Raw genomic sequence first — 436,320 nt, forward strand, 5'->3', positions numbered from 1 at the left:
CTTTCGCGCTCTCATCTAGCTCAGACACAATCCTTTGCTGCACTTTCCCTTGGGGCAGCGAAAGCGGAATCCGACCAAAGGTCTGCCAATTCCTGAAGTCAACAGCACGTTGGCGAACGCTTGGTGCTTGGGTAGCCAAGAATCCGCTATTACCCAGATATCGGAGCAAGTAAGCAATGAAATGAAGATTGTCATCATCATTACGGAGCCGACAGACGTGATAAACGGGTGTCGACTGGCCGTTGCTATCAGAGATACCGACGGCACCCGCGAAGCCGTCCAGGCCGTGGAACACCAGGTCGCCCGCAACTACTCCTTGATATCCAGCTTCCGACTCTGAGAAAGTGAACCCTTCTTCCCGACGGTTTGAGTGCAGTGTTACCTCGCCATCACGAAAAGCAGTGACGACGCCAGCCCCTTCAACCACCGGTCGGTATTGTTTGACAAGTAAACGCTTCAACGGAAGTGTTTTCAAGGGTGTGAACCCCGTGAACGCCTCGTGCAAGCGTGCCTCGTTGCGAAGATCGAGCAGTTTGAGAAGCTCGCGCTGTTTAGCGATGAGGTGGTCAATCTTCGCCGTCTCCACATCGAGGTAACGAACAATCTTGTCTCGAGTGCTTTCCGATGGCATCAAGACCTGAACATGCTTGATATCCGCATATTTTAAGGACTGACGTACGCCACCGCCTAGGGAATAGAGTTGCTTTGAAACGTCCAGCGCGTGAAAAAAGTAGTCAAAGTAGCGATTCCATCCTTCGCCCCATCTTCTGCTTTGGAGGGCGCAGTACGCAGAAGTAATAATGCCTCGTTCTTGAACAAGACCGGATCGCAGGCTTTTTTGATCATTCTGCATGTCGGTGAGCCTGAGCACGATTTGGCCCGGATTCACTATCTGATAGGTCTCAAACGAGGCAGGCAGTAGCCCGCCAACGGTATCAATACTCTTCGGCACGATTCTTCCGTAACTAAGAGACAGAAGATTCGTTTCCGCCATTCCATCGTTCTTGACGGCGGTTTCTTCAAATACGGCAAAGAGCGGAAGTGCACGCTGAGCCGCGCTATTGACTGTCATTCAGTCACCTCGTTAAGCAACTGCAGGATTTCCGTGGTCACTTGGTGGAGCTCGGCGTCGATCTCTTCGAGTGGTCGTGGTGGCTGGTAGCGGTAGAAGAACCGGGTGAAGGGAATCTCGTAGCCGATCTTCGTCTTCTTCTCGTCAACCCATGCGTCTGGCACGTAGGGCTTTACCTCAGCATCGAAGTATGCCTGGATGGTTTCCTGCCGCCCGCCGTCACCCTGGGTATTGCCACCGTAGGTGAAAGGTACCCGTTCGGTGTCACGCAGCGCTGTGTCCGGTTGCTTCTTGCCACGAGCGTTCGTGATCACCTCGCCGTGTTCGTCGCGCCGGGGGCGCTCCACCGTGACGAGCCAGTAGGCGAACTCATCGATGGGGACGATCTTGCCTTGCAGTGTTCAGTGTCAACGTAGTCGTCGTAGAGCTTGACGATCGTGGCGCGGTTGTCCTCGCTAATTTCACGCCCCTTGTCGCCCAGTTTCTTGCGCATCTTCTGGTAGAAGTCGGTACCGCCGATCAGTTGCACCTTGCCCTGACGTTCTTCGGGCTTGTTGTTGTCGACGATCCAGATGTAGGTGGCGATGCCGGTGTTATAGAACATGTCGGTCGGCAATGCCACAATGGCGTCCACCAGATCATGTTCGAGCAGCCATTTGCGGATGTTGGACGGCCCTGACTCCGCAGCGCCATTGAACAGCGGTGAGCCGTTCATGACGATGCCGCCCCGGCCACCGCCCTTGACTTTGGGGCGGAGTTTGCTCACCACGTGTTGGAGGAAAAGCATCTGCCCGTCGCTGACGGCGGGAACATTCTGTTTGGGTTTATCGCCACCAGCGTAGAAGCGAGAAGAGCTACCAAGCTCTTTCAGGTCCTCCATGACGGCCGATTGGCTGGCTTTCCAGTCATCGCCGTACGGTGGGTTCGACATGCAGTAGTCGAAGGTCTGTCCAGCGAACTTGTCGTCGGCGAGCGTGTCGCCGAGCTGGATGTTGCTGGAGTCATAACCTTTGATAAGCAGGTCGGACTTGCACACCGCATAGGAGTGATCGTTCCATTCCTGTCCGTAAAGGCGAAGCTGGGCTTGTGGGTTCAGGCCGGGCCTGTCACTGCTGCCGATCAGGTGTTCTTCTGCGATGGAGAGCATTCCTCCTGTGCCGACCGTGGGATCATAGATCGACCGGATGGCGCCTGGGGTGCTCAGCGCTTCGTCGTCGCCAGCAAAGACGAGATCCACGAGGAGTCGGATGGCGTCGCGCGGGGTGAAGTGCTCACCTGGCGCCTCGTTGGAGGACTCGTTGAACGTGCGGATGAGGTACTGTACTCGTAGAGGTCGCCCATCTCGGCGTTCGTGACTGTCTTGGGGTGTAGATCGATGTTGGAGAAGCGCTCTACCACGATGTAGAGGATGTTCTTCTCGGCCATAGTGGCGATCTCGTCGGCGAGCTTGAAGCGTTCGAAAACGTCCATGTTGTCGGAGAAGCCGTTCACGTAGTGCTTCAGGTTCGCTTCGATTCCCTTGGGATCTCCGAGTAGGGTTTTGAGCGTCCAGGGGCTGGTGTTGTAGAACGGCAGGCGGGTGGCGCGCTGCACCTGTGCGGACAGGAGTTCAGGATTGTTGCCGAAGCGCTCGACCATTGGCTCGATGGTGGCGGTGCTCTTCGAGGACGCAGTCAAGACGGCGCAGAATTGTCATGGGCAAGATGACATTGCCGTACTAGCTTGCCTTGTAGGGGCCTCGCAGAATGTCGGCGGTGCCCCAGATAAAAGATCTCAGTTGGCTCATTCGCTTTGTTCTTTCGATTCATTAGTAGGAATAACTTGGACGATGTCGCCGATCTGGCAGTCCAGGACCTGGCAGATGCGCAGGAGCACGTCGGTGGTGACGTTGTCTCCATTGTTGAGTCGTGCCATCGACGTGGATGAAAGCTTGGCTTCCTCACGCAAGTCTTGCTTGAGCTTGTCCTTGTCCACCAGCAGCTTCCACAAGGGCTTGTAGGAGGCTCTGACCTGGAGGTCGAACTCGATTCGTTTACTCACTGCCGTTAGTCTTCCTCTTCTTCTTTTTGCTCCACGACCGGCCAAAGAGTTCTCTTCCGTGTTCAAGATGGATGAATGCTGACTTAGTCAAGATCTGTTGGGTTTCAGCCGAATAGCGGCTGATCTTGTCGATCGCAAGGAAAACCTGTTTCTTCTGGCGCGCATAAACCTGCGCAATGCCGTCGAATGCTTGGTCTTCGATGGGTTGGACGAGCATCGAATCGTGTGCGACTGCAGGGAGAAGCGTTGTTTCCAGCATTGCTAGATCGAATGAGATGAGGCAACGTTGAGTAGAGCCCGTTCCTGAGTCGTTCTCGATCTCGTAGGAGTATTTGTCGATCGCTGGAATCTGGATGCTTGGTGGGGTTCGTTCCTCACGGGTGATTTCCCCATCTATGCGCTGCATCGCTTCGTTGAGTTTGTGTTCGGTGTCCTTCAGGATCGATGCGGATGCTTCGTCGAGTGCCTCGGAGGCTTGCTTCTTGGCTGCCGTGAGTCGCTGCTCGTTATAGAATGCCTTGTTTGCGTTGCGGAGTGAACGAACCTGGCGATCGAGTTCACTGTAGGCACGGATATCGGCCTGTGTCGCTGTGGGCGCGACGGAGAGTTCCTCGAGCCGGGAGTTGAGTTGTCCAAGACGCTGCTGAATTCGCCCACGTTCTTCTTCCAACTGCTTGGTTTCTGCTTTGAACTCGGCGTCCAGAACCTGGCGGATGCTGCGGTGGAAGTGTTCGATGCTCTCGATGTGTTCGATATTTGCTTCTGGGAAGAACTCGCGCAAGGAATCGAACTTCTTAGTCAGGCTGACGTCGGATGAGATGCCCTTGGCTCGTCGCATGGCGTTGATTTGTCGACCGAGCTGGTTGAAGCGACGCAGCAAGGGCTCGCGTTCTGCCTGCACCTCGTTGATGGCTGCCTGTTGGGCTGAAATGTAGTCCTTGGCCGTCAATCCTGCGCGGATTCCTGCTTGGTCGCGTTCGGTCTGGAGGTCTTCGATTCGTTGGGTGTTGTTCTTGACCTCGGTGATGCTCCTCGCTCGGGGGATGTCGTAGTACCGCCCGGCTGCATTGAACAAATCAAGCTCTCGAACAGCCTCATCCTTGGCAGCCATGAAGCCTTGAAGCTTGGTGTACTCATCAAACAGCATCAGTAGACGCTTGACGCCGTCAGCCTGGGTGTCTCGGGGTGTGCAAGGAGTGGATGGTCGACATCAGAGTTCTTTCGTTGCCAGATGCGGAAGAAGTTGCTAACTGCTTGACGGAGACTGATACCAGTATCTTAAAGTCCATACTGGGTACCGACAAAGCCCTTGAAGTCGTCAAGTGTCATGGTGCGCAGCGGACGGTAGTTCCTATCGCAGAGGGTGATCACTGTCGGCGTGTCGGTAGCTCGCCGGAAACGGTGAATCTCTCCGCCGAGGAGGAACGCGAAGCGAATCTCGTGATGGCCGATGTTCTTGATGACGTCTTTGGCTTTGTCGATGTAGTCAGAACCGCCGAAGCAGAAGTCGATGGCCAATAGCGTGGTGGATTTGCCGATGGAGTTCTCGGTGTTTTCAGTACCGAGCACCGTGTTCAGCCCTTCGCTCAGGCGCAGCGGGCCAGGACGTTGTTCGTCGTGAAAGAACGCGTCACTGTCAAACTCGACCAACATAGTGGAGCACCTCCTCCGGGTAGAGCAGCTCGATCTGGCCGAGTGCGAATAAGCAGTCCAAAGTGTCGGCGAACTCGTCCACGTCCGCGAACTTCGATTTGACCTTCCTGTATAAGGCGGCGGAGCTGAGATCTTGTTCGGACAGATTCTTCAGGATCGGCGGGAACTGGCTCAACGTGGACTGCGAGTAGGGGGGTGACCTTGCTAGGCAATCGCATCGAACACCTCGCAGTTTTGAACGAAAAAGCACGTCACAATGATCGATGCGCTGAGGTTCGTCGAGTCGGAGTTGGTGTGGATCCAATCAGCAACTTGATCGAATATCGCCTGCTGGTCATCAGTGTGCCGGGACGCCTCGGCGTAGAAGTCGGCGACTTGCCCGGCTATCGCGTCGAATCTGCTGCGCCCCCTGCTGCCTTCGAGGGCGCGGAACTCTTGCTCGATGATGCGGTACCACTGCAAGACGTGGATCTTGATCCGCTCGGCGAGCTCAAAGTACTCGGGCCTGACCTTTTCAGCGATTCGTACCGCGTCCATCGTCAGTTTCGGGATGGTTCCGGTGACGATGCGCTCCCCAAGCGTTTCGATGACAGAGGCGATCGCCGGGTGGAGTTGCGAATTGAGAGCGGCGTCTTGAATGGCTGTTGCGGCGATCCGGCGATTTCGAATGTCTCGGAGCTTGTTTACGACATCAGACAGTTCAAGCAACGTGTCATTGGTGGGGACGAGTTTGGCACACTTGACACACACTGCTTCCCGGTCAGTTTCAGAGCTGCCATCGTCAATGGTGAAAGGGACAATCTCGAAGAATGGTCGCCGTTCGCCTCTGACGGTCTTCACCAGTCGCTCTTTGCGGCAGACAGGACACAAGTCTCCATTGCGGGCGGCAAGCACGACATCCGCTTTGGTCACTGCGCCGTTGTTGTCTCACTTCTTGTTTGGTCTTGAAATGGCAGATAGGAACGTATCGGCATAAAAAGACACGTCATCCTGGTCTGCGGTGTACAGCAGTTCTTCGGCGGCGGCACTGACCTCAGGATCATCTTTGATCAGTTCGATCAGCTCGGCTTTGAAGTCAATCTCGCGCATGGGCGCAATGTCATGGGAGATCTTGCCGAACGCTTCACGTGCAGCCCCACGTAGTCCAGGTTGCTTCAGAACGGGCCCGAAGCCGGTGTGCAGCTCGACGTCCTGCTTGAGTAGCCCACTTACTTACTGTCTTAGGTGTGCGCCACACGTCCCATCCGTCTTTGTCCGTAACAGGGGCGAAGTCCTGAATCCAGCGCAAGAGGACCTCCACGAGGTAGGCGTCAGTTGAAGTCATCTTTGGTCGCGCCGTCGACGGATTCTTGCCTCCCTGCCTAGTCGGAGTGGTGTAACTCGCTGCTGGCTGGATGAGCACCTTTTGCAGGGCGCGCGCGAAAGTCGCGAAGCACAACTGGCTCATCAACAACCTCCCTCGGGAAAAGAGGACCAAAACAGCACCAAAACCGGGACAAGGACTTTTTCTCGCCCGATTTTTAGTCTCGAAGTACTTCCGGAGGCGTCCGCTGAGTACCTAGAGATCATGATCTTGAGTCTACCGCTGATGCCCTTCGAAGGGGTCTAGGACGCTCTGTGAGTGACCTAGACGGCTGCGGGACCTGAGTGGCCACGACGGTTCCGTGACCTACAGGTGCCGCGTGCTGATCACACAAGGCCGTCGACCACCAGGGAGACGCGTAAGAGAAGCAAGTGGCAGGTATCCGACCTACGGGTACCTGCCTTCTCGTTTCTCTGCCCATCCCTTCTGAACCGTCGACATCGAGCTTGCTTACTTAAGCGGGTCTCCCTCCTCAGGAGGGATTCTCTTGACAACACAACCAAATAGAAGGACCAGCGAGCCGTACTCCGTGCGGACCAAGATGATCGGCGGCAAGGTCTACACCCAGATCTACGTGCCTTCGACCACCTCGAAGGACGGCGTTCAGAACTATGCGTGGATCGAGCTCGTCGACCCACCCGTTGGCGACGAAAAACTTGGCCTGAGCGCCGATGAGGTTCTCGCCTTGCTCTACGCCCGACGTACGTGCCGGAGTGGAAAGTCGCGTATCTGTGTACGGCCTACCGCAGTTTTCGTGCCGCTGAGAACGCTCGAAATCGTGGCGACCTCTCCTATAGCGACTGGGAAGTCGAGGTCCATGACGGGCCCCAGTATCTGAACGTCTCGGTTCATGAGGACCAGGTCGACAGCGAGTTGGTTGTCGATTGGCTGCTGGCTCAGGTCAGCGCCAAGCAAGCCGAACACATCCGCCTGCACGTGTTTGAGGGGCTCTCCTTCGTCGAGATCGCGCGTGAGGAGCTGCCCGGTGCCGACGAAGCCGATGTGACCAAGCGAGCGAACAGCATCGGGCGCTCGGTCAAGCGAGCTCTGAAGAAGCTTCAGGAATTCATCGAGCAGGAATGTCTGGATCTGGCACCCGTCGGGGGCGTATGAGTGCCCGGCCCACATGAAGGCCAGCACAAACCGACGCGCACTCTGATTCAAAAGGAGGAAACGATGTCCAAGCATCGTCTCAAGGTCACGTTGACTGACCAGCCCGAACCTGACGCTGCGGTCTCTACCCGCAAGGTCAGCATCCGAAGCAGGATCGCCCGCAAGCTGCTCGGAAACCCCCAGCATCTCACCGTTCTCGTGCCGGGCAACCAGGTCCGCTCAGTGGAAATCATCCGTCCAGACGACGATCTCATGGCGCTGGCTCGCGCGGGTCGGTGTTACCCGGAGTGGTGGTGATGCCGCGTGAACGTCACCGAAGCTAACCGCTACATCCAAGCGCTGAATCGGATCGCGGAGGGGGTCACGATGCTGGCCTCTGCGATCGAAGAGGCCGCGTGGGAGTCGTTCGAGGATCACCCTGGTATGTCGGGTGCTCGCCCGATCGCCGCAGCTCAGCTCGCCCAGCCTGCGCTGGAAGCTGCAGCCGAAGACCACGAAGCCAACCGCCAGCCCCGGCACCGGCCCCGGAGGTTGTGCCGGTGACGTTGGAGCAGGTCCGCACGGTTCTGGCTCGTTTGTCACAGGCAGGCCATACCGCGCAGGTGCGTGAGCTGATCCAGGCCGCTGGAGCGAACAAGCTCTCCGAGGTTGACCCGGTCAAGTACGGGCGGCTCTTGGAGCAGGCGGAGGCGATCGCTGATGCCTGACCAGCACGCACTGCTCAGCGCCTCAGGTGCGCACCGCTGGTTGGCCTGCCCACCGTCAGCAATCCTGGAGGCCGGACTGCCGGAGTCTTCCTCGCAGGCGGCTGAGCAAGGCACCGCTGCCCATGAGCTCGCAGAGTGGAAGCTGCGCCGCGCCCTGCATGACGCCCCGACCACGAAGCCGGTCTCGGATTGGCATGACGCGGAGATGGACACCCTGACTGATGACTCCCTGGCCTTCGTTCAAGAGCGGCTGCGCGATGTGCGCCAGGCGTGTGCTGATCCGCAAGTGCTCATCGAGCAGTGCTTGGACTTCTCCCACGTGGTGCCGGGTGGGTTCGGCACCGGGGACTGCGTCATCATCGCCGAGCCGGTCCTGCACATCATCGACCTCAAGTACGGCCAGGGTGTCATGGTCGAAGCCGAGCAGAATCCGCAGCTGATGTTGTATGCGCTGGGAGCGGTGAACGCGTTCGGGTCGCTGTACGACATCACCGAAGTGGCGGTGACGATCTTCCAGCCAAGGCGCTCGAACGTCTCAACCTGGGCGATCCCGGTGGCCGAGTTGGAGGCGTGGGCAGAACAGGTGGTGAAACCTCGTGCCGCGTTGGCTGCCAGCGGGGATGGCGAGTTCGCTCCTGGTGAGTGGTGCCGGTTCTGCAAGCTCGTGCCGACTTGTCGGACGCGCGCTGAGGCGAACCTTGCGCTTGCCAAGCATGAGTTCGCACCACCTGCCGAGCTCACCGATGCCGAGATAGCACAGGTGTTGGCCCAGCTGCCGAACCTGAAGGCGTGGGCTGCCGATGTGGAAGCGCACGCGCTGTCGCTGGCGGTGAACCAGGGCAAGACCTGGCCCGGGTTCAAGCTCGTCGAAGGCCGCTCAATCCGAAAATACTCCGACGAGTCCGCTGTCGCCACGGCCGCTGAGGCAGCCGGTGTCGACGTGTGGGATCGCAAGCTCAAGACCATCACCGTGCTGGAGAAACAACTGGGCAAGAAGCGCTTCACCGAGCTCCTCGGGGACCTCGTGGTCAAACCAACCGGTAAGCCCACGCTGGTGCCCGAATCCGACAAGAGGCCCGCACTGGAGATCCAGTCAGCGGCCAACGAATTCACTGCAATCAAGTAACGAACGAGAAAGAAAGTAAGACAAGATGTCTACAATGAATCCGACCCGTGTGGTCACCGGCGAAGTCCGACTCAGCTACGCCAACATTTTTGAGGCAAAGTCCATCCAGGGCGGCAAGCCCAAGTACAGCGTGTCGCTGATCATCCCGAAGGGCGACACCGAGACCCTGGCCAAGATCGAACGCACCATCGACGCGGCGATCGATGCCGGGATTGGCAAGTTCGGTGGCAAGCGACCGAACAAGGCCGCTCTGAAGCTCCCGCTGCGCGACGGCGACATCGAGCGCGACGACGAAGCCTATGCGAACGCGATGTTCGTCAACGCCAACCCGCAGGTCGTGGGTACGGACCTGCAGCCGATCCTGGGCGCCAGCGAGGTCTACTCCGGCTGCTACGCACGCGTGAGCATTTCGTTCTACGCGTTCAACACGAACGGCAATCGGGGTATCGCCTGCGGACTGGGCAACATTCAGAAGCTGCGTGATGGCGAACCGCTCGGCGGCAACCGCATCAGTACCGAAGCCGACTTCGGTGGCTTCGGTACTGCGTCGGATGACTTCCTCAACTAGGAGATAAGGACACAGACATGACTGAGTGCTACGAAGCGGCCCTTGCCGCGAACAACACGACGCTGTTCTACGGCTTCATTGGCCTTCTCCTGAGTTTCGTGATCCTCGAACTCACTTCGTTCGTGGTCAGCAGGTGGGCGACCCGCAGGGATCGCAAGCACATCGGCAAGCTCATGGCTGACACCGAGGCCGAACTCGAGAAGTACCGCGCTGACCACGACCGCTAACCCTTCACCCGTGCTGGGAGGAACCACGCCCACTTCTGGGGTGTGGTTCCTCCCAGCGCCCTTGTTCTTAGGAGCTGTCGCGCATGCGTGAACTCTTCATTGACATCGAGACCTTCTCGCCAGTGAACCTGGCGAAATCCGGGATGTACCCCTACGCCGACCACGACGACTTCGAGCTCCTCCTGTTCGGCTACTCGATCGACGGTAGCCCAGTCGAGGTTGTGGATCTCGCCTCTGGAGAAGAACTACCGGAGGAGGTGCTCCATGGCCTGGCGGATCCGGGTGTGGTGAAGTGGGCGTTCAATGCCGCGTTCGAGCGTGTCTGTCTTTCAAGCTGGCTAGCCCGACTCTACCCAAACCTCATGGCTGGCCGCAGGTTTCTGGATCCTGCCCAGTGGCGCTGCACGATGGTGTGGTCTGCGTACCTGGGCTTGCCGAGGAGCCTGGACCAAGTCGCTACCGTCCTTCATCTGCCGATGCGTAAAGACAGTGCGGGTAAGAAGCTGATCACCCGTTTTTTGCACCCCGGCCACACCCAGTGTCTTCAATCAGGGCGGGATGCGTCACCTGCCTGCATCCGACCCAGACGGGTGGGAACAGTTCATCTCCTATAACCGCCGCGACGTCGAGGTCGAACTGGCGATCCATGACCGGCTGGCCGACTTCCCGCTCCCCGTGTCCGAATGGGACACCTACGCGCTTGACCAGCGCATCAACGACACCGGCATCCGCCTCGACGAGACGCTGGTCGATCGTGCGGTGGAGTGCGATCGGCAGCACCGCGTAGCCACGCTGGCTCGCGCGCAAGAGCTCACGGGGCTCGACAACCCGAACTCGCCGATCAAGCTCAAGGAATGGCTCACCGCTCATGGCACGCCCCTGCAGTCATTGACGAAAGACGAAGTTGCCGCCGCACTCGACTCGGCTACCGGCCAGGTGCGCGAGGTCCTGCAGCTGCGTGGCGAGCTCGCGAAGTCTTCGGTGAAGAAGTACGAGGCGATGCAGCACGTGGCAGGTCGTGATGGTCGTGGGCGGGGTTCCTCCAGTTCTACGGGGCAGGGCGCACTGGCAGGTTCGCAGGCCGCCTGGTTCAAGTCCAGAACCTGCCTCGCAACTACCTGCCCGACCTGGCCGAGGCCAGAGGACTCGTGCGGATCGGAGACTTTGGTGCGGTGGAGTTGCTCTATGACTCCGTGCCCGACACCCTCTCTCAGCTCATCCGCACCGCATTTATCCCCGCTGATGGGCACCGGTTCGTGGTGGCTGACTTCTCTGCGATCGAGGCGCGGGTGATTGTGTGGCTTGCAGGTGAAACCACCACTCTTCAGGCCTTCCGTGACGGAAAGGATCTGTACTGCGAGACCGCTTCGCGCATGTTTGGTGTCCCCGTTGACAAGGATGGCGTGAACAGTGAACTGCGGCTATCAAGGCGGCGTCGGTGCCTTGATAGCCATGGGGGACGCTGCGGATGGGGCTCGCTGAATCCGAGCTTCAGCCGCTGGTCGATGCGTGGCGGGCAGCTAACCCCAATGTTGTGCAGCTGTGGGCCGACATCAATGCCGCCGCCATCGAGACGATCAGCACCCGCCAGCCGACCAGCGTCGGGGAGCTGACCTTCACCGTGGAGTCCGGAATCATGTTCATCGCCCTCCCCTCCGGACGTCGCCTGGCCTATGTGAAACCCAAGCTAGGTGAGAACAGGTTCGGTGGCACCAGCATCACTCACGAGGGCATCACGACGGGTCGCAAGTGGGGCCAGTTGGAAACCTACGGTGGGAAACTCACTGAGAACATCGTCCAGGCCGTCGCCCGAGACCTGCTCATGTTCGGCATGCACCAAGTCGCTGACGCTGGGCATCGGATCGTCATGCACGTCCATGACGAGATCGTCGTGGAAACCACCACGGCCACCGTGGACGAGATCTGCGACCTCATGGCCAGTACGCCCGACTGGGCTGCAGGGTTGCCACTGGCGGCAGACGGGTACTCGTGCGATTTCTACCGGAAAGACTGATAAATCTGGGCGGAATCGAGGCGACGATGAACATAGGAGAACAAGCTGAAAGCATCGAGAAAGTCATGCTTATCTTCCTCACTACCTAGTCGGGTTTTGTGAGCACGGGGATTGCGATAGTGCCCGTGGATTCCTATCAGCAGGTTCTTAAATCCCTTGTGTTCTGATTTTTCCGACTCCGTGGAAAAGCTATTAATCACTAGCTCGGGGGCAGAATTATTTGTTCCCAAAACTGCGTCGAACAACTCCTGACCATCATCTGTAAAGCCAGTAAGGACGCGGATGCGGTCATGAATCGACTTGGCTGCCTCGGATATCGCGTGGAACAGAGACTCGGCGATCAGTTCTCGGCTGCAATACTCCAGCAGGCGTTCGTGGGTACCGCGCCGCTGAAGCTCCTCCACAGGAGAGCTGGTGAGACGCTCGATATCATATCATTGAATGTGCGTGCCGCCTCAGCGAGTTTGGTCAACCGGCCAGCATCGTCGATCTGCCATCCCTCGGTGACCAGCACCTTGTTGAGCAAACGACGCAAATCATCCCAACGCCGACGATCGGTGGTATACCGTGTCGGACTCATCGCCACCGCGATGAAGTCACGAGTGCGTTGACCTGCTTGCGCTGGGGTAACTCCCTCCGTAAGCGCGCCAAACAGTCCTTCTCGCTTATTCCCGGCAACACGCGGTGGTGCTCCAATGTCGTGGAGAAGTTCGTCGATTTGGCTTCCGGTTAGGCCCGGCAAATCAGTACTAGCCAGGACATCCGCAATATTGCGGATAGTCGAGCGTTGAGAAAAAGAATCGGACTGGATCACCACGCAAGCTTCTCATGTGAGTGGGGGCCTGAATTCTTCAGCAAGACCCGGTGTCCGGATTCTTGCACGCTCAGGGGCGTATGCGTGAGAGCCCGACGCGGCCGCACCCGTGGCTTGCTGGAATTCACGTCAATCCTGGCTCTTAGAAGGAGCCAGACATGGCTACTAGCGATCTTCAGGTATTCACCAACGATGCCTTTGGAACGATCCGAACTGTCGAGCATCAGGACAAGGTTTATTTCTGTGGCCGTGATGTGGTCACGGCGCTTGGATACACCAATACCAGCAAGGTGATTCAGGATCATTGCCGTGGGGTTCCGTTTCGTTACCCCATCGTCGACGCGCTCGGGCACACTCAAGAAGCCCGGTTCATCACCGAAGGTGACCGGTACCGGCTCATCTTCTCCTCCAAGCTCCCCGCAGCCCAGGACTTCGAAGCCTGGGTTGTCGACGAGGTCCTACCCACGATTCGCCGCCATGGCGTGTACGCCATCGACGAGCTCTTGGACGATGACGAGTTCCTCGAGCCCGCCATCATCCAGCTTCGCTCCGAGCGGGCCAAGCGGCTGGCAGCCGAGCAAGCCCTGCTTGAGGCCGCCCCGAAAGTCTCCTACTACGACGTGGTGCTCCAGTCGGATTCGCTGCTGACCATCACGGAGATCGCGAAAGACTATGGGTTGTCGGCAAAGAAGCTGAACTCGCTGCTGCACGACGCCGGGGTTCAGTTCAGGCAGTCCGGCCGCTGGTTCCTCTACGCCCGCTTCGCCGAGCAGGGCTACACGCAGTCCAAGACGCATGAGTACGACGAAGGCAAGACCCGCACGCACATGTACTGGACTCAGAAGGGTCGCTTGTTTATCTATGACTTGTTGAAGAACCAGTTCGGTCTGCTGCCGGTCATCGAGCAGGACGGCGGTGCAGCATGACCTCGACCGCTGTCAACATCGACCTGGGTTTCTCGCCCCACAACACGGAGGGCTACCCGGACCCCACCGCGTTCAAAGCGCTGAAGAATCTTCAACGCGCCGAGTACGGCTACCGGCCCTTGGTGTACATCTGCTCCCCGTACTCCGGAGACGTCGCGAGCAACGTGGAGTTGGCTCGAGCCTCGAGCATTGTGTGCTCACGCGGTGTTACGGCACAAGATTCCGCTCGCGCCACACCTGTTGTTCCCGCAGTTCATGGACGACGCCGACGCGAGCGAGCGTGAGCTGGCGATGTTCTTCAACCGGATTCTTTTGACCAAGTGCGAGGCGATCTGGGTCTACACCGGCCGCGTCTCGGCAGGGATGCGTGCCGAGATCGAATGGGCCCACCACCTCGAGATGCCGATCACCTATTTCGACGCTGACTTTGAGGAGGTCACCCTATGAAGGCGATGACGATGTTCACCGCGCAGGTGGCAGGCCAAGAAAACAACGCCCACTACCCAAATTCGCACACTGTGACCACGGCAGCCGACCTCGAAGCGGTCGCCAGGTTGGATCATGTGGTTGCCGAGTACGTGGGTGGCAGGCGCTCGGTTGGCAGTTTCGTGACCTCGAACTGCCTGGTCATGGACGTCGACAACTCCCACACCGACGAGCAGGCCGAATGGGTCACCCCAGCATCGCTGGCTAAGCGGCTGGCGAGTGTGGCGTTGATGACCGCCACCAGCAGGAACCACCAGAGAGCGAAAGGTGCCCAGTCGGCAAGACCCCGCTTCCACGTCTACTTTCCAATTGACCCCGTGGCTGATGCTGAGGCCTATGCAGGGCTCAAGAAGCAGCTTGCTTCCAGGTTTGAGTTCTTCGACCCCAACGCGATCGACGCTGGACGCTTCATCTACGGCCACAATGCTCCGCAGATCACCGTGGTCGAGGGCGAACGCACCATCGACGCCTGGCTTGCCGACGCGGTGGATGAGGACTTGTTCGCCCAGTGGGATGACGCCACCCAGGCCATCGAGGAAGGTTCGCGTAATGCGACCCTGTCGAGGTTTGCTGGCAGGCTGCTGATTCGCCTCGGCACGACCGATGAGGCACGCGCCTTGTTTGACCGCAAGGCCGCCCGCTGTAACCCGCCGCTGCCCGAAGCGGAGGTGGAGTCGATCTGGCGGTCGGCCACCCGGTTCGCCAAGACGGTCGAGAACCAGCCCGGGTATGTGCCACCAGAGGATTTTGAGGCGAGCCTGGATTCGGTACGCCCCGCCGATTACAGCGACGTCGGGCAAGCCCAAGCCTTAACCAAGGCTTACCCGGACTCGCTGCGCTACTCGGAGGCCACCGACTGGCTCGTCTACTTTCGTAGTGTCTGGTACGAATCGGCCCCTGCAGCCCAGGCTGTCGCCCAGGAGCTCACCGAGCGCCAACTGGCCGAAGCCCACGAGCTGCTCGAAGAAGCCAAAGACCAGCTCGCCGCCACGGGGGCTGCCATGTTGTTGGCGTCGATGTCGAAGGCGAAAGCCCAGGCCATGTTCAACGCCGCCCAACAGGAGGCGTTCGCCGCCTTCGAGGACGCGAAAACCTATGCGGCCTACGCGCTCAAGCGCCGGGAATCGCGCGGGATCACCAACTGCCTGAAAGAGGCCCGCCCCATGCTGCTGACCACCCCCGAGCAGTTGGATGCAGACCCGTATCTGCTCAACACCCCATCAGGTACCTACGATCTGCGCCACGGGGCTCGCTCGCGCCGTGACCATGACCCGGCGGATCTGGTGACCAAGCAGACCAGCCTCGACCCAGGCACCGACGGCGCGCACCTGTGGCAAGAAGCCCTCGAGGTGTTCTTCCAAGGCGACGCTGAGCTCATCGCCTACGTGCAACGCATCGTCGGCCTGGCTGCGATCGGGCAAGTCATGGTCGAAGCCCTCGTCATCGCCTACGGGGATGGCCGCAACGGCAAATCCACTTTCTGGAACACCATCGCCCGCGTGCTCGGTACCTACGCAGGCAACATGAGCGCCGATGTGCTCACCATCGGTGGGATGCGCAACGTCAAACCTGAGCTGGCAGAGGCCAAGGGCAAGCGCCTCATCATCTCCGCCGAATCCGAAGAAGGCGTGCGCATGTCCCCACCTCCGTGGTCAAACAACTCGCCTCCACCGACCAGATCTACGCAGAGAAGAAATACAAGGCCCCCTTCGCCTTCACCCCCTCCCACACCTTGATCCTTTACACCAACCACCTGCCCAGGGTGGGGGCGATGGATGCAGGGATTTGGCGCAGGCTCATCGTCATCCCCTTCGAAGCCAAGATCGAAGGCAACAGCGACATCAAGAACTACGCCGACCATCTCTACAAGCAGGCAGGTGGCGCAATCCTGACCTGGATCATAGAGGGCGCCCGCCTCATCCACGCCGAGGATTACCACCTCATCGCCCCGGCACGAGTTGTGGAGGCATCAGCGGCGTATCGGGAAGAGAACAACTGGTTCGCCCAGTTCCTCGACGCCCACTGCGACGTCGACCCTGGGCTGTCGGAACGGGCCGGGGACTTGTACCAGACCTATCGGGCGTGGGCGATGTCGACCTCCGGGTGGGGGCGCGCCCCATGGTCGATTTCAACGCCACCGTCGAACACCACGGCTTCACACGTAAAAAGACGATGCACGGCATGTTCGTCCGCGGTTTGGCCTTGAAGAACGAGTTCGACAACTAAGCCAGACGGGCCTTATGACGACCTATGACGACCCATATGTGAGTTTGCTATAGGGCATAAAACATAGCCCTTAGGAAAAGTTCATATCGCATCGTCATAGGTCGTCATGGGCCTCTCACAAGAGAGGACACAACCATGAACGAGCAAGCAATCGAACAACACTTGAAGCAAGCCGTTGAGGCGATTGGTGGCCTGTGCTGGAAATTCACCTCACCGAGCACCGCAGGGGTTCCAGACCGCATCTGCATCCATCGCGGACGCGTCATCTTCGTCGAGCTCAAAGCACCCGGACGCCTCCCTCGCCCCATCCAACGCCGCCGCATCCAGCAACTCAAGGATCACGGCGTTGATGCGGTCGTCGTCGACAGCATCGACGCAATCCAGGAGGTGGCTGATGCACTACAAGCCGCATGACTACCAACGACATGCCACCAGGTTTGTCGAAGACCACCCGCAGGCCGCGATCCTTCTCGGGATGGGTCTGGGCAAGACGGTGATCACCTTGACGGCCATCTGGAATCTGCTGCTGGACTCCTTCCATGCCCGCCGGGTCCTTATCGTGGCACCCCTGCGGGTCGCCCGCGACACCTGGCCTGCCGAGGTCACCAAGTGGGACCACCTGGCAGGGCTCACCGTCGCAGTCGCCGTCGGGTCCAAGGCCCAGCGGGTGGAAGCGCTTGCCGCCGAGGCCATGGTGACCGTCATCAACCGTGAGAACGTGCCCTGGCTGGTGCGCCACCTCGGCAAAGCCTGGCCGTTCGACATGGTCGTCATCGACGAGCTGAGCTCGTTTAAGAACCATCGGGCGCAGCGGTTCAAAGCTCTGGCGGCCGTGCGGCCACTGGTCACCCGGATCGTGGGGCTGACCGGCACGCCCGGATCCAACGGACTGATGGATCTGTGGGCGCAGTTCCGTCTGCTGGATGAAGGCCAGCGCCTCGGACGGTTCATCACCCACTACCGCAACCGCTGGTTCGTGCCTGACAAGCGAAACGGCCAGCAGATCTTCACCTACAAGCCCGCACCCGGTGGGTGCTGAGGACGAGATCTACGAGGCGATCAGTGACATCACGCTGTCGATGCGCACCACCGATTACCTGCGTCTGCCTGAGCTGACTGTCACCACGAAGCTCGTCGATCTCGAACCCAAGGAGCGCAAAGCCTACGAGCGGTTGCGAGATGAGATGGTGCTCGACCTCAACGGGCAGGTCATCGACGCCGCGAACGTCGCAGCCCTCTCAGGCAAGCTGCTGCAGCTGGCCTCCGGTGCGATCTACGACGAGGACGGCCAGCCGCTGGTGGTGCACGACCGCAAACTCGACGCGCTCGAAGACCTCGTGGAGGCGGCCAACGGCCAGCCGCTGCTCGTGGCGTACTGGTTCAAACACGACCGTGAGCGGATCACCGAACGGTTCCCGCAGGCCCGCGAGCTGAAAACCAGCGCCGACATCACTCAGTGGAACCAGGGAGGGATTCCGTTGGCGCTGATCCACCCAGCCTCAGCCGGGCACGGGCTCAACCTCCAGCAAAGCGGCAACCTCCTGGTCTGGTTCTCCCTGACCTGGAGCCTGGAGCTCTACCAGCAGACCAACGCGAGGCTCTACCGGCAGGGACAGCACCAGCCGGTGACGATCACCCACCTCGCCGCAGACCACACCCTCGATGAGGCGGTACTGGTCGCGCTGGACAACAAAGACACGACACAGGCTGCGTGGATTAATGCGGTCGCCGACACTCTGGGAAAGCAGGCACACTCATGAACGACCACCCCATCTGGGACTACTTCGACTACCGCAAAGCCGCCATCGGCGTCCTCCAGGACTACGCAACCCAAGCTGTCATTCTCCAGCAAGGCGACGGGTACGCCGACGAGCTCAAAGCCTCACTGACCTCAGTCGGAACACCCCGATTCGACGGGCTCCCACGGGGCAACAACCCGCAGGCCGGTGAAGCGAGAGTCTGTTCGATCCTCGACAACCTCGACGCGATCAAAGCCCGCAACCTCAAAGCGCAGGCCTACATGGATTGGTTCAACCCGGCCTGGGAAAGCCTCAGCGACGATGACCGGCTGGTCCTCGAGGTCTTCTTTCTCGACTACCTCTCCGCTGAGGACGCCGCCGTCAAAGTTGCCGAGCACTTCTACGTCGAACGCAAGACGGCCTTCGCCAAGAAGCAGCGCGCCCTTGCCCGCTTTGCGCGTCTCTTGTTCGGCAGAGACTGAGCATTGGCGCGCATGAGTGTCGCAAACAGGGGATGACTTTCAGGGTGTGACTGTCGCATGCTGTAAGTGGTTGAAAAGTAGGTCCCGACCCCCAGACGCATCCCCGCGGTCCGTCTGGGGGTCGTTGCCATTAGCGACGAGGGCGGTGAGACGGATACCGAGGAAACCCAAGCGCCCGTGCTCCCAGCCCGGCTGCCCGCAGTTGACCGACACGAGGTTCTGCCCCGAGCACGCTCGCGCCGAGGACACCCGCTACCGCAAGTACCAGCGCGAGCCGAAGATCAACCGTCGCTACGACCACCGGTGGCGAAAGATCCGCGCGGCCTACGTCGAAGCCCACCCGCTGTGCGAGGACTGCCTGGCCCGTGGCCGGTACACGCCGGTCGCTGAGGTCCACCACGTGATCCCACTCGAACATGGCGGCACCCACGACGAGTCGAACCTGCGCTCGTTGTGCAAGCCGTGCCACTCGCACCAGTCCGCGCTCGATGGTGACCGGTGGCGGCAAGCCCCTCGGGTCTACAGCTACTAAAAGGCGCTGTGTGCCCGCCTGTCGCGGCCTACCTGCCGACCCTCACCTGTGCCGACCTCGACCCCGTTCGCCCACCACGTGGCGACGTGGTGCGTTTGCCGAGGGGGGGCGAGCGGATCTCCACAGCTGGCGCGCTCCTCAGCGGGCGGGGCCAACCGTGCGCAAAGTTTCCGAATCAAACAGGGTATTGCCGATGCTGTTATTTTCTCCACGGGGCTGCCGGGTCAGTAAAGGTAGAAAGAACCAGGTCGCACCACAGTACCGCGGCGTGAATCGCCAGACGTGCATGACGTGGCCCGAGTCCGCGCCTCGCGGTTGGCTGCCCGTGCCCGGTTCCGTAGCCAGCATTGCGGAATTCTGCGAGTCCTAGGGCGACTGATTTGGCGCCTCCAAGTATCCGCTTGAGGGATGTCGCAGAGTCCACGTCGGCGTTGCTGCTGGGATCGAGACCGAGTTTGGTGTGCACGGTGTTGATGAGTGTCTTTGAATCGAAATTAACTCCCAGCTCCTGGAGTAGGACTTTGGCTGTTGATTCCATCAGCTCTTTGGCTGCCCCGATAGAGGCTGCAGGATCATCGGTGAGCGTCTGCAGCCTTGTGATTCCTTCTTCAATCCCGCTGATGTCGCTGATAGTTGTCATGGACTCGACTAGCGCCGCAGCTGAAGGCAGCAAGGCAGAGATGGAGCCTGTCTCATCGACAATCCACCCATCTTCTCGCATGTATTTCACGAAAGGGGCCCAGTCGCTCGGCTGGGTGCCGGGCGTATGACAGGGCGCGATGGGCTCTAGGACGACTTCCATCGCTCGAATCAATCTTGGATACACCAACGGATCATCAAAAACGATGGCAGATAGGTACTGTTCGGTCCGCACCCGCCGTTCACTTGAGTCCTCGTAGCCATTTAGTGGATCAGCGGTAAAACCTTCATCTTCGAAAGCCGTCTCTATCGAACGAATCGGTATCTGAGTAGTCAGCTGTCGAAACGCGCTGAGCGTGCGGCGAGAAAACTTTTGGCTACTCATGACCACTACTCTACGAAAACCTGAACGAAGAGGTTTGTATGGCCAAAGACGGCACCAACCGTGGCGGACGCAGGGTGCGCGCCGGGGCAAAACCCGAGGCGCTGAACGACAAGCTCGCAGCCGGTCGGCCAGCCACACGACTGACAACCCCAACAGAACTAACTGGATGTGTTCGACCTGGATGGCACCGATATTGGTGACGGTGCGCTGCTCGCTGGTGAGCCGATGCCCGAACCCGGCGAATACCTGTCCGCCGAGCAGCGTGATGGCAAACCGCTCGGCGCTGACCTGGTCTACCGAGAGACCTGGAACTGGCTGGATGCGCGGGGCTGTACCGAGTTCGTCTCCAAACGCCTCATCGAGCAGTACGCGCAGGCATTCGCCCGCTACATCCAGTGCGGGCAGGCGATTTCCAAGTTCGGTCTGCTCGGCAAACACCCCACCACGGGAGCTGCGATCACCAGCCCGTTCGTGGCCATGTCGCAGTCGTTCGGCAAGCAGGCCAACGTGTACTGGTACGAGATCTTCGACATCGTGCGCGCGACCTGCACCTCCGACTACTCCGGCACCACGCCGGGCGATGAGGTCATGGAGCAGCTGCTCAAAGCCTCCTCCTAACGCCTCTGGCCCTACGTACTTCGTTTCCTGCCTGCCCGATACCGGGCGTGCTTTGTTGTTGTTCGCTTTTGTGAAAGGAGCCCTCGCGTGTCTGTAGTGCGAAGTGCTGAATCTGTGTGTATCGGCCACCCCGACAAACTGTGCGATCTGATTGCAGACCACATCCTCGATGACATCCTTACCTGCGACCCGGCGGCACGCGTGGCCGTTGAGGTCATGGCGAGTGGCAGGCGCATCATCGTCACCGGCGAGATCACCACTTCCGTCCGGCCGCAGCTGCGTGCCTGCGCGCGGGAGGCGCTGCGTCGGGCGGGGTACAACCCGAACAGGTTCTTGATACTTTTGTGTGTCTCCCCGCTGTTCAATCCACTCTTCACGCAGAGCTGGAAGCCCCTTCACCGGGTCGCATTCTGGACCGCGTGTGCGGTAGACGGGGAAAGGTTCATTGGGGCCGCTGGGGGAATCGTCTAATGCGATTTCAGTTTCAGGAACAGCTAGGCCATTGCGGAGAATGGGGGAGTAAGAGTGCTTGAAATGGTTTTCTTCAGGGGTAACCGACATTGGCTATATCTCGCTTCCTACGCTGGTGCTAACCAGACAGGTTCGAACGGTGCGAACACGGTGACAGTGTTCTTCTCAGCCCGATTCCATCGGGCACCCGTGGGGATAGATGTATGAGTCAGCATAACTATGTTCGGCTTATGCGCGGAACAAATATGGAAAACTTCACTATTCAGGGGGTGCGTAATAGTACGCATCAGGTTAAGTACTGGTTGCTGTGGCGTAGATTTTGGCGTTATGTCATGAAGTTCGCTGGGGGGCTAAGCATAAAAATGGAAAGACCACAAGAGCGCGTGACTGTTGTGATGAACATGTGGATAGCGTGCGTAAGTAACTAGAACTTATCCACATACCAAGAGCTTTTATCCGGTAGCTACTGAAAAACACGGATTTTATCGCATGATCAACTGCACAACCGAGGCAGCTTAAAGCCTTGATCGACAGTGCAGCCTAAGAAAATAGGGAATAAAGATGAAAGCCACTTCTAGTCATGCGCCTACCCACGGACAGCATCCACAGCATCTTGTACTGGGGAAGGAAGGCGAAAAGATTGCCGCTCAGTGGTACCAAGCCAAGGGCTACGCGGTAGTGGAACGTAATGCACTATTTCCAATAGGAGAACTTGATTTGGTGCTTGAGGCTCCGGACGGATGCCTTGTGTTTGTTGAGGTAAAAACTCGTTCCACACCGCTTTATGGGGTAGGGGAGGCTATTACAGCTAAGAAACTCAGAAAAATGCGCAAGGCGGCGTATCTATGGCTACAGGATAAAAGATGGTTAGACATTCGATTCGATGCGATTGTTGTCTGTATAGCCAGAGACTCTTCTGTGCAGATTACCTGTTATGAAGGGATCGATCGTGGCGCTTGCTAGAACTCTTTCCGCAGCGATCGCGGGAGTAACAGGTTACGTTGTGACCGTAGAAGTAAACATAGGCCCAGGGCTTCCCGGCACATATGTGGTAGGGCTTGCGGATGCTGCGATTGCTGAAGCACGAGATCGTATGAAGACAGCCGTGCAGAATTCAGGGTTGGCATGGCCTAAAAAAAGTGATCGTTAGTTTGTCTCCGGCTTCGTTGCGAAAGTCTGGTTCACAGGTCGATTTAGCTATGTGCATGGGGATCCTGTGCGCTGCAGATACGCGGTTGCCAGCGTTGCGACGACTTGAGTCCACGATGCTCCTTGGAGAAGTAGCATTAGATGGCGGTATCAGGGCTGTCCCCGGTGTAGTCCCAGCGCTGATCGCTGCGCGTGACCAGGGGATTAAAACAGCTGTTATACCAGTTGGAAACGCTGAAGAAGCGAAAGTGATAACGAGCATCTCAGATATCAAAGTCTTGGTTGCTCCTACTATTTCCGCAGTTCTTGAATGGCTAAGAGGCGCGGATAATCTGCAGTGTCAGTAGGGGAGAATAGCGCTCATGGGGAAAAGAACGGGTACTCGATTGGAAACGGAAAAGATTTAGCAGATGTGGTTGGGCAACCTGAGGCTAAGCGTGCTGCGGAGATAGCTGCAGCGGGTGGACATAATTTGTTTATGATCGGCCCATCTGGGAGTGGAAAATCGATGATAGCGGAGCGAATTCCCACGATTCTCCCTCCACTCAATTCTGAAGAATTGTTAGAAGCGATGGCTGTGCATTCAGTCGTTGGAAAAACATTTCGGAGTCTTGCCACACATGCTCCTTTTGTTGCTCCGCACCACTCTGTGAGCCGGGCTGCTCTTTTAGGCGGTGGTGCAGGGAATGCGCGACCTGGGGCTGTGAGTCTTGCTCACACAGGCGTTCTTTTTCTTGATGAGGTAAGCGAAATTCCCGCCCGCATATTGGATTGTCTCCGTACCCCTATGGAGGAAGGATGTGTGCGACTTTGTGCGAGCGCAACAAGAAATACGCTTTCCAGCGAGATTTCAGCTTGTTGTGGCGGCGAATCCGTGCCGCTGTGCAGTTGAAGATCCTGTTCAATGCAGGTGCCCCTCTACAGTACGGAGAAACTACCTGAGCAACGTATCAGGTCCGTTGCGCGACCGGATCGATATTATTGTCCGAACTCAATCAAAGGGACCGTTGTTGTCTGCTGGATATGAGGAATCAAGTTCCACGATTGCACAGCGGGTGTCGGAGGCTAGAGAACGCGCGAGGTTTCGTTGGCAAAAAGCAGGGTACGGTGTTCAAACAAATGCGGCGATGAATCCGCACGTGTTGCGTCGAGAATTTCCGGCAGATTCTGCGGGAATGGCGCTCCTTACGGCTTACCTTGGCGACGGAAGTATAAGCCATCGAGGTGCGGATAGAGCTTTAAAAATGGCGTGGACGCTCAGTGATTTAGATGGTGCAGCTATTCCTGACCTGGGGCACGTAGCACAAGCACTGGAGCTACGCGATGATCAATCATTGGGGGGCATTGGTATGAACGACCGTTTGAAAGCATGGGCGTATTTATCGCGAGTATTTGAAGGGCAGAACCGAGAACTTCAGCGGTTGTTACGGAAAGGGATTGACCCAGAGCGAATAGCCCACGCAGTAAAAAACCGTGAAACTTGGCTTGGCGCGGCACTCTTGAGATCAACACAGGCTCGCTGCCACTGCGATAACGCGCAAGAGGATCTGAATCGGATTTCAGATCTTGGTGGTCGGCTTATCACTGCAGAGGATGATGAATGGCCCCGCCATCTTTTTGATAGTGCATTTAGCTTTGCCGAATCTGGAAAGAGTGACCACAACCGTTCATATCAAGAGGATGCGGTGATGCCGCATGCGTTGTGGGTTTTAGGAAGAAACGTATCGGAATGCACGCAGCAGTCAGTTTCGGTGGTGGGAACGCGCGCAGTGAGTACATACGGAAGGGAAGCAACGAAGCTCCTGGTGGCTGGTTTGGTAGATCATCAGTATTCGATTGTCTCCGGTGGTGCCTTGGGCATAGATACGCAAGCGCATACAGAAGCGCTTAATAGATCTGGAACTACAATCGTGGTAGCGGCTAGAGGGCTGGACAAAGCATACCCATCGAGCAACGCCGGCTTGTTCCGTGCCGTTATGCAAAAAGGATGCATGGTGAGCGAATATGCGCCAGGTCTGTCTCCGCACCGCCATCGCTTTCTTACTCGTAATAGATTGGTAGCTGCTTTATCTCTGGGGACAGTTGCAGTAGAAGCTGCGTGGCGATCAGGTGCATTAAATACGCTGAGCTGGGCAAGCGCTCTAGGGCGCGTGGCTATGGCTGTGCCGGGTCCAATTACTACCGTTGGCTCTCTTGGGTGCCATGAACGGATACGAAACCATGAGGCGGAACTAGTCTGCAGTGCAGATGAGATCCGGGCCTTGATTTCTAAAATTGGCGAGGTCGACGTTAATGAGCAATACGAGATATCGTTCGCCCCTAATGCTGTGCAGAAGTTGACCCGGAACGAACTCCGAATTTATGACTCTCTAGGTTTAGAAGCTGAGGTAACAGAGATTATTGCTAGGCGTGCCGGTGTTTCTATCGGCTTAGCCGTCCACTTATTACTTGAGCTATCAAGCAAAGGGATGGTGCAAAGAGAAGGCGCCGGTTGGCAACGCAACGCGCAGTTTTCTTAATGGTAGATAGACCATCGCCGTGAATAATTATCAATCTTTTTATTGCGAAGGGGTTGCATATTTTGTACCCACAGCTTAAAGTTAGTCAGGCAAGCCTAATTTAATCTCTGATCGGGTTCGGGCTGGTTCTTGATCGGAGATGCCGAGGCTGAAGGCTTTTTAGTGATCGTGATGCGGTCTTTTAACGCCAGACGTCTTCGCGCTATGGTTATGCACTATGGGTGAGTCAGATTCAAGAGCGGAGCTACCGGAAACGGTGGTCTCCGCTCTTGTCTATGTGGGGAGAGGCTAGGGCGCAATGGTCCAGATGGTAGCTCTGATAGACGACTTTATTGAGCACTTGGAACTTGTATCGGGTAGGTCTCCCGCCACTCTTAAAGGCTATCGCAGTGACCTTAATACTTTTGCTGGCCAGAAACCTGAGCTGAAAGATTTTACCCTGGACAACTTGCGGGGCTGGCTGGGGGAGGCGGTGGCAGAAGGAAAATCGCGTGCCACCCTTGCGCGCCGGGTGGCGGCTGCTAGATCGATGAGCTCGTGGTTGCTTAAGCAGGGATATATTGAGACTGATGTGGCTGCTCGGCTGGTCGCGCCAAAGGTGGGGCGGCATCTACCTAAAGTGTTAGCCGCGGGGCAAGCGGAGTCGGTGGTTGAACATCCGGCGTCGAAAAGCGAAGCGGAATTTGCGCGAGATCGAGCTGTCCTTGAGCTGTTGTATGCAACCGGGATTCGGGTATCGGAGTTATGCGGTATCAACCTTGAAGATATTGACTGGCATCGAAAAACGATAAAAGTCCTGGGTAAGGGAGATAAGCAACGAGTCGTTCCCTTTGGGCAGGCCGCGCACGACGCACTGGCTCATTGGCTGGAAATCGGGCGGCCGATAATGTGCAAGGATACGGTTGAAGCAGCGCTGTTCCTGGGGGTTCGAGGTGGGCGGTTGGATCCGCGCCAGGTTCGGAGGCTTGTCGACGCGGCGGGTAAGGAGGCCGGAATCGCAGGCCTGGGGCCTCACTCGGTGCGTCATACTGCCGCCACTCACATGCTTGACGGTGGTGCCGACCTGCGAATCGTTCAAGAACTGCTTGGTCATTCGTCGTTGAACACTACGCAAATTTATACCCATGTGAGCTCCCAGCGTCTCAAAGAAGCATTTAAACAATCACATCCGCGGGCATGAGATTGGGTTAGCCCGAGAGAGGTTTGAGCCCCGGATGGTGGGGGCGTCGAGAAGCGATAGGGGGTTCACGTAGTCGTAGTGGCCGGTGAAAGCGCCCCAGTGGAGTCCGGGATCGCCATTAGTGCTGGGGGCCAGTTGCCCAATCACGTCTCCTACCTGGACTGAGTCGCCTTTTCTTAGGACGGTGAATACCGGCTGATACGTGGTTCGTATTCCGTCGGGATGATCGATAGATAGTGTGGGGGTTCCGGCTACGGCTCCGGAGAATGCGACTATTCCGGTTTCGGCGGCAAGTACGTTTGCGCCTACAGCTAAGTCGAGGTCTACGCCGCGATGGCCGGGCAGCCAGTTATATTCGGGTTTTTTAAAGCCCTTGAGGACTTTTTGCGCAGATCTGTTTCCGGAAGCAGGGTCTATGTAGCCGTATGCGGCGGGAGAGGTGGAGAAGACTGCAGTAAAGATGAAGGCAAGAATGACTAGTTTTGGTGGAAAGAGTTTTATCTTTTCTGGCAAGGGGGTTCTCAAATGAAAAAGCGTCATGGATCTGATATTTTTCGGTGCTGCTTTGAAAAGGGAATAGGAAAAGTATGAGCTGTGGAATCTGGGACGAAAAGAACTTTTTGTTACTTATGGGGTCGTGGGGGTTATTGCATGTGTGGATAGGTGGAATATCTATTTTGTTTCCGGGAAAGAGTCGGTCTAGACTAGCTCGCTAGCAGTGTGTCCTGAGTTTGGCATGCTGACTACGCGCAGTTCTGGCGTCACTTTGCGGTGGCAGCGAAACAACGTGGTCCCGTACTTCTTGCCTTAAAGAAGCTATGGGTGTTGATTTTCGTTTCAGTTCTGCTAGGACACGGGGAGAACCCGTGAAAATATGACAACCACAATTTTTAGAGAAAGGAAGCGCTCATGGCAGTTGTAACCATGCGAGAGCTTCTCGATGCTGGTGTTCACTTCGGTCACCAGACCCGTCGTTGGAACCCGAAGATGCGTCGTTTCATCTTCACCGACCGTAACGGCATCTACATCATTGACTTGCAGCAGACCCTGACCTTCATCAACGAGGCTTACGAGTTTGTTAAAGAGACCGTTGCTCACGGTGGCACCATCCTTTACGTTGGCACCAAGAAGCAGGCTCAGGAGTCTGTGAAGAACGAAGCTGAGCGCGTTGGTATGCCTTACGTGAACCACCGTTGGCTCGGCGGTATGCTGACCAACTTCCAGACCGTCTCCAAGCGTCTGCACCGCATGAAGGAACTGCAGGCTATGGACGCTGCAGAGAACGGTTATGATGGCCGTACCAAGAAGGAAATTCTCATGCTTACCCGCGAGCGCACCAAGCTTGAGCGCGTTCTTGGTGGTATTGCAGACATGAACAAGACTCCTTCTGCAATGTGGGTTATTGACACCAACAAGGAGCACATCGCTGTTTCTGAGGCTCACAAGCTGAACATCCCTGTTGTCGCAATCCTTGACACCAACTGCGATCCAGATGTTGTTAACTTCCCGGTCCCAGGTAACGATGACGCTATCCGCTCCATCGACGTCCTTACCCGTGTTATCTCCAGCGCTGTTATTGAAGGCAAGAAGGCTCGTGAAGAGCGCGCTCTTGCTGCAGCAAAGGAAGCTGCCGGTGACGCAAACAAGACTGAGGTTGCCGCAAAAGTAGAAGCAACTGAAGAAGTTGCAGCAAAGGTTGAGGCACCTGCAGAGGTCGCAGCTGAGGCTGAGGCTAAGTAAAACTTCTTTTGCTCCCGCTGCTTTGGCAGTGGGTAGCATAAGCTAGGAGCCCCCAGCTCCAGAGCGAGGAAGCCAAAATAATTGAAGTTGGCTTTTGATGCTCGGGGTGGGGGCTCCTTGTGGTTTTATCTTTCCTTAATCTGCGAAGCATTTTTGGGAAAGAGCCACTGAGACTTGAGACCTTAGGGTCATTGTGATGAATAGTGTGACATCTTTCTGCACAAAGCGCGAGAGTCAGATACGCTAAACATCGAAAATCTTCAGAATTTTTCCTACATGAGGAGGATCGCCCCGATAATGGCGAACTACACTGCTGCAGACGTAAAGAAGCTCCGCGAGATCACCGGTTCCGGCATGCTTGACTGCAAGAAGGCTTTGGAAGAGACCAACGGCGATTTTGATAAGGCTGTTGAGGTTCTTCGTATTAAGGGAGCTAAGGACGTCGGAAAGCGTGCTGAGCGCAACGCTACCGAGGGCCTGATTGCTGTTTCCGGCAACACCATGGTCGAGATCAACTCTGAGACCGACTTTGTTGCTAAGAACGCTGAGTTCAAGGAGTTCGCTCAGAAGGTTGCAGATGCTGCTGCCGCTGTGAAGGCTAACTCTGCTGAAGATCTTGCTGCTGCTGACGTTGACGGAAAGCCTGCTGCTGACGCTATTCAGGAGCTCTCCGCAAAGATCGGTGAGAAGCTGGAACTTCGTCGCGCAGCGACCTTGGAAGCTGAGAACCTCTCTGTTTACTTGCACCAGCGTTCTGCTGACCTTCCCCCAGCTGTGGGCGTTATGGTTGCGTACACCGGTGAAGGAGATGCTGCTAAGCAGGCTGCACATGCTGCAGCTATGCAGGTTGCTGCTCTCAAGGCTGCATACCTGACCCGTGAGGACGTTCCTGCTGAGGTCGTGGAGAAGGAGCGCTCCATTGCTGAGCAGATCACTCGTGAAGAAGGAAAGCCTGAGCAGGCTATCCCGAAGATCGTCGAGGGTCGTCTCAACGGCTTCTACAAGGATGTCTGTCTCGTAGAGCAGGCTTCCGTTGCAGATAGCAAGAAGACTGTTAAGCAGGTCATGGATGAGGCTGGCGTTACCCTGACCGGTTTCGTTCGTTACGAGGTTGGCCAGCACTAATTGGCCACTAGGCTTTGCCTAGTTTGTGGGAAGGTTCCCCCTAGGCGAACTATTTTGGAGTCAGACTGAGCGATCAGATCTGGACTTAGGAATAGCTCGCAAGGGGAGCCTTTTTGCTTTTTAATGAGAACCTACGCAGCTGTGCTACAGATACAAGTCCTATTCGGAGTGGGATGCGCTGTCGAAAGATATATGCGAGTAGAATCCTTTTCGATTCGTATTCTGTTGCCTTGCGCCCTGGATAATGGGGTTGGAGCAGAGCGGGCTTTATATAGTGCTGGGCGGTTTATTGCGCCCTAATAACCTATGTAAACGTCTTGAAATGCGAACTATCGTGCCAAAAAGAGAGCAAAATATGGCTCGGGCTACGTCAAGTGCCTGAGAGTCGGAGAGGTTTACTGCAATGGCTGAAGGTGCCACCAACTCGCGGACCGGATACAAACGAGTGATGCTGAAGCTTGGCGGTGAAATGTTCGGCGGTGGTTCCGTTGGCATTGATCCCGACGTTGTACAAAATGTTGCTCGTCAGATCGCTAGTGTTGCTCGGAATGGTGCAGAAATAGCTGTTGTTATTGGTGGCGGAAACTTCTTCCGTGGTGCACAGCTTCAGCAGCGTGGGCTAGATCGTAACCGTTCCGACTACATGGGAATGCTCGGAACTGTCATGAACTGCCTGGCTTTGCAAGATTTCCTTGAGCAAGAGGGCATCGACTGCCGTGTGCAGACTGCCATCAACATGGCTCAGGTAGCTGAGCCGTACCTGCCTCTTCGCGCTAAGCGCCATCTGGAAAAAGGCCGTGTGGTTATTTTCGGGGCAGGAATGGGTATGCCGTACTTCTCTACAGACACGACGGCAGCGCAACGCGCCCTGGAGATCGATTGTGAAGTGCTTCTCATGGCAAAGGCTGTGGATGGCGTGTACAGCGATGATCCTCGCACTAATCCAGAAGCAGAGCTATTCAGCGACATCACTCCTCGTGAAGTAATTGAAAAAGGTCTGAAGGTCGCAGATGCGACAGCCTTCAGCCTGTGCATGGACAATGATATGCCGATTTTGGTGTTTAATCTTCTTACAGAAGGCAATATCGCGCGTGCGGTGGCGGGGGACCAAATCGGAACCTTGGTCAAGTCCTGATAGATTAAGTACCTATTGAACTACCGAGTTTTTCCGAAATAGAAATACTCGTGGAAATGGGCGTCTGCGTTGACGTTTTATAACGCATGTGACGCTCCATGACACGTGGTCTTTTAAAAAGAGGGATTTTTTATGATCGACGATATTTTGCTCGAATCTGAAGAGCACATGGGCACAACAGTCGAAAGGACGAGGGACGACCTCGTTAACATTCGTACTGGACGCGCAAATCCAGCAATGTTCAACGGAGTCATCGCCGATTACTACGGCGTTCCTACGCCCATCACGCAAATGGCAACAATTTCTGTGCCTGAAGCTCGTATGCTTTTGATCAAGCCTTATGAGATGTCGATGATGGGCGAAATCGAAAACGCTATTCGGAATTCAGATCTCGGTGTAAACCCTACAAATAACGGACAGGTTTTGCACGTCACCGTTCCTCAGCTCACCGAGGAACGTCGTAAAGAGATGGTGAAAGTTGCCAAGTCTAAGGGTGAAGACGGAAAGATTGCGATCCGTAACGTCCGCCGCAAAGGCATGGATCAGCTAAAAAAGATCCAGAAGGATGGCGACGCCGGTGAAGACGAAGTTCAGGCAGCAGAAAAAGAACTAGACAAGATCACCGCCAAGTACGTGGCTCAGGTTGATGAGGTTGTTTCTAAAAAAGAAGCAGAGTTAATGGAGGTCTAGGACTCCACTAGGACTCCTCAGCCCACGGCGTGATGCGGATATTAATGTTACGCCGAGGAAAATCCTTATGCAGAGGGCATTCGCTATATGCGTGTGCCCTCCGTGTCTTGTTGACTTTAAGGATTGAAACCTTACATTGAGCGATAAGCATATGATGCTTATGCTTTACCAATTCACTCCCTCGGAGGACCTGCCACATGAATGATGCCGTTAAAGGATTTGAGCATCTTCCAAAGCCTAAAAATTCTGCTGGGCGAGATCTCAAAGCTGCCATTAGCATTGGCGTGGGTCTGGGGGGATTGGTTTTATTAACCATCTTTGTCATCCCAGATGCGTGGTATCCATTAGTTGCAGTTGCTATAGCTCTTGCTACTGCTGAGGTACACGCAAGGCTGAGCGAAGCAGGTTACTTAGTACAGCGGTGGGTGCTCATTATCGGTGGCCAGGTCATGCTGTGGCTCAGCTGGCCCTTTGGCACGCGAGGTCTTGTAGCTGGTTTTGTGGCCGCTGTTTTGGTCACCATGTTTAGCAGACTTTTCCACCATGGTGCGCACATGCCGCCGAAAAACTATTTGCGAGATACCGCGATGGCGATTTTTGTGCTGACGTGGGTTCCGCTTTTTGGCAGTTTTGCGGCTATGCTATCGCAGTTTCAAAATGACGTAGCCCCTGGAGCATATTTCATCGTAACCTTCATGCTGTGTGTGGTTGCGTCTGATGTCGGTGGTTATGTGGCTGGAGTGATGTTCGGATCCCACCCGATGGCTCCCGCAGTGAGTCCAAAGAAATCATGGGAAGGTTTCGCAGGCTCAGTTATCTTTGGGATGACCGTTGGCGTGCTGAGCGTCCATTTCCTGCTGGATTACACCTGGTGGTGGGGCCTGATTCTGGGGTTTGGACTGGTTATTTGTGCAACCTTGGGCGATCTGGTGGAGTCGCAGTTCAAACGAGAACTTGGCATCAAGGACATGTCCTCTATGCTTCCAGGCCATGGCGGCCTTATGGACAGGCTTGACGGAATGTTACCTTCTGCGATGGGCACATGGCTGGTTTTGAGTTTTATTTCTTCCGTTTAGGTTGATGTGCTTTAAAAAGAAAGATGGGGCGCTGCTGAGCAGCGCCCCATCTTTTTGAGACTATTGATGCTTGGTGATCTGGCGTCGCAGCTGGAACATACGTACTCCGCCGACGAGAGCCATGATCAACGCTCCCGTAATGGAGGCTAGGAGAAAACCAACTCCTACTGGCACGGAAAACTCCCACACAAACATGTGAAGAACCACTTTTTCCTGATTCTGCAAAATAAAGATAAGCAGAAGGATCAGCAATAAAGCGCCGATGATGAGGGCAATCCAGGTGCCTCCAGCAAACGTCTTTTTTACTGTTTGTTTGTTGGCAGGCGCGGAAGAATTCCCGATGGGATCTTGCGTCGTGACGCTTAGTTCTGTGGAGGGGAGTGCTTCATTGGATTCGTTGTGAGAACCTGAGGGAACAGAGGGGAGTGGCAGATCAGAGCCGGGCTCAGGTGAAGAAGAATCACGGAAGGCATCTTTGTTACGCATGCTTCCTATTCAACGTGATGGGCGTCCTAATATCCAATGAGAGGCGGTAACAATGCGGATACAATTTTCTTGGTAGCAGGCTGCAGAGGTATCGCAGAAGTCTCAAGGAGGCACCATTAGCATTGTTTGTTGCGATGCCGTTCCATATTTTAAGGCGTGACGTGACATGATAGTACTGATGACTACGCCCACTGACCCCACTCAGCCTGTTGAAAGTCCTGTAGCTGTACCTGAAGCACCTGCACCAAACGCCTCGGGTAACCGACGTGCCTCGACGCCGGTAAAGTTGAATTTTTCCCAGCCGTGCCGGAGCATGCCGCCGAAGCATTTCGCGGACTATTCGGTGGAAGAACGAATCAGCGCGTTGAGCGAATTGGGGCTTCCTAAGTTCCGAGCAAACCAGATTGCTCGGCATTATTATGGTCGCCTTGAAGCAGATCCTCGCACGATGACTGATTTGCCTGCTGCTGTACGCGAAAAAGTACAAGAGAAGTTGTTCCCAGCCCTTATGACACCAATTCGTGCCATTGAAACGGATGCTGGTGAGACTCAGAAGACGTTGTGGAAACTGCACGACGGTACTTTGCTTGAATCGGTCTTGATGCGTTACCCGAACCGTGCGACGTTGTGTATTTCTTCTCAAGCAGGGTGCGGCATGGCATGTCCGTTCTGCGCTACCGGACAAGGTGGATTGGATCGTAACCTATCCACGGCAGAGATCGTGGACCAAGTGCGTGCGGCATCGGCGATGATGAACGCGGAAGGTGGCCGGTTATCCAATATCGTTTTTATGGGCATGGGCGAGCCGTTGGCTAACTATAAGCGCGTAGTATCTGCAGTCCGCCAGATTACCTCTCCTATTCCGGAGGGCTTTGGTATCTCGCAGCGTAACGTGACTGTTTCTACAGTGGGGTTGGCTCCAGCGATAAGAAAACTTACCGAGGAAGATCTATCAGTTACCCTCGCTGTTTCCCTGCACACCCCAGACGATGAACTACGGGATACTTTGGTTCCTACCAACAATCGTTGGGAAGTTGCAGAGGTACTGGATGCCGCACGGTATTATGCCGATCGCTCGGGTCGGCGCGTATCTATCGAATACGCTCTTATTCGTGATGTCAACGACCAACCATGGCGTGCAGACATGCTTGGAAAGAAGTTGCACAAAGCTCTAGGCTCGCTTGTCCACGTAAATCTCATCCCGTTGAACCCCACGCCTGGTTCTGAGTGGGATGCGTCGCCGAAGGATCGGCAAGATGAGTTTGTTCGACGCGTCATCGCTCAGGGAGTACCGTGCACTGTTCGAGACACCCGCGGACAAGAGATCGCTGCGGCATGTGGCCAATTAGCAGCAGAAGAACGTTGATGCGCTAAAAACCAGCGGCCAAGGGAGGGGCCGTCGATAAGCGTTCTTCCCTGGACATAAAACAAAGCGATCCTACCTTGTATATCTAAGGCAGGATCGCTTTGTTAGTGATCTTTTAAGCTTCTGGGATGGAGCGCAGGTGGCGAACACGCTCAGGCTCAATGTTGAGGGCGCGCAGCTGGGAGTCGCTGAGCTTTGCGTACTCGCCGGTGCAGGTTGCCTGCTCGTAGGTCCAGTCCTTTTCCTTATAGCCGAGGGGCTGGTTGTGCGCGGTAAGGGTGCGCACCTGTGTGCCTTGAGGCTTAACCAGCAAGTAGATCAGGCCGGCCGCAATCAAAACTGCGAATGTAAACAAGAAGATGGTTTCTACGTGGCTCTGGTGATTACCAAAGTTGTAGCCGAGGAGGAAGATTACTGAAATCCAACCCGAAATCTGGATTGCTCGCATTCCGATGCTGTGCCAACCCCAAGCAGCAGAAGGCTCGTCCAAAGTGGACACGCCATGATGAATCTCAGGGGCGATTTCGTGGGAACCAGCCACGTTGTTCTCCTTGTCTCAAAGCACTGCGTCATCTCGACAAGCTCTGTTGAGCTTAAGTGGGTGTTGCAGAGTGGGTACGCGTAAAGATTTACCGCTTATTTTTGCATATTCCACTGGCTAAAGCGATTTTTGCCGGAGGGTTGTGAAGACGAAGAAGCGGCAGAGAAACGGCGTACAAAGCCTGTAGTAAGACATGACCGGGGCACTAGGCATCGTGCGATGATTATTTTAGATAATTCTTCGTCCAAAAGTTGGCTCCCATTAGGGGGTGGTGTGATGAAAATATTGATGCTCACAATCCCGCGTTTTTTGGTGTCTGTACCACTGATTTTGGTGGCAAAGACCGGAATGGGGCGATGGTTTTGTGTCGTTTACAGCCCGCGGAGAAGATGAAACGGATTACAGGTCGGAACTTTAATGTCTCTGGGGGGGCTCGGCGACAGACTTAGAGACAAGCTCCCAACAAGTCCCTCGCGTAGGAGGGATGGGGCTGTGTAGGAGCGATGATGCAGAAAAGACTGTAAATGAACAGGGGATAAACGCGGATCGCAAAATGCTGCGATAATAGCGGAGTGAGCAAGCGAATTTTAATCCTAGGCAGCACTGGTTCTATCGGCACTCAAGCCCTCGAAGTTATTCAGGCGAATCCGGAGAGGTTTCACGTCGTTGGAATTGCGGCAGGGGGGCGTGATCCGCATGCAGTGATAGAGCAGGCATGGATGTTACACCTTCCGGCTCATGCTGTTGCTGTTGCTGATCCGCAGGCGGCGCACGCTATCTCCGTTGCGCTTGGCGGCCAGGTGCTGAGCGGGGACGATGCAGCCACCCGGCTTGTTCAAAGCATTGAAGCCGATACCGTTTTGAATGGCTTGGTGGGGTCGTTAGGACTTTCAGCCACGTTAGCTACCATCGAGAGCGGGGAAATCCTTGCGTTAGCTAATAAAGAGTCGTTGGTGGCTGGCGGAAGATTCGTTACTAATAAGGCGCGTGCAGGACAAATTATCCCTGTGGATTCCGAGCACTCAGCGATGGCGCAGTGTTTGCGTTCTGGTACGCGCTCCGAGGTTGCACGGTTTGTCCTGACGGCTTCAGGTGGACCGTTTCGGGGTTGGACTAGGCAGCAGATGTGGGACGTGACTCCGCAACAAGCTGCAGCACACCCCACATGGTCGATGGGGCAAATGAATACGCTGAACTCGGCGACCTTGATAAATAAAGGGTTGGAATTAATAGAGGCAACATTGCTTTTCGACGTCCCCGCGGATCGCATTGACGTCACGGTGCATCCACAGTCAATCGTGCATTCCATGATTACTTTTTCAGATGGTGCGACTATCGCCCAAGCATCCCCGCCCTCCATGAAGCTACCAATTTCTCATGCCCTGGATTGGCCTGCGCGCGTTCCCGGCGCGCAGCCGAGCCTTGATTTTTCTTCTGCAAGTTCTTGGGATTTCATGCCGGTGGACGATCACGCTTTTCCTGCTATTCGCCTCGCGCGTGAAGTCGCACTGGCTGGGGGAACCTATCCGGCGGTGTATAACGCTGCTAATGAAGAAGCCGCTGCGGCTTTCCTTGCAGGAAGGATTCGTTTCCCTCATATTGTGGATACCGTTGAAGAAATCGTTCAGCATGCATCCGATTTCGCAGGTGAACCACATTCTGTAGATGAGATTTTGGAGCATGAAAAAGAAGCCCGACGCCGCGCAAACCTATTTGTGGATAAACTAGCTCAGAAATAGTTGAGATTACTCGTTGCTATACTCAGCTTTTCTTCAAATAAGGAGTTTTAGTTAGTGCTGTCTTATTTTATTGGTGTTGCCGCGTTTGCTGTTGGTATTGCCGTCACCATCGCGTTGCATGAGTGGGGGCATTACACTGCGGCACGAGCGTGTGGGATGCGGGTTCGCCGTTACTTTATTGGCTTTGGTCCCACGGTTTTCTCCTTCAAGCGGGGTCACACGGAGTACGGTTTTAAAGCTGTGCCCTTGGGTGGATTCTGTGATATCGCAGGGATGACCAACCAAGATCAGGTAACACCAGAAGAAGCACCGCACTCAATGATGCATAAGCCATGGTGGCAACGCATAATAGTGTTGCTCGGCGGCATTTTGATGAATATTTTGGTGGCTTTGATTGTCCTCTACGGGGTGGCGATTACTGCGGGGTTGCCCAATAATCATGTGGACACCACTGCCACGGTGGGAGAGACCTCGTGTGTAGCCCCTAAGCAGATTGATGCTGCAACTTTGGCTCCTTGCAGCGGCGCAGGACCGGCGGCAGAAGCTGGTTTGAAACAAGGCGACAGGATCGTCGCCATTGATGGACAAGCTATGCGCTCATTTGTCACGGTCAGAGAGTATGTCCGCGATAAAGCGGGAAAGACCATAGCCGTTACCGTGGATCGCGATGGATCGCAGCTCACGCTTAACGTTCCGGTGGCAAGCGCTTTGCGGTTAAACGCCAAGGGCGAAGAAGTCTCAGTCGGCGCGATCGGCGTATCTAGTGCGCCATTGAAAGACGTTATTCTTCATTACAACGCAGTCTCGGCCGTGGGCGGAACATTGAGTTATGCCGGTGACATGCTCGGGGCCACGTTCAAGGGACTTGCGTCATTCCCCGCGAAGATACCCGGTGTGGCGGCTTCAATCCTTGGGGGACAGCGCGACCAAGAGAGCCCAGTCAGCGTTGTGGGTGCCTCGCGCATTGGCGGTGAATTAGCGCAAAAGTCCCTGTGGAGCATGTTCTTTTTGCTGCTGGCCAGCCTGAATCTTTTCCTCGCTCTGTTCAACCTGATCCCGCTTCCGCCGCTTGATGGTGGACACATTGCGGTTGTGATCTATGAGAAGCTTCGCGACGCCCTCCGCAAGGCACGCGGCCTAGAACCCGCAGGACCCGCCGATTACACCAAGCTCATGCCGCTGACTGTTGGTGTTGCGGCACTCCTTATGGGAGTGGGAGCGCTGGTTATCATCGCCGATGTGGTCAACCCGATCAAACTATTCGGGTAATAACAGCCAGGCCGGCTTCGGCTGAAAACGATCTGCGTGGAGCCGGTCTGGTAGCGCTTATACACCGCGATGAGCGCGTGCGGTGCTAGAATTTGGATTCGTCTGATTTATCCCATTGTGATGGGTGTAGCCCATTTCTGTACAAGGAGCATGCTTAGTGTCAACCACCACTGGACAACCGATTGGTCTTGGCCTTCCGGATGCGCCGCCACCGGTATTGGCTCCACGTCGTAAGACACGCCAGATCATGGTTGGAAACGTAGGGGTCGGTTCTGACTACCCGGTGTCTGTTCAATCGATGACAACGACTAAAACGCATGACATTAATGCGACGCTTCAACAAATCGCGCAGCTGACAGCCAGCGGCTGCGACATTATCCGCGTGGCGTGTCCTAAGACTGTCGATGCTGAGGCGCTGCCGATCATTGCTAAAAAGTCTCCCATTCCTGTGATCGCGGATATTCATTTCCAGCCGAAGTACATCTTTGCTGCTATCGACGCTGGATGCGCTGCAGTGCGTGTGAATCCAGGAAACATCAAAGAATTTGATGGACGGGTAAAAGAAGTAGCTAAGGCCGCCGGCGATGCGGGAATCCCCCTCCGCATCGGTGTTAACGCTGGTTCCTTGGACAAACGTCTCTTGGAAAAGTATGGCAAAGCTACCCCGGAAGCACTCGTAGAATCCGCGCTGTGGGAAGCCGGGTTGTTTGAGGACTGCGGATTCGGTGACATCGCCATTTCCGTAAAGCACAATGATCCTGTGGTGATGGTTGAGGCTTATCGTCAGCTGGCTGCTCAGAGCGATTACCCGCTGCATCTTGGTGTCACAGAGGCTGGCCCTGCTTTCCAAGGCACAATTAAGTCTTCTGTGGCTTTTGGTGCACTCCTCTCGGAGGGCATTGGCGACACTATCCGGGTTTCTTTGTCTGCAGATCCGGTGGAAGAAATTAAGGTGGGCGATCAGATTTTGCAGTCGCTCAACCTGCGCGAGCGTGGCCTGGAAATCGTTTCATGCCCCTCCTGCGGACGCGCACAAGTTGACGTGTACACCTTGGCAGAGGAAGTCACAGCAGCATTGGACGGAATGGACATTCCGCTACGCGTTGCCGTAATGGGATGCGTGGTAAACGGCCCAGGAGAGGCTCGCGATGCGGACTTGGGGGTTGCCTCCGGCAATGGCAAGGGCCAGATCTTTGTTCGCGGCGAGGTCATCAAGACTGTCCCCGAATCACAGATCGTGGAGACTTTGATTGAAGAAGCAATGCGTTTGGCAGAAGCTGAAGGGCTAGAAATCAAAGAAGGTGCTGGCCCGCAGGTGAAAGTAACCCGCTAAAAACGACAAAACTCCCCGTAGTTCTATGCCTGACACGTGAGGTATAAGACTGTGGGGAGTTTTCTTATGTGGTTTTAGGGGACACCGTAGTTTTCCCACCACAAACATAGTGGTGTCGCGGATAAAGTTTGTTCACTAAATGTTAGCCTTACGCCCATGAGCATGCCCACTAATTCAACTCTGAAAACTATGGTCTCGCTGGTGATCTCAGTGTGTTTGTTTTCTGGAACATTGGTGGCATGCACGCCCAAACCTGCGTTAGCAGACCCCACTGCCAAGGCATTCCTTGCAGACCTTACAGACTCCAACTTCAGTGCCGCGGGCGCTCACACTGATAGCGCTGACAAAGTAAGTTCAGTGCTGGAGTCCTCGTGGAAAGGCCTCCAAGCGGAAAGATTGCGTACAGAGATCACCTCGGTGGATACAAAAGACACAATTGCGACGGCTAAATACACCATGACATGGGATTTACCGCGTGATAGAACTTTTAGCTATGAAACATCCATGACGCTTAATCGAATAAACGGAGAATGGAAAATCCGTTGGCAGCCATCTGCTTTGCATCCTCGTCTGGGTGCGAATCAACATCTAGAATTGCGGGCGATTAATGCGGAGCGCGCGAGCGTAGTTTCTTCCGATGGTGCGGAGATTTTGGTGCCGGGGATTAAATACCGATTGCTTATCGACGCCGCCAGCGTGGCAGATAAAGATACGGTTGCACGCACGGTTGCGGCCCATTTACATTCGGCTCGAAGCCATGATGAAACCATCCCCGATATCAAAGCCAATGAACTCGCAGACAATCTTAAAGCAGCAAAAGGGCGCTACTCTGTTGCACTACTGAGTCAGCAAACGGGAGAGGCCTTGCAGGGACAGCTTATTGGTATCACCGGGGTGACACTGAACAAAGAAGCGGCGTTGGTCAATAAAGACCCGCGTTTTGCCCCAGACATCATCAAGCGAGTCTCAAATATCGTTGATAGCCAGCTGGAAGGCGACAATGGTTGGACGGTGTCCTCGGTTACGGCTGATGGCGCGGCCTTGGAAAATATTGAATATCACGCCCCAAAGGTAGCTCCTGCCGTCAAAATCAGCATTGATCAAAAAGTGCAGCAGGCCGCGGAATCTGCCGTGAATTTGCGAAAAGACATGAAGACGATGATCGTTGCGATTCGGCCTTCTAGCGGGGAGATCCTAGCCGTTGCACAGACACCCAAGGCAGATGAGGAGGGTGATCTTGCGCTGAACGGTCAATTCCCTCCGGGATCGACGTTTAAGGTGGTCACGGCTTCTGCTGGTATACAAGACCAAGGGCTAAATTCTGGAAGCATTGTTCCGTGCCCGGGCACGATGAATATCTACGGGCGAACGGTGACCAACTATAATGCTTTTTCGCTGGGAAACGTCCCCTTGCAAAAGGCCTTTGCACGATCGTGCAACACTACTTTTGCTAACATCTCTGAAAAATTAGCGCAGGGACACCTAAAACAAATCGGAAGCCAATTTGGAATTGGCGTGGATTATGACATCCCTGGTTTGAACACGCTCACTGGCTCGATTCCAGAAGGGGAGACCCCGCTTGATCGCACGGAGGCTGGGTATGGGCAGGGGAAGGTTTTGGTCTCCCCATTTGGCATGGCTTTGATGTCCGCTACTGCTGCGGCAGGAAAAACACCGACTCCGACGTTAATCTCCGGGCGCGAAACAAAAATGGATAAGCATCCTGAAGCATTGCGGCCAGAAACTATCGATCAACTTCGTTCCTTAATGGGCGCAGTGACCAAACCCGGTGGAACCGCCGCCGGTATGAGGGCTGGTGGGGAGATCTTTGGAAAGACGGGTGAAGCCGAAATTAATGGAGGCTCTCATGCCTGGTTTACGGGGTATCGAGGAGACCTAGCCTTTGCCACCCTCGTTGTCTTGGGCGGCGGCTCTGAGGACTCCGTGGCAATAACCGATAATTTTTTGAGGAATCTCGATGAGCTTAATGCCCATTGATCAGGCTGGAAGCCTCAAGGTTGTGGGGTAACGGGAGGCGTCGGCAAGCTTAATTGCTTAAAGGGATAGCATGGGAAACATGTCTTATAATCGTAAACCCCTTGTTCCCGGAAAACAGAGTCCTACGCGTGAGGTCCCAGCACATATCGATCGCCCTGAATATGTATGGAAAGATACTGTTCAAGAAGCTATCGGAGAACCTTTTGTTCAGACTCCTGAAACAATTGAAGCCATGCGCGAGGCCTCCAAGATTGCTGCCAATGCTTTGCACGTGGCGGGGGCTGCTGTAGCGCCAGGGGTGACTACCGATGAGCTCGATCGCATTGCGCATGAGTATATGTGCGATCATGGCGCCTACCCATCCTGCTTGGGGTATCGCCATTTTCCTAAATCGGTGTGTGTGAGCCTTAATGAGATCGTCTGCCATGGAATCCCGGATTCCACGGTCATTCAAGATGGCGACATCGTTAACATTGACGTCACCGCATACAAAAATGGGGTACATGGCGACACCAACGCAACGTTCCTTGCCGGCAACGTGTCAGAAGAGCATCGACTGCTTGTCGAACGCACCAAAGAAGCAACGCTTCGCGGGATTCGCGCTGCAAAGCCCGGCCGTGAGATCAACGTGATCGGTAGGGTAATCGAATCGTATGCTAAGCGGTTTGGTTATAACGTGGTCACTGATTTTACCGGGCATGGGATCGGAACCACTTTCCATAATGGACTTGTAGTTTTGCACTATGATTCTGATGTTTATCAGGACGTATTAGAACCAGGTATGACGTTAACGGTAGAACCCATGCTTAATCTGGGAGGCCTCGATTATCGTATTTGGGAGGACGACTGGACTGTGCAAAACACCGATTACAAGTTCAGCGCGCAGTTCGAGCACACTTTGGTTATTACCGAAGACGGTAATGAGATTCTTACTATCCCGGATGCTGATCTCGAAGTTAAATAGTTCCCCTATCAGTCACTATTCTGGGTAATCTGACTGTTGTCTGCACATCAGTGCGGTGTTTCGCTAGATATCGGTTGTCGCCTTTTGGGGTTTATATGAAGTCATTTCTCGTTGCCGGATGTACCTCGGATGCTGGAAAATCTGTAGTGGTGGCTGGCCTGTGCCGTGCTTTCGCCCGACGCGGCATAAGAGTCGCCCCGTTTAAAGCCCAAAACATGTCCAATAACTCGGCGGTGACACCCGACGGCGGCGAGATAGGACGGGCACAGGCACTACAAGCGTTTGCGTGTGGGCTCGTCCCTAGCACGGCTTTTAATCCCATTCTGCTAAAACCAGGTTCGGATCGGACCTCACAGCTCGTGGTGAATGGCAAAGTCACCGGTAATGTGAGCGCTCGCAGCTATATTGACCATCGCACCAATCTCAAAGCCGTAGCGGCAGAAGCCCTTAATGCGTTGCGGTCCGAGTATGAGGTAGTGATTTGTGAGGGAGCGGGATCACCTGCAGAGACGAATCTCAGGGATACTGACGTTGCAAATTTTGGGCTAGCTGAAGCCTGTGATCTTCCGGTGTATCTGGTGGGGGATATAGATCGTGGGGGCGTCTTAGCTCATTTTTTTGGCACTCATCAGATCGTGTCCGAGCAGGATCGTGCGAGGATCGCAGGGTTTGTTGTTAATAAATTCCGGGGAGATCAAACGATCCTCGAACCAGGGCTTGCCGACCTAGAGAAGCGACTCGGGGTGCCTACCGTTGCCGTTTTACCCTTCATCGAAGGACTGTGGATAGATGCGGAAGACTCACTCCAATCGCAGATAGGCGCTGCAGTTGGTCCGGCTGTTCCTGCTCTTGGCACGCAGCGTTTGCGAGTAGCAGCGGTGCGGCTTCCCCGGGTATCCAATGCCACCGACGTAGAAGCTTTGGCATGCGAACCTGGGGTGACTGTTACGTGGACTGTAGATCCTGACCAAGTGCATGAGGCAGACCTGGTAGTACTTCCTGGTTCCAAAGCGACGGTGAGCGATCTGGATTGGTTAAGGCGCACCGGTATCGCAGAAGCCATGAGAGAACGCGCCAATCGAGGGGCTCCAATTGTGGGAATCTGTGGTGGTTTCCAAATGATGTGCGCGAGCATCGATGACCCAGTGGAGTCGGGAGCCCAACAGCCAGTAGCAGGATTAGGGATCTTTGATATTGATATAGCTTTCCACCCGGAGAAGACCTTGATACGGCACGAGCATGGGGGCTATGAAGTCCATCATGGCCGAGTCGTACGCTCCACCGAGGATCCGTGGATAGGGGAGGAAGGGGCGGTTAAGGGCGCAAGCTTTGGTACGCATCGGCACGGATACCTCGAATCGGATACGGCGCGTAGAGAATTCCTGCAAAGAGTCATTGAGATGACCGGGCGAACGGGCTTTATCCTTGACCCTCGGACGTCTTTTCAGGGCGAGCGCGACAGACAACTTGATCTGCTAGCAGACAGCATCGAGGCGCATTGGAACCTTGATGCTTTCATCCGTGATCTTTCTAGCGACGTTGTCTCATGAGTCGCTAGTCATACATCAAAAGCTACCGTGACATTGTTATGCGGCCTGGATTTCTTGGCGGGAGTCCTCGATCTCGGATGGAGTAACTCCGCGTGATACTGAGGTCTCCAACCCTGGACGATATGCGGCAGCTTTGCTTTCTGCTCGAACATGATGGCCAGGTAACAACATGGCCGACATGATGCTAAGAACGCAGCAACCGGCATAACTTAGCGTGAGAACATTCGCGTTGAGTGCTATTCCCGTGATGATGTGCACGCAGAAAAAAAGTTGCACTACGCCTAAAACGGCTGCTGCAGTGACCAACAAGAGAACGGAAACATTATTACGTAAAGACGTACGCAAGAGCCACGCTATCGACGCAATAAGGGCTGCCAGGGTAAGCAGCACCAGTGTCAAAGACAAGACCGCTGGGTACCCGGAGGCAGTAGAAAATTTCCCAGAAATAGAAAGCCATGCGTTGATCAGTGGTAAAAGCACCACAACTGTTGAAACCCAGCGTAATCGGGGCGGAAAGAACAACAGGCTGCCGATAAAAATTGCTAGGCCAGCGGAAGGCATTGCGATAGTGACCAAAATGATGTTGAGGTGCGCATACAAGGCGCTAGGAAAAACGCGGGAAAATACGATCAACATGCCCGTCGCCAAAATGACAAAGCTAGGCACAGCGATGAGAAAAGAGGAGAGAAAGCACTGTGATTTTCTGGAAAACGAATTTCTTATTGTGCGAGGAGCGCCTGGACTATTGACGAGGGCGACAAGCGCAGCAGCTGCCCCCGCTGCCATACTCATAGCCAACACGATTGCTGTGACGCGACTGTCGCGCATCGTCGCAGAAGCGAGCGTAGCTAGAGCAATACAAATGGCAGTGGACATGCTTACGACGGCACACCGAAGCCTACGAACCTGAGCAGTAGACCAGTGCGATGGAGTCTGATTGTGCAGAATAGCGGTCTTACGGTCGTATAAGCTCATATACCCTCGTGATCCATTGGTCTTTCGGCATGACATTTCCTCATGAAAGATGGCGCTAAGACCATGCTTCCATCGAGCCACAGAATGATGAAAGACTGCATCGGAAGATGAAGACGTCGACAAGCTTTCTGTGGAGTGTGTCTCATAGATTACGCTTCTGGGCTGAAATGTGGGCGAGCGCACGCCGAGGTGGAGCGCAAAATATGGGAGAAAGCAATAAAAGTCGCACATGACCAAAGTGGTAACACCTGCGACTTTTAGGTTAAGCCTCTGCTAAAGGCCTAAGAGAAATCAAGACCTAGGAGAGCATTTTCCGTTAATTCCGGAAGCGCTGGATGGATCCAGTATTGCTTGGTGGCTACGTCACGGACGTCAAGCTTAAAGGCCATAACAGTAATGAGCTGCTGCGCTAGCGTAGAAGCCTGTGGGCCGATAAAGTGCGCACCCAGCAACATCCCGGTATCTTTGTCCGCGATGAGCTTTGCAAAGTGCTCGGTGTCTTCCATCGCCCAACCATAGGCAACATCGCCATAGTTCTGGATCTTGACCGTGATGTTGTATCCGGCGGCGCGAGCTTCATCTTCCGTCAAACCAACCGTGCCGATTTGTGGATGGGTAAAGACCGCAGCAGGAACATTCTCATGGGGCATGGGCTGGAGATCTTCTGGGTGCACAAGATTGTGTTTTACTGCCCGCATTTCAGCATTGGCCACGTGCTTAAGCAAGTATGGGGAAGACACATCGCCCAAAGCCCAAACATCGGGAGCCGTTGTGCGTCCGTACTGATCAACCTTGATTCGGCGACCGTCCATTTCTACGCCAGCTTTGTCCAGATCCATGAGGTCGCCATTGGGGATTCGGCCGGTGGCTACCAGGAAGACTTCGCCTTCTGCGGTGGATCCATCATCCAGAGTGAGAGTAACCACGCCATCGTTTTCCGTGATGGAGTCGATGGTGCGTCCCAGCCTGCAATCCAGTTTTTCCTTGGTGATCTCAGTGAATCGATCAGAAATATCGGAATCAAGCTGACGCAGGAGTTTCTCGGATCGGTTTACCACAGTAACTTTTACTCCGAGAGCATCAAAGACATGGGCAAACTCCATGGCGATGTAGCCGCCGCCCATAACCACCATGGACGCAGGCAAGGACTCCAAACGCATGATGTTCTCGTTGGTGTAATAGCGCACGCCTGAATCAATGACTTTTTGATCGATAAACGGGCGAGAACCGGTAGCGATGACAATACGGTCACCAGAAATGATTGCTTCCTCGGAGCCCTGACCGGTGCGTATGGTTTTCGGTGCTATGAAAGACGCATGCTGGTCGTAGACATCGATGTTGGGAGTCTTGGGGCCGCGTCGATACTCTTCACCCGAGGCGGATATAGGGTCGATGCGGTCACGGAAAACTCGGTTGACAATAGACGGCCAATCCACAGCGGACACCTCAGCTGAAATGCCGTAGCGTTCAGACTCGCGTACCGCTAAAGCGATCTCAGAAGCGTACACAAACATTTTGGTTGGTATGCAGCCAACATTGAGGCAGGTTCCGCCAAAGGCGCCTTTTTCTACTATCGCAATGGACTTATCATGAAACTCAGGTCCAGGAATGGAATTCCCGGATCCCGTTCCGATAATGATCAAGTCGTAGTGTTTGTGGGCCTGCTCGCTCAAGGATTACTCGCTTTCTTAAAAAGTGACGCATGAGGTGATGCGTTAAGGACTGGCTATCTCTATGAGAAATAGCGTAAAATTGGCAAACGCAAAAGGTAAAAGGGCTACTCTTTTTGCCTTGTCGGATGCGTGCGTCTTAAAGTTCAACGCACCATAGCGTCAGCACATTCCCTCAGACATAAGAAATATTAATGAAAAACCTTTAATATTCCATATACTGCATCCGGGGCGGCGGTGCGTGGAAGGGAGCATGTTTTGATGTATCGGTACTTTAGTGGCCTAAGAATTCTCGGGATTTAACCATCGGTCACATGCCTGGAATACATGGGTAAGCGCGGCATGGCTCGATAGGAAGACATCATGTTTTGCTCCTGGAATGGCTTGAACCGTGACCTGTTGAGAAAGGTGGGGTCCCCACTGGTTGATGTGCTCTACGTTGATCACTGCATCGGCGTGGGCGGCCAGTGGCAGTGCCGATGCCGAGGAATCCGAGCTCAAGCACAGCAATGGAATGCCACAATCTATACGGCCTTGGTGGATAAGCCGTTGCGCCTTGTCGACGGCCGAGACCCAACCGACAAATTTTTTGTGGCCTCCAAAAGGTTTCCACTGAAGGTTGTAATCCCATTCGCCTTCGCCATGAACATGCAAACTTTTTCCGTAAACAGAGAATGATTTTGTCTTCAGTGCGACGCGCGGGCGGATTTTAGCGGTCATGGTAATGATAGGGCGAGCGATCCTGACGATGGGAGCAGGGGCCATCATGCTCAGCCAGGGGCTATTTAAAATCGCGCTGGGAAATCGGGCATGAGCGAGAGGGTTGGAGACCCTCAGATAATTAAGCCAATGGCATGCGATCAATCCACCTGTGGAGTGTGCGATGGGGACGATCGTGGGATGCGTTTGCAACAGGGCTTGAGCTGCAATATCGAGTTCTTGAAAATAAATATTGAGGTGGGATGCGTAGTGCCATGTCTGGCCTTCGCGGTGTGACCTGCCACATTTCCTCAGGTCCAATGCGTAGACCGCAAAGCCTTGGGCGTAAAAGTGCTCTGCGACATGGCGGTGAAAAAAGTAGTCCGTCATGCCGTGTACAAAGAGCAAAGCGGGGCGTTGGTTGTACTGGTCTAGGGTGTTTTGGTCAGGGAGATGGCGCACGAGGCTGCCAAAAATCTCGCCCTCGTTGCCCTCTGAGGTTGGGTCGTCACCGAGACTGAACGTGGCGCATTGATAGTCGCGTCCGAGTATGTCGGTGTCCCAGTGAAGCTTCATGCTTATGACTTTAGATCGGATAATGCAGTGGGTGGGAGATGAAAGCGTGCAATATTACACAGTGGAGTGCAGTATGGAGAGTGTTACATCACTAGGAGCTTAACTTCTTTCGTTTTCTGGAATTGAGATATTGGCGCACGGTCACATTGAGGTCTGCGAGCGGATGTGAGGGACTGGGTAGGGTTTATTAAGGGGTGTTTGACGGGTTTTTCTAGTGAGAAAAAGCGCACAGGATTTGCATGAGGGGTATTCGCGATTTTGCTAAAGGAAAGCTGTTTGGGAGTGGGCCTGCCCATTTGCGTTTTGTGGATATGACAGCAATCCCGTTTATCGTGGACGGGTGTGCAAACTAGGGGTATTCGGGGGTGGGGAAATACTGTTTTGCGGGTGTATTTCATTGATGTATGCTCTCTTTTTCTTACCCCCAGTGGATCAGGCGTAAGCTGTTTTCTAGTGAACTGAAGAAATTCGGCCGGACTGATTTTTTGAGCTGGCTACTTAAGCTGTTGGACAGTGGATTTTATCGTTACCGTCTTCGGCTTTTGTTGACTGTCAGGGATAATGTTCTGATGGTTACGCGATGCGGATGTTGCTCTTCTGCGTCGCATCGAGAGCTCAGTTTCTCATGGTGTTAAGGCGCCGTGGTTATGAGTCATGCTGTTTTTCTAGTTCATGAACAATCCGGGAAATGCGGAAACGTAAAACTCAAGGAAGATTGAATATGGCAGATTCCACCAACGCGCAACGCGTCACGGACGAAGTAGACGTTGCCCTGATCGGTGGCGGCATCATGAGTGCCACCCTTGGTGCTATGCTCCGCACACTTGAACCTAGCTGGTCTCAGGTCCTCTTTGAGCGTCTCGACGCACCTGCTCAAGAGTCATCCTCGCCGTGGAACAACGCAGGAACAGGGCACTCGGCTCTGTGTGAGCTGAACTACACGCCGGAAGTGAACGGGCGTATTGAAATCAATAAAGCTCTGGGCGTAAATGAAAAGTTCCAAGTTTCTCGCCAGTTCTGGTCTTATCAAATTAACCAAGGGGTTCTTCCGAATCCTCGCGAGTGGATTAACCCTGTACCTCACGTTTCCTTTGCTCGCGGTGAATCGCAGGTTAACTATTTGAAGAAGCGTTACGACGCTCTAGCTAACCACCCGTTGTTCCCCAACATGCAGTACACGGACGACCGCAGCGTGTTCAATGACATGCTGCCGCTGATGGCTGATGGCCGCAGTGAATTTGAGAAGGTCGCAATTTCCTGGACTGATGCTGGCACAGATATTAACTACGGATCTCAAACTCGCCAGTTCCTCAAAGCAGCCGAGGCGAATGGCACCAATATCCGTTATGGTCACGAGGTCAAAGACATTACTCGTGATGGCGGTAAGTGGAAGATCAAAGTCAAAAACGTTCATACCGGTGATATTCAGGTCATTCGTGCGAACTTTGTCTTCGTCGGCGCTGGTGGGATGGCACTCCCTCTGCTCCAAAAGTCTGGTATCACGGAAATACGCGGTTGGGGCGGTTTCCCTGTGTCGGGTCAGTGGCTGCGCTGTACCAACCAAGAAATCATAGAGCAGCATTCGGCGAAAGTTTATGGCAAAGCATCCATCGGTGCGCCTCCGATGTCGGTACCGCACTTGGATACCCGAGTCATTGATGGGGAAAAAGGCTTGCTGTTTGGCCCTTATGCAGGCTGGACCCCAAAGTTCTTAAAGAAGGGCTCGTACTTCGACCTTGTTAAGTCGATCCGTCCGACAAACTTGATGTCTTATCTAGGCGTTGGTGCTCAAGAATTTGGCCTGACCAAGTACCTCATTACTGAGGTACTCAAGGATCAATCTGCTCGGATGGAGTCTCTGCGCGAGTACATGCCTAATGCTCGTGATGAAGACTGGGAGCTGATTACAGCAGGTCAGCGTGTGCAGGCTATCGAGCCTGTTGTGGGACCGCGATTCTCTTCTTTGGCTTTTGGTACTTCCCTCATTAACTCCGCTGATGGCTCTATCGCTGGCATCCTTGGCGCGTCGCCAGGCGCCTCTATCGCGCCAGCCGCAATGTTGGAGCTGCTTGAGCGCTGCTTTGGTCAGCGCATGGTCGAGTGGGGCGACAAGATTAAAGAAATGATTCCTTCCTACGGGATTAAGCTTGCTACAGATAAGCGACTATTTGAAGAGATTTGGGATTATACCCAGACAACGTTGCAGCTTGATCACGATTAAGCGGTCAGTTTTCAGCGTTGGGTAGGCCTTGATCTTGAAACGATTCCTAGTGGTGCTTTAATGAAAAGGCACTGCTAGGTTTTGTTATTTTCTAGGAGAAATTGAAGCACTATGGGCACTGGTGGACGTACGTTGTATCCGTTTTCGGCAGTTGTAGGGCAGGATCGATTAAGACTTGCACTCATTTTGTGTGCGATTTCTCCGCGTATTGGTGGTGTGATCATCCGTGGGGAAAAGGGAACAGCGAAGACGACCACGGTGCGAGCTTTTGCCAGTTTGTTGGGAGACGCTCCGTTAGTGGACCTTCCCATCGGGGCCACAGAGGATCGAGTTGTGGGCTCCCTTGATATGGAAACGATCTTGACCACGGGAAAAGCTCACTACAATCCCGGTTTGCTTAGCCAAGCAGACGGCGGAGTGCTGTATGTCGATGAGGTAAACCTGCTTGCAGATCACCTGGTTGATTCTCTCTTAGATGCGGCAGCGACAGGGCAGGTTACAGTCGAACGAGACGGTATTTCGCATTCTTCTCCTGCCAATTTTGTGCTTGTGGGGACCATGAATCCGGAGGAGGGGGAACTGCGTCCGCAGCTTCTTGATCGTTTTGGTTTGGCCGTCGATGTCGTGGCTTCCAAAGAGGTTGAGGTGCGCGCAGAGATCATGCGGCGTCGGCTTGCATTTGAATCGAGTCCACAATCTTTTGTTGAATCATGGGCACAGGAGGACGCATCAACGGCGCAGCTGATACACGAGGCGAAGCAACGAGTGCAGCAGCTGCAGCTTTCCGACGTTAACCTGAGCCGGATTGCGCATCTTTGTGCGGCATTTGATGTTGATGGGATGAGGGCCGATCTGGTTATTGCTCGAACTGCGCTAGCCCACGCTGCCTGGCGTGGGGCCTCGACGGTGGAAGATGAGGATATTCGCATAGCTGCAGAGTTGGCTTTGCCACATCGTCGTCGCAGAGACCCATTCGATGAACCTGGCTTAGCTCAGGACCAGCTGGATCAGGAAATGGACAATGCTCAGGAACAGCATCCAGATGTGGAAGACAATGCGGAAAGTAACTCGGAAGAGCCCCAGGGCGAGACAAACCAGAATGAGATAGAAGAAAAATCTTCGGAGGCGCAGTCGGAACAGCCCACCAGTGATGGTCAGGAGGAACGCGCTACTACTGGCGCTCCCTTTCGTCCCACGGGTGTTTAAGCGCAAAGGCATAGGTGAACAGGGAGTTCCAGGACGGCGCTCGAAAGCATATTCCTCGCATGGCGCAGATGTGCGCCCAGTGCGTTTTGGACATGGCTTGAATCTTGTGGGGACCGTTTTCGCGGCGGCTGATCGCGGGGCGCGATTGGAAGGAAAGATGATCGACTTCCGGCCAGAGGATTTGAGAGGGTCCTTAAGACGGGGGACGGAATCAAACCTGATTATTTTTGTCGTTGATGCTTCCGGCTCTATGGCCGCTCGGGATCGCTTGGCTTCAGTTACAGGTGCAGTCCTATCGATGCTTCGGGATGCGTATCAGCGTCGGGACAAAGTAGCCGTGGTGTCCGTGCGCGGCAGTGCCCCTGAGCTGGTGTTGCCTCCTACTGGCTCAATTGATGTTGCAGTGCGTCGTTTGCACAATGTAGTGACGGGTGGCCGGACTCCGTTGGGCGAGGGGCTTTTGATTGCCCATGATGTGATTCGTCGTGAGCATGTGAAAGAACCTGGTCGCCGCGCTCTTCTCGTCGTATTGTCAGATGGCCGTGCCACTGGAGCTTCTGGTTTGGCGGGATCGAGATCCGCAGCTCGCCTCATCGCCCGTCATGGTTTAGCTGGCTCAGTGGTGATCGATTGCGAGAAACCTGGGCGCGTGCGCCTGGGGTTGGCTCAGGAGTTGGCGTCTCACCTGGAAGGCATATGTATTCAGCTCAAGGAGGTGAATGCAGATTCCGTAGCTGGAGTCATCGACGCGGTGTGAGCGAGATACTTGGGAAAAGTGCGTGAGATGTCAGTCCGGACAAGTAGAATCGATGTGTCTTCCGATATCGATTCAAGCAAGGAAGGAGATCTTCTTATGCCTCAGGGGAAAGTAGATCCCGCGTCCATACCCGATGATGGTTTAACCACGCGTCAGCGCCGCATGCTGCCTGTTACTGCCGTTCATACTGGGCAAGGTAAAGGAAAATCGACGGCTGCCTTCGGGATGGCTATGCGCGCTTGGAACCAGGGGATGAATGTAGGCGTTTTTCAGTTCGTCAAGTCTGCTAAGTGGAAAGTTGGCGAAGAAGCCATCTTTAGGCAACTGGGTAAGCTGCATGAAGATTCTGGCATAGGCGGAGTCGTAGAATGGCACAAAATGGGGGAGGGCTGGTCGTGGACAAAGAAGCAGGGTTCTGATGATGACCATGCCCGCGATGCCCATGATGGTTGGGTTGATATCAAACGTCGGATAGCTGCGCAAGAGCATGATTTTTATGTTCTTGATGAGTTCACATATCCCATCAAATGGGGATGGATCGATGTAGATGACGTTGTAGAGACTCTGAAGAACCGTCCTGGCACTCAGCATATTGTGATAACCGGGCGTGATGCGGATCCGAAGCTTGTCGAGGTAGCCGATCTTGTTACTGAGATGACAAAAATAAAGCATCCGATGGATGTAGGACGTAAAGGTCAAAAAGGCATCGAATGGTAACTGCAGTACCAGGGGTTGTGATAGCTGCAACCTCGTCCGGGTCGGGTAAAACAACTATTGCGACGGGTTTGATGGCTGCGTTGGCTCAGCGCATGGTAGTTGCCCCGTTTAAAGTCGGACCCGATTATATTGATACGGGTTACCACGGGATGGCCGCAGGCCGGGTGGGTCGAAACCTAGATTCTGTCATGTGCGGCCGAGCTGCTTTGGGACCTCTCTACGCACATGGTGCGCAAGGAGCAGACATTGCGGTGGTGGAGGGGGTTATGGGGCTTTTCGACGGCCGCATAACCGAAGGCTCAAATACCGCGGATGCTCGCGCTCAGGGGTCTACCGCAGAAATTGCTGCTGAACTGGGTCTTCCCGTCATTTTGGTCGTTGATGTTCGTGGAATGAGCCAGTCTGTGGGGGCTGTGGTCCATGGATTTGCCACTGCCGATGATGCCGTGCGGGTAGCCGGTGTGATTTTGAATAAAGTTGGTACTGATCGGCACGCTGCGGTGTGTCGGGAATCGGTAGAAGCTGTGGGGATCCCAGTTTTGGGGGCGATCCCTCGGGTCGATGATGCAGAGGTTCCCTCGCGCCACCTGGGTCTGGTCACGTCTACGGAGCTTGTTCAGGCTCGTTCCGTTGTTGCCGAGATGGCTGCAATGGTAGAACAATATGTTGATCTTGATTCTTTGATTTCCCTTGCGCGCTGCACTTTTACGGGAGCTGCGTGGGATCCCGTGGTTGCAGTGGGGGATCGCGTCAGTGCTTCATATAGTCCACGAATCGCGTTGGCCGGTGGACCTGCATTTTCCTTTACGTATGCGGAGCACGTAGAGCTTTTGGAAGCCGCAGGGGCGGAGGTTCTTGCCTTTGATCCGCTGATTGATGATCTGCCGGATTGCGATGGTCTCATCATTCCGGGAGGTTTCCCGGAGGAATATTGTGAAGTACTGGCAAAGAGGGAAGACCTGCAGCACAGTATCGTAAGTCGCATTGAACAAGGCATGTCAGTTCATGCTGAGTGTGCGGGACTTTTGTGGCTGCTAGATACTCTCGACGGGCACCGGATGCTCGGAGTTATTTCTGCACAGGCGGCGATGAGGCGTCGCCTTACGCTGGGATATCGAGATGCCGTGGCACTGAGTGATTCGGTGATGTACCGTGCTGGCGAGCGCGTCACTGGACACGAATTCCATCATACGGCGCTGGTCAAAGCAGATGCTTCTGGTTGGGAGTCTGCATGGGGATGGCATACCTGGGACGGTGTGGCGGCACGTGAGGGGTTTGTCCACGGTAATGTCCATGCTAGTTATCTCCACGTTCACCCAGCGTCCGTACCGCGGGCAGTGAGAAGGTTTGTTGATGCCTGCCAGTGAAAAGCCACAGGCGTTGACCCTAACAACGCCTGATGGGCCCTTGAGCATCATAGGACATGATGGTTTTGTGCTGGCTAGTGGCTGGACTGAAGATATTGCGGCGCTGGCCTCTTTGGTGCACAAGGAGTTCGCACTGGGGCCCGTAGGGCAGGGAATTGATCATGTGGAGCTTGATGCTGCGCATGCCGTGTTGTGTGATGCGAGCGTGGCAGTCTCTGCTTATTACTCAGGGGAGGTAGACGCGGTGAAGCAAATTCCTGTCAAGCAACACTCGGGGCCGTTCCGCATGCGAGCATGGGATGTTTTACGGGAGGTCCGGCCTGGGGAAACTCTTACGTATACCGAGTATGCGATTCGATGCGGCAATGAAAAGGCTGCGCGAGCTGCTGCTAGTGCGTGTGCTATGAATGCTGCTGCGTTGTTTGTGCCTTGCCATCGTATTGTGCGTAGTGACGGAACCCTCGGCGGTTTCCGCTATGGCATCACGATAAAAGAGAGTCTCTTGAACCGGGAGTCCCCACATTTCATCGAATGAGGACCTGGCGGGGTAGTGGCTTGCGGAAGCTAGATGAAAAAGGTATTCATTAGTGAATGTCTTTCTCATCTACTCCAGTCACAGTGCTATCCGGATTTCTCGGCTCGGGGAAAACCACCCTTCTCAATGACCTGCTAGGAAATCGCGAGGGTCGCAAAATTGCGGTGATCGTTAACGATTTCTCTGAAATAAACATCGACGCAGCCCTCATTGCAGGAGAGGGACACCTGGAACGTGGCGAGGACCGATTTATTGAACTCACCAACGGTTGCATTTGTTGTACCCTGCGCGATGATCTTGTGGAATCAGTGGGGTCACTAGCTAGGTCGGGGCAGTACGACCACATCGTGATCGAATCAACGGGTATATCGGAACCCATGCCCGTTGCGGCTACGTTTGAATGGGAATGGGAAGACGGAACCCGCTTGGCGGATGTTGCTCCGATTGACACGATGGCAACGCTTGTCGACGCCACCCAGTTCCTGGACTACATGTCCAAAAAGACCTACCTGGTAGATCGCGACTTGGGAGCTACCCCGGAAGACGATCGTACAATCGCCGACCTACTGGTAGACCAGGTAGAATTCGCGGACCGGATCTATGTGACTAAAGCCGATCTGGTGCCCACAGAACGCTACGAGGCGACTGTGGCTTTGGTGCGCAGAATGAACCCGCGCGCGAGCGTCGAAAAGCTTATCGACGGCCGCGTCATTCCAGAAAAAGGCGAGCCGCGATCAGCAATTTCTGATGTGTTGGGAGCCATGGCCTATGACGAAGCCACAGCTCGGACGTATCAGGGGTACATGGATGAGCTGACTAATCCGCACACTCCTGAGACAGAAGAATATGGGATTAGCTCTGTGGTTTTCCGTGGCGATAGGCCTTTTGATCGCGAGCGATTGATCCAGGCGCTGCATTCAATTTCCGGACTCGTGCGCTCCAAGGGGCACTGTTGGGTCTCGGATCGGATTGATATGGTTCAAGTGTGGCACCAAGCAGGGCCGGACCTGCGCATCGTCCCCGCGGGCTATTGGCAGCAGGCAGGCCTCGAACCGAGCAATGAGATCGTCCTTATCGGAGTGCATTTTGACCGCGAGGATGCGGTGCGCAAACTCAGCCAGGCAATGCTTAATGATACGGAAACAATGCTGCTCCTAGCTCAGCGGACTTAGCTTGGAGAACCCGGTACCCTCGGCGCGCTACGTGCCACAGTAGGTGATATAAGGGGCAGCGTCTTGAGGAGCAGGCTGTTCAAGATCTTCACTACCGTCGAGGCGGTCAAAAGGTGCGGTCGTGGCTGCAAAGAGCCGATGGAAATGCGAGAGATCCCCGCGTTCAGCATGCAACAACGCTTCCTCTACGAGGTGATTTCTGGGAATGTACACCGGATTGTGCGGGGGTACGGCTCCGCACATGTCACGGGTAGTACACCAGTCGCGCGCCCAGGGGAATTTTTGCTGTGTCGTACCATCGCTCAAACTTCGTAGGAAAGTCGTGAGATCCGCTGTATGGCGAGTCAGCAACTCCGGCAAAGCATCGAGAAGCTTTTCTGCACCAGCGTTATCGGGATCTACTCCTACCGCCTGACCCATTTCCGCCAACCACGCAGCGCGGTAGTGGGAAGCGAAACTATCGATTTCTTCCCTCGCTGACTCCATTCCGATGAACGGAAGGAGTGTCTCGGCCATCCGAGCAAGATTCCATCCAGCTATGGCAGGCTGCTGACCATAGGCGTAGCGTCCGCCCTGATCAATGCTGGAAAATACCGTTTGGGGATCGAAAGTATCCATAAAGGCGCAAGGGCCAAAATCGATACTATACCCACTCAACGTGGTGTTATCTGTATTCATCACACCATGGACAAACCCGAATCGCATCCACTGCGCGACTAAGCGAGCCTGTGACAGGACCGCCTGATGCAAAAGCTCTCGCGCGTTTTCCAGCTCATTGTCGCTAGGTTGAGCTAGGATCCGATGGCTCGCATAGCGCACGGTATCGCGAAGAATCTCGGGACCGCTGATCGCCGCAAACTGTAGCGTTCCCACCCGCAAATGATGAGGAGTGACTCGAACGAGGACGGCTCCCGGCTGGGGACGTCCCCTCATCACGGTTTCACCGGTTGTGAACACAGCTAACGATCTACTACTAGGCACACCGAGCGCGTGGAGAGATTCAGAAATGAGATATTCGCGCAGCATAGGCCCGAGGACGGCCCGGCCATCGCCCCCTCTAGAAAAATCTGTTGGGCCCGAACCCTTAAGGTGAATGTCGTAAAGCAAAGGCGCACCAGATGCCTCCCCGCAGAGGTGGCGATCTGCGCGTAGCTCTCCGACTAGCAACGTCCGACCGTCACCGAGCAGTGGGACAAAATTACCAAACTGGTGCCCAGAGTACGCTTGCGCATGCCCATCGGCATGGAATAGATCACATATATTTTCTCGCGTGATACCCAGCGCTGCTCCCACCTCATCATTAAAAACAACCAGCTGAGGATCAGGCCACTCACCAGAACGGTGAGCGACCGCAAGGCCGGGGAGTTGTTCTGCAAAGGTATGAAGAAACGTGGGATACGACATAGCTACTACCGTAGCGCGGATTCCCACCTATGATCTTTCCCTTATAGGGAACCCAAATAGGACTAAGCGCACTCACTGTTTAAACTTGTTCTTCATGACTTCCCAGCAGAATCAATGGCAGGCCCCAGTCTCACTTATCGGCGGTGGCCCAGGAGCATGGGACCTGATTACTGTCAGAGGGATGCGTCGGCTGCAAACAGTGGACGTAATTTTGGCGGATCATTTAGGCCCGGCGTCGGAGCTGGATAAGCTTTGCGACGTTGCCACGAAAGAAATCATCGACGTATCCAAGCTCCCATACGGTAGGCAAGTAGCCCAGTCGAAAATCAACGAGCTACTCATCCATCACGCACAGTTAGGAAAAAGAGTCGCTCGACTTAAAGGCGGCGACCCATACATCTTTGGCCGAGGCTTTGAAGAACTACAGGTTTGTGCAGCACAGGGGATTGCCTGCGAAGTCATCCCCGGAGTAACAAGCGCCGTTTCCGTACCAGCGCTGGCCGGTGTTCCCATCACCCAACGAGGCCTTGTACACAGCTTTACCGTGGTCTCTGGGCACGTGCCACCGCATCACCCGGAGTCTCTCAACAACTGGGATGCGCTAGCACAAACACAAGGAACCCTGAGCGTGATCATGGGAGTGAAAAACGCACCAGCCATTGCCGACGCGCTTATCCACGGCGGCCGGCCAGCCTCCACTCCCGTGGCGATAATCCAAGAAGGCGCGACGGAACAACAGCGCTCCTATAAATGCACGCTGGGAACCCTGGCCAGTACCATGCGTACACAGGAGATTAAGCCACCCGCCGTATACGTCATCGGAGAAGTCGCTGGACTAGACGCACAACCAGCACATACGTAAAAACACGCAGATATGAAAAGACGAGAGGGCGCTTCAAATTGAGGTGCCCCCTCGTGTAAGTGCCAGATCAGTTCCGAACCTCAAAAGTCAATTCTGTTGCTCCGGTCTGCTCTATTGCTAAACCAGCTTTTTGGGCGACCTTTTCTACCTCCTCAGTAGAGGAAGGGTGCGCATCACTGAGCACCAACACTCGCGCTAACTCACCTTTGTAATGCTTATTAAAATGGCTGATGACTTTTCGCACCCCATTAGGTTGCACCGACTCCACGCGCACCGTAGTCGCGCCGGGAACTTTCCCCAACTGCTGATAGGTGCCAGAGCGCAGATCCACGATAAAGTCGTCAGTATCACTTAACGCTGTGGTAATTGCTGAACCCCAGCGTTTTTTCATTGTTGGGATTGTTCCATCTGCGCTGGGGACTTTACTAGATCCAGATAGCCGGTATCGCGGGATAGGGTCTGAAGCCCCTATGACGCCAAACAACGCTGACCCGATAGCAAGGCGTGACCATGCAGAAGGCGGAAGAGTAGGCGCGTCGAGGGCGTCGTAAAGCACACCGGTATAGCGCAGTAGCGCTGGCATCGTAGGCGCACGAAGCAGCTCTGTATTAGCTACAACTTCTTCCCGAAGCTTCTCGCTTAATTTCAATAGTGTTAGGGCTTGATCGGGGGATAGTGAGCTCAGATCCTTAGAGATGGATTCCCTTATCGGGTTCAACGAGGGGAAGGATAAAGCATCCATATTGAGTGGAGCATCATCACCGCCGATGGCTTTAGTCTCTGAAGGAGGTAACACAATGAGCATGTCCATAACCCTAGCGGGTATATTTCTTACTCATGATCACACGTCTTTCCACGCTCTTCCTGCGCACCCTGCGCGAAGATCCCGCAGATGCTGAAGTTCCTAGCCACAAGCTGCTAGTTCGTGCCGGATACATTCGCAGAGCTGCACCAGGTGTTTACACGTGGCTGCCCTTAGGGCTGCGCACACTCAAAAAGATCGAAAATATTGTGCGCGAGGAGATGGATGGAATTGGAGCTCAAGAGCTACTTTTCCCAGCGTTGTTGCCCCGCGAGCCCTACCAGACAACTAACCGGTGGACTGAATACGGCGACTCACTTTTCCGACTCAAAGATCGCAAGGGTGCAGACTACCTTTTGGGCCCCACCCATGAGGAGATGTTTGCCGGAGCAGTGAAAGACATGTACTCGTCGTACAAGGATTTCCCCGTCATCCTCTACCAAATCCAAACCAAGTACCGGGATGAAGAGCGCCCACGCGCTGGTATTCTTCGTGGCCGCGAATTTGTGATGAAGGATTCCTACTCCTTCGATATGACAGATGACGGACTTGAGTCCTCATATCAGCGCCACCGGGGCGCATATCAGCGCATCCTTGATCGCCTAGGTGTTGAGTATGCGATCTGCTCTGCGACGTCTGGTGCGATGGGTGGGTCTGCTTCCGAAGAATTCCTTGCAATCAGCGAAAACGGTGAGGACACCTTTGTGCGCGCTACGCAGGGTGACTACGCCGCTAACGTGGAAGCCGTGATCACGCAGCCTGGCGTCGAACGCTCCCTTGAAGGGCTGCCTGAAGCTATGGAGTACGACACCCCTGCCTCTGAAACCATTGAGTCCTTAGTGGCATGGGCACAGACCGCTGGTATCACGGTTGAAGGCCGTGAGGTTGCGGCCTCGGATACTCTGAAATGCATCGTCGTGAAAATTACAGAACCCGGTGCTGAGGACCATGAGCTTGCCGGCATTCTGCTTCCAGGAGACCGTGAAGTAGACATGAAGCGCCTGGAAGCTTCGCTAGAGCCTGCAGCGGTAGAACTTGCTACTGAGGCAGATTTCAAGGCGAACCCCTTCCTCGTGAAAGGCTACGTTGGCCCTCGCGCATTGATCGCACATGGTGTTAAGCTTTTTGCTGATCCTCGTGTGGTCACCGGAACCTCATGGATTACTGGTGCAGACGCTGATCAACGCCATGTAGTTAACCTCACCGTTGGTCGTGACTTTGAGGTGGAAAACTACATCGAGGCTGCCGAAGTTCGTGAGGGCGATCCAGCGCCAGAAGGTCAGGGCACGCTCACCCCGGCTCGCGGTATAGAGGTCGGGCATATTTTCCAGCTTGGACGTAAATATACCGAGGCCTTTGACATGCAGATCCTTGATGAAAACGGCAAGCGGGCGATCCCCACAATGGGATCCTATGGCATCGGTGTCTCGCGACTCATGGCGGTGCTTGCCGAGCAGCGTCATGATGAGAAGGGACTTAATTGGCCCATTGAGGTTGCGCCTTTTGCTGTTCACGTGGTCGTGGCAAACAAAGATGCGGCAGCCATCGAGGCCGGGGATACGTTGGTTTCTGAGCTCGACGCAGCGGGCATCGAAGTGCTTTTCGACGACCGCCCTAAGGTAAGCCCTGGCGTGAAATTCAAGGATGCGGAGCTGCTAGGAATGCCGTATGTGGTAGTCCTGGGTAGGTCTTTTAAAGAAGGAAAAGTTGAGCTGCGCGTCCGCGGTAAAGAAGCTGTGGAAATTCCAGCTGCTGAAGCTACTGCACAGATTATCGATATGATCGGTGCTTAAGAGCGCTCTTAGGGGCCGGAAACCTTTGTGGTCTAACCACCCCTAAAAACGACTGCGTGCCCCCGTCGTGAGTGTCACTGGCGGGGGCACGCAGTCGTTTTTAGCGTGCTGGTCGGGGCTGTGGGAGCGCCAACCGCGGTCTGGGCTGCAAAGGCTAAAGCTAGTTCTTTCCAAGAAGTGGTTTTAGCTGCAGCGGCCGTAGCAATCCAATAATCTGTGGTGTCTTTGCGCAGGGCCTCAATGTAGTCGGCAGTACTTTGGGCATCAAAAGGCTGTTGGTACTTTTTCAACTCATAAGCAGACTCAGGTTTGGGGAACTCCCCAGTGGGCGCGAGGCTGCTTTGTAGGATGCTGATGCGATTTTGATGGGTGTCAATGGAATCGTTGACGGCTTGCTTGAGTAGGCCACTAGCAGATGCGGTGGCAATGCCCAGGCCATAGACGATGGAATATTCCCAGGCGAGGGCGTCTCGTGCCGCATCTGCGTCGATTTTAATGTCGGAAGACTTAAGTTTTTTATTCACCGAGGGGTCGAACAGTGCGCCTCCCGTAGTCGGTGCTGCTGCCCCTACCGATACGAGATCAACAAGTTGGTTGGCAGCGAGCAGCATAGATCCCTCTGGCAGATCGCCAGCGCTAGACACGAGCTCTTGAGCTGCTGCTGTAGCTGCATCTACGGGACTGCTGTTGCTATCGAAATCAAGGTGCGCTTTTTCTATAGCGGAATCTAGAGCCGAGTCGTCACAAGAAGAGGGGAGCGTACCGTCATTTTTGTGTCCGCACACGCGTTGGATCTCTGTGCGTAGTTCGGCAAGGCCGGCGCGTCGAAGCGCGGCATAGGGAGCGTCACTGCTATCAAATACTTTTGCCTCCGTGGAGGCTCGCGCTGCTAGGCGCGTCAGTGTGGTGTCTGGCGCGGGATGCGGAGTAAGGCTGCATGCACTAAGCATGCCGCCGGAAACCACTACGGCCAATAGGAATCGAGATGCTGCAGAACGAGTCACAAAAGGAAAGTGTACTTCCATACTCGGATGCCTTTGTGCGTCGGCTACGATAACGGGCATGGCATTTCCCTCTACCGAAGTCTTAACCGAGCTCATAACGCCGATCGCAGTGGCGCATAACATGGATCTTGAACACATTCGAGTCAACCGCGCAGGCAAGAAAACGCTTGTCGCAGTGTCCTTGGATTCTGAAAACCGGCCGGATTTGGATCAGCTGGAAGTAGTATCCACAGCTATCTCTGAGCTTTTCGACGCCCAAGAAGCTTCTGGTGCCTTAAGCTTTGGCCCGGGATACACGCTGGAGGTCGGTACTCCTGGAGTGGACGTGCCCCTTACCAAAGCACGTCAGTGGCGGAGAAATCGTCACCGCTTGGTCGCCCTTGACATTGAAGGAAAGAAATCGATCGAGCGGATTGGGGCAGTAAGTGATGATGAAACTCGAGTGATCGTGGTTAAGCGACAGGGGAAAAAGATCTCGGTTCGTTCGATTGAATTGGGAGAAAATACTCAAGCAGTGGTAGAAATTGAGTTCGCGAAGCCCGCAGAAGCGGAGCTTGAGTTCACGCAACTAGATTTTGATGCCGCCTTGGCTTTGGAAGAGGAAAACAAGTGAATATTGATATCCACGCACTTAAGCTCATTGAGTCCGAGCGGAAAGTTCCTGTAGAGGAATTGATTGAGACGATCGCTCGTGCGCTTCTTTTCTCCTACCGCGAGTTTAAAGACACCAACGTTGAAGAAAACACTCGTGCTCGCGTGGACATTAGTGCCACCACAGGGCTTGTCTCTGTCATTGTTTCTGAGCTCGATGAAGAGGGCAACGTTGTTTCTGAATATGACGACACACCCGCTAACTTTGGTCGTGTCGGCGCGCAGGCGGTTCGCGATGCAATCAAAAAGCGTTTGCGTGAGGCAGAAACCTGGAAAGCCTATGATGCATATAGCGAGTACGAAGGACGCGTAGTTTCTGGCATTGTTCAGGCAGACGCATATGCAAACGAGCGAGGAATTATCGTTGTTCACCTGGGAACTGAGGCTGAGGGGCAGGACGGCATCCTCATACCTGCTGAGCAAATTCCTGGTGAAAAACTAGTTCACGGCAACCGCGTAAAGTGCTACGTCGTAAGAGTGAACCGTACTCCGTGTAACCTTCAGATTAATTTGTCTCGTACCCACCCTGAGCTGGTGCGCAGACTCTTTGAGCTGGAGATTCCTGAAGTTGCTGACGGATCGGTAGAGATTATCAGCATTGCGCGCGAGGCTGGGCACCGTTCCAAGGTGGCTGTCCGTGCGAATGTTAAAGGCCTGAATGCCAAAGGTGCGTGCATCGGGCCTCGTGGCCAGCGAGTGAACAACATCATGAACGAGCTGAGCGGAGAAAAGATTGACATCATTGATTTTGATGAAGATCCGGCAAAGTACGTGGGTAACGCCCTTGCGCCGTCCAAGGTTGTGCACGTAGAGATCACTGATCTTGAGGCTCAAGCTGCTAAGGTCACGGTGCCTGATTACCAGCTTTCCTTGGCCATTGGTAAAGAAGGGCAAAATGCTCGTTTGGCTGCACGCCTAACAGGTTGGAAGATCGATATCCGTTCTGACGCTAGCTAGTCCTTTATATCGCTCCTTGAACTGCGATAGATGATGAATCTATACGGCAGTAAGAGGGGCGTTTTTATTCCTGCAGCCTGAAAATATGCCGGGTTCACTTCCCGATAAAGACGGCAAAGCGGAATTATTTGGTGTTTGACGTTTCCAACTTCATCTTTGTGGAGAATATGGCGTACACTACTTAACGGCCCATCTGCAGCTTGTGTGATGGACACTAGAACGGTGTTGAGCACAAGCAAAAGACAATATGAGATGTGAAGCGAAAAGGAGACGAATGCCAGCGGCTTTGTATGGTGACTCCCCCGGAGGAGATCTTTCTAAGCCTACGCGGACGCGTATCCGTACCTGCATCGCTACCAAAGAATCGCAACCCGCTGAGCAACTTCTTCGCGTTGTTTTGCGCAAGCAAGATGATGTAGCAGGGGAATCGCATCATTCTGTTTATTCGGTGATTGCTGACCCACGTAAGCGTCTGACAGGACGCGGAGCATGGATCGCGCCTACCATCGATGCACTGGAGCTAGCTGAAAAGCGCCGAGCATTCGCTCGCGCGTTAAGGGTGTCTGCGGAAGTAGACACAGGTCATGTACGAGAGTACCTAGCAGCGCTTGGCGCTGGACCCGACATTACAAGGAAGACCGAACATTGATGAGCATACGATGAAGCATCAGCGATGAACGTCAAAGTAACTTAGGTAGGAAGTCGACGTAAGCCCTCCGGGGTTAAGGCTTCCTTCCGTAACTCAAGGAGAGAAGTGCCCGGAAAGCTACGTGTACATGAGCTAGCTAAACAGCTCGGTGTAACAAGCAAGGAACTACTTGCCACGCTGAAAGAACAAGGCGAGTTTGTAAAGACTGCATCTTCGACCATCGAACCTCCGGTGATCAAGAAGATGAAGCAGCATTATGCTGCGAACGATGTGAGCGCTGATCAGGGATCTGCGAAGGTTGCCCCTGAGGCTGCAAAAGCTCCGTCAACGTCGGCTAAGCCTGCAGCGCCTAAGCCGGCTTCTGCGAAGCCAGCCGCTCCAAAACCCGCTGCCGCAAAACCTGCAGCACCCAAGCCGGCTTCTGCGAAGCCAGCCGCTCCAAAACCCGCCGTTAAGCCCGTACCTAAGCCAGGTTTCAGCGCTTCCCAGGCTGATGCGCCTAAGACTCCGGGTTCTGCTCCTAAGCCAGGTGCAGGAGCATCTCCTTCTGCTATGCCTCGTCCGCAGGCGCGCCCAGGCGGAAATGCGCCAAAGCCGGGTGGACGTGCTCCTCGCGTAGCCAACAACCCGTTCTCCAGCGGTGAGCGGTTCTCCAGCGGTGAGCGCCCAGCGCCTCGTCCTGGTGGCGGCAACCGCCCTGGAAATGGCCCACGCCCAGGTGGCGCTCCGCGTCCGGGTGCAGGTCGTGGTGCTCAAGGCGGCAACAACGCTGAGCGTCAGCCTCGCCCAGGTGGTCGCGGCGGTCAGCAGCGTCAACAAGGCGGCAACCGTCCGCAGCAAGGTGCTGGTCAGGAGCGTCAGGGCGGCGGACGTCGTCCAAGTCCTGCAATGATGCCTTTACACCCGAATCCAGGGCAGATGCCTTCTCGGAGCGCCGGCGGCCGCAATGGTGGCCGCGGCGGTGCGGGTGCCCAAGGCGGAAACCGTGGACCCGGAGGCGCAGGCTTTGGCGGCGGTCGCCCAGGTGGCGGTGGAGCTGCCGGTGGTCGCGGCGGACGTCGTGGCGGTACCGCTGGTGCATTCGGACGCCCAGGTGGCGCTCCACGCAAGGGACGTAAGTCGAAACGTCAGAAGCGTAATGAATACGAGGCAATGCAGGCACCAAACGTCATTGGTGGCGTTCGCCTGCCCGACGGTGGAGGCGCGACGATTCGTCTTGCCCGGGGTGCTTCGCTTTCCGACTTCGCTGAGAAGATTAATGCAGATGCTGCGGCACTCGTCCAGGCACTCTTTAACCTTGGCGAGATGGTAACGGCAACTGCATCTGTGAGCGAGGAGACATTGCAGCTCCTCGGCGAAGAGATGAACTACAAAGTTGATGTTGTCTCGCCTGAAGATGAAGACCGCGAGCTTCTCGAGTCCTTCGACCTGCAGTTTGGTGAGGACGAGGGAACTGAAGAAGATCTGGAGAAGCGTCCTCCTGTGGTGACCGTTATGGGTCACGTTGACCACGGTAAGACCCGCCTGTTGGACTCCATCCGTAAGTCCAACGTTGGTTCCGGTGAAGCAGGCGGCATTACGCAGGGCATTGGTGCTTACCAGGTCGCTGTTAACGTCGACGGCACCGATCGTAAGATCACCTTCCTTGATACCCCGGGTCACGAGGCCTTCACCGCTATGCGTGCTCGTGGTGCTAAGTCCACGGATATTGCTGTGCTTGTTGTCGCTGCTGATGACGGAGTTATGCCTCAGACCGTTGAGGCCATCAACCACGCTAAGGCAGCAGATGTACCGATCGTGGTCGCAGTGAACAAGATCGATAAGCCAGGTGCATCCCCGGATAAGATCCGTGGACAGCTCACTGAGTACGGCCTCGTTCCTGAGGACTACGGCGGAGACACCATGTTCGTTGATATTTCTGCAAAGCAGAACATCAATATCGATGGACTACTGGAGGCTGTTCTTCTTACCGCAGATGCTTCACTGGATCTGCGTGCTAACCCTGACATGGACGCGCAAGGCGTGGCCATTGAGGCTCACCTGGATCGTGGCCGAGGCCCAGTGGCTACAGTCATCGTCCAGCGCGGTACGCTGCGTGTGGGAGACTCTGTTGTCGCAGGTGATGCTTATGGTCGCGTGCGTCGCATGGTCGATGAGTACGGACATGATGTTGAAGAAGCAGGACCTTCCCGTCCTGTTCAGATGCAGGGCCTTAACGGTGTCCCCGGCGCTGGCGATAACCTCCTTGTGGTTGAAGACGATCGTGTTGCTCGTCAGATTGCTAACCAGCGCAATGCGCGCAAGCGTAACGCTCTGGCTGCAAAGACCCGCAAGCGCGTCTCTCTTGAGGATCTGGATGCAGTTCTTAAGGAACACAGCACCCTCAACCTCATCCTCAAAGGCGACAATGCTGGTTCCGTGGAAGCCTTGGAAGAAGCATTGCTCAAGATTGAGGTCGACGACGAAGTTCAGCTGAACATCATCGACCGTGGCGTCGGTGCTGTTACACAGACAAACGTCTCCTTGGCTGCTGCTTCTGATGCCGTGATCATTGCCTTCAACGTTCGTGCTGAGGGTAAGGCAACGGAAGAAGCCAACGCTGAAGGCGTGGATGTTCGTTACTACACCGTCATCTACCGTGCGATCGAGGAAGTTGAGCAAGCGCTGAAGGGCATGCTCAAGCCAATCTACGAAGAGCGAGAAGTTGGACGTGCAGAGATTCGTGCAATCTTCAAGGCTTCTGCAGTTGGCCTGATCGCAGGTTGCATGGTGGAGAGCGGAAAGGTGCGTCGTAACGCTACGATTCGTTTGCTTCGCGACGGCGCCGTAGTGGCAGACAAGGCGACTATTGAATCGCTACGTCGTGAGAAAGACGACGCCACCGAGGTCTCCGCAGGTTACGAGTGCGGTATGGTCTTGTCCTACCCGGATATCCAGGTTGGCGATATCATCGAGGTATTTGAACAGGTAGAGGTTCCACGTTCTTAATAGTTGCTGCTTAACCCGATAACTACTCAAAGCGGCGCTGACTCTCATGACTAATGTTGAGAGTCAGCGCCGCTTTTATCCTGTGTTTATCATGCAGATAGGACAAAGAAGTCCGTTTTGGATAAGACAGAGTACGTTTCCGCTTTGATAAAGCAGATAAGATAATTGCGTTAGTCGACAAAAGGCTGCAATAAATAGATGAAAAAGAGGTTGAAAAATGGTTGATCACGCACGTGCCGCCAGGCTGGCTAAGCGTATCCAGACGATTGTGGCTACGGCTATTGAACGAGAAATTAAGGACTACCGGCTGGAGTACGTCACTGTTACAGACACCCGGGTTACAGGCGACTTGCATGATGCAACCGTGTATTACACAGTGCGGGGCCGTTCCATTGAAGACACTCCAGATGTAGAGGGTGCAGCTGAGGCTCTCCACCGTGCGCGAGGCCAGCTACGAAAGATCGTGGGAGACCAGCTGAGCGTGCGTTTTACCCCAACGTTATCTTTCGAGCTAGATACAGTTCCAGAGTCTTCGGCGCATATGGAAGATCTGCTGGCGCGCGCTAAAGCACGTGATGCAGAGCTTGCTGAGCTGAAAAAGAATGCAAAACCAGCAGGGGAAGAAAATCCCTATAAAATGGACGTCGATGAGTAAAACCTGCGTTCAAACATCGTCGGACAAACCGTTGGATTGGTCAGCTACTGAAAGAATCATCAGCAAAGCTGAAAGAGTGTGCGTTGTAGGCCATATCAATCCTGACCCGGATGCTATCGGAAGCGTTTGTGCGACGACGCTTGCCCTGGAGCAGCTGTCTAAGGAAGCCATAGGAGTCATCGGCCAACGCACGCCCTTAGAACGCTCTTTGCTGGATATCCCCAGAGCCACGGATATTCTCACTGTGGATAGGCTTCCTGAGTGCGATGCAATTATTGCCGTGGACTGCGGCGCCGTGGGGCGGCTGGGAGCACTTCAGCCACAGGTTATGCGCGACATTAGCCGGGTCATTCTGATAGATCATCACAGTACAAATCGCGGTTTTGCAGGAGTCAACCTGATTGACTATCAGGCGGAATCAACAACGAGTATTTTGCGGGATTGGTTCCAGCACCTGAAAATTACGCTGACTAAAGATATCGCGTATGGACTTTATGCTGGGCTGGTGTCGGATACGGGTGGTTTTAGGTGGGGCCGGCCGGAAATGCATGCCCTGGCTCAAGAACTTGTTGATACGGGCCTTAAAATCCGGAGCATCGGGCAGCAGCTTTTTAGCAGTGATTCCGTCCCAGATCTTGCGATGATCGGTACGATCCTTTCTCGTCTTCGGGTGATGCATGTCAACAACGTATCGGTCGTTGTGGCCATCGCACAGTACGACGATGTCCAGGGGCATTCGACTCATGCTGTAGAAAAAATCGCGGATCTGATCCGCGGTTCAGACGGCACGGATATAGCCGTGGTCTTCAAAGAATATAAAAGAGGAGAATGGGCGGTTTCGCTGCGTTCGGAAGATCTCGATATTTCCATTTTGGCCCGTACCTTGGGCGGCGGTGGGCATATCAGGTCATCAGGCTACGTCACGTTTGGAACGGTAGATCACGTAGTCGCAGAACTTAAAGCGGCGGTTCAGCGGGTCTACTAAACGAAACTGTGGGGAACAATATAAGGCATACTGCTGTTGCAGTAAAGGCCTGTACGAGGCATGTTCTTCTAGGAGAAGACGCGGAGAGAAAGAGTATGTCCGGTGGGAAGAGCACAAGAAGAAATAGCAGAGATTAGTCCAGCAACGATTCTTCGCTTGGCGCTTCCTGCACTGGGAGTGCTGGCGGCTACGCCGCTTTATCTGCTTTTTGACACCGCAGTAGTGGGCAAACTGGGGGCGGCCTCCTTAGCAGCACTTGGAGCAGGGACCACGATATATGCCCAGGTGACTACTCAATTAACGTTTTTATCCTATGGAACAACGGCGCGTTCAGCTCGCCTTTTTGGTGCGGGTAAAAAGAAGGAAGCCGTGGCTGAGGGCATGCAGGCTACATGGCTTGCGCTTTTCGTCGGGACCATCTTGGCGCTTGTTGTTTTTATGGGGGCTCCGACGTTCACATTCTGGCTTAGCGGTTCCTATGAGGTGTCCAACGCAGCAACGAGTTGGCTCAGAGTAACAGCTATAGGTATCCCGCTGGTCCTTGTCGTGATGGCAGGAAATGGGTGGCTAAGAGGGATACAAAACACCCGGTTACCGTTGATTTTTACCTTGTCGGGTGTTGTGCCGGGGCTGGTGTTAGTACCAATCTTGGTTAACCAGCATGGGCTGGTGGGCTCGGCATGGGCGAATATCGTTGGGATTACTATTACGTCTTTGCTGTTTATTCTGTGCCTCTTTCGGGAGCATGAAGGCACTATTCGTCCGAATTGGACCATCATGCGTTCGCAGTTGTCCCTTGGTAGGGATCTGATCGTGCGATCGCTATCATTTCAGATTTCTTTTATCTCAGCAGCAGCGGTAGCTGGCCGCTTTGGTGCAGAGTCTTTGGCAGCACACCAAGTGCTGCTCCAGCTGTGGAGTTTTCTCACGCTTATTCTCGATTCGCTGGCTATTGCGGGCCAGACGTTGACAGGGGCTGCACTTGGTGCAAAAAATGTTGCTCGAGCGCGTCGTGTAGGACAAATATCTGTGTTGTATTCCACCATATTTGGCGTGGTGCTTGCCGTAATATTCGCTGGTGGTTTTCACCTGATACCAGGAATTTTTACGTCAGATGCAGGGGTTCTTCAAGAAATAAGTGGGCCGTGGTGGCAGCTGGTTCTCATGATCGTTGTGGGTGGCGTCGTGTTTGCCTTTGACGGAGTATTCTTAGGTGCCGCTGACGCCGCGTATCTGCGAACCGTATCTTTGTTGTCAGTGCTCGGAGGATTTTTACCTGGCGTATGGTTGGCTTTGCTCTTCGACGCTGGCCTGATAGGCGTGTGGTGGGGGCTAGTTTCCTTTATCTCTCTTCGAATGATCGCGGGAATATGGCGCTTTTATTCGATGAAGTGGGCTTATAGCAAAGATGTGGGAGACGGGAATATTCCAGCCCCGGAGAGTCGATGAGCGAATCCCCGCTGACAATTGCAATAATTGGTCTTACGTTTGAAACAACCTAGGTACGCAAGGAGGTCACATGGCACAGACCCTATGGGCTGTTGCGGACCTTCATGCAGCAGTTCGAGCTAATGGAGAACACATTGATTCTCTTAAGCCCAAGGACCCCTCTGATTGGCTGATTGTCGCCGGAGACGTTGCAGAACGCACCAGCGTAGTCGTGGAGGTTCTTCATAAATTACGTAAGCGTTTTGCCTGCGTTATTTGGGTCCCGGGAAATCATGAGCTGTTCTGCAGAAGAACGGATACGCATCAAGGGCGAGCAAAATACGACGAGCTCGTGCGTGCGTGTCGGAAGATCGATGTTCTGACACCAGAAGATCCTTTCCCAGTTTTCGGCGGTGTGACCATCGTGCCGTTGTTTACGCTTTATGATTACTCTTTCCGCCCGCGCGGAATGAGCATAGAACAGGCTGTTGAGGCTGCCCATGAAAAGCAAATTGTGCTTACAGACCAGTTTGCTATCGCCCCATTCGTGGATATCCGTGCGTGGTGCTGGGACCGTTTGGCGTATTCGGTTAATCGGTTAAGCAGAGTAAACGGACCTACGATCCTGATCAATCATTGGCCGCTTTCCCAAGAACCTGTGGATAGGATGCAGATCCCAGAGATTGGGCTATGGTGCGGAACTCGGCACACTATGTCATGGGGAAGCCGATACAGTGCGAAAGCAGTGATCTATGGGCACCTGCATCTTCCTGGAATAATGCGCATTGATGGTGTGCCGCACGTGGAGGTATCCCTGGGATATCCCCGGCAATGGCAGCAAAACATAGAGTCACGTCCCTGGCCTTTTCCTATCATGCATATCGATGATGCCGGAAAAGCAACCATGGGCCCGGGACTTGAGCCGGATGAATCGATGACACAGAGTGCGAACAAGGGGGAGTCGTGAACAACGAGATCCAGCTTGATCAGTCGCTCTTTCCAGAAGCTGCACGCTATGTGTCTCTTACCACCGATCCCGGAATCATAGACTTGGGCAAGTTTAATGAGCTGCATCCGCTGGAACGGGCTCTTGTCGCACACGCGGTTCCGCTCCGTAAAGCGGAATTTGGAGATGCGCGGTGGTGCGCCCACCAAGCCCTCGCTAAGCTGCAACGAGACACAGGTGAACCAATTCTGCGTGGTGAGCGAGGCATGCCGTTATGGCCAGCTTCTGTTAGTGGATCTTTGACCCACACTGATGGTTTTAGGGCCGCAGTTGTTGCTCCTCGGCTGCTTATCAGATCGATGGGAATCGATGCAGAAGTCGCCGAGCCGCTTCCAGAGGGCGTTATCGGTTCGATCGCTCGAGAAGGTGAACTCGAACAGCTTGAACGTTTGCGCAGCAATGGTATCTCGTGCGCAGATCGAGTTTTGTTCTGCGCGAAAGAAGCTACCTACAAAGTGTGGTTTCCGTTGACGCACCGCTGGTTAGGCTTTGAACAAGCAGAAATAGACATTAGAGACGATGGATCTTTTGTGTCTTATCTGCTTGTTCGTCCCACTCCCGTTCCTTTTATAGAAGGGCGCTGGATGGTGAAAAACGGCTACGTAATAGCTGCAACTTCTGTTGTATAAAAGGCCGTCAATATTTCGACTCGGCTAGGAGAGCGTGTTGGGACGCGCCACGAAAATGGAAGAAAGCCGCTTGCCTTTTTCCTTGATAAGCGCGATGGCCTGGCCATTGGGTGCTACCGCCGCGTGAACCTCTGCTAAGCCTCGTGGTTGGAGCCATTTCCCCATGGAGAGGTCTGTGGCCTCAGACTCTGTTACCTCTAATGTGGGGTAGCACCGAGTTAAGGATTCATCCAAAGAAAGACTGAGCTTGGGGGCAGCGGCGAGATCGTCGAGAGTGATGGCATCGGAAAGAGCGAAGGGGCCCACGGATAGGCGTCGTAAAGCTGTGAGGTGGCCACCCACGTGGAGGGCTTCTCCTAGATCGCGAGCGAGGGAGCGGATGTACGTTCCCGATGAACACGTGACCTCTACATCGATGTCAATAAATTCCGGTGACAAGGTGCGCGAAATATCGAGGACATCGAAACGGTAAATAGTGACCGGACGTGCAGGGATCTCCACTTCTTGTCCCTCGCGCACCATCTGATGGGCTCGTTTCCCATTGATTTTGATTGCGCTGACTGATGCTGGGCGTTGCATGATATCTCCAGTGAGATTAGCTATCCCAGCAGCAATTTCATCGTCAGTGATCGCGGATACCGTGGACGCATCGGCAGAAAAAACTGACTCGCCTTCTTTATCGTCGGTGGTGGTGGCCAGTCCGAGCCTGATAGTTGCTCGGTAGGACTTGGTCGATGCAACCATATGGGCAAGAAACTTTGTCCCTCTTTCGATTCCCACAACAAGAACACCGGTAGCCATGGGGTCGAGGGTGCCCGCGTGGCCAACCCGTTTGGTGCCAAAGATGCGGCGCAGGCGCCCAACTACGTCGTGCGAGGTTATGCCAGCGGGTTTATCTACGACTACGAGTCCAGAAGTGGAGAGGGGATCAATCATAGTTAGCAGTCTATGGCTAAACTGTCCAGAGTGGATATCTGGCATCATATTGAAGACATTCCGGCGGATCTAGACGCCTCGGTCATCACCATTGGCGTTTTCGACGGTGTCCATCGTGGGCACCGGACCCTGATCAGCGCTGTAACGCAACGAGCGCGGGCACTCGGTGTTCCGAGCATCCTGGTTACGTTTAACCCTCATCCTTTGGCGGTGCTGCGGCCGGAAAAGATGCCTCCACTTTTGGGGACGGTTACCCAACGTGCGAATCTCGTAGAAAATCTTGGCGTTGACCATATGTTTGCCATGAATTTTACGGCCAACCTTTCGCACCTGTCTCCGGAAGAATTCTTTGTCTCTATTATTAAAGACAAGCTCAAGGCCAAGGTTGTAGTGGTGGGGGAGAACTTTACCTTTGGCTATAAAGCGTCCGGTAACACGGAAACTTTGAAGACTTTGGGGGAAAAATACGGCATCGACATTCGTGTGCTGGAATTGCTGGCAGAAGACCAGACCGTGGTTTCTTCTTCTGTAATACGTAAAGCTCTCGCAGAGGGAGACGTGCGCCGAGCTAATTGGGGATTAGGGCGGGACTTTTCAGTCAGCGGAGACGTGGTGCGAGGCGCTGGTCGGGGCGGAAAAGAACTTGGCTATCCGACCGCCAATCTGTACTTCCCGGATTCTATTGCGCTGCCAGAAGACGGCGTGTACGCAGGCTGGCTACAGATCACCTCTGCAGCACCCATCGAAGGTGACATGGTTGCAGGAGTGCGGTACCCGGCGGCGATTTCTGTAGGTCATAACCCTACGTTCGGAGACCAGCGTCGTAGCGTTGAATCTTTTGTTCTTAATCGTCATGCTGATTTGTACGGGCATTCCGTTACCGTTGAATTCGTGGACCGTATTCGCGGGATGGTGAAGTTTAGCGGTATAGAAGAACTGCTGGAAGCAATAGCACAAGACGTGGAGACTACTCGCGAAATTTTAAGAGTTGACGAACCTCGTAAACCCTAAATAAGGAAGACAGAGAATGGCAAAGAAGGTAATCCTCGACCTGGACACTGGCATCGATGATGCGTTGGCACTGGCCTATGCTCTAGGTTCTCCAGAGCTGGAACTCATTGGTGTCACTGCGACATATGGCAACGTACTTGTCGACGATGGTGCGCGCAACGATCTAGCACTCCTCGAACTATTTGGGCGCCCCGATATTCCAGTTTTTGTTGGTGAACCTCATGCGCGGGCCAAAGATGGGTTTTCCGTTTTAGAAATTTCTGAGTTTATCCACGGAAAAAACGGCATTGGTGAGGCAAAGATGCAGCAGCCTCAAACCAGTGTGAGTGATAAAACCGCAGTTGATTTCCTGATTGAATCGGTGGCTTCCTATGGCGATGACTTGGTCATTATCCCAACAGGCGCCATGACTAATATCGCCGCGGCAATGGATAAAGACCCAGATTTTGCAGCTAATGCTCATATCGTTTTCATGGGAGGCGCGCTTACGGTTCCCGGGAATGTGAACACGTGGGCTGAGGCAAACATCAACCAAGACCCAGAATCCGCAGACATGATGGTTCGAGACTGCGCCGATGTGACGATGATCGGCCTTGACGTAACACTCCAAACGCTGTTGACGTATGAGGAGACTGCCACGTGGAGGACGTTGAACACCGAGGCCGCAACAGTGCTTGCCGACGCCACCGATTACTACATTCGCGCCTACGACACGATAGCGCCCCACCTTGACGGCTGCGGGCTGCACGACCCTCTGGCCGTTGCAGTAGCCGTGGATCCAAGTCTGGTCACTACTCTTCCTCTGAATCTTAAAGTGGACACCGAGGGGCCGACGCGGGGACGAACAATCGGTAATGAGGTCAAACTGGGAGATCCGCACAAGAATGCCCAGGTGGCAGTGGCAGTTGACGTAGAGCGCTTCCTCAAAGAATTCATGGAACGCATTACGCGAGTGCTGGTAGGAAACGCGGTCGGTAGATAAAACAGACCGGGAGAATCTACGTCTAGGCGAGGAAACTCGAAAATCCCTTTGTTTCTGTCCTTTCTATGGTAGTGTTCCTTCCGTTCTCTTCACTGCGGTCCACAGCAGTGATAGGAATGGTTTGATAATGAGAAACCCCCGGTTTCCTTTTATCAAGTCATATTTATGTGGACTGAAATAACTAGGAGTTTTCTCATGGCTTTGAGCAATGAGCAGAAGAAGTCCATCTTGGCTGAGTACGGTCTGCACGAGACCGACACCGGTTCCCCTGAGGCACAGGTTGCGTTGCTTTCCGCACGCATCAACCAGCTGACCGAGCACCTGAAGTTCCACAAGCACGATCACCACTCTCGTCGTGGTCTGCTGCTTCTCGTTGGTCGTCGCAAGGGCCTCTTGAAGTACCTCGCAGACAACAATGTTGATCGTTACCGTGATCTGATTGCTCGTCTGGGCTTGCGTCGATAAGCTTTTCGACGTTAAAGCGGCGCCCCGTGGTTTTAGGTAAAACTAAAAGCCACGGGGCTTCGCTATGCTTAAGATGCGAAAACGTGTTAAAATCCTGCCGTTGCATTAGACGCAAAACCTTTTTTGGAAACACGCGGCACCGATGACCGTTGTGAGAAGGAATATCCACGAGGAGACCTGCACTTTGAGCAAGGCAAAAAACATCGAATTCAACGTAGATGAAGAATTCGGTATTACCGAAGCGATCGCCACCATTGACAACGGCGACTTCGGAACCCGTACCATTCGCTTTGAAACTGGCCAGCTGGCCAAGCAAGCCGACGGTTCTGTCACCACGTACCTGGATGATGAGACGATGCTGTTGGCCACCACGACGGCCTCTAACCAGCCGCGTGAAGGATTCGACTTCTTCCCACTAACGGTGGACGTCGAGGAGCGCATGTACGCAGCGGGCCGCATTCCAGGTTCGTTTTTCCGTCGCGAGGGACGTCCCTCCACTGAGGCAATCTTGGCTTGCCGCCTGATCGACCGCCCGCTACGTCCGACTTTTGTTAAGGGACTGCGCAATGAGGTCCAGGTTGTTATCACCGTCTTGTCCATCAACCCAGAAGACTACTATGACGTTGTTGCAATCAACGGCGCATCAGCTGCTACCCAGCTTTCCGGTCTTCCGGTGTCGGGTGCGGTAGGCGGAGTTCGCATGGCTCTTATCGCGGATGAAGCACATCCCAAGGGTCAGTGGATTGCATTCCCGACCCATGAGCAGCACGAAAAGGCTCTTTTTGAGCTCGTTGTTGCCGGACGTCTTGTCGCTAAGAAGCAGGGTCGTAAGACTGTCGAAGACGTTGCCATCATGATGGTGGAAGCAGGTGCTACTGAGAACGTTGTAGAAAAGATCAAGGGTGGCGCTCCTGCGCCGACAGAAGAGATCGTTGCACAAGGCCTAGAGGCAGCTAAGCCTTTCATCGAGGTTTTGTGCCGAGCACAGGCTGGCCTGGCAGAACGCACAGCTAAGGAAACTCAAGAATTCCCACTTTTCCCACCGTATTCGGACGTTATTTACGATGCTGTGGAAAAGAAGGTTTCTAAGAAACTGCGTCAGCTGTTGACCATTAAGTCAAAGCAAGAGCGTGACGACGCCACCAACGAGTACATGGAATCGATCGAGGGCGAGTTGCTCGCAAAATTCGGTTCTGAGGATGAAGCTGCTGCATCGAAGGCTATTCGCGCTGCTTATAACGCAGTGATGAAGAAGCTTGTGCGTCACATGATTCTCACCGAGCACTTCCGCATTGATGGCCGTGGTGTGACTGACATTCGCGATCTTGGAGTAGAGGTAGAGCTGGTTCCACGTGCGCACGGTTCCGCTCTATTCGAGCGCGGTGAGACACAGATCTTGGGTGTGACCACGCTAGACATGCTCAAGATGGAGCAGCAGATTGATTCGTTGTCGCCTACATCGTCTAAGCGCTACATCCATCACTACAACTTCCCGCCGTACTCCACCGGAGAAACTGGCCGTGTGGGTTCCCCGAAGCGTCGCGAGATCGGCCATGGAGCGCTTGCCGAGCGCGCCCTTATGCCGGTGATCCCTTCCCGCGAGGAGTTCCCTTACACCATCCGTCAGGTTTCGGAAGCCCTCGGATCTAACGGTTCTACCTCTATGGGTTCGGTGTGTGCCTCAACGCTCTCGCTATACAACGCGGGTGTTCCTCTGAAGGCCTCAGTGGCTGGTATCGCTATGGGCCTGGTGTCTGATGAAGTTGACGGAGAAACCCGTTATGTTGCTTTGACAGATATCCTTGGCGCTGAGGATGCCTTTGGTGACATGGACTTCAAGGTTGCTGGAACTCGTGACTTTGTGACGGCCCTACAGCTGGATACCAAGCTTGATGGCATTCCTTCCAAGGTTCTCGCGTCTGCGCTTGCACAGGCTTATGAAGCCCGCGAAGCAATTCTGGACACCATGGCTGAGGTCATTGAGAGCCCAGATGAGATGAGCGACTATGCTCCGCGCATCACGACTGTCACTGTTCCACTCAGCAAGATCGGTGAGGTTATCGGGCCTAAGGGCAAGATGATCAACTCGATCACCGAGGAGACCGGAGCAAACATCTCCATTGAGGAAGACGGAACTGTCTATGTTTCCGCGACCTCCGGAGCTGCCGCTGAAGCAGCGATCGAAAAGATCAATGCTATTGCTAATCCGCAGTTGCCCAAGGCTGGTGAGCGATTCCTCGGAACCATCGTTAAGACCACCGCTTTTGGTGCATTTGTTTCTCTCGTACCTGGTCGTGACGGCCTCATCCACATCTCTAAGCTCGGCAACGGTAAGCGCATAGAGAAGGTAGAAGACGTAATCAACGTTGGTGACAAAGTCGAGGTGGAGATCCTCGATATAGACAACCGCGGCAAGATTTCCTTGGCACCGGTGAAGGAAGACTAGTCTGCACACACAAGGCTAAGGTGGGATCGCTTTAGGCGCTTTCTGCCTTATCCTTACTTCTGCTCCCCAGTGATGGGCATCGCTACTGTTGTATATGAGTGACGGGATCTTTATGGCCGCGTCGAGAAGCTTGTACGCCGTAGGGATACCCGCAGTGGGGAGCATTGGTGTATCCTCCACGAGCCTATTTTGTAGTCTACAAAAGCGGAATTGCTTAATGTTTTGACCCAACCACAAACGAAAAGGAACAGTGACATGGCCATTAAAGTAGGAGTCCTCGGGGCTCGTGGGCGCGTTGGTCAAGCCGTAGTAGCGGGTGTAAACGAATCCAAAGATCTTGAACTTGTTGCCGAGATCGACCGCGATGATGACCTGAGTGTTCTCGTTGACAATGGGGCAGAGGTAATCGTTGATTTCACCACTCCTGATTCTGTCATGGGCAACTTGGATTTCTGCATCAACCACGGTATTTCTTGCGTCGTGGGGACTACAGGTTTTACAGCAGAGCGACTCGCTCAAGTGGAAGAATGGGCGGAGAAAAATCCTTCGGTGGGCGTGCTGATCGCCCCTAACTTTGCTATCTCGGCTGTATTAACTATGGTCTTTGCCCGCCAGGCAGCTAAGTTCTTCGATTCTGCTGAAGTTGTTGAATACCATCACCCCAATAAGTTGGACGCCCCCTCAGGAACCGCTATCCACACAGCACAAGGCATAGCCGAGGCTCGTAAGGAAGCAGGGCTCGGCGAGCAGCCCGATGCAACAAAAGATTCGCTTGCAGGTTCCCGCGGAGCCGATGTCGACGGAGTTCCGGTGCACGCTGTGCGCATGACCGGCATGGTTGCGCATGAGGAAGTTATTTTTGGGGCCCAGGGTCAATCCTTGACTATTCGCCAGGATTCCTACGACCGTACGTCTTTTGTCCCCGGAGTTTTGGTAGGGGTACGGAAGATCCATGAGCATCCTGGTCTTAGCGTTGGCCTAGATAAGTACCTCGATATCTCATAATGGCTGTAGAAACTCATCTCGACGTGCAATTGGTGGCCTGCACGACGTTTATTACTCCTCCTACTGGTATCACGTGGGCTTGCGATCCTGCCGCTAAAGATTCTGAAGCGTTAGTGGAGTTTGCCGGCCGCGCATGCTACGAGACTTTTGATAAACCAAATGTGAGGACTGCCCAGAACGATGCCTACCTCCGACACATTATGGAGGTAGGGCATATGGCGCTTTTAGAACATGCTACGGCTTCTTTATATATCCGAGGTTTGTCTCGATCAGCGGCGCATGAGTTGATGCGGCATCGACATTTTTCTTGTTCGCAGCTCTCACAGAGGTTTGTCCATCACGAGGATTCTCACGTAATCATCCCGCCGTTGATTGCGGAAGACCCTGAATTGCGACGTCTTTTTCTCCACGCAGTAGATGAATCGCGCTTTGCTTTTATCGAGGTTTTGTCTGCGCTAGAAGAAAAATTAGCTAAAGAACCGAATGCGCTTCTTCGAAAGAAGCAAGCTCGCCAAGCAGCACGCGCGATACTTCCCAATGCCACAGAATCGCGAATACTCGTCACCGGGAATTTCAGAACATGGCGTCACTTCATTGGGATGAGAGCTACAGAGCATGCTGATGTAGAAATTCGAGCGCTGGCAATCCGATGCTTGCATCTGCTGAAGGAACAATCGCCGGTATTGTTCGGTGATTTTGAGGAGTCCACGCTTGCCGACGGCTCCTGCATGGCGACTAGCCCGTACGTCACAGATTTTTAATGAAATTTTTGCTGTGGAGAATATGAAAGCCGGAAGAGAAAGTAACTCTCAACGAGGGTGACTTGACCCGACACGCGGGAGAATCCTTGCCCCGATGTCAACTTCCGGCTCATTTGCGGGTAACCTTAGGGCACATGAGCACAGGTTTGACAGCGAATACGGGTAGCGACTACTTCGGTACCGTCACCGTAGCGATGGTGACACCGTTTGATGCCACAGGGAAACTCGATGTTTCTGCAGGGCGGAAGCTTTCCGCACACTTGGCTGACAACGGAATCGACACGCTGGTGCTCGCCGGAACCACCGGTGAGTCTCCAACTACAACGCTGCAAGAAAAAATTGACCTGCTCAAGGCCGTTAAGTCGGAGGTCGGTGACCGCGTTAAAATTATCGCGGGCGCTGGAACAAACAATACTTCGGCTTCGGTTGATATGGCTCGTGCGTCTGCTGAAGCTGGCGCCGATGCCCTTCTGGTAGTAACCCCTTACTATTCAAAACCTAGTCAAGAGGGGATCTACCAGCATTTTCGGACAGTTGCGCAAGCCACTGACTTGCCAATCTGCGCTTATGATATTCCGCCACGTTCGGTTGTTCCTATTCAACCGGATACTCTGCGTCGTCTTGCTGAGATCCCTACGATCAAGGGAGTGAAAGACGCAAAAGGCGATATTGCCGCTGCTACACCACTCATCGAGGAAACAGGACTTGCCTGGTACTCAGGTGATGACCCACTTAACCTCCCATGGCTGTCCGTGGGCGCGGTGGGCTTTATTTCCGTGATTGGTCACTTGGCACCAAAAGAATTGCGCGAACTGCATACAAGTTTTAATAACGGCGATCTTGCGCGTGCGCGTGAGATTAACGCAAAACTTTCATCATTAGTCGCCGCTCAAGGACGTTTGGGTGGCGTAAGCCTCACAAAAGCCGGATTGCGGCTACAAGGTATTGAGGTCGGAGACCCGCGACTGCCTATTGTCGCACCAAGCGAAGAAGAGCTTGAGCGTCTCCGACACGACATGAATAAATCTGGAGTTCTATAAATATGACTGAACCACGTAACCGTTCTCGAAAGGTTACTCGTAAAGCTGGCCCGCCGGAGACTACTGAAACACCAGTATTCCAAGCCCCTGACGCATCTGTAGAGGCACCAGCGAAGGCTGAGACGGAGAAGAAAGCTTCAGACGAAGGCTCTTCCAACCAAGATGCCAGCTCTAAAGGCAACCGCGGCCGCTCCAACTCGGGACGAGCCGGAAACGGGACGCGCAATGCTCGCTCACGCCGTGGTGACAATCCTCAGAATAATAAGAGCAACCGAGGCCGTCGTAACGTGGTCAAATCCATGCAAGGTGAGGATCTGACCGAGCGTCTTCCGGAGCCCCCCAAGGCGCCTAAGAATGGCCTGCGCATCTACGCCCTTGGCGGTATCTCTGAAATTGGTTGCAATATGACCGTTTTTGAGTACAACAACAAAATGCTGTTGGTCGACTGCGGTGTCCTTTTCCCCTCGTCTGGTGAGCCAGGCGTGGATTTGATCTTGCCTGATTTTGGCCCGATCGAAGACAAACTGGACAAGGTCGAAGCGCTCGTTGTTACTCACGGACATGAGGATCACATTGGGGCTATTCCGTGGCTACTGAAACTGCGCCCAGACCTGCCCATCTACGCTTCCAAATTTACGTTGGCTCTTATCGCTGCAAAGTGTCGTGAGCACCGTCAGCGTCCTAAGCTGATCGAGGTAAATGAGAAGTCTGATATTAACCGTGGGCCTTTTAACATCCGTTTTTGGGCCGTTAACCACTCGATCCCGGATTGCTTAGGTCTTGCCATTAAGACTGGTGCAGGTTTGGTGATCCATACCGGTGACATCAAGCTCGATCAGACCCCAACAGACGGGCGTCCTACCGATCTTCCCGCACTGTCTCGCTTTGGTGATGAGGGCGTTGACCTCATGCTCTGTGACTCCACCAACGCAACTACGCCGGGCGTTTCGGGCTCCGAAGCCGATATTGCGCCGACTCTGAAGCGCCTTGTCGGTGACGCAAAACAGCGCGTTATCCTAGCGTCGTTTGCCTCCAATGTTTACCGCGTTCAGGCTGCGGTAGATGCCGCAGTGGCCTCGGGTCGTAAGGTTGCATTCAACGGGCGTTCCATGATTCGAAACATGGAAATCGCAGAAAAGATGGGTTACCTGAAGGCTCCTCGCGGAACTATCGTCAGCATGGATGATGCAGCAAAGATGGCGCCGCACAAGGTTATGCTCATCACCACGGGTACGCAGGGTGAGCCCATGGCTGCCTTGTCGCGCATGGCGCGTCGTGAGCATCGCCAGATCACGGTTCGCGATGGCGATCTGATTATCCTTTCTTCTTCCTTGGTGCCTGGTAACGAGGAAGCCGTGTTCGGCGTTATTAATATGCTGGCGCAGATTGGTGCGACCGTCGTGACGAGCCGCGATGCTAAGGTGCATACCTCCGGTCACGGTTACTCCGGTGAGCTTTTGTTCCTCTACAACGCAGCTCGTCCGGTGAACGCTATGCCGGTGCACGGAGAGTGGCGCCATCTGCGGGCCAACAAAGAACTGGCAATCTCCACTGGTGTGGAGCGCGATCGCGTGGTTCTTGCACAAAATGGCGTTGTCGTGGATCTCGTTGACGGACGAGCTCGGGTGGTCGGACAAATTCAGATCGGTAACCTCTACGTGGACGGTGTCACCATGGGTGATATTGACGCTGGGGTTCTGGAGGAGCGGACTTCCCTGGGTGAAGGCGGCCTGATCGCAATCACAGCAGTGATTGATAACCGAACCGGAAGGCTGCTAGAGCGTCCTACTGTGCAGGCTAAGGGCTTCTCCGAAGATGCCGTTGCCATGATGCCTGAAGTCACCGAACTGGTGGAAAACATCATGACTGACTTGGCTGGTGAAGGTGAGAATGATCCTTACCGCATGGTTCAGCAGCTGCGTCGTCGCGTCTCTCGTTTTGTGGAGCAGAAGTGGCGTCGTAAGCCAATGATTATGCCTACCGTTATCCCAACGACTCAGACTCAGGTGGAAGCGGACGAAGAGGAGATTCGCGCAACGCGCGAAAGCCTGTAAAAAGCAGCAGTAAAAGCGGGCGGCACCGGAAAGATGTGATGGTGCTGCCCGCTTTGTGCTTCCCAGGATATGCTGGGACTTATGTTATTTGTAGAGCAGGAACGCTTAGCATTAGCAGAGCTATTGCTAGAAAAAGGGGCAGAGGCGCCAACGCTGTGCGAAGGATGGAACACTGAGGACTTAGCGGTGCATCTCTACGTCAGGCAGCGCTATCCGCTGGCTACTGCCGGAATGTTTGTGCCAGCGTTATCCCCACTGCTCAAGCGCCGCACGCAAGAAACTGCGTCTATGCCTTTTACTGAAATTGTGGAGGCGTGGACGGAAGAAAAACGGGGATTCTCACGCAGTAAAACTCTGGACTTTTTCCTCAACACGGCGGAACATTTTGTTCATCACGAGGATCTGCGTCGGGGAGCGTCACTAGGAGAGGATTCTCTTGGGCATGGGGTACAACCGCGTAGCTTGAGTGACACAGCAGAGAAAGATTTGTTGCGGTTGCTACGTCTTTTTGCACCTAAATTGCTGCGGAAGTCATCGGTGCCTGTGGTGCTGGAACCTGATCGCTATCCACGGATCGTTGTGGCGGATTCGTGGGGAGTGGTCTCTTCTGGCAGCGCCGTAACCCATATCAGAGGCGGGGTTGGAGAACTAGTGTTGTGGGCTTTCGGCCGTGACGCCGTGGATATTGACGTGTGTCGAGATATTGGCAAAGTTGTTAGGTCAGGCCTGTAGGCTGGACTTAAATAAAAGGTAGTTTGCAGTGTTGCGAATGTGATGAATGTGACGTGAGCGTCTAAGCTTGGCTACATGACTGTCAGAAGCAATTCCCGATCTGCCGGATCCTCGGCGCACCAGAAACGCTCGCGAGGATCTTCTAATAGATCCGCACCACGAGCTACAGGTGGGTCAACTGGGCCGAACAGTCGTAATAAGAGGAGTGCTTCTTCTGTGAATCATCCTGCACAGTCTGCGCGTCGTGCCGCAGATACTTCTGAGGAGCGGACCGGCAGTGCTTTCCGCGCTGTCGGTGGTGGCCTGGCGTCTCTCTTCGGCGCTACGGCGCGAGGGGTCGGATCTCTTACTCGAGTCATCGGAGGACTCGGCAAAAACCGAGACGATGATGAGGTCGAGGAGTTCTTTGACGATGACACAGATAATAAGGCTCGTCGCAAGCGTTCTGCTGTCCGCAGCTCTGAGGATGATGCTGTTGAGGAGGACAATGATTACGGTGATGGCCGACTAGCTGAGCAACGCGCTGATTCTATTGGGCTTATCCTTATCGCTTTGGCCGTCGTTTTGGGTGCCTCTGTGTGGTTTAACATCGCTGGACCTATTGGTGAGGGAATTTCTGCAGGGGTGCATTTCCTCATCGGATCAGGGGCGCTGATTCTGCCAATTCTCCTGGTTGCTGGTGCTATTGCCCTGATGCTAGGGCATTTCCCGTCCACGGATTCGCGAGGACGCATTGTTGGCGGAACGATTCTGATTGCGGTGTCCGTGCTTGGCCTGGTGCATCTTTTCGGTGGTAATCCTTCCGACTGGCCGGGTCGCGCTGCCGCTGGTGGAGCCGTGGGGGCGTATACCGGTGGGATTTTGGCCAAAGGCTTTTCTTCCTATTTAGCTATCCCGCTTTTGGTCATCATCATTATTTATGGGGCCCAGAGGATCACAGACATCACAACACGGGAGCTTGTCGACGCCCTCCGCGAGTTTATAAACCAACATCGCGGGGCCGATGCAGATGAGGAATATTCGGATGTCGATGAAGAACTAGAGGCACGTGCGGAAGGGGAATCGTCTCGCAGGGGAGCGTTGGCAAGCAGAAAGGCTGCGCCTCGTACGAGCACCTGGGCTGAGAACACAGCGCCTTCTCGCGGTAGATCTGAAATTGATTCACGAATCAGCAAAAAGCCATCAACGCCTTTGGATGCTTATCCATTGGAAGAAAACGATGAAGAAACTGGGCTATTTGAGGTTCCGACAAACCCGGATCAGAGGCGTCGTCCCGCTGCGCCGAAGCGAAGCGATGATACGCGCTTGCCTAGAGATATTTCTGATACCGATGAGCTTCCGATCGTCACGGATAAGACTGAAGTGGTGGAAAGACGTCCTTCGGCCGCTAGAAACGCTGCCCAGCAAGTAGCGGGGATCGTCTCGGGGGACGTCGGCGGTGCAGTCTCAGGGGCGGTGGCCGGCAATGTTTCTGCTGCCGGCCAAGCTGTGACGGCTGCTGCGGCAGCTGCTGATGTGGTTGCGGCGGGGCGTAAGGCGGTACAGGAAGCGGTGTCGGCGCGTGCGCAGCAACCGGTGGCGTCGACAATCCACCAGGGAGTTGAAGATGCAAGGACTGTTGATCGCGTAGCAGATGATTACGAGGTTCCTAGTACTGAGCTTCTTATCCCTGGACAACAGCCCAAAACCCGTTCAGCTGCCAACGATCGGATGATTGAGGCGATCACCGATGTTTTCGCGGAGTTTAAAGTCGACGCGCACGTGACGGGATTCTCCCGTGGTCCAACGGTAACCCGTTATGAGGTTGAGTTGGGGCCGGGCGTGAAGGTATCCAAGATTACAAACCTCCAATCAAACTTGGCGTACGCGGTTGCGACGGACAACGTGCGCCTTCTGACACCGATTCCGGGTAAATCGGCCGTGGGCATTGAGGTCCCTAATACCGACCGCGAGATGGTTCGGCTAGGAGACGTGTTGAATGCTCCTGAGGTTCTGGCGGACACCGATCCGATGCTCATTGGCCTGGGTAAAGACATTGAGGGAGACTTTGTCGCGCACTCGGTGCAAAAGATGCCTCACTTGTTGGTGGCGGGTTCTACTGGATCCGGTAAATCGGCATTTGTAAATTCGCTTCTGGTATCCATGCTTACCCGAGCAACCCCTGAAGACATACGACTGATTCTGGTTGATCCAAAGATGGTGGAGCTTACGCCTTATGAGGGTATTCCGCACCTGATCACTCCTATTATTACTCAGCCTAAAAAGGCAGCGGCTGCGCTTCAATGGCTGGTGGAGGAGATGGAGCAGCGGTACATGGATATGAAGTCTGCGCGTGTGCGACACATTAAGGACTTCAACCGCAAGATTAATGCCGGCGAGATCCAATCTCCGATGGGGTCGCAGCGTGAATATCATGCGTATCCCTATATCGTGTGCGTTGTCGACGAGCTAGCAGACCTGATGATGACTGCGCCTAAGGAAATCGAGGATTCGATCGTTCGAATTACGCAAAAGGCGCGAGCAGCGGGAATCCACTTGGTCCTGGCTACGCAGCGCCCCTCCGTTGACGTTGTGACCGGTCTGATTAAGACAAACGTGCCGTCCCGGTTAGCCTTTGCTACTTCATCCTTGACCGACTCGCGAGTGATTTTGGATCAGGGTGGGGCAGAAAAACTTATCGGCATGGGCGATGGGTTGTTTATTCCGCAAGGAGGAAGGCCTCAGCGTATTCAAGGTGCCTTTGTTACTGATGAGGAAATCCAGTCCGTTGTAGACGCCGCGAAAGCACAGGGCCAGCCTAATTACACCGAGGGCGTGACCACTGATAAGGCAGCTGAGGCGAAGAAAGATATTGACTCCGATATCGGAAATGACTTGGAGGATCTGCTCCAAGCTGCTGAATTAGTTATTACTTCTCAGTTGGGTTCGACCTCAATGCTGCAGCGTAAACTGCGCATTGGCTTTGCCAAAGCTGGCCGCTTAATGGATTTGATGGAATCTCGAGAGATCGTGGGACCATCGGAAGGCTCGAAAGCGCGAGAAGTTTTGGTGAGGCCGGAAGAGCTAGAAACAACGCTGTGGATGCTTAAGGGCGCAAAGCCTGAAGACGCCCCTAAAGAGTTTGATACGGATGGCGGCGCCGATGCATCGTCTACAACAACGCAATCAACATATAACCCCACTGGCAATGCTTTTTAATTTTATCCATGGACAGCGCTTGGCTCTGCAAGGGGCTTAGCGTTGAAATGAGAAGCTTAGTCGGTCTGGGTGGGCAAAATGCTTGTGATCGACTACACTCGGGCACCGTGCATGGAGGGGAGTACCCCACCCACAGCATTGATCGTCAACACGGCAATCTTCATAGGTTCCCGGTCGTGCTGGCTCCTATAGGAGCTTCTGGCAAAAACAGCTAAAAGTTCTAGGAGTGGGGGAGACCTCCGGTTCATCCGCTGACCGAATGAGACCGGAGGTGTCTTTTTCCTTGGAAGTAAACATGATGGTATGGATCATCACTTTTGTGGTGATCTCAGGGTTTTTTGTTTTTGATTTTTATTCCCACGTAAAAACCCCACATGAGCCCACGCTCAAAGAATCTGCAGGATGGTCTTTGTTCTATGTGGTCCTGGCGTGCGCTTTTGGCGTCTTTCTTTGGTTTGTTTGGGGCGAGCCTGGTAACCCGCATCAACACGGGATTGAGTTCTTCACGGGATATGTGACGGAAAAAGCACTTAGCGTTGACAACCTGTTTGTCTTTGCGTTGATCATGGGGACTTTTAAGATTCCTCGTAAATATCAACAAAAAGTGCTGCTTATTGGCATAGCGCTGGCGCTGATCTTTAGGTTGATCTTTATTTTGCTTGGCGCCGCTGTGATTCACGCCTGGTCAGATGTGTTCTATATCTTCGGTATTTTCTTGTTGTACACCGCTATCAAACTCATCTATGACGAGGCAACCGATCAACCTGAGACCGACCCCAACGATATGCGGATAATCAAATGGTTGCGCAAAGTAGTTCACGTCACGCCCACCTATGAGAAGGATCATCTCTACATTCACCAAAAGGGTAAATTTGCGCTAACGCCGCTGTTTATCGCCCTGGTGGCAATCGGCATGATTGACCTCATGTTTGCGTTTGACTCGATTCCTGCAATCTATGGCATCACTAAAGAACCGTATATCGTCTTCACCACTAATGCGTTTGCGTTGCTGGGTCTGCGCCAGATGTACTTCTTGCTCGATGGCCTGCTTGAGCGTTTGGTCTACCTGCCTTATGGATTGGGCATCATCCTCGGCTTTATTGGAGTGAAGCTAGTCCTGCACGCCCTGCATGAAAATAATCTTCCGTTTATCAATGGCGGTAACAACGTTTCAGTGCCAGAAATTGGCACGGTGTGGTCACTTGTTGCCATCGTGGGGATACTGACGGTGACTGTGCTTGCCTCTGTAATTAAATCCAAACGCGATGACCCCCAAGGCGTAGTGCGCACTAAAGCGGTGTATGACACTGATGAATAAAGGCTAGCTACGCGCCAAGCAAGCATAGAAGGCAACGCAGAAAAGACTCTGCCGCATACATAAGGAAGCAATACCCTTAGTGCGGCAGAGTCTTTTGCATGCAACGGCAAATTTTCCAGCCGTTTTAATATTCAAAAATATTGATCACGGGGTTCCATGTGTGGGTGGTGCGTCCGGTGAGGGCACCCTCTGCGTAAAAGGGATCGCGGTCCATGATCGCTGTAGCGTCGGCAAGCGTGCTGGGCTCGGGCAGTCGTACAACGAGTAGTGCGCCCCCGTCGCCGTCGACAAAAGGACCAGTACCGATGACTGTTCCTTCTTCTTTGAGTTTGCTGCAAAATTCGCGATGACGTGGGCGAATCTCTGCGATTGCGGGGTTATTGGGGTCATAACTATAGAGGAAAGCAAAGGTGTTCATGTTTTAGATTGTATCGTTAGAAACCCAAGCACCACTGCGGGTTGATCGAGAATTCTCAGTTGACTAATCGTGTGGTGCAGCAAATGATTAGCGCGGAGGCGGGTATGGTGAGTGATTGTGAATGAGGAACGCACTGTCAACACACCGGAACATAAGCCTTCTAATTTTAATGTTCCTAACGTCCTGACTAGTCTGCGCATCATTGTCATCCCATTATTTGCGTGGCTCGTTATTTCAGGTGATGGTCAGCATGTCTCGTGGATGTGGTGGAGCCTAGGCGTCTTTGTTGCGCTCATGATTACGGACAAGTTGGATGGCGATATAGCACGAGCTAAGAACCTGGTTACTGACTTTGGCAAGATTGCGGATCCGATCGCAGATAAAGCGTTGATGATCACGGCGCTTGTGTGCCTGAATATTGTGGGACTCGTGGGGTGGTGGGTCACGGCTATTATTGTGGTTCGCGAACTCGGCATCACGTTCTGGCGCATGGGTGAACTGCGTAAAGGAAACGTGGTTCCAGCCAGCAAGGGCGGGAAGATTAAGACAACCCTCCAATCTTTGGCGGTAGCGCTGTATCTGATACCTCTGTCTGGAGTTTTTTCGGTTGTTCAGTTCCTCGTGATGCTAGCCGCCGTGGCGATCACTGTTATTACTGGTGTGCAATATCTTATCGACGCGCGTCGATTGAATCGTGAACGATAACGTGGAGGGCGCGCAGCGGGTTATCACCGCCTTGAAACGGCGAGGCGAGACCCTCGCGGCATGCGAATCGCTTACAGCTGGTTTGTACATGGCATCGCTTGGCGACGTTCCAGGCGCCAGCGCAGTGCTCACAGGTGGCTTTGTTACCTATGCTACGAGCTTAAAACACGATTTAGCCGGGGTGGATCAATCAATACTTGATGAGTTCGGCCCCGTTTCTTCCGAATGTGCTGTGGCTATGGCACAGGGGGCGCGCATCCGATGCGGTGCCTCTTGGGGGGTTTCTTTAACCGGTGTTGCCGGACCGGACCAGCAGGCAGGGCATCCGGTGGGTGAAGTGTGGATTGGGATTGCTTCCCCCGCGGGACAGGCCAATGCGTATCGTGCAGGAGACCTTAGTGACTTAGGTGCGAAGGACGGGCTTCTTGTGAGCACGCGACCTCATATCCGGTCTGCGGCTGTGCGATGTGCCCATGAACTCATGATGCGACTTTTAACAGTGTAAGGTTTGTGTAACGCTGTGATCTACTACTGCTCTATATTGAGTAGAGTTGACGCAAGTTTGGGAATTTCTATGGGAAGTGGGAACAAAAGGGCGGCTTAAGCCGTTTGAACTAACGATGATGAAATATACCGCTGTCTTAGATAATCCAGTTTCGGCTTCTGCCACTGGGCGGTCTGCTCGTGCACCAGAGCCGCTTTTGCGCCAAGCATTGGGAGCTGCGCTGCGTGCTTTCCGCGCAGACAAAGGTATTACGCTGCGCGAACTCGCGGAAGCGTCGAGAGTGTCTCCGGGATATTTATCGGAGTTAGAACGGGGCCGGAAAGAAGTATCCTCGGAGCTTCTGGCTTCTGTCTGTCATGCGCTGGGAGCTACTGTGGCTGACGTCCTTATTGAGGCCGCAGGCTCTATGGCCGTGCGGTCGGCTGAAGCCGATCTAGCTCGCGTATAAGCAAGACTAATTTTCTTGATTTTGTCCCCGACCTGTGGTGAACATGGTCTGATAGCTCGAACCTGAGCTAGGATTATTAAGCGCGTGCATAACGCGAACAAAACTATTGAAATGAAAGGCCTAACGCACGATGGCTAACCCATTTTCCAAGGGATGGAAATACCTGATGGCTCTCTTTGATTCTAAGATCGAAGAGAACGCTGACCCGAAGGTTCAGATTCAGCAGGCTATCGAGGATGCTCAACGCCAGCATCAGGAGCTATCGCAGCAGGCAGCAGCAGTTATTGGTAATCAGCGCCAGCTGGAGATGCAGCTCAACCGTCGTTTGGCTGAGATTGAGAAGCTTCAATCCAACACTCGCCAGGCTATTCAGCTTGCAGATAAAGCACGCGCTGAGGGCAACACGCAGAAGGCCACAGAGTATGAAAACGCTGCAGAGGCCTTCGCTGCGCAGTTGGTTACTGCGGAGCAGGGCGTAGAGGACACCAAGCAACTGCACGATCAGTCGCTTCAGCAAGCTGAGGCAGCTAAGAAAGCAGTTGAGCGTAACTCCATGGCGTTGCAGCAGAAGGTGGCAGAGCGCACCAAGCTTCTTAGCCAGCTCGAGCAGGCGAAGATGCAGGAGAAGGTCGCAGAGTCGATTCAGTCGATGAACTCTATCTCTAACCGCAATACTCCTAATCTTGACCAGGTTCGTGAGAAGATTGAGCGTCGATACGCTAATGCTTTGGGCACTGCGGAACTCGCTCAGAACTCCGTGCAGGGGCGTATGGCTGAGATCGAGCAGGCGGGCGTGCAGCTTGCAGGCCACTCACGCTTGGAGCAGATTCGTGCAGAAATGGCAGGCGGCCAGCTCGCGTCCGGCAATAGCGCCCAGCAGCGCTCGATTGAGGCGTCGCAGGCAGCACCGAGCGCTACCGATGATGCTGTGGCGCAAAAGATGCGAAAGCTTCGCGGAGAAGCATAAAGCTGCGAATCAATTGTTATACGAATAAGGCACAAGTCCCCGATTGGTGGTAGGACTTGTGCCTTTTTGTTGTGCTAATAAAGAGCGCCTAATCGCCGGCGCCACGTGCCATAAGCGCATCCGCTATGCCCCGCGCGCGACGGATGGAGCGGATCATCACAGGCGTTCCTAGGGCCATAAGAGAAAAAGTGGCACCGCGGGCTTTCCTAGCGTCTAGTACCTCATAGACGGTTGCGAGCATGAGGGGGATGAGTCGAAGTGTTAAAGAAAACGCCAACGTGATGGTTTCTACAGGAACTCCAAACCGTTCCGTGGGGGCTAATAGTCGTTGCACCGCCTCCATCATTGAATCCAGAGTGGTGGTCACCGTGAGAAGCATTGCGAGCATGAGCGAAGAAAAAATAGCTAAAACAAGGGTGGATGCGTACGGCAATCCTTTTTGCCACCACTGAAATGCGCCGAGGAATAGCAATATAAGTACTGGGGGCCACAGTTGCCCCCACGCAATACGCGGGGGAATTTTTGCCAAGATGTACAGAGATACAGAAAAGAGGACGCAGAATAGTGCGACAACCGGCTGTTTTACTAAAGCCGTTGTAGCTATGACAAAGACTATAAGGAAGCAAAACTTTGCACTTGGAGGGATTCTATGGATAACGGTTTCGCCTGGAACATAGACTCCTAAAGGGACATTGCGCATCATAATGGGTTGTTTTCCATAAGGGAGACATACTGTGGGATCACAGACTCGGGTGAACCATCGAGCAAGATTTTTCGCTCATGAACGCACAGAACTCGATCGAAATTGCTTAAAAGATCAAGGTCGTGACTGACCACAATAACCTGCTGCTCTAGCCCTTCGATGATGGTCTTGATATGAGCGCGGTTGCGCATATCTAAAAGTGTGGTTGGTTCATCCATGATCACGATTTCAGGCTCTATGACCAAGACAGATGCCAACGCAAGTAGTTGTTTTTGCCCTCCGGAGAGCAGATGAGGCGAGTGCTCCGCGTGTGATTCAAGGCCAAAACGGGCTAGCACGGTTGCGATGCGCTTGCGTCGTGTCTCTTTATCCAGTTTGAGGCGGCGCAAAGAGAAGGCAATGTCGTCTTTAACCGTTGGCATAATGATTTGGTTCTCTGCATCAGAGAACACAAAACCTACTTTACGGCGAACCATCTTGCCTTGCGTTGCGACGTCAAGGCCGTCCACGACTACGGTTCCTGAAGACGGATCGCTTAGCCCGTTAATAAGCCGCACCAAGGTAGACTTTCCGCCGCCGTTAGCACCGATAATACCCACGCGGTGTTCCTTGAGCGACAGACTTACGGAGTCGAGAACGGGCAGGTCTTCGTAAGCCACGGAGACGTTGTCAAAGATGATGCTTGGCATGGTCCTAGCCTGCGGACGGGGTGGTACGGCGAGTACCGCGGATATCCGGGAAGGCCGCGTGCACGCCTAATGCAATGACAACAGCGATGACGAGTTTTACAGCATCAGGGCCAACGAAGGGAATATTAACAGCTGCCGCCTTGGCAAAATCGAGGCCGGCTCGAATCATAAGTCCAAAGGTTCCGCATGCGTATTGGACTAAGAGTGCGGAAAAAGCTGCGAGGGCAAAGAAGACCGTGGCTAAAGGCTTGGATTTCTTTGGTGCGAGATACGCAATGGTTCCTGCTACCAAAGGCGATAGCAGGTAACCAACGAGGTAACCTACCGAAGGGCCTGATAATGCAGCCAGGGTAGTACGCCCACCTGCCAGTACAGGGAGACCGATTAGTCCGAGCGCGAGGAATAGAGCCGTCGCAAGGAAGCCTCTGCGTCCGCCTAGGATAAGGCCGGCCAAAATGATGACTGCGTTTTGCATAACGATAGGGACGCCGGCAGCGCCTACCGGAATGGAAACGAAAGCAAAAACAATGATAAGAGCCGCAAAGACTGCGATATAGGCGAGGTCAAGTAGTCGATTGCGCTGAGAAGAAGTGTTCACGTTCATAAACAGTAGTAGTTAACGCTGTTCAATTCACTATCGGGGCTGCGCTGTGCATGGGATTATCGCCTACGATGACCACTATGCGATTAACAGAGTTTCACCAGTTGGTAGTTGATGAATTCGGCAGCACTCGCGGACCGTGGTTGCTCCATTCTCATGTCCTGGCAGCATTGGGGGATACTCCGAATCGCTTAATTGAGAATGGGGTAGAGCCGCGAGCAGTGTGGTGGGCATTGTGCGAAGACTTTTCGATTCCCGAAAGCAGGCAGCTGGGGCTAGATAATCCGAATTAAAAGGTGCTCAGGACTATGCACAATTCTACGGAGACTGGTTTGCTTGTCGAACATCTGTTTGTGTATTCTCGTGGGAGATTAATGCGATGTTGGCAGTGGTCGTTAGGATTCATGCTTAGTTGAGTCGAGCTCACCAATCGGGGGTGGAATTCCCCGGCTATACACTGATGAGGGATCCGAAGTGCCCTGATCATTCGTTAAAAAGATGAGCCAGATTAATTTGAGTGTTCCTCAATGAGAAAAGAAGGATAAAAATGGCAGCTAAGAAAAGTTCGAAGTCTCAGCCGGCAACAGGGGATAATCGGCAAAAAGCGCTCGACGCGGCCTTGGCTATGATCGAGAAAGACTTTGGTAAAGGCGCAGTAATGCGCCTTGGTGACGAAAATAGGCCTCCGATTAGCGCCATTTCTTCTGGAAACACTGCAATCGACGTTGCCCTCGGCATCGGTGGTTTCCCTAAGGGGCGCATCGTCGAGGTGTATGGACCTGAGTCCTCGGGTAAAACGACTGTGGCGCTGCACGCCATAGCGCAAGCGCAGCGTGCTGGGGGGATCGCCGCGTTTATCGACGCCGAACACGCCTTGGACCCAGACTATGCACGCAAGCTCGGCGTAGATACAGACGCGCTGTTGGTATCTCAGCCAGATACCGGTGAACAAGCTCTGGAAATTGCAGACATGCTTGTTCGCTCAGGTGCCATAGACATCATTGTTATTGACTCCGTGGCTGCTCTTACCCCTAAAGCGGAAATCGAGGGGGAAATGGGAGATAGCCATGTTGGTTTGCAGGCGCGTTTGATGAGCCAGGCTTTGCGCAAGATCACAGGCGCTCTCTATAACTCGGGAACGACCGCTATCTTTATTAACCAGCTGCGTGAAAAAATTGGCGTGATGTTTGGTTCACCTGAGACAACTACGGGTGGTAAAGCACTGAAGTTCTATGCCTCAGTTCGGTGCGATGTTCGTCGCATCCAAACGCTTAAGGATGGGCAGGATGCCATTGGTAACCGGACCCGGCTAAAAGTGGTGAAGAATAAGGTCTCGCCCCCATTCAAAATTGCAGAATTTGACATCATGTATGGCGAAGGAATCTCGAGAGAATCCTCCATCATTGATTTGGGTGTAGACAACGGAATCATCAAAAAATCGGGCTCGTGGTTTACCTATGATGGCGACCAACTCGGGCAGGGTAAGGAAAAAGTCCGTCTGTACTTAAAGCAGACCCCTGAACTGGCAGACGAAATCGAAGAGAAGATCTTCCGGGCACTGCAGATTGGAAAGTACGCTAATCAAAACGATGCGCTTACTGATGATCCAGTAGATATGGTCCCTAATATCGACTTTGATGATGAGGACAATGGCTAAGATTGATCCAAGTCTAAGCAAAGAAGACAAGCTCAAGCGCCTTTCGCGGGCGCTTGAGCGCTATCACGAGGAAGGCAGCGAGCTTTTTGATAAAAAGTTCGAAGAAGCCAAAGCTCCGGTGAAACACCGCGCGCTTCTGTTGCTCAATCAACGTCAGCGCTCACGCCACGAGCTTAAGCAACGGTTGCTCTCTTTGGATTTTGAAGAAGACGTTGTTGATTCGGTACTGGAAGACTTTGAGCATGCAAAGCTACTCGACGACCAAACGTTTGCCAATGAATGGGTGCGGCAACGGCATGTAGCACGTGGAAAATCTCGCGCTGCGCTTAACCATGAGCTCAAAGAAAAAGGAGTGGCCAGGCAACAGTGTGAGGAAGCACTGCGCCAGGTTTCTGAAGATGATGAAGAAAGCGTGGCGAGCACCTTAGCCTGGAAAAAGGCTCGGTCGATTAAAAAAGTGCCCGAAACGCGAAACGACTATGACAAGGCACTCAGAAGAATCGTAGGTGTGCTTGTGCGTAGAGGCTTTGGGCAATTCCAGTCGCTGCAGATCGCACGTTCTGCACTAGAACAGCGGTTGGATGAACTTAAAGAATGAAAGCCAAGGAACAGCATCCTAAAAATGCAGGTGATCCGGTTATGGCTTTTATCCCTTGACCACTACAATGGCGTGACGTGTCATTGTCAACAAAAGATGTGCAGATGAAGAACGAGAAGTCCGAGAAAACAACTGTGGGCGTGGGTAAGACGTATGAGGTGCGAACCTTCGGTTGCCAAATGAACGTCCACGACTCTGAAAGACTTTCTGGGCTTCTTGAAGACGCCGGATACTCACCCGTAGCAGCTGGTGATGAACCAGATCTGGTGGTCTTTAATACCTGTGCTGTCCGAGAAAACGCTGATATGCGCCTTTACGGCACCCTGGGGCAATTACGCGCAACCAAAGTGGAACGCCCTGGGATGCAGATCGCCGTGGGCGGTTGTCTAGCGCAAAAAGACAAGGACACCGTTGTTAAGAAAGCGCCTTGGGTAGACGTGGTTTTTGGCACGCATAACATTGGTTCGTTGCCAGCGTTGCTTGATCGTGCGGAGCATAACAACCGTGCTCAGGTAGAGATCGTAGATTCCTTGGAGCAATTCCCCTCCGTCCTTCCCACAAAGCGAGAGTCTGCATATGCGGGATGGGTGTCGGTGTCCGTCGGATGCAACAATACGTGCACGTTCTGTATCGTGCCCTCACTGCGCGGTAAAGAAGCCGATCGCCGTCCCGGCGACATCCTGGCAGAGGTTCAAGCACTCGTGGAACAGGGTGTGTCTGAGGTAACGCTGCTTGGGCAAAACGTTAACGCCTATGGTGTTAACTTCGCGGATGCTTCGATTGAGCGTGATCGTTCCGCTTTTTCTAAGCTTCTGAGGGCTTGCGGTGATATCGAAGGGCTCGAACGACTGCGTTTTACCAGTCCACACCCGGCCGAATTTACTAGCGACGTCATTGACGCCATGGCGGAGACTCCTAATATTTGTCCGCAGCTGCACATGCCGCTTCAATCTGGTTCGGACAAGGTCTTGAAAGAGATGCGTCGCTCGTATCGATCAGAGAAATTCCTTGCGATTTTGGATGAGGTAAGGGCGAAGATACCTTATGCCTCGATAACCACAGACATCATTGTTGGTTTCCCAGGTGAGACTGAAGAAGATTTCCAGGCGACACTGGACGTGGTAGAAAAAGCCCGTTTTACGAGTGCTTATACCTTCCAATACAGCCCTCGTCCGGGAACACCTGCAGCAGAATATGAAAATCAGATACCAAAAAAAGTGGTGCAGGAACGCTACGAGCGTCTCCTAGAGCTGCAAGAGCGAGTGTCTCTCGAAGAAAACCAGAAGCTGATTGGCACAGAGGTTGAGCTTTTGGTGCAGGCTGAAGGCGGACGGAAGAACAATAAGACAAACCGGCTCACCGGACGTGCCCGTGACGGCAGACTGGTACATTTTTCCCCAGAAGGTGTCACGGATGGGGAGATCCGCTCAGGCGACATTGTTGTCACTACGGTCACTAGCGCGGCGCCGCACTTCTTAATTGCAGATTCTGGCGTTATCTCGCATCGTCGTACAAAAGCCGGTGATATGAGCGCCGCTGGAAAAGTACCTACGACTGCGCCTGTCGGCATTGGGCTAGGATTACCTTCAATAGGTGCACCAAGTGCACAGAAGTCCGCGTCGCAGGATGCTTGTGGCTGCTAAGTCAGGGAAGCACATTACATCTGTTTGCGCACTGTGCGCAGCATTATTGAGTCGTTAATAGGAGAAGGCAGTAGTGTCTGAAGCAAAACAAGAGCCAGTTTCTGCTAGCCAGTTAGCACGTGAAGAGAAGACCGTTTCTCGTCGTGTATCAACGGATGGCGCGCATGCCGGCATGCTTGTGGCTCTTATCCTTTTTCTTGTTGGCCTTGCGCTACCTCATACAGGTGGAATTCGCGGGGTACAGCTACTCATCCCCGGCGACTATGGCTCAGTCAAGGTGGCGGAGCACATCTTTGTGTATGTGGGGACATTGTCCGTCGTTGTCCTTAATGGCTTGACGTTATTATTCCGACGTACTTTAGCTGCCAATGTATGCTATCTACTTGGTGGAATCTCCCTGCTGGTTTCCTTGTTCTGCTTATGGATGAGGCTGCCAAGTAAAGAGTTTCAAGGACAGACCGGTATCGGAATCGGCTTGTTATTGGAAGTGGCAGCCACGATTATTCTGGTCTTCTTTTTAAGCTTGATTATCTTTGCTCGAAGCGATGAACAAGCAAAGGTTGCTCAGGCGCGGGCAGAACATGAAAACCTCGATGAGGTCGGCTATGCACAGCGCTCTCTGCGCATAGCCGACCAGGCGAATATGCCGAAAGACAACCCATTATTTGTTGATGATCGGCGTCGGTTAGCTGCAGCGAAGCACAAGAAGAACCAGGAACGTGGAACCGACAAAGACAACCGATAAAGCCAGTCCCCGGTTAAACTAGTTTTTTCTCCCATGCGCGTACTGCAGCTACGTGTGTAAACCCAAGTTGGTTATTAACCGTTTGCATGGCCACGTTGTACGTGGCCATCTCGGTATATATACGCTTGATATGAGGCCATCGACGAAGCGCTTCCGCTATACAGAGCGTTTTGATCAGCGTGCCCAGATGCTTTCCCCTATATTCGCGTAGAACAAGGGTAAAGCTTTGTTCGGCGACAGAAGGAGATGCGTCGGCGCGTCGAGAAGCCTCGCTGAAAGCGATGGCCCTTCCTTGGTGCACGAGCACGGTAGAAACTACTTGGTTTCCGCGATGGCGAGTTGTTTCAGCTGCTTGTTCTAGCCTTTCCCTAGTCCAGGGGCGTGGCTTCCTAGTTAATGTGCCTACCGGTATGTCGTGGGCTGCTTGATCGAATAGCGACAGGAGGCTGTCGACGATATCATGTGGCGGCGCATGATCGTAGTAGGTGAGGGATTCACAATCTTCAGGAATCTCTGTGGGATAATCCTGAGCGGGTACATATCCTTGAATCTCATCCAGACCTTGGACAAAGCCTTGTTCATGGATGACTGACTCGAGGAAACTGCTCTATAAGGAGTCGGCTCCGCGGGCATGAGCTTCCACAATTGGATGATGGGACGACCTAGCTTTTCCGCAAGCGAGGGGAGAGATTCCAACAAGAAGCGGACGCCTTCGCGTGCCTCGTCGCTTGGCTGTTCTGCGGGCAGGGGCTGAAGCTCCGCATCCAGGATGATGTCGCACGCGATTGAAGAAAGATTTGACTGCAGCGGCACGTCAATTTCTAGGTATCCGACTGGATAACCAACAGTGCTTTCCTCTGAATCCGGTAAAGAATGATCAGTGCAAGGAAGCATCTCTAAACCTAGCTCACCGATTGGATATGTCGGCGCCTGAGGCTCTGTCTGGACAGCAACAACAATAATTGTTCGTTGAGCAGGAGAACCATGAATTTGTTGGATAACAGAGGCAACGGTGGAAGACGTGGAGTTATCCCCGCTGATGTCTTGTGTCGCTAGATTAGAGGAAAAGTGAATGACCGAAGCAGATCACTCGGCTCGATGTGAGACGAGTTGGTGTGCTCCGGCCGTTCGATTTGGTAAAGCTTCAGCATCTAGCCAATTCTAGCGGTTTTCTACCGCATTGAGTGCCGCATTAGCCCATTCTTGCCATTGCTGCGCCTGCTCGCGCAATTGTGCAGCCTTCTTGGAGTTGCCTTTAGCCTCAGCCTCTGCGGCTTGCGCATTAAACTCTTCGACTTTGGCGGTGAACTGGGAGGCGCGGGCCTGTGCCTCTGGGTCGGTACGGCGCCACTGGGCATCAGCGGCATCTTCTACCCTGCGCTCAAGCTTGGAGATTTTATCCTCAAACTCGCGTACCCGGTCACGTGGCACATAACCGATTTCTTCCCATTTCTCTTGCAACTCGCGTAGCTTCTTACGGGCTGCGTCGAGATCCTTGGAAGGATCGATGAGCTGAGAGTATTCCGCAAGGAGAGCATCCTTTGCGTCGGCGTTAGCGCTGAACTCTCGATCTCGTTCCTCATTAACCGCATGACGCGCGTTAAAGAAGTAATCCTGAGCTTCTTTGAAAGCATTCCACAGTTTGTCGTCTACCTCACGGGGAGCCCGTCCGGCGGTCTTCCAAGAGGTCATAAGATCCCTGAACGTCTTAGCCGTGTCATTCCAGTCAGTGGAATTCTTAATCTCGTTGGCTTTGACTACGAGTTCTTCCTTCACCTTGCGTGCTGCTGCTCGGCCACGATCCAACTCAGCAAAGTGAGAACCACGACGACGATTAAAAGCGTCACGCGCACGTGAATAGCGCTTCCACAGTTCATCGTCTGTTTTGCGATCAATCCCCTTGATGCTCTTCCACTCATCGAGGATCTCGCGGATACGGTCGCCGGCAGTCTTCCAATCCGTCGAGTTCTCGGCTAGGTCTTCTGCTTCAGCTGCGAGTTCTTCCTTGCGAGCGATTGCTTTGATGCGGTGCTGCTGTTTTTCCTCGCGTGCTTTTTCTCCTGCGTCGTCTGCGCCATTGATGATGGTGCCCAAACGTCGCTCAAGCGATTCGATGTCGCCAATAAACGCTGCGGTAGGCAGGGTCTCCAGGATTTCTGCAGCCTTGCGCTTGATGTGATCCGCGTCGCCAGGATGCGTCTTAAGCCGTGCTTCTAACAAGGCAACTTCCGTAGCGGCATCGTCGAAGCGAGCCCCGTAGTGGGCGAGGCCTTCAGCCGGGGTGCCCGCTTGCCAGGACCCGATCTCTCGGTCGGTGCCTTTGTAGGTGACAAAGACAGTGCCGTCTTCTTCCACGCGACCCCATTTGCTGGGGTCGTTCTGCGGTGCAACAGGGACTGCAGGCGCTGAATGCGCTGCATGTGCACCAGGGAGTGGCCCCGGAACAGCTCCTGGTCGAGGACCGGGACGAGGACCTGGGGTGGGGCCTGGCTTGGGGGAAGTGTTAGAGCTCATAACGCTAGTCCGTCTTTCTATTCATCGTGCCGCGCGTCGCGGCTGCCGAAGCTTTAACAGAAGCACAAGGAGAGGAATCTCCTATTCCGAGTATGCCTTATGTTTCACTTCAATAAACTTACAGGTTTCGCAATGACACTGCCGCAAAATCAAGCGTGACATTCTCAGCAACTGAGCGCATGCAGGTTGGTTCTCTCAAGACCCACGTTTAGGCTTAGCTCTGAAAGCGTTGCGTACGTGCAATGTGGAAGGTAGTGGGAAGGCAGTTGTGGTGAGTATTGATACGGATACCGCGGTGGAAAGTCGTGGAAAATGTGAAACGAAACCGTGGGCCGTGTTGATTATTCCGAGCAGCCCAGCGCTTGTCTCAGAGTTATCTCCTGATGCGGCCTCAAGTGCGTTGCGCGAATGTGCGCGTCACATGATTGCAGACTTGTCTCCTGCGTCGATAGACATTGTTGGTGCATGTGATACCAACTTCCGTACAAACGTAAAAGGCAGTTTCAAAGCATGGGGCGCCCCCACGTGAATGTGGGGAAGGGGTTTTATCTTTCTGAACTTATCGCTCGTTATATTGCGGAGCCTTTTCTAGCGGATAACCCTACGGTGGACGTGGCAGAGATCAGACCGCGTCTGGGTCAACCGCGCGGTGGAGCACTCACGATTGTGGTGGTTGATGGTTCCGCTGGGTTAACTGAACGGGCACCACTTGCTTTGCTTGATGCGGGGGAAGAAACCCACCAGCTCATGGAGAAACTGTTGGCAGGGGGACCTCATGCTCTCCACGATGACGCGGAAAAGAGAAATTCAATGCGCTGGTTACCCAAGAAAACGGTGGGGTAGTGCATCCAGACTTGTGGCATGAACTCAGTGGGCTGGAAGTAGAAGAAGCGTTTTTAGCTTTGTCTGATTCGTCTTTGGGCGTAGGAAGATTTGTTGCAGTATGGAAAGGCACAGCAGCGGGTAGGAGAAGCAGGTGTCAATAGCGGTTACACAGCACAGAGAAAGTAGCATGCACAAGGAAAAACCGGGTCACCAGGATGCAGCCGGAATACGTCCCATCGCCGTCGTTGGTCCTACAGCGTCGGGGAAGTCAGCTCTTGGTATTGCTTTAGCGCACGAGCTAGACGGAGAGATAGTCAATGTTGACTCGATGCAGCTTTATCGAGGCATGGATATTGGCACAGCTAAACTTTCTATTCCTGAGCGCGAAGGGATCCCTCACCACCAGCTTGATGTTTGGGAGGTCACAGAGACTGCATCGGTAGCAAGGTTCCAACAAGACGCCGTGCGCGATGTGGAAGACATCATGGCGCGTGGGAAAACCCCCATTCTCGTGGGGGGATCGATGCTGTATGTGCAAGCGCTTGTCGACGCCTGGCAATTTCCCCCCACCGATAAGAAAGTACGGTCTCGATGGGAAGCAAAACTGGCTGAAATCGGTATTGACGCGTTGCATCGCGAGCTGGCGCTACTCGATCCCGCTGCGGCGGAGATCATCGAAGACAAAGATCCTCGCAGGACAGTCCGGGCGTTGGAAGTCATTGAGCTTACTGGTCAGCCATTTCAAGCCAGACAGCCGCCCAAAAATGGTGCTCCTCGTTGGGGGACGCGAATTCTAGGCCTATGTACGCACAGTGATTGGCTTAATCCTCGTATTGAGGTGCGCACTCGTCTCATGTTCGAGCATGGTTTTGTCGCAGAGGTTGAATCGTTGTTAGACAAAGGATTGGTAGCTGATTCGACGGCGGGACGGGCGATCGGATACGCGCAGGTTTTACAGGGAATGGCAGGTGATTTGACCTGGGATGAGGTAGTAGATCGGACGATCACGGGGACTCGCAGATATGTGCGCAGGCAAAGAAGCTGGTTTAATCGTGATCCTCGTATCTCCTGGATTGATGCTGCTGAAGACACGTCGTCGCAAGCGTTATCATTGCTAACGTGACTGTGACACATGAACTACCTCAGCAGATCTCGTTTGCTAAAGGCCATGGGACTGAAAATGACTTTGTAATTATCGAGGATCTTGACGCGAAGCTACCGTTGACGCCTCAGATCATAAGCGCCATGTGCGATCGTCGAGCGGGCGTGGGCGCAGACGGTGTTTTACGCGTTGCTCGTGTTGGGGCATTGCTGGATTCCGGTGTGCTTGCCCAAGCCCCGGAAGGGCTAGACCCATCTGACTATTTTATGGACTATTACAACGCGGATGGCTCCGCTGCAGAGATGTGCGGTAATGGAATACGCGTGTTTGCCCATTGGCTGAGGTCGCGAGCTTTAGTCGATGCAGATGACTTTAGTATTGGCACTCGTGAAGGAGTTCGTACCGTTTCGGTCCACTCCTTTAGTGCAACGGATGCTGACGTTAGCGTTGATATGGGACCAGCCGAGGTCACCGGTATCTCAACATGTCGTATCGGTACGGCCTCATACGCAGGTATGGGCGTGGATATGGGCAATCCACATCTTGCCTGTGTGGTTCCGGGTTTGACTCCGGAAGGCTTATCAGAGGTTGATCTGGTGCAGCCTGTTATTGACGGCGAGTTTTTCCCAGAGGGAGTCAACGTAGAGCTGCTTACGGAACTCGATCAACAATCGCAGATCCATATGCGTGTGTATGAACGTGGCGTGGGAGAGACCCGCAGTTGCGGCACCGGTACCGTCGCTGCGGCGCGCTCGGCGCTAGCTGATGCTGGGCTTGTCGACGGCCACGTGGTGGTATATATTCCTGGTGGCAGTGTCAGCGTGACAATCCAAGGAGACACCTCCGTTTTGCGGGGTCCCTCGAAAATCGTTGCGTGGGGCCAGCTGGATACCCGCGGTTTAAGCGCATAAACCCGTTAGATGAATAAACGCCCGGACCGAGACATATCGGTGCGGGCGTTTGCTGGTAAAAGGTGAGGCTAATTCTCACTCAGCCGTTTTGCGGCGCGTCGTGCGGCAATCCACGATTCCTCAAAATCAGAGGCACGACGGTCTGTAACCTCAAGGATTTTCTCTAGTTGCCCGATGGCCAACGCCTTAGTGAGGTGTCCATCGGCGCGGGTCAGGAATCGGCGCGAGGTCTTCCGAAGATAATGGAAAGCCTCAATATCCGGGTCGCTGCTTTCTGGGTCCAGAAGCGCAGGACGATAGAGGGTGCGATCTGCGATCGACTCCATGTCCGTACCCGTCTCAAACCTGTCATACTGCGTGAGGATATCTTGTATATCCTCAAGTGTGAGCCGGATGGAAGCACGGAGAGAATCTATCTCCCGTGTATTGGGACGGTGCTGAGTCATGAAGGTTGTTGCGCCGATAATGATGATAGAGAGCATCACTCCGGGAAACTTGAGCCATATAACGAGGCAGACACAAGCAAAAGAGATCGCGATGTAAGGCCAGAGCGGCCTACGTCCTGCGTCGCTAATTCCAGCGAATTCCGGCATTATTTATCGTTCCTTTGGCATCAAGTTGCTGCGCGATTATGAGATGATATGGCCTAAAACTAAGTAAGGGGTGGGCAAAGAAATAATCGGGAGATCAGTGTCCACCACAGCCGCAGCCACCAGAACCGCATCCGCCGCCGGAACCACATCCACCTGATTCTGGAACGGACACGGATCCCACCAACACGGCTTTGCCTGAGATGACGGAGTCACGTTCTGGCAGAGAAGCTGCGTCGGGCAAACAGACGTCAAAGGGGAAAGGCCCGTCGACGGTTGCATGGATAAACCGTGAACCTGTGAGGGTATTCGTTCTGTACTCGGCTGACAAGACACGGACGTTAAAAGTTGCAAAAGCATCAGGGGCGGCAGTGCCATTGCCAGACATCACTGTAAGAGCGCCCTCGCTGACTACCGTTCCCAGGATCTCGGGGGAGGCCTGTTCAAAGTCTGTGATAGTCGGATACGTGATCACGTCGAAAGCGAGAGCAGATAAGCCTAGTTGTTGCCAACGCTGCTCGGGCTCGTCGACAAGCAAAGGCCCTTGCGCAAGATTGCAGGCCACTGTTGTGACTTCTTGCCCGTTGTAATCAACAATTTCGCACAATGCGAGGACGTCATTCACCATGGAGATATGCGCGAATGATTGAGTAACGGAGTCGAAGCCAGCAAAAGTTGCAAACGGCTCGACCGCCAGGATATTAATTTGTGCGCCGGAGTCGTCTGCATACTGAATAAGCTGTCCACCACGGACTTCGCCGGTCACGGCAAGTTTATCGGTGGCGATGGCTGCTTCAACGGCATCCTGCCACTTGTCAAAGGTCATACCAATGCTCAAGAGATCAGTGCTCATAGCGTCTGATTGTATCCCTTTGTGACCCTATTGATGGCATTGGAACTATTTCTCAGGAGTTCTTCTTACTCACGGAGGCTGACACTGCGTTACGACGAGACATAGACGAGCACGGTTGTATGTCACAGAAAAACATGTGAGGTTGGCTCTTGTGCTACGTTTTTGCTGCGTTCGCTAACAAAGATCATCGGTGCAAAGTACTAGTGTCGGGCTATTCAACATGCGACAATAGTCGGTAACGATGACTAAAAATAATGAAACCCCAATTCACGACCAGATCCTCAACTCCGATCATTCATCAGAGCAGCTAGGAACCGCGCATGATGACCTCCTTGACCAAGCCTTCAGGGACCATCGGCCTGTAGCACCGTATGAAGATTCTGGAGTAGATCAATCTGGGCTTCTTAGTTCTCGGCATGCAGATGGAGCAGCGTCCTCGTCTGGTGTGTCGGAGACCAAGCGGCCTACTGTTGGTGAGCTTGATCTAGAAGCTCGATCCAGCCTGCGCAGCCTCACCCGAGGCTCAAGTATCCATGCGACAGACCAAGATGACGGCTATGACGTTGAGTACCGAAAATTACGCCTAGAACGTGTGATTCTTGTCGGTGTGTGGACGCAAGGAACTACTGCAGAAGTAGAAGCCACTATGCAGGAACTTGCAGCTCTGGCTGAGACAGCAGGGTCGGAAGTTGTGGACATGCTCTATCAAAAGCGTGATAAGCCTGACCCAGGAACCTATATCGGTTCCGGTAAAGTAGTAGAGCTTAAAGACATCGTGATGTCTACCGGTGTGGATACCGTGGTGTGCGATGGTGAACTCTCGCCGGGACAGATGATTGCGCTGGAAAAAGCCCTAGATGTTAAGGTCATCGACCGAACGATGCTGATCCTTGATATCTTTGCCCAGCACGCTAAGAGCAAAGAGGGTAAAGCTCAGGTGTCATTGGCACAGATGGAATACCTCATTACCCGAGTTCGCGGTTGGGGTGGGGCATTGTCTCGGCAAGCGGGTGGCCGAGCAGGCTCCAATGGTGGCGTAGGCCTGCGTGGACCCGGTGAAACAAAGATCGAGGCAGATCGTCGTCGCCTTCGTTCAGACATGGCTAAATTGCGTAAAGAAATCGCTGGTATGAAAACAGCGAGGGAAGTGAAACGCTCGCAACGTCGCGAGTCTACGATTCCTCAGATCGCGATCGCCGGCTATACCAACGCTGGAAAATCATCCCTTATCAATGCTCTTACTGGTGCGGGCGTGCTTGTGGAGGACGCACTGTTTGCGACCCTGGATCCGACCACCAGGCGCGCTGAGCTTGCCGACGGCCGATCCGTGGTCTTTACCGATACCGTGGGTTTTGTCTGTCACTTGCCCACCCAGCTAGTGGAAGCATTCCGGTCTACCCTTGAAGAGGTCGTGGGGGCAGACCTTGTCCTCCACGTTGTTGACGGTTCCGATCCTTTCCCGCTGGAACAGATCAAAGCTGTTAACGGAGTGATCTCTGACATTGTGCGGGAGCTGAAAGTAGAAGCGCCACCAGAGATCATCGTGGTCAATAAGATTGATCAGGCAGATCCATTGATCCTTGCAGAGCTGCGCCACGCGTTGGATGACGTGGTGTTTGTATCGGCGCAAGAAGGCGACGGCATTCCTGAGCTGGAAGCTCGTATCGAGCTTTTCCTGAATACGCTAGACGCACATGTTCATCTGCTGATCCCCTTTACCCGGGGAGATATCGTGTCGCGGCTCCACAAATTTGGAACGGTTTTGTCTGAGGAATATCACGCGGAAGGCACGCTTATCGACGTCCGCCTACCGCATTCTTTGGCATCAGAACTAGGGGAGTACCAGGTTACTTCTGCCTAATAATCCGAGGTGGGGGCGAAAACCGTACATGGTGCCCCCACTTTCTTGGAGAAAAGCCCCTTTGGGGGTGATAATAAAGGCTCGTGAGCAAAACTTCCTGGGGATGGACCCTTCACGGCGACGGTAAGACGATTGCCCCTGGTGCCGTAGTAGCACCAGAAGAACGATTGAGTTGGGGTCGGACCGTAGGTATCGGCATGCAGCACGTAATTGCAATGTTCGGCGCAACGTTGCTGGTGCCCACCCTGACCGGGTTCCCTGTGAATACCACCTTGCTCTTCTCCGGAATCAGCACCATGCTGTTCCTCCTGATCACTCGAAACCGGCTTCCCTCTTATTTGGGTAGCTCGTTTGGCTTTATTGCGCCGCTGATTGCCTCTCAAAGTGAAGGTATCGCTGTCCAGCTGGGTGGCGTAGTGGTCACGGGTCTTGTGCTCATCGCGGTGGGTTTTATAGTCAAAGCTGCCGGTAAACGAGTTATCGATCTTGTTATGCCACCTGCTGTCACGGGTGCCATTGTCGCGCTCATCGGGCTTAACCTTGCTCCGGCGGCTACCTCTAATTTCCAAGCGCAGCCACTGGTAGCAACGGTAACTTTGGCTGCGATCCTCTTTTTCACGGTTGCTGGGCGCGGAATGGTCGCCAGGCTGGGGATCCTCATTGGCGTCATCATAGGCTGGGTTTTTGCTGCTCTGACCGGAAATCTTTCCGAAGGTGCAACTACCGCTATTCACGATGCTGCATGGATCGGGTTACCGCAGTTCCACACACCGCAATTTACGGTGCACACCATCCTGGTGACTTTGCCGGTAGTGATCGTTCTTATCGCGGAGAACGTAGGACACGTCAAAGCCGTGAGCGAGATGACCGGGCGTGATCTAGACGATTTGGCTGGCGACGCACTCATCGCGGATGGTCTAGGAACTACTTTCGCCGGAGGCTTTGGCGGATCAGGTACCACCACATATGCAGAAAACATCGGTGTTATGGCAGCAACGCGAGTTTACTCAACAGCTGCTTATTGGATTGCGGCTTTGACTGCAGTCGTCTTGGCTTTTATCCCGAAGTTCGGGGCGCTCATTTTCACTATTCCTACGGGCGTTCTCGGTGGTGCGGCCATCGTCTTGTACGGCCTTATCGGAATGCTTGGCGTGCGGATTTGGCAAGACAACAAGGTCAACTTTAATAACCCGGTGAATCTTACCGCTGCAGCCGTGGCACTTATTGCGGGAATCGGAAATCTGACTCTCACAGTCTTCGGCGTTGAGCTTCAAGGTATCGCTTGGGGTTCCATGGGCATCATCGTCTTCTACCCAATCCTGCGATGGTTGTACACCCGCGTTGGCGAGGGACAAACAGCACGATTTTAACAACAGGCCAGTATCCTGATCGCTGATTCTTGATCAGGATACTGGCCTGCGCTATTTTCTATGAGAACATAGCCGGCGTACGTGTACCGTGTATCCATAGAGGTCATGAATAGGAGGGGACCCTCATGGAACATATACAACAGTCAGTGATTGAGAACCGGCTCCTTGTTGGAATCCACTATAAGGTCCCGCTCTTGGAGATTCCTACGGTGTTTGAGCCAGCATATACAGCTCTCGGGGATCTGTTTAAAAAGCACGGAATGGCGCCTGCTGCCCAAGTGGCTTATTACTATGAGATCTCAGATGGAGTAATACACATGGCTCCAGCATTTGTGGTGTCCCCGAAAGACTGGCCCTTGCTGGAGGCTGCGTGCGAGACTTCTGACGATGCTCATCACGAGTATCTTCCTGGCCAGGTAGGGGCGATGGCTACATGGAAAACACCAAGCACTGCCGCAGCATTTATGGAACATAGGGGGTCGTATTCTGATCTTCCCATGCTGTGGAGTGAACTGGAGAAACGAGTATCAGAATGCGGGGAACCAGGGCTGCTTCGCTGGGAAGAGTACACGGTGATGTCGGAGCAAGAGGAAGAACGTGTGACTCGCTTGTATTGGTCGTATTCCTAAGCTTGTTTGCCTCTTTGCCCCGGCTACTTGGATTTAAGAACCAGTGTGTCCCCGGAGTAGCTCACTAAACGGAGTCAAATTTTCCTGAGGGTCGATCCTACTGTGTCGTCTCGTTTCTTTGCTGAGAACAAAATCTCCGAGACCATCTACTTGCGAGGAGACATTGACCATATGCTCTGCTAACTCGTTGGCAGCTCGTTGAATTCTTATGTGAATCGCCTCTGACTCGACGCCACCAAAATCTTCTGTAGCAACGAAAATCCCTGTAGGCACAACTATTGCGCGCATATAGGTAAACAAGGGACGCAAAGCGAAGTCGAGAACCAAGGAATGCCGTGCAGCGCCTGCAGTAGCGCCGATAAGTACCGGCATATCGACGAGCGCTTCTGCATCAAGAACATCAAAAAAAGTTTTGAATAATCCGGAGTAGCTTGCCTTAAAGACGGGGGTCACCGCCACCAGGGCATCTGCAGACGATAATTTTTGCTTGACTTCTTCTAGTCGTGGTGTCCCGATGCCCGTCGACAATGCGGTGCTGAGATCCGGGATCAATTCAGATAGCTCGACTAGATGAATCTCTAAAGACTCACCACGCGCAGTGACAGCCGCAGATACAGCACGAGCGATGGTATCGCTGACATTTGAGGTGGATGAGGGCGTGGATAAACCTGCTGATATGACAACAAGAGAGCGCATAACTTAAGACTCCTTAGACGTTGGATCAACGAGGAAGTGTGGAGAATCCCGGTGCTCAGCGAGCCAGCGGTGGCTAGGAGGATTGCTGGGAACGTGGTCTGGACGGCGAGCTTCCATGCGCTTACGCAATTCAGGAACCACGTCTTTTCCTAAAATCTCAATCTGTTTCAAAACAACTTCTTGCGGAAGTCCCGCATGATCGATTAGGAACATTTGGCGCTGATAATCGCCGACCCAGTCTGCAAAGTGCATCGTTCTCTCAATGACTTGTTCAACTGTGCCTACGGTTAGGGGCGTTAATGAGGAGAATTCTTCTAGTGACGGGCCGTGACCATAGACAGGAGCATTATCAAAGTAAGGCCGGAAAATGCGTTTGGCTTCGGATTCTGTTTCAGCGATAAATACCTGTCCGCCAAGACCAACAATTGCTTGGTCGGCTTGGCCATGGCCATATGACTCATAGCGTTTGCGATAGAGCTTGACCATTTTGGCTGTGTGTTCTTTGTTCCAAAAAATATTGTTGTGAAAGAAGCCGTCACCGTAATAGGCCGCTTGTTCGGCGATTTGTGGGGAGCGGATGGAACCATGCCACACAAAAGGCGGTATATCTTCGAGCGGGGCCGGGGTAGAGGTATAACCCTGTAGCGGTGTACGGAATTTACCGTGCCAATTAACAACTGGCTCGCGCCATAGCCTGCGGAGAAGATGATAGTTTTCTACTGCTAGCGGTAAGCCGTCGCGGATGTCTTTGCCAAACCACGGATAAACAGGGCCGGTGTTTCCACGTCCTAGCATGAGATCGACCCGGCCTTGCGCAAGATGCTGGAGGAATGCGTAGTCTTCGGCGATCTTTACTGGGTCATTTGTTGTGATAAGCGTAGTTGAGGTCGAAAGCTGGATGTTGGAGGTTTTGGCGGCGATATATCCCAGATGCGTCGTGGGTGAGGAAGGCACAAAAGGTGGATTGTGGTGTTCACCGGTAGCAAAGACATCGAGTCCTACTTCTTCCGCTTTGAGGGCTATCTCGGTGATTCGGTTAATGCGTTCGTGCTCTGTGGGGGTCTTGCCAGTAATAGGGTTGGGGGTGAGATCGCCGATCGTGAAAATTCCGAATTGCATGGTGGTTCCTTCTTATTATCGAAAGTGTTTGGAAAACATTTTATATGACATGTCAACAAAAATATTTCGCAAGTATTCCACACTGATAATGCAGGGGGAGTGTTCATGTTAGGAATCGGAATATTCAACGCGACTTTAGTCGCTTAACCAGCGCATAAGTAAAGCGCTGAGGGGGTAGCGTACCTAGCCTCAGCGCTTTACTAGAAAAGGACTATTCAGCGTCAAGATCTTTTTCGATCAAGGCTGCAATCTTCTCAACTGCTTCTGCGTTCTCAGAAGTTACGGTGACTTTATCGCCTTTTTCTGCGCCGAGGGCCATGATCATCAAGGATGAAGCTGCATCGGTTTCATCATCGTCTTCTCCCTCAAGGGCAAGGAAGATTTCCTCATCGAACTCGCCGGCTGCCTCTGCGATGATGGAAGCTGGGCGTGCGTGGAGGCCAACTGCGGAGCCGACTGCAACAGTCTTAGAAGCCATGGAATATTCCTTTCATAGTGCTGGATCCAGCTCTAGGATGCTGAATCCTAACGCTTTTCTTTGTCCTTAGAGGGCCTTAAATCTTAGTTTTTCATGCGTATGAGAGCCTCGCATAAGAGCCGCACAGTGCACAAAAACCATGATTAGAGTTTTCCTCGGTAGGTTCTATGCCCGATTCTATTCCGATTCTGTCGGTTTTTCCATTAAACGGGCATAGAATTGTCATAATGCTTTGCGTTTGAGTGTTTGACGCTCCACGGGAGAGCATTACGAGATAGTTCTATGCTTGGGCTTTGGCAGCTGCCTGCTCTGCCACTTTGTTGGGCCACAAGCTTTTTAGCGCGATGACAGAAAACGCGGAAACAATCACACCAGCTACGATCCCGAGGACGAAGCCCCAGATGGGCTCGATGGCAAAGGAAACAAAAATTCCGCCGTGGGGAGCCCGAGAGATGGTGTGCGTTGCCATGGTTATCGCTCCGGTGACTGCGCCGCCAGCCATCATTGATGGGATGACTCGTAGTGGGTCGGCTGCAGCGAAAGGAATGGCTCCCTCAGAAACAAAGGAAAGACCGAGCAACCAAGCAGATTTGCCGTTCTCTTGCTCTGCTGGGGTGAAAAGGTTTTTCCTTATAAGCGTGGCAAGGGATAGAGCAATCGGGGGGACCATTCCGGCGGCCATGACTGCTGCCATGATCTGTAGAGAAGCCTGGTCGCCTGTGGACAAGCCTGCTGTGGCAAAGAGGTAGGCAGCCTTATTGACTGGTCCGCCTAGATCAAAGCACATCATTAAGCCAAGGATGATGCCTAAAAGAACAGCGGAAGAGCCGGACATCGTTCCTAACCAGTTTTGCAGCCCCATCATGGCTGCAGACAAGGGGCGTCCTAAGAGGAGGAACATGATGAGGCCTATGAGCAGCGAGGTGAGAAGCGGAATGATGACCACTGGCATAAGTGATTGGACAATCCTATGTACTTTCCAGGAGCTAATCCACAACGCAATGACGCCAGCCAATAAACCAGTAACGAGGCCACCAATAAAGCCCGCACCCAAGGTCACGGAGATGGCGCCACCGACAAAACCGGGGGCGATACCGGGGCGTCCTGCCAGAGCATAAGCAATATAGCCAGACAGCGCTGCCACAATAAAACTCATTGCTGCTTGACCGGTCGCAAAGAGGACAGCGCCAAGATAAAGCAGTAGCCCTGAGCGGTCAAAGGTTATGTCGGAGCCGTCGATAGCTACAGTATTGCCAGGCAGATTGGTAATCGAATACTCACTAACAATTGTCTTCCAACCATTGGCTATGTCATACCCACCAAAGAGAAATCCCAATGCAAGGAGGAGTCCGCCTGCGGCAACAAAAGGAACCATGTAGGAGACACCAGTCATGATCGACTGCTGCACCTTCTTGCCTAGGCTCAGGCCTCCACTTCCTGCTGAAGCATCGGCTGTTTGCCTGGAAGATGAAACGCCTGAGGCTTTGCGAGCTTGTGGATTCTGTGCAGCGAGAACGGCTTCCTCCAACATTGCTACTGGCTCGTTGATAGCCCGTTTAACCCCAGATGCGACTAGCGGTTTACCTGCAAAGCGCTCCCTGTCTTTTACACCAACATCGGTGGCAAAAATCACGGCGTCCGCAGCATCAATCGTTTCTTGGGGGACAGGCGTAACTGCTGAAGATCCTTGGGTTTCTACCACCAACTCAACATCGTCGCGTTTGGCGGCTTCTTGACTGAGGGAATCTGCGGCCATGTACGTATGGGCTATGCCGGTGGGGCATGCTGTTACCGCAACGATACGAGTGACATGCTTTGTATTAATCGTTGCAGCTTCTGAATCATGGGAAACTTCCGGGGTATTCGTGACTGGAGCTGGGTGAATGACCGCATTTACCAACTCAACCACGTGTTCTTCCGAAGTAGCGCTGTGTAATGCGTCGACAAAATCTTTTCGGACGAGGGCCCTGGCGAGTTTGGAAAGGATCTTTAAGTGCTCTTTTCCTCCTCCAGCAGGTGCTGTAATTAAGAAGATAAGGGAAGCTGCACCGTCAGGAGCGCCAAAATCCACGCCTTCTGTGAGTCGTGCAAAAGCAAGGGTTGGTGTGTGGATAGATTCGGAGCGGCAATGTGGGATAGCAATCCCACCAGGGACACCGGTGCTAGATTTTTCTTCTCGCGCGAGGGCATCAGCGAGGAGTGTTTCTGCGTGATCGGTACGGCCAGCGTCTGCGACGATGGTGGCGAGGGAAGAAATAACATCGGTTGGAGTTGGACCGAACTCAGCGTCCAACCGCACCAGCGAGGCAGTGATTACAGGTTGAGCCATGGTTTTCCTTGAGACTATGCTTCCGTTCGCGTCAAGGACGATGAGAAAGAGCTGTCCTTCAACGTGGTGGTGGAAGGTAAACTGTGTGATAGAGGGGAGGAGTGGCTAGAGCAGCGCCAGACCTTACTCGGAGGTGCTCTGAGTAAGGTTAATAAAAGCGAAGACTCGAGTCCCAGCTACGTCTATGAGATCAGGAGTTGGGATAGTAGTGCCAGGTAAGGCCGCGGCTGCGCTGCCATAGGCGACGCCTAGCGCCAGGGACTCGGCCTGGGATAAACCTGTGCTTTGTCCCATGATAAAGCCAGCGAGGGTGCAATCGCCAGCCCCGACAGTGGAGACGACGGTGGTTGCTGGCGGTTGAGCAATCCATGCTCCGGTAGCGGAGACAAGTACCGCTCCGGAAGCGCCCAGCGTTACTAGTACGGCTTCTAGCCCCTGTTTTATTAACTCTTCTGCTGCGGAGACTACTGGCTCGTAGTTTCCTTTTTCAGCTTCGGCTTCAAAATCTATGTTCTCAGCGCCAACTAGCTGACCTAGTTCCATGCCATTCGGTTTGATTATCGTGGGTGCGACCTTATTAAAGTCAGTGGCTAGCGCAACCAGCGGCTTATCAGAGGTATCAACTGCGATATTGATTCCCGGGATCTCTTGTTGCAGCTTTTCCACCAGTTGGGAGTACCAATTTATTGGTGCTCCGGGGGGCAATGAACCAGAGAGAACGACCCAAGATGCGCGTCGAGAAAAGGCAAGGAGCTCGGATTCTAAAGCTTCAATGTTCGTGGAATCTAGTTGTGCTCCTTGATCATTGAACTTTGTTGTCGTTCCGTCAGGCTCTGTCACAGCAGTGTTGACTCGAACATGCCCGCAGACCGGTACTGCATGCCCTGGAATGTCGGCTTGTTTGACCAACTCTATAAAAGGGTCGTTGGCTGCGGAGGGGAATAGCGCAATGGTTTCCTGTCCCGCTTTTGCTAGTGCTTGAGATACATTTACCCCCTTTCCGCCAGCTACGCTTTTGTTGGAGACCGGGCGCTGCACAGAGCCGCGCTGTAAAGCGGTATCAAGGGTAAGCGTTGTGTCAATGCTTGGATTGGGCGTGAATGTAAGTATCACGGGATCACCACCTGGGTGTTGAATGTGTTGAAGCTGTCTTGTAGCTGTCGCGGGGCATGCCGATCGGTTACTAGGAAGTCGATGTCGTCAATGCTGGCGAACGTGATGTCAGAAGTTCGATGAAGTTTCCCGGAGTCACATAGCGCGACTATGCAACGAGATTGCGCGATCATGGTCGCTTTGATGGAAGCTTCTCGCGGATCGGACGTGGTCAGCCCTGTTTTGATACTGAGACCGGTTGTCCCCATGAATGCGATGTCTGCTTTAAGAGTGCGTAAGGACGCTTCCGCTCTTTCACCAACAATCGCTTGAGTTCTACCTTTAAGCGTCCCACCGAGGATCATCACATCGGGAACGCCAGCTCCGCTAAGGGTTTTAGCCACGTTCGGCGAATTGGTAACAATTAACCAGTTCTGTCCCACGTAGTTGCGAGCTAAAACACCTGCGAAGCTCTCCGTGGTTGATCCTGCATCAATAAAGATAGCCGCGTTTGGGCTGGGGATCAGGGGTAGCGCTGCATGAGCGATAGCTTGTTTACGCCGTTGTGTTTGATGGATGGGAAGGTCGTCGTCATCATCTACCGCAAGTATTTCTACGTGAGGCATGGGGAAACCAGACACGGCACCGCCGTGGACTCGCGTTAGTAAACCTTGGTGCTCAAGGCTTTTTAAATCGCGTCTGATTGTCTCGGGCGTGACACAAAATTGTCGAGAAAGCTGTGTCACGCTACAACGACCTAAATCATTGGTAAGAGTGACAATTGCGGACTGTCTAAGCTGAACCTCTTCGACGGTGGCCATAGTCACCTCCTAACAAAATTGGCGTTTTGTGAAGAGTTGAAGCATGTTGATTTCCGCCGTTTTTACCGTTTCTGCTGGAAAAATGTTGAAATCAATGCCCAATTTATGCCCACTTGTGTCTGTTTGTCAATAGTTCCCTGTTTGTTTGGTTGCGGAAATGTTGAGTTTGTGGTGATGTGTAAAAAGAATGAACTTCAACTGTGAAGATGGGTGGAAACCTTGAATAACGTTGCAACTGACACAGTTTTTAAGGGCACTGGAGTGGTATCTGGTGTTCGCTACGCAAAAGCTGTGTGGATTAGCCCGCGTCCCGAGTTACCGCAGGCTGGTGAAGTGATCGAGGAGTCCCTGCGCGAGGCTGAGTTTGAACGTTTTACAACCGCTGCGGACGTCGTCGCTAAGCGTTTGCTTGATCGCTCACAACGCGCAGAGGGCGCTGCTTCGGAGGTCCTGAAAGCCACTGCAGGCATGGTCAATGATTGTGGCTGGAGAAAGGCTGTGAAAAAAGGCACACAAGGTGGCCATCCGGCTGAATATGCCGTTGTTGCGGCTACCACTAAATTTGTTTCGTTGTTTGAGGCTGCCGGCGGAATTATGGCCGAGCGCACCACAGACCTCCGTGATATCCGTGATCGTGTTATCGCGCAGCTTCGCGACGAGCCAGAACCAGGCCTCCCGGACGTTGAAGAGCAGGTTGTGCTTTTCGCAGATGATCTTTCTCCTGCGGATACCGCCGCGCTGGACACCGATTTTTTTGTGGGGCTAGTCACTGAGCTAGGCGGACCGACCAGCCATACCGCTATCATCGCTCGGCAGCTAAACGTACCTTGTATCGTTGCAGCTGGCGAGAAGATTCATAAGGTACAGCTCGGCGAGCCTGTGCTTGTCGACGGCGCCCTGGGGACCGTGACTCTTAAAGCGGACCCGGAAACCGCCCGTGCAGCGGAGCAAGAATCCAAGCTACTCGCAGAGCGTATTGCGCAATGGCGAGGGCCAGCAACCACCAAAGACGGGCACCGCGTGCAGCTACTGGCCAATGTGCAAGATGGCAAAGCCGCTCGCATTGCAGCCACTGATAGCCAGGCTGAAGGCATCGGTCTGTTCCGTACTGAGATGTGCTTCCTCACCGCAACGGAGGAGCCAAGCGTTGAGGAGCAAGCAGAGGTCTATAAGAAGGTCTTGGAGCAGTTCCCAGATTCTAAGGTTGTCGTCCGATCGCTAGATGCCGGTTCTGATAAACCTGTTGCTTTCGCTTCAATGGCAGATGAAATGAACCCAGCTCTTGGAGTGAGGGGGCTTCGGGTAGCGCGTGCCAATGAGGCTCTTCTGACGCGACAGCTTGATGCTATTGCCAAGGCAGCCGCGGATCTTGGTCGTGATGAGCATTCACCGACGTGGGTTATGGCGCCGATGGTGGCAACTGCTCGTGAATCGAAATGGTTTGCGGGGCTATGCGCAGACCGTGGTTTGGTCGCCGGTGCCATGATTGAAGTCCCAGCGGCTTCTTTGATGGCTGACAAGCTTATGCCACATCTTGATTTTGTCTCGATTGGTACAAATGACCTCACCCAGTACACCATGGCGGCGGATCGTATGTCTCCGCAGCTGGCATACCTGACCGACCCGTGGCAACCAGCGGTATTGCGCCTTATCGCGCACACGTGTAAAGAGGGCGCTCGCTTTGATACTGCTGTGGGTGTTTGTGGCGAGGCCGCTGCTGACCCGCTGTTGGCTTGTGTACTTACCGGATTGGGTGTTAACTCGCTATCCGCTGCTTCGACGGCTATCGCTGGCGTTGGTGCTCAGCTTGCTGCTGTTGATATGGAAACCTGCAAGAAAGCAGCAGAGGCGGCATTAGATGCCGAGGGCGCTAAAGAAGCGCGTGCTGCTGTGAGGGCTATCATCCAGCCTTAAGTCTGGGCCTAGGAGCTCAAAGGGCGGGAGTCACCTTGTTACAGGTGACTCCCGCCCTTTATTTCTACGTTTGTTTACCTACGCGGTTATAACCTCAACATCATGTTCGCGGAGTGCTTTGATGAATGATTCGGGAGCATTTGAATCTGTGATGACCACGTCTATGTCGTTAATCGAACCAAAACTGACTAGATAATCGGTTCCCATTTTTGTTGAGTCGCACAAGACGACCACTTTATGGGCGTTAGTGATCATGGCTGATTTAATCGCTGCTTCTTGGGAATCTGCAGTGGAAAGGCCATGATCAATCGTTAGCGCATTTGTGCCGATAAAAGCGACATCTGCACGCATGAGAGCTAATGTTCGTAGCGCAGTGTCACCCACAACTGCTTGGGTGATCGCGCGTACGCTTCCGCCAAGAAGCTGGATCTCGTCGAGGCCCGAGTTGGCCAGTGTTAGTGCGATAGAGAGGCTATTAGTAACGATTGACCAGTGCTTTGCGGCTGGTTGTACTGATAGGAGCTCTGCTAGCGCAGCTGTGGTGGTGCCTGCATCAAGGAACATCCCGCCATGGGATTCTGGTAGATACGACAAGGCAGCATGGGCAATGGAGTTTTTAGCTCCGGATGCCGAACGCGCACGAGTGTCCAAACTAAATTCGGTGGTTTGGAATGTTTGGTTTGCTACTGCGCCACCATGGACTCGATGAACGACTCCCTCGCGGTCGAGCACTGCCAAGTCTCGTCGAATGGTCTCAGCAGTGACATCAAACCGGGCGGCCAGCTCAGTGACATTGACGCGCCCCTCTACCGCCGTAAGAGAAGCTATTTGGCGCCGTCGTTCTTCTGAGTACATGTCCAATCCCTTCGAGTGAAATCAAATATCGGAAAAGTCCGATGCCCGAACCGTTGTTTTCTGCAAAACTTACCTTTTGTTATTTTGTCACGAGTAAATGGAGAAAACAGTCAAACGGACAAATGAATCACGAATGTTCGGACATGAATCAAAATCTTTTTTGGGAAAAGTAGACGTTAGCCAAGGTGGTAGTGTCCGTTTTCTTTGAATGTGATGTTTATCTTGCTTTGTACACCCGCCCCGAAGCGGGGGTAATGGCGCTGTGCGGTATCAAAGGGTAAGGGTGGGCCTAGAGCTTCCGAATGACGGAGACTACCTTGCCCATAATGTCCGCTTGATCACCGGGAATTGGCGAGAAAGCATCGTTGTGGGGGAGTAGCCATACACCTGAAGCATCTTTATGGAACTCCTTCACCGTAGCCTCGCCATCAATTAGTGCGGCAACAAATTCGCCCTGTTCTGCAACTGGCTGGGACCGCACTACCACCCAGTCCCCGTTGAGGATTCCGGCATCGCGCATGGACTCACCTACGACTTCGAGCATGTACAGCTCCCCATCTCCCACAATCTCTTGGGGGAGTGGATAGTAGGCATTGACGTTTTCTTCAGCCAGGATTGGGCTGCCTGCCGCAATGGATCCCACGATAGGAATGAAGCTGGTGGGCGATGTCTCGGAAGGGTCGGGTGACTTTGTGGTCTTGACGCTTTGTTTCCTGCCTGGTTTGGGTGTGCTGGATTCGGGCAGTGTCCTGACATCGACTGCGCGTGGCTTGTTAGGGTCCCGGCGTAAATAACCTTTCTTCTCCAGTTCCTTAAGCTGATAAGCCACGGAAGAGGTGGACTGTAGTCCTGCTGCATCTCCAATTTCGCGAATGCTTGGCGGGTAGCCGCGCAAAACGACGGCATCCCTGATTACTTCAAGGATGCGGCGTTGGCGTTCGGAAAGCTTCTTTTGATCGGGTTCGGTGCTGTTTTGCCTAGTGGATTGCTTTGGCATTGATGTCGTGTCCCTTCGGAGTTTGCTGGGGGAAGTTTGTTTGATGCTCCGCGAACGTGTTCGTTCTCTACTGCTGTTTACCTTAGCTTATCTTTGTGCTCTTAGGGTGATATGTTCGAAAAAATGGCGGAAAGACTTGACCATAAGTTCGAACAGGTGTAAAAATCGAACATGTGGTTGAATTCTCGAACATATGATCGTGTTTTTGCGTGATGTGTTTGAAGCGGTTTTTATAGTGGCTTTATTGCTTAATCAGTAGAGATGATTTCTTTGCTGCGAAAAGTTAGGAAATGTAATGACGCTGGCTTATCGCCCTCAAATGATGATTGATTCTCGCATGGATCGAGCTCAGATCGTTCCTCCGTCTGACGTATGGGACATTGGCGTGAATCGCAGTAATAATGTTGAAACGAATGTTCGTACGCTTTCTTTGGTAGAAGAGACTGGATACATCGAACGGAATCAAAAGGTGCATCGGAGTTCGTTGAGCATGGTGACTCCTTGTTGGAAGGAACACATCAGCAATGCCCTTGCCGGCGCTGTTTTTGGTCTCTTCCTTCTTCTCGGCATTATCGTTGCCGGTGAGATTGAGGGAAACACAAATGAAATCCCGGTACAGAATGTTCCCGGTTCTGCGATGCTTCAAGCCGGAGTTCCAGCACAGCGGTAGTAACAATGCATCACGCACAAGGATCGTGTGCTCTTGGTGGCTGTTATTTAGCAGTTATTGTTTAGGTCGGTGCGGTAGCCTTTAAACTACGCTAGTTAAACGACTATCGAGTGTAGGGATTATTTAAAGTGTACTGCCCGTTCTGCCATCATGAGCATTCCAAAGTTATCGATACCAGAATGATTGATGCTGGTTCGGCAATTAGGCGGCGGCGTGAATGTGCGAAGTGCAGAGGTCGCTTTACCACTGTAGAAAAAGCACAGTTATTAGTAGTAAAGCGTAACGGCCTAACAGAGCCTTTTAGTCGCGATAAAGTTATCGTCGGAGTGCGTAGAGCCTGCCAAGGCCGCGATGTGAGTGAAGACGCACTAAAACGATTAGCTCAACAAGTAGAAGAACGTATTAGGAAACACGGAAGTTCTCAGATTCATGCAAATGATATAGGCCTGGCAATTCTGGAACCTTTGAGGAAGTTGGACGAGGTTGCCTATTTGCGTTTCGCTTCTGTGTATAAATCATTTGAGAGTGCTGATGATTTTGAATCTGAGATCCGTTTGATGCGTCGTCGCGATCGTAGCTTTTAGAGTTGTTCGATTGCCTTGGCGATCTTTCTCTCAGAGACCGATTGCGTAGTTCCTAATCGTTGGGCAAAAAGGCTGACACGCAATTCTTGAATCATCCACTGAATCTCGCGTACATGACGAGCAGATTTTCCATGTCCGTATTTTTGGACTTTCTGAGCTAAGTCTCGTTCTAGTTGATTAACCAGCGCTTGCCTATCCGCATCTCGGTCAGGCATCCGTTCCATGTCTTCAAGCCGGAGCATGATTGCTTGTACATATCTCGAAAGATGCTTGAGATGCTGTACCCCGTGGTGGGATACAGCATGCGGCGGAAGTAGAAAATTGAGCTGATTATTGATGTCGTCGATAGCCGGGCCTGTCCAATTGCTGATCTCTGGTGTGATGCGGAGATACGAGTTAATGCCGGGGGCTAACTCGACAACTATTGAACGCACCTTGCTAGGAACTAACGGTTTAATAATCGCTTGCAGCTTGGAGAATTCTTCTGGTGATCTCACCGCGCCACCGTTAGCAATGATCAAATCTCGAACGACTGCAACTCGCGCGTCGTTGACAAAGCCCGTGGCGCCACCATGCGGATAATTTTCTATCGCAACTCGTTGCTGAAGCGGCAGTCCATTGAGTATTTTTTGAGTATTCACGGACACCGCTTTAAGAAGCAGGGTGAGGGTCGCGGTAAACATGGAGGCGTCAGCTTCACGTTTAGTGGCCATAGCCTTGACGGAAACACCTTCCGGCGTGACCACGAGCGCTGGGTACGTGGTGACCATCTGACCATCGACTTTTGTGGTGACTTCTTGCGAGATAGTTCCTAGAGACTGCGGAGTCCATTCTTTAGCAGAGGATTGCTCAACGGCATGGGATACACGAGAAACTGATGCCCGGATTTGTTCAGAACGCCGGGATTTGAGTGATTCGAGCGATTTATCCCGATCGATGATACGTCCGCGTTTATCCACAGCAGCGAATGTGATTTTGAGATGTTTGGGAAGCGCTTGCGGGTTAAAATCATCCGCAGATATTCCAGGGCGACCCAATTCCGATAAGCATTCGGCGATACGCTGATAAAGAGAACCGTCGCGATAGCTCAGCATGGTCGTGATTTTATGTGCAAAATCTGGTGCGGGAACAACGGTTTTACGCAGGTGTTTGGGTAAGGAACGGATCAGGTCGGTAACTAGATCTTCTAACAAACCTGGAACTAGCCACTCAAAGCCATCGGCATCGAGGCCTCCTAGCAACGGTACGGGTACGAGGACGGTGACGCCGTCGTCTTCGGCGCTGGGATCAAAGTGATAGGTTAAGCCGAATTCCAAAGATCCTCGGCGCCATACATCGGGGAAGTCTTGCTCATCAACGTTTGCTGCCCCCTCTCGGCAGAGTTCCTCTAGGTCAAAGTCCAGAAGGTGTGGCGTTTTCTGCGCAGCGGTTTTCCACCAGCGGTCAAAGGAACGCCCGGTGGCGATGTGCTCAGGGAGCCTGGAATCGTAGAAACTAAAGAGGGTATCTTCATCGACTACCACGTCGCGGCGTCGGATTTTTTCTTCAATTTGCGCAGCAGAGAGTAGCTTTTCTGCGTTACGACGATAAAACGCATGGTGCGTACTCCAATTGCCGTTGACCAGCGCCTCCCGAATGAACATATCGCGGGCAGCACGAAGATCAATAGAGGCATACCCGACTGATCTATCAGCAATAACTGGGACACCATATAACGTAGATCTCTGGTGCACCATGGCTGCCACACGTTTTGTGGACCAATATGGTTCAGAATAATGGTGTTTGAGCAGATTTTTACCTATATGTTCGACCCAAGCAGGGTCGATTTCCGCTACATTCCGTGCCCACAACCGGGAAGTTTCTACCAGTTCCGCTGCCATAAGAAACTGCGGTGGGCGTTTGGCCAGGGAGGAACCCGGGAACACCAAAAATCTGGAGTTTCTGCTGCCTATGAACTCTTTGGAGTCTCCATCTCTCAAACCGATGTGGGATAGCGATCCAGAGAGGAGAGCTTTGTGTAGGTTGTCTGGATCGAGGTGACCTCCAATGTCATCTGGGTTGGTCCATCCAATTTGTTCGCCGATGCTGCGCAACTGACGAATGAGATCTGACCATTCTCTGATGCGCATATAGTGTAAAAATTCGGATTGCATGGTACGTCGAAAAGCATTACCAGACAGTTCTGCGCGCTTTTCTGAGACATATTCCCAGAGCTTAAGGTAGCTAAGAAAATCGCTACGCGTGTCCTTAAAACGGGCGTGAAGTTGGTCAGCCTGGCTTTGTTTTTCTAACGGACGCTCACGGATATCTTGAATGCTTAGAGCGGCTACCACTATGTAGGCCTCTCTGAGGCAACCAAATTCTTCCGCTGCAATCAGCATTCGAGCTAAGCGAGGATCCAAAGGAATCTTGGCTAGGCTTCGTCCAACCGTGGTGAGTTTGGGGGAGTCTCCTTGGTCGGAATCGGTCAGTGCTCCTAGTTCTCTAAGCAATAAGAAGCCATCGCGGATGGCTCGGGTATCGGGAGCTTGAATAAAAGGAAAGTTTTCAATGTCCCCTAATGCTAGAGAAGCCATCCGGAGAATGACGCTAGCCAAATTTGTTCGCAAGATCTCTGGATCAGTAAATTCTGGTCGAGATTCAAAGTCTTGCTGGGAGTACAACCGGATTGCTATGCCGTCGGTGACGCGACCACAGCGACCCGTCCTCTGGTTAGCGCTCGCCTGCGAAATTGGTTCGATAGGAAGACGCTGGACTTTTGTCCGGGTGGAATACCTTGAAATGCGTGCGGTTCCAGTGTCCACTACAAAATGAATGCCGGGAACAGTAAGTGAGGTTTCCGCTATGTTTGTTGTCAAAACAATTCGGCGTCCTGAATGGGGAGAGAAAACCCGATGTTGTTCTTGGTTGGAGAGGCGCCCAAAGAGGGGAGTAACCTCAACGTTTTTCCATCGTTTGGCTTCGATAGCATCCATTGCTTCACGGATATCCGCCTCTCCGGCAAAGAAACAGAGAATGTCTCCGGGGCCGTACCCCATAAGCTCCTGAATAGCCTGGGTGAGCCCATCGATGGGGTCGACGTCTATAAGTTTTTCCCCGTCGGAGACTTCAAGAGGACGATAAAGAATCTCAACGGGGTATGTGCACCCGGAGACCTCAATGATTGGCGCAGGAACGCCATGGGCGTTAGCGAAGTGCTGGGCAAACCGCTCTGGATCAATCGTCGCAGAGGTAATGATGACTTTAAGATCAGGACGCCGCGGAAGAAGCTGTTTGAGATAGCCGAGAATAAAGTCGATATTGAGACTGCGCTCGTGGGCTTCGTCGATAATTATTGTGTCGTAAGCGTTGAGGAAACGATCTCGCTGCATCTCTGCAAGCAGAATGCCGTCGGTCATCAATTTGATGGACGTGGATGCGGAAACGCGATCATCAAAGCGGATGGCGTACCCCACCGAATCGCCGATTTTTTGGCCGAGTTCTTCTGCGATGCGTTCTGCAACCGTGCGCGCAGCAAGTCGCCGCGGTTGCGTATGCCCGATCAAACCGCGTACTCCGCGGCCTAGCTCTAAACAGATTTTAGGGATCTGTGTGGTTTTTCCAGACCCAGTTTCTCCCGCGATAATCACAACCTGATTGTTGGTAATAGCTTCTGCGATGGCATCGCGCTGGCTAGAAACCGGAAGGTTTTCGGGGAAGGTAACAGCAGGGACGCCTGCTGCCCGTTGCAATAATGTCGCCTGGGCTTGATCAATATCATCGGCGATAGCCTTGATTGCGCCCATGGAGGAAGCCTTGTGAATACGACGAAGAAAGCCTCGTTCTTCAGTAATGCTGACCTGGCTAAGTTGTGCGCGAAGCGCTTGCTTTGCTGAGCGTAATTCGGCATGTGGCCGAGGAGATGCTACTGAGCTCCGTTGCTTCCTGTGCGAAGTTGAGCTCGCGTTGGTATCAATGTTCTTGTTATTGCTGGTCTGATGTTTCGCAGTATTCATTTCCTGACCATGGTACTTGGCGCTGTTGAGTAAGCGAATCTCAACTGTTGAGTACATACCTTGTGCTTGTGAGGAGCATACTGCACCTACAGCCCCTAATGTGGGTATTATTTCCTATTTTGTATGTATAAGAGGCGGGTGGGGAGTCGGAGCTTACCCCCATTCTGTTTAAACAGATAATCTATACAATGAAAATCGTTTTTTACTATATAAGAAAATAAATGGAGGCATGATGTCTGACCCGCACGATAAAGATGGCAATGCGATAGGGGACCATAATAAGGGTGGGACAGATGATTTTCGTCCTTATCCAGAAGTCAATCACCCAGAAGACAAGCCGGATTTTCCTTATCTAGCTTCCGACGCTCGGCAGAATCAGACGGGAAGCTATGACGGCTATTCCGCACATGCGATGGGGCAATCAACCGCTGGGGTAGATAACGGCGCTTATGGAAACCCCACGGCGCAGGAGATGCACCCGGATGTGGATCGATTTATGGTTACTGGTGATCCACAGCTTCAGATTAAGACTGCAATTAAATATGGATTTGGAATCACTTTTGCTCGTCCAGCACTGTGGATTTTTGGCTCTTTTATCTTCTGTCTGATCCTGGTCGGCGGGAGCATTGGCCTGGCGGTATCCAAGGTGGTCTCTCAAGCCGGTTCCAATTCCATCCCAACCCCTGAAGACTCGGGCACCCCAGTCTTTGACATTGTTACGTCGTTGATTATTGTGTTTTTTACTGCGTTCCTGTACCAATTATTACTGCGGCAAATAGACGGGAAAAGTATTTCTTTTTCTGCTGTTTTCCAAAAAGTGAATTATTGGCCCACGACTCTTACCTTAATCGTTATTATGGCGATCGAGTTTCTTGTGGTGGCTGTGATCGGGGTTGTTTTAGGTGTCAATCTGGTGAATATCACTACTACCCTGAATGACCCACAATTTGTTGCTTTGGTGGTAGGAGGAGTAGTAGCTTATGTGCTTATCTCCTTATTAATCCAGCCGTTTGTAAGTTTTTCTGCGTACTATGCGGCAGATCGCCGGGGCGGAGTGAAAGATGCTCTGCTATGGGGATGTGCTGTGGGGAAGAAACATTACCTTCGGATCCTTGGCTTCTTGATCCTCACTGGACTTCTTTCTCTTGCTCTTATGATCTTTACTCTTGGACTAGGAATGATTATCGCCCTTCCGGTCGTTTATAACGCTACGGTTCATGCTTATAGGCAACTCGCAGGTGGCCCGTACCCGAAATATTAGGGATTGGCTCTAAAACAAAACTCTAAAAGCGCTGTTCGGTGAAACTAAACCTCGCCGAACAGCGCTTTTGCTTTATTTTTACGCCTGGGAGGCTAAGATATTGTGATAGGCCTGGCCGACAATTGAACCGAGCTTTTGATATTCCTCTGTACGGGTGGAGGAGGCGCGGAAGATCAATCCAACCTGGCGCGAGGCAGTTACTTCACGGGCGAAGCTTGCTGTCGCGATATTGGGTCGACTGCATTCAATAGGTATCGAACTCTCGGGAACCAGTGTACTTCCAAGACCCGCTCCTACGAGTTGCATAACGGTGGTAAGGCTAGCTGCACGCATGTCCGCGTTCTTGGAACGCGCGGGGTTAACATCTACTTGTTTGCAAAGGTCTACGATTTGGTCGTGCAAACAGTGGCCGTCGTCAAGCAAAATAAGGTCAAGGTCTCGCAGGCTGCTCAATGTGAGATTGTCGCAGCCTGCAAATGGGTGATCCTTATGGAGCACCATTCGGAAGTTTTCGGTGTAAAGAGGCATCTCGATAATTCCTGGCTGCTCTGTGGGAAGCGCCAGTACTGCACAATCGAGTTGGCCGTCGCGCAGCTGTTGAAGCAGATGCTTGGTTTGTTCTTCAATAATGCGTAACTCGAGATCAGGAAATTCCTCATGTACTAAATCAAGTAGTTGCGGAAGGATATAAGGCGCAATCGTCGGGATAATGCCTAAAGACAGGGGTCCTGAAAGCGTCCCGGATGCTCCCTGTGCATAAGATGTAAAGGCATCGGCGGCATCTAATGTGGCTTTTGCAAAGGGGAGGAGGGCCTCACCTGCGGGGGTTACGATAACCCGACGGGTGGAGCGCTCGATAAGTTGCACGCCTAGGCCATTTTCTAGGGCAACCAGGGCCTGCGATAGGGACGGTTGGGAAATGGATAGCTTGGCTGCAGCGCTTCCGAAGTGCTTATTTTCCGCGATTGTGACAAAAGTTCGTAGTTGCGCGAGAGTTGGTCGGTATTCTTTATTGCTCATACCTATTTATTATAGCTCGTTAAATCGTAAAGTCATATTGACACTGTGGTGGGGAATAGGTATAAACGATTGTAGGTGCATGACACTACGGTGAAACCTATTAAGCGTGCCTGCTATAAGAAGGATTATGTGGGGCTAGTGTGTGGTTTGAGAACCGCTTAAGCCCTAACAAAACCCGCGGTTGCAGGTATCTTTTGGCATGCATTTGAGCATGATCTGCCGTGGTTAACCGAGAAACCTGTGGATTTTCGGCTGGCTACGGAAATAAAAGTAACGTCATTTGTTTTATTGGAGGAAAACATGGCAATCCTGACAGTTGGAGAGAAGTTCCCTGAGTTCGAGCTCGTGGCCCTCAAAGGTGGTGACCTGCACGATGTTAACGCCTCCCAGCCTGAGGATTACTTTGAGACCGTCTCTTTGGACAAGTACGAAGGCAAATGGAAGGTAGTCTTCTTCTATCCGAAGGACTTTACCTTTGTGTGCCCCACCGAAATTGCCGCTTTTGGCAAGCTCGATGAGGAATTCCAAGATCGCGATACTCAGATCCTTGGTGGTTCCATTGACAACGAGTTCTCTCACTTTAACTGGCGTGCTACTCACCCTGAGCTCAAGACCGTCCCATTCCCAATGTTCTCCGACATCAAGCACGAACTTATCCGTGAGCTTGGCGTTGAGAATGCTGCAGGTGTTGCAGACCGTGCGACCTTTATCATCGACCCCGACGGAATCATTCAGTTTGTGTCCGTTACCCCAAATGCAGTTGGTCGCAACGTAGATGAGGTTCTTCGCGTACTGGATGCTCTCCAGTCTGAAGAGGTCTGTGCTTGTAACTGGCAGAAGAACGACCCAACCAAGAACATCGACAAATTTGAGGTCGTTCAGGAATCGCTGAAGTAACCAGTTGACATAATCAACTGTGATAACGCCCGCAGCTAAAAGAGTTAAAAGGGCGTGATTGGCCCGACTCATCCTTTGTATAGAGATTTTATATAGAGAGACTGATATCGGGCCACTTTTAGATAAGAACGTTTCAATGAAAGGGAAAACATGTCCATCGAGAATCTTAAGAATGCTCTTCCGGAGTACGCAAAGGACCAGAAGCTAAACATCGGTACCCTGGTTAGGTCTACTGAACTGAGTGAGCAGCAGCTGTGGGGAACTTTAGTAGCCACTGCGGCAGCCACCCGCAACGATACGGTTATCTCAGAAATCCTTGATGAGGCTCAGGATCATCTTTCTGCAGAGGCAATTGAAGCTGCTTTTGCCGCCGCGACTGTTATGGCTATGAATAACGTGGCGTACCGCGCAAAGAGCTGGTTTGGTGATGACTTTGCGCAGGTGAAATTTGGCCTGCGAATGAACATCATCAACAAGACCGGCGTAGATAAAGCTGACTTTGAACTATGGGCTGTCGCTGTTTCCGCTATTAATGGTTGCGAGCACTGCGCAGTAGCACACGTTAAAACAGTGCAAGAAGAGGGACTGACCAAGGAACAGGTCTGGGAGAGCATCAAGATCGCTGGCGTAATGCAAGCCATCGCACAGGCAGTACAAATTGAGGCTGCTCGTTAAACGCAACTCCTTACATACAACTGGTTAAACACGGCTCGCTGGAAACTATAGGTTCTGCATTCCTTTACAGTTCCTATGAGATGATTACGTACGCAGCGCCTAGGAGTTGAAAATCCTAGGCGCTGCGTACGTGCATAACCACGCGGGAGGCTAGTTCGCGTAATCGAGTGTTAATTGCGAGAACCGTACCTCGCCTGCGGCATCAGAAGCATCGAGATCAACGGTTCCAACAAAAGCAAAGGCATTATCGCCTGCGGGGTCTTTGATTATCTGACGGACTTGCCAGGCTCTACCAGAATCTTGAAGAAAGAAATACTCCCGACCGCGGGCCTCGGGTCCCGTGTCGAGGTCCGCGTACTCGTCAAAGTAATCATCCAAAGCAGCTCCAAAATCGGGAACTTCGCCGAGATAAGCGAGCATTTCTTTGAGCTGGTTTTCCTTCTCATCTGCAAAAAGCTGGACTAGTCGGAACATCGTATTGCGCACCATAATGGTAAAGGCACGCCTATTAGCTGTAAGTGCGGTGGGGTCTTCGACTCCGAAAGCTAGCTCGCGTTCAAGAGTCTCTTGAGAAATCGGTGCATCGGGGTCTGCCATCTGAGCCCATTCGTCGACAAGCGAGGAGTCAACTTGGCGTACGACCTCTCCGAGCCACATGATGACGTCGTCAAGCTCTTCGGTGCGATACTCGGCGGGGACGCTGTGCTGCAGTGTCCTCCACGCATCGGTGAGATAGCGCAGCACCACGCCCTCAGAGCGCGCAAGGCCATATGTGGCTATCAGATCGCTGAAAGTCATGCCATGCTCGATCATGTCCCGGACTACTGATTTGGGGCTTAACTCAAATTCTTTAGCCCATGGATGACCCTGTGCATATATCTCGAAAGCGTTCTCTAATTCATCCTCTAATGGCTTTGGCCATGTGATGTCCTCGATCAATTTCATGCGTTCGGTGTAGTCAACGCCCTCTACTTTGAGGGCGGCTCTCTCGGTTGCGCGCGCTTCTTTTTGCTGCGCGATCAAAACTTGCCGAGGATCATCCAAAATAGCCTCGAATGTACTAATCACGTCAAGGACAAAAGTGTCCGCTTGGCGATCAAGCAATTCAAGGGAAGCCAGCGCGAAAGGTGCCAAGGGCTGGTTGAGTGCAAAGTCGCGCTGTAGCTCCTGGGTAATCGCATAGTAGCGGCCGGTTTCATCCGGGGTTTCTAGCTTCTCGACGATCCCAGCGTTGAGAAGCCCCCTGAATAATTCAAGGCAGGTCAGGATATCTTTGTTTTGTTTTTCACGCGAATCATGGTTGTTACGAAGCAACTGTTTGAGATGCATGTAGCCATTACCGGGGCGGCTAATGATATTAAGGAGCATTGAATTAGATACCCGAAATTGGCTTTGCAAATGTTCCGGTTCAGCGGTGCTGAGGCGTTCGTAGGTGCGTTCTCCCCAGACAACATCGCCGTCACGTGCCGATTTTTTGCGTAGCTTTTTTAGCTTTTTGGGGTCGCTGCCTGCTCGTTGCCGGAGTCGCCAATTTTCAATTTCAAATTCAGGAGCCTCAATGACCACGGATCCGACTGTGTCAAAGCCAGCCCGTCCCGCACGGCCTGCAATCTGATGGAATTCTCGAGACGCAAGGATGCGCTGTTTCGTGCCATCAAATTTAGCTAGACCAGTAAACAACACGGTGCGAATAGGCACATTAATGCCCACACCTAAAGTATCTGTGCCGCAAATTACTCGCAGAAGACCCGTCTGAGAGAGCTTCTCCACTAGACGGCGGTATTTGGGGAGCATCCCGGCATGGTGTACCCCAATACCGCGACGCAGTAGCTTGGAAAGAACATGCCCAAAGGTTGTGGTGAACTTAAAGTCACCGATCTCTTGCACGATTTTTTCTTTGGCCGCATTGTCTATGATCGTCATGCTCGTTAGCGATTGGGCGCGTTCAATGACCTCCCGCTGGGTGAAATGCACAACGTAAATAGGGGCCTTACCCGTTGAAAGAAGGTCTTCAATAGTCTCGTGGATGGGGGTATAGACGTAAGAAAATTCCAGCGGGACTGGCCTTGTGGACCCGGAGACCAGTTGGGTATCGCGCCCGGTGCGCTGTTCCAAATCTTTTTCCAAGAAAGAAGTATCGCCTAGCGTTGCTGACATAAGCAGGAACTGCGCCCGGGGTAGCTCCAAGAGCGGAACTTGCCAAGCCCAGCCGCGACCAGGTTCGGAGTAATAATGAAACTCATCCATGATCACTTGGTCGATATCAGCGCGAGCGCCGTCCCGAAGCGCAATATTGGCAACGATCTCGGCGGTGGCGCAAATGATGGGGGCATTGCCGTTAACAGTGGCATCACCCGTCATCATTCCTACTGACTCAGGGCCGAAAATATCGCATAGTGCGAAGAACTTTTCGCTGACAAGAGCCTTGATGGGGGCCGTATAAAAAGAGTGTTGTCCCCGCGCCATCGCAATAAAATGAGCTGCGGTAGCAACCATGGATTTTCCGGATCCCGTAGGGGTTGCCAAGATCACATTGTCTCCGGCAAGGATTCCCAGAGCGGCTTCTTCTTGAGCCGGATAGAGAGAAATTCCCTTAGCCTTTGTCCACCCCAAGAAAGAATCAAAAATAGCATCGTCTAAAAGCGACGAGGGGACTTCTTCTAGGTCGGGGAGCATCTGAGTAAGGTTCACAGTGATTAACCCTAGCCGGGTTTGCTGCTGTGTGCTGAAACGAGTATCACATGCGCTAAGAACGGAAAAGGCATCATGGAAAAACAGCTATACGACGTTGCACCGCGAGGAGGGATTACGCTTACTAGTCCTCCTCGCGGCGGCTGGTTTTGTTGCTAGAGATCGGTTTCCTCATCCGATGTATCGGTGGTGTCTACAGGAGCAGACTGCTCTTGGTCGTTCTCGCTTTTCCCGCCGTTTAAAGAACGATTATCGATGTCTGCAAGGAATTTCTCGAATTCTTCTCCCAGTAGCTCGGCGTTAGGCACAACGCCTTCTCCTGGCATGACGGCCTCAGGATTCGCCTCGCGGTACCGTTCAAGTTCTTCATCGTATTGTTGTTCCAAAAGGCGAACAACATTTTCGATTTCTGCAGAACTCGCAACTTGTTCTTCAATCTGAAGAGCAACCTTGCGAGAATCCTCTTCCAACGTACGAAGCGGAAACTTTAACCCGGTGGAAGAAGAGACAGCCTCAAGCAAGCTCAACGTTGCTTGTGGATACGGTGATGCAGAAAGGTAATGCGGCACATGTGCGGTGTATCCGGCTACGTTTCGTCCTTGTTTGTTGAGCAGGCGTTCAAGCTGAAGCGAGGCAGACCCCGGGACTGTGATCCTGGTATCTAAGCTGAAATGATGATCGATTAAGTCCGCAGAGTTTCCGTGAGCGGAAACCACCATGGGCCTGGTATGAGGTGCAGCCATAGGAGCTGCATACAGACATATGGTGCGAGACACACCAAAGCGCTCCACGAGATCCGCGACGGCTTTAGTAAAAGCATCCCACCGAAGATCAGGCTCGGGTCCAGAGAGAAGTAGGAAAGGCGTTCCCGAATTATCTCGGAGAACCTCAATACCTAACGCGAGTTCCTCTGCGTTAACAATATTATTGTGTTCGATGGTTACCGAAGGTCGTCGGGATCGGTAGTCGATGAGCTCGTCATTATTAAATGAAGCCACTGGCCTGTGATCGAGAGCCGCAAGCAAATGCTCCGCACTAGCGTCGATTGCATGTCCAGCGTCCGCATAACCCTGGAGTGCAACGATGAGAGTCGGGCCTTCGCTGTCTTTTAAAGACACTTCAGGCGCAGGGAACTCTAATTCGTACATGCGAGCGTTTTTCTCTTGCATGTTACTGTTACTCCTCCTAAACATCTTCCCACATCTTAATAGCGTTCATAGTGCAGGACTAAAGACATAACGAGGCCACTATTTACGCTAAGCCCTCCATTTTCCATTTTAGTCTGTTTTACGATAATGCGGGCAAGCGGTAGCGCAGTCTTCTCCATAGAACACAATAGTGGCGTTGAACAGCCATTTCTCTGTGTACTTTCAACAACAGGGCGTGTGAGGGTTTTGTTCCACGCTGAGTATTTTTCGCGGTTACCAGCGCTTTTGTAGAAGCATCCGCTAAGGATAAGCGAAAAGTAGTTGTACACAGGCAGCAAAGGAAACCTAGAGTTATCCACCGATAAGAGCGGTTCAAGCATCAGACGCTATCTAAACCGAGACAGTCTCAGTAGAAATGTGAGGCATGAACATTGTCTTTACTCCGAGAGAAATACTTGCCAATATCCCCGGTTTGCTTGGCTATTACCCACATGAATCCTTGGTATTTGTTACCTGCGTCAAAAATTCTGAGAACCGTATAGCCCTGGGTCCTGTACTACGTATGGATATTAGCGATGCTAGGCATCTGCCGGATGTGGATCAGGCATTAAGCGTTGTGGAACCGGAATTTGTGATGGGTTTTGTGGTTGCGTCACGATTAAGCGCAGAACAGATCGAAGACTTGCGAGACTATCTTTCCCAATTATCTCAGTGCGGGATTCTTCACCTGGATGGATGCTGGATTACCACGGATATTGCTACGTCACAGCGATACCGGGCGTTGTTCCTAAGCGATGATGTACAAATATGGGCAGATAAGGATCGAGGCTGGCGGGAAGGTAAGATCTCGCAGGTCTCAGCATCCTTTACCAGCCAGGCTTTGCTCGAATGCGGAGAGCTGCCCGCGATCAGTCGTGGGGAGGCCTTTCATTATTTTGAGGCAACAGGGGAGCAGCTGGAGGATTTGGATGTTGCGTCTTTACATCAAAGTGCATTGATACGGGCGCAAGCAATAAAAAATGATAAGCAGCAGGGACATGACTTAATTAATCAACTTCGTGTGATCCTCATGTCGGCTTGTGAGTCTCCCGCGGACACGCATTATCTTAAGGACGCGCAACTGAACGTAGTCAGAGAGATATTCTCGGATTCCTTCCTCAGGGATTTATGCCTCTCCGAGTTTCTTGAACAGCCGGAGGCCGCACGGCGTGTAACTCGTGAAGTCGCACAGCTCTCATCAGGCAATATCCGTGCCAATGCGTTATGCGTTTATGCCATTAGCTGTTGTAGTACGCCTTTGTCTCCACGGATTCCCATTGCCTTGGCTAGCGCTTTAGACGACAGTCCTGACCACCGCCTTAGCCGCTTACTGCTAGCTGGGTATCAAACTGGGGAGCTATCCCGTGTGTACGAGGCCGTGCAGGAAGGCGTACAACAAACATGGAATTCTCTCGGCTTGTGCAATGACAAGAAAACGAATGCAGCAGCATAAACATAGAAATTTATGCTGCTGCAGGATGATGGAAATCGGTTATCTAGGTGCGCTATGGGCACGTTCATCCCAGATGAGAGGTAAAAGCCCACGCATCTTCAACAATGGTGGAGAGATCGGTGCGCGTAGGACGCCAACCCAGTTCCGACTGGGCTTTGGCCGAAGACGCAATCAAAACAGCAGGATCACCAGCTCTGCGTGGTGCAACCTCTGCTGGAATGGGATGTCCCGTCACGGTACGGCACGCTTCTATGACCTGTTTGACCGAGAAACCTTCCCCGGAGCCAAGATTGAAAATTCTATGGACACCCGGTTGATTGGATTCCATAGCTAGAACGTGAGCATCGGCGAGATCGCGGATATGGATGTAATCGCGGACCGCAGTGCCGTCCTCGGTCGGCCAATCGTCACCGAACATAAGAATCTTGTCGCGGTGTCCCAAAGCAACCTGGAGTATCAGAGGAATAAGGTGGGTTTCCACTTCGCGATTTTCACCGATGTTTCCGTAAGCTCCGGCAACGTTGAAATAACGCAGGCTTGTAGCGCTCATGCCATAAGCTTGTGCATAAGACGTGATGGCGTGGTCGATAGCAAGCTTAGTGGCACCGTAGGGGTTGGTTGGTTGGGTGGGGAAGTCCTCTGTGATGGGGACTGAAGCTGGTTCGCCGTAGGTTGCTGCAGTCGAAGAAAAAACCAGATTTGCTACGTTGTTGGCGCGCATCGCATCCAGGAGCGCCAATGTGGTAACAAAGTTGTGCTGCCAGTACTCGGAGGGTTTTTCCACCGATTCGCCGACCAAGGAGCGTGCTGCAAAGTGTAGGACGGCATCGTATGAATTAGATGCAAGTATCTCGTTGGCTTTGTCGCGGATATCTCCCTCGACGAGAATGGCTCCAGCAGGTACGGCCTCCCTGTTGCCAGTAGAAAAGTTATCCACGATTGTAACTTCGTGGCCCTGCTCTAGAAGGACTGCAGCGCAGACGCTTCCTACATATCCAGCTCCGCCAGTGACAAGGAGTTTCATGCCTGTACCCTTTAAATTAAATTTCTTCGATTCGTACTGCGTGAGCTAGGTCGTCGATAAGCTCTACTGTTTTTTCGCCATGCGTAATGGTGACTCGGCCATCTACTTCGCTGAGCGTGACAGTTGTTCCGATTCGGATGTCTGCGTCAATGAGAGCCTGGAACTGGTCAGAATCTACCTGAAGTATCTCGTTGATCTGAACGATCCGCACGTCTCTAGGGGTGGAACGGGCTACATCGACGGCACGCTTACCTGGTTCTTCCTTCTTCTTGAGGGAAACGCCAAGCTCATCTAGGCCTGGGATTGGGTTGCCAAAGGGGGAGCGCGTGACATCATCGAGGACCTCGACGAGGCGTCGTTCCACTTCGTCGCTCATGACGTGTTCCCAGCGGCATGCTTCATCGTGAACTTTGTGGATATCTAGGCCAATAATGTCTGTAAGGAGACGCTCTGCGAGGCGGTGCTTTCGCATCACGGCGGTGGCTAGAGCTCGTCCAGTAGGTGTCATTTGAAGGCTGCGGTCGGATGCGACTACGACAAGGCCGTCACGTTCCATACGTGCAACGGTTTGGCTGACAGTAGGACCTGACTGATCGAGGCGTTCGGCGATGCGTGCACGAAGGGGAGTGACTCCCTCTTCTTCCAGCTCATAGATGGTCCGCAGATACATTTCTGTGGTATCGACCAAATCTTTCATTATTTAACCTCTTTCCTTTATCCACCGTGGGGCAGGCTAATCAAAGTTCGTGGCGAGTTCTCCTACATAAATCTATATGGATTCTGTCGAACTTGCAGGTTTGGACTAAGTAGCATGCATGCGGGGTGTAAACCACGCACGCTAGCAATAGCGTATCAGAATGGGTTGTTGAAAATAAATTGAACAATCCAATTAATCGGTAGTGAAAAGTTAAACTCCCTTGAAGCGAAATCCTTCCTGCTTCAAGGGAGTCTCTAGAGTGTATGGGTGAGCTAGATTGCGTAGGCGCGAAGCTTGTCGGCGCGAGCACCGTCGCGAAGCTTAGTCATAACCTCGCGTTCGATTTGGCGGACGCGTTCACGGGATAAACCGAATTGACGGCCGATCTGATCAAGGGTGCGGGGGACACCATCGTCTAAGCCATAGCGCATGCGGATGACATCTTGTTCACGCTGCTCAAGAGTGTCAAGGACCGAACGAATATCGGAGTGACGCAATGAAGCAACGACCGCGGACTCGGCATCGGTTGCCTCAGAGTCTTCAATAAAGTCACCCAGAGGGGCTTCTTCATCAGCGCCGACGGGCATATCTAGACTGACTGGATCGCGAGACTGGCGTAGCAGAAGCTCAATCTTGGACTCATCGATTCCGGATTCTTCTGCAAGCTCCTCATTGGTGGCTTCCCGGCCAAGGTGTTGGTACATTTCACGCTTGATCCGTGAGAGCTTGTTCACCTGTTCCACTAGGTGAACAGGGAGACGAATGGTTCGGGATTGATCCGCCATGCCTCGCGTGATTGCCTGCCTGATCCACCACGTTGCGTATGTGGAGAATTTAAAGCCCTTGGAATAATCAAATTTTTCCATGGCTCGGATAAGCCCGAGGTTGCCTTCCTGGATGAGGTCGAGAAGCGGCATGCCACGGCCTGTATAACGCTTAGCTAGGGAAACAACAAGGCGAAGGTTTGCCTCTAGGAGGTGCGCGCGTGCTTTGCGTCCGTCTTTGACCAAAACCTTAAGGTCGCGCTTCATTGCGCGCGTTAGCGGTTCTTTAGAGTCCTCTAGAAGATGCGCGGCATAAAGCCCAACCTCAATAGTTTGGGCCAGCTCCACTTCATCTTCTGCGGATAATAGGGCAGTTTTACCGATGCCATTGAGATAAACGCGGACGAGGTCTGCAGAGGGATTATCGTTAGTTTGTCCACGGCGACTTCCGCGGTCAATCAACTCCTGAGCTAGTTCTTGGCTGGATGATTCTGTCATCATGACCTCCTCAAGTCGGCGCTTCTATGGGACTCAACGGAAAACCCCCTAAGAAAGTTCCCGATTGCCTTCGATGGATTAACTCGGGGTTATCTCTTAGCCCCGAAAGAGTGCAATTGGATAATCTTTTCGGCTTAATCAACACTCCACTATCACGGTGAAAGGTCCTTGATTAACGGAAGCGACCTCCATCATCGCACCAAAGTGGCCCTCTTCCACGTGAATCTCACGTTGCCTTAATGCTGTGGCAATCTTTTCCATGATGGGCTCTGCTTGTTCTCTCGGAGCAGCCTCTGACCATGAAGGTCGTCGGCCTTTGGCCGTGGCACCCATAAGCGTGAACTGGCTGACTAAAAGAACAGGGGCCTGTGCCTCGGAAACACTTTTTTCTCCTTCAAGAATGCGAAGCTCCGCGATTTTCCGAGCCATTGTCTTCCATGCATCGGAGTCGTCGTCTCTTCCTACTCCTACCAGTGCGAGAATCCCTCCCGTAACCGGGGCGTCAATGCTGCCGACGATATGACCATCGACGGATACAGATGCCGAACTTACTCGTGTGAGGACTGCGCGCATTGTCATCACCAACCCGTTGTGATGTCTGCGGGAAGAATAATCCCATGTTGAATGAGAGCGACGATGGGTTGAATGAGGGCTGCGTGGAGGGAGCTATCCTCAAGTCCGTTGCTAAAAGCATAAAGGTCTGCGACTTCGCGCAGGGGCAGCCCAGCTGGGTGTAAGCCAGCAATAATGGCGGCAATGTGGTGATCTACGTCGTGAATAAAGCGGAAACCATCGGTGCGCGTCAGCCTTAACGCAGCTGGTGCAAATCCCATGCCCGTCTCCAGATCTGTTGTAGAGACATCTTCTTTGGCCACACCAGGGCGCAGATAATACTGGGCATCCAAAATTGCCTCCGCGTCTTTATCCCGCAACCATTCCATTCGCACAAAGTGTTCTTGGATCTCATCGCCCACATAGGCGTCGATGGGGTGGGAGACGTTCTCAAAGACCACCTCGGAGGGGAGATGATCGTCGATACGCTTTATCGCGATGAATCCGAATCCCACTGCGGTGACGTTCGCGCGGTCAAAATGCTGCAACCAGTGTTGTGTGCGTTGTGCTCCCTCGCTGCTGCGGGGATCTATGGATTCGTCCCTCAACCAGGTGTTGACGTAGTCGATGCTATCGACGGTGTCTCGCTGGATGAACCATGCTGATACTCCCAGCTCTGGAATCCATGACGCAACTCGTGCCGGAACAGATTCTTCTTCCCGATACACCCAGGACCCCAATGCGTGAAGGCAGCCCTGTTCTTTGAGATGCTCGACTCCACCTCGGACAACACACTCGGTGGCTCCATCTAGATCGAGGCCGGAGTCGCGATAGACATGTCCAATTTCTGGGGGACCGACAACAAAGGGCGGGTTGGCTACGATCCGATCAAATTTTTCGCCGGCCACGGGCTCAAACCAAGAGCCAGAGCGTATGTCGAGCGATACGTTATTTGCTGCACCGTTGGCTTCAGCAAAGTCAAGAGCGCGATCGTGGACATCAGTAGCGACGATCGTGCGCGCGTGCGGAGCTTGGCCCAGTGCTTGGATGCCGGATCCTGCGCCGAGGTCGAGCAACGTGTGGACAGGCGTGCGTGGGGTCGTCGAGAGTAGCGATAAGCTGGCGGCGCCGATACCAAGCACATGGTCTTTCCCCGGGACGTGGTGTGCGACCATAGAGGCATCCATGTCAGAAAAAACCCAGACTAGTCGACCATCGATCAGGGTGCTGCGAATATCAATCCCGATAGTAACTAGGGAGTCCTTCTCCTGCGCCATCCCGAGCGTTAAAAGAGTGTCGATGATCTGCGCGCCGAGAACGCTGTCAAGGTGCTGTCGAGGTACCTCAGCATGGACCAGGAAAGCTCGTATCAGGATGGCTAGTGGTTCTTCTTCTCGCGTACGCAGTGCATAGAGGATCGATGCAGGTTCACCTCGGGCTATAGACGAGAAAGCTGCAGGTCCTAGATATTCTTGGAGCGCGGCAGGAGTGAAGCCTGCCTCTTCAAGCGTCTGGACGAGCTGGGGTGAGATCTCAGTGAGAGTACTGCGCATGTATGTAGCACGTCTTTCTGTGAAACGGCGTGGGGAGAACCGTGGGTGAAACACTGTAGAAACCGTAACAGGTTAAGCGACGGAAGCTAAAGGAAGGAGCATTGAGAAGGTTGTAGCGTGTCGACGCCTGCCGGTGCCGCTCACAGTTTCGTATTGCGCTACAGCGGTTACGTAGGATTTTGTGAGGCGTCATTGTCTGCGTCATCAGCGTCAATAACCACAGGCTGATTTGTTGTCGTGGAGGGACCAGAAATCCGCTTTTGATTGCTGTAGACGTCATTCAAATACCGTTCTTGTTCCCGTGCCGCAGCAGGTTTGTACACGGTTGGTGCGCGAGGATCTCTTTTCTCTCCTACGCCATTGGCAATGACGACGGCGATCCAGGGGAGAGGTACGCAGATGACAAACAGGATGACTGATAGAACCATGTTGTGCATCCAGATATATGCGGCCATGGCTGCGAGCAGGAAAGGGATCCTTAATCCTTGAATCCAGGAGTAGACAACTTCGCGGTGATGGCGATCTTCTGAGGGGCTCTTCTTGGCATCGGTGACTAATTCCACACGATGGCCCACGAGGCGGCGTAAAACACGAGCCTTTCGGGCTTAGCTTGAGCTCGGCTACCTCAGTATCCGCAAGATTATGCTCACTGTGATCTCCTTGATGCTGCTGCATAACCTCCTAGGGTAGACCCACGTAGTCGAGACCACACATCGTGGTGCAATATAGGTGGAGTGAGTACGAGCACGCAGACCATCGAACGTCCAGACATCAGAGAAGACAATCTCACTGGTGATGACACCCCGAAGTTCTTCCATTACGTGAAAAAGGATCAGATTGTTGATTCTGCGATTTCAGGGAAAATGGTTGTCGCTCTCTGTGGGGAGACCTTCCCTGTGACCAAACAAGCTAAGCCTGGGTCACCTGTGTGCCCGGATTGTGAACGTATCTATAGGGGCCTACGTAAAAAGTGAAAAGCGACCTACGCGCCTGGCAGCGCAAGGCGCTTACCAAGTATTTGATGAAGGGCCCGCGGGACTTTCTTGCAGTGGCCACGCCTGGAGCCGGTAAGACCACCTTTGCGCTCAGAGTGGCCACGGAGTTAAAAGAAAACCGTACGGTTGACAGGGTCATCGTGGTGGTTCCTACGGAGCACCTAAAAGTGCAGTGGGCGCAGTCAGCGGCACGAGTGGGGCTAGCTCTAGACCCTTACTTTAAAAACTCCGATGCAGTTAATCCCCAATACGATGGTATCGTGGTGACCTATGCGCAGGTTGCTATGCACCCGTTTAAGCATCATGCGGTGTCTACCGCAAAGCGTTCCTTAGTCATCATGGATGAGATTCACCACGGCGGCGATGCCAAAAGCTGGGGCGATGGAATCCGCGATGCGTACGGTGACGTGGAACGTCGATTAGCTTTGACCGGAACTCCTTTCCGCTCGGATGATTCCACGATTCCGTTTGTTCGCTATGAAGAAGATGGTGAAGGGCACCTCGTTTCCCAATCGGATCACACGTACGGTTACTCGGATGCGTTGGCGGATGGCGTAGTGCGTCCCGTGGTGTTCTTGGCCTATTCTGGCGAAGCCCGCTGGCGCACAAACGCGGGGGAGGAGTTCGCCGCGCGTTTAGGGGAACCTTTGAACCCGGAGCAAACGGCGCGCGCATGGAAGACTGCTCTCGATCCCAGAGGCGATTGGATACCTGCGGTGCTGCAAGCCGCACATACGCGGCTACTACAGCTACGCAAACACATCCCTGACGCAGGCGGTCTTGTGATCGCAACGGATAAAACGACGGCGCGCGCCTACGCCAAGATTTTGGAGCGTTTATCTTCCTCGCCTGTCACCGTGGTGTTGTCTGACGAGGCCGGGGCTTCGCAACGCATTGAAGACTTCAACGGCTCTACCGATGAATGGATGGTAGCAGTGCGTATGGTGTCTGAAGGTGTGGACGTTCCTCGCCTTGCCGTTGGCGTGTATGCAACATCCGCATCCACCCCGCTATTCTTTGCACAGGCAATCGGGCGATTCGTGCGATCCCGCCGAAAAGGCGAGACCGCATCGGTATTTCTTCCTTCTGTTCCCGTGCTGCTTGATCTGGCGGCGAAGCTGGAGAACTCTCGTGATCACGTTTTGGGTAAGCCAGATAGGCCCAGCGAAGGCTGGGATGACGAGCTATTAGCCCAAGCGAACAAGGAAGAGATTGAGAAGGATGACCTGCCTAGCTACGAGTCGCTGGGAGCGGACGCAGAGCTAGATTCGCTGATCTATGATGGTTCATCCTATGGGACGGGTACCTTCGCAGGATCGGATGAAGAGGCTGATTACTTGGGGCTTCCGGGGCTTCTCGACGCCGACCAGATGCGAGCGTTGCTCCGAAAGCACCAAACTGAGCAACTTGATGCGCGAGACGCGGAAGCGAAAGAGCGCGAAAAGAATGAGGAAAGCATTAGGACAGCGCAGCAGCAGGAACCTGCAGACAGGGTTGCAAGCGTTGAGATTCCTCGACTTCGCAAAGAACTCAATGCTTTGGTGTCGGTGACAGCTTCACGCACTGGTAGGCCCCACGGCGCTATTCACACTGAGGTGAGAAAAAAATGCGGTGGCCCTCCTACCGCCATGTGCTCGGCTGAACAGCTCCAAGCACGTATCGATTATTTACGACGTTGGTAAAAGATCGGGTGGGACTCGTGATCTGCTGAATACGTGATCTGCTGAATAGATTGCGCATGTCTGATTTAATTGAAAAAGAAACACTATTATTGCGAAACTAATTACCTTGATAGGCATAATGGAGCCTACAAGTATTGACACTTTTACTCGGAAGGACATTATGACCACCCCGAAGAACCCCTATGGCAATAATGAGAATGATTTTGGTGACGGCCTGTCACAATCGAATTCAATGCCTGCTTATCCTGGAACCGGGAACCCTGAAGGGGCTTATGGCCAAGATTCCTTCAACGGCATGAACTACGGCAATCAAGGGTATGGTGCAGTACCTCCGGCGAACAACACTATTGCTTATTGGGCGCTGGGCTTTGCTATCGTCTCTATTCTCGCCATCTTCAGTATCGTAGGCCTGGTTTTTGCCTTTATTCCAGCGCTCATTGCCATCATTCTGGCAATTATTGCGCTGATGAAAGCACGCAAGATGCCTTTAGGGTCTAAAACCCGTAAAGGTATGTCTATTGTCTCGCTGGTTCTTAGCGTGCTGGCTATCGTTGCTTCACTGGCAATCATTGCAATTGTGGGCCCCCTTGTCGTAGAAACGGTTAATAGCTGCGGTGACCTTCCTCAAGAAGCGCAGCAGCAGTGTATCGAGGATCAACTAACTAAATAAGGTGAACAACTAAAAGCATAAGCGTATGGCGGCCCTCCCGATCTGGGAGAGCCGCCATACGCTTAGCCGTAGCTATGACCAACTAATCAAGATAGTCACGGAGAACCTGAGAACGTGACGGGTGTCGTAGCTTAGACATAGTCTTAGACTCGATCTGGCGGATACGCTCACGAGTAACCCCGTAAACCTGTCCGATCTCATCGAGGGTTCTAGGCATGCCGTCAGTGAGACCAAAACGGAGTTTAACCACGCCAGCTTCACGCTCTGAGAGCGTGTGGAGGACATCCTGCAATTGATCCTGCAGCAGAGTAAAAGAAACTGCGTCGACAGCGATAACTGCTTCCGAGTCCTCGATAAAGTCGCCGAGCTGACTGTCACCTTCGTCGCCGATAGTCTGATCAAGGGAGATAGGCTCGCGCGCATATTGCTGGATTTCGAGGACCTTTTCCTCGGTAATATCCATTTCCTTAGCCAACTCCTGCGGGGTGGGCTCGCGTCCCAAATCCTGCAGCAGCTCACGCTGGATTCTACCCAGCTTGTTAATGACTTCCACCATGTGGACAGGGATACGGATGGTTCGCGCTTGATCCGCCATTGCACGGGTAATGGCCTGTCGGATCCACCACGTAGCATACGTAGAGAACTTGTAGCCCTTGGTGTAATCGAACTTCTCTACTGCGCGGATAAGACCAAGGTTGCCTTCTTGGATCAAGTCTAGGAAGGCCATACCGCGACCGGTGTAGCGCTTAGCCAGCGAAACCACGAGACGCAGGTTGGCTTCTAGCAAGTGATTCTTAGCCTTGCGGCCATCGCGAGCGATAGCACGAAGATCGCGTTTAACGGCGGGGGTTAATTTTGCTTCCCGATCTCCGTTGTTAAAAGCCTCTTCCATCTGCTCCATGCGGTAAGTGGCGTAGAGGCCAGCCTCAATGCGCTTAGCCAGAGAGACTTCTTGCTCAGCATTGAGCAGAGCGACTTTACCGATCTGCTTCAGATAAGCGCGTACCGAGTCTGCGGAGGCTGTGAGTTCCGCATCTTTACGCGCTTGACGTAGTGCAGCGGATTCGTCTTCGTCCCAGACTGAAGAACCCTCGTCCTCTTCCTCATCCTCAGACTCTTCAGAGGCTTCTTCCTCATCGTCATCACCGAGAACCGATACGAGATTGTCTTCTTCATCATGAAGATCATCGTCTGCGTCATCGAGAGGATCGTAGTCATCGCTATTGTCGGTCTCGAGCTCGTCTTCATCGGTAGCTTCCAGTTCGGGCGAAACCTCTACTGGCTCTTCGACTTTGGCTGCACGCTTAGGGGCTTTTTTAGCTGCTTTTTGGGCTGCTTTCTTAGCCGTCTTTTTAGCGGTTTTTTTAGCCGCCTTCTTCACAGGAGTGGAATCCTTCAACTCGACAGAATCCGATTCGATGGATGACGCGGTGGAGGATTCAGCTTCAATACCGCCGACGGGACCCACTGTTGCGGATACCGGCTCAGCTTTGCGCGGAGCAGCCTTTCGAGCGACCTTGCGTGCCGTCTTCTTCGCTGCGACTTTCTTTGCCGTCTTCTTTGCGGCAGGGGCGGCTGCTTCACCGGCAGGAGTGCCAGAAAGACCGGTGCCGCTAGCGCGTGCCGTTGCGGAAGATTCTGAATTATCAGTGGCTGCCACGTACGCCCTTTCGATTGGATGAGTGAGTTTCCTCGTAAAAAGTTTGATGCCGGATAAGACATGAAGAACAGAGCTGTTTCTTACCAGCCTAAGGGCGTTAACCCGATGGAAGCTTTAACGTCACAGGCCTCATTATTGTTCCCTGCTTAACATGTGCGCTTTAATAAAGCTCAACAAATGGGAGGACGCAGGGGGAACTAGAGGCTGGACGAGGAAGTTCCCAGGCATTTTACTCATTACGACTTGGACAAAGCGCCATTATAAAACATTTAAGGAGATCGCGGGGTTTGAGGGGTCGTTACTCGTAAAATACGACCGGTTTTAGTCGTAACGACCCCATGAGATGTGGGTGAGTTTTACGTTGTCCTAAGGCCGGATGTTTTGGTCTGCTGCCATTGCCGCTCCTACGATACCTGCGGTATTACGTAGTTTTGCAGGCACAACGGGTGTATCAATGGTGAGCTTGGGTATCCATTTATCGGCTTTGCGTGAGATTCCACCGCCTACGATAAAAACATCTGGCCAAAAGAGGCGTTCATATTCGCTGAGAACTTTAGAAACTCGCTTGGCCCATTTGGTGTAGCTTAGCTCTTCGCGCTCTTTTACTGCGGAGGAAGCTAGATGCTCAGCTTCTTTTCCTTCTACGATCATGTGCCCGAGCTCTGTATTGGGGAACAGGACTCCGTTGATAAAGAAAGCGGAACCGATGCCGGTGCCTAAGGTGAGTAAAATAGCGGAACCGCGGCGCGCTTGGTCTTCTCCAAAAGTTACTTCGGCGATGCCTGCCGCGTCGGCGTCGTTAAGCACTGCGACGCTGCGTCCACCTAGAGTCTTTGTAAATAATTTTTGAACATCAACATTGATCCATGATTTGTCGATGTTGGCGGCGGAAAGAGCTACCTGATTCCGGATTACAGAGGGGAGCGTTATCCCTACTGGTCCTTCCCACTCGGCCTCTGTAACAATGCGGGAAATCGTTTGAGCGACCGCTTCGGGGGTGGCGGGTTTGGGCGTTAAAATCTTGATCCGATCTCCGACAAATTCACCGGTATCGAGATCAACACGGGCGCCTTTAACCCCAGATCCACCAACATCAATGCCAAAGCCAATTCGTGTCATGAATTTGAGCTTACTGAATGGCAAGCGTCTGCGAGCGCAATTGCCGCACATTGGCGTCTCTACGCGACATAAATAACTCACAGAGCGTGATGATGGATCTGGAAGGAGCTGTATGAGGACCTTTTGTGTCCGTTGTGCTGCATAATCTAGGGAAAGAAGCGAGAATGGGTTGCGAGTACGCAGTTTTGTAAAAGATGTCACTTTCGTGATCGAAGGACGGTGGAGCAGCATGTCAGACAACAATATTCACAGTGCCGATTCATATGTGACGCAAGAGGGCTATACGTGCATTCGGGACGAACAAGCGATAGCCCTTTTGACTACAGAGCACGATACCGAGATAAGCAATGCGGTCCAGCTTGCAGGCGATGCCATTGCGATTGCTGACTGCGCTGCGGCAGCTATTAGAAGACAGGTTGCGCAGCTGGGGGACATATCCGATTTTGTGCAGACGAAGTCTTCTCCGGTGGATCCTGTGACTGTAGTGGATACGGAAGCGGAGAGAATTATCACTGAAGAGATTGCTCGCAGACGTCCGAGCGACGGCATTATTGGCGAGGAAGGCAGCGATCTGGTGTCCGTCAGCGGGGTGACCTGGATCGTTGATCCGATTGACGGTACCGTCAATTTTCTCTATGGGATTCCTCACTATGCGGTATCGATTGCAGCTGCGATAGATGGCAAGGTCGTTGCCGGGGCGGTGGTAAATGTGGTCACCGGGCGGATATATGCAGCCGCAATAGGCGCGGGCGCGATCGCTGCTGATGAAGGCGGAGACTGGTCAGTCATTGGGGTTCGGTACGTTCGTGACCTAGCCACAGCACTTGTGGCCACTGGGTTTTCTTATGCAGCTAAGCGGCGGAAAGAACAAGCGGAATTGCTTGTCCATGTGTTGCCTCACGTGCGTGATATTCGCAGAATGGGGAGCGCCGCTTTAGATCTATGCTCGGTGGCTGAAGGAAAAATTGACGCTTATTTTGAACACGGGCTTAACTCATGGGACTACGCTGCAGGTGCCTTGATCGCAGCCGAAGCTGGCGCTGTTGTCCGAATTCCTGCTCTTTCTACGCCGGGAACGTCGGGGGAGATCTTGTGGGTATCCTCACCTAGCATTTCGATAGAGCTGGAAAAGCTTATTACCTCCCATAACGTGCGTAATTAAAAAGCCTGAATTAGTGGTTTCGATCCTTTGAAGTTACCCCCGCTGGGGAGGTTGGTGGAACTGAAGTGACAATCTGAGATTTGTGCCTTAATATGCGCGTCGATAGATGCCACACAGTAGTTCGGGCAGGGGCAGGCACACAACGCCGCTGGCGCGATGACTGTTCTGCAATTTACTTCAGGAAGCGAGACACATGGCGACTGACTACGACGCACCCCGACGTCGAGAAGAAGACGAGATCGAGACTGACTCCCTAGAGGGACTCAAAGCCGCAGAGTCAACGAAGAGTGATATTGATGATGACGGTGAGATCGTCGAACCTTTTGAGCTTCCTACGGTAGATCTTTCGGGAGAAGAGCTGAGCGTTACGGTGATCCCTCGCCGTTCCGACGAGTTCACCTGCTCCATTTGCTATCTGGTTCAGCGCAATAATCGTATTGATCACGTCGAAGATGACGGCAGTATTATCTGCAAAGATTGCGCGTAACGAGGCCGTAATAAGGCATAGGTGCACTATGATGCACTCATCGCGGGTAACCCGCGCAGTGAAGAGGCGTTAGCGCACAAGATTATAAGGTCAGGGGCTTGCTAGAAAGTAGCAGCACCTGACCTTACTTATGGTTTCAGCGAGATAGTGTCACACGTTGGTGGCGTGATGAGGCACAAAACTCTGGAGTAATTGCTCGGGATTCTTGGAGGAAATCAGCCAATACGGAGTGGGATCGTCCTCGTCGTCTAGCACGAGCATCACCATCTCGGGTACCCAGCCATGAGAGACCATAAAAGCGGCAGGATCAAACTGGCGGCCCATCGCGTTGCGCTTGGCGGAAGAAAGCACGGCCAAGGATCGTGAAACTACTGTGGCCGGTAGGTTAGCTTCACCGACAACAAGCCAACGAGTTCCGTCCGAGTCTTCTTCGACAGTAATTTTTGTGCCAGACCAAGAGACTAGGACCCACGTCGATAGTGCTGCTAGAAGGATAGCGGTGCCATAGAACCAGATATCAGATCGGTTGATCCCAGCCTGTGTCGCAATGAGGGCGACGAAGGCTGCGGCAAAAAGCCACCAGTACCACGGAACCCATTGTCGTTCGCTGTACAAGACTTTTACTTGATTACGTTCCCCATCAGTCACGCAGCACAGTCTACTGCAGTGCAAGTCGACCACAACTGCTGAGCACTGGGATGTCTTCAAGGTGCCTTCAAGCTTTGCGACGCCTATTGTGGTGGGATCATAATCTTATTCCAGATAGACGCCTCATAAATGTGAGAGTTTGTGCTTTAGTGTGGCATTCTTATGCGGTATTTGTGCCGCACCGGCGCAGAAGACTTAGGTCAGATGAACAACAGAGCAAGGAGCTGCATCGTGGGTACTTACAGTGACCACCAAATAGGACCTGTGTCGGTTAAGCGACTCGACAAGGATCTTCCACTACCTCAGCGTGCGCATCGCGGAGATGCAGGGGTGGACCTATATGCCACTGAAAGTGTCCAGATTCAGCCAGGGCACCGAGCACTCGTGGGTACTGGTGTGGCGTTAGCTTTGCCGCTGGGAACTGTGGGGCTCATACACCCACGATCCGGACGCGCTCTGAAAGAAGGACTCAGTATTGTTAATGCCCCAGGTACAATCGACGCAGATTACCGTGGAGAAATCAAGGTGTGCCTGATTAATCTTGATCCTCAGACCCCCATCTCTATTGAACGCGGTCAACGTATCGCTCAGCTCGTGATTCAAAAAGTTGAGCTGGTTGATTTCGTGGAGGTTGAGGAGCTGCTAGATAACACAGTGCGAGGAGCTGGCGGCTACGGCTCTACAGGGGTTAACTAGCTATAAGCAACATAATCTGTGGTTGAAACTAGTTGCGTTGCCTTGTGCTAGCAGCGGTTGATTAACCACAATGAATTGCAAGCATTGCAAGCGTGAAGGAAAAATATGTCTATCTGGCCCTTTGGTAAAAATAAAAATGAGTCCGCTGATAACCAGGATACGGACCGACAAGAAGACCCCGGATACGTGGTAGAAAACGATCCATCCCTGGTACAGGCAGACCCAGAGGCCGATTCTTTAGACAACAGCTCGGTAGCGGGCGAATCTGAAGAGGCAGATCCTATCCATGATGCGATCAATGGGCACAGGGGGCCCTTTGATGCCGGACACGTAGACATTGAAGAGTTTGATTTCTCTGATTTCTCCGATGGAACGCTTAATCTAGGCTCCTTGCTTGTCCCGCTCCCACGCCCTTCTGAGGTGCAAGTGGAAATGGGGCCAGAAGGGCCAAAGATGCTTCATGTCCTCACGGAGCATGGTCGTATTACTCCGGTTGCTTTTGCGACTCCTTCTTCCGCAGGACAATGGCGTGAATCGACCAAAGAAATTGCGGCGGGAATGCGTGAAGACGGACTCCTCGTGCATATAGAACAGGGGCCTTGGGGTCGTGAAATCGTTGGATCCGCAGATGGAGGAAACGGCATAATCCGCATCATTGGCGTAGACGGACCTCGTTGGATGTTGCGGATGACTCTTGCTGCTCCGGCTGAATCTGCTGACCAGATGGCTGAGCTGGGGCGTGAAGTTATCGCCCGTACTTTTGTGAATCGCGGAGATGCTCCTATTTTGGCCGGAAGCTCATTACCGGTGGCTCTTCCGCAACCGCTTGCAGAGCAAGTGCAGGAAGAGATGGCGCTACGAGCCGCGATGGAGAACGATCCGAATAATTCTCAACCTCCAGCGGCACCTTCTGAATAACCCACTGATAGTAAAAGGAATTAAGTGGACTCTTCTGTTACAGAACCTGAAGGAAAAACCAAAGATACTGGTACGTTTTTAGACCAGATGGGTGGTCTTGGAGGCTTAGTCTCCTCGACTTTACCTATTCTGGTTTTCGTTCCAATCAACAATAAATGGGGCCTTAATAGAGGTCTCTCGGCTGCGATTGCGATTGCGATAGCAGTCACCGTGTGGCGCCTGATGCGGAAAGAAAATCTTCAGCCTGCGATCTCAGGGTTTATCGGAGTAGGCATTTGTGCGGCAATCGCATGGTGGACTGGAGACGCCAAAGGCTATTTCCTCTATGGCATCTGGATGTCAGGCTTGATGGCTCTTGTGTTTATAGTCTCGTTGATTGTGCGCTGGCCGATGGTCGGGATCATCTGGAAGGGGATCAACGGCGAAGGCATGGCGTGGAGAACAAACGTAACGGCACGTCGTGCTTATGCTGTAGCTACTTTCGGATGGGCCTTAGTATTTGCAACGCGCTTTGTAGTTCAGCGTAATCTTTATGACGCAGACGCAACTAATGCGCTGGCGCTTGCCCGGATTCTTATGGGATGGCCGCTGACCGGATTAGTCACGCTCCTTACCGTGTGGATGGTTAAGAAAGCCGCGCGTGCGATGACCACAGAGCACAACATGCCTGTGGAAGAAACTACGGATCGGGAAGCTAACCCTGACGATCCTCAAGAAGGACATAAATAAATGACTGAGACGGCGTCGGATATGCCCGAGGGATCGAATACAACCATGCATAAGGGAACAAAAGTCGAGTTGACCATCGAGCGGTCAGCGCATGGGGGCGAGGGTATAGCCTTGTCCGAGGGGCGGGTGGTTTTTGTTCCTAATACCTATCCCGGGGACGTAGTCGAGGCCACGATTACGCAGGTGAAGAAAAAATTTGCTCGTGCGGAACTGGAAGCGGTGACACGAGCATCCGATCTGAGAACAGTTAATAGATGTCTGGCAGCGTCGCATGGCGCTGGATGCTGTGATCTAGGCGACATTAAGCCTCAAGAAGAAGCTCAGTTCAAAGTACATATTTTGAAAGACCAGCTTCAGCGTTTAGGCAAAATCGCCACTATTCCTGCTATTGATGTGCAGACTATCGGGGAACCAGTGGGTTGGCGCACCCGGATGCGCCTTGGTGTCGATGCTCTGGGAAATGCCGGTTTTCGCCGTCGTAATTCCCACGACATAGTGGCGCATCATCCTTGTTCACAAGCTGTTCCAGGGTTGTTGGACGGGATTGTCGAATCTGAAGGAGAAGCAGTGAACTTTACGTTCACGCCAGGTTCTCAGATTGTGGTTGTCCTGGATGATGAGGGTAAACGCTCAGTTGTGGAGACACGAAAGCCATCGCGAGGGCAGCGTGCTGAGTCGATTCAAAAAGTACTGGAAGGCGACGGTAACGTCACTCAGGTTATCGGCAACGCGCAGTTTACTATTTCAGCAACAGCTTTTTGGCAAGCGCATAAGGCTTCGGCCCAGCATTATGCTTCCACTATTCAGCGCTGGATTAAAACCACGTTGCAGGAACTCAACCAAGAGGACCTTGCGCACCGCAGCCATATTGGATGGGACCTCTACGGTGGGGCAGGCGCTTTTGTTCCGGCGATGCTGGATGGGCTGGGAGATAGCGGCGTTGTCCACTCTGTGGAGCTATCGCCGGAAGCTGCAAAAGCCGGAAAACACGCGCTAAGAAGTGCTCACGACGCACAACGGGTGGTCTTCCATTCTTCGCTGGTGGAGCGCGCTGTTCCGAGGCTGCCCAAGCCTGTCGCAGTGGTGCTCGATCCGCCGCGGGTGGGGGCTGGGCGAGCAGTCATTGATGATATTGCGCTAGCCTCCCCCGAGGTCGTCGTTCATATTGGTTGTGATCCTGCCACCTTTGCTCGCGACATGTCGTATTGGCAGGAGAACGGATACGCGTTGATTCGTCTCCAGTTTGTGGATGCTTTTCCGGGTACTCATCATTTTGAGACCCTTGGTTTATTGGTGCGCGATAAGAGTCGCGAACTTTAATTATTGCGCTTGTGGCGACATGCGGAAGCAGTGGGCTTTGTTAGTCAGCGTGAATGACGGAGTAGAATGCGTTTAAGAATTTTGTCACTTCAGGCTTGTAGCTGCATGCGCCCCCAATCGCATGTTTCCTCAGATTGTCGTTTCCCCTCCAGTATCCTCAACTGAGAGCACTAACAGCTAGGCCCGTCGTCCGCGATCAATGAAAGGGTGCGCCTTTCCTCCATGGGTATTCTTCACACCGTCTCGTCTCCGGCCGACGTGAAAAGGCTCTCGTTTGATGAGCTTGATGCGCTTGCCGCAGAGATTAGAGAATTTCTTGTTGAAAAAGTATCTGCTACCGGAGGGCACCTGGGGCCAAATCTTGGAGTAGTTGAACTGACGATTGCTTTGCATCGTGTCTTTTCTTCTCCTTCGGACCCCATTATTTTTGATACGTCGCATCAGTCCTACGTTCATAAGATCCTGACGGGTCGTGTGGGGTTATTTGACTCGCTGAGGCAAAAGGGCGGCTTGTCCGGTTACACGGACCGCTCAGAGAGCCCTCACGACTGGACCGAATCTTCACACGCTTCAGCGGCATTGTCGTACGCAGATGGTCTATCAAAGGCGTTTGAGATTCAAGGGGAAACCCATCGCAACGTGGTTGCGATCGTTGGCGACGGCGCTTTGACCGGTGGAATGTGTTGGGAGGCCCTCAACAACATCGCAATGAGCAAAGACCGCAACGTTGTGATCGTGGTCAACGACAATGGTCGTAGCTATTCTCCTACGATCGGCGGTTTTGCCGATAACCTCGCGGGCCTCCGGATGCAGCCGTTCTACGACAAGATGATGGAGCAGGGGAAGAGCACACTGAAGGCCCTTGGTTGGGTAGGTGAGCGAACTTTTGAAGCGCTTCATGCCTTCAAAGAAGGCGTTAAATCTAGCGTTATTCCTACAGAAATGTTCCCTGAACTGGGAATGAAGTACATCGGCCCGGTTAATGGACATAACATCAAGGCTGTAGAAACTGCACTCCGTTATGGACGAGACCATAAAGGTCCGCTGATCGTTCATGTGGTCACCGAAAAGGGCAAGGGCTATGCCCCCGCAGAAAATGATGTTGCGGAACTCATGCATTCCACGGGTGTTATTAACCCCAAGACGGGTGAGCCCGTAGGGACGAAAAGCCCTGGCTGGACATCTGTGTTTAGTAAGGAACTCGTAGAGGTAGGCAAGGAACGTCAGGATATCGTGGCCATTACCGCTGCGATGGCAGGCCCGACTGGTTTGTCGGCCTTCGGCGACGCGTATCCGGAGAGATTTTTTGACGTAGGGATCGCTGAACAACATGCGATGACCTCTGCAGCGGGCCTAGCCTTGGGCGGCCTGCACCCTGTTGTCGCGGTGTATTCTACGTTCCTCAACCGGGCGTTTGACCAGATGGTCATGGATGTCAGTCTCCTTGAACTGCCGGTTACCATCGTGTTGGACAGGGCAGGCGTAACTGGTTCTGATGGTGCAAGCCACAATGGTGTATGGGATTTTGCTATAACCTCAGTGATTCCGGGGATGCGTGTTGCGGCTCCGCGAGATGGCTCGCAGCTTAAAGAACTCTTCCGTGAAGCCGTGTCTATTGACGGCCCCACAGTGGTCAGGTTCCCTAAAGGAAATCTTCCTGAGGAGATCCCGGCGTTAATGGGGCTTGACGACGGCGCGGAGGTGCTGGCTTATGCGGACACTGAAGGTGCTGATAGCGATTCGCCCAGTATCTTGATCGTTGCGGTAGGCATTATGGCGAAGACCGCGATGGAAGCATGTTCGACCTTGATCGAAGAAGGCTTAAACGTAACAGTGGTGGATCCGCGATGGGTTTCACCTGTTGCACCGTCGCTAATCGCTATGGCGGCAGATCATGATCTTGTGGTCACCATTGAAGACGGCATTATCCATGGCGGTATTGGCTCGATGATTAATGAGTCTCTTAACGCTGCAGAAATTGATGTGCCGGTTCGAAACCTAGCCTTCCCGGAGATGTTCCCCGAACATGCGTCGAGAAGCGAACTGCTTAAGATCGTTGGACTTGACTCTCACAGTGTGACCACCGCTATTTGTGGTTGGGCGGAAGATCTCTTTGGCCCTAGTGAGGCAGAGGCCGAATAGAGGAGAGGCTGCGTCGACAAGCTTTTATAGGAGCTTGCGACGCAGCGTGTCGAGGACAATCTGAATCTGCCACTCACGCGCCTGGTGATCTCTTAAGGCTTGCACGAGATCATCGTGAGAGGTAATTGAGTGCGTGGTGCAGCATAACCAGACGATTTCTCGGAGCGCTGAGGGCTGGAGAATATTCTCGACCGGAATCTCCAGGCGGAGAGACAGCGAACTCAAGGAGCTTTGTACGTCCTCCCACGCTGCGAAGACCTCCGGGTAGTCGCGTCCCCATAAAGATTTGGGTGGATAAGGACGCGGTGGGCGAGGAATTCTTTGTGGCCATTGATGTGACGGAATCTCACGAGCAGCTGTGACAACGCCTAACCACTTACGAGACGACTTTCGTAACCGAGAAGGGTAACCGGGGGAGCGATCTACTGCACGTATGCTCTGAGGCATAGAAAGCGCTAAACCGATTATTGCTTTATCTGGCAGTATGCGAGACACCGCCTTATCTACTTCACAAGCTTCTTTTTCTCGTGCAGTCCAGACTTCTCTGGCAATAACAAGTTGTTCTGGATTCTTAATAGAACCGAGCCCCTTGAGATCTATCCACTGCTTCGGTGGACGTGGATTCTCATATTCCGTGTAGACAAGGTGGGCAAACTCCTGCTCGGCCCATTCAAGTTTGCCTTGAGAATCGAGGAGTTCCGCCATCGCGTCAGCGAGATCCAAGAGGTTTTCCACATCGAGGGCAGCGTAATTGAGCCAGTCCGTAGGAAGAGGACGCGTGGACCAATCTTCTGCACCATGCCCTTTACGCAACGTGAAGCCGACGATTTCTTCAGTCATCGCAGCAAGATTGACGCGCGGCATGCCGATGAGCCGGCCGGCAAGCTCAGTATCAAAAATATTGGAAGGGCGTAGTCCCAACTCGCGTAGACACGGTAGGTCACTAGGAGCCGCATGGATTACCCAGGTGTGGAAGTTGAGCACTCTCCCGAGATGTTGGGTAACCGCCTCTGGGTGAATTGAGGGGTCAATAAGTACCGTGCCAGCTTGTCTCCTACGGATCTGCAGAAGAAATGCGCGATCATCATAACGGAAACCAGAAGCACGTTCTGTATCTACGGCAAAGGGGCCAACGCCAGATTCGAGAAGACGCGCTGCATCAGCTATTTCTTCTACCGTAGTGCACAGCGGAGGAAGGCCCTCCCGGGGTTCGTCGAGAAGCTCAGGCATAATCTACGTATTAGAGGCCTATTGCGGAGATGCCCTCAGGAGGCAGGCCTGCGACGTTAGCAAGGACCTTGGAAAAAGCGAGAACGTGTGGTGCAAGATCACAGGATTTTGCAGTCCACGATGCTCGCATCTCAACCTGATACGCCCGTGGCGGCCCCCCGATGTCTCCAAAGCGAACCGAGGACGTGGAGGTCACTGTTCCGCCTAAGTTGCTAAAACCTGCATCTGCTAGCCCCTCAGTAAGCCATTCCCAGGAGACCTCGGGAAGAAGGGGGTCGTTGGCTACAGAATCATCCATATCGGCCTGGATATAAGCAACGAGGCGCATGGTCCCTTCCCACGTATCCTCAGAGTGAGGATCATGAAGAAGGATGAGTCGACCAAAAGCATCGCCTTCGCTGCGGTCAGGGATGCGCGACCCCTGACTCGGCTCCGATACCTCTAGGCCGATTGCATGGCTAAATGGAGCGAGACGCTGCGGGGGACGAATTGTCCCCAAAGTGATCTCAGGACGCAGTATGGCCTGATGCATGGATTCGACAGCCTGGGAAAACTCAGGTGGGGTCGAGTCCGTGGCATCCGAGAGGGTGGGCGTCGAAGGTGCTTGAGAATCAGTCACAAGGGAGAACGTAACTTTTGCTGTGCAAGTTTGGTGGGAGGCGCGCCGGAAGTGCGTAATGCTTGAACTGCGTATAGGAAATAAGCCAACGTGAGACGGGGTAAGAAAGAGCCGTGGCTTGTACAAGAGGCGAGGGGAACAGCGCTCTTTGACCATCGGTCGGAATAAAACTTAAGATTGATAGCCAGGCGGGAGTTTGGTGGATGAATCGAATTCGGAGGAGTCGCCTTCTCCATGAAGCCCTGTCTCATTAATCCGAACATGCAAGACGACGAGCACCACGCTGTAGCGGTACGTTATAGACGGCAACTTCGCGCAGATAGAAAGGGCTATACAGTGGCAAAGAAGATTGACTTCGATGAGTTGAACAGCTTGCAAAGGTATTCGCAGTTTGCGACGTTCAAAGCAATACCAGGAGCTTTGGGCACAGAAAGAAGCGATATCATCGCTCAGGCACAGGACTTTTTCGCCGAGCTGGAACGCGAAGGAGTGGTTTCAGTCCGCGGAATTTATGACTTGTCGGGGTGCCGAGCTGAAGCTGACTTTATGATCTGGTGGATTGCAGAGGAATTTGAACAGATTCAGGATGCATACTGTAGGTTCCGCCGAGACACCGTGCTGGGGCAGACCACAGAGGTCTTCTGGCTAGGTAACTCACTCCACCGTCCTGCAGAGTTTAACCGTTCACACCTTCCCTCATTCATTATGGGAGAAGAGCCCGGTCAGTGGATTACTGTGTATCCTTTCGTGCGTTCTTATGACTGGTACCTTATGGATCCACAAGAGCGTCGTGCCATCTTGGTTGAGCATGGCCAAGCAGCCCGCGAATACCCAGATGTTCGCGCTAACACCGTCCCTGCTTTCGCCTTGGGTGACTATGAGTGGATGTTGGCCTTTGAAGCGCCGAGCTTGGACCGTATCGTTGATCTGATGCATCAAATGCGTTACACCAAGGCGCGGCTTCATGTACGCGAAGAGGTGCCGTTCTTTACCGGTAAGCGAGTAACGACTATCGGCGATGTGATTTCTGTACTGCCATAACTTTTCTGGTTTAAGAAAAACTCCCCTCGTTTTGGCCCTTGTGTGGGCTCATAGACGAGGGGAGTAGTGGTTTTATTTAGTCGATGGGCTTCTCTTCTAGCTCAAGGCAGATTGAGTTAATGCAATAACGTAGGTCTGTGGGGGTGGAATAGCCTTCCCCTGCGAAAACGTGACCTAGGTGCGAGTTGCAGGTGGCACACAGGACCTCGGTGCGCACCATTCCTAGCGAGGTATCGGAGCGCTCGATAATCTTGTCTCCTGCCAGCGGGGAGAAAAACGAGGGCCAGCCACAATGGGAATCAAATTTCTCTGTGGATCTGAATAGCTCCGTTCCGCATGCTCGGCAGGAATAAACGCCTTCGGTCTTTGTATTTGTGTATTTACCAACGTGGGGAGCTTCAGTTCCGGCCTGTCGCAGAACCCGGTATTCTTCAGCGCTGAGTCGTTGCCGCCACTGATCGTCGGAAATCAGCTTGAAGTTGGTCATGGTAAGCACTCCTTGTTAGTCGACGGGCTTGGAAACCAAGCGCTAATGGATCTTATGTATCTATCAACACATGAGGTTTCCTGATATTTCCCTTTATGAGCCGATTCAGGAATTTAACAGCAATACAGCAGGATTATGGTAGCTTCCGACGCGAAAACGCAGGATAAGCGCTGAATAAAAAAGAAAGATAGGGCAGAGTGCTTTTTAAGACTTCTTCCTGGGAGCTTTAAGCGGTCGATGGCTTCAGCGCAGCATCGTTGTTGAGGTCTGCCTGCCGCCACGCCATGGCGCTGACGCTGATAGCGATGATGAGTAGTCCCCAGCCAAAAGTGGCCTGGAACGTAGTGATCCAAGGTCCTACTACCGGCCAATACGAGGAAGTCCAATCAAAAGGTGCAAGGACAAGTAATGCACCAATCCATGCTGTCCATGTATGCATAGGGGAGCGAGAAAGAAGAACGGTAAACAGCAGGGGGAAAAGCGTCATGGAATAGTACATTTGCCCCAGCGCGGATAAGAAAAAGCCGGCGAGGAGGAGAAGCGATGCTGTGGAAATAATCCACAGCAAAGGTTCCTTTGACCGCCATTGAAGCAGGAAGAGAAGACCCGCAATAACGAGCCCAGCAAAGAGCACGAAAAAGAAAGCGCTCACCCATGTCGGCGCACCGAAGTACACTGCCATGCCACGCAAGGAGCTATTGGCGTAGTCTCGAACTTCTTTGAGATAAGGCGCCGTACGGCTAAGGTACTCGGAAGCGCCTGGGACTAGGATCCAACCGACAATATTGGCAACTATCGGAATACCCAATGCAGCGCACAGAGTCCGCCAGTGCAGCAAAACTAGAGGGATAAAAAGGACTGGCAGGAAAACAGGTTTGACCACAATAGCCAGACCAATAATAATTCCGGCCCACCACCGCCGATTATCAAGAGTCAATCGGAGAAAAGCGACAAAAGCTAAAAGCAAAATTCCGTTGATATTGGAAAAGATGAGGGTGTTTCTTACGGCTTCTGTGAGGAAAGCTAGCGCGACGACGAGCGGAAAGACTGCGCTTTTGATCGAGTACCCAAAAAGCCGAGTGAGAAGCGCCAGCGCCGCGATGATGGCAGCGGCATTTGCAATGATGAACACCAGGCGCTGAAACGCAAAATGAGTGCCTAGGGCTATCGGCGACAGGAGAACAGTGGCTCCGGGGTTATAGAGATAATGTGGGTCAACGAAATAGTACGTCTCGTTATAGACGGGAACTCCGTCGAGGAAACGTCGTAAAGCATTATAAACGGTAGAGAAATCATCGGTGATGCTGCCGTTAACACCTAAAACCGCAACACTGTATATGACCAAGCCAATGGCTAGCGGATATAACGCCTTTTTTCCCGCGCTATCCCATGGTGTTCGAGCTGGCGCCGGTTGGGAGTAGGAGAACGAGCGGGATATCTCCGCCTGCCGACGCAACCATTGAGGGAAAGAAAAACGGGTGCTACGGGTAATTTGATTCTCGGTCACTTTGATTACCGTAGTGGAAAAACCCGTGGGGTGGGGGATTGAAACTGGTTAGTACCTCGAAAAATCTGTTGTTAAAGTTTGTTGCCTGAAGTGGCTTTGAGCCTGAGAAAAACTGACCCATCGGTGGCAGTGAGAGTTTCTTCTACGGCAAAGTGATACAAAGCGGTGTCGGTCGATGAGTCGGTGCCAAAACTGGGCGTTTCTACGGGTAACGCAATAACAGGTGCAATGGTCAGGTGAATGATGTCAATGAGCTGGGTCTGAAGAAGCTTCCGATACAAGGACGGTCCGCCTTCGCAACTGATGCGGGAAAAACCGTTTTTGTGCAGAGTTGTCAGCGCTGAGTGGAGGCCTGCGGGAGTTGATAAATCGGAAACCATAAGAACGACGATCCCCGCGTCAGTGAGTCGACGGTACCGATGCGCCCGCTGAGCATCCTGCTTATCGACGTTCTCAGTAATCACAAGTAAAGAACCTCGCGCGCTTGGCTCAAAGACAACCGAATCGCTGGGAAAATCGAGAGAACGACTGACTATGCCAAGGGCGGGAAGGGGAGTCTGTCCTCGGGTTTTTCGCTCTATCTGGGCTTCTGATGAGAGTAAAACAGGGACATAAGATTCGGCCTTGATAGTCGCGGAGGTAACCAGCACGAGGTCTGACCCTGCTCGCACAGCCGTGATCATCTCTGCGTCCAGAGGTGCGGAGGAAAACCCGGATACACCGTTGATGGTAGCGGATCCATTAAGAGTGGCTAAGGTGATAGCTCTTAGCTCCGGGTGCTGGACTGGCTGAACCTCTCCTAGTAACTGTTGTGCCTGCTGCTGCGGAGTTTGCGTTAGGGGAGACTGCTGCTGAGTAGTGGACATAAAACGATTAGACCATAAAAGGCGGCACCTCTTAGGAGGTGCCGCCTTATGCTGAGCGGATGACGAGACTCGAACTCGTGACCCTCACCTTGGCAAGGTGATGCGCTACCAACTGCGCTACATCCGCATGTTTCTACTGTTTGAAAAGCCTGAAACAAGGCTTTGGTGCGCGATACTGGGATTGAACCAGTGACCTCTTCCGTGTCAGGGAAGCGCTCTCCCGCTGAGCTAAACGCGCTTAATGCGAGGTGGAAACGGGAATCGAACCCGTGTGCACGGTTTTGCAGACCGTTGCCTCACCACTCGGCCATTCCACCGTGGCGTTACCGCCGTAGATACTAATGTACCTGAGCGGATGACGAGACTCGAACTCGCGACCCTCACCTTGGCAAGGTGATGCGCTACCAACTGCGCTACATCCGCATTACAACTGTTGTTGCGAGATGAAACTTTAGCCTGAATTGTCGGTTTAGTACAAATCCCCAGTGAAACTAAGGGAACCACCGAATTTTATGCCTGCTGCGGTGATAGCGAGGGGATCTTTGTTGGGACATCTTCTTGACGGTGGCACTAGTTTGAGTGCGTCCTTGAGTGTGTTCAAAGAATCGATAGGGTTCGGTGATTATCCGGTTAGGGAATGTCTGGGAATGTCATAGGGGCATAGCATGAATCTCTGAACGGATATAAGACAGAAGGAGTCAAAATATGCTTCTGCATTGGGTTTTGAATAGAAATGTAGATGGTGCTAGATTCTAGATCTGTTGCACATTGTGTACGGCTTAATTTTAAGGTCCTATGGCTCAGTGGAAGAGCGTTCCGTTCACACCGGAAAGGTCGCTGGTTCGATCCCAGCTAGGACCACCACACGGAGATACCTCACGCCCTTGAGGGTGTGGGGTATCTCCGTTCATGTGTCTTGCCCTATTTGCTGGGGCAGGAGGTGCATAAACCTCACGATTCGGGGAAATCGAAAGCTAAGGCAGCCAAAGAGTCTTCATTGTCGCCTGGGGTATCCCTGTTGCTTGGCATTACTTTTTCTTATCGCAAGCAATACCGTCGTTATCCCCGTCAAGCCCTGATCTATAGCCAGGTTCTCCGCGGCGCATATGGGAATATCCTGCGGCTCGTGCTTCTCTGCAGCTGTTGAAATACACGTCTTGGTCTGGTGCCGGAGCTGGCGGAGGGGCTACGAACTGTTGCGGAGCTCGAGCGGGGGCCGGTGCTGGGTCAGGTGTCTGAGCTGGAGGGGGCGGAGGTGCCATGAACTGCTGTGGCGCTGGCTCTGCGGAAGGTGGCAGCTCGGGTGTCGCTGATGGCTTTTCAGACGTGCTTCTTACTGTGCTGGGCTGTTTGCTTGCAGACGTGGGGGAAGATTTTGATGCGGTACTCGATGTTAGGGAAGAGGTGGGAGGCACTCTGGAAGACGTGGAGATTGTACTGGTTGTTGGTGCAGTCTTTTTAGAAGAGGCTTCTGTTGTAGGCATAAGTGCAGATCCGAGTATAAAAGCAGCAAGGGAGGCAAGTGTTACCTTTCCCCAATGGCGTTTGAGTGGTTTCGCACCTTTCTTTTCTCGCCTTTGGTGAAGCAACATCCATACGCCCGGCAAGAGCGGCATTAAACCGATCAATAGGAATGCGAAAAAGAAGCGGAAGTTGCTTTCAATAAACGCGCCAAATATGCCCAAGACCATGATGAATACGCCCAGGGTGATGGCTATGAGTGAGGCTACGACTTTCATGATTATTACCCTTTGAGTGTTTTCCTGAGTGGTTTGAGGGAAGGAGTAGGAAAGAAGAAAGGGTGGCATTGAGCGTTTGGTAAGAAGATGAGGGGTCTTCTATCTCTAAGAACACGGTATTATGCTTTCCCTATTGTTCTGAGAGTCTGCTAAACGCAACCCTTGCTTATCTCTGTAAAAATCGAGGGTTACTCCTAGTTTCTAGGCTATTGTACAGGGGAAGTGGTTATGCAGTTTTTATGAATTTGATATTCAATGGGGGTAATAAACCACTGCGGTAGGCATTGTTAGCCTTGTGTCCTAACTGCGGGATCGTGGTTGAGCTGTCGCGCTATTGGGCGTGTCGTCGGGCAGTTCCGGGTTCACATTGGATGTTGTGGCTTTCGTGCGCTGGGGAGACGATGGCGGGATTGGTGGAGCTGATATGGGAGGTTTTCTAAGACTTTCAAAGGGTCGGAAATGTAATGTCATCAGGTGACTTGCTATAGAGAGTTCACTGTGTCGAACTTTTCCGGGGGTATGTTTAAAGAAAATTAACCCTCCAGAGGAACTTCTATATCCAAAGAACCGACTCTTAATTGTGCTCGCGTCCTTATGTATTGAATGTCACTATAGATAGCTATAGACAGCTCATATCTTGTTACATAAGGGCATAGGGCAATTCAATATGGAAGAGTGGGAGATGTAAACAGCTTCGACGAATGGGAGAATCTAAGTGAGTGGTGCTGGGGACAGCGTGTGTAGTCGCGATACTCCCATCCTGGGTAGGGTAGCCGCTTGTGTTGTCGCGTTGACTGCAACCTGTGCGCTTTCTATAAGTGCAGGGTCTACTGCGTATGCCCACGATGTGGTTATCGATTCCAACCCTGGCAACGGCGCGACTATTGATTCTTTTCCGAGATCGCTTTCACTGGTCTTTTCTGGTGAGCCGAAGCCTGGGTTCAATACGGTTGCAGTGAGTGACGCGTCTAACTCCAAGGTGCTTTTTACTGCGGACCCTCATATTGAGGGGCGAAACGTGAGCGTTGATGTTCCCTCGGACATAACGCCGGGACCGGGCGATTATATTTTGGGCTTTCAGATTACGTCGTCGGACGGGCACGCCACCCGCGGCAAGACCACCTTTACTGTGGCCGGCGAACGCACCGAGGGGGCGTCGACAAGCTCGGATTCGAGTGGCGTGATGCCATCTGCGGGGTCACAGGGTTTTCCCGGATGGCTATGGCCTGTTATTGGATTGCTCGCGGTTGCGGGCATAGGCAGTGGGACTATTGTGGCACTTAGGTCTCGTAAACAGAAAGGTATTTAATATATGTCTATCGTTAGTTCTCGTATCAAGGTCGGAATGTGTGCTCTCGCTGTTACATCACTTGCGCTGACTGCGTGCTCTAGCTCCGAAAAAGATTCCGCTAAGAAGGTAGATACCGCTACTTCTGCGGCGGCCTCTGCAGGCGCTAAAGCTTCCGACGCAATGTCCTCCAAGGACGTTGAGCTTGTCGACCTCTACGTGCGCGCCATGAGCGAAGGCAAGGACATGACCGCCATTTTCGGTCAGATTAAGAACCACACTGATAAAGAGATCACGGTTACCGGCTTCACCTCTTCTATGAACGCTAAGATGAACCAGCTTCATGAGGTTGTTGACGGCGTAATGAAAGAAAAAGACGGCGGCTTTGTGATTCCTGCAGGCCAGACCCTCACCATGGAGCCCGGTAAAGATCACATGATGCTCATGGGACTGGAGAAGCCTGTTGCAGCGGGAGATTCTGTAGACGTGACTCTGCAGCTTTCCGACGGATCAACCGTAGCCGTTAAGGAAGTTCCTGTTCGCACCGTTGCCGCTGGAGACGAGAACTATGCTGAAGATGGCTCTTTGCATAAGGAGACCGGTTCCACAGGAATGATGCATAAGCACTAAAGATAGCCGCCGCGTAATGTATTACGCGGCTTTTAAAAACTATGGTCTTACTTTAAGTCGAGTAAGGCCATCAGCCTTGTCGATACCCCATTAACTGACCCCGGAGCACACGATGACAGCCGCTCAATCCCATTTTGATTCCCAACTACAGTCAGAAAAATCGCCGCCGGTAAAAGGAATATCTCGTCGTAGCTTTCTTTTAGGGTCGGCTACCGGGGCGACGGTTGTCGGTGGGGCCGCATTGGCTGGATGCTCCAACGCAGAAAAACATGCGACAGCAAAGGATGCGTCGGTCAGTACCGCCTCCATAGCAGCAGCACGCGAGCCTTTTGATGGGACGCATCAGTCCGGAATTGCTACCTCTGCGCAAGCACACCTTACTGTCATCGCTTTGAACTTACGCGCAGGCGTGAACAAAGTTGGCGTACAGCGTTTGCTCAAGTTGTGGACGGAGGATGCTCGTCGTTTGACCCAAGGGGAGAACCCCCTGGGTAGCCTTGAACCGGAAATGGTGACCAAACCTGCGCGTTTGACCATCACATGCGGGGTAGGAAAGCGATTTTTTAGCATCATTGGGAAAGAAGATCAGCGTCCCGCGTGGCTTCAACCCCTCCCTGCGTTTTCCAAAGACAATTTGGATCCACGCTGGGGCGAGTCTGACATCGTGATCCAGATTGCGTGCGATGATCCGGTGACCATGGCTTTTGCCACTCGTCACATGATTCGCTCTGGCACGGACTACACGGAAACTCTGTGGGTACAAAAAGGATTCCTGAACGCCAACGGTGCTAATGAAAAAGGTGAGACGCCTCGTAACCTGTTTGGTCAGAAAGACGGAACTGTTAACCCACACAATGATCAAGAATTTGATGCTCAGGTGTGGATTGACAAATCAGATGATTCCCCAGCTTGGCTTCATGAGGGATCGTGCATGATTGTTCGTCGTATTGCCATGAACCTTGATACCTGGGAGATTCTTGATCGCGAATCCCGTGAGATAGTCATTGGTCGAGATCTAAAAGACGGGGCACCGTTAAGCGGTGGTTCTGAGTTTGATGCGCCGGATTTTCATGCTGTTGATGAGTACGGACTGCCTAAGATCGATGCTCGGTCGCATATGGCGTTAGCAACGCCGCCTTCTGACAGCCCGGATCAGAAGATTCAGCGCCGAGCTTATTCCTATGATGAGGCACCTATTCCAGGTTCGGGGCAGCTGTCGAACGTGGGATTGGTATTTTGTTGTTTCCAAAAAGACCCTAGGAAACAATTTATCCCTATTCAGCAGCGCCTCAATGATTCGGACCGACTGAACGAATGGATCACCCATATTGGATCAGCCGTGTACGCAATTTTGCCGGGAACCTCTGAGGATAGTGGAAGCAAAAAACACTACTGGGGAGCTGCGCTCTTTGAATCCTAACAACTAGTTGTAGGATGGGAGCTGAGCGTCGGTAAGCATTGGTGTGATACATCTACAGTCATGCTCGCATGAGTTTTGTGCTTGAGAAATAGTTCTTTTTAAGTACAACCTTGTGCGGGCATTTTCTTAACTAGCACAACTTTCATATCCAGCTTTGGCCTTCGCCGCTATCTACAGCCCACGCGTCCAGGTATGACGCTGAGCATGAGCGCAAGTAAGGAGCGCATTTTATAATGGCACATCTCATCGAGGCGACGCCTAATCTGCATCAGCCGTTCATCGTTCCCGCAGGAGTAGCAGCGGGTGCTGCTATGCGAGAGCTTGAGCTGCCCAATAAGGGGCCAGAAGCAATCGTCTGCGTCAAAGATTCCGAAGGTACTTTGAGAGACCTTTCCTTTGTCCCCGAGACAGATACGCAGGTAACCCCGGTACCAGCAAACACGGAGGAGGGCCGTGAGGTCATCCGCCACTCGTGCACCCACGTGCTGGCACAGGCTGTACAAGCTGAGTTTCCCGGGACCAAGCTAGGCATCGGCCCGGCAATCGAGAATGGCTTCTATTACGACTTTGATGTTGCAGAGCCTTTTACTCCTGAGGATCTGAAGTGCATTGAAAAGCGGATGAAGAAGATCATCAAGCAGGGGCAAAAATTTGAGCGCCGCACGTTTGCGTCCGTAGAGGAAGCAACAGAAGCACTGAAAAATGAGCCTTATAAGCTTGAGCTGATCCGGGATAAAGGCAGTGTCGATCCTGACTCTGATGAAGCCACTGAGGTTGGCGCTGGTGATCTGACGGGGTACTACAACCTCAATCCACGCACGGGAGAGGTCGATTGGTATGACCTTTGCCGTGGTCCGCATGTGCCTACCACCAAGTACATTCCTGCTTTTTCCCTTACTCGATCCTCCGCCGCATACTGGCGTGGAGATCAGTCTTTGGCTGATTTGCAGCGAATTTACGGTACCGCATGGGAATCTAAAGAGGCCCTTGAGGAATACCAGACGATGATGGCAGAGGCTGAGAAGCGGGATCACCGCCGTCTAGGAGCTGAGCTTGATTTGTTCAGCTTCCCTGATGAGATCGGCTCAGGCTTCCCGGTGTTCCACCCCAATGGTGGAGTTGTGCGCTTGGAGATGGAAGAGCACTCCCGCAAACGGCATATTGCAGCGGGGTACTCGTTTGTTAATACCCCGCACATTACCAAGGGAGATCTGTTTAAAAAGTCTGGTCACCTGGACTTTTATGCGGACGGAATGTTCCCTCCCATGCAGCTCGACGGTGAAGTCGATGAGGACGGCAACGTTACCAAGCAGGCGCAGGATTACTACGCTAAACCGATGAACTGCCCGATGCACAATCTCATTTTTGCGTCGCGGGGACGGTCGTATCGTGAATTGCCTCTCCGACTTTTTGAGTTTGGAACGGTTTATCGTTATGAGAAGTCGGGAGTTATTCATGGCTTAACCCGTGCCCGTGGGTTCACGCAGGATGACGCCCACATCTACTGCACGGAAGATCAACTGGAAGCAGAGCTCACTTCGGTTCTCGACTTCATTATCTCGTTGCTCAAGGACTATGGTCTTGATGATTTCTACCTTGAATTGTCTACCAAAGATCCAAACAAGTTTGTCGGATCGGATGAGATTTGGGAGCGTTCCACCTCGATCTTGGAGCGTGTAGCAACGAAGTCGGGTCTTGAGTTGGTTCCTGACCCCGCAGGTGCGGCGTTCTACGGTCCAAAGATCTCGGTCCAGGCTCGTGACGCGATTGGCCGTACGTGGCAGATGTCTACGGTGCAATTGGACTTCAACCTGCCGGATCGCTTCAACTTGGAGTACACGGCTCCTGATGGCAGCAAGCGTCAGCCGATTATGATTCACCGAGCCCTGTTTGGTTCCATTGAGCGCTTCTTTGGTGTGCTCTTAGAGCATTATGCGGGCGCCTTCCCCGCATGGTTGGCTCCGCACCAAGTTATTGGTATTCCTGTGGCTGATGCCTTTGTAGGACATTTGGAAGAAATGATGGCGCAGCTGCGTCAACGAGGCATTCGTGCAGACGTGGATACTTCTGATGACCGTATGCAGAAGAAGATCCGTAACCACACCACAGGCAAGGTTCCTTTTATGGTTCTTGCGGGTGCTCGTGATGTTGAGGCCGGTTCTGTGAGCTTCCGATTCCTTGACGGCACTCAGGTTAATGGGGTTCCAGTAGAAAAAGCTGTAGAGATTATCGACCAGTGGATTCGTTCGCGGAACAATGACCAGCCAACAGAGGAATCTGTAAGCGCCCTGATTCTTGATTAAAGAATCAAGCCACTGATATTGGATGGTTTTATCAGAAACACTGTAGCTGCCGAGCCCATTCTGTAGGGTAAGCGACTACGGTGTTTCTGTAGGTCGTAAAGCTGTTGTTATATGCAGCTGTTATATACAGCAGTGTATGGCAGCTGGTTTACGTAGTTTGTGAATGCTGAAGGAGTTCGCGGATATGCCCTCGTATGGGGAAAACGAGACGTACACAGATCAAGGTGTTGGTATATCCGACGGCTTAGAACGACTGTGGGCACCGTACCGGATGTCCTACATCCGTAACGATGGGTCTCGTGATCAACGCGATACCAACGAGCGGCCGGCTAATCCGTTTGTCCGAATCCCTGAACTTAGCGACGAAGACGGCTTAATCGTTGCGCGCGGTGAGCTTGTTTATTGCGTGCTTAATTTGTTCCCATACAACGCTGGCCACATGATGGTTGTGCCTTATAGGCAAGAGCGGAACCTGGAAGACCTTACCGCGGAAGAATCCGCAGAGCTTTTTTCTTTTGCTCAGGCTGCAATTAAAGTACTCAAGAATGTTTCCGCTCCGGATGCCATCAATCTCGGTTTCAACCTGGGGAAGGCGTCGGGAGGCTCAGTAGGAGAGCACCTGCACATGCACATTGTTCCGCGGTGGACAGGTGATGCAAACTTTATGACGATCATTGACGGAACAAAGGTACTGCCTCAGCTTTTGCGGGACACTCGCTCGCTTCTCGCACAAGCATGGGATGAGATGGACGGAATTCCAGGAGTCGCACATGCTTAGTGTTCATGGTAGAAAACCCGCAGCGGTTATCGTTGAGCCAGTTGCACAGTGTTTCAGCAAAATGGGTTTGTCTCCCAACAGCGTCACGGTGTTGGGAACAGTTATTACCGTAGCCATCGCAGTCTTTCTGATCCCCACTGGTCATTTAGTGGCCGCCACACTATTGACAGGCCTTTTCGCTGCCTTTGACATGGTCGACGGGACTATGGCACGCATGCGGGGTGGCGGAACAAAATTTGGCGCGACTCTTGATGCTTCGTGCGACCGCATCACCGATGGCGCGCTTTTTGGCGCCATTACGTGGTGGCTGGTGTATAGCTACGATGCGCATAAATCACTGGTGGCGGCGTCTCTTGTTGTACTCGTTTGCTCACAGGTGATTTCTTATGTCAAGGCTAGGGGAGAAGCCAGCGGATTCTCGATGGTTGGTGGGCTCGTGGAGCGCCCCGAACGCCTTATTATTGGCCTGATTGGAATCGGGCTGACAGGCTTTGGTGTTCCCTTTGCCATAGACGTTGCATTATGGATCCTTGCTGTAGGAAGCATTTTTACGGTGGGACAAAGGCTGTTTATTGCGTCCCGCTCAGAGTTCGCTCAAGATAAGATTGCCCCTCCCGCTGGGGTGAAAGAGCATCCTCATGGACAGGCTGTTGATGCCGGAGTCGCGCAGGAAGACAGACGTATGAGCAGTAACGCATCTTGGCGTGCGAGAGCATGGGAACAGGTGACATCATGGGGGTATCGCACTGGCTGGGCTGTCGTTCGGATGCTGCCCAGTCGGGTGGCTGACTCCATTTTTGCTTTTGGGGCCGACGTGGTTTCTCGGCGTGGCGCGGGAATGGAACAGCTGAGAAAAAACTTGGCTAGGGTCGTGGGCACTGAGAATGTGACTAAAGACTTAGTCCGGGCGTCGATGCGTTCTTACGCGCGATATTGGAAAGAAGCTTTTTGTCTTCCCAGTATGGCGGGAGACCCTCGTGTGATGCGTCGGTTGGACAATTGCATGCGCGGTAAAGAACATTTAGAAGCTTCTGTGCGTTCGGGTCGAGGGGCGATTGTGGTACTGCCTCATTCCGGTAACTGGGATATGGCCGGAATGTACGTTGCTCATGCTTTTGGCCCTTTTACTACTGTGGCCGAGCGCCTAAAACCTGAAAGTCTTTATCGAGCATTCGTGGCTTTTCGGGAGACCTTGGGTTTTGAGGTTTTGCCGCTAACTGGTGGTTCGGCTCCTTTCCCCGAGCTGAAAAGCCGATTGAATGATGGCGGTATCGTGTGTTTATTGGGTGAGCGCGATCTGCGAAAAACAGGGATTGACGTAGAGTTTTTTGGTGAGCCTACGCGGATGCCAGCAGGCCCCGTAAAGCTAGCTATGGAGACCACTGCTGCCCTTCACGTTGGGCATGTGTGGTTTGAAGGAGACGGCTGGGGGATAAGTATTTCTCCAGAAGTACAGGTCACTGATGCGAGTTCGACAGTGCAACGTGTTGCTGACATAATGCAGGAGAATATTGTGGCTCATCCCGAAGACTGGCATGTGCTGCAGCCGCTGTGGATTGCGGATCTGGACCAGGATCGTTTTCAGGCTGGGCTGTCCTAGTCGATCAGTGAGTAGGGGCCGTCGTTTGCCCCGAGGTTCTGTCTCAGATGACCACCTGAGCTGACCAATACCTAGTGGATGCCTAGTGAAACAAAGGAAGATACATGCGTATAGGAATCGTGTGCCCTTATTCCTTTGACGAACCCGGTGGAGTTCAAGCTCATATCCTTGATCTTGCTCGTAAGCTTATGGATATGGGGCACTATGTTGGTGTCATCGGGCCCTGCGCAGAATCAACGGATGTGCCTGATTTTGTTACCAAAGGCGGGCGTTCATGGCCGATTCCTTATAACGGATCAGTAGCGCGGCTGGCTTTTAGCCCAAAGACTTTTAGACAGGTCCGTGAGTTTATCCAGCAGGGGAACTTTGACGTACTCCACATCCATGAGCCGAACTCTCCGAGTTTTTCTTTAGCCGCCTTAAAAGTAGCGCGGGGGCCGATCGTGGCCACCTATCATGCATCGAGTAGCAAGTCGACTCTTTTGACGCTTGCGTTGCCGTTTTTGCGTGGTTCGCTGGAGAAGATTCGTGGTGGGATTGCGGTTTCTGAAATGGCGCGTCGGTGGCAAGTTCAGATGCTGGGAGGCGACCCTGTGTCTATCCCCAACGGCGTGGACACGTCGCTTTTTGCGCAGGCTCGTCAAAGTGCTTCTTTGAAGAACCCGAACGACCCAGTAGACATCGTGTTTTTAGGGCGTATCGACGAACCACGAAAAGGCTTGGACATCCTTTTGCAGGCTGTAGAGCAGCTTGATTGTGGTGTGCATGTCACAGTTATCGGTGGCGGAGCGGCGCGCCATAATACTGAGTCTGTGGAGTTCGTGGGAAGGGTCTCGGAGGAACGCAAAGCTGAGATTTTGGGTGCGGCTGACATTTATGTGGCGCCAAACACCGGAGGCGAGAGCTTTGGCATTGTGTTGGTCGAGGCAATGGCCGCTGGTTGCGCGGTGGTAGCAAGTGACCTGGAGGCTTTTCACGCGGTGTGCGATGCGGATTCCCCGACACCGGCTGGATTATTGTTCCGTAACGGGGATGCGTCTGCGTTGGCGGATGCGTTGCGCCTGCTTATCGACGCCCCAGCTCGCCGTGAACAGCTAGCTAAAGCCGGTGAAACGAGGGCGCGGCAGTATGACTGGGAGCGGGTTGCCTCTGAGGTAGTCCGAGTCTATGAGACTGTCGCTGATGGCACGAAAGTGGAGGCCTGGTCGTTATGACTACCGTGCTGATGACGGTTATTGCAGTCCTGCTCACATTTATCGTGGTCTGGGCATGGATGATGGCTCAGCGATTAAATCGCTTGCATATTCGCACAGATTCGGCGCTGCAGGCGCTGCAGGCGGCGCTTGATCGCCGGGCAGCGCTGGTGGCTGCATTGCACCCTGAGGCTATTGGGGATGCCCAGGCGGCACAGAAGATTCAGCTGGGCTATGAGACGTTTGCTGATCGAGCGGAGAAGGAGCGGGCAATCTCTGCGCGGATTGCTGCGATTGGCGAGTCCGCAGAACCGATGATTGTTGATGCGGAAGTGCGGCTTTCTTTAGCGCATCGCTTTTATAATGACGCTGTTGCAGACACTCGCGCGTTAAGAACACGAACACTCGTGCGCTGGCTGCGCTTGGGTGGTACAGCGAAGTTGCCCGAATTTTTCGAATTCGCCGATTATTTATAATGCGGGGTCCACTCATCGAGGGGCTTGAGGGAGCAGCCGCTGGATGGCCTCAGCAAGCCGTCTGAGCTGCTGAGTAGTGTGGGCTGCGGTGAGCGTGATTCTCAAGAGTGCTGATTGATGCGCCACGGTGGGATATCTAATAGCGGGGACAAAGAATCCTTCATCGGCAAGTGATTGAGAGACACGTACAGCGCGCGCGGAATCACCCACATGAATAGGGATAATCGGGGTATGCGGCATGGGTATACCAAGGAGCCGGCTGAAATATACGATGTTGTTCTGCAAAGCCTCTAAACGCTCAGGTTCATCTTCGATGACTGAAAGAGCAGCAGCTACGCTGACCACGGTTGCGGGTGTTGGAGACGTAGAAAAAACATAGCTTCGCGCCCTATTGCGTAGCAGCGTTGCGACCTCATGATTGCACAGGACAAAACCACCTTCGGAGCCTAGGGCTTTGCTTGCTGTGCCGATGAGGATTTCACGAGTGGGGTCAATGCCAGTTTGTTCAGTACTGCCTTTTCCTGTGGGACCTAGCGCGCCGACCCCGTGGGCGTCGTCAAGCAAGAGCCAAGCTTGATGTTTTTTGCAGAGGGCGCGTAGGGCGCTAATATGCGCGACTTCGCCGGTCATGGAGAAAACGGCGTCGCTGATAACCAAGGCATGGGGTGTTGTGCATTCTTTGAGCAGGTGTTCGAGCGTTTCCATGTCGTTGTGGGGATACACGCATACCTGAGCCTTGGACATGCGGCATCCGTCGATAATGGATGCATGATTGAGCTCATCTGAATATATGGTGGTTGAGGCCGTGGCAATCGTGGCGATCGTCGAGAGATTGGCTTGGTAACCGGTGGCAAAGAAGACGGCATCATCAACTCCAAAGAACGCTGCAAGTTGTTGCTCTAGAGCGGAGTGCAGATTGGTGCCCGTGGTCAGTCTGCTGCCCCCAGATCCTGTTCCAAAGTCGTGGATGGCCTGGATCGCAGCTTCTTGCACTGCGGGGTGGACTGACAAACCAAGATAATCTGAGGATGCAAACAAACACATCTCAGTGCCTTCAATAAGGGTCATCGGTGTTTGTGGGCCATCGAATCGCGCGGGAGTCCGTAGCAGTCCTTGTTCGGCCCAACAGCGGTTTTTCTCTGCTGCAAAGTCTCCGAGAAGAGAGGAGGCTAGTGCAGGGCGCAGGCAGGAAGACGCTGCGGGAGATGGAGAATCTGGGAGAGTCATAAAATTAAAACCGGGGTGTTTTCTATGTAATCGATTGCTGCGGCAACGCTTGCTTTCTTCGAGTCTAGGATGAATACCCTTCCACCCAGGGGAGAACCCAAACGCTTCATAGTGTGTACCCGAGTATAAACGCCGTTGAGGGAAACATACCCAGTGGTGTAATCGGGATCGTCTGAGATGCAGATCTCGGCGATAATTCCTGGCGCGCTCATAACTTTGGAGGATAAGGTGAGAGCCTCGTGGTAGTGGTTTTTCGTTGTTTCCGATTCTGGGCTGTGCGGCTCTGCTGGCGTTGATGGTGGTGCGGCACCGAAGTTGGAGGCGCGGACGCCTCTGTTGGGATCGGGTTCGCATCGGCGTGCAGAGTGAGCATCTAGGAGCACGGCCCCGCGCATGTTGCGGATGGTGAGAAGAAGCTCTAGGGCTTTGTGTGTAACTTCAGGGGAGCACACTGTTGCAAGCTGTTGTTGCACAAAGCCGTGGGCATCGGGGCAGTCCACCGCTTGATATTCTCGCGTGAGAAGCCGGGGTACACGTTGAATATCGGCGTCTGCAATACGCGTTACTTTTGTGGTGATTGAGTCAGGAGTACCTTTTGCATGGTTCATCGCGCGTTGGATGAACTGCGCGGTGATGTGGGGGACATCTGTGGGACAAGAAACAAGGGTTTCGGCCCCGGAGATATGTTGGCCTTGGAGGCTCGCCCGCATCCTAACGCTGTAAAAGGTCATAGTTGTGTAAGTATAAGCCACCGATTTGAACGATGTTCAATTATTCTCCGGTGGCCTGATGCTATGTCTGTTGTGTTGTAGAGGGGAAGCGAACGGACCGGCCGGGATACGATGCGCGGTGCCTGCGCGGCCCAATCCGTCGCTTGCTGTACAGCATGCGATTGCGTGTCTTCGGGGAGGTGCTCCCGGGTAGGAAGTTTTTCTGTTGCCGGAAGTGGTGCGATTTCTGCGACGGGACTTTCTTCTGCGTGCTCTGGCAATGGTGGCAGGACTTCGGCAGTCTTTGTCTGGAGTGGAGTGGGGTCACGATCCACAGCGGAAGCCCATATCGCCCACACGAGAGCGATGACAGTGGCCACGAGGTACAAGACATTGCGAATCACCAGCGCATTAACGCCGTTGGTGTGGTCAAAGGGGACCTGCATAATGCTGGGGTAATTCTGCGGATACACCTGCCAACTGAAATAGGCCAGCGCTATCATGAGCAGAGCCTCGATAGCCGCAAAGACAGACTTAGGTTTAACCAATAATACAATAGCGACGAGCGGACCTACCCAGATGATGTACTGGGGTGACAACACCTTATTGGTCACAATCAACAGCAAGACGACGGCAATCGACCAACATAACGTGGGATATGCCCGCCACGTGCCCAAAAGAAAATGCTTGAGCGCCCATAATAAAGCAAAAATAACGGTAGCTCCCATGAGCCAGGTGCTTATCGACGCCGCGGTGTCCACCCCAGGGCCTACAATTTCAAAGCTTTTCGACGTCGCGTAGAAGACCTCATACTGTTCAGGCGAGGTTATTGCCCGATACATAAAGAGGGTGGCTGGCAAAGACTCAATCTGCAATCCTCGATCGCTCTGATACGTCAGCGGTGAAAGAAGGCGCTCCCATCCATCTTGGATATAAACGATGGAGCCGAAGGCTACGAGGGCAATCGCAAAGGACAAGAGACGTAACCAACTTTTGCCCGAGGAGAATTTTCCTACCAGTCCAGCAGCAAGGACCCCCGGCCACAGCTTCATACTTGTGGCAAAAGCCAGCACCCAGGAGGCCACATACGGATGCGAGAACAGTGATAACGCGGCCAGGCCTACAAGTACGCCAGGGACGATATCCAGTCTGAGCACGAACACCTGCATAGTCGCTAGGCCAAAGAGGCACCAGTACAGGGCCGCTATGATGCGACCCCGCCATCGCGAGCTGACCAGGAAGGCGTAGAAGAGGGCGTCGACAAGCAAACACATGACTACAAAGCCAATGATGAAATGCTCTAGGTTGCCGCCGGTAATCCAACCGAGCAGGTTAATAGGCCATGTGCCTACCTCGGGATACTCTTTTAACGCGCCGGGTACGAGGCGGAACACGCCGACAAAATAGTATTTTACGTCCCCTACAGGGCTGGTCTCTTGCAAAACGAGCCGCACCAGCGTTACTCGCGAAGCTACCCACAACACCCACAACACAAGGCTCACCAAGGCGGTGCTTGGTATCAGTTTTTTCACTACGTGCACCCTACGAATAACGGACAGCATACGTAAGAAAACATACCGCACCCCCAATAGTATTAGGTGATCGGACACAGTGCGGAGGAGTAAAAGATCAGTCAGGGGTACCCAGTTCAGGCATATAGATCAGCTCCCTGAAAAGGCCTGGAAGTGCGGGTAAATTTGACGAGGATAGTGAGAAAATGAAGAAAGCGCAGATAACGGCGAGGAATTTTCTATGAGCAAGATATATGAAGTATTAAATCTTGAAAATATTGATAGAGATATTTTCCGTGGTCCGGCGGTGGCATCTTCCCTTACACGAACCTTTGGCGGTCAGGTGGCCGCACAAGCACTGGTTGCCGCCACCCGGACGGTGCCCACTGAAGACTTTATTGTGCATTTCCCTTCACGCTTACTTTGTTAGTGCTGGTGATTCTTCTCAGCCCACGATTTTTCAGGTTGATCGGGTAAAAGACGGCAGGAGTTTTATTGCCCGTCACGTGACTGCAATCCAAGATGGACGCCCTATATTCAGCATGCAGTCGAGCTTTCATCGGCGAGACGACGTAGGCCCGGAGCACTCTGACCTCATGCGCCGGGTTCCTCATCCAGAAGACGTTCACGTAGACAGAGATGCCCTCCCCGCGAGCTCTCGGGCTCTTCTGAACGAATGGGGAGACTGGGACATCCGAAAAGTGTCCGACACTGACTTTGATCACAACCCCTATACCGCAAGCCAGCAGGTGATCTGGTTTAAATCAAAAGAAGTGCTACCCGACGACGAAACCTTTCATATCTGCACCCTTGCATATATGTCTGACATGACGCTATTGCATTCTTCGCTCGTTCCACATCCAAACGAACGCGTCAAATTAGCATCACTGGATCATGCGATGTGGTTTCTTCGTCCCTTTAGAGCGGATGAATGGCTTCTCTATGATCAGGTTTCTCCATCGGCACATGCAGGTCGAGCACTGACCCAAGGACGGATTTTTAATAGCTCTGGTGATCTTGTTGCCATGACCACTCAAGAAGGATTAACCAGAACCATCTCGGCTACCGAAGAGCCGCTTCCCTTCAATACTTCCGAGGCGTAGAGAGGATAACGAAAACAGTAGGGAAAGGCTGTGTAGAGGAAAACGAGGCCCAAAACCTAGGCCGAACACTAAAAAATTGCGGATTCTGCCGTATAATGGCGCCGTTGCGTTACATGACGACGTCGTACGTTCAGTTTTTATGACATTGCTGTTATGGGGTTGCGTTTGATAAAAATGCGCCCCTGTTTAGACAACGCTAGTAATGACATCGGAACCAAAATATCAGTGCTCACCTTGTAAGAAGTGGGGATTGTACGGCGCACCACTATGAAAGGGAGTCAATGTCAGGCCACTCCAAATGGGCTACCACCAAGCACAAGAAAGCTGCTAACGATGCTAAGCGTGGTAAAGAATTTGCCAAGCTGATCAAAAACATCGAGGTTGCTGCACGTACCGGTGGCGGAGACCCCTCTGCGAATCCAACCTTGGATGACATGATTAAGAAGGCCAAGAAGGCCTCCGTTCCTAACGACAATATCGAGCGTGCCCGTAAGCGCGGATCCGGTGAAGAAGCCGGTGGCGCTGACTGGCAGAACATCATGTATGAGGGCTATGGTCCCAACGGAGTCGCAGTACTTATCGAGTGCCTTACCGATAATCGCAATCGGGCAGCTTCTGAAGTTCGTACCGCTATGACTAAAAACGGCGGAAACATGGCGGAATCCGGTGCAGTGTCCTACATGTTTAAACGTCGCGGCGTAGTCATAGTAAACAAGGGTGAACTTACCGAGGATGACGTGCTCATGGCCGTGCTGGATGCCGGAGCGGAGGAAGTCAACGAGATTGGCGATAAGTTTGAGGTGCTATCCGCGCCGGGCGATACTCCTGCTATCCGAGATGCACTCACGGAAAACGCTATTGAGGTAGAGGATGCAGACTCTGATTTCCGTGCAGACGTCCTGGTTCCGCTTGATGCAAACGATGCTCGGAAGATTTTCCGCTTGATCGATGCGCTTGAAGATTCTGACGATGTTCAAAATGTGTTTACCAACATGGATCTCAGCGATGAAGTTCTCGCAGAGCTTGATGTTTAGTAGATAACTTGCCAGTTATTAGCCCACCGCAGCCAGTGCAATGAGTATTGCGCGGTGGGCTTTTCTATTGTTTTTGCGTCATGGAGTTGTCGGGGAGCTTAAGGAGACTGAGGAAAATGATTGGTGGCTAGGGGCAGACTCGCTTTGACTCTAGAAATTACATGGCGAAAGGTTTCGCAATTATGTGCTAAATTTGAAGAGCGTATGGAATCCTTGGCTTGCCGAGAAAATGGGAAGCGCCGAAAAGCAATCGCGCTTTAAGCGGACTGTTGTTTTTTGGGTAACCACGGACCGCCATTCGGGAAGGCATCGTCTTTCCGCTGTGGTAACGCAGCTGCGGTGATGCATACGAATATTTGGCAACAATGGCCTTAGGAGTGAGTCCCTAAGCGCACTGATAGGGGAACATGGGAATGAGCACCGAGGGTTTACGCGTGATGGGAATAGATCCTGGTCTGACTCGGTGCGGCCTATCCGTGGTGCAAGCTGGGCGGGGTCGGCAAGTTATGCCCATTGCTGTGGGCGTTGTGCGAACACCGCCTCAAGCTGACCTCACTGCGCGCCTGCTTGAGCTCAGCGATGCTGTGAACGAATGGATGGATGAATATCAGCCTGACGTAGTGGCTATTGAGCGGATTTTTGAGAGAGGCAACATTTCCACTGTCATGCACACCGCACATGGTGTTGGTGTGTTGGTGTTGGCGGCAGCTCAGCGCGGAATCGACGTGCACATGTACACACCCAGTGAAGCTAAAAAAGCTATCTCAGGAAATGGGCGAGCAGATAAGAAACAAATGACCGCAATGATTACGCGGATTTTGGGGTTGAATGAACCTCCCAAACCTGCTGATGCTGCAGATGCGTTGGCCCTTGCAGTCTGTCACTGCTGGCGTGCGCCGATGTTGGAAATACAACGTAGGACTGAAAAACAAAGTGCGGAACAGAAAAAGCGATTGGCGTTGCTAGCTAAAACCGCTGCATCGGATAACTCATAGAACCGGAGTCGGTTCCGTGCAATCCATAGACTGATAATTTTGGCGATACGATTGGTAGAAGAAAGCTAACTCGCTGCGGACCGTCTTTTGATGAGTCAAACAATGTTCCCGCAATATTCCCACGTGCGTGGAAAAGAAGATTTTCAATGAAAGGTATTAACCATGATCGTTTCCCTCCGCGGGACTGTAGCCTCCATCGGTCTTGGTAGCGCAGTTATTGAGTGCAACGGGGTCGGCTATGAGGTACTCGCTAGTCCTAGCACCTTGGCGCACATGAGCAGAGGGGAAGAATTCTTTGTTTTGACCACCATGGTGGTTCGAGAAGACTCCCAAACCCTTTACGGGTTTGCCAATGACGAGTCTCGTCAGATGTTTACGCTGCTGCAAACGGTCTCTGGTCTGGGGCCAAAACTAGCTCTGGCAGCACAATCGGTGTTGTCAGCCACAGATTTAGCACACGCGATTGCCAATCAGGATGCAAAGACTCTTCAACGCATACCAGGAGTGGGAAAGCGAGTTGCAGAGCGCATTATCGTTGACCTCAAAGACAAGGTTTCAGCGTTTATTACCGCTGGAGGTACTGCTGCTCCCGCGCCGGGAGGTACTTCTTTAGCCACGAGCGATGTTTCTGCGCAAGTACTCGAAGCTCTTCTCGGCCTCGGTTTTACAGAAAAAGTCGCAGAACCTGTGGTCGTTTCCGTGTTGGCAGAGTCTCCGAATGCGACTACGTCCCAGGTGCTGCGCCTAGCCCTGAGCGCGCTGGGCACAAAGAAATAGGACGAGGGACGGCTATAACTCATGGCAAATGTAGAAAAGACTGAATTCACCATTGTTCCGTCTGGGGGTGGGGCTGCTCAGACCGGCAGGCCTCAAGACGCCCCAGTGGACGCTCGGCAGCAGGCGGGGGAAAACGACACAGAAACAACACTGCGGCCAAGAAGCATTGATGAGTTTATTGGCCAGCCCAAAGTTCGGGACCAACTTAATCTTGTGCTGACAGGCGCAAAAAATCGAGGGGTGACCCCAGACCACGTGTTGCTGTCCGGCCCGCCCGGTTTGGGAAAAACAACGATGGCAATGATCATCTCCTATGAACTAGGAACGAGTCTGCGAATGACCTCGGGCCCAGCGTTGGAACGCGCCGGTGACCTGGCAGCGATGCTGTCTAACCTGATGGAAGGCGATGTGCTTTTTATTGATGAGATTCACCGGATGGCGCGCCCTGCAGAAGAAATGTTGTACATGGCGATGGAAGATTTCCGGATTGACGTGATCGTGGGCAAGGGTCCAGGAGCGACGTCGATTCCGCTCGAACTTGCGCCGTTTACCCTCGTGGGTGCTACGACTCGCTCTGGAATGCTCACCGGCCCATTGCGAGACCGATTCGGTTTCACCGCTCAGATGGAGTTCTATGAAAACTCTGATCTGACTAAGGTAGTGCTGCGCGCCGCTAAGATTTTGGGTGTCACTATCGACGATGATGCTGCGGTCGAAATAGCTTCACGCTCTAGGGGAACACCTCGTATTGCTAACCGACTTTTGCGTCGGGTGCGGGATTTTGCGGAAGTCCATTCTGATGGACATATCGACGTAGAGGCCGCGCGCGCAGCTTTAGTGGTGTTTGATGTGGACGAAAAAGGCCTTGACCGTCTCGATCGCGCCGTTTTGGAAGCGCTTATTAAAGGCCACGGGGGAGGCCCAGTGGGTGTTAGTACGCTTGCTATTGCCGTGGGTGAAGAACCCTCAACTGTGGAAGAGGTCTGTGAGCCGTATCTGGTACGTGCAGGGATGGTGACCAGGACGGGTCGTGGACGCGTTGCTACTGCTGCAGCGTGGCGCCACTTAGGATTAGTGCCTCCGGAAGGCCTCGCGCACTTTAGCGACGAGCGCAGCTAGGAGGCGGCTACCGCTAGTGCCGCCCTTTCTGGCAGACTGAGGTCCTATGTCTACTAATTTCATCCTGCTTATTGTCCTCCTCTTGGTTCTCCTTCTTCCGTCGTTTCTGTTTCAGCAGAAGCAGAAACGACGTATACAAGAGCTCAAGGAGCTACAAAATAACGTGATGATCGGAGACGTTGTTGTCACCACCGCTGGATTGCACGCCACGATCCGAGGCATCGACGCAGAAACTGTTGAACTTGAGACAAGCCCTGGAGTTGTCAGCACATATGAGAAGTTTGCTGTGGTGAAGAACCTGACCGCAGAAACCAATAAAGCTGCTGCGGAGGCTAAGTTGGAAAGTCATGAGGATGACAATCCGCTAGAACCACAGAACTAGCGCGGGTTGCTCAGCGACCTAGGGGGGCTGTGACGTGCCCAGCATCCCAAGCATGCGAACGTAAAAGATTTTTAATTATTAGGGTCACCTTAACCGGGTGGGGTGCGTGACAACCTACCGGAGTTATGCCGTACCATTAGCCGAGGATATTTCTGTTAGCGTTTTCTCAGGCGTGGAACGGAACGGTTGTGGCTGCGGTTTTAGCGTGAGTCCCGGCCGCTATCACACATAGATTTGATTTTGCTGACGACGAGCCACCGTGCACGTCTGCTGAATCATCGTCGCTCTCTCCTCTACATAAATAAGGGGAGGGCAGAATTGTTAAGAGGAGAACTTCAATTGCCTTCGCAATCACAGAAGGCGGCTAAAGGATCCAGAGCGTGGCCCAAGCAGGCGCTTGCTCTTTTTGTCCTGATTATCGCCGTGATCTATGCATTGATCTTTGCCACAGGTGACCATAAGACCACACCAAAGCTTGGTATTGACCTGCAGGGCGGTACCCGCGTTACTTTGGTACCGCAAGGCGCAAACCCGACCGATGAACAGTTGCGGCAGGCGCGGATGATCCTCGAAAACCGTGTGAACGGCATGGGAGTCTCCGGCGCAAGTGTTGTCACCGATGGCAACACCCTTGTTATTACTGTTCCCGGTGAAGACACTTCCCAGGCGCGCGCACTTGGACAAACGTCTCAATTGTTGTTCCGTCCTGTCGCAACTCCAGCGCAGCCAGATACTGCAAAGTTGCTAGAGTCTTTGGAGGCTATGGCAAACCGTTGGGTCTCTATCGGGGTTCTCAACGCCGATGAAGCAAACACTGCGCTTGAAAACACCTCCAAAGCTTTAGCTAAAGCTCAAGGCAAAGAGGAAAAGGACGCAAAGGCTCCCAAAGTCACCGCTGCTGTTCCGGAAACTCCAGCTAACTCCATCGAGGCCGAGGCTTTCCGTAAAAAAGTCATTGATGCGCTGAAGAAGGATCGCCAGTCTACTGATGCCACAACGCAGCTGGCTGCGAGCTCTTTGCTCAAGTGCACTGATCAGCCAGACCCGCTCCAGGGAACTGACGACGCAGCTCTGCCACTTGTCACGTGTGACCCCAGTAGCGGCCGCGTTTATGTACTCGACCCAGCTCCTACTCTGATTGGGGAGAATCCGGAGGCCAAGGACGCGAAGCGGCTTACCGGCAATGAGATTGATACTAACCGTCCGATCACCGGTGGTCTTAATAGTCAAACCGGCCAGATGGAGATTGGTTTCTCCTTCAAGTCAGAAAACGGCGATCAAGGTAGTACCACTTGGGCTGATCTGACTCAGAAGTATCTGCGGAAGCAGGTTGCTATCACCCTCGACTCACAGATTATTTCTGCTCCTGTGATCCAGTCTCCGACACCAGTTGGCTCGGCAACGTCGATCACCGGCGACTTTAGCCAGCAGGAAGCTCAAGATTTGGCTAACAACCTGAAATACGGAGCACTCCCACTGAGCTTCGCAGGCGAAAACGGTGAGTCTGGTGGAACCACCACCACCGTTCCTGCATCGTTGGGAACTGCGTCGTTGAAGGCCGGCTTGATCGCAGGACTCGTGGGCCTGGCATTGGTAGCGGCATTCTCCTTCTACTTCTACCGATTCTTCGGAATCATCTCGATCTTCTCCCTGTTCACCTCTTTCACTCTGGTGTATGGCTCCTTGGTCTTGCTTGGCCGCTGGATAGGCTATTCATTGGATCTAGCGGGCATCGCAGGTTTGATTATCGGTATTGGTACTACAGCTGACTCCTTTGTGGTTCTTTATGAACGCATCAAGGATGAGGTGCGGGATGGGCGCACTTTCCGTTCAGCCGTTCCGCGTGGTTGGGAGCGAGCTAAGCAGACGATCATCACGGGCAACGCTGTCACGCTTATTGGTGCGGTCATCATTTACATCCTCGCTGTAGGCGACGTTAAGGGCTTCGCGTTTACACTGGGTCTTACCACGCTCTTTGACATTGTGGTGACCTTCTTGGTCACTGCGCCGTTGGTGATTATGGCTTCACGGAAGCCTTGGACCTCTAAACCAAGCGCGAATGGAATGGGCAAGATCTTTAAAATCGCTCAACAGCGTGAACAGGAACGGAAGCTGCATCAATCCACGGTGGCTGACTCCGAACATGGGCTCGTCGGGGTATCCGCCGATTCCAAAGAAGCTGATAAGCATGAGGGAGACAACAAGTGAGTTCCAAAGGAGTTCTAAATAAGCTGTATACGGGCGACGGTGGCCTCGACTTTGTAGGCAAGCGTCGGACCTGGTACTGGGCAACTGCGGCGATCTTGCTCGTGTGCCTTGTCAGCATCGCTCTTCGCGGGTTCAGCCTGGGGATTGACTTTGTTGGTGGCACAAAAATCAACATGCCGGCAGGGAACTTGGAAACTACCTCAGTGTCCAAGACCTTTGAGGAAGCCACGGGCGTTGAACCAAAATTGGTTCAGATCGTAGGTTCTGGTGATACCCGAATCCTGGAGATTAATTCCAAGCGGCTGTCGGAGGAACAGATCGGTAGCGCCCGCCAGGCACTTTTTGAGGCCTATAAGCCTGCTGATACATCCGGGAAACAAACTCCAGACGCTATCGGCGATTCCACGGTGTCAGAATCGTGGGGCTCCACGATCACTAAGCGAATGTTGATCTCCATGTTCGTCTTTTTGGTCGCCGTGTTTATTTACATTGCGGTACGTCTGGAACGCGAAATGGCCGTGGCGGCTATTGCGGCACTTCTTGTGGACTTTGTCGCCATTGCGGGTATTTATGCCCTCCTGGGCTTTGAGGTTTCTCCCGCAACGATCATTGGTCTGCTTACGATCCTCGCATTCTCGTTGTATGACACCGTCATCGTCTTTGATAAGGTTCGCGAAAACACAGCCGGTTATTTAGGGAACCGATCTCGTACGTACGCAGAACACGCAAACCTAGCAGTCAACCAAACTGTGATGCGTTCCATTTCCACCACGGTTATCTCGGCGCTCCCGATTCTTGCTCTGATCGTGATTGCGGTGTGGCTGTTGGGTGTGGGAACGCTCAAGGACTTGGCACTTGTGCAGCTCATTGGTGTTATTGAAGGAACTTTCTCCTCTGTCTTCCTTGCAACTCCCATCCTTGTGAGCCTGAAAAACCGCTCGAAGGAGACGAAGGCTCACAATGCAAAGGTTGCTGAACATCGAAACCCTCAGAACGGTGCTCAAGATTCCGCGGAGAGTGCTGATGATGCGCATAGTACTGAGCTTTCCGACGCTCACAAGCGCACCGTAAGTTCCCCCACGTCTACGGGTGCGAGCTGGCGTCCACAGCGTCGTTAGTGCACAACACTCAATAACTGCCCCCTTGTCCTCTGCAGCAGGACAAGGGGGCAGTTGTCTGGAAACCACTCACCAGCACCGGGTGTAGGGGAAGAATATAATAAGGATTGATGTGGTCAGGGGGTTGCGTTCTATACTTTTTGATATGGAAGCGTAAGCTTCTCACTCTTTAGCTAAATGAAGGGCCCGTCTAATTGAGAGCACCGAAAGACCACGGACGTAGCCATATGCGTCGGCCATTGTCGGTAAAACATGGTTGGAACATAGGTTTTGCTTTGAAAGCGCTTGCGGCAGTAGTCGTGTCCTCAGTTCTTTTGACGGAGTGCGGCAGTGACAACGCGGGGGATGGTGCGGCTGGTAATAGCAAGCACTTTGGGTATGCGGTAGACGATTACCTGGTGACTACAAACGCCGGCACCAATGTTGGAGTTTCTACCAATGCCCAGCTGATGGCCGGAAGGCTCTACCCGTCGGCGTATGTGTCAGGTCCTAAAGGCCAATTGATTCCCAATAGAACTCTGGTGGAGACTCAGGTTCTTCCAGGTCCTAGCCAACGGGTTATTTATAAGATTGCTGATAGTGCCGTCTATTCGGATGGGAAGCCCGTAACATGTGATGCTTTCCTCCTGGCCTTTACGGCAGGCAGCATGGGGTCTTTGTTTGAGTCTCACATGCCTCTAGCCCAGCAGGTTGATCACGTCGAATGCGCAGCCGGGTCAAAGCAAGCAACGGTGGTGTATAAAGAAAACTTTGGTGCTCGGTGGCGCCAGCTTTTTGGAGCCGGTGTGCTCATGCCTGCACATGCTGTAGCGGCTAAAGCGGGCATAAGCCTTGACGAGCTCAATAGGCTTCTCAAATCCAGAGATTATGTAGCTTTGTCTAAGATCGCAGAGATCTGGAACAACGGGTTTAATTTGAATCATTTTGATCCAGAACTCCAGGTTGCCTCGGGCCCATTCAAAATAGAGTCGGTGGGGGACAAAGGCGAAGTGGTTTTTGTCCGTAATGATTTGTACAACGGGGAAAAAGCTGCGCTAGACCGCCTGGTTGTGTGGCCGCGTGGTGTTGACCTTAACGAGCTGCGCACTAAAGGCAGCCTGCAAATTGCAGATGTGACTAATACGGATTTGATTAGTTGGCTCGACCGCAATGATTCGCACAACCCCTACACAGTGGAAGCAGAGACTGGCTTGCTCACGGATTCGTTGATTTTGGGTGACGCCGGAATATTCTCGGATGTGGAAGCACGCCGGGCTTTGGCTGCATGCGTGGATCAAGCGAGCGTAGCCAAAGCCTCCAGTACTGCGTCGGGGGTGGATGTCCAGCCGGTTTATGCAAGAACCGTGCGCGCAACTGATGCCGTTAACGCACAGCTAAGGGACATTATCGAGCCGCACACCCACGTGAATATCGATGCAGCTAAGCGGCTAGAGGGCAAGACGATCAGGGTGGGATACGACGGCCCAGATACTCGGAAGAAAGCTATGGTCGAGGAAATCCGTAAGTCGTGTGCTGCCGCTGGAATCACGATTGAGGATGCTGCTAAAGAGGCTGCTTCTTTAGCTGATCTGAGCCATACTCACGTCACAGATTCGGGTGTCGGCCTTACCGAGGAAGGCACTATCGACGCCATCTTGATGGCAGTAGATCCAGCATCGGAGTATGCGGACGTGGCTAGCTTGAGCAATAACGTCCAAGCGACGCGGGCAGCGGAGCGACGTTCTTGGGAAGAAGTACCCACTATTCCTTTGGCTTCCCAGCCCCGAGTGTTTGTAGTGGATAAGGCAGTGGGTAACGTGGTTACTAATACAGACTTATCTGGGATTGGTTGGAATATGGATCGTTGGAACGTAGTGGGGGCTCGATAGTTTAGTTCGCTTTTTATGACTCGCTGAAGATGATGCTGCAGGTGGCGCTTGAGGGGGCGTCGACAAGCATTTTCTTGCCGCGTTTCCCGCTGACATCATGGCCGGAATACACAATTCCTGCCCCCATCATTTGAACACGTTGCTCCAAGGACAAAGCATGAGCCACCACACTTATATGAACGCACGAGATGCGCTTGCCTCGAAAACGAGGTTTGTTCCAGATTTTCCCGCCCCTGGCATTCTTTTTGAGGACCTGACCCCCGTACTGGCGGACCCCGAGGCATTTCGGCTTGTGGTAGATGAGTTGTCGGCTGCGGCGAAAACAATGGGGGCGGACCTCATCGGTGGGTTGGATGCACGTGGTTTTCTTCTCGGCTCGGCGGTGGCTTATAACACGGGTAAAGGAATCCTTGCCATTAGGAAGAAAGGCAAGCTTCCGCCTCCTGTGCATACTCAAGAATATGAACTTGAATATGGTACGGCTGCCTTAGAGTTGCCAGGTGAGGGGATCGATCTTCACGGTAAAAAGGTAGTCCTCATTGATGATGTTTTGGCCACAGGCGGTACACTCGTAGCAGCGAAGTCGCTGATTGAGAATTGTGGTGGAACAGTTGCAGGTTATGCAGTTGTCCTAGAAGTAAAAAACCTCAAAGGGCGAGAGCGTCTCAGCGATGCACCTCTTGTAGTAGTGAATGAACCGGAGACCATAAATTAAGCTCCGGTTAGCGGATGGATACAAGGGGCTGCCTTATCGGCCCTGCGTATACGGAAAGGGCACATGGGTGCGGTGATGGCGCAAGAAAAACGACCGCAGAAGCAGCAGAGCTCGATGCGGAGCATGTCGGCGCGTTTGGCGCGAAGCCTAACGGGTAACCGAGTCCGCGTTAATCCGGTGTTGGAACCATTATTGGCCATTCACCGGGAGTTTCATCCAAAGGCCGACCCTGTGCTTTTAGATCGGGCTTATACCACTGCGGAGCATCTTCACGAGGGAGTGTTCCGAAAATCGGGTGATCCCTATATCACCCATCCGCTCGCTGTTGCGACGATCGCCGCGGAAATCGGCATGGACACCACAACGCTGGTAGCGGCGCTGCTCCATGACACCGTAGAAGACACAGAGTATTCCTTAGCAGACCTCACGCGCGACTTCGGAGAAGAAGTAGCACGGCTTGTCGACGGCGTGACAAAGCTGGACAAAGTCGCCCTAGGTGCGGCTGCGGAAGCAGAGACAATCCGAAAAATGATCGTGGCTATGAGCCAGGATCCCCGCGTGCTGGTGATTAAAGTCGCCGATCGTCTTCATAACATGCGCACCATGCGATTCCTCCCCCCGGAGAAGCAAGCGAAGAAAGCGCGTCAGACTCTTGAAGTAATTGCGCCCCTGGCACACAGGCTGGGAATGGCCAGCGTGAAGTGGGAGCTTGAAGACCTCTCCTTTGCCATCCTCTATCCCAAAAAGTACGAGGAAGTCGTGCGTTTGGTTGCGGACCGCGCGCCCTCGCGAGACCGCTATCTCAAGGAAATCACGTCTCAGCTGCAACAATCTTTGAGAGAAAACCATATTGAAGCTGAGGTCATGGGGCGGCCAAAGCACTACTGGTCTATCTACCAGAAGATGATTGTTCGAGGTAAAGACTTTGAGGATATCTTTGACCTCGTCGGTATCCGCATACTCGTAGACAGCATCAATAACTGTTACGCAGCGATTGGCGTTGTCCATGCGCTCTACGCTGCGATGCCGGGGCGATTTAAAGACTATATTTCTTCCCCCAAATTTGGCGTGTACCAGTCCCTCCACACCACGGTGATGGGGGACGAGGGCAAACCGCTGGAGGTGCAGGTGCGCACCCATGAGATGCACTTTAATGCCGAATACGGCATTGCTGCGCACTGGCGCTACAAAGAGACCAAGGGTAAAAACAGCGGCGAGCAGGCTGAGATCGACCAGATGTCGTGGATGCGGCAGCTACTGGATTGGCAAAAGGAAGCGGCTGATCCTAACGAATTCCTCGACAGCTTACGCTATGACCTCACGAGCAAGCAGATCTTCGCTTTTACCCCCAAAGGCGATGTGGTCAACTTGCCAGTGGACTCCACTCCTGTGGATTTTGCCTACGCAGTGCACACCGAGGTGGGTCACCGATGCATTGGCGCCAAGATCAATGGCAAACTCGTAGCGCTTGAAACCACACTCAAGTCTGGCGACCGAGTCGAGGTCTTTACCTCTAAAGACCAAAACGCAGGCCCTTCCCGGGACTGGCAAGACTTTGTTGTCTCCCCGCGCGCTAAAGCAAAGATCCGGCAGTGGTTTGCCAAGGAACGTCGCGAGGAATACCTTGAGGCTGGTCGCGATGCCCTTGCCGCAGAAGTGCAGCGGGGCGGGCTTCCTATGCATCGCCTGTTTACCGCGCATTCGATGAAACAGGTGTCAACGGAGCTGCATTACCCGGACGTGGATGCTCTCTATACGGCTATCGGCTCGGGCTCAGTGTCGGCAGCACATGTGGTTAACCGACTCATGGCCACATTTGGCAGCACGGATGATGCTGAAGACACTCTGGTGGCGCGCACGCCGTTTAGCGAGCTCGTTAACTCTAAAACTCAGGTCACGGACAAAAACGGCATCTTGGTCGAGGGCAGCCCGGACGTTATGGCAAAGCTGGCCAAATGCTGTATGCCGGTTCCAGGTGACGACATCTTTGGGTTTGTCACACGCGGTGGCGGTGTATCGGTGCACCGGACGGATTGCACCAACGCGGATAGCCTGAAAAACGAGCCTCAGCGCCTCATCTCCGTCTCGTGGGCATCTGAAGGCGGCTCGGTCTTTGCCGCCACGCTTCAGCTGGAGGCACTGGATCGCGACGGCCTGCTTATGGACTTGACACGGGTGATCAATGAGCAACGAGTCCAGGTTATTGCCATGAACTCTAATGCTTCTGATGACCACGTGGCCACCGTACGCTTTACATTCTCTGTATCGGATACTAAACAGCTGGGATCATTGATGACACAGCTGCGAAACACCGAGGGCGTTTTCGACGTCTACCGGGTGACTTCTGGCGGATAGAACCACGCCTGTATGAGAGGACTGTCTTGGCACAAGGCGGTCCTTTTGTTATGACACTCGTGCCTGAGCTAGAGACATATACACGGAGTGTTGTGTGAAGAAGAAATAAAAAATCCTCCCCGTCAACGTTGCGGGGAGGAGAGCGGTCAAGGCCGCGTTAATCAAGATTTACTTGAAGAACTTGTCCAGGCGACCAGCGAAAGTCAGGATGGTGGTGATGATACCGATGATTGCGGAAACAACGCCGATCCATTCCTTGATGTCTTTTGCGCTGATGTTGCTGTCAGAGCTGCCGGAGCTTCCTTTGTCCTTAACTTCGTTAGTTCCAGAAGTAGAGGTAGAGTCCTCAGCGAAAGCCGGGGTGGAAAGGGAACCTGCTGCAATGGCAGTGGCGGTGGCAACCGAGATGAGAGCCTTGCGGGAGAGGAGCTTCATAGCTATTGGTCCTTTAGGTTAAGGGAATCTAGACTGACGGTGATGGTAGTCTAGTGCACACCTTTGCGCAACTTTTCTTTTTCACACGCTGTCAGGGGAAATAAGTATTGCCTTACTTTCCTGTGAAAGGTGGGGAGCTTGCAAAGATTGCATTTCCGATTCGGGGGAGTGGTGGAATAATTTTCAGGATAATTATATATTCTTGCAAGTGTTTGATCAACTTTTGTTAAGTTTTGAAGCGCTTGTTCTTGAATCATGATGACATAGCCACACAGGGCAAGAACATAAATGGGACAATATAAAAGCCCCATTGCCGCCCTGCTGTATACCAGGATCGCAATGAGGCTTTGAGGGTTATCGCCTGGGGAGCTCGTGCAGAGGCTTCCGCTAACAGGCAATGGTCGTGAACTTATGACTTCACGGTTGCCTTTTCAATCTTGACTTCTTCAGCAGGAGCTCCATCGGTGGCGCCGCCCTTGACACCTGCTTCCGCGATGGCGTCGAGAGTCTTCAGTCCGCTGTCTGAGATCTTGCCAAAGTAGGTGTAGTTCGGTGGGAGTGGGGAGTCCTTGTAGTTGAGGAAGAACTGGGAGCCGTTGGTGTCATTGCCAGCGTTGGCCATGGCAATGGTTCCACGTCCGTAGACAACCGGGGTGGTCGCGCCTTTCATCTCATCCGTTGGGTACTCATTGGCAAATTGGAAGCCTGGTCCTCCGGAGCCGGCACCGCTTGGGTCACCGCACTGGAGTACAAAGATGCCGTTGGTGGTAAGGCGGTGGCAAACGGTGTTGTCGTAGTAACCTTCGGACGCTAGGTGCTCAATGGCGTTCACCGTGCACGGTGAAACCGAGCGGTCCAACTCCAGCCCCACGTCGCCCTTGTTGGTTTTGAGATCAACTGTGACCGTGCCTTTGGTGGTCACATCAGAGGTTTTAGGCTTGGATACTTCTTTGGAAGCCTTGCCCGCATCCTTGTATTCGCAGGAGACGGAGTCTGGGAGGGCTTTTTCTCGTGTGAGCGATAAAGGTTTGAAATCCGGCTTTTCAGGCGTGGTTGTGGCAGCGGAGGAGGATTCTGTGGAAACCTGCTCATCGTTGGATCCGGAAGAGTTTGCCCAATAGATTCCACCGACGATAGCCAAGACAGCTACCGCAGCCGTGGCTACTACTCCGAGCGGTTTGGTCTTCTCGGAGCGATCCCGCGACTTAATTTCTTTTTCTAGCGCGCGCATCGATTCTTCGCGACGCTGCTTATTGTTGCTCACAGGTAGTTTCCTTACGTTTTATTGATCTTTGCGCGGATGAAGTCGCGGATTATTCTAACCTGAGCCTAGTGGGAGGCAACACTTGATAAAAACTGATGCCGTTATCTAGGTCAGTGTGAAAGCCGGGGTTATGGGAAATTTCAGGTTTTCTGACCTCAACTATGGCGAAGTTTGCCATTGGCACCTATTGTGGCTGGCATGGCAACGACACATTTTCATGGAACTAGCGTAACCACCAGCGGAAATCTTCCGAATGTGGGAGAACCGATTAAACGATTCACACTCACCGGAGCCGACCTTGCGGACCTTAGCGAGGCTACTTTTGCAGGAAAGCGCATTGTTTTTAACATCTTCCCGTCAGTAGATACTGATGTGTGTGCGGCATCGGTCCGTCGCTTTAATGAACTCGCAAGCGGGATGGATAACACGGTTGTTCTGTGTGTTTCTATGGACCTGCCTTTTGCGCTTAACCGATTCTGTGCTGCGGAAGGCCTGGATAACGTGATCCCCGCATCAGCTTTCCGCTCTGCTTTTGGTAAAGACTTTGGAGTTGTTCTGGAGGACTCGCCGTTGAAGGGCCTCTTTGGTCGGGCCGTGGTGGTTACTGATGAGCGGGGTGTTGTTCAGCACCGAGAGTTGGTTTCGGAGATCACTGAAGAGCCGCACTACGACTCTGCTCTAGCTGCACTGCAGTAGAGCAATCTGGAAAGTAATTCTTCGCGTTCAGTACGCTAGGGGCCTAAAATAGGGCGTTATGGAGATTCTTGGCTTTGCTACGGGCCCCTATCAAACAAACTGTTACGTCTTGGTTCATAGCGACCAAGCTAGCGTCATCGACCCGGGGATGCATGCCCAGTCTCACATTGAGGCCTTTCTTGCTGAACAGAAAGTATCCCTTGTTCAGGTAGTGCTCACGCATGGGCATATCGATCACATCCGTGATGCGGCGGCATTGGCCAACAAATGGGGTGTGCCAGTTTATATCCACGATGCGGATGCAGCTTTCCTGGATAAAGGTAAAGGAATGTCCAAGGAGTCCCTGTTGCTTTTTGCGGCCGAGGACATGGCGTTGCCCAATGACAGACAAAGCCTAGAACACGGGCAGCGCATCGAGCTTGGGGGAGAAGAGTTCGAAGTTCGACACGGGCCAGGGCATTCGCCCGGTTCTGTACTTTTGGTGGGCTCTGAGTTCTGTTTCTCTGGCGACATTCTTTTCAAAGGATCTATTGGACGGACTGATCTTATGCACTCCGACCCTCAAGCAACGCAAGAGACCCTAAAAAATCAAGTTCTTTGCCTTGATAATTCTCTTCAGATTTTGCCGGGTCACGGACCGATGACGACAATGCGCGCTGAGCGAATGAACAATCCGTACTTGCGCCCCTTGCTTTAAAAAACACACGAGAGTCCAAGCATGTGCGTGGTTGTGTGAACCCACTGCGCGTTCTTGGCTACTCATGACTAAAGTAGTTCGGTGTGAGTACAAAGAAGCTTCAGACAATCTCGGCACCGAAAGGCGTGCCTGACTATATTCCGCCGGTATCGCCGGAATTCCTTGGTGTTCGAGACACCTTCGCACATCAGGCCCATCTTGCTGGTTACGAGCACATCGAGCTTCCTGTGTTTGAAGAGACAGCACTGTTCGCTCGGGGTGTCGGTGAGTCGACGGATGTTGTCTCCAAGGAGATGTACACGTTTGCTGATCGCGGAGAACGCTCCGTGACGTTGCGTCCTGAGGGTACCGCCGGCGTTATGCGGGCAGTGATCGAACACAACCTTGATCGCGGTCAGCTTCCGGTAAAGCTCAATTACTATGGTCCGTTTTTCCGCTATGAGCGCCCACAAGCTGGCCGGTATAGGCAGCTGCAGCAAGTAGGCGTCGAGGCGATTGGCATTGATGACCCAGCGTTGGACGCAGAAGTAATCGCTCTCGCTGACAGATCTCTTAAAGCCATCGGTCTACGGGGATACAGGCTGGAGATCACGTCGCTTGGCGACGATTCCTGCCGCCCGGCGTACCGTCAAAAGCTTCAGGACTTTCTCTTTGCGTTGCCTCTCGACGAGGAGACTCGCCGCAGGGCTGAGATTAATCCGCTGCGTGTGCTCGATGACAAGCGCCTTGAAGTGCGTGAAATGACAGCCGATGCGCCGCTCATGCTGGATAATCTTTCTTCCGCATGCCGCGAGCACTTTGAAACAGTGACTGGTCTTCTTGATGACCTCGGGGTGGCGTACACAGTCAACCCTCGAATGGTGCGTGGCTTGGACTACTACACCAAAACCACGTTCGAGTTTGTCCATGATGGCCTTGGTGCACAGTCGGGTATTGGTGGTGGAGGTCGCTATGACGGCTTGATGGCACAGCTCGGAGGACAGGAACTTTCTGGAATCGGTTATGCCTTAGGCGTTGATCGTTGCCTACTGGCGCTTCAGGTAGAAGAAAAAACTGTCACTGACGGATCCCGCGTTGCTGTTTTCGGTGTTCCGATGGGGGCAACGGCTAAGCGGAGTATGGTTGGCATCGTCGATAAGCTGCGTGCACAGGGCATCTCTGCAGATATGTCCTATGGCGACCGTGGTTTGAAAGGTGCCATGAAAGGTGCCGACCGTGCGGGGGCTCGCTTTACGCTGGTTGTAGGAGACCGTGAACTGGAACAAGGTGTTGTTGCAGTTAAGGATATGGTCTCAAAGGAACAACACGATATTGCTATAGACGATCTGGTAGCTGAGCTAAAAGCACGTCTTTAACCGTGTGATGGGCGAAGGCCTTGACCCCAGAGCAGATATTTCTGGGGTCAAGGCCTTCAACTGTCTTTAGCACTCGGTGAGGTTCACTGGAAGTCCGAGGTTGGCTGCCAGGCCTCCCATGGAGGTCTCTTTGTACTTTGTGAGCATGTCTTTGCCGGTATCTGCCATTGTTTTCACGACTTCATCGAGCTTGAAGCGGTGAGGCCCGGTCTCAATAAGCGACAAGCGTGCTGCGTTGATAGATTTCACGCCGCCGATTGCGTTGCGCTCGATGCACGGAATCTGGACTAGGCCAGCCACGGGGTCGCAGGTGAGTCCGAGGTTGTGCTCAAGCGCTATTTCCCCTGCATGCTCTACCTGCTCAGGGGTTCCGCCCATGACTTGGCATAGTCCGGCTGCCGCCATAGCTGACGCTGAGCCGACTTCTCCTTGGCATCCGACCTCTGCGCCTGAAATAGAAGCATTGAGCTTGATGATCACTCCTACCGCCGCTGCGGAGAGGAGGAAATCGCGGTGCCAATCAGCGGACAAGTCTTTGCGGAAGTCTCGGGCGTAGTGCATGACTGCCGGGATAATGCCGGCAGCTCCATTAGTAGGAGCGGTGACAATACGGCCGCCGGCAGCGTTTTCCTCATTGACTGCAAGAGCATAGAGGTTGACCCATTCCATTGCACGCAGGGTATCCTCGTGAGCGTTGTCTATGTCGCGGTGAAGATACTCGTGAAGCCCGGGTGCCCGGCGCTGGACGTTAAGACCACCTGGCAAAATACCCGGTGTCTTAATTCCCTGGACTACGCATTCCTGCATAGCTTCCCAAACCGCATCAATGTGCTTGATGACGGGTGCAGCATCCCTATGGATTGCCACCTCGTTGGACATCATGATCTCTGCTACGGAAAGTCCGGATTGCTTGCATACAGATAGCAACTCATCGCCCGTGCGGAATCGATATGGCAGGGGATCGTCGGAAGTAACCCGAGACGTTGTGGATGCGCCAGAACCAAGGGGTTCTTGCTGTGCATGGAATTCCTGCTTAGTCAGGATGAATCCACCGCCGACGGAGAAGTACACCTCGGGTTCTGCCAGCTGGTTTCCCGTGGAATCATAGGCGATAAACGTCATCGCGTTGGGGTGCTCTGGAAGGGGCGTGGGATCAAAAATAAGTTGGTAAGAGACGATGCCGTCGGGGCCAGTAACCGTGCCTTCAGTGGCTACTGGTTCGCCGAATGCTGGAGCGATGTCGGGGGTGGTAGTGGTTGGCTCATAACCTACAAGACCGAGTATGGTTGCGCGGTCAGTTCCGTGACCGACTCCGGTTGCAGCAAGAGATCCGTGCAACGTGACGGAAATTTTTGCGCCTAAGAGTTCTGGATGGGCGCTGGAAAAATGGTTCGCGGCGCGCATCGGTCCTACTGTGTGTGAGGACGAGGGGCCGATGCCGATACTGAACAAGTCGATGATGCTGATGGTCATCTGTGCTCCTTTAAAAACGGGTGAGTGAGATCCATAGTAGAGATAGAGCACAACAAGTTCAGCCCCCGAATGGTGGCGATATGGCGTCTAGCGATCTAGTGGTCTGTGATTATGGCGTTTAATAAGTCTGTTTTCTGGGGTAATGCAGGGTGTGATGATTCTACATTCGTGGTGAGAATTTTCTGTTATTGCCGTTATCACGGGGACTAAAACATCGTATTTTTTTAAAACCCTAGGGCGTTAAAAGAAGCGCAAGCTCGTGTGCCGCGCGGTGGATTCGTTGGCAGAAGGCATCGGAATTTTCCGGCAGTCTATCGTGTGGCGTGGCCAGAATTGCGGTGGGAACAGTCGCCGCTTTGAGATACGTAAACAATGGGCGTACGGCGTATTCAAGGACGAGCGCATGCCGCTGGGAACCTGCATTAGCGGCGATGATCACAGGCATTTCATGAATATCTTGTGGTTGTAATACATCAAAGAACATCTTGAAAAGGCCGGAATAGCTGGCCTTAAACACCGGGGTTACCGCGATGAGGGCGTCGGCGGAACGTACAGAATCAATAGCCTGCTGCAATTCCAAGGAGGTAGCGTTTTCTGTCACCGAGTGCGCGAGATCGACCGCAAGATTGCGTAACTCTATAACCTGCACTGTGAGCGTTTGCCCTGAGGCTGCAACTTCCTTGCGAACCTCAGCGGCGATTTCTTGTGCAAGAGATAAAGAGCTTGATGGCGTGGAGAGTCCTGCGGACACAATGGTCACTGTTCGCACGATGAAGAGGCCTCCTTAATAGATATTCCGGCGCGGCATCCCGCTAAGTAGATAGCGATGAGATGTTTTGTTGATGGGGCGGGGAGCGTTCCCATATCAAAGTGTGGGGGTGCGCATAGCGCGATAATCCCAGTGTAGAAGTCAATGCCGGAGATACTGGAATGGATAAGGCCTGTGGTGCGGAGATTCGTGTCGATTCTGCGGATCTGGGTGAAAAGTGCCTCGCGGGGTCTCACAAAATCGGGAGGAAGTTGTTTTTCCTCGGGTTGGACTAGCGCCGGGATAAGTATGTTGAGTCCGACAGCCGTGATGAGGTTAACCAGCTCATTGAGCTGGTCTAGTGCGGCTTCTTGATCGCAAGGTGGGGCGTCGGCTATGCGCTTGAGCTCAGCGACTCCACGGTCAGCGATAGCGATAATGCAGCTATGGACGAGGTCGTTACGCGTGGGGAAATTGCGATACAGGGTGGCAATGCCTACTCCGGCTTCCTCGGCCACTGATTCGAGCGTCATGTCCTTTCCATCCCTGATGAGCAGGGACATCCCGGCTTCAATGAGACTATTACGTCTGCGCATGGCGTCGGATCGCATTATGGGGTTCCTTGTGCTGGGAGGGGTATAAGCTTTGCTGAAGTATCTGTGCGCAGGCCTGTTTGACATTGCAGCACGGGGAGAGAAATATGTTGTTGACTCCAATGTGGAGGGTAACATCTCACTTTGGTTCTCGTAAACCAGTGAAGCAGAGGAATACATGGACCCGTCTGAAGCACACACGTCATCGCAGGCTCCCGACGAGCCGGTGGTGCTGACCGCTCGAGACCTCGTACTCACCAGCAGCACTGAATTGCCGTATCTTGATGTTGAACCGGGGTTGACATTGCTGCATTGCGGTCGCGAAAACTCGGCGACCACGCTGTCATTGACCCTGGCTGGGCGTATGAAGCCTAAGTCTGGGACAGTGATGCTTAACTCTGCATCAGGAGAAATGACTACTCCACGACAGCTCCATAAGCATGTGGCTTTGGCAGGAATCCCTGAATTTGATTCGCTGGAACGGCTTGTGCCGGTCAAAGCTGTGGTGCGCGAGCAGGCAGCGTGGACGAGTAGCTGGTGGCGTCGGGTGCCTTCTTCGATTGAGAAGATCGATAGCTTTGTTCAAGCGGCAGAGTTACTTGGTATCCAGGCCACTGCGAGTTTTGGCAAAAAGAAGGTCGGTGAGCTAGATCCGCTGGAACGCTTTGCGTTGAGGATTGCTTTGGCCTTGACGTCGCGACCCGATGCGGATCTTCTTATCGTGGACGATATTGACCAGATTAGGAGTCTCCGTCTGCGAGCGGATCTCTTACGCCAGCTGAAAGTAGTATCCGAGGTGCTTCCGGTAGTCACGGTGTCTGCTAACTCGGATGTGGACGGAATTTGCGATGCCGATGTACCGGTGGCCGGTGCGCTAAAACGGGCGCAGGATCGGGAGAAAAATGTACTCGATAACCTGTTGCAGCTGGGGGATAGCAATGAGTGATATGAAGCAACAACGCCAACGGATAGGAAAGGGGATAGGCGAGTGAACCTATTCCATATTGGGACCGAGTTTCGTCGGTTCGGGCATGGCAAGCTCCCCCCGCTGGCTATCGTCGTGATCGTTTTGATGCCGCTGCTTTTCGGTGGCCTTTTTGTCTGGTCTTATTGGGATCCAATCGGACGCCTTAACAAGCTTCCTGTGGCCGTAGTCAATTCTGACCAAGGCGCGACAAAGGACGGCAAAGATATTAAAGCCGGTGACCAGATTGTGGAAAAACTGGTTAACAATCCGGCGGCTAAATTCATTGAAGTCGATCCTGAGACAGCAAAAGAGGGCATAGCTAACGGCACCTATTATTTTGCCATCGAGTTCCCCTCTGACTTCTCTGAAGCAGCAATCAGTGCGAGCACGGATAAGCCACACCAAGCCAAGCTCAATGCCGTGTACAACAATGCCAATGGTTTTCTGGCCACCACGGTGGGAAATCAGGTAGTGGCACGCGTGCTAGCCAGCGTTAATGAGCGTCTTGGAACGCGAGTAGCAAACCAGCTGTTGGTGGGGTTTAACGCAATCGGCAGCGGGCTGCATGCAGCAGGCGACGGGGCGCACAAGCTTGCCGACGGCACCGGCACGGCAAAGGACGGCGCGCAAAAACTTGAGGGCGGTACGAAGCAGCTTCACGACGGCATCGAGGCTGCCGACCAAGGCGCGCACAAGCTTGCCGACGGCACAAAGCAACTCCACCAAGGAATCGGCACGGCAAAGGACGGCGCAGACACTCTAGCCTCTGGGTTGCAACGGCTTAATACCGCCACAGATACCCTAGGTGATGGGGCAGGGCAGGTATCGGCGGGCGTCGATAAGCTTGTAGGTGTTGCGCGTCAGGCAAGTAACGCCCAGGATCAGCTGACTATTCCGCTGGTCAATTTGAGTGCACAGCTGCGGGCAACGGGTATTCCGCAAGCAATCGACCTAGCCAATAGCGCAGATGCAATCATCGCGTCTATTACTGCACAAGGTATCGGCGGAAACTCTGAAATCATCGGGCAGCTCAATAAGCTTTCTCATGGAGCTGCGGAAATCCATCGCCAGCTTTCGGATCCCGCAGCGCCCTACCGTTCCGGCGTCAACCAGGCAACGGATGGTGCGCAGAAGCTCTCCACTGGGTTGCACAAGCTTGCCGACGGCTCCGAACAACTCGTCGTGGGAACGCAAACCCTTGCGGACGGAACGAGTCGGCTTTCTGAAGGCTCCCAGCAACTCACCGTTGGCGCTGCGCAGCTAAGCTCTGGCCTGGTCAAACTCTCCGAAGGATCTGGCGAATTAGCGCTCAAACTCAACCAGAGTGCAGACAAGGTTCCTTCTTTTGACGAAAAAACGATAGACGATGCCGCCCGGAATGTGTCGACCCCAGTCAAACAAGAAGTAACCAAAGACACTATGTCCCTCTTTGGAGTGGGACTTTCACCAATGTTTATTGCGCTCGGGCTATTCATGGGCGGAACCGTCACCTTTATGCTGATGCGTCCCCTGCAACGTCGAGCCATCGAAACCGGCGTAGCCCCCTTCAGAGCAGTGCTCGCATCGTACCTTCCTGCCGTCATCGTGGGTTGTTCGCAGGCGACAGTAATGTTCTTTGTCCAGCGCTACGCGATCGGTCTAGATGCATACAACGAGATCGGCCTTTGGGCGGCCATGTGTGTATCTTCCATGGCGTTTATGGCTATCACCCAAGGTTTCAACGCAGTCTTTGGCTCCACCGTTGGCCGAGTGCTCTGCATCGCCTTTATGTCCTTGCAGATTGTCTCCTCAGGCGGACTATATCCACCGGAAACACAACCTGCACCGCTGCGTTGGTTCCATACATACGATCCGATGACCTACTCGGTAAATCTCCTGCGCCAGATGATCTACCACACTGATATGACGCTGGATCATAGAGCGCTTCAGTCCCTAGTAGTGCTCTTCTTCATCGCTGCACTATTCCTTAGCTTCTCCACCTTTGCAGCACTGCGAGAACGGCAAATGAAGATGAAGGACCTACACCCAGAAGTTTCTGTCTAACGCTGAAGTCAAGCAGTGACCTAGACTTCTAATACATGGATCGTAGTCACCTCACCGCTATTCGAGGCCGCGCGCAACAGCTCATCTCCCTCAAAGATAGAGCCGTTGCCGTGGCCTCATATGTTTCTGGAGACCTCCCCACAGCTCGTGCCGTACACATGGGGATTGAGGCCGGATCGGTGCGATTGATTGACACATCCACTATCACCTGGCCACACGGGCTTTACCTGCACGCAGAGTTCGCCGAGGAAAAAGAAACGATAGCGGCCACAGTGCAGAGCTATTCTGCACTCATTAACCCACTGATCCCGTTGCTAGATCAGTCTGCGAACGCCGCAAACGGCCGGCTTTTCAGCTTCTTTAGCTCTACTAACGTCGCTGCCGCTCAACAAGCAACAGCCGAGCTAGAACGCCTCCTATCAAACCCCGCCATTGATAGCGCCACGCTGAGCATCATGCATATTCTTTCGCGTGCCGACGACGCCAATCGCGCCCAACACCTAGGCGTACACCTCACCCCAGGCATCCACGGCACACCAGAACACTACCTTGCCGCTGCCCGCGGCTCCCTGGCACAGGCCCTTGGGATAGGCGTGGGAATAGGCACCGCGACTTTCGATTCCCTCGACCGTAGCTATGTGATCCCCGCCAGGAGACTAGTAACCCAGATAGAAAACGACCCCAATTCTGTCTCTAACCTGCGAGGGCAAGCAGAACACATTGCACGAGCAATCACATCGCGTCAAGCCTCCGAACTCGTACGCGGCCTACCGCTAGACGCACTCAAAGAAGTCACCAATGAGCGCCTAAGATTCACCGGGCTGGAAAACGTGGGAGTTTTTAGCGTGCTTGACGTGCTCTCAACCCCAGAGACTACGCTCACCCAGGTATCCGGGATCGGGGCCGCCACCGCCAAAAGAATCAAAGGCGCTGCCCAGACACTTTACTCTGAGGCCATGGCAGCACCACTGACCAACCTTGGAGACACCCGCACACCCGAACTAGTACAGCTGCTACAAATACTGGCCCGCTTTGAACAAGCCGACAACCTGTCGGAAGAGCAACGCAATAGAAGAGACCGACTCATCGGATACTTCCGCGGCACCCCACGAGACATCGCGCTTATCGGCGCCCCCTTCCTTGTCGCCCGCACGGCAAACCCCACAGGGCTTATCGACCCCTCCTCAACACAGCGCAGCACCGACGCAGATTATGAGCAGTTCATCGAAGACATCTCGTGGGCTAACGCAGCACCCCAAACATTTGCCACGCCTCCCGTTGCAGACCCTGGTGAAGCCGTGTGGGAGGACTACCAAACGCGCCCGGCGCACTACCAAACCCTCTGGTCTGCATTAAGACAAGTAGAAAGCAATGAATCAGGGCAATCTGCCCTGCCAGAAGAGACAATCGCCAAAATACGAGCTCTTCGCCTCGATCAATCACTGCTCACAGAGCTTTACCTTCGCGGATACCAAAGCTTTGGTGCCAAATTCGCTCTAGTACAAAAGAAAGTCATCCTCGGCGATGAAATGAGCCTAGGAAAAACAGTCCAAGCTATCGCTGCCGCAGCGCATATCGTCGCACAAGCAGACACCGCAGAAGACGCACGAATACTCGTGGTAGTGCCTGCGTCCCTCATCGTTAACTGGCGCCGAGAGTTCGGCAAATTCTCAACAATCCCTGTCCATGTGGCCCACGGAGAACTCAAAGAAGCAGCCCTGTCCACCTGGACCACCAAAGGCGGAGTGCTGATCGTCACCTATGAAGGCGCACGATCCTTACCAATCCCCGCGCCAGCCATATCCATCATTGATGAGGCACACTTCATCAAAAACCCCGCCGCCCAACGATCCCAAGCCGTCAAAGCTCTCATCGAACAGTCCGAATACGCACTGCTTATGACAGGCACCCCGCTAGAAAATCGACTGAGCGAATTCCGTCAACTAGTCGCTTACATACAACCAGACCTACTTACTAGATCACAAAGAAAACCTCCGCCCACAACAATTTAAAACCGCAATCGCGCCAGCTTATCTCCGCAGAAATCAAACAGACGTCCTTGACGAGCTCCCCACGAAAATCGAGACAGATGAGTGGATCGACCTCACAGAACAGGATCTCGCAGAATATAAACACGCCGTGGCAGAAGGCAATTGGATGTCCGCGCGCCGGGCTGCGATGGTCGCGCAACGCCCGCTGTGTGCAAAAGTTGAACGAATCATCGAACTCGCTGATGAGGCCGCCACCGAAGGCCGGAACATCCTTATCTTTAGCTACTTTAGAAATGTCCTTGATCGGCTACATCTTGAGTTTGGCCAGAGAAGCGTCGGAATCATCAACGGCGATGTTGCTCCGATTAAAAGACAAGAGCTCGTGGACAGGCTTGGGTCCAATGGACAAGACGTTTTGTTGGCTCAGATAAGTGCCGGGGGCGTGGGGCTTAATATCCAAAAGGCGAGCGTGGTGATGCTCACCGAAGTACAGGTAAAGCCTGCGTTAGAAGATCAAGCCATTGCCAGGGCGCACCGCATGGGACAAACAAAGCCGGTAAGCGTTTATAGGTTGCTCGGAGATGAGACCATCGATGAACGATTACTGGAGATCAATGCTCAGAAACGTAAGCTTTTCGACGAATACGCGCGCGAAGCAGCATCGGCAGACGTGCACGATGCGGTCGATGTGTCTGAAGCTCAACTAGCTAAGGATATTTTAGCTGCCGAGCGTGTGCGTCTTGGACTAGATTCTGCTGAGCCTTTTGAGACCGCGGATGCTGCAGAAAACGTTGCGGATTCGCAGTAGCATCCTGGTCTAGCGTGGCAGGTAAGCGCCTGCCTTGTGGAGGCGCTTATTTGTAGACGTTGCGTTGGAGGAAATCGCAGGAGCTCATCTTCCCCGAGCGATACCCGGCAAGGAACGCCTCTTGGCGCTGCTGAGAAGAACCGTGTGTAAAGGATTCTTTGTTGACTCGTCCGGTAGCGCGCTCCTGAATATTATCGTCTCCCACTGCGCGTGCGGCGTTGATAGCGTCGTTAACCTGCGCCTCGGTGATTGGCTCTAAGAAAGCGTTCTCGCCTTTATCCGCGTAATGTCCCCAGACTCCCGCGTAGCAGTCTGCCTGGAGCTCGATCTTCACTGCATTAGAATTAGGGCCGGGGTCATTGTAATTGGATAGGCCTAGAGTGCCCTCAATGTTTTGGATGTGGTGACCGATCTCGTGGGCAACGATGTATTCCTGTGCAAACGGGGTGTTTTTACCGCCGTATTTGGACAGTTGATCGAAGAAACTCACGTCAAAATAAGCGGTCTGATCGCTGGGGCAGTAAAAAGGTCCCGTAGCGGCGGATGCAGCGCCGCACCCCGTGTTGGTGGCGTTGTTAAACACAACTAGTTGAGGTTTTTTAAAAGCTAGACCGGCTTGGGCGGGGAGCTGTTCCGCCCACATTTGGTTGACGGAAATGCCAGTGAACTCTACGCGGCAATCTGTGCGCTGATTCGCGTCATCAGTCGTTTTACAGTGCTCCAATGTGCCAGAGCTTTGAGAGGTTTGTGGCTGGTTAGTGTCTCCCAAAAACTGGCCTAGGTCAGAAGGACTTCCACCCATGAGCAAAAAGATGCCCACGAGAAGGAGGGTTCCGATACCGCCGCCGGCCGCGATTTTTCCACCACCGCCACCAGTGCGCGCAAGGTTTTCAGGCTTTTCTATACCGCCACGGAAAGTCATGGAATTATCATGCCACACGACTTGACCCTTTCATCGGCGCTCAAGAGGAAAAGAAGGAAAGATTCAGCAATACTTCACCTAAAAGCCGAGAAAAGAATGAGAAATCCGTCAAAAGAATGCCCTCTGTCACGTGCTTAGGCTAGTCCAGGTCTTTGCATGGCCTTATGGGCAAAGGTTTTCCTGTGTCTTTCTACCTTGTCAATCACGGAATAATAATTGTGGCGCCCGCTGTCGCGCGGGGCGTACCTCAAGGGGTAGAATCGAGCAGTTGATAAGCAAAGGGCGGATTGAATCCGCACAAGCGAAAGGATTTGGTGCACGTGTTGCGCACTCATCTCGCGGGTGATCTCCGTAAGGATATCGCTGGGCAGACTGTTACCCTCACTGGTTGGGTTTCTCGCCGTCGTGATCACGGTGGCGTTATCTTCATCGACCTAAGGGAATCTTCTGGTCTTGTTCAGGTGGTCTTCCGTGAGAACGACGTGGCCGAGAAAGCTCACCATTTACGCAGTGAGTTCTGCGTCAAGGTTACTGGTGTCGTGGAAGCTCGCCCTGAAGGATCTGAGAACCCTAACCTAGCGTCGGGTGAGATCGAGGTGAACGTTAGCGATCTTGAGATCTTGAACGAAGCCGCAGCACTGCCGTTCCAAATCGACGATGCATCCCAAAGCGGCGGAGAAGTGGGAGAGGAAGCGCGACTGAAGTACCGCTACCTCGACCTCCGCCGTCCTACACAGGGTGGGGCACTGCGTCTGCGTTCAAAAGCTAACCAGGCAGCACGTCGAGTGCTCGATACCCATGACTTTGTGGAGATCGAGACTCCTACGCTGACTCGCTCTACCCCTGAAGGCGCACGAGACTTCCTAGTACCTGCTCGTTTGAAGCCTGGCTCATGGTACGCGCTTCCTCAATCACCACAGCTTTTCAAGCAGCTGCTGATGGTTGCAGGCATGGAGCGCTATTACCAGATTGCGCGCTGTTACCGAGACGAGGACTTCCGTGCTGACCGCCAGCCGGAGTTCACTCAGCTTGACATCGAGATGAGCTTCGTCGACCAAGATGACGTCATTGCTCTTGCAGAAGAAATTGTTACCGAGATCTGGAAACTCATCGGTTACAACATTCCTACCCCGATCCCACGTATGACGTATGCCGATGCTATGCGTCTTTACGGCTCTGATAAACCAGACCTGCGCTTTGACATCAAGATCGTAGAGTGCGCTGATTACTTCAAGGACACCACTTTCCGTGTTTTCCAAAACGAATACGTGGGCGCTGTGGTCATGGAAGGCGGAGCATCGCAGCCACGTCGTCAGCTCGATGCATGGCAAGAGTGGGCTAAGCAGCGTGGCGCAAAGGGACTTGCATACATTTTGGTGGGAGAAGACGGAGAACTGTCTGGCCCAGTAGCCAAGAACATCACTGAGGCAGAGCGCGCTGGAATTGCTGCGCACGTTGGGGCAAAACCAGGCGACTGCATCTTCTTTGCCGCCGGTGACACAAAGAGCTCTCGTGCCCTCCTTGGCGCAGCCCGTGGCGAGATTGCTCGCAAGCTGGACCTTATCAAGGATGGCGATTGGGCCTTTACCTGGGTCGTCGACGCGCCTTTGTTTGAATCTGCCGCGGACGCTACCGCTTCTGGTGACGTAGCTCTAGGACATTCCAAGTGGACGGCTGTGCACCACGCGTTTACTTCTCCAAAGCCAGAATGGATGGAATCCTTCGACGAAAACCCAGGTGAGGCTACAGCCTACGCTTACGATATCGTCTGCAACGGCAACGAGATCGGCGGAGGTTCGATTCGTATCCACCGCCGTGATGTGCAAGAACGCGTGTTCAAGGTCATGGGCATCACGGAAGAAGAAGCTCGTGAGAAGTTTGGCTTCTTGCTTGACGCCTTCGCTTTCGGTGCGCCGCCACACGGTGGAATCGCCTTTGGTTGGGACCGCATTGTCTCCCTGCTGGGCGGCTTTGATTCTATTCGTGACGTCATTGCCTTCCCCAAGTCCGGCGGCGGAGTTGATCCGCTAACTGACGCTCCTGCGCCGATCCCACTGGAACAGCGTCGTGAGACAGGGGTAGATTTCAAACCTAAGAAGAAGTCTGCGGAATAGTCTGGTATTAAGCGATCCCGCATTTGTGAGAGTTACCGAGGCTTGCCTCGATTATCATCCGAGTCGTTGTGTTTGGTTGTACACCTGCAGTTCGACTCGGATGTGGCACGACATGCTCGAGGAGGGCAGTGCACATGGGCCGAATGAGCAAGAACAGCAAACTTGGTGTCCAAGTGGTCGTTGACCATGCTGAAAACAAAACATCCGTCGAATCTATAGTGGAAGCGGCGCAAGAGCTCCTTTCAAAGCGATATGGCGGACGGCAAGAACTACTAGAAGTAGAAAAACTAAACGGCTCGGGTACTGCGATTGTGCTAAGAGCTAGGGTTGCTCCATCGCCGTTTTTACAGCAACGTTCGGTGGTCCTTAAATATATTCCCCCGACGGGACGGCTTATCGACGAATCCACGTTAATGCGGGAAGTGGTTTCTTATCAGTTCACGACTTCCTTGAACGAAGAAGTCCGACCTGGCCCTGTGCTGTTGGCGTATGACGTTGACGAGCACATCCTGGTCATTTCAGATTCTGGTGATGGCGATACTTTTGCTGACCTGCTTGATAGCTCAAACGCCGATTTGCGTATTGAAATTCTCCGCAATCTGGGAGAAGCGATAGGCAAGCTGCACGTGGGAACGGCATCCAAAGAGCAGGATTTTGACATCCTTTTGCACCGAATGCTGACCAAGCATCCTGAGATCACGGAGATGCACGACTTCCGTGAGCGCTTACTCCGAATGTATATCGAGGTAGGCATCAAGCTCATTGAACAGCAGGGGATCATTGTCCCCGAGGTGGTAAAGGAATTTGCTGATAATGCCCGACGTCGTTTGACCTCGGGGCAGCATCGAGCGTTTACGCCTTTTGACTTGTCTCCAGACAACATTATCGTTTCCGATAAGACGCATTTCTTAGACTATGAGTGGGCTGGGTTCAGGGATGCTGCTTTCGACGTCGCATGCGTGGTGGCTGGTTTCCCGCAGTTCCTCTTTGCTCGTCCAGTCATGGACGATGAAGCGGACATCTTTATTGACTCTTGGGCACAGCAGGTTGCAGGCATGTGGCCCAACGTTCGGAATCTCTCGCGACTCCATGCCCGTATCCTTACCGCATTGGTTGGTTGGGCGTTTTCCTCCGTGGCCATGATGCATATGGGATATGACAATGAAGCGTTTGAGGATCTCTATCAGGGGATGGTTTCCGATGGCGCGGAGTCCATGAATGTTGACGCAATAGTCGCGCGGCTTACGACTTCTGGTAACACTTTGTTGCACGACATCTTCCGTATTGCTGAGGAAGAAGACGATGAAAATGCCGTTTTTGATGAGGACAAAGAAGCTCTGCTCCTCATCAGAAGAGACCTGTATGAAACATTTGAAGCCTTGTACAGGTTTGCGCGGCGTGAGTCAGACTCCCGCTTCCCTGTAGTAGCGGATTTTGCAGGTAAGTTCGTAGAAAAGCTCGATTAACAGCGTTAAACCAAACGCTGGGCACAGAAAACGGCTGATTATTCAGGCCTCATTGTGTAGAGGTGCTAGGGATATACTTGCACCTCTATGTTTTTCACATGGGCTCACGTTCTCATGTTAAGGCTCACTCAACAATCAGGACTTAACGTGCAGCTGTAGCTTGACCGGATTGTGTTGAACTCAAAGAGGAGGGGCGAACACATCATGGAGGATCTCTTTAGCACCGGGGAAAAAGGAAACACTGTTAAACCTGAAGTCTTTGCAGCCGGTGCACATTCTCCTCTAGCTGCGAGAATGCGTCCGCGTTCGCTTGACGAGGTCGTGGGACAGCAGCACTTACTGGGGCCGGGGCGGCCACTACGGCGCCTCATCGAGGGATCAGGTGAGGCATCCGTGATTCTGTACGGGCCACCGGGCACCGGCAAGACTACGATCGCGTCGCTTATCAGCTCGGCCACCGGCCATCATTTTGTTGGCTTATCGGCGCTGAACTCCGGAGTAAAAGAAGTGCGTGCTGTGATCGACGAGGCCCGGCGCAGCCTTATCCACGGCAAGCGGACCGTTTTGTTTATCGACGAGGTGCACCGATTTTCTAAAACACAGCAGGACGCTCTCCTTGCTGCTGTGGAAAACAGAACTGTGCTCCTTGTTGCTGCCACTACAGAGAACCCTTCTTTTTCCGTCGTTTCTCCGCTTCTGTCCCGATCTTTGGTATTGCAGCTGCAACCATTAGATCCGGATGCTATTAAGGAAGTACTTCAACGAGCGATCGTCGATCCCCGTGGATTAGGGGAGCGAATCCAGGTCACAGATGAAGCTCTTGAGCAGCTGGTGTTGCTAGCAGGCGGAGACGCGCGCAGAGCGCTTACATATCTTGAGGCCGCAGCAGAAGCTATTCCTGATAATGAGCAGCTCACGGTCGACGCTATTCGCGAGAACGTAGACCGTGCCATCGTGCGTTATGATCGCGACGGCGATCAGCATTATGACGTGACCAGTGCCTTTATTAAATCAATCAGGGGCTCAGACGTGGATGCTGCGTTGCATTATTTGGCGCGAATGATCGATGCAGGGGAGGATCCACGATTTATCGCTAGGAGATTGATCATTCATGCTAGCGAAGACATTGGTATGGCCGATCCTTCTGCTCTGCAAACAGCTGTAGCGGCAGGGCAAGCAGTTCAGATGATCGGAATGCCTGAGGCTCGGATAACGTTGGCCCAAGCAACGATTCATTTAGCTACTGCGCCGAAGTCCAATTCCGTGATTTGTGCAGTAGATGGAGCTCTTGCGGATATCAGAAAAGGGAAATATGGCCCAGTGCCGGCACATTTACGTGATGGGCATTATGCGGGAGCAAAACAGCTGGGAAATGCTGTGGGCTATAAATATCCGCACGATGATCCACGTGGCGTGGTACAACAACGCTATGTGCCGCCTGAGCTAGATAATGCAGTGTATTACCACCCCACGAAACACGGTGCAGAAAAACGGATTTCTGATTACATTGGCCGGCTTCGTCGGATGATTCGGCCTTCGTAGCGTTGCCCTTCTGCGTTATTTTCGAGGGGACTCGGTGGTATTTGAGGGAGTCAAGCATGGAATCAGGACTGCGAGCGGGTAGAGTAGTAGCCCGACTGCCTAGATTCTTCCGCGTAGGGTGATGAAGGGCCTCATGAGGCGTGATGGTGTGTGATGCTGGATGCGTCGAAAAGCTGTTGCTGGCCTCGTGAGTATTACTAGATTCTTAAGACAACAAGCGAGGAACACTGCCGTGCAGACCCATGAAATTCGGGAACGCTTCACCAATCACTTTGTTAAAGCTGGCCACCAGGCTGTGCCAAGTGCGTCGCTGATCTTGGATGACCCGAACCTGCTTTTTGTTAACGCCGGCATGGTTCCGTTTAAGCCATACTTCCTCGGACAACAGAACCCGCCATTCCCTAACGGCACTGCTACGTCGATCCAAAAGTGCGTGCGTACTCTGGATATTGAAGAAGTCGGAATTACCACCCGTCACAACACGTTTTTCCAGATGGCTGGCAACTTTTCTTTCGGCCAGTACTTTAAAGAAGGCGCGATTACCCACGCATGGTCGCTGCTCACGGAGCCCGTAGCCGAAGGCGGATTTGGGCTTGATCCAGAACGCCTCTGGGTCACCGTTTATCTTGACGACGACGAGGCCGCCGATATCTGGAACAAAAAGATCGGCATCCCCGCAGAACGTATTCAGCGGCTAGGGATGGCAGATAACTACTGGTCAATGGGTGTCCCAGGTCCTTGTGGCCCGTGCTCTGAGATTTACTATGACCGCGGTGCCGCATACGGCAAAGAAGGCGGCCCAATCGCCGACGATAACCGCTACATGGAGATCTGGAACCTGGTCTTCATGCAGAACGAGCGCGGTGAGGGAATCGGAAAAGACAACTTTGAGATTCTGGGCCCGCTGCCTAAAAAAAACATTGATACCGGCCTGGGCGTCGAGCGCGTCGCGTGCATTCTCCAAGGCGTAGACAACGTCTATGAGACAGACCTGTTGCGTCCAGTTATTGATGTAGCAGAGAAGCTTACGGGTGCTTCCTATGGCGAGGGCGCACCGCAACAGGACCTTATCCGATTCCGCGTGATTGCGGATCATTCGCGCACTGGCATGATGCTGATCCTTGATGGCGTTACCCCAGGTAACGAGGGTCGTGGGTACATCTTGCGCCGTCTCCTGCGTCGTATCATTCGTTCCGCGCACCTTCTTGGCGCCAAGGGCAATACCCTGGAACAATTCATGAACACCATCATGGATACGATGACTCCGTCTTATCCTGAGATCGCGGACAACCGTGAGCGTATTCTCAAGGTTGCGCTTACAGAAGAGAAGGCCTTCCTTAAGACGCTTGCCTCCGGAACGCAGCTTTTTGAGGAAAAAGCAGACGAGGTGAAAACCGAGGGCAAGAAGCTTCTCGACGGCGCATCTGCCTTCAAACTGCACGACACTTACGGTTTCCCCATTGACTTGACTCTGGAAATGGCTGCTGAGGCTGGACTGGAAGTAGACACTGCTGGTTTTGATTCACTCATGGCTGAGCAACGTGCGCGCGCCAAGGCCGATAACCGGGCTAAGAAGCACGGACACGTGGATCTCAGTATCTACCGCGAGTGGGTAGACGAGCACCCGACCGAGTTCACGGGATATAGCGAGCTCAGCACGGAATCGAAGGTGCTCGGCATGATCGCCGGAGGAGCTAAGGTCCATGAGGTCGCCGCTGGTGATGAAGTCGAAATTATCTTGGAAGCCTCTCCGCTGTACGCCGAAGCCGGCGGTCAGATAGGAGACCGTGGCACAATCGTCATGGGCGATACCATAGTAAACGTCAACGATGTGCAGAAGATCGGCAAGAAACTATGGGTGCACAAGGCAACTGTGGCTCAAGGTGGATTAAGCATCGGGGATACGGTTTCTGCGAACGTCGATAAGCAATGGCGCCATAGCGCGCGCCAAGCGCACTCGGCTACGCACTTGATTCACGCGGCACTGCGTGACGTGCTCGGTCCTACTGCAGTTCAGGCTGGTTCCCTGAACCGGCCAGGGTATCTTCGCTTTGATTTCAACTACACCGAAGCACTGACGGCTGAGCAGCTCGCACAAATCCAGTTGATCACTAATCAAGCTGTAGACGTTGACTGGGCTGTGAACACCATTGAAACCTCGCTTGATGAGGCGAAAGCTATGGGTGCTATGGCGCTGTTCGGTGAGAACTACGGTTCTACTGTGCGTGTTGTAGAAATCGGTGGCCCATTCTCAATGGAACTCTGCGGTGGAACTCACGTTGAGCATTCCTCGCAGATTGGTCCGGTAGCTATCCTAGGTGAGGCCTCCGTGGGCTCCGGTGTGCGCCGTATCGAGGCATATTCCGGCCTTGACTCGTTCCAGTATTTGGCAAAAGAACGGGCATTGGTTGAAGGAATCGCTGCCTCGATGAAGGCCAAGACGGATGATGTTCCTGAGCGGATCGCATCTCTTACCCAGAAGCTCAAGGAGGCTGAAAAAGCCGTGGCCGATCTTCGCGCAGCGCAACTGCGTAACCAGGCCGCTACACTTCTGACGGACGCCGATGAGGTTAACGGAGTGACCGTTGTGGCCCATCGCTTGGCAGAACACGTTTCCAGCAATGATGTGCGTGCTTTGGCTATCGACCTGAAGTCACGCCTAGGAGATAAACCAGCCGTGATCGCTTTGATTGCGGAAGACGGCAGCGGCAAGACTCCATTTGTGGTTGCTGCAACGAAGGCTGGAGTCGCACAAGGCGTGAAAGCTAATGAGCTGGCCAAGGTGCTTGGTGGTTACATCCAAGGTAATGGTGGCGGTAAACCAGATATGGCTCAGGGGTCTGCGCGAGACATCGCGGGCTTTGATTCGGGTGTCGCGGCTGTTAAGGATGAAATCCGCAGCTAGTAACGGTATAACGTCTGTGACGTAGATCGTATAATGCTGCATACAAGGCACTGGTCCCCAAGGAGATAAGGTCTCTCGGAAGGGTCGGTGCCTTGTGCATATGGCGGCGTGAGACTCTGGACCGGGGTCACGGAAAGCGCCATTTTATGGAACTACCTATGTGTGCAAACTTGAGATTGAATTAATGATCGTTGGACGTTCCCGGTCACAAAAAGGTAACGTTGTTATGTCCCGTTCCATTCTTTGGAGCGCAGTCTTTGAGTGATTCGCCTTTTGTGCAGGTATACGCATTCTTTTTCTGAAGATGTTGTGGCGTGCATAGGTGGTTAGTCCAGGTTTTAGCTATAAGAGTTTAAAGGATACCTATGCCAATTACCCCCGATACCCCTGGTATTGACGATCCTGGAAATGGACGACGACTGGGTATTGACGTAGGCACTGTACGAATCGGCGTGGCCGCATCCGATCGGGATGCTCGATTGGCGATGCCAGTGGAAACTGTTCCTCGTAAAACAGGCCTGAGAGATCGAGACCAGGGCGACATAGATCGGCTACTAGAGATTATTCGTGAGTACGCCGTGGTGGAAGTCGTAGTGGGACTTCCTAGAGACCTCAAGGGAAATGGCTCTAAGAGTGTCAAGCACGCCAAGGACATAGCTTTTAGGATTTCTCGACGCCTCCAGGCTTCCGAATCTTCGATTCCCGTACGGTTAGCTGATGAACGGCTCACCACGGTCGTCGCCACGCAAGCGCTTCGTGCTTCCGGCATTTCCGAGAAAATAGGGCGAAAAGTAATTGACCAAGCCGCTGCGGTAGAAATTCTACAATCGTGGTTGGATGGGCGACACGCGTATAAAGAGCGGAATGATATGGCAGGCTCGACAGAAGACGGCTACACAGATGCTTCGGTCATTCCAGAGGCAGCTTTGAATCCAGAATCCCCGAACGAAAGGCGTTGATCGATGCGAATGGAAAGTAAGTATGTCAAGCGCCGTCAGCGTGGCCTAGCCGTTTTGGTAGCAGCGCTTGTTTTAATCATCGGTGCTGTTACTTATATTGGTGTGCATCTTTTTAACGGTGGATCAGATTACAAGGGCGCTGGTAACGGAAATTATGAGTTAGTGGAGATTCCTGAGGGCTCTTCTCTCTCTGAACTAGGTCCTGAGCTAGAAAAGCGCAAGGTCGTAGCAACAAATAACGCTTTCCAATCCGCAGCGTTTTCCCACCCCAACGCTAGCCGTATTGAGCCAGGATTTTATCGGCTGCAGCAGCATATGAGTGCGGCTGAGGCAGTGAAGGCTCTTCTCGACCCCGCTAACAAGGTCGAGGCCCTGGGGATCCCTGGTGGTGCCACATTGCTCGATGTCACAGTTGTGAAGGGGAATACCCGCAAGGGCATCTATTCGATGATCTCCGACGTAACGTGTACTCAGGGATCTACAAACTGCATTTCCCCAGAGGAACTCCAAAAAGTGGCTGGTACCGCAGATCCCTCGGAGTTGGGAGTCCCTGCGTGGGCGGTTGAAGCGGTGAAGGCTCGGGGTAATGACCCTAAGCGCCTGGAAGGACTTATTGTCCCAGGAACCTACATCGTGAACCCCACTAGCGATGCCAAGGGCATCTTGAACGATTTGATTACCCGTGGTGCTAAGTCGTTTGAAAGCACGGACTTAGAAGGCCGTGCTAATGCCATGGGTATTAAGCCATATGACCTGCTTACTGCAGCATCACTCGTAGAGCGAGAAGCACCTGCGGGAGACTTTGATAAGGTCGCCCGAGTGATCTTGAATCGTCTGGCTAAGCCGATGCGGCTGGAATTCGACTCCACCGTTAACTACGGGCTAAGCGAGCAAGAAGTTGCTACCACGGATGAAGACCGCGGAAAAAAGACTGCGTGGAACACATACGCTATGGAGGGTCTACCAGCGACTCCGATTGCTAGCCCCTCTAAAGAAGCCATCGATGCAATGGAAAACCCAGCAACTGGCGATTGGCTCTACTTTGTTACCACCCATCGCGATGGAACAACAGTATTTAGCAATAATTTCGACGATCACCAGCGAGCAACGCGTGATTCGATCCAAAATGGCGTTCTAGATAGTAACCGTTAAAAAACCGGGCGACAGCTTCTGGGATAGCACACAAGAAAACCTCCGACCATGTTTCAGGCGGCACTTTTATAGTGACCATGAGACAAGGGGCGGAGGCTCTTTCTATACTTAGCTACCATGACCACACTGTCTGCATCGTCTGCTCCTTCAGTAACAATCACACACCGCGCTGCGGTGCTGGGCAGCCCCATTGAGCATTCTTTATCTCCCACGCTGCATAACGCTGGTTACCAGGCGATGGGGTTAACTCATTGGGAGTACGGCCGAATCTTGTGCACAGAGGCGCAATTGTCCGAAATAGTGGGCAACGCAGACGCCACGTACCAAGGTTTTTCTGTGACTATGCCGGCAAAGTTTGCAGCGTTGGACTATGCCACAGAAGTCACCCCTAGGGCCGCCCGGATTGGTGCAGCGAACACTTTAGTTCGCAGCGATACTGGATGGCTTGCGGATAACACAGATGTAGATGGGGTGACAGGCGCCCTTAGCGAATTATTCGACGGCGACCTCGCCGCGCTTCAGGGGGCGCATGCGCTCGTCATTGGTGCAGGAGGAACGGCTAGGCCTGCTGTGTGGGCATTGATTCAATCTGGGATCAAACACATCACGATAGCTAACCGCAGTGAGCGTAGCGTGGAATTTTATCCCCTTATAGAAGAGACGGATGCATCCTTGTCCTTCGCCCGTCTTGATGGGGACATAAGCGAGATCGCTGCAAAGTCTGCGGTAACAATTTCTACGATCCCGGCTCAGGGGAGCAGCCAGCTAGCGTATCAGGCTGTTCACGCCCCGCTTCTCGACGTCATCTATTCCCCGTGGCCCACCCCATTAACCCAAGCGGCAAGCGCGCATGGCACCCCTGCAGTAGGTGGGCATGTCATGCTGGCACATCAGGCCTTTGGACAATTCAGACTCTTTACCGGACACGATGCTCCACGCGAGGCAATGAGATCTGCCTTATATCGGGCGCTGCACATAGCTCCTGAGGAATAAAACGGCGAGGGGGAACGTACAGACGTCGAAAAGCTAAGAACGCTAGTGTTAGCAGCATGGGGGAGCAACATAACGTAGTAATGCTGGAAGAATATGCTGATGCAGCGGTAGTGCTCGTTGTTGTGGCATGGGCAGGTGGTCTGTGCCTCTACGATTTACGGTATCGCACGCTACCGGACGTACTCACTATTCCCGTGGCTATAGGTGTGGTCGTTGGGGCCGTAGAGATTGGTCGCCCGAGCTGCTTATTGGGCGGAATGGTGTGGGCAGGGATGTATTTTTTATTAGGACTAAGCCTGCAAGGTGCCATAGGCGGCGGTGACATTAAATTAGCGCTTATCACCGGTACCGTTGCTGCCATGCATTCGCCGTTAGCCGTAGTATGCGCGATGGCAGTGGCTCAGCTGGTTAGCCTATGCGCAGGGGCCATTATGGTCTTTTATCAAAAGTCTCACAGCGTGCAGGCGTGGGGTAGGAACGTAAAGAGCCATGGTGTCAGAGATTCTGTTCAACAGCGCACCGTACGTATCCCGCATGGGCCGGCAATGCTCCTGGCCACGGCTTTCTCCTATGTGATTACCCCCTAAAGGTGTCTCATGGGATGGGATAGGCGTCATTTTTGGCGCCGAAAGAGGGCTAATGTCATACCTTCATGTCATAATGCGAACCATGCTTCGTTGGACTACTTCAGGAGAATCTCACGGCCAGGCACTCGTTGCCATGCTTGAGAATATGCCCGCTGGTGTCTCTCTCTCTAGAGAAGACATTTCTGCTCAACTCGCGCGGCGCCGGCTCGGACACGGGCGAGGCGCTCGGATGAAATTTGAAGCCGACGAGGTCACGATTCTTGGTGGGGTTCGGCATGGCAAGACCTTGGGGAGTCCGATCGCTATCATGATCGGCAACACCGAATGGCCTAAATGGACTGCCATTATGTCTGCCGACCCATTGGATCCTCATGACCAAGAAGCCGCTGATGCGATGAACTCTGGTCGTGGCGCTCGGCTAACGCGTCCTCGCCCAGGCCACGCTGATTTTTCTGGCATGATCAAGTATGGATTTGATGAGGCACGGCCAGTGCTTGAGCGATCATCTGCGCGAGAGACTGCTGCACGGGTAGCGGCAGGAACCGTAGCCCGAGCGTTTTTGCGTGAAGTATTCAATGTAGATGTGTTGTCTTATGTCGTGTCCATTGGGCGCTCGGAACCTTATGAGGGACCGCTGCCTTCTGTGGAAGACCTCGATAGAATCGATGCGTCGCCAGTGCGTGCAGCTGATGAATCATCAGAAGCCTCAATGGTGAGCGAGATCGAGCAAGCAAAGAAACAGGGGGATACGCTCGGCGGAATCGTGGAAGTAGTAGTTTCCGGTCTCCCCATCGGATTGGGCTCGCATATTTCTGGTGACAATCGTCTTGATGCACAACTGGCAGCTGCATTGATGAGTATCCAAGCCATTAAAGGGGTTGAAGTCGGCGATGGCTTTGAAGAGGCGCGCCGTAGAGGCTCGGAAGCCCACGATGAGATTGTGCGTACGGCCGACGGTATCCAGCGTCTGAGTAACCGAGCAGGCGGACTAGAAGGGGGTATGACCAACGGAGAAACCCTGCGTTTGCGTGCGGCGATGAAGCCGATATCAACAGTTCCCCGTGCCCTGAAAACTATAGACATGACGGATGGAAAACCTGCGACAGGAATACATCAACGCTCGGATGTCTGTGCTGTACCCGCAGCTGGCGTAGTCACAGAGTCGATGGTGGCGTTGGTCTTGGCTCGTGCTGCCTTGGAGAAGTTCGGCGGAGATTCAGTTGCAGAAACTAAACGGAATGTGAATTCTTATTTAGAGTATGTACAGAACCGACTGTGCTTTGATGTGGAAAGCTAAGAGGGGCAATGCCTGACCAGACTGAGATTCCTGATGGCCCTGCGATGAAAGACCTTGAGGAAGGCGCTGCGGAGCAATCTGTTCCCAGGACACGTCCCCTAGTGGTGCTCGTAGGGCCACCAGGTGCGGGAAAAACCACAGTGGGGAAGCGACTCGCCAATGCGCTACACACTACTTTTGTGGATACTGACGCATTGATAGAGCAGTCCACTGGGCAATCATGCGGTGTGATTTTTAGCCAGATGGGCGAGCCCGAATTTAGAAAACTCGAAGAGGAGAAAGTACGAGAAGCCCTCGGCACCTCCGGCGTAGTTAGTTTGGGTGGGGGTGCAGTCTTAAGCCCTCTCACGCGGAGTTTATTGCTTGGGCATACCGTGATATGGATAGACGTGAACCCGGAGGAAGGCGCTAAGCGAACAGGTGCAGATAACTCCAGGCCGATTCTTCAATCGCAGGATCCTATTGCGCATTATCGCGAGCTTGTTGAGTCTCGTCGTCCGCTGTACCGGGAAGTATCACGGCATCGCTCTAACACCACGGGGCGAGGCCCGCAACGAGTAGTCGCAGACATACTGGGTTATTTAGAGTCCATCAAAGAGCACTGATACAGAAGTATTCACGCTTTCCTTTTCACGCAGTACAAGACGGGAAAATATGCAAACGATTGAAGTCAATGGAGCAGCGCCGTACAAGGTAATGATAGGACACAGTCTTTTTGAAGACGTGGCCAAGCGCGTGAAAGAGGTGGGCGCGGCGCAGGCTGCCATTATCATCCAACCAGTGATGAACGATGCGGCTAAGGAGCTTGCGAAGGTCATTGAAACGCAGGGTCAACAAGTAACAATCATTACTGTTCCCGATGCTGAAGATGGAAAAACCCTAAACGTGGCTGGCGACTGCTGGGATACGTTGGGGAAGAAGACCTTTGGGCGTAAAGACGTCATCATTGGTCTTGGTGGTGGGGCCGTGACTGATCTTGCAGGTTTTGTCGCGGCATGCTGGATGCGTGGGATCGCAGTGATACACGTGCCGACCACACTCTTATCAATGGTGGACGCTGCTGTGGGTGGAAAAACCGGGATCAATACGGAGGCCGGAAAGAACCTTGTAGGTGCATTTCATGAGCCTTCTGGTGTTTTTATTGATCTAGACATGATCGCCACGCTGCCAGATCAGGAAAAAATCTCGGGATCAGCAGAGATCATTAAAACAGGTTTTATTGAGGACACTAAGATCCTTTCGCTCTATGAGGAGAACCCGGAAGCCTGTTTCAGCGTAGAAGGGGATCTGCCTGAGCTTATTGCTAGGTCCGTGGCCGTAAAAGCTCGCGTGGTTGCTTCAGATTTGAAGGAAGCTGGTTTGCGGGAGACCCTCAATTATGGGCACACCTTTGGTCATGCAGTAGAGCTCAAAGAAAATTTTGAATGGCGACACGGCAACGCTGTAGCTGTGGGCATGATGTTTGTGGCAGCGCTGGCTCGTAATCGAGGCCTGATCACAGATGAGCTATACCTGCGCCATAAAAATATCCTTAGCTCCGTGGGATTGCCTACCGCTTATCCAGAAGGGCATTTTGATGAGCTCTACCAAGCCATGCTGCGAGATAAGAAGAATCGAGATGGGCGTATCCGGTTTGTTGCCTTGACCGGTGCAGGGGAGACTACTCGCATAGAAGATGCAGAAAAAGCCGAACTGATTGCTGCATATGAGACTCTGAACGCAAGGGGTGCGTAGCCATGAATATTCTGGTTCTTAACGGCCCCAATCTTGACCGCTTGGGTAAACGGCAGCCGGAAGTGTATGGCCGGACCACGTTAGCCGACGTGGAAAAAACACTTGTGGAGCGGGCAGCCGCGTTGGGTGTGACAGTTACCGTTAGACAATCCAATCATGAGGGAGAACTCATAGAGTGGGTGCACGAGGCCGCTGATGCCGGCTGGCCCGTGATTATTAATCCTGGTGGGTTGACCCATACCTCAGTGGCGCTGCGTGATGCTCTCGCAGAAGTTCATGAGGGTGTAGGGTTTGTAGAGGTGCATATCTCCAACATCCATGCACGCGAGGAATTCCGCCATCACAGTTTCCTTTCTCCTATTGCGCGAGGAGTCATAGCTGGTTTAGGTGTGATGGGATATGAGCTAGCCCTTGAGTATTTGGTGTCGAATAGTCATTCTTGAACTACGCAAAACTGAGGCGTTACGGAGCATTTAAAAGCACGAATTTTCTAGAGATCAATTTCAGATGGAGAACAGAAATGGCTTTGCACGACACACGATTTGAGACGCGTCGTAGAGCACTGGCTGCTGAGCTGGCCAGTCAGCGTATCGATTCCATGTTGATTACTCATCTCACTCATGTGAGGTATTTGTCCGGATTCTCGGGTTCTAATGCCGCCCTCCTTATCAATAAGGATTTGTCTGCGCGTATATGCACAGATGGTCGTTATACCACGCAGGTAGGGGAGGAAGTCCCTGATATTGAGGCTCTGATCAAACGTAATTCGGCTCAAGAGTTGCTCGCTCAGGTTGATGGGCCACGCCGGATTGGCTTTGAGGCTGATTATGTTTCCTTTGCTCACAAAGAGACGCTGCAAAAGAATTGTGGCGACGACATCACGTTAGTTCCTGTTTCCGGTGTGATTGAAAATATACGATTGCGCAAGGATCCACACGAGCTTGATCGGCTTCGCGAAGTCGCAGATATTGCTAACTCGTCGTTTCAAGAGCTTATCGACGCCGGTGAGATCGCAGCGGGCCGTACAGAGATGGAGGTCGCAGCAGACCTTGAATATCGGATGAGGTGTAAGGGCTCAGAACGTCCCAGCTTTGACACAATCGTGGCTTCCGGTCCTAACTCCGCTAAGCCGCATCATGGAGCTGGCTCTCGGGTTATCCAGGCAGGGGACATCGTCACGATTGACTTTGGAGCGCATGCTTATGGCTATAACTCTGACACCACTCGCACCGTTATGGTGGGGCACGCGACGGATTTTGCGCAAGAGATTTACGGCATCGTGCTCGAAGCTCAATTGGCTGGTTGCGCTGCTGCTGTACCCGGCGTGGAGCTAGTAGACGTGGACCGCGCTTGCCGATCTGTGATTGAAAAAGCTGGCTATGGTGATTTTTTTGTTCATTCCACGGGCCATGGACTTGGCTTAGATGTGCACGAAGCGCCCTCCGCCGCACAGACCGGTACCGGCGTACTTGAAGAGAACATGACATTGACTATTGAGCCCGGCATTTATGTCCCAGGTCAAGGCGGAGTACGGATTGAAGATTCCCTCATTATTAAGCATGGTGGTGCTGAAAATCTGACCAAGCTTTCTAAAGATCTGTTGATTCTCCCGTAAAACGAAAATACGCAGTCGCGTGCTGGCCTACCTAAGGCGTCGGTGTCCCACTCATGGATATTAAGAGCACCCTTGTTATGATTACATCAGGTTTCATGGTGTACCCTTGGTAGGCTATTGACAGCACTAGGTTTTCCAACCACAGAAAGAAGTTCTAAGCGTGGCAACCACCGCTGATTTCAAGAACGGTCTTGTACTTAAGATCGATAATAAACTGCAGCAGATTATCGAATTCCAGCACGTCAAGCCAGGCAAAGGTCCTGCGTTTGTTCGTACCAAGCTGAAGGACGTTGTTTCAGGCAAGGTTACGGATAAAACCTTCAATGCCGGCGTGAAGGTAGAGACCGCTACGGTTGACCGCCGTGACATGACCTACCTTTACAATGACGGCAGCAACTACGTGGTTATGGATGAAAAGAACTACGAGCAGGTAGAACTCGCTCCTCATATCATGGGTGAGGCTGCACGCTTCCTCTTGGAGAATACTTCGGTTCAGGTCTCCTTCCATGAGGGTGAGCCACTGTTCGCAGAACTTCCTGTGTCCGTCGATCTTCGTGTTGAGCACACTGACCCAGGCCTGCAGGGAGACCGTTCTACCGGTGGAACCAAGCCTGCTACCTTGGAAACTGGTGCGGAGATTCAGGTGCCGTTGTTCATTGAGACCGGAAACGTAGTCAAAGTTGATACGCGTGATGGCTCTTACCTGTCTCGTGTTAATAACTAGTTGTGGGCATGAGCGAATCTGAAACGAAAAGTTCCGAGGCTGGGAAAGCTTCGGAGTCGTCACGAGTACGTGGGCGCAAGCGCCATGGTTCCCGGTATAAGGCTCGGCGTCGTGCAGCGGAGGTTCTTTATGAAGCCGAGGTACGAGACGTAGATCCAGTAGCGATCGTCGAGGATCGAATTTCTCTGTCCTATCACCAGGATCTTGGGGTCGCTCCGGTTGCTGCTTATACAAAGGAAATCGTAGCGGGTGCTGCCCAGGAACTTGATCGTATCGACGGACTTATCGCTGCGAACCTAGCTGAGAACTGGGAACTTGAGCGTATCTCTGCTGTTGATCGAGCTATCTTGCGTGTTGCGGTATGGGAGCTCATCTTTAATGAAGACGTCCCTGTTGCTACCGCAGTTGTTGAGGGAGTGGAACTAGTAAGCCAATACTCAACTGACGTGGCACCTGCTTATGTCAACGCTTTGCTCGATAGTATCGCGCAGAATATTGAAAAGCATCGTGCTGAGCCCACTGAAGCACCCGCGGAAGAACCGTTGGAGCAAGAAGATTCAGCGGACGACACCACGGAAGTTGCGGTAGAGGATTCCTCGGTAAAAACAACTGACGAGGAGCGTATCGTTTCTGAATCAATTCCGGAGTAGCGTACATAAAGCACACCGGAAAGTGCCGTCAAAGACCAGGGCCGTTCCCATCGTGGAGAGGGAAAACGGCCCTGGTCTTATTTTTTTTTAAGGCGCTGTTTCTGTGAGTGAGTTCGTGGCCGAGTCAAAGGCGTCGAAAAGCTTAAAAATTGTATTGATCGACGTCTCTAGGGCTGCGCCTAACTGCTTATCTGTCAATCCGGCTGCGCATGGGTTCTCTACCTCCGCCCGAAGAAGTGGCGGAGTTGTTCTGTCCACAATGGTTACCGAGCCCAATACTGTTGAATTATTAACGCTATTGGCAGCGATGCATAAGCCGGAGATTTCACCGGATGGACAACCCCGGTCGGAGCGTATGACGAGGGTCGAGAGCAGCGCCATGAAAACAAATTCTGCGCCGTTAAGATTTGCCATTGCGATTCCTCGTTGTGGATCAATAACGCGCAACGTGATCCCAAACGTGGACATCGCAGCAGTCACTCGATCCAGATTTATAGCTAGCGGCTTAGGCATCAGGATTCTCCCAACTGACGAGGTGTGGGAAAGCAACATCAAAGTGATTCCATAAACCCACGAAAGCATCGATGGTGGACACCAAGAAAGCGCCTACCTGGTTGAAACTAGCGCCCTCAGAAACTCGCAACACTCGGTGGGAAATGACCTGTAGGTTGCGCTCGGGTGTCTCATGAAATTTTACTGTGGGCAGCAGTGTAGTGAGATTCCACTCATTAACGTGTGCCAATAGTTGGGGAGCTTGATCAGCCGGGACAAACGCACGCCATTGGCTCCGTGCCAGAAGATAACCATCGGACATAGCGAGGCTGATGGAATTATTGATAAAACCAGTGTGCAGCATGTCCTCATCCCGCACATAGTGGAGGTCTTCTTGAGTAAGGATGGTCTCTAGTACGTCAAGGCTGAGTGAGCCGACGTCGAGTCGGTCGTGCTCTGTTGTCGAGGTGTCATAAGAAGTATTCATGCTGTTACTTTGCGGTGGTATCGGGGTCATTGGCCAGAGGTTCCCCACCTAATTCATGTGCTAGGCAGGCATCAACGTGCAGGTAGCGGAATGTGTGATCGAGCTGGAGCATCCGGAAAGGGGAGACTCGCTGATTAGCAAAAGCCACTTCTTCCGCTCCCTGGGCGCCCAGAATTAGTTTGGGACCGATCGATGGAATAGGAAACTTGGACGGCCGTTTGAGCTGAGTCCCCAGGGCCTTGGCAAAATCCTGGTTACGGATAGGGTTAGGTGCAACAGCGTTGATAGGGCCAGACATGGAGGGGTCGACTAGCGCTCTCACATAAAGATCACACAGGTCATCTATGGAGATCCATGAAACCCATGGGGCACCACCTTCAAATGAACCCCCTAAGCCCACAGAGAAAAGAGTTTTCAGCACGGGAAGTACTCCGCCGCGTCCGCTTAGCGTTGCGCCTGTGCGTAGATAGACTGCTCGTTTACCAGCTGCTGCAACTGCTGCGCTGGCAAGCTCCCAATCCTGCACAACGTCCGCAAGGAAACCAGATCCTGCTGATGAACTCTCATCCAGTACTTCATCCTCGCGTTGGACTCCATAAAAACCTATGGAGGACGCTTGTATAAGTGTGTGGCAGGTAGGACTCTCAGCGACTAATGCGGCAAGATGCTGAGATGGCTCGATGCGGGAATCCCGAATCGCTTTTTTGCGGGAATCCGTGAATCGTCCGGCTATTGACTCACCTGCGAGGTGTATCAGTGCATCCACGCCCTCAAGGAGATTGCTGTTGGGACTCAGCGGATCCCATAGACGTTCGCCGTCAGATGGGTGCGAGCGAACAAGCGGAATTACTGTGTGCCCCAAGGACGTTAGCTGAGCACGGAGTGCTTTACCTACCAAGCCGCGAGAACCGGTCATGGCTACGGTTAAAGAAGTCGTGGCACCTGAATTGCGCTGTTGTATTTCCGCAAATCTTTGACCAGCTACAATATCATGAATCAGCTGTTGTTGGCGGTACGCGAAGGAAGGTGCGAGCGTAGATTTAGGTGCGCGGGTATAAACCGTATCCGTAATCGCTGTGCCATGTGCGTGGTCAGAAAACTCGTGTACGTGCCGCCAGTTAGCTAAAGCCTTAATCGGGGATGTTACGCATACATCAGTGAATCGGTACCCTTTGACATACCCGGACAAATCATGACGGGCCTCCCATCGAAGTCCTGCAGGAAGCGAAAAAACGGTTGTTCCTGCCGCTAAGTCGGGGGTCTCCTGCGTGGGCGTCATGGGGAAAAAGGGAGGAGTAAGCCGCACAATAGCGCCTGGTCGGGTGTGCCACATCCAGACGTCATTGCGGGAAGCTGGTACCACGTGGGTGGTGCTAAAGCTCATGTGACTCCTTAAAACATGGCATGGGGGGCTACAGCTCTATTGTTAGGTCAGCATCGTGGGGCATATCTGACTGAGTGTATCCGCTAAACGGTCACTGTGGGGATCGGCTGGCGCGGCGTTTGGAAAACGTGTTTATGCGTTGGATGACGGTGCATCCAGATGTTCACAACTTTCCCAGACTCCGCATCCTAGAGTAGCGCTTAATATTATTTTGTTGGGAAACCTATTGTGCGTGTGATTCCGGACGTGGATAGAAAACAGGTGAGAAGCCGGTGAGAAGTCTATGCCAAGAAAAATCTGTGAACTCGACTTTTCTGAACGTTGTTTAACCTAAGGGGGTATCCCCAACATCGGGATATAGTCAAATGTGCGCCCTTTGTGTCGAATTGGGAAACTAAGTGCTACTATCACTTGCAGTCACGGTTTTTACGCTGTGTTTTCACCGTTCATAATAGGTTGTTCATTGGTTTCCTCAGGAACTTGATGGGCGAGTCATAATGGCTTGTGAGCTTACATATATATGTTCGACATCCTTTAACAGACCGCACAGAGAGGCGGGAAAGGAGGTCACGATGAGCGAAAACTCGCAAGGGATTATCGAGCTGCTTGGCAGCGACGATGTCTCTCGAACCGTCGCACGCATCGCGCACCAGATCATTGAAAAAACGGCCCTTGATTCTGAGGGCTCTTTACCGGTAATACTGCTGGGCATTCCGTCCGGAGGTGTTCCTTTAGCGCACCACTTGGCTGCGAAAATTTCTGAATTCGCCGGTGTAGCTGTTCCCGTGGGATCTTTGGACATTACGTTGTACCGAGATGACCTGCGGACAAAACCCCATCGTGCGTTACAACCAACTCTGATTCCTCAAGGTGGAATCGACGGTACGCACATCATTATCGTTGATGATGTTCTCTATTCCGGCCGCACCATCCGTGCCGCGTTAGATGCTCTCCGCGACATCGGGCGCCCCGAGACCATCCAATTAGCTGTTCTTGTTGATCGTGGACACCGTCAGCTGCCTATCCGTGCTGATTATGTAGGTAAAAACCTTCCGACTTCTCGTGAAGAAGACGTGAAAGTCCTAGTCGAAGCAATTGATGGCCGAGACGCTGTCATCCTGACTCGTGAAGCATCGGAGGCCTAGCCATGAAGCACCTTCTGTCTATCTCAGATCTCAGCAAGGACGAGATTCTCGGAATCATGGATGAGGCTGATCGTTTCCGCGAGGCACTTACTGGCCGAGAGATTAAAAAGCTTCCTACCCTCCGCGGTCGGACTATCTTCACGTTGTTCTATGAGAACTCCACGAGAACTCGTTCTTCTTTTGAAACCGCTGGAAAATGGATGAGCGCTGATGTGATTAACATTTCCGCTAGTTCTTCTTCCGTGAAAAAAGGGGAGTCGCTCAAAGACACCGGCCTGACCTTGTCAGCTATCGGCGCCGATGCCATCATCATCCGGCACCCTTCGTCTGGCGCGGCTCAGCAATTAGCGCAGTGGGTTGCGCCGGAGGGACAAGGCCCCAGCGTTATTAATGCTGGCGACGGTTCCCACCAGCACCCCACGCAGGCGCTTCTCGACGCCATCACGATCCGGCAGCGACTCGGAAACATCGAAGGTCGCAAAATCGTCATTGTGGGAGACTGCCTTCACTCTCGCGTTGTTCGTTCTAACGTAGACCTGCTCACCTGCTTGGGTGCAGAAGTGGTGCTTGTCGCGCCTCCGACGTTGCTGCCCTTGGGCATCGAGCAATGGCCCGTTCGTTGCTCATACACTATGGACACCGAGATTAAAGACGCAGATGTGGTGATGATGCTCCGCGTGCAGCAGGAGCGTATGCATGGCGGATTTTTCCCATCGCACCGCGAATACGCAGCGTTGTATGGCATGTCTAAGGAACGCGAGTCACGGCTGCAGGATCACGCAATTGTTATGCACCCTGGGCCAATGTTGCGAGGCATGGAAATTAACTACGCCGTGGCTGACGCGCCCCGCACAGCGGTGCTTCAGCAAGTAAATAACGGTGTACACACTCGCATGGCAGTTCTGTTTACCCTCATCGCCGGCACAAATACCCCCGGTTTCTAAAAAGGAGTTTGGCTCGAAGTGACTACCCCTAACGACTACCCAGAGACTGGACAACTTGCTCCCGCCCCAGAGCGGACTCTTCTGCTCACCAACGTTCGACCTTATGGTGAGGACGAACCGACCAGCGTATTCATCTCTCAAGGCACGATCACAGCCATGGGATATGACGCAGATAAGTACTCTGCAGACGACGTCGTAGATGGAGAAGGCAACATTCTCCTTCCAGGTCTCGTGGATATGCATGTTCATCTACGTGAGCCAGGGCGCGAAGATACGGAAACAATTGCAACTGGTTCCGCAGCAGCAGCTAAAGGCGGTTTTACAGCAGTTTTTACTATGGCCAATACTCTTCCAGTGTTGGACCAGCCGATTATCGCCGAATCCGTATGGGCTAAGTCGCAGCAGATCGGCCTATGCGACGTCCATCCTGTTGGCTCAATCACCAAAGGACTCCAAGGCAAAGAGCTCACTGAGTTTGGCATGATGGCCAATTCAGACGCCAAGGTTCGCATGTTCTCGGATGACGGAAAATGCGTTGATAACCCGCTTATCATGCGTAGGGCCGTGGAATACGCCAAGGGAATGGATGTTCTCCTAGCGCAACACTGCGAGGATCCTCGTCTGACCGATGGCGCTGTGGCTCATGAAGGAAAGATCGCCGCTGAGCTTGGACTCGGTGGCTGGCCGCGCGTTGCAGAGGAATCTATTGTTGCCCGCGACGCTATCTTGGCCCGTGATTACGGCGGCAGAACGCATATCTGCCATGCCTCTACTGAAGGCACCGTGGAGCTGCTTAAATGGGCAAAAGCGCAGGATATCCCGCTGACTGCAGAAGTAACCCCGCACCATCTTTTGCTTACCGACGAGCGCCTGCACACCTATGACGGCGTTAACCGAGTCAATCCGCCGCTGCGGGAAGCCCGGGACACACTGGCGCTGCGAGATGCGCTTTTGAATGGTTTTATCGACTGTGTTGCCACAGATCATGCACCGCACGGATCTGAGGATAAATGTTGCGAATTTGAGCATGCGAAGCCAGGAATGTTAGGGCTTGAAACATCGCTGCCGATCATTGCGCAGATTTTTGTGGATAGCGGCCTGGCTGACTGGAGATTCGTCGCAAAGGTCATGAGTGAGCGTCCTGCGGAGATCCTGCGTCTTCCTGGACATGGGCGCCCCATCGCAGTGGGAGAACCAGCAAACTTGACTGTGGTTAACCCCCATAGCCCTTGGACTGCGCATGGTTGCGATATGGCCTCCAAAGCAGAAAACACCCCCTTTGAAGGGATGGAGTTTACAGCCAAGGTAACCACCACGATCCTGCGCGGTCGGCTGACCTGCATTGATGGTCAACCGGCGAGCCCGCGATCCGCCTAGATACTTTAGTGTTCTCTGATTTGTTACCTCAGGTGCTGCAAAACACGTAAACCTGAGGTAAGCGGGTCCACAGCATGCTCCCCAAAATTTTTCAAGGGAAAACATGACCACAACTTATTCACCCCAGCGCGATTATCGCGGTGCGGATATAAATACAGCTAAGAAAGGCGACACAGTGACGTCGACGTTCCAGAATCGATCCGAAGCCGTCCTTGTTCTTGCAGACGGACGCATCTTCCGAGGTCAATCCTTTGGTGCTTTAGGAACCACGCTTGGCGAAGCCGTATTTACTACTGCGATGACTGGTTATCAAGAGACTATGACAGACCCTTCCTATCATCGCCAGATCGTTGTATCCGCGGCACCTCATATTGGTAACACCGGATGGAATGATGAAGACAGCGAGTCTTATGGGGAAAAGATATGGATCGCTGGTCTAGTAATCCGCGATCTTTCTCACCGCGTTTCCAACTGGAGGGCTTCTCGTAGTCTTGAAGAAGAAATGCAGGCTCAAAATATTGTCGGAATCTCTAGCCTAGACACCAGGACTATCGTCCGCCATCTCCGCAATTTTGGCTCGATCTCGGCAGGAATTTTCTCAGGGGAGGACGCTGCTCGGAGTCCTGAAGAACTCGTAGACATTGTTAAAGGGCAGCCGAGCATGGCTGGTGCCGATCTTGCCGGTGAAGTATCAACCGATGCGCCGTATGTGGTCGAGGCAGAGGGGGAGACCACGTTTACGGTGCTCGCCTATGACATGGGCATTAAAACAAATACTCCTCGAAACTTTGCGGCGCGGGGCATACGGACAATCGTGGTTCCAGCCAACACCCCATATCAGGAGATTGTGGGATATAACCCTGACGGTGTGTTTATTTCCAACGGCCCTGGTGATCCTGCCACCGCAGACGTTATGGTCGGGATCGTCCAAGAAGTTCTTGAACACAAAATCCCGCTATTCGGCATTTGTTTTGGCAATCAGATCCTTGGGCGTGCCTTAGGCATGAAGACTTACAAGATGAAATTCGGGCACCGAGGGATTAACGTTCCCGTCCTCAACCACCTCACGGGGAAAATCGACATCACAGCGCAAAACCATGGTTTCGCGCTAGAGGGCAAAGCCGGAGAAACATTTGAAACTCCGTTTGGGGACGCACACGTAACGCATACGTGCCTTAATGACGACACGGTAGAAGGCGTTGCCTTGGTCAACGGACTTGCTTATTCCGTTCAGTATCACCCCGAAGCAGCAGCTGGTCCTCACGATGCAAACCCGCTGTTCGATCAGTTTGTTGAACTGATGTCCACTCACAACTCCGCTGTTACTGCGAACTAAAACCAGGAAGGTTTTTAAAATATGCCTAAGCGTACTGACATTAAACACGTCCTGGTTATCGGATCCGGCCCTATCGTTATCGGTCAAGCCTGCGAATTCGACTATTCGGGTACTCAAGCATGCCGGGTGCTTAAAGAAGAGGGCCTTCGTGTGACCTTGATCAACTCCAATCCGGCAACCATCATGACGGATCCGGAGTTTGCAGACCACACATATGTTGAGCCTATTCAGCCGGAATACATTGAAAAGATCTTTGAAAAAGAGATAGCTGAAGGTCACCCGGTCGACGCAGTGCTTGCTACCCTAGGCGGTCAAACAGCGCTGAATGCAGCCATCCAGCTTGATCGCCGTGGATCCCTGAAAAAGTATGATGTGGAGCTCATCGGCGCTGATATTGATGCAATCGAACGCGGCGAAGACCGACAGAAATTCAAAGATATCGTTACCAAGGTCGGCGGAGAATCCGCTCGTTCCCGCGTGTGCCACAATATGGATGAAGTCTATGAGACCGTCGAGGAGCTCGGTCTTCCAGTGGTGGTACGACCTTCCTTTACTATGGGCGGACTTGGCTCTGGCCTGGCGTTTAACCAAGAAGACTTGGATCGCATCGCTGGTGGTGGCTTAGCGGCCTCACCGGAGGCGAATGTCTTGATCGAGGAATCGATTCTGGGATGGAAAGAATACGAACTTGAATTGATGCGCGATGGCGCGGACAACGTGGTTATTGTCTGCTCCATTGAAAACGTCGATGCATTGGGCGTTCACACAGGAGACTCCGTAACGGTCGCGCCTGCGCTTACTCTTACAGACCGCGAGTATCAGAAGATGCGTGATCAAGGTATCGCGATCATTCGGGAAGTCGGCGTAGATACAGGCGGCTGCAACATCCAATTCGCAGTGAACCCGGCAGACGGTCGATTGATCACTATTGAGATGAATCCACGTGTGTCTCGCTCCTCGGCTTTGGCTTCAAAGGCCACGGGTTTTCCGATCGCAAAGATCGCAGCGAAACTCGCTATTGGCTACACGTTGGATGAAATCACTAACGACATCACGGGAGTCACTCCTGCAGCTTTTGAACCGACGCTGGACTACGTAGTAGTGAAGGCACCCCGTTTTTCCTTTGAAAAGTTTGTGGGGTCTGATGACACCCTGACTACCACGATGAAATCAGTCGGCGAGGCCATGGCGCTGGGACGCAACTACATTGCGTCGTTAGGCAAAGTCATGCGTTCTTTGGAGAACAAGCAAGCAGGTTTCTGGACCACCAGCGATGAGGCTTTCGCGAGGGAGCGAGCACAAGACGTTGCTGCAGTGCTGGAAGATCTGAAGCGTCCTACGCAAGGACGAATTTATGACGCAGAACTTGCGCTTCGCCTGGGCGCTAGCATCGAGCAAATGCATGAAGCCTCAGGGCTTGACCCATGGTTCCTCGCAGAGCTGCAAGCGCTTGTGGATTTCCGTGAGGAGCTAGTTGCTGCACCAGTTCTCGATGAGCCTTTGCTACGTCGTGCGAAGTTCCTAGGACTGTCCGATAAACAAATTGCTGCTTTGCGTCCGGAGTTTGCGGGGGAGGACGGCGTGCGTCGTCTGCGCTGGTCTCTAGGCGTACGTCCTGTTTTCAAAACAGTAGATACGTGTGCTGCGGAGTTTGAAGCCACCACCCCGTACCATTACTCTTCCTATGAACTAGATCCGAATGCTGAGTCTGAGGTTCGCCCGCAGGTAGAAAAAGAGAAAATGATTATCCTGGGTTCGGGTCCGAACCGGATTGGTCAGGGCATTGAGTTTGACTACTCCTGTGTTCATGCCGCACTTGAACTTTCGCGCGTGGGCTATGAAACAGTGATGATTAACTGCAACCCTGAGACTGTCTCTACTGACTATGACACCGCTGATCGTCTTTACTTTGAGCCGTTGACCTTTGAAGATGTCATGGAGGTTTATCACGCAGAGTCACAATCCGGCACGGTGGCAGGAGTTATCGTCCAGCTAGGCGGGCAAACTCCACTGGGGCTTGCAGAGAAACTGAGAGATGCCGGACTTCCTGTTATCGGCACCAGCCCAGAGGCAATTGACCTGGCTGAGGATCGTGGCGAGTTTGGAAATGTCCTTAAAGCCGCACAGCTGCCAGCGCCGGAATTTGGCACGGCTACCTCGTTTGAGGACGCCAAGGAGGTCGCCTCCCGGATCGGTTACCCAGTGCTTGTGCGTCCTTCCTATGTCCTAGGCGGCAGAGGAATGGAAATCGTATATGACGAAAAAGCGCTGCATAGTTATATTGATCGCGCTACGGAGATCACGAGCGACCATCCGGTTCTTGTGGATAGATTCCTGGATAACGCCATTGAGATCGATGTTGACGCGCTGTGCGACGGCGAACATGTCTACCTCGCTGGCGTGATGGAGCACATCGAGGAAGCCGGAATCCACTCGGGTGATTCGGCTTGCGCGCTTCCCCCTATGACCCTGGGGGCAGAAGACATTGAGACCGTAAGGCGCTCTACTGAGGCGCTTGCGCATGGTATTGGCGTGCGAGGACTAATGAACGTCCAATACGCACTCAAGGACGACATTCTGTATGTCATTGAGGCCAACCCTCGGGCATCGCGTACGGTCCCGTTTGTTTCAAAAGCCACAGGAGTGCCACTCGCTAAGGCGGCTGCTCGCATTATGGCTGGTGCGACAATTCCTGAGCTGCAAAAAGAAGGCATGATTCCCACGGACTTCGACGGAGGCTCTTTGCCGGAGCATTCTCCTATCGCGGTCAAGGAGGCTGTCCTGCCGTTTAACCGTTTCCGCCGGACAGACGGAAGCATGCTTGACACCCTGCTGAGCCCAGAGATGAAATCCACTGGCGAGGTCATGGGTCTCGCAGATAACTTTGGTGCGGCCTACGCTAAGGCAGAACAAGCTGCATTTGGGGCGCTACCTACCTCTGGCACCGTCTTTGTCTCGGTAGCTAACAGGGATAAAAGGACGCTCATCTTCCCGATTCAGCGTTTGGCGTCGTTAGGCTTTAAAGTGCTGGCCACATCCGGTACTGCGGGGATGCTACGACGTAATGGCATTGAGTGCGAGGTTGTCCTCAAACAGACGCAGGCGAGGGAAGCCGCAGAGCAGGGTGATCTAGGTGGGCGTCGTTCGATCGTCGACATCATCAATGCGGGTGAAGTTGATCTCATCTTAAACACGCCTGCCGGCTCGTCTGGTGCACGCCATGATGGCTACCAAATCCGTGCCGCGGCGGTCTCTGTGGGCGTTCCGCTGGTAACCACAGTTCAAGGTGTTACGGCTGCTGTGCAGGGCATCGAGGCGTTGCAGCAAGGCGAGCTCAGCGTGCGTCCGCTGCAAGAACTAGACCATTCATTGAGCGGAAAGTAAGACACAGTGGAACAACCACAGATAACTTTCGGTGAGCGGCTTCGGCACGCTGGAGCCGCTCACGGCAGGCTTTGTGTGGGCATTGACCCACATGCAGCTTTGATGGAGCAATGGGGACTTACTCCGGATGTCCGGGGCTTAGCAGCTTTCACGGAGATCTGCGTGGAGGCTTTTGCCGGAAATACTGCGCTGGTAAAACCACAGGTTGCCTTCTATGAATCCTATGGTTCCTCGGGATTCGCCATTCTGGAAGACGCGATCGCACACTTGCGTGACGCTGGCACGTTAGTGCTTGCCGACGCCAAGCGTGGAGACATTGGATCCACAATGGCGGGTTATGCCACCGCATGGTTAGACGATGCGTCACCGCTGTGCTGCGATGCGGTGACGGTGTCTCCCCATCTGGGCTATGGTTCGCTGAAACCTGTATTGGACATCGCAGAGCAGAAGAACCGAGGGGTCTTTGTCCTAGCTGCGACGTCTAATCCAGAGGCACGTGCATTACAAGACCAGCAGGATGGCCAGGGGAGAACGATATCCCAGCAGATCGTGGATTCAGTAGCTCAGACTAACTCTAGGCATGCTGAATCCGGTAACGCCGGAAATATCGGAGTAGTCGTGGGCGCAACCCTGGCGGAGCCTCCGCAGCTGTCTCAGCTTGCAGGGCCTGTTCTGCTCCCTGGAGTGGGCGCACAGGGTGCGACAGCGGAGGATATATCGCGGATTACTGAGGGAATAAGGGATCTTGCTTTCCCAAATATCTCTCGTGCGATTCTTGCGCAGGGCCCGTCGGTGGAGGCTCTTAAAGAAGCGGTAGATCTCGCCGTATTAGATTTTAGAGATTAATGTTTTCCCAGCTAGTGGGAGTTTGATAGATCGCAGTTTGCCGTTTGGTGAACTGCGGTTTTTCAACTTTTTAGGTTGATTACCTAGACTTTTGCGATCTGATGCTAGACTAAACCGGAAATCAACGCGGTGCCGCGGGTTTTAGTATGTTTCATCGCAGCGCGGTGGATGGCTAAAGCTCATTGGATGCGGCGCTAGGATTGAAGTTTTCAGTGTGGTGCTTTCAAAGAAACTGAGCAAAATTTTTTGAGAGTGTTTGTGCAGTGGAGACTTCAAGAAATGTGTATCGTTGATTGCCGGCGCATATAGCGTCACAAATCCCCAATAATAAATTTCGAATCGGAGGAACCCCGTGGCCCTTCCCAAGTTGACCGACGAGCAGCGTAAGGAAGCCCTCGCTAAGGCTGCTGAGGCCCGCAAGGCACGTGCAGAGCTGAAAGAACAGCTCAAGCGCGGTGACATCACGCTCAAAGAGGTACTGAACAAGGCATCTTCTGACGAGATTATCGGCAAGACCAAGGTTTCCGCTCTCCTCGAGTCTCTTCCTAAGGTAGGCAAAGTTAAGGCCAAGGAAATCATGGAGGAGCTGGAGATTGCTCAGACACGCCGTCTGCGCGGTCTTGGCGATCGTCAGCGTCGCGCTCTGCTTGAGCGCTTTGGCTTCTCCGAGGATTAATCAATGACAGGCGATAACCCAAAAGGTCGGCTAGTCGTTTTAGCTGGACCATCTGCTGTGGGGAAGTCCACGGTGGTTCATCGCCTTCGCGAGGAAGTACCGAACCTTTACTTCAGTGTTTCGATGACCACGAGGGCACCGCGTCCAGGTGAAGTTGATGGTGTGGATTACTTCTTCGTGACTCCCGAGGAGTTTCAGTATCGTATCGACGGTGGGGACATGCTCGAATGGGCAGAGATCCATGGTGGGTTGCAGAGGTCTGGAACTCCCGCGGGGCCTGTGGAAGACGCGTTATCAGCCGGCCGTCCTGTGCTGGTTGAGGTCGATCTTGTTGGTGCTCGTAACGTCGCGGCGTTGAAGCCCGACGCAGAGACCGTTTTCCTAGCTCCGCCATCGTGGGAAGTCCTTGTAGATCGTCTTACTGGGCGGGGAACGGAGCCCGAAGACGTGATCAAGAGGCGGCTGGAGACTGCTCGTCAGGAGCTGGCATCCCAGGATGAGTTTAAGCACGTTGTAACCAACGATAAGGTTAATGAGACGGTCGCTGAGATTCGGGATATCCTGCTCGGGTGTTGCTAATCTCCCGTTTTGGGTGTGCAGCAGGAACCGTGGCAACGCCGCAGAATGAAACCTTGAGGTTTTATGCGGCCTAGTACAGCACAACTACTAAGCTTTTTAAGAAAAGGTGTCAGTGAGCAACGTGACCAACGTTACTGAGAACAACGATGGCGTTTATGATGCGCCAACCGGCATTACCGCTCCGCCGATCGACGATCTACTGAAGCGAGTATCGTCGAAGTACGCATTGGTGATTTTCGCGGCAAAGCGGGCTCGCCAGATCAATAGCTACTACCAGCAGGCGGACGAAGGCGTCTTTGAATTCGTTGGTCCTCTGGTCACGCCTGAGGCTCAGGAAAAGCCGCTGTCTATCGCACTCCGAGAGATCGAGCAGGGACTGCTTGATCACGAGGAAGGCTAATAACCACCGCGGTGTAACCGCTCTGGTTTGCTCTTACTTGGACCCCTTTATCTCCGGTTTCGGTGTAAAGGGGTCTTCTTCAATGAGAAAGGTCGGGTGCTTTCCGTGTCTAAACCTCGGAAGGTTGTAGTAGGTATCGCTGGGGGAGTCGCGGCGTATAAGGCTTGTCATGTGGTGCGAGCTTTCAAAGAGCTTGGCGATGATGTGCGAGTGGTCCCCACCGCAAATGCATTAAAATTCATCGGCGCTGCGACTCTGGAAGCGTTGTCCGGCAACCCTGTTACCGCCAGCGTTTATGATCGCGTGGATGAAGTGCAGCATGTGAACGTCGGCAATCAGGCGGATCTTATCGTCATAGCGCCTGCTACTGCGGATCTTCTCGCGCGGATGGTGGCAGGCCGTGCCGACGATCTCCTCACGGCCACGCTGTTGGTTGCTACATGCCCTGTGGTTGTAGCACCAGCTATGCACACGGAAATGTGGCTGCATCCGGCGACTCAAGAAAATGTTCGCACCCTTCGACGCCGTGGAGTTAAGGTTCTTGATCCGGCTCATGGTCGCCTTACCGGGGCCGACTCGGGCCCTGGTCGGTTGCCCGATCCCCAGCAGATTGTCGATTTAGCATTAGCTGTGTATGAAGGTGCTGATCTGCCTCGGGACTTAGAAAACCGCAAAGTGGTGATCTCGGCCGGTGGAACGCAAGAACGGATAGATCCGGTGCGCTGTATTACCAATAGCTCTTCGGGTCGCCAGGGATTTGCATGCGCGGAAATTGCTGCACAGCGAGGGGCTGATGTTGTCGTAGTTGCAGGCTGTACGGATGAATTGCCTGTTCCGTTGGGGTCGCGCGTGATTCGCGTGGCTTCTGCGCGGGAGATGCATGAGGCGTGCATGGCTGAAGCTACGGATGCGGATATCGTGGTGATGTCTGCGGCTGTTGCGGATTATAGGCCAGCGTCTGCGGCGCCTTTGAAATTAAAGAAGGGCTCAGCGGATGCTGCATTGTCTCGCATAGAACTGGTGGAGAATCCCGATATTCTTAAATCTCTCGTGGAAGCACGACATGATAGTCGGATCAAGGAATCGGCGGTTATTGTGGGGTTTGCCGCAGAAACCGGGGATTCCTCACATAGTGCACTCGATTTCGCCCGAGAAAAAATCCTGCGTAAAGGCTGCGACCTTTTGATGTGCAATGAAGTCGGGGAGGGTTTGGTCTTTGGGGAGACACGTAACCGAGGCTTTTTGTTGCATCCTTCTGGTAAACATCAGGAAATTCCCGATGGTTCTAAACTGCGCGTGGCCTCTAGCATCTTGGATGCCGCAGTGAAAAACCTTGATCAACAACGTGCAGTGGACTAGACCGGCCAGGTAGCGAAAGTAAGGTTCGTCTCATTCTTCGAGCTTGTCTTATTAGACAGCTTGGTCTATATTATGTGTTGTATATAGGAGACTAGGAATCGTCTTGCGAGCGCACACCAGTTGTTATGGCGTAATGCCTTCAGCACTCTTAGGTAAGGACAAAACTTAGTGACTCAGCACTCTCAGGCGAAGCTTCGCCTGTTTACCAGCGAATCGGTGACCGAAGGCCACCCAGACAAAATCTGTGATGCTGTCTCAGACACGATTTTGGATGCGTTGCTAACCGTCGATCCTCACGCACGTGTTGCGGTCGAGACTGTGACTACAACCGGTTTGGTCCATGTGGTTGGCGAGGTTCGGACATTGGGATATGTGGAGATTCCCAAGCTAGTCCGTGACAAACTGATCGAGATTGGATTCAATTCTTCCGAGGTCGGTTTCGACGGCCGCACCTGCGGAGTTAGCGTTTCTATCGGCGAACAGTCCCAAGAAATTGGTGCAGGCGTAGACCAGTCGCATGAGGTGCGTTCCGGTTCTCAAACGGATGAGGACGATCAGGCGGGTGCTGGCGATCAGGGGCTGATGTTTGGTTATGCAACCAATGAAACCACCACGCTGATGCCGCTGCCTATTGATCTGGCACATCGGTTGTCGCGTCGTTTAACGCAGGTTCGTAAAGAAGGCATTGTGCCAAACCTTCGTCCTGACGGAAAAACACAGGTTACCTTTGCTTATGATGAGGTCGGGAAACCGGTGCACCTGGACACCGTTGTGGTATCTACGCAGCACGATCCACAGGTCACCCAAGAATGGTTGCATGAGCAGATTCGCGAAAACGTTGTGGATTGGGTTCTCCGTGACGCCGGGATTGCTGGGAACCTAGCTGATAATGAGTACACGCTGCTGGTTAACCCTTCAGGTTCCTTTATTGTTGGTGGACCCATGGGCGATGCTGGTTTGACTGGCCGCAAAATCATCGTGGACACGTATGGTGGAATGGCTCGGCATGGTGGCGGAGCTTTCTCCGGAAAAGATCCGAGTAAAGTTGACCGTTCTGGCGCTTATGCCATGCGATGGGTCGCTAAAAACATAGTGGCGGCCGGGCTTGCCGATCGCGCAGAAGTCCAAGTTGCTTATGCGATTGGTCGAGCTAAGCCAGTGGGACTCTATGTGGAGACCTTTGGCACCGCGCACGCTGAGCTTACCGACGAAAAAATCCAGCAGGCCGTGCTAGAGGTTTTCGACCTGAGACCAGCTGCAATTATCCGTGATTTAGACCTACTACGCCCGATCTATGCTGATACCGCAGCATATGGGCACTTTGGTCGGGATGACCTTGATCTGCCGTGGGAAAAGACTGACCGGGTGGACGCTTTGCGCTCAGCTGTGGGCTTCTAGACCTCTCATGGTTGCGTAGAGAACCTCCGAGTGGTTTACCCACTCCACCACAATCGTGGAGTCAGAATGTATGATTTCCACATGCCTAAGACCCGTGAACCTGCTCCGCATTTGCCAGTGGCACGGGTCTTACCCCTTTTGGGTATCGCTCACCTAGACCGCCCTTTTGAGTACCTCATTGATTCGGCGCAAGATGCACTAGCACAGCCAGGAGTGCGGGTGCGAGTCCGCTTTGGGGGGCGCTTAGTCGATGCCTTGCTGCTTGAGCGGACTTCGGACCAAGAACACCAGGGACAACTCAAATGGCTGGAACGAGTAATCTCTCCGGAAAAGGTCTTCACCCCAGAGATGCGGGAGCTTGTCGACGCCCTAGCTGTCCGTTATGCAGCGGTTACTTCGGATCTTATCCGCGCTGCTCTTCCCTCACGTCATGCAAAGGCCGAAGAATCAGATACGGCTCAGCCGTGGGAAGACTTTGGCGAGGTAGAAGAGCCAGACTTATCTGCATGGGCTACATACGTGCACGGTCAGTCTTTTGTGGATGCGATAATTTCTGGCAAAACTGCCCGTGCAGCGTGGCAAATTACTCCAGGGGATGATTGGTCAGCCGCCATGGCAGCATTAGCAGCTAAAGTGGCCAAGGATGGCGGTGGGGTGCTCATCGTGGTCCCTGACCAACGTGACATAGATAAGATGGAGCAGGCGCTACGCAACCACGTTTCCGCGAAACACATCACTGTGCTCACATCTGCACTCGGCCCACAGGCTCGGTATCGCAGGTTTTTGAGCATCCTCCATGGTCAAGGCCGGTTGGTAGTAGGAACTCGTAGCGCGGCTTTCGCGCCGGTGGCCAACCTTGCACTGGCGATCATAAAAGATGACGGGGACGAGAATCTTTCTGATCCTAGAGCTCCGTACGTTCATGCTCGCGAAGTTTTGACCACGCGGGTAAGCCAACAACAGTGTTCACTGCTGATAGCAGGTCACTCGCGCACCGCAGAAACCCAGTTGTTGGTCGAGTCTGGATGGGCGCATGATCTTGTGGCTTCTCGTGACAGAATTCGCGCCCAGATGCCAAGGGTTCGTGCTGTTGCTGATTCCAATAGCGCATTGGAACGTGACTCTTTGGCGTTTTCCGCACGTATGTCCTCTGCCGCGTTTAAAGCATTACGAGCAGGGCTTCAGCGCGAAGAACCAGTGCTAATTCAAGTACCTCGCAAAGGATACGTTCCCACGCTTTCCTGTGGAACGTGCCGTTCTCCTGCCAGGTGCAGGCATTGCAATGGGCCGTTGGAGCTGCCTTCCGGGTCAGAGATGAATGGGATGACCTCTTTACCCACGTGTCGTTGGTGTGGACGTCCTGATTCGCACTATCACTGCCCACAATGTGGTTCAAACAAATTGCGTGCCGTCGTGCTGGGCGCTGAGCGAACTGCTGAAGAAATAGGTAGGGCCTTTCCCGGAGTAAAAGTGATTACCTCTGGTGGTCAAAGGGTCATCGACCGGGTACCTAGTGAACCCGCTTTGGTTGTGTCCACCCCCGGTGCTGAGCCAGAAGTTATAGCGGGGCGCTACGGTGCTGCTGTGTTTTTGGATGCCTGGGCTTTGATCGGCCGACAGGATCTTCGGGCAGGAGAAGATACGCTCGCTAAGTGGGCGGCTGCAGCAACGTTGGTAGCCCCGCATGATGCGGGCGGGGAAGTCATCATTGCGGCGGATGCTAGTTTGCCGCAGGTTCAAGCACTTATCCGGTGGGATATGGTCGGTGCTGCCCATCGAGAACTGTTGGAGCGACGAGAAGTACACTTCCCACCTGCGGCGCATATGGCGGCTATCGACGGAGCACGCACTGCGTTGGACGCTTTTCTTTCGTTTACTGATTTGCCGCCTCACGCTGAGATTTTAGGGCCCGTTGATTTGCCCCCGGGAAGTAAACTTCCTGGTGAATATGATGAACGTGAGTATGGGCCGCCCCAACGAATCTTGATTAGGACCCCACTGGCTGGGCGTAACCAATTAGGCCAAGTCTTACGCGCTGGGCTGATTGAACGTGGGGCGCGTAAGGAAGAACTGCCGCTTCGCATTAAGGTAGATCCCATTAAGGTGGGATAAAGCTTACGCAGCCCTGCTACCTTAAATAAAAGGATGCTGGCGAGCGTCGACAAGCTTCATCGCGACGTGGCGCAGCTAGCAGGCAAAATTTTATGTGAACCTATGAACTTAAAAAGGAACTGTATTCTCTTGACCATTCGTGACATCAGATTTTTTGGCGATCCGGTCCTTACTACACGCGCAGATGAAGTAACCGTCTTTGACAAGAGTTTAGAAAACTTGGTCAACGATATGCTTGAAACAATGGACGCGGCGGGTGGCGTAGGGCTTGCCGCCAACCAAGTGGGAGTGACCAAGAGAGTATTTGTTTACGATTGCTCGCATATAGAAGACGGGCTGCGTGGGCACATCATCAATCCGGTATGGGAGCCTATTGGGGAGGACACTCAATTAGGGCCGGAAGGATGTTTGTCGATCCCTGATATTCAGGAAGACACAGTTCGTTTTGAGACAGTGAAAGTCACAGGTCAAGACGTGTCCGGAAAAACCTTTTCCATGGTGGCCTCCGGTTTGATGTCACGCTGCATTCAGCATGAGACGGACCATCTCGACGGGATTTTGTTCCTTAAGCGGCTTGATAAAGAGCACCGTAAAGATGCAATGGCGACCATCAGACAGTCTGAGTGGTTCAACGCTTAGCCGGGACAATCAGTCGGATCAGCATACCCAAGAAGGATAAAATGCGTCTTATATTTGCGGGCACTCCAGAACCCGCAGTCGTTGCTCTGGAAAAATTACTCGCCAGTGATCACGAGGTGATCGCGGTTCTCACTCGCCCTGACGCGCCCAAAGGACGGGGGAGAACTCTCCAGCCTTCCCCCGTTTCTGCGCTCGCGCAACAACACGGTATAGAAATACTCACCCCAACCAGCATCAAGCCTGGCACCCCTGACGGGGAAGCCTTCCGTACTCGGTTGGAAGAGCTCTCCCCGGATTGTATCCCCGTGGTTGCCTATGGCAATTTGATCACGCAAGATCTGCTCGACGCAGTACCTCATGGGTGGGTTAACCTTCATTTTTCCCTACTTCCTGCGTGGCGTGGAGCAGCGCCAGTGCAATCAGCCATTCGCAATGGAGACACCATCACCGGTGCTACAACATTCCGCATAGACCAAGGGCTAGACACCGGTGACATCCTGGATACGTTGGAAGAACCCATCAACCCCACAGACACCGCAGATGATCTGCTCACCCGTCTGGCCTATGTCGGCGCTGACTTGTTGGTAAAAACGATGGACGACCTGGCAGCGGGGAAGGCAGAACCACGATCACAGGTCGGAGAACCCTCATACGCCCACAAAATTCTTACCGACGATGCACAAGTACAGTGGGACGCCCCCGGTGCAGATATCGACCGGCTCATCCGATCAGTCACTCCTGGCCCCGGTGCTTGGACAACACTAGATGGACAACGCTTTAAACTTGGCCCCGTGACGTACGTACCCGCAGAGGAATGCTCGATGGTGGCAGGGGAACTCATGATCGAGAAAAATCGAGTTCTGGTAGGCACAAATCATGGCTGCGTGAAGCTAGACATGATCCAGCCTCAGGGTAAGAAACGAATGCAGGCATCGGATTGGGCTCGTGGTCTACACAACAAGGAAGGACTGAGGTTCGAATGAGCCAAGGAGGATTCAGATCTCGATCGCGATCTGCAGGAAAAACTAATCCTGCTAGGACTGCAGGCAGGGATCCAGAAACGCAACGCACATACGGGCAAAAAAAGCGATCGCAGGGCAACCGCAGATCCGTCGATCGTGCCCGGGAAAACCGTGAACCACAAGGCGGATTCCGGAAACTATCCGGAGTGGACACCGCGCGAAGCGTCGCTTTTCATGTTCTCCACTGCGTAAGCTCAGAGAACGCCTTTGCCAACCTCACCCTGCCCAAACTTCTGAACAAAGCCAACGTGCACGGCAGAGACGCCGCCTTTGCCACTGAACTAACTTACGGAACATTACGCACACTAGGCGTGCTCGATGCGCTAATCGCGGAGTGCTCATCACGGGGACTCGATACGATTCATCCCGAACTATTGGATGCGTTGCGCCTTGGCGCTTATCAGCTGATGTACATGCGAGTGGAACCCCACGCAGCCGTAGACACAACAGTCCGTATCGTGGAAGCCCTAGGCCACGATAAAGCCAAAGGATTCGCTAACGGAATCTTGCGCACCATTTCTCGGAGCACACCCGCAGAATGGATGGATCGACTCGCTCCACAGGGAGAAGTCGCAAACATCGCGTTCCGTACCGCGCATCCCGAATGGATAGCACACAGCTTCTCGCGCGTCGTGGGACTCTCCAACCTGGAAGAAACACTTCGTGCAGACTCAGATCGCCCGATCGTGCACCTGGTGGCCCGCCCCGGCGAGATCAGTGCATTGGAACTATCCCTCATCACCGGTGGGGAACAAGGCAAATACTCGCCTTATGCCGTCTACCTTGAAAGCGGCGATCCCGGCGAACTAGAACCCGTTCAACAACAACTAGCAGCCGTACAAGATGAAGGAAGCCAACTCATCGCACGAGCCCTAGTAGAAGCACCCGTTGATGGCACTGACACTGGTCGATGGCTAGACCTATGCGCAGGACCAGGAGGCAAAGCAGCACTGCTCGGCGCACTCGCGCGTATCGACGTCGCCCACGTAGACGCCATAGAGGTCTCCGAGCACCGCGCACGCCTGATAGAAAAGACCGTTGCCGGCCTACCCGTTCGAGTAAAAGTCGCCGACGGACGCAACCCAGGACTCAGCAGTGAGTACGACCGCGTCCTCGTCGACGCTCCCTGCTCAGGACTTGGGGCCCTGCGCCGTCGCCCCGATGCCCGCTGGCGTAAACAAGAATCAGACATTACTGAGCTTGTCCCGCTCCAAAAGGAACTCCTGACCTCTGCATGCACACTCGTCCGCCCTGGCGGCGTCGTAGTGTACTCAACTTGTTCACCAGATCTACGCGAGACCCGCGACATCGTTGATCACGCACTATCTCATCTAGGAATGGTGGAAGAAGACGCAGCAGCATTGATACCCGAGATGTCCCACACTGGAGAATATAAATCCTTTCAAATGTGGCCGCATCAGCATGGAACCGATGCCATGTTCTTTGCCGTACTGAAAAAACCAAGCGCATAAATCCATCGCTCACATCTGGACTGGCCGCCCCCAATAACGCTTCTCGTTTCTTGCTGTTTAGGTCGCGGCTAAGATACTGAGTTATGACTACAGAAGCGCGCCAACCCATTATCGCTCCGTCGATCCTTTCCGCTGACTTTTCCAAGTTAGGGGAAGAGATCGCAGAGGTGTCACACGCCGATTGGATCCATGTGGACATTATGGACGGCCATTTTGTCCCCAATCTCTCTTTTGGTGCTGACATCACCAAGGCCGCCCATAAATCGACGGAACAACCCCTTGACGTTCACCTTATGATCGAGGAACCCGAGAAATGGGTCGATGACTACATCGAGGCCGGCGCTAGCTGCGTGATCTTCCATGTAGAAGCCACCTCGAACCCCAGCGCACTGGCACAGCACATCAGAGAACGAGGCGTTCGCGCCGGGTTTTCTTTGCGCCCTGGCACGGCTATTGAGCCGTACCTTCCGCACCTGGAGGAGTTTGATCAGGTTCTGGTGATGAGCGTGGAACCTGGGTTCGGTGGGCAAAAATTTATGCCTGATCAGCTTGAGAAAGTTCGGACGTTGCGTCAAGAGATCGATACACGAAAGCTAGACGTCATTATCGAGATCGACGGAGGAATTTCCGCAGAGACCATAGCGCATGCCGCTGAAGCCGGCTGCGATGCCTTTGTGGCTGGTTCGGCGGTGTATAAGCACAGCGATCGCAATGCGGCGATTGATGAGCTTAGAGAATTGGCGCAGCGTGCACGATAACAAGAAAATTGGCTTGCCCTTTGGACTTAACGGTCAAGGAGTGGGCCTTTTTAGTGAGCATAGAGATTTAACCACCTATGGTCTTTCTGCGTCAGTCCTGGCTGGTTTATATGCAGCTGTTGAACAAGGAGAATTCGCCCAAGGATCGACGAGCCCTAACCCACCGGTAGGTGCGGCCGTGGTGTCTCCGCAGGGAGACATCGCTGGGGTCGGATATACCCAACCAGTAGGTGGACCACATGCTGAGGTCATGGCGCTTCGAGCTGCAGGCACTGCTGCTCGCGGTGCCACGATTGTGGTGACGCTGGAACCTTGTCATCACCAGGGAAGGACTGGACCTTGTACCCAAGCGCTTCTTGATGCAGGAATCGCTGAGGTTGTCTACTGCCTTAAAGATCCAGGCGGAAAAGAAGGCGGTGGACACGAGTTTTTGCAGAAAAATGGAGTCCGCGTTAGCTTTTTGGATTTGCCTATTCGAGCCCTACGCCCCTGGCTTCAGTCTCAGCGCTTACAACGTCCCTATGTAGTGGGAAAATCAGCTCATACAATAGACGGGTTTATTGCGGCAGCTGATGGCACCTCGCAATGGATTACTGGTGAAGCAGCACGCAGTTATGCAACTCACCAGCGGCAATTTTTTGACGCAATTGTCGTAGGAACTGGAACTGCCTTGGCAGATAACCCGAGGCTTACCGCGAGAGATCCCAAAGGGGAGGAGCACTTGTGCCAACCTCTTCGCGTTGTGGTCGGCTCGCAGAGCCTACCGGAGAATGCACACCTCAATGATCCGACTGTCTTGAAGTTTTTGGATCTGGATGAGGCTCTGCACAATCTGTGGGACAGAGGATGTCGATATGTGCTTTTAGAAGGAGGCGCAGGGCTTATTACCTCAGCGTTTGAGAGAGGCGTTATTAATGAATTCCATGATTATTCCGCACCTCTATTCCTAGGGGCGGGTAGGAACGCTCTTGCTCGCAGCATTTCTCCCACTCTGAGTACTGCCACGCACATGCATACGCAACGAGTGGAGCTGCTGGGCGAGGACGTCCTGCGGGTCTTAGTAAGGCAGCACTAGCGTTAGATCCCCAGGGAACAGGTGCCTTCGCAGAGCCGTGTGGTTGGCGGCTTTTCTTGCGGGGGCGCTAGTTCAGAATGCGTGGGACGTCGATAAGCATTTTCGTAGTACAACAATCGTGGGCAAGAGAATCGATAAGGAAAATATGTTTAGCGGAATAGTAGAAGAAGTCGGTACCGTGGCAGCCTTGGAAGAGCTATCGGATTCTGTTGTTCTTTCCATTGCAGCGCATAAGGTGCTTGAGGGCACGTCGTTGGGGGACTCCATCGCTGTGAACGGGGTGTGTTTGACCGTTACTGATATCCAAAAAGGGTTTTTTAGCGCGGATGTCATGCAGGAATCACTCGTACGTTCGTCTTTAGGGGAGCTCAAGGTAGGTGCACCGGTTAATCTAGAACGCGCATTACGTGCAGATGGGCGTCTCGACGGTCATATTGTCCAAGGTCATGTGGACGGCACTGCAGAGCTGATAGCACGAGAGCAATCAGAACATTGGACTGTTCTGCGGTTTACCTTGCCTGAAAAGTTGTCTCGCTATGTAGTGGAAAAAGGTTCGATTTCTGTGGACGGAACCTCTCTCACCGTCTCTGGTCTGGGAGAAACCGAGGGCAATCATTGGTTTGAGGTATCCCTTATCCCTACTACTTTACAAGCAACAACACATGGGCAGCGTCAGTTGGGTGACCGTGTGAACCTCGAAGTAGACGTATTAGCCAAATACGTGGAACGGATGCTGAGAGCGCAAGCGGTTCCCCCGACGAGCATCGTGAATCTGGACGCGCGCTAGAGTTATCATCGTGACTATCCATATCGACATACCTGGTCAGTCAGCTCACGATGACACTGGACACCCTGATCGCGTCCGCCTCGACTCCGTGGACACTGCGATTGCGGATATTGCTGCGGGGAAAGCCGTTATCGTTGTTGATAACGAGGATCGTGAAAACGAAGGCGACATTATTTTCGCCGCGGAAAAAGCAACGCCTGAGCTTGTGGCGTTCATGGTCCGATATTCTTCGGGGTATATCTGTGCGTCTTTGACAGGTGAAGATTGTGACAGGCTAGCGCTTCCTCCGATGGTTGCCCATAACCAAGATGCCCGAGGAACTGCATATACGGTAACAGTGGATGCCAACACGGGTTCCACTGGAATTTCCGCTACCAGCAGGGCGCATACCATCCAAACATTGGCGGATCCCGTTTCAACCCCGGGCGATTTTACTCGTCCAGGGCATGCGGTTCCTCTACGGGCCTTGCCCGGTGGTGTCCTCGAAAGGCCTGGACATACAGAAGCAGCTGTTGACTTAGCTCGGTTAGCTGGATTACGGCCGGCGGGCGTGTTGTGTGAAGTGGTAAGCGAGGACGATCCCACCGACATGGCCCGGGGGCCTGAACTGCGTCGATTTGCAAATAAACACGGCCTAGCCCTGATCTCCATTGATCAAATGATCGAGTGGCGCACAAAGCATGACCCAGTGAAACCCTATGAGGGGCCGGCGGCCGTGGACACGCAGGTTGCTACGCCAATAGCTGAACGGGTGGCATCCACCCGACTGCCCACAGACTTCGGATTTTTCACGGCTGTGGGATACCGGGCACTGTCTGATGGAGTGGAGCACGTGGCGCTCGTGGTCGGTGATATTGCTGATAATGACGGAACAGATGTCCTTGTTCGTGTCCACTCGGAGTGCTTGACTGGAGATGTATTTGGATCCAGGCGTTGTGACTGCGGGCAACAGCTCCATGCATCGATGGCAATGGTTCAGGAAGAAGGACGCGGCGTGGTGCTGTATCTGCGGGGCCAAGAGGGCCGCGGGATCGGCTTGGCTGAGAAACTACGGGCATATCATCTCCAAGATGGTGGGGTAGATACCGTAGACGCGAACCTTGCATTGGGTTTGCCCGCAGACGCCCGTGATTATGGCATAGCTGCTTTTATCCTGCGTGACTTGGGTGTGCAGTCAGCTAACTTGTTGAGCAATAATCCCAGCAAGCATGAGGGCTTGACTCGCTATGGCTTGGAGGTATCTGGTCGGACGCCAGTGGAAGTTTCAGTGAATGAAGATAACCTTCGCTATTTGACCACAAAGCGGGATCGGATGCGCCATGATCTGCCATGGATCGAAACATACGTGAGCGAGCACGAGTAACAGGAGGCTTTATGAGTAAAGATGGACTACCAGATATCACGCATGTCGACGCTACAGGCTTGACTATCGGCATCGTGACATCGACGTGGAATGAAGAAATCTGCCAGAGATTGCACTCAGAAGCGATCGCCGCGGCACAGCGGTGCCATGCGCAGGTGATTGAGCGCCGGGTGATAGGGGCATTAGAACTTCCGATAGTGGCGCAACGTTTGGCTAAGCTTTGCGACGCCGTCGTAGCATCAGGATGCGTCATCCGCGGTGGAACGCCCCATTTTGACTATGTCTGTGATTCCGTAACCCAAGGGCTTACCCGGATTGCTCTTGATGAACAGACTCCCATCGGCAATGGTGTGCTGACTACAGAGACTGAAGCTCAAGCTAGAGATAGAGCCGGATTTGAAGGCTCTGTAGAAAACAAGGGCGCAGAGGCTACAGTGGCGGCTCTCCATACAGCGGTGGTGCTTCGTTCTTTAGACGGTGCCTAGAACTGCCACGGGAGTATGGTAGAGCGATAAGGTAAAATTTTTCTAAATATGGTGAAAAGAAACAGCTGAGCAGCCAACGAGTGTGTAGCTGGCTACGCAACCGAGTAGGATGTTCAGCGATTCGTGTAAAGCAGGTAAAGGTGCCGTATTACCTGCCTCGCTGATCAGTGAAGACAACGTTGAGAAGGTCGTGGAGAACGTACAGTGGACGCACAGTCGGAAGAAAATGTGAAACTGGGTAGCCCGAGCTCCGAGGCACGGTCTGGGCGTCTCACTGAGGCGGAGATTCACCAGTACGTCGCGCAAGATGCGCCGCTGACTACGACTAAACCTTGGGAACAGGTTGTCACTTCCCGCAAGCTAAAAATATGGGCTTGGGTAAGTGCCGCTGTTGTTCTTGGCCTCCACATTTTTTTGGCAATCGTCGTTGCAATCGGGGATACCGGTACGACTGTCACGCTGATTGACCAGTGGGGCTATCTCCTCGTCGGAGTCGTTTTTGCTGGGCTATTTTTCCTCGCTTTATCTCGCCCCCGGGTTCGGGTCAATGAAGATGGCGTCGATGTGCGTAACTTCATCGGGTCCCGGTTTTATCCGTGGGTTTTGGTGTACGGTCTTAACTTTCCAGAGGGAAGTCGCATGGCGCGACTTGAGCTTCCTGATTTTGAATACGTTCCATTGTGGGCTTTCCAATCCGCAGACGGTCTTGCCGGGCTGCAAGCCGTAGAACGCTTCCGGGCACTTGAAGCAAACTATATGCCGGAGGATTAAGGCGAATCGTGGCTGATCCTTCAACGTATCGTCCTGCCCCTGGTTCCATCCCTACGGACCCAGGGGTCTATAAATTTCGGGATTCCCATGGCAGGGTAGTGTACGTGGGAAAAGCGAAGAATCTTCGCTCACGCTTATCCAATTATTTTCAGGATTTATCTGTACTACATCCGCGTACCCGCCAGATGGTGACCACCGCATCGTCCGTGGAATGGACTGTGGTGGGCAGCGAAGTGGAAGCGCTGCAACTGGAATATACATGGATTAAGAAATTCGATCCTCGCTTCAACGTGAAGTATCGCGATGATAAAACCTATCCGGTGCTTGCCGTTTCTGTGGAGGAAAGATTCCCTCGCGCATTCTTCTACCGTGGTCCACAACGCAAAGGTATCCGCTATTTTGGCCCGTACTCCCATGCCTGGGCGGTGCGAGAAACCTTGGACCTATTAACGCGAGTATTCCCTGTCCGGACGTGTTCAAAAGGAGTCTTTAACCGGCACGAGTCTCTGGGACGTCCCTGTCTCTTGGGCTATATCGATAAGTGCTCCGCCCCTTGCATCGGCAGAGTGACTGAACAAGAGCATCGCGATATTGTCAACGGATTTTGTTCATTCATGGCGGGGAAAACGGATGCAGTGGTGGCTTCTCTTAACTCACAGATGCTTACAGCTGCCGAGGAGTTGGATTTTGAGCGCGCCGCTCGGCTGCGGGACGATCTTCAAGCTGTACAGAAAATCACGGAACAGCAGGCTGTGGTGTTGGGTGATGGGACCGACGCTGACGTTATAGCGATGAGTGCAGATGACCTGGAAGCTTCCATTCAGCTTTTCCACGTTCGTGCGGGTCGAGTCAAAGGGCAGCGCGGGTGGATCGTAGAGCGCACAGATAATTCGGAAGAGGAGCTTCAAGAACTTTTACAGGCTTTTCTTATTCGTTTCTATTCAGATGCGGTGCAGCTGGAGGAAGAAACCAGTAAAGAAGAGGCGAATGTTGTACGGCGTGGGGTGGATCAGTTCTCATACGTCGATGAGCATTTAAGCTCCTATCAGTTACGAGGAAGCATGGTACCCAAGGAGGTACTTGTAGAAATTGCGCCCTTGGACATGGAGCACACCAAAGCAGCTCTTTCGCACTTGCGTGGGAGTGCAGTAGACCTACGGGTACCGGCCCGTGGCGATAAACGGGCGCTCACGGAGACCGTCCATGCGAATGCGATGGAAGCCTTGCGCCAGCATAAGCTCAAACGCGTTGGTGACCTTACTGCACGTTCGGCGGCACTGCAGGAACTGCAGGAAGCGTTATTTTTGGAGGAAGCACCGCTACGGATTGAGTGCATTGATATTTCCCATATTCAGGGAACAGACGTCGTCGCCTCTCTTGTTGTTTTTGAAGACGGTTTGCCCAAGAAATCCGATTACCGAAGGTACAAAATCAAGGATGCCGCGGGAGATGGGCATTCAAATGATGTGGCCTCCATTGCAGAAGTTGTGCGCCGGCGGTTTATTCGGCATCACAAGGATAAGCTCGTTGTTCCGGAGGCTGAAGAATTTGATGGCTATACGTTCTCAGATGAAACGGTGGAGCACAGTAAACGCTTTGCTTATCCGCCGCAATTATTCATCGTTGATGGTGGCGCGCCGCAGGTAGCGGCCGCTGATGAGGTCTTTGAAGAACTAGGCGTGAACGACGTTGCATTGGTAGGCATTGCGAAACGCTTGGAAGAGCTGTGGGTGGCTCAGGACGATGAGCCAGTCATTCTTCCGCGTAATTCGCAGGCGATGTATCTCATCCAACAAATACGAGACGAGGCGCACAGGTTTGCCATTACGTTCCATCGCCAGCAACGCTCTAAGAGGATGCGTGCCTCTGCGTTGGACGAGATCAAAGGCCTCGGTCAGACACGACGAAGCGAACTGGTCAAACATTTTGGATCGGTGAAAAAGCTGAAGGCTGCATCCGTGGAAGAGATAGCTGCGGTCAAGGGATTTGGCCCGCGATTAGCACAGAACGTGTTTGATGCTCTGCACACTGAATGACTTTTGGTTCAACCAGAATCGGCGCAATTCTTTCGGCTGCTGATCAAACTGGGACAACGTAGAAGGTATCTCGCTACACTGGCCTTTGTGAATGTAAATGTTAAAACTGATAAAGAACCACAGATGAAGATTCCTCCCGTTGTTATTACGGGGCTTTCCGGCGCGGGACTGAGCTCCGCTGCCCGCGTGCTAGAGGACATGGGCTGGTATGTTGCCCAGAATGTTCCGTCACAGCTGGTCGTTGAGTTTGTACAGCTATGTGCTGACCCGCATTCGCCAGTAGACAAAGTCGCTTTTGTTTCAGATGTTCGTTCGCGTGAGTTCAGCGGCAGCCTTGAACAAGTGATTACGGATCTCTCCGAGCTCGGCTTAAACCCGCTTGTGCTTTTCATGGATGCGCGTGACGACGTGCTCATTAAGCGCTTTGACAATTTGCGTCGTACGCATCCTCTGCAAGGAAGTGGCACGCTGTCCATTGGCATTGAGCGCGAGCGCGAAATCATGAATGAGATTAAAGAATCTGCTGATTTAGTCATTGATACTTCGGATTTATCTGTGCATGACCTGCGGCGTTCCATTGAGCTGAATTTTGCAGGCATTGCTACAAAGATTCAACACGTCACGGTGCAATCTTTTGGATTCAAACATGGATCGCCGCGCGACACGGATGTGCTTGTCGACGTCCGCTTCCTCCCGAATCCCTTCTGGATTCCCGAACTCCGCCCATTCCGTGGTGTGGATAAGCCGGTATCCGACTACGTCCTTGCTGATGAGGGCGCAAAAAAATTCTTGGACAACTTCATCACCATGCTTTTGGACATGCAGCCAGGTTTTAAGCACGAGGGAAAGAACTTTATTACTGTTTCCATCGGCTGCACAGGCGGACACCATCGTTCGGTTGCCATCGCGGAAGAAATTGGTCGTAGGCTACGGGAAGTACCGGAGCTAGACGTGAGCGTGTCACATCGAGACATTCAGCGAGGATAGGCGAGGCGAGTATGGCATCTCAGAAAGTATCTGACTCTCTCTCCGCAACAGATGGCAAGGGGCTCAAAGTAGCAAGCCTTGGTGGCGGACACGGGTTGTTTCAGACATTAAGGGCTGTGAGGCTGCTTGAGCCCTCTGCCATCGATGCAATCGTGACCGTTGCAGACGACGGAGGTTCCTCTGGCCGCATTCGTCGAGAACTAGGTCAAGTTCCTCCGGGCGATCTAAGAATGGCGCTTGCCGCTCTGGCTCCTTTCGACGAAGAAGGGCATGTGTGGGAACAAACACTCCAACACCGGTTTGGCGGACACGGTGCCTTAGCTGGGCATGCGGTGGGAAACTTACTGATCGCGGGGCTTTTTGCCACGCTGGGATGTGAGATCAAGGCATTAGATGTCGTCGCAAAGCTTATTCGTGCTGAGGGGCGCGTCCTACCGGTGTGCGCGGAAGCCCTTGATATCGCGGCAGAGGTTTCCGGGCTCGACGAGGACCCTCGCATAATGCGTGAGGTCCGGGGACAGGTAGCTGTGGCATCTACCCCGGGGGCGGTTCGTCGTGTGCGCCTCATTCCCGAGCGCCCACGTGCCACAGAAGAAGCGATAGTAGCAATTAAGCAGGCAGATGTGGTCACTCTAGGGCCCGGATCATGGTTCTCTAGCGTAATACCGCATCTTCTTACTGACGGTGTTCCTGAAGCGCTAGAGGAAACGCAGGCCGTGCGAGTGATAGTCCTCAATCTCACCGCAGAGCCAGGGGAGACCGCAGGGTTTAGTGCTGAGCGCCATCTGCATATCCTTGCTCAACATGCGCAAAGTTTGCGAGCGGATGTTGTGGTGGTGGACTCTCAGATGCTTCCTAATAGTGCAGATCGCAAGCACTTGGAACGCGCTGCCCAAGCACTCGGTGCACGCGTTGCTTTTCATGATCTCAGTGAGATCGATGAACGCGGACGGGTTATCCACCGGCATGATCCAGAAAAATTGGCACGTGCATTGCGCTTGGAAGTAAGCAGAGAAAGAGTGATGGGTAGGCCGTCGTAGGCTTAGTGCACCTGTGCTCTACTGCTCGATAGAAACAGGCTAAGCTAGCATTTTGTTTCCTTAACTGCTTTTTAACTGCTTTGCGGACAAGATTTGACTCACTAAAAAGGATGGAGAATCCGTGCCCAACCTTTCAGACCAGGCTAAAGAAGAACTCATCAAAGTATCGGTGCCTCGGCAATCAGCTCGTATCGCTGAGCTGGCAGCCGTGATCCGCTTTGCAGGGGCTATCGACGCTGTGGCTGGGCGAGTTGTCGTGGATATTGAGTTAGGCGAGGAGGCGCCGGCCCAAAGAATTGCTGCTGAGATTAAAGACCTATTTGGTGTGGAATCGCAGGTGCTTGATTTGGGTCCTCTGAATAGCAGCAGGAAGGCGCCGCGGCAGGTTGTTCGAGTAGCAGACAATGCCGATAACCTCATTCGTAGAGTGGGGTTGGTTACGCGAAGTGGGCATCAGGTTCGAGGCCTTCCTCCACATATCATTGCCGGATCTATTGCGGACTCAGAAGCCGCATGGCGAGGAGCCTTCCTAGCGGCTGGAAGCCTATCCGATCCCGGTAGAACGTCCGGTTTGGAAGTGGCCTGCCCCTGTCAGGAGGCCTCTTTGGCATTGGTGGGATGTGCGCGTCGTCTCGGTTTATCGGCAAAAACCAAAGAGACCCGTGGCGTGGAAAAAGTGGTGATTCGCGACGGAGACGCCGTGGGGGCTTTGTTATCGCGCATGGGAGCGCATGCTACGAGACTGCTATGGGATCAAAAGCGGCAACGCAGGGAGTCTCGCCCCGTAGGAAATCGGCTGGCAAATTTTGACGATGCAAATCTCCGACGTTCCGCGCGGGCTGCTGTTGCTGCTGCCGCTCGTGTAGAACGTGCCATGGCGATTCTTGGAGATGATGTTCCTGATCACCTTGCACAGGCCGGGCAACTTAGAGTGCAGCATCGCCAAGCTTCTCTAGAGGAGCTTGGTCGGCTGGCTGACCCTCAGATGACCAAGGATGCGGTCGCTGGACGCATACGCCGACTGCTCTCTATGGCCGATAAACGCGCGGAAGAACTTGGTATGCCGGACACTTCGGTGGCAGTTACAGACGATCTCCTTGATGAGGTTTAGCGCATCTAGACACTAAAACTTCCCATTATGATACTAATCACAATGGGAAGTTTTTCCCTTTTCTGTCTCAACAAACTGCGGTAAATGTTTGTGGACTATACCCCTCCGGTTAGGGGGTATTCTCCCAGCTCTGTATGGATACAAACGGGCAAGATCGCAACAGAAACAACATTTCGCCCTGTGTTGCCCCCTGTAAAGGTGGGGCAGGGTTGCTAAAAATAGCGATCGAGGTGAGTGAAAACATCTGCGAGTTTCCGATTGTGTCGGTACACTATGAAATTGAGGTTGTAACGGGCATCAAAGTGGAAATTTTCGGACACATTCGGAAAAGAACACACAGCTCTTCTTCCAAACACGATCACTCTATTGTGAGGAGATAAAACAGTGACGATTCGCGTAGGAATCAACGGCTTTGGCCGCATCGGACATAACTTCTACCGTGCTCTGACCGAGCGTGGTGCTGACGTTGAGGTCGTAGCTATCAATGACCTTACGGACAACCACACGCTTTCCCACCTTCTTAAATACGACTCTATCTTGGGTCGCTTGGGCAAGGATGTTACCTACGACGATGAGTCCATCACGGTTGATGGCCACCGCATCATCGTCACTGCAGAGCGCGATCCTAAGGATCTGAAGTGGGGCGAGTGGGGCGTAGACATCGTTATTGAGTCCACAGGTTTCTTCACCGATGCTCACGCCGCTCAGGCACACATCGAGGCTGGAGCAAAGAAAGTTATCATTTCCGCTCCTGCAAAGAACGAAGACGCCACCTTCGTTGTCGGTGTTAACCACACTGACTACGACCCGGCCAATCACCACATCATTTCTAACGCTTCTTGCACCACCAACTGCTTGGCACCTATGGCCAAGGTCTTGGATGAGAAGTTCGGTATCGAGAACGGCCTGATGACCACCGTTCACGCTTACACCGGCGATCAGCGTCTCCACGATGCTCCACACCGTGATCTGCGTCGTGCGCGTGCTGCTGCACAGAACATTGTTCCGACGTCCACGGGCGCTGCAAAGGCTGTTGCACTGGTTCTTCCTCAGCTGAAGGGCAAGCTCGATGGTTACGCACTTCGAGTTCCTGTGATCACCGGGTCCGCAACCGACTTGACCTTCTACGCTTCCAAGGAAGTTTCCGTTGAGGCAGTCAACGCTGCGATCAAGGAAGCTGCTGAGGGTGAGCTCAAGGGTGTTCTTGCTTACACCGAGGACCCAATCGTCTCCACCGACATCGTGACCGATCCTCACGCATCGATCTTCGACTCTGGCCTGACCAAGGTTATTGGCAACCAGGTCAAGGTTGTTTCGTGGTACGACAACGAGTGGGGTTACTCTAACCAGCTCGTTACCCTGACCGAGTATGTCGGCGAGTGTCTCTAAGCTTTCGATATAGAGCCAACTATGGCTCGTCTAACCCTGTAGCCCGGGGTGTGCCTCCCCGTGGTGCACCCCGGGCTATTTTGGGAGCATTATGCTTTGGTAGCGTGCCTATACGAGGGCTGCTTTATCCAAATGCAGCACTGCAGCACAAACGACGAAACGGAAGAATCAATGACTGTAAAGACCTTGAAAGACCTGATGGCTGAAGGCGTGGAAGGACGGCACGTTCTCGTACGCTCGGATTTCAACGTTCCGCTTAACGACGCACGCGAGATCACAGATGCCGGGCGTATCACCGCATCACTGCCTACCATTAAGACGCTGGTCGATGGCGGCGCTCGCGTGATCTTGATGGCGCACCTCGGACGTCCTAAAGGTGAAGTGAATGAGAAGTTCTCCCTCGCTCCAGTAGCAGAAGCCCTATCAGAAGCTTTGGGACAATATGTAGCTCTGGCTGCTGACGTTGTTGGTGAAGACGCTCATGAGCGTGCTAATGGCCTTAACGACGGCGACGTGCTCCTGTTGGAAAACGTTCGTTTTGATCCTCGGGAAACCTCCAAAGACGAGGCCGAGCGCGGAGAGTTCGCAGATCGGCTTGTTGCACTAGCAGCAGAAAACGGCGCATTTGTCTCGGATGGATTCGGCGTGGTTCACCGAGCACAGGCATCAGTCTACGATGTTGCCAAGCGTCTTCCTCATTACGCAGGCACGTTGGTGGAGAAAGAAATCACTGTGCTGCAGAAAGCAGTGGAGTCCCCAGGACGTCCTTACGTTGTGGTACTTGGTGGCGCCAAGGTCTCCGACAAGCTTGGTGTTATTGAAGCCCTTGCTGCTAAGGCAGACAAGCTCATCATCGGTGGCGGAATGTGCTACACGTTCCTCGCTGCGCAGGGTATCAACGTGCAGAAGTCGCTTTTGCAGGAAGACCAGATCGAGAACTGCCAGCGTTTGTTGGAAGAACACGGAGAGAAGCTCGTTCTTCCAGTGGACCTCATCGCAGCAGACACGTTTGCAGCAGATGCAGAGAAAACTGTGGTGGCTCTCGACGGAATCCCAGAGGGCTGGCAGTCACTTGACGTAGGACCTGAGACTGTAAAGCGCTATGCAGAGGTGCTGTCTACTGCTAAGACCATCTTCTGGAATGGCCCGACGGGTGTCTTTGAGTTCCCTGCATTCGCCGCAGGAACTCAAGGCGTTGCGGAATCCATCATTGAGGCGACCGCTCACGGCGCATTCTCCGTTGTAGGCGGCGGCGACTCTGCTGCTGCAGTGCGCCTACTGGGACTTGATGAGGACGGCTTTAGCCATATCTCTACTGGTGGTGGAGCGTCTCTAGAATTCCTGGAAGGCAAAGAATTACCTGGCGTTGCAGTCTTGGAAAGCTAGTTCTACGTCTTTTTAACGCTTGATGTGGTGCAGTGCAGCTCAACTAAAAGCCCGTAGCCTGCACCACTAGTTTTCTAGCGGGTCAACACTGATTTTGTAATAGAAAGGGAACCTTTCCAATGGAACGTACGCCGCTCATCGCTGGTAACTGGAAGATGAATTTAGACCACATGAAAGCTGTGGCAACAGTTCAGAAGCTAGCATTCGCGCTTCCTAAGGAGTATTACGAGAAAGTCGACGTCGCAGTCACCGTGCCTTTTACAGATCTGCGTTCTGTCCAGACTGTGGTTGATGGCGATAAGCTTCGGATCACCTATGGTGCTCAAGACGTATCAGAGCACGAATCCGGTGCTTATACCGGCGAGATCTCTGCCGATATGCTTGCCAAGCTCGGTTGCACATGGGTTGTGGTTGGTCACTCGGAACGTCGTGAATACCATGGCGAGTCATCGAAGCTTGTTGCTGCGAAGGCTAAGGCAGCGCTGGGCAAAGGCATAAGCCCGATCGTTTGTGTCGGTGAGCCTCTGGAGATCCGGGAAGCCGGCACTCACGTAGATTTTGTTGTGGAACAAACCCGTGAATCGCTTGCAGGCCTGACTGAAGAGGAGCTTGCTAAGACCGTTATCGCGTATGAGCCAGTGTGGGCAATCGGTACTGGCAAGGTCGCTTCTGCCGCTGATGCTCAAGAGGTGTGTAAAGCAATCCGTGGTTTGGTTCAAGAACTTGCCAATGAGGAAATCGCCGCAGGAATTCGTATCCTTTACGGCGGTTCTGTAAAAGAGGAAACGGTCGCAGAGATAGTCGGACAGCCCGACGTAGATGGCGGCCTTGTCGGCGGTGCTTCCCTTGATGGCGAGGCATTTGCCAAACTTGCTGCCAACGCAGCGACCGGTCTTTAAAAAGCGGCCTTGAAAAATAAGTAGTGAGCCTTTAGCGGCCCACCTTATGAAAGAAAGCACCGTCATCATGTAGTGGCGGTGCTTTTGCACTGTATAACGTGAGGAGCTTGAGCTTCATGCCTGTAAAAGCTACATCTGCAGGTCCACTATCCGAACAGCTTGTTGAGGATATACGCTTTCTAGGCGCTCTTTTGGGGGAGGTGATCAAGGAACAAGAGGGGACAGCCGCCTTTGATCGAGTTGAGGCAGCGCGACAGCTGGCTTTTAAAATCTCGCGCAAAGACGCACAAGTTGAAGACTTAGTGTCATTGCTCAAAGACATTTCAGCAGCAGACGCTATTCCGATCATTAGGGCGTTTAGCCATTTTGCGCTGCTAGCAAACATGGTGGAGGACCTGCACGATGAACTGGGTAGACTCCGGCGACAAGAAGCTGGTGAACAGGATCCAGATTCCACTTTGGGCGCGACTTGGAAAAAGCTTGCTCAGGCTGGAGTAACAAGCGAAGAAGTATCCGGTTTGCTGAAGAACTTTCAAGTTGCTCCGGTTCTTACTGCTCACCCTACGGAAACCCGTAGACGTACGATTTTTGATGCGCAAGAACATATGACGGCTTTGCTCAAAGAACGTCATGCGATCCTTAGCACAGATCCAAATGCGCTGACAGCTGCACGGCTGGAAGAGAATACTCGTCGGATTCGCCGGTGGCTGACTCTCATCTGGCAGACCGCGCTTATCAGAGTTGCCCGCCCTAGGATCGAGGACGAGGTAGAGGTTGGGCTGCGATACTATAAGCTCTCCTTGCTTACTGCGATTCCTGAGATCAATAAGCAAGTGGCGGATCATATTCAGCGAGAATATGGCGTTAGCTCCGACGACGCTCTGCGCTCCCTATTAATTAAACCGGGAAGCTGGATCGGCGGCGATCATGACGGTAACCCGTATGTCACTGCGGAAACTCTGCACTATGCAACGACGCGCGCTGCCGAGACCGTATTAAAGTTTTATGTACGCGAACTGCATCAGCTTGAACATGAGTTATCACTGTCGGATAGGTTGACTGATGTGAGCCCGGCTCTGCGCGAGCTTGCTGATTTAGGGCATAACGACGTGCCATCGCGGGTTGATGAGCCTTATCGTCGCGCTGTCCACGGTGTGCGTGGCAGGGTACTTGCGACGCTAGCCTCTCGGATTGGCACAGAAGCGGTAGAAGGCTCGTGGTATACCCGCCATGCTGCTTATTCTGACCCAGATGAGCTTGCGGCAGATTTGAATGTCATTGATGCTTCCCTGCGGAGAACGCACGATGAACTCATCGCAGATGATCGCTTACTGCGTATCAGAACAGCCGTATCAAGTTTTGGTTTCCATCTCTACTCGATGGATTTACGCCAAAATTCTGAAAGCTATGAGGACGTGCTTACCGAGCTCTTTGAACGAGCCCACGTAACCAAGCACTATCGCGAATTGGATGAGAGCGAAAAGATCCGCGTTTTGACCGCTGAGCTATCATCACCACGACCCCTCATACCGCGCGATGGCGGGCCATATAGCGAGGTAACCCAGCGGGAGCTCGACATTATTGCTGAGGCAAAGCGTGCAGTGGATGCCTTTGGCACAATGATGCTCCCGCATTCCATTATTTCGATGGCGGAATCTGCGAGCGATATTCTCGAGCCGATGGTCCTACTGAAAGAATTCGGATTAATCCGCATTCAGGAAGGGCAACTCACCGGACACATTGATGTCATACCTCTTTTTGAAACAATCGATGATTTGCAAAATGGTGCAAAGATTCTTCAAGATCTCTGGCAGATACCGTTGTATCGCAGTTATTTGGAGCAACGGGACAACCTCCAGGAGGTCATGCTCGGCTATTCCGATTCCAATAAGGATGGTGGCTACCTCGCCGCAAACTGGGCGCTATATGCTGCAGAAACTGACCTAGTAAGTATGTGTAAACAGCACGGCGTAGCGTTGAGGCTTTTCCACGGCCGCGGTGGAACTGTGGGCCGCGGTGGTGGGCCCTCTTATGACGCAATCCTTGCTCAGCCGCACGGTGCGGTGCAGGGCAGCGTGCGCGTTACGGAGCAAGGCGAGATCATTTCGGCAAAATATGGTTCGGTGGGCGCAGCTCGTCGTAACCTGGAAGCCTTGGCCTCAGCCACGCTGGAAGCATCGCTGCTCACAATCGATCAGGTAGAAGAGCAATATCCCGGGGCGTATGAGATTATGGGCGAAATCTCGCGCTTGAGCCAGCAAAAGTATTCGAGGCTTGCTCATGAAGACCCTGGATTTATTGAGTACTTCACATCCTCGACTCCTTTGGAAGAGATAGGCGACCTCAACATCGGCTCGCGTCCTTCATCGCGAAAACAGACCAAAAGCATCGACGATTTACGTGCAATCCCATGGGTGCTTAGCTGGTCACAGTCCCGTGTCATGCTTCCTGGCTGGTACGGAGTAGGCAGTGCTTTGCATGAGTGGGTAGAAAAAGGCTGCGTGCGCACAGCGGAACTCTCAGTAGATGAGCGCCTTGCTATCTTGCAGGAACTTAATGCTTCCTGGCCGTTCTTCTCTTCTGTGTTATCCAATATGGCGCAGGTGATGAGCAAAGCTGAGATGCAACTCGCCAAGCTCTATTCGGGATTAGTAGCGGATCAGGAAGCTGCAAACAGGATATTTGCTGACATCTCTGCAGAATTCGATCTCACTAAGACGATGTTCCTCAAGATCACCGGTTTCTCCGGGCTTCTCGACGACAACCCGATGCTTGCACGATCAGTTCGCTCGCGCTATCCGTATCTGTTGCCACTTAATACACTGCAACTTGAAATGCTGCGTAGGTATCGCGAGGGCGATACTGACCCAAAGGTGGTGCATGGTATTCGTTTGGCCATGAACGGCTTGGCTACCGCGCTGAGAAATTCTGGTTAGCTCTTAGCGATTGAAAGTGAGTTCCTGAACTTAGGTGGTGTATAGTTGCCTCGAGAAAAGGAACTCTAGTTCTGATAAAAGTACTTTTGTTAACAATTAAGGAAATCCATGGCACTTGCACTTCAGATCATTTTGGTCATCTCTTGCGTGCTGATGACCGTGTTCGTGCTGCTACATAAGGGCAAGGGCGGCGGACTTTCGAGCCTCTTCGGCGGTGGCGTTCAGTCCAACCTATCTGGTTCCACTGTGGTGGAAAAGAACCTTGACCGGGTCACTATTTTCATGGGCATCATCTGGATTGCCTGCATCGTAGGACTAAACCTGATTCAGGCTTACGCTCGCTAATAGTGAGATAGCACGAAGAAAAGCGTCGGTAAGTGATTACCGACGCTTTTTGTCTGCTCAAGGAGGCTTAAGGAGCCGCATCCTGAGCGACAATGAGCAGGGTTTCTTGGGCACCACGTGCGCCTGCAGCCGGCCAATCAAGAGGATTCGATCCAACGGCTACATGATGGGCGGCCTCTGCCTTTTCAGCCCCCGCAACAAGTAACCACACACGCTGAGCGCGGGCGATCGCTGGAAACGTAAGGGTTGCCCTTTCCGCTGGAGGCTTAGGAGAGTCCGTTACCGGAATGACCAAGCGAGTTTCTTCAGCAGCAGCCTCAGCGTAAGGAAATATCGAGTTGATATGACCTTCGCCTCCCATCCCGAGCAGGTGGAGATCAAACCCCTGAGGGGCATAGCTGTGGAGTACCTGTGCGTATTCTTCTGCGGCATCGGAGAGTGAAAGTTCTCCTAAACGATACCCATGGATGTTGTCTTCGGGAATATCTATACGATCTAGTAGCGCTTGCCGCGCTTGGCCCTCGTTGGACTCAGGGTCCGTGACCGGAACATTGCGCTCATCCCCAAAAAAGACATGAACTCGTGACCAGGTGATGGGGGCGTCGACAAGCTTTTCTAGCGTCCGGATACCTGCGCCGCCGCCAGTAAGGACTATGCGTACCGTGCCGTCGCCGGTTACGCCGCCAGTTTCGGCAGCAGATTGACATAAGTCAATGATCTTTTCAGCGGCTGTTTCGGCGATTGCGTCAAGATCAGATACTGGGCAAACAGTAACCATGAGGTCCCCTTTTTTTGAGGTTAGATGGTAGGGTAGCTGATTCTGCTGAGACCACGAAGCGCTCGTGCGTATGCTGCGTCGGGGTCGAGGTGCCTTAGCTCTTCTGCCAGGCAATCTGCTTGGCTGCGACGATTGATAGCAACAAGGGCTGCCTCACGTCCTGGGACTGTGACGGACAGCGTTTGCTCGTCTTCAAGAGCCTCCACGATCACAGTGCCAGATGGGCGTTCAAGTTCGATCCTACGAATCGGAATCTCTGAGAAGCCATCAGCATCAAAGGGAACAGATTCTCCCTCTGTATTGAACCGCTGAACCGAGACACCAAGGCGCTCAGAAAGCCAACCTGCGGCGAGATCGACGCTAGGACAATCAGATTCTCCATACAGTCGGACACTCTGGATCGGCTCATGAGGCGGCTGTTCCAGCGTTGATGCCAGGACTCCGCGCCACGGGGTCAAACGGGCCCAGGACACATCCGAGTCTCCTGGAGCATAGTGGTTGCGTCGGTTGTAGAGGGCGTCAACCGGCGGGTCATAATGAGCATCGGTGATCCGGCGTTGCGCAATCTTTCCGATCGGATCCTCGCTGGGGTTTATCGGGGCTGAGGTAGGCCACCATGCGACGATTGGAGTATCCGGAAGCAACAGGGGAGTAACCACGTGCACAAGGTGTTTGGCCACACGCCCACGAAGTCGGATCAAGATTATCTCCGAGGCTCCAGCATCGCCGCCAATGCGGACCTCTGCGTCGACCTGCGAGTCGCCTTCTACTGAGCCGGTGATTAATACGATGACACGAGAAGGGTGCTCTCGGGAGGAATCGTGGGTGGCATTTGTGATTGCCGTAATGTCATCCGACTCTTTGGCCACCACAATAAGGGTCAGTACTCTGCTAGTAGTGACTTGCCCACCTTTATCGCGGAGGCGGACGAGAGCCTTGGAGATCTCGCGCGTATCGGTATCGGGAAGTTCAAAGATCACTTCAGCGTCTCTTTTCTAAAAGGAAATGCGTACACAGGGGGAAAACGGAATACAACTGACACTGGTTAAGGTCGACGCCATGCGCGATCTACCCGCTCTAGCATGCGGTCTGCTGAAGCCGGGCCCCACGTTCCTGCCGCATATTCCTCTGGCTGTCCGCGCTCTGCCCAAAAATTAAGGATGGGGTCCAAGATATTCCAGCTGAGCTCAACCTCTTCATTTGTGGGGAAAAGGCTGGCCTCATCAAGGAGCGCATCTAATATCAGACGCTCGTAGGCCTCGGGAGACTCCTCGGTAAACGCTTCTGAATAGGAGAAATCCATATTCACGTCGCGTACTTCCATCGTCGAGCCTGGAACTTTAGAACCAAATCGCATCAGCATGCCTTCATCAGGTTGAACGCGAATGACCACAACGTTTTGTCCTTGGGAGTGGCGCGTGCCCTCGCTGAAAGGCTGGTGGGGAGCATCTTTGAAGACCAAAGCGATCTCAGTGACGCGTCGGCCTAAGCGCTTACCTGTGCGCAGATAGAACGGAACCCCAGCCCAGCGGCGAGAATTGATTTCCAAAGTGCACGCTGCGTAAGTCTCTGTGGTCGATTGTGGATCAAAATCGTCTTCTTCGCGCAGTCCCTTGACTAGCTCCGAGCCCTGCCATCCGCTGGCATATTGGCCGCGAGCGGTTGTCTTGGCAAAAGGACCGACAGGACGGGTTGCTCGTAACACCTTGATTTTTTCTGCCTGCAGCTGCTGTGGCGTGAAATCAATGGGTTCTTCCATCGCCACGAGGGCGAGAAGCTGGATCAGGTGATTCTGAATAACATCGCGAGCTGCTCCGATGCCGTCGTAATAGCCAGCACGGCCACCCAATCCGATATCTTCTGCCATCGTAATCTGCACATGGTCTACATAATGAGAGTTCCACAATGGGTCAAAGAGTTGGTTTGCAAAGCGGAGCGCCAGAATATTCTGGACGGTCTCTTTTCCTAGATAGTGATCGATACGAAAGACCGATTTTTCCGGGAAAACTGAGTTAATCAGGGTGTTGAGCTTACGTGCGGACTCTTGATCGTGGCCGAATGGTTTCTCTACGATCACTCGGCGCCATGAATTACCCTCAGCTTGAGCCATGCCGGAGCGCTGCAGCTGGTGACAGACATCGGAGAAATAATCTGGTGGTACAGAGAGATAGTATGCCCAGTTTCCTGCGGTTCCTTGTTCCTTATCCAAACGGCTCAAGAGTGCGGCAAGATCATCAAAGGATTGATCGTCGTCAAAGTTTCCGCGAGCAAAATGGATTCCCTCGGCCAACCTGGACCAGACGTTTTCACGAAACTCCGTACGCGCACCGGCCTTGACTGCCTCGTGTACGTAGTCCTCAAAATCTTGTTTGGACCACTCTCGGCGACCATAGCCCACTAGTGCAAAACCTGCAGGTAGCAGGCCACGGTTGGCAAGATCATAAATCGCGGGAAGGAGTTTTTTCCGCGCCAAGTCTCCGGTTACTCCGAAAATAACCATGCCGCTTGGTCCGGCAATCCGTGGAAGACGTTTGTCCTCAGAATCACGAAGCGGGTTAACCCAAGGATTCACCGATATAGGGGCCTCGGTTTGGTCTTGGTGTTCGGATATACCGAAGCCAGTAGTGTCTTCTGAAGTCACAGGTTCAATCACGTCCCTAGATTCTACCTACAAAGTAATCATTGCCCTATAGTCCGTGGCGTAGGCAGCCACAACAAAGCTTTAGTGGTGTGGAATTTATAACGTGGGATACGGAAAATTATTCCTCTGTGTCCTTGGACAACCCGTATCCCACGCTTTTAATAATGATGGCGCTTAGCTCAAGCGAGCTTTCATAGAATCGAGCAATTCATCCCACGCTGCCACGAACTTGTCGACGCCTTCTTGCTCAAGAACTGCAAAAACATCCTCGAAATCGACGCCGGCTTGAGAAATAGCAGAGAACGTCTCTTCAGCTTCCGCAGCGGTATCAGTCAACGTGTCACCTGCACCATCGTTGGCCTCTAGTACCGCGTCGATGGTTGCTTCTGGCATAGTGTTGACGGTATCCGGCCCCGCGAGTTCTGTGACATACAGCGTAGGGGAGTAGTCGGGGTTCTTAACACCAGTGGATGCCCAGAGTGGACGCTGAATATTCGCATTGTCAGGGAGCTGCGCAGCGGAAAAAAGCTCTTTGAAAACTGCGTAGGCACGACGTGCGTTGGCTACGCCAGCTTTGCCGCGCAAAGCTAGAGCCTCATCCGTTCCGATGGCTTCTAGTCGTTTGTCTACTTCCGAGTCCAACCGCGACACAAAGAAAGAGGCCACAGAGTGGATGGTGGACACGTCCAGGCCATTGTCTGCTGCGCGGTTGATGCCTTCAACGTATGCGGCGATAACCTCGCGGTAGCGGGCCACGGAGAAAATAAGGGTGACGTTAACGCTGATGCCTTCTGCGAGTGCGCCGGCTATCGCGGGTAGGGAACCGGCAGTTGCTGGAATTTTGATCATGACGTTGGGGCGGCCTACCTGCTTCCACAGCTCACGTGCTTGAGCGAGGGTGGCTTCGCGATCTTCGGAGATACGGGGGTCTACTTCGATGCTTACCCTTCCGTCAGCGCCGTGGGAAGACTCGTAGATATCAGCAAAAATATCGCATGCTTGCTGTACATCTTGGATGCTCATCGCGTAGACAGCCTCGTCGACGCCAACAGCGCGAGCCTTGAGATCCGCAATCTGTGCGTCATAAGCGGTGCCTTTACTCATCGCCGCAGCGAAGATCGCTGGATTGGTTGTTACTCCAACGATGGACTTAGTGGTGATGAGTTCGGAGAGATTTCCAGAGGTAATACGTTCACGTGAGAGATCATCTAGCCAGGTAGAAGTTCCTGCTTGTGCAAGTACGTCGATTGCATTCATGTGGGGTAACAGTTTCTTTGTGAAAGTGGGGAGCTGAAACGAGTGCGTAAGCCGCATACATCTATGAGGTTGTATGCGGCTTACATGGGATCTAGTTAGGTTGTGATGACTTTAACTTTAGGCGTTCAGAGAATCGTGTGCTGCTGCGACGACGGCATCAGTGGTGATACCAAATTCCTCAAAGAGCTTTTCATAAGGTGCGGATGCGCCGAAGTGCTCAAGAGAAACTGCGCGTCCGCGAGTGCCGAGGTGCCTGTACCAGGGCAATGCGAGACCAGCCTCGACAGAGACACGAGCAGTAACCTCAGACGGCAAAATGGATTCTTGATAGTCGCGGTCTTGTTCCTCGAACCAGTCAAGGCAAGGAACGGAGACTACACGAGTGGCAATTCCTTCTGCTTCTAGGCGTTGAGCAGCTTCAACTGCTAGCTGAACCTCAGAGCCGCTGGCCATCACGATGACGTCAGGAGTAGCCTTGGATGCCTCCACGAGGACATAAGCGCCTCGCTGTACTCCCTCGCGTGCCTTCTGCTTGGTGCCTTCCAAAACCGGAACATTTTGGCGGGTTAGTGCGAGGCCTTTGGGGCCTTCCTTATACATCAGAGCCGCGCGCCATGCCGCTGCTGTCTCATTAGCATCGGCGGGACGCAGCATGGATACGCCAGGAATTGCTCGGAGCGCAGCCATCTGCTCGATAGGCTGATGCGTAGGTCCGTCTTCTCCCAAACCGATGGAATCGTGGGTCCATACGTAGTAAGCGTCAGTGCCCATGAGAGCCGCGAGGCGAACTGCCGGACGCATGTAATCGGAGAAGATTAAGAAGGTTCCGGCATAGGGGCGTGTGGGCCCATGGAGCGAGATTCCGTTGACGATCGCACCCATGGCGTGTTCCCGAATTCCGAAGTGCAGGTTACGGCCATAAGGATCGGTCGACCACGTATCAGTAGTGATAGAAGTAGGGCCGAAAGATGGCTCGCCTTTGATCACCGTGTTATTGGAGCCTGCGAGATCCGCGGAGCCACCCCATAGTTCGGGCATGGTCTTGCCTAGAGCCTGAAGCGTAGCCTCGGAAGCCTTACGGGTGGCTACGCCCTTGTTGTCTGGTTCCCAAGTGGGCAGTTCGGCGTCGAAACCCTCAGGGAGTTCCCGACGAGAAAGACGGTCAAACAAGGCCTTGTTTTCTGGGTTCGCAGCGGCCCACGCGTCGAATTTCTCCTGCCAAGCTGCGCGAATATCTGCGCTGCGAGCAGAAAGTTTACGCGTGTGCTCTATGACGCTCTCGGCTACGTCGAAAGATTTCTCAGGGTCGAAGCCCAAAACTTCCTTTGTTGCGGCAACTTCTTCCTCTCCTAAAGCCGCACCGTGAACAGCTCCACTGTTCATCTTTGTCGGAGCAGGATAACCGATCACAGTGCGAAGCCGGATGAACGTGGGGCGCGTGGTGTCGGCTTTGGCTTCCGCTACAGCTTTTTCGATGGACGCGATATCCTCGCCGCCCTCGATTTCAATGACCTGCCAGTTGTATGCACGGTAGCGTTCCACAACGTTTTCGTTGAAAGCGATTTCCGTGTCTTCCTCAATGGAGATGTGGTTGTCATCCCAGAAAACAATGAGGTTGCCCAGTTGCTGAGTTCCGGCTAGTGAGCTGGCTTCTGCAGTCACGCCTTCCTGCAGGTCGCCGTCAGAAGCAATAACGTATACATAATGATCGAAAGGCGAGGTTCTGGCCTCTGCTTGCGGATCAAAAAGCCCACGCTCGCGTCGAGAAGCCATGGCCATGCCAACAGCAGACGCCAAGCCCTGTCCTAGCGGACCCGTGGTAATTTCTACGCCCTTTGTATGGCGGTATTCCGGGTGTCCAGGAGTAAGTGCACCCCACGTGCGTAGGGCTTTCAGATCATCTAGCTCTAGGCCAAAACCACCTAAGTATAGCTGAATGTACTGAGTAAGCGAGCTGTGTCCGCAGGACAAAACAAAGCGATCTCGGCCAGTCCATTCGGTATCAGCGGGATCATGGTGCATGATGCGCTGGTAGAGGGTGTAGGCCAGAGGAGCCAAGCTCATAGCGGTTCCGGGATGGCCCGATCCACACTTTTGGACGGCGTCTGCCGCGAGCACACGTGCGGTATCGACTGCCAAAGTATCTACCTCAGACCAGCCGTCAGGGTAGTGGGGGGTTGTCAAAGCCTTGAGCTCTGGAGACAAAGTCACGTAGTCCGTCCTTAAAATCGCGTAGGTCTTTGTTGCTGAAGCATAAGCAAGTGCAAGGGGCCAAAGCGCCCTTAACTTTTGTTACCTCTTCCTACCTTAATAGCGATAATTATCCAGGAGGGCAATGAGTGTGAGTTATTTGGCAGAAGCAGCGAAATAGATGTCATCAGAGGATAGCTTTTCGACGTCCCCTCCAACCCCCACAATTCACATAGCTACGGGGCCATCATCTCCACCTATGGGGTGTCGATGTGGGGAAAAAACGAATGGACGTTAGACTTGTGGGGCTACACGCTTGCTGTATGAGAACCAGCCGGTGATGGGCACATCCTGTTTTACGCATATTTCTGTTGGAGGACTCCCTTGGAGAAGATCAAGGCCTATATCGCGCTGACAAAGCCAAGGGTCATTGAGCTCCTATTGGTTGCAACCATTCCAGCCATGCTCCAAGCGGACCGTGGACACAGCAACATTGGGCTGATTCTGCTTACTCTTTTAGGCGGTTGGATGGGAGCCGCGGCGGCTAACACCTTTAATATGGTCGCCGACTCGGACATCGATCAGAAAATGGGTCGCACACGTGCACGGCCGTTGGTTAAACACACTGTGAGTAATCGACATGCCAGCATCTTTGCGTGGATTCTCACGGTGACGAGCTTCCTGTGGCTCTGGTTGCTGTGCGATTCTTTGCTTGCAGGTTTGTTTGTCATGTTGACAATCTTCTTTTACATTTTTGTCTACACCAAGCATCTCAAGCGTAAAACCCACCTGAATATTGTGTGGGGCGGGGCGGCTGGATGTATGCCCGTTGTTGTCGGTTGGGCCGTGATTACAGATAATGCGCCGGTGGGAACCCCAGCGCAATGGTGGCAAGCGATTGTCTTGTTCTTGATTATCTTCTTCTGGACACCTCCGCATACATGGGCACTGGCCATGAAATACAAGGATGACTATGCGCGAGCCGGAGTCCCGATGCTTCCCGTGGTCAGAGAACCTGTAGAAGTGACGCGCCAAATCGTGTGGTACACGTGGGCCACTGTGATCACAACGTTCCTCATCATTCCTGCAGCAGGTTGGATTTACGGGAGCATAGCTGTGATCTCCGGAATCTGGTTCCTCATTATGGCGATCCGATTGCACCAAGGCATTAAAGCCGGCGGCGAGGTCAAACCGCTCAAGCTGTTTATTCTTTCCAACAACTATCTGTCGATACTCTTTGTAGGCTTGTCACTCGATGCGGTTTTAGGACTAGAAACTGTTGGACAGATGCTGGGTTGGGTAACAACCTTCTTCTAAGAAAGACCTCTTGCATCCTCTACCGCGGAAATAATGCGATAACGCGGTGAGACTACCTGATGTTGAAAGCTCATACACAAGGCGGGGTGTTGCAGACCACTACAGTGGTTTTGCAACACCCCGCCTTTCTTATGCACAGAAGGCTTGCTACATCTTATTAAGCAGAGTCCGTTTCTGGTCTCCGGTCGGCGAACCTGTGACGTAGTCTCCACCGTTGACGCGTTGGATACCCGATGCCCAAAGCAAAGAGCTATAAGCAACTACTACAGAGCACATGCCAATGTGAACCGGAACCGACCAACGAGGCACACCGAGTCGGTATTGGATTACCCCTATGGCAGCTTGGATAAGAATCATCAGAATGAGCATCCAGCTGAGCTTTTGAGAACGCTGTGGTGCTAGCTGAAGAACAAGTCCCGCAGCGAGTAACACCGTAGCTGCTAGGTAAACATACATAGTCCAGGCGTGGACGTGTGCAATCCAGTCGATATCCACGTTAAGTCGGCCTTCCATGCCCACATTGCTATCGCCAGAATGCACGCCTGCGCCTGTGGTCATCGTTCCTGTTACAAGAACAAGGGTCAGCAGCGCTGCGCCCAAGGCCGCAAGCCCACGAAGCGAACTTGAGTAAGTGCGCTCAGGGGTGCCGTCGTCAGGCTCGGAGATGCGGACATACAAAATAGCCGCGAGCCATACCAGAAGGACCGACGGCAGGAAGTGGATCGCAACTGCCCACCATTTAAGATCCAGGTGGACGGAGATGCCGCCAATGACGGCCTGCACGATAATTCCGATGCCCTGAGCTAAACCATGGTTAATGATCTCTTTTCGTCGCTGCGCAGAAACTATCGAGACAAAAAGGGAAACGGCAATGGCAACAAGAACAAATGTCAGAAGCCTGTTGCCGAATTCGATTGCCTGATGCAACCACGGGGCAGCGCCTTTAACCGGGACAAGCGAGCCGGGGTGGCAATTAGGCCACGTATTGCAACCTAATCCTGAGCCGGTAACTCGGACAATCGAACCTGTTACTGTGATCGATCCTTGAGCTACAAGGAGCGCCATAGCTAGCGCACGCTGCGTAGAAATCTTTGGGGCGAGAGTACGGAACCATCCCGCATTGGCTGGTTTGTCAACGGTAGTCACGGCGTCAAAGTCTACCGAGTACGCAGAGATTAGGCGATTTTATCGGGATAACTTCAGCGTGTGATGCGCCACCTCAGTAGTTTTATGGAGAAATAATTAGCCAGCAAATTTAAACCAGCGGTTGGCCATCACAGAACCGAGCGATAACCAACCCAGCAAAATGATCACATCGGCGGTGGGGAAGGAACCACGAAAACCCGAATAGAGTCCGTCAGACAAGGCTACAGACGGGATTAGCTTTAGCCACATCGTTGGTTCCGCAGAGCCTCGAAACAAGATATAAGAGGCCACTCCGACGAGCACAACCCAAATTAAGTTAGCCAGGCCCAGAACCAGCTCGGAAGACAGGGTGCCACCCATCAGCAAACCGAGGGAGGTAAAGGCTGCTACTCCTATAAAAAAGACCAGGAGGCCTGTGGCCGCACCCGCTGCCGTGGTCGTCCACCCTAAAGCAAGTGCTACTGCCCCGAGAACCATTATCTGAATAAAACTGACCGAGAGAACACCCAGGACTTTGCCTGAAACGATCGTCCATGCAGGAACGCCGCTTGCACCAGTTCGCTGGAGAGCGCCGTAACGACGATCAAATGCCAGGGAGATGGCTTGACCGGTAAAACCTGAGCTCATGGAGGCGAGCGCAAGCATCATGGGAAAGCCCTTGGTCAGGGGGTTGGGATCGTCGAGAAGCGGTAGATAGGCCAGTGCCAGGAGCATTCCGAGGGGAATAATAAAGCTGAGAAGCTGTTGTTCTCCGTGCCTTAGGAATAATTTGGCCTCAACAAAACCCTGCGACCATACCATGCGTGCAATGCTGGCCCGTTGTGGATTGGGAGTGAATGTTCCAGGAGGGAAAAAATCAGCCGAAAGTGTGCTTTCTTGATGGGGATGTGGTGTCACGTTAACTCCTCAGCTCACGGCCGGTTAAGTCTAAAAATATGTCCTCAAGGCTTTTCGTCCTGGTTTCCCAAGACGTGATAAGAACGCTTTCTTTTGCTGCGGCTGCAGAGATCCTAGCGAGGGTATCGGGGGATAGTTCGCCAGTGATGCCGTAATGAAGCGGCTTAATTTCCTGTACCGCAAGGTCTTTGAGGGAGTTGCTGCTCAGAGGAAGCGGAGTCGAAGTGGAAAAGACTGCGGAGGTTCCGCTCTTCTCGTTTGCGCGGAGTTCCTCTGTGGTTCCTTCTGCGACCAGTTGCCCTTGATTTATAATCGCGACTCGATCCGCCAGGGCTTGGGCCTCATCCATGAGGTGCGTGGTGAGGATGACTGTGACACCGTCCGTTTTTAGGGAGCGGATGAGTTTCCATACGACAAGGCGGGATTGGGCATCCATGCCTGCGGTTGGTTCGTCCAGAAAAACGAGCTGTGGCCTGCCGACTAAGGCAAGTGCTAGGGATAACCGCTGCTTTTGCCCGCCAGAGAGGCGTCGATACGTTGTAGTGCGGTGTGAGTCCAGGCCTAGTACATGAAGCAGCCAGTCTGTGTCGAGCGGGTCTTTGCTGTAGGACGCAGTGAGGTTAAGCATCTCCTGCACGCGGATACCCGAATAGGAGCCCCCTCCTTGCAGCATTATTCCGACTTTCTGACGCACCGCATCGGGGTGTTGTGCTGGATCGATGCCAAGCACGCAGATGCTACCTGAAGTTGGTTTTTGAAACCCCTCGCACATCTCAATGGTGGTTGTTTTACCCGCACCATTGGGGCCTAGGAAAGCTAGCACCTGGCCTGGGTAAGCCCGAAGGCTTAAACCTGCAACGGCTTCCTTCGTGCCAAAACGCTTGACCACTTGAGTTAACTCAAGAACAGGAGAAGAAGACGCAGTTGGCTCGGAAGAAGTCGAGTTGAACGTAGTCACACTAGAAAGTGTAAAACATCAACGCCGAGCGCGTTTAAACGACCACCATAGGAGGAATAAAAGAACGGTCAAACCAAGGGCTGACGCAAAGTAAATCGAAAGTACGGTAGAAGGGGGCAGGGAAAGCCCTCGGGGCAGGACAAAGAAGGAAAGCAGTGCTGAATATAACGTGACTCCCATGCGGAAGAAAGCTCTGTTTGCCCATGCTGATAGCGGAAGAATCGCCCATAGCATGTACCAAGGGTGAACCACAGGAAAGAAGACAACCAAAACAAAAGTTGCAACCCCAAGACCGCCGATCGCGGGTATGCGACCCCAATATGTTGCAAGCAGCATTCTGAGCATGAAGATGCCCGCTAGTAAAACTCCGCAGCCGCGAGTTATCTGCAGCATGGCTTCCGTTTGATCACCAAGCCCAAGCAGCATGCCAAACCAGCCAGCAGCAACGCCGACGGCGGTAGACAAAGACATCCAACTACGAATTACTACCGCGCCGCCCTGTGCGTGGATCCAGCCAAGCCCTATGCCTGAAATAAGAGTCACAGCCGCTATAGAAACCACTAATGCGGCAATTTGAATGCCCACGGCGCATAACAGGGAAAAAGTATGGCTGCGTTCACGGAACCGGAAAGAGCGTGCGATAGCCATGCCTGTGAAACCAAGACCAATAAAACCGGTTACCTTCACCATGCCGGCGCATGAAATCAGCAAACCGGAAGCTCCAAGATAGAGCGCTGCATGTCCGAATATTCCCATCCGTAGGTAGTTGCAGCCGCGCAGTCCAAGCTCAAAACCGGCAAGAAGAAGCCCTAAGAGGATGGCTTCATTATGAATGCCGCCGACCAGATGCAAGATAGTCAAAGGGTTCAGTATTCCCAGCCATAAAGCCGCTTGGGGTGCCAATTTGCAGCGGATTGCTAGTCGAGAGATAGCCCAACCGGCAAGGGCGATGCCGGCGATAGAAAGAGTTCGGTGCAGAAATACTCCCCAGGCGATGCTGTCTCCGGTGATGTGGCTGATGAGGGATGCTAAGCCTAGGGCCACAGGGCCATAGGGGGAAGGAGAGTGAGCCCAGATAAAGGGGACGCTGCGCGCCAAGGGATGATCGGTGCCTAAAAGGTCTATCGGTCCTGCGGAATAGGGATCAAGGCCCATCCGGACTATCGAGCCATTGGCCAAATAAGAATAAATGTCTTGGGTGAACATAGGGGCGCTCAGCAGTATCGGAAGGCTCCATGCTGCAAAGGTTCGCCAGAGCAAAGACATGCTCACTATCCGAAGCCCATCGTTTTTGCCCGACTTGCGTGATCTTGAGGGGAGGGCGCCTGTAAACGGAGCTATGAGCAGCCAAGAGATGACTAGAAGTGCCACTCCGATGAAGCACACGATCATTGAGCTTTGGAGCATCCGGGCCATGATTGACCCGCCGATAAAGCTGGTATACGGGTTGTTGACCACTGGAAGTGCGCCAGCTCCGAGCGCTCCGAAACCGAGTAAGAGGGCCCCTAATGTTCCCATCCACCTGAACATTGCGAAGCGACGTAACTCTGCAAAAGTTAAATCCGAAGCAGCGCGTTCTCGCGGAAAAGCTGCGGGAGCACTTTCTGGCTTGTGCTTTGGTGGTGCTGCGGGGTCCAGAAGGTCGGCACCGGTAACCGCATTGATAAGCGGGGAGCCGCCTTGATAAGGATGATGCTCACCCAAAGTGGGGACTTGTGACCCATCTTTTACATCTGCACTATATGGCGATGCATCGTGCGTAGATACGTGAAGTTCGGCAGAACGCGAACCGGGTAAGCCTAAAGACGGCAACTCATCGCGCAGGGACTGCCAAAGCTTATGGGGATTGAACTTCACAGCGTAAATACTAGCGGTAGACCCTCGGTGAGGGGTCGACGATCAAGGGCGAGTTCGAGGAATCTACTCAACGATATGGCATGAAGCGCTGTGGCAGGGTTTGCCTTTAGGACATGGCTATTCTTCTGGCCTCGCAGAAAGTTTTAACCGATAAATCTAAAGATGATGGTGAGAGGCGCCAAAGGTTGGTTAGGGTGCGCTAACCAGCACTTTTTATGGTGTGTCCGTGTTGCCGGAATGAATACCGACATATTAATGTTGCTAAATGGTGTCCGCGGATAACGTCTCGAGGAGACGATCTATCCAACGAAACTTTTGGAATGGAAGAAGGTGACACACAGACTATGAGAACCACACCAACCACGCGGGGTTTGTCGGCTTCTCGTGGCAAGGCATCACGAAAATCGAGTCGTCCTGTTGCGGAAACGCGAAGTACTGACGGCGAGACTCGTCGGCAGATCATGCTGGTTATGCTCAAGTCTGGTCCCGTCACCGCGACTCAACTAGGGGAAACCCTCGGGCTTTCTGCAACGGGCATTCGGCGTCACGTCGACATCTTGGTTGAGGAAGGCCTTGCCGAAGTATCTCGGCCTAGAAAAATGGCTGGTGATAAAGCTCGTGGCCGACCCGCGAAAAGCTTCAGGCTCACAGCAGCCGGACGCGGACAATTTGGGCATGATTATGATTCTTTGGCCGCCCAGGCATTAGCCACACTGAAAGAAACAGGTGGCGAAACTGCGGTGAAAGAGTTTGCACGTAGGCGCGTTGCGGCAATCGTTGAAGGAATTGAAATCCCTACGGTGGAAGACGCTAACTCTTTGGAAAAGGCGGCATCTGCTTTGGTGGAAGCGTTTTCTGAGAGCGGATATGCCGCAACATTGACCAACGCGGCGAATGGCGTCCAAATATGCCAGCATCATTGTCCCATCGCCGGTGTCGCCGCAGAGTTCCCGGAGCTCTGCGAGGCCGAGCATGAGGCCATCGCGATGTTGCTTGGGCATCACGTGCAGCCGTTGGCTTCGATTGCTGAAGGTCATGAAATATGTACGACCAACATTCCGATAACTCCAATTCTGACCCCCACAACTAAGACTCCCAATGAAAGGAGTGGTTCATGACTCAGGCGACGCCGAAGGCACCGAACCTTGGTGTAACTGCACCTTCGACTGACGACGAGATCATCGAGTCCATGGGCCCGTACAACTACGGCTGGCATGACTCTGACGAAGCAGGTCAGAATGCTCGACGTGGTTTGGATGAGGATGTTGTTCGCTATATTTCTGCTCAAAAGAACGAGCCGGAATGGATGCTAGAGCAACGCTTAAAGGCGCTCAATACCTTTGAGAAAAAGCCCATGCCAACATGGGGACCAGACCTTTCCTTTATTAATTTCGACGACTTTAAGTACTATGTGCGGTCGACGGAAAAACAGGCGACAACCTGGGATGACCTTCCAGAAGATATCAAAAATACCTACGACAAGCTTGGTATCCCAGAGGCAGAGAAGCAGCGCCTTATTGCCGGCGTGGCAGCTCAGTACGAGTCTGAGGTTGTCTATCACCAGATCCGGGAGGATCTGGAAGAGCAAGGCGTTATCTTCCTTGACACGGATACTGCTTTGCGCGAGCATCCGGAACTGTTCCGCGAGTATTTTGGGACTGTGGTTCCTGCCGGCGACAATAAATTCTCGGCGCTTAACTCCGCAGTATGGTCTGGCGGCTCTTTTGTTTACGTCCCCAAGGGTGTCCACGTAGAAATCCCACTTCAGGCGTACTTCCGTATTAACACGGAAAACATGGGACAGTTTGAACGCACTTTGATCATCGTTGATGAGGGTGCGTATGTGCACTACGTCGAGGGATGTACCGCACCGATCTACCAATCTGATTCTTTGCATTCAGCGGTCGTGGAGATCATCGTTAAAAAGAATGCTCGTTGCCGCTATACCACCATCCAGAACTGGTCCAACAACGTTTTGAATTTGGTTACTCAGCGTTCCAAAGTCGAAGAAGGCGCGACTATGGAATGGGTTGACGGAAACATTGGTTCCAAGATCACCATGAAGTACCCAGCTGTATGGATGGTTGGCCCTCACGCTAAGGGCGAGGTTCTTTCAGCTGCTTTTGCTGGTGAGGGGCAGATTCAGGACACCGGAGCGAAGATGCAGCACATGGCTCCTTATACCTCCTCTAACATTGTCTCCAAGTCTGTTGCTCGTTCTGGCGGACGGGCCGCTTACCGAGGCCTGGTGCGCGTGTCCGCAAACGCACACCATTCCGTGTCCAACGTCGAGTGCGATGCGTTGTTGGTGGATAACATCTCTAGGTCTGATACGTATCCGTACAACGACATACGTAATGACCACGTTTCTCTCGGCCACGAGGCTACCGTGTCTCAGGTGTCGGAGGAACAGCTGTTTTATCTACAGTCGCGTGGCATCGCAGAGGACGAGGCCATGGCGATGATTGTCCGTGGATTTGTTGAGCCAATCGCTAAGGAGCTCCCTATGGAATACGCGCTGGAGCTTAACCGACTGATCGAATTGCAGATGGAAGGATCGGTGGGTTAACTCCGATGTCTCAGGTACAACAACAGTCTCGCGGTACTGTCCACAACAATAAGGGTGATTTATTCTCGTCCTTTGACGTTAATGATTTTGACGTTCCACGCGGCAAAGATGAGGTATGGCGTTTTATTTCGCTCCGTCGCCTCCGTGGGCTTCACGACGGCACCTTTGCCCCAGCAACCACTCCCAACGTAAGCATCACTATCCCTGCGGGAGCACAGGGAGTTACCCACGAGTCGGTGGAAAAGACGGACTCTAGGGTTGGACGCACGGGGGCTCCCATTGATCGTGTTGGAGCCCAAGCTTTCACATCGGCAGACAAAGCTAATCTCTTGACTATTACCGCAAATGCTGTGATAAACGAGCCGATTCGCGTTGAGGTAGAAGGCAAAGGCGACGGAAGCACGTCCTTTGGGCATCTGGTGGTAGAAGTCGGAACGAATGCTGAGGCTCTTATCGACCTGCGCTATACCGGATCCGGTACGCATGCGGACAACGTTGAATTCCTTGTGGGCGACGGTGCTCGATTGACAGTTATTGTTGATGCTTCCTGGAACGATGATGCTGTTCACCTTTCAGGACATCAAGCTGTGCTTGGACGCGACTCCGTTTTCCGTCATAACGCTGCCGTTTTCGGTGGAGAAGTTGTGCGACTCGTTCCTCGTGTCCGTTTTACGGAACCAGGTGCGGATGCTGAGATGCTCGGCGTGTACTTTGCCGATGACGGGCAGTACTTTGAGCAGCGCTTGCTTGTAGATCATGCCGTTCCCAACTGCCGTTCTAACGTTTTATACAAGGGAGCGATCCAAGGCGACAAGAACTCCAAGCTTCCTGACGCTCATGCCACATGGGTAGGAGACGTTCTTATTCGCGCTGGTGCGCAGGGTACAGATACCTATGAAGCTAACCGAAATCTCGTTTTGACTGACGGTGCTCGTGCAGACGCTATCCCTAACCTGGAGATTGAAACAGGGGAAATTGCGGGAGCCGGCCATGCCGCAACCGTTGGCCGGTTTGATGACGAACAAGAATTTTATTTGCGTTCCCGAGGAATCCCAGAAGATGAAGCTCGCCGGCTTATTGTCCGCGGATTCTTCTCCGAAGTCATTGGAAGAATTCCTGTGGAGTCGGTCCGAAATGATCTAGAAGAACGCATCACCGCCGAACTCAATACCCTTCAGCAGCGTTAACGCTCAATGTGACCCCCAGGGCGCAGGATAAACGTCGATAAGCCTAGCCCGGATCTTCCCACAGCACGCTAAAAAATTGCGCCCACAACACGAAGCGAAAAGAGAACAAACCCAATGAGCACCTTGGAAATTAAGAACTTTCATGCCCAAGTACTACCTACTGATGAGACTGCACAGCCCAAAGAAATCCTCAAGGGGGTAAACCTCACCATCAAATCCGGCGAGACCCATGCCATTATGGGCCCCAACGGCTCCGGTAAATCTACCCTTGCTTACACCCTTGCCGGACACCCACGCTACGAGATCACGGAAGGCGAAGTGCTTCTCGACGGCGAGAACATCCTGGACCTAGACGTTGATGAGCGCGCTCGCGCAGGGCTTTTCCTTGCTATGCAGTACCCCACGGAAATTCCTGGAGTTTCTATGGCTAACTTCCTGCGCTCCGCGGCTACCGCCGTGCGTGGGGAAGCTCCGAAGCTGCGTGAGTGGGTTAAAGAGGTAAAGCAGGCACAAGCAGATCTGAAAATCGACAAGGCTTTTAGTGAGCGCTCTGTGAATGAGGGATTCTCCGGTGGCGAGAAGAAGCGACACGAGGTCCTTCAACTAGACCTGTTGCGCCCAAAGTTTGCAGTCATGGATGAGACGGACTCCGGACTTGACGTAGATGCGCTTCGGATCGTTTCTGAAGGGATTAACCGGTATCAGGAGAAAACCAATGGAGGCATCCTGATGATTACGCACTATAAGCGAATCCTTAACTATGTGCAGCCTGACTTTGTGCATGTCTTTGCAAACGGCCAGATTATTACCTCGGGTGGCCCAGAATTGGCCGATGAGCTTGAGGCTAACGGATACGATCGTTTTCTCTCATGAGCAGTGCATATCTGACTGAGTCAGGAGAGCTCGATACGCAGCGGCTGCGTCAAGAGTTTCCTATATTGTCGCGGTCTGTGCGCGACGGTAAAAGCTTGGTCTATTTGGACTCCGGTGCAACGTCGCAACGCCCAGAACGGGTGTGGCGTGCAGAAGAGCGTTTTGTTTTGCACACTAATGCTCCCGTGCACCGGGGTGCTTACCAACTTGCCGAGGAAGCCACGGACGCCTACGAAGATGCTCGTGCCGCGATCGCAGGGTTTGTTGGGGCGGAGTGGGACGAAATAGCGTTTACTAAAAACGCCACGGAAGCTCTTAATCTAGTCGCATACGTGTTGGGAGATCCCCGAGCCGGTGACCTTCAGGTCACTGAAGGCGACACCGTAGTAGTGACGGAGTTGGAACATCACGCCAACTTGGTGCCTTGGCAAGAATTGTGTGCGCGCACGGGTGCCACGCTGAAGTGGTACTCGGTGACCGAAGACGGGCGTATCGATCTTGACTCTCTAGAACTTGATCAGACGGTAAAAGTGGTTGCTTTTACGCATCAGTCGAATGTTACCGGGGCAGTAGCACCGGTCGCAGAGTTGGTGCGTCGTGCCCGCGAGGTAGGTGCGCTTGTCGTCCTCGACGCATGCCAATCGGTCCCGCATATGCCGGTGAATTTCCACGATCTGGATGTTGATTTTGCAGCATTTTCGGGTCACAAAATGTGCGGCCCGAGTGGCGTTGGTGCGGTCTACGGAAAGCGAAAACTGCTAGAGCAACTTCCTCCTTTCCTTACCGGTGGCTCGATGATTTCCGTGGTAACCATGGAAAAAACGACGTTTGCAGACATCCCCCAACGATTTGAAGCCGGTACGCATATGACCAGCCAAGTGGTGGGATTGGGAGAAGCCGTAAAATTTCTGCAAGAGATAGGGATGAGCGCTATCGCTCGCCATGAGCACAAGCTCACGGACTACGCTCTCAACCGTCTGAGCAGTATTGATGGTCTCAGCATCTACGGTCCAACAACCAACGTAGGTCGTGGATCTGCTGTGAGCTTTAAGGTCGAGGGGATACACCCGCATGACCTTGGCCAAGTTCTTGATGATCACGGCGTGTGCATTCGGGTTGGACATCACTGCGCGTGGCCGGTGCACCGCGCGCTTAATGCGCAATCGACTGCGCGAGCGTCTTTCTACTTCTACAACACGGTAGAAGAGATTGACCGACTCGTTGAGGCGATTGAAGCGGCTAAAAAATTCTTTGGAGTCACTGACTCGGAAGGAGGAGCACTATGAACCTTGAATCCATGTATCAAGAAGTGATCCTTGATCACTATAAAAATCCGATGCATGCCGGTCTGCGTGAGCCTTATGAGTCTGAAGTTCATCATGTGAACCCCTCCTGTGGTGATGAGATCACACTCCGAGTGCATCTTTCAGAGGATGGCTTAACCGTTGCAGACGTTTCTTATGACGCGGAAGGTTGTTCCATCAGCCAGGCTTCCACGTCCGCCATGGCTGAAGAAATCGTTGGCAAAAGCGTTGCAGAAGCCATGGATAAACTCGAAGAATTTGAGCGGATGATTACGTCTCGCGGAACGATAGAAGGAGATGAAGACCTTATCGGTGATGGCATTGCCTTTGCCGGAGTGTCCAAATATCCTGCGCGGGTGAAATGCGCGCTTCTGGGGTGGAAAGCATTCCAGGCTGCGACGGCTGATGCTTTAGAGGAGAAGAAGTGAACGAAGAACACGTAGAAAATAAAGCTACGCAAGACCCGACAGACGCCCAAGCGGACACCCCGGTAGAGTCCCAATCGGAAGACCTATCTGAAGGCACTGCCACTGAGGCAACTTCCGAGGAGCAGTCGGATCTCGCAGCGGGTGCTTTGCGTCCGGAGCAATCAGAGAACGACATCGCTAAAGCTAGCGATGTGGAAGAGTATCTTCGCGATGTCATTGACCCCGAACTAGGCATCAACGTTGTCGATCTCGGTTTGGTATATGACGTATGGATGGTAGACGGCGTTCACGCACACGTGAACATGACTCTTACCTCACCCGCGTGTCCGCTTACCGACGTCCTAGAGGATCAGGCGCAATCTGCAGTTGTAGGAAACAAGATCGCAGACTCCCTGAGCATTCATTGGGTATGGATGCCTCCATGGGGCCCGCATATGATTACGGAAGATGGCCGTGACCAATTGCGTGCGCTCGGTTTCTCGGTTTAGGTTCTTAACCTAACGCGATAGCTCATCTATGTTCCCCTGCGCTCCATGATGCGCGGGGGAGCAGCCTGTTACAGGATAGGGATGGTTACTTGATATAATCCGCCGTTGTGATTGTGACCAATGATTTTGAAGTCCGCGTAGGGGCAAGAACCCTCCTAAATGCTCCTGGCCAGCATCTTCGTGTACAGCCGGGAGATCGAATTGGACTTGTTGGCCGCAACGGTGCCGGCAAAACTACTACGATGCGAATTTTGGCGGGGGAGACTGAACCCTATGCCGGCGTAGTGACTCGTAGTGGCGACATTGGTTATCTTCCGCAAGACTCGCGAGAAGGCAATATCGATCAATCCGCGCGTGATCGTGTTCTTTCTGCACGTGGACTAGACCAGATCAAGACCTCCATGGAACGCCAGCAGGAAATCATGGAGACCACAACGGATGGTAAAAAGCGCGATGCCGCTATTCGCAAGTATTCGCGGCTTGAGGAACGCTATCATGCGCTTGGCGGCTATGAGGCAGCTGCTGAAGCAGCACGTATCTGCGATAACTTGGGTCTTCCCGCACGGATTCTTGACCAACCACTCAAGACGCTTTCTGGCGGACAACGCCGTAGGGTAGAGCTGGCGCAAATCCTTTTCGCGGCGTCGGCAGGCTCTGGAAAATCAAGCATCACGTTGCTTCTCGACGAGCCAACGAACCACCTTGATGCCGATTCCATTACGTGGCTGCGCGATTTTTTGAGCAAGCACGAAGGCGGGCTCATCATGATCTCGCACGATGTAGAGCTGCTTGATGCAGTCTGTAATAAAGTGTGGTTCCTCGATGCCGTGCGTGGCGAAGCCGACATCTACAACATGAGCTTTTCTAAGTACAAAGATGCGCGAGCCACTGACGAGGCTCGACGTCGTCGCGAGCGGGCCAACGCGGAGAAGAAAGCCGCCGCACTGAAGGACCAAGCAGCTCGACTCTGCGCTAAAGCCACCAAAGCTGCCGCAGCTAAACAGATGCTGGCGCGCGCTGAAAAAATGATGGGCAACCTTGATGCGATCCGCATCGCAGACCGCGTAGCCAACATCTCTTTTCCTGAGCCAGCGCCTTGCGGAAAAACCCCTTTGAACGCGACCGGGTTGACCAAGATGTACGGTTCATTGGAAGTATTCGCTGGCGTGGATCTCGCCATTGATAAAGGATCCCGAGTAGTGGTCCTCGGATTCAACGGTGCAGGTAAGACGACACTTCTGAAACTTCTTGCAGGCGTTGAAAGAACAGACGGCGAAGGCGGAATTGTTTCAGGGCATGGCTTGAAAATCGGCTATTTTGCCCAGGAAAATGACACCATCGATCCACAAAAATCTGTCTGGCAGAACACCATCGACGCTTGCCCAGAAGCCGGCGAACAAGACCTCCGCGGTCTCCTCGGCGCTTTCATGTTTACCGGTGAGCAGCTCGATCAACCTGCTGGGACGCTATCAGGCGGTGAGAAGACGCGATTGGCGCTGGCCGCCTTGGTTTCGTCGCGCGCAAACGTCTTGCTTCTCGACGAGCCCACGAACAACCTTGATCCGGTTTCCCGAGAACAGGTACTTGACGCACTCCGAACCTATAAAGGGGCTGTGGTGCTTGTGACTCACGACCCTGGAGCAGTGCGTGCACTAGAACCCGAACGCGTCATAGTGCTTCCGGATGGAGACGAAGACCTGTGGAGCGAGGCCTACATGGAGATCGTCGAACTGGCTTAGCCCGACTGTAATAGTTTTGCGAATAACCTCATCGGATACCACATACGTATTAATCGTTGCGACCGGTGAGGGTAGTTAGAAGCCTTTGACCACTTAGTCATCAAGCTAAGGGCCGAGCATTTTAGTGGATTCAGTGCCTAGAAGTTATTTCTTCTTTTTAGCGTTTGTAGTGTACATCATTACGCCGCCCAGGCTGACTAAGAGGATAGCTAACAAGGCGATCCAAAGCACAGAAGCACCTGTTTTGGCTAGCACACCTTTACCGCGTTCTGGCTGCGGAGCTGTAGATGTTGGATGTGCTTGAGGGGTAGTTGTCGGAGCTGGGGTATTGGGTGAAGCAGTAGGTGCTGGCGGCAATACCGTAGGGACCGGGATAGGGATAGGAATTGGGATAATCGGCGGGACAGCGTGTGTCGTCGTCTTCGATGTCGTAGACGAGGACGACGTTGGTTCCGTGGTCTGCGTAGTGGTAGACGAAGAGGACGTTGGCTCTACAGGAGGTACCACGGGGGTGTACTTATTCACTGCAGTTACAACCAATGGAGTCTCGGAGCTGCTATCGCGAGGGGATACCGTGAACGGATTTTCAGAACCGCTCTTTTCGTCATTGGTTAGCCAGCTCAAAGAATGCGTATAGCTTACTAGCTCCACAGGGGCTTCAGTGATCTTACAAGTCGAATTGAGAGGAAGACCCTCAATCTTTACTTCTGAGTCATGGGAAAGCATGCTTTCACCGCTAACCTTTGTAGTCTCATTAGCGGTGCATTCCCATTTGAAAGTGAACTTCTCCGAGGTTTTTACACCCTCTACCTTTTTCTTAAGGGTGAAACTACCGGTTTGCTTTTGCTCAAATTTGTTGGTTGCAATGAGATGAACGGCCTCTTCGCTTGGATCCTCAATCGTGATATTCACGGTAGAGGTGGAATTGGAGCTAGTGACTTTGCCATCTTTGTCGATTACAACCCAAGATGTCGTAAGTTTCCTGCCTTCTTCTACCTGCAAGTCTTGCTCTTTGACTGTGCACTTTAGACCTTTATCCAAGTCTTTAATATGGGCAAAATCGCCGGACTTTACAGCGACCGTACCCTTTTTCTCACTACCACCATTATCAGATGTGCACTGATACTCAAATGTGTATTCTTTGGCTTTATCTTCTTCTGTGCCTACAACGTTTTTCTCAATGGTGAAACCACCTTTGCTGCCTCGCCCTAGGCCACCGGCGTTGGGGAAACGAACGTGTCCTTCAACATCAACGTTGTCGATTTTAGCTTTGTTCGTCACGATGCTACCTGGAGCAGGCTTGTTCTTTGTTACCGCTGTAAGCGTTACGATAGGGGCGGATTGATCAGACAAACCACGAGGGAATTCAACGAAGACTTCGTCTGGTGTGCAGTTCAGTTTGTAACTAGATCCACTTTGAGGAGCCTCGTTTTTTATATTGCTAAAACCTGTTAGCGTTCCCCCACTGGGGTAACGGGTGACATCGTAGATGGCATGACGGACTACTTCTGCTTGGCCATAACCGTTCTTAATGATGGAAGAAACGTATGCTGGGTAATAACCATTGGCGTCATTACCGTCGCAGGTAAACTTCCATCCGTCAGGGGCTTTATCTGTAACAAGAACCTGATGATTATCGTTTTGGTGTTTTTTAGGATCGATTCCTACTGACCACTGGATCTTGTAGTTGCCAGTCTTCTCATCGTAGCCGGTGTATTCACCGATTTTTGAGTCATCGTGGAAAAGCCCACCCTCGCGCTGCTCAAATTTTCCTGACAAGCTCCCAGTACTGCAGCCGGTGAAGTTTAGGGCTCCGTCAAAATTCTGGTTAGTGTCCCATGAGACAGAGACGAACGCGGTGCCTTCCACATTGAAGTTACGACTTTGAAAATCGGTCAGTTTGATAACGAAAGTTTTACCGGACCACGTACCAGTAGCAACAACCTCACCAGTTTTATCCCGAAGAGCAACTGTTCCAGTGTTCACAGCTTTTAATTCTTTTGGAAGGGTGAAAGTGATAATATCGCCGGCTTTGGCCTCTTTGTTGGCTTTCCAATCAAATTGGACTTCTGAAAATCCGCTCGGACCTACGTATTTGCCGTCTTTGATGTTCGGGCTATCGTCTTTCCATTTGATATTCGACCAGCTACCGCCTGTGCATGTTTCTTGTGCGGTGGCTGAAGGCGATTGCACTAGGAGAGGGGTGAAACTTGCAATGAGTAGCAAGGCGAGCAACACACTAAGCCAAGGGTTTTTTGTTAAACGATTGGCTGAAGCGTGCTTTGTATTAGTAAGCATCATAGAATTTCCATATCGCCATCATTAAATGATGGGTACTAAAATATTGAGATTTTCTTCAGGGTGAAGTGAGGGGAGTGCGGGGGAGATGGCACAAAAATAAGCGTTTTTGTTGATGTCTCATATGTAGCCTACTTTTATAGGGTCATGACAACAACCCAACATCGAAACGCTAAAAAATCTTTTATTTCACTAACAAACAGATGATATTAAGGGTCCCCCGTGCCCCTATTCGATGGTTTTGGGAACATCGAGTACATGTATTGTGGACTGATTTCCTATGATGGCTAACTGAATCGCAAGCGCTAGTGCCTGTAGCTACTCGCGCACTGCTGGTGTCACCTTATGGCGTGGAAGCCAGTTATAGATATTGCTCGGCATTGAGTCTCAAGTGCTCGCGCAGATAGGGGAGTGCAAAGTCTGCACGCCCGCGCCCCGTGGCAACGATAACGCCACGGTCAAGGAGTCGCCTGCGGTATGTGGAAGGCTGACTTCCGGGGATACCTAATTCGGCTCCCAGTTCATTAAAATTGGCAGGACCTTCGGCTTCTGCAAGCTTGATAAGGAATTGCATCTCGCGATAAGGGATTCCCTTCATTGCTGGCATATGTACTTGCTGGCCCATGCGTTCGATAACTAAGGGGAGGGATCTGTCGACGTGTTCTTCAGATATGTCATGAGAGCCTGCCATGGTCCATGCGATCGACCCGCATAGTTGAATGAGGTAGGCATACCCATGGCATGCGTGGGTAAGAGTGCTGAGCGCCTGATCGTCGATATCTTTTCCGCCATGTTTGACCGTTTGGGCAATGGCGGTGCGAACATCGTCATTATTCAAAGCTTCTATGGGGATGTGCATTGCGCGACGAAGAAACGTGGTGCCCTCATGGGCAAGGAGTTTTGATATCTCAAGTGGGAGGCCCGCCACAGCCAACGCGATATTGTATTCATTGCGCACGCAGTCTTGGATGGCATCCATGAGGAAATGAAGTGATTCGGGCAAAGCTGATTGCACCTCATCCATCGTGATCAAAAGGCCGGATCCGCTTGCCGTGAGGTCTCTCGCAACATCATTCATTATCGACCATAGAGATACCTGTGGTGGCAACTGAGAAGGCTTATCAAAGGTGATCCCTCCAATATTAGCAATGGATACGCCTGATACCCCTACATGTGGTCCACGAGGTTGTCTTTGTCTAAGCAGTTGTGGCAATGAGACATGGATGAGCTCGTGGTGTTCATGGTCGGACGCGCGGGCTCGAACGCATGTCCAATCTAATTCCTTGGCCCCTGCCTCTAGTTGATTTAGGAGGACGGTTTTACCGGTTCCGCGGGTTCCGCTAATAAGTATGAAACGATAGGGGGCGCCAATACCTTCTCTGAGTGCAAAGCCGAAATTATCCACGATCGAAGTTCTTCCGGCAACAACAAGAGGGTTGACTCCAAAACTGGGACGGAAAGGATTGCGCATATCCCCAACATACCTGATGTAGGTTTTGTAGGTAATGAAGTCGCTTGTAGGTTTTGTAGGTAAATCTCTGTTGATACACCAAGAAACCCCGTAGTATCAGATACAACAGGATTGTTTCTTCATCAGCAATAGCCATATGGAATGGAAAGAAAATATGAAAAAGTGGTTCACGCTAAACCCTACTGAACGAAAGATCGTTATTTCTGTTTTGGTTGCGGACGTGATAGGTAAGACTGCTGCATGGCATTTTCTCTATCACCTTCCGGCTCAAAAAATAATTGGGTCAAAGTGGTTGTGGTTACCAGTTACGTTTATAGGGGGACTGGGTGCACCAGCCTTTTTGGCTTTCGGAATAAAAAAGTAGTGTGCTGAGCAGTTATCAGTAGATAACACAGGTCAGCACACTATAAAACCGGAAGAAAAGATTAGTTCCTAAAACCATGCACCGGCGCGGGGATAAAACCACCGCGCTGGATAAAGGTCGAATTATCAACGGTGGATACAGGGATAACGGGGGCATATCCCAGGAGGCCACCAAAGTTGACCTCATCGCCGGGGTGAGTGCCAGGAACCGGGATCACGCGGACGGCTGTGGTCTTATGGTTCATCACGCCGATTGCAGCTTCGTCGGCAATCATGCCAGAAATCAGCTCTGCCGAGGTATCTCCGGGAATAGCAATCATGTCTAGGCCGACTGAACAAATCGCTGTCATTGCTTCGAGTTTACCCACGGAAATATTCCCAGCACGTACTGCGTCGATCATTCCCTTGTCTTCTGAAACAGGGATGAAAGAGCCGGAGAGCCCTCCTACGCGGGAACATGCCATCATGCCGCCCTTTTTAACTGCGTCGTTAAGTAGCGCAAGGGCTGCGGTTGTTCCATGAGTTCCCACTTGGTCAAGACCCATGTGTTCCATAATGTGCGCAACAGAATCGCCTAGTTCCGCGGTTGGCGCCAGTGAGAGATCTACGATGCCAAAAGGCACGCCCAAACGTTCGGACGCCATATTTCCGACCAGTTGGCCTGCACGGGTGATTTTAAAAGCAGCCTTTTTAATGGCTTCTGCAACCTGGTCCAAGCTAGCTCCATCAAGAGAACCAAGCGCCCTATCCACAACACCAGGGCCGGACACGCCGACGCTTACCACGCAGTCGGGCTCTTCCACGCCATGGAAAGCTCCGGCCATAAATGGGTTATCACCCACGGCATTGGCAAAAACGACCAATTTAGCGCAAGCAATTGCGCTGTTATCTTTAGTCAGTTCTGCCGCTTCTTTAATTACTCTGCCCATTTCCCTTACTGCATCCATGTTGATGCCGGCACGGGAGGAACCAATATTAACGGAAGAGCAAACAACGTCCGTGACAGTCAGAGCCTCAGGGATGGAGTCGATAAGCTTCTTATCTCCTGAAGTCATGCCCTTTTCGACTAATGCGGAATAGCCGCCAATAAAGTTGACTCCCACTGCCTTTGCGGCTCGATCGAGAGCCTTCGCAATTTCTACAGGGCTGCCATCGACAGCTGCAGCAATGAGTGCCACAGGTGTCACGGAAATACGTTTGTTAACGATGGGGATTCCGAGTTCACGCTCGATGCCTTCGCACTCGGATACTAGATCTTTAGCTACGGTTGTGATCTTGTTATAAATCGCATCGCACGTATCCTCCATTGTTCCCCGGACACAATCCAGAAGGCTGATGCCCATAGTCACGGTGCGAATATCAAGACGATATTTTTCAATCATCTCGATTGTTTCCAAGATATTGCTGCTTGAATGAAGCGTAGTCATGTGTCTGAAGTTCCTCAGGAGCTAGATTGTGTTCATAGCATCGAAAATGGCTTGGGACTGAATCCGGATGACCAGATTTTGATCCTTTTCCACTTCTGCCATGTGCTCTTGAATCGTTGCGATGTCTGTCGCAGAATCATCAAAGGAGACATGGAGAATCATGGTGAAATAGCCGTCCATGATTGTCTGCGACACATTATTAATATTGATTTCAAGCTCTGCGCACTTGGTAGCGACTGCGGCAATGATTCCGGTGTGATCTGCACCGGTGACGGAAATAATGGCGAACATGACGCTATCTTAGCGGGAGGCCGAATATATGGATCTTTCGGGGGAGAGTTACCTAGCGGTTATTTCGGCAGACCTCAATAAAATTCTGTAGCACTCTGTTGGAATACGTCGTGTCAATATGAGGGAGAATTGCAACGATAGAATCGTAGTCTTCCGGGGTGAAGTACCCATAGTCGAAATAGAAATCCATACGCGTTTTCATCGCGGCGGCATCCATTTCTGCATGGAACTGGCACGCCCATGTGGAGCTGTTGATTCGAACCATCTGGATCGGGCAGGTGGGTCCCGTAGCTAACAGCGTAACGCCTTCGCCGAGTTTTTCACCGCTTTCTGTGTGTCCGGTGAGCGAGCTAAACTCTGCGGGAAGATCGCGGGTGATTCTGTCTTGTTTCCCCTCAGCAGTGAGCTGAACGATCGTAGGACCAGATGCTTCAGGATAGGAGCGCCCGACTGTTCCGCCTGTCAGGGATATGGCAAGCGCCGTACCGTAACAAATAAAAAATACCGGGAGGGGAGCGTCGATAAGCTTCTGTATCTCTGAATGGACTTGAAGCTGCCATTGGTCATAGGAATCGTTGGTAACGTTGAGCGGACTCCCGCCAACGATTACTCCGTCAAATCCTTCCAGAGACCCCACAGTTGCTTCGGCGGTATCTAACATTCGTTGCGTGAGCTGTTCGGAAGAAAGTCCAGTAGCGCGAAGGACATCGTTGTATTCAGCGTGTGCAACTGATTCACCAGACCGCGGAGAAACTAAGAGAACGGAGACCATAGAAGCAACTCTAGACTACTTGGTCTAGAGTTGCAGAATGCGGTGTCATGATCATGCGGTTTGTCTGGTGCGGAGCCCTATGGCGTAGGTTTTGGGTGGGAGCGCACAGTTTCTTCTACAAGGTCGAGAACTTGATCAAGATCCTCTGTAGCGGTGCCGGAGGCTAGTCGGGAAATGAAGCCATCCATTACTGTTTCTAGGTAGGTGTGAAGAACCTGTATGGGAACGTCGTCACGCATTCTTCCTAAATGCGCATTTCGCTCAAGACGAGTTACCACCGCTTCATCTAACACTCGCTGATGCTCTTGCCACCGAGCTCTGAAAGCTGGATCTGTGCGGAGCATTTTGGCGATCTCTAGCCGTGTGGCTAGCCAATCGTGGCGCTCTGGATGGTCAAGCATATCTCGCATGACTTCAACCAAGCCGTTTTCTGCAACAACTTCCGCCATTCGTGCAGCATCTTCTCGCGCTAAAGCCAGAAAAAGATTTTCTTTGTCGTTGAAATGGTGAAAAATCGCGCCGCGAGACTTTCCTATGGTCTCTTCCAGACGACGTACGGTCGCTCCCTCGTAGCCGTGCTCAGCGAAACACCTGCGAGCCCCTTCTAGGATCTCTTGGCGACGCAGCGTCAGTTCGGTGCTACTTACAACGGGCACGAAGGACCCCTTCCTTCTGGTCTAAAGAATCGAGGACTCCGCTCAACGAGAATGGAGTCCTCGAAGTTCATGATCCTAAACGACTAAGGCTGCACACTAGCCCTTAATCATCTGACGGAGCACGAATTGCAGGATACCGCCGTTACGATAGTAATCAGCCTCACCTGGTGTATCGATACGAACAACTGCATCGAATTCAACCTTGTCGCCGGAATCCTTTGTAGCCGTCACATGAACGGTCTTTGGAGTAACTCCGTTGTTCAGCTCTTCGATGCCTTCGATGTCAAAGACCTCAGTGCCGTCCAAACCGAGGCTTGCATGCGACTCGCCCTCAGGGAACTGAAGCGGAATCACACCCATACCGATGAGGTTAGAGCGGTGAATGCGCTCGAAAGACTCGGTGATGACAGCCTTGACACCCAGGAGGTTAGTACCCTTTGCAGCCCAGTCACGCGATGAACCAGTACCGTACTCTTTTCCGCCTAGAACGACCAGCGGAATGCCAGCAGCCTTGTAGTTTTCGCATGCATCGAAGATAAAGGCCTGAGGCGCATCATTCTGTGTAAAGTTGCGCGTATAGCCGCCTGCCACATCTACCAGCTGGTTCTGCAAGCGGATGTTGGCAAACGTGCCTCGCATCATGACCTCGTGGTTACCACGGCGAGATCCCAAAGAGTTGTAGTCATTGCGGGATACACCGTTGGCATCGAGGTACTGCGCAGCAGGAGTGCCTGGCTTGATGGACGACGCAGGAGAGATGTGGTCGGTGGTTACAGAGTCACCTAGCTTTGCCAAAACACGAGCGCCCTTGATATCCGTGACCGGGGAAGTCTCCAGAGTCATGCCATCAAAGTAAGGCGCCTTGCGGATGTAGGTAGAGGACTCGTCCCACTCGAAAGTCTTGCCTTCTGGTGTGGGGAGGTTTTGCCACTGCTCGTCACCTTTGAACACATCGGCGTAGTCAGCTTCGTAGAGCTCACGAGAGATAGCAGACTCGATGGTGGATTCGATCGCCTCGGTAGAAGGCCAGATATCCTTCAGGAAGACGTCATTTCCGTCCTGGTCTTTGCCAAGTGCTTGAGTCTCAAAGTCAAAGTCCATTGTTCCCGCGATGGCATAAGCGATAACCATGATCGGGGATGCCAAGTAATTCATCTTGACATCTGGGGAGATGCGACCTTCAAAGTTGCGGTTACCAGACAGCACAGCGGTTGCGGTCAAGTCGTGCTCATTGATCGCGGTGGAAATCTCTTCTGGAAGCGGGCCGGAGTTACCGATACACGTGGTGCAACCAAAACCAGAGAGGTAGAAGCCCAGTGCCTCAAGGTCTTTCCAGAGGTCAGCGCGGCGGTAGTATCCGTCGACAACCTGGGAGCCAGGCGCACAAATGGTCTTGACCCATGGCTTAGCTTTAAGTCCCTTTTCGGCAGCCTTACGGGCGATCAGGCCAGCGCCAATCATGACGGATGGGTTAGATGTGTTGGTGCAAGAGGTAATGGAAGCGATAGCGACCATGCCGTGATCGAGCGTGTACTCACCACCGTTTGGAGAGGTTACTACTACAGGGTTGGACTGGCGTCCGGCAGCACCTGCGGCAGCGGACTCGCCATGGCCGGCGCGGGAAGCGTTGTAGTTAACGTTGGAGTCTCCCTCTTCCTGGGCAGCACCCTCGGCGTCCATGCGCTTTGCCGGAAGCGACTTATCAGCAGGTTCCGCAGAGCAGTAATCGGGGAGATCTTTACGGAATTGCTCTTTTGCCTCGGTGAGTAGGATGCGGTCCTGCGGGCGCTTGGGGCCAGCGATCGAGGGGACAACCGTGCCAAGATCTAGCTCTAGGTACTCGGAGTACTGAGCTTCTGGCGCGTCCTGGTCAAGCCACATGCCTTGAGCCTTAGCGTATGCCTCTACGAGAGCGGTCTGCTCTTCAGGACGTCCGGTAAGGCGAAGATACTTGACGGTTTCTTCGTCGATCGGGAAGATCGCACAGGTAGAGCCGAATTCTGGCGACATGTTGCCGATGGTTGCGCGGTTAGCAAGAGGAACGGACTTAACACCGTTGCCGTAGAATTCAACGAACTTTTGGACCACGCCGTGCTCGCGGAGCATCTCGGTAATGGTAAGCACAACGTCGGTTGCAGTCACACCCACTGGGATTTCGCCCGTGAGCTTAAAGCCGACAACGCGGGGGATCAGCATTGAGACCGGCTGGCCAAGCATGGCTGCTTCAGCTTCGATACCACCGACACCCCAGCCAAGAACGCCGAGGCCGTTTTCCATCGTGGTGTGTGAATCGGTGCCGATACAGGTATCGGGATATGCCAAGCCTTCATTGTCAAAAACAACGCGTGCGAGGTTTTCGATATTTACCTGGTGAACAATACCTGTTCCTGGAGGAACCACACGGAAATTGGAGAAGGACTTGGAGCCCCAACGTAGGAACTGGTAGCGCTCTGCGTTGCGCTCGTATTCAATTTCTACGTTCTTGGCTAGTGCGTCGTGGGAGCCGAAAGCCTCAACGATAACTGAGTGGTCGATAACCATCTCGGCAGGGTTAAGGGGGTTCACATCATCAGGGTCGCCACCTAGGGTTTTAACCGCTTCTCGCATGGTTGCTAGGTCAACAACGCAGGGAACACCGGTGAAGTCCTGCATCAAAACGCGTGCGGGGGTGAACTGAATCTCGATGCTTGGTTCAGCGCTGGGATCCCAGTGAGCAATGGCGTTGATGTGATCGGCGGTGATGTTTGCGCCGTCTTCTGTACGAAGAAGATTCTCCCCGAGAACCTTCAGGGAGTAGGGCAGATTCTCCATTCCTTCAACTGCATTGAGCGCGAAGTAATCATAAGACTTGTTGCCAACCTCAAGCGTTTGCTTGGCGTTGAAGGAGTTCTTGCTTTCAGTCACGGTGAGCTCCACTTCCAAATAGTGATCAGTTTCTTCTGTTCACAGCTGCTGCGTAGTGCTTTGGGCCGGTATCAGCAGCGGATCATGTTGTCGTCGTCACCCATCCCGTGTACCTCGAAACGGTGTATGGATAAGACGTCGCCTAACGCACATTCTAACAGTACGGGCGTTCTGTTGGCTAATGTTTCGCGCTGTGCGTTGTGATTTTCACCCCCTCGTGGCGGTCATTGGGTTCATAAATTCCGGAATAAATTCACAAGCAGGGGGTGTGTGGGTCGGGATTGCGGAGTTCAATTTTCCATACAGGGACGGATCTTCATATCTCGTTACCGGATAGATGCCTTTTGCTCCCGGACTATGCCGTAAATCTTGTTATATTTGACGCCTAAGGCTCTAGCTAATAATTACGGAAATACTGGAGGGGCGATGCTGCCGCAGGGGATCGATGTCAATGCTTATGAAGCTGAACTAAAAGCAAGCGGCGTAGTTTTGCAGACCCCTAACTCTGAAGTGCACGAGAAGCTTGTCGACGCCACCCAGGGGCGAGGACTTGCTATCGCCGTGGTTGATCAGACCCCCGAGCATCCGGCCGATTTGAGGGATCTGGCACAGGAGCTTCTCAATCGACTTTCCGCGGACGGTGAAGTCTCAACGGTGGCGGTGCGTTCTCCCCATACTGGAGCCATAGTAAGTAAGGGGCATAGTAGGGCAGAACTGGAAGCGCTGCAGCATCAGTTTTTTTCTGAGCCAAATTATGTGGCGGGAGTTACTCAGCTGGCGGCACATTTGGAGCATGAAACCATTCCGCTAGCCCCCATTGGTTTTTTGGCTATGCTGGTTGCTTTTCTTGCGATCGCTGGAACATTCATCTCACAGCGTCGTCGCGGTTAGTTCCGTGGTACAAGCCCTCAAATCCCCTTTAAATCAAGGAAGAGCACTTGATTTAAAGGGGATTTGTTTATATTTTGAGGGATCTTTTCGACGTTTTCTCTTTTGTGTGGCTGGCCTGGGCGGTTCTACTTTCTGTCAGGGCTAAAAGCTTGACCGTGGAGCACTTGCGAGATGCTTGAATGCATTCAAAGGCCTGCCTTTTTTGCCCGACACGCGACAATAGGTCAATTTGTGACATAAATAACAAAATGGGCATGTGTTTGTAGAGTTTGCAGGTCAAGTGCACGACTGTGACTGAAGTGGTTTTAGAGCATGGGTTGGACTAAAAGAAAAGATGAAGACAAAGTGGGAAAAGTGCTTTATGGTTCAATTGTCGACTCGCGAGTCGATTCGAGACCCTTGACCTAGCCAAAATCACGCATGTGAGGAAGCACGCGGAGGAAGAGGTTAGTCACGATCTCAACGTCGGTTCGCGAGTTGTTTAAATAGAAAGCTGTTTCCTCCTGGTTTTGCGCTGGGGTATAGATGTGTGCGGTTTTTCCGTCGCGTTTTGGAGACTGACAGGAGAACTCGTGACCAATTTCGCTTCACGCCGCGGCTATACGGCCGGAGTTAGTGCGTTAGGGAAAGCTCGCATTATCGTTGCATCAGGTGTTATCGTCGCATGCATCGGAAGTACCACGCCTGCGTATGCTGAGCCGGTAAACCCTTCTGACTCCGAGATTGCCGACGCTAATGGGGCTGTCGGGCAAGCAGAAGGTAAAGTCTCTGGCCTTGCAGCTTCCTTGTCCACCTCTGATAGTCAGATTGCTAGCCTGGAAATGGAAATGGGCGGTCTGCGAGAGGCTGTAAATAAAGCGCTTGTGGACTATCACGACGCCCAGAGCTCTGCGCAGCAGGCGCGTGATGGTGTTTCGGCCGCGCGCTCGCGCCTTGACGACACCCAGTCTGAGATTGTTAATGCTCAAAAAGTATTAGATGAGATCTCGCGGAGTGCTTATCGTCAGGGCGCAGCCCCCAGCGGAGTTGCGGGCGTTGCTGGAAAAACTGCGTCTGAGGACGCACTAGACCGGCAAACATACCTGCGTACCAATGCGGAGAAGCAGCGGGAAGCCGTCGATAAGCTTGATCGCCTCCGCACTGAACAGGCGAACGAGGAATCTCGGTTGCGCGAGGCTCGGAACCTTGCAGAACAGCGCGAAAAGGCTGCCGAAAGTGCTAAGGCGACGGCTCAGCAGGCTATCGACGATTCCAGCGCCAAGCTTGAAGACAACCTGCGCAAGCGTGCCGAGCTCGTTGCGCACCGAGACGAGGCTCAACGCGAGCTTGATGCTGCGCGAGGCAATGTCTCTCACTTGAACAACCAGCGCAACGAGTATAAAGAGTACAAGGAAGCTGAAGCCGCCCGTAAGAAGGCGGAAGAAGAGGCTGCTGCGGCCGAAAAGGCGCGTCAAGAGGCTGAGGCTCTAGCTGTACGGGCTGCCGAGGAAGCCGCAGCCGCAAGAAGGGAAGCAGAGCAACGGGCTGCCGCTCAGGAGCGTGCGCAACAAACCCGTCGAGATGCGAATACAGCATCTGCCACCGCGGCTGAAGCTCTTATCCAAGCCGCTATGCCGGACCATGCTTCGCTCAATAATTCTCAGACCGGCAACGGACTCAACACGGTGCAGTCTCCGCAAGCAGTGGATGCCGTTAACGGGGATTCCGTACTGCGGGACCTGGACGTTGTACAGCCAGAGACCTTAGACACGCTCACCAAAAAAGCGACGGCAGCGGCTGGAAATGCTAGCCGTTCTGCAAAAATTGAGACCGTTATCTCCCGCGCCCAAACTTATATTGGAACTCAGTATGCCTGGGGTGGAGGCAATGCAAGCGGCCCAACATTGGGTATTCGCGATGGCGGAGTAGCCGACTCCTATGGCGACTACAATAAAGTCGGTTTCGACTGCTCAGGCCTCACGCTTTATGCTTTCGCGGGTGTAGGTATCGCACTTCCTCACTATTCTGGTTACCAGTATCAGAAGGGGACAAAGATCAGTCCTTCTGAGATGGAACGAGGCGACTTGATCTTCTACGGTCCTAACGCAGAAAACCACGTTGCGATTTACCTGGGTGATGGAACAATGCTGGAAGCCCCACAGTCGGGTTCTACGGTGCGGATCTCGCCTGTGCGTTGGTCTGGAATGAGCCCATACGCAGTGCGCCTGATCTCTAATAGGTTGTAGTAGTTTTCAACGCCCCAGAGGTGGAATTGAGAAATCGATCTTCACTTCTGGGGCGGGTTTATGTCCCAGCATGCAGCAGTTCCTTTTACTTAATTTCTCCTGTGATCTAGAACAATGTTAGGCTTTTGCGCATGGCCGACTTTGATAGTGTGTACCGATCAAAAACTCTTCATTCATTACCTGCATGGAATTTAGTGGATGTTGATGCTGTACTGGTCTTATCTTTTGGGGGACCAGAAGGGCCTGAACAGGTTCTACCTTTTTTGGAAAATGTCACACGCGGCCGCGGTATACCACGTGAGAGGTTGGAAGAAGTTGCTGTTCATTACCATCACTTTGATGGAGTAAGCCCGCTCAACCAACTTAACCGTGAGATCGTTGCCAATATTGAGGCCGAGCTGCAAAGCCAGAATCTCTCTATACCGGTCTACTTTGGTAATAGAAATTGGCATCCTTACGCCAACGACGTTGCTGAAGAGATGTCGCGGGTAGGACACCGCAAAGTTATAGTGTTTGCAACTTCTGCGTGGGGTGGTTATTCAGGGTGCCGCCAGTATGGAGAAGACCTGATCAAATTGAATCAGCATCTCGACGCCGTGGGGCTTCCACAGCTGGAGTTTGTAAAAGTTCGGCAGTTTTTTGACCATCCCAGTTTTATTACTGAAGAAGCCGAGGTTGTACAGCAGGCATTCGAGCACTTTGGGGTGAGCGCTGAAGAAGGAGAAAAGCAGGGGATAAGGCTTGTTTTTACAGCTCATTCAATTCCGCTGATAGCTGATGAGACCTCGGGCATCGATACTGATGGAAATCTTTATTCACGTCAGATCGCAGAAGCATCGAGGCTTGTCGCAGATCGCCTCGGGGTCCAAAAATATGACGTGGTGTGGCAGTCGGCTTCAGGAAACGGAAAAATCCCTTGGCTCGATCCAGACATCGTAGATCACATTATCGACCTTCATTCTCAAGGCGTGAACAAAGTAGTTGTCTCCGCCATCGGCTTCATCTCAGATCATATGGAAGTGGTCTGGGACTTGGATAATGAGCTCCAGGTCGAGGCGGAGAAACGTGGTATCGAAGTGGTCAGGGCAAAAACCGTCGGGCACACTAGTACGTTTGCGTCGATGGTTGTCCAGCTTTTTCATGAGACTCTCAATCCAATGTCCGCTCAACACCTTGGGAGGGTTCCGTCGAGAGGCTGTTCCTTTAACGGAGCAGCCTGCGAACCGCAGTGTTGTCAGCCCGCTAAACGCCCCCATTCATGAACCGCATAGTTGACAGCCGTCATTCGAGCTTCCCGTATGTGTTTGCCAGGCTTAGGAGCTGCTGGTCAAAGGGATGATCGCCTAAAACATCTGTGACGGTCTCCATAATCGCTGTCACTCTATCTGCGCGCGCGATGAGTTTTGCTGCCCTAGGAGCGATAGCATCGGGAAGTCCAGGCGTTTCATAAAAATCGTTGAGCATGCCGACCGTAAGCCGCGGGTCAGCTAACTCGGAGTTGCGCATACCGCTGGACTGAATCAGCTCAGCAGCGGTTCTGGTTGCCTCGGTCAGCAGTCGATCGGCATCCCCCGGAGTTAGATAAGAAGAGGAAGGAAGGGGATCGGAAACCGCAAAGGTTTCCCACGTAGTAAAACCGTTGATCTCTTTCCAGCGTGGAACCAAAATGTGAGTGTGAGTCGACAATCCTCCTGTAATCACGATCGCACCTCCAGCTTGCTGCGCGCATGCCGTTGCTTCATGGTGCGCAGGTAGACCCACGGGTGTACCAGGCCCGTCAAGGACGATTCTGAGTAAGGGTTCTCCAGAGAAAGTGTCCACTAATGGTTTTGTGATTTTCTCAGCGTTTGAGCTAATTCAAAGAATCCAATGTCTCCATCCCCTAGGCGGTGTGGCCCTTCAAGGTTATTAAGCGCCTGTTCGGTGTGGTCATAGGACTCATGACCATAGAGCCATGCGGCGATCCATAACGCCGTATTTTGTAGCGGTGAATAGACATGTGTGCGGATGTTCATAACTGAAGTGAGTTTAGCGAATACTCTAGGTCTATGAGCTTTACTGACCCTTATTCCGGGAATATTCTTAACGGGCATTCTCGCCAGCAGCGACCATCTTTCCCCCAGATTCCGGCAGAGCCGGGTCTCGTCGTAGAAGTGTTGGCTGACGGTTTCGTAGGCGCCGTAGTCAATTTTGAGCGCACATATGATGGCGACTTTATCCGGCTTGAAGACCGACACGGGCGAGAACGAATCTTTAAAATGCGCGAAGGCACGTTCATGATAGATGGACAAAGAGTTTCCTTAACTCGTTACGTGCCTAAAACGGCCGAGCAGCGGTCTAATTCGGGCTCGCGGAGAGTGAAAAACGTGGAAGCCAAAGTAGCTGCGCCTTCAAGGATCTGGGTAGAAGGCATTCATGATGCAGCAATTGTAGAGAAAATTTGGGGACACGATCTCCGCGTTGAAGGGGTGGTGGTTGAGTATCTGGAAGGCCTAGACAACCTGCCTGAGCGGTTGGAAGAATTTCAACCGCAGCACGGACGCCGAGTTGGCGTTTTAGCAGATCACTTGGTCACAGGCTCTAAAGAAATGCGATTGACCTCTTCTGTTGGCCCGCATGTGCTGGTTACAGGGCATCCGTTTATAGACATTTGGGCTGCGGTGAAACCTGAGCGACTTGGACTCCGTGCTTGGCCAGAAGTTCCCTACGGTGAAGACTGGAAAACAGGAATTTGCCGCCGCGTGGGGTGGAGTGATCCTAAAGAGGGCTGGAATCGCGTTTATAACGCAGTGAGTTCTTTCCGCGACGTTGATTCTTCACTCATTGGTGCGGTTGAAAGGCTGGTTGACTTTGTGACCACTCCAGAGCTGAGTAAAGAGGATCTTGCTTAATCCTTAAAGTTTTCAACCGATTGAGCACTGTTTTTCAGTATGATGGTGGTGTGGCAGCTTTGATTTGGTTAATCGCAGGTATCTCACTCATCGGTTTGGAATTGCTTGCTGGTGAGTTGACCTTTCTTATGCTCGGTCTTGGGGCTTTAGCTGCGGCTGGAGTCAGTTTTGCAGACGTGCCCCTTTGGGTGGAAGCGACAACCTTTGCCGCCACATCTATCGCTTTTCTTTTTGTCCTTAAACCAGCTCTTAAAAAGAGGCTTTATAAGCCTGCTGCGTTGGATACGTCCGCTCGCGCTCTCATCGGATCTGCGACTGAGGTTATTGAGCCTATAACGGGAAATGGCGGGCAGGTTCGATTCGACGGATCCATATGGTCTGCGCGGAGCCTTGACCCGGGACATCATTTTGAACCGGGGCAATCGGTCACAGTAATAGAAATTGACGGTGCAACAGCAGTCGTCTGGAAGGACGCTTAGGTGTCTCTTATTTTTTTGGCGGTGGTGGTGGTCTTTGTTGCCCTGCTCATCGCAAAATCAATCGTCATTATTCCCCAAGGTGAGGCAGTCGTCATCGAGCGTCTTGGGCGTTATACAAAGACGGTTTCTGGCGGAGTAAGCCTCCTTGTTCCCTTCATCGATCGCGTTCGGGCAAAGGTGGATACAAGGGAACGCGTTGTGTCTTTCCCGCCTCAGGCAGTGATTACGCAAGATAACCTGACGGTTGCTATCGATACGGTGGTGACCTTCCAAATTAACGACGCTGCTCGCGCCATCTACGGGGTAGATAATTACATCGTCGGCGTTGAACAGATATCGGTAGCCACGCTTCGCGACGTAGTAGGTGGCATGACCCTAGAAGAGACCTTGACATCGCGTGAAGTTATTAACCGGAGGCTGCGCGGCGAGCTGGACGCTGCTACCACCAAATGGGGTCTGCGCATCAGCCGAGTTGAGCTCAAGGCCATTGATCCGCCACCATCGATCCAGCAGTCGATGGAAATGCAGATGAAAGCTGACCGGGAAAACGCGCCATGATTTTGACTGCAGAGGGTCGTCGGGAATCAGATATCCGTACTGCAGAGGGTGAGAAACAGGCTAAAATTCTTGCTGCAGAAGGCGAAAAGCATGCGGCCATTTTGGCAGCTGAAGCTGAGCGTGAGGCTACCATTTTGCGGGCGGAAGGCGACAGAGCAGCGAGGTATTTGGAAGCTCAAGGTGAAGCTCGGGCAATCCAGAAAGTTAACGCAGCAATTAAGTCGGCTCAGGTAACCCCCGAGGTCTTGGCTTAGCAGTACCTGGAAAGCTGCCTAAGCTTGCTGAGGGCAAAGCATCGACTATGTGGATGATCCCGAGCCAGTTTGGCGATTCTCTTGAACAATTCGCTAAAGCACTGGCTAAGAAAGACGATGATGGAGTTTTCCGGTACGAGAGCAGCGAGGTAGATCAACGCAGTCTCGACGTGGCGGAGGAAGATCACCATGAGGATTGGTTTAAAGCCTCATCGAATCCGGAAATCGAGGCAGCAGTAGCTGCAGCGAATAAGCCCGTGGACGAGCCCACGAGTGTTATGAGTTCTTCTGCAAAAGAAAAAGCAAGTGGCCAACCTGCAATTGAGCAGAAAATTCCTAGTCAGTCTGATGATTTGCTGTTAGATAATCCAGAAACTTTAGCGTAGCCACAAAGAAAATAAGCCGTTGCCTCCTCTTACTGAAGGCAGCGGCTTTTCGCATTAGTCCGAGATGCCCCTAAGTATCTTCTCGGTTTGCTCGCTTAAGAATCTGTATGGCCAGTCGGTATCCAGAGAGTTCTGCTTGCCAGCCAGCTGCTTGTAGTCGCTGGCTCATTGCTTGTTTTGATATCCCTAATTCTGCTGCGGCTTCGTTTTGATTGAAACCCGAACGCATGAGGCTTGTTGCTTCTCGTCCCTCGGGCGTCCGACGTGAGAGAACATAGTTGATCAAGGAAAAAGCTGATTGGATGGAATCTGCCCAATTTTTATCATGTTTGACTTTTGCTTTGATCGTGCCACCGCGTGCGCGATTGCCTAATGCCGTGGCTGCTAAGCCGAGAGCATCGTCTCGTGTGGCAGTGGGGGAATCGAGCACGCCTATCCCTATCGTCCAGTCGCCTCCAGCGATGAGCGCCATGACTGTGTCACAGGCGGCTTCGGCTGTTGTGATAACAGACGCCATGTCTTCTGCTCCAACAACCGTAAACTCATCCACTCCTTTTAGCGTGCTTAACGCTCGTGCGGACTGTTGAACGAACTGAGCGCGTCGGCGCTCTCGTCCACGGTATCGCGCATGGATAGCGAACAAGATACTTCCTTATAAACTATAAAAATAAATGAAGGTTAAGGGGAAGATGACCTTCCCCTACAAAACTATATGGATATGAGCATAGCCTATCTACCGGCGCGTTTTAACCGGCATGCGGGCGTCGATAAGCAATCCTAGAATGCCTAAGAATGCAAGCGAAGCTGAGAAGAGAAGAATTTTCGCATCTGCGCCGCGCAAGATGGAGTCTCCCAGAATAACAACCACGATGGTGCCGGGAGCAGAACCGACGAGCGTAGCTAGAGCGAAACCAAGAGGCGGAACTGCTGTCAGGGCAGCGACATAGTTCATGATGGAAAAGGGGACTCCGGCGATCATGCGCAATGACGCGACAGCCAGCCATCCCCGGTGGCGTAGGCGCTGGTTGATTCCAGAGACCGCTGGGTGAGTCAGTCTGGGTGCCATCCATTCGCCTAAGAGTTTGCGGATGATGAGCAAAGAGATGACTGCGGAGGCTGTTGTACACGTGAGTGCAACGATAATCCCTTTGATGGGACCGAAAAGAATTCCTGCGGACAAGGTGAGAAGAGTGCGTGGTATCGGAAACTGGGTGATCCCGATGTATAGAAAAGCGAACAAAATCACAAAGGCGCTACCGGCATCATCTGCCCACGACCTGAGCGTTTCTACGCTGGGGACATCTACGAGGATTGTAATGAGAATAAAAGCTATCCCTAGTGCGAAAACGCTAATATTCTTAGCTGCACTCCATGACTTAATAGTGTTTAATCCATCACGAAAAATGCCCCAAGCAAAGTTAAAAAAACTGTTCACGAGGCTTTACCTTAATGCCCGATTCCACCCATTCGGGAAAAAGGCCACAGAAAAGAATTGATGCGGACTACACTTAGAGCTTGTTGTGAGGCATTAGGTGCTTTAGGTGATCTGGTGCCCAGCGCCACGACATATCAACTCAAGACACAAACGGAGCTTGGAGCTTGCCCCTTTTCCAGGAGCAAACCTCAAGCCCACAAATGTGAGGGGAGTGGGTCCCACTCGTGACTGACACACGATTCGCCCAAACCGAAGAATTTGAAGCCCAGCAGCAGGCTTGGTACAAGGCTGTTGCCAAGGTTTTTGCCCGAGTACGTAAACAAGACGTCGCCGATATACCGCTTGATATCTGGCGCAAGCTGATTCGTACAACCTATGACGGAATCAACGTTAACCCGCTGTATAACCGTGTTGATGAACTCGCTGAAGTCACTCTTCCTGGAGTCTTCCCGTTCACTCGCGGTGCACGCGGCGCAGGAGCTGAAGAAGGCGTTGGTTGGGGAGTGACCGAGTCTTTCGGTCCTTCCGCTTCGAATGAACAGCTTTTATCTGCGTTAGATAACGGTACGACTGACATCGTTATCTACGGCACTGAGGGCGTCGAAAAGCTGCTGAAGGGAGTACTTTTCCAGTACGCTCCAGTGCGGCTTAACTCGGGTGAGGCCACTGCCAGCGTGGCAGAGGAACTTTATAAGCTTGTCGACGCCCAGGATGCTGACCCCAAGCTGATCGAGCTGGGAGCTTCTCCGCTTTCTTCTTGGATCGATGGATCTGCCTCTGTTGACCTGCCCACTGCAGTGTCTTTGGCCGTTGGTGCAGCAGAACGCAAGAATACTCGTGCCATCCTGATTGATGCTGTTTCTTTCTCTAATCAGAGTGCTACGGATGCACAAGAAATCGGTTTGGCCCTTGCCGCTGGAGCTCAGTATCTCAGGGAACTCACCGCAGCAGGCCTGAGTGTCGCTGACGCACTCGATCAGCTGTCCTTCCGCTATGCGGTCACCGATGACCAGTTTGCCCAGATCTCTAAGCTACGCGCCGCACGTACCCTGTGGGCACGAGTTGCGGAAATCGTCGGTGCAGCAGATCACGGTAGCGCCCCGCTGCACGCTTTGACTGCTCCAGTCATGTTCTCTCAGCGTGATCCATGGGTCAACATGCTGCGTTCGACGGTTGCTGCTTTTGCCGGTGGCGTTGGCGGTGCTCATGATGTTGAGGTGCTGTGCTTTGACTGGGCAATTCCAGGTGGCCTTCCTAAGATTTCTCGCCCATTTGCGCATCGTATCGCGCGTAACACCAACCTACTTCTTCTGGAAGAGTCCCACCTAGGCCATGTTATCGATCCGGCTGGCGGTAGCTACTACGTGGAGAAACTCACCTCGGAAATCGCCGAGAAAGCGTGGAAGGTTTTCACTGAGATTGAAGCTCAAGGTGGTTTCACCGCAGCCTTCGAATCCGGTGCGCTTACGTCCATGTTGGATGAGGCCCACGAGGCAATCCGAAACGACATCGCTCATCGCACTAAGAAGATCACTGCGATTAACGAGTTCCCCAACCTTGCAGAGGCTCCGCTTCCCGCAGAGCTGCGCGTGGAACCAACCCACGTTCGTCGCTGGGGCGCGCAGTTTGAGGCATTGCGCAACCGCTCAGATGCGTTCATGGAAGTTCATGGGAAACGCCCAGCAGCGGCGCTTATTCCACTAGGCCCACTAGCCAAGCACAACATCCGTACAGGGTTTATCACCAACCTATTGGGTACCGGCGGTATTGAGGCCCTCAACCCCGGTCAGGTCACGCCGGGAACCCCCGAGTTCGAGCAGGCAGCACATTCGGCTTCTATTGCCGTGATCTGTGGAACAGACGCGGAATACGATGCCTCTGGTGCAGAAGCTTTTGCTGCATTGCGCGAAGCAGGCGTTGAGACCATTTTGCTGGCTGGCTCACCAGGGCATGATTTCGAGCCGGATGATTATTACTTGAACCTCAAGATCGACGCAGGCGCTACGTTGACTAACCTGCTCGACAAGTTGGGAGCATAAGCACAATGAACACCATCCCAAATTTCGCTGAGTACTCTGCAGCCGCTGAGACAAAAGCTGCGGACAACGCTGATTCTTTGCGCGAACAAGTATGGACCACCCCAGAGGGCATTGACGTCCCGCGTGTATTTAACCGCGACGATCGTGATGATTCAGTCCCGGCTGAACAGCTGGATTCTTTCCCCGGCATGGTTCCTTTTATGCGTGGCCCCTATCCCACCATGTACACCAACCAGCCATGGACAATCCGCCAGTACGCGGGCTTTTCCACGGCCGCCGAGTCCAATGCCTTTTATCGCCGTAACCTTGCCGCTGGCCAGAAAGGCCTGTCGGTCGCTTTTGACCTAGCTACTCACCGTGGCTACGACTCAGATAATGAGCGCGTTGTCGGCGACGTCGGTATGGCAGGCGTGGCCATTGACTCGATTCTGGATATGCGAGAACTATTCGCCGGTATTGATCTCGGCAGGGTTTCGGTGTCCATGACCATGAACGGCGCAGTTCTTCCAGTCCTGGCTTTTTATATCGTGACTGCAGAGGAACAAGGAGTTGCTCCTGAGCAACTGGCCGGAACTATTCAGAACGATATTCTGAAAGAGTTCATGGTTCGTAACACCTACATTTATCCGCCGAAGCCGTCCATGCGCATCATCTCAAATATTTTCGAGTACACCTCGATGAAGATGCCGCGGTTTAACTCGATTTCGATTTCTGGCTACCACATTCAAGAGGCTGGAGCTACGGCAGATCTTGAGCTTGCCTACACGCTTGCAGACGGAATCGAATATATTCGTGCCGGTAAAGACGTCGGACTGGACGTGGACAAGTTTGCCCCCCGTCTCTCCTTCTTCTGGGGTATCTCCATGAACACGTTTATGGAGATCGCAAAGCTGCGCGCGGGACGCCTTTTGTGGAGCGAACTGGTTGCCAAGTTCGACCCGAAGAACCCTAAGTCGCAGTCTCTGCGTACCCACTCGCAGACCTCAGGTTGGTCCCTGACTGCGCAGGATGTGTACAACAATGTGGCTCGTACGGCGGTTGAAGCCATGGGTGCCACACAAGGACACACTCAGTCGCTGCACACCAACGCTCTCGACGAGGCCCTTGCGCTACCGACCGACTTCTCTGCACGTATCGCGCGTAATACCCAGCTTCTTTTGCAGCAGGAATCTGGAACCACAGCTCCAGTCGACCCATGGGCTGGTTCCTATTACATCGAATGGCTGACAGAACAACTCGCTGAGCGAGCACGTGCTCACATCGAGGAAGTCGAGGCCGCAGGTGGCATGGCCCAGGCAACCATCGAGGGAATTCCGAAGCTTCGCATTGAGGAATCTGCTGCTCGTACCCAGGCACGAATTGATTCCGGGCGTCAAGCGCTCATCGGCGTGAACAAGTACGTTGTTGAGGAAGACGAGCAGATTGAAGTCCTCAAGGTTGACAACACGAAGGTGCGCGCTGAGCAGATCGAGAAGTTAGCTAAGTTGCGTGCAGAGCGTGACGAGGCTGAAGTGAAACGCACCCTTGACGCTTTGACAGAAGCTGCCCGCATGGAGACCAAGAAGCCAGGCGATCTGGATCATAACCTCCTTAAGCTCGCGGTCGACTGTGCTCGCGCAAAATGCTCAATCGGTGAAATCTCGGACGCACTCGAAGATGTTTTCGGCCGTCACGAGGCAGAAATCCGTACGCTATCTGGCGTATACAAGGAAGAAGTCGGAAAGGAAGGTGCTGTGGGGAACGTCGATAAGGCTATCGCTATGGCAGACGCCTTTGAAGCGGAAGAAGGCCGCCGCCCGCGTATCTTCATAGCCAAGATGGGTCAGGATGGACACGACCGTGGTCAGAAAGTCGTTGCTTCCGCTTATGCCGACCTTGGCATGGACGTTGACGTCGGACCGCTCTTCCAGACTCCTGCAGAGGCGGCACGGGCTGCAGTAGACGCCGATGTCCATGTCGTTGGCGTGTCGTCTCTAGCTGCAGGTCACCTCACCTTGGTACCTGCGTTGAAGGAAGAATTGGCAAAGCTCGGTCGTGAGGACATCATGATTGTTGTCGGTGGTGTGATCCCACCGGGTGACTTCCAAGAGCTTTACGACGACGGTGCTGTGGCAATTTACCCACCAGGTACCGTCATCGCAGAAGCAGCGATCGACATGCTGACTAAGCTGTCAGCAAATCTTGGCATCGAGCTTCAGGTCGATGAAGCTTAGTTAAACCATGCCAACCTCGTCACCGGTCGCTCTTGTGCGCGGCCGGTGACGTCGTTTTCGACGGGAAGGATGAGCCATGACTATGGACAATGAATACCTCGAGCATCACTTAGGTTCCCTCATGACCACTTCGGGAACAGACCTAGGGGAAGCAACATCGGTTCCTCCAGAGATTGTTAAACGCGCCCGCCGTCGTATAGACGTGGATGAGCTCTTTGAAGGCGTTCGTCGGTGTGACCGCACCCTTATGTCACGCGCAATTACGCTGCTGGAGTCGACAGCCGCAGCACACCGCGTACTGGCGCAGGAACTACTGGTTAGGTTGCTGCCCTTTAGCGGAAAAGCACTGCGAGTGGGAATCACTGGTGTTCCGGGAGTCGGCAAATCGACTTTCATTGAGGCTCTCGGGATGAAGTTGATCACTGAGGGCCATAAAGTCGCGGTGTTAGCTATTGATCCTTCCTCGACCAAAACCCGAGGCTCTATCCTTGGCGATAAGACTCGAATGGCCAAGTTAGCGCGGGAAGAGAACGCGTTTATCCGCCCATCACCGTCAGCAGGAACGCTAGGTGGCGTGGCCAAAGCTACCCGGGAATCCATGGTGGTCTTTGAAGCCGCTGGTTATGACGTCATCCTCGTGGAGACCGTGGGCGTGGGGCAGTCAGAGGTAGCGGTTTCTCAGATGGTGGATTGCTTTACCTTTTTGGCACTTGCTGGCGCTGGGGATCAGCTCCAGGGAATTAAAAAAGGTGTCCTGGAAATGGCTGATCTCGTCGCAATCAATAAAGCCGATGGCCCCAACCTGAAAAACGCCAAGCGTGCTGCTAGGGAACTGGGTGCTGCGATGCGGATGGTTCGCCAAGAAAGCGACTTGTGGCACCCTCCAACCATGACGATGTCTGCGGTGGAACATGAAGGGGTGGAAGAGTTCTGGGATCATGTCCAGGAGCACCACAAAGTAATGCTGGACTCAGGCACTTTCGAGCACACCCGCAGAGAGCAACAAGTCCAATGGATGTGGTCGATGGTGCACGAGACGCTGTTGCAGCGATTGAACGCAGATCCTGAGGTTAGTTCTGTCCGCAAACTCGTGGAGACGCAATTACGACAAGCTCAGATAACACCAACCCTTGGTGCAGAAAAGATTCTTCGGGCTTTCGATCGCAGAGACGAGCATTGATACAGCTGCCTACCAGGGATGTGGCCTATAGTCTTTGAGGAAGCAGCCATAAAGATCGACCCCATTTTCGCCTTGGACTATGGGGTCGTAGACCCTGGCAGCACCGTCGACTAGATCAAGCGGTGCTCGGAAGCCTTCGTCAGCGAGACGTGTCTTTGTTGTGTGCGGGCGCTCGTCGGTAATCCATCCCGTATCTACGGCGGTGACCAGGACACCATGCTCGAACATTTCGGTGGCCGTGGTTCGCGTCAACATATTGAGCGCCGCTTTAGCCATGTTTGTGTGAGGATGGCCTGGTCCTTTGTATCCTCGGCCAAAAACTCCCTCCATGGCAGAGACATTGACCACGTATTTTCGACGCGCAGACGATGCCTCTAAAGCTGGGCGGAGCCTGTTAAAGAGGATGAAAGGCGCGGTGGCATTGCATAGCTGAACTTCCAGCATTTCTACAGGATCTATATCTCCGACTTTCGCTACCCAAGAGTTATGGTTGACCAAGTCGGGGATAAGACCGCCTGCGTCCACGCCGTGGGAGTCATTCCCTGCACGCATCGCCAGTGCCGCTATGCGCTGAGCATCGTTAGTGTCCAGGACTCCGGGGCTGTCCATGAGGCTTTGGTGGTTTTTCTTGTGCTCCAAAGACTCCGGATGAAGATTCGTTGCGACACCCAGTTCAAGAAGCTACATCATTCTGCAGCCCGCTAAGCGGCTGTGCTTCCGCGGACACCAACCCTGAATATGCTCCAGGCGATCTCCGAACGGTTTGGGCAGCATTATTGATAAGGATGTCTAGCGGGGATTCTCCTACCATGGCGGCAAGCTCCTCGACGCGTGCCGGGGGTTGCGCAAATCAATCCCTACGATGCGCAAGCGCTCAAGCCACTCGGAGGAGTCTGGTATTGCGGTAAACCTACGGACAGCGTCCTTAGGAAAGCGGGTAGTGATGGTCAGATGGGCGCCGTCGCGAAGCAATTTAAGCGCTATATACATGCCGATCTTTGCGCGTCCACCAGTCAAGAGTGCTCGCCTGCCTGTCAGGTCCACGCGCTGTTCACGGCGCTGCCGATTATCACTGGCGCAGTCCGGGCAGAGTTGATGATGGAAGGAATCGACCAAGGTATATGGTTGCTTGCAAATATAACAGTTATGCGATTTGTTGAGTCTTCCGGCAAACCCATGGGGTGTGGCTACCGCGCCGACTTCAAGCGGGATGGGCTTTTGGCCTTGCGGGGCAATGAGAAGGTCCGCTGTTTCATCGTCAATCCGGCGAGGGTTGGCCGTTGCAGTCGCGGCAAGCACTTGAGCGTCGGCAAGCCTTCTTTGCTGCTTTGCGACGCTCCTGCGGTTCTTTTTTACCGTCTTAAAAAGCTTGCTCACAGCGTGATGCAACGTGACAGCCTGAGGATGATCTTGGGGCAAGTCGCCGGCTTCTTTTAAGACTCGTAGCGCAATATCCAACTCGTCTGGATTGATGTCGGTCATTTGCTCTACTTTATCGTCGCTAGGAAGATCGGCCTATAATCACGCCTCCTGAAACCATAAAAGGCCAGGAAATGCCGTTTTTGGTCAGTACAGATAACGGATCGCACTGTGGGGAGAATAATACGTCGCGCTGGGTATAGGACATCAGGTACTCGTCAAAGGGCGGGAGCTGGATTTGGAGTTGCAGAGCGGCAGTGATCTCGCTGTCTGAGACATTGTTTTGCCAGCTCCCCATAAATACGTCGGGGGAGACTTCTAATAGAGCGCCGGAGTCGACCGCTTTTCTAGCTTCACGACGCACAACGGTCTTAGGCAACGTAGACCACCATGCGCAATCGGCTATGTGATCTGGGCCGCGGGTGGAAAAATAGTTGGTTACTAACGTTTCAATGCTTGCATCCCGATTCACGTCACAACCGGCAGTATCGGCGCGGATAAAAGTATCATGGTTACCTGTCTTAGCACCTTGGATGAGGTCGCCGGTACGGCCTAAACGGCGCATGACGTTGGACAACAGGGCAGAATCAATCCCGAGGTGGTCTCGTAGTTGCTGGCGGCTATGTGGAGTGACGCAAAGCTGTATGGTGCGTTCGAGGATCTCTGAATATTCTTGTTCTGTTATCCCAAAGCGCTGAGCGGAAGACTCAATAGTTCCCAAACCGCGCTTGCCTATAGCGGCTACAATCCACGCGTTATCTTTGTGGAGGAAATGAAGTGTGCCGCGTTGTGACCATGTACGGATAACCTCATAATTTTTCAGGCAATCGTCCAAATGGCTTTGTATGGTGCCGGTATACAGCTCGTGCACTCCAGTACGCACCGCCAGGCCCTGCAAACCACCGGCATAATTTTGTCCTTGAGTAGCCATCATCTGAAAAGCTGCATCCGATAGTGCCTTGGGCTGGGGATGCGCGTCGCTTGGGCTGAGATAATGGGCAATCATTCGCCGTGCGCGGATTTCCTCATCGTGCATAACTAGAAAGCTTACCTACTAGAATTCAGGACCGATATTGTGCCCAGCTATGCGGATGAGCCTAGGCAAAGCCTTTTCCCACGCCATTTGTCAATGAGCCATTGGTCGTGGCTAACTATCACTAAAGTTCCGGCCCATTCAGAGATTGCATCTTCAAAGGCTTCGATCGTGTCGAGATCGAGGTAGTTAGTCGGCTCGTCGATGAGGAGTATAGCCGGCTGCTCAGCAACGGCAACAGCTATCTGAGCGCGCCGTTGATTGCCCGCAGACAGTGCTGGCACCGGGGTATTCCACATGGAGGGATGAATAATTCCTGTGCCCATCTGGCCGATACCTTCATTCCATACGGTTTCTGTGAAACCGGGATCGCCTTGCTGGGGGAAACGTTGCGGGATCAGCACTAGCCGATCATCTCGTGTAATCGTTCCGCTTGCATCACTATGAGCCGTAGTTGGTGGAGTTCCAGCAGCAATCCAATTCACCAACGTGGATTTTCCTGCTCCATTGGGTCCTGTGATCAGCAGATGTTCCCCGTGCATGAGATCAAAGGTTACTTCTTGCAGACGGTGAGGCAGTGTCGCATTCCGTGCAGATACAGCCACTCCCGTCTGTGCTGGTGCGTCGGCAAAGTCTAGGCGCAAGTCATAAGTGCGTAGTTTGCGAACCTCCCGGTTACTTAAATCATCGAGGCGTCGGTCATCATTACGTATCCGGCGCACTGCGGTGGAAGCCGCACGATCCGAGTAGAACTTGCGGGCCATGCCTGTCGCAGTTTTCATATGAGAACCGCCCTGAGCGATGTTTTGGCTGGTGGCTCGGTGCGCTTGAATTGAGCGTTTTTCTACCTGCTGGCTACTGTGTAGCTGCTTATGTGCTTCACGTGCCTGGGTTTTAGCAACAAGATAATCAGAGTAATTGCCCTGACATCTGTATGCACCAGGAATTGCGTCTAGCCCTGAGGCCGTCGCCAGTGCTTGCCAGGAAGCTATATCTAAGTCGTAGATGACCGTGGCTACTTTATTGATAAAGGCACGGTCATGGCTCGCTAAGATCACTGGGCCGGACCAGTCCATAAGCATCCGCACTAAAAAGTTACTGCCATCCTTATCAAGGTGATTTGTTGGCTCATCGAGCACCAAAACGTCTGGTCGCGACACCAACAACGCAGTTAGCTCAAGACGCACGCGCTGGCCTGGCGACAATGAGCTAAGGTGCCGTGATCGTCCAGCACTGGCTAGCTGTGGAAGCCCCAAGCCAGCAAGAGTTTCATCGATACGTGCATCGATTGACCACACATCTGGAGAGCTCATCTGGGTGAGCAAAGAGTCATATTCGCTTGCTAGCGTTGGGGTCATTGGGGGAGCTGGCTAGACCAGTGGTCACCTCGTCAAACCGCGATGAAAGAGCATAAAGGCCAGATAGCGCATGGTTGAAGAAGTCTTCGACGGTGGTGTGTTGCGTAGCGACCTTGAAGTTAAACGCATGTGACCGGCTGGCATCATGTGCCGGGTGCATAATGATGTTCCCGTTATCTGGAGTGATGTCTCCAGTGATGAGTCTGAGGAGGGTCGTTTTCCCGCAGCCGTTAGGCCCTACGAGGCAGGCGCGCTCGCCAGCGCCGATATGCAAAGAAATATGGTTAAGAAGTGGACGTGAGTTATACGCAAAAGTGACGTCGGTGAGTTCGACAGAAGTCATAGTTGATCTCCAAGAGCAGGGCAACGGTGTAAACGTCTCAGCTCAGCTGAGTAGAGATCAAATCAACATCGGAACGATAACCTCACACATTCGTTTTTATTCGACTTAAAGTGGATGAACCTAGCTTAGCCGCAATATACCTACATACCTACGGCGCTGCCATGCGGGATCTTGCTCGGGGAGATGAGCAACAGGGAAAATAGTAAAGAAAAACGGAGGTAACAATCTCTTTCGATTTTGTTACCTCCGTTAATACACATTAACTATTTGTGCCCGAGGGGGGACTTGAACCCCCACGTCCGTTAGTAGGACACTAGCACCTCAAGCTAGCGCGTCTGCCATTCCGCCACCCGGGCCGGGTAGTGCTTCCAGCCGCTTGGCTGTTGACTCGCTTAACTATATGAGCGACTCAATAGATAGGCAAATCGGCAGGTCACAATGGGTAAAAACATTTAAATGCATATACGTTGGCTTCTTCTACGTCACCGATCCGGTTATGCGGCGCGTCATCTTGAGCACCGTCGTTGCCATTGCTCTGCACGGTTATTGTGAATGATTGCACGGAAGGAAAATATTGTGCGTAAACAAAGCCATCTATGCCGAACCCAAGCTATCCGCGATCTAGATCACAACACAATGGGGTCAAAAATCCGTACAGTCGAACCCATAAAACCATTGCACCGGCAATATATACAGCAACATGAACAAACGGTGCTGTCGCTTACGTGAGGGTCTGTGAGCGATGCGATCAGCTTTCTATCTGCGAAAGGTTGAGTCTATGAAAAAGCTTGCTAATGATCCGCGAAAGGTTGTTCAAGAAGCCATCGATGGATTTGCTGCCGCCCACAAAGACATAGTTTCGGCACACAGTGATCCTCTATACATCACGCGTGCTCAGCTAAAACAAGAAGGAAAAGTAGCTCTTATATCTGGTGGCGGTTCTGGCCACGAGCCCCTGCATTCCGGTTTTGTCGGAGAAGGAATGCTCGATGCCGCGATACCGGGACCAGTTTTTACTTCTCCAACGCCAGATCCCATCGTGGAGGCCACAAAGGCAGTCAATCGAGGGGCAGGTGTGGTGTACATCGTCAAGAACTACACAGGCGACGTTTTGAACTTTGATACGGCCGCAGAACTAGCAGAGCTTGAAGGCATAGAGGTGGTCCAAGTAATCGTGGACGACGACGTAGCTGTTGAGGATTCTCTCTACACAGCGGGTCGTCGTGGGGTAGCCGGAACCATGTTGGTGGAAAAGCTTGCTGGAGCAACAGCTGAACGCGGGGATTCATTGGAAGAAGTCGCCGCTGTGGCTAAAAAAGCAGTAGAAAATGTTGCTTCAATGGGGGTTGCACTGTCGGCCTGCACGGTCCCTCACGTAGGAAAACCGTCGTTTGATCTTGAAGAAAACGAGATTGAGATCGGAATCGGCATTCATGGGGAGCCCGGTCGACGAAAAGTTCCGATGAGCGATGCCGACTCAATCACCGACCAACTTATAGACCCCATTGTCCACGATCTTCAGCTCCTCCGCGGAGAACGCGTTATCGCCTTGGTCAATGGCATGGGAGGGACTCCTTCGTCGGAGCTTTATGTTGTCTACAGGCGGGTTCAAGAACGTCTGGATGAAGCTGGAATCGTTGTAGAACGCGCGCTCGTGGGCAACTATGTGACGAGTCTTGATATGCAAGGCGCATCGGTCACCTTGATGAGGGTTGATGAGGAAGCATTAAAGCTTTTCGACGCCCCCGTTAATACCGTTGCTTATCGTAAAGGAATATAACCATGGATTTCCTCACTGTTGATTGGGCCAGCGATTGGATTAACCGATGCGCCATCGCAGCAAAGGAACACCGCGACGAGTTGATAGAGCTTGATCGCGCTATCGGTGATGCGGACCATGGGGAAAATGTCGATCGTGGTTTTAGTGCTGTCCTGGAGAAGCTAGACGGTCAGGAGGTGACAACGCCTTCTGAGGTTCTCAAAATCACCGCAGCGACACTCATTTCTACCGTCGGGGGAGCTTCAGGGCCGCTGCTTGGAACCGCTTTTCTGAGAGCGTCGAAAGCGATTAAAGGAAAAGAGAAACTAGATGCTGAAGCCATAGCTGGCCTTATCGACGGTGCTTTGGAAGGCGTCACAGCTCGCGGCAAGGCCACCACAGGGGAGAAGACCATGGTCGATGCATGGAGTCCCGCCGCCAGCGCCGCAAGAGACGCAGTGAATAACGGCGCTACAGCTGCTGAGGTGCTTGTTCGTGCAGCTGAATCTGCCGAGCAAGGAGCCGAATCGACTATCCCCATGATCGCTACCAAAGGTCGGGCCTCCTACCTAGGCGAACGCTCTGCAGGGCACAAAGATCCCGGCGCGACGTCTTCCGCATTATTCCTCAGAGCCGCAGCGGATGCTGCAAAGGAGTCAGCAGCTTCATGAGCAAACAAAAAGTGGGGCTTGTCCTTGTCTCCCATTCGTCCTCGTTAGCGGCGGGACTTTGCGAACTTGCCCAGCAAATGGCTACTGACGTGGCTATTGTTCCGGCAGGCGGGCGCGACAATGGCGGAATAGGTACTTCCTATGACCTAGTGGAAAGCTCAGTCGATGGACTTTTAGATAAGGGGCTTGAGGTTCTTATCCTCACTGACTTGGGTTCGGCAACGATGACGGTAGAGACCCTATTAGACTTTTACGATGATCAGCCCGTGGCTTTTGCCAACGTCCCCTTTGTAGAAGGCACAGTTGCCGCTGCGACTGCAGCACAACAGGGTGATTCTTTGTATGCGGTCATCAAGGCTGCCGCCTCTGCGGTTTCCTTGTTTGCACCGGAGCCTGTTACGTCTGTTGAAGAGCCAATACCATCTGGAGAATACGGGCGTCGGGTTACTGTGGTTGATGCAGCAGGCTTGCATGCACGCCCCGCTTCTATCATTTCTGAGATCGCATCGGAGGCCGAGGGAAGCATACACGTGAACGGGGCAGACGCTGCGTCCTCTTTGCTGCTTATGTCCCTTGGTATCCGTCAAGGTGAAACTGTCACGGTTTCAGGTTCTCCTACGGATCGCGCGTTTATCGATGCTATTGCAGAAGCCATAGAACGAGGACTGGACTAAAAAATTCAGGCTTGTCGACGCCACCGGGGTACGCAGGGGCTATCTCAACTATAAAAGAGACAGTTTTCATAGCCGTGGGACATATGTTCAGGTAAAAATGACCACATGAGTACCTACGCAGATCCACGTTTCCCCGGTCCTGACCCCTACGCTCCTTTAAAAGATCTTCCATCTTTTCCTCTGAGCTCCACGTCCTTTGGCGAGGGGGAAAAGATCCCGGAGATTCATGTGGCAGAAGCAGGACTATCGCCGCAGTTCTCATGGTCAGATGTCCCTGAAGGTACAAAATCACTGGCTATCACGTGTTTTGACCCTGATGCCCCCACGGCTTCAGGGTTTTGGCACTGGGCTGTTTTTAATATTCCGGTTACTGTTAGCAAGCTTGCTCAGGGTGCGGGAGATGAGACCCTTGGGGGCATCGAAAGCGTGATAACGCTCAAAGGCGATTCTGGTATCCGCGGCTACTATGGCCCTAATCCTCCCGCGGGTCACGGCCCACATCGTTATCTTTTTGCCGTGCACGCGGTAGATGTAGAAACCCTCGATATTCCAGCCGACGCGACACCGACTGTTCTCGGCTTTAACCTGTATTTCCACTCACTTGCTCGCTCGGTGTACTGGGGTTGGTACGAGAATGTCTAAGGCATCAGCAGCTCAGCCCTCACATTCTACAATTCCGGTGGGGATAAGAGTCGGTGGCGCCTTTGTTGCCATTGCATTCGTCTTATTTATCTTTACGTTCGTTCAAGTAGCGACCGTTGGATGGATGCAACCTGTTGCGGTGACTGCCCGATTTCTTTTCATCGTTATCGCAGCAGGAGTCTTTGGTGGATTTGCCACGATTCGGAAAGACCAGGCTGCATCGCGTCTCCAGGTAGGGGCGCTCATCGTGGCGTTGGCACTTGTAGTCGCTGGCCGATTTTTAAGCCCTGAACCGATAGTTGTGTGGCAGCAGTACTGGCTGCCTATTTACGGGACCTTAGCGCTTGTGTTTGGGCTTGTTGCTAGGCAAGCTGCCATAAAGTAAAAGGCTCTCGCCTCTTTCTCCGTTTTTATTCGTACAGTCCATCAATCTGGGGGAGGGAAAACGAAAGATTAGTTTCTTTTTCTATTCCTCCATGGAAAAACACTGCGTCAGTATTAATACTTAGTTATCATTCCACTAATAGGCAGAATAACGTCGTGTTTTACTGCTATGTGCCATTTGCCACGGACAACGCGAAGGGTCAGACTGATGCGAGGGCGAACAATCGCAGGAATCCTCTGCGAAATTGTGAGTGGGATTATGCTTGTTGGTGCGTGGTGGTTCAAGAAAGCTACTGCTCACGACTTCACCGAAAATAACGGCCCTATGGTGTTGTGTATAGGGGCGTTATTTTTTGCGATATCTGGTGCCGTCTTTTTGGCGACGGGGCGTTTTAAAAAACGCCGCCGCCGAGGAGTGATTACTACTGTCGACTATGAATAGCCCAACGGTTGGAAAGTGCTCCGTGTTTTAGTCAAGAGTCCACGGAAGTTCTGAACCAACGGCTTCCGCAATATTGTTTAACCCATGCGCGCGCAATTGGGCGGCTATTCCAAGGTGGATATCCCTGATCCAATCGGGGCCACCGTAGATAAGTCCGGTATAGCCTTGCAGCAAGGTTGCCCCTGCAGCAATTCTTTCCCAAGCTTGTTGGGGCGTTGCTATACCGCCAACGCCGATTAATACTAGGTCTTTTCCGACTCGGGTGTAGAGCTGACGGAGCACTTCCAGTGAGCGCTCTGCCAGAGGTGCACCAGAAATGCCACCTGCACCCATATCTTCAACAGCGCGTGCTGGAGTGACAAGGCCTTCTCTAGTGAGCGTAGTATTTGTTGCTACGATTCCGTCAAGGCCTAGCTCAACAGCAAGATCTACGACGGCATCAATATCGTCGGCATCGAGGTCCGGTGCGATCTTCACTAGCACAGGGGTCGAGGTCGCTTCCTGCACGGCCTTTAAGATGGGACGAAGTGAATCGACGGCCTGCAAATCCCTTAACCCTGGTGTATTAGGAGAGGACACGTTGACCACAAGATAATCTGCGAGATCACCGAGCAAGGCTGCAGACCTGCGGTAATCGTCGACCGCTTTGTCCGCCGGCACCACTTTAGTTTTGCCAATATTAATGCCGATAACATCGTCAGAAGTACGACGGCGTAGATTGCCGGCTACCTGAGCAGCACCAGCGTTGTTAAAACCCATGCGGTTGAGGATGGCTTTGTCTGCGGGAAGCCGGAAAAGTCGTGGCGTAGGGTTTCCTGGCTGCGGGGATGCCGTTACAGTTCCCAACTCTGCATATCCAAATCCTACAGCTGCCCATGCATCGGGAGCATCTCCGTCTTTGTCAAAGCCCGCAGCAAGGCCTAAGGGACGAGGGAACACGGTACCAAAGACTTCCTGCGACAGTATGGGATCGTCAACGGCTACAATTTTGCCCAGAGCGGTGTTGATAGGACCGGCTACCTGTAGAACATTCATTCCCTTGCTGATGATGCCATGGATGCGCTCCGGGGACATCGTGAACATTCCTTTGAGCGCGAGGTTGTACATTTTCGTACGGAGGGGATGCTGGGGGATCGACATGGATCAAATGAGCTTTCTTTTGGTCAAGAGGGGATGAAAACTTAGGGTGCAATAATTTGGAGACCGTCGCCGGTGGCCGAACCCGCAATCACGGTGGCGTCGTCAAGCACCACCATCGAGTGTACGTCCGCAACGGAAGAATAATGGCGCTTAGGATCTGCAGTTCCGCTTGAAATGCTGTACGCAGTTAGCTTGTTATCGGAGGTCGTGCTCACCCACGCCTGCTGATTCTTTTTATCCCAAGCTACCGCCCATGGACTTACGCCCACAGGAGAGGATTGATGAAGCCTAATCACGTCTTCTGCGCCATATACCATCAGCTGACCACTAATGGTGTCGGATGCTAGGAGAATTGATTGTTCGGCGGGAGCAATCTGACCGACTCCGCGCCCAACGCGCAACAAAGCACCACCTTTGTCTTCTGACCAGTGAATGTCTTGGATGACAGTATGTTCGTTGTTAACGCGAGCCACAGCATCGGGCTGACCATCTACAGGTATGGCAACAATCTGATTAGTAATGAATTCTGTCTTGATGCTCTGTGTGGCTTTATTGCTGCGATGTACTTTCAAACTCGCCGTATCTGAGTCTCCCGCGATAATCTCGCCGCTTGTCGTTTTGATAGCGACTGTCGCTGGTTCTTGGGTCACCACATCATGAGTAGCGGGTGTTCTCGCATCTACAACGTGTACGCCATCGGGGCAGGGGAGAATAAACTCCTGGTCAGTTGCAGTAAGTGCACCGCAGGCTTCGTGTACATCAATCTTTTTTTGGGTTCCATTATAAAAATCTTTGATGGCCCCCACGTGAAACACAGTTTTTTCTCTCACCGCAAGGATATTTCCAGCTTTTTGCATCCCTAGGATGGACGCAAACGGCAGGACCTTACCTGATGGTGAGGAGGAAGCCGGCGATTTTTGTGCCGTTGCGTTTCCTTGCACTCCGGACTCCTGTGGATTAGGCCCGTTTTCTTTAGTACAAGCAGCAAGGCTTAAAGACAATGCGAGCAGCCCCGCGATCGCAGTTTTTTGGACTCCCGACTTACTCTGTGCGTTTCTCACACAGAATGACCCTACCAGTATGTCGCTCCTGATAACTCCATATGACCCCACATCTTTATCCCCGTTTTCCGGTTGCCTGAGAAAAGCGCATCTACAACCCGGTGTGGTGACGCGATTAGAGGGTTACGTCATCAAAAGCCTTGGAGATTGTGCGGGGGATGGTCACGTCCGCGCTCGTAATGAGTTCTTGGCAGTGATGCGTCGTGCGAGGAGTCGCAATCATAGCGCTAATGCCCGGTTGGCTAAGGACCCAGGAGGCCGCTGTGATAGCTGTGGAGATGCCTAGTCCCTCAGCTGCAGTTTTTAATGCTTCAACTACTGCATGACTTTCAGGGATTAAGCCATGCACGTCCGCATAGGCCTCGGGAGAAGCTGCCCGTGAGGTCCCTGGAATACTCCTGCGATACTGACCACTGAGTACTCCCTGAGCTAAAGGCGCACCAGCTATAACTCCGACACCCAAATATTGCGCAGCAGGCAGGAGATCGGTCTCGATGGAACGCTGCAATAAGTTATAAGGAGCCTGCGCAGAAATGATGTCCCGGTGGCGCGTTACCGCAAGCTGCCAGCCGCTATAGCCGCGCACACCCGCATAGCGCACTTTACCCACTTGGATCATATGGGCAAGAGTGTCGGCGACTTCATCTGGTGGCGTGTGAGGGTCCCAATAACCCACGTTCCATAGGTCTATGTAGTCAGTGTTTAAGCGCTGCAAAGTGGTGTCCAATTGATGCAGTAGATTGCGCCTCGAACAATCTACTCGTTGCCCAAAAGGTGCTGCGGGATTTACTCCGCTGCTTACAGACACAACAAACTCATGACGATCGGGAACGAGCTGACGCGCAATGATGTCAACAGCATTGGGGGAGACGTCGATAAGCGTTCCGCCTGCATCGCGGAAAACCCTAAGTATCTCTGAGGCCTCAGATTCAGGAGTGCTGCGTCCCCATGTTGTTGTACCGAGCCCTAAAGTAGACACTCTTAATCCGCTTGAACCGACTGTTGCTTCTCTCACCATGTCCACAGTAGAGTACGGTGATTCTTTGTGACTAAATCGATCATCCTTGCCGACAGCGTGTCGACTGTTTCTGCGGCCTCCGCAGACCAAATATCTTGGGCGCAAACCATTGTTTTATCGATTGTGCAGGGACTTACCGAGTTCTTGCCGATCAGCTCTTCTGGCCATCTGAGAATTATCTCCCAACTTTTTTGGAGGGAGGACGCTGGGGCAAGCTTTACTGCGGTAGTCCAACTCGGAACAGAACTTGCAGTGCTGGTGTACTTTGCCAAAGACATTGCAAAGATTGTCACTGGCTGGTTCCGAGGCTTGTTTAATAAGGATGCACGCGGTTTTGACTATCGCATGGGGTGGATGGTGGTCGTGGGAACTCTTCCCGTGGTCATCGTTGGTGTCTTGGCTAAAGATCTCATCCGTGATGCATTCCGTAATCTGTGGATCACAGCAACCGTGCTCATTCTCTTTTCTTTCGTCTTCATTGCTGCTGAGAAATTCGGATCGAAGAAACGCAATTTTGAAGAATTAACAATGAAAGACGCCATAATCATGGGCCTTGCGCAGTGTCTTGCCCTGATCCCGGGAGTCTCACGCTCCGGCGGAACGGTCTCTGCTGGTCTCTTTGTAGGACTTGACCGCGAAGTTGCTACGCGCTTTAGCTTCTTGCTGGCAATTCCTGCAGTATTGGGTTCCGGGCTGTTTTCGCTTCCCGACGCCTTTGCCCCGGATGCCGGCCAAGCCGCATCGGGAATGCAACTACTGGTGGGAACGGGCATTGCTTTTGTGCTCGGGTATGCGTCCATCGCGTGGCTGCTTAAGTTCGTGGGCAACCACTCATTTAGCTGGTTCGCGGTGTACCGCATCCCCGTTGGATTGCTGGTCATGGGACTGCTTGCGACTGGAGTCCTTGCTGCTTAAACAGCATTGAAAGATCACGTGCCTGCTAACAACAGGCACGTTTTCTGCTTTAAGGAACGTCCTGGACTGCATTGAGTTCGGTCAAGAGCAGTGATAGCGGTTATTCTGGTTGCCATGAAATCATGGCCCACACCAAAAATCCCAGCTGTACCGGGAGAAAAAGTAGCGCTTTCCCTATACGACACAGCTGACCGAGTGATTAAGCCGGTGGACTGCAGTAATGGGGAAGTTGGTGTGTATGTGTGTGGCATTACCCCTTATGACTCCACGCACCTAGGACATGCAGCGACATACCTCGCTTTTGATCTCATTAATCGGCAGCTTATCGACGCCGGCCACACCGTCCATTTTGTGCAAAACATTACGGATGTGGACGATCCGCTTTTCGAGCGTGCGGAACGCGACGGTGTGAGCTGGCAAGAACTGGGTACTGACCAGATAAACCTTTTCCGCTCCGACATGGAAGCCCTATCCGTGGTTCCTCCCCGCGACTACGTGGGAGCGATGGAATCCATCGATGAAGTCATCGAGATGGTTCAGACTCTTTTGAACAACGGTTCCGCTTACATCGTTGAAGTCGACCAATACCGTGATATCTATGCCTCGATCTCTGCAACGAACCATTTTGGGTATGAATCTAATTATTCGCGCGCCCTCATGGAGGAATTCTTTGCAGAAAGGGGCGGTGATCCTGAGCGCCCGGGGAAGAAAGATCCCCTTGATGCATTAATCTGGCGATCTGCACGTGACGGTGAGCCTTCCTGGGAGGCTCCTTTTGGAGCAGGGCGTCCTGGTTGGCATATAGAGTGTTCCGCGATCGCTACCAATAGGCTTGGACATCATTTTGCGATCCAGGGCGGAGGCTCCGACCTGATCTTTCCGCATCATGAATTTTCTGCCGCACATGCGGAAGCAACCCATCACGTGCACAGGATGGCCAATCACTACGTGCATACCGGAATGATCGCCTTGGACGGCACGAAGATGAGCAAGTCTTTAGGCAATCTAGTCTTTGTCTCTCAGCTCACAGCCGATGGGCATCATCCTTCTGCCATCCGACTCGGCCTGTACTCCGGCCACTATCGGGCTCCGCGCGAATGGTCAGAGAAGATTCTTTCTGACGCAGAAAAGCGCCGAGAACTATGGATTAATGCCGCACATGCAGCAACAGATCTGGAAGCAGCTCAGGATCTTGTGCATAACATGAGGATCCGCCTATCCCAAGACCTTGATACTCCGAAGGTGCTTGAGGCCGTAGATGCATGGGCACACTCAGTAAGCGCAGTAGAGAAGAGCGAATCTTCTCATGAGCGAACCGCAGCCGGCGATCTAGTGGCATGCGCCTTAGACGCTCTTTTAGGTGTAAAGATCTAGCTCTCGCACTGACGTTGACGTTTTAACACGCGAGAATGAATACGTACTGGCTCAAGATGATGAGGAAGAATGACATCTCGATTTCAATGCGAGGATACTATTGCTGAATTTATTTCAGATCTCCGCGCTTTTGCCACCGGCAGCTACCTTCAAAAAGACGAATTGGAGTGGTGGGAGCCACCTTTTGAGGTAAGCGCGGTAGCGAAGATTGATGCGCTTCTTCAAGATTTTGCCCAATCACTTATTCCGATGGCTCAGCGTAGTAGCGACCGTTCTGAGGATCAGACTAGCTCTCTCGCACACTTAGACTTTGTAGCGAGAGTCGGTGTGTTGTTTAGCGCTATTGACGCAATCAATCACTCGTACGGATATGCAGTCATAGAAGCAGAAGAATATGCTGACCTTCAGCGGATCATTGAAAAAGCCGCAGAAGAAATAGGGTTAAGCTCCGAAGAAATAGCAGATTTACCCGCCTATGAAGAAGCTATCGCATTAGAAGATGAAAATTAGCTGATTGGGCAGGAGCTTCTGGAGTCTCTTTGTGAATATAAAGTATCGTCTCGCTGTAAAATGTTGACTCAGTTCACACAATACGTACTAAGCTGTCTACTCAATGACTACAGCAACTATAACCTTCCGAACAGAATTTCTTGACGCAATGAAAGACCGCGTCCTCATTGGCGATGGAGCCATGGGAACGCAGCTACAAGCATTTGACCTCGATGTGGATAAAGACTTCCTTGGATTGGAAGGCTGCAACGAGATTCTTAACGTTACGCGTCCAGACGTCGTAGCTCAGATCCATCGTTCATATTTTGAAGCTGGTGCTGACCTCGTTGAGACGAGTACCTTTGGCTGCAACCTTCCCAATCTTGCCGATTACGGGATTGCGGAGAGGTGTCGTGAGCTTGCGTATGAGGGCGTTCGAATAGCTCGCAGTGTTGCTGACGAACTCGGCCCCGGCCGCGATGCTCTTCGTCGTTTTGTCCTTGGCTCTATGGGGCCCGGCACCAAACTTCCTTCCCTTGGGCATGTGCCTTTTGAAGAACTGCGCGAGTACTATGCCGAAGCCGCTACAGGGATGATTGAAGGTGGCGCCGACGCCATTCTCGTTGAAACTGCTCAGGATCTACTTCAGGTTAAAGCTGCTATTCATGGCTGTCAGCAGGCATTTGAGAAAATGGGGATCAAGATCCCTATTGTGTGCCATGTAACAGTAGAGACCACAGGGACCATGCTCTTAGGTTCCGAGATCGGGGCAGCGCTCACTGCTCTTGAACCACTGGGGATAGACATGATCGGACTCAACTGCGCAACTGGACCCGACGAGATGAGTGAGCATCTTCGCTTCCTTTCGCACAATGCAGGCATCCCGGTCTCCGTGATGCCTAACGCAGGTCTGCCCGTGCTCGGAAAAAACGGTGCCGAATATCCACTTTCTGCCCACGAGTTAGCAACCGCACTCAAAGGTTTTGTCAACGATTACGGGCTCAGCATGGTTGGAGGGTGTTGCGGTACTACTCCGTCCCATATCTCAGCGGTTCGGGACGCTATCGTTGGAACGGCTGATACCCCTGCCGCTCAGCAAGCACAGCGAAATCCAGCAGTGGGGGATGCCGTATCTTCTCTATATACCAGCGTGAATCTTACTCAAGATACTGGCATCACGATGATCGGCGAACGCACCAACGCGAATGCTTCTAAAGCATTCCGTGAAGCGATGCTGGCAGCGGATTGGGAGACCTGCGTTGATATTGCCAAGCAGCAGACGCGCGATGGTGCGCACATGCTCGACCTATGCGTGGACTATGTAGGCCGCGATGGGCGCCAAGACATGGCCCAGCTAGCGTCGTTGCTCTCCACGAGTTCGACACTGCCGATCATGATTGATTCAACAGAGCCTGGTGTCATTCAAGTCGGTCTTGAGCACTTGGGCGGTCGCTGTGCTGTGAACTCGGTTAACTTTGAAGACGGTGATGGTCCCGACTCTAGGTACCAGCGGATTATGCGCTTGGTTAAGCAACACGGGGCTGCGGTAGTAGCGCTGACTATCGACGAGGACGGGCAGGCGCGTACAGCTGCTCAAAAGGTTGCTATCGCGGAGCGTCTTATTACGGACATTACTCAAACATGGGGTCTTGAAGAAGACGACATCATCGTCGATTGCCTGACGTTTCCCATCTCTACGGGACAAGAAGAAATGCGTCGGGATGGTATTGAAACTATCGAGGCGATTCGAGAGCTAAAGAAGCGCTATCCACGTATTCACACGACAGTGGGGCTCTCTAATATCTCGTTTGGTTTGAACCCTGCGGCTCGCCAAGTCCTTAATTCAGTCTTCCTCAACGAATGCATCGGCGCTGGTCTCGATTCGGCTATTGCGCACAGCTCCAAGATTCTGCCGATGAACAAGATAGATGAGGAGCAGCGTCGTGTAGCTTTGGACATGGTGTATGACAGGCGCACCGCGGATTACGATCCTCTGCAGACTTTTATGCAGCTCTTCGAGGGCGTATCCGCCAGCAGCGCAAAAGACGCTCGCGCTGAGGCCTTAGCCGCAATGCCTCTCTTTGAACGTATCGCACAAAGAGTCATCGATGGCGAGAAAACAGGTATTGAGACCGACCTCGATCAGGCAATGGCAGAAAAAGAGCCGCTGCAGATCATCAATGAAGACCTGCTTGAGGGAATGAAAACTGTGGGAGAGCTTTTCGGTTCTGGGCAGATGCAGCTTCCCTTTGTGCTTCAATCCGCAGAGACGATGAAGCACGCCGTTGCGTATCTTGAGCAGTTTATGGAGGCCGAAGACGACACGGGTGGGAATGGAACGATTGTCATCGCCACGGTGAAAGGAGATGTTCATGACATAGGCAAAAACCTCGTCGACATCATTCTTTCCAACAATGGCTTTAACGTGGTCAATATTGGCATTAAGCAGCCTATTTCTAATATTCTTGACGCTGCCAAGGAGCATAATGCCGACGCTATTGGTATGTCGGGTTTGCTGGTCAAATCTACCGTGATCATGAAAGAAAATCTGCAGGAAATGAACGCTGCAGAGGCTTCCCATTTTCCCGTTATCTTGGGTGGTGCTGCGCTGACCCGTGCATACGTGGAAGATGATCTCACTGAGGTATACGACGGCAACGTTTATTACGCCAAAGATGCGTTTGAATCGCTTCGCCTTATGCAGGAATTTATGGCACGCATCAGGGGAGAAGGACTCGATCCCAATTCGCCTGACGCGATCAAGGCTGCGCAGAAGAAAGCTGAGCGTAAGGCACGTAAAGAACGTTCCAAGAAAATAGCTGCTGAGCGCAAGGCTAAGGCCGAACCGGTAGTGGTTCCTGCCAGGTCCCAGGTATCGGAAACTTCGCCTCTTGCCACTCCGCCTTTCTGGGGAATACGCATTGTCAAAGGCCTGAACTTGTCAGAGTACCTGCCGCTACTCGATGAACGCGCCCTGTTCATGGGACGATGGGGGCTTAAAGCTACTCGTGGTGCAGCAGGGCCGTCCTATGAAGAACTGGTGGAGACTGAGGGGCGACCACGGTTGCGCTACTGGATTGACCGGCTTAAGGCTGAAAAAATCTTGGATCATGCAGCTGTGATCTACGGTTATTTTCCTGCAGTTTCTGAGGGAGATGACGTCATATTGTTGGAGTCACCCGACCCCAGCGCTGCCGAAATCGCTCGTTTTACGTTCCCACGACAACAGCGCAGTAAATTCCTGTGTATCGCCGACTTCATCCAGTCACGGGCGCGCTCCCTTGAGCAAGGAACCGTCGATGTTTTCCCACTTCAGCTCGTGACTATGGGACAGCCCATCGCAGACTTTGCCAATGAGCTTTTCGCGGCAGATAACTATCGCGACTATTTAGAAGTGCATGGAGTCGGTGTGCAGCTCACCGAAGCCATGGCAGAGTATTGGCATGCTCGCGTGCGGAGCGAGTTAACGTTGAGCGACGGCTCCTCCGCAGGAGACAAAGATGCACAAAATCTTCAGCGCTTTTTTGACCTAGATTATCTGGGGGCTCGGTATTCCTTTGGCTACGGCTCTTGTCCGAACCTGGAAGATCGAAAAACCTTGGTTGAGCTGCTTGATGCGCAACGCATTGGCGTTGAACTCTCCGAGGAACTCCAGCTCCATCCAGAGCAATCAACAGATGCATTTGTGCTTTATCACCCGGAGGCGAAGTACTTTAACGTTTAGCTGATAAAGCGTCTACGGGGAGGGCGCGCGTACTAAGAGCACATAGCTTATCGACGCAACCAGCGCCCTGCCAGCTAGACTAGTGCGCATGCTCGAAGCAATTTTGTGGGATATGGACGGAACCTTAGTCAATTCCGAAGGCATCTGGGCGGAAGCCACGTTTGCTATGAGCGAAGAGATGGGTAAGCGACTCACCACCGATCAACAGTGGCAGACCGTAGGCGCAAGTTTTGATTTCACGCTACAGCTGTGTGCGCACAATGCCGGTCTCACCCTTGATCCAAGCAGTAGGAAATTCTGGGAGAATCGGCTCTTCTCCCAGGTGTCAGCTTTATTTGCAACTGAATTAACGTCAAACCCAGGCTCTCACATCTGCTCAGCTCTGCAGGTCACGCTGGGCTTCCTATGGCTATTGCTACCAATACCGTGCGTCGAGTTGCGCAACACTCTATTCGTTCCATCGGCGAATCTTATTTTGACGCCACAGTATGCGGGGATGAAGTAGCTAATCCCAAACCAGCACCTGACATCTATTGTGAGGCGGCGCGACGATTAAAAGCTCAACCACACAACTGTATTGCTTTTGAGGATTCCTACAACGGTATGCTCTCCGCGCTTGCAACAGGATGCGTAGTCATCGGTGTGCCAGAACAAGACGATATGCGCATCCCTCAAGGGGTGACACTTATGACCGACATCCACGGTTCTACCGATTTTACTGACGTCACGCTAAACACTATTGAGGGATGGTTTAACAAGCTTTCCGCGTAATTAACGGAAAGTATGTCACAATTGCTGCGTGAAAAACTTCGATTCTTTGTATGCAGAGCTCCTTGATCGTGCCCGCACCCGCCCAGAAAACTCTGGGACTGTTCACGCCCTCGATTCGGGAGTGCATACCCTTGGCAAAAAAGTCATTGAGGAAGCCGGAGAAGTATGGCTCGCCGCAGAATATCAGTCCGATGACGAGCTGGCAGAAGAGATTTCGCAGCTGCTGTACTGGGCCCAAGTGATCATGATTAAACGGGGTTTGACTCCCGAAGACGTTTATAAGTTTCTGTGAGATTGGGAGCCAAACATGCTTAAAATAGCTATTCCCAACAAGGGATCGCTTTCTGAAGCCGCCGTAGAGATACTTAAAGAGGCTGGCTACGCGGGGCGAGGGGAGTCAAAAACTCTCAATGTGTATGACAAAAATAATGACGTTGAATTCTTTTTCCTCCGTCCAAAAGACATTGCAATCTACGTAGCCGGAGGGCAACTCGATTTAGGAATTACTGGCCGTGACCTTGCGTTAGATTCTCGCGCAGAGGTATCAGAAGTCATGCAGCTTGGCTTTGGTTATTCCACGTTTAGGTACGCGGCTCCTGCTGGAGAAGCATGGGAACCAAGCGACTTAGCAGGGAAGAGGATCGCAACGTCCTATCCCAATCTCGTTCGTGATGATCTTGCGCACCGAGGCATCGATGCTTCAGTCATACGACTCGACGGAGCCGTTGAGATCTCCATCAAACTGGGCGTAGCCGATGTGATCGCTGATGTGGTTTCTACAGGTCGTACGCTGCGTAAGCAGGGTCTTGCGACTTTTGGCCAGCCGTTGTGTGAATCCGAGGCTGTGGTTGTGGGCCGAAAAGGCAACGCAATGGATGAAGAGCAGCGGATATTCCTGCGAAGGATAGAAGGAATTCTCCACGCGCAAAACTATCTCATGCTCGATTACAATATCGATCGCGACCGGCTGGAAGAAGCGAAGAAAACTACGCCGGGAATTTCAGGGCCCACCGTTTCGCCTCTTGCTCGTGATAATTGGGTGGCAGTGCGTGCGATGGTGCCTCGTATTCAGGCTAACCAGATCATGGATCAACTAGCCTCGCTGGGTGCCCAGGCTATCCTGGCATCAGAAATTCGGATCGCGCGTATTTAATACGTAACGGTTTCAGGGGCTTTCTTATCTGAAGATTGAGAAGAAAGCCCCTATCTTTTTCTTTCCAAAGTCTGACCCCAAAAGAGTGCCCTGCCCTAAGAAAAGCGGCCTGCTCCATATTCATAAACATCCCCACATCAAACAAATATCTGCATAAAATCCAGACGTCTGACATTGTGATCAATCTTTCATGCGCAGAAAATATTTCTTACTGGATTAAGTTTGACCTTGGCTTTAAGTCGGAGAGGTTTCCCTCTACTTATATTGTTTATGCATGTGGAAGGCGGTTATCTAACAACCTACAGGTTGCTCCTCACTGAGGGGGTAGGGCACGATGATAAAGTGATTGTAAATGATGGCGTCAGATGACAGTGATCGCGATCATTGACAACCCGTTTTTTGTTCTACGGTTTAAACCGCCCGCATCTGCTTACAGCAGACGTCCTTATTAAAGGCCAGGAGTAAAAGTGGTTTTTGTCCACATCATCATTGTTCTCGCCGCGATCGTTCTCGGCGCGCGCCTCGGTTCTATTGCGATTGGATTCGCAGGTGGCCTTGGCGTTCTTCTCCTAGGAGCAACAGGTGTACCTGTTACTCGTGAAGACATCCCCTTCGACGTCATCGGCATCATCATGGCCGTCATTGCAGCCATTTCCGCAATGCAACGCGCCGGCGGCATGGATTACCTCGTGCATCTTGCAGAGAGAATGCTTCGGAAAAACCCCAAGCATATCACATACGTGGCTCCAGTAGTCACCTACTTTATGACCCTCTTTGCTGGTACTGGTCATACCGCCTTTTCGACGCTCCCTGTTATCGTCGAGGTCTCCAAAGAATCTGGTGTACGTCCCTCACGTCCACTATCGATAGCCGTGCCGGCCTCCCAGATGGCCATTACTGCCTCCCCAATTTCCGCCGCCGTAGTCTTCTTGGCCACTGCGCTTGAGCCGCTTGGCGTGGGGTATCTCTCCCTGCTCGCTGTGGTTATTCCTTCAACATTCTTGGCGATCTTCCCAACCGCTTGGCTCTGTAATCGACTGGGGAAGAACCTAGAAGATGACCCGGTGTATCAGCAGCGTCTGGCCGAAGGTCTTGTCGCCGCACCAGGGCAGAAAGAAAAATACATTCCGACTAAGGCTGCCAAACTTTCTGTATGGATCTTCCTTGTCGCCATTGTCGCTGTGATGGTGTACGCGACCCTCATTTCCGATCAGGTCGGATTGATCACCGATCCTTCGCTTCCTCGCAATGAGGCAATCATGGCCATGATGCTCACTGCAGCAACCATCACCGTCATCCTTTGCAAGATTCCAGCAGGAGACATCCTCAACACGCAGGTATTCCGTTCCGGCATGTCCGCATGTGTATGCGTGCTTGGTGTGGCGTGGCTGGGTACCACTCTTATCAACCATTACATCGATGACATCAAGGGATTCTCCGGCGATATCCTTGAAAGCTCTCCATGGATGCTCGCGGTAGTCCTCTTTGCGGCGGCAGCTCTCCTCTATTCCCAGGCAGCTACGGCAAAGGCCCTCATCCCAGCAGCGCTGGCTATCGGAGTATCACCGCTGACGGCTGTGGCATCCTTTGCGGCCGTCTCTGCACTGTTTGTTCTTCCCACGTACCCCACGCTCCTCGCAGCCGTGGAAATGGACGACACCGGATCAACGCGAATCGGCAAGGCCGTATTCAACCATCCATTCTTGATTCCAGGAACCGTGGGCATCGCTATTGCAGTAGCCTTGGGCTTCCTCTTTGGCAGCGTCATCCTCTAGTCCCCGTCATTTCTGCTTAGTCGCTTAATGGCGGGCGTCGGAAAGCTATAAAGAAAATCCCTTAAGGCCAGTGTTTAACAGAGCACTGACCTTAAGGGATTTTTATAATCTGATCGCCCTATAGAGGGGCACAGCTCCTTAAATGGGGGTACATAATAGGGGGTAGTTTTAGGGGGTTGATAAGCGATGAGCAATGCCACATTGATTTCCATTAGGTTGTCTGTTTGAACAATACCGTTCTGACATGGATAAACACCTTTAATATCTACCTAATAGCAGGTAGGGGGTATATTTTAGCCTGTTTCAAGCAGAAAAATAACGGATTGGTGACGTACTCTTGGGGAGTCAGAAATAAGCCCTGAACCTAAGAGAGGTATCAATGGCAGAGAGCAAGAACAGCCGCATCGAGGTTGACCTACTCGGTGAAATGGAGGTCCCCAATGACCTCTATTACGGCGTGCACACGCTACGCGCGATCGACAATTATCAGATCTCCGGAAAAACTATCAATGAGATTCCTGAGTTCATCCGAGGAATGGTCCAGGTGAAGAAAGCCACCGCGTTGGCTAATCACCGCGTGCGCGCACTTCAAGGCGTGAAGAAGGATGCCATTGTATGGGCCTGCGATCAGATTCTTGATGAAGGCCGCTGCATGGACCAGTTCCCAATCGACGTCTTCCAAGGCGGCGCTGGTACGTCAGTAAACATGAACACCAACGAGGTTGTGGCTAACCTTGCGCTAGAACACTTGGGGCATGAAAAGGGCGAGTACAGCGTCATCAACCCTAACGATGACGTCAACATGTCACAGTCCACAAACGATGCTTATCCGACGGGCTTCCGTCTCGGCGTTTACTACTGCATGCAAACGCTCATCCATAAGCTGGACGAGCTCCGCGCAGCTTTTGACGCCAAAGGCGAGGAATTCTCCGGCATCCTCAAGATTGGGCGTACGCAGCTGCAGGACGCCGTTCCAATGACCTTGGGCGCTGAGTTCCATGCCTTTGCTAATAACCTCGCAGAAGAGCAAGCAGCACTCAAGACCGCATCTGAATCCATGCTTGGCGTTAACCTAGGTGCTACCGCTATCGGTACCGCACTCAATACCCCTGAGGGATTCACCGAGGCTGCAGCTAAGGCGCTAGCAGAAGTAACTGGTCTGGAAATTGTCTCTGCACTCGACCTCATCGAGGCAACGAGCGACACCGGCGATTACGTCCTGGTTCACTCCGCAGTCAAGCGTGCTGCTATGAAGATTTCTAAGATCTGTAACGATCTTCGCCTGCTATCTTCGGGCCCGCGCGCAGGTATCCATGAGATTAACCTTCCTGAGCGCGCTGCCGGCTCATCCATCATGCCGGCCAAGGTCAACCCAGTTATCCCCGAGGTTGTCAACCAGGTTTGCTTCAAGGTATTTGGCAACGACGTCACAGTCCTCATGGGCGCAGAAGCCGGCCAGCTGCAGCTTAACGTCATGGAGCCAGTCATTGCTTCGGCCATGTTCGAGTCGATCCAGCTCCTAGGAAATGCAGCAGACACCCTTCGCGAGAAGTGCATCGATGGAATTACTGCTAACCCCGAGGTTTGCCAGGGCTACGTAGATAACTCTATTGGCATCATTACGTACCTGAACACGATCATTGGGCACCATAATGGCGACATTATCGGTAAAGAAGCCGCAACCTCTGGCCGCTCAGTTCGCGAGCTCGTTCTTGAGCACAATTTGATGAGCGCGGAGGAACTGGACAAAGTTCTTTCCCCAGAAAACCTGATGAATCCAAAGTTTACTGGTAAGCTTTACGACGACTAGTAGCCCCCGACTAAGCGTTTAACAATCGCTTAGCCCAGACCCCGCCCCGCGTACCGTGGAGCGGGGCCTTTCGGTTACTCTTGAGCTACGTCACCGACCCCCGAAACAGGAGCGTTTACGACCATGCCCTCAGACGTCCAGATCGCCCAGGCTCACACTCTGGAGCCTATCGTCGATATTGCAACGCGTGCTGGAATCAGCAAAGAAGCTCTCATTCCTTATGGCAAAACAAAAGCCAAAGTTGATATCACTGCAGAAGAACTCCAACCAGACGGCAAGCTCGTTCTAGTGACTGGTATGTCCCCAACCCCTGCAGGAGAAGGCAAATCCACCGTCTTGATCGGCCTCTCCGATGCCATGCGGTTGCGCGGGCACAATGCCATTGTTGCCATCCGGGAGCCTTCCCTCGGCCCGGTTATGGGGATCAAAGGTGGCGCTGCTGGTGGTGGATATTCTCAGATCGTGCCCATGGAGGATATTAACCTTCATTTTACGGGTGATTTTCATGCTATTACGTCCGCAAATAATACCCTTGCAGCGATGATCGATAATCATATTCAGCAGGGTAATGAGCTAGGCATCGACGCACGACGCATTACATGGCAGCGCTGCCTAGACGTGAATGATCGCTCGCTGCGCAACGTTGTCACCGGTCTTGGTGGGAAGCCTCATGGCACTCCTGCCCAGACCGGTTTTACGATTACGGCCGCAAGCGAAATCATGGCGATTCTATGCTTGTCCACCGATCTATCGGACTTGGAAAACCGGATCTCTCGTATCGTTGTTGGGCAGAGCTTTGATGGTAAACCGATCACGCTAAAGGACCTGAATGCACAAGGTGCAATGACGGCTTTGCTGCGCGATGCGATTAACCCCAACCTTGTTCAGACTCTTGGTGGTACCCCTGCTTTTTGCCACGGCGGTCCTTTTGCCAACATTGCTCACGGCTGTAACTCTCTTATCGCAACCAAGACTGCTTTGCATTACGGCGATGTAGTTCTTACGGAGGCCGGTTTTGGATCCGATCTCGGCGCCGAAAAGTTCTTTGATATCAAGATGCGGGCAGGGGAGCTCTCTGCTTCAGCAGTAGTCATCGTTGCTACCATCCGATCTTTAAAATATAACGGTGGCGTTGCCAAAGACCAGCTCACCTCAGAGAATCTTGACGCTCTCAAGCAGGGAATAGTCAACCTTGAGCGGCACGTAGAAAACATTAGAAACTTTGGCGTGGAACCTGTCGTAGCACTCAACATGTTTACCTCTGATACCGCCGCAGAACAGAAGTATATGGAAGATTGGGCGGCTGGATTCGGGGTGCGATTGGTTCCAGTTCAGGTCTGGGCTAAGGGAGGGGAGGGCGCTCTTGAGCTAGCTGATGCAGTCGCCGACATGCTGGGTCAATCTTCTGCGCCACTTTACGACCCAAGCCAAGGCCTGGAGGCTTCTCTAGAGACTATCGCCACCAAAGTCTATGGAGCTAAAGAGGTCATGTTGAGCAAAGAGGCACAGCGAGACCTTGACTACCTCAAGGACAACGGCTGGGATACGCTTCCTGTGTGCGTATCAAAAACCCAGTATTCCTTTAGCGATGATCCAGCGGAGCTAGGTCGTCCGGAAGGCCATATACTGCATGTGAGAAGCTTGTTGCCTCGGATTGGTGCGGGGTTCATCCTGGCGCTCACTGGCGACGTTATGACGATGCCAGGCCTGCCCAAGCGTCCAGCAGCCGAGAAAATCACCGTAGAAAACGGAAACATCCACGGCCTGTTCTAACCGCGATGCGAAGCCACGGCCTTGTATGCTTCACCGAAAGCAACCAAACGCCGTGGCTAATCGGAGTCGTTTTCAGCCGTTTGGGCTAAGTCCCAGTCTTCTTGCCTACGCACCCACAGCTCCGGTGATTCATGGAAAAGGTGGCCAAGGCCAAAGGCAATCACATCGTTTACTGGAATGTGTCCAGCAATAAAACGATTCGCCATAGTCTCTGTAATGTGCAGTGACTTTGCTAGGTCATAGTGCGAGAGCTTCCGGGGCCTAAGGTAATCCGCATCAAGGATCTCACCTGGGTGCCGAGGCGTTGTATCTCGTTTGCTCAACACTATTAGCTGACCTTTCACGACTATGTCTGGTAAATAAAGGCTGCTTTTTCTTTTTCCTGAGCTTCTCAATCATGCAGAAGATGGATACAGTCCACTCACTATTGATCAAAGAACTTAAGGCCCAAAGAAGATGCGGAAACAGCAGTCTTATTTAGCTTAGGTCGAACTTTGGCATGTCCACTAGCTTGGTTAGGCTGACATATCAACCTTTTGGCTGACATGCACGGACTTACGCTTAAGGGGAAGGGCATCCTGGGTATTCAGGCGGTGTACCACCAAAAGCTGGACAGAGTGACTGATGGGAACACCAGCCGCACAGCTTTGACGTCTTGGGGCGGAAAACTCCTGTGGCTGCGTCGCCAAGTATTTTTTGCCATAGGTCGCCAAGCTCCCGCTCAAAGTACTCCAGCTCTTCTTTTGAAGGCGTAAGAAACATTGAATCGGTGACTTTGAGGTACATCAAACGGAGCTGGTCGGGGATTTTTCCGTAAAGCCGCCAATACACCAAAGCGTAGAACCGCATTTGAAAGACAGCCTGTTGGCTAAAACGCGGTATCGGTTTTTACCGGTCTTATAATCGACCACCCGGACTTCGCCAGTAGGGGCGATGTCCACGCGGTCTATAAAACCACGTACGGGAACACCGTTAGGCAATTCAGCAGATATATACATCTCACATTCGTGGGCGTCAAAGCCCTGCGGGTTCTCCATCTCAAAGTAGCCGCGAAGAAGCGTACGACATTCTAAAAGGAAGTCATGAGTCTTCTGCTCTGAAACAAGCTCTTTAAGTTCGTCGTCTTCATCGCACATTTTTGCCCACTGTGGCTTTAAGCGTTTTACGGCAGCAGGGTAGAGCCGCTGTTCGCGCGGCCATGCATGCATCTCTTCCAACACCGCGTGGACCAGAGTCCCTTTAACCTGCGCAACAGTCTTTGGCTCGAGCAACTTATCAATAGCTCGAAAACGGTAGAGCAACGGACATTGTTGATAGTCGTTGGCGCGCGACGGGGATAACGCTAGGCCTTGTGGGCGTTGAGGCTGTGCCTCACTGACACTCGTATCGTTTGCTTCCGGCGCGGTGCCTAGAAAGGGTGTCTCAGAAACTGCGTTGTTAGGATTAGTCACAGAACCAGCAATTTTTTGAACGTGAAAAGTACTACTTGCTCCACCACGATAAGCGGAAAACCACATCGAACCAAAAGTAGCGAGGCTTCACCTGCCACGCTGCAAGACAATCAGTATCGCTAAGGTAAAAGCCATGACCAATCAGGAGATAAAGATGGATTCCGGCAGTAACAGCAGCACCACTGACCACCAGGCAGTTGAGACTTTCGCCTGGGATTTTGTCAGTTACATCGCCAATTCTCCGAGTTCTTTCCATGCTGCACAACAAGGCGCTTTAATCCTTAAGGAAGCAGGCTTTGAGCCCATAGAAGAAACTCAAGAGTGGGACGCCTCACCTGGCGGGCACTATCTTATTCGTGGTGGAGCACTCATGGCATGGTTCGTTCCGGAAGGGGCTTCTGAAAAATCCGGTTTCCGGATTATCGGTGCACATACCGACTCGCCTGGTTTTAAGCTCAAATTATCTCCTAACCTTCACTCAGCGGGTTGGCAACAGGCAGCTGTGGAAGTCTATGGCGGGCCGATTCTATCTTCATGGCTTGACCGTGAGCTGGTCCTTGCAGGAAAGCTAGGGCTTATCGACGGCACCACAAAGCTCGTAAGCACCCCACCAGTTTTAAGAATCCCCAGCCTGGCGATTCACCTAGACCGAGACGCTAATAAAGCTCTCACACTTGATAAACAGCGCCATATGCAACCAGTCTTTTCGTGCGGGCACCCGGACCTCAGCATTCTGGACGTACTGGCTCACGCCGCCGACGTAAAAGCAGAGGACATTATTTCCCACGACCTCATCACCGCAGATGCCCAGCCAGGCGAAATCTTTGGAGCGACGAATGATTTTTTGGCTAGCGGAAGGCTCGACAATCTTTCCAGTCTTTACCCTGGACTTTGCGCTTTGGTTGAGGCCTCGCAAGATGTAGTGGTTGGCAAAAAGGGAAGCCCAGACATCCTCGTACTTGCGGCCTTTGATCATGAAGAAGTCGGCAGTGCGACTGTCACTGGAGCCGCAGGTCCGATACTGGAAGACGTGATTTATCGCACCGCAACGGCTCTGGGGGCAAATAATGAGGGCATCCGCCGAATGATTGCTGCATCAACGTGTGTGTCTGCCGATGCTGCGCACTCTATACATCCCAATTATCCGGAGCGTCACGACCCTACTAATTTCCCCGTCCTGGGTTCGGGACCGGCCTTAAAAATTAATGCGAACCAGAGGTATGCCTCTAATACGGAAACGGAAGCCTTATGGATTCAGGCTTGCCAGCGCTCGGGTGTTCCGTCGCAAGTGTTTGTAGGCAATAACGCTGTTCCCTGTGGCTCCACCATAGGACCGATTACGGCGACTCGTCTCGGTATCCCAACCGTAGACGTGGGAGTTCCGCTACTTTCCATGCATTCTGCTCGTGAGCTAGCTAGTATCTCCGATATCCATATGCTAACGCAGGCATTACATAGCTATCTGGTAGGTTAATCGCTCATGGCAAACTCCGGACCCTTCCAACCTGGTGATCGCGTCCAGCTCACCGACCCCAAGCGCAGGCATGCAACAATCGTTCTTAATGCAGGCGACAAGTACTTCACGCATAAAGGCGCTATCAACCACGATGACATCATCGGGGCGCAAGAGGGAAGTATCGTCAAGTCGGAGCAAGGATACGAGTATCTTTGCTTCCGGCATCTCATGGTGGATCACGTGCTGTCTATGCCCCGTGGTGCTGCCGTCATCTATCCCAAAGACTCAGCGCAAATCCTGGTCGAAGGCGATATTTTCCCGGGCGCGAGAGTGCTGGAAGCAGGTGCGGGATCCGGAGCGTTATCTATGGCGCTTCTCCGCGCGGTAGGGGAAAAGGGCACGGTTTTCTCCTATGAGATCCGTGAAGATCACCTGGAGTATGCAGAAAACAACGTCGATGAGTTCTTTGGAAGCCGCCCTGCAACATGGCAACCTCGGCTAGGAGATTTTAGCGACATCACTGCAGATGAGCTCGGCGGCCCCGTCGACCGAATTATTCTGGATATGCTTGCACCCTGGGAGTGCCTAGAAACAGCCTCAAAACTTCTTATCCCTGGTGGGGTGTTCATGACCTATGTGGCAACGGTGCCACAACTAATGAAGGTCATGGAAGGTATCCGGGAGCAAAAGTGTTTTACAGAGCCTCGCGCCTGGGAATCTCTTGTTCGTGACTGGCGCGTTGAGGGACTAGCCACCCGCCCTGAACACCGCATGAACGCGCACACTGCTTTCCTCGTGTGGACACGCAGGCTTGCCGACGGCGTGACCCCGCCGCGTCCCCAGCGACGTGCCCGAAAATAATTTTTGGGCCAGGCTAAGCTAATCGCTTGATACGGGCTGCACCTCGTGGGCTAATCATCATGAGTGATGTGTTCAGGGAGGTGCAGCTTTTATGCGTGATCGTTTCAGCTGGTAGGAGCACACCGCGTGCTTTGTAGCAACCACTAAAATCAACCCCGCCTCCTCCTAAGGCTTGTTGGTTAGTAAGGTAAGCATCATGCATTCAGCTCAAGGGAACGCTCGCGCAGAGGAATTAAACGATCAGCTGCACAACACTGAGGAACTCAAGGCAGCGCTCCGTCGACAGAAAAAGACAGCGGATGATTTAAGCGCTCGGAATGCCAAATTAGCCGAGTTACTCAAAGCCTCTCGTAATAAGCTCATGGTGTTGAATGAGCAGATTGAGGACTTGGCTACGCCGCCATCCACGTATGGCACGTTCTTGGAGTTTTCTTCAGACAAGAAGACAGCAGAGGTTTTTACAGCGTCGCGTAAGATGCGCCTGCAGATTTCTCCGCTTGTTAATAAGTCCTTGCTGGTGCCAGGCGTGCAAGTTCGCCTGGGGGAGGCCAGCCACGTTGTAGAGGTTTGTGACTTCGATTCCACCGGTTCCCTGGCGACCCTTGTGGAGATGATAGGGACAAACCGCGCGCTGGTCGCGGACTACAACGGCGAAGAGCACATCGTGCGGCTAGCAGCCCCTTTACTAGAAACCTTTTGCAGGCAACCACGTGCAGGGGACACGCTTCTGGCCGACCCCCGGGCTGGTTATGCCTATGAGGTGATCCCCAAGACGGAGGTCAGCAAACTAGCACTCGAAGAAGTCCCAGACGTCACGTACGCCGATATCGGCGGCCTCGATGATCAAATCGAGCAAATTCACGATGCCGTAGAGTTGCCTTTTGCACACCCAGAGCTCTACCGGGCCTACGATCTTCATCCGCCCAAAGGCGTGTTGCTTTATGGTCCTCCCGGCTGCGGAAAAACGTTAATTGCCAAGGCCGTCGCGCACTCATTAGCGCAGCGCATAGGGGAGGGAAATCAAAGCTATTTTATTAACGTCAAAGGCCCAGAGCTCTTAAACAAATACGTGGGTGAAACCGAACGCCGGATTCGGCTCATCTTCGAACGTGCTCGCGAGTTGGCAGAAGAAGGACGCCCCGTCATCATTTTCTTTGATGAGATAGAATCTATCTTTAGGACTCGTGGCTCAGGGGTGAGCTCAGACATGGAGACAACCGTTGTTCCTCAGCTGCTCACAGAGCTCGACGGTGTGGAAAGCTTAAGCAATGTCATCGTTATTGGTGCCACTAACCGTGAAGAACTCATTGACCCCGCCATCTTGCGCCCTGGTCGATTAGACGTGAAGATCCGAGTTCAAAGACCCGGCAAAAAAGCAGCTCAGGATATATTCTTTAGGCATCTCACAAAAGATATTCCGGTTACAGAACCAGTCGCTGACCTCATCCACACCACAGTGAACTATCTTTTTGCAGATAAACCTTATGTGGAACTAACGCTTATCGACGGCACCACGGAAATCCTGCATTACCGTGATTTCGTCTCTGGGGCCATGATCGCCAATATCGTCGACCGTGCGAAAAAATACGCGATCAAAGAGCATATCGCCGGGCACGGACGAGGAATCGCTGCCGCGCATCTACTTGCTGCAGTAGATGCAGAGAACCGAGAAAGCGAAGATCTACCCAACACCGCCAATCCAGATGAGTGGAGTCGGATCACCGGTAGGCAGGGCATCCGGGTATCCCACGCTAGAGTTTTAGGAGGACACCGGTGAGCTTCATCGGAACTGAAACCGAATATGGCATCGCAACCCCCTCGGATACCACGTTAAGTCCCATAGTGACGTCCACGCATGCGGTTGTCTCTTTCAGCATGAAAGAGCGCTGTGCTAGCGGCGCACGCTGGAATTTTGCAGCCGAGCATCCGCTAAGAGACTCCCGCGGTTTTGACCTGAAAAGGTACCATAGCGTCCCGATTATAGATCCCAACGCTATCGGCGTAGCCAATGCCGTGCTAACCAACGGTGGACGATTCTATGTGGACCATGCGCACCCCGAGTACTCATCTCCCGAGACTACAAACGCATACGATGCCATGCTTTACGACATCGCCGGCGACGTGATACTCAACCGCGCAGCCGAACTCGTTGCAGAACAAACCGCGGTGGGGGAATCCATACTGGATCATCATGATCCTTGCCCACCCCTTAAAATTTATAAAAATAACGTCGATGGAAAAGGCGCAAGCTACGGCAGCCATGAAAACTACTTGTACCATCGCGACACTAATTTTGATCTACTAGCGCAATCGCTTATTCCGTTTTTCGTAGCACGGCAAGTCGTTGTCGGGGCAGGGCGCGTGGGACTTGGGCAGCTGGGAGAAAAAGCTGGCTTCCAGATCTCGCAACGTGCAGATTATATCGAGCAAGAGATTTCCCTTGAGACAACACTCAACCGAGGAATCATCAATACTCGCGATGAACCCCACGCCGCTGCACAAAGCTACGGTAGGCTCCACGTGATCATCGGGGACGCCAATATGTCCCACACCTCGATTTTCCTCAAGCTAGGGATGACAGCGCTGGTCATTGATGCGATAGAAAAAGGGGTTGACTTCAGTGACCTGAAGCTCAGTAACGCTGTGGCTGAGGTAAGCGCAATGTCGCGCGACCTAGAGCTATCGCATCGCCTGACGCTGTCAGATGGCCGAAAACTCACTGCCCTTGAGCTACTCGAACAGTATCGCGAAAGGCTCAGCGCCACTACTGACGTCGAAAAGCACGTCATCAGTGCGTGGGACGAGGCCGTAGAGGCACTGAGCAAAGGACCAGAGCATGCTGCGCATCTACTCGATTGGTGCGCCAAACTTGCGCTAATACGGTCCTACGAAGCCCGTGGAGTTTCCATCGCAGACGCCAAGATAAAGCTCATCGACCTGCAATATTCTGATATCGACCCTGCCAAGAGTCTCTTTCATGCCCTGGTACGCAAAGGACGAATGCGTACCCTCGTCACCTCGGAAGAGATCGCTCATGCAGCTTGGAAGAGTCCTTTAGACTCTCGTGCCTTTTTCCGGGGCCAAGTGATTGAATCGTTGCCAGGAAAAATAGTGGCCGCTAACTGGGAAAGCATCATCATCGCCGATGAAACCTCCCACGTGAAAATCGCTCTCCCGCAGCTTGATACTCTCTGTTTTTCTTCTTCCCAAGACGCTTTCGCGGAGTTCAACGGCAATGTTGACAGCTTCATCCAACGGATCAGTCGCCTTGCTCCAGTAGAAAGATTGCTGCCGCAATCAGAATAAACCGCATCTCTCTTATACACGCGTAAGATCACGTTACGTTAGCCTAAGTTGTAATAAACGCAGTCCATCAATACCAGGATCAAGGAGATTTCTTTAACTCATGAGCTCCCAACAAAAAAACATTAATGCTGGCGGTTCCAACTCTAACGACGACTTCCCGGACCCCACGCTTGGCGCAGCCCAGACGCAGCTCTCAGCGACCGGCGTTGATGACCTCTTAGATGAAATAGACGGCCTTTTAGAAAATAACGCCGAGGAGTTTGTTCGTTCTTACGTGCAGAAAGGCGGGCAGTAATACCGTGTTGTCGCCGCATTCCCACGCAGTAGCACCACACGCGGCTTTTACCAGGCGAATCACTGGCATTGAAACTGAGTACGGGATAACGTGCGTGTCCGAGGGAGGCAGTCGTCGCTTAAACGCCGACGAGATTGCTCGGTATATGTTCCGGCCAGTAGTAGAGCGCTGGTCTAGCTCGAACGTCTTTGTTCCTAATGGTTCTCGCCTTTACCTCGATGTAGGCTCGCACCCGGAATACGCTTCCGCAGAATGCGACTCTTTAGCGCAACTCGTTGCCTATGATCGCGCCGGAGACGTCATTGTTAATGAACTTGCCGTTACTGCGGAAAAGCGCTTGGAGGCTGAGGGCATCGGCGGCAGCGTTTATCTTTTTAAAAACAACCTTGATTCTTTTGGTAACTCTTATGGTTGCCATGAAAACTACCTGGTAGGCAGAGATGTCGTCCTGAAAACCTTCGGCAAACAACTCTTGCCTTTTTTGATTACCCGCCAGCTCATCTGTGGCTCTGGATCTATTCAAAATGGAGAGTTCCAGATTTCTCAACGCGCCGATCACGTGTGGGAAGGCGTGTCGAGCGCGACGACGCGCTCTAGGCCGATCATCAATACTCGCGATGAGCCACACGCAGATTCCCACCGATTCCGGCGACTACACGTTATCGTTGGGGATTCCTCTATGTCTGAGGTAACCTGCGCCCTTAAAATCGGCTCCACCCAGTTAGTTTTAGAGATGATCGAGGCGGGCTTCGACCTGGCAGATCTAGAACTTGATAATGAGATTGCTGCTATTAGAGATGTCTCTCGGGATACAACGGGAAAGGCTCTTATCCAGCTCAAGAATGGTTCGCAACAACAAGCCATATCCATCCAGCGCAGTTACGCAGAAGCAGCACAACGGTGGCTCGACATCAGGGAAGAAACCGGCGGAACTAGCAACGCTGCTATGGCAGACATAGTAAATCTCTGGCTCAAGGTGACAGCAGCAATCGAATCGGGTGATGTGAGCGCACTAGAGCGCGATATCGATTGGGTAATAAAGCTCAGTATGCTGCAGAAGTACCAAGCTCGACTGGGATTGGCCGCACATGACTTCCAGCATCCCAAGCTCGCTCAAGTAGATCTGGCCTATCACGATATTCGTCCAGGTCGTGGACTTTTTCGTGTCTTAGAGGCTAAAGGGTTGGTTAATCGGTGGATCACTGACCAGGACATCCATCATGCAGTAGATAACGCCCCTGACACCACGCGCGCGGCACTACGCGGTAGGTTCCTACACGCAGCACCGCGTCTAGGAGCCCCTATTTCCACGGATTGGCTAAGACTCAAAGTTAATCGTCCGGAACCTCAGATCGTGGAACTGGCAGATCCTTTTTCTGCGGTTGACGAACGCGTGGAGGGGCTCATCTCTTACATGGAACAGCACGCAGATTCTTATGCCCAGGAAGGTGTCCACGAGTGAAAAAAGACACTGTCATGGAGAGGATCGTCAACGTTACTTTTGCTTTCCTTAATGCAGAAAGCCGCGGACATCACTATCTCACCGCAAAATGGATTATCGAACATGTTGAGGGGTATAAGAAAAACCCAGAGACAGGGGAGACCCGTTCTTATGAGGCAGCACATCAATTGTTCAAACGGGACCGCACAGCGCTACTACGCGCTGGTATTCCCATTGAGACAGTAGCCACTCATGCACATACTGCTTACCGACTCCAGACGGAAGAATACCCACTGAAAAAAGTGAATTTCACCGCCGAAGAGGCAACGGTTCTTGCACTTGCTGGACAGATGGGTCTGGGAGATGAACTAGCAACGTTTTCTCGTTCCGGGTGGACTAAGATCGCGGCCTCAGGCATTGATCGCGAGTTAACCGCCACACCTCGTTTCCATCCCGTAAACGACTGGAACTCTCTTTCGGCGTCTCACTTTGACTCAATATTAGAAGCCTGCCGGAGTAACAAGCGGCTTCGTTTTGAATACCTCCGTAATAAAGCATCTGAGCCGCAATGGCGAATCATGGATCCCTGGGGGATTGTTTCCCACCGAGATCGCTTGTACTTAGTCGGTTTTGACATCGAGCGACAAGAAAAACGAGTTTTCCGCATTACTCGCATCGTTTCTGTAGCAAAGCCAGAGTCCATCCCGTCCGAGGACACGTTTCATTCCCCGCAACCAGGGATAAACCTGCAAGAACTTGTAGAAGAGCAGCTAAGACAAGGCCAGGTGCTCGTCGACGCCACCGTAAGGGTTAAAGAAGGCCACGGGTTTGAGTTCAGCTCACGCGGTACCCGTAATCACGACGGGAGTTATTCGCTTATCGACGTTGACCTGGATTGGCTAATACGAACCGCCGTGGCCCTCGCTCCCTCGGCAGTAGTTGTTGAACCTCAGGACGTCATTTCAGACATAGTTTCTTTACTTTCTTCTGCAGCGAAGGAGACTTGATGGCTACGTCGAAAAGCAAAAATAGGCGTTTGACAGATCTTGTCCGCCTGCTTAACCTCCTGCCATATTTTGAAGCTCACCCAGGTCGCTCAATGATGGAGGCGGCTACAGATCTTGGACTTTCTCCTAGTCAAGTTCAAGAAGACCTCAGTCGACTATTCTGCTGTGGTCCAGGGACTTTTCCAGACGAGCTTATTGATCTCGATGCAGAACTGCGTTCGGTGACCGTGATCAATAATCAGGGGATGGCTGCACCTCTGCGGCTCACCCACACCGAGGCGGGTGCCCTTTTGCTTGCACTGGAAACGCTAGAGCAGGTACCAGGACTGGTAAAGCGCTCAGCTGTGCTATCAGCGGCCGAGAAATTACGGCAAACCATGGGGGAGGAGACCCATGGAATCTTTGACTCAACAGCTCTGGGGAATGACCTTGCGCCCGAGCCGGATCTAGAAACGATCCGGGAGTCGATGAGCATGCGCACTCAAATTGAGTTCGATTATTACAACCGTAATCGCGACGAGTTATCCCACCGTGTGGTGAGTGCGAGTCGCATCTTTACCAACGGAGGAGAGACATACCTCACAGCTTGGGAAGACTCCAGCGAATCCCACCGGACATTTCGGGTCTCAGCCATGAGTTCTCTTGCGCTCACCCAGCTCCGAGCTACCCCGCGACTGGAACGGGCCACCTTTGATGACTCAGACCCCTTTAACTTTTCTGCAACCTCGGAATTTGCCAAACTTGAGCTCTCGGCAGAAGCGCTCTGGCTTGCAGATACCGTCCCGTTAGACGTCGAGCAGATCAACGAGAAGGGATGGTATGAGGTGGTCCTTCCGCTGGCTTCCAGGGAATGGGTTATACAATTTGTGTTAAGCAACCTTGATCGGGTGCGCGTGTTAGCTCCACCTGATCTTGCTCAAACAGTACAAGATCGCGCCAAGCTCGCATCGAGCGTGTATGATCCAAAACGAGTAACAAGCAGCAAATAAACGCTGTTTTGGTCCTATGTCACAGTGAGGGGTACGCCATGAACCTTGGTCCTACCGAAATCATCATCATTTTATTCATTGTTATTCTGCTTTTTGGCGCCAAGAAGCTTCCAGACGCCGCCCGTTCGCTTGGCCGTTCTATGCGTATTTTCAAGTCTGAAGTCAAAGAAATGAGCAATGATGACCAGCGTGCCGAGCAGCAGCAGGCACAGCTGATGCAGCAGCCTTATGTCCAGCCACAAAATGGCATTGTTCCTCCGCAAACTCAGGATCCGGTTGAGTACCCAACCCAGCAGCAGCAACAGCAGAATCCCCAGCACGGATAAGCGTTTTATTTAGCTACCGTGTTCTGAATAAAAGCCTTGTGGTTCCTAGCGATCTGTGGAAACCACAAGGTCACTATTTTACGTTAAGGCAGTAGGCAGGAATCTTAATGAGCTCGGTTGAAGCTTCCCCGCAAGGTGGCGTTGTCCCACGCCGTGGGTTTAAGAAAGTGTTTACGAGGGCAAAGAAACAAAACCATAGTGAAATGTCCCTGGTCGAGCACCTTCAAGAGCTACGACGCAGGGTGATAATCTCTGTTTTTGCCGTGATAGTCACAACGATCATCGGTTTTATCTGGTATCAGCATGCCGTTAACCTCTACTGGTTTTCTATCCCTTCCCTGGGGGATATTCTCCGTGGTCCCTATTGCGATCTTCCTCCGCAAAAGCGCGCAGATCTTACCCATGATGGCACCTGCAGGCTGATAGCAACCGCACCGTTTGAGATGTTCATGCTGCGTCTTAAAGTGGGAGCATTGGCTGGCCTGGTCTTTGCATCGCCGATCTGGCTGTATCAACTCTGGGCTTTTATCACCCCTGGGCTCATGAAGAACGAACGGCGCTGGACGTTTTCGTTTGTCAGCATTGCTGTCTTGCTGTTTATCTTTGGTGCGGTTCTTGCCTACTTTGTTCTTGACTATGGTCTTGAATTCCTCCTAGGCATCGGTGACGATGTCCAAACCGCTGCACTATCTGGTGACCGTTATTTCAGCTTCATACTGGCGCTTCTTGCCATGTTTGGAGTGAGCTTTGAGGTTCCACTCATTATCGCAATGCTCAATATTGTGGGGGTTCTCCCATACGAAGTGATCAAAGATAAACGACGAATCATTACCGTTGTTTTGTTCATTTTTGCGGCTTTTATGACTCCCGGCCAAGACCCCTTCTCCATGCTTGCCCTCGGAGTGTCGCTCACCTTGCTCGTTGAATTCGCCATGCAATTTGCACGGATAAACGACAAACGCAGAAATGTCTCGCGGCCCAGCTGGATGGATCTTGATGACGAATCAGCGTCACCGCTTGATCTTCATGCAGGAGGAGTCGATTCGCCTAACCCTGTTACGGCTTCAGAACCTGTGTCTGCAGCTTCTACTGTCGAATCAAGCGGTGGCATTAATGCTCAACCTATTACTCGGCCTGCTCCGCTTAAGCAAACAAAACCCTTAGATTCTGGTACCAACTTCGACGACGTTCTCTAGGCACAGTAGCCTTAAGGCATGACGATTACGCCAGCCTCTGACTCTCATCTCCGCGAGTTCATCTCTCGGCAAAAGTTTCCCCTCGATGATTTCCAGCTTCAGGGATGCCAAGCCATTGAAGATGACCGCGGAGTTTTAGTATGCGCGCCGACAGGGGCAGGCAAAACTATAGTCGGAGAATTCGCAGTCTCGTTGGCGCTTTCTCGTGGCACCAAGTGCTTTTACACCACGCCGATCAAGGCGCTCAGTAACCAAAAATTCCATGACCTGGTTGAAGTCCATGGTGAAGAAGCTATTGGCTTGCTCACCGGGGATGTATCCATCAACCATGATGCCGACGTCCTAGTGATGACCACTGAAGTACTCCGAAATATGATCTACGCGCGGTCAGAGGCTTTAACCCGACTTACCCACGTGGTCATGGATGAGATCCATTTTCTGTCCGATAAGTCTCGCGGCGCGGTATGGGAGGAGGCGATCCTCGGTCTTGACGAATCTGTCAGCGTGGTTGGCTTATCCGCCACCGTCAGCAACTCGGAGGAATTTGGCCGTTGGCTGGAAACAGTCCGGGGAGACACCGAAGTTATTGTTTCTGAGCATAGGCCGGTTCCCCTTAATCAGTGGATGATGGTGGGACGCCGTATTCATCCGCTATTTGAGCCAGATTCAGGCGGTGAGGTCAACGCTTGGCTTGAAGATCACATCGATCGGTTAGAAGGTAACGAAGCGATCGACCGAGGGCGTGCTCAGTTCAAAGCTGGAGGCTTCCGTGCGCGTTCATCCGGAGAGTCTCATAGTTCACGTTCAGGCCGTCCGCGACAAGACCGGTATCGCCCTCTTGGGCGTCCGGAGGTTCTTGATGTTCTACAAAGCCAAGACATGCTTCCAGCAATCACCTTCATCTTTTCCCGTGCTGGATGTGAAGGCGCGTTATATCAATGCATGCGTTCCAGCATCGTACTCACGGATCAACAAGAGGCAGAAGAAATCGCCCGGATCGTCGATGCCGGAGTAGCCGGTATCCCGGAGGAGGACCTGAAAGTTCTTGATTTCCGCAAGTGGCGATCTGCGCTGATGCGTGGTTTCGCTGCACACCATGCTGGAATGTTGCCCGCTTTTAGGCATATCGTCGAAGAGCTTTTTACTAAAGGCCTCGTCCGCGCTGTTTTTGCCACGGAAACTCTCGCACTCGGCATTAATATGCCAGCCCGGACAGTCGTCCTAGAGAAACTCGTCAAATACAATGGTGAAGCTCACGTAGATCTCACTCCTGGTCAATACACACAGCTCACTGGCCGCGCAGGACGTCGTGGCATCGATATCAGCGGAAACGCTGTGGTCCAGTGGGCACCAGCAATGGATCCGCGTTCTGTGGCAGGGCTTGCATCAACACGAACCTACCCGCTCATATCGACCTTCTCGCCCGGCTACAACATGTCGGTTAACCTGCTTAAAACCATCGGTTTTACTCCAGCGCACCGGCTCTTAGAAAAGTCATTCGCTCAGTTCCAAGCAGATGGCAGCGTGGTGGACGTTGTGAGGAATATAGAGCGCTCGGAAGCACGGGTTAAAAAACTTGAAACGCAGCTCAGCTCTCATATACCCGAAGAAGATATTGAGAAGTTTTTAGAATACATTGATCTCAGACGCGAACTTACTGATGAGGAACGCAGGGCAAAACGGCACTCATTCGAACAACGTGAGATAGAGGTAGCTCGGATACTAGCCAGTCTTAATCTCGGAGACGTGATTGCTATGCCGGGCAAAAAGCGCCCGCTATTAGCCGTGGTTGTGCAGCCTTCCAATAACTCTTCCGATCCTAAGCCTTGGGTGACCATGGAATCTGGTTGGTCGGGGAGAGTAGATACCGCTGCTTTCCCGATGCCTCCTGTGGTGGTAGGCCATATGAAGCTCTCTCGTGCCACGATTGCTCAGCCTCGGAAAAACTCCAAGTACGTGGTCAGACAGTTTGAAAAACTCTCCTACTCTCGACCTAAGCGTCTTAAAGCGCAGCAGCGTAATCGTCCGACGGAAAAGATCACTGAGCTTCGCGCGCGCATACGTTCCCACCCAGCTCATCAGTGGGATAACAGGGAGGACCTTGCAAGGATCGGAGAAAAACTCGCGCGTGCGCAGAAAGAGACATCTCGACTACGTACCACGGTAGAAACCGCCACCGACACCCTTGGGAAGACGTTTGACCGGATCCTGGGACTACTCGGAGAACTCAACTACGTGGAGTTTATCGATGGCGTTCCAAAGGTAACGGAAGAAGGGGAGAATCTCGCCAAAATTCACAATGAATCGGATTTGCTGGTAGCTCAATGCCTCAAACGCGGAATCTGGGATGGACTCGATCCCGCAGAACTTGCCGGCGTTGTCAGCATGTGCACATTTGAGAATCGTAAGGAAACGCGTGGTGAGCCGGAAGCTGCGACAGAACCCATGGCCGCGGCAATGAACAACACACTCCGACTCTGGGATGAGCTCAGCGTTAATGAACGACGCTACCAGTTACCTGTAACCAAGTATCCCGAGGCTGGTTTTTCTTTAGCTGTTCATCAATGGACTGCTGGCGCGCCACTCGGTTATTGCCTCGCAGCTGCCGCAGAATCAGGGGCGGAGCTCACCGCAGGTGATTTTGTGCGGCAGTGCCGTCAGGTTATCGATCTACTTGAACAGATTAGATCAACTGCCTACAGCAATGAGACGAAAAAATCTGCTCGGTCTGCTATCGAAGCAATACGGCGCGGTGTGGTCGCTATAGGCAACTAGGTGGCGTCGATAAGCTTTAAGTTCTCTAGAATAAGCACTATGTCTATCAATGAATATCAAGGCTTTGCCCCTGAGGTCTATGCGCATAGGATCGCACGCGCGGCTGTTCTTGCCCGCGAATCGGGTCTAAGTGGACTCATTATCGGGGCAGGCGCGCAACTTGCCTATCTCACCGGTTCCTGGATCTCAACCCACGAGAGGCTTACGGCCCTGGTGATTCCGGCTTCCGGGGCTCAACCCACCCTTGTTGTGCCGGACGTAGATCGAGGCGACCTACGGAAATCTGCTGTTCCGCTTCTTGGTATCAACGTTCTCGGTTGGGTAGACGGACAAGACCCCTACGCTGCAGTGGTAGCTGCGCTGGGGGAGCCTTCTCACGCTACCGTTGGCATAGGAGAAGACCTCACGGCTAACCACTTGATATCGCTCCAAAATATCCTAGGGGAACAATCAGCTACGGTATTGGCAACCGCCGTTCTAGCCGAGTTGTTCGTGGCCAAGGACCCCGAAGAAATCGAGCAGCTACGAGCAGCCGGCCAGGCCATCGACAGGGTCCATGCGCAAGTGCCTTTCCTCTTGCAACCAGGGCGAACAGAAGCCGAAGTGGCCGAGGACTTGGCTGTGCTCATCAAGAAAGACCATTCCAAAGTCGACTTTGTGATCGTAGGAAGCCAGATCAATGGCGCTAATCCTCACCATGATTATTCGGATCGCGAGCTCGTACTCGGAGACATGGTTGTAGTTGATATCGGCGGTACCTATGGTGTGGGCTACCACTCGGATTGCACCCGAACCTATGTTGTTGGGGGCGACGCTGACCTCTTAGAAACAGAAGCACGGCAAATGTACGACGTGCTTTTCCGTGCGCAGGAAGAAGCGGTTAAAGCTATTCAAGCGGGAGTCACCGCAGCAAGCATTGATAAAGTAGCCCGCGATATTATCTCGGAGGCAGGTTACGGTCACGCGTTCATCCACCGCACCGGCCATGGCATTGGCTTATCGACGCACGAAGAGCCCTTTATCATGGAAGGAAACGATCTTGTCCTCCAACCAGGCATGGCGTTTTCCGTCGAACCCGGCATTTATCTCGAAGGCCGTTTCGGCGCCCGTATTGAGGACATCGTCGTGGTAACAGAAAACGGCTGCGAATGCCTCAACAACCAGCCACGGACGCTCCAGTGACTTCTACCGTTCGTACCCTGCTTGTTCTTGGTGCCACCAGCGAAATCGGCGGGCAGATAGCACGGCTCCTGGCACCCGGCCGTCGTGTAGTTCTCGCCGCGCGTCGCACTGAAGATCTCAAAGACCTTAGCGCGGAGCTCATGGCGTTGGGAGCCGTGTCAGTGCAGACTGAATTTTTCGATGCTTCTGATCTGCACTCCCATCGGAAGGTAATAGAGAATTCCGGCGATATTGAACATGCCATAGTGTGTTTCGGCATTCTCGGAGATCAAGAGATCGCCGAAGTTGATGAGCACCATGCTGCGGACATCGCCACGATAGACTACATGGCACAGATTGTTGCACTTACTGTCCTCTCTGATCGCATGAAGCATAACTCTCAGCCCAGTACCATCACGGCTTTCTCGTCTATCGCTGGTTGGCGAGCTCGACGAGCTAACTACGTCTACGGGTCAACCAAAGCTGGATTAGACGCCTTTTGCCGAGGCCTCAGCATGGCTGTGCATGCAACGAATCTCCGCATGATCACTGCCCGACCTGGTTTTGTGATCGGAAGAATGACTGCTGGAATGTCTCCTGCTCCTATGTCTGTGACACCGGATGTTGTGGCCCGAGCGGTCGTACAGGAGATCAACAATGGAAAGGGGTCCACCACACTGTGGATACCTCGGCGCCTCATGGCGCTAGCCTTCCTCATGCGTGTGGTTCCTAGCTCAATTTGGCGGCACATGCCACGCTGATCACAGCGAATAGCTTTTGTATCGCTAAAATTTTTTCTATGAGTACGGAAGCGACCTCGTTACGGCGTATTGCGGTAGGGGATTCAGTAGCCAAAACGGGTTCTATCACTGTGGTGGGGATTAGCGCCGGTGGGGTAGACGAGCTGGGATCTCAAGCGCGCGAGGCAATCTATAACGCGGACGTGATCATTGGCTCGTGGCGTCAGCTAGGGCTCGTCCCTGACAATATCCCAGCGGAACGCCGCCCATGGCCGTCTCCGATGCTTCCCAAGATCCCGGAGATTTTTGCAGAGCTGACAGATCATAATGTGGTGGTCTTAGGCTCAGGCGACCCGATGTTCCATGGCATCGGGTCAACACTCATGCGTATGCTTCCACAGCATTCGATTACAGTGATCCCGCATAGCTCTTCAGCATCCTTGGCGTGCGCGCGTCTAGGGTGGCCCCTTGACAAGACTCCCGTTTATAGCTTGGTCACCAACACCGTAGATCATCTCGTGCTTCCGGTACAGCGGGGTGGAGATTTCCTGGTGCTCGGGCAAGATGAAAAAACTCCTGCCCGTATCTGCGACCTTTTAATTGAACTCAACCAATCAGACGCAAAAATAATCATACTTAGCGATTTGGGTAGCTCCGATGAGGCAGTTGCTGCAGGAACTGCAGAAAATCCTCCTACTGCTACGAGCGCCCTCAACGTTATTGCTGTCTCTCTACAACGTGCGGGTGAGAGCATGCTCCCTGGGCTTTCCGACACCCACTATGCCTCCGATGGCCAGCTCACTAAACGTCACATCCGAGCTCTTACGCTCTCGGCTTTGGCACCCCGTCAAGGCGAGACATTGTGGGATATTGGTGGGGGTTCTGGTTCCATCGCTATCGAGTGGCTTAGATCCACACCCGGAACAACTGCCGTTTGCTTTGAAGTAGTTGAGGAACGCCGCAACCGCATCGCAGAAAACGCACGGACACTAGGCGTTATCGACCGCTTAGCCATCCATAATGGAGCACCGCAATCTTTCGACGAGGTTCCTGCATCTCCGGACGTCATATTCATCGGAGGTGGCCTCACAGCACCTGGGGTCTTTGATGCCGCATGGGCTAGGCTTCCGATAGGCGGCCGTCTTGTAGCTAACGCAGTGACAATTGAAAGCGAATCGATGCTCTGGGAGCTAAGACAAGCATTGGGCGGAACCATGGCGCGTTTCGATATTTCACAGGACCATAACGTGGGATCTTTTACCACGATGAAGCCAGCGCTGCCGGTAGTCCAGTGGGTTATTACCAAACTCAACGCCACTGCTCATTAGTAAAACTGTAGAAAATTAAAGGTAAAAATGACTGTTTATTTTATTGGTGCTGGTCCAGGTGCCGCTGACTTGTTAACGCTACGCGCACAAAAACTCATCAGCACCTGCCAAGTGTGTATGTACGCCGGTTCCATTGTTCCGCCTGAGGTCTTGGACTCCGTCCCGGAAAATGCTGAAGTCACCAATACCGCTCGTATGCCGTTAGATGAAATCACCCGGCGCATTCTCGACGCACACGCCGATGGAAAAGATATCGCACGGCTGCATTCCGGCGATCCTGCTATCTATTCTGCAGTGGCCGAACAAGCCCGGCGTCTCACCGCGCATGGCGTGGATTATCAGATAGTGCCTGGGGTACCTTCCTTTGCAGCTGTTGCTGCGGCATTAGGCCACGAGCTCACCGTGCCTACGGTAGGTCAAACTGTCATCTTAACGCGTGTATCCGGACGAGCTTCGGCAATGCCGGAGGGGGAGGATCTGACCACGCTGGGGCAAAGCGGAGCCACGTTATGCATACATTTAGCAGCCTACGATATCGACCGCGTGGTAGCAGAGCTCATCCCTAATTATGGCGAGGACTGCCCGGTCGCCGTTGTCGCTTTTGCCTCCCTCCCAGAGGAGAAAATCGTTCGGGGAACTCTCGCAGATGTTGCAGCAAAAGTAAAAGAATCAGGCATTACTCGCACAGCGATCATCGTTGTCGGTCGGGTTTTAGCTGCCGAAGGCTTCCCGGATTCTTTCCTTTATTCCGATGGACGTCCTCGCGATGCAGAAGGAAGGACTATTCCATGCGCGCACTGATTCTTGGTGGCACTGGCGAGGCCAGGGACGTCGCCCAGTTGCTTTACGACGCTGGCTGGCATGTCACTAGCTCGCTCGCTGGAAGAGTTGCAAACCCTAAACTACCTGTAGGAGAAGTGCGCATTGGTGGTTTTGGCGGGCCTATGGGTCTTACCCAATGGTTGATCAAGGAAGGCGTAGAAGTAGTCATCGACGCCACGCATCCTTTTGCTGAGCGCATTAGCATTTCTGCTGCGGAAGCCACGAGAGCAACGGGAATTCCGCTTATTGCCCTCCATCGTCCAGCGTGGGTAGCTGGCCCCAGAGATCGTTGGCGGCCTGTCTCTTCAATGGTCGAGGCAGCCCGCCTAGCTGCTAGAGACTACCACCATATTTTTCTCACTATCGGCCGCCAGCAACTTGCGCCTTTTGCCGAGGATCCCCATAACTTGTATGTGGTACGCACCGTGGAACCTCCGCAAGTGCCGCTTCCACCACGGCACCGACTGATTATGTCTCGTGGTCCTTTTACCGTAGCTGAGGAAAAGAAGCTCATGGTGGATAACCAGATTGATTGCGTTGTAACCAAAAATTCTGGAGGTCCTTTAACAAGCGCTAAATTGGACGCAGCGCGCGAGCTTGGCGTTGACGTCATCATGGTCCAACGCCCTGTTTTGCCTCACGCTGCATACACAGCAACGTCTGCGGCAGAAGTCATGGACGCCATACAGAAGCTCTAAGGCTAACGCGCGTTATCCACACGGTGCTTGACGCGCGTAAAATACATCAGGGTCATCACTGCTAAAAAGCCGATTCCTACGGCAAGAGCTAGATGGTATTCAGGAAGCCACACCATGATTCCAAAAGTAAAAGCGATAAAGCCGATGGCAAAGTATTGCCCCCACGGCCACAGAGGAACTTTATAGCCCAGGGCGGATACTTCTGTAGCACTCATTTTCCTCCGTGAGAAGAGATGCGCCAGAAGAATCATCAGCCAGACATATACGGTGGCAAACGTGGCTAATGCTGCAACGACCTCAAAAACACGGTCAGGCAGTACCACGTTGAGGGCCGCTCCGATGATTAGCACGATGACCAAAATAACCGTGGTCATGACAGGGACATTACGGTAGGTATGCGCCATCGCTTTCGGCGCAAGGTTTTGCTTTGCTAGTCCAGTAAGGACTCGTCCCGCGCCAAATAAGTCCGCATTAATCGCCGACAATGCCGCCGCAATCACCACTACGTTCAGCAGGTCCGCCGCCCACGTTACTCCGAGGGAATCAAATATTTGCACGAAAGGAGACTCGTCTCCAGTAATAGTCCGCCACGGGTTGATCAACAAGATCACTAAAACCGCGAGAACATAAAAAGCAAAATACGCAGAGGAACAGTATTAATCGCTTGTGGAATCGACTTTTCTGGATTTTCTGCTTCTGAGCCTGCCACACCGATAATTTCAGTGCCGCCGAAGGCAAAGAGCACCAACATGAAGGACGCAATCATCCCCTTTATGCCGTTAGGGAAGAAACCACCGTCTGCAACGAGATTTGCAGGCCCAGTCTCTGCGTTACTCAGACCAAAAACAAGTACTGCCGCGCCACCAACGATCATCGCAATAACAGCGCCGACTTTGATGAGAGTGAAAAAGAATTCCAGTTCCCCGAATGCTTTTACAGTAGCTATGTTCGCCGCGCCCACTATCAGCAGAGTCACCACGACCCATACCCACTGGGAGACATGTGGAAGCCAAAACTTCATATAGATACCGATTGCAGTGAGGTCGGCCAAACAGACTATGACCATTTCAAAAGCAAACATCCACCCGGTGATGTAGCCAGCCCAGCCGTCCATATGTTCACGTGCGTATTCCGCAAAGGATCCGGAAATAGGGTTGCGAACAGCCATTTCGCCCAATGCCCGAAGCATGAAATAAACTACCGCGCCACCAAGCACATAGACAAGCAAGACTGAAGGACCTGCTGCTTGTATCGCCCCAGCTGAACCATAAAAAAGACCGGAGCCGATGGCGGATCCTAAGGCAATGAAATGAAGGTGCCGATGTTTTAAGCCACCGTTGCGTCTAATCCGAGAAGTCCGAACCTGCCGCTGCTTTGTATTAATCGGTAACTCTGCCACGGATTGAGCAGGGGAGCCACTATCATTGGCGCTCATCGCAATGAGTCCTTTCTAAAAAGACCTCTCCGCCTACGGAATGAGGCCGCAGCTAAGATCTCACCAATGCAATAACGCGTATTCATCCGAACACGAAGTTTCTTGCCCCACGGTTTTCGTGCCGGCTTCAGCTACCCGGAATAGTCTAGACCGCTTTGTATTCAGTGCATATAACAGCCGTTCACAGCTCTTATTCGAGTCGCATCCTTAACCTATAGGCTACCGCGGTTTTTACACAGCGATAGCCTTCTGGGTTACTCGTAGCGTCGTGAAGTAAAAACGCGGATACCATCCGCACCCATGTACTGGTGCGTTGTCGACGCCCCCACGATCACCATTGTACGCATATCAACGATGTCTGGATCAAAGTCTCGCAGAGCCGTGACCACAACTTTTTCCTGGTCGGACCCCACAGCACGAGCCACAATGACGGGGGTATCTTCCGGCTGGTATTCCAAAACAATGTCCCTGAGTTTTGCTACCTGCCAGCGTCGCTCTTTTGAAGCGGGGTTATAGCAGGCAAAAGCCATGTCAGCACCTGCGAGCGCACGGATACGCTTTTCCACGATCTCAAAGGGCTTGAGCCGGTTAGACAAAGAGATCATCCCAAAATCATGGCCTAGCGGTGCACCTACTTGAGATGCCACGGCTTGCGCCGCGGTCATACCGGGGATAATACGAACCGGCACCTCGCGCCATTGTTCATCATCGGCTGTCTCTAGAACTGCCGCAGCCATGGCAAACACGCCGGGATCTCCAGAAGAAACCACCGCAACTTTTCTTCCCTGTTTTGCCATGTCTAAGGCCATGGCTGCGCGCTCAGCTTCCACCTTGTTGTCGGAGAGGTGTCGGCGTTGCCCGGCGCGCAGGGGCACGCGGTTGACATAGGTGGAGTATCCAACAATATCGGTGGCGTTTTTTAATTCTGCGGTGGCCTCGGGTGTTATCCACCGTGAGGAACCAGGCCCGAGGCCTACGACTACGACTTCACCTAGAGTACCATCCTGGCAGCACTCTTCGTGCGATACACCATGTTCTTGGTGCACCAACGAGGGGACAACAGCTACTGCGAAATAAGGAATAGAATCCGGATCGGCTTCAAGTACAGGGATTGTGCTTTGCCCCTCCATACCTACGCGCTTTACCACGTACGCCCGATCAGCAACTCCTGCATCGATGAGGCACTGTCGAACTTTTTTAAACGTACGGCCCAGTTTCATCACAACCGCTGTGTCACAATCGAGAAGTCGCTGCGTTAATTCAGCACTAGGAAGCGTTCCTGGGATGATCGAGAGAACTTCATCATCCTCAGATAGTGGCATGCCCAAGACATCAGCTGCAGCAGTAATAGAGGGGATTCCTGGGATGATCTCTGCCGGAAATTCTTCTGCAAGATATTTGTGTAAGTGCTGGTACGAGCTATAAAGCATAGGGTCACCCAGCGCCAACACGGCGACGGTTTTGCCTTGCTGTAGATACGTGCGGAGTCGCTGGATAGCATCAAGGTAGAAGTCGGCCATGGCCCCGGCGTATCCACCAGGATGATCAGTGATTCCCGTAGTCACTGGGTATTCCAGAAGCACGTGCTCTTGCGAGTCCGTTAAATAAGCTTCGGCGATCTTCCGCGCAGCCGAGGTCCCGTTAGATCGAGCATGATAAGCAACCACGTCTGCGGCTTGGATAGCTTTGATCGCTTTGACCGTTAACAGTTCGGGATCGCCAGGACCTACACCTACACCAATGAGTCTTGCCTTGCTCACGGGAGTATCTCCTTTTCTGTGGCAAGAGCATTAATGGCGGCGCATGTGATTGCAGACCCGCCACGACGCCCATGGACGGTAACAAACTCAGTACCAAGATCTGCAGCCACATTGGATAAAGCTGCCTTGGATTCGGCAGCGCCGATGAATCCTACGGGGATACCGATAATTGCGGCGGGGTGCGGCCGGGTGGAATCTTCGGCAAGCCAGTTCATCAAGTGGAAGAGCGCTGTAGGGGCGTTGCCGATAGCCACGATGGCGCCGTCGAGACGCTCAGCCCATAGTTCTACTGCCGCGGCAGATCGGGTTGTGCCGAGTCGGGCTGCAAGTTCTGGGATGCGTTCGTCTTGAAGCAAACACACCACATCGTTATTGGCGGGGAGTCGTTTACGAGTTACTCCGCTTTTCACCATGTTCACGTCAGTAAAAATGGGGGCTCCCGCTTTGAGCGCGTTTCGAGCTGCGGGAACAAGGTTCGCCGAGAACTCAATGTCCTCGGCGAGGTCTACCTCACCGGCGGCATGAATCATACGGACAGCAACTTGTGCTTGGTCTGGATCAAAGTTACTGAGATCGGATTCCTCACGAATCATCGCAAAGGATTGACGGTAAATCTCATTGCCGTCGGTGATGTAGTCAAAACTCACCTTGCTGATACCTCGTACTCTCCGTCGCCGGTGGCAACGTATTCCGTGTGATGGGATAGGGGATGACCGCAACGACGGTCGCACCCTGAAAAGTGTACAAGGCCCTCTGGTGCTTTACCTGAAAGGACCAACTGCGTTGCATCATTTTGGGTGTTGGATAAAGATTTCTGGCACCCCGGCAGGCCGGTGCACGCAGTTACTCGTAGCCATGGTGATTCCTGGTCAAAAAGCAGCCCGAGCGGTGCGAGTACTTTAACCACGGCATCCGCATCATGGTGCGGAAGATCATGAATCACGATTGATGCCCAGGGAGTAATCGTTGTCTCTGCATCTATAGCGCTCAAGATATCGGCAACCTGCGCGGTGAGGAAGCCAAAGCGGAGACCTGCTCCCAAAGAAACGCGTTCATCGCCAAGGTCAATCCAACCAACCGGACGCGCAGATCCCTCAATGACGGGAGGAGTTACCAGCTGTGTGTCCACAGCAAAGTGCGTCTGAACTTGGTCAAGGATGTGCGCGCGTATGGACGGGCTTTCATGGAGACGCCACGAGTCTTCACGATTTTCTTGCCACATGCGCGCAGCGAAAGTGAGTACCTCGGGGATGATCTCTAGGCTATTCAGATGAATCTCGGTAACCTGCCCGCCCAGGATCATATGGTGCGCATCATCAATTGCGATAACACCAAAGTCTGGCCTTTGGCTCAGGATGTCGCCTTCGCCCGCGTCAAAACCAAAGAGGGTACGCCCAGACAAGCCAGAGACTACATCATCACTTAAAAGCGCAGCGTCTAAGCTTTCCACCAGCGGCCATAGCTCAGGGTGCAGGGGAGAGGCCAGGATATTCCTGATCTTGTCGTGGCTCCGCGAAGGCAAGAACCCAGACTCTTCCACCACAGTGGCAAACTGTGCTTCATCTTTCACGCCGCGGAACTGCATATTGCCACGGGTTGTGATGTGGATTGTTCCGTCGCCAAGCTCGCGAGCGATCTGGGCAATCGTTTTCCATTGTTCTGTGCGTACTCGCCCGCCGGGGAAGCGGACGCGTCCGATAGATCCGTCCGTAGCGTGATGCAGCTTAAGTGCACCAGGACACATGTCAGAACGGCTACGGTCTGGGTGAGCAATCAGTACTGCTGATTGCGAGAGTTTAGGGTGGGTCATGCGCAACATGATAGTAAAAACAAACACACTTAAACCAACATTGTGACCTGTAAAACTTTGTTGAAATAAACACTTTTCTTAAGTTTTCTGACACTTTGCGCTCTGCACATGCCTGATAAGAATGGCGGATCCACAGAACGATCACACCGTTAGCGAGCGCTTTTACCCCCATACATGCCCAACTCGTAAAGCAGATTGGCTAAGGTAGTACACGCCCTTGGGCATGCTGTTAAAAAACAACGTAATAATGAAAACAGAGAACCGCATTGTGGTTCCCATGGTGTTTGTTGTGTACACGCTGAATAAGCCCAGCCTAGAGCGCCGAATTATTGTCGGAAAAGCTTATCTTCATGTGTCGATGAATCCGGTGAAATTCCGGACGGTCGCACCACTGTTATAGCCAGACCATCGACTTCATGAAAACCACGTGCCGCAACCGCCTTCTTAAACAACGCCGTCGATGGGCGCGTCACCCACGAAAGGACACCTTGCCTCGCATGATCACGCTTTTGTCTACATCGGATACAGATCTCCTTTCGGCCAAAGTAGCGGGAGAAACTGATAACGTCAGCTTCCATTGTGCTAACCCAAACTATGTCTCCGAGGAAAAACTCGACGAGCTTATCGCACAGACTGACGTCTTTGTCGTCCGTCTTTTGGGAGGAAAACGCGCATGGGAATCCGGCTTAGAGCAGATCCTCGCCTCTTCGGTTCCGTTGGTAGCCGTTTCCGGCGAACTCGCAGTGGACGCTGAGCTCACCGAGCTATCCACCGCACCGGCAGGAGTTGTCACCACAGCCCATACGTACTTAGCCGAGAGCGGCCAATCTAATTTTATAAACCTGCATAATTTCCTCTCCGATACGCTGCTTTTCACCGGCTTAGGCTTTGAAGAACCACAGCATATGCCGGTGTGGGGACACCTGGACAGAACCTCCACGGTTACGGTCCCACCGCAGGCTCCCCGGATCGGCATTATTTATTACCGCGCACAGCATTTAGCAGGTAACACCGCCTACATTGAGGCCCTCTCCCGCGCCATCGAAGAAAAAGGCGGACTACCCGTACCAATTTTTGCTGCATCCCTGCGCCAAGCATCAGAAGAATTACTCCAAGAACTGCGCACATGCGATGCCTTAATCACCACCGTGCTCGCGGCTGGCGGCACAAAACCGGCTACCGTAGGAGCTGGCGGAGACGATGAAACGTGGGACGTCGCAAAGCTTGCAGCTCTCGACGTGCCCATCATCCAAGGTCTTGCGCTCACCAATGCGCGCTCCGAATGGGAAGACAACGACGAGGGACTCAGCCCTCTCGATGTAGCCACCCAAATCGCAGTACCAGAATTCGACGGGCGACTCATCTCCGTACCGTTCTCCTTCAAAGAATACGACTCCGACGGCCTCATCTCCTATGTACCCGATGCCGAACGATGCTCCCGCCTTGCCGGAATAGCCATCCGCCACGCGGCACTACGGACTATCGAGAATAAAGACAAAAAACTCGTCCTCATGCTCTCTGCATACCCCACCAAGCACGCCCGCATCGGCAACGCCGTGGGGCTCGACACTCCGCTTTCTACGCTTCGCGTCCTTCAAGCCCTCAATAACGCAGGCTACGATCTCGGTAACACCAGCGAAATACCGGGGTACTCAGAAGACGGCGCTCATGATGGAGACGCGTTAATGCACGCCATCATCGCGGCAGGTGGACACGACCCAGAATGGCTCACCGACGAGGTAATCAAGAATAATCCCCTCAAACTTTCCCAAACGGATTATCTCAACTTCTTTGCATCCTTATCGCAAGCAATGCAAGACAAGATGACCCAACACTGGGGACAAGCCCCCGGCACTCATTACGTCAACCAGGAAACCGGCGAACTCTACATAGCTGGACTGCAGTTTGGCAACATCGTCGTAATGGTGCAACCACCCCGCGGCTTCGGCGAAAACCCTGTCGGCATCTATCACGATCCCGATCTCCCCGCCAACCATCACTACCTAGGGGTCTACTATTGGCTCCGGGAAATCTTTGGAGCCAATGCCATCGTACACATGGGCAAGCACGGGAACATGGAATGGCTACCCGGGAAAAACGCAGGTCTTTCCGCTGAATGCTACCCGGACCAAGCAATCAGCGAGCTACCACTCATTTATCCCTTCCTTGTCAACGACCCAGGGGAAGGAACACAAGCCAAAAGACGAGCCCATGCAACACTTGTCGACCACATGATTCCGCCCATGGCGCGCGCCGAAAGCTACGGAGACATCACCCGACTCGAACAGCTTCTCGACGAGCACGCAAACATTGCGTCCATGGATCCCGCCAAACTCCCCGCTATCCGCCAAGAAATCTGGACTCTGCTTCAAGCAGCAAAAATGGACAAAGACCTTGGTTGGGAAGAACGCCCTGACGAAGACGCCTTTGATGATCAAATCATGGAGATCGACGGATGGCTCTGCGAGATCAAAGACGCAGCCATACGCGGCGGACTCCATATCCTAGGAGAAGCAGTCACCGGGGAAGTCCGCATCGAGCTCGTTCTCGCAATGCTGCGCGCCCGCCAACTCTGGGGAGGCGACAAAGCAGTACCAGGTCTACGCGAATCCCTAGGATTATCCGAAGCCGGCGATGAAACCCTCGGCAGGGTAGATGCAGTAGAAAAAATCGCCCATGCTCTTCTCATAGAGCTCGACGCCGCAGACTGGAATCCCAACAGTGTGGACTCCATCCTGGACGCAACCGAACTACCTGGAAACGCAAACAAAGAAGAACTAGCCAAGCTCCTCAGCTTTGCATGCAAGGAAATCATCCCCCGACTAGCCCAATCAGAGCGGGAAATCGACCAGATCCTCCGCGCACTCGATGGAGGTTTTATTGAAGCAGGTCCCTCCGGCTCCCCCATGCGAGGCCTAGTCAACGTCCTACCCACGGGGCGCAACTTCTACTCAGTCGATCCCAAATCACTCCCATCCCGCCTAGCATGGGAAACCGGCCAACTCCTCGCAGATTCCCTCATCGAGCGATACCGGGCAGAACACGAAGGAGACTACCCAACATCCGTCGGGCTTTCCGTCTGGGGAACCTCCGCCATGCGCACCTCCGGAGACGACATCGCCGAAGTATTCGCGCTCCTTGGAGTGCGCCCCGTATGGGATGAAGCATCGCGCCGGGTGGTTGACCTAGAAGTAATATCGCTCGAAGAACTCGGACGACCACGCATCGACACAACAGTCCGCATTTCTGGTTTCTTCCGCGACGCGTTCCCTCACGTGCTTGCGCTTATCGACGATGCCGTCCAGCTAGTGGCCCATCTCGACGAGCCGCTAAACATGAACTACATCAAGGCCCATGCGCTTGACGAAGCCCAGCACGACCACGTACGACGCATTTTCGGCTCAAAACCAGGCACATATGGAGCCGGGCTGCTTGAGCTCATCGAGTCCGGCACCTGGCGCGATGATAAGGACCTTGCGGATGTCTATACCGCGTGGGGCGGCTACGCCTACGGCCGCGGTATGAGCGGGGTAGAAGCCGCTGACGATATGCGCACTGCTTATCGACGAATCCAGGCCGCCGCAAAGAACGTGGACTCCAAGGAACACGATATCGCCGACTCCGATGATTACTTCCAATTCCACGGCGGCATGATTGCTACAGTGCGTGCACTCACCGGCAAAGACCCTGAAGCCTATATCGGCGACTCGACGCGTCAGGAAACCGTCAAAACCCGCACTTTGCATGAGGAATCGCGCCGGGTTTTCCGTGCCCGCGTGGTCAACCCACGGTGGATTGCGGCTATGCGCAAGCATGGATATAAGGGCGCCTTTGAGATGTCCGCTACCGTTGATTATCTCTTTGGATACGATGCGACCACCGGGCTCATGGACGATTGGATGTATGAGACGCTGACGGATACATACGTGAAGGATCCAGAGAACAAAGAATTCTTCGAGGCATCTAACCCTTGGGCACTCCGCGATATTTCCGAACGCCTGCTTGAGGCTGCAGATCGTGGCCTATGGGAAAACCCCACAGCAGAAGCCTTGGATACCCTGCGTGGAACCTTCCTAGAGATGGAAGGCGCCTTGGAAGAAGATTCTCTCAATAAAAGTGAGAGTCTGACGGCCCCAGAAGCTGCTGAAACTGCTAGAGCATCATCGATAAGACAAAAACAGTAAAGTAAGGGCTATGCCGCTTTTTATTGGTCTTCCGTACATTTTGATTGAAGCTCTTGCCTTCTGGGGTGTTGCTCAGTGGCTAGGGACCGCCACTGCGCTCATCGCACTCATCGCTTTTCTTTTTGGCGGCTTATTTCTTGCGGCCTTTGAAATGCGAAGCATTTCACGGCGTCTAGCGGCCGGCAGCTCATCTCCCGGTCGCGCTGCTGGCGACCTAGGGTTATTAGCCGCCGGGGCAGTAGGAGTTGCGCTGCCTGGCTTTGTCACGAGCATATTCGGGCTTTTGCTTATTCTCCCGCCCACTAGAGCGTTCATTCGGTCGTTTTTGGCCAAAGGGCTTCGAAAAAAGATTGAAGACATGGGTGTTCGTAGTTTCGAGGCAACCAATAGCTATAGGCAACACGCCAGTTATGGAAGCTTTGGCGCCCAGTCAGTCATCGAACATGATCAGCTTAACGAGGAAGAGATTCAACAATGGTCCCGCGATATAAAGCCTGAGGATTTCGGGGGACCACACGGGCCGAACCCGCAACAAAAATAAGACGTTCTAGCTGCTAAGGCTTTTCATACAGAAACTTCTTTTGTAGCCTCACTCAATAGCGCTTATGTCTTTCTCAGGGAATGGTGGCACGTGGGCCAGCCATTTTCCACCCAAGTCTGGGCGTGTGTTCTTTCCCGTCTCTTGATCAGTGAGCAATGTTTATGTCTTTGTCCTCGCACGCCATGCGATCACTCCTTATCCGATCTGCGATCGCAGCTATCGCTGGACTGTCTGTTTATGCTTCCTACGCCCCCCTGGGGTGGTTTTTCGCGGCGCCCATCGGGATTGCACTCTTATGCGGTGCTTTAGCTCCATGGAAGGGAAACCACCCGTCAGGTAAAACTGGTGCGCTCCTGGGTTTTACTTATTCCGTGACGCTTTTTCTGCTTCTTTTGCCCTGGATAGGTGAGTTTGTTGGAGCAATGCCCTACATTGCGCTTTCCACGTTTCTGTCCTTGTATTCCATTCCGCTGGGAATAGTAGGCGTCCGACTTTTACAACATCGTTTGGGATGGATCTGGTTCCCCTTTCTCATCGTGGCGGTGGAATGGGCACGGTCTAATTTTCCGTTCGGTGGTTTCGCCTGGGTTCGTACTGCGTGGGGCCAGATCGATGGCCCACTCGCAGAAGTAGCCTCTTGGGGAGGACCAGCCCTGGTATCACTTCTCACTGCGGTTATGGGAGCAGCACTCTGGCAATTCGTGATCAATGCCGCTTATCGACGCCAAACAGCGTCCATTATGGTCGCGGTTCTCCTAGTGGCGGGCGTCGCAACGCTCACGAACGGGCGAGCGCATGAACAGGGAACCGTGAAAGTAGCGGCTATACAAGGCAACGTTCCACGCTTAGGGCTCGATTTCAATGCTCAACGCCGGGCCGTGCTAGCCAATCATGTGAGGGAAACGGAAAAACTATCTGAGCAACCGGACCTAGTAATCTGGCCGGAAAACTCATCCGATGTTAGCCCGTTGAGCGATCAACAGGCCGGACAACTTGTTTCTCAGGCCGTGGCGCATGCACAAGCCCCTATCCTTGTAGGCACCATCACCAAAGATGCTGTGGGACATCGAAATTCCATGGTGGTTTTCGATCCGCAGACAGGCATAGGGGAGACCCACAACAAGAAATACCTTCAGCCCTTTGGCGAGTACATGCCGTGGAGAGATTTCTTTAGGAAACTCTCGCCATTGGTAGATCTGGCTGGAGATTTTAAACCGGGAGATGGCAACGGCGTTGTTCACATGACTGCCGCCACCACAGGACAAAACATAGCCGTAGGCATTGCCACTTGTTATGAGGTTGCATTTGATAAAGCCGGCCGCGACGCAGTTGCTGCTGGTGCTCAGATACTTACAGCCCCCACTAACAACGCTACTTTCGGGTTCACAGACATGACCTATCAACAATTGGCAATGAGCCGCATGCGGGCAATTGAATTCGATAGGGCAGTGGTCGTAGCAGCAACGTCTGGGGTCTCCGCGCTGGTCAAGCCCGATGGTTCCGTTATTTCTCAAACTAAAATATTCCAGTCTGCTACCTTGGAAGACGCGCTTCCTCTTCGCGACACGCTGACCTTTTCAGCTAGGTATGGCACCTATATTGAATACGCCTTGGTTATCATAGGAACCATGTGCGCTTTGTGGTCGTTGTTCTTTCAGAGCACAAGCACCGGTAGAGGAACCAGCCGCAAGCTGAAGCCTCGAACCGCTAAGCGCTAGTTTTAACCGCCTACCAAGGAGTCACTTAAAGCAATGACCAAGCCCAGCGATAAGACCCTGGTGATCATTCCCACCTACAATGAGCTGGAGAATCTTCCCCTCATCACCGGTCGTGTCCGTGAGGACGCTCCTGACGTGGACATTCTGATTGTCGATGACAACAGCCCCGATGGAACCGGCAAAGCAGCCGATGCTTTGGCAGAAAAGGATAGCCACATCAAGGTTTTCCATCGAGAGGGCAAAGGCGGCCTATGCGGTGCCTACGTGGCAGGCTTCCGTTGGGGCCTTGAGCGTGATTACACAGTGTTGTGTGAGATGGACGCAGATGGTTCTCACGCACCTGAGCAACTGCACTTGCTCCTTGACCAGGTAGACGCAGGGGCCGATCTTGTTATCGGTTCCCGGTACGTCCCAGGTGGCAAAGTAGTGAACTGGCCTAAAAACCGTTGGGTCTTGTCCAAGGGCGGCAACATCTACATTTCCGTTGCCCTTGGCGCCGGGCTATCGGATATGACGGCAGGGTACCGAGCCTTCAAGCGTGAAGTTTTGGAGGCTATCGATCTCGACGAGCTATCCAACACAGGTTATATTTTCCAGGTCGATATGGCGTGGCGTGTGGTACGCGCAGGGTTCGATGTTCGTGAAGTACCAATTACGTTCACAGAGCGCGAAATCGGGGAATCCAAGCTAGATGGAAGCTTTGTTAAAGATTCTCTCCTCGAAGTCACCAAGTGGGGACTCAACCACCGAAAAGAGCAGATCACTAACATCTACCGCGAAGGTTCTAAGCTGGCGAAGCACGAGATCGCTGCTTTCCGAAAATGCACATGATCTAATCTCAAACATACAAAAGTGATCACCCCACGCGATGCTCCTACGAGCTGCGTGGGGTGATCACTTTGAAAGATCAGTAAAATTACTGACTATTTGCTTGCGCTGCAGCTTCTTCCTGCTGCTGCTTCAACAATCGCGCAGCGTTACGACGACGCTTACGCAGGAGTTCAATGCGCTCTTCTAGAAGCAGATCCAACTCTTCGATAGAACGACGCTCACGAAGCATATCCCAGTGCGTACGCGGTGGCTTTGCCGGCTTGGATTCAACGCCTTCACCCTCCATGAGCGTTCCGACCTGGCCGTTTTTGCATAGCCACGTACCTGGAATTTCCGCGTCATGTGCAAAGGGTACGTCAAAGATCTCGCCGGTTTCTGTCTTATATCGAACCATCTGACGAGGAGCCAGGTCATGGTCCCTGTCGGTTTCGTAGCTGACAGCACCCATGCGGCTGCCGCGCAAAACACGATCTGACATAGGGGATCAGTCCTTTCCATCTCAAAGGGGCACGGCGAAGTCTCCATTACGGAGAAAACGCTCAAGGTCTTCCACTATAACGTACGAACCAGTAGTTTTTGTTCCTCAGGTTCCTTAAATAGGGGATCACTGCCTTACACGTAACTAATCCAGGTGGGTCTTGGTGGTTTACACTGAAGTGGATGTCTACTTCAAGGCTTAATACGTGTGCATGGTGCGGTAAAGAATTTGCTAGTCCTGGACGCGGACGTCCAAAGAAATTTTGTTCACATTCCTGCAGGCAGCGGGCATATGAACAAAGAACCGCGAGTATAGGACCAGCGGTACCAGAAAACGCAGTAGTATTACGACCTGAGCGAGTTAGTGAGCTACGCGACTCTTTATTTGAGCTTCGCTGCGCCGCAGAAGACATCGCCACCGCTAGTTCAGAGGGCGCCGATCCAACAGAGATGCAGCAACTTTGTTCTGAACTGGTCGCATTAGCTAAACAGATAGAGAAACTCAGGTAGAAGGATAACTAGCGCACCCATGGAAAAAAAGCATAAACTCATTGCACTTGGCACGGCAGTTATCGTTGTTCTTTTGTCTGTTTTTGCCGTTGCCATGGCAATTATCCCACTCGTCAACGGACCCGGTGTAAAAACCGAAGCTCTTGATGCATCCGACGCGAAGGCCGCCACAACCGACATCAACGGAACGTGGAAAGTTATCTATGGCAAGGCCCCAAATATCAGTTCTGCGGGGTTCACTTTCTACGAGGTGCTGCCGGCAGAAAAACGCGTTACCTCTGGATCAACCCAAAGTGTAACCGGCACGGTCGAAGTGAAAGATCAGAAGATCGTTTCAGGAAAAGTAGCCATTAACATGGCAGACATCCGCACTGATAACGATAAACGCGATAACAACGTGCGCGCCAAGATCTTTGAAGTGGAAAAATATCCGGAAGCAACCTTTGAGACCACCGGATCCACGGATGTTTCATCCATCCCTGAAGATGGAACAACAACGGAGATTACGATCCCAGGCAAACTTACTATTCACGGTAAGACGAATGCGATCTCTCCCAACTTCACGATCGTTCGCGACGGAGACACCGTCAAGCTTTCTTCAACTATCCCGATTAATCGTCTCGATTATGATGTGAACACCCCAGAATTCGCGGCCGCTAAAATTGATACGAATGGCGAAATCAACGTCTTACTTACCCTTAAGAAGAACTAGAGAGTCACTTATTCATGGCATCAAGGATGATCCCCGGACTATGGCTACGCTTCATCGTCCTTCTAGGTTTTGCTGCTTTCATGATCTATGAAAAGCTACCGTGGTTGGCAGTTTTTGCAGCTGTTTTTTCCGTTATCACGCTCATTCAGCTTTATTATGCATATCGAGAGCGGAGGAATACAGGAGACAACGTTCAAGGAGACCACCAATAGCTAGAAGACCTAGTACAAAAAAATACATGCCCTTTATTACGTCACAGTGACGTAATAAAGGGCATGTATAGTCTCTCGTCGTCGCTCCAGGAAAGACCGTAGGGTAGAAAACATCTCAAAGCCTGTCGTCGGATCAAACGTGAGCCAACAGTCAGCAGATTAAAGACCTCACAAAACAGAGGTCGCAAAGCTACAAAGGGATTTCTCATCGCTTTACGTTCTACATCAAGCCCGATGCGTCAATGATTCACACACAAAGGCGTACACGACGTACACACGGAGATCTAACAAAAATAAAGAACAGCACAGCATCGCATTCAGGTCTTGACGAGAGAGCTATAACATTTCCACAAAGGCGCGAAGCAGCTATACACATATTCATTGACCGTCAGATCTGTCAGGCATAACCCCACAGTACTAATTGTCCGATAATGTACATTATGTCATTTTAGATCTGTCCTGCTGGAACCCCTACCGCGATATATCCCATACCGGCAGCTGCAAGCAGTCGATACACAGACAACATCTAGACTGCTCGATGACGATTTCGCATGATGGCCGCAAAAATAGCGCCAGACACATTCGCGTACATTGCTGCGATCGCACCCGGCAATGCCGCCTCAGGAGAATAAAACTGAGCAGACATTGCGGCAGCAAGACCCGAATTCTGCGTAGCCACCTCAATAGACGTTGTCCGACATGCAGCCTCATCCTCTTTAAGAAGCTTCGCACTCACATATCCAAAGACAAAGCCAATGAAGTTCTGAAGCGCCACACCTACGACCACAATAAGGCCAACCACTGCCAACTTATCTCGCGCTCCAGACACCACAATCACCATGACAAACCCAATGACGGCAATGGAAAACCATGGAAGAACTGGCAGGATTCGATCAATAATCTTCCCCGCCAGCCACCTCAGCGCAAGTCCTGCAAGGACTGGCACTAGAACAACCTTGAGCAAGCTAACGGTCATCCCCACAGCATTAAGTTCCGCGCTGCGTCCAGTCAGCAGCACCATCAATGCGGGCGTGGCTAAAGGTGAAACCAGTGTGGATACCGACGTCATTGCAACAGAAAGTGCAACGTCCCCCTTCGCCAAATATGCGATCACATTAGAAGCCGTGCCGCCCGGCACGGATCCCAACAAAATAAGCCCAAAGGTGATGGCCTCGTTAAAGCCTAATGCGCGGGAAATCAACAACGCCGATAACGGCATCACAATAAATTGACATGCCACGCCCGCGATAATCGGCAACGGCCTACGTGCCACCTCGCCCAGATCCGGCAACGTGATTGTTAATCCCATGGAAAACATGATCAGCATGAGCATGGGATTAACCAGAGGTTTAAAACCTACAAACGTTTCTGGGGAAAGGTACGCAATGACCGCCCCTACGAGGATCACCAGCGGAAAACATACCACCGCCACCTTCGCCGAGCGCTCTTCTGCCGTAGCTCCCCCACGTTCGTTTTCCACATGTTCGTGACTATCGAGCATTGACATATCAACGACCTCACTTCATTTCGCTTTCGAGAAAGCCTAGCAATGTGTTCCATACAGTGGGATATAAATCCCAAAACCACACCCATGAGGGTGAAATTTCCCGTTTGTACACATTTTTGAGGCCATAAGTGCCATCTGCACGCTTACCCTGAGACTATGAAGAAGCTATTCATCCCAGATCCAGCCAATATTGGACAGCCCGCCAGGTCCACCTCTCAAGCCGATGCGGCAGGTCCTGAACTATTATTACACGGCACGCCCCCATGGCTCGTCGATAAGCTTTCCGCAATAGTAGGACGCAAGAATGTTTTAGGCTCGTTATCAGATCTCATCCGTTTTGCCTCCGACGGTTCTCCCTACCGGCGTATTCCTCAAGTAGTGGTTCGTCCGCGAAACGAGGATGATCTTTCCCAATTGATGGTTTTTGCCAAAAGTGAACAGCGGCACCTCACGTTCCGGGCCGCCGGAACCTCGCTTAATGGACAAGCCTCCAGTGATGACATCTTGATCGACCTCAAAACCCACTTTCAAGGCCTAGAGGTACTCGATGACGGCAAAAAGCTCTGGTCCCGCCCAGGCACAATCTTAGGTGATGCCCAAGCCGTCCTTGGCAGGTCGGGAGTCATGCTCGGCCCCGACCCCGGATCCACCTCCGTGTGTACGATTGGTGGCGTTATCGCAGATAATGCGGGAGGAATGCGCTGCTCAATAGAGCGGGACACCTACCATTGTATAGAACATGCCCGCATTGTTTTACCCAGTGTCTCGGTAATCGACACCGCACAAGGAGACGAGGCTTTCAAGCTTCAGGAACCTGAACTCCATCAGGGTTTACTCGAATTACGCGATCGCATTCGCTCAGATTCGCAACTTGTTCAACGCTTGCGTACCAAGTTTTCCATCCGAAACACTAACGGATTGCGTCTCGACGCTTTTCTCGACGAAGACCAACCCGTACGCATTTTACTCAAGCTCATGGTGAGTTCGGAAGGCACCCTCGGCGCCATAACAGAATCCGTTATCCGCACAGTTCCACTACCAAAGAAAAGGGCTGTGGCCTGGGTGATGCTTAATGACATTAGAGACGCAGCAAACTATGTCAGTCCACTCATGCAGACCGGAGCGGAAGCATGCGAATTGCTCGTTGCGCCTGTTCTTAAGCGGTCCGTCGGCAATTTCCCCGAAGCCCCTAGTTCTTGGGCCTCCATTCCAAACAACAGCGCTGCCCTACTTTTAGAAGTAGGTGGTGTTGATGAAAATGCGCTCGATAAGGCTATCGAACGTGCCACGGAGGTTTTATCCGAGGCACGACTCATCGCTCCGCTTCAGTTTGATAAGACCCCAGAGGGACAACGCGGAGCGTGGCACATCCGCAACGGACTTTTGGCGTTATTGGGTCAGATCGCCCTCAGGGAACGGCCCTCATTACTGAAGACGTCTGCTTCCCGCCCGAAAGAATTGGTGAAGCTGCCGCCGATTTGCTCGATCTACTTGCCACGTACGGGTATCCCGAAATGGTCATGGGCCATGCAGCTTTTGGGAACTTGCACTTCTTCATCCTCCCGCACTTTGGCATGCAAGAAGAACGTGAAAATATGCCAGATTCCTTGATGATCTGGCGAGCCTCGTTCTTGATGGTTATGACGGTTCGCTCAAGGCAGAACACGGAACCGGCCTCAACATGGCCCCCTTCTTGGAACGCGAATGGGGAACGCAGGCCTGGAACCTCATGTGGGAAGTAAAACATCTTCTGGACCCAGTTGGGATACTCTCCCCTGACGTCAAGCTCACAAAGTCACAGGATATTCACCTCAAGAATTTTAAGACCTTCCCGCAGCTAGAAGAAGAGATTAATCCTTGCGTTGAATGCGGCTTTTGCGAACCTGTGTGCCCTTCTCGGCATGTCACGGTAACACCCAGGCAGAGAATCGTATTACGTCGAGAAATGGCGCGACAAAAGCAGGACTCCCCTGTACTGAAAAACTGCAGGAAGAATACCAATACGCCGCAATCAATATGTGCGCTGCAGACGGAGTGTGCTCCATCTCCATCGCCTGCCCGATCAGTATTGATACCGGAAAAGTGATGAAAGGCTTCCGATCTGCACAAACGACGCGTACTGCGCAAAAAGTCGCCTTATCAGGCGCACAAAAATGGGACGTCGTGGAAAAACTAGTCCGCGGTGGGGTTATAAGCGCCCATGCTCTTGGCACCAACACAATAAAAGTCCTCTCTGACACAGCTCGCGGGGTCATCAATCCCGATATCCTTCCCACTATCCCCGGCGAACTCCCCAAAGCAGCCCAACGATTGCCTAGCACCTAACGCGAGGGAGCTCGTGCGGTGTATTTTCCAGCGTGCATCAACAGAATGTTCGGACCTTCGCAGCATTCTGCCCCTGGCTCTCTTGATCTACCCCACTCCATCGTGGAGCTGGGGCGCCGAACCGGAGCACCCGTATGGATCCCAGAAAACGTCGCGGGGCTTTGCTGCGGCACGCCTTGGTCTTCAAAAGGATACGACGAGGCTTTCGCTTTTACAGTTGGATCACTGGTCAATGCCATGTGGAACTGGTCTTCCCAAGGCGAACTTCCCATCATTATCGATGCGTCAAGCTGCGTTCATGGACTACTAGACCATGCTCCCGACGCCCTTGACGGAGAAGACCTGCAACGATTCCACGCGTTAAGAATCTTGGACGTGGTGGAATGGCTCGACGCTGAAGTTATCGATCACCTTGCAATTACGGAAAATATAGGAACTATCGGGCTGCACCCTACGTGTTCCATCCAGCACATGGGGTTGGTCGACACGCTTACTCACGTAGCAGCCGTCGCAGGGACAGTGACGATTCCCTCCGGCGCACATTGCTGTGGGTCTGCCGGAGATTGAGTCATGCTGCATCCGGAACTCACGGAATCCGCCACTCGCGAGGAACGCGTCGCGCTCGACACAGGGAATTTTGATTGCTTTGTAGCCTCCAATCGCACGTGTGAGATGGGGCTTGAGATGATGTCTGGAAAGCCCTTCGAGCATGTGGCAACTCTCCTGGAACGAGTCTCCCGACCAGTAATATCCCCTTAAATAGGTAAAGGTTTTATCTCCACACCTTTCCAGCCACATCGTAGTGACCTGCACCATTTGGGCAGGTCACTACGCATTTCACCTGTTTCATACGATCTTTCCCTTCCTATGCACCTTCCCACACTCCACAAAATCCCACAAAATCCCACAAAATGATATTTACATCCCACACTGCGGGAAGCTATGTTAGGGGTTCCACCCTCTCGGATGGATATCGATGCATAAGGAGTGTGATGATGAGCTCATCGACCGCCCCCGCCACGGCGGAACGCAATACCCATGGGACAGCACGTCCAAAAGTAGATAAAGCCATGAGACGTAAAATCATCACCGCTTCCCTGGTGGGAACTACCATTGAGTTCTACGATTTTTACGCTTATGCCACAGCCGCGGTTGCGGTGTTTCCCCACCTGTTCTTCCCCAAAAATGAAGATCCAACCGTTGGCTTGCTCGCGTCTTTTGCCACTTTCGGCTTGGCCTTTGTAGCCCGCCCATTGGGCTCTATCATTTTCGGGCACTTTGGGGATCGTATTGGACGAAAAGCCACTCTCGTAGGTTCCTTGCTTACGATGGGCATAGCCACTTTTCTTATTGCATTCCTGCCCACGTACGCCCAAGTAGGTATAGCCGCACCCGCGCTTTTGGCTCTCATGAGGTTTTGCCAAGGTCTAGGGCTAGGAGGCGAATGGTCAGGAGCTGCTCTTTTGGCAACTGAAACAGCCGAAAAAGGCAAACGCGCATGGGCCGCAATGTGGCCACAATTAGGAGCTCCTTTTGGTTTCCTCCTGGCCAACGGTTTCTTCCTGTTTTTGGTCACTACCCTGGGACACACAAACGGCGATCTTGAAGGCGCTTTCATGACATGGGGTTGGCGGGTCCCCTTCGCGATGTCTGCAGTAATGGTGATTATCGGTTTATGGGTTCGCTTTACCCTTGAAGAAACCCCTGTCTTTAAAGCAGCAGTAAAGTCCGGCAAGAAGGTAAAAACTCCGCTGACCGAGGCTTTCAAGACAGCTTGGCGCCCCATGATCTTGGGGACCTTCATCATGCTGAGCTGCTACACACTGTTTTACCTAGTCACCACATGGGTACTCTCCTATGGCATCGGCAAAAAAGATCTTGGCCTGGGCCTTGGAATCCCCTATATCGACTTCCTCAAACTCCAGCTTATTTCTATCGTCGCTTTCATCATTGGTATCCCTCTGGCAGGACAAATGGCAGATCGTCGCGGCCGAAAGTCCTCGCTCATTGGTATCTCGATAGTCATGATTGTTTTCGGGTTGTCGTTTAAGCTCTTCCTCAATCCCGCAACGGCTACCGAGGGCAGCGTCTTGGCTTTCCTCGCGATCGGAATGTTTATCATGGGCCTCATCTTCGGCCCGATGTCTGCAGTCCTCCCAGAGCTGTTCCCCACCAATGTTCGGTACACGGGATCGGGAATTAGTTACAACGTTTCATCCATCCTGGGTGCTGCGGTGGCTCCCTTCATTGCTACTGCCCTTGTTCATTCTTATGGGGTCGGAGTGGTCGGAATCTACCTCATTGTCGTATCACTCATCACGCTAGTCGCGGTTTTCTGCATGAAAGAAACACGGCATTTTGACATGTCCGAGATCTAGCCCCTAGCAAATAAACACAATGCACCCCTGTGCGTGATCAAGATATCAAGGTCATGGCGCATGGGTGCATTGTGTCGTTTTATTGCTTATCGACGTCGCCTGCGGTTCCTTGTTGTCGCCGTGATCTGCACAGCGTCCAGCGCTCCAACGCGGAACAACGCTTCCCGAATAGCCAATTGGAATACCCATAGCCGCCGGTATACCGGGTCAAAACCATCTGCAGCGGCCTCCCGCAGGAGGCCTTCAAATGTGGCTCGCTGCAGGCGCAGCCCTTCCTGATAATGGCCCCCGACATGTGTTTCCGCGGTGATTCTCAAATCTGAGGAGACGTCGAAAAGCTTATGTACGTTCTCCATCGTCATAAGGTCTAAGGCTGGCCAAATATATGCTTTGCACACATTTAACGCACTTGTGGCAACATCCGGCATGAGTCCAGTCAGCACCACGGATTGCGCCGCAAGATAACCACCCGCGGTAAGCAGGCGATCAAGTGTTTGCACATAGCGTTTGCGCATCCGAGGACCCATAAACTCAAGCTTTTCTACGCTGGTAATCACGTCATAGCTCATGGGCCATGCAGCAGCTTCTGGCATCGAGGTATCAAGCAACTCCACATGGATGCTACCCTCGACTTTCGCGAGATCTAGCACGTACTTCATGTCTTGAGAATGTTCACGATCAGCCGTCAAGACGTCAACGGTTGCACGCCGATGTGCCGCATTGATGGCTAAGACAGGCCCAGAACTGGGGAAATCAAGGAGATGTGTCCCTGCATGCACGTGTGCTGCGTCGAGAAGCATCGTTGTTGCTCGTAGCTGTCCGTCCCCGAGGTCGGCTTTCTCCACTATTGTGGGGTCACTCACCGTAGTGACGTCTACAAAGTGACTCGCTGGTTCGTTAGCTTTTCCCGCGCCTCTGACAAAACTTCTTACGGAAGTTCTCTCTGTGGTGGGAACACCCGAGGAAAAGACGGTCCCATGAACGCTCATTCCGTCCCCAGAAAACAGCCTGACAAGTTGTGGCGGAATCTCTTTCCCCTGGTATTCGCCCCCTAACGAGGCATGGGAGCCCTTCGGGTTATACCCCACAGCAAAAAGCTTTACTAGTACGTCAACCAGCCGCTCAGACGTCCATTCTTCCGCCATGTAGCCTTCGGCAAGCCCAAGCCAGCCAGCCGCAGCTATTCGACGAAACAAGGTTTCCTCTACTACAACGAGATCCGGGTCCTCACCGTCAAGACGCAAGCCGGCTTTGAAACAAGCAGCAGCAAACTCTGATTCCGCTTTACGCGCCTTCATTGTAATCCGAAAGCCCTCAGGCACAGTGGCTATGCTTGGCCACATTTCGGCGTCGATACGCACAAGATGATCACGCGAGCCTGAATGTCCTTTCACAAGGGACAAGCTTAGTGTGAGCGAATCGTTTATGAGCGCAGACGCGCGAAGCAGGGAGCGGATGATGAATTACCAGCCAAGTAGGACTACCATAAAGAAGTCGCTCAAAAGCGGGCGAAAATCACACTAGCGAATGACTTTTTTCACTTTTTAGTCGAGGAGACAGTTTTCAATGTCTGACAACCCATTTCGCCCTGAAGGCGGCCGCCATCACGTCGTCGTGATTGGCTCCGGCTTCGGTGGTCTATTCGCGGTCCAGAACCTCAAGGATGCTGACGTCGATATTACTTTGATCGACCGGACAAACCACCACCTTTTCCAGCCGTTGCTCTATCAAGTAGCAACCGGCATCCTTTCCTCGGGTGAAATTGCCCCCCAGACACGCCAAGTCCTGCTCAAACAGGACAACGTCAACGTTGTCAAAGCCGAAGTCACCGACATTAATACCTCGGCTAAGACAGTGTCTGCGTCACTTGGCGAGTACTCCAAGACCATCGAGTATGACTCCCTGATCGTGGCCGCCGGTGCAGGGCAGTCCTACTTTGGAAATGATCACTTCGCACAGTATGCCCCAGGTATGAAGACGATCGACGATGCCCTTGAACTACGTGCGCGCATCCTCGGAGCCTTCGAGCGCGCAGAGATCTGCGATGATCCTGCCGAGCGAGACCGTCTTCTCACCTTCGTGATCGTTGGCGCAGGTCCTACAGGTGTTGAACTGGCGGGTCAGCTTGCAGAGATGGCGCACCGGACGTTGGCAGGCGAATACACTCGCTTCAACCCCGCCAATGCAAAGATCATCCTCCTTGATGGTGCCCCCCAGGTTTTGCCGCCTTTTGGCAAGCGTCTGGGATGTAACGCTCAGCGTGAGCTCGAAAAGATTGGTGTGACAGTTAAACTCAACGCCATCGTCACCGACGTTGATGAAAACTCAGTCACCTACAAATCTACGACGGATAACTCCACCCACACCATCAACTCTTTCTGCAAGATTTGGTCTGCTGGCGTCGCCGCTTCCCCTTTGGGTAAGGTTCTCGCCGATCAGCTCGGAGTGGACGTTGATCGCGCTGGACGCGTCCCCGTTAACCCGGATCTCTCTGTAGGCAGCGAGAAAAATGTCTTTGTCATTGGTGACATGATGTCGCTAAACAACCTTCCCGGTGTCGCGCAAACCGCTATCCAGGGTGGCGCGTATGTTGCAGAACAGATCGCAGCCGAGGTTGAAGGACGCAGTGCCGACGAGCGCGAGCCTTTTGAATATTACGATAAAGGCTCCATGGCTACCGTCTCTAGGTTCAATGCCGTGGTCAAACTTGGAAAAGTTGAGGTCACAGGCTTCATCGGGTGGGTCATGTGGCTCTGCGTCCACCTCATGTTCCTCGTCGGTTTCCGCAACCGCGCGACTGCAGCTTTCTCATGGGGAATCAACGCGCTGTCACGTAAGCGCTGGAACTTGGCGACCACTCGCCAACAGCTGCATGCACGTGGCGCGCTTGCAGAGCAGGATAAAAATTTGGAAGCCAAAAACTAGTAATCGACTTCCTGCGTGAGGTAAGGCCCCTTGCTACATGAAAATTTTCATGTAGCAAGGGGCCTTACCTCATTGGGACTTAAACTCTTTGGTTTCCGTCTTCTCGTTGTTGGAACCTACCGAGAAGGAAGAAACTTACTATCAAAGCAACAAAGCTGACCACCAGAGTTATATGCAACGGCGGCTCATCTATTACAAAAAGAAGATGTCTCCATGGCGTGTTTTCTAAGCTTTGCCACACTATGGTTTGAACAAGGAATTGCGCAATGAGTAGCAGCATAAGCGTATCTGTGCGTACAAATCCGCCGACTCCTATGCACAATCCCAGAGTGACAGTAGCTGTAGCTATATACGCAAATCGTGCACCATCATCTGCACCTAATGCAGCCATCCAGAGCAACCCCCACAGCACTATGAAAATAACGCCGTTAACCCATTTCCATGAATGCGATGAACCCTGCTCTAACCGCGATATCTCATTGCGAAATATCAAAACAACGTTAAAAGCGTAGGCTGTTCCAACAACGCCATTGAGAGTTACAGCATGCAAGCCACTGAGCCACGGTATATTAACGACCGTACTTCCAGCACCGTAGACTGCAAACATCACAATACCAGTTAATAGACAGGCCTCCCACAGTTTATGACCTCGGCAATAAAGAATCGTCCGTGATCGCATCATATTATCCTTGTACCGGACATAAAGCTTGACTTAGACGCTGCTCAACTTTGCTTATTTCAATCTGTTCTGCTGGATTCCACGGAAGAGTACTTCGCACAATGCCTATTTCCTGTGCACTTACTCCGCACAATTGACTGCCGGACCGAGCTAGCTCTAATGAACCAATGTAGTCAACGTAATCCCCCAGCACGCCTTCGAGAGACCGCTGTCCGCTGAATTCTAGATTTTGCTTCGAGACATCACCCCACGTCGCAGGACCATCTGCATAATGTTTCCATTCCAGAGGTGCGATGTGCCTAAAAATTTCGCGAGCTTGTGCATTGAGGTCCACGCTGTTCTTCGATACCTCTGGCCATGCACAGACATCATCAGTGCAGACCATATCTGAACGATCACGATCAATCACACCAAATGCATTCACGTTGCTGTTGATTAAGCCGCTTCCGATAAGGAATGCCAAACCTGTTATAAAGATCGGCATTGCATTAATCGGTCTAACTTTGAAACCAATAGCCAATCCGATCACCATGAGAGCAACGCTTACTACTGTTCCCGCTGCTACAAAGATAGCGCGGCTGTCTAAAACAGAATTTAGTGAACAGCAAGCAATCAGGTCGCCGACCATTCGGCGCACTGCCCCAGGTGGAGCCGCTGAAGGAAGCAATGCATACCATGTGTAGGCAGCAGCTGCAGAAAGGCTGACAGCGATTAACGGCCTAAGTATCAAACCAAATGTGCATCCTATAGCTACCCAACTTATACCCACGGCATACGAATAGGAGACCATTTCTAGAAATGTTATTGAATACAAGAAACGTAAGTTGTTTCCTAAAAATAACACCGCTAATAAATAACCTATTGTCGGGAAAAAAGAAAACAGCAAAATTCTACTTACAATAATTTTGCGGATGGCACTACTACCAAGATTGATAACAGCTTGAAATCTAGACATTTCCCATGCAACGGCAGCGGCAGTAGCTGGGGCCATGATATAAAAAGTAAGCGTTGACTGACCCAAGACAGTTTGGCTATAACCTGATGCCTCTATGCTTGATAGAGGCATCAAACACAGCACAGAAGAAATAGCGCATAGCCACAAAGAAGGACGCTTTATCCAATGCGCTCGTTCGTATATAGCAGTGATTTTTTGTTTGCTCAACGGATCTAGTGCTGCACTAGGTTCATCCAAAAGCAACGTATCCGAGCCTGAATTAAGAGCTGTGGAAATTGCTAAGCGAGCACGCTCGCCACCACTTAAGCTTTCACATCGTTGGCGTTCAGCATGGGAAAGGTCTACAAAATCAAGCCAGCTTGCGCAATCTCTGCGTGCATTTTTCCAAGACTGCCCCCGTAACCAAGCAACATAAGAACAATATTCAGCACAGGTAAAACCAACAATTGGACGGAAAGTTTGTTCTACACTAGCCACCACCCCAGAATTGCTCACTGTCCCTACATCTGGTTTTATTTTCCTTCCCAGAATTGAGAGAAGCGTTGATTTACCTGCCCCATTAATCCCCAATAGCAGCGTAGGCCGTTGGTCTATTACGAGTTGAGAAATATCAAGAATACTTCTCTTCGAACGGGTGACTTTAATTCCTTCAATATTAATAAACAATCTTGAGCCAATCGACGGTTGATCTATTCCAGTCAAAAATTCCAACGTGGGTTGAGTAGCCACCATTAGGGATCGATATCCCTGTTTACTAAACCCAAGATTTTGATTTGGATTTCAAGATAGTCTTCTCTACAGGGAAAGCGCTAGATACTGTTACCCAATATAAGAAAATCAACACATGCCTGGGGAGTCAGAACCTGTATCTTCCTATCTTTCACTTTCAGGTACCCGCGTAACGTTATCCTAGTCATGAAGTTACACGTGGAAATTTTATAAGCAAAATATTCCCAAGAAGGCAAATAAAGACGAACAAGCTGCCATACAATATTCCACATAAAAAGAACTCCTTGAGGTCTTGCTGCAGATATCCAATCCCAAGAAGTTCAATATTTTTATAAATTAATCAACGCAAAACATCGTTTTACATTTTTAGATGTTAAAGTCTTTTGCTCACAATCGAAACCAAAAATGTTGATTCTTCCGAAAACGGCTGTAGATCCCATGATTCAAAGTTAGCGTCGATGCTAAAACCAGCAGCACGAAGATCTTCAAAAAAGTGAGGGAAAATATATCCGCGGCCCGCACCAAAGCCAAAAATGCATCTACCGCCCACGGCCGTTGCGTCATAGATGTTCTTCAGTGCATCTGCACGATTTTCCGGAGCTATAAACGTCACTACGTTTCCGGCGCATACCACAAGGTCAAACCCGCTATCAGGAATAGCGTCACAGCCTAGGTCGGTGACATGCCAGGTAGCGTGAGGATAATTCAAACGTGCTTGGCTGATAAGGTAGTCGTCGATATCTACACCAACTACTGTGTGCCCACGTTCGGAAAGATAGCCGCCGACTCTTCCCTGCCCACAGCCGGCATCCAAAATACGAGCTCCTCGCTGCGCCATGGCGTCGATAAGCCGAGCTTCGCCTACGATGTCGTTTCCTGCAGCAGCTAAGTTATCCCACCTAGCTGCATAGTTGCGAGAGTGCTCAGGGTTACGTGTAGTCATGTCTTTCCAAGTTGGCATGTAAACAAGTATAGAGACCGCAAGTTTTGAGGAGGCCCATAGATGCCCGCAATGAGGCCACGCAAAGTCCACCAGTTTCCGCCACACCGGTCCGCGATGCCAGTAGAAGAAATCACTGACCACTGCCGAGTGTATGTTGATGGAAGCCTACAAACAGCTGCGCTAACGCATAATGAGGCACTCCGTAAGGTAAAAGACCTCAATAAAAACGGACACCACGCCTTTGTGTGGCTTTCTGTTGAGGAACCCACGCAGGCCCACATGATCCAGCTAGCTGAGGACTTTGATATCCATGAGCTGATCGTTGAGGATGCCGTTGCAGCCCATCAACGTCCAAAAGTCGAACGCTACGATGATCAACTTTTCATTGTGGTCCGCTCCGTTGTTTATCGTGACCACGAAACTGTCGATGATGCCTCCGATATCATCAACACAGGCGAGGTCCAGATGCTTGTCAGCGACGACTTCATCATCACCATCCGACATAAAACAAAGTTGCCGCTTCTCGACGCTCGACTCGATGCACCTGACGAGGTTAACGCTTATGAGCCAATGGGTATCGCGTGGGCCTGGTCCGATCACTTAGTAGATAATTACATCCGCATTGTCGGTGAGCTTAGCCAAGACGTCGATGAGCTAGAAGAAGAAGTCTTTACTCCCGGCAGTACCTTTAATATCGAACAGATTTATATGCTCAAGAGGGAAATCCTCGAAATGCGCCACTCTGTCGATCCTTTAGACCCGGCATTCCGTTTGATGATCGGCGCCAATAAAGACATGATCAACAAGCAGCTTCGCTCCTATTTGCGCGATGTCTTGGACCACATCATGGTGGTCAAAGATCAGGTCATCAGCTTCGATGAGCGCCTCTCTGCGCTTATCGACGCAGGCGTGGCCAAGATTACCCTCCAGCAGAACTCTGACATGCGAGCTATCTCTGCTTACGTGGGCATGGCAGCTGTTCCCACCCTGATAGCCGGCGTTTATGGAATGAACTTTGAGCACATGCCTGAATTAGGTTCTCAGTACGGCTATTATACATAGTCATCGCCGTCATGATAGGTATCGTGACATGGCTGTGGTGGTACTTCAAGAAGATGCGTTGGCTAGAAAAGTAAGTGACCGGCTCCCCCACCATCGCCTTCTCTAGCCTGTCGCTTTATACTCACCGACGCATCGGGAAATATCAGTCTGCGCTGATATTAAACTTGTCTTTCTTAGGGGCTTCAGGTTGTGGCGTGATAACGATCGTGCGAAGAGTCGCCCGCGCCACCAGCTTGTGCCGGTGATACAGGTCAATCCCTATCAATTGGCTGGTGCGTCCTGGGTGGATGACATGTGCATCCACATCAATGACCCCTGCGCTTACTGTTCCCAGAAAATCAGTCGTGCAATTAGCCCCGACAACGAGTTTTCCATTAGCCGCAATAACTCCGGCGACAGACCCAACGGTTTCCGCTAGCGACGAATACACTCCCCCGTTGACCATCCCAGAAACCTGCAAGTGAGCATCACTGACCGGGAGCTCTGCTTTCACCGACTGCGACGTTATTTCTGTAAAACGTAGACCGAGTGTTTTGCTGAAGCCTTCACTGAGAGAATTAAACTCATCAAGCTGCTCAATGCTCAAACCACATTGATTGAGCCCCTCGAGCATTTCCAACATTTTTGTTCCGTTGCCCATACGCCCTAATCTAACCGATTCATGGATTATCCGTAGTCCCTACTGCCCGATCAGACAGAAAATACGGATAGAGATCCATCACAAAGCAACACAAACAGGCAAAACATAGGCACGGGCTGTACATCGCTTCTTCCCGAATCCAACCACAGATCGGCACATCTCCTGTTTCTCCAGTTTTACAAGATGGAAATCCCTCTACATGGCGCTATTGTGCCCTTTCCTTACCCGCGGGGTATCCTCTGATGTTATGACTGATCAATCCAACTTGGCACAAATCGGCGTTGTCGGACTTGCGGTGATGGGATCAAATCTCGCCCGTAACTTTGCCCATAAAGGACACACCGTAGCTGTCTATAACCGCAGCTCCGCAAAGACCCACACGTTGATGCAGGAACACGGTTCTGAAGGAAACTTCATCCCCTCAGAAACAATTGAGGACTTCGTTGCTTCGTTGGAGAAACCGCGCCGGGCGATCATCATGGTCCAGGCAGGTCCCGCTACTGACGCTGTGATCAACCAACTCGCAGACGCCATGGAACCAGGTGACATCATCATCGACGGCGGTAACGCCTTGTACACGGACACAATCCGCCGCGAAAAAGACATCGCCGAGCGCGGACTCAACTTTGTTGGCGCAGGCATTTCAGGTGGCGAGGAAGGCGCTCTCAACGGCCCTTCCATCATGCCTGGTGGCCCCGTCGAGTCATGGGATGCCTTAGGCCCTCTCCTGGAATCCATCTCCGCCGTCGTCGATGGCACGCCCTGCGTAACTCATATCGGCCCGGATGGTGCGGGACACTTTGTCAAGATGGTTCATAATGGAATCGAATATGCCGACATGCAGGTTATCGGCGAGGCTTATCAGCTGCTGCGTTATGCGGCCGGCATGGAGCCTGCGGAAATCGCTGAGGTTTTCAAGACCTGGAACAAGGGTGATCTTGACTCATACCTCATTGAAATCACCGCTGAGGTGCTATCCCAGGTTGACGCAGAAACCGGACAGCCGCTTATCGACGTCATCGTCGATGCTGCCGGACAAAAAGGAACGGGCCGCTGGACGGTAAAGGCAGCTCTCGATTTGGGCATTCCAGTGACCGGCATCGGAGAAGCTGTTTTCGCTCGCGCCCTCTCTAGTGCAGCTAAGCAGCGCGCTGCGACCATCGGCAGCCTCCCCTCCGGAGCGCTTCTTACGCTCGATGAGCTCGACACAGACAAAGAAACATTCGTCGAAAACGTCCGCCGTGCACTCTACGCGTCTAAGCTTGTTGCTTACGCCCAGGGATTTGATGAGATCCAGGCTGGTTCCGAGGAGCACAAATGGTCTGTAGACCCTCGCGACCTAGCCACAATCTGGCGCGGCGGATGCATTATCCGGGCGAAATTCCTCAACCGTATCCGTGAGGCTTACGACGCAGACCCCGCTCTTCCTTCTCTTCTTCTGGACCCCTATTTCAAGGCTGAACTTGGCGGTCTTCTGGATTCATGGCGTCGAGTTGTTATCACGGCCACGCAGCTAGGACTTCCCGTTCCGGTTTTCGCTTCTTCGCTTTCTTACTACGATTCGCTTCGCGCAGAGCGCCTGCCTGCTGCTCTTATTCAGGGACAGCGTGACTTCTTCGGCGCACACACATACAAGCGCGTTGATAAAGAAGGCACCTTCCACACGCAATGGTCCGGCGACCGTAGCGAGATCGAAACGTCTTAAAGCTATCTCACGTATTTTTACGTGGACAACGCACCTGTTCCACTGTCGCACTAGGCGACAAGCGGCAGGTGCGTTTGCTACAAAATCAGTTAAATCCTCGCCGCAGTCTACACTCAATACAATGACTTCATTCTCCGACCTCGGATTGCCGGTGTCCATCGTCCATGTGCTCAATCGCCAAGGGATAACCACACCGTTTCCTATCCAAGAGGCTGCAATCCCAGATGCCCTTAAAGGGCGAGATGTTCTTGGGCGTGGCCCTACTGGCTCGGGGAAAACCTTCACCTTCGGTCTTCCCATGATCGCGGCCCTAGCCAAAACGGGGACCTCGGTTCCTGGGCATCCCCGTGGTCTGATTCTCGTTCCTACGAGAGAACTGGCAGCCCAGGTACGTGAGCGTCTCGACGAACCCGCTGCAGCCTTGGGGCTCAGGATTCTTGATGTTGTTGGCGGTGTCAACATTAACCGCCATATCACTGCGCTCGCGGCTCCTGTTGATATTCTGGTGGCAACACCGGGACGCGCACAAGACCTCGTGAACAATAAGAAGCTCTTCCTCGATAAAGTCCTGATCACCACTCTCGACGAAGCTGATCAGATGGCAGACATGGGTTTTCTTCCGCAAGTCCTTAAGCTCCTCGATCTCACCCCCCCGCGATGCTCAGCGCTTGCTCTTTTCTGCAACCTTAGACGGCGACGTCAATAAGCTTGTCGAGCGCTTCATGCATGATCCCGTAACACATTCCACTGTGGAAGTAGCTGCCGCCGTGGACACGATGACGCATTATCGTTTGCACGTGGGTGACCGGGATGCCCGTAATGACGTCGTTCTGCGCATCGCAGGACGTAAGGGAAAAACAATCATGTTTATGCGGACCAAACACGGTGTGGACCGTCAAGTGAAAAAGCTGCGACGCATCGGCATTAACGCTGTCGGTATTCACGGTGATAAAGGTCAAAACACCCGCACAAATGCCATAGCAGGCTTTTCCGATGGCTCTGTACCGGTTTTGGTGGCTACAGACATAGCAGCTCGAGGCATAGACATTGGAGACGTTGACCTTGTTGTTCACGTCGATCCTCCTGCAGAACACAAAGCATATCTACACCGCGCAGGGCGCACGGCCAGAGCAGGTTCTTCTGGAACAGTGGTCACCCTTGTTATGGAAGAACAGATACAGGAAGTAGATACGCTCCTACAGAAAGCTGGCGTGGATGCAGAATCTCTGGAAGTCTCAGCTCATTCCCCAGAGCTAGTGCGTATCACTGGAGCTCAAAAAATTACGGGAGCGCCTTTGCCCCCGTTCGGTGCGGCACAGCCACAACAGCGGCAAAAAGGGTCACAATCAACGAGAAACACCGCGGCACGCCATAGGCATCCCCAACAACGTACTGCTTCCAAGTCGCGTGGTGGTACGACGGGCTTTAGAGGAAAGAATAAGAAAGATGGACAACGCGGTGGGCGTAGCTAATCCCCGCATCTAACAATGGACATATTGATAAGTATCCTTTCACTTTTTGGCTTTGTGCTTCTAACAGCAAGCACTGGCTTATTCGTTGCTGTTGAGTTTGCGCTCACGGGCCTCGAACGCTCAACAATCGAGAACGACGTACGTGAGCGCGGGGATAAGAAGTCACTAGCGGTTCAGCGTGACTATCAAAACCTCTCTTTCGTTCTCTCTGGCGCGCAGCTTGGCATCACGATCACGACACTCGCTACGGGCTACTTGGCCGAGCCTGTCCTGGCCAAGTTTCTTACGCCTCTTTTGGCGTTATTCGGGCTCCCCCATACTGCGAGCACTGCAGTCGCTCTAGTCTTGGCACTTATCATTGCAACTCTACTGTCCATGGTTTTCGGTGAACTAGTCCCCAAAAATATTGCGATCACCAATCCGCTCGGTACAGCACGACATGTTGTTGGCCCCGTCAATGCGTTCAATACCGTATTTAAAGGCTTCATCAACACGTTAAACAAGTCAGCGAACTGGACCGTGCGCAAGCTTGGCATTGAGCCAGCCGACGAACTGGCCACAGCCAGATCAACCCAAGAATTGACTGCATTGGTCCGTAGCTCCGCGGAAACAGGCGATATAGATGAAAATACTGCTCTGGTCCTAGATCGATCTTTGAAGTTTGGCGAGACCACCGCTGAAGAACTCATGACCCCGCGGTCGACGGTCGAGACACTTAGCGAAGACTCTACTGTTATCGACTTGATCAATCTTGCTATAGAAACGGGGCATTCTCGTTTCCCTGTTATCCGTGGTGATCTCGATGACACGATTGGCGTTGTTCACTTTAAAGATGCATTTTCCGTTCCCAAAGACCAGCGTCACTCCGTTCTTTTAAGTTCACTGGCTCGACCTGTTCCCATAATTCCAGCGAGCCTTGACGGGGACTCCGTGCTTAATGCCGTCAGATCAGCCGGTTCTCAGATCATTTTGGTTGCCGATGAATACGGAGGCACCGCAGGGCTGATCACGATCGAAGACGTAGTGGAAGAAATTCTGGGAGAAGTCTACGACGAACACGACGACGCAGAATCTGAACGAGATTTCCAGCGCTTTGGTTCTAGTTGGGAAGTATCTGGTCTGGTTAGGCTTGATGAGCTAGCTGAAAAGGTCGGCTATTTTGCTCCCGAAGGTCCCTATGAAACTCTGGGAGGCTTAGTCATGTGCGTTCTGGGACGCATACCAAAAGTTAATGACGAGATCCTTGCCCCCGAAAGCGATAATCCGTTTCTTGCCGAGTTTGAGTCTGGCTATAAGGGGCGCTGGATAGCCAAAGTAACTGTTATGGAAGATAGACGAGTAGATAGAGTGATTCTCTCCCCTATTACAGACGAGGAAGCCGCTCGTTTTACTAACGCAAACGAGGAGGATAACTGATGAATCTCCTCACTGCTATCGCATTAATAGCTGTTTTATTGTTGGCCAACGCTTACTTTGTCGCAGCTGAATTCGCTCTGATTTCTTCAAGAAAAGACCGCATCGAAAATCTCATTTCACAAGGAAGACCTGGGGCAAAACGGGTACTGTATGCCACCGAACACCTCTCTATCATGCTGGCTGCATGCCAGTTTGGTATCACGATTTGTTCCTTGATCCTCGGTAAAGTAGCCGAACCCGCCATTGCTCGTTTTATCGAAGAACCTTTTGCTTCCTTAGGCCTACCTGCGCATCTTTTACATCCCACCTCGTTTGTCATTGCCTTGGGTATCATCACCTTCCTGCATATCTTGTTCGGCGAGATGGTCCCCAAAAACATCTCGTTAGCGGGCCCAGAAACACTTGCGTTGTGGCTCATTCCCACGCTTATTGTCTTTTGCAAAATCACTCGACCATTTTTAGCCTTGATGAACTGGTCTGCGCGGATCACGTTGAAGGCTTTCGGCATTGAGCAAAAAGATGAGCTTGATTCCACCGTTGATCCAAATCAACTAGCCACGATGATCTCTGAATCACGCTCAGAAGGCTTCCTGGATGCTGAAGAGCATGCTCGACTCAACAAAGCGCTCAGAGTGGAAGACCGTTCTATAAAAGAGGCTCTTATCCCATTATCACGCGTAAGAACCCTTGATTTTGGTACCCGTGGCCCCAAGCTAAGCGACCTTGAGCAAGCCGTCGCAGAGACCGGTTTTTCTCGTTTTCCTGTGATGGGTAAAGATGGTTCCTATATCGGTTATGTGCATGTCAAGGATATTTTGGACCGTTTTGATACTGACACACCCGATCACATCATCCACCGCTCAGAAATCAGGCCACTAACTATCGTCGCCGCTACCGGAACGATGGATGAAGCTCTTCAGCTCATGCATAAAAAATCAGCCCATATGGCACAGGTCCGCGACCGAGGATCACTGCTGGGTGTGATTACGCTAGAAGACCTTATCGAGGAATACGTAGGTACTTTCTCCGATTGGACGCATGAACAGGGATGATGATGGCACAGCCTCACATACAGCTAACCCCCGAAGAATGGCAAGCGCGGAGCATCGCGCATCGTGAACGTGCGCGTAGCTATACTGCCGAGCACCTCACGCGGAGGAAAAGTGGCGCTAAACATCCTGTATTTGATTTTCTTTTTGAATACTATCCCGTGCGCATAGCTCACTTGGAGCGCTGGCACCCAGGTTTTGGTGTGCATCTTATTCATGAAAATGACTGTGAACCCCCGCATACGCAATGGAAAAACTATGTGACAACACACCACTCGACATCGGTAGATGTTCATTCTTTTTGGGCTCATCGTGGTCGAGCAATGTCATACATAGAGGATTTATTGGTCTCAACCAACGATAATCCAGTGCATTTCGACTGTTTCGGGCTACACGAATGGGCGATGGTCTACCAAGCTGATCGACCTCGCCACGATCTACCACTACGCCTGGGAGCTAGCGAAACCAATAAGGTGGTGGAAAACAGCGCTATCAAATGCACTCATTTCGATGCTTTTCGCTTTTTCACCCCCTCAGCGAGACCGCTTAACTTCACCATTTTGTCCCGTGAGGATCAGCCGAGTTTCGATCAACGCGCTTGTGTTCATGCAGCCATGGACTTATATAAGTGGGCCACAAAACTGGGGCCACTCGTATCCGGCGAACTGTGGCTCGATACATTCGAACTTGCCTGGGATGCTCGAATTTTAGACATGGAAGCCTCGCCATATGACTGTAGAGATTACGGCTTGGGGGTGGTTCCCATCGAAACTCCTGAAGGAAAAGCCGAATATGTAGCGCGGCAACGTGCATTATCACAACGGGCAGTTCCGTTAAGGAACCGGCTTGTCGCCGTCATTAGAGAGGCTCGGAACGCTACACTAACTGGATAGCGCGCTGTGATAGCAACCTCGAAAGGTGGAGGAACCCGTGGCAAAGCACTCCAATGGCAAAAACAATTACTCGGTGTCCAAGGGCCTTATTGGGCTTGTCGTTGCGATCATCGTCCTTGTCTCTGGTGTTCTGTGGTGGCTTAACACCAAGAATTCTTCTACTTCTGCAGCAAAAGACTGTATTCAAGGCGAACTAGTCCTTCCGGTTGCTTCCAGCGACAAAGGTGCTGCGCAAAAAGTTATCGACGCCTACAACGAAGCCGGCCGTACTGTCCGTGATCACTGTGTCGTCGCAAAGCTTAGCGACGACATCGCGACGGCCGGTGTCTATCTCAGCAGCGAATCGGACAACACAATAAATCAAGAGTTGAAAAAAGCCTCACGCTCCCCGGCCACTCTTGAATGGCCTACAGTTGCCACGGACAAGGTGGGAGTAGCGAGTAAAACTGGGCTAGCTTCATTTGATTCAGTGACCAACGTTGCTTATCCGATGAGCTCGGATGCAGTGGCGAGCGCGCTTGTTGCAGCAAAACTCCATGCAAATAACGTTGAAGCCACAAAAAACGCGCTGGGTGGTTCCCTACATCTGACCATAGAAGAAGCCACACAACAGCAATCAGAGACGATCGCCATCGCGGAATCTCATCTTCCTTCTGATTATTCCTTTGTCCCCGCAGATGGTCTGACCAAACCGCTACGCTCTGTCGCATTGAATGCTACGGATAAAGTACAGGAAGACACTATCCGGGCAGGCGCAGATTTTGGTGCTGCAATAGCCGATAATGCTGCAGGTGCAAAACCAACAGACAAGGCTTCCCCGGAATCTGTAACTGCAGCAGAGGTACTCGCTACGCTACAGACCCAGGCGCCAGAAGGCGGCGATAAATCAGAATCCGCACCTCCTGCACAGCCAACCGACACCTTATTTTTATTGGACACCTCGGTGAACATGGCTAAACCAGCTTCGGATGGCGATTCTTGGCAGTCCCATTCTGCGCAGGCAATTATTCAGGCTTCAATGAAGCTAGAAAACCTAGGGAAAAGCCTGGCACTGTGGAATTACTCCTCACCTCTTAGCCACGGCGCAACCCATGGTTGGCGTGACAATATCGGCTTTGGCACTGCTCAACCGGCAGAAACCATTTCCCGAGTTATTCAGGAGTTTGGCTTAGGCGGGCACCCGCTTACTCATGAGGCAACCGTGGCTGCATTGTCCGTCGCCGATGCACGTATCCGAGAAGGTCATGCTGTCAACCTTGTCATTGTCACCAGCGGTACGGACGATCCTGCTGTTTCACTTGCTACTATCCCTAAGAACGATCAGCTGCGCATCAATGTGGTGCATGTCGGAACCGCTCCAGTAGATCAGGAGCTCGCACAAGCTGCGCAAGCAAGCGATGGATCTGCACAAACTGTAGAGGACCCGCTACAGCTCAAAGCAGCGATCGATAAAGCAGCGCAGCTCTAAAAGCTTCTGTCACCGGGCCACCTTCATTCGTGTGATCCGGTTAATATCACAGGGTTAATTATCACAAGATGTTGCCCAAGCTCCATATAAAAAAGGTGTTCCCCCAACGGATCTGGCCCGTTGGGGGAACACCTTTTACATCATTGTGTTTTAGGAGGTCTTCCTCCTGCGACGGGCAGCAAGCTCATCAACGCCTACGACGTTGTCATCCATAAGGTCACTGATTTTCTCCGAAGGGAAAGCCGAAATCGTTCCGGTTAGCTCGCGAACGATTCCGGGAACGGCGATACCAAAGACACCCTGTCCTCCGCCCAGAAGGTCAATGACTTCTTCATTGGAGCGACACTCGTACACTGTAGTGCCATCAGAAACCAAAGTAATCTCTGCTAGGTCATCGACACCACGGTTACGAAGCTTATCTACAGCAAGACGGATATTCTGCAGGGAAATACCGGTATCGAGCAGTCGCTTCACAATTTTTAGAACCAAAATGTCTTTAAACGAATAAAGACGCTGCGAGCCAGAGCCACGTGCTGTACGGATGGTAGGTTCTACGAGCTTGGTGCGTGCCCAATAATCGAGCTGACGGTATGTGATACCAGAAACCTGACAAGCGATAGGAACCCGGTAGCCGACTTCCTCGTCTGGCCCCATATCAAAAAGGGCTTCCTGTACCGGGGTACTATTTCTTGCGGTCTCTTCAGTCACGGTCATTCTCCCTGCGATTTCTGGCTTTCGCGTTGAGCCTTGCTTTCTATTCTTAGCCAAGGGTAGAACAACGTCAAGAAGAAAACTCGCGACACGCCCAAAAGTTAAACCTCAAGTTGAAGTTTAGACTTATTTCCCCTTGTCGCTATCCGGGGAACCAGGGGAATCATCAGTATAGCCTTCCAAGGTATCGGGTGGCGATTCGATAAAGAGCTCATCCTCTGCCATTCCAAGATCGGCCATGAGTCGCAAGAAGTCAGCGTCTGCTTCAGAGTTTCCTGACGCAGAAAGCGAGGGAACTTCCCCATCACTTTCTACCGTGATGCCTAGATATGCTTCAAGATCTGTCTCATTAAGAAAGACGCTTACCTGATTAAGCATGGCTTCTTCCGCCATCACAGGAACCCCCAGCATACGGGCAACTGTGATCCCGTCAGAAGGGCGACAATCAATCTCTTCCCCGTCAGATAATACGAGAGAGCAAAGAAATACACCTTCGTGGCAACTCGCAATCCTTAGCTCTACAACTGGACTACCAATCCGGGACAGTGCATGAATGAGCACGTCGTGAGTCAGTGGACGGCGAGAACCGAACTGTTCATCTTCATCCCTTGCAGCAATGGCAAAGGCTTCAGTTTCTTCGATCCATATAGGAAGGATCCGGTTACGCTCAGGCCAGCGCAGGATAATGCACGGGTCGTTATCCGGGGATAAAACATGAACGGAGTGATACTCCATCTCGCAAAAAGACATTGTGTTAAAAACCGTCGCTACTGACCAAGCTCGTTGCGGACCATCGTTTTTACCAGCGTCGCATTGAGGGAAACGACAAGCGCACTCATCTGCTGCGACATCTCCTCTGCACGCTGCTTAGCACCATCACTCTTAGAACGAGCGGTGGGAGTAGCTGCACGAGTAATAAAGTCTGCTTGACGGCTCGCAGTATTTTTCAAAGACTTTAGGTGTCGCACATCAAACCCAAACTCTTTTAGTTGGGAGGCAATAGCCACTATCTGCACATCATCTGCAGTAAAAAAGCCGGAGTTATCAGGGCGAATAATCCCCGCCGAGCTTAGTTCTTGTAACAAAGATAATTCTGCACCACTGCGCTCAACAACATCGTGATCGCTCAGGCGAGTTGCCACCGGAGCCCGAAAATTCTCCGGGCTGACGATCGGCTTTGCATCTCCGCCACGGCTTATCGGAGTCACGGCACCGGAATCCATAGCTTCCAGCTGCTCGCGAATTACTTTCAGTGGAAGATAATTGTCACGCTGGGTGACCAAGATATACCGAAGACGCTCTACATCATCATGGGTAAAGCGTCGGTATCCCGAGGCCGTCCTTTTTGGTGCGATAAGCCCCTCTGCTTCCAAAAACCGGATTTTGGAAACAGTCACATCGGGAAATTCTGCTGTCAGTTTATCCAGGACCACTCCAATAGACATGGTCTTGTTACCAGTTCGGGGGCGATGTTGCCCTGGAACGACGGGTTGGGAACCAGAGCTCTGAGGAAGTGCACTCATCTATGCTTCGTTTCTCGGTGTGGTGGGTGTACTAACGGAAAGCAACAATTTTTAAACAGATTACTTTAGGAGCATAAACGCTCACAAGCAGTGGTAAGAACGGTTGCGGAGTTTTTAGCTCTTGGAGCCCTCGATGAAGACGAGACGGAACTTGCCGATCTGAACTTCATCTCCGGAAGACAAAACTTCTGAATTCCTAGGCTCGCGGTTGACGTAAGTTCCGTTAAGGCTTCCCACGTCAACAACCTCAAAGGAACCATCCTGCAAACGGAATTCAGCGTGTCGGCGCGACACGGTGACATCATCAAGGAAAATATCGCTCTCCGGGTGGCGTCCTGCCGTTATAGTTTCGCGATCCAAAAGGAACCGAGCGCCAGCATTTGGGCCGCGCTTAACAACAAGCATCCCTGAACCGGAAGGCGGGGTGACATCGCTACCAGTGGCCGGCGTCGCGTTCGCACCGGACTCCATTTCCTTGAGCAGATCTGCACGGAAAACCGACGTGGTCTCTACTTGCACGTCAGAAGCAGCGCTGTTGTCACTCATTATTCAACCTCCGAGTCAAACGAGCTTCGAATAAAATTCGAACTTTCAGTCAATGGTTTACATCATAGCCCTAGAGAACTACTGATGAAGAAGTACTACTGGTAACAAAGAGATAACACCAGTGACTTCTTAGGCATTCTTAAGTCGTGGAGCAATTCCACCAAACGCTACTAATCTACCGGAAAATACTACCGATTCCCCGCAGTACAGAATTTCCGTTACCGGACAAGGGGTTATCGCTGACCATATAGGTCCACGTAGCTGAGGGACGAGCCAGGCCATGTGCTTCCAAATGCACACCGTCTGCATCAATAGTGACGCTTGCAAATGTTTTCACGGCTTCATCAACCGCCCTCTGAGCTAATTGCTTGAATTCCCGCACAGCGATCCTGTGATATTCGTCGATAGGAGTTTCCCTCGCAATTGCCCGCAGGTGAATCGATTCCCGTACGTCATCCATGATTGCCAGATGGTCGCTCCAGCACCGATCAAGGTGGTAGAGCATGATGTCTCTGGCGGCTTGATGCAGTACATCAGAACTAATTTTTTCTTGCACTAATGATTCAGCTCGCTCAGGGTTTGCCTGGGCAAGCTCTTCCCATGCTTTATTTGTGTCCAACAGGTCGTTTCGCCGCTCGTCAATGATCACGCGTTGATCCGCAAGCAGCTTGTTGTACTTCCACGTCTGAGAGTGAATCTCTAATAGTTGACTTTCAGTCACTCTCTGACAATGTGCAATAAAATCGTTGATGCGTTTGGAATCGATCCGCCCATCGGCCTCAGGGCGAGCTTTCACCTCTTCCCCAGCACCGCCGACTGCGACGACGTCATCTTCCAGCGAGACAAAGAATAAGGACAGCCCCGGATCGCCTTGTCGGCCCGCACGCCCCCGCAGTTGGTCATCAAGGCGCGAGGTCCTGTGACGTCCCGTTCCGATCACAGCTAAACCACCCGTATTGGCAACTTCAGCGCGATCCGACTCCTGCGCCCCACCGAGTTTGATGTCAGTGCCTCGCCCGGCCATTTGTGTTGAGACTGTGACCCGCCCAAAGTCGCCGGCTTCTGCGATAATACGGGCCTCTTCAGCATCGTTTTTAGCGTTGAGAACGCTTACCTCAATGTCAAGGTCTCGCAGCGCTCTTGCCAGTCTCTCAGATTCTGAGACATCTTGAGTTCCTACCAGCACCGGTTGCCCCGTCGCATGAATCGCAGAGATTTCCCGAACAAGGGCATCAAATTTTTCTTCAATCGTGGCGTACACACGATCAGCCTCGTCAAAACGCTGCGACGGAACATTCGACTCTATTACAGACACTCTGAGGTCATAGAATTGCCGCAGCTGATCTGTTGCAGCAACCGCCGTACCCGTCATGCCGCAAACCAACGGATACCGCCCCATCAGCGCCTGCAAGGTCATTGTGTCCAGGATCCGCCCCCCTTCAGTGACCGCCAATCCTTCTTTTGCCTCTACCGCCGCCTGCACGCCGTCGGGCCAACGCTGCAATTCCGCTATACGCCCCTTGGAAGCGTCGATCAAAGCAACTTTTCCGTCCCTGACAATGTAGTGAACGTCTCTAATCAGCAGTGCTTTAGCGTGCAGCGCAAGATTAACTTGTACCAGTGTTGTGCCCACGTGTTGATCGTCGTAAAGGCTATTAATTCCCAGTGCTTGTTCGACAAGAGCCGCGCCGTCTTCAGTGAGGAAAGCGTTGCGACGATCGTCGTCAAGCGTGTAGTGCTCACCTTCTTTAAGACGACGTACGACCTCGGTCACCCTCCCCCCAGGCGCAGCTCCGGGCTCATTTCCGGCCAAAACGAGCGGAACGAGGGCCTCGTCGACCAAAACAGAATCGGCCTCATCGACAATTGCCACGTCCGCCCCATGCTGAACCGCATCTTTACGGTGTGTAATGAGCTGGTCCCGTAAAACGTCAAAACCGATCTCATTAACGGGGCCATAAACGATATCGCAGCTATAAGCTTGACGACGCTCCTCCGCAGTCTTCGATTCCGTAATCGAGGACACGGTCACACCAAAAAAGCTAACCAGCGGGGCCATCCACTGCGCGTCTCTCTCTGCAAGATAATCATTAACAGTGATCACATGAACTGACTTGCCCATGAGCGCATACCCGGTAGCAGCCATCGCGCCGACCAGGGTTTTTCCTTCACCGGTAGCCATCTGGATCACGTCTCCGTCTAATAGCCGGAGAACAGCCTGCAGTTGAACCGGGAAAGGTGTGAGGCCCAGTGTCCGAGAAGACGCCAGGCTCAGCACTGCCAAAAACTCGGCCTGATTCTTTATCTGACCAGATTCGGCTAGCTGTACAGCCGTCTCTCGCAACTGCGCGTCATCCAAAGACTCAAAAGCAGTTATCCGCGACTGCGCTTGCTCGACGATACCCAGGCTTTTAGCTTGGCTTCGGCTAGCTTTTCCACCCATTGCTTTCCAAAACCAGTCAAAGCCCGCCACGGTAGATGTCCCTTCTCCTTGCACACGCAATGCTTTTCACAGTGCCTTTACAGCAGTATTTTCCTTGTTTAGTTCTACCCCATCGCAGCACAGTCAGAGCATAAAAGGACCGTCAAACATCCTCATCAATCATCAATGTCATGATCTAGCCGGTACAGAAGTAAAACAAAATCAATCGGAAATTTAATAAAACTTAGTATACAGTCATACTAATTAAAGAAACCTAGACCCTCCCCTTGCCCCTTCCCACGCTTTGGGTGAGCATTAACCAAAAATTAGTCTCACGTGACGCACGCAGCACAAGGTACCCCATTTTGAATTAGGAGACAGATACACAAACCGTCGCCATCTTTCAGAACTTTTCCAGATATGCTGATGAACATCGTCCCTTACCCTCAGGGATGCTTTCTCATGCCTTCATAGGATATGTGGCCTTGTACATCCCAACTTCAAGGCCAGAGAGCCCCAAAGGGATGCCACTATAAAGTCATATCCGGCGAGGAGTATGGAATGCATTCTGTAAGCGTGAAGGTACCTTCCAGCAAGGGATACCAGATGACTGGGACCATCGATTTCCAGACGCACCACCTACGGCCTTCGCGCTTTTTGCACACTGCTTTACCGGTTCCCGATTCACTCCAGCAGCCGCACGAGTATCTAAAACTTTGGCGGATCTTGGTATCGCTTGCCTTCGTTTCGATTTCCCCGGACTTGGTCAATCGGAAGGAAACTTTGCAGACACCTGTTTCAGTGAAAATGTGGAAGACATCCGCGCTGCAGCACAGTGGCTAACGGACAATTACACCGCCCCACAACTGCTCATAGGGCACTCACTCGGAGGAGCCGCCTCCCTAAAAGCAGCAACCGACATGCCAAGCATCAAAGCGGTTGCGACAATCGGCGCACCTTTTGACCCTGCCCACGCAGTCCTGCACTTTGCCGACAGGATTAGCGAAGTCGACGAGACCGGGGCCGTCACACTGTTGCTCGGCGGACGTGACATCACCATCTCACGAGACTTCCTCGAAGATCTTGCAGAAACCAACCCCGAGGCCTACCTCCCTCGACTGCGCAAGCCTTTGCTGATCCTGCACTCCCCCACTGACACAACAGTCGGAGTGGACAATGCACAGCTCATTTTCCGCACAACCCGCTATCCAAAGTCTCTTGTTGCACTCCATAAAGTAGATCACCTGGTCACAAAACAAGGGGCCGCACAGCACGCTGCACGCATTATCCATACATGGGCTGAACAGCACCTCACCGTTGAAAGCAGCTCCGAGAATTCCGACACAGTCTCCGAAACTACAGCTATTGCCCGCTCCATTCCTGCTGGTAGATTCACAGATCGTGTGCAAACCGGCATCCATAGCTTCACCACTGACAGGGAAAAGGCACAAGGCGGAAAGAATCTCGGCTACTCACCAACAGGGCTCATTGTCTCTGCTCTAGCATCGGCATCCTCGCAAGCGATAAGGGTTGCCGCTAAAGAAAAGCGCATCTCTTCCTTGAAAAACGTCAACGTTACCGTGGAAAAAACACCTACCACTGACGGCAGCGTTCAGCTGCGCCGGGAGATCGATCTCGTGGGAGAACTGTCACAGGAAGAGCGGAACATATTGCTCGCCGCAGTTAAAAATAACGAAATTGAAGCATTGCTCAGCGAAAATATCGCTATCGACGATCTCACCCGCTAGTACAGGCAATCCCCATGTCTCACCAGACCATAACTTGCCCATGCATGACGTCGTTGCCTTTGAACGAATGCTGCCAGCCTTTCCTTAGCTTCTCCAAGACTGCTCCCACCGCGACCGCCCTTATGAGGTCGCGGTTTACCGCTTTTGCGCTAGAGAACCCACAGTATCTCGTCGCAACGTCGCACCCCTCAACTCGACCTGCGGGCCTAGAACTTGATCCCGACCCCATATGGACACGACTCATCATTCACGACTCCATACGGGGCGGTTTACTGGACACTGAAGGAATCGTAGAATTTACCGCATTTTATGAATTTGAAGGATCACGAGGAAAACACCACGAGCACTCCCGGTTAACCCGTGTCGACGGCCTCTGGACCTACGTCGACGGAATAGTCACCTAATTTCCTACCTTTACCTGCGAATTCGCATTCTACAATCACAATGATGTAACCTATAGCAGTTGTCAAAAACAACATCGGACTGTGGCGCAGCTTGGTAGCGCACTTGACTGGGGGTCAAGGGGTCGCAGGTTCAAATCCTGTCAGTCCGACAAAGTATAAGTTCAGAGCATTTATAACAGCTTTGGACTGGTTTTATTTTCATAGCACCTGCTCAGAACATGTATCCTTTATGGCACGCCCGAAACAGTGGTTGAGGGTCTAAACCTCGAAATTACAATCCTTGGTAGCGGTCTGATTGGGATTGCACCTTGCACGGGTTGCACTGCCCGTTGATTCCGGTAGCTCCTCTGACAGAGGTGGTGAAGTTGTCCAGGGCCAAGACCTCGAAACAGGTTGGGCATCATCTCAGCCCTCGGCGAATAATCGCTGTCGCTCTTGCCGGAAGGCTGAAAAGCACGAGTTCACATTTTTGGGCAGTACAGAGCGCCTCTGGTGGTCTTCTGCAGCCGTGACCTACCCCGAGCCCCTCTCGGACCATCCGAAACTTCGCGGGAAAAACGATGCCTCAGTAGCCGTTTTAAGCTCTTTAGTTCCTCGGATGCTGAAAACCAACCTTCAAGGCCTTACCAAAAGCTCTGAAAATCAATTTAAGCGAAATGACCTTTCTAAACCCGCTGTTCAGATGCTAGCAAAATCGACTTAAAACAGGTAGTGCAGCTCGGAATCCGCTCTAGGCGTACTCACTCATCATCCTTGCGTAGTTAGCGAGCAGAATCTCTTGACGCTGCTTCTCCGTGGTGAGCTTCTTCGGTGTTCCCATAGCCTTATCAACCACTCGGTCCAGGACATCGTGTGCCTTGAGAAGAGCAGGGTCCATAGCCAACGGATTATAGTGGTTGGCTAGCGATCTCTTCCCCTCCGGGTGAGGTTCACAGGCTTCTAGGGCCTTCTTACCGGCCTCGATAATTTTCGTACGGGTGTCATCGTCCAGCTCGGGGACTGGAAAGGTATTCCACACCAGAGTGTTTGAGCATCGGAGACCCGACTTCAAACGGCCTCCTGCAGTCTTTTGCCACGCGATGAACATCAAGGAAGAAGCCAGCGCAAACATAAGGCTGTCTTCGTCTTCAACATGAAACAGCAGTTCAGAATAGATTAGTTCGGGCCCATAGCGCTGCACGGTGAAATACCGGCGCGTCTCGCTCACAACCTTCGGCAGCGCTAGATACTCTGTTTCAGGTTGCCTACGCTCTCCGAACAGGCGAGGTATTTCAACCAACTTTCGAGTTGCCTCCCTACTGCTCTCCAATCTGTGGTTCCGAGTATTCTTCAGTCGAGACTTCAGCACCGAAGAAGTTGCAAGGTCGCCTGGATTGAGATCTTCTAACCATAGACACCAGCACTTTAGCTTGTGAAGCATCTCACTAGATCCTCGGAACGACCGGAGGTACTTAGCCGCTGTTGCATCGGACTTAACAGCGTCATATTCATCTTGTTCCACGACTAGATTCCGCCATCGTTGGCCATGCTGCCGAAGACAGCGGGGCCAGTTCGTTAGAGAGCGGCTCGGGACGAGATACAACGAGAACCTTCGAACCATCGACTAGATAGGCATTAATTCCAGCTGTTACCTGTTGCTCTACTGGCCCACCTTTAGCATCTGGATAGTCCCAGAGTCGCTGCTTCACGAAGGTATCTCTGGTGAATCTGACAATCACACAATGGACAGCAGCTTTACCAGGTGCTTCGGAATCTCAACTAAAAGTGCGGTGGACGAACTTGATTCGCCAGTGCTCACGGAACAACAACGGGTCAAACAACGCAGGAACAGACTGCCCCTGAGTAATCGAGTTTGTGGTTACGAAAGCAAATTCTCCGTGGCGGTTGGCTAATACATCCTTTTGCCTTAGCATGCCAGGCCGTAACGTAATCGAGCCGGTTAGCACCCTTAGCGTTACCCCAGGCATCTCCCAATTCAGCCTTTTGCCACTTGGACATGATTCGAGCACCGATAAAGGGAGGGTTACCGAAAATGTATGTCTGTCCAGTGGTCTCGGGAAGTTCCTCTGACCAGTCTAGCTCTAGGGCGTTGGCGTACTTGATGTGAGCGGTTATCTCGATAGACAACCTGTCCAGGGCAGCTCCGATAGCCTGGGCTAACTGCTTATTCGCTTGGTGGTCAACCAAAAACATAGCCGTCTCAGCAATCTTTGCAGGCCACCAGTTCAACTCGAATCCGTAAAACTAACCGATACTGAGTTTCTGCTCCTACGACGCATCAAGCGCTATACCGGTGTTGCCTTCACGAGGTCGAATCTCAACGATTGTGTCCGTCTCAATCTGACGAAGCTCACGGTAAGCGACAACAAGGAAGTTGCCACAACCACCTGTTAAATCGTATAGTAAAATCAATACTTACAGATGCTGAATTTTTGTTAATTCAGGTGGGCTGCTAGTTCTACAAACCGGAATTTATAGTTAATATCTATTTCAACTTTCACCAAAAGCTTCTTTAAAGCATTTTCTATAAAAATTATAATTACAATAAAACTCATCATTTGAACAAATACACTAGCGAGTCACATCCACCACTATCGCACCAATTGACTTGCCGATAAATATCTACATGATCGCAATAGCTATAATCAATGCAGGAAAACATACACAGAGATATTTTCGCACAATATTTCTGCGAGAAATTCCATGTATCTTGGTTTTTCATAGAGCGTGATGTTCTATAGCCGCTTACATCATGGCTTGTTTTAAATTCCGGGCATAGATACCACGTTAATAATGATGCTGCCAATATCAGTAATGTTACTATGGAAATAAAAACCCAGAATCCCATAATTCACCTCCAGAAATTCTGACATATAATTCCCAATGAATACTATTTAGATTTTCTGAACAAAACTCACTTCATCACAATTTAGCCCTTTTTTAAATCTTTAAAATACAGTTTCTGCTGTTTTCTCAAATATAAACCTATAAACGGCTTTAATATAAGTTTTTTAGAAACTATATTTTCAGTAAAATCTAAAGTTGTTTTATCCCCATGCGAATAGAATTTCCCAATCCAAGTTCCCTTAATGTTTTCGTTTTCTACCTCAAATGACCAACATTGATTTTTAACACATTCCGTAACTTTAAAATATGTCTCAATTCCACTTTTAGTAATCTCCGCAAATTTCCCCTCATCTATAATTCTTATATTCTTTAAATCACTTCTCCAGGCATAATAATTTAATCTAGTTACCCTATTCCAAACTTTTCTATTGGACATAAAAGAGTAACTTTTGCATTAGCAATTGCCACAGCCGCCCCTCTCTCTATAAATTTATTTTTTCCTATACACTTTTGAGCAAATAATTAATTTATTGATCTAATATCATTTCATCTCATGTTTTATTTTTCTTGTAGAGGATCTTAAACCTAGTATTCATCGATACTATCTGCCGTTGTCATAATTATGACACGAGATCCACAAGCCGGGTCATAGAACACTATCTCTGATAGTGAGTCCCGGAAGTCCTTAAGCCTACGAAGGTTGGCTGGTGTATCAGCAAGAGCGAAAAGACGCTTAGATTCTGCCCGAAGTTCGTCCAGGAACAGCGGTTCAATCGTCTTTAAAATGTTGGTCTCGCTGGTGTAGTGTTCGCCATCGGCACGACATGCTTCTTTGGACTTAACCAATTGGAACATCGAGCCGAAGACAGCCGGTGAAATACGGGACCAGTTGAAACGACAAGCCGCTAGGAGTGCTTCTCGCATCTCGTTATCGAAATACTCCGTAGGCAAAGAATCGGCAAAGATGGAGCCGTTAACGTACGGAAACTTAGCCAGCATCTCCGGCACCCTACGACGCTTGGACTCCGGGGGTATTGAGAACCTCGAACAGCGCGTTGAGCTGAGAACCTAAATTCTCGTCGTTGGTGTGATTGAGAACGAAACGGTAAAATAAGTCCTCCTCCCACAATCCGGCATCGTCACCGAACAGCAGGAACAACAACCGGGTGAGATAGACCGAAAGACTTAGCTTCTCCCAGCACCACACCGGACCAAAACAGGTCAATGTATCCGTCGTTGCCGGATGATGCTCGCTTAGCGTCCCGTTCGTACAGATCGATTCGCTCCGGGATAACGCCGAAGCACCGGAGCCGATCAGACCAGAACGACTGTGCAAATCTCTTCTCGGTGTGCTTTGTGTCGTCTGCACGCCACTGGTCTACCCGTTTGCGCCAGTGGTGAGCAGAATCCTCGAGGTTGCTCTTTGCAACTGCTCGGGAAACGAGAATGCTTCCATGACTCATTTCCAACCATCCTGTTTAGCACTTGCGTTCAGGAAAATTCCGATTGCTGCTTGCACGTATGGAACTATGATTCCAAAATTAGCAACGTAATGACCACTACTGTCAGCATTTGAAGCGCCAACTAACTGAGTCCAACCATAAGCGTGAGATGCGGCACTCCCGGTGTTCCAAAGCCACGTTGTAGCGTCGTCCAAATTTGGGTTTACCAAACCTGCTTCTTGCTCTGTGAGGGCGTTCATTTCGTTGGCGAACTCTCGAAGCATCGTGGTTTCTGAGATTTTATTAGCGAGTCCCTGCATCCTGCGGTAATCTTCAGTAATTAAATCGACAAATTCCACAGGCGCTTTGGCTAATTCCATTTCTCTAAACTTTGTAGAATTGTCCGCAGCCATTTTTGCGTTTCTCAGCTCAGTTAGCAGTAGCTGCCTAGCCCTGGATAATCGCAAATCATGCTTGTCTGCAATTAAAATCCAAGTTGGTCTCGCATCCCCGAGCATTGCAGTCCTCAGCAGCGACTCCAATGCTGGAACGTACTTTATATCCTCTTTAATTAACAAAGTTCGGATGCTCACCAAGTCTCCCATAGCCTGATGTAATGAGAATTGCATACATCTATACAATGAAATAGTTTCACAAGTAGTCAGTGATTCTAGTTCATGTAAGATGCTTCCCTCAGCTGGCGAGGGAAGGAATTCACTTACATCTTTTTGAATCTCGTCAATTGCTGCCAAGTTGTGCTGTAAAACCTCCATGTCCTCTTGTGAGAGTCAACCCCAGACCTCTACCCACTAAATTCCTCCCTTGATTGCTTGTTCAATCAAATATACCTAACGAGCCAGTAAGCAGGGCTAACACTAAGTACCTCAGCAACCTTCATCGTCAGATGTCCAGCATCGGGATCAGTAACAGCCTCAACCTCTTCAGTCAAAGCCCGGTAGTACACCCTGTAATCCTTCGGAGGAAACATCTCGAGAACTACAGTCGGAATCCGCTGTGCAATGTCTTCAACAGTCAGTCCCCGATTACTACTACCGAATCTCCCATCGTGCGTTAGCAGCGATCTTACCCGCCCGAGAACGTCGCTTAGCACATTGAGTCGTCTCCTCCGTGGACTCGATAGGTCCAGGGCCTTAAGCTGATTAAGCGCCGTTGCCTGAGAGCGAATCTCCGAGATAAGCGGATTGATAGCCTCCTGCCCCATCGAGTCTTTCACGGTTAATGGGGCTTCTTTCTTAACCTTTTCCAGTAGTTGAATCTGGCCACTGGTCTTAGCGGCTCGTCCGAGAAGACGAACGTCCTCGTAATAGACCCCACAACTCAAGACCGGCCTTCCAGTCCCTTCGGTGCTTGTACTTCGTTTTTCCATCATCTTTAGTGACCCAAGAACGGAAATAGTACAGAGCCCTATGACACGCCGTCCTATAGACTGGAAACTACAGCGAACACACGAGGAAATAAATCTCCCCTGACAGCAGTTATAATCTTCTAATTATACTTTCAAGGGGTCGCAGGTTCAAATCCTGTCAGTCCGACCAAAGCCCTGTTCAGAAGGTGTTTTCACACTTTCAGAGCAGGGTATTTTCTTTCTATTCCCTTTTCAGGGCACCTACCTGGGCAAAAACAACTATACAGAACAACCGTAATCCGACAACATAGCCCGGTTGTCGTCGACCTGTGGTTTTAGCCTAGATTGGCATAGTAAGGAAACTTACCTAGCGGACGGTTTCAGGCGCGTTTGAACTTTGGACACGGCAGGCTTGTTAAAGCTCCGTCAACGTTCATCGCAGAACATGAGGCGTGGACATGGGTTAACCATCAGCTGAGCAGATAGAACAACCAACGCTGTTCTCCACTAACGGTCAGCACATTTAAGGAGCACGCACGATGCCAGAATGGATTGAGTTTTCCGTCACGCCCGGATTTTGGGATGACCGGCATCGAATGAGGCAAACTATCGATACTCCCGATGGACGATCATCGCTACCGTGCTCGCTACGGAAACACTAATCACGACGATGGACCCGTACTATCCAATTGAGTCCGCCTGTTTCCAGCTCTCATCGGACACACAGCTCCTCCTCGTCAATGACGGTGATTGGCGGCATCCGCAACCTATCTGCAACGCGACACCGCGCTGCTGCAAATCCGGCGCAATACCAAAGGCATCGTGGACACTGCTCGCCAGCAGATCCAGCTTCGTCATAACAAGCGTGTCTCCTGCACGGCATGCCGCAATCGCCTGCCCAAGACCGGGGCACTGGGTGTTGCGGCCAGAGCCTCCATGATCAAAATAGATTCGCCCCGCCTCCACGCCATAGGTAGCAAGCTGTTCTCGTTGAACCTGTAGATCTTGCTTCTCCGTGGACGCATGCGCATATCCGATAAGCATGACATTCACCCTTACTTCTTCGCGGTGCGACTAACTAAACGGACGCAAGTTTTTGGTTAACCAATGCGTTCAGCGAAATTCCCTCTGCCTTGGCAGCAATAGCCAACCGCCGATGCAGCGACGGAGACGTGCGCACATTGAACTTCCCCGAGTAACGACGACTACCCAATGGCATAGGAACCACCTCACCGGAGGCTTCCATATCTTCGACAACCTCAGCGACAAGATCAAGCAAACCGCGCTCGGCCTGTTGCCGGTCTGCATCCAACCACGACAATGATGGGAACTCAGCCACGGTTGCCACGTACTCTTGGTCTTCTTCCGACCAGGAGACTTGATAGGTGTACTTGTTAATGTCCATGCCGGCTACTCCGTTTCCTTCTTGTGTGCGCCTAGTTTTTCAATCGCTTCGAGAACTTGATTGACCTGATACGGCTTGGCGTTGCCATTCGCGTTTTTGAATATTGTCACGAGGATCGCCCAGCCACGGGGTCTTGTAGGTACGATGCGACGTCTTCTTTGACTTGCGGCTTTCAAAGTAGTGATCGCAGACTCTTTCCAAATCGGCAAACCTCACGTTCTTCGGTGCCCACTTCATTGACCGCACGATGTCGCCAATACTTTTCCCACATCAAAGTAGTACCATATGCAGTACTACTGAAAATTTTGACCACACCAGCTTGATAACGCCCGGCAAAGGTGGCCGGTTAAGGGTCCCATAGTGGCCATGTTTTACGCCGAGACAAACGCCGGCTTAGCTAATAATGGGAGTTCGGGGCTTTTCTCACGATGATACAAACCGATGTTTAACGGTCGCCAATTGTCCCCGTCTAGATGCATGGGTTATTAATGGTGGACACCACCGTGCCCCCGAAGGCAACCCCATATAAAACACTCCTTTACAAAAAACGGGAGCAGCATGGCGGTATATATATACCAGTTACTTTAAATCTTAGTTTTTTAACGTAACTCCAATTACATAACCCCTACTACAGCGGACGCACGGTATGAACCGTTCAGACAAAACCTGGAACGATTTTGTCTGAATATGCGGTACGGTAGATCCGACTCTTCATGTGGTAGTTCCCGTAGGAATGATGGAGGCAGCAAGTGCCACTCGAGTATTTTGCGGTAGTTCTCCTTGTGCCAGATCAAGAAACTTCTCTTGCTTATTGACGTTTACCGGAAAACAGCAACCAGAATATTAGCACCTCCAAAGGAATACAGAACACAGAAAGCGTCTCTGGAATTTCTCAGTACCTCGCCAACAAAATCTGCCGTGAATACGGCGCCCGACCTCGTGTGGGGAATCAAAAAAGCCAAGAAAGACCAGGAGGAGCTGCCTCTGACGGCCTAAAAACAGCAAAAAATAGGCTCCTACACCAATAGGAACCTAATTTTCTCTCCTCAAAAAGAATCGCGCATTGCACGCCACTAAGAAGGTGGACCAGAGAAGAAGAATCCGAATGCGATAGTGATAATAATCGCCGGCGCTAGCACCGATAGCAATGCGGCGATATACAAGTCATACTTCTTTGTTTTATATGCAAGATAGCAGTTAAACACAAATAGAAGCTAGAGTTATACAGGTAATAACCACTGTGGGCCACCACAACTGCTTGCCAATAATCCAAAATAGATAACTAACAATAAAGGCAGCAACCATTGCACCCCACCCTAATAAACGGGGGGATTTCATTTGTGCCAAATCGCGATTCACCGACTTATTTAGCCCCATTTTCATGTCCTTCGTCAGAGACGACACTGTTAAAAACCAGAATATCGGCTTTCATTACACATTACGACCATGCCATCTAGGCACAACTACGATAGCTGCTTCAAGGTACGTTCGAGGCCATCCAGAATACTGACCTCTAATCTGACGCGACTTGTTGACAAACTCACGGTCGCAATCACACACCGGACGCTTAATATTCAAGCAATGATCGTGTCCCATACATGCTCGATCCAGTGGATTAATTGGGTCACCAGGACCAAGAGTTGTTCTTACCACAATTCGCTGCAGCCCGTTCTGTATCGAATCGTTGCGAACCATCAGGGCTGGTTACTAGATACTCGTCGAGAGTAGATAACTATTAAAGCTAATAGAACAACTATCACAGCAACCATTGGGTGTGGCAAGACATATCGACCTCCCCCTAGCCCACTCTCCTACTCCTCATCATTAATCCAAGGGCTGGCAGAACAAATAAAATATTGCCAGCAACCATGCAACTTATCATCACGGTTGCGCTTGCATGATCTGCGATGATTCCCAAGAAAAATGCCCCGCACGGGATGAGTGCACGATCTGTTTGGGAAATCCCGCTAAAAAGTCCCCTATGCACGTCTGGTGCTAGTACCAACGTGGCAACTCGGTTTGTTGTTCGATACAGCTGGCCAATAAGCCCAATACTCCCAATGAGCAAAAGGTTAAGCCAAGCGATGTTTCCGGTAGAAAGCGACGTCGCAAGTCCAGCAAGCGGGATGGACAGGAGAACAGCGCTATAAAAAGCCACTATCGCCGCAGGTTTTTTGATCCATCTCTTTATAACTAGCGCACCCAAAACGGCTCCGATGCCAGCAGCTCCCGCCATAAGTGCAACGCCATATTCTGCGTCGTCTGTGAAGGCTGAATGCGCTATAACGGGAAGCATCGCGGTATAAGGGAAAACAAAAAGCATCGGACCTGCGGCTAGGATAAGTTGTGCGCCAAGAGCTGGCTGTTTACGGATTTCTGCCCGAATAATCGCTAGGGTCTTCGTGTTTTTCTGTGGGGAAGCCTGTTTTCCAGATTCTTCGTCCACAGCGATGTCTTTCACTGCGACGTCGGAACTGTGCTTTCGGTTTGTTCCCCAAGCAGACATCTTTATGGCGATGACAGCAGCGATGCCGTACAACACCGCGCTTAGAGCAATGGCGAGAGCGACTCCACCAATCGCCATCAAAAGGCCCGACACTGCTGGTCCGATTGCAAGCGAGAGAGTTAAGACCAGCGACAGCGATGACATATTCGACATAAACGTTGTGTCCTCGCTCAGCTTGGTTAAGACCACATTTCTAATAGCTGGCTCAGCAGACGTTATTAATGCGCGAATAGCCACAACACCGCACACAAGCCACACTATGTGCCCGGTGCTTAAAACCGAGGTGCGCGCCGCTACTAAAATTAGCCCAGCTATGAGTAACGTGGCTGCGCTGCCGATAAAAAGCACAAACGCAAGCAATTGGGTGGGATCTTTCTTATCAGACATGGCTCCTAACTTGGGAGCAGCCAAAATCAGAGGAAATAACCTGGCAAAAGTGATAAGACCGACCAGCGTGGATGACCCTGTGGCATGAAAAACCCACCAGTTGAGTGCTACGAGCTCAGCGGAGCTTGCTACTCGAGAAAGCAATGCTTGGCCTATGAGCAGTCGAACACCATTCGGTTTATCATCTCCACGCATCAATAGTTTACGCATTGTCACGCAGTGGGTTTGTCACATCAATGTATATATCCGTTCCTGTTTTATTCATCCCCATGGATAAAAACCCTTTGCGTCGCATAGCTTCTCGACGCAACCATTGGGCATCGTTCTCCGGAAGCGGGCATGGTAGAGCATCGATAAAGCAGTCTATTTCCGCACGCACTATTTCCCATACGTCATCACTATCAACCTCGTGTAGGTGAGCAATCTCGGTGACAAAGCCATCCAGATTCCCAAAAACAGAGGCATAGAACCCCTTGTTGATGAATTCTTCATAATCATCTGTCAGGGTTATTGCATTGGGTTCAAATGGGTTTTGTTCGCACCATTGATTAAGCCTTGGTAGGTACGCGCGCAATCCAGAGAAATCTCTTAACAAGAGACCTCGATAAACAGGGGCTCCATCCACAAAAGCGATACGAACCATCGTGTTTTGCAAATGCTGTTCTAGGGCAATCCCCCGGAAACACATAAGGCCCAATACTGTGCTCATAAGGTCAAAGGTGTATCTGCGCAGAAAGTCCAAGCCGAGTTCCTGCAGCGGGCTTACCAGTATTCCCTCGTGCCCACGTAAGACACATGCGCTTATCGCGATTTCGCCGTCTTCTAGGTAGTTGGCGGCGTCGTCGCGTAGCAAAATAGATAAGCCACGCCTGGCAGCTTCATCTGTACTTCCAATGCTCCTGGCCAATGTAACTCCTGCTAGCTCAGGGATAACCTTGACGCGTCGAGAAGCACCCATGTTTTCCTGCACATAGGCAACCGCATTTTTCACGAGTTCGGCAACTCGTGGTGTCCCTAGCGCGCTATTTTGTGAAATAGAACGTCGCGTTGATGTGAGTACAACGTCGACCGCACACTTAATAAAAGGCCGTTGCCCTAGTACTGACGGCGCATGCGGGATAGCCGTGCGCAAAGAGATGGTGGGACGCACAGCCAGCGTCACATGGGGAATGATTACTATTAATCCAGCATGAATCTCCTGCTTATACGCCTCTGAGATCACGTGTTCCCATTGCCAAGGATGAACAGGAATGATCTCAAATTCATGCGGATTATGCCCCATCCTGCACAGTTCTTGCACTGCGGCATCAACATGGTTGGCAAAATGACGGGTGAAAAAAGCATGAAACCCCTCTGCTGCAGAAGTCTCCACTAGATCACGACGCACTGCTAATAGCCGTAAATCTACTGTGGAATAGGACTCGGGGCCATAGGCTACGGACTCTTCCGTGGAGAATCCTCGCCGAAGTTTTGCCAACGGATGCACATTGTGTCCGCTAATTCCTAGCGAGTCGGCAGCAACCATTGCCTCGTGTGACGGCAGTTCCTGGAGCATAGTCCATAGACTCCGGCTGTGCCTTCCTATGTGGTGCTCCACGTGAGTCCGAACGAGTGAGAGGTTCTCCGCCGCGTTCCTTATATCTTCTGCTAACGCCGTGAGGTCTTCCGGTGAAAGGCCTTCATCTTTAGCAGCAGCTTTCACGCGGTTGAGTACACGCGTTTCAGCCCATTTCCTGTTCCGCTCAATTTTTCTGCGTAGATATTGCTGCTCCAAAAAGTCTTTGTGTTCCAAGGGGTTGTGAGCAAACACATATTCCTGTTCTGTCACGGCACCGGAAAGACGCATTCCTAGTACTCGCTTAACCGGTAATTCACTGCCTAAAAAGCGCCCATAAACAAGTGACAGGTGCTGGTTCATGGGGGTTTCCATGGATGACTCTGATCCAAACTTAGCCGCACGGCTGCGCCAGTATTCACATGCAAGCAAGTATGCAAGCTTAGTAGAGATGCTTTTTACCTGCTGTTTTTCTAAAGAAAGACAGTCCAGGAGGTTCCGGTACAGATTAGCGACCAGCGGATAGAACACTTTATCCACAAGCCGCAACGCATCCTTTTCACTCAGCGCAGTACCGGCAACCTCATCAATAATGCCGCGTCCCATACTATGCTCGGCTAACGGCCCCTGAGACCACAGTCGGCAGCCTCCCAGATCTCGCACAAATACCTTGTGTGGCATGCCATCTCGCAATACCACAACAACATTTTGTGGGTGTGGCTCAAGCGCGATTCCCCAGCGCCCCAGCAAAGCAGAAGCCGGCACAAACAGCAATCGGCCTAGCGCAGTAAACCATTCCTCAATAAATTCTGTCGTTTCTCCGTAAGAACCGTGGGATAGTTCTTCAACTAACTCTTTGAATACATAGTTGCCGGTCAGTGGGTTTCGCGACATCAGCGTTGCGACGGGCAAAGCCACATCGCCAGAGCGCACATTCCGTGCAGGATCTTCTCGGAGTATCGCCCCCAAGCAATGCGATCGAATTCCGGTGTTTGCGTCCCATCGAACCGCGGCTTTATCTCGCACAAGGTTGAATCCGGGTTCATCTTCTAGAGTGCGAGGAACAAAGCCTGAATCCAGCGCCATAATTGAATCAACCACAGAAGAAATCAGCGGCGCTTTTACCGCACCTTCAGAAATACCTCGGACAGCCCCTGTAAGCTGCACTTCCAATGCGAGTTTGATATGGGCCGACCCTACCCCATCGCTTACGCGCACAGTCCGAACAGACATAAGAGGTTCAGCTGAAATAGTTGTATGGAGTAGACGCACTACACCGTCTGAAATTTCTTGAGAAAATTCTTTCTTAATCACCGATTGCCACTGAAATGGATGAACAGGGATGACTTCTTGGTCTTCTCTCCCCTCCTTTAGAAGCTCAGCTTCTAACATGCGAGAGAACTGTGGAAGTAGGTTAGCTAGTTCCTCGCGCATGCCCACCCCTGTGGCTACAACATATTCTTGAGGAACAGCCACAAACCGTAATTCATACGATTCGATCTGCTCAGGAAGGACGTCCTGCCAGGCTTCTCCTACGCCCAAGGAAGTCTTTGCAGCGGGGTGAGTTGGGTGCCCATCACACACTAATTGTTCACATCTAGCCAATAATGCAGATGAATCAGCCACCGGACATCGCTGTAGCATCGCCGCAACGAGTGTAGAAAAGGGGGTCTGCTCCAGACTGCTACGTGCTTCCGAGGAAAGCTCTTCGTGTTTTTCCTTCCAACGAGAAGAAATCCCAGCTCGAGCCCGTGCAAGCCCCGTTATTCCGTCTTCAATTTCTGCGCATGCCCGATCAAGGTTGGTTGCGTCTACGGCGAGTGCCTCTGATTCTGCCAGGTGGCGTAGCAGTTGTGCAGGAGAATCGCTCTGCAGAGATTGTGTCCTCGAGTCCTCTAGAACGGTCTCGTCACAAAGCAATTTTTCCTGTTGAAGCGCAGTAATCAGTCTCTGACGAATATCCTCCTCGGAGGCCTGGATAAACACAGAGAAATCTTTAAAGTGGCTAATTTTTTCAAATTTACTATTCGACATAGTAGCCAAGGCTACCTTTAGTCACTTGTTAATTCCATAGGCAATGGGAAGCTTTCTTCCAGTTTCTGGATCTGTCACCATAAGCGTCGAGATGTTAAAAGCCTTCTTAATCAGGGATGAATTCAAAGTGGACTCCGTCGGTCCTTGCTCAAGAATTTTTCCTTCCTTCATCACCACAACATGGTCAGAAAACTTAGCCGCATGTGCCATATCGTGGACCACCATCACGACAGTCCGCCCCTGTTTATTCAAAGACGTGACCAGATCCAAGATAGCCAACTGATGTGCAGGATCTAGAAACGTGGTGGGCTCATCAAGCAGCATGATAGAGGTTTCCTGCGCCAGAGTCATCGCAATCCACATGCGTTGTTTTTGTCCCCCAGACAATTCCATTGCAGAATGCCCCAGGAAATCATCAACGCTGGTAAGCCTGGCAGCCTCATCGATAGCTCGCTGATCTGATTCGCTTAAAGAAGCAAAGGCACCTGTATACGGATAACGCCCAAAAGCAATAAGCTCACGCACCGTCATGCCTTCAGGAACGACCGGTTGCTGAGGCAAAAAAGAGACTTGACGTGCAAAATCGCGGGCAGAGAAGGTGTCAAGGCCACGGTCCCCTAATGTGACTTGCCCCTGTTCGCTTTTTAATTGGTTTCCTAGCAGTTTGAGCAGAGTCGATTTACCACAGCCATTAGGGCCAATCAACGCAGTAATTTTCCCAGCGGGAATCGTCACCGAAACGTCTTTTATTATATGTTCTCCGCCATATCCCGCTGATACTCCTCTGCAAGCAAGCTGGGGCTCGTTAATGACGCATGCGTTATCGTTTTTCCGGTCAAACATTATTTCCCCTGAACTCTTGTCACGTTGAGAACCAGATAGATGAAATATGGTGCCCCAGCGATTGCGATGAGCGCTCCCACCGGGATCTCCGTCGGCGCGAAGGCCCATCGCCCCACCGCATCGGCTCCCACAACAATGGCTGCTCCTGCTAAGGCAGCAACTGGCACTTGTCTAGCCAAAGACTGCCCTACAAGTAATTTTGCGGCATGTGGGACGATGAGCCCCACAAAGCCAAGGACCCCTGCAGCCGCTACCGACGCAGCGCCACAGAGCACCGCAATCCCCATAGCTCCCAGGCGTAAAACCCGTACATGTGCTCCGATACTTTTCATTGTGGAATCATCCAGTGCCAAAGCATTGAAATGACGAGCCAGCACCATGACCACGATAAAGCTAGCAATAATAACTGGGGCAACCGTCATGGCATCACTCATCGTGCGCGCATACAAAGATCCTTTTAACCAGGTCATTGCTGCCCCTGCTTCAGGAGCCGCCCTGACTAGAAGCAGCTGCGTTACGGCAGCAAGGCCCACAGAAACCGCAACTCCAGTCAAAGCTAAGCGAGCTGGATCGATACTGGCTTTACCTGCCGCAGCAAAGACAAGGATGGCACCAAACAAAGAACCAAGAAAAGCAATCGGAGTGAGAAAAGCAGCTGGAAGCGTACTAAACCCCAGAAGAGCTAAAACAGCAAGTAATCCCCCACCGGCAGTAATGCCTAAAGTATCGGGTGCTGCAAGAGGATTGCGTAAGCCTGTTTGCAGCAAACACCCTGAGATAGCCATACCAATCCCAGCCAGCATTCCTACAACAACCCGTGGCATCCGGTATTTCCAATAGAGGTCTTCACCGGCAAGAACACCCGTTACAACATCAATAAGTGGTTTTTGCACAGCCCCGATCGCCATTCCGATAATGCACGCAAAAACCAGTAAGGCACTGCACGTAAACACAACAGTGGCAAACTTTTTGTGCGAATACCGTGGATTTTTATGGGAATTTTTCAAGACTAATTCTTTATTTCTTTTCATGGGGTTACCTTGACTTTCCTGTAGATCCCATACGCCGAATACCCCATAGCAGCAGCGGTACACCAGCAATCCCCGTCAGAATACCCACCGGAGTCTCTGCTGGAGCCCATAATTGTTGCCCTATCGTATCCGCCACCAGCAGCACCGTCGCTCCCACGCATGCCGCGGAGATGAGTACAAATCGATGTGTTCTCCCACATACTCGTTGCGCAATCACCGCTGCTAAAAGACCCAAAAAGCCAATTGGTCCAGCTGCGGCCACGCATGTCGCAGTAAGAATCACGGCGGAAACAACAACCCATTTTCTTACCAAAGCTGGGTTTGCCCCGATCGCTCTACTAACAGAATCGCCGGTGCTCAACGCATCCAATGCTCTTCCCGCTGCAAATAGGATTGGTAATAGAACAGCGACCGCTATGATCACGGGGATAAGGTCGGGCAACCGGATGCCACCAAGGCGCCCGTTAAGCCATGCCAGAACCGTGGTCAATTGAGCTTCATCCAAAACTAAGAAGATTGAAGTCATTGCGCTAAACACTGCGGAAACGGCAATTCCTAATAAAACCATTTTTTGGATTGCATTTGTTCCAGACAAATCCGGATTTCTTCCACGCAGGCTAAGCACCAGCGTGATACTAGAGGCCACTGCTGCTCCGGCAAGAGCACCGGGCAGCACATATACGCCGGTAGATGAGCCGGTGATAAAGCTTGATGCCACTGCGCCGAAGGCAGCACCTGCGTTAACTCCCGTGATATGTGGATCAGCAAGAGGGTTCGATGTCGCAGTTCGTAGTAGTACCCCAGCTGTTCCTAGCGCAGCGCCGATAAATAGTGCACTCAATAAGCGATCACGCGTTCCCAACCAGATCTCTTGATACAACCATGGCGCATCTTTTGGGGCCTCGACCTGCAGTAATTTCCACGAAGATAAGGCTCCGATGATAAGAATGCAGGCAAACACGCATATAGCCAAGGAGGCTCCCTTTTTTAGCGAGCCTCCTGTCTGTTTCTTCTGATACGCAAGCACGGCTAGGAATTAATAATCTGATCCAGCATTGCTTCTGCAGCCAATGGGCCGCGCGACCGTGACCACGTATCCTGTTCAACATCCACGATATTATGAACAACCCCAGCATAAGGGCTGGCGCGGAAGCCCTCGATATCGTTATACAAATACATCACGTCAAGCTTCATTTCAGGCAATTTGTCACCAGTCAGTTCTGCTACGTCAGTCTTGGACTCAATCGCAGATTTTTGCCCATCAAAACCATAGTCGTATCCAGCAGCAGTTAAGAGAGATCCGGGGAAGGATTCTTTTACCCATGTATAAAGCGTATTTTTGGACCATCCGATAAGAGCAGTGCGGGTACCGGGTTCCACTTTATTTTTAGCCGCTCCGATTTTAGATTCGATTCGGCTCCGAACTTCTGCGGCTTTGTCCTCTTTTCCTAGCTTTTTCGCAATGCTGTCCATGGAGTCAAGCACATCGATATAGCTCGTGTCCTGGTAAGCCTCAGTGGGAGCAATATTTTTTAGCTGCTCCATAATCCCTGCTTGGCGCGTGGGACTCGCGAGGATAAGGTCAGGTTCGAGGGATTGGATAACTTCTAAATTTGGCTGCTTAGCTTGTCCTACCGATGTGGCGTCTCCCAATTTTCCTTTAAGGGTTTGGGGTTCTTTTGACTTACCTATTTCCACTATTCCCACTGGTTGCACTCCAAGAGCGTAGAGGATTTCCTCATATCGCCAGTCCAGCGCAACGACCCGTTTTTGCGACGTCTTTTGTGCGTCTTGAGAACCTTCTGCGTTGGAATTCGTGCTGTTGGTCGTAGAACATCCTGCCAAGATCAATGCGGCAATAGTCATCATCGCTGCAGCTGCAATAAGTAGGGTATTCCGCCGAGACATACTCAAGAAATTAGGTTTGCTTTGCATATCCTAATACTGCAATGTCTGTGTCCTTTAAGCAAAATTATTTTTCACACTGCCACGAAGAAGCTTTCCTGCCATCCTGAGTGTTCCTGGTGAGAGCCCTTCGTCTCCACCAGGAACACTAAAAACCTCTTATGGCATTCGCTGTGCGCGCATCCACGTAGTAAGCGCGGCACGGGCGTCTTTAGCACTTAGCTGAGGGAGATAACATTGGGAAACAGCCAGGCCGATCGTTGGCAAAGCCAGCTCGTCGTCGTAACACAGATACCAGGCTTGATGCTCCGGATGGAACTTATATTTCGATGCTGCCAAGGACCTAAACCCGTACAACGGCTCAATAGCTTCGCCGGCTTTGTTCAACGTCGCGTCGAGAAGCGTGGGCATTGTTTGACCCGATGGCGGAGCAAGAGGAGCTCCGGAAAGGGAAATCCACGAACAGCCGAGTTCTTTCGCTTTGATCAGCGCTTCGGCCAACAAAAACTCAATGACAGGCCGGAATCCGTTGGCGTCGCGACGCATGAAATCCAAGGTGTAGCCGGCAAGAACGCCATTCTCGCGAACAGGAAGCCAGCTTGTTACTCCGTGCACATGGCCGTTTTCATCGACGGCAACAAGCAACTTGGTCTCAGAATCTTTGAGCTCTTCCAGGGTTCCAAGGGTGAATCCCATCTCAGGCAGGGCTTTTTCCGACACCCATTCCTCAGAAAGCACCACAATCCTGTTTTGCAGCTCGGGTGAGGCCTCCGACCAGGAGGTCCAGACCGTGCTAATCCCCTCTTTGCCAGCTCGATTGCGTGCGGTACGGATATTTTGGAACTTTTTACCTTTAAACTCGGTGTTGGTGGTTTGCAAGACAGATTCCTCTGCAACGTGCAGCTTTCTAAAGCCATCAACCCGGATTTCCTCGGCGAATTCTTCACGAGTGGAATACCAGGCGACCCGCCATCCACGCCCAGACGCGTACGCCTTGAATTCTCGTGCCACAGCCAAGCGGTCTTTCTGTTCCAAGACCACCGGCTCACCCAGCGTCACAGCAACACCTTTTACCAGTCTAAAAGCAACAAAACCGCGTGGAAGCTGTTCAGTGGCTGAGGCATCCTCGGCCACAGCCACATCATCTTGTGTCTGAGGTTCAGCAAACCAGAAGCTATTACCGTCCCACATACTCATCCAAGACAGATGATCGCCAGAGCCCTTGCGTAAGATCTTGCGCGCTGTGCTGATATCCGATGCACCATGGCCGGTCGCGGGGATACTCATAATGAGCCTGTAGAGAGCAAACAGGGCCACCATCCAGAACACCGCGCCCACCCATTGATAGAGAATCCACGCAAGTTGGCTTTCTGGATACAACACGTGCTCCAGTACCAAAGCTAGAGCCGGAGGCAGGTACCTACTGGGTAGTTCATAGAAGGCATAGAGCAGCGAATCCAAAGAACTAAAGCTGTCTGCCAAATAGTAAACGCCAATTACCCATATCAGGGCTGTGATCACGAATGTGGCCAAGATCAACGAAACATTTCGCACGACGTCTTTGCGTTCCACGCTGACAAAGAACAACCGACGGCTAACGCCAAGGGCCAACAACGTAATCAGCCAAGGCAGCATGACCTCAAAGAAGTTGACTGTGAAAATTATTGAATTGCCACGCTCATCGGTAATTGCCATGAGCTGAACTGCAATCGCAAGAATCGACAAGCACTGCAGCACAAGGGAAAGGCCCCACGCTACTCGACGTCCACGAATCAGCCCAATGCAGAAGATCAGCTGTGCGATAACTGGGACCAAATTAGCAAAAATAGCCGCAAAACCTGTTTGACGAACCAACGTCAGTGCGTCTATGCATTCCGGTGATGAGTAGTCAGGTGAACAAATCTCCGCGGCGTCCGCTGAGGAAATTTGCGGCTGCCACACCAAACTAGTCACTGCAGAAAACGGACCATTGGCATGGGGGGTAAACGCAACGACAACAGGACCCAACGCCACGCTCATACAGAGCACTGCTACCAGGATGCGGGATTCCCTCAGTGAGGGGCGTCGAAAAGCTACTTTTATCTTGTGGTACTTTCTTCCCCCGAGCTGAACGGCCCCGACAATAGTGCCGACGACGGTAGCAACCGTTGCTACTGAATCAGTCAAAGTTCCGGAGAACAGCACCAAGGTAAAGGACAAAGAAAACAGCATCAACCGAAGTCGCCGTCGCCACAGCGTAGACATCGAGGAAGACGCGACAGCAGCAGTGCCAAAAATCCACCCCGTGGGGCTCAGTAATGTCTCATTGAGCAGATCATTGCCCCATTGATTAAGCCCTAAAGTCTCAATAAATCGAGCGCTGAGCACGCCTAAAGGAATAGAAATCCCATTCATTACCCCAGCAGCTACCAGGAATCGAATCGACCCAAGAACAATCTCAGCGGGAACAGCTAAAAAGAGAACCCCGAGAGTCGCCAACACTGCGGACTGGTGTGACCCCACGGTAAGACCAGCGGTAAGAAGATGCCAAGATGGCAGTTTCTCCGAGGAGTTCAACCCAAGTACGTCCCGCGGGTGATCAATGCTTGCGTAGAGAATCCATAAAAGAGCAAGCAGCAAAAATGAGATCGGAACTCGCGTGATAATGCTTTTTCCAGAGGAAACTATAGGGAAAAGTATCCGTCGAATCGACGTGATAGGAAGCCACGCAACCCGCGTTGTAGTCAGATAATTACGCACTATCCTCGTGGATAGTTTCGCAGAAGTCGTGCTGAGTTCAGCATTAACCTCACCAGCTTCTTTTGTGTCTTCGTTGGTACGTTCTGTGGTTATACCCGTGATTGATGGCACTAGCTAAGGCCTCCTCGTTGAGCAATCCAATCAAAATGTTGCGCAATGGCATTTCGCCATGTCTTAAAGTCATGGCCGCCTTCCACTGTAAAATACTCCGTCTTCATCCCGGCTTTCATAGCAAGATCGTTAAGATGCATCAGCTCTTTTTGCGCTAGTAGATCTCCTTGACCAGCCACAAAGCACCCGGGGATTCCGTCGTAGCGCTTGGTGGTCAACAGCTGCGCGGGATTCACCGCTTGGAAAGCAGCCTCATTGCCTCCAAAGAATTGTTTAACGGTATCCCCATGGTTACCAACGGTCGGCTCCGCTTGCCCAGACATATTAAGAAATGCACCATAAGAATCCGGGTGATTGGTCATGATCTGCAGGCTGCACGTTCCGCCATAGCTTAATCCGCCAACAGTCCACGTCCGTTGGTCTTCATTGACCCTAAATTTTTGTTTAATCAGTGCTGGCACATCTTTGCTCATATACGTCATCACTTTATGCTGCGGACCATCCACGCAAATAGGATTTCCGGTGAATGTAGCGGTGCCATCGACGCTGATCACAATAGGAGATACGCCCCCATGGGTCTTTTGATAATGATCTGCAACTCTTCCGACTTGCCCCGATTCAAACCAATCTGAAGGCTGACCTGGATTCCCCGCCATCAGAACCAAAACCGGAAGACGTGTCTCTGGCTGAGACCAATACGCCGGAGGAACATAAGCTATGGCGTCTCGCGCCGGGAAACCTGAGCTAGTCCCGGCCAGAGGAACAGTCACGATCGCTCCTGTTTCCCCTGAGCTATCCGACGGCGCCCGCCGCGTGGCGTTGAACTCATCAAAGCTCATTTCTTTTGCCACAGGTTTTGGATTGAGTGAAGCCACATCTGGGTATGTTTGATAATGAATATTTGTCACTCCTACAGCGCACACTGCCGCGATCAGAACAGCTAGAGCTGTAGCGATTCGCGTACCGGAATGCGTAAGGGTGCAGAGAAACACGAAAATAACGAGACCCCAGGCTATGTATACGTTCGTGAGAACAGCGTCTGGGAAAGGCTTCCATACAACTTCAATAAAGTATTTGCTCACGATCACAACGAGAACTGAGGTCACAGCCCATATCATCGAAACGACCAGAATTCGTTTCGATTTAAGGCCTCTCAGGACCACCCAAAGCGCAATAACGCCACACCCATAAATCAACCAGCTCACGGGCGGATCTGTGAGGCTTATGTCTTTAAGAAATTGCATACAGAGATCTCAATCATCCTCAGGCTTAAAGCAAGCCTTATCTAGGCTTTCAGAACGAACTAACACTACACCGCTTTTATTAAATATATGCACCGGAAAACACATGTTCCCACTACATATCCCACGTAATCGAGTGCGCTTATTCACAAATATCAAACTGTGGTGTGAGCGAAAGAGCTTCAACGGACCATTATTTTATAGGCAACACCCCAGTCACCCACTACGATAAGTAAGCGATGTGCGAAAACCAATCTAGCTTCCGAAGCTCACATACCGTGTCTCAGGCCTTTGTCCCGCCGCCCAACGCACCTCCCGTTTCCCAACGAGATACTCCCAAATTTCATAGCAACGAGCACCGTAATCTTTCCGCTCGTGCATTTAAATCAGGGGCATACGATTACCACAAAGCTCGCCCCTCCTACCCTGCCCAAGTTCTTGACCTGTTAGAGGTTTCTGCCAACGCAAAGCTTCTCGACGTAGGCTGCGGTACAGGTAAGCTCACCGAACAGCTTAAAGAGCGCGGTCACCACGTCTTTGCCCTTGATCCCAGCGGAGACATGGTACGAACTCTGCGCAGTCATCTTGAGGTCCCTGCTTGGATTGCTACCGCGGAGCAGACCTCCGCAGCAAGTGGCGCTTTTGATGCAATCACGTGCGCTCAGACGTGGCATTGGCTCGATGCAGCCCTCGCTTCCAAAGAATTCGATAGGGTTACGAGCACATCGGGCCAGGTATTACTTGTTTGGAATACCTTAGATGTCTCTATCCCCTGGGTTCACCGGTTATCCCGCATTATGCACTCTGGAGACACTCTGAAAGAGGGATTCATCCCTACTTTTTACGATCCCTGGTTTATCTCAAAAGAAGTGCGGCTCAGATGGTCTCATCCCATGACCACTACGTCTATTCATCTGCTTACGCATACTCGCTCTTATTGGCTCAGATCTTCAGAAAAAACCCGAGAGAAAGTAACCGCCAATCTTTCCTGGTACCTCAACGAGCATCTTGGGTTTTCAGATACAGATCTCATAGAACTCCCATACCGGTGCGATGCCTTTGTGTTGTCCAAAAAACGTAGGTGACACAAGCGCAGTTTTCCCTATAAATAAAGAAAGTCCAGCACCACGTAGTTCAAGCGTGGTGCTGGACTTTTGCACTAAGCAATGCGTTTTTACGCTGTTTAGAGCAAAATCTGGGCCAAGATCGTACCGACTACGCAGGACGTAATCACGCAGATAAAACCTGGAATGATAAACGAGTGGTTGATCACGAACTTACCGATACGCGTGGTGCCTGTCTTATCAAATCCGATACAAGCGAGATCCGACGGATAGGTGGGCAAGATAAAGTAGCCGTAAGCAGCACCGATAAAACCAATGACAGTTTCCGGGCTCACACCTAGCTTCAAGCCAAGCGGAACAATAGCTACGATTGCCGCGCCTTGAGAGTTGACCAGTTTAGAGACAATCAGCAGAACAACCGCATACGCCCAGGCATGATTTTGTACAACGCCGCTGAGTCCATCAACAAGTTTGTCTAGGTGTGCTTGGAAGAACGTATCGGCCATCCACGCCACGCCAAATACCGAGAAGACTGCAGTCATACCGGCTTTAAATACAGTCGTCGAAGCAACCTTTCCAGCGTCTGCCTTGCAGAACAACATGATGCAGGCGCCCGCAACAAGCATGATCATCTGGATGACCAGGTTCATCGACAGTGCTTTCAAATCACCGTTCTTATCCGGGAAGCTCGGGCGTAGCCACTCAGCAGCTCCCAAAATCACCACAAGAACGATCGCGGCTAGGAAGATGTATGTGGCCCGATAAGCACTTGGCTCAAATTTCTGCCCGATAAGCGAATGTGAATCGCCATACACTGCTTCTTTGAAAGCGGGATCTTTGAGGCGTTCCTGGAACTCCTCGTCCTTGTCCAAGTCCTTGCCACGACGCAAAGACCACAGTGCAGCGACAAGAACACCGCTTAACGACGCAGGTAGCGCAACGGCAAGAATCTGAGGGATGGAAAACGCGGCGCCTGTCACTCCCGCATTTTCAGCGAGAATTGACGCAAGAGACACCATAGCTACAGACACTGGCGATGCAGTGATGCCCATCTGCGCTGCGGTAGAAGAAACCGCCATTGGGCGCTCTGGGCGGATGTTCGTCTTCACTGCGATGTCTTCAATAATCGGGAACATCGTGTACACAACATGTCCCGTTCCGCATAAAACGGTCAGGGTCCACGTGGTGATTGGCGCCAAAATCGTAATGCGCTCAGGATGTTTACGCAAGATTCGCTCAGCAAACTGCATCATTACATCCAGGCCCTTTGCCTGCTGCAACGTCGCTGCACATCCAATCACAGCGATGATCGTCAGCATCACAGATACCGGCGGATCTCCAGGCTTAAGACCAAAGACGAACGTCAGAATAAGAAGACCGATACCTGAAATTAGGCCTAGCCCCATACCACCATACCGTGTTCCCAGCACGAGGCAGGCGAGAATGAGGATTACTTGGATACTAGTGGCAAACCCCGACATCGGATCGAGGATTGTTGCGAGCATGGATGCTCCTTTCAGCGAAGAACAGGCTAGTTTTGTCCCCCAAGGAGACTCTCACTCGTTGTCGATCACAGCTTAAAACGCGTCAGAATACGTCATAAAACCGATAGATAGAGACATATTTCACTCTATTGCGATTTTGCAATACCGCGTCCAAGCACCCGATGCCAGTCATAAAAAAACGCCGCAAGTACCTGCAAAAATATCTACAAAAAGCCATATTTCCAAAAGAAAAAACAGCACGGCATGCTATTTTGACCAATCAAAATTATGCAAATTATTCATCTGGCACATTATCAATACCCCCGCTTTGAGGTATGCAATATTGTGATAGAATAAAAATATGAGGCTATATCTCGCAAGGAGAATATAGCCTCATATTTGAGCTACAGCAGTGTTATTTTTGAGATCGCCTCTCGCGCACCCTAACTGCAATCTTTACCGGAGTTCCCTCAAAACCAAATGACTCTCGGAATTTACGTTCCAGATAACGGCGATAACCGGCATCCAAGAATCCGGTTGTAAACAGCACAATCGTCGGAGGTTGAGTAGTGGCCTGGGTAGCAAACAAGACGCGAGGGACTCGACCACCCTTCATTGGCGGAGGATTCTGCGCAATAGTCGCACGCAACCAGGTGTTGAGCTGGCCGGTACTTACTCGTTTATCCCAGTTTTCAAGAGCCTCAAGCATATAAGGCTCTAGTCTTTGCAAAGCACGACCGGTTTTCGCAGAAATATTAACGCGCTTTACCCATGGGATATGAGCCAGTTGTTGATCGATTTCTCGATCCAACTCCCACCGACGATCCTCGTCCATCAAATCCCATTTATTAAAGACCAGCACTAAAGCTTTGCCAGATTCAAGGATCATTGCCAAAACCCGCTGATCTTGCTCTGATACCGGCTCGGAGGAGTCAATCATGAATACGCAGACCTCTGCAGCATCAATGACGCCACGGGTACGCAACGACGCATAGTACTCATGTCCCTGAGCATTCTTAACTTTTTTGCGGAGACCAGCAGTATCAATAAACTTCCATAGCTTCTGGTCTAACTGCACCAGCGAATCAACGGGGTCCACGGTGGTTCCGGAAACATTGTCTACCACCGAGCGGTCTTCACCAGAGATCTTGTTAAGCAAGGAGGACTTACCAACATTCGGTTTGCCTACCAACGCGACACGACGTGGCCCTTCCACAATCGAAGCCGACCTAGGTTCTTCTGGGAACGCAGCCAGCACTTGTTCTAGGACATCAGCGCCACCACGACCATGCTGCGCGGACACCGGCCATGGGTCTCCTAGGCCCAAAGCATAGAACTCTGCCATATCCGCATACTGGCTATCAGAATCGAATTTATTGGCTACGAGAAGAACCGGAACCTCAGCACGTTGCAGTTTACGAGCCATCACAGAGTCAGTCTCTGTGATGCCAACCTTGGTGTCTACCACCATAATGATGACGTCAGCCGTAGCCATGGCGACTTCGGCCTGTCGAGCGATCGCTCCGTGGATACCTTTTACGTTGGGATCCCACCCGCCGGTGTCCTGAACCCAGAATCGCTGACCTCCCCAGTCCGCCAGGTAGGAGACTCGGTCTCGGGTAACCCCCGGAAAATCCTCGACGACTGCTTCTCGACGTCCCAGGAAGCGGTTGACCAGGGAAGATTTTCCTACGTTCGGGCGTCCGACGATGGCAACAGTACAGAGACAGAGGTTCTCGCGAGTAATACCTTCAGCATCAATGCCAAAGCTCCGCTCGAGTTCTTCCCAGTCTTCCTCATCGTAATCTTCTCCGAAATCAGGCTCGGCAAACTCAGATTCGTCAAAAACGAAGTTTCCTGATTCATCCGTTGAGAATTCAAAGCTGTAGTCGTTTTGATCAAAATCGGAAGCTGCGTAGCCACCACCCGGGACCACTACGTCTTCTTCAGCGAAAACCTCAGCCGCATCCATCTCTCCATGTGGAGTGTGATAGACAAACGTTGTCTCATTATTTTCTTCTTGAGAAATGCGTTTATCGCTCATTGGAATTCCTTTCAGAAGAGCGTTCGATGAGCGTGACTAATGTTTCGATCACTTGCTCAAGGGAAAGTTCAGAAGAGTCTACAATCACTGCGTCGGTAGCCGGTCGAAGAGGATCGACGGCACGGGTTGAATCGATATAATCCCGTTTTTTTACGTCTTCTAAGACATCTTCAAAATTGACTTCGCAGCCGGCGGCTCGATCCTGTTCAAAGCGCCGAGTAGCCCGCACTTCTGGAGAAGCGGTAAGAAAAATCTTTGCGGGTGCATCTACTAAAACATTCGTGCCGATATCGCGCCCATCAAGGATGCAGCGTCGTGCAGCGGAAGCTAAACGACGTTGCAACGCAACCAAATTAGTACGCACGGCAGGATTGGCCGAAACCGCAGAAACATTCCGGGTAACTTCAACGCCACGGATCTCCGAAGCAACGTCCTCCCCATCGAGCATGACGCTGCGCGAGGCAGGGTCATCATTGATCGTCAAAGGAAGTTTTTCAGTCACTTTCGCCACTGCCTCATGATCATTCGGGTCAATCTTCTGACGCAAAACATGCAGCGTGGCCACACGATACATGGCGCCAGTGTCTAAATACTGAGCCCCGAGTCTAGCCGCAATCGCACGGCATACCGTTGATTTTCCGGCGCCGGATGGGCCGTCGATAGCAACGATCAGCCCGTTCTCCGGCATATTAGAAAGCTGTTTATCCATCAAGTTTTACATCCCTACAGCTTTATAAAGGCTCGCAAGCTCGTTACTGTTAAGTGCACGCACTACGCCTGGCGTTTGTTCACCCAATTGAATGGTATGGATCTTGGTTCGCACGAGCCTCTCTACCGGGAAACCAGCTGTTTTTAGCATCCGGCGAACAATATGCTTCCGACCTTCATGTAGCTCGATACGGATAAGGGACTTGCCCTGATGAGTGTCCACGATCTGCACAAAATCAGCCTTTGCGGGGCCGTCGTCTAGCTCAATGCCATCACGCAGTTGCTTTAACAGGCGCTTGTCGGCCTCACCTAGCACGGTAGCCAAATAGGTTTTGGCCACTTCATACTTGGGATGCATCAGGCGGTTAGCCAGTTCTCCGTCATTGGTAAGAAGCAGAAGTCCTTCTGTCGCGGCGTCGAGACGACCCACATGGAACAGGCGCTGACCAGCAGCGATCCTTTCACCCACGATGTCACCAACGCATGGTCGTCCCATGTCGTCGCTCATAGTAGATTGCAAACCGCGTGGCTTATTGAGCACAAAGTACTGCATGTCCTCATTAACGTTGATGCGAACGCCATCAACCCTAATGATGTCCGCATTAGGGTTCACACGAACACCCTGGGTCAACACGATCTTTCCGTTGACCTCAACGCGACCAGAGTCGATGAGGATTTCTGCATGACGGCGCGAAGCTACGCCAGCTTGTGCAAGAACCTTCTGCAGACGAACGCCTTCTCCGGTTGCGCTTCCGGAATCACGTTGCTCAACATTTTGCCGTTTAGCCGGGCGAGCATTGGACAGAAGCATTTCTGAGGGGCGCTCTTTCTTTTGCTTCTGTGGGCGCGCCTTTTTCGTGGTTTCTACCGGTTTATTATTCCGGCGAAAACCATAAGAGTCGTGAGTGTTCTCCCCGGTACGAAAAGTTTCAGAGCCTCGAGTGCGTCCCCCTTGGGCAGCGCGATTGCCGTTTGTTCGGCTGCTTGTTTCTGTGCGCTTGGGGCCTTCGCCACGCCTGCCGCGGTTGTCTTCGCGGCCCCGACGGGCTCTATCCGGTGTGCCATCTCGGCGAGCGGTTCGTGTCACGATACGTCCTATCGTTAGAAATTGTATGCGGTTATAAAGCACTGGCCACCTTAGCCGAATAACTCAAGACTAGCTAATTTTGGCTTTGGCCTGAAGCGCTAAAGAAGCTCATCAATACTGTCTATATCGGGAAGAAGAGGCGCTAATTCTGGTAAGCGGTCCAGGGAATCAATACCTAGAAGCTCTAGGAAGAGCTCCGTTGTCTCATAATGGTGAGCATTACCGGCTTCAGCAGTCTCACCCATATCAACTTCCCTAATAAGCCCGCGTAATTGCAGAGTCCGCATTACGCCGTCCACGTTAACGCCTCGTACTGCCGCTACCTGAGCACGGGTCGCAGGTTGTCGATAAGCTACGACCGCCAGCGTTTCCAGCGCAGCTCGTGACAACCGCGACTGAGTTCCATCCAAGAGAAACTTCTCTACGACTTCCGCGTTTTCCCGAACAGAATATAATCGCCATCCTTCTTCAGACTCACGCAATTCCATTCCGCTGCCCCTATGACGAAATTCTGTAGATATCTCTTGAAGACTCTTCTGCACCATCTCAGAATCAACAGTGAGCGCCCGCGACAGAGCTTCCACGCTCACTGGGGAATCAACGACTAAAAGGATTGATTCGATGCGAGAACGCAGCTGAGGGATTAGCCCAAGTCCTCGGTGCGCTAAAGAAGCAGACGAAGCATCGTCTGTTCCAGTATTTTCCGAATATTCGGTGCTCATATCTGCCTCTTTTAATGGTTCAGTGGATGTCTTTATCAAGCAGGTGTCGCACCTGATCTTTTCTCTCCGCCGAATTAATCTGCCGCTGAATAATCCGACGGGAAAATCATACAAGCACGTGCAACCACCTAAACGTTCTGTTGTGAAAGCTTCGAGCGCAAGTCCGGCAGCCCAAGCGAGGAGACAACCTGGGCAAACTCTTCGGGAGACATTCTTCCTGCACCTTCCGGAAGACATGCCCACAAAGGCACGCCTGTCACGGCGCTCATCTCATCGAGGTTAAGTCGGATAGCTAAATCCGGTTGTGCAGGCAAGCTTCCGCCGATAAGCCCAGCAACATGCAATCCGCGACGTCGCGCTGCTTCAACAGTAAGTTCCGCCATGTTGAGAGATCCCAGACTAAGACTAGTAACTACAATGAGGGGTGCTCCTAATGCCACAGCCACATCGGCCAACGTGAGCTCATCAGCAAGTCGGACCAATAATCCGCCAGCGCCTTCTACGAGGACAAGCCGATGTGGCGCGTCGAGGTCTCTGATCTTGTCCACCAACACATCAAGGCCCAGTTGTTGCATCCCTGCTCGCTTAGCCGCAAGATTGGGCGCCAAAGGCTCTGGATAACGCACGAATTCAATTCCAGCAACACCGGCTAGTTTTTCCACGGTCGTTATGTCTCCGCTTCCCAGAGGTTCGCCGGTCTGAACTGGCTTGACGGGAACCACCTCGAAGCCCAAAGACGCTGCATGCAGGGCAAGAGCCGCAGTCGCGATGGTTTTTCCTACATCGGTATTTGTTCCTGTGATAGCTACGATAGGCATAATGCTCCAATTCTGCGAAAACTAAACGGGCACTTCTAAGCACACAAACGGCACTGTTCAGCACTGACCACGGCTGCAATGGCCTCGCAGATGCTACCGATGTGTTCATCTGTAGATATAAACGGAGGCATCGTATAGACCAGACGCCCGAATGGTCTCAGCCACACTCCTGCAGCGATTGCGGCTTCCGTGGCCAAACGCATATCCACTGGTTCTTTCATCTCCACCACTCCAATTGCGCCTAGTACGCGGACATCGGCAACGGCGGGAGATTCTTTCAGCGGCGAGAGCCCCTTAAGAAGTCCTTGCTCGATCTCTGGGACTCGTTTCCGCCATGTCCCCTCAATCACCAGTTCAAGTGCGGCAGAAGCAACTGAACAAGCCAAAGGATTAGCCATAAAAGTTGGCCCATGCATCAGCGCACCCCCGCCACCTGGCGTGTTAATCGCTGCGGCAATCCGCTCTGTTGTGATCGTTGCTGCCAAGGACATAAAGCCCCCGGTAAGCGCCTTGCCAACGCACAAAATATCCGGGGTAGCGCCCGCACCCGTAGTGGCAAATATTTCCCCAGTCCGACCAAAGCCAGTGGCTATTTCATCGGCGATAAAAACCAGGTCATGCCTATCACAGATATCGCGAATACCTCGGATCAGAGATTCATCGTGGAAGCGCATTCCCCCAGCACCCTGCACTATAGGTTCAATAATAATCCCAGCTGTTGAGCTATTGACATGAGCTTCTAGGGTATCCAGATACTGCTCAACGCTGCTTCTCGACGCCCCACGCGTAGGAGGAGCTGGCGCAAAATCATTGGAAGCGACCCTATCTGCCCACATTGAGTGCATTCCTCCAGTGGGATCACACACGCTCATGGTTGCAAAAGTATCGCCATGGTAACCACCTCGCCAGGTGAGCAAACGATGACGTTCTGGGTGCCCGATACCTCGCTGGTATTGGTACGCCATCTTCATCGCCACTTCTACAGCGACAGACCCTGAGTCTGAAAAGAAGACTTTTTCTAACCCCTTATCTGTAACGCTCACCAGCTTCTGAGCGAGAGCGATTGCAGGCGAATGCGTGAGCCCGCCAAACATCACATGACTCATTGTCTCAATCTGTTGATGTGCCGCTTCCTTGAGCTTTGGGTGTCCATGCCCAAAAGCTGCTGCCCACCAGGAGCTCATGGCGTCGATAAGCGTAGAACCATCGCTTAGCGTGAGATAAACACCTTCTGTGGACGCAACAAGCTGCGGCGCTATAGGGGCTGGCATCGCACTATACGGATGCCAGATACGGTCTTGGTCAAAGTGAACTTGCTGCTCGAATGGATTCACAGTCCCACGTTTCTCGTCTGAATTTAGAGTTTTGAGAACAAAAATTAATTTTTTTGCGTTTAACACCATTTTCTGGGCGTTACACGTCATAATGCATATTATGACTCATCTTGAACAACGTTCAACTGTGCATAAAAGTGACTTTTGGCATCACCCCATCGCGGTCCGCTCGATTATCAGCATCGAAGCCTGGGAACGTTTCAGCTTTTATGGCATGCAGGCCATCCTTGGCTACTACCTGTATTACACGGCCAGTAACGGCGGATTAGGCTTAGCAAAACCCGAGGCTACTGCACTTATCGGACCCTACGGGGCGCTTGTTTATCTGTGCACCTTTGCAGGAGGATGGGTGGGCGACAGAGTCCTAGGTGCAGAAAAACCCTTTTCTTAGGAGCCTCGCTCCTCGTCATCGGGCACCTAATACTATCCCTCATCCACCCCATCCCGGGGCTAGCAACTGGTTTAACACTCATAGCGCTAGGGTCAGGATTTTTAAAAACAGCGGCAATTACCGTTCTTGGGACTGTCTACAGGGAAGACTCCCACAGCGACGCACATCGTGAGACCGGATTTCAATTCTTCTACCTAGGAATTCAAGTAGCGGCGGTAGCAGGACCACTGCTTACAGGGTGGCTAGCGCTCACCTACTCCTTCCACGTAGGTTTCCTAGCTGCAGCTCTCCTGATGATTATCGGCATGGGAGTATATGTGGCTCTACGAAGCCGTGCTCTAGAAGAAATGAGTGAACAGTCCCGACAATGCGTCCAATCTCCAGCGCATCCAGTAAGCAGACGGACAGCACTCACGATCACGTCCGTGGGGATATTGTCCCTCATAGTGGTGGTACTTGCTGTAACCCTGGGGATCTTCACAGCAGCTTCCCTTGCCCATTTCCTCCTCGGCATTACTATCACCGCAGCTGTTTTCCTTATGGTTACTATGTTCCGCTCCCCGCATACCACCCGGCAGGAACGCCACAGCATTCTTAATTACATCCCCATCTTCTGTGCTTCAGTGGCTTTCTGGGCCATTATGAATCAGACATATGGTGTTCTAGCCGTGTACTCCGATGTTCGGCTCAATCGCACAATTGCCGGCTTTGAATTCCCCGCTGCATGGACTCAGTCGCTGAATCCTATCTTCGTTCTTACGCTTTCCATTCCCCTTGCTTACCTGTGGGCAAAGCTTGGATCCCGCGGCCCCACGGCAGCTACCAAAATCTCCATCGGCGTTATCGTCGGAGGTTCCGGTTTCCTCGTGCTCATCCCCTTTGCAGGCAGCGGCCCCAATTCCACGCCGCTTCTCGTGCTTGCTTTAAGCATCCTCATCACCGCAATAGGCGAGTTATTCGCAGGTCCCATCGGAATGGCAGCCACCGCAAAGCACGCACCAGCGGCCTACCGCACCCAGTTTTCTGCGTTGTACTTCCTTACGATGCCCATAGGAACCGCGCTTGCCGGAAGTATCTCCTCCTACTACGACTCGGAATCCGCCTCCGCTGAGAGAATCTATTTCTTTGCGTGCGGGTCCTTGGCAATATGCATCGGGTTATGCACATGGGTAGCAGCACACAAGCTTGCACGAGCTACAGCCCAATAAGATTTTTGTTCGATGTCTTGCGCAACTTTTGAGGAGGTCTGCGCTTACCAATCTTTGGGAAGAAAAATCGTTGAAAGCGCCTGAGCAAACTGCTCCGACCCCAACGAACCAACGCCATCATTGAGGCTTCCCAAAAATGGCACGCCTATTGCACGGGATACTTCCACGAGGGTCAAACGCGTCCGCAGATCAGCCCCCGAAGGCAGTTTCCCGCCCAGCAGGCCCGCGACACGAGCGCCACAAGCACGCGCAAAAGCCACTGCTTGCACGGCAAGCCCCACTGCTCCCGAAGCCATGCCCGAAACCACAATCATGGGGGCATTTAATTCTGCGGCAATATCTGCGATTGTCTTACCGTTGAGCAAAGGGACGCTAAGGCCACCAGAGCCTTCAAGGACCACGGTAACTCCCGTGTCCGAAAGTTCTCGAACCTTTGCCAACGGATCTTCTTCAGAAGAAAAATCTTCGCCGCGGATACCTGTGAGTTTTTCGATTGTGCCGATGTCCGCTCCCGCAACCGACGTTCCTAAGCGAGCGACTTTAACGGGAACAACGTCCTTCCCCTTTTCCCGAAGAATCTGAACGATCGCTGCTGTCGCGGTAGTTTTGCCTACGCCTGTAGCCAATCCAGATACCACAACTACGCTCACGAGTTTTATCCCTCTCGCCGACACTAATAAGCAAACACTCGTTCCCCGATAGTAATCGTTTGTCAGGAACTAGCCATTACTACCCCCGTTGCAGTAGCGCACATGCTTTAAACGTGCGCTAAAAAACCTTAGTTTGTTTCTGAACAACTATTCCCAGTTACTTGATGCAACTACCGCCGGATCCACTTCAAGTCCAGTCCATGCTACTGACAATTCAGCCAAAGATTCATCTTGTGCAACGCTTATTGCTTGAGCTTTGTAGAGCTCTAAAAGAGCTAAAAATCTTCCCACTATGTGCATCGAAGCTGTACAATCCTGCGTCAAAGTAAGAAAAGAAACCCATTCGTCTTTACCAGCCAAACGCAACGTATCCAGGATTTTCCCCGCTTGTTCAGGCACAGAGACTGCTACTTGATGAATGTGCCCCGTGGCAACCGTCTCTGGGGGTTTAGGCCTAAAAACACTCGCAGCAAGCTGGCCAAAAGTGTCAGGGGTATGCCCCAGAACTACCGGTGGCAGCAAACTAGCAAACTGCTCCTCCATAGCAACTGTTCGCGGAAATCTACGACGTGCATCCCGCTGCCACGACGCAAAGATATCGGCGACTTGTTTATACGCCTGGTATTGCAATAATCGTGCAAAAAGAAGATCACGGGATTCCAAGAGCGCTAGGTCTTCTTCACTCTCCATCTCGCCCCTAGGAAGAAGACGAGCGGTCTTCAGATCTAACAGCGTCGCTGCAACCACCAAAAATTCAGTCACCACATCAAGCTCAGAATATTCTCCGAGTTGGCGAGTGTATGCAACAAACTCATCCGTCACCTTAGACAGGGCGACGTCAGTCACATCCATTTTCTTGGCGCTGATCAGTTGCAGAAGAAGATCAAAGGGGCCTTCAAAATTGTTGAGGACAATCCTAAAGCCAGTAATTTCTGGTTGATTATCCGGAATACGTGATGTCGCCACGTTCTAAGTTCTAGCTTGTGCGCTCGATGACTTCACGAGCAAGCTGACGGTACTGTTGGGCTCCCTGCGAGCTCGGGGCCCAGGTGATGATGGGCTCACCGGCCACAGAGGTCTCCGGAAACCGGACCGTCCGGGTAATGACGGTGTCAAAGACACGATCCTCGAAGACTTCCACGACTCGTGACATTACCTCGCGAGCATGCGTGGTGCGTCGGTCAAACATCGTGACCAAGATTCCCACGATGTCAAGGTTAAAGTTAAGACGATCGCGTACTTTTTCCACGGTATCAGTAAGCAAAGCAAGTCCACGCAACGAGAAATACTCACACTCCATGGGAATAATCACGCCATGGGAACAGGTCAAAGCATTAACCGTTAAAAGCCCCAAAGAGGGCTGGCAATCCAAAATGATGTAGTCATAATCCTTCATCACAGGGCGCAAAGCACGAGCTAGTGTCTGTTCCCGACCAACCTCATTGACAAGTTGAATCTCTGCCGCGGACAGATCGATATTCGCCGGAACCAGGTCAAGACCGGGAATAGACGTGTGATGAATCGCTTGATAGATCGAGGTATGCCTATCCACGAGGAGGTTGTAAACCGTAATGTCTAGTTCCTCATACGGGATACTCAATCCTGCAGATAAAGCCCCCTGCGGGTCAAGGTCTACGAGTAGAACCTTTCGCCCTAGTTCAGCCAAGCAAGCACCCAGGTTGATCGTGGAAGTGGTTTTACCCACTCCGCCTTTTTGGTTACACATGGAAATAATCTTGGCGGGTCCATGCTTTTCCAAAGGCGTGGGATCGGGGAACTTTTGGAGCGGACGCCCAGTGAGCCCCATTTTCGAGTCTGGTGTATCGAACAGTCCCGAATCACTCATGTCTATTCCACTTCCTTGACAGTCGACGACTCTTACTTCCCGTTCACCCCACCATGTACCCAACACCAGTCGGGTCCTATCATCTTCGGCGAGACTACAACCTAAATTACACTGTTGATATTAACCGCCTGAAGAAAATTCTTGCGTAGCGCCCGCAAGACGCGCCGATCAACCTGGAGAAATTCCAATAATTCAAGCCGAAAACCTTGACCAAAGAAGGGGTGGTTTAAGCCCTAGGATGCGACTGCACCCATACACTACGCAAATTATCCGCCGTCACATGCGTATAAATCTGCGTGGTGGTCACGGATGAGTGCCCCAAAAGTTCTTGTACAACGCGAACATCCGCACCGCCCTCAAGAAGATGCGACGCATAGCTATGGCGCAAAGTATGAGGCGAAATATCTTTTTGTATCCCAGCTCTCTGCGCAGAGTTCTTCAGTATTTGCCACGCGCTTTGTCGTGATAACGCCCCGCCGCGTTTATTCAAAAAGAGCGCGTGGCTCTTTCCTTTTGCCAGCTGTGGCCGCGACCGGACGAGGTAGCGTCGTAACGCTTTCTGCGCCATCGAGCCAACAGGAACAATACGATGTTTATCCCCTTTTCCCACGATCCGCAACATGCCCTCTGTCTCTTCCAGCACCGTCACCTCATCCACTGTGAGATTCATGATTTCCGATATACGAGCACCGGTGCCATAGAGCAGCTCGATCAGGGCTGCATCGCGTAAATCCTCAGGTGTAGCTATATCGTCCGTAGGAATCGCTCCGATAAGCTCATCGACTTCTGCGATTGACAGAGTATCCGGCAGATGCCGACCAGTCGATGGAGGAGAAACCTCGCCAGCTACGTCAATGGGTATCAGCCCCTCCATCAGTGCAAATTTATGAAGCCCCCGCGCAACCACAAGTGCACGGCCTGCCGACGAAGCAGCCAAAGGCGGCTTACCTGTATCCGGATCGCCCCGCCGTAGATCAAGAACATAGGACTCGATATCTCGAGAGGTCATAGCGGCTAGATCGTCGATGCCACGATGCGAGATCCAATCAAGATACCGCTGCACGTCGCGTCGATAGTTGCTCAGGGTGTTAGCGCTAACCCCACGCTCGATGGCTAAATGCGTTAACCAGCGATCGGCGGCTGCCTTAGGGGGCGTCATGAAGAAGTTTTCAGGTCGCGATTTTTAGCAACGTCTTTTCTGCGTTCAGCTAACCGGGTAGGGCGAAGATCAAAAGGTTGATCTGAGCCTCTAAGAGTCCGAGTGCCCAGGTTATGCGCCTGCAGCGCTAAAATCCCGGATACCGCGATCGAATTAACAATGTCCCCGGCAAAGACCCTATCGACTGCCTCCGCGAGCGGCACCCATTCCAAAGCCATGTCAGCTTCTTCATCCTTGGCTTCAGGGCGCTCCACATGCGATAGGCCATGGGCAAGGTACACGCGAACTGCTTCATCGCAAAAGCCGGGGCTCGTGACCAGATCGACTAAGATTTCCCAGTCAGTTGCAGCAAGTCCAGCCTCTTCCATCAGCTCGCACTGTGCTGCGTCAAGGGGTGATTCATCTGCGACATCGAGTAGACCAGCAGGAAGTTCCCATAACCGTTGCCCAACGCTGTGTCGGTATTGCTTCACCATCGCGATGCTCTGACCTTGAACCGCAACAACTGCGACTGCCCCAAAATGCTCGACAATCTCACGATGTGCACTGGAATTACTAGGCATAGTGACGGTATCTCGGCGAACCGCCAAAATCGGGGCGTCGATAAGCAACTCAGAGCTGGTAACAGTAAAACGGTGAGTCATAATGCTCAACTTTAATAGCATTCGCGCGTATCGACGTGCAGGCCACTACGCACGAATGCTTATTGTTTGTCCTCACTCGGTGCGGGTGCCGTAGCATCAGCGTTTCCTGCAGCACCATAGGCCCCAGCACCACCGGAAAGCTGCTCTTTAAGAGCCAGGACGGTAGCAATCTTACCCCAGGAACGATCAATAGAATCCACTGAAGAAACCTGAGAAGCCGCCTTTTTATTAGCACGCAATTTCCCTAATGCCCCGCTGTCTGCCGCCATATGAATCCGACCCGCAAACACAACACCGGAACCACGAGAATCAAGCGCTTCTACAAAGGACACTTGGTTTTTCACCGTGAAATCAGCTCCGGCACCGTCGCTATCTCCACCGAGAACAACAACAGCTTGAGCAGGCAAAATCGTGCCTTCTTCATAGGAAAGATACCCGCCCTCCCTCAGCGCGTTGAGAACCAAGCTTCGTTCATCACGAGTTGCTTGTTCTTTAGCGTCTTGCGGGTTAAGCGTCAAAGCGCTTCCCAACACCTCGCCAGCATGGGTACCAGGGTCAAGCTTGTCTGTGGATAATTGAGCGCCAGCTGGCAAAACGGTAGAAACGATGTTCTTTAGACCGTCCGCACCATCCTGCGCAAAAAACTTTTCAGTCAACGAGATTGTTCCAGAGTTAATCGCACCAGCTCTCTTGAGATCCTCACCCAGGGCCTTCGCATCTTCATCCGAGGAATCAGCAGTCCGAATCATAAGAATAGGACGTTCCTTAAGCGTGTCAGGCAAGACTGATGCCGCTAGCTTATCCACAAAGTGATCTGCGCTGCTTGCTTGTGCCGCTTGAATATCCGCGCGCTCGCGAGCCTCATTGCGTTCTTTTTCCAGGGTGAGTCGCTGATGACTACTTCCACCCGACAAGTTCGGGGACAAAACATAGGTACCCAAACCCAGCCCTATGGCTAAGCCGAAGGCAAGACCTGCGGTAACCGCCGCCGAATGACCAGATTTTCGTGCCATATTCTGCTTTCCTCCTAAGAGCTATTTGAACAACCCTTGGAAAGCCAAGGCAATGTTATTCCACGTATCAATGAGGTTTTGTGTAAAACTCCCATCACCGGCTGTGCCTGCGATAACAACAGCTACAGCAATAGCCACTAAAATCCCGAGTATCGCCCACAGCCACGCAATACTTCCACCAGAGCGAACTGTGTAAAGCTTCTCAATGGCCTCGGAGTCTACTAGTCGCTCACCAATCTTTACCCGTGTAAGAAGCGCAGCTGGCGTAGCATACTCGCGCTCAGAGAAGATCGATTCCAGGTCAAAATGTGCCCCACAGCTAACAATCAAGTCCGCACCGTGGAAGTCTGCAAGTAAGAGTGCCAGATCCATAGCAGTATCCACTGATGTTGGGAAAGTCATCGCGCCGATGCCTAAATCTTGGATACGCTCCAGCCCACAGGCATGACCATCCGGTTCCGCCGGCAGTATGACGCGCGCACCGCTTCTTAATGCTTCTGCGCCCACACCTGAAGGATCACCGACTATATAGTCCGGCTTATATCCAAGCTCTACAAGCGTGTCTGCAGCAGAATCGACACCGATCAACACCGGCTCATACTCACGGATGAAGTTACGCAGATTTTTAACCTGCCCACGGTGCTGCGGTCCGGGGCTTACTACAAGGACTTTCTTTCCACGTAGATTTGCCCCGGTGTCTGGCACACCTAGGCCATCTATAAGTAGCGGAGCCTCAGCATGAATAAATTGGATGGTGTTGCCAAAATATGCTTCCATCCGTTCCACGAGCGACTGCTGTGCATCAACAAATTGTGCCTCTGCACGTACCGCATCAAGGACAGAACCCGAAGCGATAAGCTTTTCGCCATAAAAAAGCTGGCCTTCTTGCGTTAGCCGGGCTTTCTTTCCGTCTTTAAGAGTTGTCCAGATATCTACGCCGACACCTTCGACGAGAAGAATCCCGGCATCAAGCAGCATCTGCGGCCCAAAGTTCGGAATAACTCCAGTAGAAAACTGCCCGGTGTTCACAACAGCTGCAGGTTTCGCTTCTATCAGCTCTTGGGCCAAAGGACGAGAAATATCAGGGGCATCAATGACTGCAATGTCCCCTTTACTCAGACGTCCAAAGCCTTTTCCTCGCGACGAGCAGTCGCGTGTCACTGCATGAAGGCCCGGAAGGTCAGCGGATCGAGAGAACAGACTCATGGGTTGCATTGTCCAATGAAAACTGCTCAACCCGGTGAGGCGCGCGGAAGATTATCAAAGAATAAGGGAAGAAATACGATCTTTTCTTACACCTATTTTCTTTTAGTCCCGCCACTCCTTGATCTCTGACCTAGCCTTATCCAATAATTCTGCAGCATGAGCCCGACCGCTTTCGGTGTCTTCCAGTCCCGCGAGCATCCGAGAGAGCTCCTCCACTCGCCGCTCATCGCTAAGGTCCTCAACCCCAGAGGCTACAGAAGTATCGCCTACATTTTTAGCTACGTGTAAGTGTGTATCCGCATAGGCAGCTACCTGGGCTAGGTGAGTAACCACGATAACCTGATTCCATTGAGCAAGCCTTGCTAATCGACGTCCAATCTCTACGGCTGCACGACCTCCCACGCCGGCATCGACCTCATCAAAAACAAGAGTCGTTCCCCGCGAACCTGCAGAAAGAATCACTTCCAATGCCAACATCACGCGGGACAATTCTCCGCCGGATGCTGAAGATGCAAGCGGCCGTGGCTCAGTTTGAGAATTCGGAGCCAACCGAAATTCAATTGAGTCAATACCATGCGCACTAGGCTCAGAACGCTGAATATCCACCGAGAAAACGGCCTTGGGCATGGCTAAACCTTGTATCTCTTCTGTGACTTTAAGACTCAGGTTTTTAGCCGCTTTAGCTCTAGCTTGAGAAAGCTTTTTATTAACTGCATCGAGTTTCTTGGCCGCACGAGACACTGAGCGTTTAAGTTCCTCTAGCGCCTCCGGAGAGACGTCAATGGACTCCAACTTTTCTTCAGCTTTCATCCGCCATCGCAACACTCCTTCAATATCAGGAGCGTATTTACGGGTAAGGGATTTCAGGGCTTGCTGACGCTGGAGAGACTGCTCCAGTTGGTCTGCATCCATGGGCAATTCGCCCAAGTATTTTCCTAGTTCTCCTGATAGCTCCGCAAGAATTGTGGTGACTTGATCGAGCTGCTCAGCGATTCCCCTTAGCACTGGATCTGAGCTATTGTGCACGGCGGAGAAAGCTCGCCCTACAAGGTCAGAGGCAGCACCACCATCGCTATCGGCAAAATCTCCGAACTCACTAAGCGCCTCTGCGCCGTCGATAGCACCCAACGCGGTAGTGGCCTGTTCTCTCAGCTCGTCTACATCTTGTAGTCGGCGGATGAGAGATTGGATTTCAGCGTCTTCCCCAGGCTGCGGATCAATATCGGAAATTTCTTTGATGGCAAACTCCAGACGATCTACTTCCTGAGCGAGTTCCATCCGCGATTTGAGGCGCTCCCGATAATCTTTATCAAGCTTCCGCCAGTTTTTAAAAGCATGAGAGCATTCCTCCAGCAAAGGAGATATAGCCGGGTCAAAGCGGTCCAAAGCCTCCCGCTGCCGATCCGAATTAAGAAGCCTTAACTGGTCATTTTGTCCATGAATCGTGAGGAGTTCTGCAGAAAAATCCGAAAGGCTAGCAGCTGGCACAGCCCGGCCACCCAGATATGCTTTTGAACGCCCCTGAGCGCTCACGGTACGCGATGCAATGATCTCCCCATTTTCGTCCAAAACCCCACCCACGGAGGCAACAACCTCACGTCCGTGTTCTGCGATAGTTCCGCTGACGCTATCCAGGGTAAAGCGCCCTTCTACCGCGGCACGCGCTGCCCCTGAACGTACGCGCTGTGCATCAGCCCGGCCACCCGTCAGCAGCCTTAAGCCGGTAACAACCATTGTTTTACCCGCGCCGGTTTCACCTGTCAGGACGGTCAGCCCCCCACTCAATTCAAGCGAAGCGTGAGGTATAGCGCCAAGGTTTTCAATGGCAATGTCTGCAAGCATGCCCACATACTACATCAAACAGCCCAGATTATGCGAACATCCGTTCTACTTTTTGGGGTGAGGTTTTAAGAATCAGAGCAATTCTTTTCCGACAACCGAGCATTTGATGGACCACGCCATCCCTCAACAGGAAGTCGCAGCTTAGATACCAAACGGTCTGCAAAAGGCAAGTTATCTAATCGCACCCATTTAACAGAGCGTTGTCCTTTGCGCGCTTCCGTTCGTGCGCCCGGTGGCATTGCGATTGACCGGAAACCATCCATGACAGCCATTGCGGGAAAAGAATGTGGCTTGGATTCCACTGCGACCAAGGAGTGCGGACTAACAACCAACGGCTTAGTAAAGAGTGCATGCGCATTGTTGGGCACCACCACGATTGCATCAAGTTCGGGCCACAGAACAGGGCCGCCAGCAGAGAAAGCATAGGCAGTAGACCCCGTTGGCGTCGAGACAATCACACCATCGCAGCCAAAAGAGCTCACGGGACGCTCATCTACTTCCAGCGTTGCATCAAGCACACCACGTCTATTGGTGTTTTCAATGCTGACTTCATTCAGCGCCCATCCCCGTTTTAAAAGATTTCCCTCTTGATCTCGCACTTCAACATCCAGCGTCATCCGTTCTTCGACGCGATAGTCACCTTTCATAACACGGTGCACTGCCTCATCAAGCGAGTCTTTTTCCCATTCAGCGAGGAAACCAACATGTCCAAGGTTGATCCCCAGGACAGGCAAATCAGCTGCGTGGGCTAGATCAGCCGCTCGCAAGAATGTTCCATCGCCTCCTAGAACCAAAATAAGCTCTACGCCACTTGTTGCGTCTAAGGAATGCGTCACTCTTTCAAATTGGCTAAGCACTGGGTGGCTGGATACCGTGGTGTCTGATTCAGGGACCAGAATACGAACTGCAATCCCGGCGTCGTCGAGAAGCTCAGCAGCAAGAGCTGCCGTGGCCACATTAGAGTCACGACCCGTATGTGGCACGAGCAAAATAAGCCGATTCTCAGAGCTATGAAGCTGATTCATTGTAGTCCTTCCATAACAGCCTTATGAACCATTGCACGGAGGACATCTGGATCGGCGGCCGCCTTACCGCCATCTTTTTTCAGCCATAAGAAGAATTCAACGTTTCCCGAAGGACCGGGCAACGGCGATGCCACCGCGCCCACTAAGCTCAGTCCCAAGCTTTGTGCAAACTCGGCGACTTCCACCGTCACCTCTTCTCGCAGCTGTGGATCACGCACTACGCCGCCGCTGCCCAGGCGTTGCTTTCCTACTTCAAATTGGGGCTTGACCATGGGGATGAGGTCAGCACCATCAGCAAGACACTCCACGATTGCAGGTAGCGTGAGTTTGAGAGAGATGAAAGAGAGATCTCCGACCATCAAATCGCAGGGTCCTTGCGTGGCTTCTACGTCGAGGTTTCGTATATTCGTACGATCCAAGACAAGAACACGATCATCGTTTTGCAAACGCCATATGAGCTGACCATATCCAACATCAACCGCTACAACTTGAGAGGCTTTACGACGCAAAAGCACATCGGTGAAGCCTCCTGTTGACGCCCCTGCGTCCAAAGCTTTCTTACCCTCAATGCTTAACCCTTGGGGTTGAAAAGCCTCAAGAGCACCAAGCAGCTTATGCGCGCCACGCGACGCCCAATCGTTGATAGCGGATTCTTCAACCCGTATTGACACTTCTGGTTCTACTTGCGTCGCTGGCTTAGTGGCTAGTATTCCCTGGACGTACACTTGCCCACCACGAATCATATCCACAGCATGCTCACGTGAGCGCGCAATCTTGCGGCGCACCAACTCCGCATCAAGGCGTTTTCGAGAAGCCACTTACAGTCTCAAACCTTCCTACGGTAAAAATTACTGAAGCGCGCTGTGAAGGACTTCATGCGCACGAGCTAAAAGTTCAGATTCCGCTGCGAGATCACTCGGGGTCTCAGATAATATTTCCGCTAATTCGCTCTTCACCTCGTCTGGAGTTACTCCCTGCAGACGAGGATCATGGGGTTTCGGCGCCTCCACGATTTATCACTCCCAGTCTAAGAGCACGCGCTCAGCATGCTCCCCACGGGTAAGCAGCTTTCCGGTCCAGGCCTCGCGTTCCCAAGCAATACCGGCTACCGTACGCAACGCTTCCATGGACGTTGCGGCCGACGTCCCTCCGCTTAGCTCAATATCATTGCCACACCACTCGGCATGGAATTCACCTTGGCTACCAGGCAGAAGCTTACTAGGCAGTGCAAACAAATCGGATAAATTTAATCCTAGATATGTTGGGCGTTCAGAAGGAATAGCCCGTAGGAGATCCCAATGTCGGGATACACCAGTCATTACATGAAGCGTCGCCATATCTGCAGCTACGCCTCCCGCAATATCCGTATTGAGACGATCACCAATAGCCAACGGCTTAGAAACTCCCAGACGTTGAGCTGCTACGTTAAACATCGCAGCCTCTGGTTTTCCAGCAGACACAGGATGCACACCCGTTGCGTTCACAATAGCTGCAACCATTGAGCCATTTCCCACGCACAATCCGCGCTCGGTTGGCAGCGTCGAATCTAAATTCGACGCGAAGTAGCGAGCACCGTTCCGGATAGACATTGCGGCCTCAGAAAGCTCTGCCCATCCGGTTTCAGGATTATGTCCGTGGAACACCGCACGCGGCTTTTCATCAGCAGATACTGCCACTGTGTAACCAGCGTTTCGTGCTAGGGCTTTAAAGGAGTCAGTTCCAAGCACATACACTGTATCGCCAGGCTGCAGGTATTCCGAGGCAAGATCAATTGCTGCCTGTGCGGAGGTCAATACGTCCTCATCGCAAGCAGCAATGCCAATTTTTTGAAGCATCTCGGCCACAGCACTAGGTCCACGAGACGCATTGTTAGTGATAAACGCTACGGGCAGCGTATTCTTCTCAAACGCCTCCACCGCCATTGGCAATGCCCTGCCTCCTTCCCAGACGGTTCCGTCAAGGTCAAAGAACAGAGCATCATGATGCTGGAGTAAAGACATACTCTTCAGCTTAGTTCACGTTAGTAGAAGCAGATAATTAGGGATTAAGAGAACTCCTGCAAACGTTCACTTGCATCGGTGTAGCCATCCACATCCTGTTTTTCTGCGATGGCAAACCACTCTCGGGCATCGTCTTTTCGACCGGCAGCCAGCAACGCATCTGCATACGCGTAGGACAAGCGCACCGCGCCCAATCCGGTTGCAGCAGCATCAGGGTTCTCACGCTGCAAGATGACCACCGCAGAATCAGGCTGGCCTAAGTCTAGACGGGCTCCTGCTACTACGATTGCAAGCTCAATCCGGGTCTCCGGATCTAAGGATGCTGGATCTTCATCGCGAGCGAGTTCGATAGCTTTCTCTGGACGACCCAATCCCCTCTCACAGTCAGCCATAACAGCGATGAGGCCAGGGCCTCCGCTCATACGGCGCGCAGCACGAAGCTCAGCAAGAGCTTCTTTCCACTCTCCCGCATGATAAGCAGCAATGCCGCATGTCTCACGAACAACCGCTATGCGGCCGGCACGATCTTTAGCTGCACGTGCATGCTTCAAAGCGAGCTGCGCGTCATCTGCCATCCATGTAGCAGCCATAATCATGTGCTTAGCCACTGCGTTCGCATTGTCTTTGGCTAAAACCTTAAGATCCTGCAATACCATAGGATCCAGATCACGCACGTCGATGTCATCCGGCAAATCCGGTTCATTCACGCGATTATTGATGCGTTCTTCGCGGTAGCCTGGACGAATTGGCCCGCGCTGCTGTTTATCGCGGTCAGCTCCACCGCGTTGTGAGTGGCGGCGTTCCCCATCACGGCCACGATCATTACGTGGTCGATCAGAGCGTTCACCATCTCCACGGCGATATTCTGGGCGCCCGCCTCGACGGTGCTCACTATTACGCTCACCGTTCCAGTCTTTACGACGGTCATCCCGACGAGGCCCCCGCCTATCGTCATCCCAACGGGAACTCTGACGACGATCGTCGCGGCGTTCGTCCCCTCGCTTACCGCGATCATCAAAACGCTCCCTGCGATCTCTATCAAAGGGGCGTCCGGACTTACGGTCGTTCTCATCCCGGCGTCGTCCGTAGCCTTCTCGACGTCCGCCACTTGAGCTTCCAGCGCGTCGGTCATTTCCCTCATGGCGGTCATTACGTCCCCATGAGGTCTCACCACGGCGTCCCCGTTCACCACCTTGACGGCGGTCGTCACGAGACTTAAAGCCGCGCTGCGAGCGGCCTTCACGGGAATGAGAATCAGCCATAAAATTCCTTTATTAAAATGCGGAAATAGGGTGTGTAGTATAGAAGAAATTTTATCCTCCTACACAACACACACCCTATATAACCACTCTTCTATCAAATTTTTTGGTTGGCGGCGACCTACTCTCCCACACCCTCCCAGGTGCAGTACCATCAGCGCAATCGGGCTTAGCTTCCGGGTTCGGAAAGGGACCGGGCGTACCCCCGACACTATAACCACC

Annotated in this window: 380 protein-coding genes, 7 tRNA genes, 1 rRNA gene, 25 pseudogenes and 1 riboswitch (1 of these 414 only partly in view); of the genes and pseudogenes, 248 read left to right on the top strand and 165 right to left on the bottom strand. The window is 52.6% G+C overall.

What is annotated here, in order from left to right; all coding sequences use genetic code 11:
* The 9 genes and pseudogenes from ET810_RS12300 to ET810_RS12320 all read right to left on the bottom strand — a co-directional run.
* On the bottom strand, positions 1-1,072 hold the 5' portion of the coding sequence (locus tag ET810_RS12300; protein ID WP_225870067.1) for a restriction endonuclease subunit S. It extends 107 nt beyond the left edge of the window; the window shows 1,072 of its 1,179 coding nt (coding positions 1-1,072); the start codon lies at positions 1,070-1,072; the stop codon falls past the left edge of the window.
* Positions 1,069-2,858 (bottom strand): annotated as a pseudogene (locus ET810_RS02150) (type I restriction-modification system subunit M). Before ET810_RS02150 ends, ET810_RS12300 begins: the two are co-directional and overlap by 4 nt.
* Entirely contained in the window at positions 2,855-3,112 is a 258-nt protein-coding gene (locus ET810_RS02155; protein WP_087454199.1) for a helix-turn-helix domain-containing protein, read from the bottom strand. Before ET810_RS02155 ends, ET810_RS02150 begins: the two are co-directional and overlap by 4 nt.
* Entirely contained in the window at positions 3,105-4,259 is a 1,155-nt protein-coding gene (locus ET810_RS02160) for a DUF2326 domain-containing protein (RefSeq protein ID WP_225870068.1), read from the bottom strand. Before ET810_RS02160 ends, ET810_RS02155 begins: the two co-directional genes overlap by 8 nt.
* A gap of 131 nt (positions 4,260-4,390) precedes the next feature.
* On the bottom strand, positions 4,391-4,765 hold the full coding sequence (locus ET810_RS12305; RefSeq protein WP_225870069.1) for a hypothetical protein: 375 nt from the start codon (positions 4,763-4,765) through the stop codon (positions 4,391-4,393).
* A complete protein-coding gene (locus tag ET810_RS13080) occupies positions 4,749-5,015 on the bottom strand; it encodes an ABC-three component system middle component 7 (RefSeq protein WP_310795205.1) in 267 nt (88 codons plus the stop codon). Before ET810_RS13080 ends, ET810_RS12305 begins: the two co-directional genes overlap by 17 nt.
* On the bottom strand, positions 4,970-5,677 hold the full coding sequence (locus tag ET810_RS12310; protein WP_225870070.1) for an ABC-three component system protein: 708 nt from the start codon (positions 5,675-5,677) through the stop codon (positions 4,970-4,972). Before ET810_RS12310 ends, ET810_RS13080 begins: the two co-directional genes overlap by 46 nt.
* A 15-nt stretch (positions 5,678-5,692) precedes the next feature.
* The gene (locus ET810_RS12315) at positions 5,693-5,854 is read right to left on the bottom strand and encodes a hypothetical protein (protein ID WP_225870071.1); all 162 of its coding nucleotides are present in this window, start codon (positions 5,852-5,854) and stop codon (positions 5,693-5,695) included.
* Positions 5,855-5,888: 34 nt separating this feature from the next.
* Positions 5,889-6,212 carry a hypothetical protein gene (locus ET810_RS12320; protein WP_225870072.1) on the bottom strand — a complete coding sequence of 108 codons (324 nt, stop codon included), beginning with the start codon at positions 6,210-6,212 and terminating at the stop codon, positions 5,889-5,891.
* A gap of 403 nt (positions 6,213-6,615) precedes the next feature.
* Here ET810_RS12320 and ET810_RS13370 point away from each other — a divergent pair, with 403 nt between their 5' ends.
* The 10 genes and pseudogenes from ET810_RS13370 (at position 6,616) to ET810_RS12335 (ending at position 11,883) form a co-directional block, all read left to right on the top strand.
* Positions 6,616-6,966 (top strand): hypothetical protein, encoded by a 351-nt coding sequence (locus ET810_RS13370; RefSeq protein ID WP_425290647.1) that lies wholly within the window; start codon positions 6,616-6,618, stop codon positions 6,964-6,966.
* Between the two features lie 35 nt (positions 6,967-7,001).
* Positions 7,002-7,241: an RNA polymerase sigma factor gene (locus ET810_RS13375; protein WP_425290648.1), complete on the top strand. Its 240-nt coding sequence runs from the start codon at positions 7,002-7,004 to the stop codon at positions 7,239-7,241.
* A 63-nt stretch (positions 7,242-7,304) separates the two neighbouring features.
* Positions 7,305-7,538 (top strand): hypothetical protein, encoded by a 234-nt coding sequence (locus tag ET810_RS02180; protein ID WP_225870073.1) that lies wholly within the window; start codon positions 7,305-7,307, stop codon positions 7,536-7,538.
* A gap of 6 nt (positions 7,539-7,544) precedes the next feature.
* Positions 7,545-7,948 (top strand): annotated as a pseudogene (locus ET810_RS02185) (hypothetical protein).
* Positions 7,941-9,074: a DUF2800 domain-containing protein gene (locus ET810_RS02190; protein ID WP_134315950.1), complete on the top strand. Its 1,134-nt coding sequence runs from the start codon at positions 7,941-7,943 to the stop codon at positions 9,072-9,074. Before ET810_RS02185 ends, ET810_RS02190 begins: the two are co-directional and overlap by 8 nt.
* Positions 9,075-9,099: 25 nt before the next feature.
* Complete coding sequence (locus ET810_RS02195; RefSeq protein ID WP_087454197.1) at positions 9,100-9,642, top strand: DUF2815 family protein; 543 nt, start codon at positions 9,100-9,102, stop codon at positions 9,640-9,642.
* Between the two features lie 17 nt (positions 9,643-9,659).
* Positions 9,660-9,869, top strand: coding sequence for a DUF1049 domain-containing protein (locus ET810_RS02200; RefSeq protein ID WP_087454196.1), 210 nt, complete (start codon positions 9,660-9,662; stop codon positions 9,867-9,869).
* Between the two features lie 122 nt (positions 9,870-9,991).
* Positions 9,992-10,483 (top strand): hypothetical protein, encoded by a 492-nt coding sequence (locus ET810_RS12325; RefSeq protein ID WP_134873838.1) that lies wholly within the window; start codon positions 9,992-9,994, stop codon positions 10,481-10,483.
* 504 nt (positions 10,484-10,987) lie between these two features.
* A complete protein-coding gene (locus ET810_RS12330) occupies positions 10,988-11,482 on the top strand; it encodes a DNA polymerase (protein ID WP_232251714.1) in 495 nt (164 codons plus the stop codon).
* Entirely contained in the window at positions 11,368-11,883 is a 516-nt protein-coding gene (locus ET810_RS12335) for a DNA polymerase family A protein (RefSeq protein ID WP_225870102.1), read from the top strand. The genes ET810_RS12330 and ET810_RS12335 overlap by 115 nt, the downstream gene beginning before the upstream one ends.
* On the opposite strand, the gene ET810_RS12340 is transcribed toward ET810_RS12335, so the two are convergent.
* On the bottom strand, positions 11,868-12,287 hold the full coding sequence (locus ET810_RS12340) for a TIGR02391 family protein (protein WP_225870074.1): 420 nt from the start codon (positions 12,285-12,287) through the stop codon (positions 11,868-11,870). The genes ET810_RS12335 and ET810_RS12340 overlap by 16 nt on opposite strands.
* Positions 12,224-12,700: a hypothetical protein gene (locus ET810_RS12345; protein WP_225870075.1), complete on the bottom strand. Its 477-nt coding sequence runs from the start codon at positions 12,698-12,700 to the stop codon at positions 12,224-12,226. The genes ET810_RS12340 and ET810_RS12345 overlap by 64 nt, the downstream gene beginning before the upstream one ends.
* A gap of 155 nt (positions 12,701-12,855) precedes the next feature.
* Here ET810_RS12345 and ET810_RS02215 point away from each other — a divergent pair, with 155 nt between their 5' ends.
* The 9 genes from ET810_RS02215 (at position 12,856) to ET810_RS02240 (ending at position 18,556) form a co-directional block, all read left to right on the top strand.
* Complete coding sequence (locus tag ET810_RS02215; protein ID WP_087454195.1) at positions 12,856-13,623, top strand: phage antirepressor; 768 nt, start codon at positions 12,856-12,858, stop codon at positions 13,621-13,623.
* Positions 13,620-13,907 (top strand): DUF7768 domain-containing protein, encoded by a 288-nt coding sequence (locus tag ET810_RS12350; RefSeq protein ID WP_225870076.1) that lies wholly within the window; start codon positions 13,620-13,622, stop codon positions 13,905-13,907. The genes ET810_RS02215 and ET810_RS12350 overlap by 4 nt, the downstream gene beginning before the upstream one ends.
* A complete protein-coding gene (locus ET810_RS12355; RefSeq protein WP_455709002.1) occupies positions 13,828-14,070 on the top strand; it encodes a DUF7768 domain-containing protein in 243 nt (80 codons plus the stop codon). Before ET810_RS12350 ends, ET810_RS12355 begins: the two co-directional genes overlap by 80 nt.
* Positions 14,067-15,845 carry a primase C-terminal domain-containing protein gene (locus ET810_RS02225; RefSeq protein ID WP_225870078.1) on the top strand — a complete coding sequence of 593 codons (1,779 nt, stop codon included), beginning with the start codon at positions 14,067-14,069 and terminating at the stop codon, positions 15,843-15,845. Before ET810_RS12355 ends, ET810_RS02225 begins: the two co-directional genes overlap by 4 nt.
* A complete protein-coding gene (locus ET810_RS12360; protein ID WP_225870079.1) occupies positions 15,758-16,315 on the top strand; it encodes a phage/plasmid primase, P4 family in 558 nt (185 codons plus the stop codon). Before ET810_RS02225 ends, ET810_RS12360 begins: the two co-directional genes overlap by 88 nt.
* A 155-nt stretch (positions 16,316-16,470) precedes the next feature.
* Positions 16,471-16,749, top strand: coding sequence for a VRR-NUC domain-containing protein (locus ET810_RS02230; RefSeq protein WP_216605257.1), 279 nt, complete (start codon positions 16,471-16,473; stop codon positions 16,747-16,749).
* A complete protein-coding gene (locus tag ET810_RS13380; protein ID WP_225870080.1) occupies positions 16,730-17,374 on the top strand; it encodes an SNF2-related protein in 645 nt (214 codons plus the stop codon). Before ET810_RS02230 ends, ET810_RS13380 begins: the two co-directional genes overlap by 20 nt.
* Positions 17,364-18,095 (top strand): DEAD/DEAH box helicase, encoded by a 732-nt coding sequence (locus ET810_RS13385; RefSeq protein WP_225870081.1) that lies wholly within the window; start codon positions 17,364-17,366, stop codon positions 18,093-18,095. Before ET810_RS13380 ends, ET810_RS13385 begins: the two co-directional genes overlap by 11 nt.
* Positions 18,092-18,556, top strand: coding sequence for a hypothetical protein (locus tag ET810_RS02240; RefSeq protein ID WP_087454193.1), 465 nt, complete (start codon positions 18,092-18,094; stop codon positions 18,554-18,556). Before ET810_RS13385 ends, ET810_RS02240 begins: the two co-directional genes overlap by 4 nt.
* A 130-nt stretch (positions 18,557-18,686) precedes the next feature.
* On the opposite strand, the gene ET810_RS13390 is transcribed toward ET810_RS02240, so the two are convergent.
* The gene (locus tag ET810_RS13390) at positions 18,687-18,974 is read right to left on the bottom strand and encodes a hypothetical protein (RefSeq protein ID WP_233426027.1); all 288 of its coding nucleotides are present in this window, start codon (positions 18,972-18,974) and stop codon (positions 18,687-18,689) included.
* Between ET810_RS13390 and ET810_RS13395 the strand changes: the two genes are divergently transcribed.
* Positions 18,957-19,088, top strand: a complete 132-nt coding sequence (locus tag ET810_RS13395) for an HNH endonuclease (protein WP_233426026.1) — start codon at positions 18,957-18,959, stop codon at positions 19,086-19,088. The genes ET810_RS13390 and ET810_RS13395 overlap by 18 nt on opposite strands.
* Positions 19,089-19,287: 199 nt before the next feature.
* Here ET810_RS13395 and ET810_RS02250 read toward each other — a convergent pair whose 3' ends face one another.
* The gene (locus ET810_RS02250; RefSeq protein WP_087454192.1) at positions 19,288-20,112 is read right to left on the bottom strand and encodes an abortive infection family protein; all 825 of its coding nucleotides are present in this window, start codon (positions 20,110-20,112) and stop codon (positions 19,288-19,290) included.
* Positions 20,113-20,280: 168 nt separating this feature from the next.
* Here ET810_RS02250 and ET810_RS02255 point away from each other — a divergent pair, with 168 nt between their 5' ends.
* Both ET810_RS02255 and ET810_RS12385 read left to right on the top strand, forming a co-directional pair.
* Entirely contained in the window at positions 20,281-20,730 is a 450-nt protein-coding gene (locus ET810_RS02255; RefSeq protein WP_225870106.1) for a P27 family phage terminase small subunit, read from the top strand.
* Positions 20,731-20,844: 114 nt separating this feature from the next.
* A pseudogene (locus ET810_RS12385) lies at positions 20,845-21,000 on the top strand (S-adenosylmethionine synthetase N-terminal domain-containing protein); the annotation flags it as partial.
* Positions 21,001-21,066: 66 nt separating this feature from the next.
* Here ET810_RS12385 and ET810_RS02265 read toward each other — a convergent pair.
* Positions 21,067-21,291, bottom strand: a pseudogene (locus ET810_RS02265) (phosphomethylpyrimidine synthase ThiC); the annotation flags it as partial.
* Positions 21,288-21,402: riboswitch (TPP riboswitch) on the bottom strand. It overlaps the preceding pseudogene by 4 nt.
* Before the next feature lie 360 nt (positions 21,403-21,762).
* Between ET810_RS02265 and ET810_RS02270 the strand changes: the two are divergent.
* The 4 genes and pseudogenes from ET810_RS02270 to ET810_RS02285 all read left to right on the top strand — a co-directional run bounded on the left by ET810_RS02270 (position 21,763) and on the right by ET810_RS02285 (position 26,049).
* Positions 21,763-22,164, top strand: coding sequence for a YraN family protein (locus ET810_RS02270; protein ID WP_087454190.1), 402 nt, complete (start codon positions 21,763-21,765; stop codon positions 22,162-22,164).
* Positions 22,151-23,678, top strand: a pseudogene (locus tag ET810_RS02275) (YifB family Mg chelatase-like AAA ATPase); the annotation flags it as partial. The gene ET810_RS02270 and the pseudogene ET810_RS02275, both read left to right, overlap by 14 nt.
* A 21-nt stretch (positions 23,679-23,699) precedes the next feature.
* Positions 23,700-24,869, top strand: a complete 1,170-nt coding sequence (dprA, locus tag ET810_RS02280; protein WP_087454910.1) for a DNA-processing protein DprA — start codon at positions 23,700-23,702, stop codon at positions 24,867-24,869.
* A 298-nt stretch (positions 24,870-25,167) separates the two neighbouring features.
* Complete coding sequence (locus tag ET810_RS02285) at positions 25,168-26,049, top strand: tyrosine recombinase XerC (RefSeq protein ID WP_087454189.1); 882 nt, start codon at positions 25,168-25,170, stop codon at positions 26,047-26,049.
* Here the strand turns inward: ET810_RS02285 and ET810_RS02290 are convergent.
* Positions 26,032-26,589 (bottom strand): M23 family metallopeptidase, encoded by a 558-nt coding sequence (locus ET810_RS02290; RefSeq protein WP_087454188.1) that lies wholly within the window; start codon positions 26,587-26,589, stop codon positions 26,032-26,034. The two genes, ET810_RS02285 and ET810_RS02290, sit on opposite strands and share 18 nt — an antisense overlap.
* Positions 26,590-26,958: 369 nt before the next feature.
* Between ET810_RS02290 and rpsB the strand changes: the two genes are divergently transcribed.
* The 5 genes from rpsB (at position 26,959) to ET810_RS02315 (ending at position 31,815) form a co-directional block, all read left to right on the top strand.
* Positions 26,959-27,789 (top strand): 30S ribosomal protein S2, encoded by an 831-nt coding sequence (gene rpsB / locus ET810_RS02295; RefSeq protein ID WP_087454187.1) that lies wholly within the window; start codon positions 26,959-26,961, stop codon positions 27,787-27,789.
* 297 nt (positions 27,790-28,086) lie between these two features.
* A complete protein-coding gene (tsf, locus tag ET810_RS02300) occupies positions 28,087-28,914 on the top strand; it encodes a translation elongation factor Ts (protein ID WP_134315949.1) in 828 nt (275 codons plus the stop codon).
* 403 nt (positions 28,915-29,317) lie between these two features.
* Positions 29,318-30,049: a UMP kinase gene (pyrH, locus tag ET810_RS02305; protein WP_087454185.1), complete on the top strand. Its 732-nt coding sequence runs from the start codon at positions 29,318-29,320 to the stop codon at positions 30,047-30,049.
* A 132-nt stretch (positions 30,050-30,181) separates the two neighbouring features.
* Complete coding sequence (frr, locus tag ET810_RS02310) at positions 30,182-30,739, top strand: ribosome recycling factor (protein ID WP_087454184.1); 558 nt, start codon at positions 30,182-30,184, stop codon at positions 30,737-30,739.
* A gap of 197 nt (positions 30,740-30,936) precedes the next feature.
* Positions 30,937-31,815 carry a phosphatidate cytidylyltransferase gene (locus ET810_RS02315; RefSeq protein ID WP_087454183.1) on the top strand — a complete coding sequence of 293 codons (879 nt, stop codon included), beginning with the start codon at positions 30,937-30,939 and terminating at the stop codon, positions 31,813-31,815.
* 60 nt (positions 31,816-31,875) lie between these two features.
* On the opposite strand, the gene ET810_RS02320 is transcribed toward ET810_RS02315, so the two are convergent.
* Positions 31,876-32,301 (bottom strand): LapA family protein, encoded by a 426-nt coding sequence (locus tag ET810_RS02320; protein WP_087454182.1) that lies wholly within the window; start codon positions 32,299-32,301, stop codon positions 31,876-31,878.
* A gap of 313 nt (positions 32,302-32,614) precedes the next feature.
* On the opposite strand from ET810_RS02320, the gene rlmN reads away from it, so the two are divergent.
* Positions 32,615-33,667 carry a dual-specificity RNA methyltransferase RlmN gene (gene rlmN / locus ET810_RS02325; protein WP_216605301.1) on the top strand — a complete coding sequence of 351 codons (1,053 nt, stop codon included), beginning with the start codon at positions 32,615-32,617 and terminating at the stop codon, positions 33,665-33,667.
* Positions 33,668-33,782: 115 nt separating this feature from the next.
* On the opposite strand, the gene ET810_RS02330 is transcribed toward rlmN, so the two are convergent.
* A complete protein-coding gene (locus ET810_RS02330) occupies positions 33,783-34,208 on the bottom strand; it encodes a DUF2631 domain-containing protein (protein ID WP_087454180.1) in 426 nt (141 codons plus the stop codon).
* A 572-nt stretch (positions 34,209-34,780) separates the two neighbouring features.
* On the opposite strand from ET810_RS02330, the gene dxr reads away from it, so the two are divergent.
* From dxr to ET810_RS02360, 6 genes are all read left to right on the top strand, one after another.
* Complete coding sequence (gene dxr, locus ET810_RS02335) at positions 34,781-35,947, top strand: 1-deoxy-D-xylulose-5-phosphate reductoisomerase (protein ID WP_087454179.1); 1,167 nt, start codon at positions 34,781-34,783, stop codon at positions 35,945-35,947.
* Between the two features lie 54 nt (positions 35,948-36,001).
* Entirely contained in the window at positions 36,002-37,216 is a 1,215-nt protein-coding gene (locus ET810_RS02340; protein ID WP_087454178.1) for a M50 family metallopeptidase, read from the top strand.
* Positions 37,217-37,373: 157 nt separating this feature from the next.
* On the top strand, positions 37,374-38,549 hold the full coding sequence (ispG, locus tag ET810_RS02345; RefSeq protein ID WP_087454177.1) for a flavodoxin-dependent (E)-4-hydroxy-3-methylbut-2-enyl-diphosphate synthase: 1,176 nt from the start codon (positions 37,374-37,376) through the stop codon (positions 38,547-38,549).
* Positions 38,550-38,705: 156 nt separating this feature from the next.
* Positions 38,706-40,547, top strand: coding sequence for a penicillin-binding transpeptidase domain-containing protein (locus tag ET810_RS02350; protein WP_087454176.1), 1,842 nt, complete (start codon positions 38,706-38,708; stop codon positions 40,545-40,547).
* 70 nt (positions 40,548-40,617) lie between these two features.
* A complete protein-coding gene (gene map, locus ET810_RS02355; RefSeq protein ID WP_087454175.1) occupies positions 40,618-41,511 on the top strand; it encodes a type I methionyl aminopeptidase in 894 nt (297 codons plus the stop codon).
* Between the two features lie 95 nt (positions 41,512-41,606).
* Positions 41,607-43,061 carry a cobyric acid synthase gene (locus ET810_RS02360; RefSeq protein WP_134315948.1) on the top strand — a complete coding sequence of 485 codons (1,455 nt, stop codon included), beginning with the start codon at positions 41,607-41,609 and terminating at the stop codon, positions 43,059-43,061.
* Between the two features lie 36 nt (positions 43,062-43,097).
* Here ET810_RS02360 and ET810_RS02365 read toward each other — a convergent pair whose 3' ends face one another.
* The 3 genes from ET810_RS02365 to ET810_RS02375 form a co-directional block, all read right to left on the bottom strand.
* Positions 43,098-44,036, bottom strand: a complete 939-nt coding sequence (locus ET810_RS02365) for a hypothetical protein (protein WP_134315947.1) — start codon at positions 44,034-44,036, stop codon at positions 43,098-43,100.
* Between the two features lie 281 nt (positions 44,037-44,317).
* Positions 44,318-45,709, bottom strand: coding sequence for a mycothione reductase (gene mtr / locus ET810_RS02370; RefSeq protein ID WP_087454172.1), 1,392 nt, complete (start codon positions 45,707-45,709; stop codon positions 44,318-44,320).
* A gap of 279 nt (positions 45,710-45,988) precedes the next feature.
* Positions 45,989-46,981: an alpha/beta hydrolase gene (locus tag ET810_RS02375; RefSeq protein WP_087454171.1), complete on the bottom strand. Its 993-nt coding sequence runs from the start codon at positions 46,979-46,981 to the stop codon at positions 45,989-45,991.
* Positions 46,982-47,702: 721 nt separating this feature from the next.
* On the opposite strand from ET810_RS02375, the gene mqo reads away from it, so the two are divergent.
* The 7 genes from mqo (at position 47,703) to ET810_RS02410 (ending at position 54,956) form a co-directional block, all read left to right on the top strand.
* Positions 47,703-49,202 (top strand): malate dehydrogenase (quinone), encoded by a 1,500-nt coding sequence (gene mqo / locus ET810_RS02380; RefSeq protein ID WP_087454170.1) that lies wholly within the window; start codon positions 47,703-47,705, stop codon positions 49,200-49,202.
* A 111-nt stretch (positions 49,203-49,313) separates the two neighbouring features.
* Positions 49,314-50,408 carry a magnesium chelatase ATPase subunit I gene (locus tag ET810_RS02385; RefSeq protein WP_087454169.1) on the top strand — a complete coding sequence of 365 codons (1,095 nt, stop codon included), beginning with the start codon at positions 49,314-49,316 and terminating at the stop codon, positions 50,406-50,408.
* On the top strand, positions 50,353-51,165 hold the full coding sequence (locus ET810_RS02390; RefSeq protein ID WP_216605259.1) for a vWA domain-containing protein: 813 nt from the start codon (positions 50,353-50,355) through the stop codon (positions 51,163-51,165). The genes ET810_RS02385 and ET810_RS02390 overlap by 56 nt, the downstream gene beginning before the upstream one ends.
* A 96-nt stretch (positions 51,166-51,261) precedes the next feature.
* The gene (cobO, locus tag ET810_RS02395; RefSeq protein WP_087454167.1) at positions 51,262-51,882 is read left to right on the top strand and encodes a cob(I)yrinic acid a,c-diamide adenosyltransferase; all 621 of its coding nucleotides are present in this window, start codon (positions 51,262-51,264) and stop codon (positions 51,880-51,882) included.
* A complete protein-coding gene (locus ET810_RS02400) occupies positions 51,876-53,249 on the top strand; it encodes a cobyrinic acid a,c-diamide synthase CobB (protein ID WP_087454166.1) in 1,374 nt (457 codons plus the stop codon). Before cobO ends, ET810_RS02400 begins: the two co-directional genes overlap by 7 nt.
* Positions 53,236-53,784, top strand: coding sequence for a methylated-DNA--[protein]-cysteine S-methyltransferase (locus ET810_RS02405; RefSeq protein ID WP_087454165.1), 549 nt, complete (start codon positions 53,236-53,238; stop codon positions 53,782-53,784). Before ET810_RS02400 ends, ET810_RS02405 begins: the two co-directional genes overlap by 14 nt.
* A 56-nt stretch (positions 53,785-53,840) precedes the next feature.
* Positions 53,841-54,956, top strand: a complete 1,116-nt coding sequence (locus ET810_RS02410; protein ID WP_134315946.1) for a GTP-binding protein — start codon at positions 53,841-53,843, stop codon at positions 54,954-54,956.
* Positions 54,957-54,983: 27 nt separating this feature from the next.
* Here the strand turns inward: ET810_RS02410 and ET810_RS02415 are convergent, their stop codons facing one another.
* Entirely contained in the window at positions 54,984-56,360 is a 1,377-nt protein-coding gene (locus ET810_RS02415) for a protein adenylyltransferase SelO family protein (RefSeq protein ID WP_134315990.1), read from the bottom strand.
* Positions 56,361-56,454: 94 nt separating this feature from the next.
* On the opposite strand from ET810_RS02415, the gene cobA reads away from it, so the two are divergent.
* Positions 56,455-57,222 (top strand): uroporphyrinogen-III C-methyltransferase, encoded by a 768-nt coding sequence (cobA, locus tag ET810_RS02420; RefSeq protein WP_134315945.1) that lies wholly within the window; start codon positions 56,455-56,457, stop codon positions 57,220-57,222.
* A 67-nt stretch (positions 57,223-57,289) separates the two neighbouring features.
* On the opposite strand, the gene yaaA is transcribed toward cobA, so the two are convergent.
* Entirely contained in the window at positions 57,290-58,027 is a 738-nt protein-coding gene (yaaA, locus tag ET810_RS02425; protein WP_087454908.1) for a peroxide stress protein YaaA, read from the bottom strand.
* Positions 58,028-58,059: 32 nt separating this feature from the next.
* On the opposite strand from yaaA, the gene ET810_RS02430 reads away from it, so the two are divergent.
* Positions 58,060-59,817, top strand: coding sequence for a proline--tRNA ligase (locus tag ET810_RS02430; protein ID WP_087454162.1), 1,758 nt, complete (start codon positions 58,060-58,062; stop codon positions 59,815-59,817).
* A gap of 74 nt (positions 59,818-59,891) precedes the next feature.
* Here the strand turns inward: ET810_RS02430 and ET810_RS02435 are convergent, their stop codons facing one another.
* A complete protein-coding gene (locus tag ET810_RS02435) occupies positions 59,892-60,821 on the bottom strand; it encodes a DUF4439 domain-containing protein (protein ID WP_087454907.1) in 930 nt (309 codons plus the stop codon).
* A gap of 58 nt (positions 60,822-60,879) precedes the next feature.
* On the opposite strand from ET810_RS02435, the gene rimP reads away from it, so the two are divergent.
* The 9 genes from rimP (at position 60,880) to ET810_RS02480 (ending at position 70,769) form a co-directional block, all read left to right on the top strand.
* A complete protein-coding gene (gene rimP, locus ET810_RS02440) occupies positions 60,880-61,434 on the top strand; it encodes a ribosome maturation factor RimP (RefSeq protein WP_087454161.1) in 555 nt (184 codons plus the stop codon).
* Positions 61,431-62,429: a transcription termination factor NusA gene (gene nusA, locus ET810_RS02445; protein ID WP_087454160.1), complete on the top strand. Its 999-nt coding sequence runs from the start codon at positions 61,431-61,433 to the stop codon at positions 62,427-62,429. Before rimP ends, nusA begins: the two co-directional genes overlap by 4 nt.
* A gap of 274 nt (positions 62,430-62,703) precedes the next feature.
* Positions 62,704-63,078: a YlxR family protein gene (locus ET810_RS02450; RefSeq protein ID WP_087454159.1), complete on the top strand. Its 375-nt coding sequence runs from the start codon at positions 62,704-62,706 to the stop codon at positions 63,076-63,078.
* A 105-nt stretch (positions 63,079-63,183) separates the two neighbouring features.
* Complete coding sequence (infB, locus tag ET810_RS02455; protein ID WP_134315944.1) at positions 63,184-66,066, top strand: translation initiation factor IF-2; 2,883 nt, start codon at positions 63,184-63,186, stop codon at positions 66,064-66,066.
* 217 nt (positions 66,067-66,283) lie between these two features.
* Entirely contained in the window at positions 66,284-66,721 is a 438-nt protein-coding gene (gene rbfA, locus ET810_RS02460; RefSeq protein ID WP_087454158.1) for a 30S ribosome-binding factor RbfA, read from the top strand.
* Positions 66,714-67,706 carry a DHH family phosphoesterase gene (locus ET810_RS02465; protein ID WP_087454157.1) on the top strand — a complete coding sequence of 331 codons (993 nt, stop codon included), beginning with the start codon at positions 66,714-66,716 and terminating at the stop codon, positions 67,704-67,706. Before rbfA ends, ET810_RS02465 begins: the two co-directional genes overlap by 8 nt.
* Positions 67,707-67,808: 102 nt before the next feature.
* Positions 67,809-69,155, top strand: a complete 1,347-nt coding sequence (locus tag ET810_RS02470) for an MATE family efflux transporter (RefSeq protein ID WP_087454156.1) — start codon at positions 67,809-67,811, stop codon at positions 69,153-69,155.
* Positions 69,156-69,225: 70 nt separating this feature from the next.
* Positions 69,226-70,101 carry a metallophosphoesterase family protein gene (locus tag ET810_RS02475; RefSeq protein ID WP_087454155.1) on the top strand — a complete coding sequence of 292 codons (876 nt, stop codon included), beginning with the start codon at positions 69,226-69,228 and terminating at the stop codon, positions 70,099-70,101.
* Entirely contained in the window at positions 70,098-70,769 is a 672-nt protein-coding gene (locus ET810_RS02480; RefSeq protein ID WP_087454154.1) for a 4'-phosphopantetheinyl transferase family protein, read from the top strand. The genes ET810_RS02475 and ET810_RS02480 overlap by 4 nt, the downstream gene beginning before the upstream one ends.
* Before the next feature lie 24 nt (positions 70,770-70,793).
* Here ET810_RS02480 and truB read toward each other — a convergent pair whose 3' ends face one another.
* Positions 70,794-71,705: a tRNA pseudouridine(55) synthase TruB gene (truB, locus tag ET810_RS02485; RefSeq protein WP_087454153.1), complete on the bottom strand. Its 912-nt coding sequence runs from the start codon at positions 71,703-71,705 to the stop codon at positions 70,794-70,796.
* Positions 71,706-71,717: 12 nt separating this feature from the next.
* Between truB and ET810_RS02490 the strand changes: the two genes are divergently transcribed.
* From ET810_RS02490 to ET810_RS02540, 11 genes are all read left to right on the top strand, one after another.
* The gene (locus ET810_RS02490; protein WP_087454152.1) at positions 71,718-72,716 is read left to right on the top strand and encodes a bifunctional riboflavin kinase/FAD synthetase; all 999 of its coding nucleotides are present in this window, start codon (positions 71,718-71,720) and stop codon (positions 72,714-72,716) included.
* Between the two features lie 16 nt (positions 72,717-72,732).
* Positions 72,733-73,698 (top strand): nucleoside hydrolase, encoded by a 966-nt coding sequence (locus tag ET810_RS02495; RefSeq protein ID WP_087454151.1) that lies wholly within the window; start codon positions 72,733-72,735, stop codon positions 73,696-73,698.
* Between the two features lie 195 nt (positions 73,699-73,893).
* Complete coding sequence (rpsO, locus tag ET810_RS02500) at positions 73,894-74,163, top strand: 30S ribosomal protein S15 (protein WP_013242127.1); 270 nt, start codon at positions 73,894-73,896, stop codon at positions 74,161-74,163.
* Between the two features lie 142 nt (positions 74,164-74,305).
* Positions 74,306-76,609 (top strand): polyribonucleotide nucleotidyltransferase, encoded by a 2,304-nt coding sequence (locus tag ET810_RS02505; protein ID WP_087454150.1) that lies wholly within the window; start codon positions 74,306-74,308, stop codon positions 76,607-76,609.
* A 255-nt stretch (positions 76,610-76,864) separates the two neighbouring features.
* On the top strand, positions 76,865-77,614 hold the full coding sequence (gene dapB, locus ET810_RS02510) for a 4-hydroxy-tetrahydrodipicolinate reductase (RefSeq protein WP_087454149.1): 750 nt from the start codon (positions 76,865-76,867) through the stop codon (positions 77,612-77,614).
* Positions 77,614-78,375, top strand: a complete 762-nt coding sequence (gene thyX / locus ET810_RS02515; protein ID WP_087454148.1) for an FAD-dependent thymidylate synthase — start codon at positions 77,614-77,616, stop codon at positions 78,373-78,375. The genes dapB and thyX overlap by 1 nt, the downstream gene beginning before the upstream one ends.
* A 134-nt stretch (positions 78,376-78,509) precedes the next feature.
* A complete protein-coding gene (gene dapA / locus ET810_RS02520) occupies positions 78,510-79,415 on the top strand; it encodes a 4-hydroxy-tetrahydrodipicolinate synthase (protein ID WP_087454147.1) in 906 nt (301 codons plus the stop codon).
* A gap of 2 nt (positions 79,416-79,417) precedes the next feature.
* Entirely contained in the window at positions 79,418-81,469 is a 2,052-nt protein-coding gene (locus tag ET810_RS02525) for a ribonuclease J (protein ID WP_134315943.1), read from the top strand.
* A gap of 69 nt (positions 81,470-81,538) precedes the next feature.
* A complete protein-coding gene (locus ET810_RS02530) occupies positions 81,539-82,201 on the top strand; it encodes a TIGR03085 family metal-binding protein (RefSeq protein ID WP_087454145.1) in 663 nt (220 codons plus the stop codon).
* A gap of 75 nt (positions 82,202-82,276) precedes the next feature.
* A complete protein-coding gene (locus tag ET810_RS02535; RefSeq protein WP_087454144.1) occupies positions 82,277-85,399 on the top strand; it encodes a DNA translocase FtsK in 3,123 nt (1,040 codons plus the stop codon).
* Between the two features lie 298 nt (positions 85,400-85,697).
* Positions 85,698-86,717, top strand: coding sequence for a TerC family protein (locus ET810_RS02540; protein ID WP_375167323.1), 1,020 nt, complete (start codon positions 85,698-85,700; stop codon positions 86,715-86,717).
* Between the two features lie 124 nt (positions 86,718-86,841).
* Here the strand turns inward: ET810_RS02540 and ET810_RS02545 are convergent, their stop codons facing one another.
* Positions 86,842-87,135, bottom strand: a complete 294-nt coding sequence (locus ET810_RS02545; protein ID WP_087454142.1) for a YciI family protein — start codon at positions 87,133-87,135, stop codon at positions 86,842-86,844.
* A 111-nt stretch (positions 87,136-87,246) separates the two neighbouring features.
* Between ET810_RS02545 and pgsA (ET810_RS02550) the strand changes: the two genes are divergently transcribed.
* The 4 genes from pgsA (ET810_RS02550) (at position 87,247) to ET810_RS02565 (ending at position 89,760) form a co-directional block, all read left to right on the top strand.
* Complete coding sequence (pgsA, locus tag ET810_RS02550; RefSeq protein ID WP_087454141.1) at positions 87,247-87,840, top strand: CDP-diacylglycerol--glycerol-3-phosphate 3-phosphatidyltransferase; 594 nt, start codon at positions 87,247-87,249, stop codon at positions 87,838-87,840.
* Entirely contained in the window at positions 87,830-88,345 is a 516-nt protein-coding gene (locus ET810_RS02555; protein WP_087454140.1) for a CinA family protein, read from the top strand. Before pgsA (ET810_RS02550) ends, ET810_RS02555 begins: the two co-directional genes overlap by 11 nt.
* 115 nt (positions 88,346-88,460) lie before the next feature.
* Positions 88,461-88,793, top strand: coding sequence for a helix-turn-helix domain-containing protein (locus ET810_RS02560; RefSeq protein WP_087454139.1), 333 nt, complete (start codon positions 88,461-88,463; stop codon positions 88,791-88,793).
* Between the two features lie 130 nt (positions 88,794-88,923).
* Positions 88,924-89,760 carry a PspA/IM30 family protein gene (locus tag ET810_RS02565; RefSeq protein ID WP_134315942.1) on the top strand — a complete coding sequence of 279 codons (837 nt, stop codon included), beginning with the start codon at positions 88,924-88,926 and terminating at the stop codon, positions 89,758-89,760.
* Between the two features lie 88 nt (positions 89,761-89,848).
* On the opposite strand, the gene ET810_RS02570 is transcribed toward ET810_RS02565, so the two are convergent.
* From ET810_RS02570 to ET810_RS02580, 3 genes are read right to left on the bottom strand one after another with little or no spacing between them, the layout of a single operon-like run.
* The gene (locus tag ET810_RS02570; RefSeq protein ID WP_087454137.1) at positions 89,849-90,463 is read right to left on the bottom strand and encodes an energy-coupling factor transporter transmembrane component T family protein; all 615 of its coding nucleotides are present in this window, start codon (positions 90,461-90,463) and stop codon (positions 89,849-89,851) included.
* Positions 90,460-91,152, bottom strand: a complete 693-nt coding sequence (locus ET810_RS02575; RefSeq protein WP_087454136.1) for an energy-coupling factor ABC transporter ATP-binding protein — start codon at positions 91,150-91,152, stop codon at positions 90,460-90,462. The genes ET810_RS02570 and ET810_RS02575 overlap by 4 nt, the downstream gene beginning before the upstream one ends.
* A gap of 4 nt (positions 91,153-91,156) precedes the next feature.
* Positions 91,157-91,756 carry a biotin transporter BioY gene (locus tag ET810_RS02580; RefSeq protein ID WP_166740997.1) on the bottom strand — a complete coding sequence of 200 codons (600 nt, stop codon included), beginning with the start codon at positions 91,754-91,756 and terminating at the stop codon, positions 91,157-91,159.
* A 77-nt stretch (positions 91,757-91,833) separates the two neighbouring features.
* Between ET810_RS02580 and ET810_RS02585 the strand changes: the two genes are divergently transcribed.
* The 5 genes from ET810_RS02585 to ET810_RS02605 all read left to right on the top strand — a co-directional run bounded on the left by ET810_RS02585 (position 91,834) and on the right by ET810_RS02605 (position 96,396).
* A complete protein-coding gene (locus tag ET810_RS02585) occupies positions 91,834-92,046 on the top strand; it encodes a DUF3046 domain-containing protein (protein ID WP_087454905.1) in 213 nt (70 codons plus the stop codon).
* A 254-nt stretch (positions 92,047-92,300) separates the two neighbouring features.
* Positions 92,301-93,410 carry a recombinase RecA gene (gene recA, locus ET810_RS02590; protein WP_087454135.1) on the top strand — a complete coding sequence of 370 codons (1,110 nt, stop codon included), beginning with the start codon at positions 92,301-92,303 and terminating at the stop codon, positions 93,408-93,410.
* Positions 93,403-94,008, top strand: coding sequence for a recombination regulator RecX (gene recX, locus ET810_RS02595; protein ID WP_087454134.1), 606 nt, complete (start codon positions 93,403-93,405; stop codon positions 94,006-94,008). The genes recA and recX overlap by 8 nt, the downstream gene beginning before the upstream one ends.
* Before the next feature lie 104 nt (positions 94,009-94,112).
* Entirely contained in the window at positions 94,113-95,651 is a 1,539-nt protein-coding gene (gene miaB / locus ET810_RS02600; RefSeq protein ID WP_134315989.1) for a tRNA (N6-isopentenyl adenosine(37)-C2)-methylthiotransferase MiaB, read from the top strand.
* 73 nt (positions 95,652-95,724) lie between these two features.
* The gene (locus ET810_RS02605; protein WP_134315941.1) at positions 95,725-96,396 is read left to right on the top strand and encodes an Rv2732c family membrane protein; all 672 of its coding nucleotides are present in this window, start codon (positions 95,725-95,727) and stop codon (positions 96,394-96,396) included.
* 13 nt (positions 96,397-96,409) lie between these two features.
* Here ET810_RS02605 and ET810_RS12390 read toward each other — a convergent pair whose 3' ends face one another.
* From ET810_RS12390 to ET810_RS02615, 3 genes are all read right to left on the bottom strand, one after another.
* Positions 96,410-96,907: a GNAT family N-acetyltransferase gene (locus tag ET810_RS12390; protein WP_318655669.1), complete on the bottom strand. Its 498-nt coding sequence runs from the start codon at positions 96,905-96,907 to the stop codon at positions 96,410-96,412.
* Positions 96,799-97,290 (bottom strand): hypothetical protein, encoded by a 492-nt coding sequence (locus ET810_RS12395; RefSeq protein WP_225870084.1) that lies wholly within the window; start codon positions 97,288-97,290, stop codon positions 96,799-96,801. The genes ET810_RS12390 and ET810_RS12395 overlap by 109 nt, the downstream gene beginning before the upstream one ends.
* Positions 97,291-97,557: 267 nt before the next feature.
* Positions 97,558-98,910, bottom strand: coding sequence for a DUF349 domain-containing protein (locus tag ET810_RS02615; RefSeq protein WP_134315940.1), 1,353 nt, complete (start codon positions 98,908-98,910; stop codon positions 97,558-97,560).
* A gap of 268 nt (positions 98,911-99,178) precedes the next feature.
* Between ET810_RS02615 and ET810_RS02620 the strand changes: the two are divergent.
* The 3 genes and pseudogenes from ET810_RS02620 (at position 99,179) to dapF (ending at position 101,748) form a co-directional block, all read left to right on the top strand.
* A pseudogene (locus tag ET810_RS02620) lies at positions 99,179-99,896 on the top strand (hypothetical protein).
* A gap of 26 nt (positions 99,897-99,922) precedes the next feature.
* Positions 99,923-100,858 carry a tRNA (adenosine(37)-N6)-dimethylallyltransferase MiaA gene (gene miaA, locus ET810_RS02625; RefSeq protein ID WP_087454129.1) on the top strand — a complete coding sequence of 312 codons (936 nt, stop codon included), beginning with the start codon at positions 99,923-99,925 and terminating at the stop codon, positions 100,856-100,858.
* Positions 100,855-101,748 (top strand): diaminopimelate epimerase, encoded by an 894-nt coding sequence (gene dapF, locus ET810_RS02630; protein WP_087454128.1) that lies wholly within the window; start codon positions 100,855-100,857, stop codon positions 101,746-101,748. Before miaA ends, dapF begins: the two co-directional genes overlap by 4 nt.
* Before the next feature lie 68 nt (positions 101,749-101,816).
* Here dapF and ET810_RS02635 read toward each other — a convergent pair whose 3' ends face one another.
* Together ET810_RS02635 and ET810_RS02640 are read right to left on the bottom strand one after the other, a co-directional pair.
* A complete protein-coding gene (locus tag ET810_RS02635) occupies positions 101,817-102,341 on the bottom strand; it encodes a hypothetical protein (RefSeq protein ID WP_134315939.1) in 525 nt (174 codons plus the stop codon).
* A gap of 94 nt (positions 102,342-102,435) precedes the next feature.
* Positions 102,436-103,191, bottom strand: coding sequence for a hypothetical protein (locus tag ET810_RS02640; RefSeq protein ID WP_134315938.1), 756 nt, complete (start codon positions 103,189-103,191; stop codon positions 102,436-102,438).
* 241 nt (positions 103,192-103,432) lie between these two features.
* Between ET810_RS02640 and hflX the strand changes: the two genes are divergently transcribed.
* The 3 genes from hflX (at position 103,433) to ET810_RS02655 (ending at position 107,051) form a co-directional block, all read left to right on the top strand.
* The gene (gene hflX / locus ET810_RS02645; RefSeq protein ID WP_134315937.1) at positions 103,433-105,052 is read left to right on the top strand and encodes a GTPase HflX; all 1,620 of its coding nucleotides are present in this window, start codon (positions 103,433-103,435) and stop codon (positions 105,050-105,052) included.
* An 83-nt stretch (positions 105,053-105,135) separates the two neighbouring features.
* Complete coding sequence (locus ET810_RS02650; protein WP_134315936.1) at positions 105,136-106,422, top strand: uracil-xanthine permease family protein; 1,287 nt, start codon at positions 105,136-105,138, stop codon at positions 106,420-106,422.
* A 125-nt stretch (positions 106,423-106,547) separates the two neighbouring features.
* Entirely contained in the window at positions 106,548-107,051 is a 504-nt protein-coding gene (locus ET810_RS02655) for a hypothetical protein (protein ID WP_087454123.1), read from the top strand.
* Positions 107,052-107,084: 33 nt separating this feature from the next.
* Here the strand turns inward: ET810_RS02655 and ET810_RS02660 are convergent, their stop codons facing one another.
* From ET810_RS02660 to ET810_RS02685, 6 genes are all read right to left on the bottom strand, one after another.
* Positions 107,085-107,747: an FMN reductase gene (locus tag ET810_RS02660; RefSeq protein ID WP_134315935.1), complete on the bottom strand. Its 663-nt coding sequence runs from the start codon at positions 107,745-107,747 to the stop codon at positions 107,085-107,087.
* 3 nt (positions 107,748-107,750) lie between these two features.
* A complete protein-coding gene (locus ET810_RS02665) occupies positions 107,751-108,866 on the bottom strand; it encodes a CE1758 family FMN-dependent luciferase-like monooxygenase (RefSeq protein ID WP_134315934.1) in 1,116 nt (371 codons plus the stop codon).
* 211 nt (positions 108,867-109,077) lie between these two features.
* The gene (locus tag ET810_RS02670) at positions 109,078-109,344 is read right to left on the bottom strand and encodes an HPr family phosphocarrier protein (protein WP_013911704.1); all 267 of its coding nucleotides are present in this window, start codon (positions 109,342-109,344) and stop codon (positions 109,078-109,080) included.
* Between the two features lie 280 nt (positions 109,345-109,624).
* A complete protein-coding gene (locus ET810_RS02675; RefSeq protein ID WP_134315933.1) occupies positions 109,625-111,673 on the bottom strand; it encodes a PTS fructose transporter subunit IIABC in 2,049 nt (682 codons plus the stop codon).
* A gap of 123 nt (positions 111,674-111,796) precedes the next feature.
* Positions 111,797-112,786: a 1-phosphofructokinase family hexose kinase gene (locus tag ET810_RS02680; RefSeq protein WP_087454120.1), complete on the bottom strand. Its 990-nt coding sequence runs from the start codon at positions 112,784-112,786 to the stop codon at positions 111,797-111,799.
* Positions 112,783-113,586: a DeoR/GlpR family DNA-binding transcription regulator gene (locus ET810_RS02685; protein WP_087454119.1), complete on the bottom strand. Its 804-nt coding sequence runs from the start codon at positions 113,584-113,586 to the stop codon at positions 112,783-112,785. Before ET810_RS02685 ends, ET810_RS02680 begins: the two co-directional genes overlap by 4 nt.
* Before the next feature lie 210 nt (positions 113,587-113,796).
* Between ET810_RS02685 and ptsP the strand changes: the two genes are divergently transcribed.
* Positions 113,797-115,500, top strand: a complete 1,704-nt coding sequence (gene ptsP, locus ET810_RS02690; RefSeq protein WP_134315932.1) for a phosphoenolpyruvate--protein phosphotransferase — start codon at positions 113,797-113,799, stop codon at positions 115,498-115,500.
* Between the two features lie 78 nt (positions 115,501-115,578).
* Here the strand turns inward: ptsP and ET810_RS02695 are convergent, their stop codons facing one another.
* Both ET810_RS02695 and lexA read right to left on the bottom strand, forming a co-directional pair.
* On the bottom strand, positions 115,579-116,355 hold the full coding sequence (locus tag ET810_RS02695; RefSeq protein WP_013911699.1) for a DeoR/GlpR family DNA-binding transcription regulator: 777 nt from the start codon (positions 116,353-116,355) through the stop codon (positions 115,579-115,581).
* A 289-nt stretch (positions 116,356-116,644) separates the two neighbouring features.
* The gene (gene lexA, locus ET810_RS02700) at positions 116,645-117,352 is read right to left on the bottom strand and encodes a transcriptional repressor LexA (protein ID WP_087454117.1); all 708 of its coding nucleotides are present in this window, start codon (positions 117,350-117,352) and stop codon (positions 116,645-116,647) included.
* A gap of 295 nt (positions 117,353-117,647) precedes the next feature.
* Between lexA and ET810_RS02705 the strand changes: the two genes are divergently transcribed.
* Both ET810_RS02705 and nrdR read left to right on the top strand, forming a co-directional pair.
* On the top strand, positions 117,648-118,022 hold the full coding sequence (locus ET810_RS02705) for a cell wall hydrolase (RefSeq protein WP_087454116.1): 375 nt from the start codon (positions 117,648-117,650) through the stop codon (positions 118,020-118,022).
* A gap of 128 nt (positions 118,023-118,150) precedes the next feature.
* Complete coding sequence (gene nrdR / locus ET810_RS02710) at positions 118,151-118,606, top strand: transcriptional regulator NrdR (RefSeq protein ID WP_087454115.1); 456 nt, start codon at positions 118,151-118,153, stop codon at positions 118,604-118,606.
* On the opposite strand, the gene hrpA is transcribed toward nrdR, so the two are convergent.
* Positions 118,603-122,601, bottom strand: coding sequence for an ATP-dependent RNA helicase HrpA (gene hrpA, locus ET810_RS02715; RefSeq protein WP_134315931.1), 3,999 nt, complete (start codon positions 122,599-122,601; stop codon positions 118,603-118,605). The genes nrdR and hrpA overlap by 4 nt on opposite strands.
* A gap of 229 nt (positions 122,602-122,830) precedes the next feature.
* On the opposite strand from hrpA, the gene ET810_RS02720 reads away from it, so the two are divergent.
* Complete coding sequence (locus ET810_RS02720) at positions 122,831-123,862, top strand: DUF2189 domain-containing protein (RefSeq protein ID WP_233426025.1); 1,032 nt, start codon at positions 122,831-122,833, stop codon at positions 123,860-123,862.
* A 78-nt stretch (positions 123,863-123,940) separates the two neighbouring features.
* Here the strand turns inward: ET810_RS02720 and ET810_RS02725 are convergent, their stop codons facing one another.
* Positions 123,941-124,882, bottom strand: coding sequence for a LysR substrate-binding domain-containing protein (locus tag ET810_RS02725; RefSeq protein WP_087454113.1), 942 nt, complete (start codon positions 124,880-124,882; stop codon positions 123,941-123,943).
* A 300-nt stretch (positions 124,883-125,182) separates the two neighbouring features.
* Between ET810_RS02725 and ET810_RS02730 the strand changes: the two genes are divergently transcribed.
* Together ET810_RS02730 and ahpD are read left to right on the top strand one after the other, a co-directional pair.
* A complete protein-coding gene (locus tag ET810_RS02730) occupies positions 125,183-125,779 on the top strand; it encodes a peroxiredoxin (protein ID WP_134315930.1) in 597 nt (198 codons plus the stop codon).
* A gap of 150 nt (positions 125,780-125,929) precedes the next feature.
* Positions 125,930-126,454, top strand: a complete 525-nt coding sequence (gene ahpD, locus ET810_RS02735; protein ID WP_087454111.1) for an alkylhydroperoxidase, AhpD family — start codon at positions 125,930-125,932, stop codon at positions 126,452-126,454.
* A gap of 150 nt (positions 126,455-126,604) precedes the next feature.
* On the opposite strand, the gene ET810_RS02740 is transcribed toward ahpD, so the two are convergent.
* Together ET810_RS02740 and ET810_RS02745 are read right to left on the bottom strand one after the other, a co-directional pair.
* The gene (locus tag ET810_RS02740; RefSeq protein ID WP_166740999.1) at positions 126,605-129,145 is read right to left on the bottom strand and encodes a DEAD/DEAH box helicase; all 2,541 of its coding nucleotides are present in this window, start codon (positions 129,143-129,145) and stop codon (positions 126,605-126,607) included.
* Positions 129,146-129,300: 155 nt separating this feature from the next.
* Positions 129,301-130,314, bottom strand: a complete 1,014-nt coding sequence (locus tag ET810_RS02745) for a PAC2 family protein (protein ID WP_134315929.1) — start codon at positions 130,312-130,314, stop codon at positions 129,301-129,303.
* A 403-nt stretch (positions 130,315-130,717) separates the two neighbouring features.
* Here ET810_RS02745 and ET810_RS02750 point away from each other — a divergent pair, with 403 nt between their 5' ends.
* Positions 130,718-131,785, top strand: a complete 1,068-nt coding sequence (locus ET810_RS02750) for a DUF4192 domain-containing protein (RefSeq protein ID WP_087454109.1) — start codon at positions 130,718-130,720, stop codon at positions 131,783-131,785.
* A 39-nt stretch (positions 131,786-131,824) separates the two neighbouring features.
* Here ET810_RS02750 and galE read toward each other — a convergent pair.
* From galE to ET810_RS02780, 6 genes and pseudogenes are all read right to left on the bottom strand, one after another.
* A pseudogene (gene galE, locus ET810_RS02755) lies at positions 131,825-132,809 on the bottom strand (UDP-glucose 4-epimerase GalE).
* Between the two features lie 16 nt (positions 132,810-132,825).
* Positions 132,826-133,506, bottom strand: coding sequence for a metal-dependent transcriptional regulator (locus ET810_RS02760; protein WP_087454108.1), 681 nt, complete (start codon positions 133,504-133,506; stop codon positions 132,826-132,828).
* Between the two features lie 272 nt (positions 133,507-133,778).
* Complete coding sequence (locus tag ET810_RS02765; RefSeq protein WP_014525892.1) at positions 133,779-134,768, bottom strand: sigma-70 family RNA polymerase sigma factor; 990 nt, start codon at positions 134,766-134,768, stop codon at positions 133,779-133,781.
* Positions 134,769-134,906: 138 nt separating this feature from the next.
* Entirely contained in the window at positions 134,907-135,341 is a 435-nt protein-coding gene (gene dtd / locus ET810_RS02770) for a D-aminoacyl-tRNA deacylase (RefSeq protein WP_087454902.1), read from the bottom strand.
* 5 nt (positions 135,342-135,346) lie between these two features.
* The gene (locus tag ET810_RS02775; RefSeq protein WP_134317663.1) at positions 135,347-136,873 is read right to left on the bottom strand and encodes a DUF7782 domain-containing protein; all 1,527 of its coding nucleotides are present in this window, start codon (positions 136,871-136,873) and stop codon (positions 135,347-135,349) included.
* 167 nt (positions 136,874-137,040) lie between these two features.
* A pseudogene (locus tag ET810_RS02780) lies at positions 137,041-137,548 on the bottom strand (DUF3099 domain-containing protein).
* A gap of 59 nt (positions 137,549-137,607) precedes the next feature.
* On the opposite strand from ET810_RS02780, the gene ET810_RS02785 reads away from it, so the two are divergent.
* From ET810_RS02785 to ET810_RS02795, 3 genes are all read left to right on the top strand, one after another.
* Positions 137,608-137,847 (top strand): DUF3039 domain-containing protein, encoded by a 240-nt coding sequence (locus ET810_RS02785; RefSeq protein WP_013242069.1) that lies wholly within the window; start codon positions 137,608-137,610, stop codon positions 137,845-137,847.
* Complete coding sequence (locus tag ET810_RS02790; RefSeq protein WP_134315928.1) at positions 137,844-139,550, top strand: DEAD/DEAH box helicase; 1,707 nt, start codon at positions 137,844-137,846, stop codon at positions 139,548-139,550. The genes ET810_RS02785 and ET810_RS02790 overlap by 4 nt, the downstream gene beginning before the upstream one ends.
* Positions 139,551-139,710: 160 nt before the next feature.
* A complete protein-coding gene (locus ET810_RS02795; RefSeq protein ID WP_087454105.1) occupies positions 139,711-140,220 on the top strand; it encodes a hypothetical protein in 510 nt (169 codons plus the stop codon).
* Between the two features lie 82 nt (positions 140,221-140,302).
* On the opposite strand, the gene ET810_RS02800 is transcribed toward ET810_RS02795, so the two are convergent.
* Positions 140,303-141,880: an RNA polymerase sigma factor gene (locus ET810_RS02800; protein WP_087454104.1), complete on the bottom strand. Its 1,578-nt coding sequence runs from the start codon at positions 141,878-141,880 to the stop codon at positions 140,303-140,305.
* Between the two features lie 366 nt (positions 141,881-142,246).
* Positions 142,247-142,999 carry a polyphosphate--glucose phosphotransferase gene (gene ppgK / locus ET810_RS02805; RefSeq protein ID WP_087454103.1) on the bottom strand — a complete coding sequence of 251 codons (753 nt, stop codon included), beginning with the start codon at positions 142,997-142,999 and terminating at the stop codon, positions 142,247-142,249.
* Between the two features lie 229 nt (positions 143,000-143,228).
* Here ppgK and ET810_RS02810 point away from each other — a divergent pair, with 229 nt between their 5' ends.
* The gene (locus ET810_RS02810; RefSeq protein ID WP_134315927.1) at positions 143,229-144,161 is read left to right on the top strand and encodes an inositol monophosphatase family protein; all 933 of its coding nucleotides are present in this window, start codon (positions 143,229-143,231) and stop codon (positions 144,159-144,161) included.
* 193 nt (positions 144,162-144,354) lie between these two features.
* Complete coding sequence (locus ET810_RS02815; protein WP_087454101.1) at positions 144,355-144,648, top strand: DUF4193 domain-containing protein; 294 nt, start codon at positions 144,355-144,357, stop codon at positions 144,646-144,648.
* Between the two features lie 150 nt (positions 144,649-144,798).
* Here the strand turns inward: ET810_RS02815 and ET810_RS02820 are convergent, their stop codons facing one another.
* A complete protein-coding gene (locus tag ET810_RS02820; RefSeq protein ID WP_087454100.1) occupies positions 144,799-145,296 on the bottom strand; it encodes a DUF3093 domain-containing protein in 498 nt (165 codons plus the stop codon).
* 231 nt (positions 145,297-145,527) lie between these two features.
* Between ET810_RS02820 and dut the strand changes: the two genes are divergently transcribed.
* From dut to dxs, 5 genes are all read left to right on the top strand, one after another.
* Positions 145,528-145,992 (top strand): dUTP diphosphatase, encoded by a 465-nt coding sequence (gene dut, locus ET810_RS02825; RefSeq protein ID WP_087454099.1) that lies wholly within the window; start codon positions 145,528-145,530, stop codon positions 145,990-145,992.
* A gap of 105 nt (positions 145,993-146,097) precedes the next feature.
* Entirely contained in the window at positions 146,098-146,910 is an 813-nt protein-coding gene (locus ET810_RS02830; RefSeq protein WP_134315926.1) for a DUF3710 domain-containing protein, read from the top strand.
* A 24-nt stretch (positions 146,911-146,934) separates the two neighbouring features.
* Positions 146,935-147,639 carry a DUF3159 domain-containing protein gene (locus tag ET810_RS02835; RefSeq protein WP_087454097.1) on the top strand — a complete coding sequence of 235 codons (705 nt, stop codon included), beginning with the start codon at positions 146,935-146,937 and terminating at the stop codon, positions 147,637-147,639.
* Positions 147,640-148,959 (top strand): class I SAM-dependent RNA methyltransferase, encoded by a 1,320-nt coding sequence (locus ET810_RS02840; protein ID WP_134315925.1) that lies wholly within the window; start codon positions 147,640-147,642, stop codon positions 148,957-148,959.
* A gap of 222 nt (positions 148,960-149,181) precedes the next feature.
* Positions 149,182-151,101 carry a 1-deoxy-D-xylulose-5-phosphate synthase gene (dxs, locus tag ET810_RS02845; protein WP_087454095.1) on the top strand — a complete coding sequence of 640 codons (1,920 nt, stop codon included), beginning with the start codon at positions 149,182-149,184 and terminating at the stop codon, positions 151,099-151,101.
* A gap of 24 nt (positions 151,102-151,125) precedes the next feature.
* On the opposite strand, the gene ET810_RS02850 is transcribed toward dxs, so the two are convergent.
* Both ET810_RS02850 and ET810_RS02855 read right to left on the bottom strand, forming a co-directional pair.
* Positions 151,126-152,331, bottom strand: coding sequence for an HRDC domain-containing protein (locus tag ET810_RS02850; RefSeq protein ID WP_087454094.1), 1,206 nt, complete (start codon positions 152,329-152,331; stop codon positions 151,126-151,128).
* Positions 152,332-152,341: 10 nt separating this feature from the next.
* Positions 152,342-152,950: a DUF3000 domain-containing protein gene (locus tag ET810_RS02855; protein WP_134315924.1), complete on the bottom strand. Its 609-nt coding sequence runs from the start codon at positions 152,948-152,950 to the stop codon at positions 152,342-152,344.
* Positions 152,951-153,286: 336 nt separating this feature from the next.
* On the opposite strand from ET810_RS02855, the gene hemQ reads away from it, so the two are divergent.
* On the top strand, positions 153,287-153,991 hold the full coding sequence (gene hemQ / locus ET810_RS02860; protein WP_134315988.1) for a hydrogen peroxide-dependent heme synthase: 705 nt from the start codon (positions 153,287-153,289) through the stop codon (positions 153,989-153,991).
* 76 nt (positions 153,992-154,067) lie between these two features.
* Here the strand turns inward: hemQ and msrB are convergent, their stop codons facing one another.
* The 7 genes from msrB to ET810_RS02895 all read right to left on the bottom strand — a co-directional run bounded on the left by msrB (position 154,068) and on the right by ET810_RS02895 (position 157,274).
* Positions 154,068-154,478 carry a peptide-methionine (R)-S-oxide reductase MsrB gene (msrB, locus tag ET810_RS02865; RefSeq protein ID WP_023635823.1) on the bottom strand — a complete coding sequence of 137 codons (411 nt, stop codon included), beginning with the start codon at positions 154,476-154,478 and terminating at the stop codon, positions 154,068-154,070.
* Between the two features lie 226 nt (positions 154,479-154,704).
* Positions 154,705-155,985 carry a glycosyltransferase family 87 protein gene (locus ET810_RS02870; protein WP_087454092.1) on the bottom strand — a complete coding sequence of 427 codons (1,281 nt, stop codon included), beginning with the start codon at positions 155,983-155,985 and terminating at the stop codon, positions 154,705-154,707.
* 71 nt (positions 155,986-156,056) lie between these two features.
* Positions 156,057-156,851, bottom strand: coding sequence for a pyrimidine reductase family protein (locus ET810_RS02875; RefSeq protein WP_087454091.1), 795 nt, complete (start codon positions 156,849-156,851; stop codon positions 156,057-156,059).
* A 54-nt stretch (positions 156,852-156,905) separates the two neighbouring features.
* A tRNA-Gly gene (locus ET810_RS02880) sits at positions 156,906-156,978 on the bottom strand.
* Between the two features lie 36 nt (positions 156,979-157,014).
* A tRNA-Val gene (locus tag ET810_RS02885) sits at positions 157,015-157,089 on the bottom strand.
* A gap of 8 nt (positions 157,090-157,097) precedes the next feature.
* Positions 157,098-157,168, bottom strand: a tRNA-Cys gene (locus ET810_RS02890).
* 33 nt (positions 157,169-157,201) lie between these two features.
* Positions 157,202-157,274 (bottom strand) — tRNA-Gly (locus ET810_RS02895).
* A 366-nt stretch (positions 157,275-157,640) separates the two neighbouring features.
* Here ET810_RS02895 and ET810_RS02900 point away from each other — a divergent pair.
* Positions 157,641-157,715: transfer RNA gene (locus ET810_RS02900), tRNA-Val, on the top strand.
* 164 nt (positions 157,716-157,879) lie between these two features.
* Here the strand turns inward: ET810_RS02900 and ET810_RS13095 are convergent.
* The gene (locus ET810_RS13095; protein ID WP_087454090.1) at positions 157,880-158,113 is read right to left on the bottom strand and encodes an excalibur calcium-binding domain-containing protein; all 234 of its coding nucleotides are present in this window, start codon (positions 158,111-158,113) and stop codon (positions 157,880-157,882) included.
* Positions 158,114-158,177: 64 nt separating this feature from the next.
* Between ET810_RS13095 and ET810_RS02910 the strand changes: the two genes are divergently transcribed.
* The 10 genes and pseudogenes from ET810_RS02910 to ET810_RS02955 all read left to right on the top strand — a co-directional run bounded on the left by ET810_RS02910 (position 158,178) and on the right by ET810_RS02955 (position 168,278).
* Positions 158,178-158,435 carry a hypothetical protein gene (locus ET810_RS02910; RefSeq protein WP_241657932.1) on the top strand — a complete coding sequence of 86 codons (258 nt, stop codon included), beginning with the start codon at positions 158,178-158,180 and terminating at the stop codon, positions 158,433-158,435.
* Positions 158,436-159,305: 870 nt separating this feature from the next.
* Positions 159,306-159,899, top strand: coding sequence for a copper resistance CopC family protein (locus ET810_RS02915; RefSeq protein WP_087454089.1), 594 nt, complete (start codon positions 159,306-159,308; stop codon positions 159,897-159,899).
* 3 nt (positions 159,900-159,902) lie between these two features.
* The gene (locus ET810_RS02920; RefSeq protein WP_087454088.1) at positions 159,903-160,508 is read left to right on the top strand and encodes a copper chaperone PCu(A)C; all 606 of its coding nucleotides are present in this window, start codon (positions 159,903-159,905) and stop codon (positions 160,506-160,508) included.
* 112 nt (positions 160,509-160,620) lie between these two features.
* The gene (locus ET810_RS02925) at positions 160,621-161,928 is read left to right on the top strand and encodes a Dyp-type peroxidase (RefSeq protein ID WP_087454087.1); all 1,308 of its coding nucleotides are present in this window, start codon (positions 160,621-160,623) and stop codon (positions 161,926-161,928) included.
* Positions 161,929-162,161: 233 nt separating this feature from the next.
* On the top strand, positions 162,162-164,231 hold the full coding sequence (thrS, locus tag ET810_RS02930) for a threonine--tRNA ligase (protein ID WP_087454086.1): 2,070 nt from the start codon (positions 162,162-162,164) through the stop codon (positions 164,229-164,231).
* 184 nt (positions 164,232-164,415) lie between these two features.
* Positions 164,416-165,009, top strand: coding sequence for an ATP adenylyltransferase (locus tag ET810_RS02935; protein ID WP_087454085.1), 594 nt, complete (start codon positions 164,416-164,418; stop codon positions 165,007-165,009).
* A pseudogene (gene pgsA / locus ET810_RS02940) lies at positions 165,002-165,685 on the top strand (phosphatidylinositol phosphate synthase); the annotation flags it as partial. The gene ET810_RS02935 and the pseudogene pgsA (ET810_RS02940), both read left to right, overlap by 8 nt.
* Positions 165,686-165,691: 6 nt before the next feature.
* Positions 165,692-166,609: a phosphatidylinositol mannoside acyltransferase gene (locus ET810_RS02945; protein ID WP_087454900.1), complete on the top strand. Its 918-nt coding sequence runs from the start codon at positions 165,692-165,694 to the stop codon at positions 166,607-166,609.
* Positions 166,610-166,713: 104 nt separating this feature from the next.
* Positions 166,714-167,823 (top strand): glycosyltransferase family 4 protein, encoded by a 1,110-nt coding sequence (locus tag ET810_RS02950; protein ID WP_087454084.1) that lies wholly within the window; start codon positions 166,714-166,716, stop codon positions 167,821-167,823.
* Complete coding sequence (locus ET810_RS02955; RefSeq protein ID WP_087454083.1) at positions 167,820-168,278, top strand: LemA family protein; 459 nt, start codon at positions 167,820-167,822, stop codon at positions 168,276-168,278. Before ET810_RS02950 ends, ET810_RS02955 begins: the two co-directional genes overlap by 4 nt.
* A 12-nt stretch (positions 168,279-168,290) precedes the next feature.
* Here the strand turns inward: ET810_RS02955 and ET810_RS02960 are convergent, their stop codons facing one another.
* Genes ET810_RS02960 through ET810_RS02970 form a run of 3 tightly spaced genes read right to left on the bottom strand, consistent with a single transcriptional unit; the run spans position 168,291 to position 171,747 of the window.
* On the bottom strand, positions 168,291-169,505 hold the full coding sequence (locus tag ET810_RS02960; protein WP_166741000.1) for an aminotransferase class I/II-fold pyridoxal phosphate-dependent enzyme: 1,215 nt from the start codon (positions 169,503-169,505) through the stop codon (positions 168,291-168,293).
* Positions 169,502-170,236 carry a 6-carboxyhexanoate--CoA ligase gene (locus tag ET810_RS02965; protein WP_134315922.1) on the bottom strand — a complete coding sequence of 245 codons (735 nt, stop codon included), beginning with the start codon at positions 170,234-170,236 and terminating at the stop codon, positions 169,502-169,504. The genes ET810_RS02960 and ET810_RS02965 overlap by 4 nt, the downstream gene beginning before the upstream one ends.
* Positions 170,233-171,747, bottom strand: coding sequence for a hypothetical protein (locus tag ET810_RS02970; protein WP_225870085.1), 1,515 nt, complete (start codon positions 171,745-171,747; stop codon positions 170,233-170,235). Before ET810_RS02970 ends, ET810_RS02965 begins: the two co-directional genes overlap by 4 nt.
* 220 nt (positions 171,748-171,967) lie before the next feature.
* Here ET810_RS02970 and ET810_RS02975 point away from each other — a divergent pair.
* The 9 genes and pseudogenes from ET810_RS02975 (at position 171,968) to ET810_RS03015 (ending at position 182,330) form a co-directional block, all read left to right on the top strand.
* Positions 171,968-172,829, top strand: a pseudogene (locus ET810_RS02975) (acyl-CoA thioesterase).
* Positions 172,830-173,110: 281 nt separating this feature from the next.
* Entirely contained in the window at positions 173,111-173,863 is a 753-nt protein-coding gene (locus tag ET810_RS02980) for a YebC/PmpR family DNA-binding transcriptional regulator (protein WP_087454079.1), read from the top strand.
* 413 nt (positions 173,864-174,276) lie between these two features.
* Positions 174,277-174,858, top strand: a complete 582-nt coding sequence (ruvC, locus tag ET810_RS02985; protein WP_087454898.1) for a crossover junction endodeoxyribonuclease RuvC — start codon at positions 174,277-174,279, stop codon at positions 174,856-174,858.
* A gap of 162 nt (positions 174,859-175,020) precedes the next feature.
* Complete coding sequence (gene ruvA / locus ET810_RS02990; protein WP_087454078.1) at positions 175,021-175,635, top strand: Holliday junction branch migration protein RuvA; 615 nt, start codon at positions 175,021-175,023, stop codon at positions 175,633-175,635.
* A gap of 21 nt (positions 175,636-175,656) precedes the next feature.
* Complete coding sequence (gene ruvB / locus ET810_RS02995) at positions 175,657-176,754, top strand: Holliday junction branch migration DNA helicase RuvB (RefSeq protein ID WP_087454077.1); 1,098 nt, start codon at positions 175,657-175,659, stop codon at positions 176,752-176,754.
* A 46-nt stretch (positions 176,755-176,800) separates the two neighbouring features.
* Complete coding sequence (yajC, locus tag ET810_RS03000) at positions 176,801-177,136, top strand: preprotein translocase subunit YajC (protein WP_087454076.1); 336 nt, start codon at positions 176,801-176,803, stop codon at positions 177,134-177,136.
* Positions 177,137-177,475: 339 nt separating this feature from the next.
* Positions 177,476-179,344 (top strand): protein translocase subunit SecD, encoded by a 1,869-nt coding sequence (gene secD / locus ET810_RS03005; RefSeq protein WP_087454075.1) that lies wholly within the window; start codon positions 177,476-177,478, stop codon positions 179,342-179,344.
* Positions 179,341-180,462, top strand: a complete 1,122-nt coding sequence (secF, locus tag ET810_RS03010; protein ID WP_087454074.1) for a protein translocase subunit SecF — start codon at positions 179,341-179,343, stop codon at positions 180,460-180,462. The genes secD and secF overlap by 4 nt, the downstream gene beginning before the upstream one ends.
* Before the next feature lie 227 nt (positions 180,463-180,689).
* Positions 180,690-182,330 (top strand): ABC transporter substrate-binding protein, encoded by a 1,641-nt coding sequence (locus tag ET810_RS03015; protein WP_087454073.1) that lies wholly within the window; start codon positions 180,690-180,692, stop codon positions 182,328-182,330.
* 13 nt (positions 182,331-182,343) lie between these two features.
* Here ET810_RS03015 and ET810_RS12965 read toward each other — a convergent pair whose 3' ends face one another.
* Entirely contained in the window at positions 182,344-182,478 is a 135-nt protein-coding gene (locus ET810_RS12965) for a hypothetical protein (protein ID WP_259493860.1), read from the bottom strand.
* Positions 182,479-182,487: 9 nt separating this feature from the next.
* On the opposite strand from ET810_RS12965, the gene ET810_RS03020 reads away from it, so the two are divergent.
* Both ET810_RS03020 and ET810_RS03025 read left to right on the top strand, forming a co-directional pair.
* A complete protein-coding gene (locus ET810_RS03020) occupies positions 182,488-183,045 on the top strand; it encodes an adenine phosphoribosyltransferase (protein ID WP_087454072.1) in 558 nt (185 codons plus the stop codon).
* 75 nt (positions 183,046-183,120) lie between these two features.
* Positions 183,121-185,400, top strand: coding sequence for a RelA/SpoT family protein (locus ET810_RS03025; RefSeq protein ID WP_087454897.1), 2,280 nt, complete (start codon positions 183,121-183,123; stop codon positions 185,398-185,400).
* Between the two features lie 168 nt (positions 185,401-185,568).
* Here the strand turns inward: ET810_RS03025 and ET810_RS03030 are convergent, their stop codons facing one another.
* Together ET810_RS03030 and ET810_RS03035 are read right to left on the bottom strand one after the other, a co-directional pair.
* Complete coding sequence (locus ET810_RS03030) at positions 185,569-185,835, bottom strand: hypothetical protein (protein WP_134315921.1); 267 nt, start codon at positions 185,833-185,835, stop codon at positions 185,569-185,571.
* Between the two features lie 409 nt (positions 185,836-186,244).
* Positions 186,245-187,099: a peptidylprolyl isomerase gene (locus tag ET810_RS03035; protein ID WP_087454070.1), complete on the bottom strand. Its 855-nt coding sequence runs from the start codon at positions 187,097-187,099 to the stop codon at positions 186,245-186,247.
* Between the two features lie 198 nt (positions 187,100-187,297).
* Here ET810_RS03035 and tpx point away from each other — a divergent pair, with 198 nt between their 5' ends.
* The 3 genes from tpx (at position 187,298) to hisS (ending at position 189,847) form a co-directional block, all read left to right on the top strand.
* The gene (gene tpx, locus ET810_RS03040) at positions 187,298-187,795 is read left to right on the top strand and encodes a thiol peroxidase (protein WP_087454896.1); all 498 of its coding nucleotides are present in this window, start codon (positions 187,298-187,300) and stop codon (positions 187,793-187,795) included.
* 58 nt (positions 187,796-187,853) lie between these two features.
* Entirely contained in the window at positions 187,854-188,492 is a 639-nt protein-coding gene (locus ET810_RS03045; protein ID WP_087454069.1) for an MBL fold metallo-hydrolase, read from the top strand.
* 83 nt (positions 188,493-188,575) lie between these two features.
* Complete coding sequence (gene hisS / locus ET810_RS03050; RefSeq protein ID WP_087454068.1) at positions 188,576-189,847, top strand: histidine--tRNA ligase; 1,272 nt, start codon at positions 188,576-188,578, stop codon at positions 189,845-189,847.
* 66 nt (positions 189,848-189,913) lie between these two features.
* Here the strand turns inward: hisS and ET810_RS03055 are convergent, their stop codons facing one another.
* From ET810_RS03055 to ET810_RS03065, 3 genes are all read right to left on the bottom strand, one after another.
* Complete coding sequence (locus ET810_RS03055; protein WP_134315920.1) at positions 189,914-191,320, bottom strand: L-serine ammonia-lyase; 1,407 nt, start codon at positions 191,318-191,320, stop codon at positions 189,914-189,916.
* Between the two features lie 232 nt (positions 191,321-191,552).
* Entirely contained in the window at positions 191,553-192,089 is a 537-nt protein-coding gene (locus tag ET810_RS03060) for a CE1759 family FMN reductase (protein WP_087454066.1), read from the bottom strand.
* Positions 192,077-192,679 carry a TetR/AcrR family transcriptional regulator gene (locus tag ET810_RS03065; protein WP_087454065.1) on the bottom strand — a complete coding sequence of 201 codons (603 nt, stop codon included), beginning with the start codon at positions 192,677-192,679 and terminating at the stop codon, positions 192,077-192,079. The genes ET810_RS03060 and ET810_RS03065 overlap by 13 nt, the downstream gene beginning before the upstream one ends.
* 160 nt (positions 192,680-192,839) lie before the next feature.
* Here ET810_RS03065 and ET810_RS03070 point away from each other — a divergent pair, with 160 nt between their 5' ends.
* From ET810_RS03070 to ET810_RS03080, 3 genes and pseudogenes are all read left to right on the top strand, one after another.
* Positions 192,840-193,607, top strand: a complete 768-nt coding sequence (locus ET810_RS03070; protein ID WP_087454064.1) for an ATP-binding cassette domain-containing protein — start codon at positions 192,840-192,842, stop codon at positions 193,605-193,607.
* Positions 193,608-193,649: 42 nt separating this feature from the next.
* Positions 193,650-195,671: a YhgE/Pip domain-containing protein gene (locus tag ET810_RS03075; protein ID WP_087454063.1), complete on the top strand. Its 2,022-nt coding sequence runs from the start codon at positions 193,650-193,652 to the stop codon at positions 195,669-195,671.
* Positions 195,672-195,706: 35 nt separating this feature from the next.
* Positions 195,707-198,470, top strand: a pseudogene (locus ET810_RS03080) (DEAD/DEAH box helicase).
* Between the two features lie 46 nt (positions 198,471-198,516).
* On the opposite strand, the gene ypfJ reads toward ET810_RS03080, so the two are convergent.
* Complete coding sequence (gene ypfJ, locus ET810_RS03085; RefSeq protein WP_087454895.1) at positions 198,517-199,392, bottom strand: KPN_02809 family neutral zinc metallopeptidase; 876 nt, start codon at positions 199,390-199,392, stop codon at positions 198,517-198,519.
* A 320-nt stretch (positions 199,393-199,712) separates the two neighbouring features.
* Between ypfJ and aspS the strand changes: the two genes are divergently transcribed.
* From aspS to nusB, 15 genes are all read left to right on the top strand, one after another.
* A complete protein-coding gene (gene aspS, locus ET810_RS03090) occupies positions 199,713-201,506 on the top strand; it encodes an aspartate--tRNA ligase (RefSeq protein ID WP_180316378.1) in 1,794 nt (597 codons plus the stop codon).
* Between the two features lie 134 nt (positions 201,507-201,640).
* Complete coding sequence (locus tag ET810_RS03095; protein ID WP_087454062.1) at positions 201,641-202,972, top strand: phosphotransferase family protein; 1,332 nt, start codon at positions 201,641-201,643, stop codon at positions 202,970-202,972.
* A 204-nt stretch (positions 202,973-203,176) separates the two neighbouring features.
* Positions 203,177-204,514, top strand: coding sequence for a replication-associated recombination protein A (locus ET810_RS03100; protein ID WP_087454061.1), 1,338 nt, complete (start codon positions 203,177-203,179; stop codon positions 204,512-204,514).
* Positions 204,515-204,746: 232 nt separating this feature from the next.
* A complete protein-coding gene (gene alaS / locus ET810_RS03105; RefSeq protein ID WP_087454060.1) occupies positions 204,747-207,419 on the top strand; it encodes an alanine--tRNA ligase in 2,673 nt (890 codons plus the stop codon).
* A 365-nt stretch (positions 207,420-207,784) separates the two neighbouring features.
* On the top strand, positions 207,785-208,378 hold the full coding sequence (gene ruvX / locus ET810_RS03110; RefSeq protein ID WP_134315919.1) for a Holliday junction resolvase RuvX: 594 nt from the start codon (positions 207,785-207,787) through the stop codon (positions 208,376-208,378).
* 3 nt (positions 208,379-208,381) lie between these two features.
* Positions 208,382-209,530: an endolytic transglycosylase MltG gene (gene mltG / locus ET810_RS03115; RefSeq protein WP_087454058.1), complete on the top strand. Its 1,149-nt coding sequence runs from the start codon at positions 208,382-208,384 to the stop codon at positions 209,528-209,530.
* Positions 209,531-209,647: 117 nt separating this feature from the next.
* The gene (locus tag ET810_RS03120) at positions 209,648-210,523 is read left to right on the top strand and encodes a shikimate dehydrogenase (protein WP_134315918.1); all 876 of its coding nucleotides are present in this window, start codon (positions 209,648-209,650) and stop codon (positions 210,521-210,523) included.
* 56 nt (positions 210,524-210,579) lie between these two features.
* Positions 210,580-211,110, top strand: a complete 531-nt coding sequence (locus tag ET810_RS03125; protein WP_134315917.1) for an A24 family peptidase — start codon at positions 210,580-210,582, stop codon at positions 211,108-211,110.
* 82 nt (positions 211,111-211,192) lie between these two features.
* Positions 211,193-212,407 carry a chorismate synthase gene (gene aroC / locus ET810_RS03130; RefSeq protein ID WP_180709359.1) on the top strand — a complete coding sequence of 405 codons (1,215 nt, stop codon included), beginning with the start codon at positions 211,193-211,195 and terminating at the stop codon, positions 212,405-212,407.
* An 8-nt stretch (positions 212,408-212,415) separates the two neighbouring features.
* Positions 212,416-213,012, top strand: a complete 597-nt coding sequence (locus tag ET810_RS03135; RefSeq protein ID WP_087454054.1) for a shikimate kinase — start codon at positions 212,416-212,418, stop codon at positions 213,010-213,012.
* A 49-nt stretch (positions 213,013-213,061) separates the two neighbouring features.
* On the top strand, positions 213,062-214,141 hold the full coding sequence (gene aroB / locus ET810_RS03140) for a 3-dehydroquinate synthase (protein WP_087454053.1): 1,080 nt from the start codon (positions 213,062-213,064) through the stop codon (positions 214,139-214,141).
* Between the two features lie 2 nt (positions 214,142-214,143).
* Positions 214,144-214,584 (top strand): type II 3-dehydroquinate dehydratase, encoded by a 441-nt coding sequence (gene aroQ, locus ET810_RS03145; RefSeq protein WP_087454052.1) that lies wholly within the window; start codon positions 214,144-214,146, stop codon positions 214,582-214,584.
* A 77-nt stretch (positions 214,585-214,661) separates the two neighbouring features.
* The gene (locus ET810_RS03150; protein ID WP_134315916.1) at positions 214,662-215,756 is read left to right on the top strand and encodes a M24 family metallopeptidase; all 1,095 of its coding nucleotides are present in this window, start codon (positions 214,662-214,664) and stop codon (positions 215,754-215,756) included.
* Positions 215,757-215,916: 160 nt separating this feature from the next.
* Positions 215,917-216,480, top strand: a complete 564-nt coding sequence (gene efp, locus ET810_RS03155) for an elongation factor P (RefSeq protein WP_087454050.1) — start codon at positions 215,917-215,919, stop codon at positions 216,478-216,480.
* Positions 216,481-216,488: 8 nt separating this feature from the next.
* A complete protein-coding gene (nusB, locus tag ET810_RS03160) occupies positions 216,489-217,130 on the top strand; it encodes a transcription antitermination factor NusB (protein ID WP_087454893.1) in 642 nt (213 codons plus the stop codon).
* 87 nt (positions 217,131-217,217) lie between these two features.
* Here nusB and ET810_RS03165 read toward each other — a convergent pair whose 3' ends face one another.
* Genes ET810_RS03165 through ET810_RS03175 form a run of 3 tightly spaced genes read right to left on the bottom strand, consistent with a single transcriptional unit; the run spans position 217,218 to position 219,493 of the window.
* Entirely contained in the window at positions 217,218-217,643 is a 426-nt protein-coding gene (locus ET810_RS03165) for a YbjN domain-containing protein (protein ID WP_134315915.1), read from the bottom strand.
* The gene (locus ET810_RS03170) at positions 217,636-218,109 is read right to left on the bottom strand and encodes a YbjN domain-containing protein (protein ID WP_087454048.1); all 474 of its coding nucleotides are present in this window, start codon (positions 218,107-218,109) and stop codon (positions 217,636-217,638) included. The genes ET810_RS03165 and ET810_RS03170 overlap by 8 nt, the downstream gene beginning before the upstream one ends.
* A gap of 4 nt (positions 218,110-218,113) precedes the next feature.
* Positions 218,114-219,493: a TIGR01777 family oxidoreductase gene (locus tag ET810_RS03175; protein WP_087454047.1), complete on the bottom strand. Its 1,380-nt coding sequence runs from the start codon at positions 219,491-219,493 to the stop codon at positions 218,114-218,116.
* A 572-nt stretch (positions 219,494-220,065) separates the two neighbouring features.
* Between ET810_RS03175 and pyrR the strand changes: the two genes are divergently transcribed.
* From pyrR to secG, 30 genes are all read left to right on the top strand, one after another.
* The gene (pyrR, locus tag ET810_RS03180) at positions 220,066-220,638 is read left to right on the top strand and encodes a bifunctional pyr operon transcriptional regulator/uracil phosphoribosyltransferase PyrR (RefSeq protein ID WP_087454046.1); all 573 of its coding nucleotides are present in this window, start codon (positions 220,066-220,068) and stop codon (positions 220,636-220,638) included.
* A gap of 2 nt (positions 220,639-220,640) precedes the next feature.
* Positions 220,641-221,582 carry an aspartate carbamoyltransferase catalytic subunit gene (locus ET810_RS03185; RefSeq protein WP_087454045.1) on the top strand — a complete coding sequence of 314 codons (942 nt, stop codon included), beginning with the start codon at positions 220,641-220,643 and terminating at the stop codon, positions 221,580-221,582.
* Positions 221,583-221,600: 18 nt separating this feature from the next.
* Positions 221,601-222,959, top strand: coding sequence for a dihydroorotase (locus ET810_RS03190; RefSeq protein ID WP_134315914.1), 1,359 nt, complete (start codon positions 221,601-221,603; stop codon positions 222,957-222,959).
* A gap of 103 nt (positions 222,960-223,062) precedes the next feature.
* The gene (gene carA / locus ET810_RS03195; protein WP_087454043.1) at positions 223,063-224,295 is read left to right on the top strand and encodes a glutamine-hydrolyzing carbamoyl-phosphate synthase small subunit; all 1,233 of its coding nucleotides are present in this window, start codon (positions 223,063-223,065) and stop codon (positions 224,293-224,295) included.
* Positions 224,296-224,316: 21 nt separating this feature from the next.
* The gene (gene carB / locus ET810_RS03200) at positions 224,317-227,679 is read left to right on the top strand and encodes a carbamoyl-phosphate synthase large subunit (protein ID WP_134317661.1); all 3,363 of its coding nucleotides are present in this window, start codon (positions 224,317-224,319) and stop codon (positions 227,677-227,679) included.
* A gap of 21 nt (positions 227,680-227,700) precedes the next feature.
* Positions 227,701-228,525 carry an orotidine-5'-phosphate decarboxylase gene (gene pyrF, locus ET810_RS03205; RefSeq protein WP_171487371.1) on the top strand — a complete coding sequence of 275 codons (825 nt, stop codon included), beginning with the start codon at positions 227,701-227,703 and terminating at the stop codon, positions 228,523-228,525.
* Between the two features lie 352 nt (positions 228,526-228,877).
* Positions 228,878-229,201 (top strand): integration host factor, actinobacterial type, encoded by a 324-nt coding sequence (mihF, locus tag ET810_RS03210; RefSeq protein ID WP_013911603.1) that lies wholly within the window; start codon positions 228,878-228,880, stop codon positions 229,199-229,201.
* A gap of 3 nt (positions 229,202-229,204) precedes the next feature.
* Positions 229,205-229,780, top strand: coding sequence for a guanylate kinase (gene gmk, locus ET810_RS03215; protein ID WP_087454040.1), 576 nt, complete (start codon positions 229,205-229,207; stop codon positions 229,778-229,780).
* A 121-nt stretch (positions 229,781-229,901) separates the two neighbouring features.
* Complete coding sequence (gene rpoZ, locus ET810_RS03220; RefSeq protein WP_013911601.1) at positions 229,902-230,180, top strand: DNA-directed RNA polymerase subunit omega; 279 nt, start codon at positions 229,902-229,904, stop codon at positions 230,178-230,180.
* A 105-nt stretch (positions 230,181-230,285) separates the two neighbouring features.
* Complete coding sequence (gene coaBC, locus ET810_RS03225; RefSeq protein WP_087454892.1) at positions 230,286-231,539, top strand: bifunctional phosphopantothenoylcysteine decarboxylase/phosphopantothenate--cysteine ligase CoaBC; 1,254 nt, start codon at positions 230,286-230,288, stop codon at positions 231,537-231,539.
* A 168-nt stretch (positions 231,540-231,707) separates the two neighbouring features.
* A complete protein-coding gene (gene metK, locus ET810_RS03230) occupies positions 231,708-232,937 on the top strand; it encodes a methionine adenosyltransferase (protein ID WP_087454039.1) in 1,230 nt (409 codons plus the stop codon).
* A 66-nt stretch (positions 232,938-233,003) separates the two neighbouring features.
* Entirely contained in the window at positions 233,004-235,049 is a 2,046-nt protein-coding gene (locus ET810_RS03235) for a primosomal protein N' (RefSeq protein ID WP_087454038.1), read from the top strand.
* Between the two features lie 129 nt (positions 235,050-235,178).
* A complete protein-coding gene (gene def / locus ET810_RS03240) occupies positions 235,179-235,688 on the top strand; it encodes a peptide deformylase (protein ID WP_087454037.1) in 510 nt (169 codons plus the stop codon).
* Positions 235,689-235,729: 41 nt separating this feature from the next.
* Entirely contained in the window at positions 235,730-236,671 is a 942-nt protein-coding gene (gene fmt / locus ET810_RS03245; RefSeq protein WP_087454036.1) for a methionyl-tRNA formyltransferase, read from the top strand.
* A complete protein-coding gene (locus ET810_RS03250; protein ID WP_087454035.1) occupies positions 236,668-238,182 on the top strand; it encodes an RsmB/NOP family class I SAM-dependent RNA methyltransferase in 1,515 nt (504 codons plus the stop codon). The genes fmt and ET810_RS03250 overlap by 4 nt, the downstream gene beginning before the upstream one ends.
* A gap of 83 nt (positions 238,183-238,265) precedes the next feature.
* Positions 238,266-238,940: a ribulose-phosphate 3-epimerase gene (rpe, locus tag ET810_RS03255; RefSeq protein ID WP_087454034.1), complete on the top strand. Its 675-nt coding sequence runs from the start codon at positions 238,266-238,268 to the stop codon at positions 238,938-238,940.
* A 13-nt stretch (positions 238,941-238,953) separates the two neighbouring features.
* Positions 238,954-240,015, top strand: a complete 1,062-nt coding sequence (ribD, locus tag ET810_RS03260; RefSeq protein ID WP_134315986.1) for a bifunctional diaminohydroxyphosphoribosylaminopyrimidine deaminase/5-amino-6-(5-phosphoribosylamino)uracil reductase RibD — start codon at positions 238,954-238,956, stop codon at positions 240,013-240,015.
* Between the two features lie 145 nt (positions 240,016-240,160).
* Entirely contained in the window at positions 240,161-240,802 is a 642-nt protein-coding gene (locus ET810_RS03265) for a riboflavin synthase (protein ID WP_087454033.1), read from the top strand.
* Between the two features lie 16 nt (positions 240,803-240,818).
* Positions 240,819-242,165 (top strand): bifunctional 3,4-dihydroxy-2-butanone-4-phosphate synthase/GTP cyclohydrolase II, encoded by a 1,347-nt coding sequence (locus ET810_RS03270; RefSeq protein ID WP_404825527.1) that lies wholly within the window; start codon positions 240,819-240,821, stop codon positions 242,163-242,165.
* 11 nt (positions 242,166-242,176) lie between these two features.
* The gene (gene ribH / locus ET810_RS03275; protein ID WP_087454031.1) at positions 242,177-242,650 is read left to right on the top strand and encodes a 6,7-dimethyl-8-ribityllumazine synthase; all 474 of its coding nucleotides are present in this window, start codon (positions 242,177-242,179) and stop codon (positions 242,648-242,650) included.
* A 204-nt stretch (positions 242,651-242,854) separates the two neighbouring features.
* Positions 242,855-243,421 carry a PH domain-containing protein gene (locus tag ET810_RS03280; protein WP_087454030.1) on the top strand — a complete coding sequence of 189 codons (567 nt, stop codon included), beginning with the start codon at positions 242,855-242,857 and terminating at the stop codon, positions 243,419-243,421.
* 8 nt (positions 243,422-243,429) lie between these two features.
* A complete protein-coding gene (gene uvrC / locus ET810_RS03285) occupies positions 243,430-245,457 on the top strand; it encodes an excinuclease ABC subunit UvrC (protein ID WP_087454029.1) in 2,028 nt (675 codons plus the stop codon).
* 123 nt (positions 245,458-245,580) lie between these two features.
* Positions 245,581-246,444 carry an RNase adapter RapZ gene (rapZ, locus tag ET810_RS03290; RefSeq protein WP_216605323.1) on the top strand — a complete coding sequence of 288 codons (864 nt, stop codon included), beginning with the start codon at positions 245,581-245,583 and terminating at the stop codon, positions 246,442-246,444.
* A gap of 11 nt (positions 246,445-246,455) precedes the next feature.
* Positions 246,456-247,484: a gluconeogenesis factor YvcK family protein gene (locus ET810_RS03295; protein ID WP_087454027.1), complete on the top strand. Its 1,029-nt coding sequence runs from the start codon at positions 246,456-246,458 to the stop codon at positions 247,482-247,484.
* A 121-nt stretch (positions 247,485-247,605) separates the two neighbouring features.
* Entirely contained in the window at positions 247,606-248,595 is a 990-nt protein-coding gene (gene whiA / locus ET810_RS03300) for a DNA-binding protein WhiA (RefSeq protein ID WP_087454026.1), read from the top strand.
* A gap of 384 nt (positions 248,596-248,979) precedes the next feature.
* Positions 248,980-249,984 carry a type I glyceraldehyde-3-phosphate dehydrogenase gene (gene gap, locus ET810_RS03305; protein ID WP_087454025.1) on the top strand — a complete coding sequence of 335 codons (1,005 nt, stop codon included), beginning with the start codon at positions 248,980-248,982 and terminating at the stop codon, positions 249,982-249,984.
* Positions 249,985-250,155: 171 nt separating this feature from the next.
* Positions 250,156-251,370 (top strand): phosphoglycerate kinase, encoded by a 1,215-nt coding sequence (locus tag ET810_RS03310; protein ID WP_087454024.1) that lies wholly within the window; start codon positions 250,156-250,158, stop codon positions 251,368-251,370.
* A 119-nt stretch (positions 251,371-251,489) separates the two neighbouring features.
* A complete protein-coding gene (tpiA, locus tag ET810_RS03315) occupies positions 251,490-252,269 on the top strand; it encodes a triose-phosphate isomerase (RefSeq protein WP_087454023.1) in 780 nt (259 codons plus the stop codon).
* Positions 252,270-252,385: 116 nt separating this feature from the next.
* Positions 252,386-255,205 (top strand): phosphoenolpyruvate carboxylase, encoded by a 2,820-nt coding sequence (ppc, locus tag ET810_RS03320; protein WP_087454022.1) that lies wholly within the window; start codon positions 252,386-252,388, stop codon positions 255,203-255,205.
* 108 nt (positions 255,206-255,313) lie between these two features.
* On the top strand, positions 255,314-255,550 hold the full coding sequence (secG, locus tag ET810_RS03325; protein ID WP_013241961.1) for a preprotein translocase subunit SecG: 237 nt from the start codon (positions 255,314-255,316) through the stop codon (positions 255,548-255,550).
* A gap of 67 nt (positions 255,551-255,617) precedes the next feature.
* Here the strand turns inward: secG and pgl are convergent, their stop codons facing one another.
* The 5 genes from pgl to tkt form a co-directional block, all read right to left on the bottom strand.
* A complete protein-coding gene (gene pgl, locus ET810_RS03330; RefSeq protein WP_087454021.1) occupies positions 255,618-256,328 on the bottom strand; it encodes a 6-phosphogluconolactonase in 711 nt (236 codons plus the stop codon).
* A gap of 20 nt (positions 256,329-256,348) precedes the next feature.
* Positions 256,349-257,308 (bottom strand): glucose-6-phosphate dehydrogenase assembly protein OpcA, encoded by a 960-nt coding sequence (locus ET810_RS03335; protein ID WP_087454020.1) that lies wholly within the window; start codon positions 257,306-257,308, stop codon positions 256,349-256,351.
* A gap of 65 nt (positions 257,309-257,373) precedes the next feature.
* Positions 257,374-258,939: a glucose-6-phosphate dehydrogenase gene (gene zwf, locus ET810_RS03340; RefSeq protein WP_225870104.1), complete on the bottom strand. Its 1,566-nt coding sequence runs from the start codon at positions 258,937-258,939 to the stop codon at positions 257,374-257,376.
* Positions 258,940-259,143: 204 nt separating this feature from the next.
* A complete protein-coding gene (tal, locus tag ET810_RS03345; RefSeq protein ID WP_087454019.1) occupies positions 259,144-260,226 on the bottom strand; it encodes a transaldolase in 1,083 nt (360 codons plus the stop codon).
* Positions 260,227-260,343: 117 nt separating this feature from the next.
* Complete coding sequence (gene tkt / locus ET810_RS03350; RefSeq protein ID WP_087454018.1) at positions 260,344-262,437, bottom strand: transketolase; 2,094 nt, start codon at positions 262,435-262,437, stop codon at positions 260,344-260,346.
* Positions 262,438-262,800: 363 nt separating this feature from the next.
* Here tkt and ET810_RS03360 point away from each other — a divergent pair, with 363 nt between their 5' ends.
* Positions 262,801-263,733, top strand: a complete 933-nt coding sequence (locus ET810_RS03360; protein ID WP_087454017.1) for a heme o synthase — start codon at positions 262,801-262,803, stop codon at positions 263,731-263,733.
* Positions 263,734-263,880: 147 nt separating this feature from the next.
* Here the strand turns inward: ET810_RS03360 and ET810_RS03365 are convergent, their stop codons facing one another.
* From ET810_RS03365 to mptB, 4 genes are all read right to left on the bottom strand, one after another.
* On the bottom strand, positions 263,881-264,879 hold the full coding sequence (locus ET810_RS03365) for a COX15/CtaA family protein (protein ID WP_087454016.1): 999 nt from the start codon (positions 264,877-264,879) through the stop codon (positions 263,881-263,883).
* Between the two features lie 96 nt (positions 264,880-264,975).
* Positions 264,976-265,776: an ABC transporter permease gene (locus ET810_RS03370; RefSeq protein ID WP_087454015.1), complete on the bottom strand. Its 801-nt coding sequence runs from the start codon at positions 265,774-265,776 to the stop codon at positions 264,976-264,978.
* Between the two features lies 1 nt (position 265,777).
* Positions 265,778-266,734, bottom strand: coding sequence for an ABC transporter ATP-binding protein (locus tag ET810_RS03375; protein WP_087454014.1), 957 nt, complete (start codon positions 266,732-266,734; stop codon positions 265,778-265,780).
* Between the two features lie 18 nt (positions 266,735-266,752).
* A complete protein-coding gene (gene mptB / locus ET810_RS03380; RefSeq protein ID WP_087454013.1) occupies positions 266,753-268,591 on the bottom strand; it encodes a polyprenol phosphomannose-dependent alpha 1,6 mannosyltransferase MptB in 1,839 nt (612 codons plus the stop codon).
* 344 nt (positions 268,592-268,935) lie between these two features.
* On the opposite strand from mptB, the gene ET810_RS03385 reads away from it, so the two are divergent.
* The 8 genes from ET810_RS03385 (at position 268,936) to ET810_RS03420 (ending at position 277,179) form a co-directional block, all read left to right on the top strand.
* Entirely contained in the window at positions 268,936-269,709 is a 774-nt protein-coding gene (locus ET810_RS03385) for a helix-turn-helix transcriptional regulator (RefSeq protein ID WP_134315910.1), read from the top strand.
* Positions 269,706-271,160: a Fe-S cluster assembly protein SufB gene (gene sufB / locus ET810_RS03390; RefSeq protein ID WP_087454012.1), complete on the top strand. Its 1,455-nt coding sequence runs from the start codon at positions 269,706-269,708 to the stop codon at positions 271,158-271,160. The genes ET810_RS03385 and sufB overlap by 4 nt, the downstream gene beginning before the upstream one ends.
* A 5-nt stretch (positions 271,161-271,165) precedes the next feature.
* Positions 271,166-272,347, top strand: a complete 1,182-nt coding sequence (gene sufD / locus ET810_RS03395; protein ID WP_087454011.1) for a Fe-S cluster assembly protein SufD — start codon at positions 271,166-271,168, stop codon at positions 272,345-272,347.
* A gap of 114 nt (positions 272,348-272,461) precedes the next feature.
* Positions 272,462-273,220: a Fe-S cluster assembly ATPase SufC gene (sufC, locus tag ET810_RS03400; RefSeq protein WP_087454010.1), complete on the top strand. Its 759-nt coding sequence runs from the start codon at positions 272,462-272,464 to the stop codon at positions 273,218-273,220.
* A complete protein-coding gene (locus ET810_RS03405; protein ID WP_087454009.1) occupies positions 273,217-274,506 on the top strand; it encodes a cysteine desulfurase in 1,290 nt (429 codons plus the stop codon). The genes sufC and ET810_RS03405 overlap by 4 nt, the downstream gene beginning before the upstream one ends.
* Positions 274,503-274,952 carry a Fe-S cluster assembly sulfur transfer protein SufU gene (sufU, locus tag ET810_RS03410; RefSeq protein WP_087454008.1) on the top strand — a complete coding sequence of 150 codons (450 nt, stop codon included), beginning with the start codon at positions 274,503-274,505 and terminating at the stop codon, positions 274,950-274,952. The genes ET810_RS03405 and sufU overlap by 4 nt, the downstream gene beginning before the upstream one ends.
* Entirely contained in the window at positions 274,949-275,440 is a 492-nt protein-coding gene (locus ET810_RS03415) for a metal-sulfur cluster assembly factor (protein ID WP_087454007.1), read from the top strand. Before sufU ends, ET810_RS03415 begins: the two co-directional genes overlap by 4 nt.
* A gap of 107 nt (positions 275,441-275,547) precedes the next feature.
* Positions 275,548-277,179 carry an ABC-F family ATP-binding cassette domain-containing protein gene (locus ET810_RS03420; protein ID WP_087454006.1) on the top strand — a complete coding sequence of 544 codons (1,632 nt, stop codon included), beginning with the start codon at positions 275,548-275,550 and terminating at the stop codon, positions 277,177-277,179.
* A gap of 144 nt (positions 277,180-277,323) precedes the next feature.
* Here the strand turns inward: ET810_RS03420 and ET810_RS03425 are convergent, their stop codons facing one another.
* A complete protein-coding gene (locus ET810_RS03425; protein WP_134315909.1) occupies positions 277,324-279,480 on the bottom strand; it encodes a DUF5979 domain-containing protein in 2,157 nt (718 codons plus the stop codon).
* Positions 279,481-279,838: 358 nt separating this feature from the next.
* Complete coding sequence (locus tag ET810_RS03430; protein ID WP_087454004.1) at positions 279,839-280,948, bottom strand: ATP-binding protein; 1,110 nt, start codon at positions 280,946-280,948, stop codon at positions 279,839-279,841.
* Positions 280,949-281,084: 136 nt separating this feature from the next.
* Between ET810_RS03430 and ET810_RS03435 the strand changes: the two genes are divergently transcribed.
* On the top strand, positions 281,085-281,312 hold the full coding sequence (locus tag ET810_RS03435; protein WP_232251706.1) for a hypothetical protein: 228 nt from the start codon (positions 281,085-281,087) through the stop codon (positions 281,310-281,312).
* A gap of 61 nt (positions 281,313-281,373) precedes the next feature.
* Here ET810_RS03435 and ET810_RS03440 read toward each other — a convergent pair whose 3' ends face one another.
* From ET810_RS03440 to acnA, 5 genes are all read right to left on the bottom strand, one after another.
* Entirely contained in the window at positions 281,374-282,738 is a 1,365-nt protein-coding gene (locus ET810_RS03440; protein ID WP_087454002.1) for a PFL family protein, read from the bottom strand.
* 21 nt (positions 282,739-282,759) lie between these two features.
* Positions 282,760-283,029, bottom strand: a complete 270-nt coding sequence (locus tag ET810_RS03445) for an ACT domain-containing protein (RefSeq protein ID WP_087454001.1) — start codon at positions 283,027-283,029, stop codon at positions 282,760-282,762.
* Between the two features lie 52 nt (positions 283,030-283,081).
* A complete protein-coding gene (locus tag ET810_RS03450; protein WP_087454000.1) occupies positions 283,082-283,801 on the bottom strand; it encodes a glutamine amidotransferase in 720 nt (239 codons plus the stop codon).
* Positions 283,802-283,878: 77 nt separating this feature from the next.
* Positions 283,879-284,457: a TetR/AcrR family transcriptional regulator gene (locus ET810_RS03455; RefSeq protein WP_087453999.1), complete on the bottom strand. Its 579-nt coding sequence runs from the start codon at positions 284,455-284,457 to the stop codon at positions 283,879-283,881.
* A gap of 96 nt (positions 284,458-284,553) precedes the next feature.
* Positions 284,554-287,361 (bottom strand): aconitate hydratase AcnA, encoded by a 2,808-nt coding sequence (gene acnA / locus ET810_RS03460; protein WP_171483210.1) that lies wholly within the window; start codon positions 287,359-287,361, stop codon positions 284,554-284,556.
* Positions 287,362-287,739: 378 nt separating this feature from the next.
* Between acnA and ET810_RS03465 the strand changes: the two genes are divergently transcribed.
* The 3 genes from ET810_RS03465 (at position 287,740) to ET810_RS03475 (ending at position 291,739) form a co-directional block, all read left to right on the top strand.
* A complete protein-coding gene (locus tag ET810_RS03465) occupies positions 287,740-288,252 on the top strand; it encodes an Rv1476 family membrane protein (protein WP_225870088.1) in 513 nt (170 codons plus the stop codon).
* Positions 288,253-288,824: 572 nt separating this feature from the next.
* Positions 288,825-290,477 carry a DIP1281 family NlpC/P60 protein gene (locus ET810_RS03470; RefSeq protein ID WP_174775563.1) on the top strand — a complete coding sequence of 551 codons (1,653 nt, stop codon included), beginning with the start codon at positions 288,825-288,827 and terminating at the stop codon, positions 290,475-290,477.
* A gap of 131 nt (positions 290,478-290,608) precedes the next feature.
* Positions 290,609-291,739, top strand: coding sequence for a ferrochelatase (locus tag ET810_RS03475; protein ID WP_134315908.1), 1,131 nt, complete (start codon positions 290,609-290,611; stop codon positions 291,737-291,739).
* Here ET810_RS03475 and ET810_RS03480 read toward each other — a convergent pair.
* A pseudogene (locus tag ET810_RS03480) lies at positions 291,712-292,492 on the bottom strand (hypothetical protein). The gene ET810_RS03475 and the pseudogene ET810_RS03480 sit on opposite strands and share 28 nt — an antisense overlap.
* 33 nt (positions 292,493-292,525) lie before the next feature.
* Between ET810_RS03480 and ET810_RS03485 the strand changes: the two are divergent.
* The 3 genes and pseudogenes from ET810_RS03485 (at position 292,526) to ET810_RS03495 (ending at position 295,045) form a co-directional block, all read left to right on the top strand.
* A complete protein-coding gene (locus tag ET810_RS03485; RefSeq protein WP_087453995.1) occupies positions 292,526-293,368 on the top strand; it encodes a DUF3097 domain-containing protein in 843 nt (280 codons plus the stop codon).
* A 50-nt stretch (positions 293,369-293,418) separates the two neighbouring features.
* The gene (locus ET810_RS03490; protein ID WP_087454887.1) at positions 293,419-293,847 is read left to right on the top strand and encodes an NfeD family protein; all 429 of its coding nucleotides are present in this window, start codon (positions 293,419-293,421) and stop codon (positions 293,845-293,847) included.
* A pseudogene (locus ET810_RS03495) lies at positions 293,848-295,045 on the top strand (SPFH domain-containing protein). It abuts the gene before it with no gap.
* A gap of 70 nt (positions 295,046-295,115) precedes the next feature.
* Here the strand turns inward: ET810_RS03495 and ET810_RS03500 are convergent.
* Complete coding sequence (locus ET810_RS03500; RefSeq protein ID WP_134315907.1) at positions 295,116-295,688, bottom strand: MarR family transcriptional regulator; 573 nt, start codon at positions 295,686-295,688, stop codon at positions 295,116-295,118.
* 90 nt (positions 295,689-295,778) lie between these two features.
* Entirely contained in the window at positions 295,779-296,480 is a 702-nt protein-coding gene (locus tag ET810_RS03505) for a TVP38/TMEM64 family protein (protein WP_087453993.1), read from the bottom strand.
* 224 nt (positions 296,481-296,704) lie between these two features.
* Here ET810_RS03505 and ET810_RS03510 point away from each other — a divergent pair, with 224 nt between their 5' ends.
* From ET810_RS03510 to meaB, 3 genes are all read left to right on the top strand, one after another.
* Complete coding sequence (locus tag ET810_RS03510) at positions 296,705-298,519, top strand: methylmalonyl-CoA mutase family protein (RefSeq protein ID WP_134315906.1); 1,815 nt, start codon at positions 296,705-296,707, stop codon at positions 298,517-298,519.
* Between the two features lie 5 nt (positions 298,520-298,524).
* Entirely contained in the window at positions 298,525-300,732 is a 2,208-nt protein-coding gene (scpA, locus tag ET810_RS03515) for a methylmalonyl-CoA mutase (RefSeq protein ID WP_087453991.1), read from the top strand.
* A gap of 76 nt (positions 300,733-300,808) precedes the next feature.
* On the top strand, positions 300,809-301,912 hold the full coding sequence (gene meaB, locus ET810_RS03520) for a methylmalonyl Co-A mutase-associated GTPase MeaB (RefSeq protein WP_087453990.1): 1,104 nt from the start codon (positions 300,809-300,811) through the stop codon (positions 301,910-301,912).
* 9 nt (positions 301,913-301,921) lie between these two features.
* Here meaB and ET810_RS03525 read toward each other — a convergent pair.
* The 5 genes and pseudogenes from ET810_RS03525 to ET810_RS03540 form a co-directional block, all read right to left on the bottom strand.
* Positions 301,922-303,394: pseudogene (locus ET810_RS03525) on the bottom strand (SDR family NAD(P)-dependent oxidoreductase).
* 19 nt (positions 303,395-303,413) lie between these two features.
* A complete protein-coding gene (locus tag ET810_RS03530; RefSeq protein WP_087453989.1) occupies positions 303,414-304,367 on the bottom strand; it encodes a DNA glycosylase AlkZ-like family protein in 954 nt (317 codons plus the stop codon).
* A 47-nt stretch (positions 304,368-304,414) separates the two neighbouring features.
* Positions 304,415-305,677 carry an ATP-binding cassette domain-containing protein gene (locus ET810_RS03535; RefSeq protein ID WP_225870091.1) on the bottom strand — a complete coding sequence of 421 codons (1,263 nt, stop codon included), beginning with the start codon at positions 305,675-305,677 and terminating at the stop codon, positions 304,415-304,417.
* A gap of 16 nt (positions 305,678-305,693) precedes the next feature.
* A complete protein-coding gene (locus ET810_RS12410; RefSeq protein ID WP_225870092.1) occupies positions 305,694-306,065 on the bottom strand; it encodes an ATP-binding cassette domain-containing protein in 372 nt (123 codons plus the stop codon).
* Between the two features lie 270 nt (positions 306,066-306,335).
* Positions 306,336-306,421, bottom strand: a tRNA-Leu gene (locus ET810_RS03540).
* Between the two features lie 422 nt (positions 306,422-306,843).
* On the opposite strand from ET810_RS03540, the gene dhaK reads away from it, so the two are divergent.
* The 6 genes from dhaK (at position 306,844) to ET810_RS03570 (ending at position 310,637) form a co-directional block, all read left to right on the top strand.
* A complete protein-coding gene (gene dhaK / locus ET810_RS03545; RefSeq protein ID WP_087453988.1) occupies positions 306,844-307,845 on the top strand; it encodes a dihydroxyacetone kinase subunit DhaK in 1,002 nt (333 codons plus the stop codon).
* A 2-nt stretch (positions 307,846-307,847) separates the two neighbouring features.
* Positions 307,848-308,495, top strand: coding sequence for a dihydroxyacetone kinase subunit DhaL (gene dhaL / locus ET810_RS03550; RefSeq protein ID WP_087453987.1), 648 nt, complete (start codon positions 307,848-307,850; stop codon positions 308,493-308,495).
* Positions 308,492-309,169: a dihydroxyacetone kinase phosphoryl donor subunit DhaM gene (dhaM, locus tag ET810_RS03555; protein WP_087453986.1), complete on the top strand. Its 678-nt coding sequence runs from the start codon at positions 308,492-308,494 to the stop codon at positions 309,167-309,169. The genes dhaL and dhaM overlap by 4 nt, the downstream gene beginning before the upstream one ends.
* A gap of 105 nt (positions 309,170-309,274) precedes the next feature.
* Complete coding sequence (locus ET810_RS03560) at positions 309,275-309,811, top strand: YbhB/YbcL family Raf kinase inhibitor-like protein (protein WP_087453985.1); 537 nt, start codon at positions 309,275-309,277, stop codon at positions 309,809-309,811.
* A complete protein-coding gene (locus ET810_RS03565; protein WP_087453984.1) occupies positions 309,804-310,196 on the top strand; it encodes a hypothetical protein in 393 nt (130 codons plus the stop codon). Before ET810_RS03560 ends, ET810_RS03565 begins: the two co-directional genes overlap by 8 nt.
* Positions 310,197-310,403: 207 nt before the next feature.
* Entirely contained in the window at positions 310,404-310,637 is a 234-nt protein-coding gene (locus ET810_RS03570) for a hypothetical protein (protein ID WP_087453983.1), read from the top strand.
* 27 nt (positions 310,638-310,664) lie between these two features.
* Here the strand turns inward: ET810_RS03570 and ET810_RS03575 are convergent, their stop codons facing one another.
* The 3 genes from ET810_RS03575 to ET810_RS03585 all read right to left on the bottom strand — a co-directional run bounded on the left by ET810_RS03575 (position 310,665) and on the right by ET810_RS03585 (position 313,856).
* Complete coding sequence (locus ET810_RS03575) at positions 310,665-311,777, bottom strand: quinone-dependent dihydroorotate dehydrogenase (RefSeq protein WP_134315905.1); 1,113 nt, start codon at positions 311,775-311,777, stop codon at positions 310,665-310,667.
* A 41-nt stretch (positions 311,778-311,818) separates the two neighbouring features.
* Positions 311,819-312,838, bottom strand: a complete 1,020-nt coding sequence (locus tag ET810_RS03580; protein WP_087453981.1) for a hypothetical protein — start codon at positions 312,836-312,838, stop codon at positions 311,819-311,821.
* Positions 312,839-312,953: 115 nt separating this feature from the next.
* Entirely contained in the window at positions 312,954-313,856 is a 903-nt protein-coding gene (locus ET810_RS03585) for an aldo/keto reductase (RefSeq protein WP_087453980.1), read from the bottom strand.
* Between the two features lie 27 nt (positions 313,857-313,883).
* Here ET810_RS03585 and ET810_RS03590 point away from each other — a divergent pair, with 27 nt between their 5' ends.
* From ET810_RS03590 to ET810_RS03635, 10 genes and pseudogenes are all read left to right on the top strand, one after another.
* Positions 313,884-314,771, top strand: a complete 888-nt coding sequence (locus ET810_RS03590) for an undecaprenyl-diphosphate phosphatase (RefSeq protein ID WP_087453979.1) — start codon at positions 313,884-313,886, stop codon at positions 314,769-314,771.
* 114 nt (positions 314,772-314,885) lie between these two features.
* Positions 314,886-316,145 carry a cysteine--1-D-myo-inosityl 2-amino-2-deoxy-alpha-D-glucopyranoside ligase gene (mshC, locus tag ET810_RS03595; RefSeq protein WP_134315904.1) on the top strand — a complete coding sequence of 420 codons (1,260 nt, stop codon included), beginning with the start codon at positions 314,886-314,888 and terminating at the stop codon, positions 316,143-316,145.
* A 69-nt stretch (positions 316,146-316,214) separates the two neighbouring features.
* Entirely contained in the window at positions 316,215-316,655 is a 441-nt protein-coding gene (locus ET810_RS03600) for a hypothetical protein (RefSeq protein ID WP_087453978.1), read from the top strand.
* Positions 316,656-316,758: 103 nt separating this feature from the next.
* Positions 316,759-320,358 carry a methionine synthase gene (gene metH / locus ET810_RS03605; protein WP_134317659.1) on the top strand — a complete coding sequence of 1,200 codons (3,600 nt, stop codon included), beginning with the start codon at positions 316,759-316,761 and terminating at the stop codon, positions 320,356-320,358.
* Positions 320,359-320,446: 88 nt separating this feature from the next.
* Positions 320,447-321,129 (top strand): annotated as a pseudogene (locus ET810_RS03610) (HAD family hydrolase).
* A gap of 28 nt (positions 321,130-321,157) precedes the next feature.
* A complete protein-coding gene (locus tag ET810_RS03615) occupies positions 321,158-321,421 on the top strand; it encodes a phosphoribosyl-ATP diphosphatase (protein ID WP_013241905.1) in 264 nt (87 codons plus the stop codon).
* Between the two features lie 15 nt (positions 321,422-321,436).
* Entirely contained in the window at positions 321,437-322,282 is an 846-nt protein-coding gene (gene hisG, locus ET810_RS03620; protein ID WP_087453976.1) for an ATP phosphoribosyltransferase, read from the top strand.
* Positions 322,283-322,749: 467 nt separating this feature from the next.
* On the top strand, positions 322,750-324,057 hold the full coding sequence (locus ET810_RS03625) for an anaerobic C4-dicarboxylate transporter (protein WP_087453975.1): 1,308 nt from the start codon (positions 322,750-322,752) through the stop codon (positions 324,055-324,057).
* A 379-nt stretch (positions 324,058-324,436) separates the two neighbouring features.
* Positions 324,437-325,867 (top strand): aspartate ammonia-lyase, encoded by a 1,431-nt coding sequence (gene aspA / locus ET810_RS03630; RefSeq protein ID WP_087453974.1) that lies wholly within the window; start codon positions 324,437-324,439, stop codon positions 325,865-325,867.
* A gap of 123 nt (positions 325,868-325,990) precedes the next feature.
* The gene (locus tag ET810_RS03635) at positions 325,991-327,640 is read left to right on the top strand and encodes a formate--tetrahydrofolate ligase (RefSeq protein ID WP_134315902.1); all 1,650 of its coding nucleotides are present in this window, start codon (positions 325,991-325,993) and stop codon (positions 327,638-327,640) included.
* Between the two features lie 56 nt (positions 327,641-327,696).
* On the opposite strand, the gene ET810_RS03640 is transcribed toward ET810_RS03635, so the two are convergent.
* A complete protein-coding gene (locus ET810_RS03640; protein WP_171483214.1) occupies positions 327,697-327,966 on the bottom strand; it encodes a HigA family addiction module antitoxin in 270 nt (89 codons plus the stop codon).
* Positions 327,967-328,201: 235 nt separating this feature from the next.
* A pseudogene (locus ET810_RS03645) lies at positions 328,202-329,091 on the bottom strand (RecB family exonuclease).
* A gap of 154 nt (positions 329,092-329,245) precedes the next feature.
* On the opposite strand from ET810_RS03645, the gene ET810_RS03650 reads away from it, so the two are divergent.
* From ET810_RS03650 to ET810_RS03725, 16 genes are all read left to right on the top strand, one after another.
* Positions 329,246-330,565, top strand: coding sequence for a M18 family aminopeptidase (locus tag ET810_RS03650; RefSeq protein ID WP_166741006.1), 1,320 nt, complete (start codon positions 329,246-329,248; stop codon positions 330,563-330,565).
* Positions 330,566-330,571: 6 nt separating this feature from the next.
* A complete protein-coding gene (locus tag ET810_RS03655) occupies positions 330,572-331,408 on the top strand; it encodes a tRNA (adenine-N1)-methyltransferase (RefSeq protein WP_087453970.1) in 837 nt (278 codons plus the stop codon).
* A gap of 196 nt (positions 331,409-331,604) precedes the next feature.
* A complete protein-coding gene (arc, locus tag ET810_RS03660; RefSeq protein WP_134315901.1) occupies positions 331,605-333,185 on the top strand; it encodes a proteasome ATPase in 1,581 nt (526 codons plus the stop codon).
* On the top strand, positions 333,182-334,714 hold the full coding sequence (gene dop / locus ET810_RS03665; RefSeq protein ID WP_087453968.1) for a depupylase/deamidase Dop: 1,533 nt from the start codon (positions 333,182-333,184) through the stop codon (positions 334,712-334,714). Before arc ends, dop begins: the two co-directional genes overlap by 4 nt.
* 100 nt (positions 334,715-334,814) lie before the next feature.
* Positions 334,815-335,009 carry a ubiquitin-like protein Pup gene (locus tag ET810_RS03670; protein WP_087453967.1) on the top strand — a complete coding sequence of 65 codons (195 nt, stop codon included), beginning with the start codon at positions 334,815-334,817 and terminating at the stop codon, positions 335,007-335,009.
* A 4-nt stretch (positions 335,010-335,013) separates the two neighbouring features.
* A complete protein-coding gene (gene pafA / locus ET810_RS03675; protein WP_134315900.1) occupies positions 335,014-336,471 on the top strand; it encodes a Pup--protein ligase in 1,458 nt (485 codons plus the stop codon).
* Positions 336,468-337,457: a helix-turn-helix transcriptional regulator gene (locus ET810_RS03680; RefSeq protein WP_087453965.1), complete on the top strand. Its 990-nt coding sequence runs from the start codon at positions 336,468-336,470 to the stop codon at positions 337,455-337,457. The genes pafA and ET810_RS03680 overlap by 4 nt, the downstream gene beginning before the upstream one ends.
* Positions 337,457-338,446 carry a helix-turn-helix transcriptional regulator gene (locus tag ET810_RS03685; RefSeq protein ID WP_087453964.1) on the top strand — a complete coding sequence of 330 codons (990 nt, stop codon included), beginning with the start codon at positions 337,457-337,459 and terminating at the stop codon, positions 338,444-338,446. The genes ET810_RS03680 and ET810_RS03685 overlap by 1 nt, the downstream gene beginning before the upstream one ends.
* Positions 338,447-338,484: 38 nt before the next feature.
* The gene (gene tatA, locus ET810_RS03690) at positions 338,485-338,772 is read left to right on the top strand and encodes a Sec-independent protein translocase subunit TatA (protein WP_087453963.1); all 288 of its coding nucleotides are present in this window, start codon (positions 338,485-338,487) and stop codon (positions 338,770-338,772) included.
* Positions 338,773-338,879: 107 nt separating this feature from the next.
* On the top strand, positions 338,880-339,968 hold the full coding sequence (tatC, locus tag ET810_RS03695; RefSeq protein ID WP_087453962.1) for a twin-arginine translocase subunit TatC: 1,089 nt from the start codon (positions 338,880-338,882) through the stop codon (positions 339,966-339,968).
* An 18-nt stretch (positions 339,969-339,986) separates the two neighbouring features.
* Positions 339,987-342,743: a DEAD/DEAH box helicase gene (locus ET810_RS03700; protein WP_087453961.1), complete on the top strand. Its 2,757-nt coding sequence runs from the start codon at positions 339,987-339,989 to the stop codon at positions 342,741-342,743.
* Between the two features lie 39 nt (positions 342,744-342,782).
* Positions 342,783-343,925 (top strand): M24 family metallopeptidase, encoded by a 1,143-nt coding sequence (locus ET810_RS03705; RefSeq protein ID WP_087453960.1) that lies wholly within the window; start codon positions 342,783-342,785, stop codon positions 343,923-343,925.
* Positions 343,892-344,665, top strand: coding sequence for an SDR family oxidoreductase (locus tag ET810_RS03710; protein ID WP_087453959.1), 774 nt, complete (start codon positions 343,892-343,894; stop codon positions 344,663-344,665). The genes ET810_RS03705 and ET810_RS03710 overlap by 34 nt, the downstream gene beginning before the upstream one ends.
* Before the next feature lie 38 nt (positions 344,666-344,703).
* Positions 344,704-345,972 carry a precorrin-6y C5,15-methyltransferase (decarboxylating) subunit CbiE gene (gene cbiE, locus ET810_RS03715; protein ID WP_087454885.1) on the top strand — a complete coding sequence of 423 codons (1,269 nt, stop codon included), beginning with the start codon at positions 344,704-344,706 and terminating at the stop codon, positions 345,970-345,972.
* Positions 345,973-345,999: 27 nt separating this feature from the next.
* Positions 346,000-346,773, top strand: coding sequence for a precorrin-4 C(11)-methyltransferase (gene cobM / locus ET810_RS03720; protein WP_134315899.1), 774 nt, complete (start codon positions 346,000-346,002; stop codon positions 346,771-346,773).
* Entirely contained in the window at positions 346,761-347,492 is a 732-nt protein-coding gene (locus ET810_RS03725; RefSeq protein WP_087453957.1) for a cobalt-precorrin-6A reductase, read from the top strand. Before cobM ends, ET810_RS03725 begins: the two co-directional genes overlap by 13 nt.
* Positions 347,493-347,494: 2 nt before the next feature.
* Here ET810_RS03725 and ET810_RS03730 read toward each other — a convergent pair.
* The 4 genes and pseudogenes from ET810_RS03730 to ET810_RS03745 all read right to left on the bottom strand — a co-directional run bounded on the left by ET810_RS03730 (position 347,495) and on the right by ET810_RS03745 (position 352,506).
* A pseudogene (locus tag ET810_RS03730) lies at positions 347,495-348,927 on the bottom strand (amino acid permease).
* A 254-nt stretch (positions 348,928-349,181) separates the two neighbouring features.
* A complete protein-coding gene (gene cobJ / locus ET810_RS03735; protein ID WP_087453956.1) occupies positions 349,182-350,687 on the bottom strand; it encodes a precorrin-3B C(17)-methyltransferase in 1,506 nt (501 codons plus the stop codon).
* Positions 350,684-351,334: a precorrin-8X methylmutase gene (locus tag ET810_RS03740; RefSeq protein ID WP_134315898.1), complete on the bottom strand. Its 651-nt coding sequence runs from the start codon at positions 351,332-351,334 to the stop codon at positions 350,684-350,686. The genes cobJ and ET810_RS03740 overlap by 4 nt, the downstream gene beginning before the upstream one ends.
* Positions 351,331-352,506: a precorrin-3B synthase gene (locus ET810_RS03745; protein ID WP_087454883.1), complete on the bottom strand. Its 1,176-nt coding sequence runs from the start codon at positions 352,504-352,506 to the stop codon at positions 351,331-351,333. Before ET810_RS03745 ends, ET810_RS03740 begins: the two co-directional genes overlap by 4 nt.
* Before the next feature lie 238 nt (positions 352,507-352,744).
* On the opposite strand from ET810_RS03745, the gene ET810_RS11930 reads away from it, so the two are divergent.
* The 5 genes and pseudogenes from ET810_RS11930 to ET810_RS03765 all read left to right on the top strand — a co-directional run bounded on the left by ET810_RS11930 (position 352,745) and on the right by ET810_RS03765 (position 359,771).
* Positions 352,745-352,897, top strand: coding sequence for a hypothetical protein (locus ET810_RS11930; protein ID WP_166741003.1), 153 nt, complete (start codon positions 352,745-352,747; stop codon positions 352,895-352,897).
* A 97-nt stretch (positions 352,898-352,994) separates the two neighbouring features.
* A pseudogene (gene cobN / locus ET810_RS03750) lies at positions 352,995-356,603 on the top strand (cobaltochelatase subunit CobN); the annotation flags it as partial.
* Positions 356,604-356,691: 88 nt separating this feature from the next.
* Complete coding sequence (locus ET810_RS03755) at positions 356,692-357,222, top strand: FxsA family protein (RefSeq protein ID WP_087453954.1); 531 nt, start codon at positions 356,692-356,694, stop codon at positions 357,220-357,222.
* 161 nt (positions 357,223-357,383) lie between these two features.
* Positions 357,384-358,940, top strand: coding sequence for an apolipoprotein N-acyltransferase (lnt, locus tag ET810_RS03760; RefSeq protein WP_134315897.1), 1,557 nt, complete (start codon positions 357,384-357,386; stop codon positions 358,938-358,940).
* Between the two features lie 33 nt (positions 358,941-358,973).
* Positions 358,974-359,771 (top strand): polyprenol monophosphomannose synthase, encoded by a 798-nt coding sequence (locus tag ET810_RS03765; RefSeq protein ID WP_087453952.1) that lies wholly within the window; start codon positions 358,974-358,976, stop codon positions 359,769-359,771.
* A gap of 85 nt (positions 359,772-359,856) precedes the next feature.
* Here ET810_RS03765 and ET810_RS03770 read toward each other — a convergent pair whose 3' ends face one another.
* Entirely contained in the window at positions 359,857-360,249 is a 393-nt protein-coding gene (locus ET810_RS03770) for an RNA polymerase-binding protein RbpA (RefSeq protein WP_087453951.1), read from the bottom strand.
* A 182-nt stretch (positions 360,250-360,431) separates the two neighbouring features.
* On the opposite strand from ET810_RS03770, the gene ET810_RS12415 reads away from it, so the two are divergent.
* Genes ET810_RS12415 through ET810_RS03785 form a run of 3 tightly spaced genes read left to right on the top strand, consistent with a single transcriptional unit; the run spans position 360,432 to position 361,682 of the window.
* The gene (locus ET810_RS12415; protein WP_087453950.1) at positions 360,432-360,758 is read left to right on the top strand and encodes a hypothetical protein; all 327 of its coding nucleotides are present in this window, start codon (positions 360,432-360,434) and stop codon (positions 360,756-360,758) included.
* 19 nt (positions 360,759-360,777) lie between these two features.
* A complete protein-coding gene (locus tag ET810_RS03780) occupies positions 360,778-361,470 on the top strand; it encodes a YceI family protein (RefSeq protein ID WP_087453949.1) in 693 nt (230 codons plus the stop codon).
* 14 nt (positions 361,471-361,484) lie between these two features.
* Positions 361,485-361,682: a hypothetical protein gene (locus ET810_RS03785; protein ID WP_087453948.1), complete on the top strand. Its 198-nt coding sequence runs from the start codon at positions 361,485-361,487 to the stop codon at positions 361,680-361,682.
* A gap of 526 nt (positions 361,683-362,208) precedes the next feature.
* Here ET810_RS03785 and ET810_RS03790 read toward each other — a convergent pair.
* Positions 362,209-363,189 carry a bile acid:sodium symporter family protein gene (locus ET810_RS03790; protein ID WP_087453947.1) on the bottom strand — a complete coding sequence of 327 codons (981 nt, stop codon included), beginning with the start codon at positions 363,187-363,189 and terminating at the stop codon, positions 362,209-362,211.
* 156 nt (positions 363,190-363,345) lie between these two features.
* Here ET810_RS03790 and ET810_RS03795 point away from each other — a divergent pair.
* Positions 363,346-366,273, top strand: a pseudogene (locus ET810_RS03795) (FAD-binding and (Fe-S)-binding domain-containing protein).
* A gap of 233 nt (positions 366,274-366,506) precedes the next feature.
* On the top strand, positions 366,507-367,892 hold the full coding sequence (locus ET810_RS03800; protein ID WP_134317658.1) for an MFS transporter: 1,386 nt from the start codon (positions 366,507-366,509) through the stop codon (positions 367,890-367,892).
* An 86-nt stretch (positions 367,893-367,978) separates the two neighbouring features.
* Here ET810_RS03800 and ET810_RS03805 read toward each other — a convergent pair whose 3' ends face one another.
* A complete protein-coding gene (locus tag ET810_RS03805; protein WP_087453945.1) occupies positions 367,979-369,286 on the bottom strand; it encodes an SAM-dependent methyltransferase in 1,308 nt (435 codons plus the stop codon).
* Between the two features lie 172 nt (positions 369,287-369,458).
* On the opposite strand from ET810_RS03805, the gene ET810_RS03810 reads away from it, so the two are divergent.
* A complete protein-coding gene (locus ET810_RS03810) occupies positions 369,459-370,817 on the top strand; it encodes an NAD(P)/FAD-dependent oxidoreductase (RefSeq protein WP_087453944.1) in 1,359 nt (452 codons plus the stop codon).
* 79 nt (positions 370,818-370,896) lie between these two features.
* Here the strand turns inward: ET810_RS03810 and ET810_RS03815 are convergent, their stop codons facing one another.
* The 3 genes from ET810_RS03815 to ET810_RS03830 form a co-directional block, all read right to left on the bottom strand.
* The gene (locus tag ET810_RS03815) at positions 370,897-371,424 is read right to left on the bottom strand and encodes a hypothetical protein (protein ID WP_225870105.1); all 528 of its coding nucleotides are present in this window, start codon (positions 371,422-371,424) and stop codon (positions 370,897-370,899) included.
* Between the two features lie 76 nt (positions 371,425-371,500).
* Positions 371,501-373,183 carry an ATP-binding cassette domain-containing protein gene (locus ET810_RS12420; RefSeq protein ID WP_225870093.1) on the bottom strand — a complete coding sequence of 561 codons (1,683 nt, stop codon included), beginning with the start codon at positions 373,181-373,183 and terminating at the stop codon, positions 371,501-371,503.
* 370 nt (positions 373,184-373,553) lie between these two features.
* Positions 373,554-374,141, bottom strand: a complete 588-nt coding sequence (locus ET810_RS03830) for a class I SAM-dependent DNA methyltransferase (RefSeq protein ID WP_087453941.1) — start codon at positions 374,139-374,141, stop codon at positions 373,554-373,556.
* A gap of 42 nt (positions 374,142-374,183) precedes the next feature.
* Between ET810_RS03830 and ET810_RS03835 the strand changes: the two are divergent.
* Positions 374,184-375,259, top strand: a pseudogene (locus tag ET810_RS03835) (magnesium and cobalt transport protein CorA).
* A 68-nt stretch (positions 375,260-375,327) separates the two neighbouring features.
* Here ET810_RS03835 and ET810_RS03840 read toward each other — a convergent pair.
* Entirely contained in the window at positions 375,328-375,825 is a 498-nt protein-coding gene (locus ET810_RS03840) for a PaaI family thioesterase (protein WP_134315895.1), read from the bottom strand.
* A gap of 247 nt (positions 375,826-376,072) precedes the next feature.
* On the opposite strand from ET810_RS03840, the gene gndA reads away from it, so the two are divergent.
* The 6 genes and pseudogenes from gndA (at position 376,073) to ET810_RS03870 (ending at position 383,828) form a co-directional block, all read left to right on the top strand.
* On the top strand, positions 376,073-377,530 hold the full coding sequence (gndA, locus tag ET810_RS03845; protein WP_087454881.1) for an NADP-dependent phosphogluconate dehydrogenase: 1,458 nt from the start codon (positions 376,073-376,075) through the stop codon (positions 377,528-377,530).
* 121 nt (positions 377,531-377,651) lie between these two features.
* Positions 377,652-379,002: pseudogene (locus ET810_RS03850) on the top strand (DEAD/DEAH box helicase).
* Positions 379,003-379,017: 15 nt separating this feature from the next.
* Positions 379,018-380,418, top strand: coding sequence for a hemolysin family protein (locus ET810_RS03855; RefSeq protein ID WP_087453938.1), 1,401 nt, complete (start codon positions 379,018-379,020; stop codon positions 380,416-380,418).
* The gene (locus tag ET810_RS03860; RefSeq protein WP_087453937.1) at positions 380,418-381,470 is read left to right on the top strand and encodes a hemolysin family protein; all 1,053 of its coding nucleotides are present in this window, start codon (positions 380,418-380,420) and stop codon (positions 381,468-381,470) included. The genes ET810_RS03855 and ET810_RS03860 overlap by 1 nt, the downstream gene beginning before the upstream one ends.
* Positions 381,471-381,472: 2 nt before the next feature.
* Positions 381,473-382,360, top strand: a complete 888-nt coding sequence (locus tag ET810_RS03865) for a hypothetical protein (RefSeq protein WP_087453936.1) — start codon at positions 381,473-381,475, stop codon at positions 382,358-382,360.
* 37 nt (positions 382,361-382,397) lie between these two features.
* Positions 382,398-383,828, top strand: a complete 1,431-nt coding sequence (locus ET810_RS03870) for a vWA domain-containing protein (protein ID WP_134315894.1) — start codon at positions 382,398-382,400, stop codon at positions 383,826-383,828.
* A 150-nt stretch (positions 383,829-383,978) separates the two neighbouring features.
* On the opposite strand, the gene ET810_RS03875 is transcribed toward ET810_RS03870, so the two are convergent.
* From ET810_RS03875 to secA2, 5 genes are all read right to left on the bottom strand, one after another.
* Positions 383,979-384,542: a MerR family transcriptional regulator gene (locus ET810_RS03875; protein WP_087453934.1), complete on the bottom strand. Its 564-nt coding sequence runs from the start codon at positions 384,540-384,542 to the stop codon at positions 383,979-383,981.
* A 123-nt stretch (positions 384,543-384,665) separates the two neighbouring features.
* Complete coding sequence (locus tag ET810_RS03880) at positions 384,666-385,289, bottom strand: bifunctional nuclease family protein (RefSeq protein ID WP_087453933.1); 624 nt, start codon at positions 385,287-385,289, stop codon at positions 384,666-384,668.
* Between the two features lie 17 nt (positions 385,290-385,306).
* Complete coding sequence (gene ftsR / locus ET810_RS03885) at positions 385,307-386,062, bottom strand: transcriptional regulator FtsR (RefSeq protein ID WP_087453932.1); 756 nt, start codon at positions 386,060-386,062, stop codon at positions 385,307-385,309.
* A 114-nt stretch (positions 386,063-386,176) separates the two neighbouring features.
* Positions 386,177-386,608, bottom strand: coding sequence for an oxoglutarate dehydrogenase inhibitor Odhl (gene odhI / locus ET810_RS03890; RefSeq protein WP_087453931.1), 432 nt, complete (start codon positions 386,606-386,608; stop codon positions 386,177-386,179).
* 175 nt (positions 386,609-386,783) lie between these two features.
* Positions 386,784-389,081: an accessory Sec system translocase SecA2 gene (gene secA2 / locus ET810_RS03895; RefSeq protein ID WP_087453930.1), complete on the bottom strand. Its 2,298-nt coding sequence runs from the start codon at positions 389,079-389,081 to the stop codon at positions 386,784-386,786.
* A gap of 510 nt (positions 389,082-389,591) precedes the next feature.
* On the opposite strand from secA2, the pseudogene ET810_RS03900 reads away from it, so the two are divergent.
* The 3 genes and pseudogenes from ET810_RS03900 to ET810_RS03910 all read left to right on the top strand — a co-directional run bounded on the left by ET810_RS03900 (position 389,592) and on the right by ET810_RS03910 (position 391,331).
* Positions 389,592-390,778 (top strand): annotated as a pseudogene (locus tag ET810_RS03900) (bifunctional alpha/beta hydrolase/OsmC family protein).
* Between the two features lie 14 nt (positions 390,779-390,792).
* Positions 390,793-391,182: a YchJ family protein gene (locus tag ET810_RS03905; RefSeq protein WP_087453929.1), complete on the top strand. Its 390-nt coding sequence runs from the start codon at positions 390,793-390,795 to the stop codon at positions 391,180-391,182.
* 75 nt (positions 391,183-391,257) lie between these two features.
* Positions 391,258-391,331, top strand: a tRNA-Pro gene (locus tag ET810_RS03910).
* A 581-nt stretch (positions 391,332-391,912) separates the two neighbouring features.
* Here the strand turns inward: ET810_RS03910 and ET810_RS13100 are convergent.
* The 11 genes and pseudogenes from ET810_RS13100 to ET810_RS03945 all read right to left on the bottom strand — a co-directional run bounded on the left by ET810_RS13100 (position 391,913) and on the right by ET810_RS03945 (position 396,861).
* Complete coding sequence (locus ET810_RS13100; protein ID WP_310795229.1) at positions 391,913-392,683, bottom strand: type IIL restriction-modification enzyme MmeI; 771 nt, start codon at positions 392,681-392,683, stop codon at positions 391,913-391,915.
* The gene (locus ET810_RS12165; RefSeq protein WP_197913454.1) at positions 392,670-392,870 is read right to left on the bottom strand and encodes a hypothetical protein; all 201 of its coding nucleotides are present in this window, start codon (positions 392,868-392,870) and stop codon (positions 392,670-392,672) included. The genes ET810_RS13100 and ET810_RS12165 overlap by 14 nt, the downstream gene beginning before the upstream one ends.
* A gap of 66 nt (positions 392,871-392,936) precedes the next feature.
* Positions 392,937-393,002 (bottom strand): hypothetical protein, encoded by a 66-nt coding sequence (locus ET810_RS13105; protein WP_404825528.1) that lies wholly within the window; start codon positions 393,000-393,002, stop codon positions 392,937-392,939.
* Positions 392,995-393,594: pseudogene (locus tag ET810_RS11935) on the bottom strand (DNA methyltransferase). The gene ET810_RS13105 and the pseudogene ET810_RS11935 overlap by 8 nt, the downstream one beginning before the upstream one ends.
* A 142-nt stretch (positions 393,595-393,736) precedes the next feature.
* Positions 393,737-394,030 carry an SdpI family protein gene (locus tag ET810_RS13280; RefSeq protein ID WP_221337809.1) on the bottom strand — a complete coding sequence of 98 codons (294 nt, stop codon included), beginning with the start codon at positions 394,028-394,030 and terminating at the stop codon, positions 393,737-393,739.
* A gap of 81 nt (positions 394,031-394,111) precedes the next feature.
* Positions 394,112-394,465: an SRPBCC family protein gene (locus tag ET810_RS03930; RefSeq protein WP_197913452.1), complete on the bottom strand. Its 354-nt coding sequence runs from the start codon at positions 394,463-394,465 to the stop codon at positions 394,112-394,114.
* 149 nt (positions 394,466-394,614) lie between these two features.
* Positions 394,615-395,028, bottom strand: coding sequence for a type IIL restriction-modification enzyme MmeI (locus ET810_RS13110; RefSeq protein ID WP_225871223.1), 414 nt, complete (start codon positions 395,026-395,028; stop codon positions 394,615-394,617).
* Positions 395,029-395,038: 10 nt separating this feature from the next.
* Entirely contained in the window at positions 395,039-395,236 is a 198-nt protein-coding gene (locus ET810_RS13115; protein ID WP_310795227.1) for a type IIL restriction-modification enzyme MmeI, read from the bottom strand.
* Positions 395,169-395,492 (bottom strand): type IIL restriction-modification enzyme MmeI, encoded by a 324-nt coding sequence (locus tag ET810_RS13120; protein WP_166741064.1) that lies wholly within the window; start codon positions 395,490-395,492, stop codon positions 395,169-395,171. Before ET810_RS13120 ends, ET810_RS13115 begins: the two co-directional genes overlap by 68 nt.
* On the bottom strand, positions 395,489-396,223 hold the full coding sequence (locus ET810_RS03940; RefSeq protein ID WP_134315893.1) for a hypothetical protein: 735 nt from the start codon (positions 396,221-396,223) through the stop codon (positions 395,489-395,491). The genes ET810_RS13120 and ET810_RS03940 overlap by 4 nt, the downstream gene beginning before the upstream one ends.
* 86 nt (positions 396,224-396,309) lie before the next feature.
* Positions 396,310-396,861: a hypothetical protein gene (locus tag ET810_RS03945; RefSeq protein ID WP_134315892.1), complete on the bottom strand. Its 552-nt coding sequence runs from the start codon at positions 396,859-396,861 to the stop codon at positions 396,310-396,312.
* A 348-nt stretch (positions 396,862-397,209) separates the two neighbouring features.
* Here ET810_RS03945 and ET810_RS13400 point away from each other — a divergent pair.
* A pseudogene (locus tag ET810_RS13400) lies at positions 397,210-397,323 on the top strand (hypothetical protein); the annotation flags it as partial.
* Positions 397,324-397,518: 195 nt separating this feature from the next.
* Here the strand turns inward: ET810_RS13400 and ET810_RS03950 are convergent.
* From ET810_RS03950 to ET810_RS04005, 11 genes are all read right to left on the bottom strand, one after another.
* Entirely contained in the window at positions 397,519-397,881 is a 363-nt protein-coding gene (locus ET810_RS03950; protein ID WP_087453926.1) for a recombinase family protein, read from the bottom strand.
* 34 nt (positions 397,882-397,915) lie between these two features.
* On the bottom strand, positions 397,916-398,242 hold the full coding sequence (locus tag ET810_RS03955) for a type II toxin-antitoxin system HicB family antitoxin (protein WP_087453925.1): 327 nt from the start codon (positions 398,240-398,242) through the stop codon (positions 397,916-397,918).
* Positions 398,243-398,281: 39 nt separating this feature from the next.
* Positions 398,282-398,479 (bottom strand): hypothetical protein, encoded by a 198-nt coding sequence (locus ET810_RS03960; protein WP_310795461.1) that lies wholly within the window; start codon positions 398,477-398,479, stop codon positions 398,282-398,284.
* A gap of 1,561 nt (positions 398,480-400,040) precedes the next feature.
* Positions 400,041-401,345, bottom strand: a complete 1,305-nt coding sequence (locus ET810_RS03970) for an MFS transporter (RefSeq protein WP_134315891.1) — start codon at positions 401,343-401,345, stop codon at positions 400,041-400,043.
* Positions 401,338-404,724: an IucA/IucC family protein gene (locus ET810_RS03975; RefSeq protein WP_087453923.1), complete on the bottom strand. Its 3,387-nt coding sequence runs from the start codon at positions 404,722-404,724 to the stop codon at positions 401,338-401,340. Before ET810_RS03975 ends, ET810_RS03970 begins: the two co-directional genes overlap by 8 nt.
* Positions 404,725-404,745: 21 nt before the next feature.
* On the bottom strand, positions 404,746-405,567 hold the full coding sequence (locus ET810_RS03980) for an ABC transporter ATP-binding protein (RefSeq protein ID WP_087453922.1): 822 nt from the start codon (positions 405,565-405,567) through the stop codon (positions 404,746-404,748).
* Positions 405,567-406,598, bottom strand: coding sequence for a FecCD family ABC transporter permease (locus tag ET810_RS03985; protein ID WP_087453921.1), 1,032 nt, complete (start codon positions 406,596-406,598; stop codon positions 405,567-405,569). Before ET810_RS03985 ends, ET810_RS03980 begins: the two co-directional genes overlap by 1 nt.
* A gap of 4 nt (positions 406,599-406,602) precedes the next feature.
* Positions 406,603-407,571, bottom strand: coding sequence for a FecCD family ABC transporter permease (locus ET810_RS03990; protein WP_087454879.1), 969 nt, complete (start codon positions 407,569-407,571; stop codon positions 406,603-406,605).
* Positions 407,572-407,627: 56 nt separating this feature from the next.
* Positions 407,628-408,506, bottom strand: a complete 879-nt coding sequence (locus ET810_RS03995) for an ABC transporter substrate-binding protein (protein WP_375167321.1) — start codon at positions 408,504-408,506, stop codon at positions 407,628-407,630.
* A 156-nt stretch (positions 408,507-408,662) separates the two neighbouring features.
* On the bottom strand, positions 408,663-411,353 hold the full coding sequence (locus ET810_RS04000; protein WP_134315890.1) for a bifunctional lysylphosphatidylglycerol flippase/synthetase MprF: 2,691 nt from the start codon (positions 411,351-411,353) through the stop codon (positions 408,663-408,665).
* Positions 411,353-412,597 carry an alpha/beta hydrolase gene (locus ET810_RS04005; RefSeq protein ID WP_087453918.1) on the bottom strand — a complete coding sequence of 415 codons (1,245 nt, stop codon included), beginning with the start codon at positions 412,595-412,597 and terminating at the stop codon, positions 411,353-411,355. The genes ET810_RS04000 and ET810_RS04005 overlap by 1 nt, the downstream gene beginning before the upstream one ends.
* Before the next feature lie 236 nt (positions 412,598-412,833).
* On the opposite strand from ET810_RS04005, the gene ET810_RS04010 reads away from it, so the two are divergent.
* Positions 412,834-413,679 (top strand): class I SAM-dependent methyltransferase, encoded by an 846-nt coding sequence (locus ET810_RS04010; protein WP_087453917.1) that lies wholly within the window; start codon positions 412,834-412,836, stop codon positions 413,677-413,679.
* Between the two features lie 98 nt (positions 413,680-413,777).
* On the opposite strand, the gene ET810_RS04015 is transcribed toward ET810_RS04010, so the two are convergent.
* From ET810_RS04015 to ET810_RS04045, 7 genes are all read right to left on the bottom strand, one after another.
* Positions 413,778-415,163, bottom strand: coding sequence for an anaerobic C4-dicarboxylate transporter (locus tag ET810_RS04015; RefSeq protein ID WP_087453916.1), 1,386 nt, complete (start codon positions 415,161-415,163; stop codon positions 413,778-413,780).
* 394 nt (positions 415,164-415,557) lie between these two features.
* On the bottom strand, positions 415,558-417,186 hold the full coding sequence (der, locus tag ET810_RS04020) for a ribosome biogenesis GTPase Der (protein ID WP_087453915.1): 1,629 nt from the start codon (positions 417,184-417,186) through the stop codon (positions 415,558-415,560).
* Entirely contained in the window at positions 417,176-417,895 is a 720-nt protein-coding gene (cmk, locus tag ET810_RS04025; protein ID WP_087453914.1) for a (d)CMP kinase, read from the bottom strand. The genes der and cmk overlap by 11 nt, the downstream gene beginning before the upstream one ends.
* A 6-nt stretch (positions 417,896-417,901) precedes the next feature.
* Complete coding sequence (locus ET810_RS04030) at positions 417,902-418,981, bottom strand: pseudouridine synthase (protein WP_375167315.1); 1,080 nt, start codon at positions 418,979-418,981, stop codon at positions 417,902-417,904.
* Between the two features lie 98 nt (positions 418,982-419,079).
* A complete protein-coding gene (gene scpB, locus ET810_RS04035) occupies positions 419,080-419,703 on the bottom strand; it encodes an SMC-Scp complex subunit ScpB (protein WP_087453911.1) in 624 nt (207 codons plus the stop codon).
* A 128-nt stretch (positions 419,704-419,831) separates the two neighbouring features.
* On the bottom strand, positions 419,832-420,521 hold the full coding sequence (gene bioD / locus ET810_RS04040; protein WP_087453910.1) for a dethiobiotin synthase: 690 nt from the start codon (positions 420,519-420,521) through the stop codon (positions 419,832-419,834).
* 35 nt (positions 420,522-420,556) lie between these two features.
* Entirely contained in the window at positions 420,557-421,855 is a 1,299-nt protein-coding gene (locus ET810_RS04045) for an adenosylmethionine--8-amino-7-oxononanoate transaminase (RefSeq protein ID WP_087454878.1), read from the bottom strand.
* A 91-nt stretch (positions 421,856-421,946) separates the two neighbouring features.
* Here ET810_RS04045 and ET810_RS04050 point away from each other — a divergent pair.
* Positions 421,947-423,454: pseudogene (locus tag ET810_RS04050) on the top strand (peptide MFS transporter).
* A gap of 44 nt (positions 423,455-423,498) precedes the next feature.
* On the opposite strand, the gene bioD (ET810_RS04055) reads toward ET810_RS04050, so the two are convergent.
* The 14 genes from bioD (ET810_RS04055) to rrf all read right to left on the bottom strand — a co-directional run.
* The gene (gene bioD, locus ET810_RS04055) at positions 423,499-424,104 is read right to left on the bottom strand and encodes an ATP-dependent dethiobiotin synthetase BioD (RefSeq protein ID WP_087453908.1); all 606 of its coding nucleotides are present in this window, start codon (positions 424,102-424,104) and stop codon (positions 423,499-423,501) included.
* 147 nt (positions 424,105-424,251) lie between these two features.
* Positions 424,252-425,070, bottom strand: a complete 819-nt coding sequence (locus ET810_RS04060; protein ID WP_087453907.1) for a segregation and condensation protein A — start codon at positions 425,068-425,070, stop codon at positions 424,252-424,254.
* A gap of 10 nt (positions 425,071-425,080) precedes the next feature.
* The gene (locus ET810_RS04065) at positions 425,081-425,950 is read right to left on the bottom strand and encodes a ParA family protein (RefSeq protein WP_087453906.1); all 870 of its coding nucleotides are present in this window, start codon (positions 425,948-425,950) and stop codon (positions 425,081-425,083) included.
* 226 nt (positions 425,951-426,176) lie between these two features.
* Positions 426,177-427,109, bottom strand: coding sequence for a site-specific tyrosine recombinase XerD (gene xerD, locus ET810_RS04070; protein WP_087453905.1), 933 nt, complete (start codon positions 427,107-427,109; stop codon positions 426,177-426,179).
* On the bottom strand, positions 427,106-427,774 hold the full coding sequence (locus ET810_RS04075; protein WP_087453904.1) for an NUDIX domain-containing protein: 669 nt from the start codon (positions 427,772-427,774) through the stop codon (positions 427,106-427,108). The genes xerD and ET810_RS04075 overlap by 4 nt, the downstream gene beginning before the upstream one ends.
* Before the next feature lie 38 nt (positions 427,775-427,812).
* A complete protein-coding gene (locus tag ET810_RS04080; protein WP_087453903.1) occupies positions 427,813-428,766 on the bottom strand; it encodes a copper transporter in 954 nt (317 codons plus the stop codon).
* Positions 428,767-428,787: 21 nt separating this feature from the next.
* A complete protein-coding gene (gene steA / locus ET810_RS04085) occupies positions 428,788-429,981 on the bottom strand; it encodes a putative cytokinetic ring protein SteA (protein ID WP_087453902.1) in 1,194 nt (397 codons plus the stop codon).
* Between the two features lie 93 nt (positions 429,982-430,074).
* Complete coding sequence (recN, locus tag ET810_RS04090; RefSeq protein WP_134315889.1) at positions 430,075-431,814, bottom strand: DNA repair protein RecN; 1,740 nt, start codon at positions 431,812-431,814, stop codon at positions 430,075-430,077.
* 65 nt (positions 431,815-431,879) lie between these two features.
* On the bottom strand, positions 431,880-432,839 hold the full coding sequence (locus tag ET810_RS04095) for an NAD kinase (RefSeq protein ID WP_087453900.1): 960 nt from the start codon (positions 432,837-432,839) through the stop codon (positions 431,880-431,882).
* Positions 432,836-433,657 carry a TlyA family RNA methyltransferase gene (locus ET810_RS04100; RefSeq protein ID WP_134315887.1) on the bottom strand — a complete coding sequence of 274 codons (822 nt, stop codon included), beginning with the start codon at positions 433,655-433,657 and terminating at the stop codon, positions 432,836-432,838. The genes ET810_RS04095 and ET810_RS04100 overlap by 4 nt, the downstream gene beginning before the upstream one ends.
* Positions 433,658-433,687: 30 nt before the next feature.
* On the bottom strand, positions 433,688-433,849 hold the full coding sequence (locus ET810_RS11945; RefSeq protein ID WP_166741065.1) for a hypothetical protein: 162 nt from the start codon (positions 433,847-433,849) through the stop codon (positions 433,688-433,690).
* A gap of 6 nt (positions 433,850-433,855) precedes the next feature.
* Complete coding sequence (locus ET810_RS04105; protein WP_087453898.1) at positions 433,856-434,839, bottom strand: HAD-IIA family hydrolase; 984 nt, start codon at positions 434,837-434,839, stop codon at positions 433,856-433,858.
* Between the two features lie 44 nt (positions 434,840-434,883).
* The gene (locus tag ET810_RS04110) at positions 434,884-436,101 is read right to left on the bottom strand and encodes a hypothetical protein (protein ID WP_087453897.1); all 1,218 of its coding nucleotides are present in this window, start codon (positions 436,099-436,101) and stop codon (positions 434,884-434,886) included.
* 105 nt (positions 436,102-436,206) lie between these two features.
* Positions 436,207-436,320, bottom strand: a 5S ribosomal RNA gene (rrf, locus tag ET810_RS04115); the annotation flags it as partial.

It is taken from the genome of Corynebacterium silvaticum (assembly GCF_004382825.2).
Classification (GTDB): domain Bacteria; phylum Actinomycetota; class Actinomycetes; order Mycobacteriales; family Mycobacteriaceae; genus Corynebacterium; species Corynebacterium silvaticum.

Excerpts from the sequence above, each read along its gene's own strand:
- ET810_RS02160 (WP_225870068.1), bottom strand. The coding sequence starts at position 4,259 with ATGCTGTTTGATGAGTACACCAAGCTTCAAGGCTTCATGGCTGCCAAG.
- ET810_RS12305 (WP_225870069.1), bottom strand. The coding sequence starts at position 4,765 with ATGTTGGTCGAGTTTGACAGTGACGCGTTCTTTCACGACGAACAACGT.
- ET810_RS12315 (WP_225870071.1), bottom strand. The coding sequence starts at position 5,854 with ATGCGCGAGATTGACTTCAAAGCCGAGCTGATCGAACTGATCAAAGAT.
- ET810_RS12320 (WP_225870072.1), bottom strand. The coding sequence starts at position 6,212 with ATGAGCCAGTTGTGCTTCGCGACTTTCGCGCGCGCCCTGCAAAAGGTG.
- ET810_RS02180 (WP_225870073.1), top strand. The coding sequence starts at position 7,305 with ATGTCCAAGCATCGTCTCAAGGTCACGTTGACTGACCAGCCCGAACCT.
- ET810_RS02190 (WP_134315950.1), top strand. The coding sequence starts at position 7,941 with ATGCCTGACCAGCACGCACTGCTCAGCGCCTCAGGTGCGCACCGCTGG.
- ET810_RS02195 (WP_087454197.1), top strand. The coding sequence starts at position 9,100 with ATGTCTACAATGAATCCGACCCGTGTGGTCACCGGCGAAGTCCGACTC.
- ET810_RS02200 (WP_087454196.1), top strand. The coding sequence starts at position 9,660 with ATGACTGAGTGCTACGAAGCGGCCCTTGCCGCGAACAACACGACGCTG.
- ET810_RS02215 (WP_087454195.1), top strand. The coding sequence starts at position 12,856 with ATGGCTACTAGCGATCTTCAGGTATTCACCAACGATGCCTTTGGAACG.
- ET810_RS12350 (WP_225870076.1), top strand. The coding sequence starts at position 13,620 with ATGACCTCGACCGCTGTCAACATCGACCTGGGTTTCTCGCCCCACAAC.
- ET810_RS02225 (WP_225870078.1), top strand. The coding sequence starts at position 14,067 with ATGAAGGCGATGACGATGTTCACCGCGCAGGTGGCAGGCCAAGAAAAC.
- ET810_RS02230 (WP_216605257.1), top strand. The coding sequence starts at position 16,471 with ATGAACGAGCAAGCAATCGAACAACACTTGAAGCAAGCCGTTGAGGCG.
- ET810_RS13380 (WP_225870080.1), top strand. The coding sequence starts at position 16,730 with ATGCACTACAAGCCGCATGACTACCAACGACATGCCACCAGGTTTGTC.
- ET810_RS02240 (WP_087454193.1), top strand. The coding sequence starts at position 18,092 with ATGAACGACCACCCCATCTGGGACTACTTCGACTACCGCAAAGCCGCC.
- ET810_RS13390 (WP_233426027.1), bottom strand. The coding sequence starts at position 18,974 with ATGTTCGAGTGGGATCACGTGGTGGACCTCAGCGACCGGCGTGTACCG.
- ET810_RS02250 (WP_087454192.1), bottom strand. The coding sequence starts at position 20,112 with ATGAGTAGCCAAAAGTTTTCTCGCCGCACGCTCAGCGCGTTTCGACAG.
- ET810_RS02270 (WP_087454190.1), top strand. The coding sequence starts at position 21,763 with ATGAAAGCCACTTCTAGTCATGCGCCTACCCACGGACAGCATCCACAG.
- dprA (WP_087454910.1), top strand. The coding sequence starts at position 23,700 with ATGAACGACCGTTTGAAAGCATGGGCGTATTTATCGCGAGTATTTGAA.
- ET810_RS02285 (WP_087454189.1), top strand. The coding sequence starts at position 25,168 with ATGGTCCAGATGGTAGCTCTGATAGACGACTTTATTGAGCACTTGGAA.
- ET810_RS02290 (WP_087454188.1), bottom strand. The coding sequence starts at position 26,589 with ATGACGCTTTTTCATTTGAGAACCCCCTTGCCAGAAAAGATAAAACTC.
- rpsB (WP_087454187.1), top strand. The coding sequence starts at position 26,959 with ATGGCAGTTGTAACCATGCGAGAGCTTCTCGATGCTGGTGTTCACTTC.
- tsf (WP_134315949.1), top strand. The coding sequence starts at position 28,087 with ATGGCGAACTACACTGCTGCAGACGTAAAGAAGCTCCGCGAGATCACC.
- pyrH (WP_087454185.1), top strand. The coding sequence starts at position 29,318 with ATGGCTGAAGGTGCCACCAACTCGCGGACCGGATACAAACGAGTGATG.
- frr (WP_087454184.1), top strand. The coding sequence starts at position 30,182 with ATGATCGACGATATTTTGCTCGAATCTGAAGAGCACATGGGCACAACA.
- ET810_RS02315 (WP_087454183.1), top strand. The coding sequence starts at position 30,937 with ATGAATGATGCCGTTAAAGGATTTGAGCATCTTCCAAAGCCTAAAAAT.
- ET810_RS02320 (WP_087454182.1), bottom strand. The coding sequence starts at position 32,301 with ATGCGTAACAAAGATGCCTTCCGTGATTCTTCTTCACCTGAGCCCGGC.
- rlmN (WP_216605301.1), top strand. The coding sequence starts at position 32,615 with ATGCCGCCGAAGCATTTCGCGGACTATTCGGTGGAAGAACGAATCAGC.
- ET810_RS02350 (WP_087454176.1), top strand. The coding sequence starts at position 38,706 with ATGAGCATGCCCACTAATTCAACTCTGAAAACTATGGTCTCGCTGGTG.
- map (WP_087454175.1), top strand. The coding sequence starts at position 40,618 with ATGGGAAACATGTCTTATAATCGTAAACCCCTTGTTCCCGGAAAACAG.
- ET810_RS02360 (WP_134315948.1), top strand. The coding sequence starts at position 41,607 with ATGAAGTCATTTCTCGTTGCCGGATGTACCTCGGATGCTGGAAAATCT.
- ET810_RS02365 (WP_134315947.1), bottom strand. The coding sequence starts at position 44,036 with ATGAGCTTATACGACCGTAAGACCGCTATTCTGCACAATCAGACTCCA.
- ET810_RS02375 (WP_087454171.1), bottom strand. The coding sequence starts at position 46,981 with ATGAAGCTTCACTGGGACACCGACATACTCGGACGCGACTATCAATGC.
- mqo (WP_087454170.1), top strand. The coding sequence starts at position 47,703 with ATGGCAGATTCCACCAACGCGCAACGCGTCACGGACGAAGTAGACGTT.
- ET810_RS02385 (WP_087454169.1), top strand. The coding sequence starts at position 49,314 with ATGGGCACTGGTGGACGTACGTTGTATCCGTTTTCGGCAGTTGTAGGG.
- ET810_RS02390 (WP_216605259.1), top strand. The coding sequence starts at position 50,353 with ATGGTCAGGAGGAACGCGCTACTACTGGCGCTCCCTTTCGTCCCACGG.
- cobO (WP_087454167.1), top strand. The coding sequence starts at position 51,262 with ATGCCTCAGGGGAAAGTAGATCCCGCGTCCATACCCGATGATGGTTTA.
- ET810_RS02400 (WP_087454166.1), top strand. The coding sequence starts at position 51,876 with ATGGTAACTGCAGTACCAGGGGTTGTGATAGCTGCAACCTCGTCCGGG.
- ET810_RS02405 (WP_087454165.1), top strand. The coding sequence starts at position 53,236 with ATGCCTGCCAGTGAAAAGCCACAGGCGTTGACCCTAACAACGCCTGAT.
- ET810_RS02410 (WP_134315946.1), top strand. The coding sequence starts at position 53,841 with ATGTCTTTCTCATCTACTCCAGTCACAGTGCTATCCGGATTTCTCGGC.
- ET810_RS02415 (WP_134315990.1), bottom strand. The coding sequence starts at position 56,360 with ATGTCGTATCCCACGTTTCTTCATACCTTTGCAGAACAACTCCCCGGC.
- cobA (WP_134315945.1), top strand. The coding sequence starts at position 56,455 with ATGACTTCCCAGCAGAATCAATGGCAGGCCCCAGTCTCACTTATCGGC.
- yaaA (WP_087454908.1), bottom strand. The coding sequence starts at position 58,027 with ATGCTCATTGTGTTACCTCCTTCAGAGACTAAAGCCATCGGCGGTGAT.
- ET810_RS02430 (WP_087454162.1), top strand. The coding sequence starts at position 58,060 with ATGATCACACGTCTTTCCACGCTCTTCCTGCGCACCCTGCGCGAAGAT.
- rimP (WP_087454161.1), top strand. The coding sequence starts at position 60,880 with ATGGCATTTCCCTCTACCGAAGTCTTAACCGAGCTCATAACGCCGATC.
- ET810_RS02450 (WP_087454159.1), top strand. The coding sequence starts at position 62,704 with ATGCCAGCGGCTTTGTATGGTGACTCCCCCGGAGGAGATCTTTCTAAG.
- rbfA (WP_087454158.1), top strand. The coding sequence starts at position 66,284 with ATGGTTGATCACGCACGTGCCGCCAGGCTGGCTAAGCGTATCCAGACG.
- ET810_RS02465 (WP_087454157.1), top strand. The coding sequence starts at position 66,714 with ATGAGTAAAACCTGCGTTCAAACATCGTCGGACAAACCGTTGGATTGG.
- ET810_RS02475 (WP_087454155.1), top strand. The coding sequence starts at position 69,226 with ATGGCACAGACCCTATGGGCTGTTGCGGACCTTCATGCAGCAGTTCGA.
- truB (WP_087454153.1), bottom strand. The coding sequence starts at position 71,705 with ATGATTGATCCCCTCTCCACTTCTGGACTCGTAGTCGTAGATAAACCC.
- ET810_RS02490 (WP_087454152.1), top strand. The coding sequence starts at position 71,718 with ATGGCTAAACTGTCCAGAGTGGATATCTGGCATCATATTGAAGACATT.
- ET810_RS02495 (WP_087454151.1), top strand. The coding sequence starts at position 72,733 with ATGGCAAAGAAGGTAATCCTCGACCTGGACACTGGCATCGATGATGCG.
- rpsO (WP_013242127.1), top strand. The coding sequence starts at position 73,894 with ATGGCTTTGAGCAATGAGCAGAAGAAGTCCATCTTGGCTGAGTACGGT.
- ET810_RS02505 (WP_087454150.1), top strand. The coding sequence starts at position 74,306 with ATGACCGTTGTGAGAAGGAATATCCACGAGGAGACCTGCACTTTGAGC.
- dapB (WP_087454149.1), top strand. The coding sequence starts at position 76,865 with ATGGCCATTAAAGTAGGAGTCCTCGGGGCTCGTGGGCGCGTTGGTCAA.
- thyX (WP_087454148.1), top strand. The coding sequence starts at position 77,614 with ATGGCTGTAGAAACTCATCTCGACGTGCAATTGGTGGCCTGCACGACG.
- dapA (WP_087454147.1), top strand. The coding sequence starts at position 78,510 with ATGAGCACAGGTTTGACAGCGAATACGGGTAGCGACTACTTCGGTACC.
- ET810_RS02525 (WP_134315943.1), top strand. The coding sequence starts at position 79,418 with ATGACTGAACCACGTAACCGTTCTCGAAAGGTTACTCGTAAAGCTGGC.
- ET810_RS02530 (WP_087454145.1), top strand. The coding sequence starts at position 81,539 with ATGCTGGGACTTATGTTATTTGTAGAGCAGGAACGCTTAGCATTAGCA.
- ET810_RS02535 (WP_087454144.1), top strand. The coding sequence starts at position 82,277 with ATGACTGTCAGAAGCAATTCCCGATCTGCCGGATCCTCGGCGCACCAG.
- ET810_RS02540 (WP_375167323.1), top strand. The coding sequence starts at position 85,698 with ATGGTATGGATCATCACTTTTGTGGTGATCTCAGGGTTTTTTGTTTTT.
- ET810_RS02545 (WP_087454142.1), bottom strand. The coding sequence starts at position 87,135 with ATGAACACCTTTGCTTTCCTCTATAGTTATGACCCCAATAACCCCGCA.
- ET810_RS02560 (WP_087454139.1), top strand. The coding sequence starts at position 88,461 with ATGATGAAATATACCGCTGTCTTAGATAATCCAGTTTCGGCTTCTGCC.
- ET810_RS02565 (WP_134315942.1), top strand. The coding sequence starts at position 88,924 with ATGGCTAACCCATTTTCCAAGGGATGGAAATACCTGATGGCTCTCTTT.
- ET810_RS02570 (WP_087454137.1), bottom strand. The coding sequence starts at position 90,463 with ATGATGCGCAATGTCCCTTTAGGAGTCTATGTTCCAGGCGAAACCGTT.
- ET810_RS02575 (WP_087454136.1), bottom strand. The coding sequence starts at position 91,152 with ATGCCAAGCATCATCTTTGACAACGTCTCCGTGGCTTACGAAGACCTG.
- ET810_RS02580 (WP_166740997.1), bottom strand. The coding sequence starts at position 91,756 with ATGAACGTGAACACTTCTTCTCAGCGCAATCGACTACTTGACCTCGCC.
- ET810_RS02585 (WP_087454905.1), top strand. The coding sequence starts at position 91,834 with ATGCGATTAACAGAGTTTCACCAGTTGGTAGTTGATGAATTCGGCAGC.
- recA (WP_087454135.1), top strand. The coding sequence starts at position 92,301 with ATGGCAGCTAAGAAAAGTTCGAAGTCTCAGCCGGCAACAGGGGATAAT.
- recX (WP_087454134.1), top strand. The coding sequence starts at position 93,403 with ATGGCTAAGATTGATCCAAGTCTAAGCAAAGAAGACAAGCTCAAGCGC.
- miaB (WP_134315989.1), top strand. The coding sequence starts at position 94,113 with ATGAAGAACGAGAAGTCCGAGAAAACAACTGTGGGCGTGGGTAAGACG.
- ET810_RS12395 (WP_225870084.1), bottom strand. The coding sequence starts at position 97,290 with ATGCTTCCTTGCACTGATCATTCTTTACCGGATTCAGAGGAAAGCACT.
- ET810_RS02615 (WP_134315940.1), bottom strand. The coding sequence starts at position 98,910 with ATGAGCTCTAACACTTCCCCCAAGCCAGGCCCCACCCCAGGTCCTCGT.
- miaA (WP_087454129.1), top strand. The coding sequence starts at position 99,923 with ATGCACAAGGAAAAACCGGGTCACCAGGATGCAGCCGGAATACGTCCC.
- ET810_RS02635 (WP_134315939.1), bottom strand. The coding sequence starts at position 102,341 with ATGCCGGAATTCGCTGGAATTAGCGACGCAGGACGTAGGCCGCTCTGG.
- ET810_RS02640 (WP_134315938.1), bottom strand. The coding sequence starts at position 103,191 with ATGAGCACTGATCTCTTGAGCATTGGTATGACCTTTGACAAGTGGCAG.
- hflX (WP_134315937.1), top strand. The coding sequence starts at position 103,433 with ATGACTAAAAATAATGAAACCCCAATTCACGACCAGATCCTCAACTCC.
- ET810_RS02655 (WP_087454123.1), top strand. The coding sequence starts at position 106,548 with ATGGAACATATACAACAGTCAGTGATTGAGAACCGGCTCCTTGTTGGA.
- ET810_RS02660 (WP_134315935.1), bottom strand. The coding sequence starts at position 107,747 with ATGCGCTCTCTTGTTGTCATATCAGCAGGTTTATCCACGCCCTCATCC.
- ET810_RS02665 (WP_134315934.1), bottom strand. The coding sequence starts at position 108,866 with ATGCAATTCGGAATTTTCACGATCGGCGATCTCACCCCCAACCCTATT.
- ET810_RS02670 (WP_013911704.1), bottom strand. The coding sequence starts at position 109,344 with ATGGCTTCTAAGACTGTTGCAGTCGGCTCCGCAGTTGGCCTCCACGCA.
- ET810_RS02675 (WP_134315933.1), bottom strand. The coding sequence starts at position 111,673 with ATGGCTCAACCTGTAATCACTGCCTCGCTGGTGCGGTTGGACGCTGAG.
- ET810_RS02685 (WP_087454119.1), bottom strand. The coding sequence starts at position 113,586 with ATGGCCACCGTCGAAGAGGTTCAGCTTAGACAGTCCGCAATTGTCACT.
- ET810_RS02695 (WP_013911699.1), bottom strand. The coding sequence starts at position 116,355 with ATGTACTCAGAAGAACGACGGCGCCAAATAGCTTCTCTTACGGCGGTA.
- lexA (WP_087454117.1), bottom strand. The coding sequence starts at position 117,352 with ATGCCAAAGCAATCCACTAGGCAAAACAGCACCGAACCCGATCAAAAG.
- ET810_RS02705 (WP_087454116.1), top strand. The coding sequence starts at position 117,648 with ATGACGCTGGCTTATCGCCCTCAAATGATGATTGATTCTCGCATGGAT.
- hrpA (WP_134315931.1), bottom strand. The coding sequence starts at position 122,601 with ATGAATACTGCGAAACATCAGACCAGCAATAACAAGAACATTGATACC.
- ET810_RS02720 (WP_233426025.1), top strand. The coding sequence starts at position 122,831 with ATGATGTCTGACCCGCACGATAAAGATGGCAATGCGATAGGGGACCAT.
- ET810_RS02725 (WP_087454113.1), bottom strand. The coding sequence starts at position 124,882 with ATGAGCAATAAAGAATACCGACCAACTCTCGCGCAACTACGAACTTTT.
- ET810_RS02730 (WP_134315930.1), top strand. The coding sequence starts at position 125,183 with ATGGCAATCCTGACAGTTGGAGAGAAGTTCCCTGAGTTCGAGCTCGTG.
- ahpD (WP_087454111.1), top strand. The coding sequence starts at position 125,930 with ATGTCCATCGAGAATCTTAAGAATGCTCTTCCGGAGTACGCAAAGGAC.
- ET810_RS02745 (WP_134315929.1), bottom strand. The coding sequence starts at position 130,314 with ATGCAAGAGAAAAACGCTCGCATGTACGAATTAGAGTTCCCTGCGCCT.
- ET810_RS02750 (WP_087454109.1), top strand. The coding sequence starts at position 130,718 with ATGAACATTGTCTTTACTCCGAGAGAAATACTTGCCAATATCCCCGGT.
- ET810_RS02760 (WP_087454108.1), bottom strand. The coding sequence starts at position 133,506 with ATGAAAGATTTGGTCGATACCACAGAAATGTATCTGCGGACCATCTAT.
- ET810_RS02765 (WP_014525892.1), bottom strand. The coding sequence starts at position 134,768 with ATGACAGAATCATCCAGCCAAGAACTAGCTCAGGAGTTGATTGACCGC.
- dtd (WP_087454902.1), bottom strand. The coding sequence starts at position 135,341 with ATGCGCGCAGTCCTCACACGAGTAAGTTCGGCATCTGTATCCGTCGAT.
- ET810_RS02775 (WP_134317663.1), bottom strand. The coding sequence starts at position 136,873 with ATGCGCAGTACTCTCACTGAGATCTCACCCCAGCTCGTCCAGACGCTT.
- ET810_RS02795 (WP_087454105.1), top strand. The coding sequence starts at position 139,711 with ATGACCACCCCGAAGAACCCCTATGGCAATAATGAGAATGATTTTGGT.
- ppgK (WP_087454103.1), bottom strand. The coding sequence starts at position 142,999 with ATGACACGAATTGGCTTTGGCATTGATGTTGGTGGATCTGGGGTTAAA.
- ET810_RS02810 (WP_134315927.1), top strand. The coding sequence starts at position 143,229 with ATGTCAGACAACAATATTCACAGTGCCGATTCATATGTGACGCAAGAG.
- ET810_RS02815 (WP_087454101.1), top strand. The coding sequence starts at position 144,355 with ATGGCGACTGACTACGACGCACCCCGACGTCGAGAAGAAGACGAGATC.
- ET810_RS02830 (WP_134315926.1), top strand. The coding sequence starts at position 146,098 with ATGTCTATCTGGCCCTTTGGTAAAAATAAAAATGAGTCCGCTGATAAC.
- ET810_RS02840 (WP_134315925.1), top strand. The coding sequence starts at position 147,640 with ATGACTGAGACGGCGTCGGATATGCCCGAGGGATCGAATACAACCATG.
- dxs (WP_087454095.1), top strand. The coding sequence starts at position 149,182 with ATGGGTATTCTTCACACCGTCTCGTCTCCGGCCGACGTGAAAAGGCTC.
- ET810_RS02850 (WP_087454094.1), bottom strand. The coding sequence starts at position 152,331 with ATGCCTGAGCTTCTCGACGAACCCCGGGAGGGCCTTCCTCCGCTGTGC.
- msrB (WP_023635823.1), bottom strand. The coding sequence starts at position 154,478 with ATGACCAACTTCAAGCTGATTTCCGACGATCAGTGGCGGCAACGACTC.
- ET810_RS02875 (WP_087454091.1), bottom strand. The coding sequence starts at position 156,851 with ATGTCCACTACTCAGCAGCAGTCTCCCCTAACGCAAACTCCGCAGCAG.
- ET810_RS13095 (WP_087454090.1), bottom strand. The coding sequence starts at position 158,113 with ATGGCACCTCCGCCCCCTCCAGCTCAGACACCTGACCCAGCACCGGCC.
- ET810_RS02920 (WP_087454088.1), top strand. The coding sequence starts at position 159,903 with ATGTCTATCGTTAGTTCTCGTATCAAGGTCGGAATGTGTGCTCTCGCT.
- ET810_RS02925 (WP_087454087.1), top strand. The coding sequence starts at position 160,621 with ATGACAGCCGCTCAATCCCATTTTGATTCCCAACTACAGTCAGAAAAA.
- thrS (WP_087454086.1), top strand. The coding sequence starts at position 162,162 with ATGGCACATCTCATCGAGGCGACGCCTAATCTGCATCAGCCGTTCATC.
- ET810_RS02935 (WP_087454085.1), top strand. The coding sequence starts at position 164,416 with ATGCCCTCGTATGGGGAAAACGAGACGTACACAGATCAAGGTGTTGGT.
- ET810_RS02945 (WP_087454900.1), top strand. The coding sequence starts at position 165,692 with ATGAGCAGTAACGCATCTTGGCGTGCGAGAGCATGGGAACAGGTGACA.
- ET810_RS02950 (WP_087454084.1), top strand. The coding sequence starts at position 166,714 with ATGCGTATAGGAATCGTGTGCCCTTATTCCTTTGACGAACCCGGTGGA.
- ET810_RS02955 (WP_087454083.1), top strand. The coding sequence starts at position 167,820 with ATGACTACCGTGCTGATGACGGTTATTGCAGTCCTGCTCACATTTATC.
- ET810_RS02960 (WP_166741000.1), bottom strand. The coding sequence starts at position 169,505 with ATGACTCTCCCAGATTCTCCATCTCCCGCAGCGTCTTCCTGCCTGCGC.
- ET810_RS02965 (WP_134315922.1), bottom strand. The coding sequence starts at position 170,236 with ATGACCTTTTACAGCGTTAGGATGCGGGCGAGCCTCCAAGGCCAACAT.
- ET810_RS02980 (WP_087454079.1), top strand. The coding sequence starts at position 173,111 with ATGTCAGGCCACTCCAAATGGGCTACCACCAAGCACAAGAAAGCTGCT.
- ruvC (WP_087454898.1), top strand. The coding sequence starts at position 174,277 with ATGAGCACCGAGGGTTTACGCGTGATGGGAATAGATCCTGGTCTGACT.
- ruvA (WP_087454078.1), top strand. The coding sequence starts at position 175,021 with ATGATCGTTTCCCTCCGCGGGACTGTAGCCTCCATCGGTCTTGGTAGC.
- ruvB (WP_087454077.1), top strand. The coding sequence starts at position 175,657 with ATGGCAAATGTAGAAAAGACTGAATTCACCATTGTTCCGTCTGGGGGT.
- yajC (WP_087454076.1), top strand. The coding sequence starts at position 176,801 with ATGTCTACTAATTTCATCCTGCTTATTGTCCTCCTCTTGGTTCTCCTT.
- ET810_RS03015 (WP_087454073.1), top strand. The coding sequence starts at position 180,690 with ATGCGTCGGCCATTGTCGGTAAAACATGGTTGGAACATAGGTTTTGCT.
- ET810_RS03020 (WP_087454072.1), top strand. The coding sequence starts at position 182,488 with ATGAGCCACCACACTTATATGAACGCACGAGATGCGCTTGCCTCGAAA.
- ET810_RS03025 (WP_087454897.1), top strand. The coding sequence starts at position 183,121 with ATGGCGCAAGAAAAACGACCGCAGAAGCAGCAGAGCTCGATGCGGAGC.
- ET810_RS03030 (WP_134315921.1), bottom strand. The coding sequence starts at position 185,835 with ATGAAGCTCCTCTCCCGCAAGGCTCTCATCTCGGTTGCCACCGCCACT.
- tpx (WP_087454896.1), top strand. The coding sequence starts at position 187,298 with ATGGCAACGACACATTTTCATGGAACTAGCGTAACCACCAGCGGAAAT.
- ET810_RS03045 (WP_087454069.1), top strand. The coding sequence starts at position 187,854 with ATGGAGATTCTTGGCTTTGCTACGGGCCCCTATCAAACAAACTGTTAC.
- ET810_RS03055 (WP_134315920.1), bottom strand. The coding sequence starts at position 191,320 with ATGACCATCAGCATCATCGACTTGTTCAGTATCGGCATCGGCCCCTCG.
- ET810_RS03065 (WP_087454065.1), bottom strand. The coding sequence starts at position 192,679 with ATGCGATCCGACGCCATGCGCAGACGTAATAGTCTCATTGAAGCCGGG.
- ET810_RS03070 (WP_087454064.1), top strand. The coding sequence starts at position 192,840 with ATGGACCCGTCTGAAGCACACACGTCATCGCAGGCTCCCGACGAGCCG.
- ypfJ (WP_087454895.1), bottom strand. The coding sequence starts at position 199,392 with ATGACTTTCCGTGGCGGTATAGAAAAGCCTGAAAACCTTGCGCGCACT.
- ET810_RS03095 (WP_087454062.1), top strand. The coding sequence starts at position 201,641 with ATGGGCCGAATGAGCAAGAACAGCAAACTTGGTGTCCAAGTGGTCGTT.
- ET810_RS03100 (WP_087454061.1), top strand. The coding sequence starts at position 203,177 with ATGGAGGATCTCTTTAGCACCGGGGAAAAAGGAAACACTGTTAAACCT.
- ruvX (WP_134315919.1), top strand. The coding sequence starts at position 207,785 with ATGCCAATTACCCCCGATACCCCTGGTATTGACGATCCTGGAAATGGA.
- mltG (WP_087454058.1), top strand. The coding sequence starts at position 208,382 with ATGCGAATGGAAAGTAAGTATGTCAAGCGCCGTCAGCGTGGCCTAGCC.
- ET810_RS03120 (WP_134315918.1), top strand. The coding sequence starts at position 209,648 with ATGACCACACTGTCTGCATCGTCTGCTCCTTCAGTAACAATCACACAC.
- ET810_RS03125 (WP_134315917.1), top strand. The coding sequence starts at position 210,580 with ATGGGGGAGCAACATAACGTAGTAATGCTGGAAGAATATGCTGATGCA.
- aroC (WP_180709359.1), top strand. The coding sequence starts at position 211,193 with ATGCTTCGTTGGACTACTTCAGGAGAATCTCACGGCCAGGCACTCGTT.
- ET810_RS03135 (WP_087454054.1), top strand. The coding sequence starts at position 212,416 with ATGCCTGACCAGACTGAGATTCCTGATGGCCCTGCGATGAAAGACCTT.
- aroB (WP_087454053.1), top strand. The coding sequence starts at position 213,062 with ATGCAAACGATTGAAGTCAATGGAGCAGCGCCGTACAAGGTAATGATA.
- aroQ (WP_087454052.1), top strand. The coding sequence starts at position 214,144 with ATGAATATTCTGGTTCTTAACGGCCCCAATCTTGACCGCTTGGGTAAA.
- ET810_RS03150 (WP_134315916.1), top strand. The coding sequence starts at position 214,662 with ATGGCTTTGCACGACACACGATTTGAGACGCGTCGTAGAGCACTGGCT.
- nusB (WP_087454893.1), top strand. The coding sequence starts at position 216,489 with ATGAGCGAATCTGAAACGAAAAGTTCCGAGGCTGGGAAAGCTTCGGAG.
- ET810_RS03165 (WP_134315915.1), bottom strand. The coding sequence starts at position 217,643 with ATGCCTAAGCCGCTAGCTATAAATCTGGATCGAGTGACTGCTGCGATG.
- ET810_RS03170 (WP_087454048.1), bottom strand. The coding sequence starts at position 218,109 with ATGAATACTTCTTATGACACCTCGACAACAGAGCACGACCGACTCGAC.
- ET810_RS03175 (WP_087454047.1), bottom strand. The coding sequence starts at position 219,493 with ATGAGCTTTAGCACCACCCACGTGGTACCAGCTTCCCGCAATGACGTC.
- pyrR (WP_087454046.1), top strand. The coding sequence starts at position 220,066 with ATGAGCGAAAACTCGCAAGGGATTATCGAGCTGCTTGGCAGCGACGAT.
- ET810_RS03185 (WP_087454045.1), top strand. The coding sequence starts at position 220,641 with ATGAAGCACCTTCTGTCTATCTCAGATCTCAGCAAGGACGAGATTCTC.
- carA (WP_087454043.1), top strand. The coding sequence starts at position 223,063 with ATGACCACAACTTATTCACCCCAGCGCGATTATCGCGGTGCGGATATA.
- carB (WP_134317661.1), top strand. The coding sequence starts at position 224,317 with ATGCCTAAGCGTACTGACATTAAACACGTCCTGGTTATCGGATCCGGC.
- gmk (WP_087454040.1), top strand. The coding sequence starts at position 229,205 with ATGACAGGCGATAACCCAAAAGGTCGGCTAGTCGTTTTAGCTGGACCA.
- ET810_RS03235 (WP_087454038.1), top strand. The coding sequence starts at position 233,004 with ATGTATGATTTCCACATGCCTAAGACCCGTGAACCTGCTCCGCATTTG.
- fmt (WP_087454036.1), top strand. The coding sequence starts at position 235,730 with ATGCGTCTTATATTTGCGGGCACTCCAGAACCCGCAGTCGTTGCTCTG.
- ET810_RS03250 (WP_087454035.1), top strand. The coding sequence starts at position 236,668 with ATGAGCCAAGGAGGATTCAGATCTCGATCGCGATCTGCAGGAAAAACT.
- rpe (WP_087454034.1), top strand. The coding sequence starts at position 238,266 with ATGACTACAGAAGCGCGCCAACCCATTATCGCTCCGTCGATCCTTTCC.
- ET810_RS03265 (WP_087454033.1), top strand. The coding sequence starts at position 240,161 with ATGTTTAGCGGAATAGTAGAAGAAGTCGGTACCGTGGCAGCCTTGGAA.
- ribH (WP_087454031.1), top strand. The coding sequence starts at position 242,177 with ATGAGTAAAGATGGACTACCAGATATCACGCATGTCGACGCTACAGGC.
- rapZ (WP_216605323.1), top strand. The coding sequence starts at position 245,581 with ATGAAGATTCCTCCCGTTGTTATTACGGGGCTTTCCGGCGCGGGACTG.
- ET810_RS03295 (WP_087454027.1), top strand. The coding sequence starts at position 246,456 with ATGGCATCTCAGAAAGTATCTGACTCTCTCTCCGCAACAGATGGCAAG.
- ET810_RS03310 (WP_087454024.1), top strand. The coding sequence starts at position 250,156 with ATGACTGTAAAGACCTTGAAAGACCTGATGGCTGAAGGCGTGGAAGGA.
- tpiA (WP_087454023.1), top strand. The coding sequence starts at position 251,490 with ATGGAACGTACGCCGCTCATCGCTGGTAACTGGAAGATGAATTTAGAC.
- ppc (WP_087454022.1), top strand. The coding sequence starts at position 252,386 with ATGCCTGTAAAAGCTACATCTGCAGGTCCACTATCCGAACAGCTTGTT.
- secG (WP_013241961.1), top strand. The coding sequence starts at position 255,314 with ATGGCACTTGCACTTCAGATCATTTTGGTCATCTCTTGCGTGCTGATG.
- pgl (WP_087454021.1), bottom strand. The coding sequence starts at position 256,328 with ATGGTTACTGTTTGCCCAGTATCTGATCTTGACGCAATCGCCGAAACA.
- tal (WP_087454019.1), bottom strand. The coding sequence starts at position 260,226 with ATGAATGCAATCGACGTACTTGCACAAGCAGGAACTTCTACCTGGCTA.
- ET810_RS03385 (WP_134315910.1), top strand. The coding sequence starts at position 268,936 with ATGAGAACCACACCAACCACGCGGGGTTTGTCGGCTTCTCGTGGCAAG.
- sufB (WP_087454012.1), top strand. The coding sequence starts at position 269,706 with ATGACTCAGGCGACGCCGAAGGCACCGAACCTTGGTGTAACTGCACCT.
- sufD (WP_087454011.1), top strand. The coding sequence starts at position 271,166 with ATGTCTCAGGTACAACAACAGTCTCGCGGTACTGTCCACAACAATAAG.
- sufC (WP_087454010.1), top strand. The coding sequence starts at position 272,462 with ATGAGCACCTTGGAAATTAAGAACTTTCATGCCCAAGTACTACCTACT.
- ET810_RS03405 (WP_087454009.1), top strand. The coding sequence starts at position 273,217 with ATGAGCAGTGCATATCTGACTGAGTCAGGAGAGCTCGATACGCAGCGG.
- sufU (WP_087454008.1), top strand. The coding sequence starts at position 274,503 with ATGAACCTTGAATCCATGTATCAAGAAGTGATCCTTGATCACTATAAA.
- ET810_RS03425 (WP_134315909.1), bottom strand. The coding sequence starts at position 279,480 with ATGATGCTTACTAATACAAAGCACGCTTCAGCCAATCGTTTAACAAAA.
- ET810_RS03430 (WP_087454004.1), bottom strand. The coding sequence starts at position 280,948 with ATGCGCAATCCTTTCCGTCCCAGTTTTGGAGTCAACCCTCTTGTTGTT.
- ET810_RS03435 (WP_232251706.1), top strand. The coding sequence starts at position 281,085 with ATGGAATGGAAAGAAAATATGAAAAAGTGGTTCACGCTAAACCCTACT.
- ET810_RS03440 (WP_087454002.1), bottom strand. The coding sequence starts at position 282,738 with ATGACTACGCTTCATTCAAGCAGCAATATCTTGGAAACAATCGAGATG.
- ET810_RS03445 (WP_087454001.1), bottom strand. The coding sequence starts at position 283,029 with ATGTTCGCCATTATTTCCGTCACCGGTGCAGATCACACCGGAATCATT.
- ET810_RS03450 (WP_087454000.1), bottom strand. The coding sequence starts at position 283,801 with ATGGTCTCCGTTCTCTTAGTTTCTCCGCGGTCTGGTGAATCAGTTGCA.
- ET810_RS03475 (WP_134315908.1), top strand. The coding sequence starts at position 290,609 with ATGGCCGACTTTGATAGTGTGTACCGATCAAAAACTCTTCATTCATTA.
- ET810_RS03485 (WP_087453995.1), top strand. The coding sequence starts at position 292,526 with ATGAGCTTTACTGACCCTTATTCCGGGAATATTCTTAACGGGCATTCT.
- scpA (WP_087453991.1), top strand. The coding sequence starts at position 298,525 with ATGAACACCATCCCAAATTTCGCTGAGTACTCTGCAGCCGCTGAGACA.
- meaB (WP_087453990.1), top strand. The coding sequence starts at position 300,809 with ATGACTATGGACAATGAATACCTCGAGCATCACTTAGGTTCCCTCATG.
- ET810_RS03530 (WP_087453989.1), bottom strand. The coding sequence starts at position 304,367 with ATGCACGATGAGGAAATCCGCGCACGGCGAATGATTGCCCATTATCTC.
- ET810_RS03535 (WP_225870091.1), bottom strand. The coding sequence starts at position 305,677 with ATGAGCTCTCCAGATGTGTGGTCAATCGATGCACGTATCGATGAAACT.
- ET810_RS12410 (WP_225870092.1), bottom strand. The coding sequence starts at position 306,065 with ATGACTTCTGTCGAACTCACCGACGTCACTTTTGCGTATAACTCACGT.
- dhaK (WP_087453988.1), top strand. The coding sequence starts at position 306,844 with ATGAAAAAGCTTGCTAATGATCCGCGAAAGGTTGTTCAAGAAGCCATC.
- dhaL (WP_087453987.1), top strand. The coding sequence starts at position 307,848 with ATGGATTTCCTCACTGTTGATTGGGCCAGCGATTGGATTAACCGATGC.
- dhaM (WP_087453986.1), top strand. The coding sequence starts at position 308,492 with ATGAGCAAACAAAAAGTGGGGCTTGTCCTTGTCTCCCATTCGTCCTCG.
- ET810_RS03560 (WP_087453985.1), top strand. The coding sequence starts at position 309,275 with ATGAGTACCTACGCAGATCCACGTTTCCCCGGTCCTGACCCCTACGCT.
- ET810_RS03565 (WP_087453984.1), top strand. The coding sequence starts at position 309,804 with ATGTCTAAGGCATCAGCAGCTCAGCCCTCACATTCTACAATTCCGGTG.
- ET810_RS03570 (WP_087453983.1), top strand. The coding sequence starts at position 310,404 with ATGCGAGGGCGAACAATCGCAGGAATCCTCTGCGAAATTGTGAGTGGG.
- ET810_RS03575 (WP_134315905.1), bottom strand. The coding sequence starts at position 311,777 with ATGTCGATCCCCCAGCATCCCCTCCGTACGAAAATGTACAACCTCGCG.
- ET810_RS03585 (WP_087453980.1), bottom strand. The coding sequence starts at position 313,856 with ATGGTGAGAGAAGCAACAGTCGGTTCAAGCGGATTAAGAGTGTCTACT.
- mshC (WP_134315904.1), top strand. The coding sequence starts at position 314,886 with ATGAAATCATGGCCCACACCAAAAATCCCAGCTGTACCGGGAGAAAAA.
- ET810_RS03600 (WP_087453978.1), top strand. The coding sequence starts at position 316,215 with ATGACATCTCGATTTCAATGCGAGGATACTATTGCTGAATTTATTTCA.
- metH (WP_134317659.1), top strand. The coding sequence starts at position 316,759 with ATGACTACAGCAACTATAACCTTCCGAACAGAATTTCTTGACGCAATG.
- hisG (WP_087453976.1), top strand. The coding sequence starts at position 321,437 with ATGCTTAAAATAGCTATTCCCAACAAGGGATCGCTTTCTGAAGCCGCC.
- aspA (WP_087453974.1), top strand. The coding sequence starts at position 324,437 with ATGGCAGAGAGCAAGAACAGCCGCATCGAGGTTGACCTACTCGGTGAA.
- ET810_RS03635 (WP_134315902.1), top strand. The coding sequence starts at position 325,991 with ATGCCCTCAGACGTCCAGATCGCCCAGGCTCACACTCTGGAGCCTATC.
- ET810_RS03650 (WP_166741006.1), top strand. The coding sequence starts at position 329,246 with ATGGATTCCGGCAGTAACAGCAGCACCACTGACCACCAGGCAGTTGAG.
- ET810_RS03655 (WP_087453970.1), top strand. The coding sequence starts at position 330,572 with ATGGCAAACTCCGGACCCTTCCAACCTGGTGATCGCGTCCAGCTCACC.
- arc (WP_134315901.1), top strand. The coding sequence starts at position 331,605 with ATGCATTCAGCTCAAGGGAACGCTCGCGCAGAGGAATTAAACGATCAG.
- ET810_RS03670 (WP_087453967.1), top strand. The coding sequence starts at position 334,815 with ATGAGCTCCCAACAAAAAAACATTAATGCTGGCGGTTCCAACTCTAAC.
- ET810_RS03685 (WP_087453964.1), top strand. The coding sequence starts at position 337,457 with ATGGCTACGTCGAAAAGCAAAAATAGGCGTTTGACAGATCTTGTCCGC.
- tatA (WP_087453963.1), top strand. The coding sequence starts at position 338,485 with ATGAACCTTGGTCCTACCGAAATCATCATCATTTTATTCATTGTTATT.
- tatC (WP_087453962.1), top strand. The coding sequence starts at position 338,880 with ATGAGCTCGGTTGAAGCTTCCCCGCAAGGTGGCGTTGTCCCACGCCGT.
- ET810_RS03700 (WP_087453961.1), top strand. The coding sequence starts at position 339,987 with ATGACGATTACGCCAGCCTCTGACTCTCATCTCCGCGAGTTCATCTCT.
- ET810_RS03705 (WP_087453960.1), top strand. The coding sequence starts at position 342,783 with ATGTCTATCAATGAATATCAAGGCTTTGCCCCTGAGGTCTATGCGCAT.
- ET810_RS03710 (WP_087453959.1), top strand. The coding sequence starts at position 343,892 with ATGCCTCAACAACCAGCCACGGACGCTCCAGTGACTTCTACCGTTCGT.
- cbiE (WP_087454885.1), top strand. The coding sequence starts at position 344,704 with ATGAGTACGGAAGCGACCTCGTTACGGCGTATTGCGGTAGGGGATTCA.
- cobM (WP_134315899.1), top strand. The coding sequence starts at position 346,000 with ATGACTGTTTATTTTATTGGTGCTGGTCCAGGTGCCGCTGACTTGTTA.
- ET810_RS03725 (WP_087453957.1), top strand. The coding sequence starts at position 346,761 with ATGCGCGCACTGATTCTTGGTGGCACTGGCGAGGCCAGGGACGTCGCC.
- ET810_RS03745 (WP_087454883.1), bottom strand. The coding sequence starts at position 352,506 with ATGTTGCGCATGACCCACCCTAAACTCTCGCAATCAGCAGTACTGATT.
- ET810_RS11930 (WP_166741003.1), top strand. The coding sequence starts at position 352,745 with ATGAAAACAGAGAACCGCATTGTGGTTCCCATGGTGTTTGTTGTGTAC.
- ET810_RS03755 (WP_087453954.1), top strand. The coding sequence starts at position 356,692 with ATGCCGCTTTTTATTGGTCTTCCGTACATTTTGATTGAAGCTCTTGCC.
- lnt (WP_134315897.1), top strand. The coding sequence starts at position 357,384 with ATGTCTTTGTCCTCGCACGCCATGCGATCACTCCTTATCCGATCTGCG.
- ET810_RS03765 (WP_087453952.1), top strand. The coding sequence starts at position 358,974 with ATGACCAAGCCCAGCGATAAGACCCTGGTGATCATTCCCACCTACAAT.
- ET810_RS03770 (WP_087453951.1), bottom strand. The coding sequence starts at position 360,249 with ATGTCAGATCGTGTTTTGCGCGGCAGCCGCATGGGTGCTGTCAGCTAC.
- ET810_RS12415 (WP_087453950.1), top strand. The coding sequence starts at position 360,432 with ATGTCTACTTCAAGGCTTAATACGTGTGCATGGTGCGGTAAAGAATTT.
- ET810_RS03780 (WP_087453949.1), top strand. The coding sequence starts at position 360,778 with ATGGAAAAAAAGCATAAACTCATTGCACTTGGCACGGCAGTTATCGTT.
- ET810_RS03785 (WP_087453948.1), top strand. The coding sequence starts at position 361,485 with ATGGCATCAAGGATGATCCCCGGACTATGGCTACGCTTCATCGTCCTT.
- ET810_RS03790 (WP_087453947.1), bottom strand. The coding sequence starts at position 363,189 with ATGTCAATGCTCGATAGTCACGAACATGTGGAAAACGAACGTGGGGGA.
- ET810_RS03800 (WP_134317658.1), top strand. The coding sequence starts at position 366,507 with ATGATGAGCTCATCGACCGCCCCCGCCACGGCGGAACGCAATACCCAT.
- ET810_RS03810 (WP_087453944.1), top strand. The coding sequence starts at position 369,459 with ATGTCTGACAACCCATTTCGCCCTGAAGGCGGCCGCCATCACGTCGTC.
- ET810_RS03815 (WP_225870105.1), bottom strand. The coding sequence starts at position 371,424 with ATGTTTGCAGTCTACGGTGCTGGAAGTACGGTCGTTAATATACCGTGG.
- ET810_RS12420 (WP_225870093.1), bottom strand. The coding sequence starts at position 373,183 with ATGGTGGCTACTCAACCCACGTTGGAATTTTTGACTGGAATAGATCAA.
- ET810_RS03830 (WP_087453941.1), bottom strand. The coding sequence starts at position 374,141 with ATGCCAACTTGGAAAGACATGACTACACGTAACCCTGAGCACTCTCGC.
- ET810_RS03840 (WP_134315895.1), bottom strand. The coding sequence starts at position 375,825 with ATGGGCAACGGAACAAAAATGTTGGAAATGCTCGAGGGGCTCAATCAA.
- gndA (WP_087454881.1), top strand. The coding sequence starts at position 376,073 with ATGACTGATCAATCCAACTTGGCACAAATCGGCGTTGTCGGACTTGCG.
- ET810_RS03855 (WP_087453938.1), top strand. The coding sequence starts at position 379,018 with ATGGACATATTGATAAGTATCCTTTCACTTTTTGGCTTTGTGCTTCTA.
- ET810_RS03860 (WP_087453937.1), top strand. The coding sequence starts at position 380,418 with ATGAATCTCCTCACTGCTATCGCATTAATAGCTGTTTTATTGTTGGCC.
- ET810_RS03865 (WP_087453936.1), top strand. The coding sequence starts at position 381,473 with ATGGCACAGCCTCACATACAGCTAACCCCCGAAGAATGGCAAGCGCGG.
- ET810_RS03875 (WP_087453934.1), bottom strand. The coding sequence starts at position 384,542 with ATGACCGTGACTGAAGAGACCGCAAGAAATAGTACCCCGGTACAGGAA.
- ET810_RS03880 (WP_087453933.1), bottom strand. The coding sequence starts at position 385,289 with ATGTCTTTTTGCGAGATGGAGTATCACTCCGTTCATGTTTTATCCCCG.
- ftsR (WP_087453932.1), bottom strand. The coding sequence starts at position 386,062 with ATGAGTGCACTTCCTCAGAGCTCTGGTTCCCAACCCGTCGTTCCAGGG.
- odhI (WP_087453931.1), bottom strand. The coding sequence starts at position 386,608 with ATGAGTGACAACAGCGCTGCTTCTGACGTGCAAGTAGAGACCACGTCG.
- ET810_RS03905 (WP_087453929.1), top strand. The coding sequence starts at position 390,793 with ATGTCTCACCAGACCATAACTTGCCCATGCATGACGTCGTTGCCTTTG.
- ET810_RS13280 (WP_221337809.1), bottom strand. The coding sequence starts at position 394,030 with ATGGGATTCTGGGTTTTTATTTCCATAGTAACATTACTGATATTGGCA.
- ET810_RS03930 (WP_197913452.1), bottom strand. The coding sequence starts at position 394,465 with ATGTCCAATAGAAAAGTTTGGAATAGGGTAACTAGATTAAATTATTAT.
- ET810_RS13110 (WP_225871223.1), bottom strand. The coding sequence starts at position 395,028 with ATGCTGGCTAAGTTTCCGTACGTTAACGGCTCCATCTTTGCCGATTCT.
- ET810_RS13120 (WP_166741064.1), bottom strand. The coding sequence starts at position 395,492 with ATGAGTCATGGAAGCATTCTCGTTTCCCGAGCAGTTGCAAAGAGCAAC.
- ET810_RS03945 (WP_134315892.1), bottom strand. The coding sequence starts at position 396,861 with ATGATGGAAAAACGAAGTACAAGCACCGAAGGGACTGGAAGGCCGGTC.
- ET810_RS03950 (WP_087453926.1), bottom strand. The coding sequence starts at position 397,881 with ATGCTTATCGGATATGCGCATGCGTCCACGGAGAAGCAAGATCTACAG.
- ET810_RS03955 (WP_087453925.1), bottom strand. The coding sequence starts at position 398,242 with ATGGACATTAACAAGTACACCTATCAAGTCTCCTGGTCGGAAGAAGAC.
- ET810_RS03960 (WP_310795461.1), bottom strand. The coding sequence starts at position 398,479 with ATGAAGTGGGCACCGAAGAACGTGAGGTTTGCCGATTTGGAAAGAGTC.
- ET810_RS03970 (WP_134315891.1), bottom strand. The coding sequence starts at position 401,345 with ATGCGTAAACTATTGATGCGTGGAGATGATAAACCGAATGGTGTTCGA.
- ET810_RS03975 (WP_087453923.1), bottom strand. The coding sequence starts at position 404,724 with ATGTCGAATAGTAAATTTGAAAAAATTAGCCACTTTAAAGATTTCTCT.
- ET810_RS03980 (WP_087453922.1), bottom strand. The coding sequence starts at position 405,567 with ATGTTTGACCGGAAAAACGATAACGCATGCGTCATTAACGAGCCCCAG.
- ET810_RS03985 (WP_087453921.1), bottom strand. The coding sequence starts at position 406,598 with ATGAAAAGAAATAAAGAATTAGTCTTGAAAAATTCCCATAAAAATCCA.
- ET810_RS03995 (WP_375167321.1), bottom strand. The coding sequence starts at position 408,506 with ATGTCTCGGCGGAATACCCTACTTATTGCAGCTGCAGCGATGATGACT.
- ET810_RS04005 (WP_087453918.1), bottom strand. The coding sequence starts at position 412,597 with ATGCAATTTCTTAAAGACATAAGCCTCACAGATCCGCCCGTGAGCTGG.
- ET810_RS04010 (WP_087453917.1), top strand. The coding sequence starts at position 412,834 with ATGTGCGAAAACCAATCTAGCTTCCGAAGCTCACATACCGTGTCTCAG.
- ET810_RS04015 (WP_087453916.1), bottom strand. The coding sequence starts at position 415,163 with ATGCTCGCAACAATCCTCGATCCGATGTCGGGGTTTGCCACTAGTATC.
- der (WP_087453915.1), bottom strand. The coding sequence starts at position 417,186 with ATGAGCGATAAACGCATTTCTCAAGAAGAAAATAATGAGACAACGTTT.
- cmk (WP_087453914.1), bottom strand. The coding sequence starts at position 417,895 with ATGGATAAACAGCTTTCTAATATGCCGGAGAACGGGCTGATCGTTGCT.
- scpB (WP_087453911.1), bottom strand. The coding sequence starts at position 419,703 with ATGAGCACCGAATATTCGGAAAATACTGGAACAGACGATGCTTCGTCT.
- bioD (WP_087453910.1), bottom strand. The coding sequence starts at position 420,521 with ATGCCTATCGTAGCTATCACAGGAACAAATACCGATGTAGGAAAAACC.
- ET810_RS04065 (WP_087453906.1), bottom strand. The coding sequence starts at position 425,950 with ATGAGTGATTCGGGACTGTTCGATACACCAGACTCGAAAATGGGGCTC.
- xerD (WP_087453905.1), bottom strand. The coding sequence starts at position 427,109 with ATGACGCCCCCTAAGGCAGCCGCCGATCGCTGGTTAACGCATTTAGCC.
- ET810_RS04075 (WP_087453904.1), bottom strand. The coding sequence starts at position 427,774 with ATGCTATTAAAGTTGAGCATTATGACTCACCGTTTTACTGTTACCAGC.
- ET810_RS04080 (WP_087453903.1), bottom strand. The coding sequence starts at position 428,766 with ATGGCACGAAAATCTGGTCATTCGGCGGCGGTTACCGCAGGTCTTGCC.
- steA (WP_087453902.1), bottom strand. The coding sequence starts at position 429,981 with ATGCAACCCATGAGTCTGTTCTCTCGATCCGCTGACCTTCCGGGCCTT.
- recN (WP_134315889.1), bottom strand. The coding sequence starts at position 431,814 with ATGCTTGCAGACATTGCCATTGAAAACCTTGGCGCTATACCTCACGCT.
- ET810_RS04095 (WP_087453900.1), bottom strand. The coding sequence starts at position 432,839 with ATGAATCAGCTTCATAGCTCTGAGAATCGGCTTATTTTGCTCGTGCCA.
- ET810_RS04105 (WP_087453898.1), bottom strand. The coding sequence starts at position 434,839 with ATGTCTTTACTCCAGCATCATGATGCTCTGTTCTTTGACCTTGACGGA.
- ET810_RS04110 (WP_087453897.1), bottom strand. The coding sequence starts at position 436,101 with ATGGCTGATTCTCATTCCCGTGAAGGCCGCTCGCAGCGCGGCTTTAAG.